The organism is Pseudogracilibacillus sp. SE30717A (assembly GCF_037071985.1).
GTDB lineage: Bacteria > Bacillota > Bacilli > Bacillales > Amphibacillaceae > Pseudogracilibacillus.
Window position 1 is genome coordinate 1 of sequence record NZ_JAXHDF010000003.1, and the last position, 389,459, is coordinate 389,459.

361 protein-coding genes, 3 pseudogenes and 2 riboswitches are annotated in these 389,459 nt (G+C 35.2%); of the genes and pseudogenes, 304 read left to right on the forward strand and 60 right to left on the reverse strand.

Annotated elements, in window-relative coordinates:
* The first annotated feature begins 195 nt into the window (after window positions 1-195).
* Entirely contained in the window at window positions 196-1,482 is a 1,287-nt protein-coding gene (locus tag SPD48_RS05210) for an aminotransferase class V-fold PLP-dependent enzyme (RefSeq protein WP_336257021.1), read from the forward strand.
* A gap of 136 nt (window positions 1,483-1,618) precedes the next feature.
* On the opposite strand, the gene SPD48_RS05215 is transcribed toward SPD48_RS05210, so the two are convergent.
* A complete protein-coding gene (locus SPD48_RS05215) occupies window positions 1,619-2,578 on the reverse strand; it encodes a LysR family transcriptional regulator (RefSeq protein WP_336257022.1) in 960 nt (319 codons plus the stop codon).
* A gap of 211 nt (window positions 2,579-2,789) precedes the next feature.
* On the opposite strand from SPD48_RS05215, the gene SPD48_RS05220 reads away from it, so the two are divergent.
* From SPD48_RS05220 to SPD48_RS05265, 10 genes are all read left to right on the forward strand, one after another.
* Window positions 2,790-4,016: a pyridoxal phosphate-dependent aminotransferase gene (locus SPD48_RS05220; protein ID WP_336257023.1), complete on the forward strand. Its 1,227-nt coding sequence runs from the start codon at window positions 2,790-2,792 to the stop codon at window positions 4,014-4,016.
* Window positions 4,000-4,446 (forward strand): RidA family protein, encoded by a 447-nt coding sequence (locus SPD48_RS05225; protein WP_336257024.1) that lies wholly within the window; start codon window positions 4,000-4,002, stop codon window positions 4,444-4,446. Before SPD48_RS05220 ends, SPD48_RS05225 begins: the two co-directional genes overlap by 17 nt.
* 335 nt (window positions 4,447-4,781) lie before the next feature.
* A complete protein-coding gene (locus SPD48_RS05230; protein ID WP_336257025.1) occupies window positions 4,782-6,650 on the forward strand; it encodes a TRAP transporter permease in 1,869 nt (622 codons plus the stop codon).
* A gap of 43 nt (window positions 6,651-6,693) precedes the next feature.
* The gene (locus SPD48_RS05235; RefSeq protein WP_336257026.1) at window positions 6,694-7,689 is read left to right on the forward strand and encodes a TAXI family TRAP transporter solute-binding subunit; all 996 of its coding nucleotides are present in this window, start codon (window positions 6,694-6,696) and stop codon (window positions 7,687-7,689) included.
* A gap of 84 nt (window positions 7,690-7,773) precedes the next feature.
* The gene (locus SPD48_RS05240) at window positions 7,774-8,826 is read left to right on the forward strand and encodes a homoserine dehydrogenase (RefSeq protein ID WP_336257027.1); all 1,053 of its coding nucleotides are present in this window, start codon (window positions 7,774-7,776) and stop codon (window positions 8,824-8,826) included.
* Between the two features lie 115 nt (window positions 8,827-8,941).
* Window positions 8,942-9,649, forward strand: a complete 708-nt coding sequence (locus SPD48_RS05245; protein ID WP_336257028.1) for a FadR/GntR family transcriptional regulator — start codon at window positions 8,942-8,944, stop codon at window positions 9,647-9,649.
* Window positions 9,650-9,746: 97 nt separating this feature from the next.
* Window positions 9,747-10,574 (forward strand): aspartate dehydrogenase, encoded by an 828-nt coding sequence (locus SPD48_RS05250; protein ID WP_336257029.1) that lies wholly within the window; start codon window positions 9,747-9,749, stop codon window positions 10,572-10,574.
* A 160-nt stretch (window positions 10,575-10,734) separates the two neighbouring features.
* Entirely contained in the window at window positions 10,735-10,935 is a 201-nt protein-coding gene (locus SPD48_RS05255) for a hypothetical protein (protein ID WP_336257030.1), read from the forward strand.
* 27 nt (window positions 10,936-10,962) lie between these two features.
* Entirely contained in the window at window positions 10,963-12,492 is a 1,530-nt protein-coding gene (locus tag SPD48_RS05260) for a sodium:solute symporter family protein (RefSeq protein ID WP_336257031.1), read from the forward strand.
* 29 nt (window positions 12,493-12,521) lie between these two features.
* Window positions 12,522-13,166 carry a cysteine hydrolase family protein gene (locus tag SPD48_RS05265; protein WP_336257032.1) on the forward strand — a complete coding sequence of 215 codons (645 nt, stop codon included), beginning with the start codon at window positions 12,522-12,524 and terminating at the stop codon, window positions 13,164-13,166.
* A gap of 275 nt (window positions 13,167-13,441) precedes the next feature.
* Here the strand turns inward: SPD48_RS05265 and SPD48_RS05270 are convergent, their stop codons facing one another.
* From SPD48_RS05270 to SPD48_RS05290, 5 genes are all read right to left on the reverse strand, one after another.
* The gene (locus tag SPD48_RS05270) at window positions 13,442-14,464 is read right to left on the reverse strand and encodes a TAXI family TRAP transporter solute-binding subunit (RefSeq protein ID WP_336257033.1); all 1,023 of its coding nucleotides are present in this window, start codon (window positions 14,462-14,464) and stop codon (window positions 13,442-13,444) included.
* Between the two features lie 20 nt (window positions 14,465-14,484).
* The gene (locus SPD48_RS05275; RefSeq protein WP_336257034.1) at window positions 14,485-16,395 is read right to left on the reverse strand and encodes a TRAP transporter permease; all 1,911 of its coding nucleotides are present in this window, start codon (window positions 16,393-16,395) and stop codon (window positions 14,485-14,487) included.
* 238 nt (window positions 16,396-16,633) lie between these two features.
* Entirely contained in the window at window positions 16,634-17,503 is an 870-nt protein-coding gene (gene sucD / locus SPD48_RS05280; RefSeq protein ID WP_336257035.1) for a succinate--CoA ligase subunit alpha, read from the reverse strand.
* On the reverse strand, window positions 17,503-18,597 hold the full coding sequence (locus SPD48_RS05285; protein ID WP_336257036.1) for an ATP-grasp domain-containing protein: 1,095 nt from the start codon (window positions 18,595-18,597) through the stop codon (window positions 17,503-17,505). The genes sucD and SPD48_RS05285 overlap by 1 nt, the downstream gene beginning before the upstream one ends.
* A 21-nt stretch (window positions 18,598-18,618) precedes the next feature.
* On the reverse strand, window positions 18,619-19,383 hold the full coding sequence (locus SPD48_RS05290) for an enoyl-CoA hydratase/isomerase family protein (RefSeq protein ID WP_336257037.1): 765 nt from the start codon (window positions 19,381-19,383) through the stop codon (window positions 18,619-18,621).
* A gap of 185 nt (window positions 19,384-19,568) precedes the next feature.
* On the opposite strand from SPD48_RS05290, the gene SPD48_RS05295 reads away from it, so the two are divergent.
* A complete protein-coding gene (locus SPD48_RS05295) occupies window positions 19,569-20,273 on the forward strand; it encodes a GntR family transcriptional regulator (protein WP_336257038.1) in 705 nt (234 codons plus the stop codon).
* A 657-nt stretch (window positions 20,274-20,930) separates the two neighbouring features.
* Window positions 20,931-21,638: a response regulator transcription factor gene (locus tag SPD48_RS05300; protein WP_336257039.1), complete on the forward strand. Its 708-nt coding sequence runs from the start codon at window positions 20,931-20,933 to the stop codon at window positions 21,636-21,638.
* A gap of 154 nt (window positions 21,639-21,792) precedes the next feature.
* Here SPD48_RS05300 and SPD48_RS05305 read toward each other — a convergent pair whose 3' ends face one another.
* Window positions 21,793-23,166: an amidase gene (locus tag SPD48_RS05305; protein WP_336257040.1), complete on the reverse strand. Its 1,374-nt coding sequence runs from the start codon at window positions 23,164-23,166 to the stop codon at window positions 21,793-21,795.
* An 18-nt stretch (window positions 23,167-23,184) separates the two neighbouring features.
* On the reverse strand, window positions 23,185-24,498 hold the full coding sequence (locus SPD48_RS05310; protein WP_336257041.1) for an MFS transporter: 1,314 nt from the start codon (window positions 24,496-24,498) through the stop codon (window positions 23,185-23,187).
* 269 nt (window positions 24,499-24,767) lie between these two features.
* Here SPD48_RS05310 and SPD48_RS05315 point away from each other — a divergent pair, with 269 nt between their 5' ends.
* The 12 genes from SPD48_RS05315 (at window position 24,768) to SPD48_RS05370 (ending at window position 40,824) form a co-directional block, all read left to right on the forward strand.
* Window positions 24,768-26,495: a sigma-54 interaction domain-containing protein gene (locus SPD48_RS05315; RefSeq protein WP_336257042.1), complete on the forward strand. Its 1,728-nt coding sequence runs from the start codon at window positions 24,768-24,770 to the stop codon at window positions 26,493-26,495.
* Window positions 26,496-26,947: 452 nt separating this feature from the next.
* The gene (locus tag SPD48_RS05320; protein ID WP_336257043.1) at window positions 26,948-27,943 is read left to right on the forward strand and encodes an ABC transporter ATP-binding protein; all 996 of its coding nucleotides are present in this window, start codon (window positions 26,948-26,950) and stop codon (window positions 27,941-27,943) included.
* Window positions 27,933-28,949 carry an ABC transporter ATP-binding protein gene (locus tag SPD48_RS05325; RefSeq protein WP_336257044.1) on the forward strand — a complete coding sequence of 339 codons (1,017 nt, stop codon included), beginning with the start codon at window positions 27,933-27,935 and terminating at the stop codon, window positions 28,947-28,949. Before SPD48_RS05320 ends, SPD48_RS05325 begins: the two co-directional genes overlap by 11 nt.
* Window positions 28,950-28,964: 15 nt before the next feature.
* A complete protein-coding gene (locus SPD48_RS05330; protein WP_336257045.1) occupies window positions 28,965-29,915 on the forward strand; it encodes an ABC transporter permease in 951 nt (316 codons plus the stop codon).
* Between the two features lie 24 nt (window positions 29,916-29,939).
* On the forward strand, window positions 29,940-30,764 hold the full coding sequence (locus SPD48_RS05335; RefSeq protein ID WP_336257046.1) for an ABC transporter permease: 825 nt from the start codon (window positions 29,940-29,942) through the stop codon (window positions 30,762-30,764).
* A 34-nt stretch (window positions 30,765-30,798) separates the two neighbouring features.
* A complete protein-coding gene (locus tag SPD48_RS05340; RefSeq protein ID WP_336257047.1) occupies window positions 30,799-32,367 on the forward strand; it encodes an ABC transporter substrate-binding protein in 1,569 nt (522 codons plus the stop codon).
* Window positions 32,368-32,563: 196 nt separating this feature from the next.
* Window positions 32,564-33,295, forward strand: a complete 732-nt coding sequence (locus SPD48_RS05345) for a GntR family transcriptional regulator (RefSeq protein ID WP_336257048.1) — start codon at window positions 32,564-32,566, stop codon at window positions 33,293-33,295.
* A gap of 199 nt (window positions 33,296-33,494) precedes the next feature.
* Window positions 33,495-34,478: an SIS domain-containing protein gene (locus SPD48_RS05350; RefSeq protein WP_336257049.1), complete on the forward strand. Its 984-nt coding sequence runs from the start codon at window positions 33,495-33,497 to the stop codon at window positions 34,476-34,478.
* Window positions 34,479-34,776: 298 nt separating this feature from the next.
* Entirely contained in the window at window positions 34,777-36,858 is a 2,082-nt protein-coding gene (locus tag SPD48_RS05355; protein WP_336257050.1) for a hydantoinase/oxoprolinase family protein, read from the forward strand.
* Window positions 36,848-38,587 (forward strand): hydantoinase B/oxoprolinase family protein, encoded by a 1,740-nt coding sequence (locus SPD48_RS05360; RefSeq protein ID WP_336257051.1) that lies wholly within the window; start codon window positions 36,848-36,850, stop codon window positions 38,585-38,587. The genes SPD48_RS05355 and SPD48_RS05360 overlap by 11 nt, the downstream gene beginning before the upstream one ends.
* 36 nt (window positions 38,588-38,623) lie before the next feature.
* Complete coding sequence (locus tag SPD48_RS05365) at window positions 38,624-39,445, forward strand: PfkB family carbohydrate kinase (protein WP_336257052.1); 822 nt, start codon at window positions 38,624-38,626, stop codon at window positions 39,443-39,445.
* A 71-nt stretch (window positions 39,446-39,516) separates the two neighbouring features.
* Window positions 39,517-40,824 (forward strand): glucose-6-phosphate isomerase, encoded by a 1,308-nt coding sequence (locus SPD48_RS05370; RefSeq protein ID WP_336257053.1) that lies wholly within the window; start codon window positions 39,517-39,519, stop codon window positions 40,822-40,824.
* Window positions 40,825-41,093: 269 nt separating this feature from the next.
* Here the strand turns inward: SPD48_RS05370 and SPD48_RS05375 are convergent, their stop codons facing one another.
* Window positions 41,094-41,789, reverse strand: coding sequence for a FadR/GntR family transcriptional regulator (locus SPD48_RS05375; RefSeq protein WP_336257054.1), 696 nt, complete (start codon window positions 41,787-41,789; stop codon window positions 41,094-41,096).
* Between the two features lie 337 nt (window positions 41,790-42,126).
* Between SPD48_RS05375 and SPD48_RS05380 the strand changes: the two genes are divergently transcribed.
* The 16 genes from SPD48_RS05380 to SPD48_RS05455 all read left to right on the forward strand — a co-directional run bounded on the left by SPD48_RS05380 (window position 42,127) and on the right by SPD48_RS05455 (window position 59,408).
* Entirely contained in the window at window positions 42,127-43,539 is a 1,413-nt protein-coding gene (locus SPD48_RS05380; RefSeq protein ID WP_336257055.1) for an amidohydrolase, read from the forward strand.
* Between the two features lie 265 nt (window positions 43,540-43,804).
* The gene (locus SPD48_RS05385) at window positions 43,805-44,110 is read left to right on the forward strand and encodes a YhdT family protein (protein ID WP_336257056.1); all 306 of its coding nucleotides are present in this window, start codon (window positions 43,805-43,807) and stop codon (window positions 44,108-44,110) included.
* Window positions 44,107-45,576: a sodium/pantothenate symporter gene (gene panF, locus SPD48_RS05390; RefSeq protein ID WP_336257057.1), complete on the forward strand. Its 1,470-nt coding sequence runs from the start codon at window positions 44,107-44,109 to the stop codon at window positions 45,574-45,576. The genes SPD48_RS05385 and panF overlap by 4 nt, the downstream gene beginning before the upstream one ends.
* A gap of 528 nt (window positions 45,577-46,104) precedes the next feature.
* Entirely contained in the window at window positions 46,105-47,604 is a 1,500-nt protein-coding gene (locus SPD48_RS05395) for an amidase (protein WP_336257058.1), read from the forward strand.
* Window positions 47,605-47,853: 249 nt separating this feature from the next.
* Complete coding sequence (locus SPD48_RS05400) at window positions 47,854-48,921, forward strand: tartrate dehydrogenase (protein ID WP_336257060.1); 1,068 nt, start codon at window positions 47,854-47,856, stop codon at window positions 48,919-48,921.
* A gap of 4 nt (window positions 48,922-48,925) precedes the next feature.
* Window positions 48,926-49,675, forward strand: a complete 750-nt coding sequence (locus SPD48_RS05405) for an SDR family NAD(P)-dependent oxidoreductase (RefSeq protein ID WP_336257061.1) — start codon at window positions 48,926-48,928, stop codon at window positions 49,673-49,675.
* A gap of 22 nt (window positions 49,676-49,697) precedes the next feature.
* The gene (locus tag SPD48_RS05410) at window positions 49,698-51,140 is read left to right on the forward strand and encodes an aldehyde dehydrogenase family protein (RefSeq protein ID WP_336257062.1); all 1,443 of its coding nucleotides are present in this window, start codon (window positions 49,698-49,700) and stop codon (window positions 51,138-51,140) included.
* Between the two features lie 380 nt (window positions 51,141-51,520).
* Window positions 51,521-52,180: a 7-cyano-7-deazaguanine synthase QueC gene (gene queC / locus SPD48_RS05415; protein WP_336257063.1), complete on the forward strand. Its 660-nt coding sequence runs from the start codon at window positions 51,521-51,523 to the stop codon at window positions 52,178-52,180.
* A complete protein-coding gene (locus SPD48_RS05420) occupies window positions 52,180-52,731 on the forward strand; it encodes a VUT family protein (protein ID WP_336257362.1) in 552 nt (183 codons plus the stop codon). Before queC ends, SPD48_RS05420 begins: the two co-directional genes overlap by 1 nt.
* A gap of 13 nt (window positions 52,732-52,744) precedes the next feature.
* A complete protein-coding gene (queF, locus tag SPD48_RS05425; RefSeq protein WP_336257064.1) occupies window positions 52,745-53,239 on the forward strand; it encodes a preQ(1) synthase in 495 nt (164 codons plus the stop codon).
* Window positions 53,240-53,488: 249 nt separating this feature from the next.
* Window positions 53,489-53,755 carry an AbrB/MazE/SpoVT family DNA-binding domain-containing protein gene (locus SPD48_RS05430; RefSeq protein ID WP_336257065.1) on the forward strand — a complete coding sequence of 89 codons (267 nt, stop codon included), beginning with the start codon at window positions 53,489-53,491 and terminating at the stop codon, window positions 53,753-53,755.
* On the forward strand, window positions 53,755-54,114 hold the full coding sequence (locus SPD48_RS05435; RefSeq protein ID WP_336257066.1) for a type II toxin-antitoxin system PemK/MazF family toxin: 360 nt from the start codon (window positions 53,755-53,757) through the stop codon (window positions 54,112-54,114). Before SPD48_RS05430 ends, SPD48_RS05435 begins: the two co-directional genes overlap by 1 nt.
* Window positions 54,115-54,347: 233 nt before the next feature.
* On the forward strand, window positions 54,348-55,049 hold the full coding sequence (locus SPD48_RS05440) for a response regulator transcription factor (RefSeq protein WP_336257067.1): 702 nt from the start codon (window positions 54,348-54,350) through the stop codon (window positions 55,047-55,049).
* Window positions 55,036-56,037 carry a sensor histidine kinase gene (locus tag SPD48_RS05445; RefSeq protein ID WP_336257068.1) on the forward strand — a complete coding sequence of 334 codons (1,002 nt, stop codon included), beginning with the start codon at window positions 55,036-55,038 and terminating at the stop codon, window positions 56,035-56,037. Before SPD48_RS05440 ends, SPD48_RS05445 begins: the two co-directional genes overlap by 14 nt.
* A gap of 96 nt (window positions 56,038-56,133) precedes the next feature.
* Entirely contained in the window at window positions 56,134-56,817 is a 684-nt protein-coding gene (locus SPD48_RS05450) for an ABC transporter ATP-binding protein (protein WP_336257069.1), read from the forward strand.
* Window positions 56,814-59,408, forward strand: a complete 2,595-nt coding sequence (locus tag SPD48_RS05455; RefSeq protein ID WP_336257070.1) for an ABC transporter permease — start codon at window positions 56,814-56,816, stop codon at window positions 59,406-59,408. The genes SPD48_RS05450 and SPD48_RS05455 overlap by 4 nt, the downstream gene beginning before the upstream one ends.
* 566 nt (window positions 59,409-59,974) lie before the next feature.
* Here SPD48_RS05455 and SPD48_RS05460 read toward each other — a convergent pair.
* The gene (locus SPD48_RS05460; RefSeq protein WP_336257071.1) at window positions 59,975-60,190 is read right to left on the reverse strand and encodes a hypothetical protein; all 216 of its coding nucleotides are present in this window, start codon (window positions 60,188-60,190) and stop codon (window positions 59,975-59,977) included.
* A gap of 240 nt (window positions 60,191-60,430) precedes the next feature.
* Between SPD48_RS05460 and SPD48_RS05465 the strand changes: the two genes are divergently transcribed.
* From SPD48_RS05465 to SPD48_RS05485, 5 genes are all read left to right on the forward strand, one after another.
* Complete coding sequence (locus tag SPD48_RS05465) at window positions 60,431-60,808, forward strand: GntR family transcriptional regulator (protein WP_336257072.1); 378 nt, start codon at window positions 60,431-60,433, stop codon at window positions 60,806-60,808.
* Window positions 60,805-61,671 (forward strand): ABC transporter ATP-binding protein, encoded by an 867-nt coding sequence (locus SPD48_RS05470; protein WP_336257073.1) that lies wholly within the window; start codon window positions 60,805-60,807, stop codon window positions 61,669-61,671. The genes SPD48_RS05465 and SPD48_RS05470 overlap by 4 nt, the downstream gene beginning before the upstream one ends.
* A 1-nt stretch (window position 61,672) precedes the next feature.
* Window positions 61,673-62,455, forward strand: coding sequence for a hypothetical protein (locus SPD48_RS05475; protein WP_336257074.1), 783 nt, complete (start codon window positions 61,673-61,675; stop codon window positions 62,453-62,455).
* 200 nt (window positions 62,456-62,655) lie between these two features.
* Window positions 62,656-63,282, forward strand: coding sequence for a fumarylacetoacetate hydrolase family protein (locus SPD48_RS05480; protein ID WP_336257075.1), 627 nt, complete (start codon window positions 62,656-62,658; stop codon window positions 63,280-63,282).
* 161 nt (window positions 63,283-63,443) lie between these two features.
* A riboswitch (cyclic di-GMP riboswitch) is annotated at window positions 63,444-63,549 on the forward strand.
* A gap of 350 nt (window positions 63,550-63,899) precedes the next feature.
* Window positions 63,900-65,648: a methyl-accepting chemotaxis protein gene (locus SPD48_RS05485; protein WP_336257076.1), complete on the forward strand. Its 1,749-nt coding sequence runs from the start codon at window positions 63,900-63,902 to the stop codon at window positions 65,646-65,648.
* Window positions 65,649-65,812: 164 nt separating this feature from the next.
* Here SPD48_RS05485 and SPD48_RS05490 read toward each other — a convergent pair whose 3' ends face one another.
* Window positions 65,813-66,262 carry an OsmC family protein gene (locus tag SPD48_RS05490; protein ID WP_336257077.1) on the reverse strand — a complete coding sequence of 150 codons (450 nt, stop codon included), beginning with the start codon at window positions 66,260-66,262 and terminating at the stop codon, window positions 65,813-65,815.
* Window positions 66,263-66,372: 110 nt separating this feature from the next.
* Window positions 66,373-66,478, reverse strand: a riboswitch (SAM riboswitch).
* Window positions 66,479-67,282: 804 nt separating this feature from the next.
* Here SPD48_RS05490 and SPD48_RS05495 point away from each other — a divergent pair.
* From SPD48_RS05495 to SPD48_RS05555, 13 genes are all read left to right on the forward strand, one after another.
* Complete coding sequence (locus tag SPD48_RS05495; RefSeq protein WP_336257078.1) at window positions 67,283-68,005, forward strand: response regulator transcription factor; 723 nt, start codon at window positions 67,283-67,285, stop codon at window positions 68,003-68,005.
* A 100-nt stretch (window positions 68,006-68,105) separates the two neighbouring features.
* Complete coding sequence (locus SPD48_RS05500) at window positions 68,106-68,300, forward strand: sporulation histidine kinase inhibitor Sda (protein ID WP_336257079.1); 195 nt, start codon at window positions 68,106-68,108, stop codon at window positions 68,298-68,300.
* Between the two features lie 268 nt (window positions 68,301-68,568).
* Complete coding sequence (locus SPD48_RS05505; protein ID WP_336257080.1) at window positions 68,569-72,738, forward strand: SpaH/EbpB family LPXTG-anchored major pilin; 4,170 nt, start codon at window positions 68,569-68,571, stop codon at window positions 72,736-72,738.
* A 25-nt stretch (window positions 72,739-72,763) separates the two neighbouring features.
* On the forward strand, window positions 72,764-74,362 hold the full coding sequence (locus SPD48_RS05510) for a SpaH/EbpB family LPXTG-anchored major pilin (protein WP_336257081.1): 1,599 nt from the start codon (window positions 72,764-72,766) through the stop codon (window positions 74,360-74,362).
* A gap of 407 nt (window positions 74,363-74,769) precedes the next feature.
* Window positions 74,770-75,597 (forward strand): class C sortase, encoded by an 828-nt coding sequence (locus SPD48_RS05515; RefSeq protein WP_336257082.1) that lies wholly within the window; start codon window positions 74,770-74,772, stop codon window positions 75,595-75,597.
* A gap of 3 nt (window positions 75,598-75,600) precedes the next feature.
* On the forward strand, window positions 75,601-76,281 hold the full coding sequence (locus SPD48_RS05520; protein WP_336257083.1) for a class C sortase: 681 nt from the start codon (window positions 75,601-75,603) through the stop codon (window positions 76,279-76,281).
* A gap of 285 nt (window positions 76,282-76,566) precedes the next feature.
* Entirely contained in the window at window positions 76,567-79,644 is a 3,078-nt protein-coding gene (locus SPD48_RS05525; RefSeq protein ID WP_336257084.1) for a hybrid sensor histidine kinase/response regulator, read from the forward strand.
* Window positions 79,645-80,034: 390 nt separating this feature from the next.
* The gene (locus SPD48_RS05530) at window positions 80,035-81,024 is read left to right on the forward strand and encodes a thiamine pyrophosphate-dependent dehydrogenase E1 component subunit alpha (RefSeq protein ID WP_336257085.1); all 990 of its coding nucleotides are present in this window, start codon (window positions 80,035-80,037) and stop codon (window positions 81,022-81,024) included.
* Window positions 81,025-81,037: 13 nt separating this feature from the next.
* Entirely contained in the window at window positions 81,038-82,021 is a 984-nt protein-coding gene (locus tag SPD48_RS05535; protein WP_336257086.1) for an alpha-ketoacid dehydrogenase subunit beta, read from the forward strand.
* Window positions 82,022-82,036: 15 nt separating this feature from the next.
* Window positions 82,037-83,371 (forward strand): dihydrolipoamide acetyltransferase family protein, encoded by a 1,335-nt coding sequence (locus SPD48_RS05540; RefSeq protein ID WP_336257087.1) that lies wholly within the window; start codon window positions 82,037-82,039, stop codon window positions 83,369-83,371.
* A gap of 370 nt (window positions 83,372-83,741) precedes the next feature.
* A complete protein-coding gene (gene lpdA, locus SPD48_RS05545) occupies window positions 83,742-85,121 on the forward strand; it encodes a dihydrolipoyl dehydrogenase (protein WP_336257088.1) in 1,380 nt (459 codons plus the stop codon).
* 212 nt (window positions 85,122-85,333) lie between these two features.
* Entirely contained in the window at window positions 85,334-86,284 is a 951-nt protein-coding gene (locus SPD48_RS05550) for a sugar-binding transcriptional regulator (RefSeq protein ID WP_336257089.1), read from the forward strand.
* A 26-nt stretch (window positions 86,285-86,310) separates the two neighbouring features.
* Window positions 86,311-87,084 carry a Cof-type HAD-IIB family hydrolase gene (locus tag SPD48_RS05555; protein ID WP_336257090.1) on the forward strand — a complete coding sequence of 258 codons (774 nt, stop codon included), beginning with the start codon at window positions 86,311-86,313 and terminating at the stop codon, window positions 87,082-87,084.
* A 327-nt stretch (window positions 87,085-87,411) separates the two neighbouring features.
* Here the strand turns inward: SPD48_RS05555 and SPD48_RS05560 are convergent, their stop codons facing one another.
* Window positions 87,412-88,704, reverse strand: a complete 1,293-nt coding sequence (locus SPD48_RS05560) for an NAD(P)H-dependent oxidoreductase (protein WP_336257091.1) — start codon at window positions 88,702-88,704, stop codon at window positions 87,412-87,414.
* Between the two features lie 299 nt (window positions 88,705-89,003).
* Here SPD48_RS05560 and SPD48_RS05565 point away from each other — a divergent pair, with 299 nt between their 5' ends.
* The 26 genes from SPD48_RS05565 (at window position 89,004) to SPD48_RS05685 (ending at window position 109,703) form a co-directional block, all read left to right on the forward strand.
* On the forward strand, window positions 89,004-89,369 hold the full coding sequence (locus tag SPD48_RS05565) for a transcriptional regulator GutM (RefSeq protein ID WP_336257092.1): 366 nt from the start codon (window positions 89,004-89,006) through the stop codon (window positions 89,367-89,369).
* 14 nt (window positions 89,370-89,383) lie between these two features.
* Window positions 89,384-89,923 carry a PTS glucitol/sorbitol transporter subunit IIC gene (gene srlA / locus SPD48_RS05570; RefSeq protein WP_336257093.1) on the forward strand — a complete coding sequence of 180 codons (540 nt, stop codon included), beginning with the start codon at window positions 89,384-89,386 and terminating at the stop codon, window positions 89,921-89,923.
* Between the two features lie 17 nt (window positions 89,924-89,940).
* Complete coding sequence (gene srlE, locus SPD48_RS05575) at window positions 89,941-90,951, forward strand: PTS glucitol/sorbitol transporter subunit IIB (RefSeq protein ID WP_336257094.1); 1,011 nt, start codon at window positions 89,941-89,943, stop codon at window positions 90,949-90,951.
* Window positions 90,952-90,979: 28 nt separating this feature from the next.
* Window positions 90,980-91,345 (forward strand): PTS glucitol/sorbitol transporter subunit IIA, encoded by a 366-nt coding sequence (locus SPD48_RS05580; protein ID WP_336257095.1) that lies wholly within the window; start codon window positions 90,980-90,982, stop codon window positions 91,343-91,345.
* Between the two features lie 36 nt (window positions 91,346-91,381).
* Window positions 91,382-91,648, forward strand: coding sequence for a phosphocarrier protein HPr (locus SPD48_RS05585; RefSeq protein WP_336257096.1), 267 nt, complete (start codon window positions 91,382-91,384; stop codon window positions 91,646-91,648).
* Entirely contained in the window at window positions 91,648-93,366 is a 1,719-nt protein-coding gene (ptsP, locus tag SPD48_RS05590; RefSeq protein WP_336257097.1) for a phosphoenolpyruvate--protein phosphotransferase, read from the forward strand. The genes SPD48_RS05585 and ptsP overlap by 1 nt, the downstream gene beginning before the upstream one ends.
* A gap of 286 nt (window positions 93,367-93,652) precedes the next feature.
* The gene (locus SPD48_RS05595) at window positions 93,653-94,180 is read left to right on the forward strand and encodes an RNA polymerase sigma factor (protein ID WP_336257098.1); all 528 of its coding nucleotides are present in this window, start codon (window positions 93,653-93,655) and stop codon (window positions 94,178-94,180) included.
* Window positions 94,173-95,207 carry a DUF4179 domain-containing protein gene (locus SPD48_RS05600; protein ID WP_336257099.1) on the forward strand — a complete coding sequence of 345 codons (1,035 nt, stop codon included), beginning with the start codon at window positions 94,173-94,175 and terminating at the stop codon, window positions 95,205-95,207. The genes SPD48_RS05595 and SPD48_RS05600 overlap by 8 nt, the downstream gene beginning before the upstream one ends.
* Before the next feature lie 502 nt (window positions 95,208-95,709).
* Window positions 95,710-96,081, forward strand: coding sequence for a hypothetical protein (locus SPD48_RS05605; RefSeq protein WP_336257100.1), 372 nt, complete (start codon window positions 95,710-95,712; stop codon window positions 96,079-96,081).
* 14 nt (window positions 96,082-96,095) lie between these two features.
* A complete protein-coding gene (locus SPD48_RS05610; protein ID WP_336257101.1) occupies window positions 96,096-96,395 on the forward strand; it encodes a WXG100 family type VII secretion target in 300 nt (99 codons plus the stop codon).
* Window positions 96,392-97,102 (forward strand): DUF5081 family protein, encoded by a 711-nt coding sequence (locus tag SPD48_RS05615; protein WP_336257102.1) that lies wholly within the window; start codon window positions 96,392-96,394, stop codon window positions 97,100-97,102. Before SPD48_RS05610 ends, SPD48_RS05615 begins: the two co-directional genes overlap by 4 nt.
* On the forward strand, window positions 97,095-97,430 hold the full coding sequence (locus SPD48_RS05620; RefSeq protein ID WP_336257103.1) for a hypothetical protein: 336 nt from the start codon (window positions 97,095-97,097) through the stop codon (window positions 97,428-97,430). Before SPD48_RS05615 ends, SPD48_RS05620 begins: the two co-directional genes overlap by 8 nt.
* Window positions 97,431-97,434: 4 nt before the next feature.
* A complete protein-coding gene (locus SPD48_RS05625; protein WP_336257104.1) occupies window positions 97,435-99,081 on the forward strand; it encodes an HNH/ENDO VII family nuclease in 1,647 nt (548 codons plus the stop codon).
* The gene (locus tag SPD48_RS05630; protein WP_336257105.1) at window positions 99,078-99,521 is read left to right on the forward strand and encodes an SMI1/KNR4 family protein; all 444 of its coding nucleotides are present in this window, start codon (window positions 99,078-99,080) and stop codon (window positions 99,519-99,521) included. The genes SPD48_RS05625 and SPD48_RS05630 overlap by 4 nt, the downstream gene beginning before the upstream one ends.
* A gap of 231 nt (window positions 99,522-99,752) precedes the next feature.
* Window positions 99,753-100,670, forward strand: coding sequence for a hypothetical protein (locus tag SPD48_RS05635; RefSeq protein ID WP_336257106.1), 918 nt, complete (start codon window positions 99,753-99,755; stop codon window positions 100,668-100,670).
* Between the two features lie 18 nt (window positions 100,671-100,688).
* On the forward strand, window positions 100,689-101,198 hold the full coding sequence (locus SPD48_RS05640; protein WP_336257107.1) for an ankyrin repeat domain-containing protein: 510 nt from the start codon (window positions 100,689-100,691) through the stop codon (window positions 101,196-101,198).
* Between the two features lie 550 nt (window positions 101,199-101,748).
* Complete coding sequence (locus SPD48_RS05645; protein ID WP_336257108.1) at window positions 101,749-102,072, forward strand: hypothetical protein; 324 nt, start codon at window positions 101,749-101,751, stop codon at window positions 102,070-102,072.
* Window positions 102,073-102,140: 68 nt separating this feature from the next.
* Complete coding sequence (locus tag SPD48_RS05650) at window positions 102,141-102,644, forward strand: SMI1/KNR4 family protein (RefSeq protein WP_336257109.1); 504 nt, start codon at window positions 102,141-102,143, stop codon at window positions 102,642-102,644.
* Between the two features lie 297 nt (window positions 102,645-102,941).
* Window positions 102,942-103,094, forward strand: a complete 153-nt coding sequence (locus SPD48_RS05655) for a hypothetical protein (protein WP_336257110.1) — start codon at window positions 102,942-102,944, stop codon at window positions 103,092-103,094.
* A 22-nt stretch (window positions 103,095-103,116) separates the two neighbouring features.
* Window positions 103,117-103,572: a DUF4274 domain-containing protein gene (locus tag SPD48_RS05660; RefSeq protein ID WP_336257111.1), complete on the forward strand. Its 456-nt coding sequence runs from the start codon at window positions 103,117-103,119 to the stop codon at window positions 103,570-103,572.
* Window positions 103,573-103,723: 151 nt separating this feature from the next.
* The gene (locus SPD48_RS19910; RefSeq protein ID WP_442962111.1) at window positions 103,724-103,867 is read left to right on the forward strand and encodes an immunity protein YezG family protein; all 144 of its coding nucleotides are present in this window, start codon (window positions 103,724-103,726) and stop codon (window positions 103,865-103,867) included.
* A gap of 377 nt (window positions 103,868-104,244) precedes the next feature.
* Window positions 104,245-105,339: a polymorphic toxin type 15 domain-containing protein gene (locus SPD48_RS05665; protein ID WP_336257112.1), complete on the forward strand. Its 1,095-nt coding sequence runs from the start codon at window positions 104,245-104,247 to the stop codon at window positions 105,337-105,339.
* Between the two features lie 15 nt (window positions 105,340-105,354).
* A complete protein-coding gene (locus SPD48_RS05670) occupies window positions 105,355-105,915 on the forward strand; it encodes a T6SS immunity protein Tdi1 domain-containing protein (RefSeq protein ID WP_336257113.1) in 561 nt (186 codons plus the stop codon).
* A 149-nt stretch (window positions 105,916-106,064) separates the two neighbouring features.
* A complete protein-coding gene (locus SPD48_RS05675) occupies window positions 106,065-106,337 on the forward strand; it encodes a hypothetical protein (RefSeq protein WP_336257114.1) in 273 nt (90 codons plus the stop codon).
* 165 nt (window positions 106,338-106,502) lie between these two features.
* Window positions 106,503-107,558: a suppressor of fused domain protein gene (locus tag SPD48_RS05680; RefSeq protein ID WP_336257115.1), complete on the forward strand. Its 1,056-nt coding sequence runs from the start codon at window positions 106,503-106,505 to the stop codon at window positions 107,556-107,558.
* 585 nt (window positions 107,559-108,143) lie between these two features.
* A complete protein-coding gene (locus SPD48_RS05685) occupies window positions 108,144-109,703 on the forward strand; it encodes a Na+/H+ antiporter NhaC family protein (RefSeq protein ID WP_336257116.1) in 1,560 nt (519 codons plus the stop codon).
* A gap of 195 nt (window positions 109,704-109,898) precedes the next feature.
* Here SPD48_RS05685 and SPD48_RS05690 read toward each other — a convergent pair whose 3' ends face one another.
* On the reverse strand, window positions 109,899-110,870 hold the full coding sequence (locus SPD48_RS05690) for a DMT family transporter (RefSeq protein ID WP_336257117.1): 972 nt from the start codon (window positions 110,868-110,870) through the stop codon (window positions 109,899-109,901).
* Window positions 110,871-111,131: 261 nt separating this feature from the next.
* A complete protein-coding gene (locus SPD48_RS05695) occupies window positions 111,132-111,386 on the reverse strand; it encodes a DUF2188 domain-containing protein (protein WP_336257118.1) in 255 nt (84 codons plus the stop codon).
* 373 nt (window positions 111,387-111,759) lie between these two features.
* Between SPD48_RS05695 and sda the strand changes: the two genes are divergently transcribed.
* The 4 genes from sda (at window position 111,760) to SPD48_RS05715 (ending at window position 115,874) form a co-directional block, all read left to right on the forward strand.
* A complete protein-coding gene (sda, locus tag SPD48_RS05700) occupies window positions 111,760-111,918 on the forward strand; it encodes a sporulation histidine kinase inhibitor Sda (protein WP_336257119.1) in 159 nt (52 codons plus the stop codon).
* 76 nt (window positions 111,919-111,994) lie between these two features.
* Window positions 111,995-112,387 carry a response regulator gene (locus SPD48_RS05705; protein ID WP_336257120.1) on the forward strand — a complete coding sequence of 131 codons (393 nt, stop codon included), beginning with the start codon at window positions 111,995-111,997 and terminating at the stop codon, window positions 112,385-112,387.
* Between the two features lie 54 nt (window positions 112,388-112,441).
* Window positions 112,442-113,194, forward strand: a complete 753-nt coding sequence (locus SPD48_RS05710; protein WP_336257121.1) for a response regulator transcription factor — start codon at window positions 112,442-112,444, stop codon at window positions 113,192-113,194.
* Window positions 113,195-113,783: 589 nt separating this feature from the next.
* On the forward strand, window positions 113,784-115,874 hold the full coding sequence (locus SPD48_RS05715) for an adhesive domain-containing protein (RefSeq protein ID WP_336257122.1): 2,091 nt from the start codon (window positions 113,784-113,786) through the stop codon (window positions 115,872-115,874).
* A gap of 275 nt (window positions 115,875-116,149) precedes the next feature.
* Here the strand turns inward: SPD48_RS05715 and SPD48_RS05720 are convergent, their stop codons facing one another.
* A complete protein-coding gene (locus tag SPD48_RS05720; RefSeq protein ID WP_336257123.1) occupies window positions 116,150-117,391 on the reverse strand; it encodes a sialidase in 1,242 nt (413 codons plus the stop codon).
* A gap of 1,788 nt (window positions 117,392-119,179) precedes the next feature.
* Between SPD48_RS05720 and SPD48_RS05725 the strand changes: the two genes are divergently transcribed.
* From SPD48_RS05725 to SPD48_RS05870, 30 genes are all read left to right on the forward strand, one after another.
* Window positions 119,180-120,289 carry a sugar ABC transporter substrate-binding protein gene (locus SPD48_RS05725; RefSeq protein ID WP_336257124.1) on the forward strand — a complete coding sequence of 370 codons (1,110 nt, stop codon included), beginning with the start codon at window positions 119,180-119,182 and terminating at the stop codon, window positions 120,287-120,289.
* A complete protein-coding gene (locus SPD48_RS05730; protein ID WP_336257125.1) occupies window positions 120,279-122,840 on the forward strand; it encodes an ATP-binding cassette domain-containing protein in 2,562 nt (853 codons plus the stop codon). The genes SPD48_RS05725 and SPD48_RS05730 overlap by 11 nt, the downstream gene beginning before the upstream one ends.
* Window position 122,841: 1 nt before the next feature.
* The gene (locus tag SPD48_RS05735) at window positions 122,842-123,846 is read left to right on the forward strand and encodes a Gfo/Idh/MocA family protein (protein ID WP_336257126.1); all 1,005 of its coding nucleotides are present in this window, start codon (window positions 122,842-122,844) and stop codon (window positions 123,844-123,846) included.
* Between the two features lie 29 nt (window positions 123,847-123,875).
* A complete protein-coding gene (locus tag SPD48_RS05740) occupies window positions 123,876-125,327 on the forward strand; it encodes an aldehyde dehydrogenase family protein (protein ID WP_336257127.1) in 1,452 nt (483 codons plus the stop codon).
* Window positions 125,320-126,294 (forward strand): ABC transporter permease, encoded by a 975-nt coding sequence (locus SPD48_RS05745; RefSeq protein WP_336257128.1) that lies wholly within the window; start codon window positions 125,320-125,322, stop codon window positions 126,292-126,294. Before SPD48_RS05740 ends, SPD48_RS05745 begins: the two co-directional genes overlap by 8 nt.
* Before the next feature lie 58 nt (window positions 126,295-126,352).
* A complete protein-coding gene (locus tag SPD48_RS05750) occupies window positions 126,353-127,381 on the forward strand; it encodes a Gfo/Idh/MocA family protein (RefSeq protein WP_336257129.1) in 1,029 nt (342 codons plus the stop codon).
* A gap of 144 nt (window positions 127,382-127,525) precedes the next feature.
* Window positions 127,526-128,272: an MBL fold metallo-hydrolase gene (locus tag SPD48_RS05755; protein ID WP_336257130.1), complete on the forward strand. Its 747-nt coding sequence runs from the start codon at window positions 127,526-127,528 to the stop codon at window positions 128,270-128,272.
* A gap of 274 nt (window positions 128,273-128,546) precedes the next feature.
* A complete protein-coding gene (locus tag SPD48_RS05760) occupies window positions 128,547-129,308 on the forward strand; it encodes an IclR family transcriptional regulator (RefSeq protein ID WP_336257131.1) in 762 nt (253 codons plus the stop codon).
* Window positions 129,309-129,459: 151 nt separating this feature from the next.
* A complete protein-coding gene (locus tag SPD48_RS05765) occupies window positions 129,460-130,632 on the forward strand; it encodes a M20 family metallopeptidase (RefSeq protein WP_336257132.1) in 1,173 nt (390 codons plus the stop codon).
* Window positions 130,629-131,828, forward strand: a complete 1,200-nt coding sequence (thrC, locus tag SPD48_RS05770) for a threonine synthase (protein WP_336257133.1) — start codon at window positions 130,629-130,631, stop codon at window positions 131,826-131,828. The genes SPD48_RS05765 and thrC overlap by 4 nt, the downstream gene beginning before the upstream one ends.
* Before the next feature lie 35 nt (window positions 131,829-131,863).
* Window positions 131,864-132,844 carry a sugar kinase gene (locus SPD48_RS05775; protein ID WP_336257134.1) on the forward strand — a complete coding sequence of 327 codons (981 nt, stop codon included), beginning with the start codon at window positions 131,864-131,866 and terminating at the stop codon, window positions 132,842-132,844.
* 398 nt (window positions 132,845-133,242) lie between these two features.
* Window positions 133,243-133,848, forward strand: coding sequence for a CDP-alcohol phosphatidyltransferase family protein (locus tag SPD48_RS05780; RefSeq protein ID WP_336257135.1), 606 nt, complete (start codon window positions 133,243-133,245; stop codon window positions 133,846-133,848).
* Entirely contained in the window at window positions 133,849-134,796 is a 948-nt protein-coding gene (locus tag SPD48_RS05785; protein ID WP_336257136.1) for a phosphatidate cytidylyltransferase, read from the forward strand.
* A gap of 15 nt (window positions 134,797-134,811) precedes the next feature.
* Window positions 134,812-135,444, forward strand: a complete 633-nt coding sequence (locus SPD48_RS05790) for a lysophospholipid acyltransferase family protein (protein ID WP_336257137.1) — start codon at window positions 134,812-134,814, stop codon at window positions 135,442-135,444.
* On the forward strand, window positions 135,435-136,001 hold the full coding sequence (locus SPD48_RS05795; protein ID WP_336257138.1) for a hypothetical protein: 567 nt from the start codon (window positions 135,435-135,437) through the stop codon (window positions 135,999-136,001). The genes SPD48_RS05790 and SPD48_RS05795 overlap by 10 nt, the downstream gene beginning before the upstream one ends.
* 168 nt (window positions 136,002-136,169) lie before the next feature.
* Window positions 136,170-136,601 carry a DUF3592 domain-containing protein gene (locus SPD48_RS05800; RefSeq protein ID WP_336257139.1) on the forward strand — a complete coding sequence of 144 codons (432 nt, stop codon included), beginning with the start codon at window positions 136,170-136,172 and terminating at the stop codon, window positions 136,599-136,601.
* Window positions 136,602-137,056: 455 nt separating this feature from the next.
* Window positions 137,057-137,404 (forward strand): DUF485 domain-containing protein, encoded by a 348-nt coding sequence (locus SPD48_RS05805; protein WP_442962119.1) that lies wholly within the window; start codon window positions 137,057-137,059, stop codon window positions 137,402-137,404.
* On the forward strand, window positions 137,404-138,930 hold the full coding sequence (locus tag SPD48_RS05810; protein WP_336257141.1) for a solute symporter family protein: 1,527 nt from the start codon (window positions 137,404-137,406) through the stop codon (window positions 138,928-138,930). The genes SPD48_RS05805 and SPD48_RS05810 overlap by 1 nt, the downstream gene beginning before the upstream one ends.
* A 123-nt stretch (window positions 138,931-139,053) precedes the next feature.
* Window positions 139,054-139,542: a metallophosphoesterase family protein gene (locus tag SPD48_RS05815; RefSeq protein WP_336257142.1), complete on the forward strand. Its 489-nt coding sequence runs from the start codon at window positions 139,054-139,056 to the stop codon at window positions 139,540-139,542.
* A gap of 59 nt (window positions 139,543-139,601) precedes the next feature.
* Window positions 139,602-140,705 carry a D-TA family PLP-dependent enzyme gene (locus SPD48_RS05820; RefSeq protein WP_336257143.1) on the forward strand — a complete coding sequence of 368 codons (1,104 nt, stop codon included), beginning with the start codon at window positions 139,602-139,604 and terminating at the stop codon, window positions 140,703-140,705.
* 293 nt (window positions 140,706-140,998) lie between these two features.
* The gene (locus tag SPD48_RS05825; protein WP_336257144.1) at window positions 140,999-142,009 is read left to right on the forward strand and encodes a LacI family DNA-binding transcriptional regulator; all 1,011 of its coding nucleotides are present in this window, start codon (window positions 140,999-141,001) and stop codon (window positions 142,007-142,009) included.
* A gap of 90 nt (window positions 142,010-142,099) precedes the next feature.
* Window positions 142,100-143,080: a tripartite tricarboxylate transporter substrate binding protein gene (locus SPD48_RS05830; RefSeq protein ID WP_336257145.1), complete on the forward strand. Its 981-nt coding sequence runs from the start codon at window positions 142,100-142,102 to the stop codon at window positions 143,078-143,080.
* 29 nt (window positions 143,081-143,109) lie between these two features.
* Window positions 143,110-143,562 carry a tripartite tricarboxylate transporter TctB family protein gene (locus SPD48_RS05835; protein WP_336257146.1) on the forward strand — a complete coding sequence of 151 codons (453 nt, stop codon included), beginning with the start codon at window positions 143,110-143,112 and terminating at the stop codon, window positions 143,560-143,562.
* A 13-nt stretch (window positions 143,563-143,575) separates the two neighbouring features.
* Window positions 143,576-145,075: a tripartite tricarboxylate transporter permease gene (locus SPD48_RS05840; protein ID WP_336257147.1), complete on the forward strand. Its 1,500-nt coding sequence runs from the start codon at window positions 143,576-143,578 to the stop codon at window positions 145,073-145,075.
* A gap of 15 nt (window positions 145,076-145,090) precedes the next feature.
* Window positions 145,091-146,878 carry an L-fucose isomerase gene (locus tag SPD48_RS05845; protein WP_336257148.1) on the forward strand — a complete coding sequence of 596 codons (1,788 nt, stop codon included), beginning with the start codon at window positions 145,091-145,093 and terminating at the stop codon, window positions 146,876-146,878.
* Window positions 146,879-146,906: 28 nt separating this feature from the next.
* On the forward strand, window positions 146,907-147,920 hold the full coding sequence (locus SPD48_RS05850; protein WP_336257149.1) for a sialidase family protein: 1,014 nt from the start codon (window positions 146,907-146,909) through the stop codon (window positions 147,918-147,920).
* 17 nt (window positions 147,921-147,937) lie between these two features.
* Complete coding sequence (locus tag SPD48_RS05855) at window positions 147,938-148,861, forward strand: dihydrodipicolinate synthase family protein (RefSeq protein ID WP_336257150.1); 924 nt, start codon at window positions 147,938-147,940, stop codon at window positions 148,859-148,861.
* Between the two features lie 171 nt (window positions 148,862-149,032).
* Entirely contained in the window at window positions 149,033-150,688 is a 1,656-nt protein-coding gene (locus SPD48_RS05860) for a ribulokinase (protein ID WP_336257151.1), read from the forward strand.
* A gap of 621 nt (window positions 150,689-151,309) precedes the next feature.
* Window positions 151,310-152,455 carry a CdaR family transcriptional regulator gene (locus tag SPD48_RS05865; RefSeq protein ID WP_336257152.1) on the forward strand — a complete coding sequence of 382 codons (1,146 nt, stop codon included), beginning with the start codon at window positions 151,310-151,312 and terminating at the stop codon, window positions 152,453-152,455.
* 108 nt (window positions 152,456-152,563) lie between these two features.
* Window positions 152,564-153,544, forward strand: a complete 981-nt coding sequence (locus SPD48_RS05870) for an LLM class flavin-dependent oxidoreductase (protein WP_336257153.1) — start codon at window positions 152,564-152,566, stop codon at window positions 153,542-153,544.
* A gap of 168 nt (window positions 153,545-153,712) precedes the next feature.
* On the opposite strand, the gene SPD48_RS05875 is transcribed toward SPD48_RS05870, so the two are convergent.
* Entirely contained in the window at window positions 153,713-154,303 is a 591-nt protein-coding gene (locus tag SPD48_RS05875; protein WP_336257154.1) for a hypothetical protein, read from the reverse strand.
* Window positions 154,304-154,525: 222 nt separating this feature from the next.
* Between SPD48_RS05875 and SPD48_RS05880 the strand changes: the two genes are divergently transcribed.
* Window positions 154,526-155,473: a carbon-nitrogen hydrolase family protein gene (locus SPD48_RS05880; protein WP_336257155.1), complete on the forward strand. Its 948-nt coding sequence runs from the start codon at window positions 154,526-154,528 to the stop codon at window positions 155,471-155,473.
* Window positions 155,474-155,526: 53 nt separating this feature from the next.
* Here SPD48_RS05880 and SPD48_RS19915 read toward each other — a convergent pair whose 3' ends face one another.
* Window positions 155,527-155,670 (reverse strand): hypothetical protein, encoded by a 144-nt coding sequence (locus SPD48_RS19915; RefSeq protein ID WP_442962120.1) that lies wholly within the window; start codon window positions 155,668-155,670, stop codon window positions 155,527-155,529.
* A 373-nt stretch (window positions 155,671-156,043) separates the two neighbouring features.
* On the opposite strand from SPD48_RS19915, the gene SPD48_RS05885 reads away from it, so the two are divergent.
* The 6 genes from SPD48_RS05885 to SPD48_RS05910 all read left to right on the forward strand — a co-directional run bounded on the left by SPD48_RS05885 (window position 156,044) and on the right by SPD48_RS05910 (window position 160,873).
* The gene (locus SPD48_RS05885) at window positions 156,044-156,253 is read left to right on the forward strand and encodes a helix-turn-helix transcriptional regulator (protein WP_336257156.1); all 210 of its coding nucleotides are present in this window, start codon (window positions 156,044-156,046) and stop codon (window positions 156,251-156,253) included.
* Entirely contained in the window at window positions 156,250-156,672 is a 423-nt protein-coding gene (locus tag SPD48_RS05890) for a hypothetical protein (protein WP_336257157.1), read from the forward strand. Before SPD48_RS05885 ends, SPD48_RS05890 begins: the two co-directional genes overlap by 4 nt.
* A 290-nt stretch (window positions 156,673-156,962) precedes the next feature.
* The gene (gene rbsK / locus SPD48_RS05895) at window positions 156,963-157,886 is read left to right on the forward strand and encodes a ribokinase (RefSeq protein WP_336257158.1); all 924 of its coding nucleotides are present in this window, start codon (window positions 156,963-156,965) and stop codon (window positions 157,884-157,886) included.
* A gap of 81 nt (window positions 157,887-157,967) precedes the next feature.
* Window positions 157,968-158,900, forward strand: coding sequence for a nucleoside hydrolase (locus tag SPD48_RS05900; protein ID WP_336257159.1), 933 nt, complete (start codon window positions 157,968-157,970; stop codon window positions 158,898-158,900).
* An 83-nt stretch (window positions 158,901-158,983) separates the two neighbouring features.
* Window positions 158,984-159,436: a VanZ family protein gene (locus SPD48_RS05905; protein WP_336257160.1), complete on the forward strand. Its 453-nt coding sequence runs from the start codon at window positions 158,984-158,986 to the stop codon at window positions 159,434-159,436.
* Window positions 159,437-159,592: 156 nt separating this feature from the next.
* Window positions 159,593-160,873 carry an amidohydrolase gene (locus SPD48_RS05910; protein WP_336257161.1) on the forward strand — a complete coding sequence of 427 codons (1,281 nt, stop codon included), beginning with the start codon at window positions 159,593-159,595 and terminating at the stop codon, window positions 160,871-160,873.
* A gap of 106 nt (window positions 160,874-160,979) precedes the next feature.
* On the opposite strand, the gene SPD48_RS05915 is transcribed toward SPD48_RS05910, so the two are convergent.
* From SPD48_RS05915 to SPD48_RS05925, 3 genes are all read right to left on the reverse strand, one after another.
* Window positions 160,980-161,978 (reverse strand): LacI family DNA-binding transcriptional regulator, encoded by a 999-nt coding sequence (locus SPD48_RS05915; protein ID WP_336257363.1) that lies wholly within the window; start codon window positions 161,976-161,978, stop codon window positions 160,980-160,982.
* 138 nt (window positions 161,979-162,116) lie between these two features.
* On the reverse strand, window positions 162,117-163,442 hold the full coding sequence (locus tag SPD48_RS05920; protein ID WP_336257162.1) for a multi antimicrobial extrusion protein MatE: 1,326 nt from the start codon (window positions 163,440-163,442) through the stop codon (window positions 162,117-162,119).
* Window positions 163,443-163,759: 317 nt separating this feature from the next.
* The gene (locus SPD48_RS05925) at window positions 163,760-164,926 is read right to left on the reverse strand and encodes an ROK family transcriptional regulator (RefSeq protein WP_336257163.1); all 1,167 of its coding nucleotides are present in this window, start codon (window positions 164,924-164,926) and stop codon (window positions 163,760-163,762) included.
* Between the two features lie 404 nt (window positions 164,927-165,330).
* On the opposite strand from SPD48_RS05925, the gene SPD48_RS05930 reads away from it, so the two are divergent.
* The 42 genes from SPD48_RS05930 to SPD48_RS06135 all read left to right on the forward strand — a co-directional run bounded on the left by SPD48_RS05930 (window position 165,331) and on the right by SPD48_RS06135 (window position 213,805).
* Window positions 165,331-166,491 carry a Gfo/Idh/MocA family protein gene (locus SPD48_RS05930; protein WP_336257164.1) on the forward strand — a complete coding sequence of 387 codons (1,161 nt, stop codon included), beginning with the start codon at window positions 165,331-165,333 and terminating at the stop codon, window positions 166,489-166,491.
* Between the two features lie 38 nt (window positions 166,492-166,529).
* On the forward strand, window positions 166,530-167,546 hold the full coding sequence (locus tag SPD48_RS05935) for a Gfo/Idh/MocA family protein (RefSeq protein WP_336257165.1): 1,017 nt from the start codon (window positions 166,530-166,532) through the stop codon (window positions 167,544-167,546).
* Between the two features lie 15 nt (window positions 167,547-167,561).
* Window positions 167,562-168,335, forward strand: a complete 774-nt coding sequence (locus tag SPD48_RS05940) for a sugar phosphate isomerase/epimerase family protein (RefSeq protein WP_336257166.1) — start codon at window positions 167,562-167,564, stop codon at window positions 168,333-168,335.
* A 40-nt stretch (window positions 168,336-168,375) separates the two neighbouring features.
* Window positions 168,376-169,236, forward strand: a complete 861-nt coding sequence (locus SPD48_RS05945; RefSeq protein ID WP_336257167.1) for a sugar phosphate isomerase/epimerase family protein — start codon at window positions 168,376-168,378, stop codon at window positions 169,234-169,236.
* Between the two features lie 60 nt (window positions 169,237-169,296).
* Complete coding sequence (locus SPD48_RS05950) at window positions 169,297-170,358, forward strand: Gfo/Idh/MocA family protein (protein ID WP_442962121.1); 1,062 nt, start codon at window positions 169,297-169,299, stop codon at window positions 170,356-170,358.
* Window positions 170,359-170,473: 115 nt separating this feature from the next.
* Window positions 170,474-171,502 (forward strand): TRAP transporter substrate-binding protein, encoded by a 1,029-nt coding sequence (locus SPD48_RS05955; RefSeq protein WP_336257169.1) that lies wholly within the window; start codon window positions 170,474-170,476, stop codon window positions 171,500-171,502.
* A gap of 39 nt (window positions 171,503-171,541) precedes the next feature.
* Complete coding sequence (locus SPD48_RS05960; RefSeq protein WP_336257170.1) at window positions 171,542-172,048, forward strand: TRAP transporter small permease; 507 nt, start codon at window positions 171,542-171,544, stop codon at window positions 172,046-172,048.
* A gap of 137 nt (window positions 172,049-172,185) precedes the next feature.
* Window positions 172,186-173,484: a TRAP transporter large permease gene (locus SPD48_RS05965; protein WP_336257171.1), complete on the forward strand. Its 1,299-nt coding sequence runs from the start codon at window positions 172,186-172,188 to the stop codon at window positions 173,482-173,484.
* A gap of 118 nt (window positions 173,485-173,602) precedes the next feature.
* On the forward strand, window positions 173,603-175,030 hold the full coding sequence (locus SPD48_RS05970) for a M81 family metallopeptidase (RefSeq protein WP_336257172.1): 1,428 nt from the start codon (window positions 173,603-173,605) through the stop codon (window positions 175,028-175,030).
* A 54-nt stretch (window positions 175,031-175,084) separates the two neighbouring features.
* On the forward strand, window positions 175,085-176,515 hold the full coding sequence (locus SPD48_RS05975; RefSeq protein WP_336257173.1) for a M81 family metallopeptidase: 1,431 nt from the start codon (window positions 175,085-175,087) through the stop codon (window positions 176,513-176,515).
* 369 nt (window positions 176,516-176,884) lie between these two features.
* A complete protein-coding gene (locus SPD48_RS05980) occupies window positions 176,885-178,378 on the forward strand; it encodes a tagaturonate epimerase family protein (RefSeq protein WP_336257174.1) in 1,494 nt (497 codons plus the stop codon).
* 364 nt (window positions 178,379-178,742) lie between these two features.
* Entirely contained in the window at window positions 178,743-179,666 is a 924-nt protein-coding gene (locus tag SPD48_RS05985) for an AEC family transporter (protein ID WP_336257175.1), read from the forward strand.
* A 247-nt stretch (window positions 179,667-179,913) separates the two neighbouring features.
* Entirely contained in the window at window positions 179,914-180,756 is an 843-nt protein-coding gene (gene larE, locus SPD48_RS05990) for an ATP-dependent sacrificial sulfur transferase LarE (RefSeq protein ID WP_336257176.1), read from the forward strand.
* 281 nt (window positions 180,757-181,037) lie between these two features.
* Window positions 181,038-182,435 (forward strand): glucuronate isomerase, encoded by a 1,398-nt coding sequence (gene uxaC, locus SPD48_RS05995; RefSeq protein ID WP_336257177.1) that lies wholly within the window; start codon window positions 181,038-181,040, stop codon window positions 182,433-182,435.
* Between the two features lie 93 nt (window positions 182,436-182,528).
* The gene (gene gndA, locus SPD48_RS06000; protein WP_336257178.1) at window positions 182,529-183,938 is read left to right on the forward strand and encodes an NADP-dependent phosphogluconate dehydrogenase; all 1,410 of its coding nucleotides are present in this window, start codon (window positions 182,529-182,531) and stop codon (window positions 183,936-183,938) included.
* Window positions 183,939-183,999: 61 nt separating this feature from the next.
* Window positions 184,000-184,875: a LarC family nickel insertion protein gene (locus tag SPD48_RS06005; protein WP_336257179.1), complete on the forward strand. Its 876-nt coding sequence runs from the start codon at window positions 184,000-184,002 to the stop codon at window positions 184,873-184,875.
* 164 nt (window positions 184,876-185,039) lie between these two features.
* On the forward strand, window positions 185,040-186,311 hold the full coding sequence (locus tag SPD48_RS06010) for a lactate racemase domain-containing protein (RefSeq protein ID WP_336257180.1): 1,272 nt from the start codon (window positions 185,040-185,042) through the stop codon (window positions 186,309-186,311).
* A gap of 15 nt (window positions 186,312-186,326) precedes the next feature.
* Window positions 186,327-187,097 carry an SDR family oxidoreductase gene (locus SPD48_RS06015; protein ID WP_336257181.1) on the forward strand — a complete coding sequence of 257 codons (771 nt, stop codon included), beginning with the start codon at window positions 186,327-186,329 and terminating at the stop codon, window positions 187,095-187,097.
* Window positions 187,098-187,452: 355 nt separating this feature from the next.
* Window positions 187,453-188,931 carry a gluconokinase gene (locus tag SPD48_RS06020; RefSeq protein WP_336257182.1) on the forward strand — a complete coding sequence of 493 codons (1,479 nt, stop codon included), beginning with the start codon at window positions 187,453-187,455 and terminating at the stop codon, window positions 188,929-188,931.
* Window positions 188,932-188,945: 14 nt separating this feature from the next.
* A complete protein-coding gene (larB, locus tag SPD48_RS06025) occupies window positions 188,946-189,686 on the forward strand; it encodes a nickel pincer cofactor biosynthesis protein LarB (RefSeq protein ID WP_336257183.1) in 741 nt (246 codons plus the stop codon).
* A 217-nt stretch (window positions 189,687-189,903) separates the two neighbouring features.
* Window positions 189,904-190,383, forward strand: a complete 480-nt coding sequence (gene larC / locus SPD48_RS06030; protein WP_336257184.1) for a nickel insertion protein — start codon at window positions 189,904-189,906, stop codon at window positions 190,381-190,383.
* Window positions 190,384-190,716: 333 nt separating this feature from the next.
* A complete protein-coding gene (locus tag SPD48_RS06035) occupies window positions 190,717-191,640 on the forward strand; it encodes a carbohydrate ABC transporter permease (protein WP_336257185.1) in 924 nt (307 codons plus the stop codon).
* 7 nt (window positions 191,641-191,647) lie between these two features.
* Window positions 191,648-192,484, forward strand: coding sequence for a carbohydrate ABC transporter permease (locus tag SPD48_RS06040; protein WP_336257186.1), 837 nt, complete (start codon window positions 191,648-191,650; stop codon window positions 192,482-192,484).
* 71 nt (window positions 192,485-192,555) lie between these two features.
* On the forward strand, window positions 192,556-193,890 hold the full coding sequence (locus SPD48_RS06045; protein WP_336257187.1) for an ABC transporter substrate-binding protein: 1,335 nt from the start codon (window positions 192,556-192,558) through the stop codon (window positions 193,888-193,890).
* Window positions 193,891-194,459: 569 nt separating this feature from the next.
* Window positions 194,460-195,554: a glycoside hydrolase family 88/105 protein gene (locus SPD48_RS06050; RefSeq protein WP_336257188.1), complete on the forward strand. Its 1,095-nt coding sequence runs from the start codon at window positions 194,460-194,462 to the stop codon at window positions 195,552-195,554.
* Window positions 195,555-195,823: 269 nt separating this feature from the next.
* Window positions 195,824-197,629, forward strand: coding sequence for a sensor histidine kinase (locus tag SPD48_RS06055; protein ID WP_336257189.1), 1,806 nt, complete (start codon window positions 195,824-195,826; stop codon window positions 197,627-197,629).
* Entirely contained in the window at window positions 197,622-199,181 is a 1,560-nt protein-coding gene (locus SPD48_RS06060; RefSeq protein WP_336257190.1) for a response regulator, read from the forward strand. The genes SPD48_RS06055 and SPD48_RS06060 overlap by 8 nt, the downstream gene beginning before the upstream one ends.
* A gap of 142 nt (window positions 199,182-199,323) precedes the next feature.
* Window positions 199,324-199,977, forward strand: coding sequence for a bifunctional 4-hydroxy-2-oxoglutarate aldolase/2-dehydro-3-deoxy-phosphogluconate aldolase (locus tag SPD48_RS06065; RefSeq protein WP_336257191.1), 654 nt, complete (start codon window positions 199,324-199,326; stop codon window positions 199,975-199,977).
* Window positions 199,974-200,987: a sugar kinase gene (locus SPD48_RS06070; protein WP_336257192.1), complete on the forward strand. Its 1,014-nt coding sequence runs from the start codon at window positions 199,974-199,976 to the stop codon at window positions 200,985-200,987. Before SPD48_RS06065 ends, SPD48_RS06070 begins: the two co-directional genes overlap by 4 nt.
* A gap of 185 nt (window positions 200,988-201,172) precedes the next feature.
* The gene (kduI, locus tag SPD48_RS06075; protein ID WP_336257364.1) at window positions 201,173-202,003 is read left to right on the forward strand and encodes a 5-dehydro-4-deoxy-D-glucuronate isomerase; all 831 of its coding nucleotides are present in this window, start codon (window positions 201,173-201,175) and stop codon (window positions 202,001-202,003) included.
* A 39-nt stretch (window positions 202,004-202,042) separates the two neighbouring features.
* Window positions 202,043-202,825 (forward strand): 2-dehydro-3-deoxy-D-gluconate 5-dehydrogenase KduD, encoded by a 783-nt coding sequence (kduD, locus tag SPD48_RS06080; RefSeq protein ID WP_336257193.1) that lies wholly within the window; start codon window positions 202,043-202,045, stop codon window positions 202,823-202,825.
* A gap of 256 nt (window positions 202,826-203,081) precedes the next feature.
* Window positions 203,082-203,924, forward strand: coding sequence for a sugar phosphate isomerase/epimerase family protein (locus SPD48_RS06085; protein ID WP_336257194.1), 843 nt, complete (start codon window positions 203,082-203,084; stop codon window positions 203,922-203,924).
* 60 nt (window positions 203,925-203,984) lie between these two features.
* On the forward strand, window positions 203,985-204,779 hold the full coding sequence (locus SPD48_RS06090) for an inositol monophosphatase family protein (protein ID WP_336257195.1): 795 nt from the start codon (window positions 203,985-203,987) through the stop codon (window positions 204,777-204,779).
* A gap of 100 nt (window positions 204,780-204,879) precedes the next feature.
* Window positions 204,880-205,944 carry a FecCD family ABC transporter permease gene (locus SPD48_RS06095; protein WP_336257196.1) on the forward strand — a complete coding sequence of 355 codons (1,065 nt, stop codon included), beginning with the start codon at window positions 204,880-204,882 and terminating at the stop codon, window positions 205,942-205,944.
* A gap of 14 nt (window positions 205,945-205,958) precedes the next feature.
* Window positions 205,959-206,747, forward strand: a complete 789-nt coding sequence (locus SPD48_RS06100) for a heme ABC transporter ATP-binding protein (protein WP_336257197.1) — start codon at window positions 205,959-205,961, stop codon at window positions 206,745-206,747.
* A 5-nt stretch (window positions 206,748-206,752) separates the two neighbouring features.
* The gene (locus SPD48_RS06105) at window positions 206,753-207,706 is read left to right on the forward strand and encodes an ABC transporter substrate-binding protein (RefSeq protein WP_336257198.1); all 954 of its coding nucleotides are present in this window, start codon (window positions 206,753-206,755) and stop codon (window positions 207,704-207,706) included.
* Between the two features lie 73 nt (window positions 207,707-207,779).
* Window positions 207,780-208,469, forward strand: coding sequence for a peptidylprolyl isomerase (locus SPD48_RS06110; RefSeq protein WP_336257199.1), 690 nt, complete (start codon window positions 207,780-207,782; stop codon window positions 208,467-208,469).
* Between the two features lie 213 nt (window positions 208,470-208,682).
* Window positions 208,683-210,005: a short-chain fatty acid transporter gene (locus SPD48_RS06115; protein ID WP_336257200.1), complete on the forward strand. Its 1,323-nt coding sequence runs from the start codon at window positions 208,683-208,685 to the stop codon at window positions 210,003-210,005.
* Window positions 210,006-210,284: 279 nt separating this feature from the next.
* Window positions 210,285-211,130 (forward strand): transporter substrate-binding domain-containing protein, encoded by an 846-nt coding sequence (locus tag SPD48_RS06120; protein WP_336257201.1) that lies wholly within the window; start codon window positions 210,285-210,287, stop codon window positions 211,128-211,130.
* Between the two features lie 606 nt (window positions 211,131-211,736).
* Window positions 211,737-212,399 (forward strand): amino acid ABC transporter permease, encoded by a 663-nt coding sequence (locus SPD48_RS06125; protein WP_442962112.1) that lies wholly within the window; start codon window positions 211,737-211,739, stop codon window positions 212,397-212,399.
* A complete protein-coding gene (locus tag SPD48_RS06130; protein WP_336257203.1) occupies window positions 212,399-213,139 on the forward strand; it encodes an amino acid ABC transporter ATP-binding protein in 741 nt (246 codons plus the stop codon). The genes SPD48_RS06125 and SPD48_RS06130 overlap by 1 nt, the downstream gene beginning before the upstream one ends.
* 78 nt (window positions 213,140-213,217) lie before the next feature.
* On the forward strand, window positions 213,218-213,805 hold the full coding sequence (locus tag SPD48_RS06135; protein WP_336257204.1) for an amino acid ABC transporter ATP-binding protein: 588 nt from the start codon (window positions 213,218-213,220) through the stop codon (window positions 213,803-213,805).
* A gap of 287 nt (window positions 213,806-214,092) precedes the next feature.
* Here the strand turns inward: SPD48_RS06135 and SPD48_RS06140 are convergent, their stop codons facing one another.
* A complete protein-coding gene (locus SPD48_RS06140) occupies window positions 214,093-215,784 on the reverse strand; it encodes a PucR family transcriptional regulator (protein ID WP_336257205.1) in 1,692 nt (563 codons plus the stop codon).
* A 176-nt stretch (window positions 215,785-215,960) separates the two neighbouring features.
* On the opposite strand from SPD48_RS06140, the gene SPD48_RS06145 reads away from it, so the two are divergent.
* The 19 genes from SPD48_RS06145 (at window position 215,961) to SPD48_RS06235 (ending at window position 237,037) form a co-directional block, all read left to right on the forward strand.
* On the forward strand, window positions 215,961-217,310 hold the full coding sequence (locus SPD48_RS06145) for an aspartate aminotransferase family protein (RefSeq protein WP_336257206.1): 1,350 nt from the start codon (window positions 215,961-215,963) through the stop codon (window positions 217,308-217,310).
* Window positions 217,307-217,984 carry a CoA transferase subunit A gene (locus SPD48_RS06150; protein ID WP_336257207.1) on the forward strand — a complete coding sequence of 226 codons (678 nt, stop codon included), beginning with the start codon at window positions 217,307-217,309 and terminating at the stop codon, window positions 217,982-217,984. Before SPD48_RS06145 ends, SPD48_RS06150 begins: the two co-directional genes overlap by 4 nt.
* Window positions 217,969-218,631 carry a 3-oxoacid CoA-transferase subunit B gene (locus tag SPD48_RS06155; RefSeq protein WP_336257208.1) on the forward strand — a complete coding sequence of 221 codons (663 nt, stop codon included), beginning with the start codon at window positions 217,969-217,971 and terminating at the stop codon, window positions 218,629-218,631. The genes SPD48_RS06150 and SPD48_RS06155 overlap by 16 nt, the downstream gene beginning before the upstream one ends.
* A gap of 2 nt (window positions 218,632-218,633) precedes the next feature.
* Window positions 218,634-219,818, forward strand: a complete 1,185-nt coding sequence (locus SPD48_RS06160) for a thiolase family protein (RefSeq protein ID WP_336257209.1) — start codon at window positions 218,634-218,636, stop codon at window positions 219,816-219,818.
* 17 nt (window positions 219,819-219,835) lie between these two features.
* On the forward strand, window positions 219,836-221,098 hold the full coding sequence (locus tag SPD48_RS06165) for a peptidase (protein ID WP_442962113.1): 1,263 nt from the start codon (window positions 219,836-219,838) through the stop codon (window positions 221,096-221,098).
* A gap of 393 nt (window positions 221,099-221,491) precedes the next feature.
* Window positions 221,492-222,427 carry a sugar-binding transcriptional regulator gene (locus SPD48_RS06170; RefSeq protein WP_336257210.1) on the forward strand — a complete coding sequence of 312 codons (936 nt, stop codon included), beginning with the start codon at window positions 221,492-221,494 and terminating at the stop codon, window positions 222,425-222,427.
* A 28-nt stretch (window positions 222,428-222,455) separates the two neighbouring features.
* Entirely contained in the window at window positions 222,456-223,403 is a 948-nt protein-coding gene (locus SPD48_RS06175; protein ID WP_336257211.1) for a sugar ABC transporter substrate-binding protein, read from the forward strand.
* 22 nt (window positions 223,404-223,425) lie between these two features.
* Window positions 223,426-224,931 (forward strand): sugar ABC transporter ATP-binding protein, encoded by a 1,506-nt coding sequence (locus SPD48_RS06180; protein WP_336257212.1) that lies wholly within the window; start codon window positions 223,426-223,428, stop codon window positions 224,929-224,931.
* 1 nt (window position 224,932) lies between these two features.
* Complete coding sequence (locus tag SPD48_RS06185; protein WP_336257213.1) at window positions 224,933-225,898, forward strand: ABC transporter permease; 966 nt, start codon at window positions 224,933-224,935, stop codon at window positions 225,896-225,898.
* Between the two features lie 2 nt (window positions 225,899-225,900).
* Complete coding sequence (trpA, locus tag SPD48_RS06190) at window positions 225,901-226,674, forward strand: tryptophan synthase subunit alpha (protein ID WP_336257214.1); 774 nt, start codon at window positions 225,901-225,903, stop codon at window positions 226,672-226,674.
* 1 nt (window position 226,675) lies between these two features.
* Complete coding sequence (locus SPD48_RS06195) at window positions 226,676-228,157, forward strand: xylulokinase (protein WP_336257215.1); 1,482 nt, start codon at window positions 226,676-226,678, stop codon at window positions 228,155-228,157.
* A 189-nt stretch (window positions 228,158-228,346) separates the two neighbouring features.
* Window positions 228,347-229,822: a sodium:solute symporter family protein gene (locus SPD48_RS06200; RefSeq protein WP_336257216.1), complete on the forward strand. Its 1,476-nt coding sequence runs from the start codon at window positions 228,347-228,349 to the stop codon at window positions 229,820-229,822.
* A gap of 25 nt (window positions 229,823-229,847) precedes the next feature.
* Window positions 229,848-231,083, forward strand: a complete 1,236-nt coding sequence (locus SPD48_RS06205; protein ID WP_336257217.1) for an AGE family epimerase/isomerase — start codon at window positions 229,848-229,850, stop codon at window positions 231,081-231,083.
* Window positions 231,084-231,087: 4 nt separating this feature from the next.
* Window positions 231,088-232,323 carry a hypothetical protein gene (locus tag SPD48_RS06210; protein WP_336257218.1) on the forward strand — a complete coding sequence of 412 codons (1,236 nt, stop codon included), beginning with the start codon at window positions 231,088-231,090 and terminating at the stop codon, window positions 232,321-232,323.
* Window positions 232,323-233,090: a 6-phosphogluconolactonase gene (locus SPD48_RS06215; RefSeq protein WP_336257219.1), complete on the forward strand. Its 768-nt coding sequence runs from the start codon at window positions 232,323-232,325 to the stop codon at window positions 233,088-233,090. Before SPD48_RS06210 ends, SPD48_RS06215 begins: the two co-directional genes overlap by 1 nt.
* 2 nt (window positions 233,091-233,092) lie before the next feature.
* Window positions 233,093-234,250 carry an N-acetylglucosamine-6-phosphate deacetylase gene (locus SPD48_RS06220; RefSeq protein ID WP_336257220.1) on the forward strand — a complete coding sequence of 386 codons (1,158 nt, stop codon included), beginning with the start codon at window positions 233,093-233,095 and terminating at the stop codon, window positions 234,248-234,250.
* 22 nt (window positions 234,251-234,272) lie between these two features.
* A complete protein-coding gene (locus tag SPD48_RS06225) occupies window positions 234,273-235,016 on the forward strand; it encodes a sugar isomerase domain-containing protein (RefSeq protein WP_336257366.1) in 744 nt (247 codons plus the stop codon).
* A 57-nt stretch (window positions 235,017-235,073) separates the two neighbouring features.
* On the forward strand, window positions 235,074-236,210 hold the full coding sequence (locus SPD48_RS06230; protein ID WP_336257221.1) for an ROK family transcriptional regulator: 1,137 nt from the start codon (window positions 235,074-235,076) through the stop codon (window positions 236,208-236,210).
* Window positions 236,211-236,296: 86 nt separating this feature from the next.
* Entirely contained in the window at window positions 236,297-237,037 is a 741-nt protein-coding gene (locus tag SPD48_RS06235) for a hypothetical protein (protein WP_336257222.1), read from the forward strand.
* A gap of 90 nt (window positions 237,038-237,127) precedes the next feature.
* On the opposite strand, the gene SPD48_RS06240 is transcribed toward SPD48_RS06235, so the two are convergent.
* From SPD48_RS06240 to SPD48_RS06250, 3 genes are all read right to left on the reverse strand, one after another.
* Window positions 237,128-238,612 (reverse strand): sodium:solute symporter family protein, encoded by a 1,485-nt coding sequence (locus SPD48_RS06240; RefSeq protein ID WP_336257223.1) that lies wholly within the window; start codon window positions 238,610-238,612, stop codon window positions 237,128-237,130.
* Window positions 238,609-238,851 carry a hypothetical protein gene (locus tag SPD48_RS06245; protein ID WP_336257224.1) on the reverse strand — a complete coding sequence of 81 codons (243 nt, stop codon included), beginning with the start codon at window positions 238,849-238,851 and terminating at the stop codon, window positions 238,609-238,611. The genes SPD48_RS06240 and SPD48_RS06245 overlap by 4 nt, the downstream gene beginning before the upstream one ends.
* 367 nt (window positions 238,852-239,218) lie before the next feature.
* Window positions 239,219-239,890, reverse strand: a complete 672-nt coding sequence (locus SPD48_RS06250; protein WP_336257225.1) for a uracil-DNA glycosylase — start codon at window positions 239,888-239,890, stop codon at window positions 239,219-239,221.
* Window positions 239,891-240,263: 373 nt separating this feature from the next.
* Here SPD48_RS06250 and SPD48_RS06255 point away from each other — a divergent pair, with 373 nt between their 5' ends.
* The 7 genes from SPD48_RS06255 to SPD48_RS06285 all read left to right on the forward strand — a co-directional run bounded on the left by SPD48_RS06255 (window position 240,264) and on the right by SPD48_RS06285 (window position 245,577).
* Window positions 240,264-240,677, forward strand: coding sequence for a hypothetical protein (locus tag SPD48_RS06255; RefSeq protein ID WP_336257226.1), 414 nt, complete (start codon window positions 240,264-240,266; stop codon window positions 240,675-240,677).
* 30 nt (window positions 240,678-240,707) lie between these two features.
* Window positions 240,708-241,025 carry a YbjQ family protein gene (locus tag SPD48_RS06260; protein ID WP_336257227.1) on the forward strand — a complete coding sequence of 106 codons (318 nt, stop codon included), beginning with the start codon at window positions 240,708-240,710 and terminating at the stop codon, window positions 241,023-241,025.
* Window positions 241,026-241,551: 526 nt separating this feature from the next.
* Entirely contained in the window at window positions 241,552-243,000 is a 1,449-nt protein-coding gene (locus SPD48_RS06265; RefSeq protein WP_336257228.1) for an alkaline phosphatase family protein, read from the forward strand.
* A gap of 104 nt (window positions 243,001-243,104) precedes the next feature.
* Window positions 243,105-243,437, forward strand: a complete 333-nt coding sequence (locus SPD48_RS06270) for a CHY zinc finger protein (protein ID WP_336257229.1) — start codon at window positions 243,105-243,107, stop codon at window positions 243,435-243,437.
* Between the two features lie 133 nt (window positions 243,438-243,570).
* Window positions 243,571-243,945, forward strand: a complete 375-nt coding sequence (locus SPD48_RS06275; RefSeq protein ID WP_336257230.1) for a DUF2089 domain-containing protein — start codon at window positions 243,571-243,573, stop codon at window positions 243,943-243,945.
* A 2-nt stretch (window positions 243,946-243,947) separates the two neighbouring features.
* Window positions 243,948-244,328: an SHOCT-like domain-containing protein gene (locus SPD48_RS06280; RefSeq protein ID WP_336257231.1), complete on the forward strand. Its 381-nt coding sequence runs from the start codon at window positions 243,948-243,950 to the stop codon at window positions 244,326-244,328.
* Between the two features lie 241 nt (window positions 244,329-244,569).
* Entirely contained in the window at window positions 244,570-245,577 is a 1,008-nt protein-coding gene (locus SPD48_RS06285) for a Gfo/Idh/MocA family protein (RefSeq protein WP_336257232.1), read from the forward strand.
* Between the two features lie 460 nt (window positions 245,578-246,037).
* On the opposite strand, the gene SPD48_RS06290 is transcribed toward SPD48_RS06285, so the two are convergent.
* Together SPD48_RS06290 and SPD48_RS06295 are read right to left on the reverse strand one after the other, a co-directional pair.
* A complete protein-coding gene (locus tag SPD48_RS06290) occupies window positions 246,038-246,661 on the reverse strand; it encodes a thymidine kinase (protein WP_336257233.1) in 624 nt (207 codons plus the stop codon).
* 145 nt (window positions 246,662-246,806) lie between these two features.
* Window positions 246,807-247,784, reverse strand: a complete 978-nt coding sequence (locus SPD48_RS06295) for a tetratricopeptide repeat protein (protein WP_336257234.1) — start codon at window positions 247,782-247,784, stop codon at window positions 246,807-246,809.
* A 220-nt stretch (window positions 247,785-248,004) separates the two neighbouring features.
* Here SPD48_RS06295 and SPD48_RS06300 point away from each other — a divergent pair, with 220 nt between their 5' ends.
* Window positions 248,005-248,820 carry a mechanosensitive ion channel family protein gene (locus SPD48_RS06300; protein ID WP_336257235.1) on the forward strand — a complete coding sequence of 272 codons (816 nt, stop codon included), beginning with the start codon at window positions 248,005-248,007 and terminating at the stop codon, window positions 248,818-248,820.
* 134 nt (window positions 248,821-248,954) lie between these two features.
* On the opposite strand, the gene SPD48_RS06305 is transcribed toward SPD48_RS06300, so the two are convergent.
* Together SPD48_RS06305 and SPD48_RS06310 are read right to left on the reverse strand one after the other, a co-directional pair.
* Window positions 248,955-249,467, reverse strand: coding sequence for a type 1 glutamine amidotransferase domain-containing protein (locus tag SPD48_RS06305; protein ID WP_442962114.1), 513 nt, complete (start codon window positions 249,465-249,467; stop codon window positions 248,955-248,957).
* Window positions 249,468-249,532: 65 nt separating this feature from the next.
* Window positions 249,533-250,120 carry a DNA-3-methyladenine glycosylase gene (locus SPD48_RS06310; protein ID WP_336257236.1) on the reverse strand — a complete coding sequence of 196 codons (588 nt, stop codon included), beginning with the start codon at window positions 250,118-250,120 and terminating at the stop codon, window positions 249,533-249,535.
* 195 nt (window positions 250,121-250,315) lie between these two features.
* Between SPD48_RS06310 and SPD48_RS06315 the strand changes: the two genes are divergently transcribed.
* The 5 genes from SPD48_RS06315 to SPD48_RS06335 all read left to right on the forward strand — a co-directional run bounded on the left by SPD48_RS06315 (window position 250,316) and on the right by SPD48_RS06335 (window position 253,651).
* Window positions 250,316-250,792 carry a hypothetical protein gene (locus SPD48_RS06315; protein ID WP_336257237.1) on the forward strand — a complete coding sequence of 159 codons (477 nt, stop codon included), beginning with the start codon at window positions 250,316-250,318 and terminating at the stop codon, window positions 250,790-250,792.
* A 76-nt stretch (window positions 250,793-250,868) separates the two neighbouring features.
* Window positions 250,869-251,807 carry an AEC family transporter gene (locus SPD48_RS06320; RefSeq protein ID WP_336257238.1) on the forward strand — a complete coding sequence of 313 codons (939 nt, stop codon included), beginning with the start codon at window positions 250,869-250,871 and terminating at the stop codon, window positions 251,805-251,807.
* A gap of 136 nt (window positions 251,808-251,943) precedes the next feature.
* Entirely contained in the window at window positions 251,944-252,414 is a 471-nt protein-coding gene (locus tag SPD48_RS06325) for a hypothetical protein (RefSeq protein WP_336257239.1), read from the forward strand.
* 259 nt (window positions 252,415-252,673) lie between these two features.
* Window positions 252,674-253,300, forward strand: a complete 627-nt coding sequence (locus SPD48_RS06330; RefSeq protein WP_336257240.1) for a hypothetical protein — start codon at window positions 252,674-252,676, stop codon at window positions 253,298-253,300.
* 66 nt (window positions 253,301-253,366) lie between these two features.
* Window positions 253,367-253,651: a hypothetical protein gene (locus SPD48_RS06335; RefSeq protein ID WP_336257241.1), complete on the forward strand. Its 285-nt coding sequence runs from the start codon at window positions 253,367-253,369 to the stop codon at window positions 253,649-253,651.
* A 43-nt stretch (window positions 253,652-253,694) separates the two neighbouring features.
* Here SPD48_RS06335 and SPD48_RS06340 read toward each other — a convergent pair whose 3' ends face one another.
* The gene (locus SPD48_RS06340; protein WP_336257242.1) at window positions 253,695-254,234 is read right to left on the reverse strand and encodes a DUF420 domain-containing protein; all 540 of its coding nucleotides are present in this window, start codon (window positions 254,232-254,234) and stop codon (window positions 253,695-253,697) included.
* A gap of 384 nt (window positions 254,235-254,618) precedes the next feature.
* On the opposite strand from SPD48_RS06340, the gene SPD48_RS06345 reads away from it, so the two are divergent.
* Together SPD48_RS06345 and SPD48_RS06350 are read left to right on the forward strand one after the other, a co-directional pair.
* Complete coding sequence (locus SPD48_RS06345; protein ID WP_336257243.1) at window positions 254,619-255,269, forward strand: hypothetical protein; 651 nt, start codon at window positions 254,619-254,621, stop codon at window positions 255,267-255,269.
* A gap of 905 nt (window positions 255,270-256,174) precedes the next feature.
* Entirely contained in the window at window positions 256,175-256,651 is a 477-nt protein-coding gene (locus tag SPD48_RS06350; RefSeq protein ID WP_336257244.1) for a PaaI family thioesterase, read from the forward strand.
* Between the two features lie 467 nt (window positions 256,652-257,118).
* Here the strand turns inward: SPD48_RS06350 and SPD48_RS06355 are convergent, their stop codons facing one another.
* Complete coding sequence (locus SPD48_RS06355) at window positions 257,119-257,535, reverse strand: hypothetical protein (RefSeq protein ID WP_336257245.1); 417 nt, start codon at window positions 257,533-257,535, stop codon at window positions 257,119-257,121.
* 81 nt (window positions 257,536-257,616) lie between these two features.
* On the opposite strand from SPD48_RS06355, the gene SPD48_RS06360 reads away from it, so the two are divergent.
* The 3 genes from SPD48_RS06360 to SPD48_RS06370 all read left to right on the forward strand — a co-directional run bounded on the left by SPD48_RS06360 (window position 257,617) and on the right by SPD48_RS06370 (window position 260,653).
* The gene (locus SPD48_RS06360) at window positions 257,617-258,585 is read left to right on the forward strand and encodes an MBL fold metallo-hydrolase (RefSeq protein ID WP_336257246.1); all 969 of its coding nucleotides are present in this window, start codon (window positions 257,617-257,619) and stop codon (window positions 258,583-258,585) included.
* Between the two features lie 25 nt (window positions 258,586-258,610).
* Window positions 258,611-259,387, forward strand: coding sequence for an aspartate dehydrogenase (gene nadX, locus SPD48_RS06365; protein ID WP_336257247.1), 777 nt, complete (start codon window positions 258,611-258,613; stop codon window positions 259,385-259,387).
* 243 nt (window positions 259,388-259,630) lie between these two features.
* The gene (locus tag SPD48_RS06370; protein WP_336257248.1) at window positions 259,631-260,653 is read left to right on the forward strand and encodes an acyltransferase family protein; all 1,023 of its coding nucleotides are present in this window, start codon (window positions 259,631-259,633) and stop codon (window positions 260,651-260,653) included.
* 91 nt (window positions 260,654-260,744) lie between these two features.
* Here SPD48_RS06370 and SPD48_RS06375 read toward each other — a convergent pair whose 3' ends face one another.
* The 3 genes from SPD48_RS06375 to ectA form a co-directional block, all read right to left on the reverse strand.
* Window positions 260,745-261,140: an ectoine synthase gene (locus SPD48_RS06375; RefSeq protein WP_336257249.1), complete on the reverse strand. Its 396-nt coding sequence runs from the start codon at window positions 261,138-261,140 to the stop codon at window positions 260,745-260,747.
* Window positions 261,141-261,266: 126 nt separating this feature from the next.
* Window positions 261,267-262,544, reverse strand: coding sequence for a diaminobutyrate--2-oxoglutarate transaminase (gene ectB / locus SPD48_RS06380; protein WP_336257250.1), 1,278 nt, complete (start codon window positions 262,542-262,544; stop codon window positions 261,267-261,269).
* 45 nt (window positions 262,545-262,589) lie between these two features.
* The gene (gene ectA, locus SPD48_RS06385) at window positions 262,590-263,093 is read right to left on the reverse strand and encodes a diaminobutyrate acetyltransferase (RefSeq protein ID WP_336257368.1); all 504 of its coding nucleotides are present in this window, start codon (window positions 263,091-263,093) and stop codon (window positions 262,590-262,592) included.
* A gap of 441 nt (window positions 263,094-263,534) precedes the next feature.
* On the opposite strand from ectA, the gene fadH reads away from it, so the two are divergent.
* The 7 genes from fadH to sigB all read left to right on the forward strand — a co-directional run bounded on the left by fadH (window position 263,535) and on the right by sigB (window position 271,137).
* Entirely contained in the window at window positions 263,535-264,302 is a 768-nt protein-coding gene (fadH, locus tag SPD48_RS06390; protein WP_336257251.1) for a 2,4-dienoyl-CoA reductase, read from the forward strand.
* Window positions 264,303-264,417: 115 nt separating this feature from the next.
* Entirely contained in the window at window positions 264,418-266,790 is a 2,373-nt protein-coding gene (locus SPD48_RS06395; RefSeq protein WP_336257252.1) for a penicillin acylase family protein, read from the forward strand.
* A gap of 1,046 nt (window positions 266,791-267,836) precedes the next feature.
* Window positions 267,837-268,214, forward strand: a complete 378-nt coding sequence (locus SPD48_RS06400) for a DUF4870 domain-containing protein (RefSeq protein ID WP_442962115.1) — start codon at window positions 267,837-267,839, stop codon at window positions 268,212-268,214.
* 245 nt (window positions 268,215-268,459) lie between these two features.
* The gene (locus tag SPD48_RS06405; RefSeq protein WP_336257253.1) at window positions 268,460-269,470 is read left to right on the forward strand and encodes a PP2C family protein-serine/threonine phosphatase; all 1,011 of its coding nucleotides are present in this window, start codon (window positions 268,460-268,462) and stop codon (window positions 269,468-269,470) included.
* 72 nt (window positions 269,471-269,542) lie between these two features.
* Window positions 269,543-269,899 (forward strand): STAS domain-containing protein, encoded by a 357-nt coding sequence (locus SPD48_RS06410; RefSeq protein WP_336257254.1) that lies wholly within the window; start codon window positions 269,543-269,545, stop codon window positions 269,897-269,899.
* The gene (rsbW, locus tag SPD48_RS06415) at window positions 269,886-270,368 is read left to right on the forward strand and encodes an anti-sigma B factor RsbW (RefSeq protein WP_336257255.1); all 483 of its coding nucleotides are present in this window, start codon (window positions 269,886-269,888) and stop codon (window positions 270,366-270,368) included. The genes SPD48_RS06410 and rsbW overlap by 14 nt, the downstream gene beginning before the upstream one ends.
* Window positions 270,343-271,137: an RNA polymerase sigma factor SigB gene (gene sigB / locus SPD48_RS06420; protein WP_336257256.1), complete on the forward strand. Its 795-nt coding sequence runs from the start codon at window positions 270,343-270,345 to the stop codon at window positions 271,135-271,137. The genes rsbW and sigB overlap by 26 nt, the downstream gene beginning before the upstream one ends.
* Window positions 271,138-271,381: 244 nt before the next feature.
* On the opposite strand, the gene SPD48_RS06425 is transcribed toward sigB, so the two are convergent.
* Window positions 271,382-271,564, reverse strand: coding sequence for a hypothetical protein (locus SPD48_RS06425; RefSeq protein ID WP_336257257.1), 183 nt, complete (start codon window positions 271,562-271,564; stop codon window positions 271,382-271,384).
* Window positions 271,565-272,010: 446 nt separating this feature from the next.
* Here SPD48_RS06425 and SPD48_RS06430 point away from each other — a divergent pair, with 446 nt between their 5' ends.
* From SPD48_RS06430 to SPD48_RS06455, 6 genes are read left to right on the forward strand one after another with little or no spacing between them, the layout of a single operon-like run.
* The gene (locus SPD48_RS06430) at window positions 272,011-272,586 is read left to right on the forward strand and encodes a bifunctional transcriptional activator/DNA repair enzyme AdaA (RefSeq protein WP_336257258.1); all 576 of its coding nucleotides are present in this window, start codon (window positions 272,011-272,013) and stop codon (window positions 272,584-272,586) included.
* On the forward strand, window positions 272,576-273,106 hold the full coding sequence (locus tag SPD48_RS06435) for a methylated-DNA--[protein]-cysteine S-methyltransferase (RefSeq protein WP_336257259.1): 531 nt from the start codon (window positions 272,576-272,578) through the stop codon (window positions 273,104-273,106). The genes SPD48_RS06430 and SPD48_RS06435 overlap by 11 nt, the downstream gene beginning before the upstream one ends.
* A gap of 6 nt (window positions 273,107-273,112) precedes the next feature.
* Window positions 273,113-274,030, forward strand: a complete 918-nt coding sequence (locus tag SPD48_RS06440; RefSeq protein WP_336257260.1) for a DNA-3-methyladenine glycosylase family protein — start codon at window positions 273,113-273,115, stop codon at window positions 274,028-274,030.
* A 32-nt stretch (window positions 274,031-274,062) separates the two neighbouring features.
* The gene (locus SPD48_RS06445) at window positions 274,063-274,785 is read left to right on the forward strand and encodes a 2OG-Fe(II) oxygenase (protein WP_336257261.1); all 723 of its coding nucleotides are present in this window, start codon (window positions 274,063-274,065) and stop codon (window positions 274,783-274,785) included.
* A gap of 10 nt (window positions 274,786-274,795) precedes the next feature.
* Window positions 274,796-275,608 carry an SPL family radical SAM protein gene (locus SPD48_RS06450; protein ID WP_336257262.1) on the forward strand — a complete coding sequence of 271 codons (813 nt, stop codon included), beginning with the start codon at window positions 274,796-274,798 and terminating at the stop codon, window positions 275,606-275,608.
* A gap of 16 nt (window positions 275,609-275,624) precedes the next feature.
* Complete coding sequence (locus SPD48_RS06455; protein WP_336257263.1) at window positions 275,625-275,882, forward strand: Ada metal-binding domain-containing protein; 258 nt, start codon at window positions 275,625-275,627, stop codon at window positions 275,880-275,882.
* A 40-nt stretch (window positions 275,883-275,922) separates the two neighbouring features.
* Here SPD48_RS06455 and SPD48_RS06460 read toward each other — a convergent pair.
* A pseudogene (locus SPD48_RS06460) lies at window positions 275,923-276,199 on the reverse strand (helix-turn-helix domain-containing protein).
* A 610-nt stretch (window positions 276,200-276,809) separates the two neighbouring features.
* On the opposite strand from SPD48_RS06460, the gene SPD48_RS06465 reads away from it, so the two are divergent.
* A complete protein-coding gene (locus SPD48_RS06465; protein WP_442962122.1) occupies window positions 276,810-278,918 on the forward strand; it encodes a Tex family protein in 2,109 nt (702 codons plus the stop codon).
* Window positions 278,919-279,008: 90 nt separating this feature from the next.
* Here the strand turns inward: SPD48_RS06465 and SPD48_RS06470 are convergent, their stop codons facing one another.
* Window positions 279,009-280,508: a catalase gene (locus tag SPD48_RS06470; protein WP_336257265.1), complete on the reverse strand. Its 1,500-nt coding sequence runs from the start codon at window positions 280,506-280,508 to the stop codon at window positions 279,009-279,011.
* Window positions 280,509-280,918: 410 nt separating this feature from the next.
* Between SPD48_RS06470 and SPD48_RS06475 the strand changes: the two genes are divergently transcribed.
* The 5 genes from SPD48_RS06475 (at window position 280,919) to SPD48_RS06495 (ending at window position 285,376) form a co-directional block, all read left to right on the forward strand.
* Window positions 280,919-281,725: a DUF368 domain-containing protein gene (locus tag SPD48_RS06475; RefSeq protein WP_336257266.1), complete on the forward strand. Its 807-nt coding sequence runs from the start codon at window positions 280,919-280,921 to the stop codon at window positions 281,723-281,725.
* Between the two features lie 273 nt (window positions 281,726-281,998).
* Window positions 281,999-282,703, forward strand: a complete 705-nt coding sequence (locus SPD48_RS06480) for an ABC transporter ATP-binding protein (RefSeq protein ID WP_336257370.1) — start codon at window positions 281,999-282,001, stop codon at window positions 282,701-282,703.
* A complete protein-coding gene (locus SPD48_RS06485; RefSeq protein WP_336257267.1) occupies window positions 282,696-284,063 on the forward strand; it encodes a hypothetical protein in 1,368 nt (455 codons plus the stop codon). The genes SPD48_RS06480 and SPD48_RS06485 overlap by 8 nt, the downstream gene beginning before the upstream one ends.
* An 84-nt stretch (window positions 284,064-284,147) precedes the next feature.
* Window positions 284,148-284,516, forward strand: a complete 369-nt coding sequence (locus tag SPD48_RS06490; protein WP_336257268.1) for a YppG family protein — start codon at window positions 284,148-284,150, stop codon at window positions 284,514-284,516.
* A 122-nt stretch (window positions 284,517-284,638) separates the two neighbouring features.
* Window positions 284,639-285,376, forward strand: a complete 738-nt coding sequence (locus SPD48_RS06495; protein WP_336257269.1) for an alpha/beta hydrolase — start codon at window positions 284,639-284,641, stop codon at window positions 285,374-285,376.
* Between the two features lie 13 nt (window positions 285,377-285,389).
* On the opposite strand, the gene SPD48_RS06500 is transcribed toward SPD48_RS06495, so the two are convergent.
* Window positions 285,390-286,310, reverse strand: a complete 921-nt coding sequence (locus SPD48_RS06500; protein ID WP_336257371.1) for a DMT family transporter — start codon at window positions 286,308-286,310, stop codon at window positions 285,390-285,392.
* A 473-nt stretch (window positions 286,311-286,783) separates the two neighbouring features.
* Between SPD48_RS06500 and SPD48_RS06505 the strand changes: the two genes are divergently transcribed.
* Window positions 286,784-288,241 carry a DEAD/DEAH box helicase gene (locus SPD48_RS06505; RefSeq protein ID WP_336257270.1) on the forward strand — a complete coding sequence of 486 codons (1,458 nt, stop codon included), beginning with the start codon at window positions 286,784-286,786 and terminating at the stop codon, window positions 288,239-288,241.
* Window positions 288,242-288,432: 191 nt separating this feature from the next.
* On the opposite strand, the gene SPD48_RS06510 is transcribed toward SPD48_RS06505, so the two are convergent.
* Window positions 288,433-289,239, reverse strand: coding sequence for an MBL fold metallo-hydrolase (locus tag SPD48_RS06510; protein WP_336257271.1), 807 nt, complete (start codon window positions 289,237-289,239; stop codon window positions 288,433-288,435).
* Between the two features lie 226 nt (window positions 289,240-289,465).
* Here SPD48_RS06510 and SPD48_RS06515 point away from each other — a divergent pair, with 226 nt between their 5' ends.
* From SPD48_RS06515 to SPD48_RS06530, 4 genes are all read left to right on the forward strand, one after another.
* Entirely contained in the window at window positions 289,466-289,945 is a 480-nt protein-coding gene (locus tag SPD48_RS06515) for a PH domain-containing protein (protein ID WP_336257272.1), read from the forward strand.
* A complete protein-coding gene (locus SPD48_RS06520) occupies window positions 289,935-291,401 on the forward strand; it encodes a PH domain-containing protein (RefSeq protein WP_336257273.1) in 1,467 nt (488 codons plus the stop codon). Before SPD48_RS06515 ends, SPD48_RS06520 begins: the two co-directional genes overlap by 11 nt.
* A 115-nt stretch (window positions 291,402-291,516) precedes the next feature.
* Window positions 291,517-292,461, forward strand: a complete 945-nt coding sequence (locus SPD48_RS06525; RefSeq protein ID WP_336257274.1) for an MBL fold metallo-hydrolase — start codon at window positions 291,517-291,519, stop codon at window positions 292,459-292,461.
* 129 nt (window positions 292,462-292,590) lie between these two features.
* Complete coding sequence (locus tag SPD48_RS06530; protein ID WP_336257275.1) at window positions 292,591-293,505, forward strand: LCP family glycopolymer transferase; 915 nt, start codon at window positions 292,591-292,593, stop codon at window positions 293,503-293,505.
* Between the two features lie 48 nt (window positions 293,506-293,553).
* Here the strand turns inward: SPD48_RS06530 and SPD48_RS06535 are convergent, their stop codons facing one another.
* From SPD48_RS06535 to SPD48_RS06545, 3 genes are read right to left on the reverse strand one after another with little or no spacing between them, the layout of a single operon-like run.
* Entirely contained in the window at window positions 293,554-294,153 is a 600-nt protein-coding gene (locus tag SPD48_RS06535; RefSeq protein WP_336257276.1) for a class I SAM-dependent methyltransferase, read from the reverse strand.
* A gap of 20 nt (window positions 294,154-294,173) precedes the next feature.
* Complete coding sequence (locus SPD48_RS06540; RefSeq protein WP_336257277.1) at window positions 294,174-294,434, reverse strand: DUF3006 domain-containing protein; 261 nt, start codon at window positions 294,432-294,434, stop codon at window positions 294,174-294,176.
* 1 nt (window position 294,435) lies between these two features.
* Window positions 294,436-295,668, reverse strand: coding sequence for an MBL fold metallo-hydrolase (locus SPD48_RS06545; protein ID WP_336257278.1), 1,233 nt, complete (start codon window positions 295,666-295,668; stop codon window positions 294,436-294,438).
* A 493-nt stretch (window positions 295,669-296,161) separates the two neighbouring features.
* Between SPD48_RS06545 and SPD48_RS06550 the strand changes: the two genes are divergently transcribed.
* The 6 genes from SPD48_RS06550 (at window position 296,162) to SPD48_RS06575 (ending at window position 301,155) form a co-directional block, all read left to right on the forward strand.
* On the forward strand, window positions 296,162-296,923 hold the full coding sequence (locus SPD48_RS06550) for a basic amino acid ABC transporter substrate-binding protein (RefSeq protein ID WP_442962123.1): 762 nt from the start codon (window positions 296,162-296,164) through the stop codon (window positions 296,921-296,923).
* A gap of 111 nt (window positions 296,924-297,034) precedes the next feature.
* Window positions 297,035-297,754, forward strand: a complete 720-nt coding sequence (locus SPD48_RS06555) for an amino acid ABC transporter permease (protein WP_336257372.1) — start codon at window positions 297,035-297,037, stop codon at window positions 297,752-297,754.
* A gap of 5 nt (window positions 297,755-297,759) precedes the next feature.
* The gene (locus tag SPD48_RS06560) at window positions 297,760-298,482 is read left to right on the forward strand and encodes an amino acid ABC transporter ATP-binding protein (RefSeq protein ID WP_336257280.1); all 723 of its coding nucleotides are present in this window, start codon (window positions 297,760-297,762) and stop codon (window positions 298,480-298,482) included.
* Window positions 298,483-298,725: 243 nt separating this feature from the next.
* Window positions 298,726-299,556 carry a transporter substrate-binding domain-containing protein gene (locus SPD48_RS06565; protein ID WP_336257281.1) on the forward strand — a complete coding sequence of 277 codons (831 nt, stop codon included), beginning with the start codon at window positions 298,726-298,728 and terminating at the stop codon, window positions 299,554-299,556.
* Between the two features lie 241 nt (window positions 299,557-299,797).
* Window positions 299,798-300,433, forward strand: a complete 636-nt coding sequence (locus tag SPD48_RS06570; RefSeq protein ID WP_336257282.1) for an amino acid ABC transporter permease — start codon at window positions 299,798-299,800, stop codon at window positions 300,431-300,433.
* On the forward strand, window positions 300,433-301,155 hold the full coding sequence (locus SPD48_RS06575) for an amino acid ABC transporter ATP-binding protein (protein ID WP_336257283.1): 723 nt from the start codon (window positions 300,433-300,435) through the stop codon (window positions 301,153-301,155). The genes SPD48_RS06570 and SPD48_RS06575 overlap by 1 nt, the downstream gene beginning before the upstream one ends.
* 138 nt (window positions 301,156-301,293) lie before the next feature.
* Here SPD48_RS06575 and SPD48_RS06580 read toward each other — a convergent pair whose 3' ends face one another.
* Window positions 301,294-302,340, reverse strand: coding sequence for a glycoside hydrolase family 3 N-terminal domain-containing protein (locus SPD48_RS06580; RefSeq protein WP_336257284.1), 1,047 nt, complete (start codon window positions 302,338-302,340; stop codon window positions 301,294-301,296).
* A 249-nt stretch (window positions 302,341-302,589) separates the two neighbouring features.
* Between SPD48_RS06580 and SPD48_RS06585 the strand changes: the two genes are divergently transcribed.
* The 15 genes from SPD48_RS06585 to SPD48_RS06655 all read left to right on the forward strand — a co-directional run bounded on the left by SPD48_RS06585 (window position 302,590) and on the right by SPD48_RS06655 (window position 320,303).
* On the forward strand, window positions 302,590-303,465 hold the full coding sequence (locus tag SPD48_RS06585; protein WP_336257285.1) for an ROK family protein: 876 nt from the start codon (window positions 302,590-302,592) through the stop codon (window positions 303,463-303,465).
* A 16-nt stretch (window positions 303,466-303,481) separates the two neighbouring features.
* Entirely contained in the window at window positions 303,482-304,648 is a 1,167-nt protein-coding gene (nagA, locus tag SPD48_RS06590) for an N-acetylglucosamine-6-phosphate deacetylase (protein WP_336257286.1), read from the forward strand.
* A 5-nt stretch (window positions 304,649-304,653) separates the two neighbouring features.
* Complete coding sequence (gene nagB, locus SPD48_RS06595) at window positions 304,654-305,367, forward strand: glucosamine-6-phosphate deaminase (RefSeq protein ID WP_336257287.1); 714 nt, start codon at window positions 304,654-304,656, stop codon at window positions 305,365-305,367.
* Between the two features lie 200 nt (window positions 305,368-305,567).
* On the forward strand, window positions 305,568-307,070 hold the full coding sequence (locus tag SPD48_RS06600) for an amidase family protein (RefSeq protein ID WP_336257288.1): 1,503 nt from the start codon (window positions 305,568-305,570) through the stop codon (window positions 307,068-307,070).
* 1,117 nt (window positions 307,071-308,187) lie between these two features.
* A complete protein-coding gene (locus tag SPD48_RS06605; protein ID WP_336257289.1) occupies window positions 308,188-309,354 on the forward strand; it encodes an ROK family transcriptional regulator in 1,167 nt (388 codons plus the stop codon).
* Between the two features lie 2 nt (window positions 309,355-309,356).
* Window positions 309,357-310,349 carry an asparaginase gene (locus SPD48_RS06610; protein WP_336257290.1) on the forward strand — a complete coding sequence of 331 codons (993 nt, stop codon included), beginning with the start codon at window positions 309,357-309,359 and terminating at the stop codon, window positions 310,347-310,349.
* An 18-nt stretch (window positions 310,350-310,367) separates the two neighbouring features.
* Window positions 310,368-311,942 carry a glutathione ABC transporter substrate-binding protein gene (locus SPD48_RS06615; RefSeq protein ID WP_336257291.1) on the forward strand — a complete coding sequence of 525 codons (1,575 nt, stop codon included), beginning with the start codon at window positions 310,368-310,370 and terminating at the stop codon, window positions 311,940-311,942.
* Between the two features lie 113 nt (window positions 311,943-312,055).
* Window positions 312,056-312,976 carry an ABC transporter permease gene (locus tag SPD48_RS06620; protein ID WP_336257292.1) on the forward strand — a complete coding sequence of 307 codons (921 nt, stop codon included), beginning with the start codon at window positions 312,056-312,058 and terminating at the stop codon, window positions 312,974-312,976.
* Window positions 312,977-312,992: 16 nt separating this feature from the next.
* The gene (locus SPD48_RS06625; RefSeq protein ID WP_336257293.1) at window positions 312,993-313,880 is read left to right on the forward strand and encodes an ABC transporter permease; all 888 of its coding nucleotides are present in this window, start codon (window positions 312,993-312,995) and stop codon (window positions 313,878-313,880) included.
* An 11-nt stretch (window positions 313,881-313,891) separates the two neighbouring features.
* Window positions 313,892-314,893 carry an ABC transporter ATP-binding protein gene (locus tag SPD48_RS06630; protein WP_336257294.1) on the forward strand — a complete coding sequence of 334 codons (1,002 nt, stop codon included), beginning with the start codon at window positions 313,892-313,894 and terminating at the stop codon, window positions 314,891-314,893.
* A complete protein-coding gene (locus tag SPD48_RS06635; RefSeq protein ID WP_336257295.1) occupies window positions 314,883-315,698 on the forward strand; it encodes an ABC transporter ATP-binding protein in 816 nt (271 codons plus the stop codon). Before SPD48_RS06630 ends, SPD48_RS06635 begins: the two co-directional genes overlap by 11 nt.
* A gap of 48 nt (window positions 315,699-315,746) precedes the next feature.
* Window positions 315,747-317,132, forward strand: coding sequence for a M17 family metallopeptidase (locus SPD48_RS06640; RefSeq protein ID WP_336257296.1), 1,386 nt, complete (start codon window positions 315,747-315,749; stop codon window positions 317,130-317,132).
* Between the two features lie 131 nt (window positions 317,133-317,263).
* Entirely contained in the window at window positions 317,264-318,547 is a 1,284-nt protein-coding gene (locus SPD48_RS06645) for an alpha-L-fucosidase (RefSeq protein WP_336257297.1), read from the forward strand.
* A gap of 107 nt (window positions 318,548-318,654) precedes the next feature.
* The gene (locus SPD48_RS06650) at window positions 318,655-319,623 is read left to right on the forward strand and encodes an ROK family glucokinase (protein ID WP_336257298.1); all 969 of its coding nucleotides are present in this window, start codon (window positions 318,655-318,657) and stop codon (window positions 319,621-319,623) included.
* Window positions 319,614-320,303: a copper homeostasis protein CutC gene (locus tag SPD48_RS06655; RefSeq protein WP_336257299.1), complete on the forward strand. Its 690-nt coding sequence runs from the start codon at window positions 319,614-319,616 to the stop codon at window positions 320,301-320,303. Before SPD48_RS06650 ends, SPD48_RS06655 begins: the two co-directional genes overlap by 10 nt.
* Before the next feature lie 152 nt (window positions 320,304-320,455).
* On the opposite strand, the gene SPD48_RS06660 is transcribed toward SPD48_RS06655, so the two are convergent.
* The 3 genes from SPD48_RS06660 to SPD48_RS06670 all read right to left on the reverse strand — a co-directional run bounded on the left by SPD48_RS06660 (window position 320,456) and on the right by SPD48_RS06670 (window position 323,688).
* On the reverse strand, window positions 320,456-321,166 hold the full coding sequence (locus tag SPD48_RS06660; RefSeq protein WP_336257300.1) for a glycerophosphodiester phosphodiesterase: 711 nt from the start codon (window positions 321,164-321,166) through the stop codon (window positions 320,456-320,458).
* Between the two features lie 410 nt (window positions 321,167-321,576).
* Window positions 321,577-322,674 (reverse strand): ABC transporter ATP-binding protein, encoded by a 1,098-nt coding sequence (locus SPD48_RS06665; protein ID WP_336257301.1) that lies wholly within the window; start codon window positions 322,672-322,674, stop codon window positions 321,577-321,579.
* Window positions 322,675-322,809: 135 nt separating this feature from the next.
* A complete protein-coding gene (locus SPD48_RS06670) occupies window positions 322,810-323,688 on the reverse strand; it encodes a PucR family transcriptional regulator (protein ID WP_336257302.1) in 879 nt (292 codons plus the stop codon).
* A gap of 129 nt (window positions 323,689-323,817) precedes the next feature.
* Here SPD48_RS06670 and guaA point away from each other — a divergent pair, with 129 nt between their 5' ends.
* From guaA to SPD48_RS06810, 28 genes are all read left to right on the forward strand, one after another.
* Entirely contained in the window at window positions 323,818-325,353 is a 1,536-nt protein-coding gene (guaA, locus tag SPD48_RS06675) for a glutamine-hydrolyzing GMP synthase (protein ID WP_336257303.1), read from the forward strand.
* 334 nt (window positions 325,354-325,687) lie between these two features.
* A complete protein-coding gene (locus SPD48_RS06680) occupies window positions 325,688-325,882 on the forward strand; it encodes a hypothetical protein (RefSeq protein ID WP_336257304.1) in 195 nt (64 codons plus the stop codon).
* 18 nt (window positions 325,883-325,900) lie between these two features.
* Window positions 325,901-326,449 carry an MT-A70 family methyltransferase gene (locus SPD48_RS06685; protein WP_336257305.1) on the forward strand — a complete coding sequence of 183 codons (549 nt, stop codon included), beginning with the start codon at window positions 325,901-325,903 and terminating at the stop codon, window positions 326,447-326,449.
* A gap of 99 nt (window positions 326,450-326,548) precedes the next feature.
* Window positions 326,549-326,863: a YdcP family protein gene (locus SPD48_RS06690; protein ID WP_336257306.1), complete on the forward strand. Its 315-nt coding sequence runs from the start codon at window positions 326,549-326,551 to the stop codon at window positions 326,861-326,863.
* Window positions 326,864-326,875: 12 nt separating this feature from the next.
* Window positions 326,876-327,256 (forward strand): YdcP family protein, encoded by a 381-nt coding sequence (locus SPD48_RS06695; protein WP_336257307.1) that lies wholly within the window; start codon window positions 326,876-326,878, stop codon window positions 327,254-327,256.
* The gene (locus SPD48_RS06700; RefSeq protein WP_336257308.1) at window positions 327,256-328,596 is read left to right on the forward strand and encodes an FtsK/SpoIIIE domain-containing protein; all 1,341 of its coding nucleotides are present in this window, start codon (window positions 327,256-327,258) and stop codon (window positions 328,594-328,596) included. Before SPD48_RS06695 ends, SPD48_RS06700 begins: the two co-directional genes overlap by 1 nt.
* Before the next feature lie 227 nt (window positions 328,597-328,823).
* Complete coding sequence (mobT, locus tag SPD48_RS06705) at window positions 328,824-330,026, forward strand: MobT family relaxase (protein WP_442962116.1); 1,203 nt, start codon at window positions 328,824-328,826, stop codon at window positions 330,024-330,026.
* A gap of 25 nt (window positions 330,027-330,051) precedes the next feature.
* The gene (locus tag SPD48_RS06710) at window positions 330,052-330,273 is read left to right on the forward strand and encodes a hypothetical protein (RefSeq protein WP_336257309.1); all 222 of its coding nucleotides are present in this window, start codon (window positions 330,052-330,054) and stop codon (window positions 330,271-330,273) included.
* A gap of 29 nt (window positions 330,274-330,302) precedes the next feature.
* Window positions 330,303-330,458, forward strand: a complete 156-nt coding sequence (locus SPD48_RS06715) for a hypothetical protein (RefSeq protein ID WP_336257310.1) — start codon at window positions 330,303-330,305, stop codon at window positions 330,456-330,458.
* The gene (locus SPD48_RS06720; RefSeq protein WP_336257311.1) at window positions 330,436-331,140 is read left to right on the forward strand and encodes a metallophosphoesterase family protein; all 705 of its coding nucleotides are present in this window, start codon (window positions 330,436-330,438) and stop codon (window positions 331,138-331,140) included. Before SPD48_RS06715 ends, SPD48_RS06720 begins: the two co-directional genes overlap by 23 nt.
* Before the next feature lie 265 nt (window positions 331,141-331,405).
* Window positions 331,406-331,906 (forward strand): antirestriction protein ArdA, encoded by a 501-nt coding sequence (locus SPD48_RS06725; RefSeq protein WP_336257312.1) that lies wholly within the window; start codon window positions 331,406-331,408, stop codon window positions 331,904-331,906.
* A gap of 61 nt (window positions 331,907-331,967) precedes the next feature.
* Entirely contained in the window at window positions 331,968-332,360 is a 393-nt protein-coding gene (locus SPD48_RS06730; protein ID WP_336257313.1) for a conjugal transfer protein, read from the forward strand.
* Window positions 332,344-334,797 carry an ATP-binding protein gene (locus SPD48_RS06735; protein WP_336257314.1) on the forward strand — a complete coding sequence of 818 codons (2,454 nt, stop codon included), beginning with the start codon at window positions 332,344-332,346 and terminating at the stop codon, window positions 334,795-334,797. The genes SPD48_RS06730 and SPD48_RS06735 overlap by 17 nt, the downstream gene beginning before the upstream one ends.
* Complete coding sequence (locus SPD48_RS06740) at window positions 334,778-336,976, forward strand: lipopolysaccharide biosynthesis protein (protein WP_442962117.1); 2,199 nt, start codon at window positions 334,778-334,780, stop codon at window positions 336,974-336,976. The genes SPD48_RS06735 and SPD48_RS06740 overlap by 20 nt, the downstream gene beginning before the upstream one ends.
* Window positions 336,977-336,984: 8 nt before the next feature.
* On the forward strand, window positions 336,985-337,995 hold the full coding sequence (locus SPD48_RS06745) for a bifunctional lytic transglycosylase/C40 family peptidase (protein WP_336257375.1): 1,011 nt from the start codon (window positions 336,985-336,987) through the stop codon (window positions 337,993-337,995).
* Between the two features lie 15 nt (window positions 337,996-338,010).
* Window positions 338,011-338,922, forward strand: a complete 912-nt coding sequence (locus SPD48_RS06750; RefSeq protein WP_336257315.1) for a conjugal transfer protein — start codon at window positions 338,011-338,013, stop codon at window positions 338,920-338,922.
* A 295-nt stretch (window positions 338,923-339,217) separates the two neighbouring features.
* Window positions 339,218-340,393 (forward strand): GmrSD restriction endonuclease domain-containing protein, encoded by a 1,176-nt coding sequence (locus tag SPD48_RS06755; RefSeq protein WP_336257316.1) that lies wholly within the window; start codon window positions 339,218-339,220, stop codon window positions 340,391-340,393.
* 244 nt (window positions 340,394-340,637) lie between these two features.
* Window positions 340,638-340,880, forward strand: a complete 243-nt coding sequence (locus tag SPD48_RS06760; RefSeq protein ID WP_336257317.1) for a helix-turn-helix domain-containing protein — start codon at window positions 340,638-340,640, stop codon at window positions 340,878-340,880.
* A 2-nt stretch (window positions 340,881-340,882) separates the two neighbouring features.
* A complete protein-coding gene (locus SPD48_RS06765; RefSeq protein WP_336257318.1) occupies window positions 340,883-341,995 on the forward strand; it encodes a DNA cytosine methyltransferase in 1,113 nt (370 codons plus the stop codon).
* A gap of 9 nt (window positions 341,996-342,004) precedes the next feature.
* Window positions 342,005-343,057, forward strand: coding sequence for a restriction endonuclease PLD domain-containing protein (locus tag SPD48_RS06770; protein ID WP_336257319.1), 1,053 nt, complete (start codon window positions 342,005-342,007; stop codon window positions 343,055-343,057).
* A complete protein-coding gene (locus SPD48_RS06775) occupies window positions 343,054-344,937 on the forward strand; it encodes a Z1 domain-containing protein (protein ID WP_336257320.1) in 1,884 nt (627 codons plus the stop codon). Before SPD48_RS06770 ends, SPD48_RS06775 begins: the two co-directional genes overlap by 4 nt.
* A gap of 684 nt (window positions 344,938-345,621) precedes the next feature.
* Complete coding sequence (locus SPD48_RS06780) at window positions 345,622-346,578, forward strand: ATP-binding cassette domain-containing protein (RefSeq protein WP_336257321.1); 957 nt, start codon at window positions 345,622-345,624, stop codon at window positions 346,576-346,578.
* Complete coding sequence (locus tag SPD48_RS06785; RefSeq protein ID WP_336257322.1) at window positions 346,578-347,336, forward strand: ABC transporter permease; 759 nt, start codon at window positions 346,578-346,580, stop codon at window positions 347,334-347,336. The genes SPD48_RS06780 and SPD48_RS06785 overlap by 1 nt, the downstream gene beginning before the upstream one ends.
* Window positions 347,337-347,403: 67 nt before the next feature.
* Window positions 347,404-348,150 carry a MerR family transcriptional regulator gene (locus SPD48_RS06790; protein ID WP_336257323.1) on the forward strand — a complete coding sequence of 249 codons (747 nt, stop codon included), beginning with the start codon at window positions 347,404-347,406 and terminating at the stop codon, window positions 348,148-348,150.
* Window positions 348,151-348,748: 598 nt separating this feature from the next.
* A complete protein-coding gene (locus SPD48_RS06795) occupies window positions 348,749-349,186 on the forward strand; it encodes an RNA polymerase sigma factor (RefSeq protein ID WP_336257324.1) in 438 nt (145 codons plus the stop codon).
* Entirely contained in the window at window positions 349,170-349,424 is a 255-nt protein-coding gene (locus SPD48_RS06800; RefSeq protein WP_017795849.1) for a helix-turn-helix domain-containing protein, read from the forward strand. The genes SPD48_RS06795 and SPD48_RS06800 overlap by 17 nt, the downstream gene beginning before the upstream one ends.
* Before the next feature lie 402 nt (window positions 349,425-349,826).
* The gene (locus SPD48_RS06805; RefSeq protein ID WP_077604216.1) at window positions 349,827-350,033 is read left to right on the forward strand and encodes a DUF3173 domain-containing protein; all 207 of its coding nucleotides are present in this window, start codon (window positions 349,827-349,829) and stop codon (window positions 350,031-350,033) included.
* Window positions 350,026-351,234, forward strand: a complete 1,209-nt coding sequence (locus SPD48_RS06810; RefSeq protein ID WP_336257325.1) for a tyrosine-type recombinase/integrase — start codon at window positions 350,026-350,028, stop codon at window positions 351,232-351,234. Before SPD48_RS06805 ends, SPD48_RS06810 begins: the two co-directional genes overlap by 8 nt.
* 289 nt (window positions 351,235-351,523) lie before the next feature.
* On the opposite strand, the gene SPD48_RS06815 is transcribed toward SPD48_RS06810, so the two are convergent.
* The 4 genes from SPD48_RS06815 to SPD48_RS06830 all read right to left on the reverse strand — a co-directional run bounded on the left by SPD48_RS06815 (window position 351,524) and on the right by SPD48_RS06830 (window position 355,671).
* The gene (locus tag SPD48_RS06815) at window positions 351,524-352,129 is read right to left on the reverse strand and encodes a hypothetical protein (protein WP_336257326.1); all 606 of its coding nucleotides are present in this window, start codon (window positions 352,127-352,129) and stop codon (window positions 351,524-351,526) included.
* Between the two features lie 26 nt (window positions 352,130-352,155).
* Window positions 352,156-352,347: a hypothetical protein gene (locus SPD48_RS06820; protein ID WP_336257327.1), complete on the reverse strand. Its 192-nt coding sequence runs from the start codon at window positions 352,345-352,347 to the stop codon at window positions 352,156-352,158.
* Between the two features lie 92 nt (window positions 352,348-352,439).
* Complete coding sequence (locus tag SPD48_RS06825; protein WP_336257328.1) at window positions 352,440-354,275, reverse strand: ATP-binding protein; 1,836 nt, start codon at window positions 354,273-354,275, stop codon at window positions 352,440-352,442.
* Window position 354,276: 1 nt separating this feature from the next.
* Window positions 354,277-355,671 (reverse strand): hypothetical protein, encoded by a 1,395-nt coding sequence (locus SPD48_RS06830; RefSeq protein ID WP_336257329.1) that lies wholly within the window; start codon window positions 355,669-355,671, stop codon window positions 354,277-354,279.
* 696 nt (window positions 355,672-356,367) lie between these two features.
* Between SPD48_RS06830 and SPD48_RS06835 the strand changes: the two genes are divergently transcribed.
* The gene (locus SPD48_RS06835; protein ID WP_336257330.1) at window positions 356,368-356,694 is read left to right on the forward strand and encodes a hypothetical protein; all 327 of its coding nucleotides are present in this window, start codon (window positions 356,368-356,370) and stop codon (window positions 356,692-356,694) included.
* Between the two features lie 223 nt (window positions 356,695-356,917).
* Window positions 356,918-357,274 (forward strand): hypothetical protein, encoded by a 357-nt coding sequence (locus tag SPD48_RS06840; protein ID WP_336257331.1) that lies wholly within the window; start codon window positions 356,918-356,920, stop codon window positions 357,272-357,274.
* 240 nt (window positions 357,275-357,514) lie between these two features.
* On the opposite strand, the gene SPD48_RS06845 is transcribed toward SPD48_RS06840, so the two are convergent.
* The gene (locus SPD48_RS06845) at window positions 357,515-358,384 is read right to left on the reverse strand and encodes a LysR family transcriptional regulator (RefSeq protein ID WP_336257332.1); all 870 of its coding nucleotides are present in this window, start codon (window positions 358,382-358,384) and stop codon (window positions 357,515-357,517) included.
* Between the two features lie 91 nt (window positions 358,385-358,475).
* Between SPD48_RS06845 and SPD48_RS06850 the strand changes: the two genes are divergently transcribed.
* From SPD48_RS06850 to SPD48_RS06860, 3 genes are all read left to right on the forward strand, one after another.
* On the forward strand, window positions 358,476-359,663 hold the full coding sequence (locus tag SPD48_RS06850) for an MFS transporter (RefSeq protein ID WP_336257333.1): 1,188 nt from the start codon (window positions 358,476-358,478) through the stop codon (window positions 359,661-359,663).
* Between the two features lie 168 nt (window positions 359,664-359,831).
* Entirely contained in the window at window positions 359,832-360,011 is a 180-nt protein-coding gene (locus SPD48_RS06855; protein WP_336257334.1) for a hypothetical protein, read from the forward strand.
* A 94-nt stretch (window positions 360,012-360,105) separates the two neighbouring features.
* Window positions 360,106-360,297 carry a cysteine-rich KTR domain-containing protein gene (locus SPD48_RS06860; RefSeq protein WP_442962118.1) on the forward strand — a complete coding sequence of 64 codons (192 nt, stop codon included), beginning with the start codon at window positions 360,106-360,108 and terminating at the stop codon, window positions 360,295-360,297.
* A gap of 97 nt (window positions 360,298-360,394) precedes the next feature.
* On the opposite strand, the gene SPD48_RS06865 is transcribed toward SPD48_RS06860, so the two are convergent.
* A complete protein-coding gene (locus SPD48_RS06865; protein WP_336257335.1) occupies window positions 360,395-361,333 on the reverse strand; it encodes a helix-turn-helix transcriptional regulator in 939 nt (312 codons plus the stop codon).
* A gap of 83 nt (window positions 361,334-361,416) precedes the next feature.
* Here SPD48_RS06865 and SPD48_RS06870 point away from each other — a divergent pair, with 83 nt between their 5' ends.
* The 3 genes and pseudogenes from SPD48_RS06870 to SPD48_RS06880 all read left to right on the forward strand — a co-directional run bounded on the left by SPD48_RS06870 (window position 361,417) and on the right by SPD48_RS06880 (window position 363,687).
* On the forward strand, window positions 361,417-361,845 hold the full coding sequence (locus tag SPD48_RS06870) for a VOC family protein (RefSeq protein WP_336257336.1): 429 nt from the start codon (window positions 361,417-361,419) through the stop codon (window positions 361,843-361,845).
* 418 nt (window positions 361,846-362,263) lie between these two features.
* Window positions 362,264-363,186, forward strand: a pseudogene (locus SPD48_RS06875) (CD3337/EF1877 family mobilome membrane protein); the annotation flags it as partial.
* A gap of 168 nt (window positions 363,187-363,354) precedes the next feature.
* Window positions 363,355-363,687: a hypothetical protein gene (locus SPD48_RS06880; protein ID WP_336257337.1), complete on the forward strand. Its 333-nt coding sequence runs from the start codon at window positions 363,355-363,357 to the stop codon at window positions 363,685-363,687.
* A 327-nt stretch (window positions 363,688-364,014) separates the two neighbouring features.
* Here the strand turns inward: SPD48_RS06880 and SPD48_RS19920 are convergent, their stop codons facing one another.
* Window positions 364,015-364,275 (reverse strand): ImmA/IrrE family metallo-endopeptidase, encoded by a 261-nt coding sequence (locus SPD48_RS19920; protein WP_442962124.1) that lies wholly within the window; start codon window positions 364,273-364,275, stop codon window positions 364,015-364,017.
* A 104-nt stretch (window positions 364,276-364,379) separates the two neighbouring features.
* Here SPD48_RS19920 and SPD48_RS06885 point away from each other — a divergent pair, with 104 nt between their 5' ends.
* The 3 genes and pseudogenes from SPD48_RS06885 (at window position 364,380) to SPD48_RS06895 (ending at window position 365,436) form a co-directional block, all read left to right on the forward strand.
* Complete coding sequence (locus SPD48_RS06885) at window positions 364,380-364,577, forward strand: histidine kinase dimerization/phospho-acceptor domain-containing protein (RefSeq protein ID WP_336257338.1); 198 nt, start codon at window positions 364,380-364,382, stop codon at window positions 364,575-364,577.
* Window positions 364,561-364,912, forward strand: a pseudogene (locus tag SPD48_RS06890) (tyrosine-type recombinase/integrase); the annotation flags it as partial. The gene SPD48_RS06885 and the pseudogene SPD48_RS06890, both read left to right, overlap by 17 nt.
* 254 nt (window positions 364,913-365,166) lie before the next feature.
* Window positions 365,167-365,436, forward strand: coding sequence for a hypothetical protein (locus tag SPD48_RS06895; RefSeq protein WP_336257339.1), 270 nt, complete (start codon window positions 365,167-365,169; stop codon window positions 365,434-365,436).
* A gap of 106 nt (window positions 365,437-365,542) precedes the next feature.
* Here SPD48_RS06895 and rarD read toward each other — a convergent pair whose 3' ends face one another.
* On the reverse strand, window positions 365,543-366,469 hold the full coding sequence (rarD, locus tag SPD48_RS06900) for an EamA family transporter RarD (protein ID WP_336257340.1): 927 nt from the start codon (window positions 366,467-366,469) through the stop codon (window positions 365,543-365,545).
* Between the two features lie 119 nt (window positions 366,470-366,588).
* On the opposite strand from rarD, the gene SPD48_RS06905 reads away from it, so the two are divergent.
* From SPD48_RS06905 to SPD48_RS06930, 6 genes are all read left to right on the forward strand, one after another.
* Window positions 366,589-367,470 carry a LysR family transcriptional regulator gene (locus tag SPD48_RS06905; protein ID WP_336257341.1) on the forward strand — a complete coding sequence of 294 codons (882 nt, stop codon included), beginning with the start codon at window positions 366,589-366,591 and terminating at the stop codon, window positions 367,468-367,470.
* 614 nt (window positions 367,471-368,084) lie between these two features.
* On the forward strand, window positions 368,085-368,459 hold the full coding sequence (locus SPD48_RS06910; protein ID WP_336257342.1) for a BlaI/MecI/CopY family transcriptional regulator: 375 nt from the start codon (window positions 368,085-368,087) through the stop codon (window positions 368,457-368,459).
* A gap of 9 nt (window positions 368,460-368,468) precedes the next feature.
* Window positions 368,469-369,644 (forward strand): M56 family metallopeptidase, encoded by a 1,176-nt coding sequence (locus SPD48_RS06915; protein WP_336257343.1) that lies wholly within the window; start codon window positions 368,469-368,471, stop codon window positions 369,642-369,644.
* 270 nt (window positions 369,645-369,914) lie between these two features.
* Complete coding sequence (locus SPD48_RS06920; RefSeq protein WP_336257345.1) at window positions 369,915-370,094, forward strand: hypothetical protein; 180 nt, start codon at window positions 369,915-369,917, stop codon at window positions 370,092-370,094.
* Between the two features lie 1,004 nt (window positions 370,095-371,098).
* On the forward strand, window positions 371,099-372,100 hold the full coding sequence (locus SPD48_RS06925; RefSeq protein ID WP_336257346.1) for a helix-turn-helix domain-containing protein: 1,002 nt from the start codon (window positions 371,099-371,101) through the stop codon (window positions 372,098-372,100).
* A gap of 114 nt (window positions 372,101-372,214) precedes the next feature.
* Window positions 372,215-373,009, forward strand: a complete 795-nt coding sequence (locus tag SPD48_RS06930) for an SDR family NAD(P)-dependent oxidoreductase (protein WP_336257347.1) — start codon at window positions 372,215-372,217, stop codon at window positions 373,007-373,009.
* Between the two features lie 460 nt (window positions 373,010-373,469).
* Here SPD48_RS06930 and SPD48_RS06935 read toward each other — a convergent pair whose 3' ends face one another.
* Together SPD48_RS06935 and SPD48_RS06940 are read right to left on the reverse strand one after the other, a co-directional pair.
* A complete protein-coding gene (locus SPD48_RS06935; RefSeq protein WP_336257348.1) occupies window positions 373,470-375,524 on the reverse strand; it encodes a sensor histidine kinase in 2,055 nt (684 codons plus the stop codon).
* Complete coding sequence (locus SPD48_RS06940) at window positions 375,499-376,185, reverse strand: response regulator transcription factor (RefSeq protein ID WP_336257349.1); 687 nt, start codon at window positions 376,183-376,185, stop codon at window positions 375,499-375,501. The genes SPD48_RS06935 and SPD48_RS06940 overlap by 26 nt, the downstream gene beginning before the upstream one ends.
* A gap of 468 nt (window positions 376,186-376,653) precedes the next feature.
* Here SPD48_RS06940 and SPD48_RS06945 point away from each other — a divergent pair, with 468 nt between their 5' ends.
* The 5 genes from SPD48_RS06945 to SPD48_RS06955 all read left to right on the forward strand — a co-directional run bounded on the left by SPD48_RS06945 (window position 376,654) and on the right by SPD48_RS06955 (window position 378,952).
* Window positions 376,654-376,818, forward strand: a complete 165-nt coding sequence (locus SPD48_RS06945; protein ID WP_336257350.1) for an aspartyl-phosphate phosphatase Spo0E family protein — start codon at window positions 376,654-376,656, stop codon at window positions 376,816-376,818.
* Between the two features lie 380 nt (window positions 376,819-377,198).
* Window positions 377,199-377,243 (forward strand): ErmCL family antibiotic resistance leader peptide, encoded by a 45-nt coding sequence (locus SPD48_RS19925; RefSeq protein ID WP_442962125.1) that lies wholly within the window; start codon window positions 377,199-377,201, stop codon window positions 377,241-377,243.
* A 36-nt stretch (window positions 377,244-377,279) separates the two neighbouring features.
* On the forward strand, window positions 377,280-377,339 hold the full coding sequence (locus tag SPD48_RS19930; protein WP_442962127.1) for an erythromycin resistance leader peptide: 60 nt from the start codon (window positions 377,280-377,282) through the stop codon (window positions 377,337-377,339).
* 56 nt (window positions 377,340-377,395) lie between these two features.
* Window positions 377,396-378,136 (forward strand): 23S ribosomal RNA methyltransferase Erm, encoded by a 741-nt coding sequence (gene erm, locus SPD48_RS06950; RefSeq protein ID WP_336257351.1) that lies wholly within the window; start codon window positions 377,396-377,398, stop codon window positions 378,134-378,136.
* 156 nt (window positions 378,137-378,292) lie between these two features.
* Window positions 378,293-378,952, forward strand: coding sequence for a hypothetical protein (locus SPD48_RS06955; RefSeq protein ID WP_336257352.1), 660 nt, complete (start codon window positions 378,293-378,295; stop codon window positions 378,950-378,952).
* A 446-nt stretch (window positions 378,953-379,398) separates the two neighbouring features.
* Here SPD48_RS06955 and SPD48_RS06960 read toward each other — a convergent pair whose 3' ends face one another.
* Window positions 379,399-380,778, reverse strand: a complete 1,380-nt coding sequence (locus tag SPD48_RS06960; RefSeq protein ID WP_336257353.1) for a HAMP domain-containing sensor histidine kinase — start codon at window positions 380,776-380,778, stop codon at window positions 379,399-379,401.
* 24 nt (window positions 380,779-380,802) lie between these two features.
* Window positions 380,803-381,504: a response regulator transcription factor gene (locus tag SPD48_RS06965; protein WP_336257354.1), complete on the reverse strand. Its 702-nt coding sequence runs from the start codon at window positions 381,502-381,504 to the stop codon at window positions 380,803-380,805.
* 156 nt (window positions 381,505-381,660) lie between these two features.
* Between SPD48_RS06965 and SPD48_RS06970 the strand changes: the two genes are divergently transcribed.
* Genes SPD48_RS06970 through SPD48_RS06980 form a run of 3 tightly spaced genes read left to right on the forward strand, consistent with a single transcriptional unit; the run spans window position 381,661 to window position 384,644 of the window.
* Window positions 381,661-382,428, forward strand: coding sequence for an ABC transporter ATP-binding protein (locus SPD48_RS06970; protein WP_336257355.1), 768 nt, complete (start codon window positions 381,661-381,663; stop codon window positions 382,426-382,428).
* Complete coding sequence (locus SPD48_RS06975) at window positions 382,415-384,274, forward strand: ABC transporter permease (RefSeq protein WP_336257356.1); 1,860 nt, start codon at window positions 382,415-382,417, stop codon at window positions 384,272-384,274. Before SPD48_RS06970 ends, SPD48_RS06975 begins: the two co-directional genes overlap by 14 nt.
* Window position 384,275: 1 nt before the next feature.
* Window positions 384,276-384,644 carry a YxeA family protein gene (locus tag SPD48_RS06980; protein WP_336257357.1) on the forward strand — a complete coding sequence of 123 codons (369 nt, stop codon included), beginning with the start codon at window positions 384,276-384,278 and terminating at the stop codon, window positions 384,642-384,644.
* Between the two features lie 398 nt (window positions 384,645-385,042).
* On the opposite strand, the gene SPD48_RS06985 is transcribed toward SPD48_RS06980, so the two are convergent.
* Genes SPD48_RS06985 through SPD48_RS06995 form a run of 3 tightly spaced genes read right to left on the reverse strand, consistent with a single transcriptional unit; the run spans window position 385,043 to window position 387,496 of the window.
* Window positions 385,043-385,807, reverse strand: a complete 765-nt coding sequence (locus tag SPD48_RS06985; protein WP_336257358.1) for a hypothetical protein — start codon at window positions 385,805-385,807, stop codon at window positions 385,043-385,045.
* Complete coding sequence (locus SPD48_RS06990) at window positions 385,785-386,726, reverse strand: ABC transporter ATP-binding protein (RefSeq protein WP_336257359.1); 942 nt, start codon at window positions 386,724-386,726, stop codon at window positions 385,785-385,787. Before SPD48_RS06990 ends, SPD48_RS06985 begins: the two co-directional genes overlap by 23 nt.
* Window positions 386,723-387,496: a MerR family transcriptional regulator gene (locus SPD48_RS06995; protein ID WP_336257360.1), complete on the reverse strand. Its 774-nt coding sequence runs from the start codon at window positions 387,494-387,496 to the stop codon at window positions 386,723-386,725. The genes SPD48_RS06990 and SPD48_RS06995 overlap by 4 nt, the downstream gene beginning before the upstream one ends.
* A 903-nt stretch (window positions 387,497-388,399) precedes the next feature.
* On the opposite strand from SPD48_RS06995, the gene SPD48_RS07005 reads away from it, so the two are divergent.
* A complete protein-coding gene (locus tag SPD48_RS07005; protein ID WP_336257361.1) occupies window positions 388,400-389,320 on the forward strand; it encodes a VOC family protein in 921 nt (306 codons plus the stop codon).
* Window positions 389,321-389,459 lie beyond the last annotated feature (139 nt).

Genomic DNA, 389,459 nt, shown 5'->3' on the forward strand with positions numbered 1-389,459 from the left:
GTTTGATACTGAATTCCTTTTTTGTTCTTTATATATTTGTAACATTCATAGCTGTATTTTATATATTATACTGGGATAAGTTAAGCATCATATAGAGAAAAATGTATATCATTATAAACTTTTTCGTATTGGAGTTAAAGATAAAGTAGTATTACTATTAGTTTAAACCGTATTATAATTGGAGGATATAAAACAATGGTTAAACTAAAAACCGAAGCATTATTTAGTGAAGAATTATTGTCGGAAATTAGAGGAAGATTTGCATATATCGATATTGATCCTCTAAAACAGAATAAAAGATTGTTTTTTGACAATGCAGGAGGATCTCTTAAGTTAAAAAGCGCAAATGAGGAATTTGCGAAGTATGATTTGATTCCCGATCACCCTTTGCGTGAACATGAAACCGCAAAATATTTAGTAAATGTTGAACAGAAAGGTGAACGCGATATTCGGACGATATTTAATGCGAAAAATGGCAGTATCAAAACCTACCTCACCGCTTCTCAAGCAATTTTTGATATTACTGGTGTGATAGCTGAAAACATTGAAGGAACCAATATAGTGACTACTGCATTAGAGCATCCTTCAGCATATGATGCAGCGAAATTTTATGCGAATAAATTTGGAAAAGAATTGCGAATCGCAAAAACAAATCGGGTAACTGGGGGAGTGGACGTTGAAGAAATAGTAAAGCAAATTGATAATGAAACATGCCTATTAAGCGTTATTTATGCGTCAAATATATCGGGAGCTATTTTAGATATCGAAACAATTGTAGATGAAGCAAGAAAAATAAAACCAGATTTATATATTATTGTTGACGCGGTACAACATGCTCCGCATGGGATTATTGACATTGAAAATACTCCTATAGATGCAACGAATTTTGCTCCTTATAAATTTTTCGGTGTAAAAGGGAGTGGTATTGCTTACCTTTCCGACAGAGCTGCAAAACTTCCCCATCATCGTTTATATGGAAAAGAAGATGGTGATCTGGAACTAGGTGGTTCAGCCACAGGACATTTTGCTGCAATAAGTGAGATTACAGACTATGTGTGTTGGATAGGTAGTAAGTTTTCAAAAGAAGTGGATAGAAGAAGCTTATATGTAGAAGGAATGACACGAATTTCATTACATGAAAGAGCGCTTCTTGAAAACATGTTAAATGGAACAGATAAAGTGAAGGGGTTAAGAAGTATTCAAGGGGTTACTGTTCACTTAGATTATGAAGACTTGTCTAAAAGGGATTTGATCATCGCAATAAGCATAGATGGTTTAGATTATAAAGAAGCAGTAAAACAATATGAAGCTGAAAACATAATAGTTTATGAACGTGTTGCATCAAGTATTTATTCAAAAAGAATGTTGGAATCGTTTGGATTGGATGGTGTCATTAGAGTATCACCATTACATTGTAATAGCATAGAAGAGATAGAAGAATTCTTAGAGATAACGCAAAAAATAGTAATGGCAAATAAATAAGGGTAGAAATTTTAAAGAAAGAACGCTCTATTATTTCGTAGTAGTACAAAATTTGCTTAAAAGGTCTTGTCGAAAATATGCTTGGTGATGTATACAAAAGAGCGTTCCTTTAATCTGAACCCACTATCAGTTTTATTTATGAAGTTTTATCATGCTCTTTATTATTTAAGAACGTAATAAAATCCATTCCTACTGTTGAAAGTGGGTCCGTTTTTTTATAATATAACATAATATTCTGATAAGCATTCTCATCATTTATTTTATAAAAGTATAATTCGTTTGTTGTTTCTAAATAGCGAGTTACTCCAGCTCTGACAAAGGCAATTCCTTTACCCTTTCGAGCAATATTATAGGCTGTAAGCATTTGGTCTAAGTATATGGTGACTTTCGGGGTGAAGTCTGCATTCTTACATATGTTTAAGCTCCTCTCGTACATATCATTTCCTTGTTTTAACAAAAGAAAATTTTCATTTTTAAACATTCTCACATCCACTTTTGGATGTTTTTTATTTAAGTAATTCCCACTCGCAATGTCATCGAAAGTTAGACGGTATTTTTTTAATTGGTTATTTATATCGTAAGATGAAGGAACTGCAAGTAATAAATTTTCCTTTGACCAAATAAGAGAATCAAATGCTCTTGGAATTCCTTTTTTCTCAACGTCTATTACTATATCGACAATTCCTGAATGTAAACATTTCATCAACTCATCGGCATTTGCTTCCAATAGATTTACAGTATAATCAGGGTATTCTACCTTAAACTCTTGTATGATTGTCGGGAGAATATACGTACAATAAAAGGAAGCAGCCCCTACATTAATTGTCCCACGGTTGTTATCTAACAACCTATTAAAATAAGATCTCATCTTGTTTTCTATATTCATGATTGATTCAATTGATTCAATATAATATTTTCCTGCTTGTGTTAATTGAATCGGATTACTGCTCCTATCAAAAATAGGAAGACCAATTTCCTCTTCGACTCTTTTAATTGTTGCGCTAAGTGCAGGTTGAGAAATATAAAGTTTTTCAGCCGCTTTAGAAAAACTTTTATGTACATATACCGCATGAACATAATCCATGTTTTTTAACATAAATTGATCCTCGCTCCCTTTGTTGTGATACATACCTAGATGAAGAGAATTCTGATTGATTGTTGTACTACTTTTAATCATATAAAGAATTATATATATCGTTATAATATTTTCCTATTGGCGTTACCGAATTACAAGAGATACTATTATAACTATAAAGAATAATCAAAAAATATGCAAAACTATAAAAATGAAAAGGGTGTATCGAAAAATGAGTTTAATAGAAGAAAAGTTTTTAAAACTTGGTGCTGAATATGCACCCGGACAAGAAGTAAGACAAAATACGAATGAAATTAAACTGCGTTTTGATAAAATACCTGGCACACCAGTTGACTTCTCACATGGTGATGTAGATGCATTCAAGCCTATTCCAGGTTCCTTGGATGTGTTTATTGAAGGAGTTCATATTGGAGGAAAGCAGGCTTATACCGAATATCGTGGGAGTATGGATATCCGAGAAAACGTGGCTAAAAAGCTTTCTAATTTTACTGGTGCAAAAATTAATGCTGATAAGAATTTTATCATTACTCCTGGAACACAAGGTGCACTTTTTCTTGCAATGGGATCCACGGTGGCTAAAGGTGATAAGGTTGCAATTGTCGAACCAGATTATTTCGCTAATCGGAAATTAGTCGAATTCTTTGATGGTGAAATTGTTCCCATTCAGATGGATTATTTTGAAAATGATGCTTCAGCAGGATTGGATTTAACCCAGTTAGAAGAGGCTTTTAAACAGGGTGTTAAACTATTTTTATTCTCTAATCCCAATAATCCTGTAGGCGTTATTTATTCTAAGGATGAAATTCTTAAAATTGCGGAACTTGCAGAAAGATATGGGGCAACAGTAATCGTCGACCAATTGTATTCAAGGCAAATATTTGAAAAAAGAACTTTTACACATTTGTGTGCACAGGATATTGTTAATCCTGAAAATGTCATCACCATTATTGGACCATCAAAAACAGAATCGCTTAGTGGATATAGGTTAGGAGTTGCATTTGGGTCGGCTAAAATAATTGATCGAATGGAAAAGCTGCAAGCTATTGTATCACTTCGTGCGGGTGGGTATAGCCAAGCTGTTTTAAAAACATGGTTTTCGGAACCTAAAGGCTGGATGGAAGAGCGGATTTTGGAACACCAAGCAATTCGTGACGATCTAGTATCTAAATTACAGGAAGCAAATGGATTTAACGTTAGACTTACAGAAGCTGGTAGTTATCTTTTTCCAAGAATTACTCAATTGGATATGCCAATCAATGAGTTCGTAAAAATATTAAGGCTTCAAGCTAATGTTATCGTGACGCCAGGTACTGAATTCGGACCACAGTTTACGGATAGCTTTCGGGTAAACTTTTCTCAAGATCATAAAGCAGCAGTGAGTGCGATAGAGCGAGTCATTCAGGTTGTGGAGGCATATCAGAATGAACACGTCAAATAATAACAATCCTATTCCTCAAGGTGAATATGTGCCCGCCACCCGTTTTGGGAATATCATTTATACAGCCGGAATGACACCAAGAAAAAATGGAGTACTTATTCAAATTGGAAAAGTACAAACAGGAGAGTCTATCACAAACTACAAGGCAGCAGTAAGACAAGCGGTTGCTAATGCAATTACTGCTGCTAAGAATACCCTCACATATGAAGAGGTCATAGCACAGGTCCTTTCACTTACTGTTTATGTGAATAGTGATGAAACATTCCAAGCACATTCAAGTCTAGCAGATTTTGCCTCTGAATATTTATTTGAAGAACTAGGAAGCAAAGGTATTGGGAGTAGGGCTGCAATAGGCGTTCCTTCATTACCTGGCAATGCACCTGTTGAAATTCAAATAACGATGGGTGTTTCTTCAAAAAATGTAAAGTAAATCAATACAGAAATACTTCGAAGGCAAGGATGAAAGTTGAAAAAACTGAAGAAAAAGAGTGATTGACGCCAAAATTCATACTATGATAGTATAAGTTTAAATTAAGATTCCTAATTTTCTGACAAATGTACATAATAAATAATGAAACGTTATTAGATATTTACTATTAAAAAATGAAAGCGCTATTATTAATGTTGATTACATATTTAAATAGAAAATTAAAATAAACCAGATATTTAACTACATTTTTTTGTTATTGATTGTGAAATTATAAACATTCTAAAATATTTTGGACAGAGAATTATTTTTACATTTGTAAAAAGGAGTGTGGCGATTTGATTAAGAAGCCTTCGAAATATATAAAAATACTAATAACTATCTTAGCTATTATTATGGCTTTATTTCATTTATACACAGCGTTTTTCGGTCCCTTTACTGCTTTGTTGCAGAGAGATATCCACTTAGCTTTTGGACTTATTATTGGATATTTAATTTTTATAGATCAATCAAAAAGTAAATTAAAAAATGCCTGGTATTTAATCGTCTGTTTATTAACTATTCTTACTTCGTTGTATTTTATTTTAGAATTTGATGCAATTGTTTATCGGTTTGGGTCCCCAAATACAATGGATCTAATTGCTGGATTCATAATTATAGTATTAATTATTGATTTTACACGTCGAACAGCTGGAAAAGTGCTAACTGGAATAGCTATTGTTTTTATTGCTTACGCATTGTTTGGAAATTATATTCCTGGTTCATTTGGACATCGTGGCTATGATGTTTCCCGAGTAATTAATCAAATTTCTTTAACTACTGAAGGAATATTTGGTATTCCACTTGGTGTATCTGCTGAATTTATCTACTTGTTTATTTTATTTGGTGCATTATTGAAAGTTACTGGGATAGCACAATATTATATTGACTTATCAACAAAGCTAGTTGGCAGGTCTCCTGGTGGTCCGGCCAAAGCAGCTGTAGTAGCCAGTGGATTATTTGGAAGTATATCTGGAAGTGCAGTTGCCAACGTTTCGGGTACCGGTACTGTTACGATTCCACTAATGAGATCAATTGGTTACAGAAAAGAATTTGCAGGTGGTGTAGAAGCTGTTGCATCAACAGGAGGACAATTTATGCCCCCTTTAATGGGAGCATCGGCATTTATCATGGCCGAGATAATCGGTATTCCTTATTATCAAGTAGCTCTTGGTGCTATAATTCCCGCGCTTATTTACTATGGAGCATTGTTTGGTATGGTTCATTTTAAAGCACATGCAGAAGGACTTACTGGGAGTGACACAAGTAAGTTACCACCGTTAAAGAAAATGCTTTTGTCCAAATTTATATACTTTCTACCAATCATTGCACTTACATATTTTTTGCTCATTGCACAATTGTCAGTCATGAAATCTGCAGTTTATGCCGTTTTAATTACCATATTTATTGGAGCATTTATTACCAAAAAACCCTTACATGCATTTAAAGAAGCAGTCATCGAAGCTGTAAGGTCTTCTCTTGTCGTGATTGCATCAACTGCATGTGCGGGTATTGTTGTAGGAGTTGTTAACTTAACAGGTATAGGATTAAAATTCTCCTCATTAATTATTAGTTTTGCAGATGTAAATTTACTCCTTATTTTAGTTATGCTAATGCTTGCTAGTATGCTTTTAGGAATGGGTTTACCAACAACGCCAGCTTATTTAATTTTAGCAGTTCTTGGAGCTCCAGCTTTAATACGAATTGGTGTTGAGCCTTTGCCTGCACATATGTTTGTTTTTTACTTCGGGGCTATATCAATGATCACTCCACCCGTAGCTCTAGCAGTATTTGCCGCATCTAGTATTGCTAATTCAGATTTTTGGAAAACAGCATGGAACGCAGTCTTGTTAGGGCTTTCTGGATTCATCATTCCATATATGTTTGTTTATAATCCGGCAATTTTAGGATTAGGAGGAAAGTTTGAAATATTTATTTCAGGAATTACAGGACTGTTTGGAGCTGTATTGTTAGGTGCAGGTCTGGCGGGCTGGCTAATAGTTAAAACAACAACTATTCAGCGCATTTTATTAATTATCTCAGCATTTTTACTGATAACGCCAAATGAATTCGTTAGTATTTTAGGATTTATTGGTTTCTTAATAGTACTTACCTTTCAATGGAGTAGTAGAAAGAAGGTGATTAATACAGAAAAGGTTGCTCAGTAAATAGCTTTATCATTCGCTGTAAATTAATAGGGGGGGAATCATTATGTATAAAAATTTAGCACTTGTGCTTACGATTGCTGTGATTGCAATATTTGTAACAGCTTGTGGCAATGGGACGGAGAGCACTGATGGAGATGATGGTAATATAATTGAAACGAGTAATATATCGATTGCAAGCGCAGGAGCTGCGGGAACATTCTATGTGATGGCAGCTGGATTTTCCGACCTTTTGAATAAGGAACATAATCACTTAAATACGGTTGCTGAGATAACTGGTGGATCAGTAGAGAATGCAAAGCTAATTAATGAACATAGTGTAGAACTTGCTGTTATGCAAATGGACGTGGCTTTAAATGCTATTAATGGAAGAGATCAATTTGAAGAGCCTATTGATATGGTTGCTTTAACACCAATGTATCCAAATTTGATTCAAATTGTCACCTTAGAGGATTCAGATATAAAATCATTTTCAGATCTAAAAGGAAAAACAGTTTCAGTAGGTGAGCCTGGAAGTGGAGTATTAGCTACAAATGAAATGCTTTTTGAACAAATGGGCATGTCATTGAAAGAGGATATAAAACCAGAATATTTATCTTTTGCAGAAACAACAAATGCTTTCAGAAATGGGGACATAGATGCAGCGATAGTAAATACTGCAGCACCGGCTCCTTTTATCACTGATTTAGAAACGACACATGACATCAAGTTTATTTCTTTTTCTGATGAAGAAATAGAAAAGTTCACAAATGAGTTTGAATATTTTATGAAAGATGTTATTCCTAAAGATGCTTATAACTCATTAGAAGAAGATGTTCAAACTTTTGCGGTATGGATTGCGCTTACCTCTAATTCGGAATTACCTGAAGAAACTGCCTATGATATTGTGAAAACCATACTTGAAAATAATCCGTTTTTGCAGGATGTACATGTCGTTTCCAAATATGTGACGCCGGAAAATGTAGAAAATATTAAAGGTCTTCCTTTCCATCCTGGGGCTATAAAATACTTTGATGAACAAGAAATACCCTATGAAGAATAAGATTCAAAAAGATCATTATTTTAGAATATGTAGCAATCCCGTTTTAAAGGAATTGTTTAAAAATTAATAATGGATGTGATAGTTGTGGTTATAAACTTAGCTTTATTAGGATGTGGAACAGTCGGATTGAAATTTCTTGAGTTAATTCAAGAGAAAAAATCAGATTTAAAGAATCGATATAACATTGAGCTATCTATTGTTGGTGTAGCCGATTCAACGGGTGTAGCCATTGATGAAACGGGACTAGATATTGATCAAATAATTGAGGTTAAAGAAAAACAAAGGAAAATTGGTTTATATCCAGAAAAAGGAGAATTAGGTGTTTTAGGAAGCGGGATATTAGATAGGGTTAAGGTGGATGTCGTGATAGAAGCGGGGGTAAGCGATGTAGAAACTGGTGGATTGAGTTTGGAATATGCCAAAAAGGCATTAGGGCAAGGAGTGCATGTTGTTTTTGTAAGTAAAGGAGCCTTGGTCCATAGCTATGATGAATTAGCGCAAATAGCTGCTAAACATAATGCGGAATTGAAAGTGAGCGGCGCAACAGCCGCGGCGTTACCTACAGTTGATGTGGCTTTACAAAGTCTAGCGGGGACAGAAATTGAGTTAATACAAGGCATTTTTAATGGTACGACGAATTACATTTTAACACAGATGACACAACATGAAGTGTCCTATCAAGATGCTTTAAAAAAAGCTCAAGAAAAAGGGATTGCTGAACCAGATCCGACAAATGATGTAGAAGGTTATGATACAGCCTCCAAAGTATTAATATTAGCAAATGCAGTTATGAATGCTAACTTAACATTTAAAGATGTGGAGATAACAGGGATAACTGAAGTAACTAAGAAGCAGATTGAATCTGCTAGGAAAAACGGGCAAGTTATTAAGTTAATGGGAATAGTTAGAAAAGAGAATGGACAAATCAAAGCGGTTGTTAAACCTGAAAAATTAATTGCAGATCATCCAATGGCAAATGTTCATAATTCAGAAAAAGGCATTCATTTCGTAACGGATACGATGGGTGATTTGACAGTCATTGGTGGAAGATCCGATCCAAAAGCTGCAGCCGCAGCCGCTTTAAAAGACACTATTATGTTAACTCAAAATCGAGTAGCTTTTGAAAACATAGGTTAAGTTGCTAATAAGACAGGAGTTTTTTCCTTCCTTTATTAATGGTGAGAGACAATTTTGCGTCAACTACTGTTGTATCGCAAGTGGAAGATAATACGAAGCCAAAGGAGATTACTAGATGAATAGAACAGCAAGGAGGAAAAAGTTATTTGAAATCGTGGTAGAAGAAATAAAGGTGTTAATCCAAGCTGACGGACTAGTGCCTGGTGATAAATTACCGACCGAAAGAGATTTAATAGAAATTCTTAATGTGAGTCGAACTTCTTTGAGAGAGGCATTGATTGTTCTACAAAATTCAGGTTACCTAAACATTATCCAAGGAAAGGGAATTTTTTTAAATAAAGATTTGCGAAGCGAACCTTTAAAAGACGATCTAGATGACGAAAAGTACTTAGGATATCTTCATGAAGCACGAATTATTATCGAGTGTCAATTAGCTAAATTGGCGGCAGAACGTGCAACAAGTGGGGATATAAAACGATTGAAAGAAGATTTAAAAAGAATGGAAAATCCGCGCTTATCCTTAAAGGAACGTATTCAAGCGGATTATGATTTTCATTACGGAATTTCTGATAGTGCAAAAAATCCCATTTTAAATGAAATGTTAAAGCAAATTAATGAAGAATTATACGAAGCAAGAAGTATAACACTTTCTTTTCCAAAAGGAAGAGAAAAAGCAATCACAGCCCATCGACGAATTTATGAGGCAATCAATCAAAATGATAAAACAGGTGCGGAAAAAGAAATGAGACGCCATATTGATGAAGTATATATGGCTCAAAAACAAATTCATGTTCTTAAACAACAAGAAAAGGAAGAAAATTAATAAATATGTTGTAAATTTCCAAGGTTAGAGAAATTGTTGATGAGAGTTTGTTATTAGGTATTGTTTAAAGCAAACAGATGAAACTGGAGGAGATCAAATGGAAAAAAAATTAAGGATAGGGATTATTGGATGTGGCACAATTGGTGGTTATGTACTGGAGGCGGTTAAGTCAAACGAAGTAGATAACGCGGAGGTTGTAGTTGTTTGCGGGAGAACGAATAAATCGCGAGGTAAAGATAAGGTTGAACAATATAACATTCCATGGATTACGAATCCAGAGGAGCTAATGAACTATGATGTTAATGTTGTCGTTGAAACCGCTTCTCATGAGGCACTTTCGAAATATGGACCGAAAATTTTAAGAGCTGGAATAGATTTAATACCTTTAAGTCTTGGAACATTAGTTGATACCGAAGTTTTAGAAGAATTAATTTCAGAAGCAAAAATTGGGAACAGTATCTTGCATGTTCCTTCAGGAGGGATTGGTGGATTAGATGCGCTTCAAGCGGCATTAATAGCTGGGATAGATTCAGTTACGATGACAACAAGGAAAGCCCCAATCGCGTGGACGGGTATTCCCTATGTAGAAAAAATGGATATTGATTTGGAAAACATGACGGAACCAACCGTGTTGTATGAAGGTTCTGCAAGACATTGTGTCAAGGAATTTCCGCAAAACATTAATATAGCTGCAGCCCTTAGTTTGGCAGGAATAGGTTTTGACGATACCAAAATTCGTATTGTAGCTGATCCACATATTGAATATAATACACATGAAATTTCTTGGAAAGGTAAAGCAGGGCGTTTTAAAATGACATTAGAAAATGAACCAGTCCCTATTAATCCAAGAACTACTTATATGGCTTGTTTAAGTGCAGTTGCCAGCTTAAATCGAACTCGTAATCCTTATCGTATTGGAACATAATTAGTAAAGCTGGCTGGTTCTAACCATCCTAAATATATGATATTTCTTTTGGATAAATTATCATGATTTGGGATGGTTCTTTTACGTCAATTAATTATTAACTGTTTTGTTTTTTAAAAAGTCTTAATGTTTGGAATATAGACCAGAGAAGGGGAGACATATGAAAAAGTTAAAAGAAATTCATTGGTTTTTACTATTTCTTGTAATTTTCCTTTTAGCTTATATACCTGGATTTGGATGGAGAACCTATGAACCACTTCTGATTGGAGTACCATTCTGGGTTTGGTATACCATCGTTATCACCGTAATTTTAAGCATCACTGGAAGATTATTTGTTCATTTTTTTTGGAAAGATTCTTAAACAATGAAGATAAAGGGGGATTAACGAATGGTACAAATTTTTATAGGAATGAGTATCGTTTTTCTAATCATTGTATTTGGCCTAGGGTACATTGCTTTTAAAAGGACAGAGGCTACTCCACAGGAATATTTTTCGGGTGGGGGAACTCTAGGTACGATTGTTTTATTTGGAACGATGTTCGCAACGATACAGAGTGCTTTCGCATTACTTGGATTGCCCCAATCCGGCTATATAGATGGGTATGGAATGCTATTAGGATTACCTTTTGGATGTGCTTTTTTAGGAATTGCAATTGGCTTCTTAGGTCCCCGCGTTTGGAAGGCAGGTAGAAAGTTTAACTTTATTACAGTATCTGATTTTTTAAGTCATCGTTTTCAGTCTAATACGGTAGGGATCATATATTGGATAAGTGCATTAGGATTTCTCGCGCCATTTATCGGTCTACAAATAATAGGTGGTGGAATTACTATTCAAATTGCAACTGGGGGAGCGGTAACATATATTCAAGCGATGTGGATTATGCTAGCAATTATTGTGTTATATACCCTTTTTGGTGGCCTTCGAGCCGTTGCATGGAATGACACAATTCAAGCTTTCATTATGATTACGGCAGTTGTGACTGCGCTAATTCTTATTTTAAGAACGGTTGGATTTAGTAATGTAGAAACAGAACTTTCTAAGTTAAATTCTCTTGAACTATTAACCATGCCCGGACCTAATGGAGTTTGGACGTTTAAATATGCTATTAGTTACGGTTTGCTATGTACAGTTGGCGGCTTAATTTGGCCTCAAGCATTTACCAGACTTTATATGAGTAAAGATACAAATGCCTTTAAAGCCCAGGCAGTGTGGTTTCCAATCGCATGTATTCTACTATTATTTTCGGCAGTCACAATTGGTGTGTTTGCGGTCACTATATTACCAGACATTGAAAATACGAATCAAGTTCTACCAATACTTGCTATGCACCTATTTAATCCTTATATTGCTTCATTTGTTTTAATTGGGGTTATTTCGGCACTTATGTCGACTTCTTCATCTCAATTATTAGCGGTTAGTGCTATTTTCACCCAAGATATTTATAAAAAACATATTAATCCAAATGCATCACATGCAAATCAAACGCTCGTCGGGAGGATTTCCTTAGTCGTATTTGCGTTGATTGCCGGAATTATTGCAATGAATCCACCTAGTTTAGTAGTTTGGATCGGTACATTTTCCATTCAAGGAATTCTAGCTTTGCTGCCAGTGATTCTTTGCGGTCTATTTTGGAAAGAAACTACAAAAGCTGGAGCTGTTGCAGGTAGTTTTGTTGGGTTATTCGTCATGGTTGGCTTACTAGCTAATATTTTACCTTCCAGTTTAACTTTTGGATTTATGCCTTGGGTATCGAGCAATATAATAACGCTACTTACTGTTATTATTGTTAGTAAATTCACCAACTCTTTTTCAGAAGATCATATTCAAAGTTATTTTAAGTTATGGAAAAGAGATGAAGAACAATATACTAATAAATCACAGCCACAAGATTTAGTGTCGGACAGTTCTGTAAAATAATAGAGGGTTAAATTGAAGGAGGATATTCCATGTTAAGTAATATAGCTAACAAGGTTACCCCACAGTCGGCAGCCTTGCTTGTTATGGATATTCAAAATGACTTCTGTGAGGATGGGGGATACTTCGGCAGGCTTGGAAGGGATATGAAACCACTTCAAGAGATGGTATCTAGACTAGAGACATTGATTGATGCAAGTAGAGAACTTGAAGTCCCAATATTTTTCATAAAGGCAATTTACGATGATATTTATTTATCAGAATCAACCCGGTTACGTCACGAAAGAAATAATTTGCCACAAAATTATTGTATCTCTGGTACGTGGGGAGCAGAATTTTATAAAATTAAACCACTTCCAAATGAAATAGTGATAAATAAACATCGTTATAGCTCATTTACGGGAACAAATTTGGATTCGCTGTTAAGAGCTTCCGGGATTGAGACGGTTATATGTACTGGAACAGCAACGAATGTTTGTGTAGAAGCAACTGCTAGAGAGGCCTATTCAAAAGATTACCATGTAGTTATGGTTGAAGATTGTTGTTCCACTTCGTATGGAGAAGATTTTCATGAAATGACTCTAGAAAATTGCCGAAAAACATTTGGTGTAGTGTGTAATAGTGAAGAGCTCATTGGACATTTAGCGAATTATGAAGTCGATTCTCCATATAAATAAAGTGTAAAAATGATGAGCACCTGATGGATAGAAAGAATACGAATAACAACGAACATTCTTTCCAACGTTTATATTTATTTGTTAACTTGATCAGGCTGTTGAACTTTTAGGAAGGAAGTGATATGTAGTGAGATAGTTCAGGTCCTCACTATAATAATGGATGTTAAAATTAATTTTTTAAGTCATGTTTTTAAAAAAGCTACATCTCCAGTATCTCTATACTAAGATGTAGCTTTTACTATGAGATGGTGCTCCTTTAAAAGCGGAATTACAAATTATTCATTCAGTTCTCCCACTTCTTCATAATACTTTTTTGCCCCTGGATGAAGCGGACCAACGAGATTTTTTGTTGCATTTTCCAAAGAGTAATATTCGAGTGATCCATGAATGTTAGGAAGTTGGTCAATGTTTTCGTTAATTGCTTTGGTAATTTGATATACTGTTTCATCATCTATTCCGCTATAAACTGTTAACACATTTCCCATGGAAGCAGTTGGGATTTCTTCATCACCATTTACCACATTTTCATATGTTCCTGCTGGGATAGGATTTTTGTCTAGGCCAAATTCTGTCAAATAATCGATTAATTCTTCTGACATTGGCAAGATTTTTACATCTTTATTAACGGCAACCTCTGTGATAGATGCAGCTGGTAAAGCTAATTGAGCAAAAACTTCTGTAGCGTTTCCATTTCTTAAAGCATCTGATTGTTCATCATAGCTACCATGGCTTACTTTTCCACCTGCATTTTTAATATCTTCATAACTTGTATCGTAAAAATCTAATATCTTTCTAAAAACCCATTCATCGGAATTGTTTACTGGTGTTACGACAATATTAAGGTCTTTTTTATTAGCAAAAAGCTCGTCTACAGTATCTGCTTTAATAGAAGCATCTACAACAAAATGAAAGTGGTTTGTTCCAAATCCGTTTCCGATAATAGATACATTTTCAAATTTTTCTTCGAATGGATCCTCTCCATTTAATCCTGCACTAATAAAAGGGGGTTGCATCCATGCTAATTGTGCTTCGTTAGTTGCAATAAAAGGCATGTTTTGCAGAGAACCGCCTGGAATGGTACTAATGTTTATCCCAGTTTCATCTAAAATTAGAGAACTTAAGCCTCCGGCGGTGGTGTACCAGCCTCCTCCTTGTGCCCCGGAAGCCCAAGTTAAACTGGATTTTGTATCTGATGACGAATCATTTGATGCATTATTGTCTTTTCCAGTACTGTCACCACATGCTGTTATAATAAGTGCTGAGATAACAACTGTAAGAAGAATCAAGATTTTTTTCATCAACTTCACCTCATTTAATTTTAGCTAGTTGCCTCTGGTGAGTAATCAGAAGAGCTAGTTTCTTTTTTATTAAATTTTTTACTTTTTAAATAGTTGTAAATGAAATATCCAACCATTAAGCATATGCAAATTAAAGATACATAGATATTTGGAGTAATATTCGTAATGGCAATTATTGCTAGAATGATTCTTTCTACTATATTGAGCTTCGTGAACATAATTCCTATTAAACTTGCAGATAAAATAATCACACTAACAACGATAGAAATAAATGTAAATACTACTTCATATATCGGTGCTCCGTTCATTAAGATAGCTGGTTGATATACGAAGAAATATGGGACGATGAACCCTGCAAATGCATATTTCACAGATAGTAAAGCTGTCTGCATTGGTGGAGCATTTGCGAGATTCGCTGCTGAGAATGCAGTAACACCAACGGGAGGAGTAATATCGGCCATAATAGCAAAGTAAAAGATAAAAAGATGCACTATGACTGTATCAACACCAAGTGCTGCAAGAGCAGCTGATGAAATAGTTGCCGTTATAACATAAGCAGCTGTTGTCGGAATTCCCGCACCCAGTACTAATGTTGTTAACATAATGAGAATTAATGCTAACCATAAATGCCCGCCTGATAATCTAGTAATCATGTTGCCAATAGATAAGGCGAGTCCCGTTTGGTTGATAACCGAAACGATAATACCTGCTCCAGACAAGGCAGAAACGATGACAGTACCCATACTAGCTGCGTATATGGCACCTTTAACTAATTTTTTAAATGTTAGACGATTATTTGGCATAATTAACCAAATGATTATCATAGCAATTAGTCCATAGGAGGCACTATTAGACGGTGAAGATCCATTAAATAAAAAGTAAATCAACACAATAAACGGAATAATATATGGTATTTGGACAAGTACTTTTTTTATTGAAACATCAAAATCGTTTTTTGAGCTTTTCAATCCCATTGAAACGGCTTCAAAGTGTACCATTGTAATAACACCGATATAATAGATAACCGCACCTAAAATCGCCATCTTAATAATATCTGTATAAGGAGTTGCAGTCATTTCTGCCATGATAAATGCTCCAGCTCCCATAACAGGTGGCAAGAGAGGTCCTCCAGCACTGGAAACTGCTTCAATGGCTCCAGCTTTTGGAGCAGGATAACCAATTCTCTTCATTAAAGGAACTGAGAAGCTACCGGTTGCATAAATGTCGGACACAGAACTTCCACTTATACTTCCAAACAATCCGCTTGAAAGTACCGTTACTTTTGCGGGACCGCCACGATATTTGCCCGCTATTAATATTGAAAGATCCATAAAAAAGTTTCCTACACCTGAATACACCATAATTGCTGCAAAGATGATAAACACAAAAATAATATTACTTGAAATTCCTGTTAGAAATCCGTAAATCCCATCATGGGAGGATAGGTACATTATTTCTACAACTCTTTCAAAACTTAAGTTTCTAGCTGCAAATGACCCAGGTAAATAGGGTGCGATAAATATGAAAGAGAATATAGTTGTAACAACAATTGCAAAGGAGAGAGAGACAGCTCTTCTACAGGCTTCAAGAACAAGTAAGATTAAAAAGGTACCTAGAATGAGTTGCATAGTAGTAATTGCTGTTACCTGTTCAATTCGTTGATTAATCATTTCTACATTAAATATAATGTATAAGCTTGGAAGTAAAGCAATAATCGCTAAGATCCAATCAGTAAGAGATGGTGCGCTATCACGCTTTTTCTTCGTAGCCGGAAATAAAATGAAAACTAATGGTAACAAAAGAAAGACATGAATCGATCTTTGTAAGCGTGGTTCCAGTGTCCCGAACATTGCCGTATATAGATGGAAGAGAACAGTAACAAGAGCCCATATTCCAAATATAATCACAATTTTTCCTTTAATTTCTCTCATAATTTTCTCCTCCTAACGATAGGATTTTTTGGTTAAACGAATAGAAGTAAATTATGATTTAACTATTTATTATTAAGCATAATTCCTACGACGATTTGTAGTGTAAAAGTGAAAACCCTTACTATTTAGGTGATTGAATCTCCGGTCCCTGTTTAAGACCGGAGATTAGCCCTCTAATTGGTTTTCGTTATTTTATAGTCAATTAATCTGTTAGTTAGGTAAAGTGGTCATTTCTGCATCAAATATTTTCGGATAGAAATTTTATTTCCGCTAAATCACTTAGTAAGTGTACGGAATTTGTTCCTGCAGCTGCTAAGATTTTTTGTTTTTCTTTCGCTGTTTCAGATTCATTTTCAATTATGGCACCTGCATGTCCCATTCTTTTACCTTCTGGTGCATGTAATCCTGCTATAAAGGAATATACTGGTTTTGACATTTCCTTAATGATTTCTGCCGAAAATACTTCATCGTTTCCACCAATTTCACCGACATAAACAATTGCTTTTGTATCTGGATCTTCTTCAAACTTTTCTAAAACATCATAGTGCTGCAATCCAACAACTGGGTCGCCACCTAAACAAACAATCGTGCTTGTACCTAAATTTTGTTGTTTTAACATTTCAATTACTTCATATGTCAATGTCCCACTTCTAGAAACAATACCAATGTTACCAGGCTTTAAAATAGAATCATGAATATCACTCATATTTGCTTTTTCGGGTGATACGATTCCAGCAGAATTAGGGCCGAGTAATATTACTTGATGCAGTTTTGCATAATGTACCATTTCTAAACTGTCATGTAGTGGAACTCCTTCTGAATAAATAACGATTACTTTTATTCCTGCATCAATTGCTTCAAAAACAGCTTGTTTAACAAAAGTTGGTCGAACACTAATAAACGAACAATCGGCATTCGTTTTCTTTACTGCATCTTCAACTGTGTTAAAGACTGGTAAATTAAAGACCTTTTGACCACCTTTACCGGGAGTAACACCTCCCACAATTGGTGTATTGTAATATAGCATTCTTTTGGCAAATGATTGACCGATATTTCCAGTTATTCCTTGAATAATAATTTTAGATTGTTCATTAATAATGATGGCCATTAGATTGTCACCCCTCTAACCAAGTTCCGAGTAAGCGTACATGCTGTTTTAATTTTATCTGTGATATGAATGTTTTCGTATTTTGATAAGAGAGCTTCAGCTTCTGCTTCATCTTGTCCTTTTAAACGAATGACTACAGGGATATCCGAATTGCCTAGCTGTTCTTCAATCGCTTTTGCAAGAACAAGGCAACTAGCTACTTGAAAATAGAAATTAAATAGAAAAGCTTTTGGTCGCAACAGTTTAATTTGTGTAATTAGTTTTTTTGCAATTTCTTCATCGTGGATGGCGTGTCCACCTAGATCTACAAGTGTTCTTACTGTTAAGTCATTACTTGAGACCATATCAAATGTTGCCATTCCAAGTCCTGCACCGCTTGTAATGATGGCTACATCTCCATCTAATTCAACACCGACAGTATGTAATTCGGCGCATTTTGCTTCATAACTATTCTGATCTCTTTTAATCAGTATTGGATCGCTTGCACGGTCTGCGCTACCATCTAAAATAACTTTTGCATCTCCAGCAACATAGCCGTCATCTACTATAAATAATGGATTTATTTCGATTAATTCCGCTTGTTCCTTCGTAAACATCGTCCATAAATTTTGAATCAATTGGGATATAAAAGGTTCTCTATTATTTAGAAACATTTGTACTTTTTGGATCATATAGGTCTGCAAACCTAGTAATGGATTTATCGGAATAAATAAGATGTTTTCTTTAGGGACATCCTCGATGTTTACTCCACCTTCTTTACTTACGATTAAAACAGGAGATTTTTTGTTACGATCAATAACAATAGAAAGATAATATTCTTGTTGAAAATTTACTAATTCTTCTATATAAATACCGGCTACTCTTTCGTCTTTGATGGTCATATGGGACAGTTTCTCAGATTTAGTAATTAGCTCTTCTTTATTTCGAACGATTTGGATACCACCTAGCTTTCCACGACCGCCAGTTAATACTTGAGTTTTAACGATTAGTGGGAAGGGAGTTTCTTCCGGTAAGTCGTCTAGTAACCAACCCTTAGCTGTGTTTATACCGTATTTATTAAATAGTTTTTTACCTTCAAATTCGTATAATTTCATGTTTAATCCCTCAAATTTGATTTATTTCGCTCTTTTTTCGAAAAACTCTTTCATCGCTTGTTGTGGTTCACCTGAACTGTAACCAATGGTGTGTGCTTCTACGGCATAATTCATGCAGTTATTGAATTCTTGTTCACTTAATTGGTTAAATCTTCGTTTATTAATTGCAATTGCGGTAGGTGGTTTTGAAGCTAAGTCTTTGGCTAATTCAAACGCTTTGTCCTGTAGTTCATCATCTTCCACGATCCGTGTAACGAGATCATATTCTTTTGCTTCTTCAGCACCTATTAATCTACCAGTTAAAATTAGGTCAATTGTTTTTGATTTACCCATAGTCTCCCAAAACATAGTTGCACCGATCACACAAGGTAAACCAACATTTACTTCTGTCATTCCATATTTTGCTGAAGTATTCGAGATTCGAATATCTGCCAAAAGTGCCAATTGAAGTCCTGAACCAACTGAAAATCCGTTAATGGCAGCAATGATTGGTTTTTTTACTTTTCTAATAACTCGATATAAATGATCAAATTCTTCGATCCAATTTTCGGCTGCTTGTTCATCTAAATCTTTACTTTCTGATAAATCCTGTCCGGAACAAAATGATTTATTTCCCGAGCCTGTAATAATAATTGCTCGAACATCTGAATTTGTATCCGCTTTCGTAAATGCGTCAGCTAAATCTAATTTTGTTTGTGTGCTTAATGAATTATAAGATTCCGGTCGATCAATGGTGATGGTTAATACATTTTCCGTTAAGTTAGTAGTAATATTTTGATTATTCATAGTAAACAATCCTTTCAGGTAATTTTAAATGTTGTGGACTTATAATACCAAGTATACTATGATGGTGTCAAGAACAATTTTTTAAAAATTAGGTAGTCAGTTTTATACCAAATTGACTAAAATTGTAAAGTGTAATACTATATGTAAAAAGTATCAGAAGTCGCTAGGAAGAAAGGTGTATATTGATGAAACCGTCTTACAAGATCATTTATGAATCAATAAAAAATGACATATTACGTAAAAAGTTTCCTATTGGAAGTATGCTCCCATCTGAGGCAGAATTGGAAAAACAATTTAATGTTAGTAGAACGCCAGTCCGACAAGCTTTAAAACAGTTAGAAAATGATAATTACATATATCGGCAACAAGGAAGAGGGTCTTTTGTCGCAAATTTTAGACCAAAAGAAAAATGGATAAATATGACGGGTTTTAAAAGGCAATATAATTATTCATGGCAGAAAGTCACTGCTCAGACACTTGAATTAAGAACAATTCAATCTAAAACATATGCTAAAGCATTAATGGTAGACGAAGATGAGGAACTCATTTTTTTGAAACGGCTTCGGTATTTAGATGCAAAGCCAATTTTTTATATGGAACAAATTATCGCTCCAATTGTTCCAATAGAAATTTTTCAGGAAGATTCTTCTTTTACATCGATTCAACAAATACTAAGTGAAAAAGCGTTTATTGAATTGGTTATTGCAGAAGATACAATAGAGGCTGTTAATGCAGAAGCAGATATTGCGGATATTTTAGAAATTCCACATGGAACTGCATTATTAAAGGGAAGTAGAATTTCGTATTCACCGGAAAATAAACCGATCAATTTAGATGTTTTTTATACGAATACAGAAGTCTGGAAATATTTTTCTTCGTATCGATATTAATAACTTGCTTTCATTTTTGATTTGAACTTATGATTAATAGCTTTAAGCTCTGAAATTTGCTGTTAGTTTAGCAAGGCTAGCAGAAAGTGAAAAATTGAGGGATTTACAAGAAGCAGTGATGAAGAGAGTGAAAAAATTAAATAGGATATAAAAGAATAACACTTAGGTATGTGGGGGAAAATTAGCATATCTAGGTGTTTTTCTAATGTATACAATTACAGCACATAATTATTGTTTTGTAGGACTATTTCATTAGTTATTTGAGTTAAACCTTACTTTTTTACTTGAAATATAGTAAAATAGAACTATATAAAAAGAAAAGCTAATCGTTATGGAAAAATGGAAAATTAAGTTATATATGCTATTTGTGAATGTTGTTTAATAGTAACTAATATTCCTCATCAGGTTGTTGGCATCGTTTTTCCTGTTTAGCAAAATTGTTAGCTTAAGAAGCTACATAGTCAAATTTCATCAAAGGAAAGTTCCACTAAAGAAGTGATAGCCGAACATGGCTACCTTTCGTTTAATCTAACCTTTTGTAGTATATGGGAGTATTCAATCGTTATCATTCCTTTATTTGAAAGAAAAATATCAATGTAGATTGTCGCTGTCATCTATCCTTCTTAAGTTACCCGAAAATCACAGGGGGTCATTACATTGCAAAAAAAGAAAATTAATCTTGCTATCTTAGAATCTGATCAACTATCTCGTGAAGGGATTAAACTTATTTTAGAAGGACAGAAATTGTTCAATGTTGTAACGATTAATGATTGTTTTGACGCTAAGATATTAACTTCTAAGCCGATAGACATTTTATTAATTGAACTAAATATATTTAAAGAAAACCAGGAAAACATTAGAGGTATAGTAGAGGAATCTTCTCCTCAAATGAAAATTGTTGTTTTAGCAAATACAAAAGAGAAAAATTATGTGGTCGAACTGGTAAGGTTTGGAGTTCATGGTTATCTTCTGAAAAGGATATCTCCAGCTACGTTTGTCGATGCAATAAAAACGATACATAGAGGCAAATACTATATTTGCCCGCTCCTCACATACGAATTAGTGGAAGATTATCGGAAATTGAAAAGAGCAACTGAAGGTTTAGCAGTGAATTATGGGGAAACAAAAAATAAAAAGCCGGAATTTTTAACTGATCGTGAATATGAAGTTCTAACTTTTATTTCAAAAGGTAGAAGCAATTTACAAATTTCTAAAGCCTTAAAAATCAGTGAAAAAACAGTAAAAAAACATTTAGGTGGTCTCTTTAAGAAAATGGGGGTTAAGTCAAGAACAGAAGCTGTTGTTCAGGCGATACAAAAGGGATGGATCTCAGACCCGGCATTACAGAAACAAAGGCTTGAATAATAGTGGTTCATAAATGACAGAACAAAGCAGAAAATAAATAGTTTTGTGGACTATATTTAAAAAGGAGGCAGCAGAATGTACGATTATAGTGAACACTCCGCTGCCTTTTACCTAAATGCAAAAACGGATTATTTTAATCCTTTTGTAATTAGGTTTAACTCGCCCCGAGCTCAGACTCTAATGCATACCCAAATTGGTATAATTTTTCTTCATCACCATGTTTACCTATGAGCTGGATGCCAATTGGTAGACCGCTCTTCGACATTCCTATAGGAATAGATAACGCAGCGTTACCAGTATAGTTAAATGGCGATGTTAACTTTAATAGTGCATGTTGTGTCGATACAGATGTATGATTTATTGTTACTTCCCTTTGACCGATATCCGTTGGTAGTATTGGAAGTGTGGGAACGATAAGTATATCAACATCATTAAATAGTTGATTCAGGTTTGAAATTAATTTATTTCTATTCATTTGTGCCTGAACATATTCGTATCCCTTCACTTCTTTGCTAGCTACTAATCTTTCATATACTTCATCATCAACATTACCTTGATAGCTTTGTAGGGAATCGGCATGAACTGCAGAGGCTTCCGCTTTTATGGTAACAGCCTGTGCATCGGCTATTTCCTCAATATTTGGCACAACTACTTCTGTTATGTTCGCTTGTAGATGTTTAAAAATAGTGACACATTTATCAAAAGCATCTTTTACTTCTTTATTTAGGTTGGTGAAATAGCTGTTCATAGCGATTCCGATCGTTTTTCCTTTCACACTTTTTCCTATTAATCTAGAATAATCTGTGTTTTGACTATCTTTAATCGAATAAGAGTCCTTCGGGTCAAATCCAGCTATTATATTTAATAACAACGCATTCTCTTTTATGTTTGTTGTAATAGGTCCTATATGGTCAAGTGTATAGGCTAGGTCAAACGCTCCCGCTTTACTTACAAGACCGAAAGTTGGTTTCATTCCAACTACTCCACAAGCAGAGGCAGGAATTCGAATGGATCCACCAGTGTCTGTACCTATAGAAGCTAAAACCATGTTTGCGGCAACTGCAGCTGCGGAGCCACTACTTGATCCTCCTGAAATTTTTTCTAAATTGTATGGGTTTCTGCATGCACCGAAATAAGAACGATCTCCTATTGGTCCATAAGCAAATTCATGTGTATTCGCTTTACCAATAATAATTGCTCCGGCTTGTTTTAATTTTTCTACAACTGTTGCATCAACTGAAGGAATAAAATGTTCGTATATTTTAGAGCCCATTGTTGTTTTTATTCCCTTTGTATAAATTAAATCTTTTACCGCTATGGGAATTCCGTGCAAAGGACCTCTAACTTTACCTTCGATCATTTCTTTTTCTAAAACTTTGGCACTTTCTAATGCCTCTTTCTCAGAAATTGTAATAAACGCGTTAGTTTGTGGATTTTTCTCATAAATTTTTTCTAACGTTTCTTTTACTACATCTACTGGAGATATTTCTTTCTTCTTTATACACGTATTTAAATGCAAGATATCCATTACTAATCTCTTCCCTTACTAAATTGTAGATAATTTCTTCGTTGTTCTTTTTCCTGGTTTTACAAATAGCATTGCTATCATACCAATAACTGAAGCAACTGCTGCAGCGGTGAACATCGATGAATATCCATAACTTACGACAAGGAAACCTGTTAATGTAGGTGCAATGATGGTAGCCGTATTGGTAATAAAATGAGTGATCCCACCATATGTTCCCGCTTTATTTGGTTCAGTATCAATGATTACCGACCAGTATACGGAGTTTGGTAAAGAGTTAAAGGCGTTACCAATAGCCATAAGAGTCATTACACCGACCACTGTGTTAACAGTCGGTATTAGCATAAAACAAGTAGCTGTTAATAATAATGAAACTACCGCTAAACCAGATCTGGCAATTCGAAGACTGCCTGTTTTCATTCGTAAATAATCTGATATTTTTCCGCCTATTAATACTGTAAAACAGGCACCAATCCATGGGATCATTCCCAAATACCATAACGAGGATAATTGAAATCCAAACTCGTCTTGTAAATATTTAGGTGTCCAAGTTAGTAATAGAAAATTAATATATTGAAATGCAAAATAACCTAGGGCGTTAAATACTAAAGTTGGATTCTGGAAGAAATGAAACCATTTAATTTTATCTTCCTCATTTTCCTTGACCAACTGTTCATCAGGGAGTAAAGCATCCATAGATCTAATTTTATCTAGTTCTTCTTTTGATACTTTCTTATGCTGCTCTGGTAAATCTGTAAACATTTTGGACCAAATAATAACCCAAATAAGTCCTAATGCTCCTAAAATAACGAACATGACTTTCCAACTTGTTATGGATAAAATTAAAACTGCTACAGGAGCTGTCAACATCGCTCCAAGTGGTGTACCTAATAACCCTAAAGAGACAGCAAATCCTCTTTCTCTCGGTGTAGCCCAATTTGCAACAGTTCTATTAATTGTTGAAAACGTAGGGCCTTCAAAGAAACCGAACATAATTCGGACAACAGCAAATCCTGCAATCGCTGAACCGCCAAATAGGGCAATTCCAATTTCTCCTGCAAATGCGGTGACGATAACGAATAATGACCATCCAATTCCAATGATAATCCAAACAAATTTAGGTCCTTTTTTATCTGCAAGAGCACCACCGAACAGCGCTCCAAATAAATAACCGTAACCAAAATAACCAAGAACTGCTCCCCATTCAACCGCACCAAAACCAAATTCTTTTATAATATCTTCTGAAGCATACGAGATAGCTCCTCGGTCAATATAGTTGATGATAACCATTAAGACCATCATAAATAAAATATTGTAACGATAACTATGTTTCATTTTGAAATACCTCTCTTTCTTTGATATAAATAATTCCTTCATTAAGAACTGCGTGAAAAATTATATATGTTTTACCTCCTAGTTTTTAATATTGCAGCTCATAGTATATTCATGCAAGAATCGTGCCAAGTATTTGCTGATGGTTTAAAATCTTTATTCATAGTCTTTGTTGAATGTTTTCTAAATTTATAATAGAATAACAACTAAGAATTTATGCGTAAATGCATATATTTCTATGCGGTTTTGCATTTTAAATGGAGGTAATTTAAATGGATGAAATTTCTTCCGTATTACTTGATACAGCAATGGATTCCTTACGTACCGGTTTTATTATGACGGATAAGGATGGGATGGTTCAATATATAAATGATAAAGGAGCACAATTGCTGAATAGTGAAAAGAAAAATATTTTAGGTAAATCTCTTTTTGAGTTTGTCCCAGCAATAGGAAATCGCTGCCTTTCTGAGCAGTCCCATTTTTTTAATGAAGTTTATTACGCAAACAGCAAGCTGTTTTTTAATTTTTCACCTCATTATACAAATGGAGAATTGGTAGGAGCTTCCTATTTATTTAATGAGGAAACGTATTATGAAGTATTCTTAAAGAAGTTAGATTCGTATAAAAATTTGAATCGTGATTTAAAAGCAATTTTTGATATATCTTATGATGTTATTTATGTATCTGATCAGCACGGGGTAACCTTGCGTGTAAGTTCAGCTTGTAAAAAACTATGGGGGAAAAAGAAAGAAGAATTAATTGGTAAAAGTGTATATGAACTTGAGAGAATGGGGATCTACAACCCTTCAGTAACTCGAATCGTGTTAGAGAAAAAAGAAACTGTATCGCTTATTCAAAGTACTCGTACCGGCAGAAGATTAATGGTTGTAGGTACACCGATAAAAGATGAGAATGGCGAGATTATTAGGGTTGTTAATGCATCTAGAGATATTACCGCTATTGATCGGTTACAATCAAAACTAGATGAGACAAAGCAATTGATGGAAGGCTATAAAAAGGAGCTTGAACAATTAAGAAATAAGACGTTAGTAAACGAGAAAATCATTTACCAAAGTATAGAAATGGAAAAAGTAATTGCTTTAGCACATCGAGTAAAAGATGTCGATTCAACTGTACTTATTTATGGGGAAACAGGTGTTGGTAAAGAAGTGATCGCTAATTATATTCATCAATCAAGTGACCGTTCAGAAAACCCATTTATAACTATAAATTGTGGAGCCATACCAGAAAACTTGCTTGAATCAGAATTGTTTGGATACGAAAAAGGGGCTTTTACGGGTGCAATGAACCAAAAAAGAGGGTTATTTGAGTTAGCGAATGAAGGGACATTATTTCTAGATGAAATTGGTGAGATGCCTCTTAATCTACAAACAAAATTATTACGTGTTTTGCAAGAGAATACTTTTGTTCGGGTAGGAGGTACAAAACAAGTAAAAATTAATATTCGACTTATAACAGCAACGAACAGTAACTTATATGAAGAAGTGAAGAAAGGGAACTTTCGTGAAGACTTATATTATCGATTAAATGTCATTCCTATTAATATTCCACCTTTAAGAGACAGGAAAGAAGACATTCTCTCTCTTGTACAATATTTCATGCATTCTTTTAATGAAAAATATCGATTGACGAAAACGATTTCCAGTCGTGCGATTGATCTATTACAGCAATACCATTGGCCTGGAAATGTTAGAGAATTAAAAAACATAGTAGAAAGGCTAATCGTGCTGACTGAAAAAGATCAAATTGATGAAACAGATTTAGATGCTATGCTTTTCCCTATATGGAATGAGCGGAAAATAAAAGATGACGTAACCGTTAATGAAATTATTCCATTAAAACAGTGTGTAGAGAAAGCAGAGATGCAATTGCTTAAATTAGCAAAGGAAAAATACCAGCATACAACAGAAATTGCAAAAGTTTTACAAGTAAATCAATCAACGATTAGTAGAAAGTTAAGGAAATTAGGGATTGAATGAGAGTAAAATCCAGTTTTATAGAACCTTAGATATAGCAATTTTTCAAATTGAACAGATAAGAATCGAACCTGCAAAATTCGCAAAAGCTTGAAAAACTAATTAACCCAAAGAGCCAGCTTTGATAAAACGGAGCTGGCTTAATTGTATTTCCTTATTAGGATTCTCTTTGAAATGGCCGGAATAAATGAGAGTGTTTTAAAGACATCTTTATTAAAATTTATATTGAAGAAAAACAATCGTCAATCTATCTAATAGTGATTTAATAGTAAAAACTACATTATTCTAATCGTAATATTATAAATATTTTTAAAGTAAGAAAATAAAAATATGTTGACTAAATCAGAATATGATATTAAGATATGATATAACGTTATATAATATCTTAATTCTTTTTATGTTGTAATGTAAACGGTTAATATATAAAGGATGTTTATGTTCAGGAGGGAGAAAGTTTGCAACAAAATATGCTAGATATACAAGATTTGACGATAGAGTTTAAGACAGAGAATGGATTTTTTCCTGCAGTCAATGATATAAACCTTAGTATTAAGCAGGGAGAAATAATGTGTATCGTAGGGGAAAGTGGTAGTGGTAAAACAATTACATCCTTATCTATAATGCAAATATTACCTTCCATTGCAAACGTTTCCTCGGGAGAAATATGGTTTAAAGATCAAAATATATTAAATTTAAATAAAAAAGAAATGGCAGGTATTAGAGGAAACGCTGTATCGATGATATTCCAAGACGCTATGTCCTCACTAGATCCGCTATTCACATGTGGTCATCAAATTGTGGAAACGATAAGAACACATAAAAAAGATGTAACTAAAGAACAAGCATTGGAAAAAACAAAAGAACTTTTAAGAAAAGTAGGGATTGCTCATCCAGATACAATTGTAAACGCTTATCCATATGAATTATCAGGTGGAATGTGTCAAAGGGTGATGATTGCAATGGCGCTTTCTTGCGATCCCAAATTACTTATTGCTGACGAGCCGACAACGGCTTTAGATGTAACTGTACAATCTCAAATACTTAAACTTTTAAAGCAAATTCGTACGGATTTTAATACAAGTATTATGTTTATTACTCATGATTTAGGTGTGGTTGCTGAAATTGCCGATCGGGTTGCTGTTATGTATGCAGGAAGGATTGTAGAAGAAGGGGATGTAAAGTCCATATTTAATAATCCACAGCATCCATATACTGAAGGATTACTTAAGTCTATACCAAAGTTAAATGAGAAGAGTGAGAGATTTTATAGTATTAAAGGATCTGTTCCAAGTATTACCGAAATGCCTGTAGGATGTAAATTTAACCCAAGATGTTCGAAGGCTTTTACGGACTGCTTTAAAGAAGAACCACCAACTTTTAATGTCGAAAAGAACCAAAAGGTACGTTGCTGGTTAATGGACGATGAAAGGGTGAGTGGTAGTGAACAATGAAATAATCTTGGAAATAAACAACATAAAAAAACATTTCCCTATTAGTAAAAAAAGTTTATTTTCTAAAACGACAGAATTTGTGAAAGCAGTTGATGGTGTAAATCTTAAAATTAAAAAAGGCGAAACATTTGGACTTGTCGGGGAATCAGGTTGTGGAAAGAGTACATTATCAAGATTGATAACAAGACTAATAGAACCCGATGAGGGAGAAGTTATTTTTGATGGTCAAGATTTTCTTGAATTAAAAGGAAAAGCTTTAAGAAAAGAGAGACAAAAGATTCAGATGGTTTTTCAGAACCCGTTTGAATCATTAAATCCTCGAATGAAAATAGAAGATATAATAGGTGCTTCCTTTGATATTCATGGAATTGCAAAAGGAGAAGATAAGCGAAAAAAAGTAGAAGCACTAATAGAAAAAGTTGGTCTAGATCCTAAATTTTTATCAAGATACCCACATGAACTTTCTGGAGGACAAAGACAAAGAATTGGAATTGCTAGAGCTATTGCTCTTAATCCCAAATTTATTATTTGTGATGAATCGGTTTCTGCACTGGATGTATCAGTCCAGTCTCAAATATTAAATTTACTAAATGATATTCAAAAAGAATTTAATCTTACATATTTATTTATTTCACATGATTTATCTGTAATAAAAAATGTAAGTCATAGAATTGCAGTCATGTATCTAGGTAAAATTGTTGAAATAGCTGATGCGGAAGAATTATATACAAATCCTAAACACCCCTATACTAAAGCATTACTATCTTCAATACCAATTCCGGATCCAGATGCTGAATATGAGAAAGCTTCAATTGAGCTTAAAGGAGATATACCAAGTCCCGTAAATCCTCCCAAAGGATGTAATCTTTGTACAAGATGTCCCTTTGTAATGCCGGTTTGTCGTGAAAAGGAACCGGAATTAGCTGAAATAGAAGAAGGGCATAATGTAGCATGCCATCTTTATTCTATTAATTCGGACTTAATGAAGGAAAGTAAAGTTTTATAAGGAGGAGGGATTTCATTGGGACGAGATCTAATCATAAGAATTATAACTATTATTATTCAAGTAATTATTGTAGCTAGTATTGTTTTTTCCGCTATCAGATTTATGCCTGGTGATCCAGCAGTTTTAGTTTTAGGTACAGAAAAAGGAGCAGATCCTGAAGCTGTTGCAGAAATGAGAGAAACTCTAGGTTTAAATCAACCCTTTGTTTCACAATATTTTGATTGGATGAAAAGTGCTGCCACACTTGATTTTGGACAGTCTATCTTTACTGGAGAGGATGTAACGGAAAGTATAATGGAAAGACTTCCTAAAACATTAGAGCTGGCTTTCCTAGCATTGTTGATCGCGTCATTCATTGGGATACCACTTGGTATTGCGGCAGCACTTAAACGTGGAAGTATAGCCGATTCGATTGTGTCCACACTTGCAGCAGTAGGAATATCATTCCCAGTTTATATTATCGGAACATTTTTAATATTATTATTAAGTTTTAAATTAAATTTGCTACCTGCAAGTGGATATGTATCATTTTCTGAGGATCCAGTTGACCATCTGAAGAAAATGGCTTTGCCGGCACTCACTCTATCACTTGCACTAGCTTCTACAATTGCGAGAATGACTCGTTCATCAATGTTAGAAGTATTAAATAAAGATTTTATACAAACGTTGCGGGCAAAAGGGCTGAATGAAAACAAGGTTATTTTTAAACATGCTTTCAGAAATGCAATTATCGCTGTAATTACAGTGATAGGATTAGAGCTTGGTAATCTTATAGGCGGTACGGTGTTAATTGAGTATTTATTTAACTACCCTGGGTTAAGCTCATTATTAATTCAATCGATTAATAATCGAGATTATCCATTAATTCAAGGGTCAATTGTATTAATAGCTACATTGTATATTTTAATTAATCTGTTTGTTGAAATTCTATATGGAGTAATGGATCCCAGGACTAGAAAACAATAGTTGACAACAAAAGGAGGGATAAAATTGTTAAGAAGAACATTAAAAAATAAAGTTTTTGTTGTTTGTTTATTAATTTTTATTAGTATCTTAACTATTTCTATAATTGGTCCTTGGATTGCACCATATGATCCATTAGAGATTAATTCTAATAAAGTGCTTCAACCAGCAGATTCAGAAAATCTATTGGGAACTGATGAATTTGGGAGAGATATATTTAGTAGATTGCTTTTAGGTATTAGGCCTACGATTACTGTTGCTTTAGGAGCGACATTTATTGCATTTTTCTTTGGTTCTTTATTAGGGATGATTGCCGGATATTTAAGATCCTTGCCCGAGAAACTGATTATGAGAGGAGCTGATATCATTTTGAGTTTTCCTCCTATCCTTTTAGCATTACTCGTTGTAGGTTTCTGGGGAGGTGGAGTAAAAAACTTAATTATAATAATAGGAATTGTTTACATCCCTTATTTTGCACGTCTCGCTTATTCTTCTACAATTCAAGTGAAAGGGTTGGAGTATGTACAAAGTGAAATTTTATTAGGCGCTTCTCGTTTACGAGTTTTGTTGAAAATTATATTTCCGAACATACTGTCTCCACTAATAATCCAATGTAGTTTAACTATGGCAGCAGCAATCCTTTTGGAATCTGGTCTAAGTTTCCTTGGTCTTGGAATAATCCCTCCAGAGCCTTCGTGGGGACAAATGATTGGAGAAGCTAGAGGTTATATTTTTTCCTATCCAATGTATGTCATCTGGCCATCATTATTACTAGGATTAACGATTCTATCAATAAATTTATTAGGGGATAGCTTAAGAGATATTTTAGATCCAAAGTTAAAAATTAAGTAACCAGCTTATAAATCTAAAAATAGGAGTTGAAAAAATGAAAAAAAAGAATTTATTATTGATAATAAGTTTATTAACTATCATTGTCCTTGTTAATGCATGTTCATCGAATTCCTCTAAAGATAAAGGTCAAGATGGTGGGGCTGCGCCAACAGGAGGAAGTTTAAAATTTGGACTAGCTGCGGAGCCAGATACGATGGATCCTCTTGTACAAAATGGAACTCATGGAAGGACAATTAAGTTAGCGATCTATCGAGGGTTATTTAATTACAATAAAGATGGGGAATTACAACCAGAGCTGGCGGAAGATTACTCAGTCTCGGAGGATGGAACTACATACACATTCAATTTACGTGATGCAAAATTCCACAATGGTGATACAGTAACCGCTGATGATGTAAAGTATACATTCGAAAGAATTTTAGAACCAGGAAGTAAAGCTACATTTGCAGCTGAATTATCTGTAATCGATACTGTAGAAGTAGTGGATGAAAAAACAGTAGAGTTTAATTTAACTGAACCTTCCGCACCATTATTGCATTACTTAGCTATCCCTGAGTCAGTCATTGTTTCGAAAAGTTGGATAGAAGAAAATGGCGAAAATGCAGACCCTATGGGAGCAGGTCCATTTAAATTTGTTGATTGGAAAAAAGGACAAGAATTCACTGTTGAAAAGTTTGACGAATTTTATATTCCAGACAAACCAAAAGTAGATGAAATTAAGTTTGTCTTCTATACGGACGAGAATACAAGAGGTAATGCATTAAGAGCTGGAGATGTAGATTTAATAGAAACTGTCCCTTGGAAAGATGTTGAGTCAATGGAAAATGATCCAAATCTTAAATTAGACAGTGTAAATGGCCCTTTTATGAAATTGCAATTTAACACAAAGTTTGAACCGTTTAATGATCCTAAGGTAAGACAGGCAATCTCTTATGCAATAGATAGAAATACAATTATTAACACGGCATTCAGTGGTCGTGGAGAAGGGATTTATGGTATTGCGATTCCTGAAGGATATATGGGTTACAAAGAAGAATACGCTAATTATTTCGAACATAATATTGAAAAAGCAAAAGAATTGTTAGCTGAGGCTGGTTATCCTGATGGCTTTAAAGCAAGACTATTGGCTACTTCACAATATACATTTCATGAACAGACGGCAGTAGCTGTAAAGTCAGAACTAGAAAAAATAGGAATTGAGGTAGAATTGGACCTTCCCGACTGGGCTACACGAATTAATAAAAACACTGAAGGTGATTATGACTTTATTGTGGCAGGGACATCAGGTGATATTACTGATGCAGACTGGTTAAGTAATTTTTATACTGGTGGAGAAGTAAGATTGAATAATTCTGCTTATTTTAAAGATGAAAAAATTGATGAATTGCTTATGAAAGGTCGTTCTGAAATAGATGATGAGAAAAGAGAAGAGATTTATGACGAATTAATAGAAAGAGCTCTAGAACTAAGTCCATTTGTGTATTTAACATGGCGTGAACAGAGTTATGGAATGTCTAAAGATGTTGAGGGATTCAAAAATTTACCAGGATTTTTATCTTTCCAGTCTGGAATAACTCTTGATGAGGTTACTATAGAAAAATAAGTGGTTTTTGTCTATAATGCTAGCCTTCTTAGTTGAAAAATTTTTAAATAACCTACATTAACATCTCTCTTTATAAATTAAATTTTAAAAATTATTTATTACTTCTGAAAAGTTAAATTTTTATATTGTGAAGATTGATAAATATGTAGTGCTGTTATAACATTGATGTGTAAATACCTAGGAGGGTTAGTTATAGATGAAAAAGTTGAATAGCGCTAGTCAAATTCCTTTATATCATCAATTAAAGCAAGTGATTATAGGGGATATTGAAAGTGGAAAATATAAAATTGGAGAACAATTACCAACAGAAATCGAATTATGTGAAAATTATAGTGTTAGTAGAATAACGGTAAGAAGGGCAATATCTGATTTAGTTAATGAAAAGATACTTTATCGTAAACAAGGAAAAGGAACATTTGTTAGTGAATCCAAGATAGAGAGAGAATTAATTTCTATTGGAAGTTTTTCAGATATTACTACTCAATCAGGTAAAGAACCTAGTACACAAATTTTAGAAACTCAAATTAAAAAGCCAACTAAAGAGTTATGCAATGTTTTAAAAATATCCTCTGACCAGGATATATTAGAATTGAAAAGACTGTTAAGTATAAACGGGAAGCCGTTTATCATTGAAACGTCACACTATCCAATATCACGATTTCCTAATTTAGAAACATACATAAGCAGTAATCAATCAATATATAAAATATTAAGAGAAAATTACGGTGTGGAGATCGTTAAGGCTGAGAAAACATTGGACGTAAAACTATCGAATCCTGAGCAATCTGAGATTTTTGAATGTGATGCAAACTCAGTTTTATATTTATTAAAAAAGACAGCGTTCGATAAAAAGGATGAAGTTGTTCATGTATCTAATTCACTATTTCTAGCATCAAAAGTAACATTTACTTTTACTGTAAAAGAATAAGTAAAAGATATGAAACGAAAAAGTATTTAAATGTTTGGTGGGGGTTATTTTTACAATTCGAACCCCCGATAATTTCATTATATTGTCAATGTCTTCACTAATAATAACTGAAGATTAATTTTTTTGAAAAAAATTGACTATTACGTTATATAACGTTATACTATGTTATAGTACATATACTTTATTTAGGAGGAATAAAATGCTGAAAAATTATACTGGACAAGAAGCACTTGAGAAGACGTTAGAAGCTCTAAAAAATAAAACGATTAAGAGAGTATTTTATGTAGCATGTGGGGGATCATCTGCGTTAACATATTCTAGTAAATACATTATTGACCGTGATTCTAAAACAATGACTGCAGAAGCTTATAATTCGAATGAGTTTATCTACCGCAATCCGGCTAAATTAGATGAAGAATCATTGGTGATCGCTATTTCACACTTAGGAAATACACCAGAAACTACTGCGGCTGCAGAATTTGCAAGAGATAAAGGTGCTACTGTTGTATCATTTACATATGAGGCTGATTCTCCGCTTGCAAAAGCATCTCATTACAGAATCGATTATCAGTATGGTCCACAAGTAAATCCGGCTGATTCTAGAAACATCCAAATTATTCAATTAACTTTGGGATTATTAAAGATTAAAGAAGGTCATGAAAAGTATGATGCTTTAGTATCAAGTTTGCCTAATTTACAATATACAGTAGACAAAGCAATTGAAACATATGCACAAAGGTCATCAGAGTATGCTGAAAAATATCAAAATGAAAAAATGATCTATACTATGGCTAGCGGCAGTAACTTTGGTGTTGCATATACGTTTGCTATCTGTATCCTAATGGAAGCACAATGGATTAATTCACATGCTATCCACGCTGGAGAGTTTTTCCACGGTCCATTTGAAATTGTAGACAAAGATACACCGTTTGTTTTACTCCTTGGTTTGGACGAAACTAGATATATGGAAGATAGAGCTTTAAAGTTCTTAAATACATATGCGAAGAAAACATTCATCTTGGATGCAAAGGAGTTCGACCTATCGAAAGTAGATGAATCTATTCACGGTGAAGTAGCATCTGTAATTCATCTATATGTTTTACGTGCACTTTCAAGAGAATTTGCTAAAGAACGTAATCATCCGTTAGATACAAGAAGATATATGCATAAAGTTGAATATTAAAAAACACTTGTGTGCGGAATCAACTCCTATTGTATTTAAAATGGGAGTTGATTTTTCAACAGTTAAGAAAGTATAAAAATTTCTTGACTTGTTCACTGTCAAAGAGCGCGACATCCTAAAACTGGGACTGTGCTTACTTGTTCTTAGCACTGCACTTTCATTCGTCCAACCGTAAAGAATTGTCACAACGCCTGTACTAGCACCCTGTGCGTCGTAAGTGAACTTTAGTTTTCGCAATAAAGGTTTGACGATAAGCCAAGTTTTCTATGAATTATAATCTTGAAAAGGAGGAGTTAACATGCGATATATGGTAGGTGTTGATGTAGGAGGAACTTTTACAGATGTTACACTAGTAGATCCAACATCAGGAAATATAGAAAATCATAAATTACCTTCTACACCTCAAGATCCTTCAAAAGCAATCATGAATGGAATAAGAGATTTACTTGATAAACATAGCATACCGAATGGACAAGTGACATATCTTGCCCATGGAACTACTGTGGCAACGAATGCACTTATAGAAAGAAAGGGAGCGGAAACGGCTCTCATAGTAACGGAAGGATTTAAAGACTTATTGGAGATTGCTCGTCAAACAAGACCTAGTTTATATGATCTGTTTCAGGAAAAGCCGGAACCAATGATTTCTGGTGAATTAAGATTTGAAGTTGAAGAAAGATTGTATTCAAACGGAACGGTAAGAACACCAATTAATAGGAAACAACTAGGGAAGATTATTGAAGAGATTAAAAGTAAGGGAATTAAGTCAATTGCCGTATGTTTTCTTTTCTCATTTAATAATCCAATTCATGAGCAAATTGCTGTGGAAGAAATTAAAAAGCTTTATCCTTCCGCATATGTATCCGCTTCACATCAAATTGTTCCTGAATTTAGAGAATATCCAAGATTAACTACGACAACGATGAATGCGTATTTAGGTCCAGTGATGCAAACATATATGGAAAACTTCAGAGCTTCTGTTAAAAAGGAGAATATTCCTGTTGAACCATATATCACTCAATCTAACGGTGGAATTATTTCTATTCAAGAGTCTGTTTCAAGTCCTGTAAAAACTGCTTTATCGGGACCAGCTGCAGGAGTTGTAGCTGCTTCACATGTCGCAGAACTAACAGGTTATAAAGATTTAATTACTTTTGATATGGGTGGAACTTCAGCTGATTTTAGTTTGATTGAAGATGGAGAGCCGAAGATTTCAATGGATAGAGAAATAGAAGGGTTCCCAGCAAGAATACCAATGTTAGATATTCATACATATGGTGCAGGTGGAGGATCAATTGCTTGGTTAGATGCAGGAGGGGCTCTAAAAGTAGGTCCTGAAAGTGCTGGAGCTGTTCCTGGTCCAGCTGCATATGGCAGAGGGGGAACATTACCAACTGTAACAGATGCGAATGTAGTTTTAGGAAGACTTAACCCTAACGGAATTTTAAATGGACAAATGGACTTGGATGTTGAAGCGTCCAAAAGAGCGATTGAAGAACATATTTGTAAAAAGACAAACCTTTCTTTAATTGAGGCAGCGAGTGGTATACTTTCTGTCGTGAATGCAAATATGACCCGTGGGGTTCGGTTAATTTCCGTTGAGAAAGGCTATTCTCCTAATGAGTTTTCCCTTGTTTCCTTTGGAGGTGGCGGAGGTCTTCATTGTGGTTCTTTAGCTAAAGAATTAAATATCTCAACTGTAATTGTACCTCCATCTCCTGGAACATTCAGTTCTATGGGATTATTGGTCACAGATATTAAGTCGGATTATGTAAGAACGGAATTAATCCAACCGACTGGTCACAATCTTCAAAAGATTCAAGACCACTTTAAAGAAATGGAGGAAGAGGGAACCAAACTATTAGAATCTGAAAAAATTGAAGCCGGAAAAAGAATTTTCCAACGTACAGTTGATGTACGTTTTAAAGGGCAAAACTATGAATTATCCGTTCCTATTGAATTGAAAGATTTAGAAAAAGAAAACATAGATAAAGTAATTAAGAGATTCCACGAGATTCACGAGAAAACGTATGGGTATTCCGACAAGTTAGCACAGGTTGAGTTTGTTAATTTCCGTCTAACAGCTTGTGGAGAAATACCGAAAGTGAATTTTAGAAAAGAAACGAGTAAGGATGAAGAAGTCATATCTTCCAAAACAAAAAGGAAAGTTTATTTTTCAGAAGTGGATGAACCAAAGTATTTTGAAACAGATATCTTCCAACGAACAGAACTTAATGTTGGAGATAAGATTATAGGACCAGCAATCGTAGAACAGTTGGATACAACAATTCTTATCTTGCCGGAACAAACTGCATCCGTAGACCCATATCAAAACTTGATTATAAATGCATCGACTGGGGTGAATGACAATGAAAAATGAAATTAGCCCAATAACGCTAGAAATCATGGGGAATTTGATATTATCTGTTGCTGAAGAAATGGGTGTTATTTTAGTTAAGACAGCTTATTCAACAAATATAAAAGAAAGAAAAGATGCTTCTACTGCTATTTTTGACGGTAAAGGTCGCATGATCGCACAGGCTGAGCATGTTCCAATGCATCTGGGCTCCATGTTAACTGTTGTCACGGAAATATTGAAGAAGTTTCCTGTTGATACAATAGAACCAGGGGATATGTTTATAACTAATGATCCGTATACTGGTGGTGGTACTCATCTCCCAGACATCACAATGGTAGAACCAGTTTTTGTAGAAGGAAAAATAGCCGCATTTGTTGCTAATATTGCTCACCATTCGGATATTGGAGGTAAGGTACCAGGTAGTACATCTGCTGATGCAGAGAGTGTTTTTCAAGAGGGTATTCGAATTCCTTTAGTTAAAATTTGCCGTAAAGGTGAGGTAGTAGACGAATCGATTGAATTTATTTTAAATAATACTCGTACTCCGGAAGAAAGAAAAGGTGACTTATTCGCACAAATTTCCTGTAATAAAGCAGGTACGAAGCGAATGAAAGAAGTCATTAATAAATATGGAGTAGACATGTTTTCTACATATACAGATGGATTACTAAAGTATGCAGAAAATCTGATGCGTGTAGGGATAAAAAACTTACCAGATGGTGAATATTCCTTTGAAGATTATTTAGATGATGATGGGGTTGAATTAAATAAACCAGTACCTATTAAAGTTAAAATAACGATTAAAGACGATAAGGCTATTGTTGATTTTGAAGGTTCTAGTCCTCAAGTAAAAGGTCCATTAAACTTAGTATTATCAGGAACACTGACTACTGTGTTTTATTGCTTTAAAGCGATCGCAGGACCAACCATTTTCGCAAATGAAGGAATTTACCGAACAATAGAAGTAAAAGCACCAGATCATTCAATCGTTAATTGCTCTGCACCAGCACCAGTTGGTGTACGAATTGATGCAGCACAGAGAATTGCGGATGTTATTTTTGGAGCATTGGCTAAAGCCACACCTGAACGTGTTATCGCTGCATGTAATAGTTCGGTAACATCAGCAATATTCTCGGGAGTTAACCCTGAAACAAATAATTATTTTGTTTATTTGGAAACCATTGCTGGTGGATCGGGTGCTCACCAAAATAATGATGGATTAAGCGGAGTCCAAGTGCACATGACAAATACTTCGAACCTTCCTGTCGAAGCGTTAGAACGTGAGTATCCTATTATGGTAGAAACATATAAATTCGCTGAGGATTCGGGTGGTCCCGGATTGCATAGAGGTGGTCTTGGATTAGAGAGACAATTTAGAATGTTGGGAGACAACTTGAATTATACTGGATTAGGGGAAAGACATGTATTTTCTCCTTGGGGTATTTCTGGTGGTAAAAACGGCGCACCAGGTAGTTTTTGGTTAGAGAAAGTTGATCAGGAAAAAGAAAAATTAAACTCTAAAGTATCAGATATAAGTCTACAAAAAGACGATTTAATAACTGTATTTACTCCTGGAGCAGGAGGTTATGGAAATCCTATGGAACGTCCGATAGAAAAAGTGTTTAAGGATTTTAAAGAAGGTAAAGTGTCCGTTGAATCTGCTGAAAAAGACTATGGTGTAATTTTTACAAAAGACCTAAATGAAGTAGATATAGAAGCGACTAAAAAGCACCGAGCTGATCATGTGTAAGTTAAATGTCCTATTTTAAGGATAGGAGGGCTTTATTTGAAGATTATAGGAATTGGTGACAATGTTGTAGATTATTATAAACATCAAAATCTAATCTACCCTGGCGGGAATGCCTTGAATGTAGCTGTGATGGCAAAAAGAAATGGAGCATCAAAAGCAGCTTTCTTGGGGATCTTTGGAAATGATTCTCCTTCAAAACATATTATCTCATCTTTAAAACAAGAAGAAATAAATATTGAGCGTAGCCGTTATGCAATTGGTGAATGCGGAGAAGCGACAATATCTATTGAAGAAGGAGATAGAGTTTTTATCGGTTCAAATAGAAGAACTAGAATTGAATCTTTATTACGAATTAATCTCCAAGAGGATGATATTGACTATATCAATCAATATGATATCGTTCATACAAGTATAAACAGTAAGATAGAAACAGAACTAGAAAAAATCTCGCATAAAACGATATCCTATGATTTTTCTGACAAAAATAAATGGAATGAAGAACTTATTTCGAAAATTGCGCCAAATATAACATATGCTTTTTTCTCGGGTAGCGATCTGGAAGAAGCAGAAACTTTCAAACTGATTGATTTTGTGCATCAATTTGATGTAAGTGTTGTAGGTGTAACACGTGGAGAAAAATCGGCAATATTTTCAATTGAAGGAGAAATATTTAAACAAGATCCACTTCCAACAAATTTAATTGATACAATGGGAGCAGGAGACTCATTTATCGCTGGTTTTTTAAGTACTTATGGAAAAGAATTTGATCCAAAGTTAGCATTGTACCAGGCTGCAAAATCTGCCTCTATAACTTGTAGTCACTTTGGAGCTATCGGTTATCCAAAAGAAAAGAAATAAATCAATTACGAGCTACTCCCTGAACGCAAATTCGGGGAGTTTTTACATAAATTTATTAAAGGAGAAAATCAATGAGTCATTTAACTTTTTCGTATGAAGGGGTATTAAATTTTATTGAACAAAAGGCAATTAATGAGTACAGTAATCAAATTGCTACTATTCATGAAAAGTTGCATAGTAAAACAGGGCCAGGGAATGAATTTTTGGGATGGCTTAATTTGCAGTATGAAAACTCGGAGATTAAGCAACTTCAAAAAGCTTCAGAAAGAATCCGAAATGACTCGGATGTACTTCTAGTTATTGGAATTGGTGGTTCCTATTTAGGTGCACAAGCGGCAATTCAGATGTTAACTCATACATTTAATGATTTACAGCAAAAAGAAGCCACTAAGTCTCCTCATGTATTTTTTGTCGGGCAACATATTAGTTCTACTTATATGCAAGAACTTTTGTCTATCATTAAGGATAAAGATGTTTCGATAAATGTCATTTCAAAGAGTGGAACAACAACAGAGCCAGCAATAGCTTTTCGTATATTCCGCAGGTTTTTGGAAGAGAAGTATGGAAAAGAAGAAGCAAGCAAGCGAATTTACGCTACAACAGATAAAGAAAAAGGAGCTCTAAAAACATTAGCTGATAAGGAAGGCTATGAAACATTTATTATTCCTGATGATATTGGAGGGCGCTATTCTGTCCTTACACCTGTTGGGTTATTGCCGATAGCTGTAAGTGGGATTTCAATTGATGACATGTTAAAGGGAGCTAAGGATGCAACGGAAGATTTGAATGTGCCAGAGCTAAAAGAAAATCCTGCGTATCAATATGCAGCGATTCGAAAACTTTTATACGAAAAAGGATATACTACAGAGATTCTTGCAAACTATGAGCCAAAGTTACGCACTTTTTCCGATTGGTGGGTACAGCTGTTTGGCGAAAGTGAAGGAAAAGATGGAAAAGGCATTTTCCCAACATCCGCAAATTTTACAACGGACTTACATTCTCTAGGTCAGTACATTCAAGAAGGTAGGCGGAATTTATTTGAAACGGTACTTAGAGTGCAGTCTGAAGAGAAAGATCTATTTATTAAGCAAGATGAAAATGATCTTGATGGCCTCAATTATCTTGTTGGAAAATCGTTGCATGAAATTAATTGGATAGCAAGTGAAGCAACTTTAAAAGCCCATATTGATGGCGAAGTCCCAAACTTAGTAATTGATTTGCCAGCTCTCGATGCGTACACATTTGGTTACATGGTTTACTTTTTTGAAAAAGCTTGTGCAGTAAGTGGATATTTACTTGGCGTTAATCCGTTCGACCAACCTGGAGTGGAAGCATATAAGCAGAACATGTTTGAAATGCTTGGAAAGCCAGGGTATTAGAAAGAGAAGGTAAGAATATTGAAAGTATTTAGGAAATGCTCAGTTTTACAAACTGGACATTAAGGAAAAAAAGTAGCCATTGGAATAGTATAATTCTATTTCAATGGCTGCAAATTCATCTAACCCTTTAACTGCTGATAAAAAAATCAATAGTCCATGAGATTAAATTCTTTTCATTTGATTAAATAGGCTAATCTGAAAAAAGAAAGATTTTTCCTTCTTAAGTAAGTAGTAACTGCCTCTACAATCATTTAGATGCTCCAAAATCCTTATTCGACCATTTCTTCATTGTTTTTGATCATTCTCTGGACAACTTCTACTGGGTTGAAATCAACGCTGCCACGCAGTAATTCCAAATAGAATTTATGCGTTTCTAATGTCCTCTCGATATTACTTTCACGTTTAAAATGAATCATGTTCGGTTTAATGATTTCATAAATCGTTTTCCCAATTTCTATAGCGAAAGGATTATTCGTTGCCTCGAGTACAGCATAATGAAATTCTAAGTCGATAAGGGCAAGTTCCTCGGGGCTCAATTTAGGATCCATTCTTTTTATTTGAGATTCATAAACTTCTTCAATCTTTTTGATGTTCTTTTTCTCATTGGTAATAATCATATTCATTAAGAGAATTTCGAAATGTTGACGAAATTCGATAAGTTGCTTCATGTTGTTACTGTGCATAATCAAACTGAATATCAATGGGTTTAATGTAAAGTGAGAAAGATTGTTTGTAATGAACATTCCTTCACCACGTTTAATTTGTATGACACCAATTGCTTCTAAGATTTTAATCGCTTCTCTGACAGGGGTTCTGCTCACTCCTAACTGTTCCATCAATTCCTTTTCAGTGGGCAATTTGTCACCTGGTTTTAAGGTTCCATTTAGAAGATTGTCTTTAATAATTAATACAATTTCTGAGGATATGGTCTTGTTTTGGTTGATTTTCTCAATCGAAAGTTTCATCATTATTACCTCCTGTATAGCTCATATTCTAATGGCGAGAATTTGTTGTATTTTAATATTCGAATAATATAAGTTTTCAGTAAATTTATATTTACAAACACATTTTACTTTGATAGAATGTGTACAACATAATACATCATACGTACGATGTACTCTTATTTAATATACTATACATTAAAATTTTTGTATAGAAGGAGATGGTTGTATTTTTCGAAAGCAATCTCAAATGTATTTAACAGAATTATTTGTTGGGTGATGTCATTAAAAGGTTGAATTTTATTAAAGGAATTAAGAAATTAACGACCTGATAAGCGGTAACTTATAGGAGTGTCAAAAAATGAATAGTAACGAAAAGTTGGTATTAGATTGGATTGAACAGAATAAATCCGAGTTATTCAATGCGACCAACCTTCTTTGGGATTATGCTGAGCCTCCATTACAGGAGTATCAATCGTCTAAATTGTTAGTGGATATCCTAAAAAAAGAAGGATTTAAGATTGAAATGGGATTAGCTGGTATGCCTACAGCCTTTGTTGCTACATGGGGAAGTGAAAAACCTGTCATTGGAATTTTAGGAGAATATGACGCATTGCCAGGCCTGTCTCAAAAAAAAGTTGGTAAAAAAGAACCGGTAGAAGAAAATGGATATGGCCATGGGTGTGGACATAATCTTCTTGGGGTAGCAGGTATAGGCGCTGTGATAGCTGCAAAAAAAGCTATGGAAACTAGCAATCTAAAAGGTACCATTAAATTCTACGGATGTCCTGCAGAAGAAACAATGATCGGAAAAGTCTTTATGGTTCGTGATCAAGTTTTTAAAGATACGGATGTATGCTTAACATGGCACCCCGGTGCACATAATTCATTATGGGCTAGCAGTACTTTAGCTATGAATTCTGTAAAGTTCACCTTTTACGGCAAGTCATCACATGCTGCTACCAATCCGGAATCAGGCAGAAGTGCACTTAAAGCAGTTCAACTTATGGATACGGGTGTTCAGTATTTAAGAGAACATATTATTGATGTAGCGAAAATTCATTCCACCATTACACATGGTGGGGATGAGCCAAATGTCGTCCCTGAAAAAGCCCAAATTTGGTACTATATAAGGGCTCCATACAGAAAAGACGTGGAAGAAATATATGAGCGTGTCTTAAATATTGCTAAAGGCGCTAATTTAATGACAGATACGGAGCATGAAGTTGATTTGATAACTGGATGTTATCATATGTTGCCTAATAAAGTGCTAGGTCAGGTGTTATTTAATAGTTTGAAGAAGGTTGGTCCACCAGCATTTGATGCGAAAGATAAGAATTTTGCAGAGGAATTAGTTGATTCTTTCAAACCTGGAACAAGAGAAATGGTTGTCCGATTAACAGGTGCGCCTGGAGAATTGGTCGATTCTAATTTACATGAGTCAATTTTAGAACCATTCGATGAAGGTAGAATATTACAAGGGTCTACTGATGTGGCAGACGTCTCTTGGAACGTCCCCACCGCACAATTTAACACAGCATGTGTACCGACTGGCACACCAGTGCATACATGGCAATTTACTGCATCTGTAGGTTCTGGGATTGGACAGAAGGGAATGTTGGTGGCTGCCAAGACGTTAGGACTTAGTATTATTGAACTGATGCAAAATCATTATCTTGTAGACTTGGCTAAGGAAGAATTAAATAAAGAAATATTAAAAGCTGGACCCTATGAGTCACCATTACATAATGTGATAGGTTCACCTAGTCCATAGGAAATTTTAAAATTAAATTAACTTCATTTAACTAAAAACAGAGTATCTTTATTTAAGGAATGGGTACAGGAAGGAGAGGATTCGGAAATCAAAAAACTATATTGTATGTAGGTGTTAAAGACAAGTGATTGATGGAGCGAATATGATTTCATTATTTTATTTGTAACCATGATAATATATTTAACTATGTAATTCTGAATATTTCAATATTTTATATTGAGAATGTGTTTAAAAACCAAACTTGTTTCCGAAAGGGGTATAAACGTTGAAGAAGAATGAAAAAAAACAGGAATGGCGTTTTGCAGTTGCTAATAAGGAAGCGTTAATTGGTTGTGGGTTAGTTATCATAAATTTTGTTTGGTGGTATGGATTTGCATATGGACTGGGTTCAAAACCGCCGGAGGAATATACGTACGTACTAGGTTTTCCTGCGTGGATCTTTTTCAGTTTGATTTTAGGTACGTTAGTTATGTTTTTTCTCGTTTTTCTCGTCGTTAAATTTTTACTGACAGATATTCCTCTTGAAGATGAAGAGGAAAGTAATGAGGAAGATGAGGTGATGAATTTATGAAATGGGGAGTAATAACACCCTTATTAATATTGCTGGCAATTGTTTTTGTGGTTGGTATGTGGTCGAGCCGAAAATTGGATAAATCAGAAGGATTTTTAAGTGATTACTTTCTTGGTAGTAGGGAATTTGGTGGATTACTTCTAGCAATGACCATGGTAGCAACGTATGCAAGTGCGTCGAGTTTTCTTGGTGGTCCAGGGGCAGCATACTCCATCGGATTTGGTTGGGTCTTACTAGCTATGACACAGGTGGCCACTGGATATTTTGTTTTGCTAATTTTAGGAAAGAAATTTGCAATCATTGCAAGACGCTATAATGCTATTACATTTATTGATTTTTTAAAAGAGAGATATAAAAGCACTGCGGTCGTGCTTATATCTGCAGTAAGTATTATTGTTTTTCTCTTCTCCGCGATGGCAGCTCAGTGGGTAGGTGGGGCTTATCTTATTCAATCTTTAACAGGGGTAAGTTACATAGGAGCTCTGTTTATCTTTACGATAGCTGTTTTAATCTATGTCATTGTCGGTGGTTTCCGTGCAGTTGTTGTTACCGATGCCGTCCAAGGAATTATTATGCTAGTTGGTACATTGTTATTGCTAGTGGGTGTCATTATCGCAGGTGGTGGGTTATCGAATCTTTTCGCTGATTTGACAGCGATTAATCCAAATTTGATCTCACCTTTTGGTGCGGATGGTAATCTAACGGCAGCTTATGTATCCTCTTACTGGATACTTGTAGGGGTTGGCGTTGTGGCACTTCCACAAATTGCAGTAAGGGCAATGTCTTATAAAGATTCCAAATCGATGCATAGAGCCATCCTCATAGGAACTGTTGTCGTAGGAACGATAATGCTTAGTATGCATTTGATTGGCGTGTTCGCAAGACCGATTATGCCAGGAATTGAAGTGGCGGACCAAGTTATACCCCTAATTGCTTTAGAGGTATTACCGCCTTGGCTTGCTGGAATCCTGCTCGCTGCACCTTTGGCAGCAATCATGTCAACCGTAGATTCACTATTATTGATGGTCAGTTCATCAGTTGTAAAAGATGTCTATATTAATTATGTAAAACCGGATGCGTCGATCAAACAGGTTAAGAGTGTAAGTATGGGAGTAACTGCGATAGTAGGGATTGTTGCGTTTCTTTTAGCAATCAGCCCTCCTGATTTATTAATCTTCCTAAATTTATTTGCAATTGGTGGCTTGGAATCTGCATTCATGTGGCCAATGATACTGGGCCTTTATTGGAAGTATGCAAATAAATCTGGTGCACTTGCATCGATGGTTACCGGTTTAGGTTCTTATATTGCAATTCATTATTATAATCAGGCATATGGAGACCTCTTGGGAGTGCATACCGTTACTGTACCAGTTTTTCTTTCCTTAATTGTATTTGTAGTTTTCAGTTTGCTATTTAAGGAAAAAGCATATGAATTTCCGACACAAAATATAAGGAAAGGGGCATGAAAAGACAAGTGTGAAATCGTTGGTGTTTGAATCAATTTCACGATTCATTTAGTCGAGCACTAACCTGAATAATCTTTGGATTGAAAAAATCCATCGATTTCCACTACAGGTGGTCGCTTTCACCACAGGCATAAGAGCGACATCAGGTCAAGCAACGCTAGCACTTGCTTTCTCTGTGTCTCCTTTACCGCGGGTGGTGCCCCGACAAGGGGTATGCCGACGTTGCCTGCAAAGGGCGTTCTTAGTCGGACTCCCTTAAATATCTTACTTGAGTCTCATCGAGGCCTTTTGTCCCGCAGGAGTCGCCACCTTTCATTTCAATCTTAGTAATGAGTAGTTTATATAGGCGAACTACTAATAAAAATTTTACTTACTGTTCTGGTTTTCTATTTGGATTAGTATTTATGAAATTGATTCATTTAAAAGAGCATTAGACTAATATGCTTAACATTAGAATTGATTATTTGTATATGTTCTTCAATCAAGAAGAATATGGTAAGTAATACAATTTTGAAGGAGTGACGCACTTTGAATTTAGTAATGAGCTGGAATGATTGGGCCGATCTTGATGCTACAGCACTAGCTTCTTTGGTTAAAAAGGGAGAAATTACTTCAAAGGAAATTGCAGAACAAGCTGTAAAGGGGATTGTTGCATTAAACCCAGAGCTTAGCGCTGTGGTCGAAGTCTTTGATGATGTAGTCGATGATCCGCTAAAAGATGGTATGAATCCTGATGGAGTATTTGCAGGGGTTCCTTTTCTAATGAAGGATTTAGGACCTACATTGAAAGGAAGGCTCCAAGAGATGGGGTCATTGCTAATGAAAGGTAACCGAGCGGAAACGGATAGCTTCTTAACGAAACAAATGCGCCAAGCCGGATTGAATATTATCGGAAGAACGACAACCCCAGAATTTGGTCTGTGCAGTTCCGCTGAAAATCCAGATGTCTACATTACACGCAATCCATGGAATCTAAATTATACGACTTGTGGCTCTTCTGCCGGCACAGCGGCTTCCGTAGCAGCAGGTATCGTGCCAATAGCTCATGCAACTGATGGTGGTGGTTCCATTCGAATTCCAGCAGGAGTTAATGGGAACATTGGTCTCAAACCTTCCCGTGGTGTTTTTTCACTCGCGCCAAAAGGGTCGGATTTGATGACTGTAGTATCCTTTCAAGGATGTCATTCACGAACAATTCGCGACACGGCTGCTTTTATAGACAATTGTCGAGGAGGTGCTCCGGGTGAGTTTATGCCATATTGGTCATCTCCTGAACCTTATACCGAACTGATAAAAAAGGATCCAGGAAAACTTAGAATCGCTGTTTCACACGAGTGGGGGGATTACCGTGCTGCACCGCATATTGTTGCTGAATTAGAGCGAGCAGCTGAATTTCTGGAGGAGCTCGGACATCATGTTGAATGGGTACTTCCAGATGTTGATTTTTATGCTACTTACGAAGCACAAACTGCAGCTTACATGATGAATTTTGCACAAACAATTTCAGAACATTTAGAGAAGAAGGGTTTGGAAGAACCGCCTGCTGATTTGGTTGAACCAATATGTATTAAAGTGTGGGAAGAAGGGCGTACCGCTACTTATGCAGATCGTGCTAAAATGCAGACGTTATTTAATGAAACTTCCCGCAGAATGGGCGCTTTTTTTGAAAACTGGGATATCATTCTCACCCCTACTATGGCGAAGCCGACACCATTGTTAGGAACAAAGGAATACTTGACGATCAGTAATAATCCTTTCGTTTATAACTGGTTTGAAAATCTCTGGAGTATATTCGCTTATACGCCGATTGCTAATATCTGTGGTCTTCCGGGAGTTTCGCTACCGATGTCGGAAATGGAGAATGGAATACCACTTGGAATGCATGCACTCGCACGCCAAGGAGATGACGGACTATTGTTACAATTGGGTGCACAAATTGAGCATGCTCTGGATGGAAAATGGAATCACGGACGGAAACCTGATGTTCATGTAACAAAGATTAATTCAGCATATGGGCAGAGAATTTAAAGGAGAAATCTTATTCTATGAAACAACCATTTCGCGACCACTAGAATTTGGATTTAAACAAAATGGTGATTTCTACTGCAAGAAGGCAAGTCATTTCTTATTTATGATACTAGATACTAAATGATTATTCCAGATTCTGCTTAAATTACCTACACTAGTTTGATAGTCTATTTTTTAACTAAGATCTTTACCCTTTTCTCGCCTCCAAGTTGATTGTGGGGGATATCAATTGTAAAAAGGATGATATAAATGAAAGTATATAAGATAGCCGTTTTGCCTGGGGATGGGATCGGTCCTGAGGTAACGAGAGAAGCGGTGAAAGTACTGCAAAAACTTTCCGAAATAGATTCCAGGTTCTATTTTGATACAAAAGAATTCAACTGGAATAGTGAGTACTATCTTAACTATGGGAAGATGATGCCAGAAGATGGGCTTGAACAGTTAAAGGAGTTCGATGCGATATTATTTGGAGCTATTGGAGATCCGCGGGTGCTGGATTCAGTTTCTATATGGGAGTTAATTTTACCAATTCGCAAACATTTTCAGCAATATGTTAATCTTCGTCCAATCAAACTTTTAAGAGGATTGGAAAGCACTTTGAAACAGGAAGTACCCATTGATTTTGTTATTATTCGTGAGAATAGTGAGGGCGAGTATTTGAATTCAGGGGGTACGATGTTCCAAGGAGAAACTAGGGAAATGGCTGTGCAGAATACGGTAATGACAAGACAGGGTGTTAGGCAAATCGCTGAATATGCCTATGAATATGCTCGTGAAAATGGATTATCAAAAGTAACGAATGCCACAAAATCTAATGTTGTAATTTATACGATGAAGTTCTGGGATCAAGTTGTGGAAGAGGTTGCAAAGGAAAATAAAGACATTGCTTATGAAAAATATTATATTGATGCTTTGGCCACTTATTTTATTCAAAGACCGGAATCTTTCGAGGTTGTATTGGCATCCAATTTATTTGGGGATATCCTATCGGATTTAGGGTCAGCAATCGTTGGAGGATTGGGGGTTGCTCCGTCTGGTAATATAAACCCTGATGGAACATTTCCTTCCATGTTTGAAGCGGTGCATGGCTCTGCTCCAGATATTGCCGGAAAAGGCATTGCTAATCCAATGGCCCAAATATGGTCGGCAGCACTTATGCTAGCGCATTTAGGCAGAAAAGATCTCCATGATGCTATTTTACAAGCAATAGAAGAAGTATTAATGGAGAGGAAAGTATTAACACCAGATATCGGGGGAAGTGCTACAACCGCGGAAGTTGGAGATGCAATTATCAGTAAATTAAAAATAATGGAGTGATTGGATGACGCTGCAAGGTAAGACAATTGTTGTTACTGGTGCTGGCGGAGGAATGGGGAGAGCTGTAGTATCTTTATTACTTGAAGAAGGCGCAAATGTGGTCGGTTGTGATGTAAGTATTACTGTGCTAACTGAGTTTAAATCGAACGAGAGATTTTTAGAATACGAAGGAAATGTGTTGGACGAAGTTACAGTACAGGATATTTTTAAAGAAACGTTTAATCGCTTCGGCTCCATTGATGGACTGACGAATGTATTGGGAATTGCTCAAAGTGCTACATCGATTGAAAATTGTAGCTTAGTTGATTACCGGAAAATTATGGACGTGAATATGACGAGCATTTTTTTAACATGCCGAGAAGCTGCAAGTTATATGAAGAAACAAAAACAAGGGAAAATTGTAAATGTAGGTTCCGTTTCGGTGACAAGACCTAGACCGGGACTTCAATGTTATATTGCTTCAAAAGGAGCAGTAGAGTCCTTTTCGAAAGCCTTGGCTTTAGAACTTGCACCATATTACATTAATGTCAATGTACTGCATCCTGGACCGTCCGATACGAATATGCTCGGTCAATTTTCTGAACGTGGAGCAAATGTCTATGATACGAAAAAAACGGTATTTGAAAAGAGTGTACCACTAGGAAGGCTGCTAAAGCCAACAGATATTGCTCAATCAGTTAAGTTTCTGCTATCGGAAGAAACAGATATGGTAACGGGAGCCGTTCTGCATGTCGATGGCGGAAGAAATATATAGTTGTCTGAAGGAGAGAACGCTATTGCAAAAGTTCCATATGTATATAAACGGAAAGTGGATACGACAAAAAGATACCGATGTAATAGATGTAAGAAATCCATCCAGTGGTGATAAGATTGCTGTTATCCCACGTGGAACGATGGCAGATGTTGATAGTGCTGTTAAAGCAGCTGATTCTGCTTTTCGTGGAGAGAGCTGGAGAAAAATAAAAGCGTATGAACGTGGGGAAATATTATTTGATTTAGCTGATAAAATAAAGACGCACAGAGATGAATTAGCTGAACTTGAATCTGTTGATGTAGGAAAACCTCTTTCACAAGGGTACGCGGATGTAGATGCAGCAATAAGGTATTTTCGCTTTTATGGAGGTGCTGCCGATAAGGTGATGGGTAACACGATTCCAATTGAAGATGGATTACTGGATTACGTTGTGCGTGAACCAGTTGGAGTAACTGCTCATATTATCCCGTGGAATTATCCTTTGCAAATTATTTCTCGCAGTGTAGCAGCAGCCCTCACAACGGGAAATACGGTAGTCGTAAAGAGTGCAGAAGATACACCGATGACTGCAATGCAGATCACGAAATTTATTGATGAACTTCGGCTGCCAGAAGGCGTATTTAACCATGTTACCGGATATGGTCATGAAGCAGGAGCAGCATTAGCAAGTCATCCACTAATTAATCACATTACATTTACGGGTTCGGTTGCAACTGGGATTTCAGTGGGGAAGGCAGCGATGGAAAATGTTGTGCCATCCACCTTAGAGCTTGGGGGGAAGTCTCCGAATATTGTATTTGCAGATTGTGATATCGATAGAACGGTAGAGGGTGTCGTTCGATCTATTGTTCAAAACACTGGGCAAACATGTTCCGCAGGATCGAGGCTACTTGTGGAGGAATCATTTAAAGAAACATTTTTGGCAGAAGTTATTGAACGGTTTAGAAAACTTACGATTGGACCAGGCATTCAAAATAAAGATCTGGGACCAATTTTAAATGAAAAGCAATTCCAGCATGTCATGGGAATGATTGAACTTGCAGGGAAAGAAGGAAATATTCTTTTCGGTGGCAAGCAGCTCACTATAAAAGGATTTGAAGGCGGGTATTACGTGGAACCGACCATTATCGAAGGTGTCAGTATAGACAGCAGAGTGGCACAGGAAGAAGTTTTTGGCCCGGTGCTGACTGTCTTCACATTTAAAGATACAGAGGAAGCACTGGAATTAGCAAATAGTACTGAATATGGTTTGGTAACAGGCATATGGACAGAAAATATTAACAAAGCTCATTATTTGGCTAGCAGAATTGAGTCGGGGCAAATATTTATTAATAATTACGGAGCAGGCGGAGGAGAGCAAATGCCCTTTGGAGGATATAAGAAAAGCGGGTTCGGAAGAGAAAAAGGATTTGCTGCATTGGATAATTATACTGTTTTGAAAAACGTGGCAGTGAAATATCGTTAGGAATTTAGACGGAGAAATGATCTTTTTATTAGCTATAAGATTTTAATATTGTCATTGCCAGGCTCCAATAGCAAAGGGTAAAAAATGGGGATAGTACCAGCGAAGCTGTCACCACCCTTAAATATGAAGATCACTTCCAACATACAATCCCCCCGTCCTATTTGAGGGGGGATTGTTAATCTTTTTATGAAGGCCCTTGCAATAGGTTACTTTAAAATTTAAAGGAAAAAGTGTTGACTAATAGTAATGATTTGTAAAGATAAGATTTTATGTGTATATTTTAACAGGAAAGAAAATGTTGATTCCCTGAAAACAGATAGGGATGTCAATTGCCGATTTTCTATAGAGGGTTCGAAACCATCCCCTCTTAAATAAAAACTATGGAGGAATGTAAAATGGAAAAAGCAATAGTTGTATTTAGTGGCGGACAAGATTCTACTACATGCTTGTTATGGGCATTGGAAGAATTTGATCAAGTAGAAACCGTCACTTTTTTGTATGGGCAAAGGCATGAATTGGAAGTTGAATGCGCAAAAAAGATTGCAAAAGATCTTGGCGTTAATCAGAAAATAATCCAAATGGATCTACTTAATCAATTAACTGAGAATGCCTTGACGAGAAAGGAAATGTTAATAGAGGAAGGGAAAGTGCCGAATACGTATGTAGAAGGCAGGAATCATATTTTCCTTTCATTTGCTGCGATTTATGCAAAAACTATTGGGGTTAAAAATGTTATTACTGGAGTAAGTGAAACGGAATTTAGTGGGTATCCTGATTGTCGAGAGGCGTTTATTCAGTCTTTAAATAATACATTAAATCTGGCAATGGACGAACAATTTAATTTAATTACTCCTCTCATGTGGAAAGATAAAGCTGAAGTATGGGAAATGGCGGATAAGATGGGAAGACTTGAATACATTAGGGAAAACACGTTGACATGCTATGAGGGAGTAATCGGTGACGGTTGCGGCAATTGTCCTGCTTGTAAGTTGAGAAATGATGGGCTACAAACCTATTTACAAGGGCGGGGTGTTGTATGATTCGAATAGCAATCTATCTATTATCAATTATCCTGGCAAACGTGATCACTGCACGGTTTGCTCCTATGGAACTCGGTCCGCTCATTATCCCTTATGGTACATTATTGATCGGATTAACTTTAGTTATGAGAGATATGGTTCAAAATAGATTTGGTAGATTAAGAACGTATTTATTAATTGCATTAGCACTAGTTTTATCTGCCATTTCCAGCTATTTACTAGGTGATCCGTTATGGGTCGTATTTGCAAGTACATTAAGTTTCATTGTTTCAGAGACCGCAGATACGGAAATATATACACGGTTTAAGATACCGTTTGTCAGAAGAGTTTTATTTTCAGGAATTGTGGCAGGATTTCTAGACTCAGCATTATTTGTGATCATCGGGATCGGTCCGCTTGGTCTGAAATTTGTCCCATGGGAATTAGTTCCTTACGCGATAATAGGGCAATGGATAGCAAAAGTTGTCATGCAGTTAGTTGTAGCTGGTGGCATCAGACAAGTAGTTATTAAAATGGACCTATATGAACCGAATATAACGGAAGTAAAATAGGAGGAAAATGAATATGAACATGCGAAAAAGTGATACGAAAGATCTTACATTACTCGGAAATAAAGGAACATCGTACAATTATGAATATAATCCTAGCATTTTGGAGACGTTTGAAAATCAGCATCAAGAAAATGATTACTTTGTTAAATTTAATATTCCTGAATTTACTAGTCTCTGTCCACTAACAGGACAACCTGATTTTGCTACGATTTATCTATCTTATATTCCTGATGTGAAAATGGTAGAGAGCAAATCATTAAAGCTTTATATGGTAAGCTTCAGAAATCATGGCGGTTACCATGAAGATTGTGCCAACATCATTATGAAAGATTTAATTGAGTTGTTAGATCCAAAATATATAGAGGTTTGGGCAAAGTTTACCCCGCGTGGCGGGATTTCCATTGACCCGTATTGTAATTATGGCAGACCAGGTACTGTATATGAAGAAATGGCTAGAGAAAGAATGTTTAAGCATGATATGTATCCTGAAAAAGTAGATAATAGATAAATAATATTAAAGAATTTATTTAAAAAAGATGATTTCTGTCGGACAGGGATCATCTTTTTGATTATTTCCTAGAAGTTTTATTTCCATATTGAAACTACTCTGCTCAAACTTTCTGAAAAAATTATGGATAAAGCACGAACTTTTGCTAACCTGATTATCAAAATACTACCTTTTAATTTATTTAAGAGGGTATCATTCTAATCTAATTTGTATAAACTAGTATATACAAATTAGTCAGGGTGTGATACAATGAAAAAAAATCTCCATAAAGAGGTGTATATAATGTCTGTTACAGCAAAAAAATGGGGAAACAGTATCGGAGTTAGGATACCATTTAAATTAGCTCAAAAATATGGTGTGGAAAACGGAACAGAATTAGAAATTTATGACACACAAGATGGAATAATGCTAAAAGTATCAGACAGACCAACTTTGAATTCTCTTCTTTCTCAGTGCGAAGGGGAAAATCCGGTAGAAGAGTTATTTGGTGATACAGTTGGAAAGGAAGAATTATAATGCAAGTACCAGCAAGAGGTGATCTTATTTATTTAGACTTCACCCCACAGACTGGAACGGAGCAGGCTGGAAGAAGACCTGCTCTTGTAATATCACCTGAAAAATTTAATCGTGTTACTGGCTATGCAACTGTTTGCCCAATAAGCCGTACACAAAGAAAATGGGGTTTCCATATCCCTGTTCCAGCTGGTCTTGATATTGAAGGCGTCATTATTGCAGATCAAATCAAAAATTTAGATTGGAAAACAAGAAATGCAGAGATAAAAGGAAAAGCGCCGAAAGACCTTGTCAATAAGGTTGTTCAGGTGGTACATACGTATATTTATGAAGAATATGAAGAACGTAATGGTGGTTTTTGATTTATCAATACTTTTTGATAGCATATGATTTTAGCTAGCTTGTAAAGAAAAATATTTCGGAAGAAGTTGATAGGATCTCTATTGACTTCTTTTCTTTTTGTTAAAATATTAAAGAGTATTTCTCATTAAATTATCATGGTGTAAAACTCAATTATAAGAAGTATGAAGCATGTCATTTGTTCCATTCATTGTATAATAGCCATAGATATGAGCACCAATATGGAGGTATAAAAATGAAATTATTGATTGTCGAGGATGATAAAACAATCGCATCTGGCTTAGAATATTCCTTAAACCAGGAAGGCTATGAGGTTATTGTTTGTCATCGCGTGCAGGAAGCACTGGAGGTTATAGAAACGAAGATTAGCAGCATCTCCCTATGTCTCTTTGACTTATCATTGCCTGATGGAAGTGGTTATGATTTATGTCGCCGTGTGAAAGAAGTGGCAGATGTCCCTGTTATTTTTTTAACTGTTGTTGACGATGAGGTCAATGTTGTTATGGGACTGGATATGGGAGCAGATGATTATATAACCAAGCCATTTAGAATTCGGGAATTAAGCTCGCGTATTAATACGGTGCTCAGACGTTATCAAAAAAATAAAACGCAAGAAAAGGATTCTATTCAGTTGGATTCGATAGAGATATTTCCGTTAGAAGGAAAAGTGTATAAAGCAAATGTCGAGATTATTTTAACAGCGCTTGAATATCGGCTGTTAATGATTTTTATCAATCACCGTGGCCAGATTCTTTCTCGGGAGCAGCTATTAGAAATGATATGGGATGTTGCTGGTGATTTTGTAAACGATAATACTTTAACCGTCTATATCAAACGGTTACGGAAAAAAATAGAGGATGACCCACAAAGACCAAGGCTGATTGAAACAGTCAGAGGTTTAGGCTATAGGATGGTAGCAGAAAATGTTAAGAAATAGAGAGATACAATTTTTTCTTATTATAACGATGTCAATTTTAGGAGTTGGGATTTTATTAGGTTTTATTCATTCGCCTGTAACAGCGTTATTTATTGCCATTGTCGGTGGTAGTTTGGCTGTTTGCTATACAATATGGATGGTGTGGCGTTACCGGCAAATTATTAAACTATCCAGTTATTTACGAAAAATCATGGCAGGAAATACCTCATTGGATGTCCGAGATAATCGAGAAGGGGATCTCAGTATATTAAAAAATGAAATTTATAAAATGACAAGGATGTTATCTGAACAGCAGGCGGGGCTGAAGAAAGACAAAGAAAAGCTCACAGATGCTATATCAGATATTTCACATCAATTAAAAACCCCACTTACCTCGATGACTGTAATGGCCGATTTATTAAACGAGCCAAATTTAGAGACAGAAAAGCGGCAGGAATTTATATATCATATTCGCAAGCAATTAGAACGAATGGAATGGCTTGTTTCTTCATTATTAAAGCTTTCTAAGATTGATGCAGGGACTACCCTATTCAATAAGGAAAAGGTAGAGGTTAGTCAGTTGATAAAAGAAGTTATAGCACCGATGGAAATCCCCCTTGAGCTGAAGGAAATAAAATTGGAGATAGAAGAGGTGCCTGAAACAGCTTTTATTGGTGATAAAAACTGGACGAAAGAGGCTTTTATTAATATTTTAAAAAATGCAATTGAACATACACCAAATGGCGGAAAAATTACAATCACTTTTGGAGAAAATGCACTCTTTACAGAAATTAAAATTCAAGATAACGGTAAAGGAATTGAAAAGGCAGAGCTTCCATATATTTTTAAACGATTTTATAAGGGAAGTCATGCTGCAGATGGAAGTGTTGGTATTGGACTGGCGATGGCTTATTCGATTATAACTAAGCAACAAGGGGATATTGAAGTAATTAGTGAACCGGATAAGGGAACAGCTTTTATTATTAAATTCTACAAACAAGTAGTTTGATACGAAGTGACAATATTGTCACCAACATAGTCACCATAGTGTCATTTTAGACAAGTAGAGTAGAAAGCAAAGGAACTTAAGTAGGAGGAGAACGGAATGGAATTAATGCGGATTGAAAATTTGTCTAAAGTGTACGGAAAAGGTGACACAGCAGTAAAGGCATTAGATAATGTATCTTTTTCTGTAGAACAGGGAGAGTTTGTAGCAATTATTGGGCCATCTGGCTCGGGAAAATCAACCTTGCTTCATCTGTTAGGAGGTGTTGATAGACCAACGGATGGGAAGGTGTTTATCGAAAAAACAGATATTTATGGATTAAACGAAACGCAGCTGGCTATCTTCCGAAGACGGCAAATTGGATTGATTTATCAATTTTATAATCTCCTGCCGATTTTAACAGTAGAAGAAAATATTACCTTGCCAATGCAATTAGATGCACATCAGGTAGACAGAAAGCATTTCAATGAAATAGTGGAGATACTGGGTCTGCAAGAACGTCTGGACTATTTGCCGAATCAATTATCCGGTGGACAGCAGCAACGTGTTTCTATTGGCAGAGCATTAATTAGCAATCCATCTATTATTCTTGCGGATGAGCCGACAGGAAATCTGGACAGCAAAAACAGTAAAGAAATAATTGATTTGTTAAAGCTTTTTAATAAAACATATAATCAGACACTAGTTGTTATTACTCACGATGACCGCATTGCTCTACAAGCGGATCGAGTGATTTCAATAGAGGACGGAACGATTGCTAAGGACGAGGTGATTCGTCCATGAATATTGTCAATAAAGTAACGCTGAGGCATCTGAAAGAAAATAAGCGGAGAACACTCGTTACGATATTTGGCGTTATTATTTCCGTCGCGATGATAACAGCTGTTGCGACATTAGGTTTCTCCTTTATGGATATGCAGCAACGAGATGCCATCTCTTATAGGGGTGATTGGCATTACAGCATGCAAGATGTGGATAAGGAACAATTAAAAGCCATTCAAGCGGATGATAATACAGACTCCATAGGACTTTTAAAGGAATTGGGATTTGCTCCTTTAAATGATCAATTAACGAAAAGATATCTCTACGTTCGAGCGATGGATAAAACAGCCATGGAACAAATGCAAGTGAAGTTAACTGATGGAAGACTCCCAACAAGTGAAAAAGAGGTTGTTATTTCTGAGGCTTTAAAGGGAGAAGATTTTCCTTATCAGATTGGGGATACCATTCATCTTGATATTGGTGAAAGATATGAGATAGGTGATGAAGAAAATCGTACCTTAGGTCAAGATGAATCCCTCTATGTGGGTGAAAATGGAATAGAGGAAGAGTTACGCAATCAATCAGAACACAGTTTTACGATTGTTGGTGAGATAGAAGAGCCTATTTGGGATAATCCTTGGTCGGCGGGATATACAGTATTATCTTATACAGATGGTTTATCTTTAACAGAGATAGATGGTGTATATGTAAATGTGAAGAAATTAAGGAATACGTTATTTGATGATGTCGAGAAACTGAGGTCAGATATTGGAATTGATGAAGAAAACAGTGGATTCAATATACCATTTTTAGATACGCATTTAATTTCTTTAAATAGCAGCATGGTTGCCGTTATATCAGGGCTGATTACGGTCATCATGGTGATCGTTATGATTGGATCAATTGCGTTAATTTATAATGCTTTTGCAATATCCGTATCTGAGCGGTCACGCTATTTAGGAATGCTTTCCAGTGTGGGGGCAACCAAAAGACAAAAGCGGAATTCGGTATTATTCGAAGGGGTTATCATCGCTGTCATTAGTATCCCAATTGGAATTGGTGCCGGATTAGCGGGTATGGGAATTACCCTTTATTATATCAATCAGATGTTATTAAATGCTGGATTAAATTCAGATATCCGATTAATTGTGACACTGCCGGTATTTTTGATAGCTATTGTGGTATCTCTTCTAACAATTATGATTTCTGCATGGATACCTGCTATTAGAGCTTCTAAAATAACAGCAATAGATGCGATTCGTCAGGCAAAGGATATTAAACTTACCAAAAAGAAAATCAAAACAAATCGTTTTGTTCAGAAGCTATTCGGTTATGAAGCAGAAATTGCTTTAAAAAATTTAAAAAGAAATAAGAAACGCTATCATGTTACCGTATTTTCTTTAATGATTAGTATTATCTTATTTTTGTCAGTAGGCTTTTTTACAAACACATTGACTAAATCCTATGAATTACAGTCTGATGAACAGAATTATGACATTTCAATTAGAGACCATTCTGGTGAAAATAAGCTGGCTGATATATACCCAGCCATAGAAAATATGGATAATGTCAAGAACATCATTATGTATCAGCAAATATATCTCTCAGCTTATATTCCTGAAGAGATTGCAGGAGATACAATGGAAGGTATAGATGATAACTCTAATTCAGAAGAGATGGCTGGAGAAGGAATGAGCTATACAATTGAATTATTAGGCCTCCCATCAAAGGACTGGGATGATTATCTTCGCGAAAATAATATTGTACCATCATCTGATGAGAAACAGCCTGCTGTTTTAGTTAATACCGTCTCTTATATGGATCAAAATAATAAATATGTAGAAACCGAGATGTTGCATGTTAACGAGGGTGATCAATTGCCTCTTCATATAGAACACTATAATGAGGAAGAAGATGACTGGGAGGTAACGGATGAAGCTGAACTTACTCTGATAGGTCTGACGGATAATTTTCCAATGGGTAATTTTTATCCTTCAATGAATAGTCTGTTTGTTATTGTCAATGAACAAACATTTAATGACCTGATGGAAAGTGTTCCTAATAGTCATGATAAAAGATTGGAAGTATATTTGAAATCCGATGATCCTTACCAGGTTCAAGAAGATATAGAGGCACTTAAATCAAGTAGTAGTTTAGAAATAAGCAATATATATGCATTTCAGCAACAGGATAGACAATTATCTTTAGCCTTATCTGTCTTTATTTATGGGTTTATTACACTAATAACCCTCATTTCAATCGCGAATATATTTAACACGATTTCTACAAGTGTGGCACTGAGAAAAAGAGAATTTGCAACAATGAAATCCATAGGAATGACACCGAAATCTTTCAGCAAAATGATTCGCTTTGAAAGTCTATTTTATGGAATTAAGTCTTTAATCTACGGTTTACCAATCAGTTTTGTGGTTATGTATTGGATTCACTTACAAACAAGGAGCGCTTTCGATTATCGTTTTCAATTACCTTTGGGATATATCGGAATTGTTATTTTAGCTGTTTTTGTCATTGTTGGAGTTGCGATGCTTTATTCGACTTCAAAATTGAAAAAAGATAATATTGTAGAGACATTAAGACAGGAAAATATTTAATTTTTTTTATCACTGAAATACGGTGCATACTTATTAAAAATGTTCAAAATCAAACAACGTGAAGTATATCACCTCTTTAAGATATAAAATAGGTTTTCTAATCAGACTGTTTGTTTACTCACGTTGTATGAATCCCCATATATTAATACAGAGATTGATTTAATATACAAGGGGAGGGAACAGAAGTGAGTTGTGGATGTGGGTCAAGATCTAGAGAACGTGATCATGTAAGAAAAAACAGACATGACAAGTTTATTTGTGGAAGCCCAAAAGATGATAGCAGAGATGAAAGCTATCGTCATTGCGGGTGCCTCGATTGTAGACGTCGAAGAAATAGAGAAGTATATAGGTAAATGAAGAGAGTTTCTCTATTGGAGTTCATATTGCTAAAAAGAAGATTGATTATTCATTTAAATAAATTTTCTCCAACGTGTAGGGGTGGAGATACAGGCTTATGGCATACAGTCATAAGCCTTATTCATTATTTAATAAATTAAGTTGTTTCTTCTTATCGACTTACAACCTAAATGTCCACACCAATGGGGAGACGTCAGGACATTAATCAATTAGAATCTAATTTCATCGTACAAAACAAAGTGCTGATTATTATGTTGTACAAGTTTATACTCACGCCAGCCAGCTTGTATTACCTTCTGTTGTTCTTCGACTTCGTCGGTATTTTTTTCGTTTCGCGCAGCGCTGCTCTTATCTTTTGAATAAAACATACCGCAATTTTCATTATCAATTAATGCCTGACGATCATTCCTTAAAGTGTTAATCATGCCCCTAAACCGTGAATCCGAGCATAGGATAATATTAGTTGTATTTTGTTACAATCCCACGCTATTTTTGAATTTTCACATTCGTCTTACCTTCATTTCTATCTTTTTTCACAAATACTCCATCTAAAAAATTTCCTTAAATTTACACAAATATATTGACAGTTAAAAAATAACCTGTTACGGTTATACACATGAGTATATAACCGTAACAGTAGGTGACCTTAAAAGGAGGGCCGTGTAATGAAAAGTGTATTTAATACGGATAAACCAATTTATATTCAAGTTCGTGAACGAATCGAAGACCAAATTATCAATAAGCAATTGAGTGAAGATGACCAGGCCCCTTCTACAAACCAGCTAGTTAATTATTATAAAATTAATCATGCAACAGTTTCTAAAGGAATAAACCAGCTTGTAGAAGAAGGAATACTTTACAAGAAAAGAGGTATTGGAATGTTTGTAGCAGAGGGAGCAAGGAAAAAATTACTCAACAAACGTCGTGAATCGTTTATTGAAGACCATATCGTCACCCTTGTACATGAGGCTAATAAATTAGAAATTTCCATTGAGGAAATCATGACTTATATTTACGAAGTAAAAAGGAGTGAAAAGCAATGAATATAAAGGCAATAAATCTTAATCTTAGCTATGGAAGTGATGACATACTACATGATATAAATTTAGAAATAAATGCACCTAAAATCTATGGATTACTCGGTAGAAACGGTGTAGGAAAAACATCACTCCTTTCATTGATAGGATCTTTTCGTGAGCCAACTTCCGGGCAAATCTTAATTAATGGAGAGGAACCTTTTGAAAATGCTCGGTTGATGCAAGAGACTACTTTTATGTACGACAAGGACTATACTGGTGAAACAGATCCACCTTCACGTATTTTAAAAGATATTAACCGCTATCGCCCTCATTTTGATTTGGAATATGGGATGGAACTCTTAAGCAAATTTAAATTAGAAGGCAAAAAATCAATAGCGAAACTGTCAAAGGGGAAGCAATCTGCATTTAATGTTGTCATTGGATTGGCGAGTCGATCCCCAATTACAATATTTGATGAAGTGTATCTAGGAATGGATTCACCAGCTCGGGATATATTTTATAAGGAATTATTAAAGGATCAACAAATGCATCCAAGAATTATTATTTTATCGACACATCTTGTTTCCGAAATGGATTATCTATTCGATGAAGTAATTATTTTGAAAGAGGGTAGAATCCTTCTGAAAGAACCATACGATGAGATCGTATCTCGTGGTGTAACAGTAACAGGAAGTAAGCAAGCGGTAGATGAATTTATTGAGGGGAAAGAAATTCTCAATGAGGAACAGTTAGGGGATACAAGATCAGTCACGATTTATGGTAATTTAAGTGACGCGGAGCAAGTGCGTGCCATGGAAATAGGACTTCATGTAGGACCTGTTTCACTTAATGATCTCTTTATACAGTTAACAAAGGGGGAAGAATAGTATGCAGAAACCGGTATCGTATTTAAAAGTTGGCTACGATTTATTTTATGTCCAATTAACATGGACATTTTGGGCTCTTGGCATTTTCCTGCTTATTAATATTAGCAGGCTTATTTTCCTTGACTATGTAGATTCGTATTATAGCGGCGGATATATTTCGGCTAATATTTATATGTTGGTTATCGGAATAATTGCGATAAATTTCCTTCCTTATTACGTGGAAAATGGAATTACCCGAAAAAACTTTTTCCTTGGTAATGTGCTTGCAAGTATTGGTTTATCCCTTGTTATTCCAATCCTAATCTATGTGATTAGTTTTTTTGAAGAGCTAATTGTCCACAATTTTACTTCAATTGTTTTGCGTGATCACACACTAGAAGACGTGGTAGAGCAAGTGACAACTGACATTGATGGAAATATTATTGGGGAAATTATTCAATCTATTATTTTAACTCCGTTTATAAATCCGGAATCACATGTTGTACTATCGCTTGCACTATTTAGCTTACACATATTTGCGTTTTATATTATTGGCTGGATGATTGGAGCAGCATTCTATCGACTTAGATTGATTGGGGGGCTTATCTTTATTGCAATTGGTTTAGCGTTCATTTTAATAAAAGATTCCATGATCCGTTTAGTGCTTGATATACCGTTATTCCAAAATTTAAAAGTATTAGCGAATTTCCCGGAAAATTTAGCTTTTCCATCCGTTTTTATTATCATTCTAGTATCAATAATACTAATTCATTTCCTTACCAAGCGAGTAGCGATAAAAATATAATTAGATATTTTAGTGATGAAAGTCCCGTCTTCAAAGAGGTGTTTTCACTTGATCGTTCATGATTTTATGATCGGTTGTTGTCGACTATGCATCTATCGAGGGTATCTAAACTTCAATTTATAACTGATGCCAAGATACCTTAGTCGCGAAAGGTTCTATAGAGTATAATAGGTTTATAAATACAACTAGTTGGAGGATATATGGATACGATTAGAAATATTTACTGTGTAGGAAGAAATTATGTGGAACATGTAAAGGAATTAAAAAATAAAATTCCGGACCAACCGGTCATTTTTACGAAACCGACTCATGCGCTAGTGAAAGCCGATGGTGCTACGATTCAATTGCCGAAGCATCAAGGAGAAGTTCATTATGAAGCAGAGTTAGTCATTAAAATTGCCGAAGACTATACGCCAGAAAAAACAGTGGATCAGTTAGTAGATGAGATGGCGATTGGTTTGGACTTAACATTAAGAGATGTTCAGCAAAAGTTAAAGGAAAAAGGTTATCCTTGGCTCTTGTCGAAGGGTTTCCGAAATTCAGCAATCATAAGCGAATTTATTCGTTTTCCAGGAGTGGATCAGTGTAAGAAGCAAAATTTTGCTTTACTCATAAATGACGAAGTAGTGCAAGAAGAGAATATTACCAAAATGATTTTTGATTTGGAGACGTTGCTTCATTTTATAGGGAAGAAGTTGGGTTTGGGTAAGGGAGACATTATTTTTACTGGCACCCCTTCAGGCGTAGGAGCATTAAAACACAACGATCAGCTTTCACTTAAATGGAGCCAGCAAGAACTTGGAACTTGTGTGATAGTATTCGAATAATTGAATTAACATGCAAGTAAATAAAAACTATAAGTTAAATGGACTAGAGATAATAACTATCTCTTTTAAATGTTTAAATGTTTGACGCTTAAAAGCTAGGTCGTCTTATTGATTTTTCATTTAGTATAATATAATATGTCTTTATGCCCATAAAAATCCAAACAAGAAAAAGGCAAACAGTCCGAAAGGTCTGGGCGCAAAGCTCTAGGGTCTAAGACAGATTATAGTAAATTATACTGTATAAGTTATGATCGCCTGGCTACCAAAATAGGATAGTACTATTTACTTTTACTTTTTGGCTATTCAATTTTATTGGGTAGCTTTTTTTCTGTCTATTTATTAATAGAACAGTAGATTACAAGAAGGGTGGAGATGGATGATTAACTGCAATACATAAAATATTTTTTTATACGATTAACGCAGGTATTCGCCACAGAAATGAATGTTCTTTTATGAATCAAGTAATTTTTAATTAAGATAAAATCGTTTTAAAAACGTTACGCCAATTGATTCTATGCCGTGTGGAATTGCTCTACGCTAAGTGGCTCGCGTTCTACGTCAATTAGAGTCTCATCTTAAACATTTTAGCTTTGACAAACATCGAGAGGAAGTAAATGATGAAAAAATTAAATGTACACTCTATTAAAACAAAATTAATCATTGTCTCTATTTTAATTTTAATAATCCCATTAGGTATATTAGGGTTTTTTAGTTATCAAAAAAGTGAAACTAGTCTTAACGAACTTGGTGCAATAAATTTAAAAAACAGTGTTGAAATGACGCTTGAAATGATTGAAGCATTAAATGAAGAAGTAGAAAAAGGAACCCTTCCTTTAGAAGATGCACAAGAAAAAGTAAAGGTTGCAGTGTTGGGTGAGCAGAATTCCGAAGGTCACCGACCAATTAATGAGCGTATTAATTTGGGGGAAAATGGTTATATCTTTATTCTAGACGATGAAGGTAATGTTATTACACACCCAACGATAGAAGGTCAAAATACGTGGGATTCAACGGATCCAAATGGAATTAAAGCAACTCAAGAAAATATTAAAATGGCAAATGAGGGCGGAGGATATACGTACTTTTCTTGGGCAATGCCGGACGATGAGAATGATATTGCACCAAAAGTAGCTTATTCTAAAAAGGATGCTAATTGGGGTTGGAATGTAGTTGCTGGTACGTATGAAATGGATTTTAATGCACCTGCAAAAGAAATTTTAAATATCATTTTTATAGTTACGGGAGTAGCTTTAGTCATTGGAATCATTGTTATATGGATATTCTCTAATAAAATATCTAAGCCAATTAGTATGGTAGCAGAGCGAATGGATTATTTGGCAAATGGTGATTTATCACAGGAGCAAATTAATATTAAAACAAAAGACGAGACGGCTCAACTTGCGACCGCCTTGAACCAGATGCAGGAAAAGCTAAAAGAAATGATTTACGGCATTTCTAATGCTTCGGAAACAATAACAAGCCGAACTGAAGAATTAAATCAGTCTTCTAATGAGGTAAAGATTGGATCTGATCAGATAGCTACTACGATGGAAGAAATCGCATCTGGAACTGAAACACAAGCTAATGGTATTAGTGATTTAGCCACAACAATGCAGGATTATGCAAAAGAAGTTGAGAAAGCAAATGAACATGGAGAACTTATTTATGATTCTTCTAGAGAAGTCCTAGGCATTACAAATGAAGGTAGTCAGTTGATGGAATCTTCTAAACGTCAAATGGGTAAAATTGATCAAATCGTTCAAGAGGCTGTGGAAAAAGTAAAAGGATTAGATGCTCAATCACAGGAAATATCGAAGTTGGTTTCTGTTATCCAGGATATTGCTGAACAAACGAATTTGCTTGCTTTAAATGCTGCTATTGAAGCCGCACGAGCTGGGGAACATGGAGCAGGCTTTGCAGTGGTTGCAGACGAAGTTAGAAAACTGGCCGAACAAGTTTCAGAATCTGTCACAGATATTACAACGATCGTATCGAATGTTCAAACAGAATCAAACTCAGTAACCAATACCTTGCTAGACGGATATAAACAAGTAGAGCAAGGTACAAATGAAATTGAAACAACAAGTGAAAAATTTGATGGAATTAATAAAGCTGTTACCGACATGGTCGACAATGTAAAAATTGTTTCTTCAAGTTTGGCTAGTATCGCGACAAATAGCTATGAGATGAATGGCACGATTGAAGATATTGCGGCAATTTCAGAAGAATCAGCTGCCGGAGTGGAGCAAACCTCTGCATCCACACAACAGACTAGTGCTGCAATGGAAGAAGTAGCTGTGAACTCAAAAGAATTAGCGAACTTAGCCACGGAATTGAATGACCTGGTTCATCACTTTAAACTTTAATACATGAAAAATAGAAATTATGGTAGTGGTAAAAAATCATCGATGACAAAATTGTTTTAGAAGGAATACTTCTAACAATGCCGTGCGTAAGTATTAGTTTACGATTGAAGTAGAATCCTTATTGAAAAGGCTTATGGTTTATATTTCCCATAAGCCTTTATAATCTAGATTGTTGCTTGCTTATTTTCTGTATGAATCACACGTGTTCCCGTGAGTGTATCTTTGACTGGGCATACTTGATCAACATGAGCAAGTAGTGCATCAATATTTGCTTGCGGGGAGGGTGATTTCAGTGAAATCGAATAACGGATTTCTTCATAACCGGGACGTACATTTGGATTTTTCCCTAAAAAGCCATCTGGATCCAGGTCCCCCTCGAGATGAACTTCTACATCTTCTACTTCCACATCAATTTTCCCTGCAAAAGATGTGACGAGCACATTAATGCAACCACCGAGTGCTGCTAATATGTATTCCACAGGGTTTGGTCCTTTGTCTGTTCCTCCTAGACTAGGTGGCTCATCGATGATTACTTCCTTTCCACCAATGTCTGCGATCGATAATACTCCTTCTTTTGCCCATTTTACATCTGATTTAAATGTTACTGTTGCCATGTTAATTCCTCCTTCATTTTTTAAATAAGCCGCTTTTTCTTATTTTGAAGAAGAAAAATAAAAAGCCCTCTTCCGACTAGAAGAGGGCTAAATATATAATTTGATTCCCCTTCTCATCTTTCAGACAATGGATAGTCTGCTGGAATTGGCACAGTACTGATGCAGTCTGTTGCCGAGGTATCGTAGGGCCAGTCCCTCCACCTCTCTAGATAAGAAAATTGCGTTTATTTAATTAGTTACTAATATATACGAGTATAATAATAATGTCAATCATTTTTATCGGGTTAATTGGTTTTGGTTTATAAAAAAATAATTAGTTAATATTTGGAGGGCTGGTTCTGCAAATAGAACCGTTCTTTTGTTTTGTATTAATCTTCTTATTTTTTCAATAAGGAACGGCCTATATGATTAAAAACAACTATTAAAATATTTATTTGGCAAGAGTTAAGTAATGGTACCAAATTCTTATATAAAGAAAATAGGTCTGGTTAAATATATTTATAAATCGGTAAAACCTCTTATGGGATGAATTGTTTTCTACATAGAACTTATATAAATCATGGTAGGTAGAATTAAAAAACTAAAGTGTATAGGTTTCTATTTAACTTTACACAAACTTTTAAAAACCAAACTATAGCCTAAAGAACTAATACTTTATTCCAGTAGGTCATAATGACTGGTCCTTAATAACTTTTCAATTCCCATAAATTAGAACTGTTAAAAAATATAAATGTTCGTGTCGAATAGAGTAACGTAGCTAAGAAACGTTTGAATGATACAATTTCATGTCTATTCTATTAAAATATATTTACAAATATACAATTCAAATAGAAAGATATGTATTTTTATACCTCTTAAGGGTGATTTATTTGTCGAGTAAAGAGAGTATAATTATGCATAAGTATTTCCTTGAAACTAAAGGATTAGTGTAAAATATGTAATGAATTATATCTATTATGGATGTTTAATAATTCGATGTTATATTTATAAAATTTCATAATGTTAAGGTGTGATTAAATTTTGGATGGTAAAGAGAAAATAACAATCGCATTAATAGACAGTCATAAGTTATTTCTCGATGGTTTAAAAAAAATCTTAGAATCAATATCTTTTATAGAAGTAATTGCTCTTGGAAAATGTAAGCATGATGCTTTAAAAGTCATAAATACATTTAAACCAAATTTGTTAGTAATCGACGTACAATTGGTTGAGTTAAAAAATTTAAATCAATTTAATACACCGGATACTAAGATCATCTTATTATCAGGAAATGATTACGACGTTGACTATATGATAGAAGCACTTATTTTAGGTGCCCGAGGGTTTTTATTAAGGTCAATGCAAAGTGAATTATTAATTGACGCAATGTTATCCATAGTTGAAGGTAAATATTGGCTACACCCGAATGTAAGTGATGGTTTAGCTAAAGAATTCACAAAATTACGAAGGAAATATCAATTGAAAGACCTAGATAGTGACATTCAAAGACCATTACATATATTAACGATTAGAGAATGTGAGATATTAGAGCTTCTTGTTGAAGGCGATAGTAATCTGAAGATTGCAGAAAAACTTGGGATCACTGAGTATACAGTCAAAACTCATGTTCGAAACATATTAGGGAAAATGCATGTAAATGATCGTACAAATGCAGTACTATTAGCCATTAGAAATGGCTGGGTAAAAATAGAAAGAGTAAATAACGGTGTTAGAAATGAAAGGATAGAATATCTAGAGCCGTGATAAATGGTTAATACTTCACTGTAAATTCAATATAATTGTTATTTTTACATATTTGAAAGAAATATAGTGTTTATATTACTAGGGTAAAGGATGACTACAAATGAACAACTTAGATGATCGTTTGTTAGTTCATGCATATTTAAAAGCAAAAGAATTAAATTTAGAATCTGAATTTATAAGTTTACTCGAAAAGGAGTTAAACAAAAGAGGACTAATTGTTTCTGATGATTTAAACCAATTAGTCTTTTTTCATAAGAGTAATAATAAAAAGCTAGTAAAGCTAAGGATGAAATAACGACTTTGGAATAAAGTATTGAATAATCCATCAGTTACTATCGCCGTTTTGAAATAATAAAACTGCAAACGACTAACTTCAATTTATTTGAAGTCTGACTCACATAGATTATGGCATTAAGGGTGGTGATAATAGGTAATCAATGCATGAAATTTTCGGCAATTCTATTGACTAAAAAAATGTAAGAGGGTGATTTTTTTAGCTTGAGGTTTTTACCAAGACTGTGACCGTAAAGTGATGGATTTTCTTCTAAGGAGGGCAAAATATTGTGAAAAAGGTATTTCCACTGATTCTAATTATTATGCTAATAAGTTCACAATTTGGATTATCAGCTATTGGGCAGTCAATTGACACGGATCAAGAAAACTTTAAGATTATAGCTGAACCTAGTTCTACGACTGAAAAAGCGGTCATTAATGTATCTGTATTAAATAATGCGATGGATCGTGTTGAATTGTCACTCTCCGAAGATGCAAAAGTGAACATAGAAGCTACAAAAGAACTAGCTGGAGACAATGTTACGATCACGTACGATAAAGAGAACTATAAAGTCATCCTAAATAGAGTAGATGACCAACCAATAGTAGATACAAAAATAGTCTTAACAAATCTAATTGAAACAAACAAGCTACATATTCGAGGCATTATAGATGGTGAGATGACTAACACTCAAGAATATGTATTTACTGTTGATAAAGTAATAGCTGCAAATGATGAAACCTCTACAAGATCAGAAGACGAGCAAAAAAATGAGGATGTAAAGACCTCAGAGCCGGAAAGTAATAAGGAAAGTATAGAAAATGAACGTGAAAAACAAGATTCTGAAAAATCAATGAATGGAAATGAGGAAGACAGTGCAGCGACTAATGAGATTACACCTTTTTCCGGGAATTTAAACGTAGATATTGATATTTCCCCAGTGAAAAATAAGGTGTTGGCAGGAAATGATGCTGTATATAACCTTGTTTTAAAAGTTACTGGTTCACGTTCTGAATTTACAAATGCAAAAATAATAGTTGATTTACCTATTAAAGAGTTTACAAACTTTACACAAGATGTCAGTGAATTAATCATTGACGGAGTGACACCAACTTACGATGAAACAAGTCATCAATTAATCTATGAGTTTGATTCTATCAAACCTGGTAGGTCCTATGAAACGCTCATAAAAGTAAATACGGAAAATGGTCTTTCTCCGAATAACGCAGATTTAGCGGCACAAGCATCTTTTACAGCAGATAATCAGTCAGAAATTACAGATGATGCAACTGTTTCAATCGATGCATCAAGTGCAGTGTCTGTATCGAAAAAATTTAAGGAAGCTCGTTTAAGTGGAGAAGTAAAGAAAGCACCATTTCCAAACAGTTATACGATTTGGGATATTAAGGTGAGTATACCGAAAAAAGATGTAGGTCAAATGTTTATCAAAGAAGGTTCAAAAATTGTCATTAAAGATACATTTAGTAATGGATTAACTTTTTATGATGTCATGAATGACACTCCACAACCTACTGTATCTGGCCGCACATTAACATGGGAGATTGATGCACCAACATTTGAGCAACAAATGGAAGCGGACAGTGAATTCTTTACGATGGATTTACGAGTACGTTTGCGAGTCAATAACGATGAAAGTTTAATAGGGACGACTCAAGAAAATAATGTTAGCACTAGCGTTACTTTTATCGATGATCAAGTCAAAACGGATGCAGCGAAGGATTCGATTACGATTGTAAGTACGGAACAGGCAAATGGTGATATTGAGGGAGCTTGGTATGTACCAACACATGTAGGACCGCTAAATGGAAACGGTGGCATTGCTTCAAATGATTTAAAAAACCCTAATCCTGATGTATACGATGACGCTTACTTAGGGTTTAGTCATGGAATTGCCCCTTTAAACGAAAGTGAATATGGAGATTTTCAAAACTATACGACCATTTTTCGCATTGATTCAAACCTGATCTTGGATAAGATCACTACCCCTGGAAGATTTGAGTACAGACCAAATAGTAACTTTCCGTCAGGGATCCCATTAGCTGAACAGCCCCGTTATAATATTGTGGCCTCTGTTAATGGAGTAGAAAGAGTTTTGGTAGAGGATGCTGAAAATAATCGGGAGTATACTCGAGGTGATCTAGGGTTATCTGAAACGGATAGAGTGGATTATATTAAATACGATTTTACGTATGCACCATCGGGGATGTTAAATATTGGTCGTCCTAATTACTATTTTGAAGTACAGAAAGGGTATACGGGAGAAGTAGTCAATACATTTAATGTGTATGGTAGAGATGCGAATGGTGGTTCATTTGATTACCGATATCATCAAGAATCTAGAGATACAATTGCAGGACCTCGTAGTGCTACGATTGTCCCTAAGCCTACTGACCAACCGCCAATTGGACAAGTAGGAGTAGAGCTTTTAACTCATGATGGTGGGGAGGTAATCCGTGGAGAAAATCGGATGAAAGTGAGATTAGCCAATTCATCTAGTTCTACACTTACGATGAGTGAACCACTAGAAACAGTCGTATTACTTCCAATTGGAGTAACGATTAATGAAGATCCGAAAGCCTCTTATACGGATACAGATGGCATGACTTCAAATGGTGATTTTGAAATTCTTAATGAAAATTTCAATGGAAGTGGAAGGCAACTTGTTAAAATAATGTGGAATGACGACCGTATTAGAATAGGGAGAAATCTTACTGCAGAACTTGATGTAACGATTTCAGATAATGCGCCTAACACTTTACAGTTTGATGTATATGGATTTTCGGGTGATGAAGAGCTTCGTGCTCCTGCCGCGAATGGAGATTCCATTACAGATACCGTTTTACAAACAGATGAAGGAGATTTAAACGGGGATGGAATAACCGATCAACCACGTTTAAAGTCGGGGAATATCTATATGATTCGTGGTCAATATGATATTCAAACAGAAAAACTGGTCAAAGGTGAATTAGACGATGAATTCACATATTTCGGCCATACGACACCAAGTGGTTCGATTGATTATCAGGTGAAATTGACGAATACGACAGGGCAAGATATTACAAAACTGACACTAATCGATGTATTACCTTCCGAAGGTGACTTAGGAATTACGGATAATGTGGATCGTGGCAGTCAATTCACACCAAAAATGACAAATTCGATCGTATTGCCAACCGATTGGCAAGATAAAGTCAATGTTTATTACAGTGAGGCGAAAAATCCAGAACGGGATGATTTGACGAAGAATACAGTTTATCCTGATTCAACGACAAAGCTAACGAACCCGGCAGGTGCAGAAGCTCCTAACTGGAAAACAGCTGATGATGTGTCTGATTGGTCATCTATTCACTCTTTCAAGATTGAATTAAAAGATGGAGTGGAATGGATTAAAGGTCAAGATTTAATCATTCAGTTCAGCATGCAGGCACCTTCTGAAACAGAAGTGCCACGCGAACTATTAGATTCTACTGTTGATCCAACTTCACGAGCAGCGTGGAATTCATTCGCGATTGCAACTGATCATGGACAACCTGTAGAACCGTTACGAGTCGGGGTTTATATGGATTATGATATTGAAGATCCAGAGGTAGAAAAAACAGTAAACGATCAAAAAGACCCTGTTGAGCTCATCGATCTAGAAGAGCAATTCACATGGAAAGTAGATTATACATTTGGAAATTATACAGCAGATTGGGAATCGGTTTCGTTTAGTGACCAGATTCATGAATTATTAGATATCGAGGATGTCCAAGTAGTTAATCAAGATGGAGAAGATGTAACTGCAAATGGAGAACTTGATATTACTGATAATTTAGTAACATTTACTTTAAATAAACAGGATGGAAGTTTTTCATATTTAAAAGGTCAAATATATACACTCATTATTGAGTCTAAAATAAAGAGTTCAGCTACAGCTGAAGAGTTAGAACCATTTATCCAGTCAGGTGGGATTCCAAATACTGCTGAATTAATCGTCAATGATGACCCTACAACTTCTAATGAAGTTAAAATAAGACCACCGATATCAGTGGATCTTAACATCATTAAACTGGATAAATTGACAAGAGAAACATTACAAGGTGCAGAATTTGAGTTGTGGAAGTGTCCAGAAAAAAATAGTGAATTAGATGAATGCACCCGTATTTCGACAAAATCTTCTGATGAAGATGGTGTACTTACTTTTACAGAGTTGCAAGTAGGCTCATATAAATTAGTTGAAACAAAAGCACCTGAAGATTATCGAATATTAAAACAACCAATACCGATAGAAATTGATGGAGAGGAACGCCAAGTAGAGATAGAAGTAGAAAATAGCAAAAATGATTGGGAATTGCCGAAAACTGGCGGGATAGGAACATTAATATTTTATCTCATTGGAGCAACTCTTATGTACAGTGCAGCGTTTATGTTGATTAGAAGAAAAAAGAATTTAGATTAAAATTATTTATAAGGGGGCTTCACCTATGCAAATGGTTAAGAAAAGATCTTTCAACTTTATAATGGTGCTTACACTACTGGTATCTGTAATGATTCCTCAAGCAGCTTTTGCATTTGAAATAAAGGGAGATGAAGATAACCCGAAATTAACGATTCATAAATATGAGCAAGAACCTGGTGCCGAGCAAGGAGAAGGGGCTGGGAATCCTGGAGAATCAGCTACTGGCGCTCCTTTAGAAGGTGTAGAATTCACTCTTACTCAGACACATGCGTATAATTCGGTTACTGATGAATGGACAGAAGTATCAGGAGCTCCTTTTACAAGGGTAACAGATGGTAATGGTCAAATTGTCATTGATAATATTGAGTTAGGGCGTTATAAAGTACAGGAAACAGATGGACCACCTCATGTAAACTTGAATACTGAAGAATATTTTGTCGATGTACCAATGACAAATGAGGCCGGTACAGAACTAAATTACGATGTTCATATTTATCCGAAAAATGAAATCATTCGTGGAGCTGTCGAACTGCTTAAACTAGACGGTGAACAAGAAGGAGAAGTTGGACTTGAAGGAGTTGTCTTCAATCTATATAAAGCGAATGGTGAATTAGTACAAGCAGATTTAACAACGGATAGTGATGGATATATTCGTGTTTCTAATTTGGAATACGGAGACTATTATTTTGAGGAAATCTCCGCTCCAGAAGATTATGTACTCTTTGGTGATAAAAAGGAATTCTCTATTTCTAAAAGTGGTACTATTACAATTGACGGTACAAAGACAGGAACGGTAGAAACGGTAGAAATAACGAACTACAAAACTCCATATATTGAAAAAACAATAAATGGTTCTACTGAAACGCATGAAACGAATCGTGAAACAGAATTTACTTACGACTTAAAAATTGTTTTACCAAAGGATATTCAAGATTATAAAAAATTTATCGTAACGGATACATTAGATGATCGTCTGTCCTATACAGATACTTGGACGGTAGATGGAATTGACGCTTCTATTTTAGATTTTGAGCAGAACGGTCAAACATTGACGTGGACAGTGAATAATTTTGCTGCTTTAGAAGGGTTGGAATCTTTTACAATTCATTTTACAGCCGAGATTAAAGCAGGGGTTGAAGTTGAACTGATTCCAAACACGGGTGGTATTGACTTTACGAATGGCTCGGATACGGATGGAGAGAAAGAAACACCACCAGTATATGTTACACCTACAGAAGGATCACTTAAAATTATTAAACAAGATCCAGAATCTGGCGAAACGTTAGCAGGAGCCGAATTCGAACTGCGTGATTTGGATGGAAAAGTAATTAAGTCCGATACAACAGATAGCAATGGAGAAATCAGCTGGTCGGGCCTTGATTATGGAGATTATCAATTAGTGGAAACAAAGGCGCCGGAAGGATACCGAATTCTAAAAAACCCTATTGATGTCACTATTGATAAGGAAAACAGTGATATTACATTAACGATAGATAACTATAAAACTGGCTGGGAATTACCAACCACAGGTGGAATCGGAACTATTTTATTCACAATTATTGGTTTGTCTGTCATGGGTCTTGCAGTATACTTATATGTGAGACGTAAAAAGCAAATAGCATAAATAGTATTTGAGATAAATAGGAGATGTAGGTCTCCTATTTGTCTTTCTATTGGTAGATTAGAAAGACAGTGATATGAGCAACTCTCGGAAATAGCGAGCTAATTTCCGCTGATATGAGCTACTTTCAGAAACAGTGATCTAATTTTATAATTTTTTTGTTTGTCTGCTTACTGCACGACGTCCTGGGGCTAGGACTGCGCTTACTCGTCCTAACGAAAGGTAGTTCTACCGTAAAATTTGTCGCAGCGCCAGTACTAGCACGTCCGGCGTCGTATGTGCAACATCACCTCTTGGGCCAATATGGCTCTGAGGAAGGCCGACTAAGAATAGGCTTTGCGCTTGAAGGGGCATGTTTTCTTTAGCGATAAGCAAGTCTTTTAAACGTTATTTAGAAAAGGGAATGCGTAATGAAAAAAGGTCTAATTATTTCCGTATTTATAATAGGTCTACTTATTTTTTTATACCCTGTTATTAGTAACCTGTTTCAAACGAAAGAACATCATACAATGATCAGTGATTACCATGAGAAAGTTCTACAAATGGATGAGGAACAATTGCAACGTGAGAAGCAAAAGGCTGTTAAACATAATGAAGAGCTCGCGAAGTCTGAAATGGATTATGTTGATCCTTTTTCAAATGACATGACCGCTGAAAATCCTCTTGGGACTAAAAGTTATTATGATGCACTACAAATTAACCCGGCAATAGGGACAATAAGTATCCCAAAAATCAATGTAGAATTACCAATTTATCATGGTACAGGTGAAAAAGTATTATCACAAGGGGTCGGGCACTTGGAAAACTCCTCTCTACCTTCTAGTGAGCTCGGTACACATACTGTTCTAACTGCACATCGTGGATTGCCGAGTTCAACATTATTTAGAAATTTAGATAAGGTAGAGATCGGTGATTTATTTTTTGTTGACGTATTAGATGAAACCTTAGCATATGAAGTGCATGATATTGAAATCGTTCTACCATCTGAAACGGAATGGCTTCAATTTTATGAGGATGAAAATATTGTTACATTACTTACTTGCGATCCATACATGATTAATACACATAGAATGTTGGTCACCGGACATTTAATTCCTTATGAAGAAAAAAATAATTCGGGTGAAATAACGAAAAAAAATAAGTTGAGTTGGATTGTAATTGGCTTATTTATAATCTTAGGATTCCTCACCATCTGGGGTATAAAACGTTATCGACAACGTAAAGATGAGGTGATCTGACTGGTGAAGAAAAATAAATGGATAATCCTTATATTTTTAGTAGGACTGTCAATTTTAGCTTATCCTCATGTCGCTCAGTGGATAAATGGTTATGTTCAGCAAAAGCATGTACATCAATATCAAAATCAGATGGAAGATTTTACTGAAGAAGAGTTGGATCAATTAATGGAAAAAGCCAAACAATGTAATGAAGAGGTATATTACAACAGTAAAGGATTCCGTGATCCTTTTGGAGATAATGAAGAAAAACTTCAATCGTTTCAAGCATGTTTAGGAATTGAAGATGAGACAATTTTTGGAGCCGTTGAGATTCCAAAGTTAAAACTTGTCATTCCAATTTATTTAGGGGCATCTGAAGAAATATTAAGTAAAGGAATTGGACAAGTAGAAGGATCTTCATTACCAATCGGTGGAAAGAGTACACATACCGTTTTAGCAGGACATCGTGGAATGGGAACGAAAGAAATGTTTCGTAATATCGATGAGTTAACCGAGGGAGATGTCTTTTATATTCACACGATGAACGAAACGTTAACATACCATGTTTTTAATCAACAAGTAATTTATCCTGATGAGACAGATTCATTAGAAATGAAAGAAGGAGAAGATCTAGCTACGTTATTAACTTGCCACCCATATCGCCACAATTATCAACGGTTATTAATTCAAGGGAAAAGGGAGTAGGCTGTTTTCCTGTAAATACAAAAAACTAAGGTTTTTCACCATTTTATGAGGAAAGGACCTTAGTTTTTTATATGTACAAGTAAATAAACTCAGATACGACAATCCATCTTAGTCAGTTATTCATGCATGACTAGATTTTCTGATAGATCAATAAGTGATATACTGGAAATATAATTTTTTTGTTTCTGAGGGATTGTGTAGAATGAAGAGTTGATACCCGTAACGCGAAAGCTTACAAAAATTGAATAGGAATTCTTCAGAACATGTTGAAAGGATTTACCAAGATTGAAATTTAATGAAAATAAAACAAAAAGTATCTTCCTATTAATAGCTATATTAGTCTCTTTAACAAGTTTTCGCCTTGTGTGGTTTTTTTACCATGCGCCATCTGAGCAGCCAGTTGCTCATGGGGGAGTGTTAGATTTACGGGAGTATGAACTAACGGATAAACAAACTATAAATCTTGATGGAGAATGGATTTATTTATCTGAAAAGCTATTCGAAAATCCTCAGCAAATTAAAGATAGGGAGAAAGAAAATATTACCCCTATATCTAAGAGCAATGAGCAAGATGTTCCGGATAAATTTGGTACGTACTATTTGAAGATATTGATCAATGAATCAATGGATTTAGATGAATTGTTTTCTATAAGCATACCATCTGCCAATACCGCCTCTGCGTTATTTGTGAATGGTCATTTAAAAGACCAATCAGGTGAAGTGGCGTCAGAACAAAACGCTCATATTGGAAAAGGTAACCCTTATATTGCTTCATTTCTGATAGAAGATAATGAAATTAATATAATGATACAAGTTTCTAACTTTGATACATTTCAAGGTGTTGCAATAAACACTCCGATTACGTTCGGAACCTCAAAAGCTATTGCGAAAAATAAGGATTTTAATGATAACTTGTTAAGAAGTATGGTTGTCATTCTTGTGCTGCATAGTATATATAGCGTACTTATCTATATTTTTATTTACCGTAAAAAAATCATGCTTTTTTTTGCTGTTGGTTTTTTATTCCCAGCTATTGATGAGCTACTTACGTATAATAGTGCCTCGATGGAATGGCTACACTTTAATTATGAGTGGGCCTTTAAGTTTAAAGAGCTTATTTACCTTGGAGCTGCTTTTTTTCTTGTTCAGATTATGAGAAATTTATTGAGAAACTCCCATCAAAATAAACGTTTTAAGTGGTTTACGATTTTGTATGGAATTTCTGTATTACTCATTCTTGTTCTTCCTTTGAATTATTTAATTCAAGTTAACATACTTTTTTTTATTTTGTATTTTGTTTCATTTATTGGTGTTGTCCCTTTAGCACTAAAGGATTATTTTCATTATAAAGATGAATCATTTTTTATTGCCGCAGTTATATTAGGCACGACTTCAGGAATTATATGGGGACTCGTTAAGGCGGCTTTTGGATTAGAAATACCTTTTTATCCATTTGACTACTTATTTGCATTTCTTGGATTTGCAGTGTATTGGTTTAAACGATTTTATCGACAGAACAGACAGGTGATCGACCTAGTTGAAGAACTAGAAAAAGAGGACCAGAAAAAAGATCAATTTTTAGCGAATACCTCTCATGAATTACGTAATCCTTTGCACGGATTAATCAATATAGCACAAACAATTTTAGATGACGAAACAGAGCCTTTAACCGTTAAGACTAAAGAAAATTTAAATCTTCTTGTAAGTGTAGGTCGACGAATGACGTATACATTGAACGATCTTTTGGATTTTGCACATTTAAAAGATAAGAGGATCCGTTTAAACAAGGAGGATGTGAATCTATCTTCTGTAGTTTCAAGTGTACTTGATATGATTCGTTTTATGACGGAGGGAAAGGACATCCAGTTTAAACTTAACATTCCTGAAACATTTCCTAAGGTAGATGCCGATATAAATCGTTTGATTCAGATATTATTTAACATGCTTCATAATGCGGTTAAATATACGGAGCATGGAACAATCACAGTAAGTGCTGGTCAGAACAATAGAATGGCTACTATCTATGTTACGGATACTGGTAAGGGGATTAGTGCGGAAGCCCAGCGAAATATTTTTCAGCCTTATGAACAAGATGATACTAGTATGACGCCAATTGTAGGAGGGTTGGGGCTCGGTCTTACTATTTGTAAACAATTAGTGGAAATGCATGGGGGAGAAATTTCTGTCAGCTCCACTCCTGGAGAAGGTTCGGTTTTCTCATTTACTTTACCGTTAACGAATGTATCTACAACAGAAACGGAAAATATGCAGGAAGTAGTCGCTACTTTTCCCAAAAATAATAAATCATTTAAGAAAGAAGAGAAAAAACGGACACTAGATATAACTAGGTCTAAACTTAACAAAGCAAAGGTATTAATAGTTGATGATGACCCGGTAAATTTAAAAATTTTAAAGGATATGCTTGCAATAGATTATGAGATTACTACCGTGAATAATGGTCTGGATGCATTGCATATGATTCATGAGAACAACTTTGATTTAATTATATCCGATGTGATGATGCCCACTATGTCAGGATATGAATTAACTAAAAATATTCGAAAGCAATTTACCATATCTGAATTACCGATCTTACTATTAACTGCACGAAATCAATCCGAAGATATTGATGCAGGTTTCCTTTCTGGTGCGAACGACTATGTGGACAAACCAATGGATGCACTAGCATTAAAAGCACGTGTTAAGGCATTAACAGGATTAAAACAATCCATTCAAGAGCAATTGCAAATGGAAGCAGCGTGGCTTCAAGCGCAAATTCAGCCACACTTCATATTTAATGCACTAAATACGATTGCTTCTCTCGGCGAAATTGATACAAAACGAATGAGTAAATTGCTTGAGGAATTCAGTAATTATTTACGAAGTAGCTTTGACTTAAACACAACAAAGATACTTGTTCCATTAGAGGAGGAACTCAAGCTAATTCGGTCGTATGTATATATCGAGAAAGAGCGTTTTGAAGATAGACTGCAAGTCAAGTGGACTATCGATGAATCCCTTTCTATTGAAGTTCCGCCTTTATCTATCCAGCCTTTAGTTGAAAATGCTGTAAGACATGGTGTTCTTAAACGCAGAAATGGTGGAACTGTATGTATTCACATTACAAATCATGGCTCATATGCTCAAATAACTATTATCGACAACGGAATAGGCATGGAACAAGAAAAGCTAGAATGGATATTCAGTGAAAATTCCCCTATTAAAACTGGTATTGGAATAGCGAACACAGATAAGAGACTAAAGAAGAGTTATGGGAAGGGGTTAACTATTAAAAGTACACCAAACAAAGGAACTACGGTGACATTTCGAGTCCCGATAAAACAAAACGTTAGAAATAATTGATAATTTCCCTTTTTTTTGTTAGTAAATTGACTACTCTGGTTTGAAGTATGGCAATGGAAAAGAAATAACGACTTAATATTAATAGTATGGAGGTTATTTTATTTTCTTGATGGTGGAATGTCATCTATATTTGTAGTGTCGATAAATAGTAATGTAGCGAATGAGCTATATTACTATTTTTTTATTAAAGATAGTTAAAAATTAACAGATCTTGCGTAAATTCATGCTTTCTTTCTTGACGAAATTGATTATCTCCTCTATGATTATTACAAAAGTAATGTTAAGGAACCAATGTAAATAAAAGTGCTTAAACTCTATGCTATATCTTGGTTTAACTACTTTATGGTCATTATGTTAAAAAATATAAATTTCAAAGAGGAGTGGAAGTAAATGAGTGCGTATCAATTATCTGATTTGAAGCGAGAATTCAGTAAGGAAGAATTGAAAGAATTATATAAAAAAATGTGGGATATTAGATGGTTTGAAGAAAAGGTGGATGAGTTCTTTGCCAAAGGAATGATCCATGGGACTACTCACTTATGTGTTGGTCAAGAAGCAAGTGCAGTTGGCTCTTGTGCTGTTTTAAACCCAGACGATAAAATTACGAGTACACACCGGGGACATGGTCATTGTATCGCAAAAGGTGCAGAAGTAAATAAAATGATGGCTGAATTATTTGGAAGAACAACTGGTTACTGTAAAGGAAAAGGCGGTTCTATGCATATTGCTGATGTTGAAAAAGGGAACCTTGGTGCCAACGGTATTGTTGGTGGAGGGATTCCTCTAGCAGTTGGTTCTGCATTAACGGCTCATATGAAAAAGTTGGACTATGTGACCGTTTGTTATTTCGGTGACGGGGCAACGAATGAAGGCAGTTTCCATGAAGCACTGAACTTAGCTGCGGTTTGGAATCTTCCAGTCGTCTTTATTTGTGAAAATAACCAGTACGGAATGTCAGGTCCAGTAAAAGATATGGTGAAAATTGAAAATATTTCAGAACGTGCAAAAGCTTATGGATTTCCGGGTGTCACAATTGATGGAAATGACATGATTGAGATTATGAATACGACAGAAGAAGCAGTAGAACGTGCAAGAAGTGGTAATGGACCAACATTAATTGAAATGAAAACATACCGCTGGAAAGGTCATTCGAAGAGTGATGCCAGATTATACCGTACTCGTGAAGAGGAAAGTGAATGGAAAGAGAAAGATCCAATCAAACGTTTCCAAGAAGTATTAATTGCTGCAGAAGTTTTCACAGCAGAAGATGCAGAAGCGATTCGTAAACAATCTAAAAAAGATATTGAAGATTCAGTTGAATTTGCAAAAGAAGGACCAATGCCTACAAAAGAGGATTTATTAACAGACATATATGCATAATAGGAGGGTAATCATGAGAGAACTAACATATTTAGAAGCAGTCCGAGAAGCGATGCAACAAGAAATGAGAGAAAATGAAGACGTCTATATTTTAGGAGAAGATATTGGATTATATGGCGGAGCATTCGGTGTTACGCGCGGTATGCTTGAAGAATTTGGACCGGAGCGTATTCGAAATACACCAATTAGTGAATCAGGAATTGCTGGTGCAGCAGTCGGATCAGCTTTGACAGGAATGCGCCCAATTTTAGAACTGCAATTCTCTGATTTTATTACGATTGCAATGGATCAAATGGTTAACCAAGCAGCAAAATTACGATACATGTATGGCGGAAAAGGAAATGTGCCAATGGTGTTACGTACTCCAAGTGGTTCTGGTACAGGAGCGGCAGCACAGCACTCGCAAAGTTTAGAAGCATGGATGACTCATATTCCAGGGTTAAAAGTTGTTCAGCCATCATCCCCTTATGATGTAAAAGGGTTATTAAAAGCAGCGATCGATGATCCGAACCCAGTTATATTCTATGAGCACAAATTATTATATGGAACAAAAGGCGAGGTACCAGAAGAACAGTACTCGATTCCGCTTGGAGTTGCCGATGTGAAGCGAGAAGGAACAGATGTGACGATCGTAGCGACTGCAATTATGGTGAATAAAGCATTAGAAGCGGCGAAAGAATTAGAAAAAGAAGGGATTAGTGTGGAGGTTGTTGATCCACGTACCTTAGTTCCTTTAGATACAGAAACGATTATTAAATCAGTTTCCAAAACAGGCAGACTGGTTGTTGTTCATGAAGCGGTCAAGCGCGGAGGATACGGCGGTGAAATCGCTAGTATGGTTGCTGAAAGTGAAGCGTTCGATTACTTAGACGCGCCAATCAAGCGTCTTGGCGGAATTGAATCTCCAATTCCATACAATCCGGAATTGGAGCGGATGGCAGTTCCGCAAATTCCAGACATTGTTCAAGCTGTAAAAGAAACATTAAACAAAGCGTAAGGGAGGCAGACATTCGTGGCTAAAGAAATTTTTATGCCGAAACTAAGCAGTACGATGGAAGTAGGAACATTACTTCAGTGGTTCAAAGAAGAGGGCGATTCGGTGGAAGTCGGTGAAGCTCTATTTGAAATCATGACAGACAAAATTAATATCGAAGTTGAATCGTATGAAGAAGGAATTTTATTAAAACGTTATTTTGATGTCGATGATGAAGTTCCAATTAATACAGTGATCGGCTATATCGGTGAGGCTGATGAAGAAGTGCCTGATACTCCTCCTAGTCAAGCAGAAGAGGAAGAAGAAGCCGAGACATCTGAGCAAGAGGAAGCGGTAGTCGCATCTAGCCCAAGCTCAGATCAAGAGGAAACAGATGCCAACGGGAAAGTGCGCGCAACGCCTGCCGCCAGAAAAGCAGCCCGTGACAATGACCTTGAATTACGAAACGTTTCCGGCTCAGGACCTAAAGGTCGAATTCATAAGCAAGACGTACTTGATTATACAAAAGAAAATGAAGTTCTCATAACACCACTTGCTGAAAAAATGGCAAAGGATCATGGTCTGGACATTTCAGCGATTAAAGGAACTGGCGTTAGAGGCAAAATTGAAAAGCAAGATGTAGAAAGTTATTTAGCGTCACAAACAGCTAGTACTGGAGCAGAAGAGCCAGAACGTGTTAAATTGAAAGGCTTGCGTAAAGCTGTTGCAGATAAAATGTTGGAAAGTGCAAGATCGATTCCTCATGTTACATTAACAACTGAAGTTGATATGACGACTGTGATGAATATGCGCAAACAGTTACTTCCTGCAGTGGAAGAACAGACAGGATTCCGCTTATCTTTCACGGAAATTATAATTAAAGCTGTCGCATACACCTTAACGAAGTATCCAACGATTAATGCATCGTTAATTGGTGATGAGATTGTGTTAAACAAACACGTGAACATCGGTCTTGCAGTTGCTGTAGAAAACGGATTAATTGTACCATCGATTCACGATGCAGATAAAAAAGGTCTTGCCGAACTGACAGAAGTAAGCAAAACGCTTGGCATGAAAGCAAGAGATAGTAAATTAACACCTGCAGAAATGACAGGGAGTACATTTACGATCAGTAATCTGGGCATGTATGCGATTGATGGATTTACACCAATTATCAATCCGCCTGAGACAGCTATTTTAGGTGTTGGGCGCATTAATGAAAAACCTGTAGTCGTTGATAAGGCAATTGAGATCAAGCCAATGATGGTACTTAGCTTATCGTTTGACCACCGTGCGATTGACGGTGCTCCTGCGGCAGAATTTTTAACAGCATTAAAAGAAACCTTAGAAAATCCATTTAGTATACTTGTATAAATTATTAAAGACTTAAACATATCAAAAATGATTTTTTTTAAGACGAACAATGTCAGATGGGTATAATGCGCTTTGGAAATATACTTCGCTTTCTGTGGGTGGCTAGTAAGCCTCCTCGTGGGTAATTTAAGGAAGGCCGACTAAAGTCACCCTTTGCGGGCGACATCGGCATATCCTTTGTCGGGGCAGGGTCTCACCGAGGCCTTTGTACCCACGAAGCACAGGACGTGACCGAAATTAGCCGACCAGGAGTCTACGTATATTTCCTACGCTTAACTAGTATATTGTTCGTTTTTTTCATATATCAATACTTTTTTCCTTATTATTTTATAAATAACTGTAACCTAAACAATCTTAGGAGGTTAATAGAATGGAGCAATTTGATGTAGCAATTGTCGGTGGTGGGCCGGGAGGATATGTCGCAGCCATTCGAGCTGCAAAATCTGGTTTATCCGTAGCTTTAATAGAAGGAAATGAATTAGGCGGTACCTGTTTAAATCGTGGATGTATCCCTTCAAAAACACTTTTAAAGCATGCCGAAGCATTAAAGCAAATTAAGGACAGTTCAGCTCTAGCAATTCATGTGGAAAATGTTTCAGTAGATTTAGCGGCAATGGTCGATAGAAAAAACAATGTAATTAATCAATTAAAGAACGGAATTAAAGGATTATTACGTCAAAATAAAATTAAGCATTATCAAGGATATGGATATGTTGCTGATGATGGTAAAGTAACGATCAAAAGCGAGAAATCTAACGAGAACATTCAAGCCAAACATGTCATCTTGGCAACCGGATCACAAGTATTCATTCCGCCGATCCAAGGTGCTGATGAAGTCACGATGCATACAAGTGATACGATTTTTGACATTGAAGAAATTCCAGAACGTCTTGTTATTGTTGGCGGTGGTGTAATCGGTTTAGAGATTGCTTGTATTTTTAATAGTTTAGGTACGAAAGTAGATATCGTGGAAATGGCTGATCGAATTATACCAATGGAAGATCGTGAAGCTGGCGAGTTTTTAAAGAAAGAATTAGAAAATGATGGGATCACTTTCCATACTAATGCCCAAGTAACCGAATTTAAAAAGACGGAAACAGATAACAAAGTAATTTTTCACAAAGACGGAAAAGAAACAACATTAGCTACGGACATTATTTTAATGAGTGTTGGCCGGAGACCGAATGTAACAGGAATAGAAGACTTGTCCATTCAGTATGATGGTCCGTTTGTGAAAGTAAATAAAAATATGCAGACATCTAACCCGAATATCTATGCGATTGGTGATCTAATAGGTGGATTCCAATTAGCACACGCCGCTAGCAATGAAGGCTTACGTGCAGTGGATCATATTTTAGGTAAGGAAAATAAAAAGAATGCAGTCATTCCTCGTTGTGTGTATACATTCCCAGAAATTGCGAGTGTCGGCTTAACAGAAGAACAAGCAAAAGAAGCTGGACATCAAGTAAAAGTGAAAAAAATCGATTTGGCTGGAAATGGAAAAGCCATTTCAGCATTAGAAAATCGAGGTTTTATGAAAATAATTGCCGATAAAAAGTATAACGAAATTCTAGGGGTTGTGATGGTTGGTGCGCATGTTACTGAGATGATCAGCCAAGCCACAGCATTCATGCATTTAGAAGGAACAGTGGATGAAATGGAAAGTATGGTGTTTCCTCATCCTACTTTAGCAGAAGGTTTATTTGAAGCAGCTAGTGCTTATTTAGGAAAAGGAATTCATTATAATTAACCTTTTTAGCAGATAAGAAGAAATAAATCTTTTTATACTGCTCACTGGCTAAAGATGCGACTTCCTGATACTGCGCTTACTCGTCCTGACGAAGGGCATGTTTTCTTTAGTGATTAGTCAAGTCTTCTGAAGAATGCTAAAAAAAGGATTTATTTTGTTTGCTAAAAGAAATACAGTATAATATGGGGTAAAAGTATGAGGGGATGTACGGAATGAGGTTTGATGATCGCAGAGTAATGACTAAGATAGCCTCGCTATACTATTTCGATGGCTGGACACAAGCAAAAATCGCCAAAAAATATGGTGTATCTAGACCAGTTATTTCGAAGGCTCTTCAACGAGCTAAAGATGAAGGTATAGTTGAAATTTATATAAAAGATGAGAGTGTTCATACGGTTAAATTAGAAAAAGAATTGGAACAAAAATATTCTTTAAAAGAAGTGATTGTTGTATCGACCGAAAATTTTTCCGAAGAAATGATTCTGAAATCACTCGGAAAGGCAATGGCTTCTTATGTGAATAGTGTTGTAAAAAACGATATGAAAATCGGAATCTCATGGGGAAAAACATTAGCAGCTTTTGTGGAAGAATATCCATTTGAACGGCACGAATCCATCCATGTGATTCCTTTAGTTGGCGGGATGGGACGAAACCAAGTAGAAGTACATGCCAATCAGTTAGCAAATCGATTAGCTCATAAAGTAGGTGGCACCTGTACCTATCTATACGCACCTGCTATAGTCGGATCCAAAGATTTAAAGGACCGCTTAATTGACTCTGAAGATTTAATTGAAGTGTTAGAAGAAGGAAGAAATGTGAATGTAGCGTTAGTTGGTGTCGGAAATCCTTATATAGGCTCCACGATGACGGATATTGGTTATTTAGAGGAAAAAGATTTGGCTGAGATTAAAGCTTCTGGTGTAGTAGGGGATATCAATTCACAATTTTTTGACCGGAGTGGTACAAATACTCATCTTCCGATAAATGACCGAGTGATCGGAATCGGATTAACCGATTTGAAGAATATTGAAGAAGTTGTTTGTATTGGGCATGGAGACCATAAAGTAGAGAGTATCCATCTAGCTGCTACATTTAATTTTATTGATGTACTAATAACAGATGAACATACAGCGAAACAATTAACGAAGATGAAACCTAAATGAGATAATTTTGCAGATGAGGTGTGGACATGTCAATAGAAGTTGTGTTCTTTGATATAGATGGCACATTGATTGATGTAAATAAGCGAACTGCAAGTAAAACGGTAGAAGCGATCAATCAATTAAAAGAGAATGGAACTAAAGTGGTTATTGCAACAGGAAGATCTCCTAGACATATAGTAGATATTCAAAAAATGTTTAATATTGATTCATTTGTTTGTTTTAATGGCTCAATAGGTGTGAATGAAGGAGCAAGTATTTTTCACCATGCGTTAAATCATGCACATTTAACTGACTTAGTGAAAGACACGGATGCTAATGCTCATCCAATGGCCTTTTTAAACAATCTAGGAAGTTATACAAATGCAGAAAACGACGATAGAATTAAAGTAACATTTGATCATTTAAAGGAAGAAATGCCTGAATATCGACCAACAGTTTGGGAGGAAGAACCAATTATTCAAAGCTTTTTATATTGCTCTCCAGATGAACAGAAATTTTATGAAGAAAGTCACCCGGAATTGAAATTTACAAGATGGCATAAATATGCTATGGATGTAAATAATTGTGATATGAATAAATCAGTTGGTATCCGGTCTTATTTAGAGTATTTAGATATTGATCCTAAAAATGCAGCTGCATTTGGTGATAATCTTAACGATTTAGAAATGCTTAGTTATGTAGGATATGGAGTTGCGATGGGTAATGCTATTGACGCTGCCAAAGAAAAAGCTGACTTTGTAACAAAATCCTTGCATGATAACGGAATTTATTATGGTTTAAAGCATCTAGAATTAATTTAATTTATATATAAAAAGGCACTTGGCCTATCCTGAACATAAGTATAACATTGCCTCTGTCTTGCAACAATATGGCTTTGAGGAAGGCCGACTTAGAACAAGGCTTTGCGCCTAACATCGGCATACCCCTAGTGATGAGGGCATGTTTTTTAGCGATAAGCCAAGTTTTCTAACGTTCTTCAGTTATACAGAATGTTTTAATGAACAGTCAAAAAGATGATCCCAAACTAATATCGGGATCATCTTTTATTTCATCTTGTTTTTTAAAAATGTTCGCTTTTCTAGAACAGTTCATTGTAAGAGTAGCTAATTGCTTTTTTTATTAATTGATTAATATTTCTGTTGGTCTTGTAATTTACGTAATGTCCAAATAGTAGACGTTTTTGTTTGTTCTACTGCATCATACGTAATTACTTCGCCTTTTTTAATGTCTTTTTGAACAACGACATTATGATCAACTAGTCCAATCGGAAGAGCATTTAATTGTTCAGCTTCTTCTTTTTTATAAATTTTTCCGTAAACAGTATAGCCGCCGATTTCATCGAGATTTTCACCTTTTTTAAGATCACGTTTTGCAACAGCAACTGTTTCTGCAACCATTCCATTCATCGGAGCAATAGTCGGCTCATGATCGAAAAACGCTTTTGCTACAGATAAAGGTGTTTCTAAGCTTGCTAAGTGATAAGGACGATACAATACATAATAAGGTCCTTCACCTAAGTTCAAGTATTGTAGCTCTTCATTTACTTCTTCACTTGAAGATGTAATAATAGCAAAAACCCCTGGAGCAACTCCATTAACAAACTCGACAACTTTCTTCTGTGAAAAGATACCGCCGTCTTCTTTAGGAATCAACAGTTTTGGTAAGTCTTTCACCGTACCACTTACTCCATGCATGCCAGGTTTATCTGGTACAAAACCAGTTGCATTGGCAACAGCAGTCATTTCAACCATTGTTTTTGTTCCATCTTGGAAAGATGCAATCATTTTAGGATTTGCTTTTTTTGCATCCGCAATTTCTTTTACGCTATCAGGCGTAGCTTCTAAATTTAATGGATTATTTTTTCCTTTTCCAAGTGCAACAATTTCAAAGTTAATTGCATCGGCAAAATCATATAATTCCATAATTGATCCTGGTTCATCACCAGCAGAACCTGTATAAACCACATCAGCACTAGTAGCCATATGATATAAAAGTGGTCCGATAGTTACGTCTGTTTCAACATTTAACATAACGATATGTTTTTTGTTTAAGATAGATTGTAAAGCAACATTCGCTCCTACATCCGGAACTCCAGTAGCATCTACAATTACATCAATCGAATCCATCTTCGTAAGAATATTATAATCGTTCGTTGCAACTACTTGATTATTCTCAGCGGCTTGATTTGCTTCTTCTAAAGAAGATGCTGAAGTGATTTTATTTTCTTCAATACCTGCAAATTTAAATGCAGACTTTACAGCTTCTACATTTATGTCAGCAATCGCAGAAACTTGCATGCCTTTCATTCCTTCAATTTGAGAAACCATTCCTCGACCCATTTGGCCTGCTCCGACTAATCCAACATGAATCCGTTTACCTTCCTTTTGGAAAGCTGCTAATTTTCTATTAATACCAATCATACGCTCACCTCATTATGTCTGCTTAATTACCTTTGTTCTTTATAATTACATTTGTAAATAATTTTACTCCTATTATGCTAGAAGTCAAGTGAAAATGCGTGAGAGTATTAAAATAGTATTATGTTCACACTATCTAAAACGCATTTAATTATTTGTAACATTTAAATGGGTCGTAAAGATAAAAGTCAATTTTTACATCGAAAAGAATTGACTTTAAGTATATAAATAGATAAAATAGTTTCAAAGGTAACTTACCTGAACAAAAGTAACCGATTTCAATAATAAAGGAGGATGAGGATGTGTGGGGCTATATAATTATTGGCTTTGTATTGATGTGGGTACTCCAAATAGTCCTTTCAGCATTCCAATTGAAACATTATAACAAAACAATCCGAGAAATGAGTCAAGGGAAAAGTGGCTATCTAGGAGTAGGGGTTGATAAACGACGTTTCGGAGTTGGTTCTGTTGTTATTATCGTTTGTGATAAAGATGGTTATGTAACAGAAAGCAAAACTTTGGAAGGGGTTACCGTTTTTCAACGCTTCAAAGAAAATAAAACAATTTTAAACGAGCATATTGATGGATTGTTAAACGACGATCATGAGCATTTTAGTGTTGCGACTAAAATGGCTGTAGATAAAATATATTCACAAATGGTTGTATAAAAGGAGGAGAAAAAATGGATTTTCTAGTTAAGTTAGCAGAAGGTTTTATCGGGATGTTCCAAGAGGGTGGAGATACATTTGTTGGATTGGTTACAGGGATCATTCCATTATTAATCGCACTAATAACATTTGTAAATGCTTTGATCCATTTAATTGGAGAAGAACGGATAAACCGTCTTGCAGAGAGAAGTACAAAGAACATTATTTTAAGATATACTCTATTTCCTGTTCTGTCGGTATTCTTTCTGACAAATCCAATGGCTTATACTTTTGGTAAGTTTTTACCGGAAAAACAAAAGCCGGCATTTTATGATTCGGCAGTATCATTCGTCCATCCGGTTACTGGATTGTTCCCACACGCAAACCCGGCAGAATTATTTGTTTACATGGGGATTGCGGCAGGGATTACAGAATTAGGATTATCGCTCGGACCATTAGCGATCCGGTACTTCTTAGTTGGAATTATCGTAATTTTAATACGTGGTATTGTTACCGAAAAAATTACAATTTATATGATGAATAAAAGAGAAAAACAAATGGCTAATCAGCAATAATTAGGGGGGAGAATAATATGTCTAATTTTAAAGCTGTTAAAATTTCCAAGGGTTCTAATGGATGGGGTGGTCCGTTAACGATCTCACCTAAAGAGGAAAAGAAATTTGTTGTTTCTGTCACAGGAGGAGGAATCCATCCTATTGCTCAGAAAATTGCTGATATGACTGGAGGAGAAGCTGTAGATGGCTTTACTACAAAAGTAGAAAGCGATCAGATGGCATGTGTCATTATTGACTGTGGTGGAACAGCGCGATGTGGTGTTTATCCAAAGATGAATGTGTTAACCATTAACCTTACACCAACACCTCCATCAGGCCCTTTGATGAAATATATTAAAGAAGATAATTTTGTTTCTGGAGTAAAAGCAAATAATATTGAATTATTAGGTGAAACTGCACCTATTGAAGAAGAAAAAGCAGAAGATAAACAAGAAGCTTCGTATCAAGAAATTAAAAAAGAAGCAAAAGAGCAATATGCCAAAATGACTGAAGGTAAAAAGGCAAATATTTTAGAACGTTTAGGTCGTGGCGTTGGATCGGTTGTCAATGTGTTTTATCAAGCCGGACGAGAAACGATCGAACAAGTAATTAAAAATATTTTACCGTTTATGGCTTTTGTCAGTGTTCTTATTGGGATTATAAACTATACTGGAATTGGAGATTTAATTGCAAATATTGTTACACCATTAGCGGCTAACTTTTGGGGATTATTAATTTTATCCGTCATTATTTCAGTTCCAATCTTGTCTCCATTACTTGGACCTGGTGCTGTTATTGCCCAAGTTGTTGGAGTTTTGGTTGGTGTTGAAATTGGGAAAGGAAATATTCCACCACAATTAGCGTTACCAGCTCTATTTGCCATTAACCCGCAAGTAGGTGCTGATTTTGTACCAGTAGGTTTAACATTAGGAGAAGCAGAGGCAGAAACGATTGAAGTCGGGGTGCCGGCTGTATTGATTTCCCGGCAATTTACCGGTCCATTAGCAGTCATTATTGCTTACCTCTTCAGCTTTGGACTATATTCATAATATTATATGACGAAAGGGTAGATCAGACATGATATACGAATCCATAGTAACTAAAATCGGTGAAGATGTAGAAGATTTTTTAGAAGAAAAAATGGTTGTGTTATTTAATGAAAATGTCCCGGAAGAATTAACATCTATCGCGTTAGTACATGAAGAAAAAGAAATGAATGGTGAGGTAAACGCGGGTGATTATTTTGTCTTAGGAGACGTAAAATATAAAGTACTTGCAGTTGGAAACAAAGCGAATGAAACATTACATGAACTAGGACATTGTACGATTAAATTTTCTGTTCCGGCAGAAGATGACTTACCAGGAACTATTGTTGTAGAAGATAAAGCAATTCCTGAATTAGTTGCAGGATTAGCTATTAAATTTGAAAAAAGCGCAGAATAATGTGGAATATCAAGTTGTTGTTTGGGGGTAGTTGAGATGATTGAAAAAACATTTACGGTTACTAGCAAAGAAGGAATCCATGCGAGACCAGCGACTATTTTAGTTAAAAAAGCAAGTGAATATAAATCTGATATCCATCTGGAATATAAAGAAAAAAAAGTAAACCTAAAGTCGATTATGGGTGTAATGTCTATTGGAATTCCAATGAATGCAACATTTCGCATCATATTAGATGGTGAGGACGAACAAGAGGGCCTACAAGGAATAACTGAAAAAATGATTGATGAAGGAATTGCAAGTTAATGACAAATATACTAACTGGAATTTCGGCGTCTAAAGGTATAGCAATCGCAAGGCCCTATTTATTAAAAGACCCCGATCTTTCCTATGAAGCAGTGGAAATTGATAATGTTTCAAGTGAGTCAGCGAAATTAAAAAGCGCCCTTGAACAGGCAAAAATAGAGATATTGGTTATTCAGGATAATTTAAAACAATCTGGAGCAAATGAGGAAGCGGAAATTTTCGCGGCTCACTTAATGTTGTTAGAGGACCCAGAATTAATTTCAGCAATAGAAGCAAAAATATCAGAAGAAAAAGTAAATGTAGAAGCAGCAGTAGATGAAGTTATGCAATCATATATTATTATGTTTGAATCAATGGATGATGAATATTTAAAAGAAAGAGCTGCAGATATTAAGGATATCAGAAAGAGAGTTCTCTCGCATCTACTTAATAAGCCTTTACCAGATCTTAGTTTAATTGACGATGAAGTGATCATTATTGCAGAAGATCTTACTCCTTCTGCAACTGCACAATTAGATGTTCGCTATGTAAAAGGTTTTATAACGGATGTTGGCGGAAGAACTTCTCATTCAGCAATTATGGCCCGGACGATGGGAATTCCGGCTATAGTCGGAACGTCAAATGCTAGTCAAGTTATCGAAGCAGATGATATGTTAATTATAGATGGCTCTAAAGCAGAAGTGCTGATCAACCCTGAAACTAATGTGTTAAAAAATTATCAGTCCATGTTAGAAGAAGAACTACGTTCAAAAGAATTTTTATTAAAATATGTAGATGTTCCAACGAAAACGACAGATCATGTGAACGTTAATCTGAGTGCAAACATTGGTTCTCCACTTGATTTGGAAGCCGTAGTGAAAAACGGAGCAGAAGGAATCGGCTTATATCGTACCGAGTTTTTATATATGGGAAGTAAACAAGCCCCTACTGAAGATGAGCAGTATGAAGCATATAAAAAAGTTTTAGAAACAATGGGAAATCGTCCTGTGACTGTGCGGACCCTCGATATTGGTGGGGATAAAGAGTTATCTTATTTAGATTTACCGAAAGAAATGAATCCGTTTTTAGGTTTACGGGCAGTCCGTTATACATTACAGGAAACAGAATTATTTAGAATTCAATTACGAGCATTATTGCGTGCAAGCGTACATGGACATTTAAAGATTATGTTTCCAATGATTTCTACCTTTGAAGAATTTCACAGTGCTAAGCAATTATTGTTAGAAGAAAAATCGAATCTAAAAGATGAAGGCATACAAGTAAGTGATGATATTGAAATTGGTATCATGGTAGAGACTCCTTCTGTGATCATGATGGCAGATCAATTTGCTAAAGAGGTAGATTTCTTCAGTATTGGCACAAACGACTTGACCCAATATACCTTTGCTTGTGATCGGATGAATGAAAATGTTTCCTATTTATATCAATCCCATCATCCGGCAATCTTTAAGATGATTGAAAAAGTGATCCAAGCGGCACATCGTGAAGGAAAGCAAGTGAGTGTTTGTGGTGAATTAGCAAGTGATACAACTGCCCAGATTGTTTTAGTTGGAATGGGGATAGATACGCTTTCGATGAATGCATCCTCTATTTTAGAATCACGTGCATTTATTAATGGACAATCGAAGTCAGATTTAGAAAAGGTTGTTGAAAAAGTTAAAGAATGTACGATGGAAAATGAAGTAATAGAGCTTTTAAATAAACATATTGATAAGTAAATAATTACGTTTAGAAAAAGACTGCCATATAAAGTGATTGAAACTAAACTTTATATGACAGTTTTTTTGTGTCAATTCAACGCAAAGCTAGTATTTTCATCCGTGATCTTTTAAATTGATTGTCGATTATAATTAAATAAGGCAATAGAAAAAAGTTTGTAATCTTCAAGTTTAAAAAGGAAATTGGATGATAAATAACTATTTTACTTTTGGATGCAACCAATTGGCACTCTTCTATATCTAATATATTGAACAAACAAAAAAGCAGGAAGGGGTGATTGATGGAATGGGATCGACAAAAACATTAGTCAAAAAGGCAAAAAAGGGAGATGGGGAGGCATTTATTTCACTTGTAAAGCAGTATGAAGATGTATTATATCGGACGGCAAGCAGATTATTAAACAATGACGAAGATGTAGCCGACGTGATGCAGGAAGCTATTATATCGGCTTATGAAAATTTACATACATTAAAAAATAATGATTACTTTAATACGTGGCTTTGTAAAATTTTAATAAATAAATGTAACAGCTTGCTAAACAGGAAGAAGAACATCGTGAGTATGAATGATCATATAATCCCTGATAAGAAAAATGATGAGTTTCAAAAAGTAGAATTAGAGGAAGCACTTAATAGTTTAAATGAAGTGTACAGGGTAGCACTAATTTTATACTATATTGTCGGCTTGAATGTTCGAGAAATCAGTGAATTTTTAAAGGAGCCGGAAGGAACAATCAAGTCAAGACTTTCCAGAGCTAAAATGCAATTAAGAAAAAACTATTATAACAATGAGGGAGTGATTGCTTGTGAATAATAACTTTGAAAACGAGTTGATTCAAATGATGAATGAAGAAAGAGAGATCCCTAGTAATGTAAGACAATCAGTTGACCAAGCTTATGATTTAATCCGGTCTAAAGGTAAAAAGAAGAAAGTCCACTTTGTTTGGAAAAGAATAGCTGCTATAGCATGTGCATTGATTGTAACTGGATTTGTTCTTACGAATGAACATGTAATTGCTGGAATTAACGGTTTCTTTAATTTTGGAGATCAAGGTGTTGAACAGGCTTTAAATAATGGTTTTTCACAAGCAAATGATAGTGTGGCAACTGATAAGGACATTCAAATAACTTTAGGAAATTATTTTTTAGATGCGAATAAGTTAGGGATGAGTTTTCAGTTAGAATTTGAAGATCCAACCGTTCTAAAAAATATGGAAGATATGTCAATCGATTACCGAATAAAGAACGGTGATGGTGAATACATTGTTGAGTTTATTCCAGATACAAAACCTTTAAAAGGTGAAAACAAATATATATCAGGTCTTGATTATCAACTTTCAAATGTAGATGAGAGTACAGGAAAAGCTCAATTGGATGTACTGATGGAGTCTCATCAAGGAAATCTTCCTACTTTAGAAGATGCAGTAGTTGAAGTGGAGAGTGTCAATGTTTTTTATGATATAGATAAGCTTGAGAAAATAGACGGTGATTGGAAGCTTTCTGTAACTAATCCAGATAAGCAAAATGTTGATTCCCTAGTGCAATATGTCATGCAGGATGCATCTTCTACTATTCAGGTATCAGAAGCGAATGCAAATCCAACTTCGTTACACATAACATTTTCAGTGGAGGGAATATATGATGATGAAAGTGCATTTGTCGATCAGATGAAAGTCATAGACGAAGATGGAAATGAATATTTTTCGAATGGATTTAGTAGAGAAGTGAGTAATAATAAGACTATTATTTCAACAAACTTCCCATATACATCTTATTCTACCTCTGAAAAACTTACATTAATTATTGATGGAGTAGGAGAGGTGGAATTGGTCAAAGAGTAGATTGCTAAAGAATTTGTTTTATGCAATCTATGATGAAGGACTATTAACTAGACTTGTTTGAACAATAAATTAATACACACTTAAGAGTGATGTGCCCCCCGAAATTAGACCTACCATCTAATCTCGGGGGTATTTTTATAAATAATTGAAGTCTTTCCATGATAATCAACCTATTTCCCGGTTTTAGTTCCGAATAATCCGCCGTCCTACACAAGATTCTTTCCTCGTCATGTTCCTTTTTAAATTAAAATTAAGCCTTTACTGATGAAGTGGAGAGTGTTTGCTTAATTGTAAGCCTTATTTCCTAAACTACTATTTTATCCTATTATAAAATGGTAAAAAACTCCTGCAAACGATGTGGGTTGGAAGAAAGTATGGTAATTAAATACTGCATAGTCATCCTCATGAAAAAACTTGAAATTAATGGTAATCTAAAAAGGATATTTAACGGTAAAATGCTTGTACTCTCTACGTCTATTTGAAGGAAAAGAGGGATGGTTAATTGATTGAATTTCTCCAACAGTTATTTAGAAGAAAAACGGAAGCGGAAAGAAAAAGAGATGAATACTATAAGTTGTATACGAAGCTCGGAAACATCTTGGAAGAACATGATAGAAAGGTAGAAGAATTTACGAGTGCGTATAACAGTTATCGAAACTCAGGACCTTATCTTTCACCATCGAAAATCCCATCCAATGACTTTGTTGAAAAACGCAAACAATTAAATGAACGATTAGATGCTCAATTTGAAAATGAGAAAGGTAAACGATTGAATTTAGTCATTGCGGTAAATCGTGCGTACGGTCGGTATGAGTATTATCGGAGTTTAGCTATTACAGAAGCCGAAAATTATGAGAGAGCAAAGAATAAATAAAGGAGTCAATAATAATGGACGACGTGGTCATTGATCAATCCAAATTAGAAGAGGCCAAACAACTTGCAAGCAAATTGGAAAACAGTGTGAAACGAACCCATATGTATTGTGAAACATTAGTTTCTACAGTTGCTTCCTCGACTTGGAAAGGGAAAAGCAAAGACGCATTTTTGTCGTATATCGAAATAATCGAACAATATCATGCCGAGTTATCCGAAGCGGTAAAGTTACAATCAACCGCTATAAAAAACTTAGAAGGTTATATTGCAGAGTTTCCACAAGATAATCGGGTGAAAAGGATGAAAAGTATATGAGCAAACGAGAATCGGATTTGTTTCATATAACAGAATTATATTTACTTGCCTCTGCCTTTGAATCAGAGATGCTATTTGGGTTACCCGATAAGAAAACATTGCATTTATTAGAAGGTGAAGTGGATAAGGTTGCACATCAAGCATTAGTAAAAAAAGAAATTTTAACGGAAGAAGGTAAAATCACAAAAGGTGGAGCATACGTGATTCGGGCGTTGGAGTTTTATTATTTAAGTAATAAATATGTGAGAATTAATAATTTAATGTTCGGTTTTCGCGAAGTGGATGAAGATGAAGTCATTATGCTTGTCGAAGTAGAGGACGGAAAGTACTATCGGCTGCATGTGATCTCAAAAGCACTTGTCTTAAAAATATTGATTGATCGTTTTCCATTTATATTACGCGAGCCAGAAAAAGAAGAGAAGGATTTTTTGAAGAAAGAATTGTCTACACAACATAGAGATGAACTCGGGAACCTCGAAATTGGGGAAGAGTTTATGAATCTTGAATTCTTTCATATAGGAGAAAGTCCTCAGGCAGAGGATAATCCGGAGTTTTACCAGCAGTGGTTCGCACTTCCTCATGATAAGAAGTTAATTATGATTGACCCGATGAAAGACAAATATTATCACGCAAGTCAGTATTGGTTTTTAAAATTGCTATTTGACGAAATGGATTTTCCATATAAGGAGGCAACGTCGAATGTCTAAGCCTGTATTAATGGATGGAGGCGGAGTGCGTGCAGAAATTAATATTGATGTCGATGAAATCACTTTGATCTTTCAGCAAATAGAATCTATTTTGAATGAGTTTGAGAGTACAATTATTCCGAACGTTGAAAAGTTGAAAACAAATGATTTCTATTCTTCAGGAAAAGCAAAGAAAGCGATGGATGCATTCCCCGAAGCAAACGAAAAAATAACTGAAATTTATAACCATTATGCAAGAGCTTCCCTATTAGTAATTGACACATTAACTAGCATGATGGAGGCAGACCGCACGATTGCTCTTGAAATTATCGAGAAGCTGGAGCTGTGATACAATGGATGTAAAATATATCCCTTCAGATTGGGAAAAGACAAAGCAAGGATTAAGTGAATTTGTTGGTGGCGGTCATTGGACGCTTAGCCCGTTCACAACAGCAAATGAGATTTGTAACAATCTTGATCAAGTTGAATCTGTCATTAGAAAATATGATAGTGACGGGTATATTTCCTTCAGCTATGATAATCAGAAAAAAAAGTATTATGAATTGAATGAGGACTTCTATGCCCTTCACCAATTTGTAAGTGAAGTCGGAACAATTGTCGATGATGTTATCGATGAACGGTTTTATAAAGATATGGATAAATTTGTGGAAGCGATTCGTGATTTAAGGATTGAAGAGTATAAAACGACAAATCGAATCGGTGCCATGCAGAAAATTAATACAGACTTTGCACCGAGCGGTGAAATTCCGAAGGCAGAAATCACGCTGGATGATCTTTTCGGTGGAGAAAATTTTTATGCGGATCAGATTAAGATCGAATATGACCAAATAAAAGAAATGTACCCTGACCAAGAATTCTCCTTAGAAGAATATAGGCAAATAGCATTAAACACCCATGCGTTCGAATACAACTCGATAAAAGATCAGCAGTATAATAAGGAATTTTGGGTTAGTATTGCCGCCTTAGTAGTAATTGTCGGTGCAGCACTTATTTTTCCACCGGCAGGTATTGCACTCGGAGCTATTTATGGTACATTAGAATTATCGACAGCCGTCACAGGAAAAGACTGGGTTTCCGGCCGGGAAGTTGGTACAGGAGAACGATGGTTTAGGGGCTTACTGGCACCGCTTGACCTCATCCCCGCTGTAGGATCTGTTAAGAAATTTGCCATCTTAGGAAGAGCTGGTAAATTGAAGCAAGCTGCCACGATAAGTTTGAAAACGTCGCCGGCGGTAAGACTGAAGGAGACGGTGGAAGGATCGATTCATACTGCACGTTTGGAAGGCCTAAACCGGATGAACCATTTAAAAGACTTTGCCAAAGGCCGTGCAATCGCTGTAGGAAAGAAGGTAGAAAAAGATATTATCGATGTCGGAAAAGGAATCGATAAAGGAGTTACCGTCGCTAAACAATTAAAGGAATCCGTATTTCCCAAACATCAGTTTGCAACCCCCGACGGAGCGATAGTTTCGGGAAGTAAAGTAGAAAATACTCATGCTGTAGAGAATTTCTTTAGAGCAAAGATTGAAGATGTGAAGGGGATTGGGAAGGGTACGGATAAATTAAATTCAACAAAAGATATTTATAAAGTATCGCCTAAAGATGTTCACCAAGCGCTAGAAGGCTATGAGCAAACTCATAAATTCACAGCACATTTTAGAGGATTTGAAGTAAAAGCACAGCGTTCATTATCACATATGTCTGATAAACAATTGATATACTCATTTAAAAAAGGTTACTCACCAAAGGATGGAGCAAATGATACAATTGTACTCCATCACCATGAACAAAACGTTGAGGGACCATTAATTGAGATGCCGAGTAGATACCATGATTTAGGGAATAAAAGACAACATCCATTTGGAAATTCAGGGGGAGTTGGCAGTGGAGAAGCTAGGATAGAATTTAATAAGTGGCGTAAAGAATATTGGAAGGCAAGGTATGCCAATGAAATGATTAAAAGGGGGATTATTGAATGAAGATAGAAATATTAAATGCCATCGATGAAGAATTCGAAATGTGCCCTGAAGCCTTTGGAGGACCTCTTAATATTGAGGAAGTAAACCAAGCAGAAGAAGAACTAAAAGTAAAATTGCCAGAGGATTATAAAGAATTTCTTTTGAGATATGGTTCTGGAGCAGTTGGTGAGGCTATTATTTTGGGATTGAAAGAGGCAGAGTTTGTTGCGACGCCATCATTTGTAGAGAAATCTCTACATTTTAGAAATGTACTCCCTAAAGGGTATGAGAACTTTACAGCTATTGGTATAGACGGTGCAGGAAATCCGGTAGGCTTTAATTCCCCGAATACAGAAATTATTACATTTGACTTTAACTTCGGAGGTAAAGAAATTATAGCAAAGAGTTTTGAGGAATACTTAGAAAAAGCAATCCGTGAAGAATTAAATATACATTTTTAACATCCAGGATATTAGTTGTAACAAGATAAACTTAAAAAATGACAAAACCTTGACATCACCAATGATATTTAACTAGAGAAGGTACTCCATGATCGCGATACGATCATGGAGTTTTTGATGTCCAACAAATAAAAAAGAATTCTAAATTATCTGGGATGATATAATGTTTAAGAACCAGGATGGAGAGGCTTATTTACATTGTTGATCCCTTCCTAACCCGTGGGATCCGTGATGGATTTTGAGATCTTAGGCGGAGCTGGAAAATTGAAGCAAGCTGCCACAATAAGTTTGAAAACGTCATCCGCAGTAAGACTGAAGGAGACGGTGGAAGCTTCGATTCATACTGCACGTCTGGACGGCCTAAACCGAATGAAACAGTTAAAAGACTTTGCTAAAGGCCGTGCAATCGCAGTTGGGAAGAAACTAGAAAGAGATATAATTGATGCCGTAAAAGGAATCGATAAAGGAGTTATCGCCGCTAAACAATTAAAGGAATCCGTATTTCCCAAACATCAGTTTGCAACCCCTGACGGAGCGATAGTTTCGGGAAGCAAAGTAGAAAACACTCATGCTGTAGAGAATTTCTTCAGAGCAAAGATTGAAGATGTGAAAGGTAGTAAGGGTACGGGTAATACTGTGAGTGATTATATTGATGAAATAATTGTGAACGGTAAAGTAGATGCCGATAAGATGAATAAGCTCAAAAATGCTATACAGAATAATACTTTTAGTGTAGATGAGCTTGCTGAAATTAGTAAAAAGATGTCTGAATTAGGTATAACTAAAGAATATGATGAAGCATTAATAAAAATTGATTTTGGTAAGTATCTAAGAGGACTAATAGGTGACCCACCTACAGCTACGATAGATCCACATGCACATCATATTCTATTCAAAAAAGGTCTTGGCCAGAAGCAACAAGAACTTGTTCGAGAAGGTCAAGAAATATTAAAAAAGTATGGAATAGAACCGATAATTGGTAAAGAAAATCTTGTCTGGGCACCAAATAGAATTGCAGGCCAGCATGGTATCGAACGTCTACAACATATTGTTGATAAGTTGAAAGCAGCAGATAGTTTTGGTGGAACTCGTGAAAAAATGATTGATATGCTTAGGTTACTAGGAGAAGAAGCAGAATCGATGAAATAAAAATATTAGGAGGATTTTATGGATAATAAGGATAAAGCAATAAAAATCTATGATTTAATTAAGAATGGTGATATAGAACAAGCGAAAGAGTTAATTATAAATGACCAGAGTTTGCTTAATTTTGTAACACCTTTTGGCACGTGGCTACATGTTGCGGCTAGAGCAGGAAAAATGGATATGATAAAATTTTTAGTTGAATCTGATATAGATATTAACATCAACGAGGGTGTACCAGAGTCAGCGCCTATTGCACATGCAGCTAGTGAAGGTGAACTTAGTATCGTAAAGTACTTATTTGATAATGGTGCATTATTAGATGTTAGTGATCCAAATAGAAATCCTCTATTTTCAGCGATTTATGGAGGACACCTTGATATTGTAAAGTTTCTTGTTCAAAATGGTATTGATATTACCGTTAAGTATACAGGGGATACAATGAAAGATATGGGAGCTTATGAATTTGCTATTGAAAGAGGGCAAATAGAGATTGCTGATTATTTAAAACAGAAGATGGATGAAAAAGAATAATAAAGAGTTACTGGGGATTATTCTAAAAATTACAACTCATCTTTTAAAGATAGATTAGTAAAGGATTACTTAATAGAGTGAGTTAACCATAAAGCACTTGATTGCCAATTAGGTAACAGGTGTTTTTGTTTTTTATGAAACAATTATGCTTTGGATAACATGAATGATGCTTTACTGAAATTCATAGCTCATGAAGGTAGTACCATCAAGGCATTCTGTTTTAGTACTTTGTTTGTGAAAATAATAAGATAAACAGGCGAGATGACATTTTACATGCCAAGAGGACTTATGATACTGTAAAACCCACAAACTAAAGACAATGACAAAAATCGTAATGCTAATGGTGGTAACAATAAGGATACATAAAGATAGTGAATAATAAAAAAGTGAAGATTTTGAGTGAGACAATAAGAATGAGATTTGTTTGAGAATCGAAAGCTCATGATGGTTGTACCATCATCATCATGGAGTATCGTTTTAATACTTGGATAGTAAGAAAAGTACGATAATTAGGTGAGATGATATTTTATATGGTAGGGGTAATTATGACATGGAGCCAGAAGTTAAAAATATAACAAATGGTGATGGTATAGAGTTTATTGATGGTAGGCCTAACTTCTTGCCGTGGTCAGAGGGTGATATTGTATTTGAGAAAGGAAAATTAACAGGTACCCCGAATGATTTTTCATTAGTATATGAACAAATACAGCAGCAATATAATTTACCATCAAAAAATGCTGCAAAGAAATTATTAAAACAAGCAGGAGTTACTCCACACCATAAGTCAAGTACAGTAATAGAATTAATACCAACTGATTTGCATGGAAATATTCCGCATATTGGTTCTGCATCTGATTTACGAGGAGGATTTTAAAAATGGAGCAATTTTAAAAAAAGTTAGAAGCAATAATTGATTTTGATATAAAAGAGATTAATGAAAGTTTGGATGAAGGCCATATAAAAAATCTAGAAGAAAAGTATAAGATAAAGTTACCTCTAGATTATTCATTTTACCTGCAACATTATGGTAATGATTATATTAGAGAAGATTATTGCTTTTTTCCCTCAAAAGATTTATCAAATAAAACTAAGCAAGCTCAATTTGAAATAGACTCATTTTATGGATTTTATAATGATGAAAATAATATTGTGGACAAGATAAACTTCTATAAAGATTTATTACCAGCTGATTTTATTCCTATTGCAGATTTACCTGGAGGAGATTTAGTTTGCCTTGGAACAAGAGATGACACACTAAATAAAATTTATTTTTGGTTTCACGAAATGGATGGAAATAATATATACTTAGTATCTGATTCTTTCGAAAGTTTTATAATGAATTTTAAAAGAATAAATGTCGAACAAAATAATTTAGAAAATGTTAATTTAAATTTAAGTGATAAGTTAAATACATTTCTAAATAATGCATCTAAAAAAATGAAATGATGATAAATGGGTTTTGAATTAAAAACCTTAATTGACTTAATCCTTTCAAGTGAGGCTACCCGGTACTTGAATAATATGGAGCTGGGACAAAACTCAGCTAAATAAAAAAGAGAATTCAGTAGATGCTGGATTCCTTTTTTATTTTAAACTATAAAAATGACACTTTTTAAAACCGTGAATTGGGAATACGGGGAAGTAACGGATTCGATTATTTGTCCGAATAATCGCAGATTAAATTATGTTCACGAATTTAGTTGACAAGATAAATTTGGTTCGGAACATTTAAAGTCTATGAGAGTGAAGACTGTTCAGATTGTCCGCTCCACAGTAGAAAACACTCATGCTGTAGAGAATTTCTTCAGAGCAAAGATTGAAGATGTGAAGGGGATTGGGAAGGGTAGTAAGGGTGCGGGTAATACTGTAAGTGATAAAAGACCGGCTTCCGGCTAGCATGCTAAGGAGGTAAGTTCTTATGGATGAAAAAGATATTATTTTCCTTGAACAGTTACTTTATAATACAGATAAAGATTATGTAGTAAGCAAGTTAAAAAATACAGACAACTCTTTATTACTTCATTACTATGCTGCGTATTATAATTGGAATAATGGGTTTGAAATACCAACAGTCATCTTAGATAATGAGACTTGTGATTTAGGGACAGGTTTACTAATGTTTCATTATGCAGATGGCTACCGTTTGTTAGAGAGTTCAGATGAAATTTCAAGTTCTTCATTAGATGAATGGAAAGTTTTTTTAAGAAAGATTTATAATAAACTATTAAGCTTAGACTTTAAATCACAAAACATTTCTTTTGACCCCGAATTAACAAAAATTCAAAAGTATAAGTTAAAAAAGAATAACCCAGACCTTTCTGACGTTCTAATTAGCAAGTCTCCAGGCAAAGAGATTGATATACCTAATATTTAATGTATTTTATTTGAAACTTTGATTGGCAAAATTCCTTTCAAGGTTTCTTTTTTGTAGATTTTATCCAAGATATTTGGAGAATATTTAAAGATAGTGATCAACCCGGTTGGACTAATTTCACTTTTGTTTTGATAAGAAAGGAAAGTTTTCCATGAATTTTAACTATGATAATCTTTCAAACTCGGATCCCCCTGAAAGAAAAACAATATGGAAGTCCAAGAATTTAGATATACTCCCTAAAAGTAATTCAGGAACAAAACTGTTAGAAGATTATCTCTTTGGTAAAGATAATTAATCAATTTAACATCAAGAAAAATCACATAAATTCTTACATAGAATAGAAAAAGATCTTCTCATCTAATGCCATGCATTCATAATAGATAACCAAAAAATGTATGACCTAGATGTTGTATTTTCACAAATAGGTGAAAGGTTAGCTGATAAGACTTATTAGGAGGAGAAGTATTACCAAGAGCAAATGTATCTGCGGGTGACTTTGTATGTTTAGTTTTTTGATCAGATAAAAATAATCCATCCACGATAACTTTACTGAATTCTTAGAAATAGTTTAATAGATAGAATGTGAGATAGAGCACTTGAGTGTCTACGGACAACAGGTGCTTTTTAAATTGAGATAAATCATTTAAGTAGTTGCACTTATGCAGTAAGAAAGTGAATACTTTCTTAGCTGCGAATAAGGAATTTTGGGTTAGTATTGCCGCCTTAGTAGTAATTGTCGGTGCAGCACTTATTTTTCCACCCGCAGGTATTGCACTCGGAGCTATTTATGGTACATTAGAATTATCGACAGCCGTCACAGGAAAAGACTGGGTTTCCGGCCGAGAAGTTGGCACAGGAGAACGATGGTTTAGAGGTTTGCTGGCACCACTTGATCTCATCCCAGCTGTAGGATCGGTGAAGAAATTTTCCTTTATGGGCGGAGCTGGGAAATTGAAGCAAGCTGCCACGATAAGTTTGAAAACATCTCCGGCAGTGAGACTGAAGGAGACGGTGGAAGGGTCCGTAATGGCAGCAAGGGTTCAAGGCTTAAAAAGACTTGAGCAAACCAAGCAAATTGTAGCCAACAAATTAAAGAAAGATTGGGATGACGCGAAGTCACTAGTCAAAGAGGCTTCAGATGCAGTAAATGAAAAAGCTAGTGTACTAGGAAAATACCTCTTTGGTTCTCAAGAAAATGTGGCTCTAGAAGGAGCAGGGTATGTCAAATTTGAAAATAGCGGAAATATACATAGAGGAGTAACAAGACATGAAGTCCCACGTATAAACAAAATAGAAGTAAAGTTTAAAAAGAATTTGAGTCATGATTCAGAAGAATTTGTAAGACAACTTAAAGACCAGGAAAAGGCGATGAACGAGCTTACAGTTGATGAGTACTTAAAAAATAGAGAAAGATACATTGAAGAAGGGCGGGCACTTGAAGGAAATGCTGCTCAAAGAGCCGAGAGAGAAAAACAATTAAATAAAAAAATTAAAGAATTGAGAAAAGAAGGTTTATCTAGAAAAGAAGCTGAAAAACAAGCCCAAGAATGGATGAGAACAAAAGCAGTAGTGCATAATCCCGACCAGATAGCTGGTGGAAACCCTTTAAGTATAGGGGGATTAGGTGATAAAAGAGTAAACTCTTCAATTGGGTCTCAATGGAAATACAGAATAGATATTTTAGACAATAAAATTCGAGAGAGTGCTAAGAATATGACAGAGGCGGAGCGGAAATCGACTTATTTGAATGTCCAATTGATTCATTAAACAAAAGGAGGACTGGTGGCCATCACTATTTTTAAAGATTTTAAAATTAATCATGAAGTACCTACGGAAGTATACAATAAATACGTGAAAGAACTCCCAAAACAAGTAATGAAAGTTTGGGAGGAATATGGTTTTGGAAGTATTTTAAATGGTTATTTAAAGATTGTTAATCCTGAAGAATATCAATCTTTGATTAGTGAAACGTATATGCGCAATGCTAATACCACTGTTCTATTTGTTACAGGAATGGGCGATGTTATACTTTGGGAAGATGCCGGAGAGGATGAGAAATATTTAGTATTAGTTAACTTTAGAAAGGGAGTAACTAGTATAATAGAAGCCGGGTTTGATTTCTTTTTCGATGACTTACAAGACATGGTATTTAGAGAAGAGAATTTAGATTGGAGTCCTTATTTAGAAGCAGTAGAAAAACTCGGAGTTCCAGACTTTGATGAATGTTTTGGTTATACACCATTACTAGGACTAGGCGGAGAAGAAAAAGTAGAGCATTTAAAAAAAGTTAAATTGAAAGAACATATTCTTCTAATTACCGAACTTATGGGGCCAGTTCAGTAAAAATGAAGATAATATTATTCTTAATTTTTAATATGTTGGTTATGGTCGGTCCACAGAGATTTCTCTGTGGTTTTTTTGTTTTCAATTGATGAAGTTCAATATTAGTCGCAGGCCGGGAAGTTGGCACAGGTGAACAATGGTTTAGAGGTTTGCTGGCACCACTTGATCTCATTCCAGCTGTAGGATCGGTGAAGAAATTTGCTGTTTTGGGCAGAGCTGGGAAATTGAAGCAAGCTGCCACGATAAGTTTGAAAACATCTCCGGCTGTCAGGTTGAAAGAGACGGTGAAAGGGTCGATTCATACCGCACGCCTAGAAGGCCTAAACCGAATGAATCAGTTAAAAGACTATGCCAAAGGCCGTGCAGTCGATGGAAATGCTGCAGAAAAGAAAAACGCTAATAAAAGTTTAACAGAAGAATAGGCTGAGGAACGTACAATAGAGAATATATTTTATGCTGAATCATTTACAGCGTTTGTGTAAAAGTTAAACGATTAATCAGATCAATATTCAAATAAAAGGTTTATATAATAGTGGTATGATAGATATAGAATTAACCAGTAGGAGTTTCCTACAAAGGAGGATACGATGAGCGAAAATAATGCGGGTTGGGATGCAATTGATCAAGTGATGGAAAAGATTTATGGTGAACAGGAACCGAAACATTTTGGAACATTAATTTCGTATCAATTAGGTGGCAATGATCCTTTAGAAGGTATTAGTGTGTACGATGCGAAAGAACCAGTTGAACACTGGCATTACGTGACATATGGATTTTCCGAACTATTTGAAAAAGAGTTAGAGGATATGGAATATAGTGGATATGGATTTGAGTTAACTTTTAGGTTGGAAAAAGAGAATAATGAAATTGAGCCACCGAACTGGCCTTTAAATCTATTGCAGAATTTGGCAAGATACGTGTTTAATAGTGGTAATGTTTTTAGAAATGGGGATTATATGGATGCGAATGGTCCAATAAGTCTTGAATCTGATACAGAATTGACAGCGCTCGCATTTATCCATGATTCCGAGTTACCTGAGATAGAAACCCCGAATGGGAAGGTCGAATTCATTCAACTTGTCGGTATAACAGCAGACGAATTAGAAGCTATGCAAATATGGAATACACTAGGTGTTTTACATGTATTCGAAGAGTATATGCCGATGTACACTACTAAACTATCCCGTGAATCACTTCTTCACCATTCAAAAATAGGGGAGGCCATTCAAAAAGGTAGCGAAAAAGAAGGATCGAATACTGGATTCTTATTTAATGACCAAGTCACATGGACACCAGCTAAAAAGTTTTTATTTAAAAGAACTCCTGCAGTGTTGACGATTGGTGCCAAGCAAGCAAAAACAATTGGGAAGATTATTAGAGGGCGGATGGTAAAAGGTGAACCGCTTAGATTAGTAAGTAATGAAGCGACAGTTATTTTTATGTTTGAAGACGAGTTACAAGTTACAGAAAATGAAGACCAAATTGAATTTACTCTTAATGAAAATGCGGTTGAGCAACTTGTTGCACAACTTGAACCAATAGAAAAAACATTTTCCCTACCTTCCATAGAATCTGTTGCTTTTAAAATTGTAAAGACAGAACTGAAAGATTCAGATGGAAATGTTGTGGATACGATTGGATAATTGATCGGGAATATGGTTAAAGTTCATTACCTTTAGTTGTTTTTGCAAAAGATGAGGAACTAAGGTAACGAATGGCGATTAATCGTTCCTCAATACGTCGGAATTCCGCAACTAAGGTAACGAATAGTGGTTAATCGTTCCCCAAAACGTCGGAATTTAGTAACTGAGGTAACGAATAGTGGTTAATCGTTCCCTAACACGCTGGAATTCAGTAACTAAGGTAACGAATAGTGGTTAATCGTTCCCCAAAATGCCGGAATTCAGTAACTAAGGTAACGAATAGTGGTTAATCATTCCCCAAAACGTCGGAATTCAGCAATTAAGGTAACAAATAGCGTTTAATCGTTCCCTAAAACAGCGAATCTAGCATTTAAGGTAATGAATAGAGTATAAAAAAACTCTAATCTCTGTATTAGCTAACACTATATTGTAGATAGAATGATGGTGCTCCTAAATAAATTGCGTGGTTAAAAGGAATTATATTTGAGTATGCTCATGAGCTACTTCTGCCATATTAGCTCTTTTTGGGTTATAATATAAAAAGCAAAATTTTTAAGGAATTGCATCATGAAGGAGAGTATTATTTTGGCAGATTCATTTTGGTCACTTATTCCGCCGGTATTGGCAATTATTATGGTGTTACTGACTCGTCGTGTTCTTATCTCTTTAGGAGTAGGTATAGTTGCTGCAGCTTTATTTGTTACTAACTTTCATATTGCCGACTCGCTGGGTCTTATTTACGGTGCGGCAAAAGGTGTATTTGTTGAAGACGGCGGATTAAATACGTGGAATGTTTATATAATATTTTTTATTTTATTGTTAGGAATGATTACGAACTTTGTTGGGATGATGGGTGGAACTAGAGCGTTTGGTGATTGGATGATTCGTCGAGTTAAAACACGGGTAGGTGCTCAAATTATGACATTTATCCTTGGAATTGCGTTATTTATTGACGACTATTTTAATAGTTTGACTGTTGGTCAAGTTGCTAGACCGATTACGGATAAACATCGTATTTCCAGAGCAAAACTTGCGTATATTGTGGATTCGACAGCCGCGCCTGTCTGTGTTATTGCGCCGGTGTCAAGTTGGGGAGCATATATTCTTGGGTTAATCGGGATGGTTTTAACAACGCATCAAATTGTGGATTATTCTGAATTAAGTGCGTTTCTCTTAATGGTCCCGATGAATTTCTATGTGTGGTCTGCTCTTGGTGTTGTTCTTGTTATCGCCATTAAACAGGCTGATTTCGGACCGATGAAAAAACATGAACTGCATGCGATTAGGACTGGACAAGTTTCTTTGACAGATGCTAAAAATACAACAGATCCCGACGCTGGTAAAACGAGTAATTTAGGGAAAATAACGGATTTAATTGTTCCGATCATCGTCTTATTTGTTGCTACACTAATATTTATTTTTTGGACAGGACTGCAAGCATTAGGTGATGGTGAAAGAAGTTTAATCCTTATTTTTGGTGAGGCAGATGTTTCAGCTTCTTTATTCTATGGGGGAAGTGTAGCACTTTTAACAACTTTTTTGTTTTTTGTAAGACATATTACAAAAAGGGAGTTGACAGGTAAAGATTTTGCAGGCGGTATTGTAAATGGAATGAAGGCCATGATGCCCGCTGTTATTATCTTAATTTTTGCTTGGACGATTACCGATCTGATTGATCAATTGGGGACTGGAACGTATTTAGCTGATGTTGTGAAAAATTCCAATATGCCTTTTGCTTTGTTACCATTTATTATTTTTATTATGGCTGGGTTAATTGCTTTTTCAACAGGAACTTCTTGGGGTTCTTTTGCATTGCTACTTCCAATTGCCGGACAAATTGCGGCGGCGACTCATCTGGAATTAATTCTACCAATGCTTGCTGCTGTTTTAGCAGGTGCTGTTTTTGGAGATCATTGTTCGCCGATTTCCGATACAACAATTTTGTCTGCAACTGGATCCAGTTGCCATCATATTGATCATGTTATGACTCAACTCCCTTACTCGCTTGTTGCAGCAGGTATTGCAGGGGCCGGCTATTTAGCGTTAGGTTTTACTGAAAGCGTATGGGTTGGTCTTATTATCGTTCTTGCCGGGTTGGCATTGCTATTTTTCTTACTGAAAAAGCCAGTAACGGAGGAAGCATAAGTTTGCCTATATATTGCGTTTTTGCTTTCTAAAAATAGGAAGCGTTTATCGATCAAGTTTTGAGTAGGGTTTTAATGTAGAAGTTGTTCGAAAAAGATGAACCCAAACAGATTGAAGTTGAGTATTGTGTTACGATCGTCCGATAGGGCGCTAAACTTAAATGATTAGAGAAAAACACTCTGTTTCCAGGAGGTATTATATTCTGGAAGGAGTGTTTTTTTCGTTTGGGTGTTGAGGTCTTGGTCGTGGCTTTCTTGTATAATTTGTTCCAAAGACTCCAGCAATAATGACGATTGCTCCAATTATATGATAGTAATAAATAGTTTCATTTAAAAAGATTATTCCTACTATGATAGTGACTAATATTGCAATATTGTTAAAGACGCTCATTCTTGAAGCTTCCATGTTATTTAGCGCGTAATTAGATAAAAAAGAGGTTAAGAAGGAAGATAATATTCCCAAATATATAATTGAAAAAATAAATTTACCGCTTACCAAGGGAAGGAAAAAACTACTCAAAGAGCCGTTTATAAGATGGTTACCGATCGCGATTGTATTGAAAATAATACATCCAGTACAGGTCATAAAATACGTTAATGTAAATAATGGATATTTTCTAGTTAAACTTCGAGCAAAAACATTATAAAAAGCGATAGACAGTGTCGATAATAGAATGAAAATAATTCCGGTTACATTGTATGACTTTACATTAATTCCACTCATAATAAATATGTACATAACACCTGCTACTGATAGAAAGATAGATATTTTTCCTAAGAGACTGGATTTTTCGTTAATAATAAATGTAGCTAAAATTAAGGTGAAAATAGGTATAGTCGCTTGTAAAATCCCTGCTTCCGAAGTCGATATATAGATAAGTCCGATAACCTGAAATAAAAAGAAACATGTTGGATAGAAGATTGCGATAGGGAGAATTTTACGTACATCTTTCAACGTGATTTTCTGTCTATCCTTTTTATATAGATTGACACATAGTGCAAAAAGAAAAGCGACAGTAAAGCGGTAAGCTAAGATATCGATTGCATTTGTAACGGTTAGTGAAACCTTTATAAGTAAAAATGAAAATCCAATAATAAGAGCGTATGTCGTCGCAGCTAAATATGCATTCTGATTTGATGTAGTCGTAGAAGTTTCTACTTTTATCATTCCTTTCATATATTGAATAAAAATACTTATCTAGATTATACACTTTTTCTCTTCTAAGAATCGATCAAACAACTAGGATATATGATGGGAAGAAGTAGATGATGTAGTAAGCTGGGATGGTCTAGTTCTGAAGATGCGGTGAATCAAGGGGAAAGAATGAAAAGAATGTCGTGCTGTTCATCTCTATTTAGTTGAAAATCTTTAAAAATAAATATAGCCTATACGCCAATTCGGGTATAGGCTATATTCAATTTCAATGAATTATTTTCCAAATTCAACTTGGTCCTCTATTTTCCCATCGCTGTTATGGATATACGCTATGGTACCCGAATCTTTAGCAAGTTTTTTAGCTCGATCAATTGCTTCATCTTTTGCATTTGTAGTACAAACAGGTTCATCTTCACCTTCACGTTTAACAGCCCATTCCTCATCGTGAGGAACAACATGAAATCGTGCATCTTCTGAGCCAGCCCTGTTTTCAAAAAATTCATTGCGGTCTCTTTTGTTGTCCGACAAAGCAAATCACTCCCTCATTTATTTGATTTTATAAACAATACCCAGAGTCGAAACATGTAAAACTTCACTGACTTTATTTCATTTAATGTAAAGGAATCATTCGTAACTTTAGTATTTGTAATTCAAATGGTGTTATCCAACATATCAAAGTGTAATTAAACTGTATTATTCATGGCATACAATTAAAATTTTTAAGATTTTAATAAATTTATGAATGAAATACTGAATTATGGGTATATCATCTAAAAAGCGGAGTGTGAACTGTTCTTAACAAAACGTTTTAGCAGAACGTACTAAGAGAAAAATTCACCCCGTATAAAGGGAACAACCTATTTTCGGCTAATATATAAGAACGTAAGTAGGTGAATATTATATGGTTTCTTTACAGAGTAAAAACGCGATGCTAATGTTTCCTGCTTTAAGTAACGCATTGCTTCAAGAGGCGTATAGTAAAGCAGTGAAACTGAAGATGAATAAGTCGTTTATTAAACTGTTAGAAGATGAACTCCGTCAAAGAAAGCGATTAAACTAATATTCTGCATTGCAGCAGGAGTTTTTCGTCTGACGTATGTTTTAAAAATAGAATAGTTACAGGGGCAGATAAAAAGATGAATTCTAAAATTAAAATAGTATTACTTGATAATGTTAAATTATTTCGTGAAGGTATTAAACAAATTTTAGAAAGCGATTCCACTATTTATGTAGCTGCAGATGGTGATGAAAACGAAAGGGTGTACCAACATTTACATAAACATAAACCAGATATTTTATTAATGGAAGAAGAAATAGTTCAAAAAAAACAACTTCATCACGATTATAATATATTGAAAAATTTTCCTTCTACCAAACTAGTTATCCTAACGTTACATAAGAAAAACTACAATGAAGATCATTCATATCTTACTAATAAAATAAATGGTTATTTATTAAAAGACATGAGTGCAACAGAATTGATTAAAACTATAAAGCAAATTCATTCGGGATTTGAGTTTAGTTACTGACTCGCTGACATTTATTCTTTTGGTGAGAGATTAGCAAACAATGAAGGTGATAAGATGCAACATTATCCAACGATCACGGCTATCGTAATAGAAAAACATCGGTTGTTTCGTGAGGGGATAAAACAAATCATAGAGTCGGAGCCGTTGTTCAGAGTAATTGGTGAAGGTGATGATAAAAAAGACACTTTCCGTCTTGTGAATAGGTATAAACCAAATATTTTAATACTAGATGAGGATATTTTCATAGAAGATCTCGAAAAAGGAATTAATGAAATTTCTTCAATTTCTCCGAATACGAAAATTATCTTATTGTCGGCTCGATCAGCTAACACAGATACATTGATATTAATTTTAGGCAGTGGTGCCCATGGATATATCGTTAAAGAGATGAATGATGAAATGTTTATAAAAGCAATAAAAACTGTTTATCGTGGTAGGTTTTGGCTTCACCCGGATATTAGCCATAGCTTGGTAAGAGAATATCAAAGGCTACGGAATGCCTTAGAGCAATCGGTGGCTCAACAACGTCAACGTAGGCCTAAATTGCCGCTCCATTTATTTACGTTGAGAGAGTGTGAAGTACTAGAATTACTTGTTACTGGCAAAACAAATCAAGATATTGCTAAGTTTTTGAACATAACTGAATCGACAGTTAAAAATCATATGAGAAATATTTTAGGAAAAATGAATGTGCAGGATAGAACGAATGCAGTCATTTTGGCCATTAAAAATAATTGGGTGGAACCGAAAAATCGCTCTGAAATAAATGTAAACCGAGCCGAATTAGTCAATGAGAATAGAGTATAAAATATACGAGTCTTTAAGAAGAAATTAAAGACAACCATACATATTTTAACCGTTTTTGTCCGTTGGATCATCCTCGGACAAATTTTTTATTTTTGAATTATTTGCTCGTTGGAGTCCCCTTGGATAAACACTTTTCTTCTTCAACATTATATAAATTTATCTCTCAATTGTCCGGCTAAAATGTATTTTATTTCGGATAAAAAATGTCGTACGTAAGTCAGTAAGGAAAATATTACAATTGTTTTAGACAATTTATATGTCAAAAAAGATAAATAGAAGTCGTATTTTGTTTTATTACTCAATCATACTTAAGTACAGCTAAATTGAAATTATTGGAAGTAAATGAATATTTTCCTTATGTTTTAATGGAAAAGATAGGAAGAAACGCAGTTGTATTAAAAAATAGTCTTTTCTATCATTTAACTTATAGAGTATTTGATTTAAGGAAAGGTAGGTCAATCAGTTAACTTTTTTCTACCAATCTATTTTACTTTAAAAAGGAGGGCGTTATTTATAAAATCTTTTCTCAATATGGAAGATCAGTTTACGTTGTAAAATTTGTTTTTCAATATGTGAGGAGGATGTTTTTTTGAAGAATTTTGATTATAAGCGAAAACTACGAAACAATCAAATCAGAAATACGAATAAAACGAAAAAAATAATTGCTACTTCGGCAATTGCTTCTGCTCTTGTATTTAGTCCGTTGTCGATAGGAACTATGGAATCGTCTAACAATGATTTTAGAAATGTATTGAATACAAATTCAGTTTCGGCTGCAAGTCTCGCCGAGGTTAAATTGCTTACAGATGTTACGATTGGTGCTGAAGTTACTGAATTACAAGATCATCATCGGCTTAATTTTACATTGACTGGTACAGGATTAGCTGATGCTGAGTTGGCAAATCCTGAACGTGTTGCTTTATTTTACATACCAGATTTGGCAGGAGAAATGACTGTTGATGGGCCAGCTGATGTACGTGTTGAAATTTTGCCAATAACGATGGACGACTTACCTGCTTTAGGAGCAGCATTAAATAATACAACAGCTGTATTAAATGATACAGTTGGCGAACTTCTAAGTGTAGTTGATGAGCTACAAAGTTCCATTATCCCGGATGAGTTTTTAACGATAGAAGGGATCCCAGAATTACAACAGGCTGTTGACGCATTAAATAATGTAGATGCTGCTTTAACTGATTTACTTGCATATGAAGATACCATTACACCAAATGTGGGAGAAGATGGAACTATATCTGTTGTTTTTTCAGATGGATTAGGAAATCACTTAGAAACAACAGTTAACGATGTCGTTGTAAAGTTGTTACAAGATGTTGTAGATGCAATTAATAATATAGAATTAGCCATTTTACCAGCTGCGGAAAATATCCCGGGAGTCGGATTTATTATTGGTGGGCTGAATGATCTGATCAATGGGGTATTAGATGGAGTAAACTTAGCGTTGAATGAAGTTGTTGGTCTGGTTGATGATATTTCAAATGGAACAATCGATTTAGCGAATGATTTAGCAGGGATTCAATTAATGGGTGAAACGACGGTTGATCTAAATGCATTAGTCGATAAACCGGTGAATACGGCTGGAGCAATTCCGGTGTACGCTGAAGGAATCAATACATCAACGATCGATGCTGAGTTACTATCGAGTTTGCAAGATAGTACAACTATAGTAATTTCAGATGAGGCAGATGGAGACGCCGATGCTGACGCAGATGCCGACGCAGATGCCGACGCTGACGCCGACGCTGATGCCGACGCCGATGCCGACGCCGACGCCGATGCCGATGCTGACGCTGACGCCGACGCTGATGCCGACGCTGATGCTGACGCTGACGCCGATGGGGATAGCGATGAAGATATCATATTAGATGTTCCCGGTTTTGATCCTATATATGAAGGTGATAAATTTATTACTGGCAAAGGTACACCAGGATTTATGGTTATTGCTGCAGTAGATGGGTTCGTGCTTGGTGCGGGATTCGTTGGTGAAGACGGAAGGTATAGCATTGGATTGGTAGATCCATTGACAGCAGGTACTGAGGTAGAATTATATCAAATTGACGAAGATGCAAATACCAGTGACTCTATTTATGAAATGGTACAAGCGGCCGATGATGATGGAGATATCGTCTTAGATGTTCCGAATATTGATCCTGTTTATGAGGGTGATACATCTATTACTGGAGAAGGTACACCAGGATTAATGGTTATTAGTATGATAAATGGGAACGTGCTTGGAACGGGATTTGTTGGTGAAGACGGAAGGTATAGCATTGGACTGGTAGACCCATTGACAGCAGGTACTGAGGTAGAATTATTTCAAATTGATGAAGATACAAATACCAGTGATTCTATTTATATAACGGTACAAGCGGTTGACGATGATGGACAAGCAGGTGAGGATCTAACTGGTTCAAATGGTGGAAGTGGAGACAATGGAGGAAATGGAAGTACCGACGGAAATGGAACAAATGATAATGGTGGAGTCGTAGTAGGAACTAGTAGCGGTAGTGACACGAATGGTGGTAGTAGTAATAATGGAAAAGTTCTTCCTAATACTGCTTCGTCAACGTTTAATTGGTTAATGGGTGGTTTCATGGCCATGATTGCTGGATTAGCTGGGTTCTTTAGTAGTAGAAAAGAAAGAAACAATTCAGGAAAATAGTCATAAGAGTTTTGAGCCTATATTTCGGTGAAGGAATATAGGCTCAAATTATTATTATGAGAAAAGGTGTAGACAGATATAGGATAGATTTCCCTTTGTAGAAAAAATGTCTTGGAAAAGGATTACTTTAAAATAATCATATATAAATTTTAGTTGAAACCCTAAGATAGTGTCATTTCAATGATCCGATAAAAATCTTGAACAACATACTCACACCATCAATTTCCAATAAAGACCAGCATTCATACAGAAAGTCCAAAGCTGGTCAAATTTTTTTACCTACCTCGCCACAAATGAATAAGGTTTTGGTTTTGTCCTCTAGCAAATACGTCAGTTCTGTTTGGTCCCCAAGATACCGCAGCTGGCGCGGAGGTTAAATTTCCACCAATGCGTTGCCAGTCCTCCCATCGTCTTCCATTCCATGCTCTTCTATATAATGCATTATCTGTTCCGCGGACAAATACTTCTAGGCGATTAGTGCGACGTGAGGAAACAGTTGGTGCTGAAGTGAGTACACCTCCAAGGCTCTCCCATTCGCTCCAGTTATTTCCGTCCCACCATTTATGCCAAAGCGCATTGTCCGTACCTCTAGCAAATACATCGATACGATTCGGTCCCCAAGAAACAGCAGCAGGTTCGGATGTAATCTGTCCTCCAAGGTTTTCCCAGTCTTCCCACCGTCTTCCGTTCCATGACTTTTTATATAATGCATTATCCGTACCGCGAACGAAAACGTCGAGTCGATTAGAGCTACGAGAAGAAACTGCAGGCCCACTCGAGAGGCTTCCGCCGAGACTTTCCCATTCGCTCCAGTTATTTCCGTCCCACCATTTATGCCACAGTGCATTATCTGTTCCTCTTCCGAAAACATCGATACGATTTGGCCCCCAAGATACTGCCCCTGGAGCTGAAGTTAAGATGCCGCCGAGGCTTTCCCAACTACTCCATCTTCGACCATCCCACCAGATGTGCCACAGTGCGTTATCCGTTCCTCTTGCAAAAACATCAAGCCTATTTTGTTGCCAGGAGGCTACAGTTGGTGCCGAAGTTAAGGTCCCACCTAAGTTTTCCCAACCTTCCCAGTTCTGGTTAGGTTGATTACCTTCTTGTCTGATCATATCTAATGTGATTTGAATGACACTCGTCAATACTTGATTGACGACGTTTTGCGGAACATTAAATTGTCTAAATAATTGATTAATCCAAGGCGCTTGTGTTTGAAGACGATTATAAATTTGGGTTGCAGACATATTTGTTCCCGCTTGATTGATCGTAAAGGAAATGACAAAGAAAAAGATGCTATTAATCGTTTGGCGATTCATACCATATCGTTCGAGCTGTGAATATAAATTAGAATGCTCGGTTCGTATATTTTGTAAAATTTGCTGAGAATTTACCTGTTGGAGTGTTGCCTCAGGGTAAAGCATTGGATCATATTGGCCCATCGAACTTTCTGGAATCCCATTAAAATTTGCTGGATATAGTTGTGTTCCATAAAAATAAGGATTTATATACATTTTTTTATTCCTCCGCTTTTTCACTAGCATATGCGTCTAGGTTCGAATGAGTAACTTTGAATCGAAAAGAATTTTAGAGAAAAGATTTAAAATTTTGATGGGGCTAAATAAAATAAACCCATAACACGTTACCTCAACATGTAATTGAAAATAGTTCACTACATTGTTTCTCCAGATTTATACTTAACGTAATAAATACAGTAGTACTTTTTACATGAATTAAAATTAGTCCTTTCCGTTTAAACTAAATACGTACCTAGTAATAAACGGTTATTTTTATTAAATTCTGTTAACCAAACGTACACAGTTAAGTTATCTTAGGAGTAAACAAAGGTAGGCATTTACGTAATGGAATTAAATCTTAAAGAAGCTACCATTAAACAAGCTATTTCCACGCTATCCTCTTCCACTAAGGCATTAACATCGACGCTTTCTGAAGTAAATGGAAAAAACGAACTCGAATGTATAAAGCGGATATGTTAAAAGCTTATCTGATGATGTACAGTCGATACATAAAGACATACAAACAATTCAAAGCCAAACTTCCAACGTGCAGTACGGCGAATAACCGAGTTAGGAGCAGAATTAAATCTAAAACATTCACACAAATAACCATCCTTTAACACGCTACTTAAATAGCACATAATAAAAAAGCTTGGTATTACTTGAAAAAAGTAGTCCCTAGGTGTTGATCCTTTATAACGACAGCAAAGCATGATGGTTTACATACGTAATTGGAACGCTAGCAATTGAATTTATCGGCCCTGGCAAAGGCAGAGGAACAGCAATTCAAATGTCTAAACCATTTCGTGGATGAACAGGAGAACGATCAGCCTTGTTAATGGATCTCCATCACATAACACAGAGAAATTAGAGTGCGATAGCAAAGGTTACGAAGACTTTTTGTAAAGAGAATAGTTCTATAATTCATATTAATCTAACACTATACCTTTGGGAATAAATAGAACTGAGTTTAAATGGAGAAGTGATTATTAGGAAAAAATCCTAATCATATTTTAGATCAGTTAACCTGTAAGAAGAATATTGGAAATTATTGTTAAGAGATAGGCCGTAGACAGATGGTGGATCGCATAAAACGATGAATACGCAGAGTATTTATATGGAATTTTCTCAAAAATCACTAGTTTTCAAATTTATTGTATTGTAAATTTTATTTTTATGTGATATTATCTTTTTACGTTAATTATTCAGAAAGAATATATTATTTTAAAATTTCCTTATGTAGCTAATTTTTAGCAAACTGAATGCCCTTACATTAATGAAGAGAGTAATTTATTTTTTATTTCCCTAACTATAGAACGATGTTCCGTTATAAGGAACATAAAATGTAGTAATTATAATGTAATCGTTTTCTGTCATGAAAATTTTAATTTCTAAAGAAAGAACATTGTTCCTTAATTCGGAATGATAGATTTTTAAATTAGTATTTGTCTATTTAACTAGACAGAATGGTGCAAAAACGTTCTTTATTCTAGTCGTAACGGAATAATGACGTTCACACTAGAAATATTTAGCTCTCCCGATTAAATATTAAATTAGTTTTAATTATCAAATTTGATTACTTTGTAATCGTTTTCTTGTATCTACAGATACGATTTTAAATTCTCGATCATTAATGGAACGGTATTCTGTACTAAGGAACAATAAGTAATATATCCTTTTAAAATAAAATTTTACATAAGGAGGTGGTTAGCAGATTTAATATCACTTCAGAAAGTTGTACAAACATAAAAACATATGAACATTTTAATTTAGGGAGGAAACGAAATGGGATTTAACAAAAAGAATATTATTATGATGGTATTTGTACTTTGTACCATATTGTTAGTTGCAGCTTGTAGCGGTGGTAGTTCTGATTCTAATACGAGTAATAATGATACTGAATCAAATGATAATAATCCAGAAGAACTAGCCACAGATGGAAGTCAAAAGACGCTAGGAATTGTCGCGATTGATTTAACAAATCCATTCTTCATCCAAATGAAAGAAGCAGGAGATCAAGCCGCTAAAGATTATGGTGTAAAAACTATTTGGCAAAGTGCGGACGGATCTGTTGAAAAACAAATATCATTGATTGAAAACTTTATTCAACAAGGTGTAGATGCAATTTTAATTGATCCATCTGACAAAAATGCAATCATTCCTGTAATTGAAAAAGCAGAAGAAGCAGGTATTGAAATTATTACAATGGGTAATAAGGTTGAAGGAGATTGGAATTACAATACTCTATATCCCGACTATGACAATATGGCGATGCTAGCAAAAGTATTTGGTACAGCACTTGATGGAAAAGGTCAAATTGCTTATCTATCTTTATCAAAAGGGAACTATGTTTCTGATGAAAGAGAAGCTGGATTTATTGAAACAATAGAAAAAGAATTTCCTAATATTGAAATTGTTGGGAACCAACCGACTGAATTTGATACAGCTGAAGCACAAAAAATTACCGAAACTTGGTTAAACAACTATCCTGATTTAGACGGAATCGCATTTGCACATGATCCACTTGGTATTGCTGCAATGTCTGCTGCAGAAACTATGGGGAGAGATGGTTTAATTTTCGGTGGGTATGATGGAGAGATGGAAATGGAAACATTTATCAATGACGGTAGAATGTTACTTGATTCTATGACTGGTTCATACCGAATCGGTTACTGGAATATTGCAGTTGCAGCTAGAATTGTTAATGGTACTGAGTTCTCTAAAGATTTAGCGATGCCGACACACTACATTACTTCAGACGAAACTGCAAAAATGTTAGCTGATAAAGGATTAGAATTTGATTATATTACTCCTAAAGATGCGGAAGGTGTTTTCCTAGATTACGTTAATGAGTTTGGTCCAGAAGTAAGTGATGAGATGATGAGTGAAAAGTAAAATGGGAAAAAATAATAATAAACTAATCGAAGTTTTTAATAAAATTAACCGTTCAACTAGAGTTAATTTAATAATAATTAGTATTAGTTTACTGTTGTTAGTTTTATTTGGTTTTATGAATCCAAAATTTATCAGCATAAATAATTTTCTTAGCATGGGTCATCAAATGGCTATCACAGCTGTTATTGCATTTGCCATGACAGCAGTGATCCTTGCTAAAGGGATTGATTTATCGGTTGGTTCTACATTGGCTGTTTCAGGTATTGTTGGGGCACTTGCATTTCAAAGTGGAATGAGTTCTTTTACTGTACTCCTAGTGGTTCTCTTAGCTGGTGCACTAGTCGGTGCCTTAAATGGATTTTTGGTAACGAATCTAAATATTAGTCCTTTCATTGCTACTTTGGGAACAATGGCATTCGGGCATGGTGCAGCACTAAGTTTATCAAATGCATCGAGTATAAGTATTCAAGATCCGACAATTAGTTGGGCTGGTTCAGCTTTTTTAGGTCCAATCCCCTTTACGATCATTATTACATTATTACTACTTTTATTTTGGTGGGTATTACTAAACCGTACAACAACAGGGCGCTACGTCTATGCGTTAGGTGGAAACTTTGAAGCAGCAAGAGCTTCCGCTGTAAAAGTAAAACTAATACAATTTTTAACTTATGTTGCAACTGGTGTTTCCGCAGGTGTCGCTTCTATTCTATTAATTGGTAGAGTTCAATCAGCTCAACCATTAGGCGGTATGGGATTAGAATTTGACGTTATTACAGGAGTTATTATTGGTGGTACATTACTAAGTGGAGGAGTCGGGACAGTTATAGGTACTTTATTCGGGGTTATCTTAGTTACGATCATTAGAACTGGACTTTCGTTCTTTGGTGCTCCGCAAGAAGTTACCTATTTAGTTACTGGTGGGATGGTGTTACTTTCTGTCCTTCTTTACAGTTCCGAAACAATTGAAAGTATAAAAAAATCGAAATTCAGCTTTAAAAAGAGTAATAACAATCCTTCAACTCAAAAGAATATTGATAGCAGTGTTATTAGGTTGAATAATATTGGAAAAAATTACTCTGGATTTCCGGCGTTAACTAATATTGAAATGGAAATTAAAACAGGTGAAGTAGTTGCACTTGTTGGGGAAAATGGTGCTGGTAAATCAACACTTGTTAAAATTTTATCGGGAATAATTAAGCCGTCACGTGGAGATATCGAAATTAACGGTAATAAAATTGTATTTGATAATGCGAAACATTCTCGGGAAGCAGGAATCGGTGTTGTTCACCAACATTATAGTTTAGTACCTGAACTTACGATTACAGAAAATTTATTTCTTGGACGAGAAGTGAAAATTAAAGGATTACCGTTACTTTCAAAGCGAATTATGAGCAAAAAAACAAAGGATTTATTGGATGAATTTAATCTCGATATTGACCCTAATATCAAGATTAATAAATTGACAGTAGGGCAACGTCAATTGATAGAAGTGGTCAAAGCTACAATTGGTAATCCTTGGTTTATGATCATGGACGAACCTACGTCATCTTTATCCAAAAGTGAAAGTGAACGATTATATCTATTAATCGAAGAATTAAGAAAACGTAATGTTGCTATTTTATATATTTCTCACAAAATGGACGAATTATATAAATTATGTAATCGTGCAGTAGTTTTACGGGATGGTAAATTTATTGGGAATGCGGATCTACCAGAAACATCAGAATCTGCGATTGTTAATATGATGGTAGGTAGAAAGATAGATAATATTTTCCCATACACGAAATCTGAAGTCGGTGATGTTGCAATTGAAGTAGAAAATATTAGCGATGGTGGATTACTAAAAGATGCTTCTTTTAACGTACGAAAAGGAGAAATTGTTGTTTTAGCTGGATTAATGGGTTCTGGACGTACAGAAATATTAAATGCAATTTTTGGTATGAGCAAGCTCGCATCAGGTACAGTGAAAATTGATGGCCAAGAAATCCACCATATGAGCCCGAGAAAAATGTATCAACAATGTGAAATGGCTTATATTCCGGAAGACCGACATGCTTCAGGGTTTATCCCAACAATGTCTGTTGCCGAAAATTTAACGATAGCTTGGATACAAAAGCAAAGTAAATTTAGTTTTATTCCAATGAAGGAAGAAAAACAAAATGTGTTTGAAAGCATTAAAAAAATGAATGTTCGTCCACCAGATCCAAATAAACTAGTCGATTATTTATCAGGTGGTAATCAGCAAAAGGTCGTTCTAGGAAAATGGTTGTTAACAAAACCAAAAATATTATTATTAGATGATCCAACAAGAGGTGTAGATGTTGGTGCAAAAGCAGAAATTCACGAGCTTATAGCAGAATTAAAGAAACAAGGAGTTGCCATTTTAATTGTTTCTTCTGAATTAACAGAGGCACTGAATGTCGGAGATAGAATAGTTGTCATGCATGAAGGTAGAAGTGTTGGAGAACTGGAACATGGTGCAACAGAGGAGCAAGTAATGAACTATGCTCTTGGTATAAAAAAAGAGACTAATCAAAAAGAGGTGCAATAACATGAAAAGAGTAAAGATGGCGGTTGTTGGTGCTGGTGTTATGGGACAAATGCACGCAAGAACTATTTCAGAATGTGATTCTGCAGAACTTGTAGCAATTATTGATTTAAACGAAGAACTTGGTCAGCAAGTCGCTGATGAATATGGAGTTAAATTTATTAAAGATGTAGAGGAAGTAATTCATACGGATTTAATCGATGCATACTCTGTTGTACTTCCGGATCGATTGCATGTCGATGTTACGTCTAAAATTTTATTAGCCGGTAAAGCTGTTTTACTTGAAAAACCAATGGCTGATACATTAGAAGGAGCTAAGAAAATAGCTGAGGCTGCAGATAAAGGTAATGCTAGACTTATGATCGGTCATGTTATGCGTTTTGATGCGAGATATGCTGGCGCTGCAGCAGCAATTCGTAACGGCGAAATTGGTGATGTTGTCCACATATCAGCAAAACGTTTCTCAAACATTGATGTTGGAGTACGTATGAATGGTAAGAGTTCAGTCTTATTCTACCTAGGTGTTCATGATGTGGATGCACTACAATGGGTAACAGGCAAAAAAATTAAAAAAGTATTTGCTCGTTCCGTTTCTAAAATTATGCCTTCATATAATGTGAAATCAGAAGACGCGATTTTCGCTAACTTTGAATATGAAGATGGAACAATTGGCTCTTTGGGAGTAGGGTGGACAATTCCTGAATATATGCCTTCAGGTATTAATGCAGGACTTGAAATAATTGGAACAAAAGGTGTGCTTCAAGTAGATACATCTGATCACGGATTATATATTGTTAATGAAGAAAAAGTAGTATTGCCAGATGGAATGCATTGGCCGGAAGTGAACGGAAAAATTGCTGGGAATTTAAAGGACGAGATTTTACACTTTGTTACTTCAGTAAGGGATAATAAAGAATTTGTCATCACAGTTCCAGAAGCTCTTCAAGCTGTCGCAGTTAATGATGCAATTTTAAAAGCAGTTGAAACAAATGATGAGGTAATCTTGTAATTGTAAAATCTCAAAAATGGAGTGGTATTATGTTATATAAAATGTATATAAATGGGGAATGGCATAAAGGAAATGGTGAAGAACAAAATGTAGTCAGTCCAGTCAATGGTGAAGTAATTGGCCAAATTCCGTTGGGGACAGCAGAAGATGTTGACCTTGCGGTAAAAGCGGCAGATGCATCCAAACATCTCATCGAAAATATGACTGTTTTTGAGCGGGCAGAAATATTGAATCAAATTGCAGATGCTGTTAGTAAGAGGCAACAAGAGTTGGCTGAATTACTAACAAGGGAACATGGTAAGCCGATTACGGAGGCACTTGGTGAGGTTGCTACTACAGCACAAGCTTTCCGTGAAGCTGGTGAACAAATTAAATGGATGAACTCTGAAATCATTCCGACAAGAGATAAAAATAAGCGTGCATTTGCATACCGGAGACCAAAAGGGGTGTATGGTGTAATAAGTCCGTGGAATTTTCCACTTGGAAGTGCCAGTACGTATTACATTGCACCGGGCCTTGCAGCTGGTAATGCAATTGTCTGGGTTCCTGCAACAAGTACGTCTGCTGTTGCAAGTGAATTTATGAAGTGTGTGGAAGAAACGGATCTTCCTAAAGGTATACTTAATTTAGTGATTGGACGGGGGCCAGTTGCGGGAGATGCATTAGTCGTTCATGAACGTACTTCCGCTATTGGTTTTACCGGAAGTACGAAAACAGGTGAAATCATTCATTCGCGGGCAGGTGCAAAATCTGTATTACTAGAACTTGGTGGTAACGGACCAACGATTGTATTTGAGGATGCAGATATTGAACATGCGGCTACTAGTTTAGTAGATGCAAGTTTTGTAAATGCAGGACAAATTTGTACTTCAACTGAAAGAGTACTTGTTCATGAGTCGGTTGCGGATGGCTTTGCTGAGGCATTAATGGAAAGGATCGAAAACATTAAACTTGGTGATCCATTTGATGAAACTACGGTAATGGGTCCTGTCCACAATGCAAATACTGCTGAAACAGTTGCTGATCATGTCAAAGATGCAGTTATAAAGGGTGCTAAAGTACTGAGTAAAACATGTGGTCAAGAATGGCCGACAGAAATGTATGTGGAACCTGTGATCGTAGACTATGTTACAAAAGAGATGAAATTAAATACTGAAGAAACATTTGGTCCGATCATTCCAATCGTCCGATATAAGGATAAAGATGAATTAATCGAATTAATTGAATCGAGTCCATACAGATTGTCTTCTGCTGTATTTTCACGAAACACTGAAAAAGCCCTAAAGTTTGCTGAATCGCTCAAGTTCGGTTTTGTCCATATAAATGAAGCAAGTAATTATTGGGAAACGCAAATTCCTGCCGGCGGAACTGCAGGTAGTGCTAGTGGTTATGGCCGTTCTGGAGGTAGAGCATCGATTGAAGAGATGAGTGAAGTTTGTACAGTGATTTTAAGTATGACAGGTGAGAACAAAGATGAATAAGAACATAGTAATGTTTCGTATTTTAGATCTTGCACCTGTTATATTATTAATTATTTTATTAGGTGTATTTGCGGCTTTGGATCCAAGAATTGTTTCGGGTCAAAACTTGATGCAAATTTTAATCAATACAGCACCGGTTGCAATTCTCGCACTTGGAGCAATGGTTGTTCTAATTGCTGGAGGAATTGATTTATCGGCAGGATATGGTGTTGCTCTTTGTTCTGTTATTTTTGCCTCTTTTTTAACAAATGAAGGTTCTTTAGTAATGGCGGTGGTTTTTGCGCTACTTACTGGAGTATTGATTGGGTTATTTAATGGCTTTTTCATTGGTTTATTTAATGTACAGCCATTTATCGTTACACTAAGTTCAATGACGATCATTCAGGGAGCAACACTTGTTGTTGCAACCTCTGGTACATTAATGATAACAAATCCAGTACTCAAAACTTTGGGGATTGGCACGACAGGTGTCATTCCTAACATCCTTATTCTCACGTTTTTACTGCTTGCAATTATTTATGTGTTAGTGTACCACACTAATTTTGGGCTTTGGACATATGGACTTGGAAGTAGTGCAGAATCTTCTGAATCATCAGGTGTACCAATTGCAAGACAACAAATTTTGGTTTATCTTTTCAGTGGAGTTTGTACTGCGTTAACAGCAATGCTCTTAGTTTCAAGGGTAACAATTGTTTCTCCGAACATTGGTGGTATTAGTATCTTACTTGATGCGATCACTGCAACTGTTATCGGTGGAACGAGTATTTACGGAGGAAAAGGATCGATCTGGGGAACGTTAGTTGGTGCTTTAATCATTAGTTTAATTACAAACGCGCTCGTTGTATTTGGGATCAGCTCGTCAAGTTTAGACCTATTTAAAGGTGCAATTATTATAGGAGCATTGGCCATTGATTCAGGGATTAGATATGCAAAAAGTAATCTGTCAAGTGGTGGGGAGACAGCATAAACTTATATGCTCCCCTCTCTTGTTTTTTTAGATAGATATCAAATAGAGGGAGGATATAATGAAACAATTAAACATTGGAATAATTGGAATTGGCCGTTTCGGTCGCTTACATTTGCAAGTCTTGCAACAATTACCGGGATGTAAAATTGTTGCAATTGCTGATACAGATGAAGAATTATTAAAACAAGTAAAAAAAGAGAACTCTATTGAATTATTATATACAGATGCATTTGATTTAATTAAAAACCCTGCTATTGATATTGTTGATATCGTTAGCTCAGAAGATACGCATGGGATGTTCGCTATTGAAGCAATAAAACATGGAAAACACGTATTTATTGAGAAGCCAATTGCAACAACATATAAAGAAGCTGTAGAAATTGAACAGCTAGCAGCTGAAAAGAATGTCCAAGTAATGGTTGGAAATATTAGCCGTTTTAGTACTCCTTATGCGTCGATTAAAAAGGTTATTGAAAACGACAAACTTGGTGAAATTGGAATGATTCGTGCAAAACGAAATTTTAGTAAAAATTGGTTTGATCATTTTGGTAAGCGTGTTCATCCTGTATATGAATCTGGGATTCATGATTTAGATTTAATTTTATGGTATGTAGATAGTCCTTGTGTGGAAGTGTATGCGACAGAAAGAAATGTAAGCGGGTATACGTATCCTGATTTATTTTCAACTGTATTAACGTTTGAAAATAGGATTGTTGCTTCACTAGATTCTGCATGGCTCTATCCGAAAGGTGGTCCACAAAACCTGGTTGAAACATTAGAACTTGACGGAACGATTGATGCCGATATCGAAGTGTATGGGATGAAAGGGACTGCTAATTTCAAACTTTCACATAGTGGATATTCTATCTGGACAGAGGAAGAAGTTTTGCATCCAGAGTTAACGCTATGGACAACGGAGCAAGGAAAGATTGGTGGAGCAATTCATGCAGAATTAAGTCATTTCATCGAGATAGTAAGAATGAATCGGCATTCCAATATCGCACCGATAAGAGATTCGGTTGAAGCACTTAGAATTGCAGATGCTATTGTTCAGTCAGCTGCAGAAAAACGAATTATTTCATTGTAAGTATAAATCTTTAGGTGCTTTTGTGGTGCATATTGATAAGTAAGGCTACATGATGTTGGAATAACGTCATATATGTTTATGCAAAAGTAGTAGATGAAGATATAAATTGAATTGGGAGCTTTTCAAATGTAAAGAGGGTTTATGATGAAAATTAATGAACATATTTATCTAATTGCAAGTGGTAAAATGGGATTTGATTGGACACATCCGTCAGATTGTAATGTATATTTACTCCATAGTAATGATGAACTTGCCTTAATTGATACTGGAACAGGTGAGTCGGTTGAGAACATTTGCCAACATATTGAAATGCATGGGTTTTCTTTGGACCAAGTAACAAAAATATTTTTAACACATATACATGCAGATCATGCTGGTGGCGCTGAAATGTTAAGGAAAAAAACTGGTGCAAAAGTATTTGTAGCTAGAGATGCTTATACTATTTTACGGGACGGAAATGAAGATAAGATTGATTTAACGACTGCGAAACAAAATGGATTTTACCCTGTTAATTATAAATTTACCCCTTGCAAGGCAGATACGCTCATTTCAGATGGGGATCATTTCCATGTTGGATCATTAACACTGCAAGCCATTGATACTCCAGGTCATTCAGCGTATGATGTATCTTTTTTAGTTCAAAGTGTTGCTGGACATTCTTTCTTGTTTAGTGGGGATACCGTATTTTATGATGGGAAAATCTCGATGTTGTATACACATGACTTTCAGCTTCATTCCTTACAGAAAAGTATTGATAAACTGGCAAACTATCAGGTGGATCTTCTCTTACCCGGGCACTATCAACCGGCGTTATCAAATGCGAAGCATCATCTTAAAATTGCTCAGAATGCTTTTAGTAGTATGAATATACCGAAAAATATTGTAGAGTAATAGTAGGTAATTGGAATTGTTTTAGGAGTTATTGGATAAGTAAAATTGATTTACGGTTAAAAGAAATGGGGCTTGTTTTGTGGTTGTTGAAATAAAACAGGATTAAGTTAGTAACAAAAAGTCAAACATATTAGTGATTAGCATATTGGTAAAAAGGAATAAGTGTACGTGATTTCCTAAATCAAAAAATTAAATAACGCTGGTATTACCCATATAATGGGTGAATTATGTAAAGACATTGTAAGTTAATAGAATACTTTAAAAGGAGAAAACCATGGGTAAGATACAATCGGTGGAAAGAGCTCTGAAAATATTAGAAATATTGGCAGAGTATCCGGATGGTGTTGGTGTTACGGAGTTTTCGTTAAAATTAAATGTTGCAAAAAGTACGGCACATCGTTTGCTGAATACTTTGTTAAGTCAACATTATGTTGCTAAGGATGAAAGAACAGATAATTATATTCTTGGAACGCAAATTTTATTTATTGCAAATCAAGCATTGGAGAATATGAGTATTGTAGAAATTGCAAAAGCGGAGATTAATAAACTCTCTGACTTAACGAATGAGACAGTGCATCTTTGTTTATTTGATAAAGATGAGGTTGTTTACATCGATAAAGTTGAATCAAATCAGACGATTCGAATGTATTCGAGGGTTGGGAAAAGATCTCTTATGCATTGCACAGGTGTTGGTAAAGCTATTTTGGCATTCTTGAAAAAGGAAGAGGTAAAGGAAATATTATCTCGTAAAGGAATGCCGGAATTCACGAAAAAAACGATAACAACACTTGATGAAATGTGGCAGGAATTAGAGAAAATCTCGAAAGATGGTTTTGCGCTAGATGATATAGAGCATGAAGAAGGAATCAGATGTGTCGCTGCCCCTATTTTTGATCATAATAAGAAGCCAATTGCTGCAATAAGTATTTCTGCTCCGTCGACAAGAGTATCGTTTGAAAAGGCAACAAATGAATTAAGTAAATTAGTGAAGCAATCCGCAGCAGCAATTTCATATGATTTAGGTTCAAAGAGATAGATAATGTGTACAGGCTCCTTCCTGTATTGGAAGGGGGGTCTGTATTGTCACAGGGCTCTTATATTTCAATTATGGAACAACTTTCCTTTATAAGGAACAACACACCGATGTGAAATCTTACCCAAGTAAATATGTGAAGGAGGTTTAATTAATGTACCTTCATTTGGATGAAGTGTTTTCAACAGAAGAATTGACAGATGTTTTTAAGCAATTGATCCAGATTCCGAGTGAGAATCCTGGAGATTTTGAAGAAAAAATTGCGCTAAAAATTCAATCGATATTAAAAGAAGAAGGAATTGACTCCGAACTGAAATATGTCGATGAGAATCGGACGAATCTTTATGCCATCTTAGAGGGAGAAATGGAAGGAAAAACCCTCCTATATAATGGGCATCTAGACACGGTTCCTGCCGGAGGAAATTGGGAGCATAATCCGTTTTCTGCATATGAGGACGATGAAGGTTATATATATGGCAGAGGTGCCGCTGATATGAAATCCGGGGTTGCAGCGATGCTTTATGCAACGATTTGTCTAAAAAGGCTAGGATATCCCAAAAAAGGACGATTAATATTATTTTTGAATGCTGACGAGGAAGTATTTAATATAGGGATGCATCAGTTTTTGAAGGAAAATATTGAAGTTGATTATGCAATTATTAGTGAACCGACGGATTTGGATATTGCAATTGGACATAAAGGAACTGCAAGATACACGATTCACACAAAGGGAACAGCCGGTCATGCTGCTTATGTTTTAGAACCTGATAATGCTATTCAAAAAATGAATATAATTTTATCAACATTATTCCAATATAGTGAGGGTATTCGAAAATTAAAACCACATGACTTTTTTGGCAGCGCAACGAGTAATGTAACAACAATTGAAGGTGGGATTACAGAAAATATTATTCCGAACTCTTGCTCAATAATCGTCGATCGTAGAGTGCTCCCAGGTGAAACAAATAAAGGCGTTCTAGCAGAATATAATGAATTATTAACTGAGACAGATGTAGAATATGAAATAAATACAAAAACGTTTGTTCCTTCTTTTTTATTGGACAAAGAACATTCATTAGTAAAAAGTGTTTATGATGTTATAGAGAAAAACCAAGAAAATGTGAAAATAAAAGCATTTGAAGCAACATGTGAGGCTCCATTTCTTGCGGTGGAAAAGGACATTCCAACCATTATTTATGGACCCGGCTCATTGAATCAAGCACATGTGACAAATGAACGCGTTCACAAATCACAACTTGAGACTGCCGGACGAAATTTTGTGTTCATTTGTTTATCTTTACTTGAAAATGAGGTTGATAAATTATGAGATTAAAATGTATTGAATGTAGTGAACATTTTGAAGTAAAGCCGCTTTATAAATGCCCAAATTGTAATGGTATATTAGATGTGGTTTATGATGTCAAAAATGAAAAGCTACGTGACCTAACTAGTAGTAACGACCTTAAACAAACATTTATTTTTCACGATCATAAAACAGATAATTTACTTGGCGAGGGAAATACACCGATTGTTTCATTGAGTAAAACTGCAAGAAGAGTCCATACAGGAAACCTTTATGCAAAATGTGAGTTTTTAAATCCATCTGGGTCATTTAAAGACAGACCGGTTGCAGCCGGTATCAAAAAAGCACTCGAATTTGGTTATGAAAAAATTATCGTGGCTTCAAGCGGGAATGGTGCTGCTTCAGTTTCTGCATTTGCTGCCCGCTTTGGATTGGATTGTATTATATTAGTTCCAGAGAGTACACCAGATGAAAAAGTAAAACAGGCCCATTTCTATGGTGGTAAAGTAATAAAGGTAAAAGGACCATATAGTAATAGTTTTAATTTAGCTTTACGTTTGAGTGAAGTTTCACCTTACTATAACTTGACGACTACATTCATTAATCCGTATACAATTGAGGGGGATAAAGGAGTAGCATATGAAGCTCATTTTCAATTGAATCAATGGCCGGATTATGTCGTTGTTCCAATTGGAGCTGGCCCACTTTTAGTTGGAACATTTAAAGGGTTTAAAGAATTAAAGGAATTGTTTGATTTGGATTGTCCATTACCAAGAATGATTGGGGTACAAGCTACTGGATGTTCACCAATTGCGGAAGCGTTTAAATTAGGACTAGAGTATGTTTCCGAGGAAGAAAATCCTCAGACTATTGCCGGCGGAATCGGGGATGGTCTACTGGGGTATTCTGAAGATGGTACGTACACTCTTGATATTATTCGAGAATCTGGTGGGCTTTGTATCGATGTTTCTGATGGGGAACTTTTAGCGGCACAATCGGAGTTAGCAAAAGAAGAAGGTATGTTTGTTGAGCCTTCTGCTGCAACATCGCTTGCTGGATGGAGGAAAGCCTTTAAAGGTAAAGATATGACAGAAACGTCTTCCTTACTATTAATGACTGGTCATGGATTAAAAGATATGAAAAGTATTGATCAGACAAATGAAATAATTCCATGTATTCTTCCAAATGTCGATGATTTAATTAGGTTAATTCAAAAATGATTACTAGATCATTTTTGGGAGGTGGAGGTAATCATTTGAAAAAACAAATAGACGTTATAACAATTGGGGAGTCAATGGTAGTTTTTAATCCGTTACAAGATGTCTCCTTTATAGATTCACATTTATTTATGAAACAAATAGCAGGTGCGGAGTCAAATGTTGCTATTGGATTAAGCAGATTTGGTCATAAGGTAGGTTGGATCAGTAGACTCAGTAACGATGTATTTGGCTATTTTGTTCATAACATATTAAGAGGTAATGGTGTGGACACAAGTTTTGTGGAATTTGATGACACCTATCCAACAGGTTTATTAATTAAAGAACGCATCATCCAAAATCAAACAAATGTTTACTATTACCGAAAGAATACAGCAGCCAGTTATATAGGGCCAGAGGTTTTAGATGATAAATATTTGGCCCAAGCAAAATATTTATTTATCACAGGTATTACACCAGTATTAAGTGAGTCATGCCATGAGACTATTTTTTCGGCAATTAAAATGGCAAAACAATTGGGATTAAAAATTGTTTTTGATCCAAATGTACGCTATAAATTAATAGATAATGAAGCAGCTTATAAAAATATGCTTCATGAGATTGTTGGATTAGTAGATTACTTCTTACCAGGAAAAGAAGAAGCAAAGTTTTTATGTGGCTTTGATACACCCGAAGAAATTTCAAAATTTTATTTAGCAATGAATGATGAGTTAACGATTGTGTTAAAGCTTGGTGAAAAAGGTTGCTATTATAAATCAGCGGATCAAGAAGAATATATAGAAGGCATTAAAGTCGACAAGGTTGTCGATTCAATTGGAGCAGGAGATGGATTTACGGCTGGTTTTGTTAGTGGTCTGTTAGATGGATTAAATATACGGGAATCATTAATTCAAGCTAATATCGTAGGTGCAATGATCGTTCAATCAAATGGAGATATAGAAGGATTCCCGAACCGAAATCAGTTTAATAGTTATAAAGATTTTGTACTAGACCCTGAAAAGGATGAGGTGAATCGTTAATGACTGTTTGTTAAATAGTATTGAAGAATCTCCAATTATTAAAGTACTAAGAAATTTACCAGCAGATAAATTTAGACAAAACGAATAATAAGCTACTTAATATATGAATATATCCCCCCGCGAGACTAGGTCTTTCGGGGTTTTTTTGTGTGTTTAAAAAGGGGATAATTTCCGTTCATCTAGGAGAAAAGAATCAAATATGTAAAAAGATGGATTATTCGTTGAAAAGAATGATTACCTGAATGATAATTAAATAGAGAAGTGTGAAGTGCAGGAAGTTACTTAAAATATGAATCTCTTGGAAACAAAAGTCCTTTAATTTATTTTTTCATATGATCTCAAATACATATGCTGCCCAAAAACTAGTGTGATCAGTTTATACAACAGGAGGGATAGGGATGGCGAGCATTTATGATATAAAGCCGCAATTTCAAAATTTATTACGGCCGATTGTAAACCGGATAGCAAGGATAGGAGTAACACCGAATCAGGTTACAGTTGCGGCGATTTTTTTATCGGTAAGCACGGGATTGATATTACTATTTTTTTATGTACATACATATATATTGTTAATTGTTCCAGTGATGATGTTTGTTCGAATGGCTTTGAATGCGATTGATGGGATGTTGGCAAAAGAACATGATATGAAGACAAGGCTTGGCAATGTTTTAAATGAGTTAGGGGATGTAGTTTCCGATGCGTGTTTATTTCTACCATTTGCATTTATTCCGGGGTTTTCAGCTCCCCTTATTGTACTGATTGTAATTGTCTCGATAATTAGTGAGATGGCGGGAGTGATGGGAGAAGTTATTGGAACAAGCCGTCGATACGATGGCCCGATGGGGAAGAGTGATCGGGCATTTATGTTTGGGGTATTGGCCATTTTTGGTGCGTTTGAATTTTTACTAGGGTTCTGGATGACGGTCATTCTTGCCATCATGGTTGGTCTGATTATTATTAATATTTTCATCCGAATCCAGAGAGCACTAAAGGAGGTGAATTAATTGCCGTTTGATGGAGTTTCTAAAGATGTTGGTGTTGTATTACTCGGTATTTTAGGTCTATTAGTTTTATCCAGTATCATTGCTTTTATATTAACAAAAGTGAAGCGGGACAAGGATTTTACCGAAGTGAATGCAAGAATTAAGTCATGGTGGGTCATGGCGTTTGTTTTTACGTTTGCAATACTTATTAATCATAATGTTTCTCTCATTTTTTTGGCATTTTTATGTTTTCTTGCATTTAAAGAATATTTGTCGCTTATTCCGACGAATCGGGCACATCGTAAAATCTTATTTTGGGCGTATCTCGCTATTCCGATTCAGTTTTACTGGATTTATATTGGCTGGTACGGGATGTTTATCATATTCATCCCAGTATATATGTTTTTATTTTTGCCGATACAAATGATTTTAATTGGGGAGAATAAAGGTTTTTTACGGACAATGGGTTCCGTCCATTGGGGATTGATGATTATGGTTTTTGGACTTAGTCATCTTGCATATTTGCTTGTGCTTCCCGGGACGTCAGGTACAAATGCGGCTGCCGGGGCTGGGCTCGTACTTTATATTGTTATCTTGACCCAGTGCAATGATGTGGCGCAATTTATTTGGGGGAAAATGTTAGGAAAACATAAAGTTATTCCTAAGGTGAGCCCAAATAAAACGTGGGAAGGGTTAATTGGTGGGGTTTTAACTACTACCGGGCTCGCGCTATTGCTTGCTCCGCTTCTGACTCCATTAACGCTGCCTGCAACGTTATTTACTGGATTTTTAATAGGCTTGACCGGTTTTATCGGGGATGTAAATATCTCCTCTTTAAAAAGAGATTTGGGAATCAAAGATTCAGGACAAACCATACCAGGTCATGGTGGTATTTTGGACCGGGTGGACAGCTTAACATATACGGCGCCGTTATTTTTTCATTTCATTCGCTATTTTTATTTTACATAAAGGAGCTACAAACTAATGATTGTTAGGTGGTTGTTTTTTACATTTATTATCCGGCCATTTATTACAATTATTCTCGGTTTAAATGTGCGCCGAATAGAGAATTTGCCTGAAAAAGGGCCTGCTGTCATCGTGGCAAATCATAATAGTCATTTAGATACACTCGTATTGATGACGCTTTTCCAGGGAAGGAAAATTCATCAGATTCGCCCGATTGCTGCTGTCGATTATTTTTTGAAAAATAAATTTATCGCATGGTTTGCACTAAATATTATTCATATTATTCCGCTTGATCGGAAACCGAAACGTCGTGAAAGATTGTTTAAGGGCGTCTATGAGGCGCTAGATCAAAATCATATTGTTATTTTGTTTCCAGAAGGGTCACGTGGAGAACCAGAACAGGTGGCAAAGTTAAAATCGGGTATATTTTATTTGCTCAAAGAACGTCCAGATGTACCAATTTATCCAGTGTTTATGCATGGATTGGGGAAATCGCTTCCTAAGGGAGAACGGGTTTTCGTTCCATTTTTCTGTGATGTTTTTATAGGAGAACCTTTTAAATGGAAAAGTAATAAGCGAGAATTTATGAATAATCTTGAAGAAAAAATGAATGGACTTGCAGCGGAAGGGAGTTTTCCAAAATGGGATTAATCTTAATTGGACTGATTTTAGCGTTTTTGTGGGGACTCGCGGAAGCGACCTTCTTCTTCATTATCCCAGATGCTATTATAACCCTCCTTGCAATTCATGGCTTCCGTGCTGGGCTTGATGCGAGTTTAATTGCTTTAGCAGGAGCTTTGCTAGGTGGCAGTGTGATGTATTTTTGGTCTGTAAATCGCGACGAACAAGCGTATCGCTTTGTTTTAGGTGTCCCCGCTATTGGGGAAAAAATGATGCAAAATGTTAGAGCTAGTTTGGAGCAGCGTGGCTTGCTTGCGATGGTGCTAGGGCCAATTCGAGGAATTCCTTATAAGGCTTATGCTGTCATAGCACCAAAAGTTGGGATTGGATTCATTTCCTTTTTGCTTGCTAGTATTCCTGCTCGGTTTATACGATTTTTCTTGACGAGTTTGCTTGCGTGGGTATTGGCAGAGGTTTTATTCCCAAATCTCCACATGAGTGTTAAATATGGAGTGTGGGTTATTGTTTGGATCATCGTTTATGCTATTTATTTCAGAGTGCATCCATGGACTGGCGATAAAAAGTAATGGTAAAGTTAAGTAGAGGACTAGATTAATAGATGATAGTTTAATTGCTTGTTGTGTGTGGGAATGTCGGGCCTTGGTTGTATGTTCCCTTCATAAATAAAGATTACATAACGAAAATAAGCCAGATTTATTATTTAGCAAACTATAAAATGAGTAAAGGAGTTTGGAATGATTGTCATTTTCGCCATCATTTTTTTAATAGGTTTAGTATTTTTATTTATAGGAATGAAACAGCGGTTAAGATGGACAGGGTTAAAGGCTACGGAAGGTGTTATTGTTAAAAGAGAAACAGATATTAATTTTTCAGATTTATTTAGTAATCTAACAAAAGAGGAAATTCAGGAACAACAAGCTGATCATCCAGATGAATATCCTTCCTTTCAATATAAAGTTGAAGGAAAGAGCTATGAAAAGAGGTCTATGATGTCAATTAAACCGGGTTTTAAACCTGGTAAGAAAGTGACAGTCTATTATGACCCGCTTCAACCGGAAAAGGCATATTTGAAAAATATTACCGTCACCGGTACGCTCTTTCTCTTGGGTGCCATCTTTGTTTTTGTTGTGGACGCTTTGTTATATTTTATCGTTAGTACAATTTAATATTAATTCGAACAGGGGGGAATCTATTTTCCCCCTTATTTGTCTTTGTTCTAATTAGAGGGTAATGAGCGTTTAAACTTGAACAGTTTTTTGTTAAAGCGAGATTATGTTTCATTTAGGTAGGTTTTTGCCACGTATATTAAAGATTGTAAGATATAACTTCAACAAGTATGTTCTGTTTCATAAAAAACTCGTGACTTGGATTATAAACCAAAAATCAAGGTGTATAACTAGGGGCATTGATAAACAATACATATCAATTTATGTCGATTTTTGTTGTAAATTGGCGTTTTAACCAAGTAATGGAGCTTTTTATAACGATTAGTTAGCTTAATAGACAAAATTTTAAATGGAAATATTTATCGGTTGAAACCGATACCAAAAATAATTTACTATGAAAATATGAACATTTTGTGAAGTTCTTAAACAAATATTGTAAAGGGGATTGATACATGATGGGGAATGCCGTAACTAAAGATAGACAAGTTCACCTCGGGAAGCCAGATTATGAATCGGTGGTGAACAGCAGTAAATTTAAACAATTGATACATGAGAAGAAGGTGTTTATTATTCCGTTAACCATTTTCTTTCTCGTGTTTTATTTCACACTCCCGATATTAACTTCTTATTCTAAAGTGTTGAATAAGGCAGCTATTGGGGATATAAGCTGGGCGTGGATCTTTGCAGTTGCGCAATTTGTGATGACTTGGGTACTATGTGTTGTTTATGTGAAAAGGTTTGCTAAGTTTGATGTTGAGGCTGAAGAAATTGTTGAGGAGCAATTGGAAGGGAGCGACCAGTAATGAATGGAACAGTAATCTTTTTTTTCCTTCTAATTGTAGGACTAACCTTATATATTACGTATTGGGCAGCAAAAAAGACGAAATCAACAGGGGAATTTTATACGGCTGGTGGAGGTTTAACTGGTTGGCAAAATGGTTTAGCAATTGCAGGTGATTATTTGTCAGCCGCGTCGTTCTTAGGGATTGCTGGTGCTATTGCATTATTTGGATTTGATGGATTTTTCTATAGTATAGGATTTTTGATTGCGTATTTAGTGGTGATGTTTTTAGTCGCTGAGCCACTTAGAAACTTAGGAAAATATACGCTTGCTGACATGATTAATGCTCGTTTTGATGCAAGAAAAGTGCGAGGAACTGCAGCACTTAGCACAATCGTCATTAGTATTTTTTACATGATTGCCCAATTGGTTGGGTCTGGTGCATTAATTCAACTATTATTTGGTATTGAGTATGTATATGCTGTATTAATTGTAGGGGTCATGATGACGATTTATGTATTGTTTGGTGGAATGACTGCAACGAGTTGGGTGCAAATTGTTAAAGCAGTATTACTCATGATCGGTATGATTATTATTGCCTTTTTAGTTCTACTAAAATATAACTTTAATATCGGATTTATGTTTACTGAAATGAAAACGGCTACAAGCCATGGAGAAGCGTATTTGCAACCAGGATTAAAATATACGAATCCGCTCGGGACTATTTCTCTAATGATTGCATTAGTTTTTGGTACTGCTGGATTACCACATATTTTAATGAGATTTTTCACTGTGAAAGATGCAAAAACTGCTAGAAGTTCAGTAGTTACAGCGACATGGATTATCGGTATTTTCTATATTTTAACGATTTTCTTAGGATTTGGGGCTGCTGCATTTGTTGGTGAACAAACAATTATTGCTGCTAATCCTGCAGGAAATATGGCTGCTCCGTTACTTGCCGAGGCGCTTGGTGGAGATATTTTATTTGCCTTTGTATCAGCTGTATCGTTTGCGACTATCCTTGCTGTAGTGGCAGGATTAGTGCTGGCAGGAGCGTCTGCATTTGCCCATGATATTTATGGACAAGTGATTAAAAAAGGTCAAATTTCGGATAGACAGCAAATGCTAGCTGCACGATACGCGTCTATTGGAGTAGCAGTGTTCTCTATTTTACTTGCATTATTTGCTCAAAAAATGAATGTTGCATTTCTCGTATCTCTCGCGTTTTGTACTGCAGCAAGTGCGAACTTACCAGTTATTTTATATACGATTTATTGGAAACGTTTCAATACAAGTGGAGCTGTCACTGGAATGTTGACGGGGCTTCTTACATCGCTAATTTTAGTAGCAATCAGTCCTAATGTGTTGGCACCAGATGGTTCAGCAATTTTCATTGGTACTCCTCTCTTTCCGTTAGAGAATCCAGCTATTATATCTGTACCTTTAGGGTTTTTGGGCGGATATCTCGGAACGATCCTTTCGAAAGAGTACAATTTGAAACGTTATGCAGAAGTTAAAGTGAAAGCAAATACAGGTTTTAGAGAATAGTTTTCAAAATAAGAGTTTAAAAGGCAATTGCTTAACCGGCAGTTGCCTTTTTGGTATTTGTTTAGTTAGTTTTCATTAAAAAGGGTATTCTATTTTAAAAAACGTATTAGAGGAGTATAGTAGATGAAAATTATAATAATTGCAGATACTCATTTACCGTCAAATAAGCGAGGGTTACCAGATGTACTAATACGAGCATGTAAGCAAGCTGATCTCATCATTCATGCTGGAGACTGGAATGAACTCGAAGTGTTTGAGGAGTTGTCTTTATATGCGAAAGTAGTTGGAGTATATGGAAACGTAGACTCAACAGAGGTTAAGCAAGTGTTTCCACAAAGAGAAATAATTGAAGCGGGTGGATATAGAATCGGAGTTACGCATGGACATGGAACGAAAAAGACGACGGAAAAGCGCGCATTAGAAGCTTTCGAAGAAGAAAAGGTAGATATTATTATTTTTGGTCATTCACACATCCCAATGATTCGGTATGTTGGGAATGTTTTGCTGATAAATCCCGGTTCTCCCACATATAAACGGAAAGTTCCCCAATATTCGTTTGGAGTAATGGAAATTGAAAAAAGTATAAATGTAAGATTGGTATTTTTTAATTAGTTGTGGCTTCTTATTATGATAAAATATATGCCAAGATGAGTCATGAAGGAGGAGTTCTTTTGAATATTAACCTAGCAGATGTTGATACACCAGCTTTATTACTGGATATAGATAAAATGGAAAGAAATATTGAAGGTATTGCAAGTTTTGCTAAAGAAGCAGGAGTTGCAGTTCGGCCACATATTAAAACACATAAAAGCATCGAAATTGCTAAGCGGCAAATTGAATCAGGTGCTATTGGTCTTACCGTGGCAAAAGTCGGTGAAGCTGAAGTAATGGTTGATGGAGGGATTACAGACATTCTTATCGCATATCCTCTTGTAGCGAAAAAGAAGTTAGAACGAGTACGCACACTGATGAAAAAAGCAGTCATTACGGTAGCAATTGATTCCATCGAACAAGCCAAGATTTTACAGGACTTTTTTACGGAGAAAAACTCACTGAACGTGATGATCAAAGTTAATTCAGGACTTAATCGAGTTGGTGTAGAGCCAAATGAAGAGGTGCTTGAATTGGCAAAATATATTGATGAACTATCTGCATTAAAATTGACGGGAATTTTTACTCATGCAGGGCATTCTTATGCAGCGAAATCAGAAATAGAAATTGATAAAATTGCTAAAGAAGAGGCGGACGCTGTATTAAAAAGCGCGGAATTATGTGAAGCTGCCGGAATTAAGATTACTACTCGCAGTATCGGCTCGACCCCTACATTTAAAAAAGCTGGTTTGGTTGAAGGGATAACTGAAATCCGACCGGGAAATGCAGTTTTTTATGATATGGTTCAAGTGGGTCTCGGTGTTGCTACAATAGAACAATGCGCGTTAACTGTAATGGCAAGTGTTGTTTCTAAAAAAGCAGATCGAATCGTCATTGATGCAGGCAGCAAAACATTGGCACTCGATCAAGGAGCACATGGAAATGCAAGTATTGCAGGACATGGGTTTGTGAAGGAACATTCCGAATTTGTAATTGAAAGACTTTCTGAAGAGCACGGAGTTATCCCAATTAGTGGAGAAACAGATATAAAGTTGAACGATCGACTGACAATCATTCCTAATCATGTCTGTGTAGTTGCGAACTTATTCAACCATTATTTAATACATCGAAATGGCAAGGTAATCGAGAGATGGAAGGTAGATGCTAGGGGAAGAGTTAACTAGTATAGAAATGAGGACATGATAAAAATAAGATGGAAAAGTTATAAGAGTAGTAGCTGTTGAGTAAGGAAAAACAAAACGATAAAATAAAAAATCATTTCAGTGTAAAGAAAAAAGTGTTTCTTTACACTTTTTTAATTGGTTTGTAAATTAATTATAGTTTCAATTTACTTTAACTTGATATATGAATGATATATTAAACTTTTTTATATAAATTAAAATAAGTCTTGACAAATGAAAAGAAAATAGGTAGTGTTTACTTAAACGTTTTAGCAAAAATGAAATTTGGTGAGTATATGGCAACAATTAGGGAAATTGCGGAACTTGCTCAAGTATCAGTAGGCACAGTTTCATTTGTATTAAATGGTAAATCAGAAAAAATGAGGATTTCACAGGCGACACAAAAAAGAGTTTTAGAAGCAGCAAAAGAGCTAGGCTATCGACCAAGTCTATCTGCAAGAAGATTGCGTTCAACGGAAGATAAAGAGATACCCGTTATAGCAATTTTATGGACATTGGATGCAAGAACATCATTAATTAGTCGCTTCTTACAAGGTATTCAACAAAAATCTTTATTAAAAGATGGTCTGTTCGAATTAGTTATTCAACCATATGAAAACGGTAAACTTAATGAAGAAGAAAGTCTTTTATTGGGGACTCGATATAATGGGGCAATTATTGCAAACGCTTCAGATAAAGATTTGGAGTATATAGAAAACAATAATTTTAATGTTCCGATAGTAATTTATCAACGGCAATCTGATAAATATAGCACAGTGTATGTTGATAGTAAAAAAACAGGAAGTATGATTGCTGAGAAGTTTATATTAAACGGACATTCAAAAATTGGATTAATCATACCGACACTATCTTCTCAAGCAGTTGATTTACGTACCATTGGGTTTAAGGAAAAATTATCAGAGCACAATCTTTATGTAGAAAGCTCCTATGAGTTATACGAGGATTACTCGGAAGAAGGCGGTTACAGAGCGGTGAAAAGATTAATCAAAGAAAATAAACAACTGCCAACTGCAATTTTTTTCTTGAGTGACCAGATGGCTTTGGGGGGAATCAAAGCATTTAATAATGCAGGGATAATCATACCTAACCAAGTGGAAATTATTGGGCATGATAATGAAGATTTTACTAGGTTTACATCCCCATCCTTATCTACAGTTCATTTACCAGTTGAAGAAATGGCTGAATCATGTGTACGTTTACTCTTAGAAATTATAAAGCATAAAGTCAGTTCATCTGAAAGTGTAAAATTCAAATCTTATTTGGTTGAACGCTCTAGCAGTTTGTAATCGTTCTTAATTTTTTTTTTTTTTTTGCATTTGCTAAAACGTTTAAGCTTTAAACTTTTACTATAAAATAAATTTGGGAGTGAAATGAATATGAGAAAAATGATATCTAGTTTACTTATTATAATTGCGATTTTAGCGTTAGTTGGTTGTGGAAAAAGTAATGAAACATCGCAGCCTGAAGAGGAAGTTGATTTTCCAACGAAAGATATTAAAGTAATTGTACCTAAGGATCCAGGAGGAGGAACAGATATTGTTGCTCGTGGGCTTGTAGAATATACAAAAGATAAGTTTGATAAAAATATTATCGTTGAAAATCAACCGGGTGGTGGTGGAGTAACTGGGATGGTACAAGGTGCTGAAGCCACACCAGACGGATATACATTAACGATGACAACAGTAGAATTAGCAATTTTACCACATATGGAACTTTCACCTGTAACATACGAAAATTTCACAGGTATTGTTAGTGCAATTGCAGATCCTGCTTCAGTAATCGTTCCATCAGACGCTCCATACGATACATTAGAAGAATTTATTAATTATGCGAAAGAAAATAAAGGGTTAAAAGTAGGAAACTCAGGTATAGGTTCTATTTGGCATTTGGCAGCAGTAGCAGTAGAAGATGAATTTAAACTTGATTTTAACCACATACCTTATGACGGTGGTTCTGCTCCAGCAGTTGCAGCATTAGCAGGTGGTCATCTAGATGCAATTATGGTAGCGCCTGGAAATGCTAAATCACAAATTGATGCAGGTGATCTAAAAGTATTAGCTGTGATGAGTGAAGAAAGATTAGATTCATTCCCTGATGTCCCTACATTTAAAGAAGAAACAGAGATGGATTTCACTGTGCAAGCATGGGCAGCATTAACCGCTCCATCTGATGTTCCTGAAGAAACACTAAACATATTATCTGAAGCGTTTTCAGAAACATTGAATGATGAAGAGTTTCAAGACTTTTTAATAAAACAAGGAATTGAGCCTGTACAATACGGACCAGCAGAGACACAGAAAATGATGGAAGAAGACCATAAACGTTATGGTGAATTAATGAAAGAGATCGATCTATAATTTTCTGGATTTCTTTGGAGGTTAAAGAAATGAAAAAAGGCAATATTATTGCATCTTTAATAAGTATTGGGATAGGTATATGTTTCATATATCTATCCAAAGATTTTCCAAAAGAAGTATCTAATGCCCCAGGTCCTGGTTTTTATCCGTCATTTTTAGGTGTTATTTTGATAATTTTAGGTGTGTTTTTATTAATACAAAATTTGATTGATAAAAATAAAGAGGATGTATCACTAGCATTAGGCTCAAAAAAAGCAAGATTTATTTACAAAGTTATAGGTATAGTAACTTTATATGCAATCGTATTACCATTCATAGGTTTTATTGCAACTACTTTTTCTTTTATGATAGTTATGTGCTATTTAATGGGATTACGAAGTTACAAATTATTGCTGATAATACCATTGGGTGTAACAACGGTTGTTTTTTTGATTTTTAACATGGTCTTTAAAGTACCGTTACCTAGTCAAACTTTATTTTAAGTGAGGGAAGTCAATGGAAAATATATTATTAGCATTAGAAACTGTTCTGACTTTTAGCAATATAATGTTGATAGTTCTCGGCGTTCTAATGGGAATTATTGTCGGAGTTTTACCAGGGTTAACAGTGACAATAGGCATTGCATTATTATTTCCTATTACATTTTCATTTGATGGTATCTCGGGAATTCTTATGCTTTTAGGTGTTTATATTGGAGCAGTGTATGGAGGTTCTATTCCGGCAATTCTATTAAATATCCCAGGAACTCCTGCATCAGCCGCTACAACATTGGAAGGACATCCAATGGCCAAACGTGGTGAAGCAGGACGTGCCTTACAAATTTCAACTCTTTCATCAGGTGTAGGTGGGATCATTAGTAATATTGCTTTAATATTTATAGCACCATTTTTAGCTGCGTTTGCTTTGAATTTTAGTGCTCCTGAATATTTCGCATTGGCGATTTTCGGTATAAGCATTATTTCTAGTGTCTCTGGGGATTCTGTCATAAAAGGGCTGATTGGAGGAACGATAGGCTTACTTATCGCTACAATTGGTATTGACACGGTAACTGGTTTTACAAGATTTACTTTTAATCAAACGTATTTACTTGGTGGGATTGATTTTATCCCTATACTCATTGGTCTTTTTGCGTTTGGACAAACATTAATTACATTAGAAGAAAATTATGGACAAAAAATAAAGAAAACAGTATATAAGATGAAAGGATTTTTCCCTTCTAAAAGTGACATAAAGAAAACGAGTGGGACAATGGCACGTTCCGGGATAATCGGTACTATAGTTGGAGCTATACCTGGAACTGGTGGAGATATCGCAGCTTTTGTATCCTATAATGAGGCAAAGCGATTTGCGAAAGACAAAGAGGAATTTGGAAATGGGTCAATCGTTGGACTTGCCGCTCCTGAAGCTGGTAATAATGCAGTGACAGGAGGAGCAATGATTCCAATGACAACGCTTGGAATTCCGGGTGACTCTGTAACAGCAATAATTTTAGGTGCGTTAATGATTCAAGGTTTACAACCTGGTCCTTTGCTATTTAAGGAACAACCAGAACAAATCTATGGTATTTTTTTAGGTCTACTTATTGCAAATATATTACTAATTGTTTTTGGATTGTTAGGGATTCGTCTGTTTGCAAAAGTGATTAATTTGCCAGATTATGTGATGACTCCAATTGTATTGCTATTATGTTTGATTGGCTCCTTTGCAATTAATAATAGCTTAACTGACGTGTTAGTAATGGTCATTGCAGGCTTTATAGGTTATTTTATGTTGAAACTAAAATTTTCCATGTCTCCAATTATTTTAGGGTTAATTCTTGGACCAATGATTGAAAGTAATTTAAGAAGATCACTAATTATGTCAGAAGGAGACTGGACAATTTTTGTTACTCGACCGATTAGTTTATGTTTCCTAATCTTAACGTTACTTGCGATCTCTTCCCCTATGATTATTAGTAAAATAAAACAAAAAAGAAATAAATCGATAACAAATTAATGGAGTGAACAATAAATGATAGACAAACTTGTAGGAACTTTACCGAAAATTGGTATAAGACCAATTCTAGACGGAAGACGTCGTGGAATTCGCGAATCTCTAGAAGAAAAGACAATGAAAATGGCGCACGAAATCAAGAATTATTTGGAGACAGAATTATGTTATCCCAATGGTGAAAAAGTTGAATGTATTATAGCTGATTCGACAATCGGTGGTGTATTGGAAGCAGCGAAATGTGAGGAGAAATTTTCTAAAGAGAATGTAGCAATTTCGATTAGCGTTACACCTTCTTGGGCATTTGGTTCTGAAACAATTGATATGAATCCCATTCGAATTAAAGCTATTTGGGGATTTAATGGAACAGAGCGCCCTGGAGCAGTTTATTTAGCTGCGGCACTGGCTGCTCATAATCAAATTGGAATGCCAGCATTTGGGATATACGGCGAAGAAATACAAGACTTGGAAGATCATTCTATTCCTAAAGATGTTAAAGGGAAATTACTCCAATTTGCAAAGGCTGGACTAGCTGTAGGATTAATGAAGGATAAATCCTATTTAGCAATGGGAAGTATATCCATGGGTATATTAGGTTCGGACACTCAAGCATCTTTTTTTCAAAAATACTTAGGAATGCGTAATGAATACATTGATATGACTGAATTTATTAGAAGAATTGATAATGGAATTTATGATCAAGATGAATTTCAGAAAGCAAAAAATTGGGTCCTGGATTATTGCCAAAAAGGTGAAGATTTAAATGCAGTAGATAAAAGACGTTCAAAACTGCAAAAAGAGCAGGATTGGGATTTTGTAATTAAAATGTTCTTAATCGCTCGAGATTTAATGGTTGGTAACTCAAAACTTGCTGAAATGGGTCATGTAGAAGAAGCAGAAGGTCACAATGCTTTAATCAGTGGTTTTCAAGGACAAAGACAATGGACAGACCATTTTCCAAATGGAGATTTTATGGAGGCCATGCTTAATACAACTTATGATTGGAACGGAAAACGCGAACCCTATTTAATAGCTACAGAAAATGATAGTTTAAATGCTGTTTCCATGTTATTTGGTCATCTTCTCACAAATACTGCGCAGCTATTCGCAGATGTGAGAAGTTATTGGAGTCCTAAGTCTGTCTCAAGAGTATGTGATGGGTTTGAACTTGGTGGAAAAGCTAAACATGGAGTCATTCACCTGAAGAATTCTGGTGCAGCGGCATTAGACTTTGCAGGAGAGCAAACGATAAATGGGCTACCGGCTGTAAAACCTTTTTGGGAAGTTTCTGATGAAGAACATAAAGCAGCCCTAAAAACAACGAAATGGTATCCTGCATCAACTGAATATTTCCAGGGTGGAGGTTTCTCTTCTCAGTTTTATACAAATCAAGAGATGCCAGTAACGATGTGCCGAGTTAATATTGTTGATGGATTAGGTCCTGTTTTACAAATTGCGGAGGGTTATACGATCAATTTACCGGAAGAAGTAAATCAAGTGTTAGATGACCGTACTGACCCAACTTGGCCTTCCACTTGGTTTGCACCAATTCTTACTGGTAAAGGTGCTTTTAAAGATGTTTATAGTGTGATGAATAATTGGGGTTCGAACCATGGTTCGATAAGCTTTGGGCATATAGGTAGTGATTTAATCACGCTTGCATCCATGCTTAGAATACCTGTGAATATGCACAATGTTGATGAAAATAAAATCTTTCGACCGACAGCATGGAATTCATTCGGAACAAACGATATAGAGGCTGCGGACTATAGAGCTTGTGCTAATTACGGACCAATTTATGGTAAATGATTAAATGCAATGGAAAGAGTGAATGTAAATGAAACTCATTAAAAAAGAATTTGTGTTTCATCCCGATAATCCATATTTTAATGTCTGCCATGCTTCAACTATTTGTTTATTACCGAACAATGAAATGTTAGCTGCTTGGTTTGGAGGTACTAAAGAGGGTTCTGATGATACTGCAATTTGGATGTCACGACAAAAAGAGGGAAAATGGAGCCAACCATATAAAGTAGCCTATGATGTAAAAGAGCCTCATTGGAATCCAGTTTTTTATCAACAAAAAAACGGTCCCATTTACTTATTCTATAAAGTCGGAAAAGATATAAGTAAATGGTCTACAAAAATTCGCCAATCAAATGATAATGGGATTACTTGGACAGACCCAAAAGAACTTGTGCCAGGAGACTTTGGTGGACGCGGGCCTGTCCGTAATAAAGCAATTACTTTATCGAATGGTGATATTATTAGTGGAGCTTCTTTAGAAAGAGGGATTTGGTATGCTTTTGCAGATAGCTCTACCGCTCAATTAGACTATTGGACTAAGAGTAATCATATTCAAATTGAAGGAATTGATTATGACGGCGAGAAAACCGTTAACTATAGTGATATTGAAGTGTCCGAACAGTCTTTTTATGGACGTGGAGTTATACAACCAACCCTTTGGGAATCAAAGTATGGCCACGTCCATATGTTATTAAGGAGTACTGAGGGTTTCATTTATCGAAGTGATTCGAATGATTATGGGAAAACATGGTGTAAAGCTTATCAAACATCATTGCTAAATAACAATAGTGGAATAGATGTAGTAAAAACAATAAATAATGAACTGTTACTTTGTTACAATCCAATAGGAGAAAATTGGGGAAAAAGAACTCCGTTAAATATATCTATCTCAAAGGATAATGGTGAAACTTGGGACCATATATTTACATTAGAAAATGAGTCTGGTGAATATTCCTATCCTGCAATCATTGCAGAAGACGGACGAGTAATTGTCTCATATACATGGAACCGCCAATCAATCGTAGTAGCACAGTTTCATTTATAGCAGCAGGAGGAGTAAACGTGATAAAAAAAGAATTTCCAGGCGGAGTATGGCCTGTAATGTTAACCTTGTTTACAGAAGATAACAAAATAGATTATGAAGCGATGGAACAATTAATTGAATGGTATATAAGAAATGGTGTAGACGGACTGTTTGCTGTCTGTCAATCTAGTGAAATGTTTTATCTATCAGATGAGGAAAGTTTAGAACTCGCAAAATTTGTTAAAGAAAAAGTAAATAATAGGATTCCTGTAATTGCTTCAGGAAATACAGCATCTAACTTAAATGATCATATCATTCAAGTTAATGAGATGGCTAAGACTGGTGTAGATGCTGTCATTTTAATTACAAATAGATTTGCACAAGAGAACGAAAGTGATGAAGTATTTTTAAGTAATATATACGCTTTGCTTGATCAAATACCTGAACATATTCCACTTGGATTTTATGAATGCCCCTATCCCTATAAAAGAACTATATCACCAGAAGTATTAGATGAAATAGTGAAAACAGAAAGATTTTATTTCTTAAAAGATACATGTTGTGATATAAGCGAAATAAATGAAAAATTGAAAGTCTCTAAAGATTCTAATTTAAAAATATATAATGCGAATACTGCTACTTTACTAGAATCTTTAAATAGTGGTGTAGATGGATATAGTGGAGTAATGGCCAACTTTCACCCAGACCTTTATGTATGGTTAACAAATAATTTTAATAAAGATAAAGAATTAGCTAGTAAGCTTCAAAATGTTTTGAGCATGTGTGCCTTGATTGAATTACAAAATTACCCTAAAAATGCAAAATATAATTTACATTTTGAAGGTATTAACTGTAATATTTTAACACGCGTGAAAAAAAATCAAACCTTAACTAACACGCAGAAGCTAGAAATAAGACAACTTTTCGATCATTTAAAAGCATATAGAGAAGTATTATTCTAATAGAAAAATTAAATCAAGGTCCATTTTTAAAATATTAGATTTGTTAACGAATCCTATTAGGTTATTAAAACTATCTCAAAATAGAATTCGACCTTTGGAATCTTTTTCATGAAATAATGTATGAATTAATTGTTTTAAGAGGACTAGCAAAATACAAGGGGGAATACTTGAATGAGTAATAAGTATGTCATTGGTATAGATTTTGGTACTGATTCAGGCAGAGCACTCTTGGTAGATACAAAGACGGGAGAGGAACTAGCTGTCTCGGTTCATTCTTATGCGCATGGAGTTCTAGATGAGTATCTTCCTGATGGTACACTCTTAGAAAAGGATTGGGCATTACAACATCCTAACGATTATTTGGATGTTTTAATTACAACAGTAAATGAGGTATTAAAACTATCACGTGTCAATGTGGAAGATGTAATTGGTATAGGGATTGATTTTACATCGTGTACAATGTTACCTCTTGATCACAATGGAGAGCCACTTTGTACACAGAAAGAATATTCTAGTCGCCCTCATAGTTGGGTGAAATTATGGAAGCACCACGCAGCACATAAAGAGGCTGAACAGATAACAGCGATTGCTAAAGAAAGGGGAGAAAACTTTCTAGCTCGCTACGGAGGGAAAATCTCTTCGGAGTGGATGATTCCAAAAATATTACAAATTATTCATGAAGACATGGAGATTTTTGAACAAGCAGACCTTTTTATGGAGGCAGGTGATTGGCTTGTCTATAAATTGACTGGAAATCTTGTCCGTTCGAGTAACACTTCAGGATATAAAGCTATGTGGAGCTTAAAAGAAGGATATCCAGACAATGATTTTTTCAAAGCGGTACATCCTCAATTAAATAATATAGTTGATACAAAATTAAGAGGAGAGGTGAGATCGGTTGGTAAAAAAGCAGGAGGTCTTACCCCTCAAATGGCTGAGAAAATCGGTCTTAAGCCAGATACTGCTATAGCTGTTAACATAATTGATGCACATGCAGCAGTACCAGCAGTTGGAGCAGTTCAGCCTGGACAATTTGTTATGGCTATTGGAACATCTACTTGCCATATGCTTATTACTGAACAAGAGACACTTGTTGAAGGAGTATGCGGAACTGTGGAAAATGGTATTATACCTGACTATATTAGTTATGAAACCGGTCAAGTAGCTGTAGGTGATTCCTTTTCTTGGTTTGTTGAAAATAGTGTACCTCATCATGTTTATCAAGCGGCTGTTCAGAGCAATATCTCCGTACATGATTATTTAGAAAATAAAGCGGCAGCGATTTCTCCAGGAGAAACTGGATTAATTGCGATGGATTGGTGGAATGGTAATCGTTCTGTTTTAGTTGATCCTAATCTATCTGGGTTAATTTTAGGGTTTGATTTAACAACCAAGCCTGAAGAAATTTATCGTGCTTTAATTGAGTCTACCGCATTTGGTACTCGTAAAGTAATTGAAAATTACCAAAAGAATAATGTGATTGTTAAAGAGGTTTTTGCCTGTGGTGGAATACCTCAAAAAAACAACTTGTTGAATCAGATATACGCAGATGTTTTAAATTGTGAAATAAAAATAGCTGATTCTTCCGAGATAACTGCTTTGGGAGCTGCAATGTATGCTGCCACTGCTGCAGGGAAAGAAAAAGGTGGATTTAATTCCATAAATAGTGCTGCTCAAAAAATGGCGAAAGTAAAAAAGGAAACGTTTCGTCCAATCCCTGAAAATGTAGAGGTATATAATAAATTATATCAGGTTTATCAAGATGTTCATGATTATTATGGCAAATATAAGCCCGAATTAATGCATGAATTAAAATATCTAAAATAAGTGAATAACTAATCGCTATATTTAATAAAGACTGTGATAATTTTTGACTTTAAAATTACGCAGTTTTTTTGTAAATTATAATATTTTTTGTTGATATAGATACAACTACATAGTGAAGAGCATCTAGCATGAATAAACAGTTAATCAAAAATAGGTGTCTACTAAATTATCACAATTAGTTTGTTATTATCTGAATTTATCTACCTAAGCGGTTGACCATTATTATGTTGGTGCTCTAGCCAAAATTGCTACAGAATAAATGAAAATTTAAAGTTTGTTATATATTTGAATTGGATCGGACTGTAGCTATAGAGCTTCGAGAAGGGATATTCTTGTCAATTGATTTAAGCAGACATCATTTAGTAGATTTACATTTAAGAAATCATCCCACAGGAGCTGGTAGATCGTAGACTTCAATGGGATTATTTTTGTTTTAACAGAAAGTGTTTTATTAAAAATTACGCCTATTGGAAAACTTTACCTTTGTACAATGTGTGGCATGAATGTTGTAAGGTTATTCATTAAGTTGTATAATAATTAATAAATTTTATACGTCCTTTATCTCAAAACAATAAAACTGAAAGAGAATAAATATTATTCTTGGCGAGAGGGGGAAAGGGATTGATAATTACAACAGATATCGCTCGGCCGATTGTCGACCAAATTATGAAGGCCATTGATTACAATATAACAATAATGAACCATAAAGGTATTGTCGTAGCAAGTACAAATGCGAAGCAAATTGATAAACCTCACTTAGGTGCTTTGAAAGCACTTGAGCTAAAAAGTAAAAGTATTACTGAACCGATTAATTCAGAGCTTACTGATTTTACTGAAATAGAAGTAAATGTACCGATAGAAGTAAATAACGAAATTGTAGGAGTCGTAGGAATCACCGGCAATTCAGATTGTATAGATAAATTTATTCATATGATAAAAATAACAGTGGAAACATTATTGGAACAACAAGTGATGATTGAACAGTTACGATTTAAGCGTACGGCATTAGAAGAGTGGGTTCAAAATATTATTGACACGGATTATCACAATATACCTATTTTAGAATCAAAGGCTGAATACTTTAATATTGATATCACTATTAGTTGCTGTGTGTTTGCGATCGAAATAAAAGATTTTAATCAAGCAGTATTTGATTTTGAAACGTTACATCAAAACGAAGCGCGGATTATTAAAATGTTACGAATGTATTTTCCTTATAGTTTTTTTGCGACATTTTTAGGAAAGGATCGTTTCATCATAGGATTGCCTGAGAAGAATAAAAAAGATATGGAACGATTTGTTGAAGTGGGAAGAGAGATAAACAGGCAATTAGAACAAGAAGGATTAACCAGTTATATTGGTATCGGCAGTGCAAGTGAAGGGATTTTAGGATACCGGTCTAGTTATCTTGAGGCATTGCAAAGTATTGATATTTTAAAGCAAGTGAGATCTAAAGATAAAGTTGCTCATATTAATGAATGGGGTATTTTACGTTTATTAGCGCAAATCCCGTCTGACTTTCGGTGTTTATATTTGGATCAGTTTTCCAAAAGAATGCCAGCATTAAGTTCTGAATTGGAGGAGACGCTAGTCGTCTATTTAGAAAATGAATTGAATATTAAAGAAACTGCTGTTATATTACATATTCACCGGAACACATTAATCTATAGATTAGATAAAATAAAAGAACTTTGGGGACTCGATCCAAGAAGTTTTCATGATGCTGTGAAGTTACAGGTAATTAATTTGATAAAAGAATTAAAATAAGAATACATTACTATTTGAAATGCTCTTAGCAGAATAAAGCTGTAACGATATTCTCTTCCGTTTAAATAAAACAGTATCCTGTATAATCGTTATTATGGGAGTGATTATATGGAATTAAGTATATTGGATCAATCACCGGTTTCCACGGGAAAGTCACCTCGAGAGGCTTTACAGACTTCCATCAAACTTGCTAAATTAGGTGAAGAACTAGGGTATAAACGGTATTGGATTGCAGAACATCACGATCTTTTTGGGCTTGCTTGTCCTAATCCAGATGTGATGCTCGGTGTGATTGGTGCACATACCAATACTATTCGAATTGGTGCGGGAGCTGTTTTGCTGCCATATTATAAGCCGTTTCGTGTTGCAGAAACATATAATTTATTGCAAACGTTATATCCTGGAAGAGTAGATTTAGGACTTGGACGTGCACCAGGTGGATCTGCTGAAGTATCGATTGCTTTATCAGATAATTATCTAAAACAAGTAAATGAATATCCAAAACAAATTGATGAATTACTTCATTATTTGCATGAACGGTTTCCGAAAGATCACCCATATGGAAAAATCTCCGCTGCACCAATTCCAGAACAGCCGCCAGAAACATGGATGCTAGGAACGAGTGAAAAAAGTGGCATTCTAGCTGCACAAAAGGGTTTGAATTATGCATTTGGACATTTTATGACTGATTTTGATGGTCCTGAAATTGTGAGAGCATATCGTGATAGTTTTACAAAAGGAAAAGTGATGGTTGCCATTACTGTTATTTGTGCGGAGACTTTGGAAAAAGCTGAAGAATTGGCGCTAAGTAATTTTGTTTGGAGACTCCAGCAAGAGAAGATGATTGAAAATTGTAAAATTCCATCAGTGGTGGATGCACAAAACTATCCGTTCACAGAAGAAGATGAAAGAAAAATAGAAAAAATGAAACAGAAGATGATAATTGGTGATTCGTCTAAAGTGAAAGCAGAGATTTTAACATTAAATGAGCTGTATAAAGCCGATGAGATGATGATCGTAACGATTACACATGAGGAAGAAGCAAAGTTCACTTCGTATCGCTTACTTGCAGAGGAGTTTAATAGATAAATCTTTGGAGTATTTTATTCAAACCAATTTACATGACTAAATGGAAATTTATCGCCGCTAGTTAATTTCTGTTTATTTTAAAGTCATATAAATTTAATTACGTTTAAAGGTGGATAATAACAAAAAGAATTATAAATAGTAAGTAGGGAAGGAATAAGGAAAATGTCGTTATGCTTGTTTCCTTTCTTCCTTTTCAATTATATGTGTAAACACATTAAACCAATCTTTCGCTTCTTCGTCCTTTATATATTTTAAATCAACTGGCAAGTGTGATGTGTGAAATACTAAGTCTAGTGTAGTTGCTTGTATGTCGTCGATAAGAATAGTGAGTCGAACTTCTTTTGCCATTCTAAAATCATTTGATTTTTTCCACATAGCTGGACTAGAAGTGGAATTATCATATACTTTCCCACCGATTAGTTCCCTTTTTAATTTACCTGATCGAGAAGCAGTCTTAATTGTGTGACCGTCGAGTTTGTAGTTGACTTGAAAAAGTTCATCATACGGGATGATTTTATATTGGAGTGTTTGATGTTGAAGGATAAAAAACCAAATTTGCTTATTAACTGTATCATTTATTAGATCAAAATGAGGTCCACTATAAAATTTATTTACATGAATGTCTTTTTGTTTAATTAATAGATCAACCATTTTTGTCTTTTGATACTTGTATTTGTTTTCACTCTTTTTTAACCAGAAAATGAATGTGAAACAAAACGTTGCAATACTAAAACAGACAATAATTGTCGTTCCATCCACATCGGTTCCCCCCTTGAAAGTGAGTCGTCATTTCTACTATTATCATACCCTAATTTTGGTAATATTACCCATTAACTCTGAGTATTATATTTTATATTTTGTATAGTATATGATTTGAAAAGATAATAATTAATATGTGAAAGAATGGCAGTTTAGGATCTTTTTTACTTTCTAATCGATTACGTATAAAATAAGACTTAAATTGTAAGGGGGCTGGTAAAAGTGGATAGAGTTTCGGAATTCAAAGTTGCAGTTATTCAAGCTGGTTCGGTTGTTATGAATAAGGATGAAGGGATAAAGAAGACTGTTCGTTTAATTGAAGAAGCGGGAAAGAATGATGCAAAAATTATTGTATTTCCTGAAGCTTTTATTCCTGCATATCCACGTGGTATGTCTTTTGGAGCGGTAGTCGGATCACGTACAGAGGAAGGGCGGCAAGATTTCTTCAAGTACTGGAACAATTCTATTGCGGTTCCTAGTCCTGAAACGGAGATTATTGGGAAAGCGGTAAAGCAAGCAAAAGCTTATGTCATTATTGGAGTGATCGAAAAGGATTTACATAATGGCACCCTTTATTGCACGGCGTTATTTTTTAATCCAGATGGTGAATTGTTAGGGAAACACCGAAAGTTAAAACCAACCGGTTCCGAGCGACTCATTTGGGGGGAAGGTGACGGAAGTACTTTACCTGTTTTTGATACTCCATATGGTAAATTAGGGGCTCTAATTTGTTGGGAGAATTATATGCCACTTGCACGTGCAGCAATGTATGAAAAAGGAGTCGAAATATACGTCGCACCAACTGCGGATGGGAGAGACACTTGGTTTGCATCCATGCGCCATATTGCTGCTGAAGGAAGATGTTTTGTCTTATCCTGTAATCAATATTCCACGAAAGATATGTATCTAAAGGAGATTACGTCACGAAACGAATTCGCTGGACTCCCAGATGAGTTGACTAGGGGAGGGAGCTGTATCGTCGATCCGCTTGGAAACTTTATTGTGGAACCAGTTTTCGGAAAAGAAGAAATTATTTATGCGGATATCGATTTAAATAAAATTGTAGCTGCCAAATTTGATTTTGATGTAGTTGGTCATTATGCTCGTCCCGATGTTTTCCAGCTAGTTGTAAATGAAGAAGAGCAGAAAAATACGATTTGGAAACAGTAGGATACATAAGATTCTAAAGTATGTTCTTATGGTAATTAAAAAGACATATAAATCTACTTAGGATAATATGTCTTTTTTATTTTTAAATATGCCGCATTTCCTGTTCCGGCTGGGAATGGAATATTTACTGTATTTCCTTCCCCTTCTCCTTCACCAACTTGATCGACAAATCCAGTGTCAGGTGGAAAACTCTTGATGACGAATAATACATCTGGATCATCAGGCTCTCACCTGTTCGATTTTAGTAATCGAACTACTTATCCATTTCAGATGTTGCATGCCGACCAATATATTTGCAAGGTTATGCAAAAATATTATTTGATTTTTTTATGATAAGAGAATAGTTTACAAGCCAATTTTATAATAGATATCCAAAGATATTTTTAATTTCCTTTCTGAGCTAACGGAACTGTCAACATATCTAACTCAACGGGATAGCCAAATAATAAAGGGTATTCTGATTATCGTGTGGAAATAATATCATTGAGTGTAAAGATTTCTTTACACTCAATTGTTTTTTTTGTTATAGTATATGTAAAGATATCTTTACTTTTATTTGGAGGGCGATTAATGAAGGTGATTAACTATATTCGAGAAATCCGCCAAAAAAAGGGGATAACTCAAGTTAAAATGGCTGAAGATCTACAAGTTACACGTCAAACTATTAATGCAATTGAAAAAAATAAGTATAATCCCAGTCTCGAATTAGCATTAAAAATAATTGCATATTTTGATGTGCCAATTGGTGAAATATTTATTTTAGAGGAGGATGACAAATGAGTGTAAAAGCTGAGGAAAAATGGGGAACTATTTTAGCAAAATGGACTCCATTCTTTATAATTACTTGTACGTTTTTAGGTGCTGTTCTGGGTTCATTTCTGATCTACTTTTTTCAAGGAGAGTTTCCGTATGAAGTGCTTATAGGTGGTTTGATAGCTACTATTATTTTGACAGTAATTGAAGTAATTAAACAAAAAGTAAAAAAAGATAATCTTCCTGAAGCAGATGAACGAGTCATTCATAATGTATTCCGTTTTTTCGCATATGCGTCACATATTTTCTTAGCTATTTTGTTTATAGCTTTAGCAGTTTTCACTCTTTTAGGAAACGAGTCGATTTCAATTTTGTACCTATGGATCTTTTTCTTTTCATATGTGTGGATTGTAGGGATAGGTGCTTTTATTATTAAAAGAAGATAATAGGATTTAATAAAACACCAAGTATTAAATTACTACTGATTGTAAGGGATTTGATGTAAAAGTGACATCAGCTTATTGTCCCAATCGCCTAGTGTGTTAGTTAAATCAATTCTATATATCTATTGGATGGTAGACAGCCAATCTGATAGTCGCTATTGGTGGACATAATTTTAAAAAATATGATAGATTTAAACACGTTATAAAACTCTACATAGCATGTATATATGCTAAGGTGCAAAAAATGGGATAGAATGTAATTCATTTCATAGATGATAATTGGAGGATAACTAATGGAAAATGAAGTAGTTGTAATAGGTAGTATTAATATGGATTTGGTAATGGATGTGAAGCAGAGACCAGCCGGTGGTGAAACGACAATGGGTGAGTCTTTTTTTACCAATCCGGGAGGAAAAGGGGCCAATCAAGCTTTTTCTGCTGCAACTATTGGTGGAAATGTAACGATGCTTGGATGTGTAGGCGATGATTTATTTGGAGAACAGCTTTTAATTAATTTAAAAAATATCGGTGTCAATACGGAATATATACAAAAAATTGATGGTGAAACTTCCGGGATTGCAATGATTACGGTTGATCAAAATGGAGAAAATAGCATTATCGTAGCGCCTGCCGCCAATAATAAAGTAACTCCTCAGTATATTACTCTACATGAGCATGTCATAAAGCGGGCGAAGGCGATTCTTATCCAACTTGAAATTCCATTTGAATCAGTTGAAAAGAGTATTGAGATAGCGAAGAAATATCATGTTCCCGTGTTACTTGATCCAGCTCCGGCACAAGAGCTGCCAGATCATATGTTAACAAAGATAGACTATATTTTGCCGAATGAAACAGAATTGGAACAATTAACAAATAGGAAAATTGTTGATCAGAAAACTGCAATTCAAGCTAGTCAATTGTTAATTAGTAAAGGTGTGAAAACAGTTATTTCTAAATTAGGGAAGGACGGCGTCATCATTTGCCAGAATGATAGAGCTGAATGGATAAAAGGATATGACGTTCATGCAATTGACACAACTGGAGCGGGAGATGCATTTGCTGGTGCTTTTGCGACTAAATTGGTTGCAGGTCTTGATGTAAAGAGCAGTGCAAAATATGCAAATGCTGTAGGTGCTCTTACCGTTACAAAAAAAGGTGCTCAATCTGCAATGCCAAATAAGGAAGACGTACAAGTATATATACAATCACAATCCTAACACGTATAAGGATAAAGCATTTTGTGTTTTGTAAAAGAGAAAGGTACTACTGTAATCATCATTCTTAAAGAGGTGAAGTGAATGGAAAAAAAGAAAGTTATTTTAGATGTTGATACAGGAATTGATGATGCTCTAGCAATTGCTTATGCAACTAAATCAAAATGTCTTGATCTATTAGGGATAACAACCTGTTTTGGAAATGTGCATGTAGAAGATGCTACCCGTAATACTCAGTTTGTTTTGCAGTTATTAAAAGAAGAAACCCCAGTTTATCAAGGTTCTGAAAGACCATTAAGTGGGAAAGAACCGTATTTGGAAGTAGCGAAGAAAATCCATGGAAATGATGGATTGGGAAATCATCTACAAGACAAGGGATATGCACAGCATCATCAGGAAGAAAAACATGCAATTGACTTTGTGATCGATACCGTCAAAACATATCCGCATGAGATTACTCTCATCTTCGTTGGTCCGTTAACCAATTTAGCAAGGATAATAGAAAAGGATCCGGAGATTATTCATCTGGTGAAAGAAGTTGTTATTATGGGCGGAGCAGTCACTGTACCGGGAAATGTTCGTTCTTATGCAGAGGCTAATATTTTTTCTGATCCAAACGCTGCAAAGAAAGTACTTCAATCTAGTTTACCGATTACGCTTGTTGGCTTAGATGTAACGATGAACACACTACTTCCTAGAAATTCGGTTGATCAATGGTTGAAAAATGAAAATGAGGTTTCACAATTTTTTGCGGGAATAACAAATTATTATATTGATGCCTATGAAAATTTTCAGCCGGGGATTGGTGGTTGCGGGTTGCATGATCCGCTCGCAGTTGGGGTGGTAATTGATCCGTCATTTGTAGAAACAAAATCGATGTATATTGAAGTAGAAACTACAGGTGACATGATTGGAAAAACATCTGTAGCTACCGAGGGAACCAGTAAAATTAATGTCTGTTTAAAGGTAGAAGAAGAACGGTTTTTACAACACTTTATGAAGACTTTGGAATTTTAAATGAGAATATGAATGTGCTCTATTCCTATTATTAAAGAGATAGAGCACTTTTTTCAATTTTATTGGATAGGCGTGATTAATATATGTTTACAAAAGACAAGAAAGTGATCGCTTGGTTTCCGGCCGTTATATGGATGGGAGTTATTTTTTATTTATCTCATCAGCCAGCTCAGACTTCCAGTGAATTAAGTTCGGGAATGACGGACTTGGTCGTTCATTTTCTCGCAATTTTTTTCCCGCTTGAATTTGATGTTGAGAGTATTCATTTTTATATAAGGAAAAGTGCACATTTTACCGCCTATTTACTATTGGGTATGTTCGTTTTATTCGCCCTTCGCCAAATGAGATGGAAAAGATTAGTGATAGCTGTCTGTATTTGTGTGTTGTATGCGATGTCAGATGAATTTCATCAATTGTTTGTCCCGGGAAGAAGTGGCGAAATAAGAGATGTGTTCATTGATAGCATTGGTGCATGTGTTGGGATTGGTGGATACTATATTGGTTCGAAGATAGTAACTTTCTTAAGAAAAAAGTAATTGTTTATTATTTTTATAGGTTTCAATCTATGTTATTTAAAAGTTTTCACAGGGTATAGAAGTATATAATTACTATTTTCACATGCATTTAGGGTATTTTTGCTTATAGCAAACTATCAGAGCAAAGGATGAAGTAATGAAAATGGAGGGATAAAAATGGATACATTACGATTAGCTAAAGAGATAGAAGACTATGTAATTGATATCCGTAGAGATCTACACGAACATCCCGAGATAAGTATGGAAGAAGAGCGGACAATTAACGTCGTTACTAGTGAATTGAAAAAGATGGGAATTGATTACGAAATTGTTCCTCATGGTGGAGTAATTGGATTTATCGAAGGAGATCAATCGGGTAATACGATTGTTTTACGGGCTGATCTAGATGCGCTACCAATGAAGGAAGCAACTGATAATTTAACTCAAGAAAAAGTAGTCGTATCTAAAAATGATGAAGCAGCACATATGTGTGGGCATGATGGACATACAGCGATGTTATTAGGTTCGGCAAAAATTTTATCTAACCATAAAGATCAACTTAAAGGGAATGTTTTACTAGCTTTTGAACAAGGGGAGGAGGAAGACCAAGGGATTTACAGAATACTAAAACGGTTAGTAGAAATTGGTGCAGATGGAGTATGGGGAATTCATTTAAAAAACGATATTCCAACTGGAAAAATTTCTGTCGATCCAGGTCCCCGAATGGCTGGTTTATTTGAATTTGATTTAATTATCCATGGGAAAAGTGGTCATGGTTCCCGTCCAGATTTAGCGATTTCACCAGTTGCTTGTTTCATCGATTTTTATGAAGATTTGCAGGCATTCCGTGTAAGAAAGTTGAATCCCTTTGAACCTATTACGTTTTCAGTGGGAAGTATTCAGGCTGGCTCATCCGCAAATGTGATACCTGATGATTTGCGATTTAAAGGAACTGCAAGATATTTGCAAGAAGAACAAGGGGAGAAAGGGTTACAAGAATTTATTCGATTATTGGGTGAAGCCTGTCATAAACATAACTGTCAATATGAATTTGTGAAAAAACCTGTTCCTGTAGATGTGTTCGTTTATAATGATGAAACGTGTTCAGAAATTGCGGCGAATTCAATATCCGATGCGATCGGAAAAAATAGTGTGACTAACTATTATGCATGGATGGCTTCCGAACCATTTGGTTTTTATCAAAACTATTTTCCAGGTGTTTTTGCCTTTGTCGGCATCCAAAATCATGAAAAAGGCGTAGGAGCAGAACATCATAATGCTCATTTCGACATTGATGAAGATGCTCTGAAATATGGAGTAGCTGCTACAATTCAATATACGTTGGATTTTTTGAACTATGAAAAAGAAATTACTTTTGATAAAGAAACACGTGATGTGAAGCATTTATTTAAAGATATGAATTTTGAAATATATGAGCCTGAAGAAAAGGAGAATTAGTAATTTGTACGTTTATAAAGCTTATTCGTTTTAAATATAATACTGAATAATAAAAGCGAAACGTCAACATTTAATGAGTTGGTTTCGCTTTTACATTTCAGTCTTTTTATTTGAATAATTCATTAACAGGTCCACATGATTTTCTGATGGAAAGTACCGGGTTCATTTTTTTAACAGAAGGGTATAATTCTTTATTTTCCACATATTCGATGATCGATCGTACAATTTCTTTTGCCAATTCATCGACAGGAACACCGATACTTGTTAGTGGTGTTTCCATATTAGCCATTTGTGGGATGTTGTCATAACTAATAACTGAAATATCATCTGGAATACGTAATTTTCGTTCTTTAATCCCTCGAATAATTCCTCCGCTTATATCGTAACTACCCCCAACAATTGCAGTTGGCCGCTCATCAGTATCTAATAAATTAGATACAGCAGTATATCCATCATACCAATCAAGACCTTTTGTATTAATGAGAAATTCGTCTTTTACCTTCAGGTTATATTTGTCCATTGCTTTTTTGAAACCTTTATATTTCTGCATTTGCATCGAATCGATTTCAGAAAAATCACCTAAATAAGCGATATGATGATGACCCAACTCGGCTAAATAGCAGACTGCTTCATCCATTGCTTGGCCATGATTTGCATCGATAATTGGGTAATTGCTTTGTTCCTTGTTTGAAACTCCATACACAAGAAGCGGTATATTTGTTTGCTCCATTTTCTTCTCGATATTTTCTTCAAATAAAATGACACCATCTACTTGAAATCGTCTAAAAGTATCGAGTGAAGCAGGAATAGGATCGACAGAGAGAATCATTGAATATGGAGTTTTGCTAATTTCTTTACTAATATTCGTAACTAAGGTTGATAATACAACACGTTCAATCGTTGGCCAAATGAGACCGATAATTTGGGTTTGCTTAGAAACAAGGCGTTGGGCCGCAAAGTTTGGCTCGTATCCCATTTCTTCTGCAATTTCAATAATTCTTTTTTTCGTTGCCGGTTTAACAAGTGGACTATTATTCAGTGCTTTTGAAACAGTTGAATAACTGACTCCCGCTATTTTGGCAATATCTTTAATCGTTACATTCATTTCTTTCACCAAAATTCCTTTAATTAGAGTACTTATTTAACTTCTTATAATATCACATATTAACAACGTTTTCAGTTTTTGTTTTCAAACTCAAATAGTATTGTCATGATTTATCATGTGGAAAAAAGAGTCGGACTGTTAATTCCGACTCTTTTTAATACGTACTGTTCTTCTAGCGTAATGGCCACTCATTTTATACACGATGATACCTACGATAAGGAATCCTGCTATTTCTCCAATAGATGCTGCGATTGAACCGTTTATTCCATTTAAATCAGGCCATAGACGGACAAAAATAATGAGACTAATCACTACAAAGATCAAATTACCGACTTGGGCAAGTAGCATTCTATTTGTTTGGCGGCTTAACATTAAAAATCCATTTAGAAAATCAACAAATGGGAAAATAAGTGTTTTAATGATAAAAAATTTAAGCACCGCAATCGTTGTAATTGCTAAAGTTTCATCTGCTCCCATTATGTTTTGCATAAAGATCATCCCAAATGAAGTGTAACAGATAACACAAAGTAACAATGTTGGAATAATACTTGAGATGATAAAAAAAGTAATCACTTTTTTCTTATCAATTTGATAAAACTGTAATACTAACTGGTGAGCATACATAAAAAAACTAAGCATTAAATTCGTAATACTAAAAGCAAGCGCGAAAGAGGCAATACTCATTTCAATATCACTTGATTTTGCCAATAAAATATAGATGATAGGAATAAGCAATGTTTGCAACATGAAATAACATACGAGTGGGAAATAAAACGTAGATATTTCCCGCTGAGAAAGTTGATCGGTATTTTCGTTCGCAAAATCAGTTTTTAAAAGGGAATTTGCTTTAAAAACACTGACAACACATTCGATTATCATTCCTAGTAAAAAAATATAAGCTCCACTTACACTTGTTATGTAATCAAAGACGACAAATAAAAATGCGAGTAAAAACATAGCAAGTAGTCTCACGATTACTCCGATTGTTAACCAGTTTGTCGCCAGTTTCTGTATTATAATTCCTTGATATAATCCTCTTATTCCTGAAAATATGATGACAATAATTAGGACTTGGAATGTTATCGAAATAGCTTTCAACATATCTGGAGTAGCATTAAATAACTGGATATACATCCAGTCACCTAGCGTTGTGAAGATTATAATAGCACTTATCACCATAATACCTGCCAAAATATATAGGAAAAAAATGCTTAATGTTTTAAATGACTTCCGGTCATTAACTAATGTAGAAGACGCTTGTCTAAACACAATCATTGGTCGCTCTATAATTCCGAATACTGACATGGCGACGGCGTAACATGCAATAATAAAAGCTGCATCTTCTCCACGGCTTAATGTGCCATTAATAATGACATGTGTAATTGAGGTCAGGCTTGCAGAAACTCCTAATGGAATGAAAAATGCGCTTAACTGTTTATAAGTAAGGCGATCATTTTGTTGCATGCTATTATCCCTCATCTCTTGTTTTATATTAACTGGCGCAATTAACAACGTTGTTATTTAGGCTGTTGATTATTAAGTATAATGAAGTTGAACATAATTTACAAATAGGAATATTGAAGAACACTACTTACTCATTTACTAATATCGAAGAGAACTTCATCGTTTTTACGAAGAAAATTCACCAAGTTATAACAAATATTAAATTTTACAAAAAAGGATTACTATTTTACTAGAGTAATTAGTTATTAATGTAATAAATTATTTCTGTCATAAAATTTAAAAATAATGATTTATCTTAAATATATTGAATTCTTTCGTTATTCAATGCGAGATTGTCTTAAAAATTCATTCAAAACTAGAGCGCTTGCACCAATAACCCCGCTGTCTTTCCCAATAGTTGAATGTGCTAGTTTAAAAGTACGCTTTAAAGGTTTCCACATATGCTCGTCTGTTATTTGCTCTATATCTTCTAACAAGATAGGATAATCTTCAATCATAGGGCCTGCTAGTAAAACGACTTCAGGATTATACATACAAATTACATTCGCAATCGTTATTCCTAAGTATTTTTTAGCACGATCAATTAAGTTCTTACTCCATTCCTCTTCTTTATCGTAAGCGATAAATATCTCCTCAATGGGAACTTGGGCGTATTTTTCTAATTCGGAAGAACAGATAAATGTTTGTAAACAACCTAGTCTTCCGCAATCACATAACTGTCCATTTGGTTCCATTGTTATATGTCCAATTTCTCCTAGAGTGTTACATGTGCCTCGAGAAATTTCTCCATTGATCATTACCGCTCCACCTACACCACTTCCAACGTGGATACAAACCGCATCTTTATAATTTTTAATTGTGCCGAATAGGCTTTCTGCCAGTAAAATAGAACGGACATGGTTATCGACATAAACATCATACATTAACCGAGATTGTAAGTATTCTTTTATTTCGACTTCATTCCATTGAAATTGGGGTACCATTAATGCTTTTCCCTCTGGCCAAGTTACTAAACCAGCCATTGTTAGGCCGATTGCAATTATTTTTTCATCATACTTAGGGTCAGTTTCTTCAAGTAGTAAAGAGATTTCAGAAGCAACTTTATCTAAGACGACTTCTGGCTTTCCTTTTTCCTCACTTTTAAATTGCCTTTTAGTTAGTACAGTACCATTTAAAGATACGAGTGCAATCTGAACGGAAACCACATCTATTTCTATCCCAATAATATATGCTCCATGTGGATTTATTTCTAGAAAGATAGCTTTTCTTCCAACTTCTCCTTTTTCCTGTCCGCTCTCAATTACCAGTTCATCCTGAATAAGCTCTTTAACAATTTTTCCAACTGTCGTATTGCTCATTCGGGTTAATTCAGCCAATTGTGAGCGAGATATTTTCTTATGTTTTTGAATTAAACTTAATAACAGAAAATAATGATATTTTCTGACATTTTTTTGATCGTATTTCAATTGGGACGTCACAACCATTCCAGCTCCTTTAAGTTAATATTTCATTTTATTATTAAACTTTATTTAATAACAATTATTTTATCATTGCCTTCCATATATTTCAAATGCGAATTTAGTCCATTAAGTTTAATAAATACATTAAAAAACGTTGACAATATTAAAATAATTGTATATCATAGCAAATAATTACAAAAAATCTAGCTAATTATTAATCTAAGTTTAATATCTAAATATTTTCACTTGATTAATTATTAAGCAAAGTTTATTAATTGGTTAGTCACTTTTTACATTATGGTTTAATTTAAGGCAATTAAATGTCTCTAAATTATTTAAACTAAAGAAGTTTGTATAAAATTTTCTTAATTTTTGTACAAAAATATGAACCTCTGTTGTGTTTACAACTAGTTAAGGAGAGAAGAAAAATGCAAAAAGTTAGATTAGGTATTATTGGATTAGGAGTTCAAGGAAGTGTTTATGCAGAGTTCCTGACAGAAGGAAAAGTGAAAAATATGGAACTAGGGGCAATCTGTGATACTGACCCAAAAAAGAAAGCGATTGCAGAAGGGAAATATCCAAACATTCCTTTTTACGAAAATTATATAGAATTGCTTGAAAACGGAAAAGTAGATGCGGTTATTACATGTGTACCTCATTATCTGCATCCGGAGATAGGCATTCAAGCTTTAGAAAGAGATATTCATGTACTTGTAGAAAAACCTGCCGGCATTGATGCAAAACAAGTAAAAGAACTAAACAAAGTAGCGGCATCGAAACCAGAGTTGACATTCGGAATTATGTTTAATCAAAGGACAAATAAGCTCTATCAAAAAGTGAAAGAAGTAATTAATAATGGAGAAATTGGTAGAATTCGTGCGACTAATTGGTTGATTACAACATGGTGGCGTCCTCAAGCTTACTATGATGAAAGTAGCTGGAGAGCGACATGGGAAGGTGAAGGTGGGGGAGTTCTAGTTAATCAAGCCCCACACCAATTAGATTTGTTTCAGTGGATCTGTGGAATGCCTAATAAAGTCTTTGCGAATATAAAATATGGAAATCATCGTGATATTACAGTAGATAACGATGCGACTATTGTTCTGGATTATGGAGATGGAGCAACAGGTGTATTTATTACCCGGACGCATGATCTGATCGGTACCGATAGATTAGAAATTTTAGGGGATAAAGGAAAGATTGTTGTTGATGACAGTAAAAAGCTGACTATTTATCGACTTCATGAAGATGAGGCGAAAACAAATGCACGAATGAAGCAAGAAGATGTGCAAACTGTTGTTTCCGGAGGTGGATTAAAAGATATTTACTCCGAAGAAACCTCTGTTTTTGAAAGTAAATGGGGGGAACAGCATATTAACGTATTGAAAAACTTTACAGCAACTATTTTAGGAGAAGAACCCATTTTAGCACCGGGCAGTGATGGGATTTATGGAGTAGAACTGGTTAACGCTATTTATCTTTCAAGTTGGCTAGGGAAAGAAGTTTCATTACCAGTTGACGAGGAACTGTTTTTACAAGAATTAAATAAAAGAATTGAAAAAGAAAAACAGAACTCGGTGCATCAATAATTCATACGTTTCCAAATGGTTCTAAGGAGATTAGACATATGCTAAAAATTGCAGTTATAGGTTTAGGTGATGTTTCAAAAGTACATCTTTCAACAATCCGATCGAATCCAGATGTGACCTTGGTTGCAGTATGTGATTTGGACGAATCATTAAATAAATTAGTATCAGGAGTAAAATTTTACACTAATTATAAAGAAATGCTAGAAAATGAAAGACTTGATTGTGTACATATATGTTTGCCACATCATTTACATTATGAAGTTACAAAAGCTTGTGCAGAAAAAGGAATTCATATCTATTTGGAAAAACCACTAGCGCACACAATGGAAGAGGGGTTATCTATTGTTAGATTAGAAGAGAGACTTCCTGATGTTAAAATATGCGTCTCTTTACAAAATCGGTTAAATGACACATTCAGAGTTTTAGAGAATGAAGTTACTAGTGGTAGATACGGAAAAATAATAGGAATCAAAGGAATTGTAACTTGGTTTAGACCAAAAAGTTATTATTACACGAAGGCTTGGAGAGGACAAAAGGAATATGCTGGTGGAGGAGTTTTGATCAACCAAGCAATTCATACATTGGATTTAATCCAATTACTTGGAGGAGAAATTGAATCGATTAGAGGTAAGTTAAGCAACTTGCATGATTATAATCTGAATGTTGAGGATACAGCGGTTGTCAATATGTATTTTACTAGCGGAGCGAAAGGTCTAATTGTAGCAACGACAGCGAATGCGATCGATTCGAGTATTGAGTTAGAGGTTGTTTGTGAACAAGCTCAGTTTACGATTAGAAATGAAGCTCTATATAAATATACAGCCGATGAAGGCGAAGTTAAATTAATAGAAGATGAACAGTTTCAAGGAGAAAAATTCTATTATGGAGCTGGCCATCACAAGTTAATTAATCAATTTTATCAATGTATATTAAAAGAAAAATCGAGTTATATACATGCGAAAGATGCTTTCATATCACTTAGAATAATTGATGCAATTGAGAAGTCTTCTATAGAAGATAAAGAAATAATATTGGCAGAAAAAATTAGTAATTAAACAGAGGTGCTTAAGATGAAATTTGGAGTATGTGTTGCAAATGTAGAAGAAGCAAAAATTGCAGAAGAAGCAGGATTTGATTTTGTTGAATGTCAAGTAGTTTCACTAGTTCCAGAAGAGAGCGAAGAAGCTTTTCAAAAAGTATTAAATGAATATAAAAAGTTATCGATACCTGTCAAAGCATGTAATGTATTTTTACCTGGTGATCTAAAAATTGTAGGAGAAAATATAGATCAAAAAAGGATAGAAAATTATGTGAAAACAGCTTTAAATCGTGTCAAAGAACTTGGAGCTGAAACCGTGGTATTTGGAAGTGGTGATGCACGGACCATTTCGGAGAGTGAATATCCTCGTGAAAAAGTGGAAGGACAAATTATTGAGTTTCTACAGTTAGTAGCTGATGAAGCAAAACGTTTTGGACTTACGATTGTTATCGAGCCACTTAATAAAAAAGAATCCAATATAATAAACAGCGTATCAGAAGGAGTAGAATTTGCTGAAAAAATTAACAGACCGGAGATTCAGGTTTTGGCAGATTTTTATCACATGGATGAAGAGCAAGAACCGATAACTGATATCGTAAAGAATAAGGATTATTTGAAACATATCCATTTAGCGGATACACACCGTCATCAACCGGGAACGGGAAGTTATCCTTATGATGAATTTGTACGTTGTGTAAAAGAAGCAAATTATAATAATAAACTTTGCATTGAATCGATTTGGACAGAATTTAACGTCGAAGAATTACAAAAATCTTTAACGTTTATAAAAGAGCAGTTTCAATAAGCTCTTTTATAAATAACTAATTATATTGGAGGAATAAATGATGAAACAGGGAAAAATAGGAGTCCAGATGATGATGCTGAAAGAAAGTGTCGCCACAATTGGGGTTTATGAAACGTTAAGAAAATTAAGGGATATTGGATATCGCTATATTGAAATCTCTCAAGTCCCAATGACTCCTGAAAATGTTAACCAATTTAAACAAGCGATAGAAGACTTTGATATAAAGGTAGCTGCAATGTCTGCGTTTATTGAACCTGTTGCAAAGGGTTTACCTGGTGATTCATTAAGGGATGATTTTGATAAAATTGTAAACGATTGCAAAACGTTAGATTGTAATTTTTTAAGAATTGGGATGATCCCATTAAATCTGATGGGAAATAAAGATAAAACCATGGACTTCATTTATAAAGCTGAAGCAGAGGCAGAGAAGCTAGCTGAGCATGGAATTGAACTATATCATCACACTCATCATGTCGAATTTGAAAAATATGATGGCAAATATTTGTTAGATATAATGAGGGACACAACAAAACGGTTAGGATTCGAGTTAGATGTTCACTGGATTCAAAGAGCTGGAGAAAATCCTATTGAAATGATTAAACAATATAAAGGAAGAGTTGCCTTACTTCATTTAAAAGATTATCGAATTGGAAGATTAAATCTAACTGAGGAAGAGCTTGCAGACTACGATAAATTCATGAAAAAGTTTGTAGATGTTATCGAGTTTGCGGAAGTCGGGGAAGGGAGCTTAGATATGAAGGGGATAATTGAAGCAGGACTGGCTAGTGGAGCAGAGTATTTTATAGTCGAACAAGATGATACGTATGGTGATGATCCATTCGACTGCTTACAAACATCCGCTGAAAATTTAAAAAAATTAGGGTACGGAGACTGGTTTTAATAGAAACACAACTATTGATCATTATATAAAGCGGGAGTGAAGACTTTGGCTAAAGATGGAATGAATTATGCACCAAAAGGTAAACCTAATCCGGTTGTTAAAGAGGGAGAGTTTCCAATTGCAGCAGTAGCCCTCGATCATGGGCATATATACGGAATGTGTAACGGATTGGTCGAAGCAGGAGCAACAATAAAGTGGGTGTATGACCAAGATGAAAAAAAAGTGGCAGACTTTCTTGAAAAGTTCCCGGAAGCGCAAGTTGCTCGTTCTTTAGATGAAGTTCTGGAAGATGAAGAAGTTTTATTGGTAGCTGCAGCAGCAATTCCTTCAGAAAGAAGCACGTTAGGAAATCAAGTAATGAAATCAAATAAAGATTATTTTACCGATAAAACTCCGTTTACAACAATGGCGCAATTAGAAGAAACGAAACAGGTCGTTCAGGAAACACAACAAAAGTATATGGTGTATTTCAGTGAACGATTACATGTTGAAGGAGCTGTTTTTGCTGGGGATTTAGTAAAAGAAGGGGCAATCGGTGAAGTAATACAAGTTACCGGTTTTGGGCCTCACCGGTTGAACGCTCCGAGTCGGCCGGATTGGTTTTTTAATAAAGCACAGTATGGTGGCATTTTGTGCGATATTGGAAGCCATCAGATTGAACAATTTCTTTATTATGCCGGATGTAAAGATGCTCAAATCTTGCATAGTAAAGTGGCGAATTACAATAATCCAGAATTTCCTGAGTTAGAGGATTATGGAGATGTGACATTAGTTGGTGATAATGGGGCCACCCAATTTTTTAGAGTAGATTGGTTTACCCCTGATGGATTGAGTACTTGGGGAGACGGACGAACGTTTATCGTTGGAACCGAAGGGACAATTGAGATAAGAAAATATGTAGATTTGGCTCGGGATACTTCTGGTGATCATGTCTTTCTTGTTAATCAAAAAGGAGAACAATATTTTAATGTTTCGGGAGAAGTTGGATTTCCGTTTTTTGGACAACTTATCCTAGATTGTATTCACCGTACAGAAAACGCGATGACTCAAGAACATGCCTTTAAAGCTGCTGAACTTTGTTTAGTAGCACAAGAAAATGCAGTCAACGTAAAAGGACAGTAATCTCTATTCAAAAAAGGTGGTGGTGCACGTCTGGCAAGGGGCTATTTGATTAATTGTTATTGGAAATTAAGTCAGGAACAATCCGATTCATAGGATAAAAACTAGGGGGATGAAAATGAAGAAATGTAACTTTATTGTGCTAATAGCGATATTACTTGTAGGACTACTTGCAGCTTGTGGAGGAAAATCGACTGATAACGGATCAGCTCAGTCGGGAGACTCTAATAATAAAGAAGCAAAGATGATTAAATTAGCTCATACACAAGCACCAAGCCATCCGGTTCATTTGTCAATGGAAAAGTTTGCTGAATTAGTCGAAGAAAAGACGGGTGGGGAAGTAACAGTTGAAATTTATCCAAGTGGACAACTTGGTGATGAGAGACAATATATCGAATCACTTCAAGCTGGAACACTCGATATGGCGAAGGTGTCTGTTAATTCTTTAGAAAATTTTGAAGATATTTACTCTATTTTCAGTATTCCTTATTTATTTGAAGGGATTGAACATGGAAAGAAGTTTATGAATAGTGAACATGTCAAGGAAATCTATCAATCTACTGAAGACTTGGACGTTGTAGGTATTACTTGGTATGACGCTGGTGCGCGTAACTATTATACGAGTGATACTCCAATTGAAAAACCAGAAGATATGGAAGGCCTTGTTATGCGAGTTCAATCAAGTGAAATATTAATTGAAGCAGTCGAAAGACTTGGAGGTAGTGCAACACCGATCGATTGGAATGAGCTTTATACTGCGATCCAGCAAGGAGTTGTTGATGGAGCGGATAATGGAATCGTTGCTTTTACTGAAAATAATCTTGGCGAAGTAGCAAAACATTTTTCCTTTACAGAACATGTTTTTTCTCCAGATGTACTGCTAATTAAAAAAACATTTTTGGATGATTTAACTCAAGAACAGCAAGATGCCGTCATGGAAGCTGCTGAAGAATCAACGGCATTTCATACTGAAACATGGGAAAAAGAGAGAGAAGAAGCTATTAAGAAATCCGAAGAAGTTGGGGTCACTATTTATTATCCGGATCTAGAGCCTTTTGCTGAAGCGTTGAAACCGATGAAAGAAAAATTTGCCGAAGAAAATGAAGAGATTGCAGAGTATATATCAATTATTGAAGAAATGAAATAAAGAAAAAGTTTCTAATCTGAACATAAAGTGGTGAGTGTAATGAAAAAGGTGAAGCTCGTTTTAGACAGGATTTTGGAAGTATTAATGGGTACGTTACTTGTCACTATGGTATTCATCGCGTTATGGCAAATTTTTACGAGACATGTATTAAGTAATTCAGCCAGTTTTACAACAGAATTTTTAAGGTATGCACTATTATGGTTGGCATTATTAGCTGCTGCATATTGTTTTGGTAAAAAAGCTCATCTTGCGATTGTATTTTTAAAAGAAAGATTTAGTGGGAAAATGTTGTTTATTATTGACCTATTTACAGAACTTACCGTTATTTTCTTTGCAGTTACGGTATTAGTATATGGAGGATCGCAAGGTGTGAGTATGGCAATGGCAGAGATGTCACCGACACTTCGTATTCCAATCGGCTATATTTATATCGCATTCCCAATCTCAGGTATGTTTATCGTATTTTATAGCCTCTTTAATATAGTCGATCTTTTTCGCGGTACAAAAGTAAATGAAGATTATGAAGTGACACAGTCGACAATGTAATACAATTCTGAGTTAAAACCGTTTCGTGCATGTGATTAGTATGTATACCGCATAGTTAGAGGTGGTGACATACTAATCATATCTCATTATTTGTTAGTGAACTTCTATATTTTATAAGTGAAGACAGGAGGCTAATTATGGCACTGGAGATAGGAGTTATTTTATTGATTGTGTTTGCGATCCTGCTTTTTTTAGGGGTGCCCATTGCAATCAGTTTAGGAATACCGACGATCGTGACAATGCTGACTTTATATGCATTTGATGTGACAGCTTTTTCTTCTGCTCAGTCGTTGTTTAATTCGATATCAAGCTTTACATTACTCGCAATTCCATTCTTTGTTTTATCCGGAGTGATGATGACTCATGGTGGAATATCAACAAGGTTAATTAATTTCGCCAAACTTTTAATTATGCAATTGCCAGGTTCTTTAGCCCATACAAATGTTGTAGGTAATATGTTGTTCGGTTCGATTTCGGGTTCTGCAGTAGCCGCTGCAGCTTCAATTGGTGGATTGATGTCTCCACTGCAAAAGAAAGAGGGATATGATAAAGAATTTTCGGCAGCTGTAAACGTAGCTTCTGCACCAACTGGACTGTTAATTCCACCAAGCAATACATTGATTCTTTTTTCGCTCGTTAGTGGGGGGACATCAATCGCAGCTCTATTTATTGCTGGGTATATTCCAGGGATTTTGTGGGGAATTGGTGTCATGGTTGTCGCCTATTTTATTGCGAAGAGAAGAAAATATCCGGTCGCAGAAAAAATGCCTTTCCGTGAAGGAATGAAAGTAATTATTCAGGCGATACCGAGCTTGTTATTAGTCATTATTGTGATAGGTGGCATTATTTTAGGTGTTTTTACCCCTACAGAAGCAGCATCTGTTGCTGTATTGTATGCATTTATTCTTATGCTATGTTATCGGACTTTCAGTTTTAAAATTGTTCCTCAAATGTTATTAGAGACGATTAATGTGACGGGAGTAATTATGTTTTTAATCGGTGCGTCTTCCATGATGACCCATATTCTGACTGTTGCCGGTATTCCAACGGCGATTACCAATTCGATCTTAGGGATAACAGATAATCCTACGTTAATATTATTAATTATTCTTTTTGTTTTATTGCTCGTTGGAACGTTTATGGATATTGCTCCTGCAGTATTAATTTTTACCCCGATTTTTCTGCCTATCGTTCAGAGTTTCGGAATGGATGTCATCCATTTTGGAATTATAATCGTTTTTGCAATGTGTATCGGCGGGATCACTCCCCCGGTTGGAACAATTTTATTTGTCGGTTCGAGTATTGGAAAAGTACGGCTAGAGCATATGATTAAGCCAATGTTGCCTTTTTATGCAGTAATTATATTTGTGTTGCTTATCGTTACATATATTCCGCAACTTAGTCTGTTTTTACCAAAATTGTTTGGATTAATCTAGCGGAATATAAATTTATTGGTAAAAAAGAAGTGAAACATGACGTGTCTATGTTCTAAAAAACAGTAGAAAAGTGAGGATAATCTTCCTCTCTATTAAATGTCGCAGTAGGAGGAATCTTATGAAAATAGTTGTAGGTAACTGGTATCAAGAATCAACCACTTTTAATCCGATTGTAATGGACGAACGCTCCTTTGTTTTTTTTGAAGGAGAAGCATCTAAGTATCGAGTTGCTGCCACTGACGTTCTTGAAAAAAGAGGAATAGAAGTAATTCCGACTATTTATGCAACCGCTATTTCTGGTGGTTGTGTAACGGAAGAAGCGTATCGGTTTTTTGCCGATAAAATCCTGAACGTATTGAAAACAGAAAAAAATATCGATGGTATCTGGCTCCATTTACATGGTGCGATGGAAGTCGTCAATATTGGTTCAGGAGAGGCACAATTATTAAGGGAGATTAGGGAGATTGTCGGAAATGATATACCAATATCCCTGACATTGGATTTACACGGAAATATAGATGTCGATGTACCAAAACTTGCAAATATTATACGTGGGTATCGAACAGCTCCTCATACTGATCAGGAAGATACAGAACGAATTACAGCAAATATGTTAGCTGATTGTATTGAAAAAAATGTAAGAATAAACCCAGTATTCAAACGAATTCCAATGATTACGCCAGGTGAGAAAGCTACTGGTAAAACTGAACCGATGAAAACAATTTTAAGTCGACTCACAGAGTATGAAAAAATGGAAGGAATTCTTTTAGCCAATTATTTTAATGGACATGCATGGACAGATGCTCCAAATACATCGGCTTCCGCTATTATTATTCCTGAGTCAGAAAACTATCAGGAGTTGGCTGAAGAAGTAGCTGAAGAGTTGGCGGAATTTGTCTATGGTCTTCGTAATAAATTCACTTTTCCTATGCTTACTTTAAAACCAGCTGAAGCGATTGATCGTGCACTTGGTGAAGATGATAAGCCGGTCTTTATTTCAGACTCAGGAGATAATACGACAGGTGGTGCCGCAGGTCTTGATACTGTCTTACTTCGGCATTTAGTCAAAAAAAATATAGGGAATAAGAAAGTTTTAGTAGCAGCAATTTATGATGAAGCTTCCTACAATAAACTGAGTTCATACGAAATAGGAAATGAAGTTTCTATTGAAGTTGGAGCCAATTTTGACGAAAATAGCGCGCCAGTCAAGTTGACCGGAACGCTGAAAGCAAAAGGAGAGCTATTAGGTTATCAAACTTCTAAAAACGATGTAATTGGAAATGTTTGTACTATCGATGTGGGAAATATTGATATTGTTGTAGCCAATCATGGGGACTCTTTTACTACGATTAATCATTTTAAAAAAGCCGGTTTAGAAATTCAAGAGTACGATGTAATTATTGTAAAACAAGGTTATTTATTTGATGAATTAAGTGAAATAGCTGCTTTGGAAATTTTAGCACTTACCCCTGGAGCAACCTATCAATTGGTGGAGGAATTAGAATTCCATCACTTGATCAGACCGATGTACCCGCTTGATAAGTAAATAATAGCAGACCGATTTAAGATGTATTCCCATTTTATAGGTGGAGGAAGATAAATGAAGGTTTTTGTTGGATCTTTTTATCATGAAGCAACAACGTTTAATCCATTTTTAACGGAGATAAAAGATTTTACTTTTTTAGAAGGAGATAAATCGTTAGAACGGTTTGCGAGTACAGAATTATTCAGAAATGAAGAAATTGAAATAATTCCTAGTATCTATGCAACAGCTATTTCTTCAGGGATATTATCGGAAAAGACATACCGCTTTTTTGCAGATAAAATGATAACTAAATTAAAAGAAGCAATAGATATAGACGGAATTTGGTTACATTTGCATGGATCCATGGAGGTCGAAAATATCGGTTCAGGTGAACTTGCCTTATTAAAAGAAATACGAGAAATTTGTGGATATGATATTCCCATCTCATTAACATTAGATTTTCATGCAAACTTAAAAGATGAATTTCATCAGTATGTAAATATTGTTCGTTCTTATCGCACCGTTCCACATATTGATCAAGCAGAGACAGAACAAATTACCGCAAAGTTATTAATTGAATGTATGAAGAATAAAACAAAGATTAACCCATCCTTTATAAGAGTGCCTATTATTTTACCTGGGGAAAAGGCTATGGGAAATGCAGATCCGTTAAAATCTATTTTTCAAAAGTTAGAAGAGATTGAACAAATAGAGGGAATTATCAGTGCTAACTATTTTAATGGACATGCTTGGAATGATACGGTAAATACTTCTGCATCTGTACTTGTTGTTCCAAAATCTGAATCATATGAATGTTTGGCAGAAGAGTGGACAAAAAAATTAGCTGATTACGTATTTAGTCGTCGACATGAATTTACATATAATGTAACTGTATTAGAAGCTCGGGAAGCAATTGATCAAGCGCTGTCGAAAAAGAGAAAGCCTGTTTTTATAGCAGATTCCGGTGATAATACAACCGGTGGGGCCCCAGGAATTAATACCTTACTTTTGAAAATGTTTAAGGAACGAGAACTTGGTAACAAAAGAGTTTTGATTTCTGCTATTTTTGATAAGTATTCTTTTGAAAAAATAAATGCTTACCAAGTTGGTGACTTCATTACCGAAAATGTGGGCGTTGGACACGATGAAAATAGTACTCCCGTCCCACTAAAAGGAAAACTGATTGCCAAGGGTGATTTATTGGGCTTTATGAGTTCCGCAAATGATAAAGTAGGAGAGGTTTGTGTCGTTTCTATTGGAAATATTGATGTAGTGGTTGCAAATCGGGGTGACTCATTTACTACTTTAAACCATTTTAAACGAGCAGGAATTACTATTGAGGATTATGATATTATTGCTGTAAAACAAGGGTATTTATTTGATGAATTAAGTGCAGTTTCCGAAGGCGAGATTTTGGCACTTACCCCTGGTGCAACTGATCAAAGATTAGAAAAATTGGAGTTCCATCATATAATTCGACCAATGTTCCCGATTGATAATATATGATTTTTTATCGAGAGTTTAAACCGCCAACCATTAATCTTATAGTGCGAGTTCAAAAGTTTAAATAGCGTTACTTAAAGTAATTTTAAACACAGCTTTACATCTAAAGAAACTTTCCAGGTTTTAAGCTATTGAAAGCAACTGTTGATCGGCAAGGTATTAAGGAGAGCTATGTATACTCGCTTTATTAAAAAATGGTCAGTAATTTCAACGTTATAGTTCCTTCTTAATACCTTGCACATTCCTTCTAAATCGTATATTATGGAAATAACAACGTTGTTATTTTTAAAAACATTAAAAATGAGAACGCTAACGATGAAAGATTATTTTGATTTCTAAAGATAATTATTATATGGAAAAGGATGGATCTGAATGGAAAGTTTACAACCAGTAATTGAATTATTGCAAGCGGGGAAAACAGCATCGAATTCAGTTGATGTAAAGGTATATGAGAAATCTTTTAAAGAACACGAAGGTGTTCGTTTACTCATGGTTAAAACAAGTGGAGTTAAATATATTTTAGCTACAGGAAGTGGCGCTTTATACAATGATTTACAAGGAGAAGCGATCGGTGAAAATGGGAAAGCTTGTGCGTTAACGCATGAAAACCGTCTTGTTTTAAATAAGTATTTTGCCTATACGGCACCGCAAGCATTTGGAACAAGGGTTGCAACAATTGGACTAGGAGATCGACTCGGACTTGCTTCTCCGGGGCATATTGAAACAGTAAGAGGTCATAAAGTGAAACCAATCCTAGCTCAGCAAAGTATTCGTGAATTGACGCTGACAAATAGAACGATGGAAGATTTAATTGATGCAGCAGCATTCGCTGTGTTCCAAGAAGGATACGAAGATGGTTACGGAGCAGACGGTGACCATATTAAAGAGGAAAGTGATATTCGAAAAGCGTTGGATCTTGGGTTCTCTATGTTAACGTTAGATTGTTCTGATTATATTCCTACTGGGATTGACAGCAAATCTTTAGAAGAAGTCCGTGTTGATTATGAAAAACTTCCTCAAGATGTTCAACATTATTATAATGAGAAATATTTGGATAAAACATTTGATGTAAATGGATTAGCTATTTCATTTGACGAAGAGACGCTTGTAAAATACGTGTTAGAATATAATGAAGCAATTAAATATATGGTTCACGTCTATAACGAGTACATTAATAAATTAGATCGTGATTTTGACTTTGAAATTTCTATTGATGAGACAGAAACGATTACATCACCTATGGCTCACTTCTTTGTTGCAAATGAGTTAACGTCTAAAGGAGTAAAAGTTACGAGTCTTGCACCACGTTTTTGCGGAGAGTTTCAAAAAGGAATTGATTACATTGGGGACGTAAATCAATTTGAGAAAGAGTTAAGTGAACATGCACTGATCGCTGAGTACTTTAGCTACAAATTAAGTATCCATTCAGGAAGTGATAAATTTAAAGTGTTCCCAATTATTGCGAAGTATACGAAAGGGGTTCTTCACGTTAAAACTGCTGGTACAAACTGGCTGGAAGCAGTTCGTGTAATCGCGCAATCGAACCCTGAACTCTATAGCAGAATGCATCAGTTTGCTTTAGATAATTTTGAAGAAACATTAAAATATTATCACGTTACTCCTGATCTTGATAGCATTGATGCGCTTGAAGATGTCGAGGATAAAGATTTACCAAATTATATGAACGATGATGCAGCTCGCCAATTGCTTCATGTAACATATGGACTAATTTTAAGTGCGAAAGATGAAGATGGTAACTTTGTCTTTAAAGACGAATTTTTCAAAACACTTGATGAGCATGAAGATGAATACACCAATGCTCTTGTTAAACATATCGGAAAACATTTAGAAACATTAGGGATGTAATGTTGCGTCCACTGCAGGTGAGGGCTAGCTTTAAGTCCTTGCCTGTAAACTTTTATAAACGATCAAATAATCACCTAACCTTATTAGGTGTGGAAATGTTATAAGAAGTAGTTTGAATAGTTGATAATTGTGTCACTACTCCTAAAACTTTTTAGAAATGCTATAAATTGGTGGTAGTCGTCTCATAACCTTGGAAATAGCATGTAGAAGCAATTAATCATTCAGCATCTTCACTTCATTTGCTGCTATATAAGACAACTTTCCCCATCGAATTTAGTCATATATTTATTTGATGACCCATTAGTATGTTAAAATAAGCAGGGGTGATAGGATAGCAATAGGTAACTGGAAAGGAAGCTGTCCGGTGGAACTATTTATCATATTAAAAAACATTATATTACCAATCTTTGTTATTATGGCAATTGGGTATTTCATTCAGAAGAAATTTCATCTAAACATCGCAACATTAGCAAAATTAAATATATATTTTCTTGTTCCTGGATTTATCTTTGCTAAGTTGTATAGTACAACGTTTTCGGCGGGTCTATTTTTAAATATATTGCTTTTTTTCATTTTATATGTAGTTATTTTATATTTTATTTCACAATTCATTGGAAAATTGGTTGGACTTGAAAAAGGAAAAAAGACTACATTTACAAACAGTGTGATGTTTTTTAATTCTGGAAATTATGGGGTGCCTGTAAATGATCTAGTATTTCGCGGTGATCCGTTAGGGATGTCGATTCAAGTGATCATGTTAACCTTGCAAAACATTTTCCTATTTTCGTATGGGATCTTTTCTTTACAGGCGGTGCATACCGGAAAATTAAAAGCATTGCTCAGTTATTTTAAAATGCCGATGCTTTATGCAATGTTATTCGGTATTTCGTTAAATATGTTAAATATTGCTGTCCCATCTTTTATTTTAATTCCAGCAAATTATATTGCTGATGCGATGATTTCTCTTGCGCTCTTTACACTCGGTGCACAAGTTGCAACTATTCGGTTCACGTCTGGGCTTGGTCACGTATATTATAGCTTAGTACTACGATTATTAGTTGGTCCCGCGATTGCATTAGCGATCATTTATACGTTTAGGGTCGAAGGTATTGTAGCACAGTCTTTATTTATTGCTTCTGCTATGCCGACTTCGGTTAATAGTGCAGTAATCGCGGAAGAATATAATAATCATCCAGAGTTTGCCGCACAGATCGTCTTGTTCTCTACACTTTTTAGTGCTATTACGGTGACGGTTGTTATTTATTTATCGAGACTATTATTTGGGTGAATTTTTAACAGAGTTGAAGAGCAATAATTCGGTGTTATGAGAAGAAGGAATGATCAGTGAAAAAAGCATGTGTAAAAGGTGATTTGATGCATGAAAAAAAGGGCAAATATACATGATAGTATAAACCGTTAGTTAACTTTTCAATAATTTCTTTACTACACTTCTTGTCCACATTTTATAAACTGTGAATAAGAAAAAGTGTTACGATATATTACTTTTGCTTAATAGGGAAAGGAAGGATAGAAATATGAATGATTTAGTTAGAGAAAAAAACCGTCGTCTTGGTGATAATTTAAGGGAAATGGGTCGTGTACTAGTTGCTTTTTCAGGTGGTGTAGATAGTGCGCTTGTATTAAAACGTGCACAGGAGGAATTAGGCGATAATGTACTTGCTGTTGTTGTAAAATCGGAACTGTTTCGTGAAGAAGAATTTGACGGCGCAGTTAGGCTTGCCGAAAAAATGGGTGTCCGTGTACTTGAAACGGAGATCAAAGAGTTGAACCATCCACTGATTGTTGCAAATAATCCGGATAGTTGGTACCACAGTAAAAAAATGCTTTATTCTCATTTAAAAGAAGTGGCAAAAGAGTTGGATTACCCTTATGTACTTGATGGAATGATTATGGATGACATGGATGACTTTCGACCTGGACTGCGGGCTAGAACGGAAGAAGGCGCTCGTAGTGTGTTACAGGAAGCAGGAATTTACAAAAATGAAGTTCGTGAAATTTCTAAAGCAATAGGGGTTCCTGTCTGGAATAAACCTGCCTCATGCAGCTTGGCTTCACGTATACCGTATGGTACACCATTAAGTAAAGAAAAAATTGAGCAAGTAAATCGGGCTGAAATTTTTATTACTGAACTTGGCATTTCCCACGTACGTGTTCGTCACCACGGGGACGTTGCTCGTATTGAAGTAAATCGTGATGATATGATTAAACTTTTGGAATACCATGAACAAATTCATAAGGCGTTGATGGAGCTTGGTTTTTCTTATGTGTCCATGGATTTGCTTGGCTACCGTACAGGGAGCATGAACGAAGTATTGGCTGAATCAACGAAAGAAGTACATTTAGAAGCAGTAAAATAAGTAGTTGAGGCTGGGACATTAATAAAACTAGCAACAGAAAAGGCGGACAATATGTTGTTCAGCGTAGGAAATATACGTAGACTCCTACGGGAATAGCACGAGTCCGAAGATCCCTGTTGCGACTCGAAAACGAGGAGCTACAGAAGCTGAGGCCGTGCCCGAGGAAAGCGAAGTATATTTCCGAAGCTATCATACCTCCAGTATCATTCGTCTTTTCTATAATAAAAAATACTTATGTCCCAACCTCAGGTTTTTACATAAGAGAGGATGTCAAACCGATTATGAAAACATTTATTACAGATGATTTTTTACTATACAATGAAACAGCAAAAGAATTATATCATAATACAGCAAAAGATTTGCCGATTATTGACTATCATAACCATTTAAAACAAGATGAGATTTTACAAGATAAAAAGTTTGATGATATTGCCGATATATGGCTTGGCGGAGACCATTATAAATGGCGAGCAATGCGTGCAAATGGCATACATGAAGATTACATAACTGGAAATAAGAGTGGCTATGAAAAATTTATGAAGTGGGCGGAAACGGTACCAAACACTTTTGGAAATCCACTTTATCACTGGACTCATCTTGAATTACTTCGTTATTTTGATATCGATGAATTATTGGATGAAAAGTCTGCGCCAGCAATATGGGAAGAGACAAATCGTAAATTGCAAACTCCAGAATTATCTGTTCGTTCATTGTTGAAAAAGGATAAGGTGGAGTTTGTGGGAACGACGGATGATCCGACCGATAGTTTGGAACATCATATTGCACTCAAAGAAGAAGGATTTGATATAACGGTATCTCCTTCCTTCCGTCCAGATAAAGGTTTGTTTATTGAACGGGAAGAGTTCTTACCTTGGGTGGAAAAGTTGGGAGAAGTGACGGATTCTTCAATTGAAAATTATGATGCATTTTTAACTGCTTTCGAAAAACGAGTAAACTATTTTGATGAGCATGGATGTAAAAGTTCGGACCACGGTCTTGATGTGTTTTTTTATAAAGAAGCAAGAAAAGAAGAAGTTGAAAAAATCTTTACTAAACGACTGAATGGTGAACCGTTATCTGAAGTAGAAATAGAAAAGTTTAAAACTTATACATTGCTATTTCTCGGTGAATTATATGCTGAAAAAGGATGGGCAATGCAACTGCATTTAGGAGCGATTCGTAACAATAATAAACGGATGTTTAAATTGCTTGGACCGGATACTGGATTTGATTCGATTGGCGACTTACTAATCGCAGATAAATTGAGCAATTTCTTAGGAGCATTATCCGAAAATGACAAACTGCCGAAAACAATTCTTTATAGTCTAAATGCAAAAGATTATGATGTATTAGCTTCAATGGCAGGAAATTTCCAAAGTGATGAAGTGCCAGGTAAAGTGCAATTCGGTACTGCTTGGTGGTTCAATGACACGATTGATGGTATGGAAGATCAGATGAAAACTCTTGCAAATATTGGGCTAATCAGTAACTTTATTGGGATGCTGACAGACTCCAGAAGTTTTCTATCTTTTACAAGACATGAGTACTTCAGAAGAATTTTGTGTAATTTACTAGGAACATGGGTTGAAGAACATAAAGTGCCAAAAGATATGGAACTTTTAGAAAAATATGTCCGAAATATTTGCTATGAAAATGCAAAACGGTATTTTAGTATTTAGGGAAGGATAAACTTTCCTACTAACAACTGATCAATGTTTAAATCAATGCCAGTTTTTCTACGATTAAATTATTAGGCGAGAGAGGGAACCACAATGTCAAAACAACAAATTGGTGTAATTGGTCTTGCAGTAATGGGGAAAAATTTAGCAATGAATATCGAATCGAGAGGCTACTCAGTTTCGGTATATAATCGTACAGCGTCACGTACGGAAGAGTTTTTAAAGAATGAAGCAAAAGATCGAAATTTTGTCGGTGCGTATAGTATTGAAGAATTTGTTGAGTCGCTTGAAAAACCTCGGAAAATTTTATTAATGGTTCAGGCAGGTGCGGCCACAGATGCGACAATTGCATCTTTACAGCCTTATCTGGATAAAGGAGATATTTTAATTGACGGTGGAAACACATTGTTCACAGATACGATCCGTCGTAACGAAGCTTTATCAGAAGCAGGAATCCATTTTATCGGAACAGGAGTTTCGGGAGGAGAAGAAGGTGCATTAAATGGACCTTCCATCATGCCGGGCGGTCAAAAAGAGGCATATGATTTAGTAGAACCGATTTTTAATGCGATTGCAGCAAAAGTCGACGGGGAACCTTGCAGTACGTATATCGGGCCAAGTGGTGCTGGCCATTATGTGAAAATGGTGCACAATGGAATTGAATATGGGGATATGCAATTGATTGCAGAAGCATATTCTATTTTAAAGCATGGACTCGATTTAGATGCGAATGAAATGCATAACGTATTTACAGACTGGAATAAAGGAGAACTTGACAGCTATTTAATAGAAATTACTGCTGATATATTTACAAAAATAGATGAAGAAACTGGTCAGCCGTTAGTAGAAGTGATTTTAGATAAAGCTGGTCAAAAAGGTACTGGTAAGTGGACAAGTATTAATGCGCTTGACTTAGGCGTACCACTTCCATTAATCACGGAATCTGTATTTGCTCGTTGTATTTCAGCACTGAAAGATGAGCGAGTAAAAGCGAGTAAAATGTTAAGTGGTCCAGAGCATGTACCATTTGAAGGAGATAAAAAAGAATTCATTGAAGTGATTCGAAAAGCATTGTATATGAGTAAAATATGTTCATATGCACAAGGATTTGCTCAAATGCGTGCTCAATCTGAAGAAAATGACTGGAAATTACAATATGGTGAAATCGCGATGATTTGGCGTGGTGGTTGTATTATTCGAGCGCAATTTTTACAAAAAATTAAAGATGCATACGATCGAGAAGCTGATTTGCCGAACTTATTACTAGATCCTTATTTTAAAGGAATTGTTGAGGAGTACCAATATGCACTACGTGACGTTGTTTCTGTTGCAATGAAGCATGGCATTGCGGTTCCAGCATTTGCTAGTGCTATCTCTTATTATGACAGTTATCGGACAGCGGACTTGTCTGCAAATTTAATTCAGGCACAGCGTGACTATTTCGGCGCTCATACGTACGAACGCAAGGATAAAGAAGGCGTCTTCCATACGAACTGGTTTTAAAAAATAAGAAGAACTCCCTGTTGATGGGGAGTTCTCCTACTAGATAGGGAGGTGTCCTATAATGAAGGTTCTTTATTTAGATTGTTTTTCTGGAATCAGTGGTGATATGACTATCGGTGCATTACTTGATGCTGGTGGTGATTTTGATCATTTGAAAAAAGAATTACAGAAACTTGGGATGGAAGATGAATATGAACTGAAGTTAGACAAAGTAAATAAAAATGGAATTACAAGCAGTAAGTTTGATGTTATCTTGAAAGAAAGTGCAAATGGTCATGAGGAACATGCACATCCGCCTCATAAACATGATCACGATCATGGGCACGCACATGATCATGGACACGCTCACGAGGAGCATTTGCATGAACACCATCATGGTCATAGTCATGGTGATCATTCACACGCTCATTCTCATGATCACGACCACCGTGCGTACAAAGATATTGTTAAAATGATACAAGAAGCTGAGTTTTCCAGCAACATTGAAAAAATAGCACTTGATATTTTTAAGATAATAGGTGAAGCAGAAGGCCATATTCACGGCATGCCATTGGAAGATGTACAATTTCATGAAGTTGGCGCAGTCGACTCGATCATCGATATTATTGGGACTGCAATTTTAATTGATCAGCTTGGGATAGAAAGGGTCATTTCATCTCCGGTACCAACTGGATCAGGGAAAATTCATATTGATCATGGGATTTACCCGGTTCCTGCTCCTGCAACGCTTGAAGTGTTAAAAGGAATCCCAATAGCAAAAAGTGAATTAAAAGCGGAACTTACTACCCCAACTGGAGCTGCAATTGTAGCGGTATTAACGAGTGAATTTGGCACATTGCCGGCAATGACCATTACATCAATCGGTTATGGTGCTGGAACAAAAACGTTTCCTAACCATCCAAATGTCCTTCGTGCCGTCATTGGCGAAATTGACTGATTGATAAATGATAGAACGTAACGTGAGAGATGACTTTAATAAACTACTGCCTAGAATGAGGTTTGTGAATTAAATAAGGTTTCTAATGTTTTATCATAAGAATCTCAAGTTAACGAAATGCACATATATGTCACAAAAATACTAAAGATGGGAGTGAATGTGAATTGAGTATTTTAGAAGAGTTATTAAAGGATATCCCGATCCCAAAAACGGCGAAAGTAAAGCAGAATTTTGATCCAACACATATTGAAGACTTTGGAGCGGTATTAGAGAAGGAACTCAATCAGGAAAAAATTAAGGCAACAGTGAAACCGGGGATGGAGATCGCCATTGCTGTTGGCAGCCGAGGAGTAGATAAGCTCGTTGAAAAGACGGCTGTGACAGTTAAATTTTTGCAGGAGTTAGGTGCAAAGCCATTTATCGTTCCAAGCATGGGGAGTCATGGCGGTGCAACGGCAGAAGGCCAGCGTGCTGTTCTTGAACATTTAGGTGTGACTGAAGAAGCGGTTAATGCAGAAATTCGTTCGTCAATGGAAGTAATAAAACTTGGAGAACTACCAAATGGACTCCCTGTATATATTGACAAAATCGCCTCTGAAGCAGATGGGATCGTTGTATTAAACCGAGTAAAACCACATACTGCATTTCGTGGTCCAGTTGAAAGCGGGATTATGAAGATGATCAGTATCGGACTTGGTAAACAAAAAGGGGCGGAAGCATGCCATCAGCTTGGGTTTAAGTATATGGCTGAACATGTACCGGCAATGGCAAAAATGACGATCGAAAAAATGCCAATTTTATTTGCGGTTGCGACAGTAGAAAATGCATTTGATAAAGTGGCTAAAGTTGCTGTCATGACACCTGATGAAATTGAGGAAAAAGAAATTGAACTTCAGAAGTTAGCGAAAAGTTTGCTTCCAAAATTGTTTTTTGATCAAATCGATGTTCTTATCATTGATGAAATCGGGAAAAATATTAGCGGGGATGGAATGGATCCAAATATTACTGGGCGTTATCCGACACCATATGCTCATGGTGGTCCGAACGTAACGAAAATGGCAGTCCTTGATTTAACAAAAGAAACAGAAGGGAACGCAAACGGAGTAGGAACGGCGGACTTTACGACTCAGCGTCTCGTTGACAAAATGGATAGGGAAGTAACCTATGCGAACGGTCTGACTTCAACAGTTGTTGCACCGACAAAAATTGCAACCACTTTGTTAAATGATAAGTTATGTTTACAAGCAGCAATTAAGACATGTAATATTTTAGATTTTACAAAGGTAAACTATGTCCGTATTAAAAATACACTTGAAATTAGTGAAATTGAAGTATCAGAAAATCTATTGGAACATGTGAAAGAGCATCCGAATTTGGAATTAATTTCTGATCCAGATGAAATTGAATTTGATAAGCATGGAAATTTTGCAAAATAGAAGGGGACAGAAGAAATGAGTAAATTATTTGATTTAACTGGAAAAGTTGCTGTAGCAGTCGGTGGAAATAGTGTGCTCGGCAGCTCGATTGCAAAGGGCTTTGCAGAACATGGGGCGAAAATTGCGATACTTGGGCGTAATATGGAAAAAGCAGAAGAAGTAGCTCAGGAAATTAATGAAAATGGTGGAGAGGCAAAAGCATTCCAAGGGGATGTGAGTGAGCTTGAGACAATTGAAAATGCTGCAAAAGAAATTGAAGCTTGGGCAGGTGGTTGGGATATTTTACTTAATGCACCTGGAATGAATAGTTCAACTCCATTTTTTGAGCTTACACAAGAAGAATGGGACAATATTATGGATGTAAACTTGAAAGGTCTTGTGTTTACGACACAGATTTTTGCTGAAAAGATGATTGAGCACGAAAGAAAAGGGAGCATTATTAATATTTCATCGGTATCTTCGACGACACCACTTTCACGTGTATTTACGTATTCAGCTTCAAAAGCAGGTGTTAACAGTGTAACCCAATTTTTAGCCAGAGAATTTGCGCCAAATGGTATTCGTGTAAATGCTATCATTCCTGGATTTTTCCCGGCTGAACAAAACCGTAAAATTTTAAGTGAAGAACGAATTGCTTCTATTATGGGCCATACGCCGATGAATCGTTTCGGTAAACCAGAAGAACTGCAAGGTGCAGCTGTTTACTTAGCGTCTGATAAAGCATCTGGATTTGTTACAGGTACATTTATACGTGTTGACGGTGGTTTTGGAAACATGACCATCTAAAGAATACTTTTTTGAGAGTTGAAAATTGTTGATTTAGTCTTTTCCTAAGGGTTTAAGAAAAATGACGATTAACCCATGAGGTTGGGAAATAAATAAAACTAGCAACTGAAAGGACGAACAATATGTTAGTTAAGCGAAGTATATTTTCGAAGCTATCATCGTTCGTCTTTTCTTTGATAAAAATATTTTTCCCTTGGCCTTCTAAACTAAAATTGATACAGAAGGTGCTACGCTCCCATCCAATTGAAAATGTAGTTTTATCGTGAAGTAACATACATGCTAAAAATGCAATCCTATTCATCGATTTTCAACACAGACAATCTATTCAAGTATTTCATAGTAAAGGAAGATTACGATGGGAAGAGAACTAGTCATCGGACTTGATCTAGGAACAACGAGTGTCAAAGCGGTCCTATTTAATTTAGCAGGTGATGTCGTTAATGAAGAGGAACGGATGATATCATCTAATTATCCACAGCCTGGTTGGGTAGAACAAGACCCGTTTGAAATTGAACGTGGCGCTGTAAAAGTGTTAAAAAATATTCTATCTAGCGCAAAAATTTCACCTGGTGAATTGCTTGCAGTAGGAATCTCTTGCGCAATGCATTCAATTATCTGCGTAGATGACAATATGGAAGCCATATCCCCAATGCTTATTTGGGCAGATGGGAGAGCAAGCAATCAGGCGGAGGAACTTCGTACTTCAGATGAAAAAAACATTCACGCAAGAACGGGAACGCCAATTCATCCGATGTCACCATTTACAAAGTTATTATGGATGAAAGAAACAGCGTATGAGCCGTATAAAAAAGCAACTTATTTCATGTCAATGAAAGAATTTTTAATAGAGAAGTGGTTCGGTAAACGCATTGTGGATTTTGCGATGGCTTCGGCGACTGGAATGCTGAATTTGAAAACATTGGACTGGGATGAAGAGACACTCTCGCTTACCGGAGTGACGAAAGACCAGCTTTCTACGATTGTATCACCGACTGAAATGTTAACAGAGATGGATCCAATCATTCAAAAAGAAATAGGTTTTACGGAGGAGGTTCCCTTTGTTATCGGTTCCGCAGATGGACAATTGGCAAATCTCGGTAGTGGTGCTATATCTCCGGGAGAAGTTGCTATTTCAGCTGGTACGAGTGGAGCAATTCGTCAATTTGTTCAAGGGACACCAATTGATTCAAATCAAGAAACATTCACATACGCTTTTTCTGAAGAATTATCTATTGTCGGAGGTCCGACGAATAATGGCGGAATCGCCCTTCAATGGGTTAAAGACTTGCTCGAATTTGAAGGAAGCCATGATGAATTATTAGCTGGGGCAGAAAAAATTTCACCAGGAGCTGAGGGGATATTTTTCCATCCTTATGTGAATGGAGAACGTGCTCCTCTATGGAACCAGCGGGCGAAAGGAAACTTTTTTGGTCTCACGATGGTGCATAAAAAAGAACATCTTGTTCGAAGCGTGCTAGAAGGCATCACGTTTAATATATATCAAATTGGTCAAACACTTGAATCGTTAGCAGGGAAGCCAACTAAAATTAGTGTGAACGGTGGATTGACTCGTTCTCCTTTATGGGTTCAGATTTTAGCAGATGTGTTTGGACAATCAGTTTATGTTTCTGACACACATCATAATGCTGCATGGGGAGCAGCCTGGACAGCATTAGTTGCAATCCAAAAAGTTGACTCTTTTGAAGAAATCAAGCAAAATTTGCCTAAAGAACAAGTGATTGAACCAAATATGAAAAATCATGCTATATACAAAGAGATTTATAAGAAATATGAAGCGATCGGAAATGATTTGGCAAAATATTTTACTGAATGAGTAAAGGCGGGACGATGATGGAAGATATTTTAAAGCAAGTTCAACGAGGCGAATTAACGATTGAACAAGCGAAAGAAAAACTTGCGACGTATGAAAATTTAGGTTTTGCTAAAGTAGACCATCATCGTGAACAACGGACTGGATTCCCTGAAGTCATTTATGGGGAAGGAAAAACGGCCGAGCAGATTGTTCGAATCATGGAAGCAATCAAAGCTAAAGACAATAATGTCCTCATTACTCGGATAGATAAAGAAAAAGCGGAAGCGATCTTAGAGAAGCATCCAGAATTTATTTATGATGAGACAAGCCGACTAGTATTTTATAAAAAAGAAAAACAGCCAGTGCCGACAGGAAGCTATATTGCTGTTCTTTGTGCGGGTACCTCCGATTTGCCAGTTGCCGAAGAAGCTGCAATCACTGCAGAGGTAATGGGAAGTGAAGTACGGAGATTTTATGATGTAGGAGTTGCTGGTATTCATCGTTTATTTGATCAAATGGATGAGATTAAACAAGCGAATGTTTCCATCGTTGTTGCCGGGATGGAAGGCGCGTTGCCAAGTGTTGTGGGAGGACTTGTTGCACACCCGGTAATTGCGGTTCCAACAAGTATTGGTTATGGTGCAAGTTTTCAAGGTCTATCCGCTTTATTAACGATGCTTAATTCCTGCGCCTCAGGAATAAGTGTCGTAAATATCGACAATGGATTTGGTGGAGCATATAGCGCTGTATTAATTGATAAACTTGCCCGCCGATAGCAAGTCATATAGAGGTTGAACTGGCTTATATTTTGCTAAAAACGTTATACTAGTATATTATTTCCCGTATTTAGATAAATCAACTTTTTGATTTGCTGTCTTCTTTTTTATTGAAGAAAGTATGTTGATTATGTTTAACTCGCTTAGGGTCACAAGTATTTCATGTGTTAAAAGAACGGATCGAATACAGAATCATTAGTGGAAGGAGTTAACTTGAATGAATAATCATTTGCCGCCAGATGAAGAACATATTGATACTAATATGGTTAAATTGGAAGTTAATTTGGATGATATTTCTGGAGAGGTGCTCGGATATGTGATGGATTTATTGTTTGAGGCGGGCGCTAATGATGTGTATTATACTCCTATTTACATGAAAAAAAATCGACCGGGAATTTTACTTCAACTACTTTGTTCGCAAAATGTACTAGAAAAAATGAAGAGGATTCTTTTTACAGAAACAACAACGTTAGGAGTCCGTTATTATCCATTAACCGTTCATAGAATGGAACGAACCTATACAAAAATTAATACAGAATGGGGAAAAGTTACTGTAAAGCTCGGCTTACTTCATGGAAAGGTCGTTCAACGCTCACCAGAATATGAAGACTGTAAATCTCTCGCCGAAAAACATCAAATTCCACTCAAAACAATTTTTCAAGCTGTTTGGAAAGCAATGGAACATAAAGATTCTTGAATAGCTTAAAGCTTATAGTTTCACAAATAGGCTTAGGAATTATATACGGTTTTTCTCTATCATTGATATGGGAAAGTTGTATTACACGGTATGGTAATCACTGTCATACTGGCGTTTGAACATTTTCCTATCTAGATTACCAAAAGTTGCAGGCAAGCTTTTAAATAGCTTGCCTTTTTTGATACCATCTTTATCCTTCATTTACGTCTCTTTTCTACTCATTTTTCACAAATTAACCAATATGTTTAAAAAATTAAACAATTATCTTAAAATATTAAATTTTAAAAGTAAGCGATTTCAATTATGATTAAAAATAGAGAAGGAGGAGAAATGATGGATTCACCACAACAAGTAAGAAATATGCAAACTAAAAAAAAGTTTAACAGTGAAAAATGGATTCCGTATTTATTCACGTTGCCCTCATTTCTAATTATTGCAGCTTTTTTATTTTATCCGATTGGAACTGTTTTTTATTATAGTTTCCAGCATTATGATATTTCCGCCCCTTTTTATAACCGTTTTGCTGGCTTCGAAAATTTTGTAACCATTTTCACAGAAGATAAAATGTTCTTGCGAAGTCTTTGGACCAGTGTGAAATGGGTCGTATCTGAAGTTGGCTTACAATTAGTTTTTGGAATGATTTTTGCATTACTATTAAATCAAACATTTAAATTAAGGGGTTTAGTGAGAGCGCTTGCTTTTATTCCTTGGGCCATTTCAGGAGTGTTGGCATCCGTCATGTGGTCGTTAATGTATAACGAGCATATGGGAGTGTTTAATGACTTGCTGATGAAGTTAGGTATTATTAGTGAACCGAAAGCGTTTTTAGCAGGTACGACCAGTGCTTTTATTGCTGTTATTATCGCTGAATTATGGAGAGGGATTCCTTTCTTTGCGATTACATTGCTAGCTTCTCTACAAAGTATTCCAGAAGAGTTATACGAAGCTGCCGATGTCGATGGTGCAGGGAAATGGCGTCAATTTATCGCAATTACATTACCCCACCTAAAAAATACGATTATATTAACAACGTTGTTACGTGTCGTTTGGGAATTTAATAACGTTGATTTGATCTTTAACCTAACAGGTGGTGGACCAGCGAATTCCACAACGACCTTAACGATGTATATTGTAAACTTAGCCGTTCATGGCAGTGACTTTGGATATGGCGCAGCTTTAACTGTCATCTCATTTGGAATTTTGTTTATCTTTGCAATGACTTACTTATTAATAACTCGTTATCAAAGGGAGGATTAATTACTAAATGATTAAAATGAATCGAAAAAAAGATAAAATCATGTTTCTCTACCTTCCTCTTACTTTAATGATTACTTGGACGATATTTCCTATTTATTGGACGATTAATACGGCTTTTAAACAAGAAGGGGATATTGTGAAACGACCGCTTGAATATATCCCTTCTGCACCGACGATTGAGAACTTTGTCGTTGCATGGAAAAATGTAGGATTTGCTACTTTTTTTAAAAATAGTTTAATCATTGGTTTCTTTACTGTTCTTATTGTCATTATTTTGTCTACTTTATCTGGCTATGCGTTAAGTAGATATAATTTTAAGGGAAAACGTTTCTTTTTATTAATGTTATTAAGCACACAATTTATTCCGAGAGCAATGTTAGTTATTCCGTTATTTATCATCTTTAAAAATCTTGGATTAATAAGTCATCCGTTATCTCTCATCATTACATATACGGCGGTTGAGATACCCTTTACAACTGTATTAATGAGTGGATTTATTGGAAATATACCGAAAGAATTAGAAGAAGCAGCTGCCATTGATGGATGTTCAAAGCTTCAAGCATTGCGGCATGTTATCTTACCATTATTACTGCCGGGAATAGTCGCTTGTGGGATCTTCACTTTTATCTATACATGGAATGAATTCTTACTTGCGTTAATGCTCACGAATCAACAAGCGAAATTTACACTGCCGGTTGGATTAAGTTTTATGATGAGTGAATTTAACGTCAATTACGGCGCTTTGGCTGCGGGTAGTGTGATTGCTTTAGTACCAGCAATACTTTTATTTGCTTATGCTCAGAAACATTTGGTTAGCGGAATGGGTGGGGCAATTAAAGGATAGATGCCGGCCTTTAAACAGTGGTTTTAATTATTTTAAATAGATTTACTAGAGATTGAGGGAGGAAGAAGAGAATGTCAAAAAAATTATTACGTGTTGGACTATTACTTATGTTGATGCTTGGCGGTATTCTAGCTGCTTGTGGTGGTGGAAACGACGACACATCTACTAGTAATAAAGACGAGAGTTCAGGAGATGGTAATGCAAAGATTACCTTTTGGGATGAAAACGCAGGACCTCAACGGACACCGATTTGGGAAGAACTTATAGAGAGATTTGAAGAAGAAAACCCGAATATAAAAGTAGAATATGTTGGTTTACCGAAAGACTCCGCAAAATCAAAATTGGATACATCTATTGCAGCGGACGATATGCCTGACGTTGCATCCGTACAAACGAGTTGGTTGCCAGAGTTCGCTATTCGTGAAGCATTACTTCCACTTGATGATTATTTAGCGGATTCTACGTTAAAAGATCTGATTAATACGGGCGCTATCGAGTTTAACAAAGATATCGTTCAAGATGGTGGTCTTTATGGGATTCCATACACACAAAACTTAGATATTATTTGGATTCGTTCAGATTGGTTTGAAGAAGAAGGAGTAAAAGTACCAGAAACTTGGGATGACTTTTTTGCAGCAGCTAATGATATGACGACAGATGATCGTTATGGTTATACGATTCGTGGTGGAGCAGGTGGATCTTTTCAATTGCAACGTTTAATGTTCGCTTATTCAGGATTTGAAGACTACTTTGATGCAGATGGAAACGCTGTAATTAATGATCCGGAAAACGTGGAGTTTTTAGAAACATATTTTGATTTATATAAAACGGCTACTCCTGAAAGTGATATAACGAACGATTATAAAGAAATGATCGCTGGATTTGATACTGGTGTTGTAGCAATGGTTCATCACAATATTGGATCATTTGGAGAGCATAATAAAGCACTTGAATCCGATCAGTTCGAAGCAATTCCACTTCCAAAAACAGCTGATGGAAAGTACGTAGCGGAAGGTGGCAACACGATTAATATGTCAATTTTCAATTCTACAAAACACCCAGATGCTGCATGGAAATTTGTTGAATTTATTAACTCGGCTGAAAGTCAAAGTTACTGGAATGAGCAAGTTGGTCAAATTCCTACAAACTCAGATGTTTTAGAAATGGATTGGATTAAAGAAGCACCACATATAAAGACAGCTTTTGAAGTGTATGATAATCCTGAAACAATTCTATACAAACCGCCATTCTATCTACCGGACTATCGTTCTATTCTTGATAATGTGGTTGATTCCGGTACACAGGCAGTATTAAGTGGTGAGATGACTGTTCAAGAATTCCTTGATTCATGGGCAGAAGAAATGGAAAAATCCGAGGCCAAATATCAGGAAGCATTTAAAGATTAAACTATTTTCTATAAGATTTGGGATTGCAAACAACTCGGCTATTGAAAACTAATAGCTTTGAAACAGAATACGTAGACTGAACAGTAACTACTAGGTTGTATTCTGCTACAGACCATTGCTTTCCGTGGGCACGGCCTCAGCCTCCTTGAGAAAAACACTCTGCGGAGTCTTCGGACACGTGCTGTTCCCACAGGAGTCAATGGCCCTCGCTACAAACAACCAACAGAAAAATTGAAACATACATCATACTATTATTATCATCCCAGCGGAGGAAATATGTGGAGACTCCTATGGGAGCATAGTCCTAGATGAGACTACACAGTGCGTAGCACAAGGAGGCTCAACAGCCGCCCATGGTAAAGGAGACACTGTGAAAACAAGCGTAAGCGCAGCTCGAACAGATGTCGCTCTTATGCCCGTGGTGAAAGCGAAACTTATTTCCGTAGCGGTAAGGTAATTACTTTCTAAAGTTAATGCACAGTTTCATCCACTACGAAATTGAAAATTCGAGGTATCGAAACAGTTGTACGATTCATTTCAAACTAATAGAGAGGGGAATTTTAAAACGTATGGTTAATAGTGTAAAACATGATCCATTACTGATGGCAGAAAAGGCGTGCCAAGCAATTATGGACACGTATACGCCTGAGGAATTACCGCCTGGAAACAGATGGCATTACCATCAAGGTGTATTTTTATATGGGATGCTCCGAGTTTGGGAAGCAACAGGAAAAGAAGAATATTTTGAATATACGAAAGCATATATAGATAATTTAATTGATGATGAAGGAAATTTTTATTTTGCACGTGACGAGCTAGATTCTATTCAAGTAGGAATTTTATTGTTTCCATTGTATGAAGCAACGAATGATAAAAAGTATTTAATTGCAGCTACTAAGCTTCGTCATTTATTAAACACCATTAATAAAACATCAGAAGGCGGATATTGGCATAAAGATAAATATCCATACCAAATGTGGCTAGATGGTCTATATATGGCTGGACCGTTTTCTTTAATGTATGGAGATCATTTTAATGAACCCGAACTTGCTCATGCAGTTCTTTATCAAGAAAAACTGATGCGTAAACATATGACAGACGAAGAAACAGGCTTATTATACCATGCGTGGGATGAGAAAAGAGAGCAACCATGGGCAGACAAAGAAACAGGATGTTCTCCTGAATTTTGGGGACGTTCAGTTGGTTGGTATGGAACAGCATTAATCGATATTTTAGATAATTTAGATGAGAGAATTGAAGGACGTCAAGAATTGATTACTTCTTTGCAAAACTTCATACCAGCAGTTGCTAAACAGCAGGATGAGGTATCCGGTCTATGGTACCAAATAATAGACAAAGGTGACCGAAAAGATAACTGGTTAGAATCTTCTAGTTCGGCTCTGTTTGTATATACGATGGCGAAAGCAATAAAAGTGGGCTATATTGATGAAAACGAATATAAACAAATCGTCACGAAAGCGTATAATGGGCTGTTTGAGCATATGGTTGACGTCCAAGAATCGACATTAATATTAAGCGGTATCTGTATTGGAACTTCGGCTGGAGTATACGATTATTATGTGGAACGTTCGACTTCCGAAAATGATTTACATGGAATGGGAGCATTTGTCCTCGCATGTATGGCTGTTTATGACCTAGATTAATGGTGTTCATTAAAATCTTTTCCAGTAGACTAATTTGATAGAGTCTAAATATGTGAATGAAGAGGGAGTCTTCTGTTGAAAAATGCTAAAATAGAGTTGCAGAAGAATCTCATTTATAAAGGAAAGATGTTGATTCAAAGGCACCTCTTTCGCTTTAGGTACCATAATGAAAAATTTCCCGTAAAGAAACGGATACCTCTTTTAAGCAGTCGTTTTATGTAGAGGAAGTTTATTCTTCTGGATTTCATATACGAACAGGAGAAATTCACATGTCCTTTGGCAGAAAATTAAAGGATGTCATCCAAAGAAATCTATTATTCTCATTTAAATCAACGATCAATGTGCTCTACATTTCTTTGATTATCCTTTTCGTATCGATTACAGGAATTGTATCGTATTTTTTGGCAGTTAAACAAATTGAGGAAAATACATACACAAATGTAAATGATACCGTTTTACAAACAAATAATTACTTAGAATTCTTATTAACAGATGTTTTCCAGCAATTAGTCACTTTGTCGAATGATCCAGATATTACATCTTTTTCATTAAAAGAAGATATAAGTCCTAAAATGTATATCCAAATGGATGAAGATTTGAAAGCGATTTATTATCGATATAATTCTATCATTGAATCTATTTATGTTGATATCGACCATGGGAATTATACGTTTTCTCAAAGTGCAGATCTTATAGTAGATCGATCATTTTCCTATGAGGATTATTATCAGGAGTATTCAGATAGTAAAGAACAATTTTATTGGCGAAATATACATCCAAATGAGATTTATGCTAATGGAGGCGATGTACTAAGCGTTTTTAAACTGATTGGAAACGAGACTTCGCCATCCAATGGAATTATTGTATTTAATTTACGAACCTCATTTTTTGAAGAGGTTCTAAATAAATCACTTATTGGAAAAAGTGGATATTTGACACTAATTAGTCCAGATGGAAGCTTTGAATCTAAACATGTTGATAAACCGTATCGGTTAGATCCATCTACTTTAACCTATTTAAGTGATATGGAAAATAAAGAGGGACAATTCACTTTTGAAAATTCTCAAGGAGAACAAATGATTGTCATTTATCATACAATTGGGGTTAATAAATGGAAAGTTGCAGCAGTAGTTCCAGAACGTGAAATGTTACAAAAAATAAATTATATTAAATATTTCACCATTCTGTTTGTCCTATTTATCATTTTAATTGCAACCTTTCTCGTGAACTTTGTCGGTAAGTATATTTCCAAACCAATTGAGAAGCTTGCCCATCAAATGACGACAGTAGAGCAGAATAATCTTGTTCCAGTGAAAGGATTGGCGGTTCCTGATGAAATGAGGATTCTGTATAAGAGTTTTGATAAATTAATTGCTAGAAATCGTAAATTACTAGATCAAGTTAAGTTAGAACAAGAAGAAAAAAGGAAATTGGAAGTGGCGATTATTCAGGCGCAAATTAATCCACATTTTTTATATAATACACTTCATTCAATAAAAGGATTATGTGATATGGGAATGAATGAAGATGCAAGTAGAATGGTGAGCGCACTTTCAAGTTTTTTCCGAATTAGTATTAGTAAAGGTAATGAAATTATTTCTGTTAAAGAAGAAATTGACCATATCAAAAACTATTTGTTTATTATGGAAATGCGGTATGGGGATGATTTCACGTATCAAATAGATTTAGAAGAAGAGTTGAATTACTTTGATATGATCAAACTGACATTACAACCTTTAATTGAAAATGCGATCTATCATGGAGTAAAACAAAAACGAGGTCAAGGTTATATTGATGTACGTGTCTATGAAAAAAAGAATCTCATTTATCTGGAAGTCGAAGATAATGGATCAGGCATTGATTCAGAAAAGTTAGTAAAAATTAAAGAAGAATTACGAGCACCTTTTGAAGAACGAAGAAAGCAATATATAGGAATTGGTTTAAGAAGTGTCAATGAACGAATTAAAAGTTATTATGGCAGAGAATATGGATTATCAATTGAAAGTGACGAATATAAGACTAAAATTACTATCATCATTCCTAAAGTAAAAGAGGGGAACAGCGACTATGCATAAAGTCATTATTGTTGAAGATGACAGGATTATACGTCGGAGTTTATGTAAGGCACCGTGGGAGCAACATGGATTTGTTGTGGCAGGAGAGGCGAGTAATGGTGAAGTTGCCGTTGAACTAATAAATGAAGTACAACCTCAAGTTGTTGTTTCTGATATTAATATGCCATTTATGAATGGACTGGACATGGCTAAGTTAGTTAAAGAGACAAGTCCACATACAAAAATTATTTTCTTAACCGGTTATGAAGACTTCAACTACGCAAAACAAGCGGTTAAACTTCAAGCATATGATTATTTATTAAAACCGGTAAATGTGGAGGAATTGATTGAAAAAGCTTCTAATGCTGCAGCCGAATGGGAGTTAGAAATGCGCAAAGAAAAAAAAGTTGAAGAATCCTTACCGTTGCTTCAGCAAAAGTTTTTACATAAATTAACGCAAGAACCGGAAATACATGAAGAGATTGATGTTGAGTCTGAATTAACGGATTTAGGAATCGAGTTACTCGGTCCCTATTACACTGTTTTGCTCATTCATATAAACGAGAATGATATAAAGGTAGAGACAGAACAGAAGCGGCTGCTCCATCATCTTATTTCACCTATACTTGGTACACTAAATGGACAGTTAATTAACGGGGAAAGAAATGAAATGGCATTGTTTTTATCGCTAGATGAAAAGTGTGAAAATCAAAAGGAGCGAATAGCAAGCCAGCTTTTATCCCTTGTAAAGAATGAATTGAATACATCTGTCACAATAACTATTGGCAGAACGTATCGAAATCTATTCGAGATTGTCACTGCTTATATCGAATCAAAATTAGCAATGGAGATGCGGCATATTATGGGAACCGATCATGTTTATTCAATTGATGATACAGTTTCTGGAAGCTTAAATGAAGAAAATATGTTCAAAGAGCTTGAGAATAAACTTGAAAAACATATTAAAAAAGGTCTACCTAAAAAGGCGCAAGAGAAACTTGAACAGATCAATACAGCGTTCAGAACGTATAAAAATGTTCCTCTTCAAGAAACAAGGCTTTTTGCTTTAAAATTCAGTACATTATTAAGTTATGAAATTAAAAAGTGGAAACAAGACGACCGCAATTTGACGAGTAATGTAGATCATTATGAACAAATCATTCATTTTCAATCTTTGACAGACGTAATGGATCATTTACATCATCTTATTGATGAGTGGGCAGAAGCGATGTCCCGGACGATTGCAAAAAATCACCATACAATTGTAGATAAAGCAATTACTTATATAAATGAACATTACGATGATCCTACTTTAACTCAACAAAAAGTAGCGAGTGCAATTTATGTTAGTGCACCCTACTTAAGTAACTTATTTAAAATGGAAAAGGGCGTAAATTTTACTGATTATCTGTTAGAACTTAGGATGAAAAGAGCGATGGAGTTATTACGCAAACAAGACGCGAAATCATATCAGGTAGCAGATGCGATTGGATATACAAATCCTCAGTATTTCAGCATATCGTTTAAAAAATACACTGGATATACGCCGCAACAATTTAGTAAAAGCATGTGACTTATAAGGAAGATTGAAAAGAAATTATAGGTAACGGTTATGGAAAAGATAAATAATACATTAATTATTATGAAAGCGTTACCCTAATGAGATTATTTTGTTTATAGAAAAAATAGCTTTTCATACATAGTGGGGGTGTAAAATGAACAAGTTAAATGTTCTTCAAAAAATTACGGACTGTGGCATTGTAGCTGTTGTTAGGGCAGAGTCAAAGGACCAGGCGATCCAAATATCTAAGGCATGTATAAAAGGTGGAATTTCTAGTATTGAAATAACGTTTACTGTCCAAGGTGCAACTGAAATTATTGAGGAGTTATCCCTTATTTATCAAGGGGATAATAACGTTGTAATAGGAGCTGGTACAGTACTTGATGCTACTACAGCGAGAATGGCAATTTTAGCAGGAGCACAGTATATAGTAAGTCCTGCGTTTGACGAAGAAACTGCAAAACTATGTAATCTATATCAAATACCATATATCCCAGGCTGTATGACCATTACTGAAATGAAGTTAGCACTTGTGTCAGGCGTCGATATTATCAAACTTTTTCCCGGTAATGCATTCGGTCCCGAGTTCATAAAAGCAGTCAAAGCTCCACTGCCCCAAGTAAATTTAATGCCGACAGGTGGCGTAAGTTTAGACAATGTGGATCAATGGATAAAAAATGGGTGTGTCGCGGTAGGTGTAGGGGGAAATCTTGTTGCACCTGCACAGACAGGAGATTTCGATAAAATTACTGATTATGCAAGACAGTATGTAGAAAAAGTAAAAAATGCTAGAGAGGCGCTTATATGAAAAAGATTGTAACATTTGGAGAACCTTTACTCCGCTACTCAACGAGCACTGGAAAGCGAATTGAACAGTCTGGAGAGTTAAACATCCATTATGGTGGGGCTGAAGTAAATGTTAGCGTGTCACTTGCAAATTTTGGATATGATGCATATTTTATTGGGAAAATACCGGAAAATGGGTTAGGAAAGGCAGTAGAAAGACATTTAAAGTCTTACGGAGTTCATACCGATTACTTGATTAAAGGTGGAGAACGCTTAGGCACATATTACTTAGAATTAGGAGCAGGAGAGAGGAGTTCTCAAGTAATCTATGACCGGAAGTATTCTAGTTTTGCAGAAATAAAGTTAGAGGAAATAGATTTTGAAGAAATTTTTACAGGAGCAGAACTCTATCATGTGACTGGGATTACACCCGCTTTATCGCCAGCACTCCAAGAATTAACAATGTTATCTCTACAGAAGGCGAGAGAAATGGGAGTGATTACAAGTTTTGATTTTAATTACCGGTCAAAACTGTGGACTCATAAAGAGGCAGCTACTGCGATTCAACCATTTTTGCCTTACATCGATATTTGTTCATGTGGAGAATTAGATGCGATTCATTTGCTTGATATAGAAGAAATAACCGATGAAATGGACAGAGAATTAAGATTAGAACATTACTATAAAGAAATTCTAAAACGATATTCAAATATAAAACATTTATATTCTACTTTCCGGGACGTTAATTCTGCTTCTATTCATCACTTACAAGGAAATTATTATTATGATGGTATATTGTATCAGTCTAAAATACACCATGTTGATCCGATTGTTGATCCAGTTGGTGGAGGGGATGCCTTTGCGGCAGGAATGTTATATGGAATATTAGAAAACTTACCATGTGAACAAACGGTCTCCTTTGCAACAGCAGGGGCTGCTTTAAAACATACATTAGTTGGAGATGCCAATCAATTTTCGAAAGAAGAGATTTTTAGCTTCGTGGATCAGGTTTCCGGTAAAATTATTCGCTAAAATGCTTATTCAAAATAGAGGATAAAAAGGATCAAGGTCGGTCAAAATTACTGACATCTTGTCAAGCAACGCACGACTACAAATGGGCTTTGCGCTTAACGTCGGCATACCCTATGAAGGGATGTATCATTTTTACCGGACTTTTTTAAATAATATCTAAATAATAGGAGGAATTTATAATGAAAATGGAAACACGTTATGCAAATCATCCGGAGGAAATTAAACGGTACAATACAGATGAATTAAGAGAGCATTTTTTAGTAGAGAAGTTATTTGAGCCAGGAAAAGTTATGTTGACGTATACGCACCATGATCGAATGATTTTCGGAGGAGTTACTCCAGGTGCTAATGAACTTACAATTAAACTTGATAAAGAACTTGGTGTTGATTACTTTTTAGAGCGTCGTGAATTAGGAATTATTAATATTGGAAACACGGGAACAGTTGTCCTTGACGGTGAAGAGCATGAAATGGTAAATCATGATGGTATGTATGTGGGTAGAGGAACAAAAGATATCTTATTCCGTTCTAAAGATCCCAATAATCCGGCTAAGTTTTACGTTGTTTCTACACCAGCACATCATACATATCCGACAGTGAAAATCGGTATTGATCAAATCAAACCACTTGAGCTTGGAGAACAGCAAACTCTAAACGAACGTAAAATTAATCAGTATATCCATCCAAATAATTGTCAGAGCTGTCAACTGCAAATGGGTCTTACTCAATTACAGCCAGGCAGTGTGTGGAATACAATGCCTTGCCATACACATGAACGTCGTATGGAAGTATACTTATACTTTGATATGGAGCCAGAAACTCGCGTATTCCACTTCATGGGGGAGCCTAGCGAGACGAGACATTTAGTAATGAAAAATGAGCAAGCAACCATTTCTCCTAGCTGGTCTATCCATACAGGAACTGCAACAAATGATTATACATTCATTTGGGCAATGTGTGGAGAAAACATCACATATGATGATATGGATTTTGTTGATATGGACGACTTAAGATAAAAATAATAACGTTGTAAAAACTATGGGAGGATATTATTCATGACAACTGAATTAAACGATTTTTCACTAGATTTTTTCTCGCTAGACGGTAAAGTTGCGATTGTTACTGGAGCAAATACGGGATTAGGACAAGGTTATGCAGTCGCACTTGCTAAAGCAGGTGCAGATCTTTTCCTCGTATCCCGAAGTGATGACTGTGCAGAAACAGTTGAGTTAATTGAAAAAGCTGGTCGTAAAGCAAAAGTTTTTAAAGCGGATTTGTCAGATCGTAAAAGTGTAAAAGAAATTGTACCTGCATGTAAAGAAGAATTTGGTACGGTCGATATTTTGGTAAATAATGCTGGAACGATCCGTCGTTCGCCGCTTCTTGAGTACAAAGAAGAAGACTGGGATGCGGTTATGAATGTAAACTTGGATGCTGCTTATATACTAAGCCAAGCTGCCGCAAAGATTATGGCAGAGCAAAAGAGTGGTAAAATTATTAATGTCGCTTCCATGCTATCTTTCCAAGGTGGAAAATTCATTCCACCTTATACTGCAAGTAAACATGGAATCGCAGGTCTTACAAAAGCTTTCGCTAATGAATTAGCAGAGTACGGCGTACAAATCAACGCAATCGCACCTGGTTATATTAAGACAAACAACACTACGCAAATTCGAAAAGATGAAAAGCGCTATGCAGAAATTACTGGTCGAATCCCGGCAGGATACTGGGCAACCCCTGCAGATTTAATGGGAACAGTTGTATTTTTAGCAAGTAAAGCATCCGACTATGTGAACGGACATGTTCTCGCGGTTGATGGAGGTTGGTTGGCAAGATAGTTTTGCCGGTAAAAAGTCGTATCACAATGTGGTGGTACGGCTTTTTATTGCACTAGCTTTATAAAATTTCGATGTAATAAATGAGCTCACTATCTGCCCTTTATTCACGAATCCTTGATGCGGGGGTCATATACAGTGTTACTATCTGCCTGTTTTCAATGAATTCCCAATCTGAGGGGCACGCGGACCCGTGATTTAAGAGCCAAAATACGTAACGAAAAGAACTTTATAATATTAAAGAAAAGGGGAAATAAAAATGGAACTTAATTTAGGAATACGAGCGCATGATATAGAAGGACTGCCATTAGAAGAGTTAACAAAAACGATTTCTAGTAAAGGTTTGTCAGCTGTTCAATTAGCATTGGCAAAGTCATTTACTGATTTTAGCACAGAAACAGGGAGTTTAAGTCCCGGCTATGCACGCTATATTGGACAATCTTTTAAGAAAGAGAATATAGATATTGCTATTCTAGGTTGTTATATTAATATGATTCATCCGGATAAGTATGAGAGAGCTAAGTTGCTCGATCGTTTTAAAGAGCATATTCGCTTTGCAAGAGACTTTGGTTGTAGTATCGTTGGAACGGAAACAGGTGCAGTAAATGCAAAAATGGGATATACCGTTGATAATTTTGCAGAAGGCCCATTCCATTCTGTTGTAGATAGTGTCGGTGAACTAGTTGAAGAAGCAGAAAAATGGGGCGTTATTGTTGGGATTGAAGGTGGCATTAACCACCCTATTTATTCACCAAAACTGATGAAACGATTACTCGACAATAATGAATCAAATAATTTACAAGTTATTTTTGATCCGGCGAATTTTATGAGTATGGATTATTATGAATGCCAAGAAGAAGTAATTGAGGAAGCATTTGAATTATTTGGTGATCGAATGGTTGCAATGCATGCGAAAGATTTTGTGATTGAGGATAATTGGATTAAAATGGTGCCAGTAGGAACTGGACTGTTAAATTATGACGCGGTGTTCAAACATTTGAAAAAGCGTAAGCCTTTTATGAATGTGCTCCTCGAAAATACGAGAGAACCCCACATAGATAATAGTATTACATTTCTAAGAGATAAATATAGCAAAGCGTAAAATAAAGGGGATAATTAGCCCCTTTTCTTTTATTTTATTAGAATGATTGTAGGTGAAAAAATGAATGAGATAATTTTTAAACAAGCGAAAGCGTGGATACTGGAAGCGGGTGAATTAATCCGTAAAAAAATAAATGATCCATTAGTTGTTGATACAAAAGCAAATGCAAATGACCTGGTAACAACGATCGATAGAGAGACAGAGGAGTTTTTGGCTACCAATATAAAAGAAACGTATCCAAATCATTTCATCCTCAGTGAAGAAGGATTTGGTGATAATATCTCTACACTTGATGGTGTTGTGTGGATTATTGATCCGATTGACGGTACAATTAATTTTGTAAATCAAAAAAGAAACTTTGCTATTTCAATCGGAATTTTTATCGATGGTATTGGTGAAATGGGATTTGTGTATGATGTGATGGCTGGAAATCTTTACTCTGCAAAACGAGGAGAGGGCGCATATAAGAACGATCGGAAATTACGCCCTTTAAAGAAAGACCTACAGCTTAGTGAAAGTATTCTAGGACTTAACCATAAATGGCTTTGTGAGAATACGGTAGTAGATGAAAAAGAAATTCAGAAGCTAGTAAAACGTGTTAGAGGAACGAGAGCATATGGATCGGCTGCATTAAAACTGGCATTTTTGGCAGAAGGAATAATTGATTCGTATATTACGATGAATCTAGCGCCATGGGATATTGCGGGAGGGATGGTTCTCGTTGCAGAAGTTGGAGGTGTCACGAAAAATATCGATGGAAAGTCGGTAAATATGATAGGGACAGATTCAACCGTTAGCTGTCATCCTGCCATTTTAGAAGACCTTCTTGAGGTAATGAAGAAGGGAAGAAAATAAATACTATTGATAGAAAACTGTATACGCCCAACGAAGGTTTTACCATAATCGCTTGGCAATAAGCCAAGTTTTCTAGTGTTATTTGAAAGGATAGAAATCTATGTCTGAAAGAACTCATTTTCAGAAAAGTCGCGATCGGCTTAACATGAAACTTGTTATCACACTATTAATCTTTGTAAGTGCCATTTCCATTCTATTAGCAATCGGTATTGGACCTGTGTCGGTACCTCCTAAAATCGTTGCTGCTATATTAGGAGATCGTATTCCAATCTTAACAGCTATTTTACCAAAGGAATGGACGGAATTAGACGCTCATATTGTCATGCAACTTCGTTTACCACGCGTATTGCTAGGCATGATTGTAGGAGCGTCCCTTTCTGTAACAGGGGTGGCAATGCAAGCATTAGTCCGCAATCCACTTGCAGATCCGTTTATTTTAGGAGTGTCATCAGGCGCTTCGGCAACAGCAACGCTCGGAATGTTATTTGGTGTTTTTCATTTTTTTGGGCGATATTCACTTGCAATTAGCGCTTTCCTTGGGGCGGCTATAACGATCATTATTGTTTATTCGATTTCACGGGTAAGAGGAAGAATTAATATTACTCAATTACTTCTTACCGGTGTGGTCACGGCAATGATTATGGATGCTATTACGAAAATCATTACGCTTCATGCACCAAATGCCCTTGGTCTTCATAATGCTGCTTTTTGGATGTCCGGAAGTTTGGCAGGTGCAAAATGGGGTTATTTACAATTACCTTTTATTGTTATGCTCGTTTGTATCATTGTGTTAATGATTAACTATCGATCATTAAACGCGTTATTATTCGGCGAAGAAACGGCGGGTACATTGGGGATTAATGTAAATAGGATGCAGAAGTTATTAATACTTATCGCATCCCTACTTGCTGGTGTAACAATTGCAGTTAGCGGAGCAATTGGATTTGTTGGCTTAATTGCACCACATATTACGAGGTTATTGATTGGTTCAGACCATAGACGGGTACTTCCTGTAAGTGCTTTTTTAGGTGGAATATTAGTCGTGTGGACAGATGTTGTTGCACGAATTATTGTTGCACCGGAAGAATTACCAATTGGGTTATTAACTGCAATTATAGGAGGTCCCTTTTTTATATGGTTATTAAAACGAAACACACGATTTTAGCGGAGGTTTAACTCATGCACTTACGAGTGGAAAATATAAGTTTTTCTTACCAAGAAGAGAAAAAAATCCTTGATAATATTAACCTACATGTAGAAAAAGGCGAGTTAGTTGGTATTATCGGTCCTAATGGAAGTGGAAAGTCAACGATATTAAAAAACATCTACCGTGTCCTGAAGCCAGATGAGGGAGCCGTTTTTTTAGATGATGAAGCTGTTTATCAAATGCATGTGAAAAAAGCCGCAACAAAACTAGGTGTTGTTGGTCAAGAAAATTCAATTCCTTTTGATTTTACCGTCGGTGATATTGTTGCAATGGGGAGAGGCCCACATAAAGGATTATTAGAAAGTGATACAGAAGAAGATCAGCGTATTGTGATGAATGCTTTGAAACAAGTAGATCTTGAGCATTTAATATATCAAGATTATCGCCAATTGTCAGGCGGAGAAAAACAGCGTGTTATTATTGCACGCGTACTGGCACAACAAACGGATTTTTTAATTTTAGATGAGCCAACAAACCATTTGGATATTCATCATCAGTTACAAATTTTTGATCTTGTAAAAAATATCGGAGTTACCGTGTTAGCAGCAATTCACGATTTAAATCTGGCTGCATTATATTGTGATCGAATTTATTTGCTTAAGGACGGAAAATTAGTAACAGCCGGCACACCGGAAACCGTTTTAACAGAAAAAAATATTGGTGACGTTTTTGGTATTCATACCGATATTATGATTCATCCGATTACAAAAAAAGTTTCTATTACGTATTTGCCGGAAAGTTTAGCTGAAACAGAGGAGTAGTCTTTATGAAAAAAAATATACTACTTATATTAGTCATTATAGTATTAACAGCATGTACCAATGATAAAACGGAACAGTCTACAGTTGATAGTACAGGTGGATCAGCAAATCTTACTTTTGATAATTATGGAAGAGAAGTTGTTGTCACAGAAAAACCAACTAAGGTTTTGACACTTGGTCCGAATACAACAGAAGTGATGATTGCACTTGGACTCGAAAATAATATCATTGGAAACAGTTTAAATAATCATAGCCGTGGACCACTGCCTGAATTTGCGGATGCATATGAAAAGATTCCTGAATTAACGTATGGCCCAGTAACTAGGGAAGCGGTTGCGACTAGTGGCGCCGACTTTATCTATGGAATTGATTGGGAATTTGGCGGCGAAGGTTTAGACTTAGAGGAATTGAACGGTTTAGGGATAACAACGTACATGAATAGTGCAACAAGCATGGAAGAAATTTATCAAGAAGTAGAAGATCTCGGTAAAATATTCGAAGCCGAAGATGAAGCAAAAGCATTTATTTCAGACCAAAAAAATAGAATCGAAGCGGTAGAGGAAAAAGTTTCAGACGAAAAAGTAGTAAATGTTCTAGTGTATGATAGTGGCGGAGATGGTGTTTTCACTGCTGGTGGAACTAATTTTGAAACATTATTAATTGAACTTGCAGGTGGAAAGAATATATTCGATGATATTACGGACAAAGAATGGGCAACGGTCAGTTATGAAGAAGTAGCTGCTCGAGAACCAGATGTTATCCTCGTCCATGATTATGATGCACCAAGCTATGACCAAAAAATCGAAGATATTAAAAATGATCCCGCATTAGCTCAGTTTGAATGTGTCAAACAGGAAAGATTTGTAAAGATCGAATTAGAAAGTGTTTTGCCAGGTTCTAGAATGGCATATACAGTGGAAAAATTAGCGGAAGGATTTCATCCAGACTTGTTTGAATAGGTCGTATGAAATTACGTCTTTTTTTTGAAAAAGTTTAACTAACTTTTATGAAATATAGGGAGGAAACTAGACAATGCAATGTACTTTATATAAAAAAATGTTTTTATTCATTAGCATATTTGTTTTAGCTGTGGTCTTAGTTGGTTGCGGATCTAATTCTGAAGAAAGTAAAGAGAAAGATATGGAGGAAACAGATCAATCTGCAGAACAAAAAACAGAAAACGAACAAACTACTCCATCCGGTGAGCATCCGATTGTCACTATGAATGTGGAGGGTGAAGGAAAAGTTCTGATTGAGTTATATCCTGATGTTGCACCAAATACGGTAAACAATTTTATTTCTTTAGTAGAAGATGGTTTTTATGATGGTTTGATTTTTCATCGAGTTATTCCAGGATTCATGATCCAAGGTGGAGATCCAGAAGGTACTGGGATGGGTGGCCCCGGCTATTCAATTAAAGGGGAGTTTAACTCAAATGATTTTGCTAATAATTTAGAACATGAACGTGGCGTAATCTCAATGGCTCGTTCACAGGCATCTGACTCTGCCGGATCACAATTTTTTATTATGACAGATGACTCTCCACATCTTGATGGGGATTATGCCGCATTTGGAAAAGTAATTGAAGGTATGGATGTGGTTGATAAGATTGTTTCGGTGGAACGAGATAATGTTGATAAGCCACTTGAAGACCAAGTAATAGAATCGATGAAGATTGATTTGAATGGATATGAAGCAGTAGAACCTGAAGTAATCGAGTAAATAGGCATACAAAAATCTACTTTATACAGAGTGGATAAGTTTGTATAAAACAAATTATACGTTTCGCTAATTCAATAGCAGTTCTAGTTTGAATAACATTAATGATACACCATTAGTGTTATTCATTTTTTTATTTAAGTAAACTTTTTGAAGTGTGAGTGAGGTGAATGGGAGAGTAACACTGATGAAATTTGAACGAAAAGAGGTAGGGCGATGTTATCTAGAATTGCGGATCGTTTTTCGAAACTTGTTCAACGTTTTTTACCGGATGCATTTGTCATTGCTGTACTGATGACAGTCATTGTGTTACTTATTGGCTTAGCAATGAATCCCTCTGAACCGAAAGTGATTTTTCAAGCGTGGGGTGACGGTTTTTGGACATATTTAGCATTCACTATGCAGATGGTTTTATTGTTAATGACGGGAATGACGTTGGCTTCCGTTCCGTTTATTAACAAAGGCTTGACCAAGATAGCCATGTTAGCAAAGAAACCATGGCAGGCGTATTTATTAACTTTCCTTGTGTCTGCATCAGCCTATTATATTAATTGGGGTTTAGCTGTTGTTGTCGGTGCAATTATTGCAAAAGAAATAGCTAAACGAAATGAACATACACATTTTCCTTTGTTAGTGGCTAGTGCTTATGCCGCAACAGTTCTTTTTGCCGGAGGAATGTCTAGTTCAATTGGGTTAACCATTGCAACGAATGGGCATTTTTTAGAAGAAGTGATGGGAGTGATCCCAACGTCTGAGACGATCTTTCATCCTTCAACATTTATTATTTTTTTCTGTCTCGTTTTCTTTATGTCTATTTTTCTTATTCTTATGACTCCGAAAAAGAATATAAAGTCATACAGAACCTTAATAAAGCAACAGGAAGAACAACCTTTGGAAGTAAAGATGGAAAAGCCTGACACTCCTGCTTTATGGCTCGAATATACTCCATCATTAGGAATGATCATCGGCGGCGTTGGGATTATTTATACGATTATTTCTTTTAGCGGAGGAAGAGATTTAGATTTAGACATTATTAATCTCTTCTTTTTATCATTGGGATTGTTTTTCCATCGTTCATTAGGCCAGTTTGCTAGAACGTTTGCAAATGTCTCCAAGTCCATTTCGCCATTAATCTTACAATTTCCATTTTATGCTGGGATAATTGCTATTTTATCTAGCTCAGGACTCGGTCAATTAATCATCGATGGAATGACTTCCGTTGCTAGTCCGAATACGTTTAATCTATTTACCTATTGGGTGTCCGGTTTTATTAATATTTTAGCTCCTTCCGGTGGAGGACAATGGGCATTACAAGGTCCTTTGCAAATCCCAGCAGCAATTGAACTTGGAGTTGATCCGGCAAAAACTGCGATGGCTGTTGCATGGGGAGACGCTTGGACAAATTTAATCCAACCGTTCTGGGCATTGCCGATTCTTTCTGTTGTTGGTTTGCATATTCGTGATATTATGGGTTATTGTATTTTATTAAGTACAGTCGTTGGCGTTGTAACAAGTGTGTTAATCTTTTTCTTATATTGAGTGAAGCAGAGTTTTATAGAGAGTGCCCTTAGTATAATGCATTGTCGATAAATAACTGATTCGTTATACAACTTGTATAAAAAGAAGTCAGATAATTAAATTATTCGGATAATGAAACCGCTATCAATAAATTGGTACTATAATAATCACACAATAAAATATGAGATGAAGAATGTATGTATAAACTAATTAAAGGATAGACGTATATGAAAAAGGGGGAATTCTACTACATATAGGTAAGTTCATCTTGCAGACTACTTTTAAAAAGGGGAGAAGAAAATGAAAAAAATCTATTTAAGTATAGTAATAGGGTTACTTTTAATTGGATTACTAGCCGCATGTGGAGGTAGTGGAGATACAACAACAGAACAAGCAGAGGTGGAAGGAGAGGAAGAGACAGATGCTTCAGGCGGGGCTAGTGTCAACACAATTGAAGAAGGTAAATTGACTTTTGGCTCAAGTGGGCTATACAAGCCGTTTAACTTTGAAGACTTAGATGGAAATGAAACCGGATTTGAAGTTGAACTCGGTGAAGCAATAGCTAAAGAGATGGGGCTTGAACCGAATCCTGTATTTACTCAAGATTTTGGTGCGTTAATAGAAGAAGTAAATACTGATCGGATTGATGTAATTCTAGGAAGTTTAACAATTACGGAGGAAAGAGCAGAAGCAGTAGATTTTTCGGAGCCGTATTATACATCTGGACCAGTATTTTACGTGCATAAAGACACCGATGATATTGAATCATGGGATGATCTTGAAGGAAAAGAAGTAGGTGTTATTGCCAATAGTGTGTATGAAGATACGGTACTAGAACATATTTCTGAAGATCAATTATCGACCTATCAGTCGGATACTGTTGCTCTTCAAGATTTGGCAGCCGGGTCGGATCGACTTGATATGGTACTGACGGATAAAATTGTAGGTCTTGTACAGATTGATGAAAACAATTTGGAAATTAAGTCGGTTGGAGAACTTATTTTCGAAGAGAAAATTGGTGCCGCTGTTAAAAAAGGAAACCAGGAATTACTTGATGAAATAAATCGTGCGCTTGAAGCAATTATTGAAAATGGCATATATGAAGAATTGAGTGAAAAATGGTTTGGGGAGAGTATTTTAGAATAATTACTAACTAAATGTGAGGTTGGGACATAAATAAAACTAGCAACTGAAAAGGCGAACAATATGTTTGTTTAGCGTAGGAAATATACGTAGACTCCTCGTCGGCTAAAGGCGGTCACGTCCTGTGACTGTAGCTACGCTTTCGCCCCACCGTAAAGATTTGTGACCAACGCCGACACTAGGACGTCCTGTCCGTCGCAGGAACAGCGACAGGGGAACGCAGACTAAGTACGCCACGTCCTGTGGCAACGTCTGCACTAGTACATCCTGTACGTCGGAAGATCTCTATAGCGACTCGAGACGAGGAGCTACAGAAGCAGATCGCCGTGCCCGAGGTAAAGGAGACACAGTTCAAGCAAGTGTAAGTGTTGCTTGAACTGATGTCGCGCTTATGCCTGTGATGAAAGCGAAGTGTATTTCCGAAGCTATCATACCCTTAGTATCGTCTTTTCTTTTGATAAAAATACTATTGTCTCAGCCTTATACTTTTTACCGTCTGTGATTTTGATTAGATGCTGCCAACGCTTTTAGGATTAGAACCTTTATAAATCTAGCAATTATTTAAGAAGTAACATAGGTTCTGATTTTTTAAAATTAGGAGGAATGATAATGACCTTTTGGGAACTGTTTATTGAAACGATGCCCGGATATAAGGACGCAGTGATCGCCACCGTAAAAATAACCGTGCTTGGTTTGATTATTGGAATGGTAATTGGATTGTTTTTTGCTTTTTTAAAGGTTAGTAAGTTTAAATTATTAAATTTTATCGCGGATATTTATATAACCATTATTCGAGGAACTCCACTCGTCGTCCAAATTTTTATACTTTATTTCGGATTAGTTCATTTTGTTGATTTGGGGCGTTTTTTATCTGGAGGCATTGCTCTTGGGATACATAACGGTGCGTATATTGCAGAAATTTTTCGTGGATCAATTCAGTCTATTGATCGGGGACAGTCAGAAGCAGCTCGCAGTTTAGGAATGTCCTATCCATTAACAATGCGACGAATTGTTTTGCCACAAGCCTTAAGAAGAGCAATTCCACCGCTTGGAAACCAGTTTATTATTGCGTTAAAAGATTCATCCCTCGTTGCGTTCATTGGATTCCAAGATTTATTTAACCGAGCGCAGCGTATTCAATCTGCAACAGGTCTGGCAATGGAATCATATATTATTGTTGGAATTTATTATCTTTTACTAGTACTGGTATTATCCTTTATTGTAAGTCGAATTGAGCGTTATTTATCTAAGAGTGAAAGGGGGCTTACTTAATGAGTGAAAATGATATTGTCATTGAAGTACAACAACTGAATAAGAGTTTCGGGTCTCTTCACGTTTTGAAAGATGTTGATCTAGAGGTGAAGGAGAGTGAAGTGGTTGTCTTAATAGGGGCGAGTGGATCAGGAAAAAGTACGCTACTTCGATGTATTAACTTTTTAGAAATAAACGAAAGTGGCAAGATTTATTTGGAAGGAAATAAAATTGATCCGAAAAAAGATGATTTGAATAAAGTACGTATGCGAACAGGAATGGTTTTTCAACACTTTAATCTTTTCCCACATATGACAGTAATGGAAAATATCATTGAAGCTCCCATTCAAGTAAAAAAGATGGCCAGAGATGAAGCGATCCGGATTGGAAAAGAATTACTAGGGAAAGTAGGACTTTCTGATAAAGCCGATGTTTATCCAAGAATGTTGTCGGGTGGGCAGCAACAACGGGTTGCAATCGCTCGGGCATTGGCAATGCAGCCGCAAATTATGCTTTTTGATGAACCGACTTCAGGGCTCGACCCGGAACTTGTTGGAGAAGTCTTAGAAGTTATGAAAGCACTCGCTCAAGAAGGAATGACAATGGTCATTGTAACACACGAAATGGGGTTTGCTCGTGAAGTTGCAGATCATGTTGTCTATTTAGATCAAGGACGAGTGATTGAAGTAGGTGCACCAGATCAAATTTTTGAAAATGCAATGGAAGAGAGAACGAAGGAATTTTTAAGTAAAGTATTATAGAACTTTCGAACAAACTTCCTAATATAGGGAGGGTATAATCTGTTAAAAATAGTAGATTTACATAAATATTATAATGGATTGCACGTACTTAAAGGAATTAATTTAGAAATAAAAGCAAAAGAAGCAGTAGTTATTTTAGGAACTAAGGATGCGGGTAAGAGTACACTGTTACGTTGTATACATTTTTTGCAAAAGATTGATCAAGGAGAAATCTGGTTTGATGGAGAAAAAATAACGAAGAAACAAAAGGAAATAGGGGTCATACTTCGACATTTTAATTTATTTCCCCATAAAACTGTCCTTGAAAATGTGATGGAAGGTCCAACTATTGTCCAAAAAGAAACGAAAGACAAAGCGGCAGCACTTGGCATAAATTTATTAGAAAAAGTCGGTTTGAGAGAACGCGCCTATGTATATCCAAAAAATTTATCTATTAGTGAAAAGCAACGAGTAGCCATTGCTCGAACACTCGCAATGCAGCCGAAAATAATGTTATTCGATGAACCTACTTCTAACTTAAATCCGGTGTTAGCAGAGGAAATCATCGGAGTAATTAAACAGCTTCATTATGACGGTATGACAGTAGTAATTACTGCAAATGAAGTAGAATTTTCACACGGCTTTGCTTACAGAACAGTATTATTAGAAGATGGAGTGATTATATGAGATCCCAATCCAGTTGATTGTAACGTAAGGTGGCGACCAGCGGGAAAAGCATGAGTCCAAAAATCCTTATAGCAACACGACAGTGGAGCTATAAGAGTTGAGGCCATCCCGCGGAACGCGTCCATCTGAAGTGAAAATCAACGAGTTTAAACACACAATACAACATTTTTAGTGGAGAACTGTTTTTAAATAATCAAGTCGTTTATAAAAACAACAAAAGGAATCCAGTTTAACACTGAATTCCTTTTTTAATATTTAGCTGAGTTTTGTCCCAGCCTCGTTTGTGTTCATGTATTATTCTGATTTAGAATATTGACTAATTTATACGCCATAATTCCTAATTGTAATTTTAAAAGGTCATCTGTAGACTTCAGGCTGAGCCCTGTTCGTTGTTCAATCTGATTTAAACGATAACGTAAAGTGTGCCTGTGAATAAATAATTTCTCAGCAGTTCGTTGAATACTCTGACTATTTTTAAAATAAGCATCGATTGTTTCAATCAGATCAATTTCCCGTTCCCCAGCTAAAAGTTTATAAATATTGTCCTTATAAATTTCAGAAAGATCAATACCTTTCTGATTCATTTCAAGTAATAAATCATACATTCCAAGATCTGAATAATGGGTAATATTCTTTTTTGCATCGATTAAATTAGTCAATTTTGCTGCATATTGAGCTTCTTTGGCACTTCTGCCAAGCTGATCAACTTGATCGTAAAACTTTCCAATACCAATTAAAAGTTTATGATTAGGAAAATAATAATTCCACTCTCCTTGCAATTCCTTAGCTAATTGAACAGCTTGGTTATACTGTTCATCCTCTGTATTCCCATTAATATTAGTGAGTAAAATAATTGATTGCAGTTTTGTTTGCATCATATGGGCTTTACTTTTTTGAATAAGCAAATGCTCGACCATTAAATAAAGTCTGTCTACAAGATGAATGTCAACTTTTTTCGTTTCTAAGAAAGTAATATAAAAAACGGTTTGGTTGACTGTCAGGTCATAGTTTAGTTTTAAAGCTTGGTCAATAATAAATCGTTCATTTAAATAATTTTTGCTGAAAATATCTTCTAGTAAATTACTTTGTAACCGAAGTTGTGTTTCTTCTACTGCTTGCACTTTTAAAAATTCCATTGCATATATAGAGGCTGCACGTTCGATTGCAATATCGTCTAATTCTTGCCATTGATCTGTAGCCTTTACCATGACAATCCAACCAAAACAGGATTGCTTTGCAATGATTGGGTAGATTGTAATCACTTGATCTTCTAGTTGAATATGTTCTTTTGCTTCTTTTTCTAAGCTGCATAATAAATATTTGGATATATCAATTTCCTGTTGATTGGTCGTGAAGAATATCTTTGAAGGTCTATTTGTAGTTTGAAATGAGCTATTAGAGCTGGTGTAGCTGATTTCATAAAATTCATTGTAAATACAAATCTCTGAGTCTGTTAGTTGTGCTAACCGATTTGTAACTTCTGTCAGACTTTGATCATTTAATATCATCGTTGATAATTCGTGGTGAATGTTTTCCGATTGTTCCAATAAACGAGTTTGCTTATTCACAATATGTTGTAGGACTACTTTAGTTATTTCCGAAAAGTTAATATCAGTAGGGATTTCAATCAAAGGTAAATGGTGTTTGTCGGCAAGTGCAATGAAACTCTCCGGAATTTTTTCCATATAAAAACTCGTATAAATAGCAACGCCTGATAAAGGTCTTAAACGCAATAAATTATGAAAAACTTCCATCCTGTTTTCATCTTCTAATAAATTAAATCCAGTAGTGATTAAGAATTCACCATCCTGAATACGTTCAATATCTTCTAACACTTCTACGATAGTTACCCACTTGATTTTATTCTCTATTCCTTTAGATCCTGCGACTAATTTAGTTGTTTGCATGATTGGTAATTGTAATGCATCTTTGACTGTGATAGCGATACGTATCCCTCCATTAGTTTTCCCATTATACAAGGTGTATAATTTTTCAGTCCTTTTTTTAATGTTTAGTCGAATAGATAGTGAATAATGTGTTCGATATAATTTTATTATACAGAAATGTTGAGCAAAATCCATAGATACCAATTAAGTAAACGCTTACTACTTATTAGATGTCTGGACAAATTTAAGGAAATAAGAGGTGAAAAAAGATGCCGCGAACCTATTTAATTAAACCTGTTTTAGACCAATATTATTCATGCATTACACATGGTAGAGGGATTTATTTATATGATGAAGCAGGAAATAAGTATATTGACGGTTCTTCCGGAGCAGTTACAGCAAGTATTGGACATGGTGTACAGGATATTATTGAAGCGATGGATATGCAAGCAAAAAAAATTTCGTTCGTCTATCGTTCTCAGTTTTCAACGAGAATAGCTGAGGATTTAGCAAAAAAGATGAGTGACATATCACCTGGAGATCTAAACTGGTCTTTTTTTGTAAACAGCGGTTCGGAAGCAACAGAAACTACAATGAAAATTGCCATTCAATATTGGCAGGAAAAAGGAATCAAAACAAAAACGAAAATTATTTCACGATGGATGAGTTACCATGGAATCACGATGGGGGCATTGTCTATGTCTGGTCATATTAGCCGTCGCGAGCGTTTTGAAACGTTGTTGGACAGATATCCGTCTGTTTCCGCACCGTATTATTACAGGGATGCAAATGGCAGAACGACCGAACAATGTGATGATTATTATGCAGCAGAGTTAGAAAAAGAAATCCTTCGAGTTGGGAGTGAGCATATTGCTGCATTTATCGCTGAACCAATTGTCGGTGCCGCCGGAGGAGCACTCACTCCATCAAAAGATTATTTTAAAAAAATTAAAGCCGTTTGCGAACAGTATGATGTTCTGTTTATAGCAGATGAAGTAATGACCGGGGTTGGCAGAACTGGAAAAATGTTTGCCATGGAGCATTTTGGTGTCGTACCAGACATAATGGCGACTGGGAAAGGAATGAGTGCAGGATATACTCCAATTGCGGCGGCAGTCGTAAGTGAACATGTAATGGAGCCGATTTTACAGGGATCGAAATCCATTATGAGTGGGCATACGTTTAGTGCAAATCCACAATCAGCGGCAACAGCTCTAGCTGTTATTAACTATATAGAAAAGAACAATCTTGTTCAAAAATCTGCTGATAACGGCATTTATTTAAAAGAGAAGATAAATAGACTTGCAGAAAAAAGTAAAATAATTGGTGATATAAGAGGAAAAGGACTGTTTATCGGTGTGGAATTCGTAAAAAATAAAGCAACGAAAGAAACGTTTCCTAGAAAATTTGATCTCGTAAATCAAATAGTCCAAGCAAATTTTGAGGAAGAATTACTCGTTTATCCCGCCAATGCAGGTGAAGACGGATTAAATGGGGATGCAGTCATTTTAGCGCCACCACTTACCATCTCAAAAGCTGAAATTGACGATCTAGTTGCTCGTTTTACTAGAAGTTTAGAAAGAGTAGAACGCTCAATTGTGAGGGAGCTGGTTCAATGATAAAAGTACGAGCGATTGAAGAAGCGGTAAAACATATTCATAGCGGTTCCTCCCTTATGTTTGGTGGATTTGGGGGGATTGGAAACCCACCGACATTAATAAAAGCATTACTGAATAATGGAGTAAAAGATTTGACGTTAATTGGAAATGATGCAGGTTTTCCTAATGTTGGGATCGGTCAACTTATTACTGCTGGCCGGGCAAAAAAGTTGATTGCATCTCATATTGGTTCCAACCCGAATGCGGGGAAACAAATGCATGAAGGAACACTTGAAGTAGAATTTTCTCCACAAGGAACGCTTGTCGAACGCATTCGTGCTGGTGGTTCAGGGCTAGGTGGTATTTTGGTCGATGTCGGTATCGATGGATTAGTCGCTGAAAACAAACAAAAAATAGCTGTGAATGGAAAAACATATTTGCTCGAAACGCCACTTACTGCAGAAGTAGCTATCGTATTTGCAAAAAAGGCAGATACATATGGAAATTTAATTTTTGACAAAAGTGCTCGAAATACTAATCCTCTCGTCGCAATGGCCGGAGATATTACGATTGCAGAAGTGGAGGAAATTGTGCCAGTCGGTGAGCTCAATCCCGAGGAGATTATCACTCCAGGTGCATTTGTCGATATCGTTGTAAAAAGTGAAGGAGTGAACTGGAAATGGGTGTGGGAGTAAATGTCCGTCATCAAATAGCTAAAAGAGCTGCTAAAGAAATCGAAGATGGGATGGTCGTTAATCTAGGTATTGGCATGCCGACATTGGTTGCTGACTATATTCCGGAAAATGTGAATGTTATGTTTCATGCCGAAAATGGTGTACTTGGAACCGGTCCGACTCCGGCAAAAGGAGAAGAAGATGAAAATCTGTGTAATGCTGGAGGACTACCAATGACGATCGTACCTGGTGGATCCTATTTTGATAGTACGTATGCATTTAGCATTATTAGACGTGGCTTACTTGATGTAACCATCCTTGGCGCGTTTCAGATAAGTCAATATGGCGATCTAGCTAATTGGATTGTTCCGAAAAAAATTGTTTCGGGGATGGGGGGAGCAATTGAACTGGCCCAAAAAGCAAAAAAAGTGATTGTCCTTATGAATCACGTAGATAAAAAAGGAAATCCAAAAATCGTGACAGAATGTACTTTGCCTTTAACAGCTAAACATTGTGTCGATCTAATCATAACAGATTTGGCAGTTATCAAAGTTACTGTAAAAGGCTTACAGTTAATCGAAGTAATGGATGGCTATACCGTGGATGAAGTTGTTAAAGTAACTGGAGCTCCCCTTTTCGTAGCGAAAGAAAAGAAAGGAGAGTGTTGAAAGTGGAAGAGGCAGTCATCGTTTCAGGGGTTCGAACAGCTGTTGGCGCATTTGGAAAATCACTCCGAACGGTCGTTGCAAACGACTTAGGCAAGCATGTCCTTGAGGGATTAGTGGAACAGGCGGGTTTTTCTAAAGATAAAGTGGAAGAAGTTATATTCGGCCATGGGTATGTGCATGGAGGTGGGTTAAATTCGGCACGGATTGCTTCTCAACAGGCAGGTTTTTCAGAAAAAATCCCGGCATATGTTGTCATTAAAGCATGTGGATCAAGTTTAAAGGCAATTACCAATGCTACCGCATCCATTCAAACTAGACAAAACGAAGTAATTGTAGTTGGTGGAACAGAAAGCATGAGTAATGTTCCTTATTTGGTTAAGACACGCTGGGGAACCAAATTTGGTAATGTTGAAATGGAAGATGCATTAATGACAGATGGATTGATATGTTCACTTGGTCATGAACATATGGGAGATACCGCGGAAAGGCTTGCAGAGCAATACAATATATCTCGTGAAGAACAAGATGATTTTGCTTTTGAGAGCCATATAAAAGCAATCATGGCGATGGATGCGAATAAATTTTCAGATGAAATTGTCCCAGTAAAAATGAAAACTCGTAAATGTGTCGAGAAATTTGATATAGATGAAAGTGTCATTCACTCCATAAATAGAGAAAAACTTGCCTCTTTACGACCTGTCTTTCAACAAAGCGGTACTATAACTGCAGGAAATGCATGTCCCATGAATGATGGCGCGGCAGCCCTTTTAATGATGTCCAAAACAAAAGCAGAAGCAGAAGGACTTAAACCACTTGTAAAAGTCAAAGCCTATGCAAGTGCAGGTGTTAACCCTTCGATCATGGGAATTGGACCCGCACCGGCGACACGAAAAGCTCTAAAAAAAGCGAGCCTCACACTAGAAGATATTGGGCTGATTGAATTAAACGAAGCATTCGCCGCTCAAGCAATTGCTGTGATAAAAGAACTTCATTTAGATGAAAAAAAGGTAAACGTCAATGGCGGTGCAATTGCCCTTGGCCACCCAGTCGGTGCTACAGGAGCGAAATTGTCCGTCACATTAATTCATGAAATGATTCGGACTCAGACAAAATACGGTCTTGTAACTATGTGCATGGCTGGTGGAATGGGGATTGCCGTCATCTATGAAAATATGAGTTTATCATGAGAGGAGATAATCAAACCGTGTCAATGAAAGAAAGAATCTATCAATGGATCGATGATCATAAACCAAAAAGTATTGAACGCCTAACAGAAATGGTACAGCATGCAAGCACTCAAGGTAACGAAAAAGGGGTTCAAGAAGTTGTCGCTAATTACTTAAAAGAAATTAACTTAGAAGTAGATTTTTGGGAATTAGATGGAGATAGGTTAAAAAAACATCCGTACTTTTATTCCAACCGCGAAACTTTTGAAAATAGTCCGAATGTAGTCGGTGTTTTAAAAGGAACTGGGGGCGGTAAATCGATTATTTTAAATGGTCATGTCGATGTTGTCCCAGAAGGGGACCATGCTCAGTGGGACGAAGAACCTTACAGTGGAAAGGTCATCAACGGTAAAATGTATGGGCGAGGGGTGACAGATATGAAAGGCGGTAATATCGCTTTACTCCTTGCATTAGAAGTAATTCAGACTCTAGGAATTCGGTTAAAAGGGGATGTCATTTTTCAAAGTGTAATAGAGGAAGAAAGTGGAGGGGCAGGAACTTTAGATGCAATTTTAAAAGGGTATAAGGCAGATGCTGCTATTATACCAGAACCAACAAATATGAAAATATTCCCAAAACAACAAGGGTCTAAATGGTTTCGTCTTATCATAACAGGAAGAACAGCCCATGGAGGAACACCGTCCCATGGTGTTAGTGCGATTGATAAAGCGTTCATTGTTAATAAGCATATAAAAGAACTAGAAAAAGTAAGAAATAATCGAATTGATGATCCACTCTATGATAATGTTCCAATACCTGTACCAATAAATATAGGTAGAATTACGGGAGGTGATTGGCCATCTTCCGTCCCAGATGTCGTACAGTTAGAAGGGCGGATTGGAATTGCCCCTAATGAAACGATGGAACAGGTTCAAGAAGAGCTAGAAGAATGGACTGCAAGATTAGCGGAAAAAGACAGATGGTTCGAGCAAAATCCTGTAATAGTAGAATGGTTTGGAGCTAGGTGGGTGCCCGGTGAAATAGAAACGGATCATCCATTAGTTAAATTGTTAACGAATAATTTTAAAGATATTATGGATGATGAGCCAATCGTCGTTGCCTCACCTTGGGGAACAGATGGGGGATTGCTGACCAAGGTAGCTGATACACCTACAATCGTATTCGGTCCCGGTATTACGGAGCTAGCGCATTTCCCAAACGAAGCGATCGAACTTGATAAAATTTTTCAGGCAGCAAAAATTATTGCAGCTACTATCGTCGATTGGTGTGAAGCTAGTTAACAATTATTACTTATTCTAATAAATTGTAACGATCCGAACATAGATAATTGGTTAGTTTAAAATGAGAACGGTTAAGATGCTTGTATAAAAAACTTTAGCCTATGAAACTCTGAACGATAACTTAAATTTATTATCGTTCGGAGTTTCTTTTTTGTCTTACTTGAAACTGTGACACAGATGACAGATTGTTTCGGCTCTCACTTAATATCTTCCTGTTGGGCAAAAAGGCTTATTTATGTTCAGATCTCTTATTGCTTAAAAATGACTAATGAACTAATTCGAAAGTATGAAATAATTACTTGACAATGAAAGGAAATTACCTTATATTTAAAAATATCACTTGAACAAAAATCCATACATTGAACAAATGTTCATGCGAGAGAGGGAGATGCTTTGGAAAAAGAGAAGATAAAACAAATGGTAAAAATCTGCCAATTGTATTATCAAGAGGGATATAACCAACAAGAATTAGCAAAAAAGTTTAGAATCTCCCGTCCGCAAATTAGCCGAATCATCAGTTCAGCAAAAGAAGAAGGGATTGTCGAAATAAATATTAATAATCCGTTCAGTAATGAATCAAACATAGAAAAGCAATTAATGCAAAAGTTTGGTTTAAATGATGCGGTTATTGTTGAAACAACAAATATGTCAATCGATCAATCTATTGCTAGTTTTTCTAAAGCCGGTGCATTCTATTTAGAAAACGTTCTCAGAAAAGGAAATGTTGTTGGCGTGATGGCGGGTAAATCTATACAAGAAGTTGTGCTAAGGACTCGAAGTAATGGTGAGAAGAACGTTCTTGTTATTCCATTGGTTGGTGGTCTAGGCGTACAAGGCGCAAATTGGCACGCTAATTCAAATGTCATTCAATTAGCTGAGAGCATGAATTATGAGTACTACGTTTTAAATGCTCCTGCAATTGTAAGTTCATTGGAAATGAAATCCCAACTGATTCAAGAAGAAGCAATTAATAAAGTGTTAGAAAGATATGAAGATTTGCAGACAGCAATTGTCGGTATTGGAGAAACTACAGAGGAAGCTACCTTCTTTAAAACAATGAATTTGAGCAGAGAGAAATTGCAAGAGATTAAAGATGCTGGAGCAGTTTGCAGTATTGGAACAATATTCATCAATGCTCAAGGAGAAGAAGTAGCTAAGAGTATTTCAGATCGAATGATTGGCATTTCCGGAGAAAAATTGAAACAGACCCCTCTCGTAATTGGCATCGCTGTTGGAGTTGAAAAGGTTGAGGCAATTACTGCGGCACTGTCAGGGAAATGGATCGATGTATTAATTACAGATGTTCAAACTGGAGAGCAATTAATTTAAATTAATCAACAGTAAAGGGGAAACAAACATGAGAAAAATATTAATGTCTTTAATGGCAGTTATACTGTTAGTTGTAGTTGCAGCATGCTCAAGTGATGGAGGGGAAGATAATGGAAATAAAGAAGGAGCAAGCGAAAGTGGAGAAAAAAGCATTTCGATTATGACTCCTTATTTATCTTCTGTAACTACAAAACAGATGGTTGATGAACTAGAAATTAAAGCAAATGACAATGGTTGGAAAGTAAACATTGTAGATACAAAAGGAGATGCTGGTGGACTGGCATCGCGTATGGAAGACGTTATTTTAGCAAAAACGGATGCAATTGTACTTGTTAGTACAGATCCGAACCAAGTTGCAGCACAAATTCAACAAGCAAGCGAAGCAGGTATCCCTGTGTTTGGGACCGACTCAGGCTATATTGAAGGCATGACAATGAACGCTACAAGTGATAATGAAGAAATGTCAAAAATGATCACTGAATATCTGTTTGAACAAATGGGTGGAGAAGGAAATTTAATAGTTTTAACTCACCGTCCACACCCAGGAGTTTTAAAGCGTACTGAAATGCTAGATCAAATGTTAGAAGAATATCCTGATATTAATGTTCTAACAGAATTAGAAGTTGAAGTACCAGGACCAATTGAAAGTGCTCGCCAACAAATGGAAAACTTACTACTAGCAAACAAAGATGAAGATGCAATTACTGCTGTTTGGACTGGATGGGATGAGCCGGCAATTGGAGCTGCACAGGCAATTGAAGCAGATGGACGCGACAATATTATCGTGACTGGAATCGATGGGAATAGCCAAGCTGTAGAAATGATTAAAGATGGGACTCCTATCACTGCGACTGTAGAACAAAACTTTATTGGTATGTCAGAAATCGTTATTGAACAAATGCAAAAAGTGTTTAACGGTGATGATGTAGACGGTACAGAATTATATGCACCAGCTAGCTTGATTACAGCTGAATAATGTGAAGAGGTGAAAGTGACTGATGTTACTGCAAACAAACAACATTACAAAAGTATTTGGGGGACATAAAGCATTAGATAATGTCAATGTTACTTTTGAAGCAGGCACTGTTCACTCATTGTTAGGCGAAAATGGTGCGGGAAAGTCCACACTCATTAAAATACTGACAGGTGTGTATCAACAAACAAGTGGACAAATTATTTGGGAAGGTAAGGAAGTTAATATTGAACGCCCAAAAGCTGCTCAAGATCTTGGTATTAATGTTATTCACCAAGATCGGCAGCTTGTCCCTTATTTTACGGGTCTGGAAAATTTATTTCTTAACAAGACATATCCGAAAAAAGTACTTGGTGGTATACATTGGAAACGAATGAGGGAACAAGCAAATGCTTTAAAAGACAAATGGAAGATTGATATTCCAGTAGACAAACCTGTCTATGATATGACCCCGACAGAACGTACCATGCTGGAAATATTAAGGGCTATGAGTCAAGAATCAAAAGTACTCGTACTTGATGAGCCAACAGCTTCATTAACAGATAAAGAGTCAGTTTTATTATTTTCTTTAATTGATCATCTGAAAAAAGAAGGAGTAGCTATTATTTACATCTCCCACCGACTTGAAGAAGTTATACAAATCTCTGATTATGTAACAGTACTTACCGGTGGAAAAGTTACAGCTTCTTTAACAAAAGATGAGATTACTAGAGAAAAAATTATTTATCATATGACTGACGGGCAACAAATGAATGCGAGTAAAAAAGAGAAAGCCGACTTAGCTGATCAACAAGTTCTTTTAACAGTATCTAATTTAGCGACAAAAGATGATAAGGTAAAAGACGTCAGCTTCAACGTCCATGCAGGAGAAATAGTTGGGATGTATGGATTGGCAGGTGCGGGAAGAACAGAAAGTATGGAAGCAATTTTTGGGTTACGAGAAAAATCGAACGGTGAAGTTGTTTATAAAGAAAAATCATACAACAAAGTAAGTCCAAAACAAATGATAAAAGAAGGAATGATTTTAATTCCTGAAAACCGACATGATGAAGGGTTAATCATGCCAAATACGATCAGCCATAATATGACTTTACCAATATTGAATGAAGTATCAAGTGGTGGAGTGCTTACTCGTAAAAAAGAAAGTGAAAAAGTTCAAGGGGAAATGAAACGCTTTAAAGTAAAAGCAGTAAGCGCGAATCAGACTGTGGCAGAATTGAGTGGAGGAAATCAACAAAAAGTAGTGTTTGGAAAAGCGTTACTGACAAATCCGGATTTATATATTTGTGATGAGCCTACACAAGCTGTTGATATAATGACCAGGAATGATATTCACTCCTTTTTACAAGAACAAGCATCCAATGGTAAGGGAATAATTTTTGTATCTTCTGATATACAAGAAATCTTAGAAGTAAGTGACCGGATTATCGTATTTAGCGAAGGAAAAACGGTTGCAGATCTTAAAAACAAAGATATCGATAATCATACGATATTAGATATTTGCTATCAACATCAAAAGGGGGAAAATTAAAGTGAGTGAAGCAGTCAAACAACCAAAGCAGAAGATGTCATTCTCCCAAAAAATCAGTTCTTATGGAACTATTTTTGCAGGAATCTCTTTAATCATTATTTTTAGTATATTAAGTCCAGATTCCTTTGCGACCGTAGATAATGTCATCAATATTACAAGACAAATATCCTTTTTGGTAATCATTGCTCTAGGTGCTACGCTTGTAATGAGTGTAACAGAATTTGACTTATCAATTGGTGCTATGGCGAGTCTTGGAGGAGTAGTATCTGCAAAGCTAGCTATTTTAGGAGTTCCAATTGTAGTTAGTTTACTCGTTCCCGTAGTCATTGGATTTATGATTGGATTAATCAATGGAGCGATCGTCACACATTTTAGAGTTTTATCTTTTGTAACGACGCTTGCAATGGGAACAGTAATTGGAGGATTTACTTTCTGGCTTACAGGCGGGTCTACTGTTTTTGAAAACATCCCAGAAAGCTTTAAATTTATCGGTCAGACGCAACTTTTTATGATTCCACTATTATCTATCATCATGATAATATTGGTCATAGTATTTTGGTATGTAATGACACATATGACTCTTGGGCGCCGTTTTTACGCAATAGGTGGAAATGAAAAAGCATCTGAAGTTTCTGGTGTGAATATTAATGCCTATAAAACAGTTGCATTTGCACTATGTGGAATGCTTGCGGCACTAACAGGAGCACTCCTAGCATCCCGTTTAGGATCTGCTCATCCAACAGGTGGAGATGGATATTTCTTGAATGCTTATGCAGCAGTATTTTTAGGAATGACTGTTGTAAGAAGTGGTATACCAAATATAGTTGGAACGTTATTTGGTGCTGCGATCTTAGGAATTCTTGCAAACGGACTAACTATTCTTCAAGTACCATCTTTCATGCAAGATGTGATTACCGGGATTATTATTATTGCAGCGCTAATTTTTCAGAAGATAGGACGTGAATAATTGTGACTCAAGTAATAAAGAGAAAAACTGAACTAGCTTCTCCTTTTATCACGGCTTATCTTGTTGGAGGATATCCGTCAAAAGAAAAAAACATTGAATTATTAAAAGAAGCAGAGAAATCAGGATTGAATGCAATAGAAATCGGTTTTCCAAGCAAAGCTCCTTATATGGATGGGGAAACTATTAAACAAGCACATAAAGAAACAGAAAATATTTTTTCAGACTTGGATGATTTTATCGATTATTTAAAGGATGTAAGAGCAGCAATCTCGATTCCGATTTGGATTATGGGATATGTTGATGACTTATTTCGAGATCAAGCATATATACGATTAGCTGAATCTTCCTACATCGATGGATTTATCATTCCAGATATTAATGTGGATCAGATGAATCAGGCGCAGCAATATTTAGCAACTACAGGAGCAAAATTTATTCCAGTTGTTAATAATAACATGTCTGATGAAGAAATAACTATTTTGGCAGAAAATAAAGAAGTAATTTATTGTCAATTGTATGCTGGGAAAACAGGTCATAAGTTAACAGATACGTCTACTTTTCCATTATTCTACGAGCGAATGAGAAAACTTACTAATGCTAAACTAATGGCAGGATTCGGAATAAATAGTCAAGAAATCGCTGGGAAAATATTTGAAGTAGGTTATGATGGTATTGTAGTTGGAAGTGAGTTTGTTCGTATTGTTGCTACTGAAAAGGAAGAGACTTTGTATAAATTTATTAGAGAACTAGTAAACGCGAAGAAAAAGTGGGGATAATATGTCTTATGTAGCTGTTTTCGATATAGGAACGACTGCAGTAAAAGGTATTTTGGTTAATAAAAAAGTTGAACTTAAAGAGGAACATACAATTGAATTAAAAACGTTTGTTTCTGACGGTGGAATTGTGGAACAGTGTCCAGAAGATTGGTGGGAGGCAATAATTGAAATAGCAGCCCTTTGGTGGAAAAGCGGAATCTCACCTAAGTCTATTCGCGCAATTACGTTTTCAGGTCAAATGGAAGACGTTATTCCCATAAGTCCGAACGCAACTCGAGCAATCTTATATTCGGATACAAGAGCTGGAAATGAAGCGGAGTGGGTACATGAGCAGTACCCAGAAATACGTGCCACTACAGGTAACAACATAAGTGCAACTACTCCGCTAGCTAAAATTAAATGGTTGCAATCAAAAGGGAACGTAGTATATGATTCGGCAACTCATATTGTTTTTAGCTCCAAAGATTATATCATTAATAAACTTACAGGGCAAGCAGTAACAGACCCAGTAACAGCAGCTACGACAGGAATGATGGACCTGAAATATAGCTGTTGGAGTAAGGATATTTTACAAAAATGTTTCATTGATGAATCCAAGATGCCTCTTTTATTAGATGTAGATAGCATCGTAGACACCGTCTCCTCTGAAGCCAGTGAGATCAGCGGATTCTCAACATCGACGGCGGTCATCAATGGTAGTGGAGATGCGGGAGCAACTACACTTGGAGCATCGGCAATTCATGAAAAAGACGGTTATTTTTACATGGGTACAACGGGGTGGCTTGCTATTGTGGAGAAAAACCAAGGTCAACTTGAGACATTATCTGAAGGCCATTTTAATTTATCTTTTGTAGATAGTGAACACCGTATTTCCGTTGCGCCATTGCTTAACGTTGGAAACGTGCATAAGTGGGCTGTCCAAGCTTATATTAATAAAAAAGAAATAAACAAATATGAAGCATTTGAAAACTTGATTGAACAGGTAAATCCGGGTAGTGAAGGTGTGTTATTTTTACCTTACTTGAACGGTGAAAGAAATCCGTTGATCGATCCAGAAGCAAAGGGAGCATACTGGGGAATCACTCCAAATACAGAAAGAAAAGAATTAGCTCGTGCAGCCCTAGAGGGAGTTACGTTTTCTTTAAAACAAACATTAGAAATGTATAATATAACAGACCAACGTACGATAACTCTTATTGGCGGAGCATCTAAAAGTAATGTATGGTGCCAAATGATGGCAGATATTATGAACCATCCAATTAGAGTACCTTCAAACAGTGAATATTTACCGTCAATTGGAATTGCATCAACGGCTTTTATAGCTCTTGAGTGGTGCGATTCATACGAATATTTTATTGATACGTATGTGAAGACTGTACCTGGTAAAACATATATACCTGATCCAAAAAAAGTAAAGATTTATCAATCAACTTATGAAACTTTTAAAAAATTACATCCCGCGTTACAACAAATCTACAAATAAACATCCGCCCATTGTGGCGGGTGTTTTTTATGTTTTTATTTTACACATGTTTGTTAATCACTTATGCTTAATTATTTCAATTATTTAAAAATTTTTTATGAAAGCCTTTACAAATTAAAAACAGTGTGATAATTTATATTTAGTCATAGACTATGATTAAATATAAATTAAAGGATTGGAGTCGGTAAGATGCAATTTTTAGATTGGTTTGCTGTTGTTTTATTTTTTTTAATCATGGTAGTAATAGGTTTTTGGTCGTATAAAAAGATCAGCGGTTCGGATGATTTTTTTGTTGCCGGTGGAAAGCTCCCTTGGTGGCTATCGGGAATTTCTCATCATGTTTCAGGCTATAGTGGTGCTGTCTTCGTTGCTTATGCGGGATTAGCTTACACGCATGGATTTAGCATTTATGTCTGGTGGGCAATAACTATTACGGTTGCAGTAATTGTTGGTGCATATATTATGGCTCCAAGATGGGCTAGACTCCGGATTAATTACAACATCGAATCACCTACAGAATACTTGTCAATAAGATATAATGTTCCGACACAACAGCTTATGGCATGGTGTGGGGTTATTTTAAAACTCTTTGATGTTGGAGCTAAATGGGCAGCAATAGGAATCTTACTAAATGTGTTTGCTGGAATTCCAATCGTCTACGGGATTTTAATTTCAGGAATTGTCTCCCTTATTTATATAACTATCGGAGGGCTTTGGGCTGATGTATGGACTGATTTTGCTCAATTTGTGGTTCAAATTATTGCTGGTTTAGTTATGTTTTTTGTCGTTATGAAAATGATGGGTGGTGTAAGTTCCTTAACAGGAATCTGGGAACAACTACCTGCAGGTCATAGTCAGCCATTTAGTGAACCATATACAATCTGGTATGTATTCTTTTATTTCTTTGTCGTCTTTTTAAGTTATAACGGAGGAACGTGGAACTTGGCTACACGTTATATTTCTTCCCCATCTGGTGAAGAAGCTAAAAAAAGCGGATTATTATCAGGGATATTATATTTAATCTGGCCATTATTTCTATTCTTTCCAATGTGGGCAGCGCCCCTTATTCTACCAGGACTCGAAGATCCAACACAGTCTTACGGTTTATTAGCTCAAGAATTACTTCCGGCCGGATTGGTTGGATTAGTTCTCGCTGGGTTGTTTGCAGCGACGATGTCTATGACATCATCTGATGCTAATACGATTTCAGCGGTTATTACACGAGATATCTTGCCTGTACTCTCGGAAAAATATAGACAGCTTACACAAAAAGAATCACTTCGTATCGCTCGGATTACGACATTTACGTTTACGTTTTTAACCTTAATTATTGGAATTTATTCAGAAAAATTTGGTGGGGTACTTGGACTCATTATTTCATGGTTCGGTGCATTAATTGGCCCAATCTCCATTCCAATGTTATTAGGGCTTTTCCCGGCATTCAAACGTTCGGACTCAAAAGCAGCGATTTCATCAATTATTGCGGGTCTGCTAATGTTTATCATTACAAAGTATGTTGTAGATTTCCCGCTCTCTTTAGAAATTGGATCACCCGTTCTTGTCTCAGCTATTATATATATAGGAATGGGATATTTAAATAAAGAAGAAAATGTCAGAAAAGAAGTGGAAGATTTAATCGAAGCTGTAAGCACAAAAGAGAAATAATATTGTTATAGAAAGGGGAAAAAGTATGAATAAACAATTATTGAAGGAAAAATATACAGCCGACTTATTGCAAAACTTTTTACCTTTCTGGGAAAACGCCATCGATTCAGAATATGGTGGTGTTTTCACCTGCTTCACCAATGAAGGGGATAAACTGGTCAGCGATAAAAAGTATATCTGGTCACAAGGCAGATTTCTCTGGTTATGTTGTCATTTACTTATATTAAAAAAGAAAGGTCTACTAGATATATCCGAACGCTGGGAGGAGGCAGCAACAAAAACATATCAATTTCTAGAAAAAAATGCAGTAATGAAAAATAACCATATTGTATATGCAGTTGAACGAGATGGCACTCAAATTGATGAAGCCTTAGACATAAGTATTTTTGCAGACTGTTTTTATATTATTGGCTGTAATGCTTATGCGTATTATTACCAGGATAAAGATATATTTAATAAAACTATTATGATCTACGATAAAGTAAAACAGCGTATATCACAGAATGATTTCGCATCTGAGCCATATCCAATCCCTACAGGATTTGAGACTCATTCGATTCCAATGATCCTTTTAAATGTGGCAGAGGAACTTTATAAAACTGCCAAGAGTCTAGATCATCCGAATCAAACAAAACTCCTGCAAGATATGAAACACAATTTAGAATCGATTCTAGCTTTACAAGACGGCAATAGAATTATGGAATATAAGTCAACTCGGATGGATGAGACAACTAGTTTACTAGTTCGTCACGTTAATCCTGGTCATACGTTAGAGTCAGTCTGGTTTATGATGCATAGCTTAGAACTTATGCAGATAGAAAATAAGGAAGAGTATATTGACAGATTGGTAAAAATAGCAGCTCATTCTTTTGATATAGGCTGGGATAGCACGTACGGTGGATTATTACGATTTGTGGATAAAGAGGGAGGTCCTCCTAAAGGAAATACGATTGACACCTCAATCGAAAAACTTATTACGGAAACATGGGATACAAAATTATGGTGGCCACATTCGGAAGCATTGTATACAACATTACTTATGGCAATCAAAACAAAAGAAAAATCATGGGTTGAACGCTATAAAAAAGTTGAGGAATATGTTTTTCAAACGTTTCCAAATGAAAATAAAGCGATTGGTGAATGGATACAAATTCGCAATCGTAATGGAATACCGATTCAAAAGGTTGTTGCATTACCTGTAAAAGATCCATTTCACATTATTCGCAACTATTTGCTAATCTTAAAACTATTAGAGGAGTAGTCCAATGTTTCTTGGAACTAATAAAATTGATATTACCCCTGAGTTGCCAATTAATCTAGCAGGTTTTGCTCATCGCGAAGGGTTGACTAATGAAGTTGAAAATCATCTTTTTATAAAAACATTTTATTTTAAAGTTAAAACAACAAAAATAATAATGATTGTTGCTGACTTAATCTGGTGGGGAGATCAGCTTGTGTGTGAATTACAAAATGAAATAGAGGATCATTTTTCTATCCCAAAGGATCATATTTGTTTCCATGCAACACATAATCATTCAGGACCGCAAACAAGCTTGGGCTTCAGTAAGAAGCTTGGAGAGATTTCTTCCGAGTTTCTCGATTTATTAAAAAAACGAGTAATAATAAGCGTTGAGAAAGCGATTAAAAACATAGAAAAAGTATCCATTGAACGAAGAACAGGTACCTCACAGTTAGGGATATACCGAAGAAAGCTTGTTAATAACCGAATTATTATGGCACCAAATGAAAAAGTGCCTAATGACAACGGACTTAACACAATATCCTTCAAAACTGAAGAAGGGAAAGTGAAGGCAATATGGATTCATTATTCTTGCCATCCGACAACGACTGATGCCAATGTGATTTCAAGTGAATATCCGGGAGTATGTTGCCAAATCATAGAAAAATATTATCCTAAGGCGACAGTTGCCTTTTTGCAAGGTTTTTGCGCGGACGTAAGGCCAGCTCTCGTACAAGATGGAGCATTTTACAGAGGGTCTTTACAACATATGAAAAGGATCGGAGAGTGTTTTGCTCAAGAAGTGTTAAACGTGCTTATGCATGGGAAGAAAATTACGATTAAAGAAAAACTTCAAATAGAGAATAAAGAACTTGTTCTTCCATTCGATGATAATTCAGTTAATGAATATATACCTATTGAATTGAAGGAAGAGTGGCCGAAAATTATAAAACAAAATAGGCAAAAAAAGCATGTGTTACATTTTCAATATATAAAACTAGGGGAAAACCTATCTTTTATTGGGTGTAATGCTGAGTTATCACAAGCTTACGGAGTATTTTTGAAAAAACTAGAAAATACCATCCTGCCTTTAGGTTATACCAACGGAATGGTCGGCTATGTTGCAACGAAAAAACAAACTGAAGCAGGTGGATATGAACCGGTTGACTCTATTTTTTATTTTGGATTACCTGCAATGCTTGCTCTTGACACTGAGGAAAAGATTAACGATACTTTTAAAACAATTATAGGAGGAGAATAATGTCTACTATTTTACATGAAGGGAAAAAAGATAAGTTAAATTACTTTGTTTGTTCAAACAGAGATGAAATGGGGAAATTGGCTGCACAATTTGCAGCAAATAAAATAAAAGAAATGTTGGCAATCAAAGATGAAGTACGTATAATTTTTGCTTGTGCTCCATCCCAGAATGAAACTCTTCATTATTTAACAGAAGATGATGAAATTGACTGGTCACGTATCGTTGGTTTTCATATGGATGAATATATTGGGCTTCCAGCTGATTCTGATCAGCGATTCAGTATTTATATCGAGAATCATTTGGTGAATAAAGTAAAAATGAAGGAGTTTCACTTCATTGATGGAACGAAAGATGCAGCTAAAATGGAAGAACTATACACAACATTATTAACAGAAAAGCCGATTGACCTTGTTTGTCTAGGCATAGGTGAGAACGGCCATATCGCATTTAATGATCCACCTGTGGCTGATTTTAATGATCCCCAAATGGTCAAAGTAGTAGAATTGGACGAATATAGTCGCAGACAACAAGTAAATGACGGTTGTTTCCAACAAATTCAAGATGTACCAACACATGCATTAACATTAACGATTCCAGCTTTAACATCCGCAAGCACCATGGTATGCACTGTTCCCGGTCCTACTAAGAAGGAAGCGGTATCGAATGTACTACATGATTCTATTTCAACGGCATGTCCAGCTACAATACTAAGGGAACATAATGATGCTTATCTTGTTTTGGATAAGGAGGCTTACGGAGGAGAGTAATTATGATCAGAAGCAATGAACAAAAGATTTGGGGAATACATTATCAAACGAATAAGCCAATTGAACTGACGATAGAAGATGGTTATATTACTTCTCAAAAAGAAATTGAGAAAGAAAATAGTACTGATTATATTCTCGCCCCAGGGTTTGTAGATATCCAAATTAATGGATATAAAGGCTATGATTTTAATGATAAACCTTTAAATCTAGAAGAATGGGATACCGTCGTGAAAGAACTTCTAGATGTCGGGGTAACCACTTTTTATCCGACAATCATTACTAACTCGATTGAAGAATTGACAACAATATTTGAAAAAAATATAGAAGTATTTGAAAAGAGCCAATTCGTTAATTCTATGATCGGTGGTTTTCATTTGGAAGGTCCTTACCTTTCACCGATGGATGGACCACGTGGAGCACATAATAAGGACTATATTAAGACACCAAATTGGAAAGAGTTTTTTAAATTACAAGAGATTGCCAAAGGGAAAATTAAAATTATTACTTTATCGCCTGAATGGGAAGAATCAATTGAGTTTATCGAAAAAGTTACGAATACGGGTGTGAAAGTTGCGATTGGTCATACGGCAGCTAATACGAACCAAATTAGCCGAGCGGTTCAAGCGGGAACCGTATTATCTACCCACTTAGGAAATGGCGCCCATGTAACATTACCACGACATCCAAATTACATTTGGGATCAGCTTGCTGAAGATGACTTATGGGCATCTATCATATCGGACGGTCATCACCTTCCCATGAATGTGATAAAAGTATTCAATAAGGTCAAACAAGATAAGATGTTTTTAGTTAGTGATAGTGTTGCATTAGCAGGGATGAAACCTGGCGATTATGAGGCAGCGGTAGGTGGTTCAGTTACCTTGACGGATGATGGGCGCCTCCATTTAAAGGATCAACCAAATTTACTTGCCGGCTCTGCTCAAAATTTATTGCAAGGTGTAGAGAATTTGGTGAAAAGTAAGATTTCAACGTTTAGCAATGCGATTGACAAGGCTTCTGTAATACCTGGAAAATTCATGGGAATTAAGCAGAAGGACGGTCTAAAAGTTGGGGCACCTGCTGATATTCTCCAAATGGATTGTAGAAAAGTTGACTGGAAAATTATACATGTCTGGAAAAATGGGATACAAAGAAAATAAGGAGGAACTTAGATTGGAATTAATGACTACTTATTTTGAAAAAATTAATAGCTATTTAAAAGATATTATGCATTCAGAAAAGTCTCGAATGAACATGGTTGCAGAACTCATTGCAGATCATATTAAACAAGATAAAATATTTTATGTTTATGGTCCGGGAGGCCATTCCAATTTAGCCTCCCAAGAAGTATTCTTTCGTGCAGGTGGTTTAATGCATGCTAGCGCGATCCTTGATGAAGGAACATTATTAAGCAGTGGAGCATTAAGATCGATGGCAGTAGAAAGAACGCCTGAGTATGGGAAAATTGTCATTGATGATTATAATTTACAACCTGGGGACCTATTAATCATCGTTAACGCATACGGCATCAATGCGGCAACAATCGATGCAGCGCTAGAAGCGAAAAGTCGCGGTGTGACTACCGTCGGAATTTGTTCTTATGAGCATGCAGAAAATACACCTTATGACCATCCGGCAAGACATCCTTCTAAAAAGAATTTACATGAAGTAACTGATTATAGTGTTGATTCAAAAGTGAAAGTTGGCGATGCGATCATAAATATCGAGGGACAAGAACAAATGGTAGGTGCTGTTTCCACTTTTACCAATGCATTTATTTTAAATAATATTACGATAGAAGCGACGAATATTCTTGCAAAACAAGGAATTCAACCACCTATATGGAAAAGCGGTAATGCTTCCGGTGGAGATGAATGGAATTCACAATTTATTAGCCAGTTTAAAGGTAAAATAAAGAATTTATAAACAATATTTACTATAATTAAGGGGATGGTAAAAGCAAACGACAGGAGTGCACTTATTTTGATAAAAGGTACAAGTATATTGCGTGAACAGAATAAAAGAAAAGTTTTATCTTTTATTCGTCAGCTAGGTGAAACATCTAGGCAGGATTTAGTGAAAAAAATGAATGTAAGTAAAAATACCATCTCGTTAATTGTCGATGAATTTATTAATGAAGGAATTTTAGTAGAAGTAGGAGTAAAAGAACCAGGAAAAAAAGGCAGACCGAAAGTATTAATAAAATTAAATAAAGATGGCTACAAATCGATTGGTATTTCGGTAAGTAAAACTAGAATGGAATACTCCATTATAAATTATTATGGACAAGTCATTGAAAAGAAAACATTTTCAAATGAAGGAATCGATCCTGTACAAACGAAAGAACAGTTGCTGAAATTAATTCGTTCACTGCTTCAGACAAAAACGAATATTATTGGGATAGGAATTGGAATCCCAGGTATTGTGAATTCTGAGAAAAAGTTTATTTATCTTTCCACCCATTTGAATTGGAAAAACATATCGTTGGATGAACTTGAAGAATTTTCTATTCCTATTTATGTGCAAAACAGTGTAAATATGGGGGCTATCGGTGCGCTTCATTTAGAAGGAGATACGGGAGAAGGGAATACATTTTATGTTAGGGTAAGTGAAGGTGTGGGTGGTGCTTACATCATTAATAACGTCAGCTTAGATGGGGACAGTTGGACTGCTGGTGAAATAGGTCATATATCGATTGATTCTGCGGGGGATCGATGCGAATGCGGGCAAAGAGGATGTTTGGAACTTTTAATAAATTATAAAGCATTTATCGAAAAACTAGAGTCATTTGGACATTCTCCCATAATGAAAGACGGGGAAATACAATTTGAACGCGAAGTTATACAATCAAAAGATGTGCAACAATTAATGCATAAATATGGAATTTATTTGGGGAAAGCTCTTGTCCAGGTCGTACATTTAATGAACCCGAATAAACTTATTATTGACGCTCCCTATAATTTATTTGAACAGTTTCAACAAGGATGTCTAACCTATTTGAAAGCACATGCACTAACGATCCCTTTGCAACATACACATATTATATTTGGTACCCAACGGTATAATATGAGCCACGGAGCAGCATTAACTTCTATAATCAATTATGAAAAGAGCTACTAAATAATAATTTTCGTATAGGGGCTCACTAATAAGCTCCCATAAGACGGGACAGTAGTTATTAACAATAATAATTTTGTGGAGAGAATATGTTAAAGATTGATAGAACGATTAGAAGGAAAGATATCAGCCGCCATGTTTGGACACAGCTCAGACCAGTGCCTATTAGTGAAGTGAAACTTTGGATTTTCGTTTTAACTTTTTTGATGCTTGATACCTTATGTGTGTTTCCTGTCATTGGGAATACATATGCAAGTGAGTATTTTTTTGCAGTGATCATTCCTACTGCATTTATAAATATCTGGGCGATTACAATTCTTTTCCGAAATTTTTATTCTACCCAAAAAGAAACTATTTATTTTATTCTAGCAAATAGTATTGTTTTAGCATTCTGTTGTTTTATAGTCGCACAGAAAATTGTTTATATAGATACTAAAGTAGAATCTACTGCTTTTTTTATTATTTCTATTCTTTTTTATTTCGGTTGGATTGGTTATTTCACTCAGTATATTTTCCGAAAATACGCCAATATGAAATGGCGTTATAGTCAAAAGAACTTTTTACTTGATATGCTTGGAGTGATTTTACTACTACTCCCATCCAATGGTTATAATTTCTATCATTTTTATATAAAGGGCAATCCGTTTGAAGAATATATTAGTGCATTCGTTTATTTATGTCTTGGAATTTTACCGATATATATTTCGATACAATTCCTGCACCGGCTTTTGTATATTCGATTCAATTCCCATTTATTTCGATTATCACAACTAAGTAGAAAAGAAATTAAACAAGAAAAAGCAAAAGGCAAGACGATCAAAGTTAATTAAACATTTCGCAAAATCAAAAGCAATATATTAAAAAACTCTCGCGATGGTATTTGGCCATACGAGAGTTTTTATTAGTAAAGTGAGTTGTTATTAAGATAATACCTTTTCCACTCTGACTCGTTCTTCTTGTGTTTGTTTAAATAAAAAGCTTAAAAGAACGCAAAGAATCGTATTAATAAATAATCCCCAAAGACCACTTGCAATTCCAAACGGCTTTAAACCTGTAAATGCCATATAGGATGCGACAACTGTTCCTACGGCCATTCCGATAAAAACAGCTTTGGAATGCATGTTCTTCCAGTAAAGCCCAAGTATAAATGCAGGAGCTACTTGGATTAAAAGTTCAAACTTTAATATAAATATTCGATACAATGTTGCTGGCGGATACCAAGCCATGATTAATAATCCGATAATTAGAATAACTCCTGTGACTTTTCCAACTAGGATCTGTTTCTCATCACTGGCCTCTTTATTTAGATATCTGCCGTAAATATCTTTTGAAATAACAGAAGATAAAGTTAATAAGACAGAATCCGCTGTTGAAACGATTGCTGCGATAATTCCACCAAATAATAGAATCATAGCCCAGTAGAAGAAACCATTTTGACTCGCAATATGATTTGCCATCATTCCTACAAGCTGTTCAGATTCCCCTTCAGTTAACCCAGGGAATGCTTGAATACCAATTATTCCGATAATAAAGACAAATCCAGACGTAATAAACGGAGCCCAAGCCATCCATGTTAAAGAGCGTTTTAAAGATAATTCACTTCCAGCTGCGTATATACGTTGGATCGCGTGTGGATAAATTGCGGCTCCGATAGTAACAAGAATTAGCATGCTAAACCAGCTAACAACTCCGTTAAAATCCGGTACACCAAGTTTCTCTGGTGAAACAACAGCTGTATATTCTGTAGCACTTTTTAGTCCGCCAAAATAAATAATCGAACCGATTAATAAAATTATTACTCCAAATAAGAGCGCAATACCTTGCATTGTATCCGTATAAGCAACAGAACGCATTCCACCAAGCCAGCCGTATATAACCATAATTGTAACGAAAAATAACACTGCAGCCTGATAAGGAACGGTGCCTCCAGTTAAACCACTAACACCTTGTCCGATTGCAACAATTTGTTCAAGTAAATAGTTACATAGTCCATATAGCATCAAGAGAGAAGCTAATATAGTAACCCCTTTATTTTTAAAACGTTGCTCCATAAAATCAGACGGGGTAATAAAATTATATTTTTTACTTAATACATAGAGTCGTGGAGCAAATAGTAAATATCCAATAACAATTAAGATGAAAAACGTGATTGACTGTAACCAGAAAAATCCCATTCGGTAAGCAGTCGGAGCATACCCAACAATTGTATTTCCGCTATATTGTGTGGCAAAAAAGGTGAAAAACAAGACAAATACGCCAATTTTTCCGCCACCTAAATAAAATTCTTTATTTGACTGATGGATTCCTTTGTTTTTGAGATATGTAATAATTCCTATTGCTAACATAAGAAATCCATAAGCGAGCATAATGACTATACCTGATGTCCCCGAAAAAGCTAACTTCATTCTTGATCCTCCCTATATTCCTCTTCATCCGCCATTTGCCAACAATATTTTAAAATAAATGTTAGAGTAATAGAAATGGCAAGGGATACCCCCATAATTACAATTGCCCAATAAGGAACTCCAAAAATAATAGGATTGAATGATCCAGTTGGAAAATACCAAGGAACACTAAACACGTAAAGTGTAATTAGAACGATCCAAATCTTCCAGTTTTTTATGGGCTCTTTTATCTTCTTCACAAATACTCCTCCTTTTTAAAACTTTCTGACTATTAAACTTATAGTCAATAAAAAATAGTGAACATTTTCAATTTTAACTGCATATTTATTAATGTCAAGAACTTTTAATTAATTCAAATACTTGAAAAAGAATGGATAAGATAATAATCGAGTATTTATTTAAACACAATAAAAATAAGAAATTGCTAGCTGAAAAAGTAAGTAAAACCATAAAAAGTAAGTTTGTTTAGCTAACTCTCTTATGTAAAAATATGTATAAATATACATTTGTTTACGTCTAGAAACGGTTGCGATTGACCTAGAAAAAGACAATAAGAACTCCATCACATCGTCTGGAATGACGAATGATTGGAGTTCATTTTTTGTGTTATATTTCCCAATTTATTTCTGATAATCCTTCTTTTCTTAAAATAGCATTCGTTTTGGAAAATGGCTTACTCCCAAAAAATCCACGATAGGCTGAAAAAGGACTAGGATGGGCAGCTTTTAATAAATAATGTTTGTTCGTATCTATTAATAATTCCTTTTGCTGGGCTGCTTTTCCCCATAAAATGTATACAATAGGGTGCTCTTTTTCATTAAGTGTTTCAATGATTTTATCAGTAAATCTCTCCCAGCCTTTTCCATGATGAGAATTAGCTTCTCCATGGCGAACAGTTAGTACAGTGTTAAGTAATAGAACACCTTGTTTAGCCCAATCGTATAAACATCCATGATATGGCGTAGGGTATCCTAAATCATCTTTTAACTCCTTGAAGATATTCATTAATGAAGGGGGTTTGATGATTCCTTTTTGGACAGAAAAACTGAGGCCATGTGCTTGATTAGGGCCATGGTATGGATCTTGGCCAAGGATAACGACTTTTACCTTATGAAATGGAGTATAGGCAAGTGCATTAAAAATATTCTCTTTGCATGGATAAATGGTGTATAAATTGTATTCTTTTCTTAAAAATGCACTTAATCTAGCATAATATTCTTTTGTAAATTCGCCTTCTACTAGCGGAGCCCAATCATTCTTTAAAATTTGATCGGTCATAATATCCATCCTCTTTTGAAGTTTCCAAGTGAGAAAAATTATCTAATTTTCCCCTGTCAGGCTAATGGTAACCCTAAAATAGATTACCAACTATAAAAATATGCCCGTTCTTTGTGTATTTAAACATAAATAAAGAAGAAATTTCATTGAAAAATAATATGTACAATAAATAAATTAACATTGTTTTAATTAACAGACAACTGTTATTATCTTCCATTATATAACTGATAAGTTCAAATGATTTGCTTCGACTTTTAAATATAAAATAAAATAATTTTAAGAAAAAAGCCGTAAGTTATTATTTGTTAATAGAAAACAGTGATAAAATATATGTATCATGAATTCTTAAATGATGAAATAAGGAAGGGATTAAATGGTGCAAAAAATATCTTTAATGGATGCATATCTCATTGAAACAGCTCGTAATGCCGGCTATACAGGGGAGGATATTCTTTTAAAAATTTCAAAGAAGGAAATAGAAGATCTTCAATCCCTGCATGATCAATTTGATTATGTTGAGTTATATCCGCTCTTTCAAAGTGGGAAATTAAAGACTGTATTGGCGGAAGGCTATCAGGTGAAATTTTTAACATTTCCCGGATTACTAAACTTGATTCGTTTAAAGTATAAGAAGTTTAAAGAGAAGGATTTTTTAGTAGATGAATTCGTGATTAAAAAATTAGTTTTGAATGAAAATGAAAAACAAGATTTAGAAACATGGATGTCACCGAACTGGCGAATGACAGAAGGAAAAGAAGGCATAGAAATCAGACCGGTGAATACATAAATACTATAATAATTCTAAGGAGAGATAAACATGATTATTGTAACAACAAATGATATTCCAAGTAAAAAAATAGCTACAGTTAAAGGGCTTGTCCAAGGGAGCACAGTAAAAGCAAAACATGTAGGAAGGGATATTGGAGCAAGTTTTAAAACACTTGTCGGAGGTGAAATTAAAGGGTATTCTGATTTAATGAAAGAAGCGAGAGAAGAAGCACTTGGACGTATGATCAAGGAGGCTGAATCCTTAGGTGCAAATGCAGTTATAGGAATGAGGTATCAGACCTCGCAAGTAATGACAGCTGCAGCTGAAGTCATCGCATACGGAACGGCTGTTGTTGTAGAGGAATAATAAAAGGACCTTGATAGGAGTGGATATGTTTTTATAGATAATTCGAGTAGGAGGCTAAATGTCTATTCGTTATTTATTTATTGATTGGGAAGAAGGAATCTTGTTTTATATTTAAAGCAGTAACTATCGGGATTAAAACTAGATAAATAAAATAACTTTATCAATGCTTCTATTTATCCGGGAAATTAATATTTTTCATAGAATTTCAAGAAAATTTTTATTCTTGAGTAATATCATATTTTTGATTAAAGAATACTTATCCTAGTACTTATTGTTTATGTAAATGAAGAATATCATCATCGGCTAACAGATAAAATGTGAAAAATAATTGAGAAAAAATAATCATAGTAGTAGAGCATCCATTATTGTAAAAATGTACCCTTTTTTATTGTGGGGATACTAGGCGTTCGAACGTAAAGAATTCACTATGTAATTAAACACTTATGCCGTCTCTTCTATGTATATTATTATCCGCTGTCGTCAACATTAAAGATAATTCATAGAAGAATAGTGAGGATGGAAATGGATGAAAAACAAGCCGGTTATTCTATTGAACATTGATTCCTTAATGACATATCCATTGGAGATTGCGATTCAAACTGGTCGAGCCCCAGCCCTTCAATTTTTAAAAGAGAACGGAACTTATTTCAATAATATGGTCAGTTCTTTTCCAACAATGTCGGTGACGATTGATAGTAGCTTACTAACGGGTACATATGCAGATCAACACCATATTTCAGGTCTAAGTTGGTTTGATACATCAAAAAAAGAAATTGTGAATTACGGTACTGGGTTTCGAGAAACATTTCGATTAGGAACGAGAAGATCCATACACAATATGTTGTATCGATTGAACAATGAACATTTGAGTTCGAATGTGTCAACAATATTTGAAGAGCTAGCGAATCGAGACATTCCTTCTGCTTCCATTAATTCGTTTGTTTATCGAGGCAATACTCCAAAAAAGTTAAAAGTGCCGGGGCTATTTAAGACATTGACTCACTTTAAAGATGGAGAATGGATAATGGAAGCTCCTCCTGTTCTTTCTCTAGGAGCTTTTTCGAAATTAAAGCCTTTGAATTTTACATTCCAAGTAGCGGCTGGAAATAATAAATATGCAGCAAGAGAATTAATATATTTAATCCGTAAAAATAGACTTCCTGCTTTTGCTTTTTGTACCTTTCAAGATTTAGATTTCCGTATTCACCTTAAAGGACCTTTGGATATAAAAGGTATTACTCGGATCGATAAACAACTTCAAAAAATACTAAATGTATATTCAAGTTGGGATGAAGCATTAAGGAAAAATATTTGGTTAATCATGGGAGACAATGGTCACTCAGCTACACATACTAAATATAAGGAATCTGTCATTGATTTGGTAAAATTATTTAAACAATACCGAATAGCGAAGCTTGAACGTCCTATTCACCGGAAAGATCAATTTGTATTTTGTGTGAATCAGCGGATGTCTTATATATATATACTCGATGCTATGCTTGAGGAGACAAAAATTGTTGATCGATTAAAGCGAGATAAGCGAATTGATGTTATTGCGTGGAAGGAAGAAAACTGGATTCGGGTAGAATCTCCCCTGAAGCATGGCTCCCTACACTATCGCCCGAGTGAAGAGGTTTTAGATGAATATGATCAGGGATGGAAAGTTCGTGGAGAAATGGATATTTTAGATTTAAGAATGAATCGGGATGGGAAAATAGCATATGGAGATTTTCCTGATGCCCTTGCACGATTATACGGTGCGTTACATGCACAGCCAGGCAGATTTATTGTCGTAAATGCCAAGCCGGGTCATGAGTTTAAAGCTCAGTTAACCCCATATCATTTATCAGGGGCAGCACATGGTTCGTTACATCGACAAGAATCGCTCGTTCCTCTGATTATCGCGGGAACGAATGAAAAACCAGTTTTTCCACGAATGATTGATTTAAAAGAATATATTTTACGGCTTATTTGATTGAAAACGTCTACCCATGGTGAATTATTTTCACTGTGGGTTTTTCCTGCTTTAGAATATGATATTATTTTAACTAATTAATGTCTCTGAGGAGTTGAGTCAATATGCAAATTAATGGCCATCGCGTAAGAGGAAACGTAATTGATCTGGAAACGAGATGCACCCATTACCATTCCGAAAAAGATCGTATTGCAATTAAATTTTTCTGTTGTAACACGTACTATCCTTGTTACAGTTGTCATGAAGAAAAAGGATGTGGTAATCATCAGACATGGCCAGCAAATCAATTTGATCAAAAAGCAATTTTGTGCGGAGCTTGCGGAGAAGAAATTACAATTAAAGCTTATTTAAATAAATCACATATTTGTCCTTATTGTAAAGCCGAGTTTAATCCGGGTTGTTCGCTCCATTATCATTTGTATTTTTCTGTTTTTTAAATATAAAATCAATAAAATGAATATAATTTTAAGTTAAAGTTAAAATAATGAATAAAAATATTAATAAAATTAATTATTGGATTGATTTTATTTAATGATTAGTATATACTCAAATTAGAAAGAGGGGATTTACATGGTTTATCCAGTCATTCATTCATGTCCGATCTGTTCTAATTCTTTACGAGTGAAGAAATTGGAATGTTCACATTGTCATACTCGAATAGAAAATGATTTCACTCTATCAAAATTTGCTTCTCTTTCTGTAGAACAAATGAATTTTGTAGAAGTTTTTCTAGTTAGCAGAGGTAATATTAAAGAAGTGGAAAAAGAACTGGGTATCTCGTATCCAACTGTACGTAGCCGATTAAATGAAATTATTGAATTACTTGGACATGGTAAGCAAAAGGAAAAAACATCAAAACATAATAAATCAGATATCATATCGATGTTGGATAATGACGAAATATCTACCCAGGAAGCGATTAAATTATTAAGAGAGGGCGATTAAAAATGCAAGATGAAATTGAGAAAATAATTAATATGGTTCAAGAAGGAAAAATAACTTCCGACGAAGCAGGCGAGTTAATTGCCGCAATTAAAGCTGAACCTAAAGCTGTCTCCACATCGAATAAAGGGTACTTAGGTAAAATGCTGAAAATTCGAATTCAGTCGGAAACAGAAGAAAATGTGAAGGTTAATATTCCTATTGGACTCGTTAAATTTTTATTAAAAATGGGGCATGGAATTGCTTCGCATATTCCTGAATCGCAAAAATATGTAAAAGATATCGATTTAGATTTAGTTATGCATGCAATTGATACCGAAATGGAAGGCAAGATTGTCGATATACAATCCGAAGATGGAGAAATAGTTGAAATATATATAGAATAAATGCATTGGCTACAATTTTTTTCCATCTGAGATGATACATTAATATGCTCGGCGCGTGAAATACGCATCGCTTGATTCTATGTGTTGTGAAGTAGCGCGCAATATAACTCGCTTTTGACATTTTAGTGTGTATTAACCTTCGTATTTAAACAAGAATACTTGAAATAATAGATGTTTTTCATTTATGCTCATCTTATTCTATCAAATATATTATAGGATTTTCAGAAGGGGGATTTTGGATTTGAATAAAATAAGATGGGGAATTTTAAGCTCAGCTGGAATAGCTCAAAGAGAACTGATCCCCGCATTTCAACGTGCGAAAAATGCGGAGGTAGTGGCTATTGCTAGTGAAAGTGGAAAGGATAGAGCACAGAAAGTCGCAGATCACTTTAACATTAAAACGGTTTATGACAGTTATGAAAAACTTTTGCAAGATCCTGATATTGATGCTGTATACATTCCATTACCAAACTTTTTACATAAAAAATGGGTTATTGAAGCAGCAAAATTAGGAAAACATATTCTATGCGAAAAACCTGTTGCGCTGAATCGAAACGAATTCACGGAAATGAAAGAAGCGTGTCAACGTGCAGGCGTACTATTAATGGAAGCGTTTATGTATTATTTCCATCCTCAACATGAGCGGGTAAGGGAAATAATGGACAGTGGGGAGATCGGATCTGTTAGATATATGCAAGCAGGATTTACTTTTCTCTTACCAGATGAAAAGCGGAATGAAAGTATTAAGATGAGCGAAGAAAAAGGTGGGGGAAGTATTTATGATGTAGGCTGCTACGCCATCCATGCGATACGAAATATATTACGGGAAGAACCTGATACTGTACAAGTAGATGCAGTCATAGATGAGCAATATCAAATTGATACAGATTCTGTTGGGTATTTAACATTTCCAAGTGGTGCCCGAGCAACGTTTGACTCAAGTTTCAATTTGGAGATGCGAAATGAATATAGACTATTTGGAACGAAAGGTAAAATTACTGTTCCACGAGCATTTCGACCCGATCAGCATGGTGGAGAAGGAAAAATTATTGTAGAAACATCGGACGGAATTAGAATCGAAACACTTAACGGAGATCAATATTGTTTACAGGTAGAACATATTTCTGAAGCAATTATTGAGGGAAAACAAGACCTTCATCACCGTTTAGAAAATACGTATAAAAATATGAATGTTATCGATGCATGTTATGAATCCATTCGAAGTGGCAAAAAAGTATCACTCACTTAAAATAGCAGTGGCTGGGACAATAAATAAAACTAGTACAGAAAAGGCGAACAATATGTTTGTTTAGCGTAGGAAATATACGTAGACTCCTCGTCGGCTAAAAGCGGTCACGTCCTGTGATCAACGCCGACACTAGGACGTCCTGTCCGTCGCGGGGACAGCGACAGGGGAACGCAGACTAAGTACGCCACGTCCTGTGGCAACGTCTGCACTAGTACATCGTGTACATCGGAAGAGATCCCTGTAGCGACTCAGGAAAGTGGAGCTACAGAAGCTAAGGCTGTGCCCGTGGTAAAGGAGACACAGTTCAAGCAAATGTAAGTGTTACTTGAACTGATGTCGCGCTTATGCCTGTGGTGAAAGCGAAGTATATTACCGAAGCTATCATACATCTACTATCGTTTTATTTACTTTATACTTTTGTCTCAGCCTCTTTATTTTTCACTTCATATATTTATTTTCGTTAGTCAGTATTGCTTTCTTTTTGAACGTTTTTTTCTTCGTCTGGCTGTTTGAAAAATTTTACCTCTTTATAACATTTCCTGCACACGGGTAAGTACTTTTCATTTCCCCCAATTTCAATTTGGGCACCTTCGTAAACAGGATAGCCTTCATCATTAAATCGTAAAATCATAATTGCTTTTCGATGGCAAAACCAACATTCCGTCTTTAGTTCTTTTATATTGTCTGCATAGAGCAGCAAGTATTCTGATCCTTCGAATAGATTGTTAAAAGAATCATTTTTTAGCCCATAACACATAACTGTAATATTATAATCATCTACTAATTCTGTTAATTGGATCACTTGCTCTTTCTTTAAAAACTGCGCTTCATCAATTAATACAGAAGTCGGTCTTTCCTCTAAGTTTAGAATAAAGTCTTTTATATTAAGTTCATCATGAAATACGTATGCATCCATTTGAAAGCCGGCTCTACTCCATATTTTGCCTTTTTCAAAGCGATTGTCAAGATGTGATGTTAATGCAACTACCTTTTTTCCTTGCACTTCATAATTATAGGCAACTTTGATAATTTCGAGACTTTTCCCAGCTGCCATGGTGGAATAGTAAAAAAATAATTTAGCCATAATTTCCTCCGCAATAAATTGATTCCTATATAGTATAGCAAAATCTGACGTAAAGGACGTGCATAAAAATTAAAAGTTTTAAAATGAATTTTGTAAAATAAAAAAACAATGAATCTGTTTGTAGAATTCATTGTTTTTAAGGGGATTATTCATAACTATTTATTATTTTTTGAAATTTTTTATTATCAAATACATCATAAAAAAGTGGATCTTCCATTAGCCAATCAACTAGCGTTGGGTCCATCTCTAATGCAGTTGATAAATACTTCAAGCCGTCTTCCATTTTCCCAGAATTAATTAATACACCACTTTTACCATAATAACTAAATGCTTCATCAGGATAGTGTTCAATTAAATCATCATACACTTCATTCGCTTCATCCATTCGATCTAAAAATGTTAGAAGATACCCTTTATAATCTAGCGTGTTAAAAATATCTTCTTCGCCATTCTCGATTAATAAATCAATGTATTCAATTGTTTTATCATATTCCTCAAGTTCATCATAAATGTACGTTAAATACCAATACGTATCTAGATCATTCGGGTCGTACGTTAAATATGTCTCAAATGATTCTATCGCTTCATCGTATTCATCTAAAAAATAGTGGGCTGCCCCTTTACCATAAATGGCATAATCTAAGTCAGAGTCAATTTCAAGTGACTTATCAAAATTGGTCAACGCTTCTTCATACTGCTCTAAATAGGATAAAGCATTTCCTAAGTTTGCATACTGTTCGGGTTCATTTGGTTCCAGTTCAATTGCTTTTTTTGCTTGTTCAGCCGCTTCTTCATGACGACCAAGTTCGTTCAGTGCAACAGCTTTGTTGTTAAACACACTATCCATCGTACTATCAAATGATTCTGCTTCCTCTAAAACTTTTAACGCATCCGTAAATTTCTCTAGCTCAATTAAAATATATCCTTTTTCACCTAATAAATAAGGGTCTTCTGGATACTTTTCTAATCGTTCATTAACGAATTCTAGTGCTTCGTCAAATTCATTTTTTTCATAGTAAGCATCATATAATTCCCTTGAAAATTTAGAATCAGTGGACGAAAATAATGCACAACCTGTTAAGATAAATAAAGTACATGTAGTAAGAAATAATAATTTCTTCATTTAAATAAGACTTCCTTTCTATGTTGTCTAAATACCCCTTCTTAATAAAAGCAGAGGTAGGATAAAAAAGAAAGAGTCCAAACTCATAAGACTAAAGTAACGCACGCGATTTAAGGATTGTTCTTTGAAAGAAACATGGTAAAATAAGTGGAACGGGTTTATCTTATAAAAATATGGGTAAACAAAAAGTTGGAAGAGATTAAATGAAAGAGGTATACGTATGATTGACTGGATTGGACAAGTTAATTGGATGCAAATATTATTTAATTGGGGAATTGTTGTTGTCAAACTAATCGTTTTAATTATTATTTATTTAATTGTAAAGTCAATTGGCCAACGGGCAATACATAAAGCTTTCGAGCGAAAACATAATCAAGAAAATTCCGTTAAAGATGATACCATTTCACTTGGAAGAAAAAAGACCTTACAATCGATAGCGAGTAATATTTTTTCTTATTTTTTATTGTTTGTTTTTTTAGGAATTGTATTTGAACTATTTGGGTTAGATATTAAAGCTTTGCTTGCAGGAGCAGGCATCATTGGACTTGCAATTGGTTTTGGAGCTCAAGGATTAGTTAGTGATGTAGTCACGGGATTTTTTATCTTATTGGAAAAACAAATTGACGTTGATGATTATGTAACACTTGCAGGTTATGATGGGATTGTAGAGGAGATTGGTTTACGTACGACTAAGTTAAGAGGATTTGATGGGACGCTTTATTATATCCCGAATAGAGAGATTGGGAGTGTAAGTAACCATTCCCGTGGAAACATGCAAGCACTTGTCGATATTGCTATTACTTGTGATACAAATATTGATGAAGCAATCAGAACTATGCAACAAGCATGTGATACATTTGCTTTAACGGAAAATGCAATCATTGAAGGCCCTGATGTATTGGGTGTAGAATCATTTGATTCTTCCAATGTCGTTTTGCGGGTTATCTGTAAAACAAAAAATATGGAACAATGGAATATCGAACGCAAATTAAGAAAAGTATTAAAAGAAGTGTTAGATGAAATTAAATCAGATTAAAAAGAACTGTTCGCATGCATAGAGTGTCGGACGGTTACATTAAAAAAACCCGAACGGATTCATATGAGAAAAATATGAATCAGCGTTCGGATTTTTTAACAGTTGAATGATTTCAACCTGAGAAATTTATTCAATTACTTATTTAATAGTTTTAATGACTCTCTAATAAAAGCGGGCAGGTCATCTGGTGTACGGCTTGTCACAAGTTGATTATGACATACGAAAACCTCTTCATCGTGATAGGTTGCTCCCGCATTTTCTAAGTCAACTTTGATCGATTTATACCCTGTTGCATCTCTGCCGTCCAATGTTTTTGCTGTAATCAATAATTGCGGACCGTGACAGATGGCAAAAACAGGTTTATCCGCATCCATAAACGCTTTTGCAAAGGAAACGAAACGATCATCAGCTCTAAGCTGATCCGGTGAGAAACCGCCTGGAATAAATAAAGCATCAAAATCATCTGGCTGGACTTCATCAATACTAGCGTCGATCTCTACTTCCGTACCATTTTTTCCTTTTACTTTGTTGTCTTTTTCTTTTTCAATCACTACTACCTCATGACCGTTTTCCCGGAATGAATTTGCCGGTTCGGTATATTCGGAGTCCTCAAACATATCTGTCATTACGGTTGCAATTTTTGCCATAATACGTCACTCCTCTACATTGTACTTTCTTTTCATATACCTCTTTTATAGCTTAATAAAACATATTAACGAAATTTAGAAACAAAAGGATTATTTTTTTCAAAAAAACGCCAAGGATAATCAGCTGCTTCCCCAGTGTTCCTCACACCAACTCGAGGTGAAGTGTCTATCTCATTTACAGTCTTTCCTTCCACTATATATAGTGGTTTGTCAGTTAAAGCATGTCCGTAATAGTTCATATTTATATGAAGTGCTTTTGTTAATTTTCCTGGTCCGTTCGTTAATTCGAAATCATTTTTTATTTTTGGCCGATTAAGTCGCATATATGTAATTCCTTGAATTGGTTCCAGTGCACGAATGAGCACGGCATGTGGTACCCCAATCGGACCTGCAACAACATTAATTAATGTATGGGTATGCATTTGGTATATATAGGCTAGTCCAGGTCTATCAAACATAATCTCTGTCCGTTTGGTCCGCCGATTATTGAAACTGTGTGCAGCTTGATCTTGTGGTCCTTTATACGCTTCTGTTTCTACGATTCTGCCGATGAGTGTCTGAGAAGGAAGTTGATGAACAAGATAATGTCCGAGTAGCTGTTGAGCGAGATCAATACATGGATAGTCAAAAAAAGATGTATCCACGGGTTTCATGAAAATACCTCCTGTTTGTTCAAGTTTATTTTATTCTAGTATGTAACCTAGTTAGGTGAAAATAAACATGCTTTAAACAGATTCTAATATGCATGCTAGAAGCGAAAGTAGGAGTTTTTTCATAGGTAGTTTATACGTTGTGCATTTTTTGGAAATGTGTAACAATTAGCAAGGAACATAGGAAGGAGGGTATATATGGAAGATCTATTTTTTGCAGGATTCTTTATAGGGTTAATGGCCTTTTTACTTCTTATTATTGCTTTCGGAATTGTTGTTTTTATTTTACAAGCAATTGGATTATATAAAATTGCCAAAAAAGAAGGGAAGAACAATATAGCCTGGCTTGCTTGGATTCCGGTTGCTTCTGGATTTTTAATCCCTTTAGTAGTAGAGGAAGATGTTCAGCCGGGTTTACGGGGGAAATTAACGATCGTTTATGCGGTTTCCGTTGTAGTGGCCATAATGTTTGCGTATTTTTTACCTTTTACTCCGTTAATTCCTTTAGGATTTATGCTTTATGCATTTTATTATATTGCAGCTAAATATTCCGACAAACCTGCTTTCCATTTAGCGATCGGGATTGCAACAATCGGTAACTCTGTTCCTTTTCAACTATTCATGCTTAGAAACAGAGAGAGAATTTCGGGCGAGACGGTTATAGAAGAAGCGTGATCGATCGTATAACCTCTTCTTTACTGCTGGAAACATGATAGAAACGTTTTCATATAGTAAAGAAGGAGGGTAGAAAATGAATTCAGTTGGGTTGTTTTTTAACGAAATGATCGTTCTTTATTTGATTGCATGTATAGGATTTTTGGCACGTAAAAGAAAAGTATTAAATGAGCATGCTAATAAAGTAATAACGCAGCTTGTATTGTATATAACTTTACCCGCTTTAATCATTTATTCATTAGATGTATCTTTTTCCATTACGATTGTAAAAGATTTTTTATGGTTAGTTACCATGTCTATATATATTTCGATTATTGCAATATTGCTTGCAAAATGGATAGGAAAAATGTCAAAATTTCCGAGTATGAAAAAGAGTGAACTCGAAGGAATTATTATATTCGGAAATCAAGGATTTATTGGATATGCAGTAATTTATATTTTATTAGAAGAACAAGGAATACTCTACTTGACCATGTTTAATATTTTTTACTTAGTACTTATTTGGACGTACGGAATTTATCTTTTTACAAAAAACAGTAAAACTATCGATTGGAAAAAGATATTTTGGAATCCGGGAATTTTGGCGACCGTTATAGGGATTTTTTTCTTCCTTTCACCAATTGCCTTGCCGGAAATGGTAGCAAATACATTCGAGACGATAGGAAAGATGACAATTCCTCTATCGATGATGATGATCGGCAGCTTAATTGCTGAGGTGAAATTTGACACTATCGTAACTACCCTTAAAAATAAGTATTTATGGCAATCCGTTTTATTGCGCTTATTCGGTATTCCAGTATTTTTATTCATTTTTATTTTATTGCCTGTTCATTTTTCTTTGTTAATTATTGCAGTTCTAGTTTCTGGGATGCCTTCTGCCCCTACAATATCGCTCTATGCACAACAATTTGGAGCAGATCCGCATTTTTCTTCTTTAGCTGTTTTACTGACCACTTCATTATGTATTGTTTCGTTGCCATGTTTATACCTATTGACACTGTATCTTTATAATTAAACGAAATTAGTTATTAGAAAAATTGTTTATAGAAAGAGGAAATAAAAAAATGTTTCTAAACAGTGAATAATTAGAATTATTATTATTAAAATGGTATCATTAGTTTGGTATATCGTAATAAAAGGAGGTGTAATCCATGGAAGATGGTTTGCTAATGGGTTTTATTGTTGCGTTTTTTGCATTCTTTGTATTTCTATTCATCGTTGCTATTATTTTATTTTTCTTTCAGGCTATCGGGTTGTTTAAAATAGCAAAACGAGAAGGAAAGGGAGAAATTGCTTGGTTAGCATGGATTCCTGTCGTAAACGCCTTTCTTCTTACTTTGTTGGTAGAGCAAGATGTTCACCCTTCTGTTAGAGGGAAGTTTACATTATGGTATGGAGTTGCAGTTGTGATATCTCTTATTTTGAGTTCATTCGTTCCATTTGTTTCGTTCATTCCTATGGCAATGTTCTTTTATGCATTTTATTTTCTTGCAAAAAGATATTCAGACAATGCAGTATTGCATTTAGTGATTGGAATTATAACATTTGGGTTCTCCACCCCGATCCAAATCTTTATCTTTAGAAAACGTGATATGAAGCTACCACAGGAAGTAGTAGTGTGATATCAATACATACAAAAATTTAACGAGGCTGGGACATAAAAAAACTCGTAACTGGTAAGGACGAACATTTATTAGTTAAGCAAAGTATATATTTCTGAAACAGTCATAAACCTAACATAGTTCGTCTTTTCTTTAATAAAATACTTTTGTCCCAGCCCCATTTTGGGGAGAACGATTGTTCTTTCTGAAGTGCTTTAGTATACTAATAAATAGACGTGCATCATGATCCTTCATCTAAAAAATACGAGGAAGTGTTATTATGAGTTTTGCAGTCTTAGTAAAAGAGAGAGAGACTTACTATCCAACTTTTGAGAAACGCATGGAAACATTCATCTCATCATACTTTAAAGAATTCTTAGAAGGTTTCTTTCCAAATATCTTTCAGTTGATTGAGTTCAAAATATTGCGTCAAGTAAAAAAGCCAGCCGAGTTGCAACATATTCCACTAGTTGTTTATCAAACGAAAGAAAACGGCATTGACTCGCTTGTTTACGTTTTAATTGACCGAGGCAACATTAATCAGACAGAAATAAATAAACAAATGTATCGGGTATTCAATAAGTTATATAAGCATTATCGGTTGCCGATAATTCCGATGTTAATTTCTTTTAGAGAGAATCATCTATACCAAGAAGAATATGAAATGTCTTTTTACAATATGGGAACGCTAACATTTCAATATTCAGCTGTTCAAATACAAAAGCAGTGTTGGCGAAAATATGTTAAAGCTAACCATTTAATAGCAGCTGCATTGTTTCAATATATGGACTTTCCGGAAGATGAAAAAGTTCAGTTACACTTCGAAATATTGAAAATGCTAGCAAGAATTCATAGTAATCCAGCTGAACAACGATTATTATATGACTTATTTTCAGAAGGTTTTTAGTTTGGAAAAGTCAATTGATTCGTATAAGATAATACAATGACACGATAAATAGTTTGGATTGATTTAATGATTTATTTGGCGAAGCAGTCATATTATAAAGTGATAAGGAAAGTTTCAAGTATTAATAAAATAGAGCAAGAAGAAAAACGAACAATGTATTTGATGAGAGATAAACTTGTAACAGCTTATCGCGAATTTCTTTTACAAGATGTTTTGGATCTTTCTTTTAGGCGAATAGGAGATAAGGGAGGTCTATTGTATATTCATACGATTCATGGCTTATACTCTTATCATGTGAAGACTTCTCCAACTGAATTTATTTATGAATGTAAAAAACAATTAATTCAATAATAAAACCGCTTCTTAAAATATGAAGCGGTTTTTTGTCGTCCAATTAGTAATATGGAGAAATAAGGATAAATACAAGTACACCAGATAAACTTACATAAAGCCATATCGGCATTGTCCATCGAGCGATTTTTCGATGTTTTGTAATTTTACCGGTTAATCCCCATACAAGTGAAAATAATGCGAGCGCGACAACAATTGGTGCTAGAGAGATGTGGGTAATTAGGATAAAATAATAAATTGACTTTAAGATACCCTCTCCACCATACGATGTACTTGGAGCTAAATAATGGTACGTTAAATAGGTAACAAGAAATAGTGTAGTCGTTGTGAACGCAGCAAAAATAAAATTACGATGCATTTTTATGTTCTTACGTAAAATGAAAAACAATGCAGCGAGTAAAAAAATAAATGTGAACGAATTAAAAATTGCATTTAATCTTGGTAATAGAGTGATATCAAAAGGAATATCCCGATCTTGTTTAGGTAAGAAAAACAAAAGAACGATAATTAAATTGATTACGATCGTTAAAATAATGATATGTGGTGTATAATTTTTATCTTTATTAGCTTGATTTCTTTCCATGTTTTTTCCTCACTTTTTAATTAATCATCTTCTTTATAGTAACATGAACAAAGCGAAGATCGGTAGGGAAGGGTTTGTTTTCATTGAAGAATTTGTTTAAAATGTGAGCAAATCGTGATCAATAAATATTAGAGAAAGATCATTCTAGCTACAAAAGACTGGTATTTTATGAAATTTTTTATGTTAAAAATGAAATAACCTCTCTATTTAATATAATGGAAAAAGAAGACAAAGTGATTTAGTGTGATAAAATAGAGATGCAGAGTAGTTCTTTTTGTTTATTTTTTGATGATGTTTTTTTAGAAAATTGTTATTATGAACAAAAAGTCTTGTGTATTTTACTATTGATTTGATATTCTATACATATTATGAGGAGGTATTAGAGTGAAAAGACTAACACTTATACTAGTAATAATACTTATTTTTATTTTAGCAGCTTGTAACTCTCCTCAAGAGTCAAGCCCAACAAAAGAAGAGGAAACAAAACAGGAAGATTCAACCGAAGAAACGGACTTAGAAGAGGAGTCACAGGAAACAGAAGAAGAAGCCGAAGATCAAGAAGAAGAAAAGGCTCCTGAAACTGTAACCGAACCTGAACTTGAGGAAGATTCAGAGTCTACACCGGATACAAATGAGAATAAAGAAGAAAAGCAAGATACATCGATTGAGTCGACAGAGAAAAAAGAAGGAGACAAGCATGAGGAAATCGTTGATCTAGCTTACAAGGTTTTTGATGCTCAGAATAAAAAGGATTATGATTACCTTGAATCTATTATTTCAAAAGGAACTACCATTGAAAAAAAGAATAATATATTTAAATTTAATAATGTAACTTACCCACATGAACAGCCATTTTTAACTAAGAAAGATGTAGGTGAACTTGAATTTCGGTATACTCATGAAGAAAAAGCTGACTATGTAATTGTTGGTTTTGGTGCAATAGATTATGAGAATGAATCAAGCTTTACCATTGATTTTGAATTTATTAAAGAAAATGGAAAGTGGAAAATGAATGATATGGATATTAATAAGTAAGTTAATTTGTCATACTGCGGAATTAGATCCGCAGTTTTTTTATACTTTTAAAATGTAGTTGAATAGTGGATGAATTTAATAAGCAGAATGTGGTCTTATTATGAAAATCTAAAATTAGAATAGTATAATTACTATCATAATTATTTTAACTTTCGCTGCGTGAAAGATAAATAAACCTCAGTTATATTAGGAGGTTTAGGGATCACTTCCTTGGTTGTATTTTCAATTAATTGATTGCTTGAAAACTATATTCAAAGATATTTCATCGTCATATTTGATATAAACTGTGCAGTAACTACAATTTAAGGATGAGTTGATTAACCGCTACAGAAATATGTTTCGCTTTCACCACGGGCATAAGAGCGACATCTGTTCGAGCTGCGCTTACGCTTGCTTTCACAGTGTCTCCTTTACCATGGGCGGTTGCCCGGCCTCCTATGTGCTATGCACTGCGCAGTCTCATCCAGGCCTATGCTCCCATAGGAGTCTCCACATATTTCCTCCGCTGGGTGTGCTCGGTAAGCAACTTTGCACAGTTTGATACTACTATCACAATGGTTGATTGAGGCCGGAGGGCAGTCGACTCCTGTGGGAAAAACACGTGTCTGAAGACTAAGAAGCAGTGGGTTTTCTGCTTCAGAGGCTGAAGCCGTGCCCACGGAAAGCGAACTGCCCAGAGGTGGAAATCAACGGAGCAGTTACTAAGGTTTCAAATTTTCATTACTGCGCAGTTTACGTTTTTTGTGCAAAACAGTTTCATCATAATAGGGTTGTCATGATATTAATTGAGGGCATTTTGGGTTAATCTATGTATTTGTTTATACTTACTTTGTTTGTGCGAAAGTTGAGTAATTATTATTCGGTAAAAAATCCATTCTAAAAAAATTGTTAGGAGAGTGAATTCGATGAATGAAATTAAGTATGCAATTCAAGATGAATATGCGGATGATTATGCTTGGTGCTATGGTTGTGGACGATTAAATGAAACAGGACTTCATCTAAGAACTGGATGGGATGGCGATCAAACACTAACAATCTATCAGCCGCGTAAAGAGCATACTGCAATTCCAGGGTTTATATATGGAGGTCTTATTGCATCGCTAATTGATTGCCATGGAACTGGATCTGCAGCCTTAGCATTACACCGAAAAAATGGGTATGAGCCAGGAGACGGTATAGAACCTCCCCGTTTTGTTACTGCTTCTTTACAAGTTGATTTTATTAGACCGACTCCAGAGGGAACATTATTAAAGGCAATTGGTAAAGTAGAAGAAGTCCATCCGAAGAAATGGAAAGTAATTGTGGAAGTCGCTGCCGGTGAAACATGCTGTGCAAAAGGGGAAGTAATTGCAGCGGTTATGCCATCGACTTTTAAAAAGTAACTAAAAAGATTTATTTTGTATAAATTTTAATAACCACGTCTATTTATCATATAAAAAGGTAATTTTGTCCTAATGAAAATATGAATTTTGCTTATAAAAAAAGAATGAGAAATGCCATTTCATGCTTTTGACGATACGAATTAATTTACTTAAGATAATGGTGCAAGCGAAAATATTTCACCTATTAAGAGGCGAATAGGTATATGAGTAGCTTAAACAAAAATGAAGGGAGGTATGTCATGTTAGGTTGTTTCTTCATCTGGGAGACAACTGAGAAATGATATCTTTTCACACTCCTTAAAATCGAAGTCGTTTCCGAGAAAGATGAAACAGTGGTGGTCCATGGTTTGCCTATTAGGAAGGAATGGGTAAGTCAATGAATAGTGGTAAGTTTGTAGTGCTTTAATGGAAGGTAAAAGGAATGGATGCCTGTGCTTAGAATAAGCGCAGGCTATTTTTTAAATGATCTATGTAACATCAACTATAAAACTAGTGTATAATTCCTCATCAATAAATACTTCTATTTTCCAGAATCCACTTTTATCAAATTTAACTTTTGCTGCATTTTCCCCTTGGATCTCGTCTTGAGATAGATCAACGGTTTTACCTGTTTCCTCATGGAAGGCTGTTAATTTATATGTTTTCCCAACATTTTCTTCTGTATGATCAAAAAATGTAATGTGATATAACCTTGCTTGTCCTTTTTGAAAATCAGGTTCATTCATATCTCCATTCATTTTTGTCATTCCAAAAATTTGGTCTGTTCCATAATATACTACATCATTGAACGATATTAACGGACTTTTCCGCCAATGTTCTTCCTTTTCAGCGCATCCGGTAATTATTATCATTGAAAAGAGAATAAAGACAATAACATTTCGCATTGATTCCAATCCTTTTTGGTTCGTTTATTATATTCTATCCTTCATGATATAATAAGTAAATAAAGACATGGGAGATACATCATGAGAATACCTGTAACATCACCAATTATTCATCCGATTATTGTCCCAACGGATTCAACATTACAATCTTATAATTTTTATCTTGTACAAAATCAGAATAAAATTTTTCTGGTTGATGCGGGAATTGATACGGAAGAATGTTGGGAATATTTTATTGAAGGATTACAACGGGCACATATTGACTTGCATGAAATTGATGCCATCGTTTTAACGCATAATCACGCCGATCATATTGGTTTAGTGAATAGGATACGTCAACATAAGCGATTGCCTGTCTATGCCCATCCGGATGCTAAGATTCGTTTAAAGCGAGATTCAACGTTCTTAACATTTCGTTTACGTTTCTTTGAAAAATTATACAACCAAATGGGTTGTGGACCGGAAGCAAATCAGCAAATTGAAAAATTAGAGAATGCAATAAATGAAAATAAGTCTCAAAGAATAAAAGGAGATATTTGTCCTATACATGAAGAGGAGACTATTTTTGGATTTAAAATAATTGAAGTATTGGGACATTCTCCAGATCATATTGCTTTATATCATAAGGAGTCAGGAATACTATTTGCTGGTGATCATATTTTAGAACATTCATCAAGCAATGCATTAATCGAATTAGGAAAAGACGGAAAAAGAAGCCCTTCATTATGTATGTATGAAGCTTCCTTGAATAAGATAGCAAGCATGGATGTAAAGATTATCTACACTGGTCATGGAAGGACAATCATGTATCCAGATAAGATTATTGATCAAAAATTGGCTCGCATTGAAAAAAGAGCTAGTAGAGTAATGGAATATCTTAAGAAAGAAAAAACTGCTGCAGAATTAGCAAAATCTATTTATAAGGAAAGGTATTATTCGTTATTTCCACTTGTAATGTCTGAAATAATTGGACATTTAGATCGATTGGAACGTATGGAATGCGTACAAAAAAGAGAGAGAAATGGAATATATTATTATTCGACCGTTTGATAATGATAATTTTAGGAGGATTCAATTGAATATAGGTTTAATCGGAGCAGGAGCTATTGGAACATACTTATTAGAAGAGTTAAACGGAAAAAATAATCAAGACCTTCATATAACAGCAGTCTATGTGCGAAATAAAGAAAAGTATAGCCATCTAGAAAAAACGTATAATGTGAATGTTTTTACTAATATGGACGAGTTTTTAAAATCAGGGATTGATATAGTGGTCGAATCTGCCAATGTAGAAACGGTTAGAGATTTACTTCCAATTATAGTCAAGGAAAAGGACATTGTGCTTATTAGTATAGGAGCTTTAGCAGACACGGAATTTTTAAACCAGATTCAATCCATTCTAACTACATATGATACCCAAATACATCTACCTTCTGGAGCAATAGGTGGACTTGATCTAATACAAAATAGTGCTGCGGTTGGGATTATTCATAAAGTAAACTTAGTTACAAGGAAGCCTGCACACACGTTAGTTGCTGAAAAAATTTTGGAAGCAAAAATTGTTTTTGAAGGTAAGGCAACAGAGGCGATTGAAAGATATCCAAAAAATATGAATGTATCAATTGCTTTAGCACTAGCTGGAATAGGGTTTAAGCAAACGAAGGTGACGTTGATAGCAGATCCTACGATAAAAGAAAATATACATAGAATAGAAGTTGAAGGAGAATTTGGATCTTTTGTAAGTGAAATTAAAAATAAACCACTTCCCTCTAATCCAAATACTAGCTATTTAGCTGCTGTAAGTATTGTTGGCACCTTAAAAAAAATGACAAAAAACATTCAAATAGGATAAATCAATATCTTACAAAAGCTGAAATATAGTTGTTTCAATCGAATATTGCCCGGGAAATAAACCTAAAGGTTGAAGAATATTTTAATAAAACAAAATGGTAACAGGTTTTACAAGTAATTAACAATTTGGTTAAATCATTGGAAATCAGTCTTAAACCCTTGAGAAATGGGGTATGTTTTTAATACACTTATTAGAGAGAAACGATAGTATTAGCTAAGACTATAAAAAAAGGATTGATTTTCAATGGAAAGAAATGCTTATTTCGATAACGCTAAATTGCTATTAATCTTTCTCGTTGTTTTTGGACATTTAATCCAACCATTTATTGATGGCTCCAAAAGCATGGGAACTTTATATACATGGATTTACACCTTTCATATGCCAGCGTTCATTTTTTTAGCAGGATTTTTTGCGAAGGGTTCAGGAAATATTAATTATATATTAAACTTAGCCAAAAAGTTAATTGTCCCATATCTGCTTTTTCAAGCAATTTATACTGGATATTACTTCTTTATTGGAAAAAGTAATTGGCTAACAGATAGTGTATTCTATCCTCATTGGTCCTTATGGTTCCTGTTTAGCTTATTCTGTTGGCATCTTTTATTAATTATGTATCGAAAAGTACCAGCAATTGCAGGGATAGCAATAGCAATCTTAGTAGGTGTATTAATAGGATATTTTGATAAAATAGGGCATACATTTAGCCTATCGCGTACGTTTGTGTTTTTTCCTTTCTTTTTATTAGGTTATTGGACCTCAATGGAACAGATTCGAATATTAAAAAGAAACAGCTTTAGAGTTGTGTCTATTGTCTTGATGGCGGGGATAGCTGTCGCTATTTATTATTTGCCTGATATCAACTCTGGGTGGTTACTCGCTTCAAAGTCATATAGTCGGTTAGGCGTAGATACATTAGGAAGTATTGCAAGACTATCTGTATATATAACGTCAATCATTATGTCCGCTTCTGTATTAGCATGGATTCCTGAAAGAAGTTTCTCATTAACTTATTTAGGATCAAGAACACTATATGTCTATTTGTTGCACGGTTTTATTATTCAATATTTCCGGCAAACAAATTTATTGCATTTAGATAACTTCATAGATTTTCTAGGCTTTGTCGTTATTTCGGCAGTAATTGTATTCTTGCTATCAAGTAAATTTATCGTAAGCATATGGCAACCGTTGATTGAGATGAGTACCTCGAGATTACGGAAATACTTTCGCCGAAAAGATCAATTAAACGATAAGCATATGAGTGCTTAAATAATATGCTTACAAATAAATACAGCAGTTTAATATATTAAATTAAAAAATCTTCAGTCCCCATTTAAGGGCTGAAGATTTTTTATTGTTATTATTCTTCATCATCAAGTAGTGGATATACACCATTTTCATCATGTGTTTCGGTTCCGACAAGCGGTGGGTTAAAGACACAGATCATACGCATGTCCTCTTTACCGCCACGTAAGTAATGTTCATCGTTTTTATCTAGTGCGTACATCGTTCCGTTTTTAATCGGATATACTTTACCGTCTTTTACTGTTTCAATTTCTCCGTCTCCGGCAACACAGTAAACGGCTTCTAAATGGTTTTGATAATGGATATGTGTCTCCGTTCCTGCATAGATAATCGTTTCATGAAAGGAAAAGCCCATTCCATCTTTTTTTAATAAGAAACGTCGGCTTGCCCACGTATCTGTTTTTACCTCATTTTCTGTTCCGATAATGTCTTCTAGGTTTCTTACAATCATGTCTACTTTCCTCTCCTCTACTCTTTTACTCTAGTATAAAGCAAGCGCTACCATTAGCATAGCAAAAGCCCGAGCACAGTTCTATATGCTCGAGCATATATATGGTGAACTAATAGTAACGGAAGTTTATTTTACTATTTCTTTAATACTCTCTTCAATAATATCAAAACCTTGTTGAAGAGCTTCTTCATCAATAATTAATGGGGGTAAGAACTTAAATACTTCATCATTTGAGCCTGAAGTCTCCATTAATAAACCACGCTCAAAAGCTTTTTCACATATTAAATTTGAAATACCATCGACCTGGCAGGCGACTCCTTGCATCATACCACGTCCACGTGGTTCTGCTTTTAATTCAGGGTATTCATTCACTACTTTTTCAGTAAAATCACTCATCAATTTCGCTTTTTTATTGACTTCTTTAGTTAAATCATCATTTTCCCAATATGTTAATGCTTCGGTTGCAGCAACGAACGCAAGGTTATTTCCTCGAAACGTTCCATTATGCTCGCCCGGTTCCCAAATATCATGTTCTTCTTTAAATAAAGTAATCGCTAAAGGTAAGCCATATCCTCCCAGTGATTTGGAAAGCGTAACAATATCTGGTTTTATCCCCGCAGGTTCAAAACTAAAAAACGTTCCTGTTCTTCCACATCCTGCCTGAATATCATCAACGATGAGAAGGATATCGTACTTTTTGGCTATTTTATCTATCCCCTGCAGCCATTCTATGCTTGCAGCGTTAATTCCGCCTTCACCTTGAACTGTTTCTACAATGATGGCAGCAGGTAGGTCGACACCACTGCTACTATTCTCAAGATAACTTTCTATTAATGAAAGAGAATCTGTATCATCATTATATTGATCAAAAGGCATGGCAACAGAATGGGTTAACGGAATACCGGCTCCTGCTCGTTTGGAATGGTTTCCCGTAATTGCTAAAGATCCTAATGTCATTCCATGAAATCCGTTCGTAAAACTCATGATGTTCGTTCTACCTGTTATTTTACGAGCTAACTTTAACGCGCTCTCCACAGCATTAGTTCCAGTTGGACCAGGAAACATCACTTTATAATCTAAGTTTCTCGGACGCAAGATCACCTCATTAAATTTTTTTAGAAATGACCCTCGTGCCACAGTTGCCTTATCAAGACTATGAGTAATGGAATCATTCTCTATATACTCGATGAGTAATTTTTTCATCGCTTCGTTATTATGACCGTAGTTTAATGTTCCTGCGCCTGCAAAGAAATCAATATATTCTTTGCCATCTGTATCCCATAATTTATATCCTTTTGACTTTTGAAACACTGTAGGAAAGTCGCGACTATAGCTTCTCACCTTTGATTCAAGTTCGTCAAAAACGTTCATTGTAATATTGGGACTTTCTATTACTCTTGTCATATTAAAATACTAAACCTCCATATAATCATTTAATAGTAATAATCTTTACTTTAATGGACCAATTCGGTATGTCATTTCCGGTTCATGAGTTGGATCTGGAAATTGATCCTCCGAAAAACATTCAAACACTGTACAGTTCGTGTTGTTCTTTTTCGCAATTCCTTTAAAAAGTTTACTTGAAGGAATATTTGAAGGCGTTACAGTCGCCTCTAAATAACGCACATTTTCAGCTTTTAATTGGCTTAACAGTTGTTCAATTAACATGGTAGCTAATCCTTTTCCACGATGTTTATGATCAACTGCAACTTGCCAAACAAATAAAGTGTTAGGTGATTCTGGCTGTAGAAAGCCTGATACGAATCCTATGACTTCATTATTTTCACATTCTGCAATGATGGATGTTTTATTGAAATATTTGCTCCACATTAAATAACTGTAAGACGAATTAACATCAAGTACTTGCGACTCTTTTACGATGCGGAACATTTCACTCCCATCATCTTCGGTTGGTTCCCTAAAACTTATTTCTTCTCCAGTTCGTACAATTATGGCCGTTTTTTCTAGTACTTTACTAACGGCGGTTCACCTCCTGAGATTTTAGCGAAAACAAGATTCATTGTTCTTATTTTCAATGCTTGCTAGAAATAATACCTCTTCTAGCTACTTACCAAACGGCAAGTTTTCTTTTTGGTATGTGTAATATAGTAACCAGAGGAATTTTTTAAAGCAAACTCACTGACACTCGATTTAATGGATTTATTTAAACTGAGATAGGATGAGATTAAAAAAGCATGTGGTTCTCTACCAATCCCTCCAATATCATCCAGATTAGACAGTAAGATGAATAAAATCTTTAAAAATCTCCTATTCTTTTACAATTAAAAACATATTTCGATCTTGCAAGAATAATTAATTTTGATATAGTTAAATAAAAGAAAGAATGAATACTCATTCACTTTAGGGTGGCATCGTATTTATAGGAGGGAGAAAATGTTACATAAAACAGTAATTGTTACAGGTGGATCAAGTGGTATGGGAAAATATATGGCTAAACGTTTTGCAAAAGAAGGTGCAAATGTCGTCATTACCGGAAGAAATAGTGAAAGGTTAGAAAAAGCAATTGATGAGATTAAGAAGACAGCAACTGGCGAAATAATAAGTGTCGCAATGGATGTACGAAATCCAGATGATGTTCAGAAAATGGTAGATACGACAGTAAATGCGTTTGGAACAATTGATTATTTAGTGAACAATGCTGCTGGTAATTTTATCGTAGCGAGTGAAGATTTGTCTGTAAATGGATGGAATTCAGTAATTGATATCGTTTTAAATGGGACGTTTTATTGTACGAAGGCAGTTGGACAACATTGGATAAATGAAAAAATACAAGGATCTATCATAAATATTGTTGCTACATATGCATGGGATGCGGGTGTGGGAGTCGTTCACAATGCAGCAGCAAAAGCCGGTGTCTTAAGTATGACTCGTACACTCGCAGTAGAATGGGGAAGTAAGTATGGTATACGAGTTAATGCGATAGCACCTGGACCAATTGAACGTACAGGTGGAGCCGAAAAGTTAATGCTATCACCAGAAATGGCTGAACGAACAAGAGATTCTGTTCCATTAAAGCGATTTGGTACCCCGGAAGAAGTTGCTGGACTCGCTTCATTTTTATTTTCTGAAGAGGCATCATATATAAATGGAGAAGTAATTGCAATAGATGGCGGACAATGGTTAAATCAAGCACCTTTTTAAAGCGCTTTATTTTTAAAGTGCTTTTTTTCATTAAATACTGGTAAACTAGTAATAATAGAGAGCAATGATAAATGCTTTGGATAAGTCAATTTGAATTAACAAGGGGTGAAAATAGTTGATCGAAGAAAGTTATTCAATTCAAGAGCCAAAGAAGAAGAAAAGATGGATTCGGTGGATAAGTGCAATTGTGATAGTAATTTTATTACTAACTGCAGGAGGTGTATTTTACTTTACAAACAAAATTAATAAATCACTTCCACAGACAGAAGGGGTGATTGAGCTCCCATTAAAGGAGGAAGTGACTGTCACGAGAGATGAAAGCGGTGTTCCTCATATTCAAGCAGAAACCCTTCAAGATCTATATACCGCACAAGGATATATCCAAGCACAGGACAGACTATTTCAGATGGAGTTAGCTCGCAGACAAGCTTCAGGAACATTAAGCGAAGTAATCGGAGAAGCTTCTGTAAACAATGATAAGTATTTTCGTACATTAGGGTTAAGACGAGCGGCTGAGAAATCATATGAGATTTACGATCAGGAAACAATTGATGTCTTACAATGGTTTAGTGATGGTGTAAATGCTTATATGAATGAGGCAATTGAAACTAATTCTCTACCAATAGAATTTACACTAATTGGCGCCAATCCAGAGCCTTGGACACCTATTGATTCACTTACCATTGGTAAATTTATGGCATTTGACTTGGGAGGACATTGGGAACGACAAGCATTTAATTATTATTTATTAAATCAATTTTCTGGGGAAAAGGCCTATGAACTCTTCCCGTTCTATCCAAAAGACCGAAAAACGATTATTGAAGATGAAATTGATATTGCATCTAGCTTTAAGGAGGCAGTTATTCCAGAACCATTTAATGGAAGTAATAACTGGGTCGTTAGTGGAGATAAAACTGCAAGTGGGAAACCGCTTTTAGCAGATGATCCACATTTAGGTTTATCGACACCCTCCATTTGGTACCAAATGCATTTAGAAGCAGAAGAAATAAATGTAAGTGGTGTTATCTTTTCAGGAGTACCTGGTATTATATTAGGACATAATGAACATATTGCTTGGGGAGTGACGAATACAGGGCCAGATGTTCAACAATTATATATTGAAAAACGAGATCCAAACGATGATAATGCTTTTTTATTTGAAGGAGAATGGGAAATAGCTAACGTTCATCAAGAACCGATTAAAGTAAAAGGTCAAAAAACGATCGATTATGAAGTGGTCGAAACGAGGCATGGACCAATCGTCTCTGAATTTGCTGAAGAAAGCGGTAAGGATACCGTTTTGTCATTACGATGGACCGCACTAGATGCAACAAGAGAATTACATGCTATTTTACAATTAAATCAGGCGAAAGATTGGGAGGAGTTTGAAAAAGCGTTAGAAGATTTTCATGCACCTGCGCAAAATTTTGTTTTCGCCTCTACGGACGGGACAATTGCATATAAGGCAAATGGGAAAATCCCTATTTATAAAGAAGGTGAGAATGCTTTATTGCCACTTCCGGGATGGGAAGAGCAGCATGAATGGAAAGAGTTTATTCCTTTTGATGAGCTGCCTAAACTGATCAATCCTGAAAAAGGATATATTGCTACTGCTAATAATAAAGTAGCTGGAGATTCTTACCCATATCATATTAGCAATGTATGGGCACAACCGTATCGATATGAAAGAATTGTAGAAGTGCTGCAACCAAATGATCAATTAACGGTCCAAGATATGAAAAACTTACAAATGGATATAGTAAATTTACGAGCAAGGGAATTTGTTCCTTTATTTATTGAAATACTAAAAGAAGAATCATTAACCGAACAAGAACAACATGTATTACGTCTGCTTGAAACTTGGAACTTCTCAGATGATGCAAATTTACCGCAGCCCCTCATTTTTGATCGATGGATAAGTGAGATAGAATTAATATTATATGAGGAAATAGACGAAGAAGTAATGGGGCTATTTAGTGGCAAGGGACAAACAACAGATGAATTGTTACGACTAGGTAATAAGTCGATTTGGATGGATGATAATGGAGGAATGGTAAAAGTATTGCACACATCATTAACTTCCACCATTAAACATCTGGAACATGACTACGGGAAAAATCCAGCAGATTGGAAATGGGGGGATTATCATCAAGTGGAGTTCAGACATCCAATTGCAAGCGCGAATAAATGGCTTGGCTACCTCTTTCATAAGGAAAAACCACTTCCAGTTGGTGGCAGTGCCGTTACCCCACTAGCAGCAAGTCATAATGGATTCGGGCTTGTTAATCACGGTGCTTCTTGGCGTTTTGTTATTGATCTTTCCGAGATATCTAAAGGTTATCATACTGTTGGGCCTGGGCAATCAGGTCATTTAAAGAGTCCATGGTATAGTGATCAAACTACTAACTGGGTAGAAGGTACATTTAATGAAACGAATATTGCGGACCATGAAGGGGACATATTAACCTTAATCCCCGAACAAAAGTAAAAAACATAGCATAAACTTTAATCGGGTTGCTATGGATTAAAAAATTTACTTATTAAGGCATGGCATTCACTATTGATATCAGTGAATGCCATTTTTTGCTGATAATAAAGTATAAATATTTTCTTATTACATAAAAGTGCAGCTTTAGTTCTTTCCATAAAGGCTTGTACTCAATCAATTTGCCCCGCCGTTAAACTTGCCCCACCGCCGTTATTGTGCTCCAATCCGCCGTTATCCAAAATTGATTCGCCGATAAACTATTATTCGCCGTTATATTTGGTTCACCGCCGATAAATGAATTTCTCCCGCCGTTAATCTTGCCCCACCACCGTTATTGTGCTCCAATCCGCCGTTATTCAAAGGTGATTCGCCGATAAACTATTATTCGTCGTTATATTTGGTCTATCGCCGATAAATGAGTTTGCCCCGCCGTTAAACTTGCCCCACCGCCGATATTGTACTCCAATCCGCCGTTATCCAAAATTGATTCGCCGATAAACTTTTATTCGCCGTTATATTTGGTCCACCGCCGATAAATGAATTTCTCACGCCGTTAAACTTGCACAATCGTCGATCCAGAGTATAAGTGCAACATCACCTTTGTTTTAGCCAGTCGTTGTATTTTCTTTAGCGATAAGCCAAGCTTTATATGTTTAATTCTATAAGAATTCGGGTAATGCTAATCAGAATTAAAATATTCAAAAGAGTAAAAGATATGATCAGTAGTATAAAGAAAGGTTGAGACCAGTTGATATATTGTATTGAAATCCCAAAGGATAAAGTTATTGATAGTTCAATTGCATTATTGAAGGAAGGATAACGTTTTGATTGAACCATATGCCTTCGATAGTGCCAAGTGATTTTATTATCAACAAGGTGTAAATCAATTATCAGTGATAATAAAGATGATGGCTTCTAAATTAATGCTTTTTATGGATGTTTTACAATATATATGGCTTTTTTACCATAGAAAAACAAATGTAATAATGATATTATTTAAACAAGTATTTTTTTCTTTTGACATATGCCAGTAAAGGAGTGATATTATGTCAGATGATGAAATTATTGTTATTGATCAAGATAAAAGAGGTGAGCAGATGACAACAACTAACGATGAACGATTATTAGCAATGCTTATTTATGTAACTAGTTTTTTTACAACAATCATAGGACCAATTATCATTTGGTTGGTAAAACGAGAAGAATCAACGTTCATAGATTTTCATGGTAAGGAATATATAAATTTTATTATTTCTTATGCGGTATATGGAATTGTGGCGGCGATTACGATGATCATATTAATTGGCTTTGTCCTAGCACCTTTAGTAGGGGTGGCAGCAGTCGTTTTTACAATTATTGCAGCGGTAAAGGCGTATCAGGGAGAAATGTATAGAATACCGCTTATTTTCCGTATTATAAAGTAAGAATGACAGAGGAAAACGGGCAAATAACAAATTGCTCGTTTTTTTTAAAGCCATTCCCGGTATGGATGTTATAATAAAACGTGCCTGCCACAAATGATTTTAAACGAGAAAGTAATCGAAATTAAACTAACATAGGAACTATTGTCATATGATTTAAAATAAATTTGAGAAAATACATAAAATCTTCATAGTGGGAGTAAAACATATGTACAGTCAGTAAAAAAAATAGACAGGGAGACTAGCATATGCACAAGATAAAAGCTGATGGACAGGCATATAAAAAGTTATTGCAACAATACTTAGAAAGTAATAACAAAAGTTACCTAGATGAAGCAAAGCAAATGAGTATATCTTTTGTCAGTAGAAACATATATCCCGAGGAAATTGTTCGCATCCACATGAAGGCTATCGATAGCTTATACGGGGAAGTGTTTAATGAATATCGACAATCATTGGAATTTTTATTAGAGTCACTAATTGCCTATCGTGTCGCACATGAAGAGTATGAGAAATTAAAACTAGAACAATTCGAATTAAGATCAGAAATTCAAGTTGCAGCGAATATGCAAAAAACATTGTTAGCTACAGAAATCCCGAAAATAGAAGGTCTTGATATCGGAGCAATTAGTGTTCCACTTCATCAAATGAATGGAGACTATTACCATTTTATTACGGCGGAGGATGGGGCGTTGGGTGTAGCGATAGCAGACGTAATAGGTAAGGGTGTTCCTGCTGCACTTTCTATGTCAATGATAAAGTATGCTATGGACAGTTTTTATGAAGAAGCAATGACACCAAGTGGAATTTTGCGTAATTTGAATCGTGTAGTTGAGCGAAATGTGGCATCAAACATGTTTATAACGATGTTTTATGGACAATATTTCCCGAATTCAAGTGTTTTTCGATTTGCATCTGCAGGACATGAACCTGGATTCTTATTTCGTGCTAAAGATAAATCATTTATTGAATTTGATGCAAAAGGATTAGTATTAGGAGTTTTAAAACATACACATTACACACAATATGAAATTAAAATTGAAACAGGCGATATGATAGTTCTGTTAACAGATGGTGTGACTGAGTGTCGTCGTGGAGATAGGTTTATTAATCGGGAAGAAGTGATTGAAGTAATTGAAAAATATGCACACTTACCTGCACAAAAGCATGTTGAACGTGTTTACATGCACTTTAATCAATTGGATGACTTTCAATTAAAAGATGACTTTACATTAATTATTATGAAAAAAACAGTTTAATATATAATAGTAAGGGAATATACATGATACATAAAAGATTAATAGATATACCGATACATATATGGGGTGATAATGGTGAATTTGTCAATCGATGTAATTGAAGAGAGGGAAAAAAACTTTATTGTTAAATTAAGCGGTGAAATAGATGTTTATACTGCACCGAAATTAAAGAAAGAAATTCTCCCATTAACTGAAGAAGCAGGAAATAAAGTTAATATAGATCTTGAGCATACACATTATTTAGACAGCACTGGTCTAGGTGTGTTTATCAGCGCATTTAAATCGACTAAAAATAATCAAAGTGAAATGAAGTTAATTAATGTTCATGACCGGGTTCTTCGACTATTTAAAGTAACCGGTTTACATGAAATAATGGACTTAAGTGCTGAAGAAATAGATGGGGGGGAAGTGAATAATGGAAGATTTTGATTTTATTGAAATGAAAGTTCCGGCAAAAGCAGAATATGTAGGTGTTATTCGCTTAAGTATTTCAGGAATTGCAAGTAGAATGGGGTTTTCATATGAAGCAATAGAAGATTTGAAGGTAGCTATTTCGGAAGCCGCGACCAATGTTGTCGCCCATGCATATGAAAAAAAAGAAAAAGGTGAATTAACACTTGGGTTTGGTGTTTATCATAATCGGTTAGAGGTAATGGTTTCTGATCAAGGCGATAGTTTTAATTTTGCAGAAATAAAAGATCGGATTGGACCTGTTACCTCTGTTGATGATATAAGTCCTGTCTCACAAATGCGTGAAGGAGGTTTTGGTTTATTTCTAATTAATGCACTTATGGATAAAGTGGAAATTAATAATGAGTATGGCGTCATTGTGTTAATGACAAAATATCTCGATGAAACTGAGGTGGATGTAAATGAACAAGTCCAAGCAAACCAATAAAGAAGAAGACGATGTATACAGTTGGATTGAGCATTTACAAAAACATCCCGATAATGAAAAGATGAAAGAAAAGATCGTTTTACACTATGAACGTCTTGTTCATTCATTAGCTCGTAAATATTCACATAATCGTGGAAACCATGAGGATCTTGCACAAGTTGGCATGATAGGCCTCTTGATTTCAGTAGAACGGTTTAACAAAGATTATGGAAAATCATTTGAGGCCTTTGCAATCCCCACTATTATTGGTGAGATTAAACGATTTATTCGGGATAGAACGTGGAGTGTTCATGTACCACGCCGTATAAAAGAATTAGGACCTAAAATAAATAGAGCGGTAGATGAATTAACAAATAAGTTACAAAAGTCGCCAACTGTACAAGAAATAGCAGAACATTTAAGTGTAACCGAAGAAGAAGTTTTGGAAACGATGGAAATGTCTAAAAGCTATAAAGCATTGTCAGTTGATTATAAACATGAAGTGGATGCCGAAGGAGGCGCTGTCTCCATTTTAGATTTAGTAGGATCTGAAGAAGAAAATTATAAAAAAGTGGACATACATATGATGCTGGAGAGTGTTTTTCCAGTTCTACCTGAACGAGAACAGCAAATATTAAAATATATCTTTTTCGACAATTTAAGTCAGCAGGAAGTGGGAGAACTCCTTGGTATTTCCCAAATGCATGTATCTAGGCTACAGAGACGTTCACTTAGAAAATTACGTGAAGTTTTGGAGCAGGAATCAGACAGTTATTATGTAGTTGATTAGTAATCGGCATTTCTACTTCATTTAAGTAGATAAGCATCAAAAACAGCTGATAAATCTGAGGAGAGATTACAGAATATTAAGAAAATATTACAAATAAATAATTATTTCTTGATCGATTTAAAAAAATTCGATCGTAGCCTCTGTGGATTAAGAAAACATCTATACGAAAGTTGGCGTGGTATTAAATCACGCCAACTTTCCTGTTTTTATCTTCTTTCTTCGCTTGATGATTACTTGATTAAAATCAACGCCCCAATAAAATTAATTTTAGATGGGTCTTTGTTTTTAACATAACCACTTGTACGCCATATATTTCAGCAATTCTGCCAAATAAAGGAGCAAAGATTCCACCTACATTTACTGCTATTTCTTTCACTTCACCTAAAGGTAAATCACTAAATGTCGCCTGTATGAGTACCGCTGCCATTCCAACGTCCGACTACATAATCACCTTCTGCAATTAGGTCTTCAACAGTCCAAAAATTTAAATCAAGGAAGGGAGCTCTTAATCAATCTAGCTTAGTAATAATTTCTTGTGGACCGGTTAATTTTCCATGAAGGAGATACTGAAATATAATATCTTCCGAAGCCAACTCATGAATGAAATCTGGATTTTAATCTTTCGTCAAAACAGCTGTAAACCATTTTGCTACTACTTCTTTGTTTTCTACTGACATAAAATCAACTCCTAACACTTTTTTAATATTATAAGTTATACATTAAACGTCTTTTTTCTAAATAAAACCCTTTTGGAATTGAACAGCAATATATAAATAGTTTTTTTATATAATGTTTTTATATCTTGCTCTTTAACTTGAAATATGTTTCTATTATTGTTCATTCGTGTAGAATTTAAATAAAGGAGATGAAATGATGATATTAAAACTTACGGAAGAAAGGAAAAAAGCGATTATCGAAAATGATAAGAACTATGATGATCATTTCTTTTATGCTGTAAAAACAACTAGGATATTTTGCAGACCCTCATGTAAATCAAGAGTGCCGAATTTTGATAATGTTACTATCTTTTCCCGAGCAGAAGATGCTTTACAAGCGGGATATAGACCTTGCAAACGATGTAAATCTGGTGGCAGAAGTTTACCTGACGAAGAATGGATATCACATGTTGAAATGTATATAGAAGGAAATTATTCAAAACCTTTAACATTAAAATATATAGCAGATAATTGCCACAGCAGCCCATATCATCTTCATCGGGTGTTTAAAAATATAAAGGGAATTACTCCGCTAGAATATGTACAGAGTATTAGAATGAAAAAGGCAAAAGAGTATTTATTAAATACGGATTTACCCATTAAGGAAATAGGAAGATTAGTTGGGATTGCGAATGCTGCGAGATTTTCAACTGTATTTAGAGAGCAAATTAGCCAGAGTCCAAGCCAATTTAGAAAAAATAATAAAAAGAAGGTGTTATTAAATGCACAATAAACAAGAACAACCGATTTATTATGGAAAATTAGAGCACAAACAATGGGTACTTTATATTGCAGCGACTGACAAAGGACTATGTTTTGTTGGATCTCCTAATGAAGGAATAGAAGAGCTGCAAGTTTGGACAGATAAAAATAGACCTAACTCTAAAATGATGGAAAATGAAGAGAAAGTTAATAGATATGTTCATCAACTTAAAGAATATCTGAATGGGAAAAGAAAAGAATTTGATGTTCCTGTCGATTTAAAAGGTACACCTTTTCAAGAGTCGGTGTGGAAGGAATTGCAAAATATTCCTTATGGAGAAGTAGTTTCATACTCAGATATTGCTGAAAAAATTGGAAATCCACAAGCAGTGCGGGCAGTTGGAGCAGCAAATGGAGTAAATCCAGTTATGATTGTTGTTCCTTGTCACCGAGTAGTTTCTAAAAGTGGGAATCTCACTGGTTTTCGTGGAGGTTTAGAAATGAAAAAAACACTTCTTGCTGTGGAAGAATCAAATAAGACGGGAGTTTAGGAAAAAGTGAGATTATGGGAAGAAAAGAAAAACCATATTTTAATAAAAGTACCTGAAGCATTTGATTTTAAGGTGAACTTAGATTATTTACAGAGAGAACAAAACGAATGTATGTATGAAATAGAAGACGATAAAATTACTCGTATTATTGAAGTAAATCATGTTCGTACGTTAGTACGTATCAGTGCAGCTGATAATGACTATTTAGATGTTGAATTTTTGGCTAATACAAAGCCTGATTTATTAGAATACAAAGAAGCAGTGGTCCGCTACATTTGTGAATGGTTTGACCTTGATAATGACATTATGCCTTTTTATAAAATGGGATTTCAAGACTCATTGCTAAAACAGCCAATAGAAAAATTTTATGGGCTTCGTAATATAGGTATAAATGATTTGTTTGAAGCTCTATGCTGGGGAATCTTGGGACAACAGATTAATCTTAAATTTGCGTATACATTAAAGCGTCAGTTTGTAGAAAAGTTTGGAGAGTCCTTAGACTATGAAGGTAAAAAGTACTGGATTTTCCCTTCCTTTGATAAAATTGCAGAGTTAAGTCTCGAAGATATGGCAGACATAAAAATGACGAAAAAGAAAAGTGAATATATTATCGATGTTGCAAAGCTAATGAAAAATGGACATTTATCGAAAGAAAAAATGTTGAATTTTGATGATTTCAAGCTAGCTGAAAAAGAATTAATTCGTATCAGAGGTATTGGTCCTTGGACAGCTAATTATGTTTGTATGCGATGTCTTCGATACCCAACTGCTTTTCCGATTGACGATGTCGGGTTAATTAATGCGATTAAGTTAGTAAATGGAATGGAAAGAAAACCGACTAAAGATGAAATCAGAGAGTTAGCTTCTGAGTGGAAGAATTGGGAAGCCTATGCAACATTCTATTTGTGGCGATTGCTATACTGATTTATAAAATTTATTTAAGGAGGAAATATAAAATGTCAATTATTTCACGTGTACAAGGACTTGACTGGGTAAATATTCATCATACATTGGATGAGAATGGTTTTGCTATATTAGATCCCTTATTAACAAAAAAGGAATGTGAAGATTTTATAGTAATGTATGAAGAGGAACAAGCCTATCGAACAACCATTGATATGAAGCGTTATCGTTTTGGAAAAGGGCAATATAAATATTTCGACTACCCCCTGCCTCAAATTATTCAAGATTTACGAGTTACTTTTTATCCTGAGTTAGCTAAAGCAGCTAATCGCTGGGGTGATTATCTTCGAAAAGGAAATTGCAGTAAATATCCAACGTATCCTGATCAGCATGCAAATTTTATTCAGATGTGTGAAGCGGCCGATCAAGTGAGACCAACACCACTTATATTGAAATACGGTGAAGGTGATTACAATGCACTACATCAAGATCTTTACGGAGATGTATATTTCCCGTTTCAAGTCGTTTTTATGTTAAATGAAAAAGAGCAAGATTTCACTGGTGGTGAGTTTATGCTTGTCGAACAAGTACCTAGAGCGCAAAGCAGAGGACATGTTGCAATGCCTAACCAAGGCGGAGCTGTTATTTTCCCTACCAATCATAGACCTGTTGAAGGTAAGAAAGGTTATTATAAAAACACTATACGTCATGGTGTAAGCACCATAACGTCTGGAAATCGTTACGGTTTAGGTATTATCTTCCATGATTCAAAATAGGGTGATTACTATGAACAAAAAATATACGACATCAAAAAAATTATTAAATAAAGGTACTGGCTTTTTAAAAGGTTATAGTCATACATTAAATCCATATGTAGGGTGCGCCTTTGCATGTTCGTATTGTTATGTACGTCAATTACCTGTACAAACATTTCGTGAAGATAGTTGGGGAAATTGGCTGGATGTAAAAGAAAATGCAGCAAACATATTAGAAAAAGAATTAAAACGTGAAAAAGCAAAGGGTTCCGTAACCATTTTCATGTCGTCAAGTACAGACCCTTATCAGCCTATTGAATACAAGGAAGAAATTACGAGGTCTTTATTAAAAATTATGGTAAATAATCCTCCTGATTTTTTATTCATTCAAACTAGAAGTTCTCTCGTATTGAGGGATATTGACTTGATTAAAAAATTAGGTAATCGTGTAAGAGTAAGTATGACTATCGAGACAGATTCAGAAGATATTCGTAAACACTTTTCTCCCTATGCACCTCCTATTCAAGGAAGATTAAAGGCTTTAAGAGTTTTAAAGGAAAATAATATTGCAACCCAGGCAACAATTGCTCCACTTTTACCAAGTTCTAAAGATTTCCCATCTATACTTTCTAAAATTACTGATAGAGTTTGTATTGACGATTATTTTATGGGTGATGGGAGTGGTGGTAAACGAACGGCAAGATTGGGTATATATCGTAAATACGAGGAGTTGGGTATGGAGAAATGGTATGAAAAGGATACTTACTTAAAACTATATAGACGTTTTGAAAAGCAGTTTAATAGCAATCAACTATATATTAGTCAGTCAGGGTTTATGCCATGATTAAGGTGGTTATTGTATGTATACTCTAATAGATTCAAATGGTAAAGCATATCTAAGTAAGGAAAAAGGGATTCTTGGAGGACATAAAAAAGGTAAAATTTACGGAAACCTTAATTGTAAATCAGCCTCACGAGCTATTGAAAAAGGTGATTATAAAACAGAAAGAGTATTTTTTAGAGATGAAAAAACAGCTATAAATGCTGGATATAGACCATGTGCCGTATGTATGCCGGAGAAATATCATAAATGGAAAAGTACTCAGACAAAAAATTAAAACCGATACAATAGCATATGCAGTCACCGTTTTTCATTAATTAAAGGATAAGTAGTAGCTTTTTGTCCATAAAGTCATCCATATATTTTTCTACTTGTATACGTCTAGTACTTTTTGAATGCTCATTTGTAGGTGAAAAACTCATCAACAGACTCATTAAGTAACGATACAAGGTCATAAAGGACCTGAATACTTGGGTGCTGTCCCTTATTTTCAATATTAGTTAACTAGGCTCGGGTTAAACCTTGTTTTCTATGGGCTTCTTTCATCGCAAGTCCGAACGCTCTAAAATCGTATTTATCCTCTTTTTTACTCATAATATCTCTTAGATCACTTCATATCAAAAAAAGACAAGAACTGTTTCAAATGAATTCGAACAAGTGGCTAATTTGTTCTATGAAACGTCATATATAAGGATAGTTTTTGTAAAAAATAATATCAAATTCTTTGATTTATCTGCCTTCTTTTTAATGCGAATTTCAATGTTTCTTTTGGAATTTCACTTTCTCAAACATGTTCTTTAAGAAAGCCTTCTCTCATAATCTAAAGTGAAATAGACGCTCATTTTGATCGTCTATTTTTAGAAACTTTATTTTTTGTACAAATTCCACTTGAACACTGCCTATAAACATTGATATAATAAGGTTTTTTCATGTTTTCTTATGTCAGCAGACTCGTAAACCGAAGTTTTTAAATGGGGAATTCTTCTAATTGTACATTTAAAGACAAGGTATATTTGCAATACATTTGAATGGTCTATGAAAATGAATAAATGAAGATCCGTATTTATAGCGAGAATACAACACTGTGATTCCTCCATTAAAGAAAATGTATTATCCGGCATAACTTTGGTAAAATGAAGAATGTGAAAGGAGAGTTGTACCGGTGAATGAAAAATTATTACTTGTAGTAGCAAAAGAATTGAATATGAAGCAATCAACTGTTAAACAGGTGATTTCATTATTAGAAGAAGGGAATACAGTTCCGTTTATTGCTCGTTATCGTAAAGAGGCAACTGGAGGATTAGATGAGGTAACGATTAAAACAATCCAAGATACATGGCATTATGCTGTTCAATTAGCAGAGCGAAAAGAAGAGGTATTACGGCTAATAGACGAACAAGGAAAATTGACGGACGAATTAAAGAAGGATATTGAACAAGCGACTAAACTTCAACGAGTGGAGGATTTATACCGTCCTTATCGAAAAAAACGGAGAACTCGGGCTACAATAGCGAAAGAAAAAGGACTTGAGCCACTCGCCAAACAGGTTTGGGAGCAAAATATCCAAAATCTTGAGACAGAAGCAGTACAATTTTTATCGGAAGAACATGAACTTACATCTGTAGAAGATGTGCTTGCTGGTGTAAGTGATATTATTGCAGAATGGATTTCTGATGATCCTACTTATCGAGACTTTATTCGTGAAACTACATGGAATCAAGGAATTCTTGTAACTGAATCAAAAGAAGTAGAAAAAGATGAAAAAGAAATTTATAAAATGTATTACGAGTATTCAGAAGCTATTCGGTCGCTTGTATCTCATCGAATCCTTGCGATTAACCGTGGGGAAAAGGAAAATGTTCTTAAAGTGACCATCAATCCTCCGATGGAAAAAATTATTACATATCTTAAAGAAAAAGTTATTAAAAAGGAAATATCTAGTGAATCAGCTCAGCTTTTAACAGAATCGATTGATGACAGTTATAAACGTTTAATTGAACCTTCCGTAGAAAGAGAAATCCGAAATCGATTAACTGAAATGGCAGAAGAACAAGCGATAAGTGTGTTTTCTGAGAATTTACGAAATCTATTGCTGCAGCCACCATTAAAAGGAAGAACGATTTTGGGAGTTGATCCAGCTTTCCGGACAGGTTGTAAATTAGCAATCATTGATGAAACAGGTAGAATGTTTGAAATTAATGTTATTTATCCAACCGCTCCTAGAAATGACGTAGCTGGTGCAGAAAAGGTCGTTCTTCAATTATTGAGAAAGCATGAGGTTCAATTAATTGCGATCGGAAATGGAACAGCTTCTCGTGAGACGGAGCAGTTTATAGCAAATATGATTCAAAAAAATTATTTAGATATACCTTACATCATTGTAAATGAGGCCGGAGCGAGCGTTTATTCAGCTTCCGAGCAGGCTCGTGAGGAATTTCCAGATCTGGAAGTAGAGGAAAGAAGTGCTATTTCTATTGCAAGACGAGTGCAGGACCCGTTGGCAGAGCTTGTAAAAATTGATCCAAAATCAATTGGTGTTGGTCAATATCAACATGATGTAAGTCAGAAAGAATTAACTAGCTCACTAAATTTTGTTGTTGAAACGGCGGTTAACCAGGTTGGAGTAAATGTCAATACTGCGTCAAGTTCGTTACTAGAACACGTAGCAGGGCTTAGTAAGACGACTGCAAAAAATATTATTAAGCAAAGAGAAGAACTTGGTAAATTTTCTAATCGATCAGAACTGAAAAAAGTTCCTCGTCTCGGACCGAAAACATATGAACAGAGTATCGGATTTTTAAGAATAATTGATGGAGTCCACCCGCTTGATCAAACACCGATTCACCCTGAGAGCTATAAAGTTACCGAAACTCTATTACAGGAAATTGGTTTTGATCTGAATGATGTCGGAACTGAACAACTTAGGGAGACGTTAGCGAATGTAAATGTCGGGGAAATGGCTGAAAAATTAAATATTGGTACACCTACATTATCCGATATTATTGATGCACTTAGAAGACCTGGAAGAGATTTAAGAGATGACTTCCCACAACCGATTTTAAAACAAAAAGTACTAACGTTGGAAGACTTAGAGCAAGGAATGGAAATGGAAGGTACAGTTCGAAATGTCGTTGACTTTGGTGCCTTTATTGATATAGGAGTAGGCCAAGATGGTCTCGTACATATTTCAAAACTCGCTAAAAAGTTCGTTAAACACCCGATGGATGTTGTTTCTGTTGGAGATGTTGTGACTGTATGGGTAGAAGATGTAGATGTCAATCGAGGTCGTATTGCTTTAACGATGGTGAAATAAATAAAGAAGACATGCATTAGATCTGCAAAATAAAATTATGTAAAGAGAACAAAACCCTGTCAGCCATATAGCTAACAGGGTTTTTCTTCATTATTCAGCTGCACTTACAGCCGCTTCTACTTTACTCATATCAATTCCTGCTGCTTTTGCAACACCTTCACCATATGCAGGATCTGCTTTATAACAACTAACGATATAGCGAATTTTAATAAATTCTTCCGCGCCTTCGAAATTTCTTGCTGTATTATTAAATAAAGCTTCTTTTTGTTCATCAGTCATTAGGTTGAACAGTTTTCCTGGTTGTTCATAGTAATTATCATCATCTTCTCTAAAGTTCCAATGTGTTGCATCCCCATTAATTTTAAGAGGTGGCTCCATTACTTCAGGTTGTTCTTGCCATTCCCCATAGCTGTTTGGCTCATAATGAAGCGTGCTGCCATGGTTCCCGTCTACACGCATTGTTCCATCTCTGTGGAAGCTATGGACTGGGCATTTCGGCGCGTTAACAGGAATCTGATGGTGGTTAACTCCAAGACGATAACGTTGTGCATCAGCATATGAGAATAATCTAGCCTGTAACATCTTATCTGGTGAATATCCGATTCCTGGTACGATGCTTGCAGGTGAAAAAGCAGCTTGTTCCACTTCAGCGTAATAGTTATCTGGGTTTCTATTAAGCTCGAATTCTCCCACTTCAATTAATGGAAAATCTTTTTTATACCAAACTTTTGTTAAATCAAAAGGATTGTATGGCATATTTTCAGCTTCTTCTTCAGTCATCACTTGGATGTACATCTTCCATTTCGGATAGTCACCATTTTCAATGCTTTCATATAAATCTCTTTGGTGAGTTTCACGATCCGTCCCAATTAGTCCCGCAGCTTCTTGATCTGTTAAATTCTCAATTCCTTGTTGAGTACGCATATGAAATTTTACCCAGACGCGCTCGTTATTCGCATTAATCATACTGTATGTATGACTTCCAAATCCATGCATATGACGATATGATTTTGGAATACCACGTTCACTCATAATAATCGTCACTTGATGAAGTGCTTCTGGTAATAAGGACCAGAAGTCCCAGTTATTATTAGGCGAACGCATATTTGTACGTGGATCACGTTTAACAGCGTGGTTTAAGTCAGGAAATTGCATGGCATCTCTAAAAAAGAATACCGGTGTATTATTACCGACTAAATCCCAGTTACCTTCTTCGGTATAAAACTTTAATGCAAATCCACGAATATCTCTTTCAGCATCTGCAGCTCCACGTTCACCCGCAACCGTAGAAAAACGTGCGAACATGTCAGTTTTTTTACCAACTTCTGAGAAGATTTTTGCTTTCGTGTATTTGGTAATGTCGTTAGTTACAGTGAATGTCCCGAATGCACCTGATCCTTTTGCATGCATTCTACGCTCTGGAATTACTTCACGATTAAAGTTTGCCAGCTTTTCAATTAACCAAAAATCTTCTAATAATACTGGACCTCGAGGACCTGCAGTCTTTGAATTTTGGTTGTCTGGAACAGGCATTCCCGCTGCCGTAGTTAACCTTCTCTTATTGTCATTGTTTTGTTTATTGTTACTCATGAACAAAAGCACCTCCAGCGTTATTTTTGAAAAACTTACTTTCTATGTAACCTACTTTTTGGAAATATCGGGTAGGGTTACTTTATAATTAGTATAATATCATATCAGTTATAAAATAACAATAACTATGCCCTGAATATCTTTTTACTATAAAAAAATACATTTAATGGTTTATATCACATTGATTTTGAGGCTTGATGTGAAATGAAGCATGGATTCGTAAGTTGATCATTATTAATTAAGAAATATATTAATGAAAGTAAAACTATTCTGGCAATAAATTATTAATTAAAATCAACTAATTGATAAAACGTTTAAGAGATATGGTAGAAGTTTGTCACATATATATTAAAATGAATCATTATTTGATATGATATCGTTATGTATTTATTTGTAGAGGAGATTTTTACATGAAGTGGAAAAATATTTACCGAGGAATGGCAATGGGAGTGAGTGACGTTGTACCCGGAGTGAGCGGTGGAACAATCGCAGTTCTATTAGGTTTTTACAATCAGTTAATTGCGGCGATCAATGGTCTTTTTACAAGAGAATGGAAAAAACATCTTGGGTTTTTAATCCCTCTTGGAATTGGAATGGCCCTTGCTATATTTTCGTTTAGCCGATTAATGGATTGGTTATTGAACTATTATGAACAACCAACATATTATTTTTTTATCGGTCTAATTATTGGAATTTTACCATATTTATTTCGGGAGTCTGATGCGAGAAATAAATTCAAATGGCAACATGTTTTACTTTTGTTTGTAGGAATATTTCTTATTAGTCGATTGAATATTAGTCCAGATGAAGGGGCGATTATTACAGATAGATCTTTTTCAATATATCTGTTGTTGTTTTTCTCGGGATTCATTGCCAGTGCCGCAATGATATTACCAGGAATCAGTGGCTCTCTTGTTTTGGTTGTCATTGGTGTTTATAAAACGGTAATAAATGCTGTAAGTACATTTGATTTTACTGTTATTATCATTGTTGGAATTGGCATTGCTTTAGGGATAATAACGATGAGTAAAGTGATTCATTATTTTTTAAGAAATTATCAAACTGCTACATTTGCGCTTATTATCGGGCTAGTCATTGGATCTGTTTTTGTTATTTTTCCAGGATGGACTTCAAACGTCACTCAACTTACACTATGTATCGTATTATTTGCTCTCGGTTTAATCGTTGCATATGTATTAGGAAAAGTAGAGTATTAACAACATTTCGGTAATTCATTATAATGCACTATAAACGTTCTGCTTCTAATTGAAACTTTTCATTTTAGAGGTAGGGCGTTTTCTATTTTTATTCATTATTTCCATTGCTCTGATTCACTTGCAATTTAATGAATTATGAAATTCATTCATTAAATTAATATAAAATCTTAATTCACATCATTTTTTTATGTTAGCTTAATAGTAAACTATTAATAGTATTTAGTACGTGAAATGTATATATAGGCATGAGCCTAAAAGAAGAACAAGTAGGTGATGATAGTGATTCATTTGCAATTGGATCAAGTGAAAACAGTGTTAAATCAAAAAGAGTTGGTTAAAAACATTTCTTTTTCACTTCATCGGGGAGAAGTTTTGGCATTAGTTGGTCATAATGGAGCTGGGAAATCCACGATAATGAAAACAATCATGGGTATGTTGGAAAAAAGAGAGGGTAAAATTAAAATCCTTCAGAAGTTTGATCAGGATGAGCAGTTTGTATTATTTAAAAAATACATTTCTTATTTACCTGAAGAACCGATGCTGCTGACAGAATTAACAGTTCTGCAACATTTTCAATTGTATGGAATGAGCTATGAAATAGAAGAGGAATTATTTAACCAACGTCTTCAATATTACTTAAAAGGATTTGAACTTACTACGAAACTTCAAGCCTATCCTGAAGAGTTGTCAAAAGGCATGAGGCAAAAGGTTCAAACCATCTGTGCGTTATTACCAGAAGTACCTGTACTCTTAATTGATGAACCTTTTATGGGATTAGATATATACGCGGTTGATTTTTTACTAAAAACAATTAAAGAAAAAGTGAAGCTTGGGACAAGTATTTTACTTACAACGCATCAATTGGATCAATTACAATCATTGGCTGATCGATATATTTTGCTGGAACAAGGAAAAGTGAAATCTGAGGGAGCAATTGATCAATTTGATACGATCACTAGAGGATATGAAGATGTTTAAGCAAATCGTTTTTCTGAAAAGAAATCGGATTCGTAAAAAGAGTAAACTAGTTAAACAAGTATTGCTGCTATCTTTTGATTTCACTTCTCTTTTTTACACCCTTCTCGTCATAGGTTATTTCGTGATAGCAATAGTTATGGAAGGGAATATTAGGAACAATATTCAAGATAAAATAATTTCAATAGAGGCGTATACGGTTGAACAGTTTTGGGTAATTCTTACAGCTATTCCAATCATATATATCATTCGAAGTTTTAACCAGCCAGGAGTTATTTTTTCAACTGCTGAATATACATTAACGTTTTTACCAAATACATTGCAACAAGTATGGAGAGTAGTTGCTATAGAACGGTGGATAAAAAGCGGAATTACATATTTGATTGGTGGAATAATTATTTATATTTTATCACCAACAAGTGCTTCCATTGTGCTGCTTTATATTTTTATCCTAATAGGACTGAATGTACTCATGACACTGCCTGAATGGAAACTGTTCCAACAACATTTATGGTTAAAAATAGTCGTCTTAATTAGTTTAATTTTAATTAATTTAGTAAACCTTTATCTTAAGTCATCTTTTTTAAGTATTTTATTTATTGCAATATTATTCTTAATTAACGTACTCTTATTACCAAGAACGTTTCAACAAATAGATTGGAAAAAAGTAACTGCCGCTAGTGATTTTAAAATATGGAATATGGTTATGATTTCCTATGTAACGAAAATAAAGTATAGAAAAGAACGTCAATATAGTATTTGGCAGCGATTATCTTTTTGGAAGAAACCTTTTCTTTATAAAAAGTCAGTTGGATATAATCGCTTATGGCATTTATATTTTGAGAAAAACATAGGTGTTTGTTTAAAATTAATTGGTGCACTTTTTCTGCTTCTATTTTTAATCTTATTTATTAAAGAAGAATTATTTTTTTTGGCGATTGCCTTTACAATTCATAGTTCTTCAACAGTTGCTGCAAGTTTATTTAATGACCGTTTGCGAACAGATTTAGTACAGATGCTTCCTTGGGATTTGACACTATTCAAACAAACTATTTTAAAGTGGATATATAGTACGAGTGCTCTTTTATTATTACCGATTATTATGTTTATATTTAGAGATTTATCTGTTTGGACACTGATTCACGTATTGGCAATGATATTTTCATTTCTTTTTCTTATGCCAATTAAAATTGAAAAAGTCTTTAAAAAATTTGATAATAAAGCATCAGATTTTAAGTGGACAGAGATATTTTGTTATATTCTAATTTTATTAATCATTATTAGCAATATATATTTGGAATTCCTTATCGGAGTTTGTTTAATGATGGGAATAATTCCGATTCTAAAAAAAGCTGAGAAATAAATATAAGTGATGTCGTGATACACACCTGCCGGGACAAATGCATATATTATCATAGTAATTAGATATAGCGAGGTGTTTTAAATGGTGAATGAAAATGAGTATTACCGCCCAATAATGCCTAACCATTATTACCCGGAGGCCTCCTATACACCAGGATATTACTATCCGATGTATGCAGAGCAAGCGTATTATTATAACCCATATATGCAAAATAATAGTTTTCCGCCCCAAATGCAAATGATGCCACCAAATATACAGCCTAATAATTTTGAGAATCCTGCCCCGCCACAAGGAGCAGTTTCCAACGGTGTTATGCAACAATTTTTGGATGAAAATGGAACTGTAGATATCCAGAAAATGCTTCAAACTGTCGGTCAATTAGCTGACACAGTTCAGCAAGTTTCTCCAGTTATTAGGCAATTAAATGATTTAATTCGTGCATTTAGAGCATAAGTTTAGTTTGTCTATTTTCTGTAGCCCAAACTGTTTGTTACATGTAATAAAAAATTGAAAAAGGGGAATAAGAATAGTATCTTCAAAAGGTTTAGCTCCATTCCTTTGGTCAAATAGGGAGAGTGAAAAAAGTGATTGGATGCTTGATTATCCACGGATTTACAGGAGGGCCTCATGAAGTTGAGCCTTTGCGAGCATATTTATCTAAACGAACAGATTGGAAAATTGAAGTACCTGTTTTAAAAGGGCATGGAAAAGAACTAAATTTAGAAGACGCTTCACATGAACTATGGTTGGAAGACGCACGCATTGCACTAGAAAATTTGCGAAAAAACTGTGATAAAGTATATGTAATTGGCTTTTCAATGGGCGGAATGATAGCTGCATATTTAGCCGCAACTCAAAAAATTGAACGGCTTGTGCTCCTAGCAACAGCAAGAAGGTATTTATCGTTTAAATATTTGAGTTTTTATATAGCAGAAATGATTGGCGATGGATTTAAAGGGAAATTAAATGAAAATGATCTGTTTCTCCATTATAAGAGTAAGTTCGGAGATGTCCCTTTAAAGGCAAATATAGAGTTCATGAAGCTTGTTAATCGTACAAAGCAATACTTAAAAGATATTACTACACCAGTTTTTATCGCTCAAGGTCATAAGGATGAAATGGTTCCGTATAAAGCAGCATATTATTTAGATGAAGAGATAAGTTCCGAACATAAAGAAGTCGTATTTTTTGAACAATCGGATCACTTGATATGTCTAGGAGAAGATAGCGATGTCTTAAACAAAATGATTTACGACTTTTTAACTCAAGAGATATGTGAAGAAACGAATCAAATAGAAAAATCCACCATCTAATTGGTGGATTTTTCTATTCTTTTTCGTTATTTCCACGATGAGATATGGTGACACGAGATTTTCTAGTCGTACTCATAATAAATAAAAATAGCCCAAAAATGACAATGGAACCGCCAAGCCATTGAGAAGAAGTAACGGCTTCTTCTAGAATAAAATAAGCAAGAATAGTTGCTCCGATCGGTTCAAAAACGATTGCCATTGAAATTGTAGAAGTACTAAGCCATTTCAAAGCCCAATTAAAAAGGGTATGTCCCAAAAATGTTGGAATAATTGCTAAACCAAGGAATAGAACCCAATGGTTTGCGGAATAATGAAATAAATCATTCCCAATTAGTAAGTTGTAAATTAGTAATGCAACCGAACTAGTTCCATACACAATAAATGTATAGGTTATAAGCGATAAATTTCTTCTAAGTTGTTGTCCAAGGAGAAAATATCCTGTAACTGTCACAGCCCCCAATAAGGCTAAAATATCACCTAAAAGGGCTAAACCACTAATTTGGAGATCTCCCCATCCGATAATAAAACTTCCGACAAGAGTAATTAACATACTTATAACCGCAGCAACCGAAAAGCGTTCCCCAAAAAAGAAATACGTACCGATGAACGCAAAGACCGGTTGTAATGTTACCAAAACTACGGAACTGGCTACTGACGTATAGTTAAGCGACTCGAACCAAAGAATAAAATGGAGGGCCAAAAATATACCTGAAATGGTAGCTAAGATCCAATCACGTTTTGCGATAGCACGGATTTCTTCTTTATATTTAAATAAGACGATCGGAAGCATAATAATAACAGACAGAAAAAGTCGGTAAAAGGCAATAATGCCAGCTGGAGCACCTGACGCTAATTTAACAAGTATTGCAGATGTAGAGACAGCGATTACACCTATCACCACAGCTATATAAGGATTAAATGGAGGAAAGCGCAACATCTATTCTCCTTTATACAGATTGTTTAAGAACATGACTATTATATCTCATTATTCCCTTTTTCGCAGAGAATGAACATAAAAGATTAATTATTATCTAATTTGGGTATATAAAATAGAAAGTCTCTTCGTTAAATATTAATTTTAAAAGTGGATTAGATTTAAGACATTATGCTATACTTATAAAGCTGTATACATGAGATATGGAGAAGGGCAACTATCCATTATGGAGGAAGCCTCCTGCAACTTTAAGGTTTAACTAGTCAATTATTTAAGTGAAATTAAAAATAGAAGTGATACATAGATCGCCCAATCAGGCATCTATCAAGTGTACGTTCAAAAAGTCCGCTGATATTGTTTAAAAAAGTAAACAGTTGTTATTGATCAAGGCATTTTTGAACGACCTCTTAAAGTAACATAGAAGGTTTCCGCTTATGTAAAATATTTTACAAGGTAGGAAAAGGAGATAAAAGATGACAACTTTTAATGAATTAAACATATCGGCACCTATTTTAAAAGCATTAGAGTCGATGGGATTTGAAGAAGCAACACCAATTCAGGCACAAACAATACCTCATGCTTTAGAGGGAAAAGATGTAATCGGACAAGCACAAACTGGTACGGGGAAAACGGCGGCATTCGGTATTCCGATGATTGAACAATTTGATTCCAAGGTTCGTGCAGTTCAAGGATTAGTTGTAGCTCCTACAAGAGAGCTTGCAATTCAAGTAGCTGCTGAAATTAACCGATTAGGAAAATTTAAAGGAATCCGCGCTTTGGCTGTATACGGAGGTCAACATATGGACCGCCAAATACGTGCGCTTAAAGATCGACCACAAATTGTTGTTGCTACTCCTGGAAGGTTACTGGATCATTTAAGACGTCGCACAATTCGTTTAGATGCGATTAAAGTAGCCGTCTTGGATGAAGCAGATGAAATGCTAAACATGGGCTTTATTGATGATATTAAAGAAATATTAAGGTCTATACCTGAGGAGCGACAAACGTTACTGTTCTCTGCTACAATGCCTAAAGAAATTCGGGAAATTGCTACAACGTTAATGAAAAATCCTGAGGAAATCAAAGTTAAAGCAAAAGAAATGACTGTAGAAAATATCGTTCAATACTTTATGGAAGTTCCAGAAAAATTTAAATTTGATACGTTAACAAACCATTTTGATATTCATTCACCAACATTAGCGATTGTTTTCACACGCACAAAGAAACGTGTAGATGAAATAACAGATGGTCTACAAGTCCGTGGATTCCGTGCTGAAGGGATTCATGGTGACTTAACACAGGGAAAACGTATGTCTGTATTAAATAAATTTAAACATGGACGTATTGAGATACTTGTTGCAACCGATGTTGCAGCTCGTGGATTAGATATTTCAGGAGTCACTCATGTGTATAATTTTGATATCCCGCAAGACCCTGAAAGTTATGTACACAGAATTGGGCGTACTGGAAGAGCTGGAAAAATGGGAGAAGCAATTTCATTTGTAACTCCACGTGAAATGCCACATTTACGCTTAATTGAGCAAGTTACTAAAAGTAAAATGAAACGTCTTGTTCCACCAACAAATCAAGAAGCTGCTAGAGGGAAACAACAAGCAACGGCAGAAAATATTATTAAAGCAATCGATACGGAAGATTTAAAATCATTTAATCAAACGGCTACAGAATTGTTAGAAGAACATGATTCAATTTCTGTTGTGTCTGCTGCGTTAAAATTATTAACGAAAGAACGGAAAAATGTTCCTGTTCGTATTTCTTCGGTCCAGCCGATTAGTGTTAAAAATGTCCAACGCGGCGGTGGTCGTGACTCAAAACGACGCCAAGGTGGAAGCGGAAAACGATTTTATGGAAAACGTCCACAAAGTGGTGGAGGACGCCGAAAAGGAAATTTCCAAAAACGTCGCGGTCGCTAAGATAGAGAAACTTTCTACCCAATTGGGCTGAAAAAAGTGTTCTAGACATTAAAGATCCGAATGATGATTCAAAAGGTTTTGAATCAACTCGGGTCTTTTGTTGTTTATAACTTAGATCAGCTCATCCTTGTGACATCAGTTGCACGAGGTTCAATAGATGTTTATAGAAACAATGTAGTTAGTACTATTCGTCAACGATCATTTATTTCTTGATTTGCTATCTTTTTATTATCAACATGAATGCTTTTCATACCTTCATAGTAAATGTATTTATTTCTTAAATAGCTTTCCAACTCTCCATTATCATAAAGAAGCTTATTTAAGTAATCTTTCGAACTATTAATCCTATTTTTAATTTCCTTCTGGGATTGTGTGATAGAGCCGTGTCCAGGTATGTGAGTCTTTATATGATGATTATGTAAAATATTTTCGGCTTTATTAATTGTAGATACATAGTCTTTATAACTGCCAAATATGAAAGGAAATTCTACATCAGATAGGTAATCTCCTGAAAGAAATATTCCATATGGTTCAATTACAGCAAATAAACTATCATTGGTGTGGCCGGGTGCAAGATAGAAAGTTATTGTTAATGATCCTAATGTTAATTTTTGTCCATCAATTGTAATAACAATATCTACAGCAGGATATACAGGTTTATAGTTTCTATTCAAATAATATTTTTTGTCAAACATATGTATTTGATGGATAATTTCATCTTTGTTTGGATGATTGTCAAATTGTTCAGTAGCTATTATTTTAGCTTCTGGAAAGGCTCCAGAACCAATAATATGGTCGAAATCACTATGTGTATAGATAATATATAATTGTTTATTACCGATATTCTTCGTAATATACTTTTTAATTTCTTCAATTTCATTAGGCAGCCAATTGGGATCAGTCATGATTAAAACATCATTTGTTTGTATAATTGCCGATGTTGTCATAAATAAAGAACTTTGAAAAACTGTAATATTATCATTATTGAAGTGAATCATATAAACTCTTCTCCTTCTATAATATTTATTCTTGATTCAACTTAAGCATATCAACGCCTAATTAACAAATTTAATAAAAAATAGATTAATAGAAAACTTAAAAGGTTATTAGAATTTGACGCTTTTTCTTGGAGAAAACAGACTCATAAATTCTAAAATAAAAATAAAAATTACGTACGATAATATTTATATGGTAAACTATGAGGGGAGAAAGTGAGGTTTAGACATGAGGGAACAACCGAAAAATAATATAGCGTTTAAAGCAATAAAAGCTTGGAGAATATCCGCATCTCTTTATATGATAGGTTTATGGTTACTTATAGGAACGTTGGCTGTTTTAACATACATATTTAAGTTCTCATATTTGTATACAGGAATTGCTGCATGCATAGGGATAGTTTTTGTTTTTATTTTTGTATACCTGATTCCTAAACTTAGATATAAGAGATGGCGTTATGAAATATTCGAACAAGAGATATATATTCAGCATGGAATATTAATTGTTACAAGAACTATTATTCCTATGATCCGTGTTCAACATGTTGATACTCAGCAAGGGCCAATCCTCAAACGGTATCATTTAGCAACAGTTTCCATATCTACTGCAGCAACAACTCATGAGATTCCAGCCTTATTAGAAGAAGATGCTTCGGATATGAGAGACAGAATCTCTACATTGGCAAGGGTGGATGAGGATGATGTGTAATGAACAGGAATTGAGAAATGAAAATCCGTTTAGTAAGCCACAACGGCTTCATCCCGCTGCAATGTATTTCAACCTTATCAAAGTTATTAAAGAAACTATATTTGGGTTAGGGATTGGACTTATTTTCACGTTAAAAGAATCATTATTTTACTTTTTACTTTTTATTTCTATCTTTTTAATATTGTTGATTATTTCTAGTATTTTATCATGGCTCAGGTTCACCTATCGAATTGAGGAAAATGAATTGCGTATTGAACAAGGGATTTTCATACGAAAAAAACGTTATATTTCTTTAAATCGCATTCATAAAATTGATCTGACGGCAAACGTGATTCATCGAATTTTTAAACTTGTAAAAGTTCAAATAGATACTGCGAGCAGTGGAGATGGTGCGGAAGTTTCGTTGAGTGCAATTAAGACAGAAGATGCTGTCCGTTTACGTAAAGTACTGAAAAGGCAAGAAACTTTACAGAATATAGTGGAAACAGATGAGAGTAATTCTATGAAGAAAATCTCATGGATACGTCTCTTTATTGCTGGGACAACTTCTGGAAGTGTCGGTATTATTCTTGTTGCACTCCTTGCTGGTTTTACGCAAATCGAGGAATTGATCCCTAAAAAGCTATATAATACGACTTATACTTGGATAATCGATCAAGGTATAATTATAATAGTGGGGCTCATTATTTTTATGCTTTTATTATTATGGTTATTCGGCATCGCAGGAACGATGATAAAATATGGGAATTTTACAATAGAAAAAAGAGCTGCAGAGTTGTTTGTTAAACGTGGTTTACTAGAAACTAAGGAATTAACTATTCCTTTCGATCGTATTCAAGCTATTGGTATAGAACAAAGTTTAATTCGCCAGCCGATTAAATTTGTACGAATTTTTGCAGTTGTTGCTGGAGGGTCTTTTGATAAAATGGAACCATTTCCAGTATTATTTCCACTCATTCATGAAAAGGAAGTGGAACAATTTTTACGGGAATATTTACCAGATTATCAACAACAAAAAACTGAACTAATTCCATTATCAAAACGTGGTCGAAAGTTCTATTTATTTAATACTACTATTTTATTTGTATTAGCTTTGATTCCTGTGTTGTACTTTTTTCCTTCCTTCAGCTGGATTCCATTATGTTTCATAATACTGAGTTTGGCACTTGGTTGGATGCAACATAAAGACGGGGGATATATGATTGATGGAAAAAGAATTACATTACAACATAGAAATCTAAATAAAGTCACTATAATGACCTATCATAGACGAATACAGTCGTTGCAAAAAAGACAACATAAAATCCAGATGTATCAACGGATTGCCTCTACAAAAATTTCTCTCATAGGAATGGGAGGTCTTGGAACACACTATTCGTTAAAACATGTAGAAGAGGAAGATGCAAATAAAATTGCAGATTGGTATTCGTATAGAAAACAAGTAGAGGAAGATTAAGTGCGTGTCTAGAGATTTCATAGTAAGATAATCAATTAATGGGAGAAGTGATTCTCCCATTTACTTTCAAAAAACATGAATGATTATTCATTCAATCAATCAAGGAGTGAACTATATGTTGGACGAGTTCGGAATTAAAAAAGTGAAGATAAGTCTTCCATTTCGATTAGATCATGTTAATTGTTTTTTTGCTGAAGGGAATGATGGATACGTCATTATAGATACTGGTTTAAATGATCACGCTGCACAGAAAACGTGGAAGCCTCTTATTCAAAATAACAAAATAGAGTCGATACTATTAACACATTTACATCCAGATCATTGTGGTTATGCTGGAAAATTACAAGAAATAACCCGATCGGCTGTATATATGAGTGAACGGGATGCTATCGCTTTAAACCGTATATGGACGGAAGAAGCCATACCTAAATTAGTAGACGATTATCATCGAGCAGATATTGATAAGACAATTACTAAAGAAATTGTTGGGGCAACAAAAAACTCTCTCCCATTTGTTACTCCGCTTCCTACCATAAATCACTATTTAACTGAAGGTGAAAAAATAAAGTTTGGTAAATACGAATACGAAATACTTTTTACTCCCGGACACTCAGAAGGGCTAATCTGCCTTTATAATCGTGATAAACATTTATTATTCTCTACAGATCATATATTACCTAAAATTACTCCCAATATTTCTTACTGGTTTTATGGAGAAGAGAATCCATTATTGTCCTATGAGCATTCACTGAATAAAATAAAACAGTTAGACATCGACTATGTTATTCCTTCTCACGGTGAGCCATTTACAAATGTAAATAGAAGAATAGAAGAAATTTGGAAACATCATGTGCAGAATTTTGAAGTAATATTAGACGCAATCAAAGACAGTAGAACAATATTTGATGTATGTAAGATTTTATTCCCACGAGATTTAACAACATATGATTACCAGTTTGCGATCGGTGAAACGATCGCGCATCTTAATTATTTAAGGTTAAAAGGGGAATGTCGTCGAGAATTGGTAGCGGGGAAATGGATGTATAAGAGAGAGAATTAGAGAATATATAATTTCTAGGCATTATTACTCAAATATATTGAAAAAAAGATTGTCTTTTAATGTGAAATTGAATATGATATAATTTGTGGGAACTTATGTAAATAAGGGTAAGAATACGAGGTGTAGAATGTGAGAAGATCAGACAGAAGGAAACCGAAGAGACTATGGTTGAAAATCCCATTAATCATCGTTGGAATACTAGTTTTAGGGATAGGTGGCTATGTTTTTTCTGTATATTCAAATGCGAAAAATACGGTAAATGATAAAATGCATGATCCGGTTGAAACAATTGATACGGACTTAACAAAGAAAAAGTTACAAGCAACAGAACCATTAAATGTATTGTTATTAGGAATCGATGCGGAAGAAGGACAAGCCGGTCGCTCGGACGCTATTATGGTTATGCAATTAGACCCAATTACGGATGCCTTGACAATTGTTAGTATCCCACGGGATACGAGAACAGAGATTGTCGGAAAAGGAATTCAGGATAAAATTAACCATGCCTATGCGTTTGGTGGGACAGATATGTCAGTTGCAACAGTGGAAAATCTGCTTGATATTGAAATAGATTACTATGTAAGTATCAATATGGATGGGTTAGTAGAATTAGTTGATGAATTAGGTACAATTACAGTAAGTAATGATGTAGAATGGTCAGATAGTAAGTATGATTTCCCAGAAGGCATTGTTGAAATGGATGGAGATAAAACAATGGCATACGTTAGAATGCGTAAAAAAGACCCAATGGGAGATTTTGGACGGACTCAACGTCAACGAAAAGTAATTGAAGGAATTCTTAATGAAGGTGCGTCTGTAGGATCTGTACCTAAATTTAGTGGAATGATGGGTATTTTAGGTTCTAATATGTCAACGAACATGGATTTTGACGATATGAAAAAATTATTCAGCGGATATAAAGATACGCGTAGAAATATCTCTGAGCATATGATGGCAGGAACTGGCGAGAAAATCGACGGTATTTATTATTTAATCGTTCCAGATGAAGAAATACAAAAAGCTCACGATTTATTAACAAATTAATGATATAAATAGCCTATAATTGAGGTTCCTCAATTATAGGCTTTTTTATTATTTTCTTATAATTACTTGAATAACATGGCCGATACCGGTATGACGATATCCTTCCTCACGGGTTACTTCACCATAATAAAAGTGGATACATGTATATGGAGCAATCCATTGTAACATGTCAGCAGGATTATACAAAAAAGGTTCTTTTCCCGGTCCGCCAGTATCATAGTTTAATTGCTGTTTTGAATACACCTCCAACATTACATAACCTTCTGACGAGACGGAGTTGATTATATTCTTAATAAAAAATTCCTGATCGCGATGCTCTACATGACCAAATACCATAATTGCTCCGTCGTATTTACCTGTTTGAGTTTTCATTTTTGTTAAGTCGCTTTCTTTTGTTTTAACCGAAACACCATTTTCTTTTGCAAGAATTGTTGTGTTTTGTAGCCCAATAGGGGAAATATCATAGGTGGTAACGGAGTGGCCCAGTTTTGCCAAATATATAGCATTTCTGCCTTCTCCTTCAGCAAAACAGGCAATGGAAGAGTTGGCAGGAAAAATTCCACTCTTCTCCTTAATAAAATTATTTACTTTTTTTCCGTAAGTAAAAGGGTGTTGAGAGAATTGAGAATCCCATTTTTCTTTTATCACACGAACCAACTCCAAGTTAATTAATTCCGTTTAAATTTACTTTGTTTTTTCCGGCTTTGTAATTGTTTCAATAAGAGAGCTGAAGCCATGGTTTCATTACCTGTTGCTACTTCATCAATTGCTAAAATGGTGTATCCAGCATCCTTATAATCGAGTTTAAACCATGTGCCTACTTCACTTCCAGCAGGTAAGTCATATTCAGCAATAGTAAACTCATCTCCTTTTTCTTCCACTAGAATTACAGCGACTCCATCTTCTATTCGGTCTAAGACACCTTTCATATTAATTACCTCCTAGGCAAGCTTTGCCTTGCTGTTTAATATCTTTAAGTCGAGCCTCACCAATTCCATCTATTTTAGTTAGTTCGTCGATCGATTGAAATGGTCGTAGAGTAATTAATTCGTCTGCACGTGCTTCTCCTATTTGTGTTATTTCCATTAGTTCATTCTTAGAAGCTGTATTAATATCTATGCAGCCTGCAGTATTCTCTTCCATTTCGACAGTGTCATTTTTATTCGGTTCTATTTTCGTAGTATCTTCATGTCCTTTTTTTACTATACCCTCTTTATCTGTAAGTACTTCATAATCTTTACCATCTGTTTGGACGGTAATTGTGCCGTTTACGTCTGTTCCGTATAGAGTAATACCTGTATCTTTAAATAGCTGAACGACTTCTTGGTGGGGGTGACCATAAGAATTGTCGGTACCTGCACTATAGATGGCATACGTTGGACTAACCGCTTCAATAAAAGAAGAGTCGCTCGATGTATTTGAGCCATGATGACCAACGTGTAAGAAATCTGCTTGAATATGATCAGGATAATTAAGCATCGATAATTCCTGTTCCTTATAAGCATCACCTGTAAATAAGAACGAAATCTGTCCAAACGTCATATTAATTGATAAAGAGTCCTCGTTTAATCCTCCTGAAAGTTTTGCAGGATGCAACACGTATAATTCTAATGGTCCAATATCGTATAGGTCTCCTGCAGTTGGCTCCTCGTAGTCGGCATCACTTTGTAAGACTGCTTCCATAGCGGATTGAAAAACCTTCGTATTTGTCGCATTCCCTGTCATCCATACTTCACCAACGTCAAAACTTTCCATTACTTTTTGCAGCTGACCAATATGGTCGGCATGGGGATGACTAATGATAACTAAATCAATATAATCTATTTTTTTATCATTTAAATACTTAGGCACTTGATTACCGAGCCAGTCACCGGTGTCATATAAAATCGTATAATTTTCTTTACCGTCAGAGAATTGAAATAAAGTTGCATCTCCTTGACCAACATCTAAATATGAAACAGTTAATGATTCACTTTTAGATAAATCTTTTTCGTTATCAGTTGACTCATCCGTTTTTTTAGATAACTTTTTCTCACTCGTTGTAGCTTCATCTGTCACTTCTTGCTGTTCTACTTGTTCATCCTGATACACTTGTTCAATATGATCACAAGCTGAAAATAAAGTGAAAGAGAAAAGCATGAGTACTAACATTAGTTTACGCATTTTTTAGCCTCAATCTCTTTAATTTTTGTATTGTTAGACTACCAAATTAATGATGAAAAAACCAGATTTTAAATTAATAAAATGGTTAAATTGTATTTTTACCTTCAAGCCTACATAAATATCATAGTGTTAACCTGTAAAATAGCGGTTAGCGAATAGCAAAAGTTTTATATTTATAGAATCAGTGAATACGTTTTAAGTAAAGTTAATTACTAGTCCTTCAGACTTATAAGTTTATTAAAGACTTATAACGTTTATAAAACTGGGGAGCCATTAAATTACCAACAAATTACTTGGATTATTATTACAGAGTTTCTAAATTATATTGAACAGAAGGCTATATTAACGTATAATATCGGTAATAGATTTAAATTTTAGAAAAATAAAATAAAAGGGGGTTAACGAGTATTCTTATACTCCACTAGACAATATTATGATAATAGGGGGAAAAAAGTTGAATAAGAAGATTCGTTTTATTGGGCTGGCCATTTTAATGATGGGTATTAGTGCACTTCTATTTGCTTGTGGTGGATCGAAGGATGAAGGCACTACTGCGGAGAAATCAGGGAATAGCGAAATTACAAAATTAGTTGCAGGAACAGATGCTACATATGCACCGATGGAATATATAGATGAGAGTGGGGAAATTGTAGGGATTAACATCGATATTGTGAAAGCGATTGCAGAAGAGTTGGGAATTGAAATTGAATTCAAAAACATTGGTTGGGAACCACTTTTCCCAGCGGTCGATAATGAAGAAGTAGACTTTGCTGTTTCTTCCATTACCATTACGGAAGAACGTGAAGAATCATATGATTTCACAGAACCTTATTATGTGGCAAATCAGCTAATATTAGTTCCCGAAGATAGTGATGTAGAGAGTTTTGCAGATTTAAAAGATAAAAAAGTATCTGCACAAATTAATACGACTGGACATATTGCTGTAAAAAAACTGCTCGGAGAAACAAGTACAAATATTGTAGCGGCAGAAACAATGCCTTTAGCAATTAGTGAAATGATTAATGGGAATGCAGATGCTTCAGTAGGCGATAATTCTACAGTGAACGAATATATTAAAAACAATCCAAACGTTGAAGTTAAAACGATAGAAGACGACGAATTTGAAAAAGAATACTATGGATTGATGGTTAAAAAAGGAAACAGTGAAGTATTGCAATTATTGAATGAAGGAATTAAAAAAATAAAAGAGAATGGAAAATTAGCTGAAATTTCAGGGTTTGAAATGGAAGAATAATAGATGATTCTGTCCGTAACCATTTGCGGACAGTATCTTTTTTACGGTGAAATTGTCTCTACACTGTAGGGATAGGGGGTGTTCATAATAGAAGCGATAAAAGAGCTGATTATGTCGATAAGGTTTGACATACTTTGGAATTATAAAGATCTTTTTATTAGAGGAATCTGGATCACATTAGGACTAACCATTGTTGGGTATACATGTGGAGTATTACTAGGCCTATTATTCGGTTTAGGACGTTTATCAAAGAAAAAGTGGGTCCATTATCCATGTAAATGGTATATTGACTTCTTCAGAGGAACACCGTTGCTCGTTCAGATTTTACTTATTCATTTAGCTGTTATTCCAACGATCTTTGGGCATTCTTTAGGCTTCTTTGTTTCAGGTGCAATAGCTCTCATGTTAAATTGTAGTGCGTACAGTGCGGAGATCTTTCGGGCAGGAATTCAATCGCTTGATAAAGGCCAAATGGAGGCAGCTCGTTCATTAGGAATGCCACATGGACTGGCAATGAAACAGATTATTTTGCCTCAAGCTTTCCGCAGAATGGTCCCACCACTTGGAAATGAACTAATTGCATTACTTAAAGATTCTTCTCTTGTTACAGTTATTGCAGCGACAGATATATTGTATGCAGCAAAAGTTGTAGCGGGTGCAAGTTTCAGAGTTTGGGAACCTTATATTTTAGCGGCAATATTGTATCTGATGTTGACTTGGGTTTGTACAAAAATAATTGCTTACGTTGAAAAACGATTTAGTACGAGCTATGTTCCGTCAAAGAGACCAAAAGCATTTTCGTTTAGTCGAACGATATCGGACGGTAGGTGATAAGAATGATAAAAGTTGAAGGGCTTGTAAAATCATATGGTGAACTGGAAGTTTTAAAAGGAATTGATTATGAAGTAAAAGAAAAAGAAGTTATTTGTGTAATTGGTGCAAGTGGTTCTGGGAAAAGTACATTTTTACGTTGTATAAATTTACTAGAAGAGATTACAGATGGATCGGTATATATTGAAGATGTAAAAGTAAACGATCCGAAAACAGATATCAATCAAATACGGACAGATGTTGGAATGGTTTTTCAACAATTTAATTTATTCCCTCATATGAATGTACTTAGTAATATTACGATTTCTCCAATCAAAATTCGTAAAATGCCAGAAAAAGAAGCAGAAGAACTTGCTTATGAACTACTTAAAAAAGTGGGGCTAAGTGATAAAGCAATGAATTATCCTGAACAATTATCAGGAGGTCAAATGCAACGAGTTGCGATTGCCAGAGCGCTTGCAATGAAACCGAAAGTGATGTTGTTTGACGAGCCGACATCAGCCCTTGACCCCGAGATGGTTAAAGAAGTACTTGATGTCATGAAACAGCTGGCAAAAGAAGGAATGACGATGATCGTTGTTACTCATGAAATGGGATTTGCGCGAGAAGTTGCGGATAGAGTAGTTTTTATCGATGGTGGATATTTGGTGGAAGAAGGAACCCCAGAAGAAATATTCAGTAATCCAAAAAACGAACGGACGAAAGCTTTTTTAGGGAAAATTTTATAATGAATTTGATCAATTTCTATTAAAAAAAGCATAAAACTTACATGACTTGAAATGTTTTGAAATGGTGAAAAGTGCCAGTTAAATACTGGATAATATAATATTCGCCATACTTTTGTGACGCATTATTGATCGTGAAAGCCTATTAAACTCTTCTGTATTATTAGAATAATCCTTTTTTTATAAAATTTCTATGTTATAATAATAAACTAAAGATTCTAGTAAAAATTACATAGGGGGCTAAACATGTATCGAAAACTATTACTTACACTATTTTTGAGTTTGTTAATAGGAGTACTTGCAGCATGCGGAGGGTCATCTGAATCAGATGCAGGAGAAACTGAAAGCGCTACCGATGACGGAGCAGAAGCAGAAAAAACAGATGGAAAGGTTTATACTGTAGCGACTGATAATGCGTATGTTCCATTTGAGTATCTAGATGAAGAGTCGGGAGATTTAGTTGGTTTTGATATTGACTTAATCACTGCATTAGCGGAAGAAGCAGGAATTGAAATTGAAATTGAAACATTAGAATTTGCTGGAATTGTCGCAGGTTTAGGTTCTGGTAAATTTGATATTGGAATTGCAGGAATGACAATTACGGAGGAAAGAAAAGAAAATATTGATTTTACGCAACCATATTATGAAGCAGGGTTGATTCTTGCAGTTACAGAAGAAAATGCAGATGAAATTCAATCAATTGATGATGTTGATGGTAAAGTTGTCGCAACACGACAAGGCTCTACAAGTCAGGAGTATTTAGAAGAAAATACGGAGGCAACTCCAGAAGCGTTTCCTGAAATCGTAGAAGCATATCAAAACGTATTAGCTGGAAGAGCTGATGCCGTTCTTTACGACTTACCAAACGTACAATATTATTCTGAAAAAGAAGCTGGCGGAAAACTTAAAACAGTAGGAGAAAAGTTAACTGGTGAAGATTACGGGATAGGTTTTCCTAAAGGTTCTGAACTTCGTGACAAGATTGATGATGCGTTAACGACAATTAAAGAAAATGGCACCTATGATGATATTTATGAAAAATGGTTTGGAGAGCGTCCAGAAGGCACGGAAAAATAATAAAACAAAAAGAAAAGCGTGATCATTTATGTCACGCTTTTCTCTCTTAAATGTAAGAAAGTGTCCTTCTAAATTCACAAGGAGCTGGATTAACATTTGTTACTAATAGTCGATAGTACTAGGTTTACAATTCTTTTTTACCTAGTGTAATAATTTATGTTTGGTGAATCGATTTTGATTTATACAATTAAAATTCGTACTAAGCCGAATGTTAAAAGACATAAATGAGGTGATAGACAACATGCAACACTTTGTAGGAGTGTTTCCCTATTTATGGGAAGGTATTAAATTAACTTTTTTAATTACAATCATTGGAGTGGCTATCGGTTTTATAATCGGAGCATTTGTTGGGTTAGGCCGCTTATCAAAAAATAAATTGATTTTCTGGATTTGTACTGTCTATGTAGAAGTAATTCGAGGGACGCCTATCCTTGTACAAATATTCTTTATTTATTTTGGGCTTTCTGATTTTGTCAATATAGATAAACTTACTGCTTCCATTCTAGCAATCTCTTTAAATGCCGGGGCATACATAGCTGAAATTGTCCGTGGTGGTGTACAATCCATTGATAAGGGACAATTTGAAGCCGGTGATTCGATTGGACTTACACGAACCCAGACAATGTGGTATATTATTTGGCCACAAGCATTTAAGCGAATGATTCCGCCGCTTGGTAACCAGTTTATTATCAGTTTGAAAGATACCTCATTATTTTCGGCTATTGCAGTCCACGAATTGCTATATCAAGGTCGTACATATGCATCTTCTACGTTTGTATCTTTTGAGCCGTATTTAATGGTTGCATTATTTTATTTGGCAATAACGATCCCGTCCAGTATTATTTTAAGACGTATTGAACGGAGGCTTGATGTGTAATGATCCAAGTAGAAGATTTACATAAATCATTTGGTGATAATGAAGTATTAAAAGGAATATCAAATACGATAAAAGAAAAAGAAGTAGTCTGTGTAATTGGACCATCAGGATCAGGGAAGAGTACTTTTTTACGTTGTTTGAATTTATTAGAGGAAGTTACATCAGGTACCATTACGATTGATGGTCAAGAAATTACGGATAAAAAAACGAATGTTCCAAAAGTCCGTTCTCAAGTTGGTATGGTGTTTCAGCATTTTAATCTGTTTCCACATAAGACCGTATTAGAAAATATTATGTTAGGTCCTCTGAAAGTAAAGAAAATCTCAAAAGAGGAAGCTGAAAAAACGGCGAGAGAATTGCTTGAAAAAGTCGGTCTTTCCGATAAAGCTGACACCTATCCGACTAGTCTGTCGGGTGGACAAAAACAACGAGTTGCAATTTCAAGAGCACTCGCAATGAGCCCAAAAGTGATGTTATTTGATGAGCCGACATCTGCACTTGATCCAGAGCTAGTTGGAGAAGTATTGGCCGTAATGAAAGATTTGGCCAAAGAGGGAATGACAATGGTTGTTGTTACCCATGAAATGGGTTTTGCAAGAGAAGTAGGTGATCGAGTAATATTCATTGATGAAGGGATTATCATGGAAGAAGGAGAACCAGTGGAAATGTTTGCAAATCCTAAAAGTGAACGGTTAAAAACATTTCTCGGACAAATCTTATAAGTTTGAAAATCATCCTCATTCGAATATCGAACGAGGATGACTTTTTGAATTTCATTATATTTTTTGTATATTTATAAATCTATAGAAAGATTCGTTTGAATGAAATTTTATAAGTAGCTTAAAAAGATACAAAATTGACTAGTTTAACTCGACTAAATCTTTTAACTTATCAACAAAATCTACGGAACGTTTTTTTAGTAGATTCTCAGAATTAAACGGCTTTAGTTTACCTACTTTTCGTTTTCTTTTTAATGCTAGGATCCGTTGTACCGATTCATCGAGATAAGATTCTGGAATTCTACCAGTTTTAACTGCTTCAATAACAGCATTAATAGCTGTAATTTGATTTTTATATGTTCGTGGAATGAAAAGCAGATTAACTCCAGCTTGAATGGCTAAAATTGCGGATTCAGCTACTTCATCTGGTGTTTCTAGTCCGTTGTATCCCTTAGCAATTACTCCATCAAAGTTTAAGTCTTCTCGTAAGACGGAATGTATAATTGAACTTGTAAATAGTGCTGGATTCTTTGCTGTAATTTCTGGTATCAACGTAGGGGAAACAAGTATTACATCTACTTCTTGTTGAATTGCTTTATAAAAAGGATAAAGATTTGAGCGAGGGTTATCCTTTTCTTCCATTAATAAGGATTCTACAGAATCATGCATCTCTCCAGGGAAATACTTCACCACAGTAGAGATATTTTCATTTTGATATCCTTGAATTGTTGCTACTCCATGCTTGGCTAGCAAATCACTATTGGAAGGGTGGAAACTATCCTTGCTTTCTTTATGTAAAGAAGGAGTCAGGTTCATGTTTATTCCTAATTCTTTTAGTTCTTCTCCTACAATTTGAGCCATTTGTTTTGTGTAAAGCCGGTTATTTACTTTACCTAATGCTGCTTGAGTTGGACCTTGAGAAACTCCTTGAGCAAAAGTATTGTTTTCGCCACCTTCTTGTTCAATAGCAATAAATAATGGCAAACCATTCTTTGCGTAAAATTGAGCATTTGTAGACAGTTGATGAATTTGTTTCGAATTTATATAGTTTCTGGATTGATAGAATAGTCCACCAACTTTATACGTTGTTAATAAATGAATTAGTTCTCCAGAAATCCTCGTATCTGGAAAGCCAACGATAAATAGTTGCCCGACTTTTTCTTCTATCGACATCTGGGTGACATTCATTTTAACAAACTCTCCTTTATAAAAAATAATCTATTAAAATGATTTACTTTTTTCATAAAAAGGCAAATCAATATAGACAATCTAGTAGATCAGCCTATAATAATTGTATAGGTTTTGTTAATGTTACTTGTTATCATATCGTATATTATCCGTATTGGCAATAAACCTTTAAGATACATATTTTAGCACAAACTGGTAAAATATTAGTTAAGAGAAATAAGAGAAACATACTAAATGAGGAGATGTGGAATGAGAATAGCAGGAATTGATATTGGGGGAACATCAATAAAATTAGGCGTTTTTAATCGTTCAGGTGACGTACTCGATTTCGTGGAATACGATACCGAAAGTGATAAAGGCGGTACATACATCATACAAAATTTAATTAAACAAATTGAGCAATTTAATCAAATAGATGCAATCGGAATTAGTACAGCAGGTCAGGTGGATCGACATAATGGAATCATCGTACAAGAATCAGCAAATATTCCTCAAACATCTGGTCTACAAATAAAAAGAATATTAGAGGATCATTTTAACGTACCGGTTAAAGTTGAAAACGATGTCAACGCGGCTGCACTAGGAGAAAATCATTTTGGAGTAGGGAAAGACTATAATGACTTCTTATTTCTAGCATATGGGACTGGAATCGGGGGAGGGATTGTTGTTAATTCAGAACTTTATTATGGAAGGAATGGATATGCAGCAGAGTTCGGACATATGATTACTCATGGTAATGGTTTATCATGTAAGTGTGGCTTAAAAGGCTGTTACGAAACATACGCCTCGACTACTTCATTACTTAGAGAAGCGCAAAAGATCGATTCAGACATCACAAATGGACGAATTATTTTTGAGAGATTTTACGAAAATGATAATCAAATTAAGGAAGTAATTGATAAATGGGTAGAGGAAATTGCAATTGGCCTAACGTCTATTATCCATATTTTTAATCCAACAACGATCGTCATCGGGGGAGGAATTATGGAACAAGAAGTTTTAGTACATATGATTTCTGAAAAAGTAAATGAGATGGTATTGGAAAGTTTTGCAGGAGTAAACATAGTAAAAGCTTCATTAGGAAATAGAGCAGGAATGTTAGGGGCAGTTTCACTCCATGTTTAAAAGAAAGGAGAAAAAGATGTCAACATCTATTTTAATTCAAGATATAACTATATATACAGAAGATGAAAAGATTGAAAATGGTTTTTTACTACTTAAAGAGGGTAAAATAGTGGAAATATCAAAGCATCCAATTTTACTCGATCAAAATAGTGAAGATTACCTCTGTATTGATGGAGAAGGATTAATTGCAATACCAGGTTTCATTGATGGTCATATCCATGGAGCTGCAGGTGCGGATACTATGGATGCAAGTGAAGAGGCATTGGACACAATTGCTACTTGCTTACCAAAAGAAGGAACAACAAGTTTTCTAGCAACAACGATGACACAATCCAATGAGAACATCGAAAAGGCATTAAGAAATATTGCTTGTTATGAAAACAAGGCTGGAAAATCAGAAGTTGTCGGGATTCATTTAGAAGGACCATTTATTAATGAAGAAAAAAAAGGAGCGCAGCCAGCCGAGTTTATACACAGCCCGAATGTGGAATTAATGAAGAAGTGGCAAGAAATTTCTGCTGGAATGATCAAAACAATTACACTTGCTCCTGAATGTGATGGAGATGGCCTCATCCCGTACTTAGAACAAAATGGGTATAATATATCAGCTGGACATTCTTCTGCTACATTTGAAGAAATCAAGCAATCAGTAAGTCAGGGTGTTGCCCAATTGACTCATTTATGTAATGCAATGACTGGGCTCCATCATCGTGATATTGGTGCTGTCGGTGCAGCTTTTTTACTGAATGAGCTAAAAGCGGAAATTATTGCGGATGAGATACATACATCGGAAGAAATGTTACAAATTATCTATAATAATATTGGTAGTGAACGACTATTATTAATTTCAGATGCTATCCGGGCAAAATCATTACCAGATGGTGCATATGAACTAGGTGGTCAGCCTGTTACCGTGTTGAATGGTCGAGCAACTTTAGAAGATGGAACATTGGCTGGTAGCATTTTAAAAATGGATGAAGCAGCAAAAAATATGCTAAAATTAGATGGTGTTACAATTAGAGACATCATTAAAATGTCTGCAGAAAACCCCGCAAAGCAAATTAATATATTTGATCAGAAGGGGAGTATAACAGTAGGGAAAGATGCTGATATACTACTTCTGGATGAAAAACTGGCTATTAAATATACGATTTGCCGAGGGATAATAGCTTACGAGGAGTGAAGGAAATGGAAATTATTAAAGTAAAAGATATGGATGAGTTAGGTCGCAAGGCAGCTGAAATTGTTGTTGATTCGATAAAAGAAATTGAAAATCCAGTACTTGGACTTGCTACGGGTTCAACTCCAGAAAAGTTATATGCAAATTTAATTGATAAATGTAAAGCTGGAGAAATTACGTTTGAACAAGCGGTCACGTTTAATTTAGATGAATATGTTGGCTTATCTAATGATGATCCACAAAGTTACCGTTATTATATGGATCACCATTTATTTAATGGGATTGATATAAAAAAGCAAAATACTCACTTATTAGATGGGGAAGCTAAAGACCTTGAAAAAGAATGTCGTTCTTTTGAGCAATTGATGAAAAAAACTGGTGAAATGGATTTGCAAATTTTAGGTCTTGGATTAAATGGTCATATCGCTTTTAATGAGCCGGGGACATCTTTTGATGCTAGAACTCATATTGTCGATTTAGATGATTCGACGATTGAAGCAAATTCTCGATTTTTTGAACACAAAGAAGATGTACCGACCCAAGCATTGACGATGGGAATTGGAACAATTATAGAAGCGAAAAAAATCTTGTTACTTGTTCAAGGAGAGAAAAAAGCTGATATTTTGAAAAAAGTCTTGTATGGAGATGTAACAGAAGAAGTGCCAGCATCTATATTACAACGGCATCCTAACGTTGTATTAGTAACTGATATCGACATATAAGATAAGGTATTTTGTCTTTAACTAGAATCCATACGCTATATGAAATGAGCAATATTATTTCTGTTAGCATATTGGATTCTTTTTTACTTTAAAATTACATATTAAGTTTTAAGCGAAATACTTATACCACCTCTTGATATTCTACTAAGAGCATATTTTTGTTATGATAATAGTAATTAAGATGAAAGTTGGGGAAAACAATGAAGTTATCAGAGTATATAGCATTTGATGGAACCGAAATTTCAAAATTAATTAATAAGAAAGAAATTACGCAAGAAGAAGTAGTAAAAGCAAGTTATACTCTTTTAGACAAGGTAAATGACCAGTTAAATGCAGTGACACATACGAGGAAGGAAAAGGTTATCAAAGAAGTATCAATTCCCGTTCCTCATTTTCCACCTCGTGAATTTAATGGAGTACCGATATTTTTAAAAGATGGATCTCAGTCAATTGCGGGTGAACCTAGTACGAGTGGTGCCAATTTATTTAAAGAGACAATTGCCTCACAGACATCAAATTTTGTGAAAAAGATTCAACAAGCAGGATTTCTTACTTTAGGCCATTCAACAACACCAGAGTTTGCGTTGAAAAATATAACGGAATCAAAACTACATGGCCCAACCCGCAATCCTTGGAATCATACATTTTCTCCAGGAGGATCAAGTGGTGGTGCAGCAGCGCTTGTTGCATCAGGCGTTGTTCCTATCGCAGGAGCCAGTGATGGAGGTGGCTCTATTCGCATTCCTGCTTCTTTTACCGGTTTATTTGGATTAAAACCGACGAGAGGAAGAACACCAGTAGGACCAGGCGTAGGTCGTCAATGGCATGGAGCTGCAATTGATTTTGTTTTATCAAAGACAGTTCGTGATAGTGCCAAACTATTAACCATTATGCAGACAGTTCAACAAGAAGCAGCTTTTCAAACACCATTATTTCCAGGACGTTACGAATGGGCAATGGAAGAATCATTTAAACGTCCATTAAAAATTGGGTTTACAACAGAATCACCTGTAGGGACACCAGTTTCTGATGAGGCCAAAAAAGCTGTTTATAAAGTCATTACATGGTTAGAAGAACAAGGACATTCAGTAGAAGAGTCGGTTCCTGATATAGATGGTGTTCAGCTAATGCGGGATTATTATTTAATGAATAGCGGAGAAATCTCAGCACTCACTAACCAGTTAGAAAAAATGAATAACGAAAAATTAACTTCAGACGATTTAGAAATCGAAACATGGCTGCTTCATGTAGCTGGTCAAAATGTTTCGGCAGCACAATTTTCTTTAAGTTTAGCCTCATGGGACAAGGCAGCTTTTAAAATGGCAAAATACCACGAAGAATATGATCTGTATATAACGCCAGCAACAGCATATCCTGCACCGAAGATAGGAGAACTTACTCATAGTAAGGAAAGAGAAGTGGAGTTGCTTGAACAAATTCAGACAGAGATTCCAGAAAAACAGCAAGAAGTCATTTATGAGATGTTTTTGCCAAGCCTGACATACACGCCATTTACACAACTAGCTAATTTAACAGGACAGCCGGCAGTCAGTGTTCCAGTTCATTTGACTGAATCTGGACTACCTTTAGGAGTACAAATAATGGCCGCTAAAGGAAACGATCATCAATTGTTACGATTAGCTTATCAACTTGAAGATACTGGACTTTGGGTTGGAATGAAAGGTAATCCTTATTTTGATTAACTCAACTTTCGCACCAATAAAGTAAGTTCAAATAGATACACGGATTGAGATCACAACTCATTAACTTAACAACTTTGATCAAGAAAAGCTTTTTTTGCATATAAAAACTGTGCAGTAACCTATGAAAATCTTAAGCGTATAACTCGCTACGAAAATACACTGCGCTTTCCGTGGGCGGCTGTTGAGCCTTCTTCGTGCTACGCACTTCGTAGTCTCACCGAGGCCTTTCCTCCCACAGGAGTCTCCGTGTATTTCCTTCGCTGGGTGTGAATTGTAAACAGCTCTGCACAGTTTGGTACTACTATCACAAGGGATAATTGAAGCCGGAGGGCAGTCGACTCCTGTGGGAAAAGCACGAGTCTGAAGACCCCACAGGAAGCGGTCTTTGCTTCCGAGGAGGCTAAAGCCGTGCCCACGGTAAAGGAGACACTGTAAAAGCAAACGATAGTGCAGCTTGAACAGATGTCGCGCTTATGCCTATGGTGAAAGCGAACTGCCCGAAGGCGGAAATCAACGGAGTAGTTACTAGGTTTACAAATTTTTACTAATGCACAGTTCATATCATCTTCTACGGATAAAGTCTTGGAATATAGTTGTCTGCAAATTTTCCAAGCAAACTTTAACTCAACAATGAAAATAAATACTTGTGTTTTTTATTAAAAATTATACGCATACACACGCATTAAAAGGCAAGATGAAAAACTATTTCAATTCATCATGGTATTAAATGAACATCAACATGAAAATGTCCCCGTATTTATTTTGTTACGTCATCCAATTATAACCCCGATATTGAAAGGGAGTTTGAAATATTTCCCATTTAGAACTTTATAACAGGGATATTTGCCAGCTTGTGTAAGCCGGAAAAGTCCTTTAATACTAGATTTATAGCCGATCACGATAGTTTCATTAATAAAATTTTTAATAATTTGAATAGCTTGTCATAAAATAATGGCTCTTGACATTTAAATAATCGTTGATCTATAATTTATTAATAACACCATGGGATAAACAAAAGGGTTAATGATTGTTTAATAGGTTTGAAAACGGTTTATCAGAGGTTGTTATGCATTTTTTATCGTTAATTACTTACATGGTGTAAGAAAGAGGGTGGAAAATGAGAGTTAAAGACCAAAATTTTTTAAAAATAAAGAATCAGAGTATCGTTCTTGAGTATATTATCAAAAATGGTCCGATTTCCAGAGCGGAGATTGCGAAACATATGGAGATGAGCCCTACTTCTGCTTCTCGAATTGTTGCTTCTTTACATGAAGAGCAGCTTATTAAAGAAGTGTACTTACATACGGATGACATTGGGAGAAAAGCTACGTACTTTATGGCAAATGAAGATTCTGTTATCTCAGTGGGGGTTGAAATCGATGTTGGCGTGATTCGAATAGGCTTCATGAATTTAATAGGAGAATTAATTTCTGAACATTCATTCCCATTCAATACAGATAGCTATGAAAGAGTAGCAGATTTTATCGGTCAGACTGTAAATGAATTGATTGATAGAGAAGCTATTACGAACGATCGGGTGATCGGTATTTGTATTGGTCTGCCAGGATTGATTGATAATAAAGAGGGGATCGTCGAGCTCTCGGCTCAGTTTAATTGGAAACTAGCTTCTCTGAAAAAAATCCTTGAAGAAAAATTAGATTATAAACTATTTATTGATAATGAATTGAAATTAAAAGCTTTAGCTGAATATTTGCGGACATCGATGGATTACAAGAATATCGCAATGATTGGTTTTGGTAATGGAGTTGGGTCTGCATTAATTAGTGATGGTCAGATTTATCGTGGGAAAGATAATATGTCTGGAGAGATCGGCCATATGACTTTAGACCCTTACGGAGTATATTGTCCATGCGGTAATTTCGGTTGTTTGCAAACATATATTGCTACTGACTTTTTGTTGAATGAAGCTTCCAAAACACGACCGATGAAACATATGAACGAATTAGTTCAAGCATATAACGAAGGTGAAAATTGGGCTGTAAATATTATTGATAAAGCTACCACTTATGCAGTACTTGCCATCAATAATGTTGTTTGTGCGTATAACCCTGATGCCGTTTTTTTATCTGGAAGTTTAATAGAGGACTATCCAGAAATAAGAGAAATTATTATAAAGAAACATTCCAATAGCAATTTCTTTCCTCAATCACGTTCATATGAACTGCACGTTACTGAGCTTGAAGGAAATGGAGTTATAAAAGGAGCGGCTTTAAGCGTTCTACGCCGTTTTATTAAAAACTTACATGTAAAAGGTGATGTATAAAGATGGACTACCCAATTATTGCAGAGGAACTTAGAAATGGTACACTCGAAAACGTGCATCCTGGTGCTATTTGTATAGTTAATGAAAATAAAGAAGTAATCTATGAAAAAGGAAATATAAACAATCCTATATTTTACCGATCTGCAATGAAACCTTTGCAGGCCATACCAGTTTTTACAACGGATATTTTTCAAAAATATCATCTCACGGATGAAGAAGCAGCATTATTTATGGCGTCTCAACGAGGAGAAAAATATCATGAAGACTCCTTGATAAGCTTAAAAGAAAAATTGGATGTTTCAGAAGATTGTTTAGTATGTGCTGAAAGTTATCCTTTAAATGAAACACCGAAATTGAAATATGTTCTTGCTCATAAACCGAAACGGAAGTTAATTCATAATTGTGCAGGAAAGCATTTAGGATTTCTCGGTTATGCAAAAATGAAAGGCTTAAGTCTTGAAGGTTACGAAAAGATTGACCACCCTTTACAGCAAGAAATACTAAAAGACTTGTCTCTATTGTCGGAGGTTCCGGAAGAAGAAATCAAATCAGGTGTTGATGGATGTGGGGTTCCTGTCCATGCCATTCCATTAAAAAACATGGCGATATCTTATTTGAAATTTGTGACCCCAGAACAAATAGTGGATAAGGAAATACAAGAAGCAGTGATAAAAATAGGAAAAGTGATGCATGCTCATCCAGATATTATTGCTTCTCATGATTTTATATGTAGTGTTTTATTACAGGATGAAAATATTATTGCTAAAGGAGGTGCACAAGGAGTATATTGTCTTGCTTTAAAGAAAGAAAAAATTAGTATTGCTTTAAAAGTATTGAGTGGAACTGAATTAATTTGGCCATTATTAGTTGCAGAGATTCTTAAAAAAATAAATTATCAGAATGAAGACACGATTACTAATTTACTCAAATTAAGAAACGAAACAATTCAGAATGATGGTGGAAAACAAGTTGGGGAAACGAAAATTTATTTATAGAAAAAGAGAGGGAACAAGATGAAGAAATTTTTTGGGTTTTTATTTGTACTAGTATTAGCATTAGTTACTGCTGCATGTGGTGGAAATAATGACAACTCTGATTCAGCAGATAAATCAACTGGTAAATCAGATGGCGGTAAGAAAGAAATTACAATTGCGATTGATCAAAACTTTGTTACACTCGATCCTCATAATGCAGGTGATACAGTATCTATTTTTGGTGTCCGTTCGATGTATGAAGGATTAGTTGGTTTTGATGAAAAGATGAATATTGAACCAGCATTGGCTGAATCATATGACATCAGTGAAGACGGGTTAGTCTATACATTCAAATTAAGAGAAGATGTCACTTTTCATGATGGCGAACCTTTCAATGCGGAAGCAGTTAAAGCAAACTTTGACCGTGTAATGGATGATGCGAATAATTTAAGTGCTAAACGTAGTTTCCAATTCATCGACTCATTGGAAGTTATTGGCGACTATGAAGTTGCATTCCATTTAACAGAGCCATTTAGTGCAATGATCAACAAGTTTGCAATGGTTCCAATGATTAGTCCGAAAGCAATTGAAGAAGGAACAAAATATGTTGAAGCAAATCCAGTAGGTACAGGAACATTTAAATTTGTGGAATGGAAGCAAGGTACCATTTTAGAACTTGAAAAAAATGAAGATTACTGGGGCGGAGATCAAACGAACGTTGAAAAAGTAATCTTTAGCCCAGTACCGGAGAACGGTTCACGTGTGGCTATGTTGAAAACAGGGGAAGCAGATTTTGTATATCCACTACCACAGCAAAATGTGAAAGAATTGGAAAATAACGAAGATTTAACGATCGATGAATCACCATCTACAATTGCGCGTTATGTTTCGATTAATACATTTAAAGATCCTTACAGTGATTTAAAAGTTCGAGAAGCGATGAACTATGCAGTAGACAAAGAGGCATATATTCAAGTTGTTAAAGATGGATTTGGACATGTACTTGATTCCACAATGTCTTCTGAAACACAGTATTACTCTCAACAAGAACCTTATGAGTATGACGTGGAAAAAGCAAAAGAACTATTAAAAGAAGCTGGCTATGAAGACGGATTTGAAGCAGAAATTTGGGGAAATACAAGTTCGGAATCAGTTAAAGGAATGGAATTTATTAAACAGCAATTAGCTCAAGTTGGTATTGATGTAACCATCAAATCGATGGAAGAAGGAACACTTTCAGATGAAATTTACACACCTGAAAAACCAGAAGATGCAAAAGTTCAAATGTGGTATGTAAGCTGGTCTCCATCATCTGGTGATGCAGACGGAGCAACTCGTGGTTTATTCAGTAGTGAATATTTCCCACCAAATGGTGCCAACACGGCTTATTACGATAATGATGACGTAACAGAGTGGATTAAAGCTGCAAATGCTACTGCAGATCCGAAAGAGCAGGAAGCAATTTACAAGGATATTCAGAGCACTGTGTATAGTGATGCTCCATGGATTTTCTTAGCAACAGATATCAACTTAGCAGCACATCGTAATCATCTTGAAGGTGTTTATGTAGCACCAGATGGTTCAGTCGATATATCCCATGCACAAATAAAATAAAATATAGAATAAATAAAGCTATTCATTCTATAACTATGGTAAAAATATTTCATGGAAATTTAACGAAGGGCTTATGAGAGTAAGCCCTCTCTTTATTTGGAGGTGTATTTTCTTTGTGGCGATATCTCATTAGACGAATTATTAGTTTGATCCCTTTACTATTAGTCGTTTCATTTGTTGTCTTTATGTTCATTCATATTATTCCTGGTGATCCAGCACGATTATTAGCAGGAAAAGAAGCAACTGTGGAAGAAGTGGAAATGGCAAGGGTAAGCCTTGGTTTAGATAAGCCGTTATATGAGCAATATTTTGTATATTTAAAAGGATTGTTAACAGGTGATCTCGGTTACTCCATTAAATCGGGGGCTCCGGTCAGTAAATTAATTGGAGATCGGATCTTACCAACGTTAGGACTGACTTTTCTAAGTATTGCTTGGGCACTTATTATTGGAATTTTAATCGGAATTATTTCCGCAGTATTTAGAAACAGATGGCCAGATCATCTTGGAATGTTTACGGCTGTTTCCGGAATTTCACTTCCAAACTTTTGGATAGGGCTTGTCCTAATTCAGATATTTTCCGTACAGCTTGGATTGTTTCCAACCGGTGGAGCGGAAGGGTTTAAAAGTTATATTATGCCATCATTTGCTTTAGGAGCAGGGATTATGGCAATGATTGCCCGGTTTACCCGTTCATCTCTTGTGGAGAGTATGAAGCAAGATTATATTCGGATGGGACGAGCGAAAGGATTAGGCAGTAAGCAGATTGTTTTTGGACATGCATTAAAAAATTCTTTAATTCCAGTTATAACAGTTGCCGGACTGCAATTTGGATTTTTACTCGGTGGTTCTGTCGTAGTAGAAACTGTTTTCAGCTTTCCCGGACTAGGGACATTGTTAATCGACTCGATCCAGTTCCGTGATTATCCAGTAGTTCAGGCGGAGATTTTATTATTTGCTTTTCAATTTATTATGGTGAATTTAATTATTGATGTTGTCTACGGATTTTTAAATCCGAAAATACGACTTGAATAAGGAGGGAAAGATATACATGAACAGTCTTCAGACGGAGAGTGCAGAAATTGAACAAAGCAAATCACCGAATTCTTTTCTGCAATTTTGGCGATCATTTCATCGTAAAAAACCTGCAGCGATTTCTCTATACTTTGTTTTACTTTTGTTTATCATTGCGGTGATCGGACCATTTATTACTCCTTACGATGCAGCGGAGCCAAATTATAATAATTTATTAGAAACACCATCTTTGGCACATTTTTTTGGTACGGATGAATATGGGAGAGATATTTTAAGCCGAATTATTGCTGGAGCTAGAATTTCTTTATCTGTCAGTGTTTCGGCGGTTACAATCGGTGCAATTATCGGAACGATTCTTGGATTAATAAGCGGATTTATCGGCAAATGGGTTGATAAATTAATTATGCGCATTTGTGACGTACTGTTCGCTTTCCCTGATTTAATTTTAGCAATCGGAATCGTAGCTATTTTAGGACCGGGGTTAAAAAATGTCGTTATAGCGGTTGCATTTTTTAGTATTCCTTCATTTGCAAGGATTGTGCGTGGAGCAACGTTAGAAGTAAAAGAAATGTTATTTGTGGAAGCAGCAGAGTCCATTGGTGCAGGACGGCTTCGAATTATGTTTAAGCATGTGTTGCCAGAGACACTTCCGACTGTTATCGTTTATTTCACAATGAATGTTGGAACAGCTATTTTAGCAGCTGCCAGCTTAAGTTTTCTAGGTTTAGGTGCAGAGCCATCATCACCTGATTGGGGTGCGATGCTTAGCGTATCAAGAGATTATATCGGAACCGCATTTCATTTAGTGTTTTTCCCAGGACTCATTATCTTCCTTACTGTATTAGCATTTAATCTTTTAGGTGATGGGTTAAGAGAAATGCTCGATCCAAAAATGAAAGATTAGGAGGGTTATAATTGCCAGATTTACTTGAAGTTAAAAATCTTAAAACAGGTTTTCATAGCGAAAATGGTTTTTTACCGGTTGTCCATGGAGTCAGTTTTAATGTCAAACAAGGTGAAATTGTCGGGTTAGTTGGTGAATCAGGCAGTGGTAAAAGTGTTACATCTTTATCAGTTATGCGATTGTTTCACGATACACCGGGGGAAATCGTTGAAGGTGAAATTACGTATAAAGGAAAAAATTTATTAGATTTAACAGAAAAAGAAATGACAAGTTATCGGGGAAAAGAATTATCGATGATTTTTCAGGAGCCAATGACAGCGTTAAATCCTGTATTGAAAATTGGCAGACAAATGCGTGAGACGATCATGATGCATATGGGTATGAACAAGAAAGATGCCCATCAGTACGCGATTGAAACGCTAGAATCTGTTGGTATTCCTCGAGCGGCAGAAATTATGAATGAATACCCGCACCAGCTTTCCGGTGGGATGAGACAAAGAGTAATCATTGCGATGCAAATTTCTTGTAACCCTTCTTTACTCATAGCTGATGAGCCGACAACAGCACTTGATGTAACGATACAAGCACAAATTTTAAAGTTATTAGAACGTATTCAAGCAAAAACGAATATGGGTATTTTATTAATTACGCATGATCTAGGTGTTGTGGCTGAAATTTGTGACAGAGTAATCGTTATGTACGCGGGAGAAATTGTGGAAGAAGCAACAGCGGTAGAATTATTTGAAAATCCTCAGCATCCTTATACAAAAGGGTTAATGAACTCAGTTCCGAAAATCGGCTCGAAGAAAAAACGGCTAGATTCTATTTCAGGTACAGTTCCAAATGCAAGCAATATGCCAAAAGGCTGTAAGTTTGCACCTCGCTGCCCATATGCGATGCCGATATGCCAAGAGAAAGAACCGGGGTTAATCGCTTCGGAAAATCATTCAGCAAGATGTTGGTTATTAGATGAAGAAACTGTGAAAGAGGAGGAAAAGCAAATTGACTACTAATTTAATAGAAGCGAAAGATCTTACAAAGCATTTTCCTCTTAATACAGGTTGGTTTCAAGAAAAGAAGGTAGTGAAAGCAGTTAATGGAATTTCATTTACTATAAAAGCTGGGGAAACATTTGGGCTTGTTGGAGAATCAGGTTGCGGGAAATCAACAACTGGTCGATTGTTAAATGGATTAATTCCGCTCGATTCTGGAACACTTCTTTTTAAAGGGAAAGACTTGTCCAAAGCAAGTAAAAATGAATGGAAAAAGTACCGTCCTAAAATGCAAATGGTTTTCCAAGATCCGTATGCATCACTTAGTCCAAGGATGAAAATTAAAGATATTTTACGAGAACCATTAGATATTCACCATAAAAATATGTCCTCAGCTGAAAAAAATAAACGAGTAGAAGATTTACTTGATAAATGTGGAATTAGTAAATTTCATTTAAACAAATATCCACACGAATTTAGTGGCGGGCAAAGACAGCGAATTAGTATAGCGCGAGCGCTCATCTTAAAGCCTGAATTAATTATTGCAGATGAGCCAGTATCTGCTTTAGACGTTTCTATCCAGTCACAGATTTTAAATCTAATGAAAGATTTACAAGAAGAATATAATTTAACATATTTATTTATCTCACATGATTTAAGCGTAGTCGAACATATTAGTGACCGAGTAGGAGTAATGTACTTCGGTAACTTAGTGGAAGTGGCAACGAAAGAGGAGCTTTTTACGAACCCACAACATGATTATACGAAAACATTATTATCTTCAATTCCGCAAATGGTGCCAAAAGCGAAACGAAAAGAGGCATAATTTTATTTTTGTGCGCGGAATTGAATGCGATAAGTAAGGAGAATAAAAATGGAGATTACGATTATTCCGATTCATAAAGCAGATGAGGAGCTACCATTTTTCCAAGAAAATTCTAGTGTTGGCTTTGGTACGAGTCAATTCATCCAAAAAGAAGGGGAATTATTTTTATATATCGGATTAGGTGAGAACAAGCTGACATTTGAAGATGTACGCTTTTTAGGAGGTATTTGCCGGAAAGCATTATACAAAATGAAAGATGCAGCTGTTCGGATTAATTATCAAGCGATCGTTAATCGGTCTTTGAATTTACAGATTTCTGAAACAATCATCTGTTTTATGGAAGGATGGTATTTAGCTAACTATCAATTCCGCCCCTATAAAAAAGAGGAAGAGAAATTAAGTACGTTAGCGGTTCACTGGGAAGAGAAACGTTTTAAAGATTGGGAGCAGGAAGCTTACACAAGAGCAACTGCTGTAAATTTTGCTAGAGATTTATGTAATGAACCGGCAAATAAGTTAACACCGACTTCGTACGCACAATACTTAAGAAAAATGTTTAAAGATACGGATGTAGTCGTTGAAATTATTGAGGGTGATGCATTATCTAAGAGAGACTTTCCTGGAATAAATGCTGTTTCTAAGGGAAGCAGTGAACCAGCAAAACTCGCTATTTTAACGTTAAATCGTCAGTCAGATAAGGAAAAAGTTGCATTAGTCGGTAAAGGGGTAACATTTGATTCAGGTGGAATCAATGCGAAGACAGCAAGCGATATCGGTGAAATGAAAATGGATATGGGTGGATCGGCTGCAGTTGCAGGTGCAATGAAATTATTAGCTGATACAGATGCAAGTGTTAATGTCGTTGCGATTCTACCACTTGTTCAAAATCTTGCAGACGGAAATGCATTTTTACCATCGGATGTTATTCAGTATCCGAATGGACTGCATGTCGAAGTTGGTAATACGGATGCGGAAGGACGTTTAATTTTAGCTGACGGGTTATTGTACGCTCAATCGGTCGGTGCCAAAACAATTATTGATATTGCAACGTTAACAGGAAGTATCGGCAGTGCATTGGGTCTAAAAGCTGCAGGGGTTTTCAGTAATGCCGAAGAGGACTTATGGCAGTATAAAAAGCTGGGTGACGAGACAGGCGATTACATATGGCCAATGCCTGTATATGATGATTATATTCATTATTTGAAAAGCGATGCTGCCGATGTAAACAATATGAGCAGTTCCCAGTTTGGGGGAGCAATTACTGCTGCTTTATTTTTAAAACAGTTCATTGAACCCGATAAAAAGTGGATTCATATCGATATGGCGAATACGGTAAGACCATGGAAAGTACAAGGATATTATGTTCAAGGTGCATCCGGATACGGAGTTCGTTTATTGTATGAGATAGTAAAACAAAAAACTTTAGGTAACTAATAATTACTGTCTTTATATAAGATTATCTATTTTACGTGTAGAGCGAAGCCCATGTTAGAAGGTAAAAAGTTTTATAGATTAAAATAATAGTAAACTAGTAATTTTTAAAAAATAACTTCGGAGTGATATATATGCAATTAGATTGGCCAGCACATTATGGAGACCCTTCATGGTTTTTACATGATCGATTCGGAATGTTTATTCATTGGGGCTTATATTCTTTAAAGGCTAAAGATGAGTGGATCATGACGCAAGATAAGATAAACAAGGAAGAGTACGAAAAGTTATTTTATCAATTTGAAGCAGATCTCTATGAACCGAAAAAATGGGTGAAACAAGCAAAAGAGAGTGGAATGAAATACATTGTTCTAACGACGAAGCATCACGAAGGATTCGCATTATGGGATAGTGCCTATACGGAGTATAAAATTACAAATACACCTTATGGAAAAGATGCTTTAAAAGAGTTCGTCGAAGCATGCCGGGAAGAAGATATGAAAATTGGTTTCTACCATTCAGTTATTGATTGGCATCACGAACATTTTACAATTGATGGGCTGCATCCTGCCCGAGAAGATGAAGATGTTAAAGCAGAAAATCGAGATATGAAAATCTATCAGGAGTATTTGTATAATCAAGTGGAAGAGCTTGTTACGCAGTATGGAAAAATTGATTATTTCTGGTTTGATTTTTCTTATGATGATCGCGAATGGAGTTGGGCAAAAGGAAAAGGTGCAAAAGATTGGCGCTCAGAGGAATTGGAACAGTTAATTTTAAAACATCAGCCACATATGATTATTAATAATCGCCTTGGGTTAGATCGAGGTGTTTATACACCGGAACAATATCAGCCGACAGAAGTTCTGATGACTTCTGATAATAAAAAAAGAGTTTGGGAAGCATGCCAAACATTTAATGATCGGTGGACCTATAATCCAAATAATTTAAACATGAAATCAGCTGAGATGATTATCAAATTACTCATTGATACAGTATCAAAAGACGGAAATTTACTGATGAATTTCGGTCCGACCGCAAGAGGGAATTTTGACGAAGCCTCAACAAAAGTGCTAGAAGAAATCGCAGACTGGATGACATATCATAGCTCGTCTATTTATGGTGCAGGTTCCTCTAGCTTACGTGCCCCGCAGGATTGCAGGATAACAGCAAAAGAGGATCGGATATTTATTCATATTTTTTCTTGGCCGTTTAGAACCATTCATTTAAAAAACTTTCCGCTGGATATTCAATATGCGCGATTCTTACATGATCACTCAGAGGTTACTGTAAAACGTTTTGACCCTGCAGATTTGATTCATCATGATTTACCAGTCATTGCTGAAGATGAAGTTGTTTTAGAATTACCAGTTATTAAACCAAATCATCTGGTGCCAGTTATTGAAATTAAGTTGTGATAACAAGCTTTTTTAGTTGGTAGTGTAGATTGGTATAGGAGTAGATTTCTAACAGAGAAAATCATCCAAAAAACGAATGAGAAGATTTGAATAGAAGGATGGACAGCATGAGTCAAATAATAATCGGAATTGACATAGGTGGCACCTATGTAAAAATTGGTGTGGTCAATTTGTTTGGTGAAATTTTAAAGAAATGGAAAATTGAAACAGATAGACAAGCACAAGGAAAATATATCGTTGATCATATTTGGAAATCCATTGAAGAGAATGTAACAACTAATGAATTTGAAAATGTCCTTGGGATCGGAATTGGGGTTCCGGGATTTATTGATAAAACTCAAGGAAAGATAGATGCTGTCAATATTGGCTGGGTAAATTATGAATTGAAAAGAAAATTTGAGGAAAAAACAAATCTTCCCATCATAATAGAAAACGATGCGAATACTGCTGCTTTAGGCGAATACTGGCACGACCCAATGATTTCCGATCATATGATGCTAGTTACATTAGGAACTGGAGTAGGAAGCGGAATTATTATGGATGGTAATGTATTACACGGGTATAAAGGGTTAGCTGGAGAAATTGGTCATTATGTTGTCGATCCTGATGGTTCTCCATGTAATTGTGGCAGAAGAGGATGTTTAGATACGATTGCATCTGCAACAGGTGTAGAACGAGAAGCAATGAAAATTGTGCAGCAGGAACCAAATTCCAAGTTAGCAAAATTATATTCATCTCATCAGGAGCTGACCGCTAAAGATGTTTTTCAATTAGCGGAAGCAGGTGACGCCCATTCACAGGAAATTATTGACCAATTAGTTGACTATCTTGGTTTTGTTTTAGCGAACGTAGGAACGGTCGTTAATCCGTTTAAAATATTAATTGGAGGCGGCCTATCGCAAGCTGGAATCACATTTGTACAACAAATAGAGGCATCTTTTAAGAAACATTCTCTTCGTTGGATTAGTGAAACTACACAAGTAGAAATCGCAAAGTTAGGCAATGATGCAGGAATTATTGGTGCTGGCTATTTGATTAAAAAAGCACTGAGTAAGGAGACGTCAACATGTTATTAGAAGTGATTGGAACATCCTTAAAGGATGTAAAAGCAGCTGAAAAGTATCATGCCGATCGAGTAGAGCTATGTCAAAGTATAGCTGAAGATGGATTAACTCCGAGTTATGGGCTAATTAAGTCAGCTGTAGAAGCAGTGGATATACCGATCAATGTAATGGTTAGACCTCATAATAAATCATTTGTTTATGATAAAGATAATCTCATAACGATGTGTGAGGATATTCAAGCAATTAAACAGATAGGGGCTAATGGGATCGTTATTGGTCCTCTTACGCGAGAAGGAATAATCGATGAGCCCGCGTTAAAAGTCTTATTAGAAGCTGCTGATGGCTTGGAAGTTACCTTTCATCGAGCATTTGATTTTGTAAGAGATCAAATGGAAGCATTAGAAACAATTCTTAAGTACAAGCAAATTACAACTATTTTGACAGCTGGCGGTGACGGACCTGCAACCGATTCAGCTTCAAATATAATTCGTTTGAATGATAGAACAAAAGGGACTCATTTAACGATTATGCCAGGGCATGGGTTACGGATTGAAACATTACGTTCATTTTATGAAGAAGTCCAACCAAAAGCACTTCATTTTGGTTCAGGTGTAAGAGAAGACTTCGATTTTGATAAGGATCTTTCTAAAGAACAAATTACTAGGATTAAAGAGTTAACTAAAGCGATTTAAAGGCTCGTTTTATTAGACGTGATTAAGCCTTCATAGTATTAAAAAATATTAAAATCATAAACATGATAAAATGAATGTCATACACTCGTGAAAAAAAAGAAACCTAAGGCATATTTTATGCCATTAGGTTTCTTTTTTTCTTGCATTCAAAACTACTTTAAGATCAGTGGGTCGTTTGTTATTAATCCATCGATACCTAATGACTCATACATATTTGCTTCATTCCGATTATTGACTGTATAAATATTTACTTCTATATTACGTTGATGAGCTTCGATAATCATCTCTTCCGTCACATAGAAATGGTTAGGATGAATGCTATAAACACGTAAACCCGTATTCTGTATGTAATCAAATAGGTTAATTAAGTTGATATGAAATAGTAATCCTATTTTTGCATCTGGATCAATATTTGTTAATCTTTGTAAACTAACATGATCAAAAGCTGAATAGACAACTTTATTTTCAACGCCATGATGGTAAACGAGGTCAAGTACCTTTCGTTCCAAATCTTTTGGGATAACAGGACCATTTTTTAACTCAATATGAATAGTTCTTGGTTGATCACTAATTAATGACAATGTTTCATCCAAGGTGGGGATCGTTTCTCCTTTGTATTTTTTGTTAAATGAAGAGCCGAAATCATACTTTTTCAGTTGGTCGACAGTCAAATTATGAATGTATCCTTTCCCATTACTTGTCCGGTTAATTGTCGCATCATGACAAATTACTGGTACACCATCTTTCGAAAGTCTTACATCTAACTCAATAGCGTCTGCTTCTTGATCGAGTGCTTTTTTAAAAGCAGCTAACGTATTTTCTGGTGCATAAGCCGATGAACCACGATGAGCAATGATTTGCATATGTATCCCTTCTTCCGTAGAGTGTCTATGTTCACTATAGCAAAAATTACAAAGAACAGACAGAGTAAGGGAAGTTAATTTAAATTTACGAACATAGAAATCTTCTAGACATTCATGTCATTTAAAAGTGTTTCTTATCATAACCCAAACAGACTACTAAGTTGCTCACTATCAAATTGAATTGCACTCAGTTCGCATTTGACGTTTAAGCACATCGTATCCCGCATGCCACTCAGCATAGCATAAATTGACTATGCACAATTCCCACGCCACTCGGCAACTCCTTATGTATTAGTGGCTTTGCCCCAAAAAACAAACGGAAACACTTTTACAGAGGCATTAAATATAATCAAATTAAAAACCACACGAAATATCATTTTTCGTGTGGCTATCTACAATCAATCTAAAAGTTATCTAATACGTAATTCTGTTTCTGGATCGAAATAATGACTGTTATCCATATCGAAATGCAATTTAAGCGTTGATCCCGCTAAAATTCCTGTTCGAGCATCGATTCGAGATACGATATTTTGTCCGTTTACTTCTCCATAAACGACTGTTTCAGAACCCATTAATTCTGCTACATCGACACGAATGGAAAGGTTTAATTCATTTGAATAATTCGGATCAGAACTAGCATCATAAATATCTTCTGGACGAATCCCAAGGATGATCTCTTTATTTTCAAATCCATTATCTTTTAACATTTTAAGTTTGTCTTCTGGTATTTTAACCGTATCGTCTCCTAATTGAATATGACCGTTTGTTAATTTACCGCGTAAGAAGTTCATTGCTGGCGAACCGATGAAACCACCTACAAATATGTTTTCTGGATTGTCATAAATTTCTTTAGGAGTTCCGACTTGTTGAATAATTCCATCTTTCATAACAACAAGGCGTGTAGCCATTGTCATCGCTTCTGTCTGGTCATGAGTAACATAAATAGTAGTTGTCTGTAAGCGGCGATGAAGTTTTTGGATTTCGGCACGCATTTGCACACGTAATTTTGCATCAAGGTTGGATAATGGTTCATCCATTAAGAACACTTTTGGATCCCGAACAATTGCTCTTCCTAAAGCTACACGCTGGCGCTGACCACCTGAAAGTGCTTTTGGCTTTCTATCTAAAAAGTCTTCCAGCCCTAAAATTTTAGCCGCATTGTCTACACGTTTTTTAATCTCATCTTTTTTAAACTTACGCAATTTTAGACCGAATGCCATATTATCGTAAACATTCATATGCGGATATAGTGCATAGTTTTGAAATACCATCGCAATGTCACGGTCTTTTGGTGCGACATCGTTCATTAATGTATTATCTATAAAAAGTTCCCCATCGGAAATTTCTTCTAATCCTGCAATCATTCGAAGTGTTGTCGATTTTCCACAACCGGAAGGTCCTACAAACACAACAAATTCTTTATCTTCAATATGTAAATTGAAGTCTTTAACTGCAAGGACGTCTTTCCCGTATATTTTCTTGATGTTATTTAATTTAAGCTCTGCCACATCTTCATCCCCTTATGTATTAATCATTACTGTTATTGTACGTGATAAAAGCGTTTTCATATATGACAACCTTGCACAAATTTCTCAAATGTTTTCGTGCATATTTACTAAATGAGCTCGTCAGATAAGTGTGGGTTAGATTTTTTTGTTGGCAAGCAATGCTAATTTAACGGCGAGCGCTTCATCGAATCGTTGAATATTTACCCCAGTTTCATTGATAAATTTATCTATTCTGTATTGTAAACTATTTCGATGCATGTACATTTTTTTTGCAGTTTCGGACACATTTAAATTACAGGAAAAAAACATTTCCAACGTTTTTAACATTTCTTCATCTTCATAAAAATCTTTCAGAATTGATTGTACTAATTGGTCTTTCGTTGACCGATCAATATGATGTAATACTATATATGGAATTGATTCTGTATAACTGATTACTTCTTTTTTTGTAACTTGAAAAGTCGTTATGCCACCTTGAATAATGGAATCGTAGTATTGATCCATACGTATTTGATTTTGTCTCGTATCTCCAATAAAAAAACGAATATGAACGGATAAATCAGCCATTAATATGTCAATGATTTGTTCATAGTTGATTTGCTCGTCCGTTAACGAGATTGCTTCAATTAATATTCCAGTTGTTTCACTACGCCATAAAATGGGAATGTATCTTCCGAATAACTCTTTAATTGCTTCGCTAAATGTAATTGGATCTATTTGATCAGGTTGCATAGAAAAATAGACAAATCGAAAGGGTTTAACATGCGTGTAATTTTCTTTTTCTTCGATTAATTGATGCCAAAATTTTTCATCTGCTGTTTTTTCAGGTAAGAGATGATTATACCTTTTTAAAAACGTAGATAATAGGGATATATCTTTTTCAGTTAGTTCATTTTGATGAATGCCCAAAATTTCTTTTTCTTCTGAAATGAACCATACATAATCATTTGTATTATTATCTAATGGATTATATCGTATAGTTGATGGATAAATTTTTACTAATTGATTGAACATAAGAGAAGTCTCCTTGTGTATTTTATAAGCCGAAATATTTTGAATTTAGTTGTCTTTTTCTATATTACCAAATTTAAAGTCGAAATGTTGTATAATAGTCGAGTAGACTAGTGAGTGAGGAGAGATAATATGAGTAAAAAGGAAGTAGTGTTAGTTATCGATTTTGGTAGCCCGTACAATCAGCTACTTACAAGGCATATAAGAGAACTGGGTGTTTATAGTGAATTGCGCCCCCATACAGTTAAGGTAGAAGAGGTGAAGGCGCTCGATCCAAAAGCAATCATATTATCGGGTGGACCATATTCTCTTCATGATGAATATAAATATCGTGTCGATGAATCTATACTAAATAGTGGAATACCGATCTTTGGTATCTGTTATGGCGCTCAATTAATAGCGGAACATTTTGGTGGAAAAGTAGAACATCGAAGTGAGCGATCCTACAATACTAAAAAAATTAATGTGTTAAACGATAATGCACTGTTCGGTGATGTACCAAAAGAGCAAACAGTATACATAAGTGAAGGAGATGAAATTTTAGCCGCACCTGATTCGTTCAATGTGGACGCAAAAGCTTCCGATGATTCCATTGCTGCATTCAGTAATGAAAAAGATAATATGTACGGTGTATTATTTTATCCAGAAGTATCAGAGTCAGAATATGGGTCCGACATCTTAAAAAACTTCTTATATACTGTTAGTAAATGTAAAGGTGACTGGTCCATCGACAGATTTATTGAAACAGAATTAAATCGTATTAAAGAAGTGGTCGGGGACAAAAAAGTATTGTGTGCCCTTAGTGGAGGGGTTGATTCTTCTGTAGTTGCTGCATTAATTCATAAAGCAATCGGCGACCAACTAACATGTATTTTTGTTGATCATGGATTACTTCGTAAAAATGAAGTAAATGATGTAATGGAGTCACTGGCAGAAGATTTTCATATGAATATTATTCAAGTCGATTCAGCCGAGCGCTTTTTGTCAAAACTTGAAGGGGTGGAAGACCCAGAGAAAAAACGAAAAATAATTGGAAATGAGTTTATTGAAGTATTTGATGAAGAGGCGGCAAAGCTAACAGATGTTGATTTTCTAGCACAAGGCACATTATATAGCGATGTAATTGAAAGTGGAACGGAAACTGGAAAAATGGTTAAATCTCACCATAATGTTGGGGGATTACCTGAGGACATGCAGTTTGAACTAATTGAACCAATCCGGACACTTTTCAAAGATGAAGTTCGTGAATTAGGTACAGCTTTAGGTTTACCGGATCGAATTGTTTGGCGTCAGCCATTCCCTGGTCCAGGACTCGGGATTCGAGTTTTAGGAGAAGTCACGCAAGAAAAATTAGCGATCGTCCGAGAAGCAGACGCAATTTTGCGAGAAGAAATAGCTCTGGCTGGACTTGATCGTGATATTTGGCAATACTTCGCTATTTTACCAAATATCCGCAGTGTAGGGGTACGTGACGACGAACGTTCATATGATTACACTGTCGGTCTGCGAGCGGTTCATTCTGTCGATGGAATGACATCAGATTGGGCAAGAATTGACTGGGACATTTTAGATAAGATTTCTCGAAGAATCGTATCTGAGGTAGAACAAGTTAACCGAGTTGTATATGATATAACAAGCAAGCCGCCAGCGACGATTGAGTGGGAATAATTCACTAGATGCATTTGAAGTGAAAACGTTGATTTGACTGCATTTCAATGGTATGTAAAATGGATGAAATGATTAAAAATGAATAGGTTCTCCGCCAAGATTCCGCCAGAGGAAACGGAGAAAAATGAGGGATATTGTGTAAAAGCAGTATCTCTTTTTTTATTTCTCTATAATCTTAAAGTCACTATTTATCAGTATTTTGCACATTAATTATTAGAAAAAGAGATAAAGCATTAATAAATTTAATTAGCACATCTAAGCAACCTTTGAGAGCTTCCTCCGCCAAAGGGTGCTTTTTTGTTATGACTGTTTATGAAAGTGAGTGTGATCTCTTTTGGGAGAACAGGAAATCTATGAACAAAAGGTTTTGGAGTGGATTGATGACCATTTTGTTTTACAGGAAATTGAGATAGAAAACTTTCCGTTTTTTCCTTATGGGAAATTAATACGGGATGAAAATGGAGAAACAATGGTTGTATTTTGGTGTGTCATTTATGGACGTGTGGATTATCGTTTACATGACGCATAAACAGTTAGGAGTGAAAAAATGAATTATCCTATTATTTATGCCGATCCGCCTTGGCAGTATCGCCAAAGTAAAGGACAAGGAGTCGCAGAAAATCATTATCGAACAATGAATATTAATGATATATGTAACTTACCAATTGACACTATCTCTCACAAAGATAGTGTTTTATTTTTATGGGCGACCTTCCCTATGTTAAAGGAAGCCTTAAAAGTCATGGCAGAATGGGGATTTACATTTAAAACTGTTGCTTTTGTTTGGGTGAAACAAAATAAGTCAGGGAATGGTTTTTTCTTTGGTTTGGGATACTGGACACGCTCGAATGCGGAAATCTGTTTATTGGGTGTCAAAGGTCGTCCGAAAAGAGTATCGAAAAAGGTTCATCAGTTGATTGTCAGTCCATTGGAAAAGCACAGTAAAAAACCAGATATAGCTAGGGATAAAATTGTTGAACTCATGGGTGATTTACCACGTATTGAATTATTCGCTAGACAACGTGCTGCTGGATGGGATGCTTGGGGAAATGAAGTGGAAAATAGTCTAACTTTAGATAATTTGCAAAAGGAATGATGTCTTTATGAGTGAATTTCCTACTCGTTCCCCTCCTATTCTTTTTCTTTCTATATGAACGGTTAAACAAAAGATAAAACAAGAAAAGAGGTCTGTATTATGGAACTAAAATATGTGATTCCAAACCTTGAAAAAACCTTTGGAAACTTAGAATATGCGGGAGAAGGAAAAGTCGAACAGCGCAGAATTAATGGACGTATGACCACTCTTTCTCGGAGCTATAATCTGTATTCTGATATTCAACGTGCAGATGATATTGAGGTGGTTCTCCCACAAGAAGCAGGAGAAAAATTCTTTGAACATGAGGAAAAAGTAAAACTAGTCAATGCAAGAATTACCGCAGAGGGTTATAAAATTGGGGAACGCGGCTTCACAAATTATATTTTACATGCAGATGACATGGTAAAAGCATAAGGAGGAAAAAACATGAGATTAGCACAAGGTATTGTCATTGACAAAGAAAAGACATTTGGTTTATTAAAATTTTCCGCATTACGACGTGAAGTGTTTCTTCAAAATGAAGACGGTACGGTGTCAACCGAGGTAAAGGAACGCACCTATGACTTAAAATCTCGTGAACAAGGACGCATGATTCAAGTGAGTATTCCTGCTTCCGTTCCCTTAAAAGAATTTGATTATAATGCGGAAGTCGAAATCATTAATCCTGTCGCCGATACGGTCGCAAATGCAACATTTCGAGGGGCAGATGTTGATTGGTATATTAAAGCAGATGATCTGGTCTTAAAGGGAAAAGCGACAATACCAACTAGTAACATCCCAAAGTCTACCCCTAGTAAGGAAAAATAGTGAAAGTCTTTAGAAAACGAGGGAAACGAATTCGAGTGAGTGATGTATCCCTCGTTTTTCAATTTGTATTCTTTAGACTCGTTGGTGTATGGCTCGCTTCTTTTATCCCTTTTCATCTGTCATTTTTACTTTCTACAACGTGGCAACTTGATCTATTTCAAACACATTTTATGAGTACGTATGGATTCATTTCATTGGTGATTAGTTTAGTGATAGTAGCTAGCTGTGCTTTTCTTTATTATCGCTATCGGTATGATCGTATCAGACAGGTTATTCACCGTCAGAAGCTTGCTAAAATGATTACGGAAAATGGTTGGTATGAAACGAAACAAGTACAATCAAGTAGTTTCTTTAAAGACATACCAAATGGAAAAGCAAAAGATAAAATTAGTCACTTTCCTAAAATGTACTATCGGCTTGAAAAAGGATTGCTTCATATTCAAACAGAAATCACATTGGGAAAATATCAAGAGCAGTTACTAAACCTCGAAAATAAACTGGAAAGTGGTTTGTACTGTGAATTGGTATCGAAAGAGTTACATGATTCCTTTGTAGAATATATCCTGCTCTATGACACAATTAATAGTCGTATTTCCATTGATGAAGTGGTTGCACAAAATGGTAGCTTAAAGCTCATGGATTCGATGTATTGGGAATATGATAGCCTCCCACATATGTTGATTGCTGGTGGAACTGGCGGCGGAAAGACGTACTTTATTCTCACACTAATTGAAGCGCTATTAAAAACAGATGCAAAGTTGTATATCTTAGATCCGAAAAATGCAGATTTAGCGGATTTAGCTACAGTTATGCCTGATGTGTATTATAAAAAAGAAGACATGATGGCATGTATTGACCAATTTTATGATGATATGATGACTCGTAGTGAAGAAATGAAACTGATGGAGGGTTATAAGACAGGAAAAAACTATGCTTATTTAGGTTTATCTCCTTACTTTTTAGTCTTTGATGAATATGTTGCGTTTATGGAAATGCTTGTTTCTAAGGAAAATACGGCGGTATTAACCAAACTGAAACAAATCGTCATGTTAGGACGACAAGCAGGATTTTTCCTTATTCTTGCCTGTCAACGACCAGATGCAAAATACCTTGGCGATGGTATTCGAGATCAGTTCAATTTTCGAGTCGCTTTAGGGCGTATGAGTGAACTCGGATATGGCATGATGTTCGGTAGTGACGTACAAAAGCAATTTTTCTTAAAACAGATCAAAGGACGGGGCTATGTCGATAAAGGGGATAATGTCATTTCTGAATTTTATACACCACTTGTCCCGAAAGAACATGACTTTTTAAATGAAATTGCTAAACTAGCCCAATAAAGGCTGCCCAGTGCGGCGGCGTGCGAAGCGAAAGCCGACGTGCTGGGCTAAGCCTGCGTGGCGACAGCCACGCCTTAACCCCCCATTTCTAACAGGGGGGTAGAAAAACAATAAGAAGCTGTTCCAAAGACCAATAACACCTGATGGCACAACGGTTTGGAGCATATGAAGAAGATGTCAGCTTTTATCCTTTAGTTGACATCTTTTTTGTGTTGGGAGGAATGCACATGAATCAAGTACCTTGGTATCAACAATTAAGAGAAAAACGATTGGAATATGGTGTATCGCAAAATAAACTGGCTGTTCATATTGGCATTTCAAGACAATATATTAGTGAAATTGAAACAGGAAAAGTAACTCCGACTCAAACATTACAAAATGCTATGTTCGATATTTTAGAGCAATTTAATCCAGATGCACCACTGGAAATCTTGTTTGATTATGTACGGATTCGCTTTTTAACGACGAACCCAAAGCCTGTCATTGAAGAGATTTTGAAACTCAAAATGGAGTACATGTTACATGAGGATTATGCTTTTTACTCTTATATGGAACAATACGTTTTTGGTGATATCGTCGTCATGGTTTCCCCCGATGAGGACAAAGGTTGTTTACTTGAACTCAAAGGGAAAGGATGCCGTCAATTTGAAAACTTTTTATTAGCCCAGCAACGAACATGGTTCGATTTTTTTATGGATGTGTTTCGGACTGGTGGGGTTTTTAAACGAATTGACCTTGCGATAAATGATAAGAAAAGCATACTGGATATTCCGTTTCTAACAGAAAAATGCCGCCATGAAGAATGTATCTCTGTTTTTCGTAGTTTTAAAAGCTATCGTTCTGGTGAACTCGTACAGAGTGAAGAAAAACCTGACATGGGAAATACGTTATATATCGGTTCGTTAAAAAGTGACGTGTACTTCTGTGCGTATGAAAAGGATTATGAGCAATACGTAAAACATGGAACATCATTTGAAGCTACAGAAGTAAAAAATCGTTTTGAAATCCGTTTAAAAAATGACCGTGCCTATCATGCGATTGTGGATTTAATGACGTATGAAGATGCTGGACGAACTGCTTTTTCGATTATTAACCGATATATTCGTTTTGTCGATAAAGATGAGGAAAAACGTCGCAGCAGTTGGAAAATGAATAAGGAATGGCAACGTTTTTTGGATTTAGGTGTGAATAGAAAAATATCTTTAACGACAAAGCCCGAACCATATACGTTTGAAAAATCTTTAAGATGGCTAGCTCGACAAGTTGCTCCTACTTGGAAACTAGCGACAAAGATAGATGAACTCAATCAAACGAGTGTAATTGAAGACATGTTGGAGCAAGTAGAGTTATCCGACCGTCACCAAAAGATACTCATGCAACAAACCATTCCTATCGAGAAAGTGATTCAACCACCGTCAGATAACGAATGATTAACTTATGAAGGGAGAAACTCGAATGAATTTTGGGCAAAATTTGTACAATTGGTTTCTTAGTAATGCACAATCTTTAGTATTAATGGCGATTGTCGTGATTGGCATTTATTTAGGCTTTAAACGAGAGTTTTCTAAACTAATCGGCTTTCTAATCGTTGCGTTGGTTGCAGTTGGATTAGTTTTTAATGCGGCTGGTGTTAAGGATGTACTATTGAACCTATTCAATAGAATTATTGGTTCTTAGGTGTTACAATTTATAGAGATTATTATGCAATGATTGAAAAATCTTGTAAGAAGATTATAGCATTAGTTATTCAATTAACAGGTCAGATTGCGGAAGTAACAAACGAGTTTTTCTTTGTTTGTTGGGCAAGGCAATTAATTCATTATGGGGAAGGTAATACGAATGCGTGTGGCTGCAATTTATGATATTCACGCGAACTATTCGGCATTAGAAGCTGTTTTAGCAGAAATCAAAAAAAACGATGTTGATCGGGTTGTTGTGGGTGGAGATTTAGCTTGGGGGCCTGAGCCACGTCAGGTAATGGATTGTTTGATGGATTATAAAGAAGAATTCACTTTTATCAGGGGTAACGTTGATCGTGAGGTTCCCTATCGTTATGGGAAAGAAAAAGGCTTGGATGACTTTACAGCGGAATTAAACCACTGGTGTGCAGATCAATTAACAGAAGAACAATTGAAATTTCTAAAAGGTTTGCCTGAAAAGGTAATTTTGAACATAGATGGGCTGGGAGAAATCCTATTTGTCCACGGTTCACCTCGCAGTGATGAAGAGGCAATTCGAATAGATACTCCTGAAAACGAGATTCTACCAATGATCGAAGGTGTTCCGCAGGATATTATTGTTTGTGGTCATACGCACATTCAGTTTGACCGTACTGTCGGTGGAAAACGCATCATCAATGCAGGAAGTGTTGGATTGCAAAGCCGAGCTAACGGTGCTTGTTGGGCTTTATTTGGTCCTAATGTTGAATTAAATGTCACTACGTATGATACAAAAATGGCTACTGAAAGAATTCTTAAATCCAATGCACCTTTCAAAGAGGATTTTGCTGATCATTATTTAAATCCACCTTATGAGGGACCTTGACCAATGCACATTGCATTAATTGACTATGCATTGCTTATTCCAGAATAAGGGCGTAATTGTTGAGTAAGAGCTTAATAAGAAAATTTATGCTATTTCCCATTTGAAATTTAAAATGATTAAGAGAACAATGAATTCTTAAAAGTGATGAGATTTAAGTTTCACCATAAGCGAATAAAATTCAATAGGCAAAATAAAGAAGCAGTTAACTTTAAACAGTTAGCTGCTTTTTTTATGGTTATTTTTAATAAAAAGGATGTGAACCTCTATGGAAATGCAAGTTTTTATAACGAATCTCGGTAAATATAATGAAGGAGAAGTTAATGGAGCATGGTTTTCACCACCAATTGATTTTGAGGAAGTAAAAGAACGTATCGGGTTAAATGGAGAGTATGAAGAATATGCCATTTTTGATTATGATCTCCCCTTTGAAATCGGTGAATATACACCGATTTCGGAAGTGAACCGCTTATGTGCGATGGTGGAAGAAATTGCAGGCTCACCACTTTATGATTCTCTTTCCGAAGTGCAAAGCTATTGGTTTAACAGTATAGAAGAATTACTGGAACACCAAGATGACATTATGTACTATCCTGATTGTGAGAGCATGGCAGATGTTGCAAGGTATTTTGTGGAGGAAACAGGAATATTGGGAGAGGTTCCTGCTAATTTACAAAACTATATTGATTATGAAGCCTTTGGACGTGATTTAGAAATTGAGGGTAGCTTTCTTATTACGTCAAATGGTGTATTTGAATATACGCAGTAAGTGGCGAAGCAGCTTGTTATCGTACAGGCTGCTTTTTCTATGTATGAGAGGATGATTTCATGTGAAAAAATTAAAAAGCTATACACGTATTTGGTCAGTCGAAAAAGTGATTTATGCTATTAATGATGTTCGATTACCTTTTCCCGTCACATTCAATCAAATGTCATGGTTTGTACTTTCGCTCTTAGTTGTCATGTTGTTAGGGAATCTTCCACCACTCTCTTTAATCAATGGAGCGTTACTAAAGTATGTTGGAATTCCAGTTGCTTTGACATGGTTTATGAGTCAGAAAACATTTGATGGCAAAAAGCCGTATAGATTCCTCAAGTCTGCATTGACCTATTGGTTTCGACCTAAAGTTACCTATGCAGGAAAACCTATCAAACTACAACGTGTGAAAGTAAATGAAAATATCACCGCTGTTAGGAGTGAAGTCCATGCATTATCCGATTAAATACCTTGAAAATAATCTTGTTTTTAACCATGACGGCGAATGTTTTGCCTACTATGAACTATTGCCATATAATTATTCTTTTTTGTCGGAGGATGAAAAAATACAGGTGCATGACCACTTTCGTCAATTAATTGCACAGAATCAAGACGGCAAAATTCATGCCTTACAGATTAGTACCTCAAGCAGTATTCGTTCGGTACAGGAACGAAGTAAAGAGTTAGTGTCGGGGCGATTACAAGACGTTGCTTATGAACGGATTGACGAACAAACAGAAGCCCTTGTTTCTATGATTGGCGAACATCAAGTAGACTATCGTTTCTTTATCGGTTTTAAACTGTTGCTGAATGAAGAAGAAGTCAGTATGAAAGCAATGGGGAAAAATATCAAAAATTCACTTTCTTCATTTGTCCGTGATGTAAACCATCACCTGTTGGGAGATTTTGTTTCTATGCCTCATGAAGAAATTAGACGTTTCTCTAAAATGGAATCTTTAATACAAAACAAAGTTTCGAGACGTTTTAAGGTACGACCATTAGATAAAAATGACTTTGGTTATCTGATAGAACATCTTCACGGCCAAACTGGAATAGCTTATGACGAATATGATTATGCCCTACCTCTAAAGGAATTAAAAAGGGAAACTTTAGTGAAGCGTTATGACCTGATTAAACCGACTCGTTGTTTGATTGAGGAAAATCAACGTTATTTAAAAATCGAACAGGAAGAACAGACGACTTATGTTGCTTATTTTACCATCAACTCGATTGTCGGTGACCTTGAATTTCCGTCAGATGAAATCTTTTATTATCAACAACAACAATTCGATTTTCCAATTGATACCTCAATGAATGTGGAAATTGTAACGAACAAAAAAGCATTATCTACTGTTCGGAACAAGAAAAAGGAACTCAAAGATTTGGATAATCATGCCTGGGAATCCGATAACGAAACAGGCAGCAATGTCATTGATGCATTGGAACAAGTGAATGAATTAGAAGATGTGCTCGATCAAAGTAAAGAATCAATGTACAAGTTAAGCTACGTGATTCGCGTGTCTGCTCCTAACTTGGATGAACTCAAACAGCGTTGTAATGAGGTCAAAGATTTTTATGATGATTTGAACGTAAAACTCGTTCGTCCATTTGGAGATATGATCGGTTTACACAGTGAATTTATTCCAGCCAGTAAACGGTATATGAATGATTATATTCAGTATGTTACATCCGACTTTTTAGCGGGACTTGGATTTGGCGCAACACAAATGCTCGGAGAAACGGAAGGAATATATTTTGGCTACAATTTGGACACGGGAAGAAATGTCTATCTCAATCCCAGCCTAGCCAGTCAAGGAGTAAAAGGTTCTGTCACCAATGCGTTAGCTTCTGCATTCTTAGGTTCACTTGGTGGCGGGAAATCTTTTAGTAATAACTTGCTTGTTTACTATGCCGTTCTCTTTGGTGGTCAAGCTCTCATTGTTGATCCAAAGGCGGAACGAGGAAGATGGAAAGAAACGTTGCCCGAAATTGCCCATGAAATTAATATTGTTAACTTAACGAGTGATGATTCCAACAAAGGATTACTCGATCCTTTTGTCATTATGAAAAAAAAGAAGGATTCGGAAAGTCTTGCGATTGATATTCTTACCTTCCTCACAGGTATATCCAGTCGGGATGGAGATAAATTCCCTGTATTAAGACGAGCAATTCGGGCAGTTGGTCAACAAGAAGAACGTGGTTTACTTCTCGTCATTCATGAACTAAGAAGTGATCCTAATCCATTAGCTGGTCCTATCGCCGACCATATCGAAAGTTTTACCGACTATGACTTCGCTCACCTTCTGTTTTCGGATGGGACTGTCGAAAATTCGATTAGTTTAGAAAAGCAATTGAATATGATTCAAGTGGCGGATTTGGTGTTACCTGATGCAGAAACGAATTTTGAAGAATATACAACAATGGAACTGCTCAGTGTCGCTATGCTGATTGTCATTTCTACTTTCGCACTAGACTTTATTCATTCCGACCGAAGTGTATTTAAAATCGTGGACTTAGACGAAGCATGGGCCTTCCTGCAAGTTGCACAAGGAAAGACTTTATCTAACAAACTAGTACGTGCAGGACGTGCCATGAATGCTGGTGTGTATTTTGTCACACAGAATTCGGGTGATCTAACCGATGAAAAACTCAAAAATAATATCGGTGTGAAGTTTGCCTTTCGCTCTAGAGATATGACAGAAATTAAGAAAACCCTTCAATTCTTTGGCGTGGATTCGGAAGATGAATCGAATCAAAGACGATTACGGGAACTGGAAAACGGGCAATGTTTAATTCAAGATTTGTATGGACGTGTCGGAATTATTCAAGTCCATCCTGTCTTTGAAGATTTATTTCATGCTTTCGATACTCGACCTCCTGTAAGTGAAAAGGAAACGAGGTGACAATGTGAACAAACAAAAACTAAAAAAGATAGTTATAGCGGTAGTGCTGATTAGTGCTGCCGTTTTTCTATGTCTTCTCTTACTTGGTACATTTGCTCAAGCTGCTGGACTAGTTGATGATACAGTATCGGAAGATAATTTGTATTCCAAATATGCCCTTGACCATTACCAATTAGATTTCTATGTGGACACAGGTTGGGATTGGCTCCCGTGGAATTGGAACGATGGGATTGGAAAACAAGTCATGTATGGGCTATACACGATAACAAACTTCATCTGGATTATAAGTTTGTATTTGTCTAATGCAACGGGCTACTTAATTCAACAAGCCTATTCTCTCGACTTTATATCACAAACGGCAGATGCTATCGGCAAAAACATGCAAACATTAGCTGGGATTACCGCAAGTGGTTTTAGCAGTTCTGGATTTTACGTTGGCTTTTTGCTTCTTTTTATTTTAGTGATAGGCATTTATGTTGCCTATACAGGCTTAATGAAACGAGAAACGACAAAAGCGATTCGAGCGATTCTAAACTTTTTAGTCGTGTTTATCTTGTCTGCTTCTTTTATCGCGTATGCTCCAACCTATATCGCTAAAATTAATGACTTTTCCGCTGACATTAGTCAAGCAAGTTTAGATTTGGGAACAAAAATCTTGATGCCTAGTTCTACTAGTCAGGGAAAAGATAGTGTCGATTTGATACGGAATAACCTCTTTTCCATTCAAGTGGAGCAGCCTTGGATGTTATTACAATTTGATGATTCAGATAAAGAAACGATTGGCGAAGAACGTGTTGAAAACTTAGTTTCGATCAATCCTGATACAAATAACGGAAAAGATCGGGAAGATGCTGTAAAAGCAGAAATTGAAGATCATGACAATAAAAACTTAACCATTACGAAGACCGCCACACGTTTAGGAATGGTCTTCTTTTTATTTCTATTCAATATCGGGATTTCCATTTTTGTGTTTCTTCTATCGGGAATTATGATCTTCTCGCAAATTCTGTTTATTATCTATGCGATGTTTCTACCAATTAGCTTTTTACTTTCTATGATACCGACTTTTGAAAACATGGGAAAACAAGCGATTATGAAATTGTTTAATGTGATTATGCTTCGGGCTGGAATTACATTGATTATTACAATTGCCTTTAGCATTTCATCCATGCTTTACAGTCTAACAATGAGTTATCCGTTTTTCTTGATTGCCTTTTTGCAGATTGTGACGTTTGCGGGTATTTACATGAAACTCGGTGACATTATGAGCATGTTTAAACTGCAAAGTAATGACTCACAAAGTGTTGGACGTCAAGTCATGCGTCGTCCTTACCGAATGTTCAATCGGGGTAGTCGACGATTACAACGGACTATCGGACGCACCATTGCAGGGGCAACAGCTGGAGCAACGGTCGGGGCAGTGGTTGGAAAATCAAAGCAAACAAAGGGTTCGTCCTCTCCCCTACGTCCATTGCAACGGTTAACATCGACTACAAAAGATAACAAAAAACAGCCAACTAATCGCACGAAACCAACATCTTTAAGCCAAAAAATGGGTCAAGTAACAGGAAAAATGGTTGGTGCGAAAAATCAGTTCCGTGCGAATATAGATCATCGAAAAGAACAACTGCATGATTTACCTACTACTACCCAATATGCGGTGATGCAAGGAAAAGAACGGCTTACAAAACCTGCCCGTGATTTTAAAGAAGGTATGAAACAAGCAAAGGAAAAGAGACAAAAAACAGATGCAGACCGTCAAGAAAAACATCGTCAAACCATTACAGGTAGGCAGCAAGCATTGGATAAAAAACGTCCTCCTTCTCGGAAGACTGCCAGTCATGAACGGCTAGTCAAGCAAAATGTCAATAAATCTGTACATCGGGATGGATTAAAGAATCCAGCTGTTCAACAAAAACAAAAGACAAGACCTGTCACAAAAAACGAGCATATGAAGCAATTCAAATTACAACGACAGTTATCGAGTCCAGACAGAAAAGAACATTTTACTGATCATCCCAAACAACCTGTAAAAAAAGAAAACCGATCTCTCAATAAAGAACGTTCTCAACCAAAAAATAGTCGGACAATCATCAAGCGTCCTTCTAAACCGTTGAAACGTACAAACCAGAAACAAACCACGAAGCGTCCAATCCATGCTGTTAGGGGGAAACGCTAATGAAAGTCATGAGATTAAAGGTCATGTTAATTGCTGGGGGATTAGGCTTTCTTGCTTTTTTAGGGCTGTTAGCATTTGTAGCCATTTTTATATCTAGTGAAGAACACTCATCAGATAGTGGTGATTTCATTAATGATATAGGCAGCATATCGGTAACCGCTGATGTGTTAAAACATCAGCCAATGGTAGAAAAGTATGCACAAGAATACGGAATTAGTAAATATGTTTTTACTCTGCTTGCAATTATTCAAGTAGAGAGTGGTGGAAAACTTCCAGATGTGATGCAATCAAGCGAATCCTTGGGTCTTCCACCCAATTCTTTAGATACCGAAGCTTCAATTAAACAAGGCACAAAATACTTTGCAGATTTATTACGCTCCGCAGAAAGAAACGGGATTGATATCAATGTAGTCATTCAAGCATATAACTATGGCGGTGCATTCATTGATTATGTTGCGAAAAGAGGTTCTCAGTACAACTTTGAACTAGCAGTGAACTTTGCGAGGGAACGTTCAGGTGGCAGCAAAGTCACTTACTCGAATCCGATAGCTGTAAAGAAAAACGGTGGTTGGCGTTACCGCTATGGCAATATGTTTTATGTCGATTTAGTAAGTCAATATTTTATTTCTCCTCAATTCGATGATGAAATGGTTCAGATTGTGATGAATGAAGCATTAAAGTATGAAGGATTTCCCTATGTCTTTGGGGGAGACAATCCGAGTACCTCTTTCGATTGTAGTGGACTGACGCAATGGAGTTACCGAAAGGCAGGAATTAACTTGCCCCGAACAGCACAGCAGCAATATGATGCAACCGAGTCGATTCCTTTATCAGAAGCAAAGCCTGGTGATTTAGTGTTCTTTCATTCGACATATAATGCTGGAACCTATGTAACTCACGTTGGTATCTATGTTGGAAACAACCAAATGTATAATGCAGGCGATCCGATTGGTTATGCAGATTTAACTACTACCTACTGGCAAAAGCACCTAATTGGAGTTGGACGTATTAAACAATAGAAAGGTTTGAATCAGATGAGAAGATTTTTTAAAAGAAAAGAAAAACAAACGACGGAAACAAAATCTAGAAAAATGAAAGTACGGGCTGTCGGTACTCGTAAAAAAACAATAACTTTTTTATGGATACTACTTATTGGTAGCCTAGCTTTTGGGATCTATAAAAATTTTACAGCAATTGATCAACATACCGTTCATGAAAGAGAAATCGTTGAAACCAAGATCATGGATACGAATACGATTGAAAGCTTTACGAAAAACTTTGTGAAAGATTACTATACATGGCAAAACGAAAAAGATTCTATTGAACAACGAGCGGAAAAGGTCAGTAGTTATTTGACAGAGGATTTACAAGCTTTAAATACAGATACCATAAGGGATGATATTCCCACTAGTTCCAGCGTGAGTGGTATTGATATCTGGTCAGTATCACCAGAACATGATAATACCTATTCGGTTGTATATTCGGTAGATCAAAAGATTACAGAAGATAAAAATAGCCAATGGATTCGTTCCACCTATCGAATCTTGCTTCATCAAGATAGTATTGGAAACTTAGTAATTACTCAAAACCCTACCTTGTGGAACTTACCGAAAAAATCAGATTATGAGCCACAACAACCTGAAAGCAATGGAACAGTTGATTCCGATACGGTGCAAGAAGTAACAGAGTTTTTGGAGACGTTCTTTGCGTTTTATCCGACTGCGACAGATAAGGAACTCGCTTATTATGTGAAAAATAGTGCCTTACCGCCAATTGATAAGGACTATCTATTTTTAGAGTTAGTTAATCCTGTATTTCAACAGTCTGTAAATCAGGTGCATGTTTGGGTATCTGTAAAGTATTTGGATGAGGTGACAAAGACGATGCAGATTTCGCAATATTCGCTTACTTTAGAGAAGGAAATGAATTGGATGATTGTGGAGTAATCAATCAATATATTTCGCTAACTTTTTAAAAAGTGAGATTATATACAAGAGAGAAGGTTATTATTGGATTGTACTTCTTTGGGTTATGGTCTTTATCCTACTTCAGAGTCAATATAATTTTAAGAATACAGAAAATCAATCATTACACTAGCAGCTACTTTAAATAATCCCTGTTCTTATTGTTTAAGTCATAAATCGGGGATTAAAAATACTAAAAATAAAGTAGCTGCTACATTAAGCAGCTTGACAAATTGTTATGTGGATATATAATGGTTAATAAAGGAGGAAGATTACTATGAGAGTACATTCTAAGGTTGAAGACGCTACTAGTTTTAACCCAACTAAGAAAACACACCAAATGGATATTGCTACAATGTGTGAAAGAATAAGAGATAATAAAATTACTTTGCCATTATATCAGCGTGATTTAAGTTGGTCACTGTCGAAAGCAGTTGATTTATTTAATTTCCAACTATTTGGAAAGGCACCTGTATCACCAATTTCAATAAATGAAATTAGTAATGATAGTGACAATATTGTCCCTCAAGTTGCTTTTTTAAATAGACAACTATTTCCACTTTCTAATATAAAGGGTGATCATCAGTCTGTAGTGGATGGTCAACAGCGATTAACTACGAATTTTAAAGCTTATATTAATCACGAAACTTTCAGAAATATAGTTTTAGATATATCTAGAGGTACTTTTAGAATCGTAGAAGACCATATAAAAAGAGGTCAAATTCCCGTTGGCATTCTTTTTAATGAAGATGAAAATGTATTAATAAACTATCTTCAGGAAAAGGGTACTTTCAAAGAGCTATTTGCTATTTTAATACGCGTTCGCACTAAAATAAGGAGTTATAATTATACAATAAACATTGCGGAAAATTTAACGGAAGATGAGCAAATAGAGTGGTTTGAAGTTTTAAACAATGCTGGTAGTAGGGTTACAGCGCTACAGATGAGTTTCTCCAAATTGAAAATACATAACTTAGATATTTATACAGATTACACGGATCCTTTTAAAGAGAAAATCCTTGAATATGGGTTTGAAGAACTATTCACGCCATTTACAACAAATGTTTCTTATCCGATTGCAGCACTAAATCCTGCATATGAAGTAATTGATAAAAATGGTATTCACAATACAAATTATGCACCAATTCCATCGGATACTAAAGAAGCAATTCTAACAAGGTTAGACATTAATATATTGAAATCAATTATTGATCTTACCTTAAATTCTTTAGAATTAGCTTTAGAATTTATCAATAATAATGAATTACAACAGTATATTTCTAGAATGGATTATATTTTGTATTTAACGGGTTTCTTTGCCTACCAAAAAAATGAAAAATTAGAACAACAAAAAGAAAAGAAATTAATTGAATGGGTTGAAACAGTTAATTTTACGAATCAATCCAATAGCAGTAGAAGAGAAATTTTCTCGAACCTATTAAGATTATATTAAGAATACAAGAGATACTTAAATATTCAATTAATAATTATAAAAAACCACGTATTTTTTAAGTGAAAATACGTGGTTTAAACTTTCAGTGATAGTAATGACCTCTTTGATTTAGGTTGCTTAGATTACAAATTTAGTCAAATTAATAGAGTTATTGTGATCATTGTGAGCAGGAAGTAGTTTACTGTAATTATCATGTGTGGTATCGTTGTATTATTAGATGATTTTTTGAAGGGGAGGCTTGGAGATGGGAATTAGATGCAACCTGTCAACTTTAATGGGAAGAGAAAGATATCAAATTAAAGATGTACATGAAAAAACAGGGTTAGCAAGAAATACAATTTCAAATTTATATAATGACAAAGCTACTCGCATCGACTTCGCAACCATTGATAAAATATGTACTTTATTTAATTGTACTATTGATGAATTTCTTATAAGAGAAAGTAAATTTAAAACTAGTGATTTTAATAATAGAAAAGAGGAGTAATAGTGACTAACAAACCTAATAATCAGGTAGTTCGACCCACAATAGTATCCACTTTTTCAGGCTGTGGGGGTCTAGATTTAGGATTTCATGACTGTGGATATGAGACTATATGGGCAAATGATTTTAACGAGTGGGCGGTAAAAAGCTTTAAAAGAAATCTTGGAGATTGCATTATACCTGACGATATAACTAAAATTGATCCATATATAGATACTACAATTCCTGATGGAGACCTTATACTTGGAGGTTTTCCTTGTCAAGACTTTTCAATAATATGGAAACGACCAGGATTGAATGGGGAACGAGGAGGATTGTATCGAAACTTTTTAGAGTTTGTTGATGCTAAAAAGCCAGTAGCATTTGTTGCAGAGAATGTTAAAGGTCTTTTAACTGCTAACAAACGTAAAGCAATAGAAACTATTATTAATGATTTAGAGAACTTAGAGCCCGGATATATAGTGAAACCTCATTTATATAATTTTGCGGAATATGGAGTGCCTCAATTTAGAGAAAGGGTGCTGATAGTGGGGATTCGAATTGACACAGGATTCAATTTTGTGCACCCAAAGCCTACTCATGGGCCAAATGGAGAACTACCTTATGTTACCGCTGGTGAGGCACTGGATGGGGTAGAGAAAGTGGAATTTAATAATGAGCATAGTAGACAAATGGAAAAAACGAGAAAAATGTTGGAGTTAATACCAGAGGGTGGTAACTTTACAGATATACCTAAGGATAGCCCCTATTATGTTAAAGGTATGATAAGTCACGTTTATCGGAGGATTAAACGTGATGAACCAGCTAAAACAATTATAGCAGCAGGTGGAGGAGGAACATGGGGTTACCACTATCCGGAACCAAGAGCACTTACAAATAGAGAAAGAGCAAGGTTACAGTCCTTTCCCGATGACTTTATTTTTGAAGGCTCTAATGCAGAGGTAAGAAGACAAATAGGAAATGCAGTTCCACCAAAAGGAGTACATGCCCTAGCAAAGAGACTAAAGCCATTGTTTACAGGAAATTATGAAAGAGTAGATTTATTAAAGCAATTTGAGGAATACCAAAAAATGACTGTAGCGGAGAGACTTAAAGCTATAGCACTTGAAATGGAGTGATAGTAGGGTATGGATTTCTTATATTCGAATTATTCTCCATTAAAAACTGCATATAGATCTTTTAGTGATGAGTTTTATTCATTGTTGTCCGAATCAACTGCATTAGATATCGCAGTAGGCTATATTACAGCAGACTCTTTAGTTGAGCTTAAAAAGACTGTTGAATTGAATCCGTCATTAGATAGGGTGCGTTTGATTATTGGAATGCAATATATTGAGAAATTTACAGAGCTAGAATATAAATCAGCATTAGATTTAAATGAATTTCTTCAAAGTATGAAAAAAGGTGCTGTGAAGTTGGTCACACCGTTTAGATTTCATGGGAAACTTTACTCCTATGAACTAAACGGTTCTCCATTCGCTGGCATTATTGGCTCTAATAATTTAAGTAGTATTGTAGAAAGTTATAACCGAGTTTATGAGGCATCGGTTCTGTTTAAAAATAAAAGAGATGCCGGGAAATTAAGGGGTTTTATTGATGATTTAGATAGTAATGCTACTGAATTTATTGATAGATTGAAGATTCATGATTTCAAGAAGAACAATCCATTATTAGAAAATCATGAGCATGTATATCCAGTCTCTGAATCAGAACTTAACCGTATTCAGAACAGGCTTACATCTTATAGTTTTAGAATTCCACTAAAGGATACGCCTAAGAGTAATTTAAACGTTTTTTTCGGCAAGGGAAGAGTATCAAAAAATGGATTGATAAAACCTAGACATTGGTATGAAGTAGAGCTCATAGTACCGAAACATATTGCTATACAAGATGGTTACCCAGTAAGCAAAACGGATACTGCTGAATTTGATGTAATTACTGACGATGGTTGGAAATTTAAGTGTAAGGTTAGTGGCGACTATAATAAAAATTTTAGATCTGCAGCTGATTTAAAAATATTAGGAAAATGGATTAAAGGACGATTAGAAAATGTAGGAGCTCTGAAGGTTGGTGAATTAGTAACACAGGATGTGTTTCAAAAGTATGGGAGGAGAGACTTTACTTTAACTAAAACTACTGATTCAAATCTTTGGTATCTAGATTTTGGGGTGGAAAAATGAGTTACTTAGAAAGATATTTAAATAAAATAATTCTTAAAGGAAATAAAAGTCTGTCTGATGCAATAAACAAAACAGCAGGGGATGTTATAGAACATACAATTAGACCTTTTAATTATAGAGAACATGTTGTATGTTTATTAATGGGTAATGTTCAAAGTGGTAAGACTAGCCATATGTTTGGAGTTATAAACGCAGCTGTAGATGAAGGATTTGGGATATTTCTACTTTTAACGACTGATAATGTTTTACTCCAGCAACAAACTCTAAAAAGAGTAAAAGAAGACTTTCCTGAATTTTGTGTTTGTGGAGAAGATGATTACATTCAATTCTACAATAATAATTTGCAGAAGCCCTCATTAGTTGTCTTGAAAAAGAATGGTAGTATATTAAGGAAATGGAAGAATAATTTTGCTTCGACTCATTTTTGTAAGGGTAATCCTTTGTTCATTATTGATGATGAAGCAGATGCTGCAAGTCTTAATACACTTGTTAATAAATCAAAGCAAAGTACGATTAATAAAAACTTAGATGAAATAAAGAAAACTACGTCATGTAGTATTTATATGCAAGTTACGGGAACACCACAATCTCTTTTTTTACAGACTATGATTAGTGGTTGGAAACCACAATATATTTATTATTTTAAGCCTGGTGATAATTACTTAGGTGGGGATTTTTTCTTTTCCGAAGAAAGCAATAGTCATTTAATATTAACGGACAACGATGAAGTAGATTATTTTACATATGATGATGAATATCCTGAAAATGGACTCAAGAGTGCTCTAATCATGCATTTAATTTCATCTGCAAATTTATTTATTACGGGAGAAAGTGTTTGTAACTTTGTAATTCATCCAAGTATGAAAACCGATTCACATCAAATTTTTGCTGAAAAAGTTGGGGATTACCTCAATGAACTTAACTCAAATATTCATGAGGAAGTGGCAATAGAATTTTTAAAAGATAATTACAAAAAGTTAAAACAAACAAAAACTGATATCCAGGAATTTCCTGTTATATATAAGTTTATTAAACAAATCTTATCAAATGATCAGGTGAATATTTTTATAATCAATTCGAAATCAGCGTATGCAGAAAGTACACAGTATCAGAAGGGGATAAATGTAATAGTGGGTGGAAACAGCTTAGGAAGGGGTATTACGTTTCCGAAACTACAAACAATCTACTATTGTCGTACAGCAAAAAACCCACAAGCAGATACGATGTGGCAGCATTCTAGAATGTTTGGATACGATCGTGACCCTGGGTTAATAAGAGTGTTTATGCCAAAATTAGTCGCTAAATTATTTTCGAATATTAATGATACTAACAACGCAATAATTGCTCAGATTGAGAAATATCACAATATTGATGATGTGAAGATGTACTATCCAAAAGGATTAAAGCCGACACGATCTAATGTGATATCAAAAGAATCTTTAGCGTTACTTAGTGGTGGTGTAAATTACTTTCCAATTGCCCCTATAAATAAGTCAATTGAAGAACTGGATTCTATGCTAGAGCCGTTTAACGATAAATATAACTCTATCAATTTAAATATGATGATAAAAATAATAGAGGCAATCGCCTCTGAACAAAATGATTGGTCAAGTGAAGAATTTATATCATTCATAATGTCATATATAGCTGATAACCCTTTAGAGCAAGGAATAATAATTGTAAGACGTGAAAGAGATATTGCTAGGGGAACGGGAACATTATTATCGCCAAATGATAGACGTTTAGGTGCTTCTTTTAAAAATCAAATTGTTTTAACTATGTATAAAGTAACTGGAAAAAAAGGGTGGAATGGAAAGAAATTATGGGTGCCAAATATTAAATTACCTGATGGCATGGTTTATTACTCTATAAAGGAATAGTAAGGAAGAGCGCAAAGGAAAACTGCAATTATTTGAAGTGATCTATTAGGCAGAACTCAGTGTTTACTAGTGCATAAGGGATTTCATCTATGTTTTTTATTTTCCATCAAAAGGACTGTTTACTTTTAATCCTTCCTAAAATCCTTCTCAATTATCTTACTAATCTAATGTTTCACCCTTTAAGTAGTACAACTTAAAGTGTCATTTGTTCGTGAATAATTCAAGTGATTTTAAATCTATCTATTATAATTATAATAGTACAGATCGAGTTTCCATATTTTTATTACTTTTGATATTTCGATTTTTTTATGGTAGGAGACTTTCCAATTGAATTGATTCTTGAGGGAGATAATAAGTATTCGGAGTGATAACTTTAAACTAGGATTTGCATGGATTCCATTAAAATTTAATAGATTTGCTGTCAAAATCCCCCCGAACGGGAAAGAGGGTTAAGGATTTTGGGAGTGAAGAGGTATCACTGATAATAGGGTGATATCTCTTTTTATTAAGAAGACATTTATCAAAAATAGATGCATCCATCTTTGATACTGACTGTTGAAAAAGTCTATTTTCCTGTTTTGACAAAATAACTGAACTAATTTTTAAAAAAGTAAATTTAGTGTTGACACTCCTTTAAGAGGATAGTTTATAGTTCCTTTTATAAGTAATGAAGGAGGAAACAATATGTGTGCTCATTATGAAATAACTTTAAATGATGTAAGTAAAACATTCGGCAAAAAAATAGCGTTAGACAAGATGTCTCTCAAAATAAAAAAAGGCTCCATTTTTGGACTAATTGGTCCAAATGGAGCAGGTAAGTCGACATTAACAAGTTTACTAGCTACTTTGTCCTTACCTGATGGAGGCACTGTAACGATATCAGATTTAGATGTTATTTCACAAGTGAAACAGGTTAGAAAAAAGATTGGGATAACATTCCAAGGACTTTCGATATTTACAACAGGAACAGCGTGGGACAATTTATTAATAGCCGGAAAAATGAATGACATGAACACTTCGAAAATAAAGGATAGAGGAGAATACCTGTTAAAAGAGTTTAATTTGAATCAGGTATCTAATGATTTAGTTGGTACATACTCGGGTGGAATGAAAAGGAAACTCGATATTGCCATAAGTTTACTTCACAAACCGGAAGTTCTTTTTCTAGATGAACCTACAACTGGATTAGATCCTGAGTCTAGAAATATATTGTGGCAAATCATTTCAAATATCTCTGATAGGGAGGGAACCACAATTTTTGTAACGACACATTATCTGGAGGAATTGAACAATGTAGCAACTGATATTGCATTAATTAATAACGGAAAAATACTTGATGTTGGAACACCAAAGGAACTAATTAATAAACTTGCAGCTGATCATATTGAAATTCATTTTAGTAATTTAAATTCCTCAATGATTCAAAAACTAGATGAGTACGTTTCAAATCTTGTAGAAGTCGTCAATTATACAATCAAACCAAGATCATTAATAATGATTGGTAGCAAGGGGCAGCAAATTATATCTAAATTATTGGAGTTTTTAATTCGAAATGAAGTCGAAATAGAATTTAGTGAGCTAAAACAGGCTACTTTAAATGATGTTTATTTGGCAAATTTCACAGAGAAAGGGGCTAAATAATGAACAATATATCGTTAATTTTATTATTAGTAAAAAAAAGACTGACACCATTAATTAAAAATCCTATAGGGATTCTCATTTCAATGTTCCAACCTTTGATTTTTCTTGTGTTATTTGGGACGATATTTTCAAGTGTTTTTTCTACTTCTGGATTTGACAATACAAGTTATGTAGCATATATCCTACCCGGAATTTTAATTATGAATGCTTTATTTGGCGGAATATATCTAGGTATGAGCACCTTAGATGATATAAGAGAAGGGATATTTAGTCGATATTTAGTAGCACCTAAGAGTAACTTGTTTTTTATTGCTGGTGATTTAGTTTATATTTTTATTTTCCAAATGATTCAATCTTTTTTATTAGTGGTTATTGGCTTTTTTCTGGGTTTTAAACTACCATCAGGAATCATTCATCCAATCATTTTTCTTATGACTCCAGCATTGTTTTCTTGTATAATTGGAACTATTTCTATAGGAATTGCGGTTCTAACCAAGAAGCACTCAACAATGATTTCTGTGATGCAGTTTTTATCATTTCCGTTGATTTTCTTATCGTCAGCCTTTATGCCAAGCAATTTATTGCCAAAATGGATAAGTATTATATCATGGATAAATCCAGTTGACTGGGTAGTCAGAGCATCACAATCAACATTCAACCATTCATTGGCAATGAACTACTATTTGCTGATTGTCTTAAGTCTTTTTATTGCTGTTTTCTTTTGTAAGTTCACGTATGATGTTCAACGAAAAAAGTGAAAGGAATATGTTGACTCTTACCTTAGAGGATACCTTAGTATAAAGTACATGGAAAGGAGGAAAGGAGATGTACACCGTTCACGAAGTTGCAAAGATAGCTCATACAACAGTGAAGACACTACACTATTATCACAAAATAGGTCTTTTGATACCGGAGGAAATTACAGAAGCTGGTTATCGTTTATACGGAAAAAAAGGTGTAGAACGACTACAGCAAATCCTCTTTTACAAGGAACTGGATTTTCCTCTCAAAGAAATTAAAAAATTATTAGATGGAGAAATCGACAGAGAAAATACATTGATACAGCAAAAATATTTATTAGAACAAAAAATCGATCGGTTTAAAGGATTGATCGAGACGATCAATTCTTCTATTAAAAGTGCTAAGGAAGGAGTTGATTTAGATATGGAAACAATGTTTAAAGGTTTTGAGACGGAAGAAGAATGGCAAGAAGCCTTAAAAGAGCAAAAAGAACATTTGGAAAAAGAATATGATTTCGATTTATCGAATCAATCAATTAATGTAAAATCAATGAACGATTCTGCTGTGGAAGCACAGTCATTTAATGAAGATATGATCCGGTTCTTACAAGAAGGTTTTTCAGTAAATGATCCCAAAGTCTTGGACCGTGTAAATGAGCATCTACTTTTTTTGAAGAAATTAGGTCATCCATCAACACCACAAGATTTTCTAAATCAGACAGAGCTTTTTATCGTTGATGATTTTCATAGGAATATGCTTGAGCAGTGGCAAGTGGGTTACGCTTATTTTCTAAACAAGGTTGCAGCTAACTATTTGGAAAATACTAAATAGTAAAGAGTTGTAAATAGACATTTATCAGTATTTCAAAGGATTCAGGCATTGACGAAAAACTGTACGAACTATCTTTAGGGTCAGTGGACGATGGGGGCTAATGTTTTGATTATACGGTATATTTCTTCACCCACTATTACAACAGAAGAACCGTTGTTTGTTAGAGTAAAAACGATATACAACTAAGATACAAGCGGCGGTTTTGAAAGTGACAAAATAAAAAACCGTCGTTTTTCCTTTTAAAAATAGGATTACGGAAGGTGTATTAAGTTTGCTCTTTTTAAAGGACATGGCGGTATAAAGGAGGTTATCGCCGTGTTTATTTATACTTATCTTGATTGGATTTCAATCGATTTATCAAGAAAAATCTTGGATTGTTATGGGATGATTAGAGCTGTAATGTGCCAACAAACAATGTCTAATAATATATCAATCTTTATGACCAACTGGCTTATGTTCAGTTGGTTTTTTTGTGCCTAATAAAGATATCTTTTGAAATTTTCACTTCTATTTTTGGCATTTCATAAAAAATCTTGTTGAAGGTTATGAAAGGGGAAATCATCACCCACCTTTGCAGTTGCGAAGGGAGAGAAAATGCATGAAAGAACCAGATCGTACCGAGTGGCAAGTTCGCTGTGCATTTAATGCTTTTTGTAAACGTGTATTGAAGAATGAAGCAATCAATATTTTCAACGAAAGACAACAACGACAAGCAAAGGAGATGACATTTTCTGATCTCACACCACAAGAAGAAAATCAACTCTATATCTTAGATAAGCAATATGAAGGAGAAGAAGGACAAAGTTTTCAAGTGGTTGGAAAGAAAATAACTCCGAAATTACTCGCTGAAGCGTTGCGTACTTTGCCAATAGAAAAGCGTAAGACAGTCCTACTATACTATTTTTTTGATAAATCAGATGTAGAAATAGCCGAACTACTAGAGATTCCTCGTAGTACGGTTCAGTATAGACGGACAAGCTCTTTTAAAAGGTTAAAGCGATTTTTGGAGGAACATGCAGATGACTGGGATGATTGATGCTAACACAAAAGACAACGAATGTGGCTTATTACCGTATCCAATTATTTTAGCTGCAAATAAGGGTGATCCAGAAGCGATGAATTACGTTATTTTGCATTATGGAAGCTATATGGCAAGTTTGTCTATGCGTAAACTTTATGATGAGCGTGGTAATACGTATTGGGGCATTGATGTAGACACACATGATCGTTTACGTTCGAAGCTTATGCAGGGCATTTTAGCTTTCAAGATTTGATTACATGGTTAAGTTTTCCCTTTCACATATATTGTTCTTTGATAAAGAAAGCACGGAATATAACGCCGTGCAGTATAGACCGAAAATCAGATACGTTCTACTGATGATGAGCTACTTGATTCATACGCCATGACCTTCGAAAGAAATGAGCGATTATCTATGAATCTAGGGCAATCGTGGTGGATTGCTGGCGATAACTCATTAGTAAGGATAATGATACTCCTCTACCGTCATGGTTCGTGCGTTCAAAGCGTCGCAAGCTATGAGTAGAGCTGGAAGAATACTTGCAGGGGTGAAATTCCCGTGGAGCTGCACCAACAGCCGTCTGATTTTTTAATAGTTTTAAATTATCGTTGTTTCTAGTATGTATTCCTCTGTTAGTGAAAGGGAGGTATATATTTAATGAAGGAACTGATTACAAAAGATGATTTAATTCAACTTGGATATCCTAAATATACTTCGATACGAATTATTAGACAAGCCAAACAAATCATGGTACAAAAAGGGTATCCATTTTATAATAATAAACGCTTAGGGCGTGTACCAAAAATGACAGTCGAATCGATTCTAGGTTGTGAACTAGAATTGGAGGAAGACAGTCATGGCTAAAACCAAATATGTAGGGGTTTATATTGATAACAATGGCCAATATTTTTATGAAACGGAGTTAGGAACGGATCGTATTACTGGAAAACGACTCCGAAAAAAAGGACGCACCAATCAACAAGGAAGAAAGTTTACTTCTGCTTTACAAGCCTATAAAGAATTAGTACGGGTGAAAAATGAATACCATCAAGCAAATGGTTATGGAAATTATCATATGACTTATGGTCAGTTCATGGATACCGTGTATATTCCCGCATATGAAACAGAAGTGGAAGAAAGTACTTTTTATGTTCGTAAACGAACGTTAGAAGGTATGAGAGATCGTTTTCTAAACATTGAACTTCGTTCTCTAACTGTAGAAGATGTCCAACGTTATCGAACCTGGTTACTTTCTGATAAAGGAGCTGGGTATTCCCAAGCATATGCAAGTTTGGTATTTGGGATGTTTCGAAAAAGTCTGGATATGGCAGTTGATATGCAATATCTAGAAGTAAATGTATCTAAAAAAGTGAAAGCTATTCCTAAAGGAAAAGCGGTTGTTCCTTATTGGACAAAAACAGAATTTGAGAAGGTAATTTCTACAATCTGTCTGGATGATTTTTATGAACACTTATGTTTTGTGATGTTGTGGACGTATTTCATGACAGGCATACGGGTTAGTGAAGGGGCTGCCCTATGGTGGGATGATGTCGATTTTAAAAATAAGCGACTTCGGGTCCATCATTCCTTGTATTTACGAAATAAAAGTAATTGGAAGCGAAAAGATTATACAAAAACAGAGGATGGAAAACGAATCATTTCTTTGGATGAAGATACGATACAAGTGTTGCAAGCATGGAAACAACGACAATCAAAAATAGGGATTGACGATTTCGTTTTTAGTTATGATGGAACACCGATGATTAAATCGACGCTTGCAAGAATCATTCAACGCTATGCAAAACTTGCAAATGTTCATCGTATTCAAGCTAAAGGGCTTCGACATTCACATGCATCCTATCTCATTAATGAATTTAATGTTTCTGTTTTGATTTTGTCAAAACGTATGGGACATTCTAGTCCAGAAATTACGTTAAAGCATTATTCACACATGTGGTCAGGTGTAGATGAACTCATTGCGGAAGAGATGACAGGTAACATTAATATACGAACAGCGGAAAAATCAGGTATAGCATTTAATGGTAACCAAGCAGTAAAAAAATAAGTTCCGCCAGAAGTCCCGCCAAGATAAGTTGAAGGTGTGATAAACGTTGATGTAACAATGTTTTGACGTCACCTGCAAACTTGGAGTGGGAATGACAGGGAAGGGAATCTACATCAACTAGTCTTGATTTAGATGGATTTCAGGCGAAATTATTTGTTTAGAGCAATCTTTTCGCAAATAGTTCCCTGCCGAAGTGGGTTTTTGACCAAATATTAGGAAATAAAGAGACAAGAAAAAGGAGCTAAATCTTGAGGAATTTAGCTCCTTATTTTATTTCACTAGATTATAATTATATACCATCATTGATATAAACTATTTCTGAACCGTCTTCTCTATAACGAGGTTGTCTATTTCCTGAATCAAAGTTTTGTAGTACTCTAAAAATATTTTTACCTTTATCTAGAAATAGTGCTTTTGTGATATTTCCTCTATTGGTTTTAATTGTAACTTTTGCTTCTCTCTCTTCAAAATCATAGTAAGGGTTTGAGCTATGGAAGTGAAAATAGCCTCCTACAGAACTATAACTATCAATGTTTTGTGGGTAATCCAAACTATATTTTTCTTTTTTATCTTCATTGCCATTACTACGTGTGATGGTTGTGGAAACTAAAGATTTATTTCCCCTACCTATACCAAGAGCTACATTTCCAGCAATGTCTTTTACTTCTACATTAATTTCTAATAAAGTGCATGGGAGTTTTGAGTTGTTAATGATTGTTAACCACAAAAAATTGGGAATGTCATCTCTTGTACTGCTTCCAAACCATTTTACTAATTCAAAGTCTAGATTAAAACGTTCCTCTCTAACGTTTTTTCGAGCAGCATAAATGCTAATACCTAAAGAAGTCAAAGAAATAACGATTGGAAAAATACTTATGATTAAAGACCACCACATTCATCAATCAACTCCATATATTTAATTCATGACTTTTTATAAAAACACAAATTTAACTTAAGTCTAATTGTTTTATTTACTACATTTACTATGGGAATATTTTTGAAAACTCCTTCATTTAGAAATGAGTCAATTCCTAATTCAGTCATATCAACAACGGCATCGCTTAATACTGGATTAAATAATGTTGTTTTAAAAGCTGGAATAATTTTATCCATATTAAACCTTCAAATATTGGTTTCTTATACCAATTTAAATTTATATTGTTTCCTTAATTTACCTCAACATGATTACAATAATAATTACATTATTATTTTGACCAAATATCCGTAAGTAAAATTGTATCGCTTTTTGGTCTTAGACGGACATCTTCAATATAATCGACATTTACAATAATCGGCATGGATACAGCTGTACCAGACACAATACATACTCCTTGTGCTAAAATTGGTAAAATAGATTTGGATATTTTGTCCATCGTTGAGATGGAGTTATCAATTATTTGTAAATCACGTTCATTTACTAATTTGTGCAAGAAAAAGTTATGAACTTGGGACAATATAGTCGGTGATATATCAGCTGGTCTTTGGCTTGAAAGTGTTAAGAAAAAGGAAAACTTACGTCCTTCTTTAATGATTTCTTCAAATAAATCTAATCTATAATCTTTCCAGTTATCTTGCTCCCTCGCCGATTGAGTAGACAAGATATTATGTGCTTCATCAATAATTAAGTGAAGGCTTTTTTTGTTATCTATGTTACTCCGTTTATGTTGATCAAAATACATTTTACAAATAAGTAATGATAGTATTTTTTTAGCATCTTGATTTAAATTTTTAAGAGATACTATTTGCAAGAATTTTTGTTCAGAATGATTTCTTACCAATTTAATATACTTTTTTATACTATTTATTCTAGAATAAATACGTTTAATTAAGGGATCTATATGATCAGGAATCACATTTCCATATAACATATCGTGGATTAATCGAAGTTCACAACGTATCTGAAATTCCTGAAATAAATCGATAGATTGCTGTTCCAAAAATGATGCAATTTCCCGAATATTAAGGGCTTGTTCATAAGCTTCACACCAATCACCATCAAAGTAATCCTGTGAATCCATAATAGCAAAACTAGCCTTCTCATTTCGAGAAAAAATTAGTGCTTTTATAATAGGGCTTAAGAGTTCTGTTATATCAGGAAAGTTAGATTTTAAGGTATGAACTAATCTTTCTTTAATATCTGCATTTGGCTTTCCAGAAAAAACCCTACTTATTAAAGAAACAACCCAAGTAGATAACGAATTCATACCATAACCATAATTGTTCATTCCACTCACTATTCTTGAAAGAAACGGCATTTGGGTTTGAGTAGTTGCTGAAAATAAAATTGATAACATTTCTACATCAAAAAATGTATTAGTTTCAATTGGGAATTTATGCGAATTGTCTTTACTTGAATTTAATTCGTATATATTCTTATCTCCTTTGGAAATTCCAAAAGTTCTATCTTGGATATACTCTCCATTAAAATCTAGTACTAAAAATGAGCTAGACATTTTCAAATTGGGGAGATTATCCAATGAAAAGAGTTCATAGTATAATTTGTGTAATGTATTAGATTTCCCACTGCCTGTGTTACCAAAAATACCGATATGTGAAGCGAAAAATAAATTAACTGGAAGTTGAATCATATTTTGTTCGATTAAACTTTTTCCTATATCAATGGATATACCATTAGTTTCTTCGGCATAATTGTTAATGTAAATTTTATTTATATCTTCGTTGTTTGGTATAGAGCATAAATTACCTATCATAGGTAAAAATGAAGCCCCACTATAAAATTTATTCTGTTTAATATATCCTATTGTCTGAACTTCTAACACTCGTTTTATAGTGCTTTTGGAGAACCTTTGGTCTAAATTGTATTCTTTAATGTTATTATTGATATCCCAAATTGTTTCAGAGTTTATTCTAGCTACAATCTTTATGAACCCTTGGGAAATTATAACAAAGCTGTTTACACTTACATTTTTAATAAGATTTCCATTATGAATAAAAGTAGCATGATTTGTATTATCGAACGTAGCAATTTTACTTATAAAACCTTTAACTTCAACAACTATTCCAATTTCTAGATTATCCATGTTATTCACCTACTTCAAACGAATGAGACGGCTGATAGCTGTTTAGGAGGTCTTCTTCTATACACATATTGAATGAGTGAAAATTTAAGACTGGAATATCGTGAGATTCTTCCTTAATTAATTGGACTTCACGACTATAAATTTTCACACTTTCATTTAATTCGACTATGGTGTATTGAGACTTATCGAAATCTTCTTGCTCCCTGAAATCATCTTTATCTATTTCATTGATTAGAAAGTCATCAGGTTTAATAAATACAATATTTGTTGGTATTGAATGACTTGAAAAGTTAAATGTTGAGATAATCTCTTCTTTGTTATCATTACGGTAACAAATTACTATTACAATGAGATTAGGGTTATTTAGGGATCGTTGTACAACATCTGCAATATGTTCGTCGTAAAAAGAAAAGCCAAAAACTATTAATGCAGACTGTTCTTTTTCAAGTTCATAGCTTAATAGCCTCAACATATTAAAATAATGTTCTTCTATTAATGTAGTTTGAAACTTCTTTTTTGTTGGTAAGACAATCTGAAGCTTTTCTATTAATGAAACAAGTTCATTAAGCTCATGTTCAGAGTAGTTAGCAATTTCGTTAATGTCATCAATTAATTCTTTCAGGTTAATTTCCCTATTATTTAGTAAATCAATAAATTCTGACGGAGATGAAAATTCTTGATTTGCTAAAATCATATAATTCTCAATATCCGTTTCAAATTTACTCCAAAAATTAGAAAGTAACTGATTTATATCTTTAATCGTTGATAACGAAGATGTAATTTGGATTTTGGATCTACCTTTTTTATTCTTTAAATACTCTCTCCAATTTACTGAACCATGACATTTTATTAAGTTGATGACTGGCATTTCGCTTGAGTAATTATCAAAAACACCCGAATATAGAAGGGTTTTATTAAAATTGTCTGTATTTAATATCCTTTTTACGTAGCCATTAGCACCGTCGTTAAAAAAAATTCTAGCATTGTGTTCTAAACTAGTTTCAATGGCACTTTCCAAGAAAAGATCATAATTGGTAGTAATGATATTAACTCTTTTTGGAGATACCCTACTATTTCTCGTTTTTAAGAATTCTAAAATGTTATGAATGAATCGGGTATAATCATTTAAAATACTTAACATTAATTTAGTCTTTTCACCGCAATAACAATAACCGTTTAAATAGTTTAATAGGTATAAGTTATCCGAAATAGACACTTTATAGAACAGTGTTTTAATTAAGTTTTTCCCATTTTTAGTCAAATTAGCTTCGGATAGTATCTGCTCAAAATTACCTAGTGAAGAAAAGAATGGAGCAGAGGCTCCAGCACCAAATAAAAAAGTAGTGTTTTTTTCTAATAATACATTTTTCAAAATCTCTTTTTTGGCTATTTCCATATTTTTTCTCCTATTTAGTTTATTTAGTATATTGTATCATTTAGATAGGTGATGTTGTAGGAATATAGAACTATAAGCGATTTATTGAATGAATAATATAGAAATAGGTTCTACAAAGATATTATTCATTAGGCTAAAAAGGATTTTGCGGATTCAGTTACAAAATAATATTGGGAACAACGGTAGATATATTTGTTCTATCAAACAAGGAAGAACATCAACTGATCTATATTGATCAAATTAAATATAGAAAAGTTCTCTAGTTGATAAAGTTCGTTAGGTCAAAAAATATTATTCTGATTGTATTGTTTTTACTTTATCTTCATTAAAAGAAGACGCTCTTCAATTGAAACTTGTAAAAGATATCAAATTTTTTTGGTGATAACTCTAAATTGTGATTTGCATTTATTGCATTAAAATTGCATTATTTTAATTTTTTATATCAATTCATATGGATTGATACTTCTTTAAACCCTTTTATAATCAATGATATTGCTCTATATCTAACACAGTGAAAGTAGAGTGGGAATAAGAGGCTAACTTGATTTAAAGAGGGAATGCCTATTTAAAGGTATTTGTCCTACCAAAAATGATGAAAATGCAATGAATTTAATATGGTTCCCTACTAAAAACCCTACCAAGAAAAAATTTTGGTAGGGAACATTTTTGTTATCTTGAAATAAAAGGAGAGATTCTATGAAAAAAATAATTTTTATATGTTTAGGTGTAGTAATCATATCCTCGGTTATATATTTAAATATCAGTTCAGCATCTCTTAAAAGTGATGAAGATCATTTATCTGATATAGTTGATTTGACATGGGAAAAATATGATGTTTTAGCTTCCTCTATTCTTATAGATAGTTCGGTATTATTTTTAGAGATTTCTGATACAGAAAGTAAAATAGAAGTTGAGGAATTTGTTAAAGATAAGTTAGTGGAACGAGATGTAAAAACATATTCTACAGAAATCTTACTGGGAAATGTGGAAGAAAAGGAAAAATTAGTTAGTAATTCTAAATGAATTACTTAAGTATAAGGTATTTGATGATATTAGAGGATATGAAGCTGATACAGCTGGTTGTTAAAGGGTTCACCAGTTTATAGAAATTATTCGGAAACAAGTCAAACACCATTGTTATACATGCATATGGAGCAAGTGGGTCTCCTCTAACAAATAAGGGAACTCGTATAACTCAAGCAGCTTTTTATAATATTTCAAAATGGGAAGAAGAGTAATATAAGACATGCGAATTATCTTTTATTCTATCATTTTTCTTTTTCTTATTGTGGGGTGTCAACAACAGGAGCAACATCCTAATAAAGAATTAGAGAAAGTAAAAGTGCTTATTTATATTGTTCGACCAGACCAATCACCAGTGCAAGATTTTACAATTACTCTTAGTGAAACTGGTGAATCAGCCCCAAATATAGGAATGATATTAACTCTAACTGATGTAGACGGAAAAACAGAAGCAAATTTAAAAGTTGGAGTAACCTATGAAGCTTATTTAGTGAAAGATGATGATACAACACAATATGAAGAATTTACCGTTTCGGATAAAGTAGAGGAGAATGAATTTATTTTTGTACTTGAGGATTGATAAAATGCTGTTAATTTTTAATAAAAAAGGTTGCCTTAGATGGCAATCTTTTTATTTTTACAAATAATATGTAACATTGTAAATGTTTATTATGAAAGGTATGCTTCTGGTATACTATCAATTTTATGTTGTAGTAATGATTTTCTTAACATGAAAGTAGGAATACAAATATGTAATACGAAGTTATTTGCTTTCCATTCTTGATATTCGAGATAGAGACTATTTAAACCTTTTTTATTTTCAGTTAAAAACATCTTTTGCAACATGAAAAAATTCCTTTACAGCTGGAGAAGCATTAGCAATAGAATGACAGGCAAGTACAACTTCACGGCTATTATTAATATTTAGTTTGCTAACCTTTATATTTTGTTGGGTCTTTAGAAATAGTTCTGGACCAATTGTAACGCCAAGTCCTTCTTGTACCATGTTAGCAATGGTTGTACAGTCGTGCACTTCAAAAAGAATCGATGGTTTCAATTGCGCTTCTTCAAATAATTCCTCAACATGTGATTGATACATCCCTGTCGGCATAATGAAAGATTCTTCCTTTAAATCTTCCATATTTACTGTTTTTCTGGTGTGGAATCTGTGATCCGGATGATAAGCTACCACCATGTTGTCTTTAATAAGGGGAACCAAATCAAAATCTGGATCAGATTTTCCTTTTACAACAAACCCAATATCAATAATACCTGAACCCAACCATTCCGTGATTTCTTCATAAGTTCCTTCAAAAAACTTAAACTCGATCTTAGGATGCTTTTTCTGAAATTTTCCAAGCAATTTAGGTAATAAACATGAAGAAGCACTTGCAAAAGTACCGATACGAATAATTCCAGTTTCCAAATTGTTTGTTAACGCAATTTCTTGGTTAATGATTTCCACTCTATTTAATATCTCTCGAAGATGGGGAAGGATTTTTTGTCCTATCTCCGTAAGTGTTATTCCTTTTTTGCGATCACGAATTAATAAAGAGACACCCCATTCAGACTCTAAACTCGCAACAGCATGGCTCACGGCTGATTGAGTCATATTTAATGTTTCAGCAGTTTCTGTAAAGCTTCCTAGCTCGACTACTTTTGCAATGATTTCGTACCGCACAATAGTCATGAGTAATTACTCACCTCCCTCATTAAAAATATCAATTTTACTTATGTTAACACGAGACTTAAAATTAATACAACGTTTCAATTATAAGGAGATGTACAAAATGAAAAAAAATATAAATCAGCTAATCATTATACTTTTAGCTTTAGGAGCTTTTGTGACAGGAACAGCAGAATTTGTTGTTTCTGGAATTTTAGAACTTATTGCTAATGAAATGGATGTATCTATTTCATTAGCTGGTCAGTTGATTACGATTTATTCTTTATCTTATGCCATCGGAGCATTGGTATTGGTCATGCTAACGTCTAAATTTGACCGTAAAAAAGTGCTTTTATATGCCATCTCTGTATTTATTCTAGGAAATCTAGTTGGATTTTTCAGCTATAATTTTGTCATTCTTATGTTATCTAGAGTCATTATGGCAATGAGTGGAGGGCTATATATCGTTGTTGCCACCAATTATGCTGCTCAAATTGCAGTTCCTGAAAAAAGAGGTAGTGCAATGGCAACTGTCATTACAGGTTTTACTGTTTCATTAGTACTTGGAGTGCCTATCGGAACATTTTTAGCTGGATATCTTGATTGGCATTATATTTTCTTAATCATTGCTCTTAGCACAGTTTTTTTATTAATGGGACTTTATAAATTACTGCCAGCTATAGTCGGAAATCAATCGCTACCATTTAAACAGCAGCTACAAATTATTAAAGATAAACGAGTCCTCACTGGTTTAATGACAACGATCTTTTGGATTTTAGGATATACGATGGTTTTTGCCTATATTGCTCCATTATTAAGTCATACTGCTGGTTTTTCTATAGAAATGACAAGTATAGCTTTATTTGTTTTAGGTACTTTTGCTTTTATTGGTTCACGCTTTGGAGGATATGCGGTAGACAAATGGGGACCAAATCGAACGATATCTTTCAGTTTATGTGTTCATATCATTTCTTTGTTTGTACTAGCATTTACACAGTTCTCAACGGTCGGTGTTTTTATCACGCTAGCTTTTTGGGGAGTGGCAACTTGGACAACGACACCAGCAAAGCAGTTTTACTTGATTTCACTAAAACCGCAATCTTCTGAAACAGTGCTCAGTTTTAATACCGCATTAATGAATGTGGGAATGATGCTGGGTTCCGCATCAGGAGGAATCATTATTCAATATACGAAAATAGTAAATTTAAGCTGGATTGGTGGATTATTCGTTATACTCGGACTTATTTTTATCAGATATTCTTTCTACCTAAATAAAAATGTTATGGAGCACCATCGACTTTAATGAATTAAAAAATAATATCTAAACTCAACTGCTTTGATATACAGTCGGGTTTTTATTTTTTTCTTAAAAAATACTCTCCGATATTTGGCATTTCATAGAAAATCTTGTTGAAGGTTATGAAAGGGTAATCATCACCCACCTTTGCAGTTGCGAAGGGAAAGGAAATGCATGATAGAACCAGATTGTAACGAGTGGCAAGTTCGCTGTGCATTTAATGCCTTTTGTAAACGTGTATTGAAGAATGAAGCAATCAATATTTACAACGAAAGGAGACAACAACAAGCAAAGGTGATGACATTTTCTGTTCTAACTCTACTAGAAAATCAACTCTATTTCTTAGATAAATAATAGAGAGCAGAAACTGTCCACTTTAGTTTAGCAGTTAAATCTTGTAGGAAATAAATTCATAAAGATGTACTCAGGAAAGGATTATGTTGATAATATGATTGAGAAAAGCAAATGGATATTTTGCCCTATTTGTAAATCAAAGACACGTACTAAGGTTTGTGCAGTTACGATATTAATTAACTTTCCCCTTTACTGTCCTAAATGTAAACAAGAAAGTTTAGTCAATATTAAAAAATATAAGATTGCCATAGTTAAAGAGCCAGACGCTGAGACGCAGAGCCAATAATATGAGATTTCAACTCATATTATTGGCCTTTGTAGATTTTTCATTAATCAGAAATACATTGCATTTAAAAAGTGTTCATACCTTAAAATTAGAAGTCCTAGCTATTCTGATACATTGCTAAGACTTCCTCTAACTCGTTAATTATTCGCTGTATTAAAGGTTCTGGTGAGACTATTTTAATATGTTTACCCATTTTACTTAGTAAAGAGGAAATAAAATTCAAATCCTTTTCATTCACATAAGTTTCAAAGAGATACATATTATCGTTTATGGGAGAAATCGTTATGCTATCCCAAAGATGATTCTTTAGCATATTGAGACCTCTCTCCTGACAATGAATTTCTATTTTTATTTTATTATCAGTACGAAACATATACTTTTGAAAGTTATCCATCGTTATCTTTGGTATTTCTTTCATTTCAGTTATTTCTTGAAGTTCATTAATTTTTTCTGCATTTAGAATCTTGGTATAGTTCATTGATTCATTTGTAATAACCATATACCAAAGTCCATTTTTAAAAAGAAAGCCGATGATGAAATAAAGTCCGTTCATTTTTCTATCAGCATAAGTAATATGCAGCCATTTCTTTTTAGCCATTACTTGAATAAAAGGAGTTACATCAAACTCGCTCTTATTTACATGGATATGATGATACTTCACTTTATTTTTAAAGAAATCAATGCTATTCCTTTGTTCAGTAGTAGAATTGGTGTATATTTTATGAAAAATATCTTTATAGGTGGTGCTGAATGGAAGTGAATTCATATTCGAAATGCTGGTTAAGGCAAATATCAGAGCGTTACTTTCCTCATTTGTTAAATCAATTTTTGTTAAATTTCTTTCTCGGATGATTCGATAGCCACCGTGTCTTCCAGCTTCACTATATATGGGGACGCCCAGCATTTCCATTTCTTGAATATCTCGTAACGCTGTTCTCCTTGAAATGCCGAATTTTTCCATCAAATCAGAGAGGTTAAAGACGGTCTTTGTATTGACAAAGTGAATCATATGATATAATCGCATTGATTTTTTCATACAAAACTCTCCTTAAAGTGCCGCAAAGTGACACCATTAAATTTTATACTTGTATTATATCAAAATGATAAGGAGGATTTATAATGGAGTTTGAAGTATCACCCTATTTTTTAATAACGACAGACGCAGAAGAAGCACGATTGTTTTATGAAGAAATTTTTAATGCAACAACAGTCTATTTGCAAAGAGTGAAAGACAGACCAGAACAAGCAAAGATAGGTGTTTCTGAAGATGATTACAATCGAATTGACCAATCCGTACTACAATTTGGGAATATTAAAATAATGCTGGCTGATGATACAGAAGGTCTTCCTATTACGGAAGGGACTATTGTTTCTATTTGTCTTACCTTTAATACAGCGGAAGAAACAAAAACTGTCTATGACAGAATGATTGAAAAAGGTTCAAGCATATTAAGAGAATACAAAAGCGATTTTTATACAGAAGGCTATGGATATGTAAAGGATCCTTTCGGAATATGCTTCCATTTATTTACGAAAAGGCGAGTTTGAATTAATCTGATTGGTGTGAACATTTATCACTGGTGCAAGTATCGCACGGGAAAATGGCATGATATTGCCATTATTAGCATTTTGAAAAGTGAACACAATCAATTATATAATTTTAGAATTAACGAACTTTCAATTTACTGTAGACGATTTAAGAAAATAAAATGAAAAAAGTGCAATGAAAAAGAACAAAAGCGCAATGCACCTGCTTAGATGCGACAAGCATAAGACGAGCACGCGAAGTAGCATTTTTTGCGACGCAGCGGGATTGGCTTATGACTCGAGTAACTGGCGCCTGAAGCTGGATGTAGTATTTCTACGTTAGTAGAGTTATCCACAGTCCAAAATTTTATAATTGCCTATACCATAAAAAGAGTTAGAAACCCTTGATACAAAAAGGTTTCTAGCTCCCCTATATTTATTCCCACTTGACCATTACCAACTCGATTTTTATGTGGGACACGGGTTGGGATTGGTTGCCATGGAATTGGGATGATGGCATAAGTAAACTGGTCATGATGGCTTATATACAATCACCAATTTTGTTTGGATTATTAGCCTGTATTTATCGAATGCGAAGGGCTATTTAATCCAACAAGCCTATTCTCTCGATTTCATTTCACAAACAGCAGATGCGATTGGCAAGAATATGCAGACATTGGCTGGAATCACCGCAAGAGGTTTTAATAGTTCGGGATTTTATGTGGGGTTCTTACTTATCTTTATTTTAGTGATTGGTATTCACGTGGCATATACGGGCTTAATGAAACGAGAAACGACGAAAGCGAATCGGGCGATCCTAAACATTTTAGTCGTGTTTATTTTGTCTGCATCCTTTATCGCTTATGCGCAAACGCAAACATACATTACGAATATCAATGATTTTTCAGCAGATATTATTCAAGCTAGTTTAGATTTAGGAACCAAAATTTTGATGCCAAACTCTATTAATCAAGTAAAAGATAGTGTCGATATGATACGAAACAACTTGTATTCGATTCAAGTGGAACAGCTGTGGATGTTATTACAGTTTTATGATTCGGACAAAGAAACCATCGGTGAAGAACGTGTCGAAACCGTAGTTTCCATTAGCCCTGATGCAAATAACGGAAAAGACCGTGAAGATGCCGTCAAAACAGAAATTGAAGACAATGACAATAAAATTTAACGATTACAAAGACCACTACTCGCTTAGGAATGGTCTTTTTTTTATTTCTATTTAATATCGGGATTTCGATTTTCGTGTTTCTTCTATCGGGAATTATGATTTTCTCGCAGATTCTCTTTATTATCTATGCTATATTTTTACCCATCAGTTTTTTACTGTCCATGATACCAACCTTTTAAAACATGGGAAAACAAGCGATGATGAAGTTGTTTAATGTGATTATGCTTATCTTTACTTGAAGTAAAACAAAAAGGATGAAGATAAATAATTTATAAAGTTTCCTTGGAATTGTTTTCATTATGATACATTACAATTAGCGAAGGTCGTCGGAAAGGGAGAGAAATATGAATAAGAAAACAAAAGAAGCATTAGACGCAATGGAACATTTAAGAACGCCAGGTGATGTTGTGTATATTGTGATGAAACGTCAGAAAAGATCTTTTTTATTTCATTTATGGGATACCTTTATTGCTGATACCATATTATCGACTGTTTCAGATATGAAATTTAACATGATGTTTTTATTAGCGACAGATGAAGAAGGTAAATTGATAGAAGTGAAAAATGGCACGATCAGTGAAATGATAAACGTACCTAATTGGAGGTATGATGATAAAAAATATTTTAAAAAGGTAACAATTGATAACTTTATGTATAAAAAAGTGGAAAAACTGTAAAGGAGCGAGCAAATATCTAATAAAATATAATTATAGTTTCAAAGTATTTATTGCAACCTACAATGGATTTAGTGCATAAAAAATATGGGAGGGAAGACCTCCACCTATATCTATATTTTAAATCGAATTTTCCTTGTCTTTATGTTGCATCTTTTATTCTCCTTTTATATATGATGTTAAATAGTTAAATATGATGTAGAGTATGACTATATATAAAAGGATAGCTTAGTAAGCTATCCTAATTAGTATTATTATTTTTTGTTTAAGAGAGTGGAATATGGGAGGGTTAACAAAGAACATGGTTATTATTGTTTATTATTCTTCTCTTTATTTGCGATAGACGATCCACACATGTTTTAGTGCTAACATTAAAAGTTTCTTCGACTTCCCTAATTTTGTCTTCTGAATAAAATCAATATGATCTAGCATGTGATAAGGCACTAGAGCATACTTGCTAAAGTTATTTGCATCTTTTTTCTGAACAAAGTTTAGACTTTCGGACATAGATGTTTGAAGTCCTGAATGGAATTCTACATGACCCAGTTCGTGAAAAAAGTGTTCTCTTTTTTCTACTTCTTCAATTCGAATAAGTTGTCAAGTGGTGAGTTTCTTACTCTTGCTAAGAAAAAACGATTTTCTTTTTTCTGACCCGTCTTTACAGAGAAGTTTATGCGAACCTTGATTCACTTTCCGTGACTCTTCAGGAAAATGAGCGAAAACGGGAGGAGTTTGAGCAATTGAGACAAGAATGGGCGGCAGGCGTCACCCATGACTTAAAGACTCCTTTATTTTATATCTCGGGGTATACGGATATGCTTTTGTCGGATGAACATGAATGGAACGTAAACGAAAAGAGAGAGTTTTTGCAACTTATCCGAGATAGGGATTGATGATTTTGTTTTTAGTTATGATGGAGCTCCAATGATTAAATCGACGCTAGCTAGAATTATTCAACGTTATGCAAAGCTCTCAAATGTTCATCGTATTCAAGCTAAAGGGCTCCGACATTCTCATGCATCTTATCTCATTAATGAATTCAATATCTGTTTTAATTTTGTCAAAGCGTATGGGACATTCTAGTCCAGAAATTACATTAAAGCATTATTCACATATGTGGTCAGGTGTAGACGAACTGATTACGGAAGAAATGACGGGCAATATTAACATACAGACCGCGAAAAAATCAGGTGTATCATTTAATGGTAATCAAGCAGTAAAAAAATAAGTTCCGCCAGAATCCCCGCCAAAATAAATTGAAGGTGTGATAAACGTTGATGTAACAATGTTTTGACGTCACCTGTAAACTTGGAGTGGGAGTAGACTGCTAAATTTCGAATGATAAATTGCTGAAAAGGCAGTCGAATCAGTGGTTTGTACGTTGTCTGTTTGTATAGGATAACAGTTAATCCACAACAATTGTATTTCAAAATAAGACTCTCTTTTATTCACATCATTTGTGGAAAAAGGAAGGTCTTTTTTATGCCTAATATTACAGAGTTACTAGATGACTTTAAACTGAATCAACAAATTCTAGGGAGGAAGCCAAAATATATTGATATTTGTTCATGGCGACTTATTCATTGGAATGAATTTATGCAATTAGAACTTTCGATTGAGGATGTAGAAGATGTACAAGCAATCCATATTAAAAAGTATATCCAACATCGTCAACAATTAGCGGAACGGGTCATTGTCATGTTTAATGATAGTGAAGTGAAACGAATAATATATGAAGTTCAAGAATTATAAAGCCTGCCTTTTAGCCCTTCCAAAAACGATAATAATCAAATCAAAAACAACTCCCCAATCATGAACTTGAGGAGTCATCTTTAAAATGATAAGGCTACTGTTTTTACTAATCGGAGCATTTTTTCCTTTGTGGAATTTTAAAGGAAAAATACTGCCTAAAGTTGAATTGTGAGACGGAAAAAATGGCGAGTGCTATCCAGATGAAGCCAAAACTAATAAGATGTAAAATAGTAAAGCTTTCACGAAAAATGAAAATGCCAACAAGCAACTGAAGGGTTGGATTTATATATTGGAGGAAGCCTAATGTTGATAAAGGAACATGTTGTGCACCTTTTGCAAACCATAACAATGGTAATGCTGTGACGGCTCCCGCTCCTAAAAGCAATAGAGTTTCCACGAGTGAAATTCGACTGAGTGAACTGGTTCCTTCCACCTCAATGAAAACCAAAAAGGATAGTACTAGAGGCAAGATGAACATTGTCTCTAACGTAACTGAAACGATAGCATCTATTTTAACCATCTTTTTGACCAAACCATATAACGCAAATGATAAAGCAATTATTAGCGCAATCCAGGGGATTTGACCAAATTGAACCGACATGAGGAAAACGCCGACAGTGGCGGTAAATAGGGAGATGACCTTCCATCTGTTCAACCTTTCTTTTAAGATGATGACACCAAGTGCAACACTAAAAAGTGGATTGATGTAATACCCCAAGCTTGCTTCGATGACATGATTAGTTGTGACGGCCCATATAAATATAAACCAATTCGTACTGATGAGGAGCGCGGCAATGAACGTCCAAAAGACCATCTTCCCATGGACAAACACTTGTCTCACTTGCGGCCATCCCTTGATAAAAAACAAGATGAACGAAGCAAAAACAAAAGACCATAGAATTCGATGAGCGAAGAGTTCATAAGTAGAGATCTCTCGCAAGAAATACCAGTAAATGGGAAGGATGCCCCATGAGACAAACGAAGCAACCGTATACATCACACCAGTAGATTGGTCAGAAAGCTTTTTAATCATTTGAATTCCTCCTTAAGAAAGGTTTATCTATACGATAAAATAGTTCTTTTCATTTGTAAAACGAATGTTTATAATTGATTACATGAATAAAATTAATGTAAAGGCTAGGAGGGGTACCGATGACCATTATTCAAATAGAAGTATTCCTAAAAGTAGTGGAAACCAAAAGCTTTACAAAAGCGGGAGATATCTTGGGGTTAACACAATCAGCAGTAAGTCATGCTATTGCAAATCTTGAAGCTGCGTTGGGTTTCCAGCTAATCGTTCGGAATCGTTTGGGAGCCAAGGTTACTCCAAACGGAGAGATGATCGTTCCTTATATACGAAACATCCTACAACAAATACAACTAATGAAATTGGAAGCAGAGGCGATCACCGGTCTGCAAAAAGGTAAAATTAGCATCGGAACGTTTGAGAGTGTTACGATCAAATGGTTGCCTCATATTCTAAGGCGATTTAATCAACAATTTTCTCATATTGAAGTAGAATTGCGGGAAGGATCGTACGAGGAAATTGTTCAATGGCTTCAAACAGGAACAGTGGATGTAGGCTTTATCTTAGAACAAGATAAAAGAATTGTAGATTTTTATCCGCTAAAAGACGACCGTTTAAAGTTGCTGCTTCCATCCACCCATGAGCTAAGTAGGCATCAAAAAATATCGATACAACAGCTAAAATCAGATCCCTTTATTATGCCGTATAAAGGATGTGATGAACATGTACGAAAACTGTTTAAAAATCAAAACATAATACCAAACATAAAGTTTGTCATCAAGGATGTACACTCCATAGTTGCTATGGTTCAAGGGGGATTAGGGATTAGTATCATCCCCGAAATGACTCTCCCCGATCATCTTGATCAGATTTGTACAAAACACATTAGTGATGATGTCTATCGGACAATTGGAATCTCAGCTCCAGACTTTAAACAATTATCACCTGCAGCTGAGAAATTTCTTGAACTAACAAAATTCTGGATTTCTCACAAATCCGATTTTTAATCTTTATCACAATTAATAACGAAAATAAACCCCTAAACAACATTCAATATTGAATGATCACTTCGTAAATAGTACTTCGTTGTTTATTGAAAAAAAGCATAAAATCTTCTCCGCCTAGATTCGGCTAAACCGGTGAAGTAATTTGCATTTATTGCATTAAAATTGCGTTATTTTAATTTTTAATATCATATTATATGAGTTGATACTTCTTGAAAAATCTTTAAAATCAAAGATATTGCTCTATATCTAGCACCGTGAAAGTAGGTTGGGAATAAGAGCTAACTTGATTTGAAGTGGGAATGCCTATTTAAAGGCATTTATCCTACTCAAAAATGAAGAATATACATTAAAAATAATATAGTTCCCTACCAAAAACCCTACCAAGAAAAAATTTTGGTAGGGACTTTTGTTTTTTCATTGAATTTTGGTAGGGAACATTTTTAGGCATCTAATAAATTAAGGATTGGATAGTTTGATACTTTAAATGTTCTAGATTTTTATTTACTTAAATTCACTTGACAATCCACTATATCATGTAGTACATTTGTGTTACTACGAAATGTAGTGGATAGATTTATTATGGACGCATAATGAAAATTAAAGAGGTGTTCACTGTGAACAGGGTTCAAAAGTTATCGGATACTGAAATGGAAGTGATGGAGGTTATTTGGGAATGTACACCACCAGTTACTTCGACTGAATTATTACGTTTGTTTTCACAACGAGGAAAGGAGTGGAAGGGACAGACTATTTCCACGTTTTTGTCGCGTTTGGTGGATAAAGGAGCGTTGTCAGTTACAAGGCATGGTCGAGCAAACAAATATATACCCCGAATTTCGTTTGAAGATTACAAGCTTATGGAAACTAAAAGTGTACTGGATGGATTATACCAAGGCTCAGTAAAAAATTTAATTTCAGCTTTATATGATGGTGATAAACTTTCAAATCAAGATATTGAAGAACTTAAAAAATGGTTCTCGGAAAAGTAGGTGGTGTTTATGAGTATGATGATTCAACTACTTTTTGCCCTGACTGTTACAGGAAGCATCATTGTTGTTTGCCTTTTTGTACTGCGCCTATTATTACCAAATGCTAATTCCGTTAGATGGCACTATAGAATAGGGAAGATGGCTATTGTTTTTTTCTTTCTACCTATAGGACTTCTTCTTCAATGGATTTGGTCGTTTCTCCCTTTGAGTGCGCATACATCCGTATCAGATTTGGAGGAATGGAATTCGATTGTATCGAATGTTTCTCTTTGGCAATTCACACCATCTAGTGTTTCTACTGACATTTCGATTATTCTTTTAGTTATATGGGGAATGGGAGTGGTAGCTTTTGCTGGATGGCAGGTATACTCTTATCTTAGATTTTTAAAGAAAATACAACATACTTGTACTCCTGTTTCCCAGTATACGGAGATAGCTAAACAGCTTGTTTTGATACAGGGCGCTCTTGGTATTAAAAAGAATGTTGGTCTTGCTTACAGTCCAGTTATTCAGAGTCCTATTCTGGTAGGTTTGAGGAAACCGACTATTTATCTCCCGCAGGAGAATAGTGCAGGTGTGGATATGTCTATGGTCTTACATCATGAGTTGATTCATTTGAAACATAATGATTTATGGATTAAAGTGCTTGTGTTAGGCGCAAATGCTTTGCATTGGTTTAATCCTTTAATTTATGTTCTTCGTAGGTATATTCATAAATTGAGTGAACTATCTTGTGATGAAGAGGTAGTCAAAGACATGTCTTATGCCGAGAGAAAGCGTTATGGCGAAACGATTTTAAACGTAATAGGAGATTCAAAAGAATTGCCTGTTCGATTCTGTTCTTCTTTATCCAGTGACGGTAAGCAATTAAAAAGGAGATTGATTAAGATGATGAATGTGAAAAAAATGAAAAAGCGTACCAAGATAATTTCATTAACAGCAATGATTGCCGTTGGAATAATTGGTACGTCTACAGCTGTTTATACGTATGCAGGTGGTGTAATAGAACGAAATGATAAAGCAATAGCAGTAAATTCTAGTAATGAGAGTAAAGAACAAGCAGAAGGAGGTTCCTATGAATTAGTTTCGGTAAAATTATCTGATGAACCGAAATTCTCAAAAGAGGAATGGAAAAAAATTCTTAAACAAATCGAAAAAAATGAAGTTATTTTAGAAGAGGAATAACGAAAATATGTTGTGCTTTTGTTGTTATGGTAGTTAATTACTCATGGCTATTAATCCATTCCAGCACCTTTTTTCTTGTTCTTCCAAGAAAACCGACTCCATTCATTGATCTAACAAATTAAAAAGGTATTCGGATTGTAGTGTGGAACTCATATGTTAAAATAGAATAATAAATCAGTAAGATAGTCCTTTGTTCCACAAACGGGCCATTTATTGGCAAATGCTTTACTGATAAGGTGTAAAAATTAAAGATAAGAGGATGTACGTGATATGACTATGAGTATTATTGTAATTGCATCTGCATTTATATGGATTGCTGCGATTTATGAACTAATCAAACCTTCAAAGAAGCAGAATAACCGAAAAATCATTATTTTAACCTCTTTTGGTACTTTATCCACACTAATTATTACTATCTCACTTTTTCAGGGATTCCCATTTTTCCATTAACGGGTGTGATTGTGGAGTAAACAGGATAGCACTTTCTTTCATTATTCTTATGTGCTGTTCTGTTTTTGTTTTTATATTTTAAGAATCGGTTATTTATTATTTTCCATACTGTTTTCCGAATACCCATTAAAAAAGTGTGAGTAACCAAAACATTACACTTGAATAGTTGCTTTTTATAAACATTCCTAAATATATATTCAGCACATGGTACAATCACTTTATATCTTACATAATCACTAATGGCTTCCCCCTTATTTCCAAAAGCTGTCCAGCCCTCTGGTAATCCCATCAAACTTTCACATTCTAATGGGGTAAGTTATCGTATATAACCTTCTTTTTCTTTCCCCTCATACCCAAAAGAAAAGATATTAACTGAACCAGCTAGTAAAGTGGGAAAGGCTTATTTGTATTTGAAGAAAAAGCTCCCATGACGATTTCCAAAACAGAGATAATTGGATATGTTCCATTTGTTGCACACCTCATTTCCTCAATAATTCGTATTGCATGATAAGTTTTGGAATTAGTAACAGAATTCAACAAATATTTGATTAGGTGCAAATTGCACTATTTTATTCGATACAGTTTGTTTGTTTTTATAAACCTATAAAACAATTATGACGGAATCTTACTCCTCCACAACCGAGCCATATTGTGAAGTATAGTCATATTGATATCGGGTAAATTAATTTAATGCAAAGATCCATTTAAGTCCAAGATTATAAATGGGTGGCTTTCTGATATGTAGGTACAAATAAAAAAACACTTTGGTAAATAGGATAATTTAGGGTGTCTGTTATAAAGCTGACTGTATAAACGGCAGCTTCAGTGCGTTAATGGTATTTATTACTAACGGATTTATTCGACGTAGTTGGCTAGTAAAATGTCGCCCTTTGCTAGTTACAAGGCTACATTGAATAGGTAAAATAATATCTGTCTCGTTAACTAGGCAGAACACAATCACAACCAAAACTAGTGAATGTGAGATAGCTAAAGGAGGACCCATAATGAAGTCTAATACTCGTATTAAAATCCCGGCAGGATTTTGGGCAGGCATACACCAATTAGGGATTGCCCCTCAAGACGTGGCTCGAAAAGCACAACTACCGCTCACCATTATTACTGATCCAGTTGTCACCAACGACCAATATTTCGCGATTTGGGAGGCATATTCGGATCTTATTGATGACATTGCCAAAGGAATTATCAAGCTTACGACTGTCTTTGAAACAGCACATTACCCACCTGCAGTCTTAGCGACTTACCATGCTCGTGACTACCGTGACGCGCTAAACCGAATGGCACGGTACAAACAAATGTGTCCCCCTGAAAGCTTACGTATCACCGAGGGAGATGAGAACTGTACAATTGAACTAGATTGGTTGAATACTGAGCAATCGGGTCCACCTATGCTGGTTGGAATCACTCTGGCATTTCTCTTGGAGCTTGGACGTCGAGGCACAGGTCAACCGTTAATAGCGAAATTTGTCGAGTTTACGCAGTCGATGGGCGACATACAGGCACTTGAAGCTTACTTCGGCTGCCAAATACGAATTGGTGCAAATAGTAACAGGTTAACATTACATCGGAGAGATCTGGACCTCCCTTTTGTCTCTTACAACGAAGAGTTGCTGAAGATTCTGACTCCCGTCTTGGACAAATCGTTGGATGAGCAGCAAAGCAGTCGCTCAATTACCGAAATGGTCAAATGGATCTTAAAACGTAGCTTATCAGGGGGGCGCCCTGACATTCAGACTGTCTCAAGTGAGTTGGGAATGAGCGATCGTACCTTGCAGCGACGTCTTACTGACGAAGGCACGAGCTTCAAGCATCTTTTGACACAAGTCCGACATGAGTTGGCACGAGAGTACTTGGCAGACCCAGCGTTCGATATTAAAGAGGTAGCCTTCATGATTGGATATGAAGACCAGAACTCGTTCTACCGTGCCTTCCGTATTTGGACAGGTGATACTCCCTTTAATTGGCGTACTAAACATTTAGGTACTTAATCGATAAATTGGATTTGGCTTAGAATTAATTTTTTCACATTCTTACACTAATTATTACCTCAAAGGGTAGAAGCGTATTTATTAAAATCATAAAAGGTAAAGGAGAAATCTATTATGGATATGGGATTAAACAATAAAACAGCTTTAGTTACAGGATCAACAAAAGGTATAGGGAAAGCAATTGCCTTTGAACTTGCTAAAGAAGGTGTCAATGTATTAATTAATGGACGAAATTATGAAGAGGTAGAACGAATTGTAAATAAAATAAAATCGGAATTCCCGACTACCTCTCCACAAAATGCGACAGCAGATATTGTCGATATGGGGCAAAGAGAAGCTTTATTTGAAAAATACCCCACTATTGATATTTTAATTAACAATATGGGTATTTATGAAATTATGAAATATGAGGACATTGACGATGAAGTATGGGAAAAATACTTCCGTACGAATGTTCTTGCTGCAAATAGTTTATCTAAATTTTATTTACCAAAAATGTTAAAAAATGATTACGGTCGTATTATCTTTATTGCGAGTGAAGAAGCAATCATGCCTTCAGGACAAATGCCTCAGTATTGTATGACAAAATCAATGCTATTGTCATTGTCAAAAACCTTATCTAAATTAACTATAGGGACAGAAGTTACAGTCAATACAATCATGCCAGGACCGACACTCTCTGAAAATGTTCATCAAATAATTGAGGGTATATACCCTAATGCAGATATGACTTTTTCAGAAAAAGAGAAAGAATTTATGACTACAAACCTACCTCAATCTGAAATACAACGATTTATCAAGCCGATAGAAATTGGTAGACTGACGACATTTGTGTGCAGTCCTTATGCATCCGCATTTAAAGGTTCTCCAATCCGTATGGATGGGGGAATGGTACCGACTATTTTCTAATATTTTTCTATTCCATAAACTGTTTAACAATAGGATATTCTAATATTATAGTGAACTCGGTATGGGATAAATATAATGTTCAAAGTACAAAGATAGGTGGAGAAGATACAGAGGGAAAACTGTTCCAACATTATGGGTGAATGTTTATGATAAGGACGATATACCAAAGGTTGAACAGTATTTAGAAAAAAACTTAGGGTTTAGAATACTACGAAATCGATGTGTTTTCTTATGAGTCGCATAAATAATCTCTTTAAAAATAAGAATAGGTTCAGTATGTTTGGAAAAAAGTAATATGGGTGTGCTACAACCGGATAAAGTTATTTAACAAGAATTTACTAGACTGACTTGGTTTTTTAGAAATGAGGTCGTCGAATGGAGTCATTTGCTTTTCTTATTAAATTTATTACTATGTAAACACCGAAAAGGATCCAAAGATTAAAACTTTGGATCCTTTTTATCATCTCATTTTAGATGTATCATCTTTCTCCACTGTCGGTAAATATATTATTGATTTGAACAAATCACCATCAATATTTATTTCGAATTTTCCGTTCTGGTTTTCAATAAGACTTTTCGTAATAGATAACCCAAGCCCACTTCCATGTCCAGATCTCGATTCATCCCCTCGTTTGAATCGTTCCATTAATTCCTCCTCAGTAATGTTCAATTCATATTTGGAAATGTTTTTAAAACTAATAACAGTTCTATCACTCTCTTTGGTAATGTCGATATATACCCTTGAACCCTCTAGTGCATAATTAAAAATATTAGATAAAACATTTTCAATGGAGCGCCATAGTAGTTTCCCGTCTGCTATGACATACATCTTCTCCTTTGGATAATTAAATTTGAATGCAAGATTTTTTGTGGAAATATGTTCGCTTACTTCACCAATCCCTTGTTTTACCAAAGCAACAATATCAATTTCCTGTAAATCAACAGGTATATCCCCGCTCGAAGCCTTTGCGGCGGCGAATAAATCATCTGTTAACAATTTCAGTCGTTTTGATTTTTGATCTAGTATCTCAATATATTCCTGAATTTTCTCGGGGTCTGTTTCTGTTTTTAATAAATCTGTATATGTGATTAGAGAAGTAAGTGGTGTTCTAATATCATGTGATACATTTGTAATAAGTTCCGTCTTCATGCGCTCATTTTTCAATTCATTATGGACCGCCTGTTTAAAGCCCTCATTGATCCCGTTAATATTTGATGCAAGTGTCGCAAACTCCCCATCTCCATCAATATCAATATGGTGCTGTAGATTTCCTTCTCTCATCATTTTGGCTCCAGCTTGTATTTTATTGAAAGTCTTCACTTTTTTAAGCGCAAGCCAGACCGCAACTCCGATTGTAATTGGAAAAAAGAATAATGTCGCTGCAGTAATAATGGGATATACAATCACGACAACTACTATTTTCATACCAACACTACCACTATCATAAATATCTTTCACAAATTGATAAAACCAACGCACCACAATGTATAATAAAGAGTGACTGAAAAATGTTTTATTTTTTATATGTCTAATAAGTGATAATAATAATAAAGTGCATATAGCTACGCATAATAATGTAATGGAATAGACTATCCAACCCACCGTCCCAAAATAAGGTTGAATTTCATTCATAGCCACAAACCAGCTTCCTGTTAATACAAGTAACAGTATAATATTAATTTCAACATAAAGTTTATCAATAACATGCATGTGTACTATTTTATCTTTAAAAGAAACTCTTCCTGTCGTAACAATCAAATAAAGAAGGCTTAGGAAAAACACTGTAACATAAACGAGTAAATAATAGAGTTTGTTCATGGCAGCCGTCTTTTTTTCATTCCACTCACTTGAAAATGTATCAACATAGTTTTCCGTATAGCCTACAAATATCTTCGTATTTTCAGGGTTAGATGACCGATAAATATGTTGTCCTCCATAAAAGGGATCGTACTGTTCTAATTTACTAGGATACATCTTCGAATCATAGTCCTCACTAATATAATGAATTGGATATTTCTCAAATTGTTCATTTTTCGTTTGTTTTGTATTGGAAAATGTATGTTCGCCATCTGTCGCATAATATAGCCGATCCTTTTCCTTTTCAAGATTGTTTACAATCATCTGGAAATTTTCTAGTTCCTCAGCAATCATTTCTTCCCTAATTTTATCAGTCGTTTCTGTTTCATTATATGCTTCATCTTCTCTATCCCAGTACAACTCTTCTATTCGAAATTCTAACTCGTCATTATTTATTGTATTACCTTCTAAAATGTTTTCCTCGCTTTTATATGTATCAATAAGTTGAGCAAGTTGATTGATCGTATGATCATTTTCCATTTTGAAGAAGCTGCTCTCTATGTAGCTATTTTCAAAAATAATTTCGATATTTCCATTCGTTATTTTAAAAATATTGAATACTGCATGAATTGTACCTGCTACACAGGCAATCATCAGCAGAAATACAATTGTTTTTCCTAAAATTGAGTGGCTAAATTTTTTCAACCTTGTACCCAATTCCCCACACCACCTTTAAATATTTCGGTTCTTTTGGATTTATTTCAATTTTTTCTCTTATTTTACGAATATGTACAGCGACCGTGTTTTCTGGATGAAAGGATGGTTCATTCCAAACTTTTTCATAAATTTCTTCAATAGAGTATACTATTCCAGCATTCACTGTGAGAAATCTTAATATTTTATATTGTACAGGTGTCAAATAGACTGGCTCTCCGTCCACTGTGATTAATTTCTGTTCATCATCCAACATCAGTCCACCTGTTTGATGGATATGTTGTTTTTTTTCCATACTGCCAAGTGCAGTATATCTTCTTAATTGTGATTTTACACGAGCAATTAATTCAAGGGGGTTAAATGGCTTTGTCACATAATCATCTGCCCCTATGTTAAGCCCAAGTATTTTATCATAATCCTCAGATTTCGCAGACAACATTATTAGTGGAATATGATGTTCCTCCCTAATTTTCATTGTTGCCTTTATTCCATCCATTTTTGGCATCATAATATCCATAATAATTAAATGAATATCGTGTTTATCAAGCTGTGCAATTGCTTCAAGCCCATCCGCAGCTTTGAATACCGTATAACCTTCATTCTCCAAATATATCTTGATTGCATCAGCAATTTCTTTCTCATCGTCACATACTAAAATATTCATTTCGTCCATCCCTTCATAGAAACGTTTGTCCGTTTCATTTCTCTTCAGATTGTATCATATTGAGCTAATCTATCATGAACAATTTAAAGTGAAAATAAATCCCCCTTCCACCATGATTTTGAAGGTTACATTTAACATAACAACCAATTCTTATCGATTGGCGAATGAATTTCTTAAGGAATTCTTAATATTTGGTAATAGGGGGGAAATAGGCTTTATATTTCTTAGATGTAATCTAATCCTTGATAGTGGTGTATCATGATCAACCTTGGATTTTCAACAAAATAATTATGTATATATGCCTACTTTTCTTTATGAATTAACAACCGATATTATATTTTGAATAAATGAAGCAATTATTGAACGTTGTTTCGATTTTTAGGGGAGCATTTTTGTTGAAATAAGTGATAGACAATAATAGTCTAGAATTTGTGTATCATGTGAGATAAGAATAGGAGTTAAATAGGTTTGGAAAAGGAATTAAGTAAAAAAATTGAAGCTTTAAAATTAAAAATGATTCGTATCAGTGACGAAAATGGTATGAATAATTCGTTAACTATTCAAATTAGCCAAGAATTAGATAAGTTGATTAATGAATATATGGAATTGACACAAAAAAAGAACATCGAATAAAAAATTCATGCAATATCGTTGGCTATCCTGGATTTTAGTAACTGATATTTTTTAGATATATAGCATTCAATGCTTTTGCTTAGTATTTGTAAACGTTTCCGTGATAATTTTTCCTTGTTATTGAAAACTTTGTAAGGTCATTAGTAAGCAAGTTGACAACAACTATTTTACCTAATTTGAATGGATAAAAAGGTAAAATAGTTCCCTACCAAAAACCCTACAAAGATTTTTTTGGTAGAGAATGTTTTATTTATGTATTTCAATATAGTATGTTTGTTGATTGAATCATTGCATAAATAGGTGATAAAAATCGATTAATTATTGTTCAATTGATTATCTATTCATTTGTGGTAATATTACAAATGTAAGGAGGAATTCTAATGGGTTTATACTCTATTTTTGTAATTGATAACCTTCATTATTAATGTCAACTAGACCAAATAATGAAGGAGAATATAGACATGGGTATTTTTTGTATTTTTGTAATAGATACAGTTCATTATCAACCAAATGAAAAATAAAAGGTTATAATGAATAGTGGAAATTAATTCGTTGTAACCTTATTGGAGAGGTTATAATGAACAAAAAAAATATAAAAGTCAGTCAAAACTTTATTACTTCAAAATACTATTTAGAAAAAATAATAAATCGCATAAATTTAAACGTTAAAGATAATGTTTTTGAGATAGGAGCAGGTAAGGGTCATTTCACTTTGGAGCTTGTAAAAAGGTGTAATTATGTAACGGCAATAGAAATTGATCCTAAATTATGCGATATAACACATAATAAGCTCTTAAACTATTCTAATTATCAAATTGCCAATGTAGATATATTGCAGTTTAAGTTTCCTAACCAAAAACCGTATAAAATATACGGTAATATACCTTATAATATAAGTACAAGTATTGTTCGAAAAATAGTTTTCGAAAGTACGGCTACGATAAGTTATTTAATTGTAGAATTTGGGTTTGCTAAAAGATTATTAAATACTAATAGATCACTAGCATTACTCCTGATGTCAGAGGTGGACATTTCTATTTTAGCAAAAATTCCTAGAAACTATTTTCATCCAAAACCTAAAGTGGACAGTGCGTTAATCATGTTAAAAAGGAAATCAACAAAAATGTCATCCAGAGAGAGAAAAATATATAAATACTTTGTGATGAAGTGGGTTAACAAAGAATATAAAAAATTGTTTACAAAAAATCAATTTAATAAAGCTTTAAAACATGCAGGAATAAATGATTTAAGAAATGTTGACTTTAATCAATTTCAATCTCTTTTCAATAGTTATAAGTTATTTAATCATTTAAAGTAAAGTGAATGCGGTCGATAATTTTGGAGCAAGGGTTACTGTAATTATCAACAAGAAAAATTAATCTAAATTATAAGGCAGGATAGTATAATGATATAATATCCTGTGATAATCTACCAACTGCATTAATATTCGTAATCGAAAAAGGGAGCTTTTGTAATGAAAAGAATTTTAATTTTGTTTTTATCCGTATCCATATCAATATTGTTTATAACAGCTTGCAGTGATAAAAATGGAACAAAAAATGCAAGCAATGAAACAAATAATCAATCGGAAGAACGATTAGAAAATGAAGAAGATAACCAAATAGAAGACGATAAGAATGATGATAAAGATGAAGATGAGTGGGAAATCATTGGTAGTGGACATCAAAAAGGACTGAAAATTGGCGAGACAGGTACTGTAATCAGTGGTGTTCTTGATGAAAATGATCGGTATGAAATCACTTTAAACGACTTTCAATCAGTAGAGGAGGAGGAAGTTGAAGGTGAGAGGATATATAATGAAATATTTCTTAAAGCAAACGTGACGATAAAAAATATCGATGAGAAAGCTTTCTCACTTGACTCTATTTTTGAACCGACTGTCGGTGATGAGGATTTAGATGATATTGAATTATTCCCAGCGTTTAGAGTAGACTTTTTTCAAGATGATAAAGGAACACCAATGGAAAATCAGATGATTGAGCCTGGAGAAACTGTTATAGCCGATTATTATTTTGATACAGAACAAGCTGATTTGTATCGCTTTGCATTCGGTAATTCAATGGATCAAATCGTTAAATTTGCTCAATGGAATATTAGTAAGGATGAGATGTAGCTCGGTGCGTTTATAGTTCCTTACCAAAATCCCTACCAAAAATAATTTGGTAGGGATTTTTATTTGGGTAATCGGAAAAGAGCGTAGAATTATTTATGAGCATACTCTTTTTCAACAATTGGGGACGATTGTTGAAAGGTATATTCTATTGGATGGATGCACATCATCCAAATGGTTTGTATCCACATGATTACATTATTAGTTTGCTCTTTTACTTTTCATATAAACGATGGAAATTTTTTGAATTGAAAAAGTTATTCTATGATTAACAATATGTTTATGGATTGGAAGTTATTTTAGTCGGTTTCAAACGGGTGGGTTAAATTTCGGTTGCATCTTGCACACATAATAAAAATCGAGAAGCCACCACTTCAAGTAAACTGTAAGGTTTAACTAAGTGATGGGGATTCACATATTCAATAGATAAAAAACTTCTTTTGTTCCCTTTAATTTTCCATTTTTATTTCGATTGTTGTTCCTTTATCTTTTTCACTTGTTAATTGAACAGTGCCTCCATGTGCTTCAACGATATCACGTGAGATAGCCATACCAAGTCCTGTTCCATGAACGTTACTCGTATTCGTGCCACGGTAATAACGCTCAAATAAGAACCTTTGTTCTTCCTTAGCAATACCTTTTCCATTATCTGAAATTATAATACGGTTATCTGTTACAAAAACATCGACTTCGACATCATCTTCATTATGAAGTAATGCATTATAGATAAAATTAAGTAAAGCACGCTTCATTAAATGTTGGTCAATTTCCCAATAAAATGTCGTAGTCTGACTGTTATACCGAATATCCTTCGAACTAAATTGTGGATCATTTAATAAATCAATGACCAATTCCCGAACAAATTGTTCCATGTTAGTCTGTTGTAGGTTCAGAGGTAGCTCTTGGTTCCGTAATCGCATCGTTAAATTAAAATCGTCTAGAAGCTCTCTCATATAAAGAGATTGACGTTCAATAACCTCTGTATATTCTAGTCTTTCTGCATCCGAAAGTTCTTCACTTCGCAACAATTCTGCGTACCCACGAATGGAAGAAAGTGGCGTTTTAATATCATGTGTGACATTGCTAATCCATTCTTTACGCATCTCTTCTAGTTTTTGACGTTCCTGCTCAAAATCTTTCATTGTATTCGCCACATCGTTCAAATTGGCAAAGACATGCTTAAATATGCCTGGTCGCTTCGGCTTCTCTGCTTCAAATATCCGCTCCTTTAAAGAATGAATTCGTTTAATTATATGATCAACAGGTTTCGTTAATATTGTACTGAATAAAAATCCTACAATAGTAGCAATGACTAAATTGATAATAAAGATTGCTCCTAGAAATCGGGTAATATAGAGCAGCGTCTTTTGTCCGTTAATCATTAAAACAAAACGTCTTTCTGATGAATTAGGAACAACTACTAAATAATTGTAATTCTCAAATTCCCCAATAAAATACGTATTCAATTTATCATCCATATACTTGTATTTATGAATCAGTTCAAAGGGACTGTAGTGGTCAGTAGCATCCTCAGGAGCATGATAGGAATGGAGAACATTCCCATTTTTGTCGAGGATTTGTAACCAAGCACCGTATTGGGTTAAAGCTTCTTGACCGGTAGACGAGACAAGTAGTTCATCGTCTTCTATATATAAATATTTTTGAAACGTACGAGTGAAGTTTTCCATGGAATTACTATCAAATTGGTTGGTCTCTTGCGCACCCTGAAAGTAAAGAAATCCAAGGAAAATGATTGTATTTATAACAAATACAATGATAACAATGCTAAGAATAGATAGTAAATATCGTAGCGTAATTTTCCATTTCAATCGATCTCACCTTTTTCTAGCTTCTTATTCTGGGATCAAGCGATAACCTAGCCCCTTTATTGTGACAATATGCTTTGGCTTTGATGGGGAATCCTCCACTTTTTCACGGAGCCGTCGAATATGTACCATTAAGGTATTATCAGCTCCAAAGAAGTCCTCTCCCCAAACAGTCTGGAATAGCGTTTCTTTACTTAAAATTTGGTTAGGGTGGCGAAGAAAGCAAGCCATTAATCCGACTTCCTTTGCTGTTAACTCCAAGCGTTGCCCATTTTTACATATTTCTGTTTCCTCAGCGTTCATCGTAAATATTCCAACTGTTTTTTCCGCAGTTTGAGCACTAGGATCCATTGTATAAACACCGGCTCGCCGAAGCTGAGCTTTTACACGATAAGCCATTTCTTTCGGGCTGAATGGTTTGGTAATGTAATCATCCCCACCTATCGCGAGCCCAAGTATCTTATCCACCTCATCTGATTTGGCAGATAGAAATAAAATCGGAATGCGCGATGTTTCTCTGATTTTTTTACAAAGATCGTACCCCTCACCGTCTGGAAGCATGATATCTAAGATGGCAATGTTAGGTGAGAACCGCACGAATTTTTCCCAACCTTCTTGTACGGTACCGGCCGTTTCTATTAAGGAAAAACCTTCCTTTTCTAACGTAGTTTTCATCAGCTGACATAAATCTTTTTCGTCATCGACAATTAATATGCGTGGTTCCTCCATATTTTACATCCTTTCACTATATATCCTATTTACCTCTCTTTATCATAACAGTTTTTTATTTAGTAATACTTAATTTAAGGATTTTGTAAGGATGCCGTGTATTTCATGTAAGGCTGACGATGTATAGTAAATGTATACGAAAGAGGTGCATAACAAATGGAATATGTATTAAAAGTAAACAATGTAGAAAAAACATATGGGAAAGGCACGAATACTTTTGAGGCTCTTAAAAATATAACATTTTCAATAGAACCAGGTGAGTTTGTCGGTGTAATGGGACCATCTGGTGCTGGGAAATCCACATTATTAAATGTACTGGCAACAATCGATTCCCCAACGAGTGGAGATATTTTTATCGAAGCAGATAATATTGCGAAGATGAAAGAAGATAAGTTGGCAGACTTTCGACGAGATCATTTAGGATTTATTTTTCAAGACTATAATTTGCTAGATTCTTTAACGGTAAGAGAAAATATTTTATTACCACTTGCAATTGCTAAAATGCCAGCCAAAGAAATTAACGAAAAGGTAATTTCTATAGCCAAAACATTTGGCATTGAAGATCTATTAGATAAATATCCGTATCAACTTTCAGGTGGACAAAAACAACGGACCGCTTCATCTCGTGCATTAGTAACGAAGCCTAAACTATTATTTGCGGATGAGCCGACAGGAGCACTTGATTCTAAATCAGCTACTGAATTTTTGGAAAATCTGCGTTCCTTAAATATTGAACAAGAAGCTACAATTATGATGGTCACACACGATGCCTATGCCGCAAGTTTCTGCCGACGAATTCTTTTTATAAAAGATGGGCAATTATCGAAAGAAATGGTTCGTGGTAATCGGACACGCAAAGAGTTTTTTCAACTCATTTTAGATGAATTGGCAAATTTAGGCGGTGATGAGCATGACAATGTTTGACTTAGCACTTAAAAATATTAAACGTAATCTAAAACATTATGCTCTCTATATTGGAGCAACCGTGTTTTCAATTATTATTTATTTTACTTTTGCTACATTAAAATATAGTGATAATTTAAGTGGCTTAGCAGAAACATCCAGACAAATAAGAGGTATTATGAGTGGTTCTGCTTTCGTGTTAATGATATTTGTGGCGATTTTTATTTTGTATTCCAATACGTTTTTTATGAAAAAACGAAAAAAAGAAGTGGGATTGTACTCTTTATTAGGGGTAAGAAAAAAGAAAATAGGTTATCTACTTTTTTTCGAAAATATGATGATTGGAATTATTTCATTAATTATAGGGATTGGACTTGGTTTCTTTTTATCTCAACTCTTCTTAGCTATTTTACTGAAATTGATGGGAATTCAGATGGAACTAGGATTTACTTTCTCGTCTCAGGCCGTTATTGAAACATCTATTGTGTTTTTCGCTATCTTCCTAGTTACTTCATTACTTGGCTATCGTGTTATTTATAAATTTAAATTAATTGATTTGTTTCAAGCTGCTAATAAAGGAGAAGAAAAACCGAAGTCACGTTTAATCATCGCATTGGCAGGTCTATTATCCTTAATTCTAGCTTATTGGATGGCATTACAAGATTTGATGACGTCAGATGTATGGCACCATCTAGGTTTAGCTACACCACTTTTAATCATTGGATTAACGATTATTGGGTCCTTTTTATTATTTAATAGTGTGCTCGTTTATGTTTTAACCAAATTGAAAAAAAGAGAAGGTTGGGCTTGGAAAGGTCTTAATGTGATGACAGTTTCACAGCTTCTCTATCGTATTCGTGGTAATGCTAAGACATTAACAATTATCACTATCTTAAGCGCAACAACGATTACAGCTGGTGGTGCGGTGTTTGGGATGTATTATAACACCGATAAAACTGTTCAATCATTTGCACCATTTTCCTTTATGTGGCAAGGGTCACAACATGAAATCTCAGATGAGTCGGTAGAAGTTGCTATTGATTTTGAAGTGAAAAATATACGTGTTTCTAGTGAAGAAATGGATAGAGAATACAATATTATTAATCAATCAACATTTGAACAGCTTGCGCAAGCGTTGGACTGGGATAATATTGAATCAATAAACAATAAACAAGAAGAAGCATTATTGATAGACCCTTTCTACGACGAACGTTGGTCAGAAAAGACTGAAGAAGTATTAGTGGATGGCAATCCGTATCAGATTAGTAAAATGTACACCACATCTATTGTTAATATAGAAGTGCTGTCAGGAAGCATGCTTGTCTTAAGTGATGAACAGTTTGAAGCATTAGATCATAAAGCAATCGATTATCATGTCATTCAACTTGATAATTATAAAAAGCACGCAGACTTATCTGAGCAATTAGCTTCTTCCCTTGGTACGGAGAATTTTTCAAGTGCAATTCGTGATTATCAAGAATCATTAAAAAGTTCAGGCACTCTATTGTTTGTTGGAAGTTTCTTAGGATTAGTGTTCCTATTAGCAACAGGAAGCATTATTTTCTTTAAAATGATGACAGAAGCAGAAGAAGATAAGAGTAAATACGGGATTCTTTACAAAATTGGTGTATCCAAACGTGAGATGAAGCAAACGATTCGTTATCAAATGGGCTTCGTATTTGTCGCACCATTAATCCTCGGATTAATGCATGGGGCTGTCGCTCTAATTGCTTTTTCAAATTTATTGCAAATGAATTTATGGAAGCCGATCTTATGGTGGATGCTCGCATACACACTCATCTACATCATTTATTATTTCATTACCGTAAGAGGATTTTATCAAACAACGATGCAGGAGGAGAATTAAATTGAAAAAACTATTTGGTTTTATCGGTATTTTAGTATTATTACTAGTCGTGGGAGCCGTATTATTGACAACAGTAGATTTTAATCGTATGGGGAAGAATAATGTATATGTAGAAGTTATAGAATCGACCGAAATACAAGAAGATAAGCTAGATACTGGTGAAGTGATGACTAGCTATTTATATAAGCAAACAGCATTTAATGAAAAAGGGGAAGCAATAGAAGTGGAGTTTTCCGCACAAAAGGAATTACGTCAAGGAGCATTTTTAAAACTATATGTAAAACAAGGAAATAAAGTTACTTCATACGATGAAGTGAAGTGGGAGGATGTTCCTGCAGAAGTCCAGAAGAAACTGAAGGAACAGGAATAGTGAAATCCTTACAGAAAAGTATAGTCGGGTGCCTAGTAAAATAGGCTCCGACTATATTTATGCATTTTTAAAAAATATAATCAGTGGAAGATACATAGATTTTCTTCTAGATATATTTAAAAAAGTTTTAAATGCACAGAGATTTGCCACTCGGTACGATTGGCTCTCAGTTGAGGAGGTGATGTGCTAATTTTATTAGATATTCTATATTTAATTAATCACATATTCTTAAGACCTAACTCTACAAATTATAAATTAGATTTCTGGCAGCTATATCAATTACTGGTGAATTAAGTATTAAAATTCGTTCTATATTTTTCAAACGCTTCCAATATAAAATATGGGAATGGCTTTTCCCTTGGAGTAAGATATAAACAATCTTTTCTTTATGAAATTTACTAGAAATCAGCATTTTTTAGTTTCCACAATCCAAGGATATTTGAAATGAGTATCCATGACAAAAGGATTAATATGGCGCTCATCAACTGACCATTAAATGTGAGAGTACCCATTTCAGCAAGGGCATGCAATGACTTTTCCGGTAGCAACACTAAAACCATGTCTGAGAAACCAGCCGGGAACAGTTTAATTAAAGCAGGTAGGAACATAACGCCAAGTGCGAACATAATTCCACCGGCAGCTGATCGAAAGTAAAATGTACCAGCTGCACTTAATAAACTATAAAATAACGGCAGAATGACAGTCCCAATCAGTTTAGACAGCAATGCTTGATTGTTGAGTGAAACTGTATGCATGTTATTTGCAAGAAGGACAATTTGATCTAATCCAAAGATGATTAAAGTCAAGGTTATACTTATAATGAGAGATAAAATCATGATAAAAAAAAATTTAGAGAGATAGAACTTTTGACGAAGTGGCATAATCGCCAAAGATGTATGGATGGAACCATGTGAAAACTCTTTGGAAATAAAAGTTGCTGTAAAAATAATCAGCATGATGGCCGCAACATCCATCCCCAGCAATGAAATATCAATGACTTCCATAGCTGGCAGTTCAGTTAAATTCTTTCCCTGAGTCACTCCAAGGGTAAATAAAAAAATTAAACCAAAAGATATACTCAACAAACATAAAACTATTAAATAATTTCGATGGCTTGACAGAAAATTGATTTTCTTAAAATCAGCCTTGATTAAGTGCTTCATTGTTTTTCCCCCTTTCATACTTATGTGATACGTAATCGGCTTTCCCTTTGGTTATTTCCATAAATAATTCTTCCAATGTAGGTTGGACTTTTTTGAGCTGGTAGATGACAATATCATGTTCACTAGCAAGATGACCAATTTCTCTTGAATCTAAATTCCGTACTTCCAAACTATCTTTTTTTTGCACCACTTCAGCACCATTTGTTTTTAAAGCCTTAGTCATTTTAGCCAAATCATTTGCTTCAACATAGACAAAAGAATTTAAACTTTTTTGATTCATTTCTTTAATGGTCATATCTGCAAGCAGTTTACCTTGCGCAATAATGATAATACGATTGGCTACGGCTTGTATCTCACTCATCAGGTGACTCGATACAATAACAGTTTTCCCTTCATCTGCAAGCTGTTTAAATAACTTCCGAAGCCACTTAATACTATCTACATCCAAACCGTTAAATGGTTCGTCAAGAATAATTGTATCGGGATTACTTATTAAAGCAGTTGCAACTCCTAATCGTTGTTTCATGCCTAAAGAGAAAGACTTTATTTTTTTATTTTGTACTTTTTCCAATCCTGTAGTTTTTAACATATCCTCAACTCTGTTTTTATCAATATTAGCGGCTGTTGAGATGAATGATAAATGTTGACGTGCTGTTAAGTTAACATCTATAGCCGAAGGATCAATTAATGTACCAATTTTTTGTGTCGGCTCAGCCAAGGAACGATAACTTTTATTGTCCACGGTAACTTTCCCAAAGGTGGGATGTACGAGTGAAATAATCATTTTCATTGTTGTCGATTTACCCGAACCATTAGGTCCTAAAAACCCTGTCACCACACCTGGTTTAAATGTTAAATTCAATTGATCTACAACTGTCTTTTGATCATATTTTTTCGTTAAATTGTTTAATTTTATCAATTCTTCTCACCCTTTTTCTCACAATAATATTTATATACACCATCAATAAAATCATTACAGAAATTAAATAAAAACAGATCCTCTTCCGGCCATTGATGACTTTGTTCCAAACCGCTAGTATAAGCTTCAATCACTTCAGAATTGTGATCTGTCGCTCTTTCGATAAATTCAAACCATTTTTCTCCTAACTGATAACCCGTATCACTTTTGTAAGGAACGTTATTTATTTTGTGCGATGTGGCCTCCAAAATAAGTTTTTTCCAATGCCAATAAACTTCAACGATTTCTTTATAGTTGGGATCCCTTTCTTTAAAAAGTTCAGTTGTTTTTTGGTCAAATGAAACAGTAGAATAATCGAGAATCGTTTCTTTATTCAATTTAAGTGCAAGTTCCATCATCGATTCCAAGTCCTGATTTGAATGACCCGTATCAATGGTTGCAACAATGGCCTCGATAATAGCAATATTCATTTTGATTTCCATTTCCTTTTGAAAAAGAATTTCGGCTTGATCTTTTAAAATATCTCTTATATCGTGCTTATTATTGACATTGACAAGATGGTTTTTAATCTCCTTGAGTGGAACACCTAACTTTTTATAAAAGAGAATTTGTTGAAGGGTTAATAAGTCATTTTGTGTATAGTACCTAAGTTTTTTATTTTTATCTCGTTTTGCAACAAGCAACTCGATTTTATCGTAATACTGAATAGTTCTGATGGTTGCTCCAGACAATGCTGCCAACTCACCAACAGAGTACAGTTTTTCACACACATGATCACCTCTTAACATTATTAAACCATGTGACGTAACGTCACGTGCAAGTAGTTTGTAGGGAAAAGTTAAATTTAATATAACAAAACGCCTTATACAATAACAATGTGCTTATTCAAAAACGCATTATTGGAATAAGAAGGCACTATCCAGATATGATGGGCACCATCTAAAACTAATACCAAAAAGACGCCTTGTTTAACAAGGGCGTCCAATGTTAAAAAAATCCAATTTTATTAAAATCGTTAATGTATCCACCCTTGTTGCTCTTGTTCTGATCGATTCTTACTGTATTAGATACTCCATCTGAAAATAAAATGAATTTACCCTGATGTAAATTTATACAATGCTATGGTTGTATAATTATTTACAATGAAAAATGGGAATATCAAAAAGAATATGTGAGAGAAAAGTTTTCAAACGAAGAAACAGGTGAAATCTAATGGAAAAAACGTAAAACAGATGTCGAGTCAGTTTTTTGAGTCTTTGAAAGCTAATTTAGGTTTCACTCGAATATCAGGATCGAGGAACCCCTAAGGTACACAACGAATTAGGTTTTATTGAAACGAATTTGGCACACAGGCTCTTCAATTGGAATTAATCGGATGGAAGAATCATTTATTTTTTCTTCTTTCGTCAAGAACGAACCCAAATCCCTTTTTGGACAGAGCTGTTAACTGCCGCAAATTCATCAACCTCTGTTAGGTGTAAACCCGGCTTCTTCACAAAACTGATTCGTTATTTCTTGAAAGTGATCACCTGCCTTAAAACAATAAAAGATCATAAGAGTTTACTCTGTTGATAGGGAACGACCCCTTTGTTAGTATTGACTTGATAGTCTTTTGGCTTGAAGAATTGCTAGATAAGCTTTAAAACGATTAAAATCAAAAAGGAGGAATTAAAATGGTAGAAGTAAATCAAAACATCGTTCCGCATTTATGGTTTGACAAAGAGGCAAATGAAGCAGCTGAGTTTTATACTTCCATTTTCCCAGACTCAAGAATTATAAATGTAACAACACTCAAAGAAACACCATCAGGCGAATCTAATTTAGTCTCTTTCGAGTTGTGGGGAAAGAAGTTTATGGCGATCAATGCAGGGCCTTTTTTCAAATTCAATCCGTCGGTGTCGTTCATGGTTAATTTTGATCCATCGCGGGAAATAGACGCGAGTGAAAAATTAACTGAGGTTTGGAACAAATTGTCCGAAGGCGGTACAGTGCTAATGCCACTTGATAAGTATCCGTTTAGTGAGAAATATGGTTGGATTCAAGATAAGTTTGGTTTGTCGTGGCAGTTAATCCTTACCAATCCAGAAGGTGATGAGAGGCCATCGATATTGCCCTCGCTCATGTTTGTCGGTGATAAATGCGGTAAAGCAGAAGATGCGATGAATTTTTATTTATCCGTATTTAGGAATTCAAAGCAAGGGCTGATTGCTCGCTATCCCGGGGACATGGAACTCGACAAAGAAGGAACCGTCATGTTTTCTGATTTTATGCTTGAGAACCACTGGTTTACTGCAATGGACAGTGCACAAGATCATAAATTTAGTTTCAACGAGGCAATCTCATTTATGGTATATTGCGACACACAAGAAGAGATTGATGACTACTGGGATAAGTTGTCTGCGGTTCCTGAAGCCGAGCAATGCGGCTGGTTGAAAGATAAGTATGGAGTGTCTTGGCAGATTGTGCCAAGAGAAATGGAAAAGATGATGGGAGGGAGTAGCACACCAGAAAAAATTGAACGTGTTAGTCAGGCAACTCTTAAAATGAATAAGCTTGAACTTGCGGAGTTACAGAAAGCATACAATGGAGAATGAAAATACAGACCGTTTTAGATAAGATAGTAGAATCACTCGACATTAAAAATACAGGATATTCGGAAATAGTGTGGAATGAGGGTTAAAAAGCTATCGGTATATAGATATTTGTTTAGGAAACGGAGAAAAGTGAGGATAT

Bases quoted from the DNA above. Each gene is read 5' to 3' on its own strand.
- SPD48_RS05810 (WP_336257141.1), top strand. From the start codon at position 137,404: ATGAATGGAACAGTAATCTTTTTTTTCCTTCTAATTGTAGGACTAACC.
- SPD48_RS06815 (WP_336257326.1), bottom strand. From the start codon at position 352,129: ATGTGGTGGTCTTTAATCATAAGTATTTTTCCAATCGTTATTTCTTTG.
- SPD48_RS06510 (WP_336257271.1), bottom strand. From the start codon at position 289,239: ATGATTCACTTCAATAATGATAATATTACAGTTTTTCAAAGTTCTTTA.
- SPD48_RS05310 (WP_336257041.1), bottom strand. From the start codon at position 24,498: ATGAAACATAGTTATCGTTACAATATTTTATTTATGATGGTCTTAATG.
- SPD48_RS05960 (WP_336257170.1), top strand. From the start codon at position 171,542: ATGAAAAAGGTGAAGCTCGTTTTAGACAGGATTTTGGAAGTATTAATG.
- SPD48_RS06015 (WP_336257181.1), top strand. From the start codon at position 186,327: ATGAGTAAATTATTTGATTTAACTGGAAAAGTTGCTGTAGCAGTCGGT.
- SPD48_RS06265 (WP_336257228.1), top strand. From the start codon at position 241,552: ATGAAAAACAAGCCGGTTATTCTATTGAACATTGATTCCTTAATGACA.
- SPD48_RS06295 (WP_336257234.1), bottom strand. From the start codon at position 247,784: ATGAAGAAATTATTATTTCTTACTACATGTACTTTATTTATCTTAACA.
- SPD48_RS06830 (WP_336257329.1), bottom strand. From the start codon at position 355,671: ATGGAAATAGCCAAAAAAGAGATTTTGAAAAATGTATTATTAGAAAAA.
- SPD48_RS06270 (WP_336257229.1), top strand. From the start codon at position 243,105: ATGCAAATTAATGGCCATCGCGTAAGAGGAAACGTAATTGATCTGGAA.
- SPD48_RS06240 (WP_336257223.1), bottom strand. From the start codon at position 238,612: ATGAAGTTAGCTTTTTCGGGGACATCAGGTATAGTCATTATGCTCGCT.
- sigB (WP_336257256.1), top strand. From the start codon at position 270,343: ATGAACAAGTCCAAGCAAACCAATAAAGAAGAAGACGATGTATACAGT.
- SPD48_RS06920 (WP_336257345.1), top strand. From the start codon at position 369,915: ATGACTATGAGTATTATTGTAATTGCATCTGCATTTATATGGATTGCT.
- SPD48_RS05455 (WP_336257070.1), top strand. From the start codon at position 56,814: ATGAATATTGTCAATAAAGTAACGCTGAGGCATCTGAAAGAAAATAAG.
- SPD48_RS05440 (WP_336257067.1), top strand. From the start codon at position 54,348: ATGAAATTATTGATTGTCGAGGATGATAAAACAATCGCATCTGGCTTA.
- SPD48_RS06570 (WP_336257282.1), top strand. From the start codon at position 299,798: ATGCAACACTTTGTAGGAGTGTTTCCCTATTTATGGGAAGGTATTAAA.
- SPD48_RS05955 (WP_336257169.1), top strand. From the start codon at position 170,474: ATGAAGAAATGTAACTTTATTGTGCTAATAGCGATATTACTTGTAGGA.
- SPD48_RS06215 (WP_336257219.1), top strand. From the start codon at position 232,323: ATGTCTACTATTTTACATGAAGGGAAAAAAGATAAGTTAAATTACTTT.
- SPD48_RS06770 (WP_336257319.1), top strand. From the start codon at position 342,005: ATGGATTTCTTATATTCGAATTATTCTCCATTAAAAACTGCATATAGA.
- SPD48_RS06560 (WP_336257280.1), top strand. From the start codon at position 297,760: ATGATAAAAGTTGAAGGGCTTGTAAAATCATATGGTGAACTGGAAGTT.
- SPD48_RS05940 (WP_336257166.1), top strand. From the start codon at position 167,562: ATGAAATTTGGAGTATGTGTTGCAAATGTAGAAGAAGCAAAAATTGCA.
- SPD48_RS06315 (WP_336257237.1), top strand. From the start codon at position 250,316: ATGGAAGATCTATTTTTTGCAGGATTCTTTATAGGGTTAATGGCCTTT.
- SPD48_RS06820 (WP_336257327.1), bottom strand. From the start codon at position 352,347: ATGGATAAAATTATTCCAGCTTTTAAAACAACATTATTTAATCCAGTA.
- SPD48_RS05445 (WP_336257068.1), top strand. From the start codon at position 55,036: ATGTTAAGAAATAGAGAGATACAATTTTTTCTTATTATAACGATGTCA.
- SPD48_RS05265 (WP_336257032.1), top strand. From the start codon at position 12,522: ATGTTAAGTAATATAGCTAACAAGGTTACCCCACAGTCGGCAGCCTTG.
- SPD48_RS05860 (WP_336257151.1), top strand. From the start codon at position 149,033: ATGAGTAATAAGTATGTCATTGGTATAGATTTTGGTACTGATTCAGGC.
- SPD48_RS05250 (WP_336257029.1), top strand. From the start codon at position 9,747: ATGGAAAAAAAATTAAGGATAGGGATTATTGGATGTGGCACAATTGGT.
- SPD48_RS06685 (WP_336257305.1), top strand. From the start codon at position 325,901: ATGAATTATCCTATTATTTATGCCGATCCGCCTTGGCAGTATCGCCAA.
- SPD48_RS06350 (WP_336257244.1), top strand. From the start codon at position 256,175: ATGAATGAAATTAAGTATGCAATTCAAGATGAATATGCGGATGATTAT.
- SPD48_RS06470 (WP_336257265.1), bottom strand. From the start codon at position 280,508: ATGAGTAACAATAAACAAAACAATGACAATAAGAGAAGGTTAACTACG.
- SPD48_RS05825 (WP_336257144.1), top strand. From the start codon at position 140,999: ATGGCAACAATTAGGGAAATTGCGGAACTTGCTCAAGTATCAGTAGGC.
- SPD48_RS06465 (WP_442962122.1), top strand. From the start codon at position 276,810: ATGAAGCAATCAACTGTTAAACAGGTGATTTCATTATTAGAAGAAGGG.
- SPD48_RS05680 (WP_336257115.1), top strand. From the start codon at position 106,503: ATGAGCGAAAATAATGCGGGTTGGGATGCAATTGATCAAGTGATGGAA.
- SPD48_RS05355 (WP_336257050.1), top strand. From the start codon at position 34,777: ATGCGATATATGGTAGGTGTTGATGTAGGAGGAACTTTTACAGATGTT.
- SPD48_RS06290 (WP_336257233.1), bottom strand. From the start codon at position 246,661: ATGGCTAAATTATTTTTTTACTATTCCACCATGGCAGCTGGGAAAAGT.
- SPD48_RS06880 (WP_336257337.1), top strand. From the start codon at position 363,355: ATGAATAAGAAAACAAAAGAAGCATTAGACGCAATGGAACATTTAAGA.
- SPD48_RS06335 (WP_336257241.1), top strand. From the start codon at position 253,367: ATGATTTATTTGGCGAAGCAGTCATATTATAAAGTGATAAGGAAAGTT.
- uxaC (WP_336257177.1), top strand. From the start codon at position 181,038: ATGAAAACATTTATTACAGATGATTTTTTACTATACAATGAAACAGCA.
- SPD48_RS06155 (WP_336257208.1), top strand. From the start codon at position 217,969: ATGGGTGTGGGAGTAAATGTCCGTCATCAAATAGCTAAAAGAGCTGCT.
- SPD48_RS06800 (WP_017795849.1), top strand. From the start codon at position 349,170: ATGACTGGGATGATTGATGCTAACACAAAAGACAACGAATGTGGCTTA.
- SPD48_RS06755 (WP_336257316.1), top strand. From the start codon at position 339,218: ATGAGAGTACATTCTAAGGTTGAAGACGCTACTAGTTTTAACCCAACT.
- SPD48_RS05885 (WP_336257156.1), top strand. From the start codon at position 156,044: ATGAAGGTGATTAACTATATTCGAGAAATCCGCCAAAAAAAGGGGATA.
- SPD48_RS05635 (WP_336257106.1), top strand. From the start codon at position 99,753: ATGGATTTTGAGATCTTAGGCGGAGCTGGAAAATTGAAGCAAGCTGCC.
- SPD48_RS06175 (WP_336257211.1), top strand. From the start codon at position 222,456: ATGAGAAAAATATTAATGTCTTTAATGGCAGTTATACTGTTAGTTGTA.
- SPD48_RS05370 (WP_336257053.1), top strand. From the start codon at position 39,517: ATGAGTCATTTAACTTTTTCGTATGAAGGGGTATTAAATTTTATTGAA.
- mobT (WP_442962116.1), top strand. From the start codon at position 328,824: ATGAATCAAGTACCTTGGTATCAACAATTAAGAGAAAAACGATTGGAA.
- SPD48_RS06750 (WP_336257315.1), top strand. From the start codon at position 338,011: ATGAGAAGATTTTTTAAAAGAAAAGAAAAACAAACGACGGAAACAAAA.
- SPD48_RS05945 (WP_336257167.1), top strand. From the start codon at position 168,376: ATGAAACAGGGAAAAATAGGAGTCCAGATGATGATGCTGAAAGAAAGT.
- SPD48_RS06660 (WP_336257300.1), bottom strand. From the start codon at position 321,166: ATGCAAATCATTGCTCATCGTGGTTCATCGGCTTATGCACCAGAAAAT.
- SPD48_RS06760 (WP_336257317.1), top strand. From the start codon at position 340,638: ATGGGAATTAGATGCAACCTGTCAACTTTAATGGGAAGAGAAAGATAT.
- SPD48_RS05305 (WP_336257040.1), bottom strand. From the start codon at position 23,166: ATGGATATCTTGCATTTAAATACGTGTATAAAGAAGAAAGAAATATCT.
- SPD48_RS06425 (WP_336257257.1), bottom strand. From the start codon at position 271,564: ATGGCAGCGGTACTCATACAGGCGACATTTAGTGATTTACCTTTAGGT.
- SPD48_RS06975 (WP_336257356.1), top strand. From the start codon at position 382,415: ATGACAATGTTTGACTTAGCACTTAAAAATATTAAACGTAATCTAAAA.
- SPD48_RS06445 (WP_336257261.1), top strand. From the start codon at position 274,063: ATGTCAATTATTTCACGTGTACAAGGACTTGACTGGGTAAATATTCAT.
- SPD48_RS05430 (WP_336257065.1), top strand. From the start codon at position 53,489: ATGAAAAAAAATCTCCATAAAGAGGTGTATATAATGTCTGTTACAGCA.
- SPD48_RS05290 (WP_336257037.1), bottom strand. From the start codon at position 19,383: ATGAATAATCAAAATATTACTACTAACTTAACGGAAAATGTATTAACC.
- SPD48_RS06435 (WP_336257259.1), top strand. From the start codon at position 272,576: ATGCACAATAAACAAGAACAACCGATTTATTATGGAAAATTAGAGCAC.
- SPD48_RS05245 (WP_336257028.1), top strand. From the start codon at position 8,942: ATGAATAGAACAGCAAGGAGGAAAAAGTTATTTGAAATCGTGGTAGAA.
- SPD48_RS06255 (WP_336257226.1), top strand. From the start codon at position 240,264: ATGGTGCAAAAAATATCTTTAATGGATGCATATCTCATTGAAACAGCT.
- SPD48_RS06575 (WP_336257283.1), top strand. From the start codon at position 300,433: ATGATCCAAGTAGAAGATTTACATAAATCATTTGGTGATAATGAAGTA.
- SPD48_RS06450 (WP_336257262.1), top strand. From the start codon at position 274,796: ATGAACAAAAAATATACGACATCAAAAAAATTATTAAATAAAGGTACT.
- SPD48_RS05360 (WP_336257051.1), top strand. From the start codon at position 36,848: ATGAAAAATGAAATTAGCCCAATAACGCTAGAAATCATGGGGAATTTG.
- SPD48_RS05550 (WP_336257089.1), top strand. From the start codon at position 85,334: ATGAGGTTTGATGATCGCAGAGTAATGACTAAGATAGCCTCGCTATAC.
- SPD48_RS06040 (WP_336257186.1), top strand. From the start codon at position 191,648: ATGATTAAAATGAATCGAAAAAAAGATAAAATCATGTTTCTCTACCTT.
- SPD48_RS06340 (WP_336257242.1), bottom strand. From the start codon at position 254,234: ATGGAAAGAAATCAAGCTAATAAAGATAAAAATTATACACCACATATC.
- SPD48_RS06200 (WP_336257216.1), top strand. From the start codon at position 228,347: ATGCAATTTTTAGATTGGTTTGCTGTTGTTTTATTTTTTTTAATCATG.
- srlA (WP_336257093.1), top strand. From the start codon at position 89,384: ATGGATTTTCTAGTTAAGTTAGCAGAAGGTTTTATCGGGATGTTCCAA.
- SPD48_RS05435 (WP_336257066.1), top strand. From the start codon at position 53,755: ATGCAAGTACCAGCAAGAGGTGATCTTATTTATTTAGACTTCACCCCA.
- SPD48_RS05745 (WP_336257128.1), top strand. From the start codon at position 125,320: ATGAATAAGAACATAGTAATGTTTCGTATTTTAGATCTTGCACCTGTT.
- gndA (WP_336257178.1), top strand. From the start codon at position 182,529: ATGTCAAAACAACAAATTGGTGTAATTGGTCTTGCAGTAATGGGGAAA.
- SPD48_RS06720 (WP_336257311.1), top strand. From the start codon at position 330,436: ATGCGTGTGGCTGCAATTTATGATATTCACGCGAACTATTCGGCATTA.
- SPD48_RS05470 (WP_336257073.1), top strand. From the start codon at position 60,805: ATGAATATAAAGGCAATAAATCTTAATCTTAGCTATGGAAGTGATGAC.
- SPD48_RS06955 (WP_336257352.1), top strand. From the start codon at position 378,293: ATGAAAAGAATTTTAATTTTGTTTTTATCCGTATCCATATCAATATTG.
- larC (WP_336257184.1), top strand. From the start codon at position 189,904: ATGAATAATCATTTGCCGCCAGATGAAGAACATATTGATACTAATATG.
- SPD48_RS05645 (WP_336257108.1), top strand. From the start codon at position 101,749: ATGGAGCCAGAAGTTAAAAATATAACAAATGGTGATGGTATAGAGTTT.
- sucD (WP_336257035.1), bottom strand. From the start codon at position 17,503: ATGGCCATCATTATTAATGAACAATCTAAAATTATTATTCAAGGAATA.
- larE (WP_336257176.1), top strand. From the start codon at position 179,914: ATGAATGATTTAGTTAGAGAAAAAAACCGTCGTCTTGGTGATAATTTA.
- SPD48_RS05835 (WP_336257146.1), top strand. From the start codon at position 143,110: ATGAAAAAAGGCAATATTATTGCATCTTTAATAAGTATTGGGATAGGT.
- SPD48_RS06410 (WP_336257254.1), top strand. From the start codon at position 269,543: ATGGTGAATTTGTCAATCGATGTAATTGAAGAGAGGGAAAAAAACTTT.
- thrC (WP_336257133.1), top strand. From the start codon at position 130,629: ATGAGATTAAAATGTATTGAATGTAGTGAACATTTTGAAGTAAAGCCG.
- SPD48_RS06905 (WP_336257341.1), top strand. From the start codon at position 366,589: ATGACCATTATTCAAATAGAAGTATTCCTAAAAGTAGTGGAAACCAAA.
- SPD48_RS06095 (WP_336257196.1), top strand. From the start codon at position 204,880: ATGTCTGAAAGAACTCATTTTCAGAAAAGTCGCGATCGGCTTAACATG.
- SPD48_RS05475 (WP_336257074.1), top strand. From the start codon at position 61,673: ATGCAGAAACCGGTATCGTATTTAAAAGTTGGCTACGATTTATTTTAT.
- SPD48_RS05755 (WP_336257130.1), top strand. From the start codon at position 127,526: ATGAAAATTAATGAACATATTTATCTAATTGCAAGTGGTAAAATGGGA.
- SPD48_RS06845 (WP_336257332.1), bottom strand. From the start codon at position 358,384: ATGACTATTGTGCGGTACGAAATCATTGCAAAAGTAGTCGAGCTAGGA.
- SPD48_RS06065 (WP_336257191.1), top strand. From the start codon at position 199,324: ATGAACAAGTTAAATGTTCTTCAAAAAATTACGGACTGTGGCATTGTA.
- SPD48_RS05220 (WP_336257023.1), top strand. From the start codon at position 2,790: ATGAGTTTAATAGAAGAAAAGTTTTTAAAACTTGGTGCTGAATATGCA.
- SPD48_RS05920 (WP_336257162.1), bottom strand. From the start codon at position 163,442: ATGCAACAAAATGATCGCCTTACTTATAAACAGTTAAGCGCATTTTTC.
- SPD48_RS06330 (WP_336257240.1), top strand. From the start codon at position 252,674: ATGAGTTTTGCAGTCTTAGTAAAAGAGAGAGAGACTTACTATCCAACT.
- SPD48_RS05760 (WP_336257131.1), top strand. From the start codon at position 128,547: ATGGGTAAGATACAATCGGTGGAAAGAGCTCTGAAAATATTAGAAATA.
- SPD48_RS06125 (WP_442962112.1), top strand. From the start codon at position 211,737: ATGACCTTTTGGGAACTGTTTATTGAAACGATGCCCGGATATAAGGAC.
- SPD48_RS06860 (WP_442962118.1), top strand. From the start codon at position 360,106: ATGATTGAGAAAAGCAAATGGATATTTTGCCCTATTTGTAAATCAAAG.
- SPD48_RS05515 (WP_336257082.1), top strand. From the start codon at position 74,770: ATGAAAAAAGGTCTAATTATTTCCGTATTTATAATAGGTCTACTTATT.
- SPD48_RS06640 (WP_336257296.1), top strand. From the start codon at position 315,747: ATGGAGATTACGATTATTCCGATTCATAAAGCAGATGAGGAGCTACCA.
- SPD48_RS05935 (WP_336257165.1), top strand. From the start codon at position 166,530: ATGCTAAAAATTGCAGTTATAGGTTTAGGTGATGTTTCAAAAGTACAT.
- SPD48_RS06105 (WP_336257198.1), top strand. From the start codon at position 206,753: ATGAAAAAAAATATACTACTTATATTAGTCATTATAGTATTAACAGCA.
- SPD48_RS06325 (WP_336257239.1), top strand. From the start codon at position 251,944: ATGGAAGATGGTTTGCTAATGGGTTTTATTGTTGCGTTTTTTGCATTC.
- queC (WP_336257063.1), top strand. From the start codon at position 51,521: ATGGAGGAATGTAAAATGGAAAAAGCAATAGTTGTATTTAGTGGCGGA.
- SPD48_RS06455 (WP_336257263.1), top strand. From the start codon at position 275,625: ATGTATACTCTAATAGATTCAAATGGTAAAGCATATCTAAGTAAGGAA.
- SPD48_RS06370 (WP_336257248.1), top strand. From the start codon at position 259,631: ATGGAAAGAAATGCTTATTTCGATAACGCTAAATTGCTATTAATCTTT.
- SPD48_RS05615 (WP_336257102.1), top strand. From the start codon at position 96,392: ATGAGCAAACGAGAATCGGATTTGTTTCATATAACAGAATTATATTTA.
- SPD48_RS06070 (WP_336257192.1), top strand. From the start codon at position 199,974: ATGAAAAAGATTGTAACATTTGGAGAACCTTTACTCCGCTACTCAACG.
- SPD48_RS06965 (WP_336257354.1), bottom strand. From the start codon at position 381,504: ATGGAGGAACCACGCATATTAATTGTCGATGACGAAAAAGATTTATGT.
- SPD48_RS06115 (WP_336257200.1), top strand. From the start codon at position 208,683: ATGTTATCTAGAATTGCGGATCGTTTTTCGAAACTTGTTCAACGTTTT.
- SPD48_RS05970 (WP_336257172.1), top strand. From the start codon at position 173,603: ATGAAAATAGTTGTAGGTAACTGGTATCAAGAATCAACCACTTTTAAT.
- SPD48_RS06100 (WP_336257197.1), top strand. From the start codon at position 205,959: ATGCACTTACGAGTGGAAAATATAAGTTTTTCTTACCAAGAAGAGAAA.
- SPD48_RS05900 (WP_336257159.1), top strand. From the start codon at position 157,968: ATGGAAAAAAAGAAAGTTATTTTAGATGTTGATACAGGAATTGATGAT.
- SPD48_RS06320 (WP_336257238.1), top strand. From the start codon at position 250,869: ATGAATTCAGTTGGGTTGTTTTTTAACGAAATGATCGTTCTTTATTTG.
- SPD48_RS05400 (WP_336257060.1), top strand. From the start codon at position 47,854: ATGAAAGTATATAAGATAGCCGTTTTGCCTGGGGATGGGATCGGTCCT.
- SPD48_RS06695 (WP_336257307.1), top strand. From the start codon at position 326,876: ATGAGATTAGCACAAGGTATTGTCATTGACAAAGAAAAGACATTTGGT.
- SPD48_RS06925 (WP_336257346.1), top strand. From the start codon at position 371,099: ATGAAGTCTAATACTCGTATTAAAATCCCGGCAGGATTTTGGGCAGGC.
- SPD48_RS05720 (WP_336257123.1), bottom strand. From the start codon at position 117,391: ATGTATATAAATCCTTATTTTTATGGAACACAACTATATCCAGCAAAT.
- SPD48_RS05405 (WP_336257061.1), top strand. From the start codon at position 48,926: ATGACGCTGCAAGGTAAGACAATTGTTGTTACTGGTGCTGGCGGAGGA.
- SPD48_RS06615 (WP_336257291.1), top strand. From the start codon at position 310,368: ATGAAGAAATTTTTTGGGTTTTTATTTGTACTAGTATTAGCATTAGTT.
- ptsP (WP_336257097.1), top strand. From the start codon at position 91,648: ATGACAAATATACTAACTGGAATTTCGGCGTCTAAAGGTATAGCAATC.
- SPD48_RS06090 (WP_336257195.1), top strand. From the start codon at position 203,985: ATGAATGAGATAATTTTTAAACAAGCGAAAGCGTGGATACTGGAAGCG.
- rbsK (WP_336257158.1), top strand. From the start codon at position 156,963: ATGGAAAATGAAGTAGTTGTAATAGGTAGTATTAATATGGATTTGGTA.
- SPD48_RS05560 (WP_336257091.1), bottom strand. From the start codon at position 88,704: ATGATTGGTATTAATAGAAAATTAGCAGCTTTCCAAAAGGAAGGTAAA.
- SPD48_RS06795 (WP_336257324.1), top strand. From the start codon at position 348,749: ATGAAAGAACCAGATCGTACCGAGTGGCAAGTTCGCTGTGCATTTAAT.
- SPD48_RS05480 (WP_336257075.1), top strand. From the start codon at position 62,656: ATGGATACGATTAGAAATATTTACTGTGTAGGAAGAAATTATGTGGAA.
- SPD48_RS05710 (WP_336257121.1), top strand. From the start codon at position 112,442: ATGCAACATTATCCAACGATCACGGCTATCGTAATAGAAAAACATCGG.
- SPD48_RS05345 (WP_336257048.1), top strand. From the start codon at position 32,564: ATGAAAAAGTTGAATAGCGCTAGTCAAATTCCTTTATATCATCAATTA.
- SPD48_RS05235 (WP_336257026.1), top strand. From the start codon at position 6,694: ATGTATAAAAATTTAGCACTTGTGCTTACGATTGCTGTGATTGCAATA.
- SPD48_RS05270 (WP_336257033.1), bottom strand. From the start codon at position 14,464: ATGAAAAAAATCTTGATTCTTCTTACAGTTGTTATCTCAGCACTTATT.
- SPD48_RS05530 (WP_336257085.1), top strand. From the start codon at position 80,035: ATGAGTGCGTATCAATTATCTGATTTGAAGCGAGAATTCAGTAAGGAA.
- SPD48_RS05350 (WP_336257049.1), top strand. From the start codon at position 33,495: ATGCTGAAAAATTATACTGGACAAGAAGCACTTGAGAAGACGTTAGAA.
- SPD48_RS06130 (WP_336257203.1), top strand. From the start codon at position 212,399: ATGAGTGAAAATGATATTGTCATTGAAGTACAACAACTGAATAAGAGT.
- SPD48_RS06310 (WP_336257236.1), bottom strand. From the start codon at position 250,120: ATGAAACCCGTGGATACATCTTTTTTTGACTATCCATGTATTGATCTC.
- SPD48_RS06405 (WP_336257253.1), top strand. From the start codon at position 268,460: ATGCACAAGATAAAAGCTGATGGACAGGCATATAAAAAGTTATTGCAA.
- SPD48_RS05905 (WP_336257160.1), top strand. From the start codon at position 158,984: ATGTTTACAAAAGACAAGAAAGTGATCGCTTGGTTTCCGGCCGTTATA.
- SPD48_RS06475 (WP_336257266.1), top strand. From the start codon at position 280,919: ATGAAGTGGAAAAATATTTACCGAGGAATGGCAATGGGAGTGAGTGAC.
- SPD48_RS06985 (WP_336257358.1), bottom strand. From the start codon at position 385,807: ATGAAGCACTTAATCAAGGCTGATTTTAAGAAAATCAATTTTCTGTCA.
- SPD48_RS06610 (WP_336257290.1), top strand. From the start codon at position 309,357: ATGGACTACCCAATTATTGCAGAGGAACTTAGAAATGGTACACTCGAA.
- SPD48_RS06375 (WP_336257249.1), bottom strand. From the start codon at position 261,140: ATGATTGTAAGAAACCTAGAAGACATTATCGGAACAGAAAATGAGGTA.
- SPD48_RS05740 (WP_336257127.1), top strand. From the start codon at position 123,876: ATGTTATATAAAATGTATATAAATGGGGAATGGCATAAAGGAAATGGT.
- SPD48_RS06150 (WP_336257207.1), top strand. From the start codon at position 217,307: ATGATAAAAGTACGAGCGATTGAAGAAGCGGTAAAACATATTCATAGC.
- SPD48_RS06775 (WP_336257320.1), top strand. From the start codon at position 343,054: ATGAGTTACTTAGAAAGATATTTAAATAAAATAATTCTTAAAGGAAAT.
- SPD48_RS06825 (WP_336257328.1), bottom strand. From the start codon at position 354,275: ATGGATAATCTAGAAATTGGAATAGTTGTTGAAGTTAAAGGTTTTATA.
- kduI (WP_336257364.1), top strand. From the start codon at position 201,173: ATGGAAACACGTTATGCAAATCATCCGGAGGAAATTAAACGGTACAAT.
- SPD48_RS05725 (WP_336257124.1), top strand. From the start codon at position 119,180: ATGGGATTTAACAAAAAGAATATTATTATGATGGTATTTGTACTTTGT.
- SPD48_RS06210 (WP_336257218.1), top strand. From the start codon at position 231,088: ATGTTTCTTGGAACTAATAAAATTGATATTACCCCTGAGTTGCCAATT.
- SPD48_RS06785 (WP_336257322.1), top strand. From the start codon at position 346,578: ATGAACAATATATCGTTAATTTTATTATTAGTAAAAAAAAGACTGACA.
- SPD48_RS06555 (WP_336257372.1), top strand. From the start codon at position 297,035: ATGTCGATAAGGTTTGACATACTTTGGAATTATAAAGATCTTTTTATT.
- SPD48_RS05870 (WP_336257153.1), top strand. From the start codon at position 152,564: ATGGAATTAAGTATATTGGATCAATCACCGGTTTCCACGGGAAAGTCA.
- SPD48_RS05915 (WP_336257363.1), bottom strand. From the start codon at position 161,978: ATGAATGTAACGATTAAAGATATTGCCAAAATAGCGGGAGTCAGTTAT.
- guaA (WP_336257303.1), top strand. From the start codon at position 323,818: ATGAGTAAAAAGGAAGTAGTGTTAGTTATCGATTTTGGTAGCCCGTAC.
- SPD48_RS06485 (WP_336257267.1), top strand. From the start codon at position 282,696: ATGTTTAAGCAAATCGTTTTTCTGAAAAGAAATCGGATTCGTAAAAAG.
- SPD48_RS05500 (WP_336257079.1), top strand. From the start codon at position 68,106: ATGAACAACTTAGATGATCGTTTGTTAGTTCATGCATATTTAAAAGCA.
- SPD48_RS05490 (WP_336257077.1), bottom strand. From the start codon at position 66,262: ATGGCAACAGTAACATTTAAATCAGATGTAAAATGGGCAAAAGAAGGA.
- SPD48_RS05850 (WP_336257149.1), top strand. From the start codon at position 146,907: ATGAAACTCATTAAAAAAGAATTTGTGTTTCATCCCGATAATCCATAT.
- SPD48_RS05800 (WP_336257139.1), top strand. From the start codon at position 136,170: ATGATTGTCATTTTCGCCATCATTTTTTTAATAGGTTTAGTATTTTTA.
- SPD48_RS05660 (WP_336257111.1), top strand. From the start codon at position 103,117: ATGGATGAAAAAGATATTATTTTCCTTGAACAGTTACTTTATAATACA.
- SPD48_RS06540 (WP_336257277.1), bottom strand. From the start codon at position 294,434: ATGAAAGGTGTCTTAGACCGAATAGAAGATGGAGTCGCTGTAATTCTA.
- SPD48_RS05260 (WP_336257031.1), top strand. From the start codon at position 10,963: ATGGTACAAATTTTTATAGGAATGAGTATCGTTTTTCTAATCATTGTA.
- panF (WP_336257057.1), top strand. From the start codon at position 44,107: ATGAAATGGGGAGTAATAACACCCTTATTAATATTGCTGGCAATTGTT.
- SPD48_RS05225 (WP_336257024.1), top strand. From the start codon at position 4,000: ATGAACACGTCAAATAATAACAATCCTATTCCTCAAGGTGAATATGTG.
- SPD48_RS06110 (WP_336257199.1), top strand. From the start codon at position 207,780: ATGCAATGTACTTTATATAAAAAAATGTTTTTATTCATTAGCATATTT.
- SPD48_RS05640 (WP_336257107.1), top strand. From the start codon at position 100,689: ATGGATAATAAGGATAAAGCAATAAAAATCTATGATTTAATTAAGAAT.
- sda (WP_336257119.1), top strand. From the start codon at position 111,760: ATGGTTTCTTTACAGAGTAAAAACGCGATGCTAATGTTTCCTGCTTTA.
- SPD48_RS05450 (WP_336257069.1), top strand. From the start codon at position 56,134: ATGGAATTAATGCGGATTGAAAATTTGTCTAAAGTGTACGGAAAAGGT.
- SPD48_RS06915 (WP_336257343.1), top strand. From the start codon at position 368,469: ATGAGTATGATGATTCAACTACTTTTTGCCCTGACTGTTACAGGAAGC.
- SPD48_RS06585 (WP_336257285.1), top strand. From the start codon at position 302,590: ATGAGAATAGCAGGAATTGATATTGGGGGAACATCAATAAAATTAGGC.
- SPD48_RS06645 (WP_336257297.1), top strand. From the start codon at position 317,264: ATGCAATTAGATTGGCCAGCACATTATGGAGACCCTTCATGGTTTTTA.
- SPD48_RS06865 (WP_336257335.1), bottom strand. From the start codon at position 361,333: ATGAAAAAATCAATGCGATTATATCATATGATTCACTTTGTCAATACA.
- nagB (WP_336257287.1), top strand. From the start codon at position 304,654: ATGGAAATTATTAAAGTAAAAGATATGGATGAGTTAGGTCGCAAGGCA.
- SPD48_RS05840 (WP_336257147.1), top strand. From the start codon at position 143,576: ATGGAAAATATATTATTAGCATTAGAAACTGTTCTGACTTTTAGCAAT.
- SPD48_RS06625 (WP_336257293.1), top strand. From the start codon at position 312,993: ATGAACAGTCTTCAGACGGAGAGTGCAGAAATTGAACAAAGCAAATCA.
- SPD48_RS06360 (WP_336257246.1), top strand. From the start codon at position 257,617: ATGAGAATACCTGTAACATCACCAATTATTCATCCGATTATTGTCCCA.
- SPD48_RS05340 (WP_336257047.1), top strand. From the start codon at position 30,799: ATGAAAAAAAAGAATTTATTATTGATAATAAGTTTATTAACTATCATT.
- SPD48_RS06235 (WP_336257222.1), top strand. From the start codon at position 236,297: ATGTTAAAGATTGATAGAACGATTAGAAGGAAAGATATCAGCCGCCAT.
- SPD48_RS06355 (WP_336257245.1), bottom strand. From the start codon at position 257,535: ATGCGAAATGTTATTGTCTTTATTCTCTTTTCAATGATAATAATTACC.
- SPD48_RS05580 (WP_336257095.1), top strand. From the start codon at position 90,980: ATGATATACGAATCCATAGTAACTAAAATCGGTGAAGATGTAGAAGAT.
- SPD48_RS06670 (WP_336257302.1), bottom strand. From the start codon at position 323,688: ATGTTCAATCAATTAGTAAAAATTTATCCATCAACTATACGATATAAT.
- SPD48_RS05630 (WP_336257105.1), top strand. From the start codon at position 99,078: ATGAAGATAGAAATATTAAATGCCATCGATGAAGAATTCGAAATGTGC.
- SPD48_RS05610 (WP_336257101.1), top strand. From the start codon at position 96,096: ATGGACGACGTGGTCATTGATCAATCCAAATTAGAAGAGGCCAAACAA.
- SPD48_RS06035 (WP_336257185.1), top strand. From the start codon at position 190,717: ATGGATTCACCACAACAAGTAAGAAATATGCAAACTAAAAAAAAGTTT.
- SPD48_RS05790 (WP_336257137.1), top strand. From the start codon at position 134,812: ATGATTGTTAGGTGGTTGTTTTTTACATTTATTATCCGGCCATTTATT.
- SPD48_RS06005 (WP_336257179.1), top strand. From the start codon at position 184,000: ATGAAGGTTCTTTATTTAGATTGTTTTTCTGGAATCAGTGGTGATATG.
- SPD48_RS06870 (WP_336257336.1), top strand. From the start codon at position 361,417: ATGGAGTTTGAAGTATCACCCTATTTTTTAATAACGACAGACGCAGAA.
- SPD48_RS06790 (WP_336257323.1), top strand. From the start codon at position 347,404: ATGTACACCGTTCACGAAGTTGCAAAGATAGCTCATACAACAGTGAAG.
- SPD48_RS05460 (WP_336257071.1), bottom strand. From the start codon at position 60,190: ATGATTAACACTTTAAGGAATGATCGTCAGGCATTAATTGATAATGAA.
- SPD48_RS05690 (WP_336257117.1), bottom strand. From the start codon at position 110,870: ATGATAAAAGTAGAAACTTCTACGACTACATCAAATCAGAATGCATAT.
- larB (WP_336257183.1), top strand. From the start codon at position 188,946: ATGATGGAAGATATTTTAAAGCAAGTTCAACGAGGCGAATTAACGATT.
- SPD48_RS06580 (WP_336257284.1), bottom strand. From the start codon at position 302,340: ATGAATGTCACCCAGATGTCGATAGAAGAAAAAGTCGGGCAACTATTT.
- rsbW (WP_336257255.1), top strand. From the start codon at position 269,886: ATGGAAGATTTTGATTTTATTGAAATGAAAGTTCCGGCAAAAGCAGAA.
- SPD48_RS05285 (WP_336257036.1), bottom strand. From the start codon at position 18,597: ATGAAATTATACGAATTTGAAGGTAAAAAACTATTTAATAAATACGGT.
- SPD48_RS06300 (WP_336257235.1), top strand. From the start codon at position 248,005: ATGATTGACTGGATTGGACAAGTTAATTGGATGCAAATATTATTTAAT.
- SPD48_RS06715 (WP_336257310.1), top strand. From the start codon at position 330,303: ATGATTGAAAAATCTTGTAAGAAGATTATAGCATTAGTTATTCAATTA.
- SPD48_RS05380 (WP_336257055.1), top strand. From the start codon at position 42,127: ATGAATAGTAACGAAAAGTTGGTATTAGATTGGATTGAACAGAATAAA.
- SPD48_RS05805 (WP_442962119.1), top strand. From the start codon at position 137,057: ATGGGGAATGCCGTAACTAAAGATAGACAAGTTCACCTCGGGAAGCCA.
- kduD (WP_336257193.1), top strand. From the start codon at position 202,043: ATGACAACTGAATTAAACGATTTTTCACTAGATTTTTTCTCGCTAGAC.
- SPD48_RS05555 (WP_336257090.1), top strand. From the start codon at position 86,311: ATGTCAATAGAAGTTGTGTTCTTTGATATAGATGGCACATTGATTGAT.
- SPD48_RS06780 (WP_336257321.1), top strand. From the start codon at position 345,622: ATGTGTGCTCATTATGAAATAACTTTAAATGATGTAAGTAAAACATTC.
- SPD48_RS06735 (WP_336257314.1), top strand. From the start codon at position 332,344: ATGCATTATCCGATTAAATACCTTGAAAATAATCTTGTTTTTAACCAT.
- SPD48_RS06745 (WP_336257375.1), top strand. From the start codon at position 336,985: ATGAGATTAAAGGTCATGTTAATTGCTGGGGGATTAGGCTTTCTTGCT.
- SPD48_RS06855 (WP_336257334.1), top strand. From the start codon at position 359,832: ATGATAGAACCAGATTGTAACGAGTGGCAAGTTCGCTGTGCATTTAAT.
- SPD48_RS06050 (WP_336257188.1), top strand. From the start codon at position 194,460: ATGGTTAATAGTGTAAAACATGATCCATTACTGATGGCAGAAAAGGCG.
- SPD48_RS05910 (WP_336257161.1), top strand. From the start codon at position 159,593: ATGGATACATTACGATTAGCTAAAGAGATAGAAGACTATGTAATTGAT.
- erm (WP_336257351.1), top strand. From the start codon at position 377,396: ATGAACAAAAAAAATATAAAAGTCAGTCAAAACTTTATTACTTCAAAA.
- SPD48_RS05275 (WP_336257034.1), bottom strand. From the start codon at position 16,395: ATGAGAGAAATTAAAGGAAAAATTGTGATTATATTTGGAATATGGGCT.
- SPD48_RS06055 (WP_336257189.1), top strand. From the start codon at position 195,824: ATGTCCTTTGGCAGAAAATTAAAGGATGTCATCCAAAGAAATCTATTA.
- SPD48_RS05375 (WP_336257054.1), bottom strand. From the start codon at position 41,789: ATGAAACTTTCGATTGAGAAAATCAACCAAAACAAGACCATATCCTCA.
- SPD48_RS05625 (WP_336257104.1), top strand. From the start codon at position 97,435: ATGGATGTAAAATATATCCCTTCAGATTGGGAAAAGACAAAGCAAGGA.
- SPD48_RS06305 (WP_442962114.1), bottom strand. From the start codon at position 249,467: ATGGCAAAAATTGCAACCGTAATGACAGATATGTTTGAGGACTCCGAA.
- SPD48_RS05750 (WP_336257129.1), top strand. From the start codon at position 126,353: ATGAAACAATTAAACATTGGAATAATTGGAATTGGCCGTTTCGGTCGC.
- SPD48_RS06205 (WP_336257217.1), top strand. From the start codon at position 229,848: ATGAATAAACAATTATTGAAGGAAAAATATACAGCCGACTTATTGCAA.
- SPD48_RS06655 (WP_336257299.1), top strand. From the start codon at position 319,614: ATGTTATTAGAAGTGATTGGAACATCCTTAAAGGATGTAAAAGCAGCT.
- ectB (WP_336257250.1), bottom strand. From the start codon at position 262,544: ATGACAAGAGTAATAGAAAGTCCCAATATTACAATGAACGTTTTTGAC.
- SPD48_RS06970 (WP_336257355.1), top strand. From the start codon at position 381,661: ATGGAATATGTATTAAAAGTAAACAATGTAGAAAAAACATATGGGAAA.
- SPD48_RS06515 (WP_336257272.1), top strand. From the start codon at position 289,466: ATGAGGGAACAACCGAAAAATAATATAGCGTTTAAAGCAATAAAAGCT.
- SPD48_RS06895 (WP_336257339.1), top strand. From the start codon at position 365,167: ATGCCTAATATTACAGAGTTACTAGATGACTTTAAACTGAATCAACAA.
- SPD48_RS06600 (WP_336257288.1), top strand. From the start codon at position 305,568: ATGAAGTTATCAGAGTATATAGCATTTGATGGAACCGAAATTTCAAAA.
- rarD (WP_336257340.1), bottom strand. From the start codon at position 366,469: ATGATTAAAAAGCTTTCTGACCAATCTACTGGTGTGATGTATACGGTT.
- SPD48_RS06605 (WP_336257289.1), top strand. From the start codon at position 308,188: ATGAGAGTTAAAGACCAAAATTTTTTAAAAATAAAGAATCAGAGTATC.
- SPD48_RS06145 (WP_336257206.1), top strand. From the start codon at position 215,961: ATGCCGCGAACCTATTTAATTAAACCTGTTTTAGACCAATATTATTCA.
- SPD48_RS05595 (WP_336257098.1), top strand. From the start codon at position 93,653: ATGGGATCGACAAAAACATTAGTCAAAAAGGCAAAAAAGGGAGATGGG.
- SPD48_RS07005 (WP_336257361.1), top strand. From the start codon at position 388,400: ATGGTAGAAGTAAATCAAAACATCGTTCCGCATTTATGGTTTGACAAA.
- SPD48_RS06085 (WP_336257194.1), top strand. From the start codon at position 203,082: ATGGAACTTAATTTAGGAATACGAGCGCATGATATAGAAGGACTGCCA.
- SPD48_RS06835 (WP_336257330.1), top strand. From the start codon at position 356,368: ATGAAAAAAATAATTTTTATATGTTTAGGTGTAGTAATCATATCCTCG.
- SPD48_RS05845 (WP_336257148.1), top strand. From the start codon at position 145,091: ATGATAGACAAACTTGTAGGAACTTTACCGAAAATTGGTATAAGACCA.
- SPD48_RS06260 (WP_336257227.1), top strand. From the start codon at position 240,708: ATGATTATTGTAACAACAAATGATATTCCAAGTAAAAAAATAGCTACA.
- SPD48_RS06060 (WP_336257190.1), top strand. From the start codon at position 197,622: ATGCATAAAGTCATTATTGTTGAAGATGACAGGATTATACGTCGGAGT.
- fadH (WP_336257251.1), top strand. From the start codon at position 263,535: ATGTTACATAAAACAGTAATTGTTACAGGTGGATCAAGTGGTATGGGA.
- SPD48_RS06545 (WP_336257278.1), bottom strand. From the start codon at position 295,668: ATGCGTAAACTAATGTTAGTACTCATGCTTTTCTCTTTCACTTTATTT.
- SPD48_RS06710 (WP_336257309.1), top strand. From the start codon at position 330,052: ATGAATTTTGGGCAAAATTTGTACAATTGGTTTCTTAGTAATGCACAA.
- SPD48_RS05535 (WP_336257086.1), top strand. From the start codon at position 81,038: ATGAGAGAACTAACATATTTAGAAGCAGTCCGAGAAGCGATGCAACAA.
- SPD48_RS05735 (WP_336257126.1), top strand. From the start codon at position 122,842: ATGAAAAGAGTAAAGATGGCGGTTGTTGGTGCTGGTGTTATGGGACAA.
- lpdA (WP_336257088.1), top strand. From the start codon at position 83,742: ATGGAGCAATTTGATGTAGCAATTGTCGGTGGTGGGCCGGGAGGATAT.
- SPD48_RS06525 (WP_336257274.1), top strand. From the start codon at position 291,517: ATGTTGGACGAGTTCGGAATTAAAAAAGTGAAGATAAGTCTTCCATTT.
- SPD48_RS06840 (WP_336257331.1), top strand. From the start codon at position 356,918: ATGCGAATTATCTTTTATTCTATCATTTTTCTTTTTCTTATTGTGGGG.
- SPD48_RS06180 (WP_336257212.1), top strand. From the start codon at position 223,426: ATGTTACTGCAAACAAACAACATTACAAAAGTATTTGGGGGACATAAA.
- SPD48_RS06480 (WP_336257370.1), top strand. From the start codon at position 281,999: ATGATAGTGATTCATTTGCAATTGGATCAAGTGAAAACAGTGTTAAAT.
- SPD48_RS05255 (WP_336257030.1), top strand. From the start codon at position 10,735: ATGAAAAAGTTAAAAGAAATTCATTGGTTTTTACTATTTCTTGTAATT.
- SPD48_RS05815 (WP_336257142.1), top strand. From the start codon at position 139,054: ATGAAAATTATAATAATTGCAGATACTCATTTACCGTCAAATAAGCGA.
- srlE (WP_336257094.1), top strand. From the start codon at position 89,941: ATGTCTAATTTTAAAGCTGTTAAAATTTCCAAGGGTTCTAATGGATGG.
- SPD48_RS05215 (WP_336257022.1), bottom strand. From the start codon at position 2,578: ATGTTAAAAAACATGGATTATGTTCATGCGGTATATGTACATAAAAGT.
- SPD48_RS05210 (WP_336257021.1), top strand. From the start codon at position 196: ATGGTTAAACTAAAAACCGAAGCATTATTTAGTGAAGAATTATTGTCG.
- SPD48_RS05975 (WP_336257173.1), top strand. From the start codon at position 175,085: ATGAAGGTTTTTGTTGGATCTTTTTATCATGAAGCAACAACGTTTAAT.
- SPD48_RS05930 (WP_336257164.1), top strand. From the start codon at position 165,331: ATGCAAAAAGTTAGATTAGGTATTATTGGATTAGGAGTTCAAGGAAGT.
- SPD48_RS05315 (WP_336257042.1), top strand. From the start codon at position 24,768: ATGGATGAAATTTCTTCCGTATTACTTGATACAGCAATGGATTCCTTA.
- SPD48_RS06690 (WP_336257306.1), top strand. From the start codon at position 326,549: ATGGAACTAAAATATGTGATTCCAAACCTTGAAAAAACCTTTGGAAAC.
- SPD48_RS06400 (WP_442962115.1), top strand. From the start codon at position 267,837: ATGTCAGATGATGAAATTATTGTTATTGATCAAGATAAAAGAGGTGAG.
- SPD48_RS05765 (WP_336257132.1), top strand. From the start codon at position 129,460: ATGTACCTTCATTTGGATGAAGTGTTTTCAACAGAAGAATTGACAGAT.
- SPD48_RS06225 (WP_336257366.1), top strand. From the start codon at position 234,273: ATGACTACTTATTTTGAAAAAATTAATAGCTATTTAAAAGATATTATG.
- SPD48_RS05830 (WP_336257145.1), top strand. From the start codon at position 142,100: ATGAGAAAAATGATATCTAGTTTACTTATTATAATTGCGATTTTAGCG.
- SPD48_RS06810 (WP_336257325.1), top strand. From the start codon at position 350,026: ATGGCTAAAACCAAATATGTAGGGGTTTATATTGATAACAATGGCCAA.
- SPD48_RS05485 (WP_336257076.1), top strand. From the start codon at position 63,900: ATGAAAAAATTAAATGTACACTCTATTAAAACAAAATTAATCATTGTC.
- SPD48_RS05510 (WP_336257081.1), top strand. From the start codon at position 72,764: ATGCAAATGGTTAAGAAAAGATCTTTCAACTTTATAATGGTGCTTACA.
- SPD48_RS06430 (WP_336257258.1), top strand. From the start codon at position 272,011: ATGATATTAAAACTTACGGAAGAAAGGAAAAAAGCGATTATCGAAAAT.
- SPD48_RS06940 (WP_336257349.1), bottom strand. From the start codon at position 376,185: ATGAATATTTTAGTATGTGACGATGAGAAAGAAATTGCTGATGCAATC.
- SPD48_RS06725 (WP_336257312.1), top strand. From the start codon at position 331,406: ATGGAAATGCAAGTTTTTATAACGAATCTCGGTAAATATAATGAAGGA.
- SPD48_RS06195 (WP_336257215.1), top strand. From the start codon at position 226,676: ATGTCTTATGTAGCTGTTTTCGATATAGGAACGACTGCAGTAAAAGGT.
- SPD48_RS06275 (WP_336257230.1), top strand. From the start codon at position 243,571: ATGGTTTATCCAGTCATTCATTCATGTCCGATCTGTTCTAATTCTTTA.
- nagA (WP_336257286.1), top strand. From the start codon at position 303,482: ATGTCAACATCTATTTTAATTCAAGATATAACTATATATACAGAAGAT.
- SPD48_RS06520 (WP_336257273.1), top strand. From the start codon at position 289,935: ATGATGTGTAATGAACAGGAATTGAGAAATGAAAATCCGTTTAGTAAG.
- SPD48_RS05890 (WP_336257157.1), top strand. From the start codon at position 156,250: ATGAGTGTAAAAGCTGAGGAAAAATGGGGAACTATTTTAGCAAAATGG.
- SPD48_RS05795 (WP_336257138.1), top strand. From the start codon at position 135,435: ATGGGATTAATCTTAATTGGACTGATTTTAGCGTTTTTGTGGGGACTC.
- SPD48_RS06565 (WP_336257281.1), top strand. From the start codon at position 298,726: ATGTATCGAAAACTATTACTTACACTATTTTTGAGTTTGTTAATAGGA.
- SPD48_RS19910 (WP_442962111.1), top strand. From the start codon at position 103,724: ATGAATTTTAACTATGATAATCTTTCAAACTCGGATCCCCCTGAAAGA.
- SPD48_RS05965 (WP_336257171.1), top strand. From the start codon at position 172,186: ATGGCACTGGAGATAGGAGTTATTTTATTGATTGTGTTTGCGATCCTG.
- queF (WP_336257064.1), top strand. From the start codon at position 52,745: ATGAACATGCGAAAAAGTGATACGAAAGATCTTACATTACTCGGAAAT.
- SPD48_RS06250 (WP_336257225.1), bottom strand. From the start codon at position 239,890: ATGACCGATCAAATTTTAAAGAATGATTGGGCTCCGCTAGTAGAAGGC.
- SPD48_RS06930 (WP_336257347.1), top strand. From the start codon at position 372,215: ATGGATATGGGATTAAACAATAAAACAGCTTTAGTTACAGGATCAACA.
- SPD48_RS05585 (WP_336257096.1), top strand. From the start codon at position 91,382: ATGATTGAAAAAACATTTACGGTTACTAGCAAAGAAGGAATCCATGCG.
- SPD48_RS06020 (WP_336257182.1), top strand. From the start codon at position 187,453: ATGGGAAGAGAACTAGTCATCGGACTTGATCTAGGAACAACGAGTGTC.
- SPD48_RS05705 (WP_336257120.1), top strand. From the start codon at position 111,995: ATGAATTCTAAAATTAAAATAGTATTACTTGATAATGTTAAATTATTT.
- SPD48_RS05980 (WP_336257174.1), top strand. From the start codon at position 176,885: ATGGAAAGTTTACAACCAGTAATTGAATTATTGCAAGCGGGGAAAACA.
- SPD48_RS06805 (WP_077604216.1), top strand. From the start codon at position 349,827: ATGAAGGAACTGATTACAAAAGATGATTTAATTCAACTTGGATATCCT.
- SPD48_RS06120 (WP_336257201.1), top strand. From the start codon at position 210,285: ATGAAAAAAATCTATTTAAGTATAGTAATAGGGTTACTTTTAATTGGA.
- SPD48_RS06550 (WP_442962123.1), top strand. From the start codon at position 296,162: ATGATGGGTATTAGTGCACTTCTATTTGCTTGTGGTGGATCGAAGGAT.
- SPD48_RS05780 (WP_336257135.1), top strand. From the start codon at position 133,243: ATGGCGAGCATTTATGATATAAAGCCGCAATTTCAAAATTTATTACGG.
- SPD48_RS05950 (WP_442962121.1), top strand. From the start codon at position 169,297: ATGAATTATGCACCAAAAGGTAAACCTAATCCGGTTGTTAAAGAGGGA.
- SPD48_RS05925 (WP_336257163.1), bottom strand. From the start codon at position 164,926: ATGGTTGTGACGTCCCAATTGAAATACGATCAAAAAAATGTCAGAAAA.
- SPD48_RS06045 (WP_336257187.1), top strand. From the start codon at position 192,556: ATGTCAAAAAAATTATTACGTGTTGGACTATTACTTATGTTGATGCTT.
- SPD48_RS05465 (WP_336257072.1), top strand. From the start codon at position 60,431: ATGAAAAGTGTATTTAATACGGATAAACCAATTTATATTCAAGTTCGT.
- SPD48_RS06505 (WP_336257270.1), top strand. From the start codon at position 286,784: ATGACAACTTTTAATGAATTAAACATATCGGCACCTATTTTAAAAGCA.
- SPD48_RS05295 (WP_336257038.1), top strand. From the start codon at position 19,569: ATGAAACCGTCTTACAAGATCATTTATGAATCAATAAAAAATGACATA.
- SPD48_RS05620 (WP_336257103.1), top strand. From the start codon at position 97,095: ATGTCTAAGCCTGTATTAATGGATGGAGGCGGAGTGCGTGCAGAAATT.
- SPD48_RS06850 (WP_336257333.1), top strand. From the start codon at position 358,476: ATGTACAAAATGAAAAAAAATATAAATCAGCTAATCATTATACTTTTA.
- SPD48_RS06650 (WP_336257298.1), top strand. From the start codon at position 318,655: ATGAGTCAAATAATAATCGGAATTGACATAGGTGGCACCTATGTAAAA.
- SPD48_RS06280 (WP_336257231.1), top strand. From the start codon at position 243,948: ATGCAAGATGAAATTGAGAAAATAATTAATATGGTTCAAGAAGGAAAA.
- SPD48_RS06220 (WP_336257220.1), top strand. From the start codon at position 233,093: ATGATCAGAAGCAATGAACAAAAGATTTGGGGAATACATTATCAAACG.